The following is a 449,922-nucleotide window of genomic DNA, read 5'->3' on the forward strand; positions in this document are numbered from 1 at the left end:
CACGCCCGGGCGTGTACTTCACCAACACCCACGACGTGCGCACCCGCGACCGGTTCATCGGCGAGACGGTGGCGTTCCACGAAGCCGTGCCGGGCCACCACTTCGCGGAATCACTGGCGCAGGAGCTGACCGAGTTGCCGCAGCTGCGGCGGATCGCGCTGATCACCGCCTACAGCGAGGGCTGGGCGCTCTACACCGAACGGCTCGCCGACGAGATGGGCCTCTTCTCCGGCGAAGTGATGCGGCTCGGCATGGTGGCCGAGGATTCGCTGCGCGCGGCGCGCCTGGTCGTCGACACCGGCTTGCATGCGCTGCGCTGGACGCGCGAGCAGTGTGTCGAATTCCTGCGAGCGCACACGGTGCTCAGTGAGGTCGAGGTGCAGTCCGAAACGGACCGGTACATCGAATCCCCCGGCCAGGCGCTGGCGTACCTGACCGGACGGCTGGAAATCCTGCGCCTGCGCCGGTTCGCGTCGGAGAAGCTCGGGGATTCTTTCTCCCTCAAGGACTTCCACGGCGTGGTGCTCGACAGCGGACCGCTGCCCCTGAAGGTGCTGGACGACGTCGTCCGCGCCTGGGTCGATCAGTGCTGCATGCCGTAGGACTTCTGGCACGGGTAACCGTCGTTCGTGGCGGACCAGCTCGCCGGGTAGCCGTTCTGCGCCCAAGCCGCGTACGCCTGCGCGTAGGAGTAACCGCGCGCGTAGAGCCACTGGCACGGCGTCTGCCCGGCCGAGGGGGTGATGGTGACCCACGGCTGCGTGTTGATCCAGCTCGACTGGGCGTACCACTGACCGGAAGTGGCTCTGGGCGCAACAACAACGGTCTGTTGCGGCTGCGGCTGCACAACAACGGTTTGCGGCGGCTGCACGGTGACGGTCGGCACACTGGGAGCGGTGACGGTCGCCGTGACCGCGGGCGCCTGGGCCGGGCTGCCGGCAACGGTGCGCGGCAGACCGCAGGCGGCGAGGGCGAGAACGGCGGAAAGGGCGGCGGTCGCGCGGAGGAAACGCATGGGCTGGCTCATTTCGTTCGGGTCATGTGACTGCCGACGATGACGCCGCCGGAAATGGTGTAGGTGCCGGAAAACGTGCGCGTGCTGCCATCGGTCTGCACGGCGGACAGCACCACGTAGACCGTGTTGCCGCGGACGTCCGTGACGGTCAGCGTGTCCCACGCGGTCGTCGCGAAACCGTCGGTGTACTTGGCGTATCCGCCGCCGCCCGCGATGCGGCTGCCACCGAGCGACCACGCGGTGGTGAAGTCGCGGCGGTTGATCGCGTCGTAGTAAGCGAAAATCGTGCGCGCCGCCGCGGTGTCGGCCGGCGCGACGTCGACCGGAGCGGGCGGTTGCTGCACGTAGACCGTCTGCGGAGCGGGCACGGCGACCGTGGCCGTGGCCGTGCTGGTCGTCGGCGCCGGGGCGAGGGGCACGGCGACCGGCACACCCACCACCGGCGTTCCACACGCGGCAGCACCCACCACGACCAGGGCGGTGATCAGAATTCCGGCAGCTTTCATCAGAATCAACTTCTTCCGTGTTCGCCACCCAGGAATCGGCCGCCCGGCGAAATCCGCTACGGAAGTTCGAGAACGGGACCCAAGCGTTATCCCGTTGAATTCAGCCGTTCCGGCGCGTTATGTCGTAAGCCGTCATCGCCGCGGCCAGGTGGCGGGCGTCTGCGGGCTGGGTTGCGTCGTAGCCGGTGATCAGCTGCACGCGGCCGAGGCGGTAGGTGAGCGTGTTGCGGTGGATGTTCAACGCCGTCGCCGCTTCCCCGCGGTTGTAGTCCGACGTGACGAATGCGCGCAGGGCGTCGATCAGGTGCGGGTGGTCCTCGAGCGGCGCCAAAACCGCGGCGAGCGCTTCCCGCGCCGGGCTCGGCTGGGCCAGCTGGTATTCGATCGCCAGGTCGGCGAGCCGGTACAGTCGCGGCGGACGACCCAAACTCTCCGCCAGGGCAAGGATTTCCGTGGCTTCGGAGTGCGCGGCCGGAATGTCCGCAAGCGTCGCGGCGCGAGCCGTCGCGGCGGTGCAGGGCCGGCCGCAGATGCCGTCCACCCGCGCCGCGACCGGGTCGACGGACGACGAGGACGGCACCAGCAGCACCCCGCCGTCCCCCTTGAACGTCACCAGCACCCCAGCCTGACCGTCCAAATCGGACCGGACCGCGCGGAAGAGGTCCGTCGCCTCGCGAGAGCCCGAGGAGGTGGGCACCAGCGGCAGGTGGAACACGACGACGTGGTAGCTCGGCGCCAGTTCACGGTGCCGCACCGGACGGCCGGCGAGCAGGCTGGCCGCGAGGTTCTGGCGGTCCTCCCGCTGTTCCCAGTCGAGGTCGTCGCGCTCCCGCAGGTACGCCGAGGCGACGCGCGGCATCACCTCGCCGAGGAAGTCCAGCATCCGCGCGCCGAGCGTGGCCGGGTCGCCGGTGCGGGCCACCAGCTCCCACGCGACACCGGCGGCGAGCGGGTAGATCTTCAGCACGGCTTCCAGCGGCAGGCCGTCCCGCGCACGCTCGGCGCCCCACGCGATCGGCAGCGCCAGCTCGTCCTCGGTCGGCCGCCGGTCCTCGGCGACCGTGGTCAGGAACAGCTCGAAGACCGCCGTCGCGTTGGCGACCAGGTCGCCCGCCAGCACACTCGCCGGCAACAGCCGGTACTCCGGGATCTCCGCCGCACAGCGCGTGATCATCGCGGCGGCGATCTCACCCGATCGAGGGAACAGCTTGGCCACGGAATCCATGCCACATTGTCACCATGCACAAACGGCTCCGGCAAGTTTCTGCTTGTTTTGCCAGCAGACAGCCTTGATCGGGTGGCGCATGCTGTGCATGACAACCAGACGAAGGGACTTCGCAATGGCGCGGGGAACAAAACGATGGCTGGCCGCGATCGGCCTGGCGGGCGTGCTCGCGCTCGGCGCGGCCGCACCGGTCCAGGCGGCGACGACGGCCGGCGGCAACAACGACTTCGGCTGCCGCCCGAGTGCCGCCCACCCGAACCCGGTCGTGCTGCTCCACGGCACCTTCGCCACCTACTACGAAGACCTCAACTTCCTCCAGGCCGACCTCGCCGCCCGCGGTTACTGCACGTTCTCGCTGACCTACGGCGCCTACCCGCAGTTCCCGTTCGCCGGCGGCCTCAAGCCGGTCGCGGAGTCCTCGCTGGAGATCAAGAACTTCGTCGAGAAGGTCCGCGGGGCCACCGGCGCGGCCAAGGTCGACGTCGTCGGGCACTCCGAAGGCGGCCTCCAGTCGATCTACCTGGCCAAGATGCAGGGCATCCAGAGTGAGATCGGCCAGGTCGTCGCGATCGCCCCGCCGACCCACGGCGCCAACGCGTCCGGGCTCCTCACGCTGGCCTACAAGCTGCTCGGCAAGAGCACCTGGGACAACATCGTCAAGACGATCGGCCTGCCGATCTTCGCCGACGAGCTGGACGGCGGCGCCGCGATCGTCGCCCTCAACACCGGCCCGGTCGCCCAGCCCGGCATCGGCTACACGATCATCACCTCGCGTTACGACGAGCTGGTGACCCCGACCGAGACGTCGTTCATCCGCGAGCCCGGCGTGCGGAACCAGTACGTCCAGGACTTCTGCCCGTTCGACCCGGTCGGGCACATCGGCGAGGCCTACGACCTCAACGTCTGGCACCTGGTCCGCAACGCCCTCGACCCGGCGCACGCCACGCCGATCAAGGTCTGCGCCGTGGGCTCGCCCGGATGACCTGGCCCCGCTACGACGGCCCCGAGGACCTCGCCGTCATCGAAGCCGTCCCGCTCGAAGACCGCGGCCTGCCGGAGAGCACCTACGAGCTCCTCCGGCAGGCCGGGACGCGGTTCGCCGACCGCCCGGCCCTCACGCTGCTGCCCTCGGGCGAGGCGTGGGAACAGCCGGTGACCTGGACGTTCGGCGAGCTGCTCGCCCGCGTCCACCGGATCGCGAACGTGCTCACCGACCTGGGTGTCACCCGGCGGGACGCGGTTGCGCTCCTCGCGCCCAACAGCGGTGACGTCTTCGCGGCGACGCTGGCGGCCCAGGCCGTCGGCATCGCCGCGCCGGTCAACCCCGGCCTCGCGCCGCACCAGGTGCGGGAGCTGTTGGAGACGTCCGGCGCTCGCCTCGTGATCGCGGCCGACGCCGGTCTCGACGTCGGCCGTCCGGTGCTTTCGCTCCGGCGGCTGGCCGCGCTGGCCGGCCAGGCCGACCCGGTCCGGCTGCACGCCGAGCCGCCCCGCGGGTCGGACTTCGCGGGCTACTTCCACACCGGCGGCTCCACCGGCACCCCGAAGATCGCCGTGCACACCCAGGCCGGCGAGGTCGGCATGGCCTGGACGCTCGCCGCGTCCACCGGCGCCGCCGACCTCGTGCTGCTCGCCGCGCTGCCGCTGTTCCACGTCAACGCGCTGATCGTCACCGGGCTGGCGCCGCTGTTCAAGGGCCAGCACGTGGTCTGGGCGGGCCCGCTCGGTTACCGCGACCCGACGCTGTACCCGGTGTTCTGGCGAATCGTCGAGCGCTACCGGATCGGCGCGATGTCCGCCGTGCCGACGGTCTACGCCGTACTCGCGCAGGTGCCGGTCGACGCGGACATCAGCAGTCTCACGTTCCCGATCGTCGGCGCGGCCCCGCTGCCCGCGGCGGTGCGGCGGCAGTGGCGTGAGCACACCGGTGTCGACCTGGTCGAGGGGTACGGCCTGACCGAGGGCACGTGCGCGTCCGCCCGCGGCTTCCCCGGCGTCTCGCGGCCCGGCACGGTCGGGCAGCGGATGCCGTACCAGCAGCTCAAGGCCGTCCGGATCACCGGTGACGGCTGGACCGACCTGCCGGCCGGCGAGACCGGGGTGCTGGTGATCCGCGGCCCGAACGTCTTCCCCGGCTACCTCCGCGACGGAAGACCGGACCCGGCGGGCAAGGTAGTCGACGGCTGGCTCGACACGGGTGACCTGGGCAGCGTCGACGCCGAGGGCTTCGTCCGGCTGGCCGGTCGGGCGAAGGACCTGATCATCCGGGGCGGGCACAACATCGACCCCGCGACGATCGAAGAGGCCCTGTTGGCGCACCCGGCGGTGTCCGGTGCGGCCGCGGTGGGGCGGCCGGACCGGCACTCGGGCGAGGTCCCGGTGGTCTACGTGACGCTGCACGCCCCGACGCCCGCCGAGGAGTTGCTGGAGTGGGCGGCTTCCCGGGTTTCTGAGCGCGCGGCGGTGCCGAAGGAGGTGCACGTCGTGCCGGAGATCCCGCTGACGGCGGTCGGCAAGCAGTACAAACCCGCACTGCGCCAGGACACCCTGCGGCGGGTGGCCGAAGACGAACTGGCGGCCCTCGGCCTCGACGACGTCAAGGTGACGGTGGAACTGGACCGCGACGAACCGGTGGTGGTCATCGCGGCCGCCCCCTCCGACGCGCTCGACTCCGCCCTCGACGCCTACGCCTTCCGCTGGCACTACGCCGATCGGGCGCGGTAGGCGGCTCATGAACGACTCGTTCACCGCGTCCGGCGCGATGAACGAGTCGTTCATGACGTCAGCCGAGGCCGATCGCGAACACGTGCAGGTTCGAATCACTCGGCAGGGTCACCGAGGCGATCTGCTTCCCGGCCGGGGCGTCGAACGGCGCCGTCGCGTAGACCGACGCGCCGCCGCCCGGGCCGCCCGGCTGGTTGCGGTGGTCGGCGCGCGCGACAAGCGTGTTGCCGAACACCGGGTCCGTGCCGCCGCCCGGGAACACCCAGTCGCCGAAGGACAAGTCGGCCTGGCCGGTGGTGCCGTCGGTGAAGGTGACGGTTGCGGAAGCCCGGTGGTCGCCGTTCGAGGCCGTGCCGATGAACGACAGCCGGGTCCCGGACAGCCGGATCGTCTGCCCGGCCGGGACGACGTTGTCCGGGCGTCCGGCCGGCGCCGCGGGCCAGGTGAACGTCGTGCCGACCGCCTGAGCAGGCTTCCCGCCGACCAGGCCCGCCGCGGCCAGCGCCTCGCGGGAGAGGCTGTTCCCGGCGCCGTCGATGTCCGCGGAACCCACGTCGCCGTCGTCCGAGATGCCGACGTTCGAGTACGCCGCCGCAAGCCCGCCCTTCGGCGCGACCAGCACGATCACCGAACCGGGCACGGACGTCGAGCCACCGCGGACGGTCACCGGCACCTGGTAGTAACCCTCCGGCGTCCCGGCAGCTACCGCGACCGTCAGCTTCGCGGTGCCACTGCCGGTCCGGTCGTCGAGCCGGAGCTGCCGCGGCCCGGTGACCGTGAGACCGGCGGGAGCCTTCGTCGTGACATCCAGGGTGCGGTCGTGCCCGCCGAGCCGCTGACCGCTCACCGTGACCTCGCCGGTGCCGCCCGGTTCGACGACAACCTGGTTGGTCGCCGACACCAGGAACGGCTTCTCACTGTCCCGATAGGACGGCGGAGTGGCGCCGGCCGCCCACCGCTTGTCCGGAGTGGACTGCAGCGAGAAGTCCAGCCGGCCGCCGTCGCGGGCGGTGTTCGCAGGCAGGTAAGTGCGGTCCCAGTCGCGGCCGTTCAAGGACAGATCGTGGACATACGGTGTGCCTGAAGACGCCTTCGGTGCCCGGATGTCGATCGTCCGTCCATTCGGGAGCGAGAGCACGGCACGCTCGAACAGCGGGCTGTGCACCACCAGGTCCGGTGTGCCCGGCGTGGCCGGGTAGATGCCGAGCGCGGCCCAGACGTACCACGACGACTGCGCGCCGAGGTCGTCGTTGCCCGGCTCGCCGTCGGGCGTCGCGCTGAACAGCGTCGTCGCGATCTCGCGGACCACCTGCTGCGTCTTCCACGGCTGCCCGACGTGGTTGTACAGCCACGGCACACCGAAGTCGGGCTCGTTGCCGGCCCACATGTTCGGCTCGTTCGGGCCGACGTTCAGCTTCTGGAAGAAGGTGTCCAACCGCGGTGAAACCGCGGCCGGACCGCCCATCGCCGTCACCAAACCGGCCGGGTCCTGCGGTACCAGCCAGGTGTACTGCGCGGCGTTGCCCTCGTCGAAGCCGTCCTGGCCGAACTTGCCGGGCGGCGGCACGAAGGCCGGGCCGTCCGGGAAGCGGCCGTCTTGCCCGCGCGGCTGCAGATAGCCCGTCAAGGGGTTGAAGATGTTCTGCCAGTTCTGGCCGCGCTTGGTGAACTCGCGCGCGACGTCGCGGTCACCGATGCCCTGCGCGAACTGCGCGATGGCGAAGTCGTCGATCGCCCATTCCAGGGTGATCGACGCGCCGACGCGGGCGTGGTCACCGCGTGAGGCGTCGTTGTTCGGCAGGTACCCACGCGCGACGTAGTCCGCGATGCCACGTCGTTCCTGATACGCACCAGGCGTGTCGTCCACCGACGTCGCACCCTTGACCAGGTACTTCAGGGCCGTCTTGACGTCGAAGTCCCGCGCGCCGAACGCGTACAGGTTCGAGATCAGCGCGACCGAGCTGTCACCGGTCATCTGGCCGGTGTAGTCGTTCGCCATCGGCCAGCGCGGCCACCAGCCGCCCTGCACGGCGTCGTTCGTCAGCGACTGCGCCATGTCGCTGGCTTCCTTCGGGAACAGCATGGCGTGCAGCGGCGCGAGCGAGCGGTAGGTGTCCCAGTCGGAGAAGTTCGCGTACTGGTGACGTCCCTTCGGCAGGGTGCGGATCTGGTCGTCGAAGCCGATGTAGCGCCCGTCGGCGTCGTCGAACGTGTTGGGGTGCATCAGCGAGTGGTACAGCGCGGTGTAAAATGTCTTGAGCTGAGCGGTACCACGCCCCGCGACCCGGATCTTGCCGAGCGCCGACGTCCACTTGTCCCTGGTGGACTTCCGGACGGCGCCGAAGTCGAAGCCCGGCACCTCCGCCGCCATGTTGGCCTTCGCGCCGTCGACGCCCACATAGGACATCGACACCTTCGCGTGCACAACGGTCTGGGAGCCGAAGGTCAGGTACGCGCCCGCACGAGGCGAGTCGACGCTGTCGGTGTCCGGCTTCACCGAGGAGCCGTCCCAGGTGCCGTGCGCGGTGAACGGCTGGTCGAAGGTGAGGTCGTAGTAGACCGTGTACTTGTTCGGCTTGCCGCAGAAGTTGCCGGTGGTCGCCGAGCCGCTGACCTCGCGGTCGCCGGTGATCTTCAGGTCGGCCTTCGAGTTCCCGGCCAGGCTGGCGCCGCCCTTGACCAGCACCTGCGCGTTGGCGCCGGCCGGGAAGGTGAACGCGGCGAGCCCGGTGCGGGTCGTGGCGGTCAGCTCGGCCCGGACCTTCGAATCGGCGAGCGTCACGGCGTAGTAGCCCGGCTCGGCCTTCTCGTCGTCGTGGGTGAAGTGCTCGGTGCGGTCCCACGGCGCCGCGCCGACGTCGCCGGTGATCGGCAGGATCGGCACGTCGCCGAACGCGTTGCAGCCGACCGAAGCGTGGTCGAGGCTGAAACCTCGGATCTGATCACTGTGGTACTGGTAGCCGGCGTACGCGCCCTGGGTGTCCGGCGAGAACTGCATCATGCCGAACGGCGTCGCGGGCCCGGGAAATTGTTGATCTCGCCGACCGAACTGCCACCCCGGCCGGTGCCGATCAGCGGGTCGACGTAGGCCGACGGGTCCCCGACCAGCGGTGACATCGTTGTCGGAGCCGCCGAAGCGACCGCGGGCGCCCCGAGCACCGCCGTCGCGACCATCGCCGCCATGAACCTGAACCGCACCGGTACCTCCCGCGGCCGCACTGCCTGGACATCCGACCTTTGCCTGCCGCCGGGCCCGAGGTCAACACTTTGACAAAGACCTGGCTCGTGCTCCGAGGTGTGAAGATCCGGTCAGGATCGGGTGGTTGCCGGGTCAGGACGCCTAACCTCGACGCCGTGTGCGCACGTGTACTGGTCGCCGAGGACGACGAGAAGCAGGCCGAGGTCCTCCGGCTCTACCTCGAGAGCGAAGGCCACACCGTCGTGCTGGCCCCGGACGGCCGGGCGGCGCTCGACGAGGCCCGCCGAAACCGCCCCGACCTGCTGGTTCTCGACGTCATGATGCCCAAGGTGGACGGCCTCGACGTCTGCCGGATCCTGCGCGGCGAGTCCGACGTGGCGGTGCTGATGCTCACCGCCCGCGCCACCGAGGAGGACCTCCTGCTCGGCCTCGACCTCGGCGCCGACGACTACCTGACCAAGCCGTACAGCCCGCGCGAGCTGATGGCCCGGGTCCGCACGCTGCTGCGGCGGACGGCCACCCGGCGCGAGCCACCGGACACGGCGTTGCGGCTCGGCGGGTTGCGGCTCGACCCGGTGCGGCACGAGGTGTCGATCGACGACCGCCCGGTGGAGACGACCCCGGGTGAGTTCCAGCTGCTCGAGACCCTGATCAAGCAGCCGGGCCGGGTGTTCACCCGGCGGCAGCTGCTGGAGCTGACCCGCGGGGACGACCGGTTCGTCAGCACCCGGATCATCGACGTCCACGTGCTCAACCTGCGCAAGAAGCTCGAGCCGGACCCGCAGCACCCCGCCTACCTGCGGACCGTGTTCGGCGTCGGCTACAAGCTGACCGACGAGCATGGGTCGTAGCCGCTTCCCGCGGCGGCGCAGCCTCGTCGTCCGTCTCACCGCCGTCTCCCTGCTCATCGCGCTCGGCTCGATCGCCGCGACCGCGTGGCTCGCCGTGCAGACCACCACGCGCGCGATCCAGCAGGAGCAGGGCCAGGCGCTCTCCGGCGACGCGACGATCTACACCGAGCTGCTCGGTTACGCGGCGGCCCACCACACCTGGGACCAGGCCGGGCCGAAGCTGCGGACGCTGTCGGAGCAGACCGGCCGCCGGATCGTGCTGACCACCCTCGACCGCCGCGTCCTGGGTGACTCCGGCGGCGCGCCGGTGACGCTGCCGGTGAAGGCGGCCGCGTCGGTCGACCCGCTGCACGTCGACCCGGTGCTGCTGCCCGAGGCCGGGACCAGCGGCATCGACCCGCGCGCGGCGGGCCCGTTCCGGCTGCCGGCGACCGAACGCGAGGACGTCGCCGGGCTGGCCAAGAAGGTCGCCGCGTGCCTCACCTCGCTCGGCATCCCGGCCCAGGTGCGCGACTCGCCGACCGGGCGGCCCCAGCTCGCCGGCGCCGACCCGCTCGCCGCCCGCTACTTCGCGGCCAAGTGCGGGCTCTACGAGCTGGCCGTGCCGACGCCGACCGAGCAGGCCGCCCTCACCGGCCTCAACGACGCCGTGAACCGGTGCCTGGGGAGCCTCGGCGCGGAGCGGGTGCAGCTGAACCTCGACCTGGAAGCGCTCGGCGTCGCCGACCAGGGGCCGAGCCAGGGCTGTGTGGACTCGGCCCGCCGTGAACAGCTCGCGCCGTACGTCGCGCCGCCCGCGTTGCTGTTCACCCTCGGGCCGGGCGGCTCGCAGCTGCCGACGTTCACGCTGTCGCAGGAGAACCTGGCCCGGATCCTCGCGGTGACCGGCGGGGTGCTGGTGCTGGCCGCCGCGATCACCGTCCTGGTCGCGCGGCGGCTCGCCCGTCCGCTGCGGGCCCTGACCGTGGCGGCCGAACAGGACCGCCCGGCGCCGGTGAAGTCCCGCGACGAGGTCGGTTACCTCGCCACCGCGTTCAACGACCTCACCGCGCGGCGCGAACGCATCGAGGAGCAGCGCAAGGCGATGGTCAGCGACATCGCGCACGAGCTGCGCAACCCGCTCAACGTCATCCGCGGCCGGCTGGAGGCCGCCGAAGACGGGCACCTGCCGTTCGACCGCTCCCTGAGCGCGTCCCTGCTGGAAGAAACCGTGCTGCTGCAGCACATCGTCGACGACCTGCAGGACCTCGCCGCGGCCGACGCCGGGCAGCTGCGCCTGCACCCCGAGCCGCTCGACGCCGCCGAGCTGGCCGGCCACGTCGCCGCCGCGCTCGCCGACCGGGCCGCGGCGGCCGGGGTCACGCTCACCGTCGACACGACCGGCGACACCGGCCTGACCGCCGATCCGGTCCGGCTGCGCCAGGTGGTCGGGAACCTGGTGACCAACGCGATCCGGCACACGCCCACCCGCGGCCGGGTGACGATCCACGTGTCGTCCACCGTGGACGCGGTGACGCTCGCCGTCGCGGACACCGGCACCGGGATCGCCGCCGGGGACCTGCCGCACGTGTTCGACCGGTTCTGGCGGGCCGAGAAGTCCCGCAGCCGCCAGACCGGCGGCAGCGGGCTCGGCCTCGCCATCGTGCGGCACCTGGTGCAGGCGCACGGTGGCACGGTGACCGCCGAGTCCGAAGTGGACTCGGGGTCGACGTTCACCGTCCGGCTACCGAAGCCGGATCTCCGTGGTGAGGGTGCCGGGGTGCGGGACCCGCAGGACGTGCAGCCGCCGGGCGCCGTCGCGGAGGAAGGTGACGGCGGTGGCGGTCACCGTGGCGCCGAGCGCGGTGCCCCAGCCGATCGTGATCGTCGTGCCGCGGCGGCGGATCGTCAGTCCTGACGCCGTCGCCGTGGCATCGGCGCCGTGGGTGACCGGGGTGCCGTCGGCGAACCGCACGTCGTCGCCCGGGTGCAGGACCAGCGGGATCTGCTCGGTGAGCGGAGTGGTGCCCCGGACCGCCCGGGTGACGGTGTCGCGGGTGATGGTCAGCGCGGTCCGGATCCGGGTGTCGAGGCCATACCGGACGACGACCGGCGCCGAGCCGGGCACCTTCCGGCTGCCGTCCCACGCGCGGTCGCCGAGGAAGAACGCGGAATCCAGGAGGCCGCGGGCGTCCGGGCTGCCGTTCGGGAGCAGGCTGGCCCAGCACTGGGTGTCGTCCTGCTGCGAGTGGACGACCATCCCGGCCCGCGGGTGCCACAGCAGGCCTTGCGCACCCCGGACGTAGCTCGACGGCCGGGTGCCCCAGAACCCGGCGAGGTACAGCTCCGGACGTCGGACGTAGCAGTAGATCTGGTTCAGTTCGTCGTCCCGGCGCTGCACGGCGAAGTCGTTCGAGCGCAGGTAGGGCAGCTGCCGGATCGACGCCTGCTTCTCCCCCTGCGACGGAAAGGCCTCGCCGTAGGAGACGTGGGCGAGGATACGCGGTGAGGTGTCCTGTTTGGCCGGTCCGATCGCCGGACCCGGCACCTTCGCCCATTGCCGGCGCGTCTCGGCGCGGTCCTCGCGGGTGGTGAAGAACGCGGCCAGGTCCGGGATCTCCGGCACGAACAGCGAGGCGAGGTTGGTCCGGTCGGGATCCGGGATCACGTTGTCGTAGTAGGACACGTGCGTGCGGCTCGACGTCGCGACGTAGGTCAGCGAGCCGGAGCCGTCCGGTTCGCGGACGACGTTGTAACCGAACCAGCCGGCGAACTTCCGGGCCATCCCGGCCACCGTGCGGTTGCGGGTCAGCGCGTAGATCTCGGCGAGCTCCGGGAGCATCACCTCGAAGTTGTAGTTGACGTCCATCCCGGTCGGCTCGTAGAAGAACCCGGCCGGGCTCTGGCCGTTCGCCGCGAGGAACTCGATGCGGTCGTGCAGCTTCTTCGCGAGTCCGGTGTCGGGGGTCAGCCTCAGCGCGAGCTGCGCGGACGACAGCCCGGACGTGTTCTGGTTGGCGTACTCGATCGGGTGCGCCCAGATCGGGTTGGCCGGGTCGAGGAACCAGGTCATGCCCTGGTGCAGTGCCGCTTCCAGCTGGGCGCGCCGGGCCGGAAGCGCGTTGACCTGCCGCAGATTGGCCAGCGTCTTCGCCAGGTACCCCAGGCCGAACCCGGTGGCGGCCTTGGACTTCTCGGTGATCGAGTACTCCGGGAACGACCCGTCGGCGTGCTGCAGATTCAAATAGTGCACCAGCACGGCTTCGAGCCGGTTCCGCAGCGCGGGGTCGAGGTAGTACGGGTTCCACGGCCGCCGGTTCGCGTAGAACCAGCTCAACGTGTAGACGTGCTCCTGGACGCGGGCGTTGTACGGCTCGCTCGGCGTCCGCCACCAGCCGCCGCCCATGAACCCCGGACTTGCCGGGTTGTCGGTGCTGACATCGTTGACAAGGCCCGGCAAAATCGCGAGGTAGGGCGCGAAGCGCTGCTCCAGCGGCGTGAAGAGCCTCCGCACCGGGGCGCCGGGCGGGAGCGGGGCGAGCGGCGGGTACGGCCCGGCCGGCGGCGGCACCGCGGCCCACGCCGTCCGCGCGCCCCCGAGTCCGAGCACCGCGGCGGACGCGGCTCCACCGAGGAAGGTTCTGCGATCGATCACGACTGCCTCCTAGCCTTTGAGGCCGCTCTGGGCGAGCCCTTCGACGAACTGGCGCTGCGCGATGATGAAGACGATGAGCACCGGCACGACCGTGGTGGTCGCGGCGGCGAGCTGGACGTTCCAGAGGTGGCCGCCGTAGACGTCGACGTACTGCGTCAGCGCCACCGGCAGGGTGAACATGCTCTTGTCGGTCAGGTAGACCAGCGGTTCCAGGAAGAAGTTCCACGTGTTCAGGAAGGTGAAGATGGCGACCGCGGCCAGCGCCGGCTTGGCGATCGGCATTGCGACGCGCCGGTAGAGCCCGAAGCGGGACAGGCCGTCGAGCCGCCCGGCTTCCTCGAGCTCACCCGGGATCGTGATGAAGAACTGCCGCATCACGAACGTCGCGAGCACACTCGGCGCGCCGAAGATCGGGACGACGATCAGCGGCCAGTGCGTGTTCGTCAGCCCGAGGTCGTCGACCACCCGGAACAGCGGGATGATCGTGACCTCGCTCGGCACCATCAGCCCGATGAGGATCAGCCCGAACACCTTCTCGCCGCGGAACCGGATGCGGGCGAACGCGTAACCGGCCAGCGAAGAGAAGAACATCGTGCCGAGGGTGACCAGCACCGCGATGTACAAGCTGTTGAAGTACTGCTGCGCCAACGGAAAGTCTGTGAACGCCGCCTTGTAGTTCTCCCACTGCGGCTGGTTCGGGAACAGCTTCGGCGGGTACGCGAGCACCTCGTTGGCCGGCAGCAGCGACGCCGTGATCATCCACCAGGTGGGGAACACGAACGGCACGGCCAGCACGACCATCACCACGTAACAGGCGATCTTCGCCCTACGACTCATGGAACACCCACCGCCTCCGCATCCGCCACTGCAGCAGCGTGAGCACGAGGATCACCAGGAACAGCACCACGGCCAGCGCGGCGCCGTAACCGAGGTCGTGGTTGGCGAAGGCCTGCTGGTAGAAGTAGAAGACCAGCACGTTGGTGCTGTCCGCCGGCCCGCCGAGGGTCAGCACCTGGATCTGCGCGAACACCTGCAGCGCGCCGGCGACCGTGATGATCGCGGTGAGCAGGGTGGTCGGGCTGATCATCGGCAGGATCACCGACCGGAACCGCCGCCACGGGCCGGCACCGTCCAGCTGGGACGCTTCCATGATGGACGTCGGAATCCCTTGCAGCGCGGCGAGGAACAGCACCATGTTGAGCCCGACGTTCTTCAGCACCTGCACGACGATCACCGACAGCATCGCGGTGCCGTTGCCGCGCAGCCAGTTCGGGCCGTCCACGCCGATCGCCTGCAGCAGCGAGTTGATCCCGCCATTGTCCTGCAGGAGGAAGTTCCACACGATCGTCCACGCGACGAGCGTGACCACCACCGGCGAGAAGAAGACCGTCCGGAACACGGTCGTCCCGCGCAGTTTCAGGTTGAGCAGCAACGCGAGCGACAGCGCCAGAGCCAGGTTCAGCACAACCAGGCCGACGCAGAAGATCGCCGTCGCGCGGGCGACCTTCGGCGCGGTCGGGTCGTCGAACAGCTTGGCGTAGTTGTCCGCACCGGCGAACGTCGATGTCCCGGCCAGCAGGTTGACGTCCTGGAAGCTGTACCAGACCACCGCGGCCAGCGGCGCCACCACGAAGGCGAGGAAGCCGAGAGCCTGCGGGGCGATGAAGATCCACCCCGCGAGCTCTTCGCGCTTCTTCGAAGTGAGAGTCATTGGCTCAACGCCGGGTCGATCGCCTGGCACACCCCGGCCAGCGCGGCGGGCACGTTCGCGTCCGGCTTCCACATCGGGTCCAAAGCGGACTGGACGAGGGACGCGATCCGCGCGCTGCCGGTGTGCGAGGGCAGCACGGCGCCGGTCTTGATCCCGTTCACCACGACGTTCTGCAGCTGGTCCTGGCTGAACAACGGGTTCGCCTTGGCCAGGGTGGCCGCGTTGAGCAGGCTGTCGCGGGCCGGCGGGAAGTACTGACCGAGCTTCGCCGAGTTGGCCGGGTTGGTGAAGAAGGCGAGGAAGTCCGCGGCGGCCTTGGCGTGCTTGCCCTTCACCGGGACGCCGATCCCGGCCTGGCCGATGACCTGCGCGTTCGCCTTCGGCCCGGCGGGCAGCGGGACGATGCCCCACTCGAACGGCTTGGCCTTCAGCAGCCCGGCGCGGCTGATCTGCGCGATGGTCAGGCCCGACTCACCGGCGAAGAAGTCCGCCGTTGTGCCCGGGCCGGGCAGCGCCTTGTCGGTGAAGATCGCCTGGTGCAGGAAGGTCATCGCGGACGTCATCTCCGGCGTCGCGAACCCGCAGGTCTTGCCGTCCGGGCCCCAGGCGTCGGCGCCGAAGCCGCGCCACACCGAGGCGAGCAGCACCCACTGCTTGTACTCGAACTCGCGGACGACCAGGCCGGCCTTGCCGGTGTCCCGCGCGGCGACCTGGGTGGCGATCTGCTTCGCCGCGTCCCAGTTCCACCGTCCACTTGCGAGCAGCTGGTCCGGCGTCTCGGTGATCCCGGCCTGGGTGAGCAGGTTCTTGTTGTAGAACATGCCGAACGGCGACGTCGAGAACGGGTAGGCGAAGAGACCGGCGTCCTTCGTCCACAGCTTGGTGGCGGACGGGACCAGTTCACCGGCGTTGTACCCGGCGGTCGCGTCCAAAGTGGGCTTCAGGTTCGTGAGCGCGCCGGACTGGACGAAGTCCGGCGCGTCGCGCTCGAGGATCCACGCGAGGTCGGGCGGGTTGCCGCCGGACATCTGCGTGGTCAGGGCGGCCGAGTACGCGCTCGTGTCGCCCGGGACGACGTCGAACTTCACCGACGCGACCTCGGGGTGAGCCTTGCGGTACTCGGCGGCGATGGAGTCGAAGAGGGCGAGCTGGTTCTTGTCCGTCGTCCAGACCGTCATGCGCAGTGCGATGTTCGTGTCGTCGCCGGCGCCGCCCGAGCAGGCGGTCGAAGCCAGTGCGACGGCGGACAACGCCGCGGCGATGCGCAGCCGGGCTCTCTGGTAGGCCACAATGCCTCCTGGTTATTCGAATTAGCAGCGACGGTAAACGTCGCGTTCAGTAGCTGTCAACAGCCAGTGCGCCTGGTTATCGAGTGTGCACTGTGGAGGGTTTCGCCGCGGTGGCACCCTCGTGGAACGTGCACGGCAGCACCAGCTGCCGGGGCTTCGGATCCGCGAGCAGCTCGACCAGGACGCGCACCGCGTGCGCGCCCATCTCGTGGCGCGGGATGCGGAACATCGACCAGTCCGTGGGCGTGCTCGGCACCGCGTGCGCGGCCGGCTGCTGCGACGGGTCGGCGTCACCCAGCACCACGAGCGAAAGGTCCTCGGGCACGGCGAGCCCGAGGTCGTGCGCGCACACCAGGATGCCGTCGGCCATCGCGGAGCTCTCGACGAGCAGCGCGGTGACGCCTTCGTCGAGCGCCTGCCGCAGCGCGAGCGCCGGGTCGTCGGCGAGGAACACCAGCGGCGGACGGCGGTGCTTGCGCGCCGCCGCTTCGTAACCGGCGCGCCGGTCGAGTGTCGGCTCGTTCTCCTCGGTGACGCTCAGCAGGCCGATCTTGCGGTGCCCGAGCCCCCACAGCCACTCGTGGACCTCACGGGTGGCCGCGACGTAGTCGGCGCCGACGTAGCTGATCGGCCCGGTCGGCGACTCGCGGCGGCCGACGAACACGAACGGGAACTGCTCCTCGACGAGCTGCGCGAGCTCCTGCGGGTCGTTGTGCCGGCCCAGCAGGATCGAGCCGTCAGCGATGCGGAGCCGGTTCGTGCCCTGGTCGTAGATGCGGCGGCGCCCGTCGCGGCGGCCACCGCTGGTGAACAGGAGCAGGTCGAAGCCCTGCGCCTCGGCTTCCTCCTCGATACCGAGCAGGAACGGCCGGTAGAAGTCGGCCACCCCGGACGGGAACACCGACTCGTAGGTGAAGACGCCGAGGATCTGGTTGGACTTGCCGCGCAGCCGGCGGCCCATGATGTCCACCGTGTACCCGGTTTCGCGGAGCACCTGCTGCACGCGCTCGCGGGTTTCCGGGGTGATGCGGAGGCTGTCGGAGCCGTTCAGCACCATCGAGACGACGGCCTGCGAGACGCCGGCCAGGCGTGCCACCTGCGCCTGCGTGACCCGGCCCGAACCCGCCGTCATCCAAGACTCCCTCCGCGACTCCGTCAGACCTTACCGGCGACACGATCAGTACCCCCGCACTTCCGGCCACCGGCGCTCCACCCCGGCGGCGTCCAGGACGCGCGCGAAGTCTTCGAAGAGGCGCACGTCGGTCTTGACCTCCCGCGGCTCGACACCCTCGCGGACGGCGAACGCGGCGAGCAGCCCGGCGACCTCACCGATGTTCCACTCCACCGGGTGCAGCCGGAAGCAGCCGTTCGTGATGTGCGTGGTGCCGATGTTCTTGCCGGCGGGCAGCAGGTTGCCGACCCGGACCGGCAGCAGTGCGCCGAGCGGGATCTCGTACGGCACGCTCGCGACGTCGATGTAGTTGTCCCCACCGGTCGACGGGTGCAGGTCGATCCGGTAACTCCCGACCCCGACGGCGTCTTCGCGCCGGACCCGCCCGTCAACACCGAGGATCTCGGCCGACACGTCGTGCTCGGTCACCGTCGTGACGGCCTTGATGCGCCGCGCTTCGCGGATGTACGCGGACTTCGCGAGCCCGTCCTCGGTGCCGGTGACGTCGTGCCGGAGCCGCAGACCGGGGAAGCCGGTGCCGCCGTCGGCGCGGGGCGCTTCGGTCTGCAGCCAGTACAGGACGGACAGGCTCAGCTGCTTCGCTTCGTGGTGCGCGGTCTTCACGTCCGCTTCGGTCGTGTGGCCGGGGATGGTGTGCGACGGCTTGAGCCAGTAGTCGTTGAGCGGCCAGTTGACCAGCGTGAGGTCGGAGGCGAAGGCGCCGTCGGTGTGCAGGCCGCGGGCGAGGATGCGGCGGAAGGCCCACAGCTCCTTGTCCCCGGCGTCGGCACTCTGGTCGGCGCTGACGGCCAAGGGGTCGCCGGGCGGGTTCGGCACGAAGGTGCGCTTGACCGGGTCCAGCGTCCGCGGGTCGGGTGCGACGAAGCCGAGCAGCGGGCCGGGCCAGAAGTCCGGCTGGTAGTCGCGCCAGAAGCCGTACATCTCCGGCCGGTCGATGACGTGGTTCTCACCTTCGTGGTGGGAAACCGCGAAGCAGTAGGTGAAGCCTTGCAGGTTGGCCGGGTCGGCCTGGTCCGGGGCGTGGGGTTCACCGTGTTCGCTCTTCGCCTCGGCGCCGGTGACGTGCTCGGTGCCGGTGAGCGGCAGGAGGTCGCCGTTCTCGGTGGCGTCGAGGACGTACCGGGCCCGGACGGTCACCTGGTCTTCGCCTTCGAGGACCACGGCGTCAACACGGTCGCCGGTCGTGTGCGCGGAGACCGGGCGGTGCTCGAGGAGGACGCGGATCCGCCCGGCGCTGACGTGCGGCGCGAGTATGGCCTCGATGACGGCCTTGGCCACCCGCGGTTCGTGGCAGAGCTTGCTGACCCTCCCGGCACCCGGGTTGAGCTCGGCGTGCTTCGCGGCTTCGGCCCGGAGCGGGTAGTGCCGGCGGTAGTACCCGCGGATGCCCTCGCGCAGCTCGCGGTAGGTGCGGGTGGACCCGAACCGTTCGATCCAGGGGTTCTCGTCGGGCGGCACCGCCTGGGCGGTGAGCTGGCCGCCGAGCCAGTCGGTCTCCTCGGTGAGCACCACACGCCGGCCGTGCGCGGCCGCGGCGAGCGCGGCGGCGACCCCGCCGAGTCCCCCGCCGACCACCAGAATCTCCGTGTCCAGTTCCCTCATGAAGCCTTCCCCGGCGCTGATAATTCGAATTACTACGCGGGTATGGTGCGCGAGAGGAGCACCGGACGTCAAGAGGCGAGTTGTGCCCGCAGGGGCATCACGCGTGACCGAGCGGGCATCACGCGTGTCTGGAGGGGCATCAGCGCGATGCCCCTCCAGACACGTGTGATGCCCCTCCAGACACAGGTGATGCCCGGCTGATCACGCGTGATGCCCCTCCGGTACGGGCTACAGCGGCAGGCCGGCGTAGTTGTCCGCCAGCTCCCGCGCCGCCGGCTCCGACGTCACCGTCCGGCGGAGCTGGGAGAGCTGGAGCTGGGCGTCGAAGTCGTCACCGTGCCGGTGCAGCATCGACGTCATCCACCACGAGAAGTGCGTGCAGCGCCAGACCCGCCGCAACGCCGTCTCCGAGTACGCGTCGACAAGCGAGTCGTCGCCGCGGAACGACGCGGTCAAGGCGGTTGCCAGCAGCGCGACGTCCGCGACCGCCAGGTTCAGCCCCTTCGCCCCGGTCGGCGGCACGATGTGCGCGGCATCCCCGGCCAGGTAAAGGTTTCCGTGCCGCATCGGCGTCGAGACGAAGCTGCGCATCGGGAGCACGCTCTTCTCCGTGATCGGCCCCGTCTCCAGCGTCCAGCCCGCCACGCCCAGCCGCGCCGACAGCGCCGTCCAGATCCGGTCGTCGCTCCACTGCGCGATGTCCTCGTCCGGCGTCACCTGCAGGTAGAACCGGCTCACCCGCGGCGACCGCATGCTGTGCATGGCAAACCCGTCCGGGTGCCAGGCGTAGATCAGCTCGTCCGTCGACGGCGCGACGTCGGCCAGCACGCCGAGCCACGCGAACGGGTACGTGCGCTCCCACACCTGCGGGGACGGAACGGACGTCCGGCTGGGCCCGTGGAAGCCGTCGCAGCCGACGACGACATCGGCGTCGATCCGCTGCGCCCGGCCGTCCGCGTCCACAAAGGACACGGATGGCTGCTCCGTGACGTCGTGCAGGGTCACGTCCGAAACGGAGTAGAACGCCGGACGGCCGGCCTTCTCCCGCGCGGCCATCAGGTCCTTGGTCACCTCGGTCTGGCCGTAGACCGTCACCGACCGGCCGATGAGGTCGACGAAGTCCAGGTGGTGCCGGTTCTCCGGCCACTGCAGGTGGATCCCGCGGTGCTCCATGCCCTCCGCGTCGAGCCGGTCGCCGAGGCCGGTGTTCCGCAGCAGCTCGACCGTGCCCGCCTCGAGGATGCCCGCGCGGATGCGCGCCTGGACGTACTCCGCGGTCTGCCGTTCGAGCAGCACCGAGTCGATGCCCTCGAGGCCGAGCAGGTGGGACAGCAGCAGCCCGGCCGGGCCGGCGCCGACGATGGCGACCTGGGTGCGCACGCGGAACGTCCTTTCACTGGCTGGACTCCGAGGATGACCCCGGCAACACGCGCTGCACCAGGGCATTCTCATTCACTGAGAGAGATTCCCCATCGCCCGCGAGATGCCGCGCGCCGCGGCGCGCAGGGCCGGGATCTGCATCCGCGCGGTGCGGTTGTTGGGCACGATCACCGAAAGCGCCGCGACGACGTCGCCGTCCGGCCCCCGCAGCGGCACCGCGATGCCGGTCGTCTCCTCGTCGATGAACCCCGCGCAGTACGCGTAGCCGTCGCGCCGGACGTCGGCGAGGAACCGCCGCAGCCGCGCGGGCTCGGTCAACGTGGTCCGCCGGAACGCCGGGAGGGGCGCGGCCAGCACCTGTTCCTGCAGGTCGGCGGGCGCGTGCGCGAGCAGCACCAGCCCGGACGACGACGCGTGCAGCGGCAACCGCCCGGCCACACGCGTCACGTTCACGATCGCGCCGGGCGCCGAAAGCCGTTCGACGAACAGCACCTCGCGGTCCTCCAGCACCGCGAGCTGGGTGTGGTGCCCGACCACGGCGTGCAGGTCCTCCATGAACGGCAGCGCCGCTTCGCGCAGCCCGAGTGTCGGCGACGCGCGCGACGCCAGCTCCCACAACCGGACACCCACGCGGATCCGCCGGTCGGGGTCGCGCCGCAGCCAGCCGTGCCCGACCAGCTCGTCGATCAGCCGGGACGCGGTCGCGACGTGCAGGTCCGCGCGGCGCGCGATGTCGGTGACGCGCAGCGCGGGAGTGTCCGGCCCGAAGGACTCGAAGATGCGGACGACGCGCGAGAGCAGCGACTCGCCCCGCACCGGTTTTGCCATGTCAGGCAGTGTGCCCCACCTCGCGGCAGGGCACACCGCCCTGCGTCACGGCAGCGAGTTCAGGAACGGCTCGTGGCTGTTCTGGAACTCCCAGTTGTAGTACTTGTCCCAGTTGATCGACCAGGTCATCAGCCCGCGCAGCGCCGGCGACGTGCCGCCGCGCAGCGTGTACGAGCTACAGCCGCTGCCCTTGACCAGGCAGTTCACCGCCGTCTGGACGTCGGACGGCGACGTGTAGCCGTTGCCCGCGCTGACCGCCGCCGGCAGCCCGACCGCGATCTGGTCGGGTCGCAGCCCGGGGAAGAACTGGCCGGTGTTCGCCACGCTGAAGCCGGCCTTGAGCATGTCGGTCATCGCGATGTGGAACTCCGCGCCGCCCATGTTGTGGTACTGGTTGTCCAGCCCCATGACCGGGCCGGAGTTGTAGTCCTGGACGTGCAGCACGGTCAGCGAGTCGCGCAGCGCGTGGATCACCGGCAGGTACGCGCCGGTCCGCGCGTCACCGGCGCCCGAACCGCCGTAGAACTGGTAGCCGACCTGCACGAAGAACGTCTCCGGCGCCATCGTCAGCACGAATCCCGAGCCGTACTTGGCCTTGAGCGTCTTCACCGCGGAGATCAGGTTGACGATCACCGGCGTGGTCGGGTTGCGGAAGTCGGTGTCCCCGGCGTTGAGCGAGAGCGAGTGGCCCTCGAAGTCGATGTCGAGCCCGTTGAGGCCGTACTTGTCGATGATCGCCGAGACGGAGCTGACGAACTTGTCGCGTGCGGCGGTGGTGGTCAGCTGGACCTGGCCGTTCTGGCCGCCGATGGAGATCAGCACCTTCTTGCCCTGCGCCTGCTTCGCCTTGATCGCAGCGATGAAGTCCGCGTCGCTCTCGACGTTGGGGCACTCGGCGACCGGGCAGCGGTTGAAGCGGATGTCGCCGGAGGTGACGGACGTCGGCTCACCGAAGGCCAGGTCGATGATGTCCCAGGCCGCCGGGACGTCGGCCATCCGGACGTAACCGGAGCCGTTCGCGAAGCTCGCGTGCAGGTAGCCGATCAGGGAGTGCTTCGGCAGGCCGGTGTCGACGCAGCCGGTGGTGGTGGCGCTGGTCGTCGAAGTTTTGGGTGATTCACCGGCGCTGTTGTACGCGGCCACCGCGTAGCTGTGGGTTTCGCAGGCCTTCAGGCCGGAGATCGTGGCGCTGGTCCCGGTGACGGTCGCGACGACCGTGCTGCCTTCGTAGACCCGGTACCCGGTGACCGTCCCGGCGGCGGCGCCCCAGCTGAGGGCGATCGAATTCGACGAGACGGTGCCGACCTGCGGCGTGGCCGGAGCCCCGGGAGTGCCGGGGGTGCTGCCGCCGGGGCCGTCGAGGACGACGTCGTCGGCGTAGTAGGTGCCCGCGCCGTACCAGCCGTGCAGGTAGAGCTGGGCGGAGGTCTGGCTGCCGGTGGTGAAGGTGAGGGAGAGCTGGTTGTAGGCGCCCGAGTTGCCGGACCAGGTCGAGGCGCCGCCGGTGATGCCGAGGTAGACGGGGTTGCCGCGAACCCACGCGGAGACGGTGTAGGTGGTGTTCGGCTGCACGGACACGGTCTGCGCACACTGCGCGTAGTCGGCGCCGACGGGCGTGGCGGCCAGTGCGTAACCACCACCGTGCACGGGCGTGCTCACGGTGGTTGCGTTGGCACAGGTCCAGCCGGACAGCGAGCCGGCTTCGAAACCGGGGTTCGTGAGGAGGTTGGCGGCTTCGGCGGGCCCGGCCACCAGACCGGAAAGCGCCAGTGCGAAGGCGGCGAGGGCTACGGACAGTCTGGAACGCCTCATCGGGTCCTCCAGTCGGGGAGAGACCTATATTGTCTAGACCAATATGTAAAATGTCCAGACCAACTGACGGCGCTGGGCGCTCGGGGCGGCCGTCGGCGCGGATGCCGTGAACGAGTCAGCGAGAACGCTCGGCCAGGCGAACAGCCGCGCCCGATCATGCCAATGCCGCCACGACCAGAACTCCGCCGCCGGGCAGTGCCCGGCCACACGGAACCAGCCACCCCTCCACCCTCAGCAACCCGCCGACAGCCCGGCGCCGCGCTGGGCAACCCAAGCGCGGCCGCCCAGCCAAGCGGAACCACCCGCCCCGCCACCCTCAGCAACCCGGCGGCAGCACGCCGACCCGAGCGCGGCCGCCCGCCTGACCCGCCTCAGCAGCCCACCAGCAGCTTCGCCACCAGCCGCGTCCGCCCCGCGCGCGCCCGGTCGACCACCTGCACACTCTCCCAGCCCGGCGGCACCTGCTCGGCCAGCAGCTCCTCCCGCCACTTCCCCGCCCGCCGGACGTGCCGCGCGAACGACCGCGGCCGCACCAGCCGGCCTCTGCTCCGCTGGCCGGCCAGGGCCTGCTCCGCGGTCACGTCCAGGAACAGCAACCGCACCGAGCGGCCCGTCACCCGGCCGACCAGGGCCAGCAGCGCCCGGGTCGAAGCCCGCGTCGAGGGCTCGTGGACCACGATCGGGCCGTCGGCCGCCAGGGCGCGGGAGACGATGCGCAGCCGGTGCCACGTGTGGACCACCGGGCGGTAACACCGGTACGGCACCGCCGGGATCGCCGCCGCCAGGCGGGCGCGGACCTGGTCGGAGTCGAGCACCGGCAGGCCGGTCGCCGCATGGCGGAGCATGGTCGTCTTGCCCGCGCCGGGCAGGCCCGCGACCACGAGCATGTCGCGTGGCCCGAGTTCGATGACAGTGGGCTCGCTCATTCCCGCTCAACGCCCCGCCGAAGGTAATGGTTCCTTTACCCTGCGATCACAGAACGTGACTGCGTCCAGCGGACGTGGAGTGTGCACCACCCGGCCGGAACGCCGGTTCTCACCCGCCGTGCCGCCGGTCACCCACTCGCTTGAAAACCCATGCGCGACAAGGCATTCGACGGCGGAACCGCTTCGGGTGAAGATCGCCCGCACCCCTTCCCGGCGCCCGGAAAATCCCTATCTTCTGGAAGGGACGCTCGGCTAGAACAGGGGAAACTCATGACCCAGTCGCTGGAACTCCCGGTCCAGGAATTCTGTCTCGATTGGACGCTCACGGGCGACGAAGGGGGCCGGGTCGGGATCACGCTCTCCGGGCAGGTGTCCCTGCTCGACAACAACCGCTTCTACAAGGTCGACGGCGTCATCTACGTCACCGAGGGTGACGCCGACGTCCGCGCCGTCGGCAACCCGCGGCTCTCGGTGCGCCGCAACGGTGTCGAAAAGAGCGGGCGCCAGTGGGGCTGGGAGATGTGCTCGGCCCGCAAGAGCCTCGGCGCGCTCACCACGATGGAGGGCTACTTCGTCCGCACCGGCTACTGGGCGCCCGCCGACCGCGCGATCCAGCTGAGCCTCTGCGCCGAACACGGGTGGAGCCGGCGCAAGAGCTACAGCCCGCACGTCACCGTCCGGATGGTCGACTGACCAAAGTGGACGCCCGGCGGCGCGCCGCGGCGACGACGAGCCCGGCCGCGACCGCGCCGGCCACCGCGCACCCGGCGCCGAACCCCGGCGACGGCTCGTGCACCCGCAGCACCGACACGCACAGCCACACCGCGGCGCCGAACAGGATGCCGAGCACCGGCGCGCCGACCACCGCGCCCCGCCAGCGGTGGCCGTTGCGGATGGTCCGCAGCCCCGATTCGAGGTAGGCGAGGGCGAACAGCGCCAGGATCAGGCTGCCCGCCCCCATCGCGCTCGCCAGCGGGTGCTGGCTGGTGAGCAGCGTGAACGTCTGCGTGGCCGCCTCGGTCCGCACGGTCGCGGTCACCGCGCCGCCGACGATCCAGCGCGCGATTCCCGGCAACGTGAGCTGCGCGGTGAAGCCGTTGCCTTCGGGTTTTGCCTGCGCCTCGGCCGAGCCGAGCGGGATCCCGGCCGCCGCCAGGTCGACCGTGACCAGGCCCGGGTTGCCGGGTCCGGTCAGCACCAGCGGTTTGCTGAGATCAACCTCGACCGGCGCCGTCACCGGCGCCCCGCCCAGGTTCAGCGTGGGTGACGCCTCGTGCGGCAGCCGCTCGGGGGTGAGCAGGGCGAGCACCACCAGCACGATCGCGGCCGCCGCCGCGGCCAGCCGCAACCACAGCACGGCGGCCGCGCCTCCCCCGGACGCGGCCGGGTCGGGGTGCGGCCCCGATCCGGCCGGCGGGGACGTGGGCCCGCCGGTCGTGGCGGTCAGCGTCGGATCGGGGCCGGGCCGCCGCACCGGGCGGGTCCGGGCTTCGACGGGTGGCGACGGCGCCGTGGCCGAGTTGAGCCCGGCGATCACGCGGGGCGTCAGGTGCAGCACCGGCACGCCGGAACGTTCGAGCCACCCGGGGCCGTAGACGGCGGTGGCGGCCGCGGCCAGGTCGGCCGCGAAGGACTCGGCTTCGCGATACCGCGAATCGAGCTCACGCGCGAGGCTGCGCATGATCACCCCGGCGATCGGCATCGGCACCCCCGCGATCGGCCGCGGATCGGTGAACATGTGCTGGCGCATCATGCTGATCGCGCCGCGGGTGTTGTCGAACGGCAGCTGCCGCGACAGCAGCTCGTACAGCACGGTGCCGGCCGCGTAGACGTCGGCCGCCGGGCTCAGCGCGTTGCCCATCGCCTGCTCCGGCGCGATGTAGGCCGGGGTGCCGAGGATCTCGCCGCCGTGCGTGACGAGCGTGGCGCCCTCGCTGATGACACGCGCGATGCCGAAGTCGGCCACCTTCATCACACCCTGCGTGCTGAACAGCAGGTTCCGCGGCTTGACGTCGAGGTGCAGCACGCCGGCCCGGTGCGCCGCGTGCAGCCCGGCGAGCGTCGCCAGCCCGATCGCGCACGCCTGCTCACCGCTGACCCCGCCGCCGTGGAACCGGCTGTGCACGGTGCCGCCGTCGAGCCGTTCCATCACCAGCAGGTGCTCGCGGCCGGTGCGGACGTAGTCGTACACCGGCACGATGTGCGGGTGGTCCAGGCTGGCCAGCACGCGGGCCTCGCGGTCGAACAGCTCGCTGGTCGTGGTGTGGTTGAGCACGTCCCAGGGCAGCTGCTTGATCGCGACGCTGCGCCCCAGCGTCCGGTGCGTCCCGGCGAACACGACGCCCATGCCGCCTTCGCCGATCTCGGCCCCGATGTCGTACTGCGGCAGGGCGGCGACCAGCTCGGCCGGTGCGCTCATCGGGTGAATTCCTGCGTCGACGGGACCGGCAGCCGGACGGTGGCGCCGTCGCCGGCGGTCGGGGCGGCCGGCGGCGCCGGGTGCGGGGTCAGGTAGCCGAGCAGGAACGCGATCGCGGCGGCGCCGAGCACCACCGGGATCTCGATCGCCGGCTCCGGCGGGACGAGCCGCAGCACCGACAGGCTGATCACCGCGACCAGGCCGGTGCCGAACCCGGCGGGCAGGAACCGCAGGCCACGGCGCCAGCGGTTGGGCGCCAGGCGGTGCCGGGCCAGCGCCAGCAGCGAGGCCAGCCAGGCGAGGATCGTGAGCACGAGCATCGCCAGGCCGAAGACGCCGTAGACCGACCAGATGGACCCGCGGACGTCGGCGACCGTCGTCGCTTCGCCGAGTGTGGCGCGCTGGGCGTCCAGCAGCTCGACCGACGACGGCAGCAGCCCGGTCGCCTGCCCGGCCAGGTCACCGAGGTCGAGGACGAACGTCCGGGTGACGGTGCCGCGGGCCGGCACCTCGAACGGCGCCGTCGTGTCGTAGGCGAAGAAGGTGAGGGCGAGCGCGACGCCGGAGAGCCGCACGCTGCGGACCTTCACCGGCGCGGTGCCGGTGTTGGTGGCCATGACCTGCAGCTCGACCTGCTGGGTGGGGTCGATCGGGACCGTGGCGTCCGCGATCGGCCGCCGGTCGATCGACGCCTGCACACCGAGCGAGCCCGCCGGTGCCGAGCCGGACTGCGCCGACGCCGGTGGTGCGCCGAGCAGCACCACGCACAAACCCAACGCAACCCCCGCCGCGATGACACGTCCCATTGGGCATCCCCTACTTGCGTTATCCGACTGGTCCGGAATGCTACAGCGAGCACACACCGGGGAGGGACGTCCCAATGCGAATCGTGGTTCGGCTGTTTTTCGGCGCCGTGGCCGGAACGTTGCTTCTCCTGGCGTTCATGAGCACGGGTAATGCACAGGTTCCCCCGTCGGTTGGTTTGAAACCGTCGAGTGGTCCGGCGGGCAGTTCTTTCACGATTTCCTGGAATGGATTCCCGACCTGCCGCATCATCAATTTCTTCTGGGCGGGCTCCCCGCTCGGCTCGAAGGTGGCTCCGGCGGTCAGCGGCCAGTTCCCGACCGCCGTCCCCGCGGGCACCAAGCCGGGCTCGTACCCGGTCACCGCGACCTGCACGAGCCAGAAGCAGACCGCCAGCGGCACCTTCGTCGTCACCGGGACCACGACCACCACGCCCCGGCCGCCGGTGACCACCACCCCGGTCACGCCGCCGCCGGTCACCACCCGGCCCACGACGCCCGGCACCACCACGACCCCGCCGCCGACGACCACCACCACACCGCCGACCACCACGACCACCCCGCCGACGTCCACCACCCCGGCCACGCCGGGCACGCCCACGACCACCGGCACCGAGCCGAAGCCGGGTGAGCTGGTGCTCGACCGGCCGAGCATCCAGGCCGGCGACACACTGTCGGCCTCCGGCAAGGGCTGCGAGCCGAGCCGGATGGTGACGCTGACGTCCGACGGTGGCGAGGTCGGCTCCGCCTACACCGACAGCACCGGCGCGTTCACCGCGCCGGTCCAGTTCACCCGGATCGAAGCCGGCCGGCACACCGTCGTCGCCGAGTGCGGGGTGCGGCTGACCGGCGCGGTCGACCAGGTGGTGACCAGGTCGTCCGGCGGGCAGACCGGCACGCTGGTCATCCTCGTGTTCTTCGTGCTGGCCGCCGTCGCGGTGATCCGCTTCCCGTAACCGGGCCGGTTGACATGCAGCCGTTCGGCTGCCTATCGTGCATAGGCAGCCAGATGGCTGCATGTCCACTGGGAAGGCGCGATGGACGAGGTCTTCAAGGCGCTGGCCGATCCCAGCCGCCGTCAGCTGCTCGACGTGCTGAACGAGCGCAACGGCCAGACCCTGCGCGAGCTGTGCGCGGGGCTGGACATGGCCCGCCAGTCGGTGAGCAAGCACCTGGCCGTGCTCGAGGCGGCCGGGCTGGTCACGACGACCTGGCGGGGCCGGGAAAAGCTGCACCACCTCGACGCCGCGCCGATCAACGCCATCGCCGAGCGCTGGATGACCCGCTACGACCGCAGGCGGGCCGGCGCGCTGGCCGATCTGAAACGAGCACTGGAGTCCGCACCGATGAACGAATTCGTCTACACCACCTACATCAACACCACCCCGCAAAAACTCTGGCAAGCGCTTACCGACCCGGCTTTCACCCGCCAGTACTGGGGTGTCTCGTTCACCACCGACTGGAAGAAAGGCTCGCCGATGGTGTGGGCCGAAGGCGGCGCGGAAACGACCGACCCCGAACAGGTCGTCCTCGAATCGGACCCGTTCACCCGGCTCGCCTACACCTGGCACACCTTCACGCCGGAATGGGCGAAAAGCGTCGGCGTCGACGAGGAAACGCTGGCGAAGCTGCAGCGGGAAAACCGCTCGAAAGTCACGTTCACCCTGGAACCGAGCGGAGAAATGGTCAAGCTGACGGTGCTGCACGACGGCTTCGACACCGGCAGCACGGTCCGCGAGATGTGCAGCCAGGGCTGGCCCGCCTTGCTGTCCAGCCTGAAGACGCTGCTGGAGACCGGCGTCCCCCTTCCGTGAGCGTGACCAACCGGACCAACCATCCGAACCAGACAGAACTGACACAGAAAAACGTCTGAATTCTCCCCCTTTTGTGGGCGACCGGCTGAAGTCCGGGTGAATTCCCTCCTTTCGACGCCCTCCGGTGCGGTTTTCCGGGCGTTAGGCTCGCATAATCCGTGATCGGTGATGGTCCGATCGAGTGACGGGAGAGTCTGCGTGCCGGGGTCAGTGCGTGCCCGCTGGATCGTGGCGGCCGTGGTCGTGGCCGCCGCGGCGGGAGCCGTCGTGGCGTTCTGGCCGGACAGCGCCGACGCGCCGGATCCGGAGATCGCGGTCTCGCGCTCGGCGTGCGGCACCGGCTGGTCGGACCCGAAGCCCGGCCCGCAGACGTTCCGCCTGCACAACACCGGATCGGTGACGGCCGAGGTCGACCTGATCGACCCGGCGACCGGGGTGATCTACGGCGAGGTCGAGGGCCTCGGCGCGGCGACCACCCGGCCGCTGCAGGTCAACCTCGGCAACGGCAGTTACGCGTTCCGCTGCCTGCCCGACGACGCGGGCGCGATCGTCGGGCCGGCCGTGCGGATCAGCGGTGGCACCGAGCGGACCGGGCCGGGTGTCGCGCCGGTGACGCACAACGACCTGCTCGGCCCGCTCAAGGCCTACCAGCAGCACGTCATGACCGGGCTCGGCGAGCTCGTCGCGAACACGGGCGCACTGAAGAACGCCGTCCACGGCGGTGACCGCGCGGCGAGCGAGGCCGCCTGGCTGACCGCGCACCTGGCCTACGAGCGGCTCGGCGCCGCGTACGACGCGTTCGGCGACTCCGACGGCGCACTCAACGGCACCGACGACGGCCTGCCCGGCGGCCCGTCCGACGCGGGCTTCACCGGGTTCCACCGCCTGGAGCAGGGGCTCTGGCACAACGAGGACACCGGCGCGCTCGCCGGCGTCGCCGACCAGCTGGATTCCGATGCCCGCGCGCTGCAGGCGTCCTTCGGCACCAGCCAGGTCGACGGGAACGACCTCGGGCTGCGCGCGCACGAGATCATGGAGAACACGCTGCAGTTCGAACTCACCGGCCGCACCGACTACGGCAGCGGCACCAACCTGGCCACCGCCCGCGCCAACCTGGACGGCACACGCGCGGTGCTCGACGTCCTCCGCCCGCTGCTCACGCCGCGTTATCCCGACCTGTCCAAAGTGGACACCTGGCTGACGCGCACGCAGTCCACCCTGGACGCCGCGCACCGGCCCGACGGCAGCTGGACACCGCTGGCGCAACTACCGCAGCAGCAACGGCAAAAGCTCAACGCCGACGTGAGCGAGCTGACCGAGCTGCTGGCCCCGATCGCCGCGATCGCCGAGCCGAGGAGGGTTTCGTGACGGACCAGCCTCGCTGTCCCGTGCCACACCCGCCCGCGGGCCTGCCGCGCCGCTCCTTCCTGCGCCGGGCCGCGATGGGCGCCGGCCTGACCGTGGCCGCCGGGGCCGGGCTCGGGGCGTCCTCGGCGATCACCGGCAGCACGTCGCCGGTTCCCTTCCACGGCCGGAACCAGGCCGCCATCCTGCGGGTGCCGCCGACCCAGACGATCGTCGCGTCGTTCGACGTCGTCGCCGGCTCCAAGGCCGAGCTGACCGACCTCTTCCGCGCGATCACCGACCGGGCCCGGTTCCTCACCGCCGGTGGGGCGCCCGCCGCGCTGGGCATCAGCGCGCCGCCCGCCGACTCGGGTGTGCTGGGGCCGGTCGTGCCGGGCGGCGACCTGGGCGTGCTCCTCGGTGTCGGCTCGTCCCTGTTCGACGACCGGTACGGCCTGGCGAAGCTCAAGCCCGCCAAGCTGAAGCCGATGACGACGTTCCCGAACGACGCGCTCGACCCCGCGCAGTGCCACGGCGACCTCAGCCTGGTCCTGTCGGCGAACGCCACCGACACGGTGCTGCACGCCTTGCGCGACATCGCCCGCGCGACCCGCGGCGGCATGCAGCTGCGCTGGAAGCTGGCCGGGTTCAGCTCGCCGCCGCGGCCGGCCGGCACCCCGCGGAACCTGATGGGCTTCAAGGACGGCACAGCCAACCCCGATGAGTCCGAACTGGACCGTCTGGTGTGGACGAACGGCGGCGGTGAGCCCGCGTGGACCGCGGGCGGCAGCTACCAGGTCGTCCGGCTGATCCGGATGCTGGTCGAGTTCTGGGACCGGGTTTCGCTGTCCGAGCAGGAGAACATGTTCGGCCGCCGCCGCGACACCGGCGCCCCGCTCGACGGCACCGAGGAGACCGACGTCCCCCGCTACGCCGACGACCCCGTCGGCACGGTGATCCCGCTGACCAGCCACATCCGGAAAGCCAACCCACGCACACCGGACACCGACGCCAGCCGGATCCTGCGCCGGGCGGTGAACTACGACCGCGGTGTCGACAGCAACGGCAACCTCGACATGGGCCTGATCTTCGTCTGCTACCAGCAGGACCTGGAGCGCCAGTTCGAAGCGGTCCAGACCCGGCTGGCCGACGAACCCCTGACCGACTACATCTCCCCGTTCGGCGGCGGCTACTTCTTCGCGCTGCCGGGCGTCACCGGGCCGGACGACCACTTCGGCCGCTCTTTGCTCGCCTGACCGGCGAACCCACCACGAAAGGAATCCACTGTGGACACGAGAATCCGCCGCCGGCGACGCGGCCTGCTCGGCGCCGGGGCCCTCGCCTCGGTCGCCGCGCTGGCCGTCGTCACCGGTTCCGCGGCGAGCACCGCGGAAGCCCAGCCGCTGAACCTGTTCCCCGCGCACTGGATCCCGACCTCGACGCCGATCAAGCACGTCGTGGTCATCTTCGGCGAGAACATCTCGTTCGACCACTACTTCGGCACCTACCCGGACGCGGCGAACACGGACGGCACCCCGTTCCAGGCCGCGCACAACACCCCGAAGGTCAACGGCCTGGACCACAAGCTGCTGACGGACAACCCGAACGCGTACGACCCGAAGCGGCTCACGCACGAGCAGGCGCTGACCTGCGACCAGAACCACAACTACGGCGCCGAGCAGGCCGCCTTCAACGGCGGCAAGATGGACAAGTTCGTCGAGAAGACCGAGACGGACAAGTGCACCGGCCAGCCGGTGCTGTTCGGCGAGCCCGGCCTGGTGATGGACTACTACGACGGCAACACCGTCACCGGCATGTGGAACTACGCGCAGCACTACGCGCTGAACGACAACTCGTTCAACACGGTGTTCGGCCCGTCCAGCCCGGGCGCGATCGACCTGATCTCGGGCAACACCCACGGCGTCCAGGCGGTCGACCCGGTGACGCACGAGCCGGTCAGCGACGCCTACACCGTGCAGTCGCCGGACGCGAACGGCATCGGCACGATGATCAACGACCCGGACCCGGCCTGGGACGACTGCTCGGACAAGAACCACACGAGCAAGGACAACCTGGCCACGATGCACGGCCGCAACATCGGTGACCTGCTGAACCAGCGGCACGTGACCTGGGGCTGGTTCCAGGGCGGCTTCCGGCCCACCGGCGAAGCGAACGGCTACGCGGTCTGCGGCCAGACGCACACGAACGTGGGCGGCAACGCGGCGGTGGACTACAGCCCGCACCACGAGCCGTTCCAGTACTACCGGTCGACGGCGAACCCGAAGCACGTCGCGCCGTCGTCGGTGCAGGCGATCGGCCAGACCGACCGCGCCAACCACCAGTACGACACCTCGGACTTCGACGACGCGCTGCGCGCCGGCTCGATGCCCGCGGTGAGCTTCCTGAAGGCCCCGGAGTACCAGGACGGCCACGCGGGCTACTCCGACCCGCTGGACGAGCAGCAGTTCGTGGTCGGCGAGATCAACAAGATCCAGCAGTCGCCGGAGTGGCGGTCGACGGCGATCGTGCTGGCCTACGACGACTCCGACGGCTGGTACGACCACGTTTCGTCGAAGGTCGTCAACGGTTCGCACGACGCCGCGCAGGACCAGGCGGTGTGCACCGGGAAGCCGACCACCCAAGGCGGCTACGCGGACCGTTGTGGTTACGGCCCGCGCCTGCCGCTGCTGGTGATTTCGCCGTACAGCAAGGTGAACCACGTCGACCACACGCTGACGGACCAGACCTCGGTGCTGAAGTTCATCGAGGACAACTGGTTCGCCGGCCGGATCGGCGACTCGTCGTTCGACGCCCGGGCGAACTCGCTGTCGGGCATGTTCGACTTCTGGTGGCCGCGGGCCGCGAAGCTGCCGCTCGACCCGAAGACCGGCGCGGTGACGCACCACTGAGCCCGGCCGGGCGGGTCCGGCACGGGCCGGACCCGCCCGGAGTCAGCCGTGCCGGGTGGGCCGGTAGACGAGCTCCTGGATACGGCCGTCGAACGTGTGGCTCTCGAGCAGCTCGAGGTCGAAGTCGGCGGCGCCGCCGAAGACCGGGCCCGCTCCGGTGTTCCCGGTGATCACCGGGAACACCGTCACCTGCACGCGGTCGACGAGGCCGGCGGCCAGCAGCGCCCAGTTCAGCGTCAGGCTGCCGTGCGAGCGCAGCGGCACTCCGGACTCCTTCTTGAGCCGGGCGACGATGTCGACGGGGTCGCCGCTCACGACGGTCGCGTCCGGCCAGTGGAGCGGCTCGCGCAGCGTGCTCGACACCACCGTGGCCGGCAGGTTCCGCATCCGGGCGACCCACGGGTCCCGGGCCTCGGCGTCTTCGACGTCCGGCCCCAGCATCTCGATGTTTTCCCGGAACGTGGTGGCGCCGAAGACCATCCGCTGCTCGTCGCGGTAGGTCGCGAGGCGGTGCTCGAGGAACTCCGGGCCCTGCTTGCCCCAGTAGCCACCCCAGTCGCCGGTGTGGGAGCCGAAGCCGTCGAGGCTGCAGAAGACGTCGAAGGTGTAGGCCGCGGTCATGGTGTCCTCCTCGGATCGGGGTCTCTCACCTCGACCACGAACGGGCTCGCCGCCGTCCGACACCCACCGCAAAAAAGTTTCCGGCTCAGGGCCGGACGGGGTCCAGGTCCCAGGCCAGGGTCACGACCGTCCCCTCGGCACCCGAGAAGATGTCGGCCCGGTCCGCACTCGCCCGGACCAGCATCAACCCGCGCCCGCGCAGCGAAACCGGCCGCGGGTCCGGCACCGGTGTGCGCCACTGGCCGTGGTCGGTGATCACCACCTCGATCCGGTCGTCGAGCACCGACGCGTCCAGGTCGACCAACCCCGGCCCGGCCCCGTCGTACGCGTGGTCCGCCACGTTCGCGAGCGCCTCGTAGCTCGCCAGGACGATGTCCCCGGCCCGCGCCGGGTCGACACCGGCCGCCAGCACCCAGGCCATCAGCTCGTGCCGCAGCCGCCGCAGCTGCTCGGGAGTGGCCTGCACACCACGGCCACGGAACGGGCCCACGGGCTCGGGCATCGGGCCTCGCCTTTCTCCGGGGGCCGTCACCGGGCGAGCGCTTCGTCGACCGTCGGGTGGATGCCGATCCACGTGTCGAGCCCGGTGGTCTTCAGCGGCCCCGACGTCACCGGCGAGTCGCTCACCACCCGCAGCGCGCGGTCGGCCAACTTGCGGTGCGCCGCGGCGAGCACCTGCAGGCCCGCCGAGCAGAAGAACGTCACCGCGTGCAGGTCGACCACCAGTATCTCCGGCTCGTCGGCCAGCACCACGCCGACGACGTCTTCGAACTCCGGGGCGCTGAGCAGGTCGATCTCCCCCGCCACGCACAGCACCGCGGCCCGGCCCCGCCAGTCGAGCGTGACCGTCAGCTCGGTGGCGGGAAGATCCCGTGATGAAGAGGTCACGGCCCCTTATCGTGCCCCAATCACCGCCGCCGCGCCAACGCCGGCCGCTACCGGTGCGGGAGCTTGACGACGGTGACCCAGAAGTCGTCGATCTTCCGGATCACCTCGACGAACTTCTCGAAGTCGACCGGCTTGGCGACGTAAGCGTTGGCGTGCAGGTCGTAGCTGCGCAGGATGTCCTCCTCCGCCTCCGACGTGGTCAGCACGACCACCGGGATCGTGCGCAGCTCCGGGTTCTGCTTGATCTCGCCGAGCAGCTCGCGGCCGTCCTTGCGGGGCAGGTTGAGGTCGAGCAGGATCAGCCCCGGCCGCGGCGCCGCCTTGAAACGCCCTTCGCGGTTGAGGAACTCGAGCGCCTCGACGCCGTCGCTCGCGACGTGCAGGGCGTTGCGGATCTTGTGGTGCTCGAACGCTTCCTGCGTCATCAGCACGTCGCCGGGGTCGTCCTCGACCAGCAGGATGTCGATCGGGTCAGCTGCCTGCGTCATGCGTCCCCACAGTGTTCTCGGTCGCCGGGAGGGTGAAGCGGAACGTCGTGCGCTCGGCCTCGGTGTCGAGCCAGATCCGGCCGCCGTGGTGCTCGACGATCCGGCGGCACATCGCCAGGCCGATGCCGGTGCCCGGGTACGCGTTGCGCGTGTGCAGCCGCTGGAACAGCGCGAAGACCCGTTCGGCGTATTCCGCCTCGATGCCGATCCCGTTGTCCGACACCGAAAACATCCAGTCGTCGCCGTCGCGCTCGGCGGCGACCTGCACCTCGGGCGGCGTCTCGCCCTTGAACTTCAGCGAGTTGCCGATCAGGTTCTGGAACACGGCCGTCATCAGCGCCGGCTCGACCCGCACCTCGGGCAGCTCGCCGTGGTCGACCTTGCCGGCGCTCAGCGAGAGCGCCACGTCCAGGTTCGCGACCGCGTCGTCGACCAGCCGGCCCGCCTCGACCACGACGTGGTCACCCGGCTTGCGCCCGACCCGCGAGAACGCCAGGAGATCGTTGATCAGGACCTGCATCCGCTTCGCGCCGTCGACGGCGTACTCGATGTACTGCTCGCCGCGCTCGTCGAGCAGACCCTGGTAGCGCTTCTGCAGCAGCTGGCAGAAGCTCGCCACCTTCCGCAGCGGCTCCTGCAGGTCGTGCGACGCGACGTAGGCGAACTGCTCCAGGTCGGCGTTCGACCGCTCCAGCTCGCGCGTCCGGCGGTCCAGCATCGCGTGCGCCCGCTCGAGCTCGGCGACCTCGTCGAGGATGCGCTGCCGCATGGCCTCGACGTCGGCGCCGAGCTGGGCGATCTCCTGCGGCCCGCTCCCGTGCACCGGGCGGTGGACGTCCTGGTCGGCGACCTGGCGGACCTCGCCGGCCAGCTGCAGGATCGGCCGGGTGATGACCCGGCGCAGGCCGAGGAACAGCACCAGGAACAGCAGCACGACCAGCACGGCGACGGCCACGAGCATCGCGGTCAGGAAGCTCCCCGCGGCGTCCAGGTCGGCACGCCCGGCGTCGCGGATCGCGCCGAGGTGGGCGAGCTGGGTGTCGAGCGCCGAGCGCACCGAGTCGAACAGGGTCCGGGCGCGCTGGACCTGCGCCTGGGTCACCGGGGCCGCGCCGGGCGCGATCGTGGGCGCCGCCGCGGCCTGCCACGTGGTGGCCGCCCGCTGGACGGCCTCGAGGTCGTCGCCGATCTGGGTGCCCGGCACGGCGCCGAGCTCCCGCAGCTGCGCGACGGCGGTGGCCTGGGCGCGGACGCCGTCGGTGTACGGGGTGAGGAAGGCCGGCTGCCGGCCGAGCTGGTAACCGCGGACACCGGTTTCCTGGTTCAGCAGCGCGGTGGACAGCTGGATCGCGGCGAGCCGCTGCGGCCCGATGACGTCCAGGAGGCGGTTGCGGGCGTCGGTGAGGTTGCTGAGCGCGATCCCGCCGCCCGCCAGCGCGGCGAGCAGCAGCGCCACCTGGGCGACGGTGAACAGGGTCAGCCAGCGGCGGATGGGCCAGCCGCGTGCGTCGGCGCTCATCGGCCGCCTTCCGGGTCGTGGCAGAGCAGCGCGAGGGCGACGTCGTCGTCGAGCGGGCCGGAGTTGAGCCGTTCGGCGCGGGCGATCAGCTCGTCGAGCAGGGCCGTGCCCTCGAGCCCGGTCTCGTGCTTGATCTCCAGCACGATGGCCGCCATCCGCTCGTGGCCCAGCCGCTCGGACCCGGCGCCGACCCGGCCCTCGAACACGCCGTCGGTGTACAGCAGCAGGGACCACCCCAGGTCCAGCGGCACGTCCAGGGCCTCCCACTTCGTCCCTTCGACCACGCCGAGCGGGACGCCGAGGCGTTCGCCGGAGAGCAGGTGCCCGTCCCCCGGGGTGAGCAGCAGCGGCGGCAGGTGCCCGGCGAGTGACAGGCGCAGGGATCTGCGGTCCGGCGCGATGACGACCATGCACACGGTCGCGAACAGCGGCTCGATCCGCTCGTGCACCAGGACCCGCTCGACCATGCTCAGCACGTCGGCCATCGGCAGGCCGGCCATCACCAGCGAGCGCCACGCGATCCGCAGCGCGACACCCAGCGCGGCCTCGTCCGGGCCGTGGCCGCAGACGTCGCCGATCATCATGTGGACGGTGCCGTCGGCGAGCTCGACCGCGTCGTAGAAGTCGCCGCCGAGCAGGGAGCCGTTGCGGCCCGGCCGGTAGCGGGACGCCAGGTCGAGGTGCGGGTCGCGCAGCAGCGGGACGGGCAGCAGGCCGCGCTCGAGCCGCGCGTTCTCGCGGGCGAGCAGCTGCTGCTGCAGGAACTGCTGCTCGACCTGCTCGGCGCGCTTGCGTTCGCGGGCGAAGCGCAGGGCCTTGACCAGCAGCGGGCCGTCCACCTGGTCCTTGACGAGGTAGTCCTGCGCGCCGGCGGCGACCGCGGCGACGCCGGTCGCCTGGTCGTGCTGCCCGGTCAGGACGACCACCGCGACCCCGGGGGCGTGCTGGCCGAGCCGGGTCAGCCCGCCGAGGCCGACGGCGTCGGGCAGCTGCAGGTCGAGCACGACGCAGTCGGCGGTGAGCGGGCCGGCCAGCGCGGCGCCCAGCGTTTCGACACGTTCGAGCGAGAAGGGCACGGACGTGTCCGCCAGCATCTCCTCCACCAGCAGCGCGTCGCCGTCGTCGTCCTCGATCAGCAGCACGCGCAGGCGGGTACCGGGGTCCCACGTTGAGTCGTGCGCGGCGGTCACCGGCGTCTCCCCGTTCGGCTGCCTTGGCCAGCACATTCCTGACGATCACCCTAGCGGCACCGGCGGCGGCCGCCTACGCCCGTGGAACCGGTCCCACGAGGTAGCGATTTATAGCACCCGGCCGGACACCGGGTGGGTAACGGTTCGGCTCGTGACCGTGCCGCGACCGGCCGCACCGGTCCTACGCTCCGGCCATGTCCCGGACCCCGGCGCCGCGCGCCGCCCTCGCCTGGTGGGGCGCGACGGCCTGCTGGTTCCTCGGTTCGGTGCTCAGCCGCCTGCTGGGGCAGCCGACCGAGCTGGAGGCCGCCGTCCCGGTCCCGGTCGCGCTGCTCGCGTACGTGCTGGTCACGGCGCTGTGGGCAACACTGGTTTACGCCGTCCACCGCGGGGTGACGGCGGCACACGTGACGCTGGCGGTCGTCGGCGCGCTCGGCGTCGTGGACCTCGTGCTGCAGCTGGCCGGGGACGTCGTCGAGAGCGACTTCCTGCACGGCGCGTTCTTCCTGGCCGCGCTGGTCCTCTCGGTCGTGGGTTACGTCCTGCTGCTCAAGCGCCGCTGAGCCGTCCACTGTGGATGGTGTGAGAGCCCGGCAGGCCCTGGTAGAAGACGCGGTGCGCCTCGGCGGCCGCCGGCCAGGTGTAGCGCCGGGCCAGCGCCCGGCCCGGCTCCGGGTCCGTACCCGCCATCGCGGCGCGCAGCTCGTGTGCGAAGCCGGGCGCGTCAGCGGCGAAGCGGGCAACTCCGCCGAAGACCTCACGCAGCACCGGCAGGTCGCGAGTCACCACCGGGACCCCGGCCGCGAGGGCCTCCATCGCGGCCAGCCCGAAACCCTCCTTGGTCGACGGGAAGGCGAACACCGCCGCGGCCGCCATCAGCGACGGCAGCTCGTCGTGCGCGACCGGGCCCAGCACCTCCGGTTCGACACCCAGCTCGGCGGCGCGTTTCTCCCAGCGGGTGCGGTAGTCGCGGTAGTCGAAGAGGGTCTCGCCGCCCGCGATGACCAGGCGGACGTCCGGCTCGGCCAGCAGCGCGTACGCCTCCAGCAGGTCCAGCGAGCCCTTGCGCGGCTCGATCCCGCCCACCGCCAGCACATAACGTCCTCGGCCGGTATCCGGGCGAGCGCTCGCGAAGCGGTCGTAGTCGACGCCGTTGGGGATGACCGTCGCCTCGATGCCCCAGCCGTCCCGGACCTCCGCCGCGACCGAGGCGGACACGCAGAGGTGCGCGTACGGCCGGACGATCGCACGTTCGTGGCAGGCGGCCAGCTCCGGCGTGGTGAAGGTGTCCAGGTGGTGGATGGTCCGGACACAGCGGTCGACGGCGTTCGCGCTGATGCAGTCCTGCGCGTGCACGACGTCGTACGCGTCCGGGGTGAACGCCGCACGCAACACGGCGATCGACCGCAGGATCCGCTCGCCGACACTCTCGCCGGGGACGTCCGGGAAGGGGACGATCGCCAGCCGCACCCGTGGGTCGACCGGCCGGAAGAACCCCGCGTCGCCGCCGCGGCCGAGCGTCCAGACCGTGACGTCCTCGCCGAGCGCCGCGAGGGCTTCGGCCAGCGCGAGCGTGTGCACCACCCCGCCGCGGGGCTTGGTCGAGTAGCTCAGCAGGGCGATGCGCATCAGGCCTCCCGGTACACCGACGGTTTCCGTTCCCCCAGGTGGTGCAGCACCCGGCGGGCGTTCGCGAGTTCCTGCTCGACGTCCAGCTCGGCGACCGCGATGCCCGCCTTGGACCAGGTCCGCGCGAGGATCTCGCCGCCCGGCCCGACAACCTTGGCCTGGCCGAGGAACCGCATGCCGCCCATCGCGCCGGTCTGGTTGGACGACACGAGCACCACCTGGTTCTCCGCGGCCCGCGCCTGGTCGTAGAGGTCGAACAGGCGCGACTGGCGGTCCTGGGCCATCCGCGGCGCGCGGTTGGTGATGCTGGTCGGCCACGCGCTCAGGCAGGCGACGATGTCCGCGCCGTCGACCGCCAAGGATCGGGCCGACTCGGGGAACGTCTTGTCGTAGTCGATCAGCATGCCCAGCCGTCCGACCGGCGTGTCGAACGCGGCGAAGGCGTCACCCGGTTCGTAGGCGATGCTCTCCCCCGGCGGCTGGTGGACCTTGCGGTGCCGGCCGAGCACACCGTCACCGGTGACGCAGACCGCGGAGTTGTAGCGGCGCGGCCCGTCGGCTTCGCAGTAGCCGACGCAGACGACCATCTCCGCGGCCAGCGACCGGACGGTCTTCAGCTCCGGGCCGTCGGGGTCGAGGGCCGGCGGGAGCGCTTCCGGGTCCGGATGGCGCAGGTCGGCGAGGTAACCGCCGAGCGCCGCGTCCGGCAGCACCAGCAACGCCGCGCCCGACGAGCGTGCGTGGTCGATCAGCGTCGCGATGCGCTGCAGGTCGAAGTCGAGGTCGCGGCCGAAGTGCGCGGCGACGGCGGCGAGCCGGATCTGCCCCATTCACGGGACACTAACCGGGTAGGCGTCCGGTCGTCTGTCCGCCAGGTGCCCCATCGACCGCCGCGCCGTGGCCAGCGCCGCCTGGACGTCGAACTCGGCGATCGCCATGCCTTCCGCGACCCCGGTGTCGGCGACGATCTCACCGCCGGGGTCGACGATCTTCGCGCCGGCGACGAACCGCAGGTCGCCGAAGGTGCCCGACTGGTTGGCCGAGAGCCAGACGATCTGGTTCTCCAGCGCGCGGGCCCGGTCGAAGAGGTCGAACCGGCGTTTCCAGCGGTCCTCGGCGAGGTCGGCGGCCGGGTTGGTCCGGCTGCCGGGCCAGGCTGACATGCAGACGACGACCTCGGCGCCGTCGAGCGCGAGGGCCCGCGCGGATTCGGGGAAAGCCTTGTCGTAACAGATCATCATGCCGAGGCGCCCGACCGGCGTGTCGAACGCGGCGAACCCGCGGCCGGCGCCGTAACTGGCGTTTTCGGCCAGCGGCTGGTGGACCTTGCGGTGGTTGCCGAGGACACCGTCACCGGTGACGCAGACCGCGGAGTTGTACCGGCGGCCGCCGGCGATTTCGCAGTACCCCGCCGTGACGACGAGGTCTCCCGCCAGCGCGGCCAGCCGCTTCAGCTCGGGCCCGTCGAGCGCCAGCGCGGGCGGGCCTTCGGCGTCACCGTCGAGGTTGGCGAGGTAGCCGCCGAGGCAGGCTTCCGGCAGCGCCAGCAGCCGCACGCCCTCGGCCTTCGCCTCGCCGATCAGCTTCTCGATGCGCGCGAAGTCGCCTTCGAGGTCGCGGTCGAACGGCGCGGCAACCGCGGCCATCCTGAGTGTGGTCATGAGTTCCCCAATCCGGTGACGCCGCCGTCGATGGCGGGCGTCGTTTCGCCGTCGGGCCAGCGCAGCGTGACGCCGGTGCCCGCGACCAGTTCGCCGCAGTCCGCGGTGACCGCCGGCCCCGCGGGCGCGGGCCTGCCGGCCGTGAGCATCGCGAAGCCGGGGAAGCAGGTCAGCCAGTCCCCTGTGGACGCTCCGCGCGGCCGCGGCACCTTCTCGACATCCAGTACCGCGCCGCAGCCGGACGCCTCGGCGAGCATGCCGAGGGTGCCCGCGATCCCGGCCATCGAGACGTCCTTGGCCGCGTTCGGCCGGGCTTTCGCGACCGAGCCGAGCAGTTCACGCAGCTCGGGTGTGCGGCGGAAGCTCGTCGAGTCCCACTGCCGTCCGGTGTAACCCGGCCGCCAGTCGCCGCTGACGTCGGCCGTGAGCCAGACGCGCTCACCGGGCTTGCCGCCGCCACCGGGCACCGGGTCTTCGGTGCGCCCCAAGGCCGTCACCGACAGGGATGCCGGGACGCCGAACTGGGTGTGCCCGCCGAGCACCGGCACGCCGTACGCCTCACTCGCCTTCCGCAGTCCACTGAGGACACGGGCCGCGAACGACGCATCACGCGCACCCAGCGCGTCGAGCAACCCGGTGGGAGTGGCGCCCATCGCGGCGAGGTCGTTGAGGTTGACCAGCACCGAGCACCAGCCCGCCCATTCCGGGTCGCGCTCGACCATCGACGGGATGATCGCGTCGCAGGCCGCAACGACGTCGGTGCCGGGCAGCGGAACGCCGTCGTCGCCGACAAAGCCTGGTACCCCGGTCATTCCGCGCAGCAGCGGGCCGAGCGCGGCCTTGGTCGAGCGGGCCAGCGCCGCGATCCGGCCGATCGGCCGGCGCATCAGCACGTGGTCGTGCCCGGCGACGGTCACCGGTCGCACGCGTTGCCAGCCGAGCCGGGTGAACAGCCGCTCGGTGCGCGTCTGAACGGTCGCCTCGAACCGCAGCGCGCCCTCGGCTTCGGCTCGCGCGCAGGCCGCGCGGACCAGGGCCGAGCCGATCCCGGGCGGTGACCCGGGCGCGACGACCAACCGTCCGCCCTTCCACCACCCGAGGTCCGGACCGTCGGTGGCCGGGCCGAGCCGGACACCGCCTCGTACTTCGCCTGACGCGTCCCGGGCGACCAGGACGAGGGTGCGGGGATCGGTGTCGTGGTCGTCGAGGTCGTGTCCGGCGAAGAGTCCTTGCCTTGCCACGAAGGCTTCGTGCCGCAACGCGCGGTACGCCGTCAGTCCACTGTGGTCGGCTTCGCCGATGCTGAAGGCCGGGCGCGCCGCGACACTGCGGACGTCACCCAGCAACACGAGGATGTCGTGGTCCATCAGCCACCCGCCGCGCTGAGCAGACCGCAGGCGCCACACGCGGCACAACCCGCACCCTGGTCGGCGCCGGTCATCCCGGCGGCCCGCAGCAGAGCGGCGATCCGGGCGGTGACGTCGGCGACCAAGGCGGGCGAAGGCGCAGTTGCGCCGTCCCGCCGGGCCAGCGTGCCGACCATCGGCCGCATCGGCACGGCGAACGGGTAGACGCCCATGTCGATCAGCCGCCCGGCCCCCTCCACCAGGGAGTCCGGGTCCTCGCCGAGCCCGATCAGCAGGTACGTCGAGACGCGGTTGCGGCCGAACACCCGGACCGCTTCCGCCCACGCGGCTTCGTACTCCGCCATCGGCACGGTGGATTTGCCCGGCATCCAGCGTCGCCGGATGTCGTCGTCCAGGGACTCGACGTGGATGCCGATCGACGTCGCCCCGGCGTCCCGCAGGTCCTGGAGGACACCGAGCTCGCCCGGCGGCTCGATCTGCACCTGGATCGGCAGGCCCGGCACGGCGTCGAGCACCGCCCGGACGCAGCGCACGAGGTGCCGGGCGCCGCGGTCGGGCCCGGAGGTCGTGCCGGTGGTCATCACCATCTGCCGGACGCCGTCGAGCCGGACCGCCGCTTCGGCGACCTCCGCGAGCTGCTGCGGGGTCTTTGCAGCCACCGTGGACCCCGCCCGCAGCGACTCCTCGATGGTGCAGAACCGGCAGCGCTGGTCCTCGGTGTACCGGATGCACGTCTGCACGACCGTTGTCGCGAGGACGTCTTTGCCGTGCAGCAGCGCGATCTTCCGGTACGGCACACCGTCCGTCGTGGACAGTTCGTAGAACCGCGGCCGGTCGACCGGGGCGACGCTCAGGCCCAGGTCGATCGTCTCGCGGAAGATGCGCCCGTCCCGGACCACGTACGGGCTCGAGGGGTTCAGCGGCAGCGTGGCGTTGGCACCGTCGACCACCAGGTGGCCGTCGTCGCTCGGCCCGGCGCCCTTGCTGCGTTGTACGGGTGCGTCCACCCGCACCCCGCGGACGGCGATGTCGGCGCGGATGTCCAGATCTTCTTCGATGCCAACGCGCACGGACCGCTCCCTAGAACATGTAGGTGGAGTTGATGATCGCGCCCTTGCGCGCGTAGTGGATCAGCGCGTCCTGCACGTCGAGGGGGTGCGTCGGGATGACGCCCTCGATGAGGTCCTCCTCGCGCGCGCCGTGCAGTGACAGGCCGAAGCGGCAGCAGTAGGCCTTGCCGCCCTCGCTGATGAACGTCTTGAGCTGGTCGTTGATGTTCAGCTCACCGGGGAACGCGGCGTTGCCGGTGGTCGGGAAGCCGCGGGTGGCCAGGCAGTTCAGCGAACCCGGGCCGTAGAAGTAGATCGCGGCTTCGAAGCCCTTCCGCAGCGCGCGGGTCGCCTGCAGGATCGCGACGAAGCTCACCGACGACTCGTGCGCGATGCCGTGCACCAGGGTGAAGTAGCTCTGGCCGGGTTCGGCCTGGTAGTCCGGGAAGACCTTGGTCCCGCCGTACAGGTTGGAGCCCTGCGGCAGCGACGGGTGCGGGATCTCGTCGAGGCTGGTCTTCTCGGTCTCGGTCAGCTCTGCCATCGGTCTATTTCCCTTTCTTCGGTCCGTACAGCACGTCGAACGTGCCGCGGAAAACCAGGTCGGCGAGCTCGCCGTCGCCGGCCGCGGCGGCCAGCTTGGCGAGTTCGCCCTCGTGATCGCCCCACGGTTCGTCGGAGGCGAACAGCACGCGGTCGTGGCCGAGGCCCCGGCGTGAGATCTCCTCGACGAGCCAGCGAGGCGTGAAGCCGATCGCCCAGGACAGGTCCGTGTAGACCTGCTTCCCGGCGGCGATCCAGTCGAAGAAGCGGCCGCCGACCAGCTTGATGTGCCCGCTCATCCCGCCGCCGAAGTGGACGAGGTGCAGCTTGACGTCGTCGGCGTAGGCGTCGACGAGCTTGCCGACCTCGTCGATGTCCGACGCCGCGCCGGGCGAGGTGTGGACGTGCACCACGAGGTCGTGTTCTCGCGCGGTGGCGAAGATCTTGTCGAGCTGCGGCTTGCATGTGGGGTCGGAGGCCTTGCCGCCCAGCAGGAAGCTGAGCTTCAACGCCCGGACGCCGTTCTCGCCCGCGAGCTTCAAGGCTTCATCGGTGCGGTCGGCGTCTTCGGCTCGCGGCGACACCCACAACGCGGCGCTGATCCGGTCGTCCTTGCCCGCCGCCTCGACGCAGAGTGCGTTGAAGGAGAACGCGATCGCCGGATCGGGAATGCCGTAGTTCGGGATCACCAAAGCGCGTTCGGTGCCCTCGCGGTCCAAATCGGACAGCAGTTCGCCGATCGTCGCGCGGCTGCCGATGGCGGGCGCGACCGGCGGCCCGCCGTAGAACGGGTACGCCGGGAGCACACCCAGGTGCCGGTGGGCGTCGTTGGTCCAGCGCATCAGGCCACCGTCCGGGGTGCGACCCAGTCGTCGTCGGCCGGGTACGTGCTCACCGGCGTGCCGGAGAGCCACCGGACGTCACCGCGGCCGCCGCCGGTGATCCGCCGCGCAAGGTATTCCGCGTCGGCGGCGACACCGCAGAACCGCCCGGACCCCCAGGTGTGCTGCCAGGGCAGGCCGAGGAAGTACAGGCCGGGGCAGCTCGTGACGCCACGGTGGTGCGTCGGGTAGCCCTTGCCGTCGAAGACCGGGACGTCGATCCAGCGGTGGTCCCGCCCGAAGCCGGTGCTCCAGACGACTGCCGAAAGCGCTTCCACGTCGAGTTCGCGCGGACCGTCGGCGGGCTCCCAGACGGGCTTGTACCGCTCCTCCCGCGGCGCCGGGATCCCCTGCTCGGTGATGAACCCGTCGATCGAGTCCTTGATGCCTTCGGAAACGGCGTCCGCCGCGTCGAGGTTGCGGCGCAGGTCGTCCGCGAACGACAACTGTCCACTTCGGACTCCGGTGAGCCTGCCGTAGAGCTGCATGCCCTCCGCGGCGAACGCGCGCAGGTCGATGTCGTGCCCGCCGTCGCGTCCCGTGACGTAGTGGTTGGCCCGGAACCGCACGGCGTCCGCGTCGGCGAACTCGTCGATTCCCCGGGCGTAGTAACCCATTTCGTCGAGCCACGCGACGACGTCCCGGCCGCGGTACCGCCGGGCCACCCGCGGCGCCGACCCGACGGCGAGGTGCACCCGACGTCCGGCGAGGTGCAGGTCCTCGGCGATCTGGCAACCGGACTGCCCGGTGCCGACCACCAGGACCTCGCCGTCCGGCAGCTGCGCGGGGTTGCGGTACTCGGCCGAGTGCAGCTGGACGACGCCCTCCGGCAGCCGCTCGGCCAGCCGCGGCTTCAACGGCACCTGGTACGGGCCGGTGGCCAGCACCACGTGGTCGGCGGTCAGCTCGCCGGCCGACGTCGTCAGCCGGAACCCGCCGCCGGGCAGCTGCCGCAGCCGCGTCGCTTCGACACCCTCGCACAGCGGGACGTCGAAGTCCTTCACGTACGACTCGAGGTAGGCGACGATCTCGTCCCGGACCATGAAGCCGTCCGGATCGTCACCCGGATAGGGGAAACCGGGGAGCCGGCACTGCCAATTCGGCGTGACCAGGCAGAAACTGTCCCAGCGGCGGGTCCGCCATTCGTGCCCCGCGCGCTCGCGTTCGAGCACCAGGTGCCCGACCCCGGCGGTGGTCAGGCAGTGGGACATCGACAGTCCCGCCTGGCCGCCGCCGACCACGATCACCGGCCGGTGCAGGCCGTCGAGCTCGAAGTTCATGCCGATCAGTGCACCGGCGAACGATTTCCGGACGGTTTCATCCGGAACATCGGCGTGTTACGAGGGCGCGTGAGGGTAACGCTTCTCCTGGCGTGCGCTTAACACTCAGCGCGCGGTCAGCACCAGGCTGAACGTGTTGCCGTCCCCCTGGAAGAGCGAGCTCAGGTACGTGGTGAACGCACCGCACCCGGTCAGCGGCGGGATCGTGTACGCACCGCTGACCGGGCCGCCCGTGGCGAGCGCGAAGCCGCCGCCCGTCCGCAGGTCGACCGGGATCGGCGTGCTCGCGCGGCAGCCCGCGTCGGCAAGCGGCACCCCGAAAAGCGTCACTTGCGGCAGTGTCAGCGAGAGGTTCGTGTGCACGGCAAAACCGTCACCGTCGAGCTCACCGGTCTGCGGGCCGTCCGGGGTGAACTGCAGGTCGGCACTGCCGGGCACAAACCCGAACACCTTGAACTCCGCCCGCGTCCGGTCGAACGCCGGGCCGAACTCCGGGCCGGCCGCGAACGACCCCGTGAGCGGTGCGGTCGCGCCCAGTGCCTTCACCGCCGTCGACCCCGTCACGCCGTAGCGGTGCTCGGTCTGCGAGCTGCCGAGGTCGAAGCTCAGCAGCACCGGGTCCTGACCCGGGTCGAGCGTGCAGTCCGAGGTGAACGAGCCCAGCCCGGTGAACGAGCCGTCGGCCTTCTTCGGCGTGAGGCGGGTGCTGAAGTCACCGATGGTCAGCGTCGTCCGGCCCGCGTTCGGCAGCTGCACCGGCGGGACCGAGCCGGTCGCCCGCGTGGTGAACGCCCCCGACGGCGGCACCGCCGTCTTCGCCACGGTCAGCGGCAGGTTCAGCGGGAGGGTCAACGAGCCGTTGGCCAGCGTCACCCCTGCGGACGCCGTCCCTTCGATGCTCGCCGCGCCGACCAGGGCCAGGCCGCGCGTGGACTTGTCGGGCACGGTCACCGAGACCGTCAGGTCCGACGTGGTGAACGTGCCGCCCGGCGCCGACGGCACCTCGAACGCCGCCTTGACCTCGACGGCCAGCTTCTGCTTGCCGATCAACGGGAACGGGCAGGTGAAGCTCAGCTCCTTGTCGATCGGCGTCGACGCCGCCGCCGTCGACGGGACGGCGAACGGCAGCCCGAGGCAGGCGAGGCCCGCCGCGAGCAGCAACCGGGTTTTCGGCACGGGCTCTCCCTTCCGGGGCATGGCGCCGGCCCCCGCCGCAGCGCGACGGGGGCCGGCAGTTCGGGCTACTTCTTGGCGAGCACGAGGTCCAGCGAGTTGCCGTCACTCTTGGCGAACGCGCTGATGTAGTCGTTGAACGCGCCGCAGTTCTGCAGCGCCGACAACGCGTAGGTGCCCGACAGCTTGCCGCCCTTGAGCAGATCGAAGTCGGGACCGGTGGTCATCTCGCTGGTCGACGGGGTGACCGTGCCGCACTTCGGGTCGGTGCTGATCGGGATGCCGAACAGGTTGACCGTGGTGAGGAACGTGTCGAACTTGATGTGCGCCTTGAAGCCGGTGCCCACCAGCTCACCGGTCTGCGGGCCGTTCTGCACGACCTTGACGTCCGAGCTGCCCGGCAGGAAGCCGAGGAGCTTGAACTCGGTGTGCGTCGGGTCCAGCTTCAGGTCGCCGACGAAGGTCTTCGCCGACAGGTTGACGTCGGCGTCGAACGAGCCCTTGATCGGCGCGGTGCTGCCGAGCGCCTTCAGCGACGTCGACCCGGTGATGCCGAACGAGTACTTGATCCCGCCACCCGGGGGCGTGGTCGTGGGCGGGGCCGTCGTCGTCGGCGGGGTGGTGGTCGGGGGTGTGGTCGTCGGCGGGGTGGTGGTCGGCGGGGTCGTCCCGCCACCGCCGTTGATGGTGATCGTGGCCAGGGTGTTGTTCTGGCCGGCGTCCTGCGTGCAGGGCGCGTCGATCGTGCCGTCCGGGGTGATGCCGGTGACCGAGCCGTCGGCCTTGCGCGGGGTGACCTTGAGGTTCAGGTCGCCGACGGTGATCTTCGCCTGGCCGGGCTGGGTGAACGTCAGCGACGGCGTCTTGCCGGCCGCGTTGATGTTCAGCTCACCCGAAGCCGGGATGTTCGTCTTGTCCAGCGTGATCGGGACGTTGACCGGCAGGTTGAGGCTCGGCGCGGCGACGGTCGCCGCGGCGGTCGCGGTGCCCTCGATCGTGGTGGCGCCGATCAGGCTGAGGCCGGCGACGGTGTCCGCGTTGATGGTGGACACGGCCTTGATGTCGAACGCACCGGTGGCCTGCCCGGTGTTCACCGTGGTCGGCAGGTCGGTGTTGATCACCACCTTCAACGACTGCGAACCCACCAGCGGCAGCGTGCAGTGGTAGTTCAGCGTCAGCGAAATCGGGTCGGCGGCGCTGGCCTGCGCCCCGACGACGAGTGCGGTGGCGATCAGCCCCACCGCGCCCACGGCCGCGGCGGCCGCGACCGTCTTCTTCTTGCCTCTTGGGTGACTCACGATGGTCCTTCCGTGTATCAACAGTGATACGAAACGGCGCGTACTTTCCAGGAATCGACACCGGCCGGAAATCGCTACCGAGCAGTAAGCTAACGAGCGCCGACGGCACCGATCAAGGGCTTTTCGCAAAAAGGGCGCACCGACGCGGCAAATTGTCACACCGGCACGCCACCGGGCCCGGGTTCCTAGCAGGGCGGGGAAGGTTTCCCCAGCACAGCGGCATCACCGAACCGCTGACGCACGTGACAAACACCTGCCGGGGAATGTTGACGCAGGTGCCAACCGGCTATTCTCTCCTTGCTCGGCGGCAACCGTGCTGCGTAGCCTCGAAACCCATGAAAAGAATGCACAGCGCGGTGCTCGTGATGTCGGCGGCCGCGCTTCTGTCGTGCGCCGCGTGCGGCTCGGACGCCCCCGCCGACCCCGGCCGGCACGCCGATCCCGCGGCGCTCGCGTGGGTCGACAAGGTGTGCACCGGCGTCGCCGCGGGCTCGGCGAAGCTCTCCCAGCCGCCCGCCGTCGACGACGCCGACCCGGTGAAGACCCGGGACGCGATGGTCGACTTCCTGGGCCGCCTGGGATCCGCCCTCGAGGACATGGCGGGCGGCCTGCGCGACGCCGGCGTCCCACCCGTCCCGGATGGACAGTCCGCTGTGGACAAGGCGACCGGCAACCTCACCGAGACCAGGACCAAGATCGCCGAAACGAAGACCAAGATGGAGCAGGCGAAGGTGACCGACCAGGGCAGCCTGCGCCAGGTGATCTCCGAAGCCGACACGACGATGGGCCAGCTCGCCGACCCGGAAGGCCCGATCAAGGACCTCAAGGCGAACCCCGAGCTGAACCTGGCCTTCAGCGAGTCCGCGACCTGCAAGCGCGTCTACGGGACGGGCTCGTGACGGCCCGCCGGCTGCTCGCCGCCGTGGTGGCGCTGGTCCTCGCCGCCGCGCTCGCCCCGGCGGCCTCGGCGGCACCACCGCCGGGCGGAACCGGCCCCTTCGACGACTCCTTCTACACACCGCCTTCGCCGCTGCCCGCGGGCAAGCCGGGCGACGTCATCCGCTGGCGGACGTCGAACGCCGGCCCGCGCAAGGCGTCGGTCGACGCGTGGCAGGTGATGTACCTGTCGACGAACGCGCTCGGGCAGCCGGACGCGGTGACCGGCACCGTGCTCGTGCCGAAGACCGCCGACCGCGCGACGGCGCCGATCGTCTCGTTCGACCCCGGCACGCACGGCCCGGCGTTCGGCTGCACGCCGTCGGCGATGATCAACATCGGCGCGTTCTACGAGCAGCCCGGCCTCGACGACCTGCTCGACGCGGGTTACGCGGTCACCGTCCCGGACTACGAGGGTTACCAGAGCAGCCCGAAGACGACCTACGTCGTGGGCCGGTCGGAAGGCCCGGCGGTGCTCGACGGGGTCCGCGCGGCCCAGCGGCTCACCGCGGCCGGGCTCTCGGCGTCGTCGAAGGTGGTCTTCCGCGGTTACTCACAAGGTGGCGGCGCCGCGGCGTGGGCCGGCGAGCTGCAGCCGACGTACGCGCCGGAGCTGAACCTCGTCGGGATCACGGCCGGCGGGGTGCCGGCCGACCTGGTGCAGGTGACGCTGCAGCTCGACGGCAAGTCCGGGTTCGGGGTGTTCGCCTACGCCCTGCTCGGCCTCGACCAGGCCTACCCGGAGCTGAAGCTCGACTCGTTCCTCAGTGACAACGGGCGCGCGAAGCTGGCCGAGATGAAGCAGAGCGCGTGCACCTTCGAGCTGCTCACGACGTACGCGAACCAGAGGATCTCGGACTACACGACCAGCCCGGGGTACATCCAGCCCGCGTGGGTGGCGCGGCTGAACGAGAACAAGCTCGGCGGCAGCCCGCCGAAGGTGCCGGTGTTCCAGTACCACGCCACCGGTGACCAGCTGGTGCAGTTCGCGCAGGCCGACAGTCTGCACAAGGCGTACTGCGCGGCCGGGGTCCAGGAGACGTGGCGGACCTACCCGACCGACCACATCACGCTGGTCTACACCGGCAACGCCGACGTGCTGGCCTTCGTCAAGGACCGGATCGCCGGCAAACCGGCGACGTCGAACTGCTGATCAGCGGTTCGGCCGGCCGTGCGGGTGCTGCTGCTGCCACGAGCTCATCACCGAGCTCACGTACTCCTGCCACTGGTCCCGGGCCGGCGGCGCCGACGTCGTCGTGGGGCGCGCGGGCTTGCGCCCCGCGGCGGCCGGCGCGCCGGTGGGACGCACCGGGGAGTCGCGCACCTCGGCGGTGAGCGGGGGCGGCGCGGCCGAAGCACTCATCGTCTCGACCGCTTCGCTCGAGGGCGGCAGGGCCGGGGCACTCGCCCCCGGCGGCGGCACGGCGGTGCCCCCGACCTGGTGCGGCTGGAACAGCACCACGGCGGCCAGCCCGAGCGCGACGGCCGCACCCGCGGCGAGGACGTACGGCTTCGTGCTGCGGGACTCGGCCGGCGGCGCGTCGAGGGGACGCTCCTCTTCCGGTTCCGGGGCCGCCAGCTCGGCGTCGAGGATGGCGAGGGGATCGGGCCTGGGTTCGGGCCTGGGCGCGGGTTCTCCGGTGAGCATCGCGTCGAGGTCACCGCGGATCATCAGCGGTTTCGTCTGCGAAAGGTTCACCAGTTCGGCGACCGAGGGGAGCTCACCCTCACCGCCCGTGCGTGCCATCGAAAACCTCCACCCTGTCGGCGTCACCTGGAGTTTCCATGCCTGAGCCGCGAGAGCTGCTCCGCTTCGCCGTCGTCGGCCTGGCCGCGTACGGGGTCACCCTACTGGGCGACTACAGCCTGAAGCTCACCGTGTTCCGAGAGAAGCCGGTGACGGCCCTCTTTGTGGCGACGGTGACCTCGACGGCGTTCGCGTACCTGCTGTCGCGACGCTGGTCGTTCGCCGGTCGCGGCGGCCACCACCGGCTCCGCGAGGCGGCGGCGTTCTTCGCGGTGAACGCGGGCGCGGTGGCCGTGAACCTGGTGCCGCCGCTGGTGTCGCGGTACGTGCTGCACCTGTCGGAGCCCTACGTCGGTTACCTGGCGCAGGAGATCGCGGACTTCGTCGCGGGGATGGTGCTGGGCACTCTGCTGGGCACGGCGTTCCGCTGGTTCGGCTACCGGCGCTGGGTGTTCCCGCTAGCGCCACCAGTTCGCGTCGCCGAGGTTGACAAAGCCGAGCTTCTCGTAGAGAGGCCGCCCGGCCCGGGAGGCGGTCAGCGTGACGGGCAGGTCCTCGAAGTGCCGTAGGACGGCGTGCGTCAGGGCCCGCCCGACACCTTGGGAGCGGTGCTCGGGCAGCGTCGTGACCCAGTAAGCGCCGCCGACACCGCCATGCGCCATGGTGAGGCAGGCACCGGCGTCACCCTTGGTGAAGAAGGCCGGACCGGCTTGAGCAAGCAGTGCCGGCGGGAAGACGGTTCCCGGTTCGAGCGGCTGGTACTCCTCGAGCGGGAAGCCGTGCACGATGACGTCTTCCGCTCTCGCCAGCTCGGCGGGTGTTTCAACGCGGCTGACCTGTCCGGGATCGGGCGCCGGCGCCGGTTCGCGGACCATGACCGGCAACTGCCCGGCGGTCATGCCGTCGCTGAGGTCGAGCACGCGGAACGGGTCTTCGACCACGACGGTCCGGCCTTGGTTCTTCTTGGCCCGGGCGAGGTTGATCAGCTCGGCTTTCTCGGCGTCGCCGGGCGTCGCGGTCCGCAGCATGATCCGGAACCGGCGGCCGTCGATGACGGTGAAGGCGGAGTGGTCGACAACGGCATCACCGCGAGCGCGGGCCAGGGTGGACCACATCGCGACGGCGTTGTCGGAAGCCTGCCGCAGGCGCTCGGTGAGCAATCCGGTCATGTCGGGCAGCTTAAGGCGGGATTGGCCCTTCTCCCAGGGCCAATCCGAGCGGGGTGGACCAGGCCACTCGCGCCGGACTTGTGCGCAGCCCGGCCCGCTCCGCCAGCCGCCGCTGCCGCCGCCGCTGCCGCTCAGTCGCGCGGCCCACAACAAGACCTCATGCACCCCGCCACCACCAACGACCAGGCAACTCGGCGCACCAGAGCAGACCCGTCGCGAACCGGCCACCGACTTTGCCGGAATCCAGCAAGGGAAGCCAGCGTCAGTCGCGGCCCGGCAGGGCCCGCTCCGCCAGCAACGCCAGCTCCAGCCGCAGCCGCTCAGCCGGATCGTCCAAGCGGGAACCGAACAGCTCAGCCAGCTTCTTCAGCCGCGCCCGGATCGTCTGCGGGTGCAGATCCAGCAGCCGGCCCAGCTCCGGTGCGCTCCCCCGGGTCTGGACCAGCGCCAGCAGCGTCTCGGCCAGCTGCTCCCGGCGCCGGCCGGACAGCTCCGCCAGCGGGACCAGCGTCGTCTCGGCGAGCTGGGCGACCAGGAACTCGTCCGCGAGCAGCAGCAGCGTCGTCACGTGGTCGCGGCACCAGACCACCGGGCCCGGCACGTCCAGCAGGCCCCGGGCGGCCAGGTCGACCGCCCGGCGGGCGATGCGGAACGACTCGGGGGCCTGGACCAGCGGGACCAGCGGGCCGACCGCCGCCGTCCAGCCGGCCGGGAGACCGGACAGCGCCGCCAGGTCCGTGTCGGGGGCCGGTGTCAGCGCCGACGGTGGGTCGCCGCTCGGGTCGGCCGGGACGTGCTCGGGCAGCAGGCCCGGGGGGAACTCCGGGGCGCCCGGCAGGGCCCGGAACGCCACCGCGGCGACACGCTCGGGCACCGGCAGGCCGGACGCGGCGACCAGACCGTCCACTTCGGCCGGTGTGCGGCCGCCGAGCAGCGCGCGTAACAGGCGGCGGTGGCGTTCGCCGGTGCCGGACATCGCGGCTTCGGCCGCGCTGTACCCCTCGGCGACCGCCGCCATCGAGGTCTCGACGTCGGCGAACATGCCCTCGGCCGCGCCGTACAGGACGTCGCCGGACAGGCCCGCTTCCCGGGCGACGTCGGCGATCCAGCGCCACGTCACCCGGCTCGACACACGCACGGCCGCCTGCACCGCTTCGCGGCTGAGACCATTGTGGAACGCCTCACGCCCGTGGCCGCGGAACTCGGCCAGGCGGTCGGATTGCCACATCGCGGGGGTGCCGACGCGGTCGATGTCCCGCTCGATCCCGCGCCGTGCCTGCTCGATCGCGGTGACGCGCGCGGGCCCCTGGCCGAAACTCCGGGAATATTCCGGAATCTCGGCGGCGATGCCGTCGACGCAGGCCCGGGCGATCTCGGGGATCCGCGGGCGCACCGCGTCCCCCAGCTCGTGCGGCAGCCGGGACCAGACGGAGCCGTCCGAAGCAGCGGAACCGCGCATCGGAATTCGGGCCTCCACTCGGGAATTGACATCGCAAAAATGGCCCCCACCATCTGACACGGAGCGTAGAACCCACACCCGTCCGTGTCAAAAGGACGTGTTCACGTAACCCTTTCAGGGAAGGAGTCGTTGATTTTTCAGTGACACATCCGTCGGATACGCTCTGCTCCCGCCGACGACTCGAAGGGGGATTCGTGGTCGAGTACCGCAGCTTCCGCCTGCTGGCCTCGCTGCCGCGCGCGCTGGGCGCGGGCCTGCGCCCGCACGTCGGGCACGCCGCGGCCTCGATGATCCAGGAGGTCCAGCGCACGGTCCCGGCCTACGGCCAGCCGCTCAAGGGCGTCTTCGGAAAAGTCCTGGTCAAGAGCGTCGAGTACGCGGTGCAGCACTGCGTCGACTCGATGGGCGAGCCCGGCCTGTCACACGAGCACTGGATCGAGTTCTTCCGCGGCCGCGGCCGGATCGAGTTCACCGAGGGCCGCAACCTCGACGCGCTGCAGGACAGCGCCACCATCGGGGCCCGGGTCGCCTGGCGGGCGATGCACCCCGGCGTGGTCGCCGCGGGGGTCGACCCGGCGGTGATCTCGGTCGCCGCGGAGGCCATCTTCGCCTACGTCGACGAGCTGTGCGCCACCGCGATCGACGGTTACCAGCAGGCGCAGGCCGAGGCCGAGGGCGCCGTACCGGTCCGGCGCCGCCGCCTCCTCGAGCTGATCGTCCAGGGCCCGGAAGGCGCCGCGAGCAGCATCGCCGGGCTGGCCGGCGGCGCGGGCTGGCCGCTGCCGGAGACCGCCGCGATGGTCGCCCTCGAACGCGGGCCCGACGCCGCCGACTTCCCCGCCGACCTGCTCGGCGACGGCGTCCTCGCCGACCTCGAAAGCGCCGAGCCGCACCTGCTGACCCGCGACCCCGACGCCGACCTCGCGCCGCTGGAGGCGAAGCTCGACGGCTGGCGGGCCGCGGTGTCGCCGACCGTGCCGCTGGCCGACGCCCCGGCCGCGCTGCGCACCGCCCGGCGGGCGTTGCTGCTGTCCGGGCCCGACGTCCCCGGCCCGATCATCTGGTGCCGCGACCACCTGGCCACGCTCTGGCTGCTCGCCGAGGACTTCCTGGCCGCCGAGCTGGCCCGCCAGAGCCTCGACCCGTTCGCCTCCCTCAGCGAGAAGCAGCGCGAACGGCTCAGCGAGACGCTCCTGGCCTGGCTGGAGACGCGCGGCGGGGCTCCGGAGATCGCCCAGCGCCTCGGCGTCCACCCGCAGACCGTGCGCAACCGCCTGCGGCAGCTCGAGGAGCTGTTCGGCGACCGGCTCAAGGACGCCGACGACCGCCTCGGCATGCAGCTCGCGCTGCGGGCTCAGCGGCTCATGCGCGCGCACAAGCCGTCGGACGGCTGACCGGCACCGCGGCGACGCGGTCGTCACCGCGGGTCAGCCGGCTCATCGGCACGGGCAGCACGCGCCGCCACGGCCGGCTCCCCGGCCGCCGCCGCGGCAGGGCCGGCCCGTGGTGACCGAAATGGAAACTCGCGCGGCAGGACATCAGCGCGTCCGGTGCGACATTGCAGCCATGTTCGAGGAATACCCGGATACCCGCGGAATGTCGATACGCATAACCGGTGACATCGGGAAACCCCGCACCTGCGACCGCCTTTCGGCGCACGTTCTTGTCATGCCCGAACCGGATTCCGGTGCGGTGGTGTTCACCACACCCGGCGCAAGTAGTCGGATGCCCTATTTTCGGGTTCGCGAGAAAGGTGGCCGATGACCTTCGAGACGTACACCCTCACCCTCCACGGCCGGCAAATCCGGCTGCACGAGCACCTGCCTGCTTCAGGTGCGCATGACGAAGCGATCGTGCTGCTGCACGGGATCGCGGGCAGCGCGGAAACCTGGCTGCCGGTGCTGGACCGGTGCGCCGCGCTCGGCCGACGTGTGCTGGCGCTCGATCTGCCCGGCCACGGCGAATCCGAAGCACCGCGCGCGGACTACGGCCTCGGCGCGATGGCTAGCATCGTGCGGGACGTGCTGGCGGTGTCCGGCGTGCGGCACGCGACCGTCGTCGGGCACTCGCTCGGCGGCGGCATCGCGATGCAGTTCGCCTACCAGTTCCCGGAAATGTGCGACCGGCTGGTGCTGGTCGGCAGCGCCGGGCTCGGCCCGGAGGTCAGCCCGGTGCTGCGGGCCGCGGCATTGCCGGGCGCGCCGACCGTCCTGGCCCTGGCTGTGAACCGCGTGACCCTCGCGCTCGCGCGGGCGGTGGGGCGGCTCGGGCGGCGGCTCGGCCGGTCGGTCAAGCCGGAAACACGGGAGCTGGCCCGGCATTTCGGCTCGCTGGCCGACCCGGCACGACGGCGGGCGTTCCTGTTCATCGCGCGCAGCCTGATCGACCTGCGCGGCCAGCGCGCGAGCGCCGTGGAGAAGCTCTACCTGGCCGAAGCGGTGCCGATGCTGCTGGTCTGGGGCGCACGCGACCCGCTCATCCCGGTCCGGCACGGGCGCCGGACGGCCGAACTGCTGCCGAACAGCCGATTGACCGTGCGGGAAAACGCGAAACACTTTCCACATGTGTCCGACCCGGACGGGTTCTGCCTGCTGCTGAACGAGTTCGTCACGGGCACCGAGCCCGCGCGGCTGACACTCGACGACGTCGCCGCCCGGCTCACGGCCGCCACGGGCCGGAAAACGCCCGCCTGAAAAGTTGTCATCCGCGCACCATGCGCCCGCGACGGAAGTGTCACCTCCTGCCGCGCCGCTCCACCCGTTCGGGTGTAGTCCGGACGGGTTACCGCAAAGTCAGCGGAGAACCCGTTGACAGTGCCGTTCGCGCGAAATTATGTTGCCTGAGCCACAAAATCCGGACCGGCTTCGACGACGAAGAGGCCGGTTTTGTTGCCAGCAAGGATAAAACATGACCGACGTGGACACCGGGTTCGCCGGCCCCGCCCTGCGGGTGAACCGGCCCAACTCCGGCGAGCGCTCTTCCGGACCGGCCTACCGGCAGCAGTCCGTGTCGGCCGACCGGGTCCGGCCCGCCTACCCACCCACCCAGCGGACCCCGGCCGACGCCCGGCCCGTGCGCGCTTCCGGCGCCATCGGGCTGTGGGCGTCGCTGCCCCGTGAGCTGGCGATCCGCTTCAAGCCGCGGGTCGACCCGCTCGCCCGGGCCATCCTGCAGGAGGTCCAGCGGGCGGTGCCCGAGTACCGCCAACCGCTGGAAGGCGCCTTCGGGCACATCATCACGCAGGGTGTCCGGCAGGCGATCATCCAGTGCCTCGACAGTGTCGGCACCCCCGGTGCCGTGCCGCTCGAGACGTGGACGACCGTGTTCCGCAACCTCGGCAAGATCGAGTTCAACGAAGGCCGCAGCCTCGACTGCCTGCAGACCGCGTACCGGGTCGGCGGGCGGGTCGCGTGGCGGCACATCTCGGAGTTCGGGCAGGCCAACGGCCTCGCCGCGGACACACTGTGCACCAGCGCCGAGGCCATCTTCGCCTACGTCGACGAGATCTCCGCGCTGTCGATCGAGGGGTACACGGCGGCGCAGACCCGCGCCGCCGGGACCCGGGCCCGGCGCCGGAGACGGCTGCTTGAACTGGTGCTCGCCGACCCGCCGTCGGCCCCGCAGACCATCACCGCGCAGGCCGCCACCGCCCAGTGGACGCTGCCGGCCGAGGTCACCGTGGTCGCCCTCGAACCCCGCGCCGACCAGCACAGCCTCGCCGCGCCGGACCTGCACTCCGACGTCCTCGTCGACCTCGAGGGCACCGAGCCGTGCCTGGTCACCGGCGACCCGGAGCGGCACCTGAAGAACCTCACCGAGCGGCTGGGCGGCTGGCGCGCGGTGATCGGCCCGACCGTGCGGCTCACCGAGGCGCCGCGGTCGCTGCTGTGGGCGCGCCGGACACTGAAGCTCGTCCAGCGCGGTGTGCTGCCGGACGCGCCGGTGACCCGCTGCACCGACCACCTGTCCACGCTGTGGCTGCTCGCCGACGAGTTCCTCGTCCGCGAACTGTGCTCACGCAGCCTGGAGCCGTTCAACGACCTCACCCCGAAGCAGCGGGCCCGGCTCGGCGAGACGCTGCTGATCTGGCTGCAATCCCGCGGCAGCGCGCCCGAGATCGCGAAGAAGCTCAAGGTGCACCCGCAGACCGTGCGGTACCGCATGCACCAGCTGATCGACCTGTTCGGCGACCGGCTCAACAACGCCGACGACCGGCTCGACATGGAGATCGCGCTGCGCGCGGAGGCTCTCCTCGGTTCCTGATCCGACTCATCCCAAGGGTGTGGTGAGGCCAGTGTCGGGACCGCCCGGCGAGACGTCCTTCGGGCCGATGCTGAGTGGCGACGGCCGGCCGGGACAGCTGTGGACCATGCTCCCCCGGGAGCTGGCCGCGGTGTTCCGGCCGCGCCTGCTGGACGTCGCCGACGAGGTGCTGCGCGAGATCCAGCGGACCATCCCGGACTACGCGCGGCCGCTCGACGGCGCGTTCGGCAAGGCGCTGCGCGCCGGCGTGCAGGCGGCGATCCTGCAGTTCATCGACCGGATCGCGGCGTCCGGCACGGTGTCGGACGAGCGGCGGCGGGTGTTCGTCGGGCTCGGTGTGCACGAGCTCGCGCAGGGCCGCAACCTCGACGTCCTGCAGGCGGCCTACCGCGTCGGCGCGCGAGTCACCTGGCGGCGGATGGCCGAGGTGGGGACCCGGGCCGGCGTGCCATCGGCGACGTTGTGCCTGCTCGCGGAGGCCATCTTCGCCTACATCGACGAGCTCTCGGCGTTGTCGATCGAAGGGCACGCGGCAGCGCAGGCACGGGCGGCGGGCGCGCTGGAACGGCGTCGCCGGCGGCTGCTGGACCTGCTGCTGGCGGACCCGCCGTCCCCGTCGCGGACGGTGCAAGAAGCCGCGACGGCCGCGGACTGGCCGTTGCCGCACCGGCTGGTCGCGGTGGCCCTCGACGGGCCCGCCGACGTCGGCGGGCTGGACGTGCTGGAAGACCTCGAAGACGGCACCCCGCGGCTGCTGCTTCCCGCGCCCGAGGATCGCGAGGCGCTGACGGCTGCGCTGGCGGGCCACCGGGCCGCGGTCGGCCCGCCGGTGCCGCCGCGGCAGGCGGGCCGCTCACTGGCGACGGCGCAGGAGGCGTTGCGCCTGGTGGCCGCGGACGTCCTCCCGGACGAGCCGCTGACCTGGTGCGAAGACCACCTCGCGACGCTGTGGCTGCGCAAGGAGCCGTTCCTCGCCACCGAGGTGTCCCGGCGCCGGCTGGGCCCGCTGACCGCGTTGACCCCGAAGCAGTACAACCGCCTCGCCGGGACACTGCTGGCCTGGCTGGAGACGTGCGGCAACGTCCGCGAGGTCGCGGACCGGCTCGCGATCCACCCGCAGACGGTCCGCGCCCGGGCCCAGGAACTGGAAGCCCTGTTCGCGGACCACCTGCGGGACCCCGACGACCGCTTCGAGATGATCCTCGCCCTGCGCGCCACCTTGACCTGACGGCCCGGGTCACGCGGGGGTGATGCCGGGGCTCGTGCGCCCGGCCAGCCCGGCCAGCTCGGCCGCGAGGTGCCGGGCCAGCACCTCGACGTGCGGTGGGCCGCTCATCGACCGGTGGTCCCCCGGCACGACCTCGACGTGCAGATCGGCGCAGCACGCGGCCCACCCGAGTGTGCCGTCGTCGCGGTGCGGGTCCCGCGCCCGGAACAGCACAACACGGCCCGCGTACGACGCGGCCGGCTCCGGCCGGGTCGTGTCGAAGAGCACCACGACGTCGACGTGCTCGCCGAGCGCGGTCAGCCGTCGCGCGGTCTCGAAGGCCGGCAGCCCGCCGGCGAGCCGGTACGGCCCGGCCGGCTGCACCTCCCGCAGCAGTTCGACCCAGCGAGCCGGATCCTCCACATCGGACGGATCGAGCGCTTCGAAGCCGTAACAAGGGAAATCGCCGCCGAGGTGCGCCGAGAGCGGCACGTACGGCGGAAAGAGCACCAGCGGGGTGCCCTCGCCTTCGCGCAGGACCCGCAGCGGCCGGTCGAGCGCCGCCCGCACCAGGTCGGCCATCGCCGCGATGGTCGGTGTGGCGAAGAGCCCGTCCGCGGTGTGCACCTCCGCGACCCGCGCCGCCAGCCGGGTCGCCTGCTCCGGGGTGCCCGGAAAGGGCTGGTGGACGCCGAATTCGACGTCGCCGAGCACCTCCCGCCAGAGTCCGTGCAGCCACCGTTCGGCGTGGTCGCGCGGCGCGACCACCGTGGTGACCGGCGCCGGGGTGCCCGTCACGTGCTCGGTGAGGTCGGCCAGGCTCGCACCGCGCAGCAGCAACGGCACCGGCAACGCGACGCCGAACTCGCGCTCGGCCGCGGCCCGGGCGCGCATCGCCGTCAGGGAGTCGAGGCCGAGCTCGATCAGTGGCACGTCCGGGGCCACCTGGCCCGGCGGGCAGCCGAGCAGCGCGGCGAAGATGCCCGCGAGCCGCTCGTGCGTGCTCGCGACGGCGGGCGCGGTCACCCCGCCGAGCACAGCGGAGAAGAACGGCCGCCGGGTCAGCTCCGGGAACCGCGTGGCAACGCGGCCCGCGTCGAGCCGCGTGATCCCGACCGACGGCAGCTCCGAGGCGAGCACGGCGGCCAGCGCGTCGAGGCCTTCCGCGACCGGCATCGGGTCCTGCACGGGGTCCGCCGTCCACGCGCCCCAGCTCACCGCCGTCGCGGGCAGGCCCCGCGAGCGGCGCCACTGCGCAAACGCGTCCAGCCAGGCGTTCGCCGTCGCCTCGGCCGTTCGCCCCGGCGAGCCGAACAGCGCGGACGACGACGAATACAGCAGCCACCAGTCCGGCGGCGTGTCGGCCGTCGCCTCGTGCAGCCGCCGCGCGCCGAGCACCTTGGGCCGCCACACCGCCTCGACGTCGTCGGCGCGCACGGCGGCCGCGTGCACGATCCCCCGCAGTGGCAAGCCGTCCGCGGTGGCCGCGGCCACCAGCCGGTCGGCAACACCGGGGCCGGCGATGTCCCCGGCGACGACCACTACGTCCACTCCGGACAGTTCGAGCGTGCCGCCCCGCCGTCCGGAAAGGACGATCCGGGTCGCGCCGTGGCTCGCCAGCCAGCGCGCGGTGGCCAGCCCGAGCGCGCCGAACCCGCCGGTGATCACGTACGCCCCCGGCCCGGCCGCGACACCGTCGACGAGCGGGACGCGGGTCAGCCGCGCCGCGTACCGGACGTCGTGGCGCCAGCGCACTTCGTCGTCCGGTGCGTCCGAACGCAGCTCGCGGACGAGTGCGTCCACATCGGACCGCGCGTCGACGTCGACGAGGCTCGCCCGCAGCCCCGGCCGGTCGAACGCGAGCACCCGCACGAGTCCGCGCAGGGCCACCAGCCCCGGCTCGCCGCTCGACTGCGTCACCAGGTGGAACCGGACGCCGGGGCCGAGGCGGGTGACCACCGAGAGCACCGAAAGCAGCAGGTCCTGGATGTCTTCGGCGTCGTGGTAGGCGTGCGGCGCCCCGGTGAGGAAAACGACGCTCCGCACCGGCCGGTCGGCCAGGAACCCGGGCAGCTCGTCAAGATCGTCCTGCGGCAGCGAAAGCGCCTCGTCCCCGGCTTCGGCCAAGGCCACGGCCAGCGCGACGGCCCGGGCGAGGGCGACCGGGTGCTCGTCGGTGAGCAGCAGCCACGAGCCCGGCTCGCGCGGGGGAACCGGCGGCAGCGGCGCTTCGGGCCAGGCCGTCCCGAACGCGCGCGCGGCGAGCGGGACACCGCCGAGGGCCTCGAACCGGACGTCACCGAAGTCGGCCACCACCTCGCCGTCCGCGGTGACCAGCCGGACCGCGTCGGGCCCGCCGGCCTCGCACCGCACCCCTCGGCGCGGGTCACCGAGCAGCCGGACCCGGCCGAACGCCGTCGGCAGCCGGATCTCGTCGGGCAGCGTCGAGACGAGGGCGCGCAGGCAGCTGCCGGCCAGGAGCGGGTGGAACGCGTAGCCCGGCGGAACCGGCGGCACGGACGCCGGCTCGCCCGCCGGAGCGCTGGAGGGCGGCGCGGGCTCGGCGTCGGCCGACACCCAGGCCGTCGCGTGCCGCACCCAGCCGGGCCCGGCCTTGGCCCGCACGACGGCGGCGCCGTCGGCCCGGATCTCCGTGCTCAGCAGCGTTTCGCCGGTCACCGCCAGCATCCGGTGGACTTCGAGGCCGTCGACGCGGACGCGGCCGGTGCCGAGCAGTTCGCGGGCCCCGGCGAGGAACAGCTCCAGGAAGCCGGTCGCCGGGAACACCGGGACGTCGTGCACCCGGTGCTCGCCGAGCCACGCGGGTGCGTCCGGCGCGATCGTGGCCTGCCACAGGTGCCGGTCCTCCTCCGGCACTTCGACACGCGTGCCGAGCAGCGAGTGACCGGCGGTCCGGCGCGGCGGCCGGAACGTCCGGTGCTCCCAGGGCGGTGGGGGCAGGTCGAGCACGGGCGCCTCCGGGTAGCGCCGGTCGAGCACCGCCGGGTGGCCGGCGGTGTGGAGCTCGGCGAGCGAGTGTGCGTAAGCGTTTTCTTCGCCGTCACGACGGCTGAGGGTGGCCAGCGTCCGCACGTCGGCGCCGGCCGCGCGGGCCGTCTGCTCGACGGCGGCGAGCGCGATCGGGTGCGGCGAGACCTCGACGAACCAGCGGTGCCCGTCGGCGACCGCGGCGGCGACCGCCTGGGTGAACCGGACCGGACGGCGCAGGTTGGCGACCCAGTGGTCCTCGTCGAACGCCGGTGCCGCGCGCGGGTCGTCGAGCACGCTGGAGTAGCACGTCGCCGCGGGTGGTTGCGGCCGCAGCCGGCCCAGCCCGGCCCGGAACCGCGCGAGGATCGGCTCGACGGCCGCGGAATGCCCGGCACCGCCGACGGGCAGCCGCCGGGCCAGCCGGCCGAGACTTTCGACGTAGGTCACCAGCGCGGTGATGTGGCCGGGGCTGCCGCTGACCGTGCACTGCGTCGGCGACGCGTACACCGCGATCGTGACGCTGGGGAACCGCGGCCGCAGTTCGGCCAGCTCGGCCGCGGACAGTTCGACCACGGCCATCGCGCCGTCGGCCAGCTCCGGCAGCAGCTTCGCCCGGATGACGACGATGTCGAGGCCCGTTCCGGCGTCCAGCGCGCCCGCGACGACGGCCGCGGCGATCTCCCCCATCGAGTGGCCGAGCACGGCGGCGGGCTCAACACCGTGCGCCCGCCACCACGCCGCCAGTGCGACCTGCGTGCCGAACACCAGCGGCTGCCCGGCGGCCGGGTCACCGAGGTCGGCCTGCCGCCGCCGCAGCGCGCCCCGCAGCGAGAACCCGGCCTTGGCCAGGAACAACGGTTCCAGCTCGGCCACCGCGGCCCGGAACTCCGGCTCGGCGCTCAGCAGCCGCCGGCCCATCGCCGGCCACTGCGAGCCGTACCCCGAAAAGACGAAGACCGGGCGCGGCAGCTCGCGCCCGGTCGTGCCCCGCACGACGTCCGCCGTGGCCCCGCCGTCCGCCACGGCCCGCAGGCCCGCGGTGAGGCCGGCGCGGGACGAGGTGACCACGGCGGCACGCAGCGGCAGCTGGTCCCGGCGCCGGGCCAGCATCGCGGCCAGGTCACCCGGGGCGGTGCCACGGCCCGGCCCGGCGAGCCAGTCCGCCAGCTCGCCCGCCCGGCGGCGCAACGCCGGTTCCGAGCGGGCCGACACGGTGAACACCTGCGGCCGGCCGTTCCACCGTGAGCCCGGCGAGGCGGGCTCGATCGGCTTCGGCCACTCCTCGAGCACCACGTGGGCATGGGTGCCGCCGGAGCCGGCCGCCGAGACGCCGGCGCGCGCGGTGCCGGAGTACCGGGGCCAGTCCGCCGGCCGGTCCACCACGGACAGCCGGGTGAAGCCGACACGCGGGCTCGGCCCGGCGAAGTGCGGCGACGGCGGGATCCGGTGGTGCCACAGCGCCAGCACCACCTTGGCCAGCCCCAGGATCCCCGCCGCGGCTTCGAGGTCCCCGAACCCGGTCTTGGCCGAGCCGAGCAGCAACGGCCGGCGCGGGTCGCGGTTCCGGCCGAGGACCACGTCGAGGGCCTGTGCCTCGACCGGGTCGCCCGGCGGTGTCCCGACGCCGTGCGCTTCCACGTAGTCCACAGTGGACGGATTGGAGCTCGCGACCGCGTGCGCGTCGGCGAGCACCTGCTCCTGCGCGGCCGGACCGGCGCCCCGGCCCGCCGAGCCGACCGCGCTGCCGCGGATCACGGCCAGCACCCGATCACCGTCCCGGCGGACGTCGGCGAGCCGCTTCAGCACCACGACCCCGCAGCCCTCGCCGGGCACCCCGGCGTCGGCGGCCGGCGGCGCGAGCAGCAGGTGCACCCCGGCGGCGAGCGCCAGGTCGGCCTCCCCCGCGGCCAGCGCGCGGACCGCCTGGTGGACGGCAACCAGCGCCGCCGACCCCGCCGTGTCCACAACCACGCTCGGCCCGCGCAGGTCGAACCGGCCCGACACCCCGTTCGCGATCATCGACGCCGCCGCGCCGGCACCACGCCCTTCCGCAAGGGCGTATTCCACGGCCGAGACACCGGCGAACACCCCGGTGCGGCTGCCGCGCAGCGTGCCGGGCGCGATCCCGGCGTGTTCGAGCGCGGCCCACGTGGTCTCGAGGACGATGCGCTGCCGCGGGTCCATCACCGCGGCTTCGGCCGCGCCGATCCCGAAGAAGGCGGCGTCGAACCCGGCGACGTCGGCGAGGAAGGCACCGCTCTTGCCGGGCCCGAACCACGGACGGCGCTCGGCCGGCACCGCGCCGACCGTGTCGGCGCCGGCCAGCAGCGCGCGCCAGAGCTCGCCGGGTGAGGAGATGCCGCCGGGCAGCCGGCAGCCGATGCCGATCACCGCGACCGGCTCACCGGCCCGGGGCCGCGGCCCGGAGTCCACTTCGGACTCCCCGGCGAGCGCCGCGGCCACCGCCGCGATCGACGGGTGCCGCCGGAGCAGGCCGGGGTCCGGTTCACGCCCGAGCCGCGCGCCGACCTCGGCGGCCACGGTCACCGCGTCCCGCGAAGACAGCCCCAGCTCGGCGATCGGGACCCCCGCGTCGACCAGCTCCACCGGCAGGCCGGCGAGGGCGGCGATCCGTTCGGTGAGCCACCGGCGCAGCTCTTCGGGGTCGTTCATGGATTCCTCGCGCATTTCTCGCGGCGGCTCGGTGATTCACCGTATTTCCCACCGAGAATCCCTGTCAACGAATGGCGAATGCGCGGAAATACTTTGTCATTCCGTGCACTGCGGGTCCGGTGGCGGCTGTTGTCAGGGTGACAATCACGCGGCGGACATCCCGGTGACGCGCCACTTCCCGCCGACGCGCTCGGCCGTGACGCTCAGCTGGGCGGCGCCGGTGCTGCGCTGCCCGTCGCCCCTGGTCCCGGTCTGGTCGAGGAACACCAGCAGCGCCGCGCGGTCGCCGTCGAGCAGTTTCACCCCGGCCGCGACGGCCGTCGACGTCACCACGAGCTGCTGGTCGACGGCCAGCTTGCGGACCTGCCCGAAGAGCTGGTCGTACTGCGCGAGGGCGGGCCCGGTGAGGAGCTCCTTCGCCGCCTGCTCACTCTTGGCCGGATCGTCGTAGCGATAGGAGAAGACCGTGCCGAGCGCGGCGCTGATCTGCTTCCCGGCTTCCGCGGTGCCGGAGGCGTCGGAAAGCGCGGTGTTGTGCACAACCACGGCGTTCGTGCTGCGCGTTTCGAGCGTGAACCACACGGCGAGCCCGGCCATCACCATGGCGATCGCCGCGAAGACCACCCGCGACCGGCGCCGCGGTTTCACCGCCGGGGTTTCCGGCTCTTCCACCGGGGTTTCCGCCTCGTGGTGGCGCCCGGCCACCTTCACCAAGCGCTTCTTCGTCGGAGTGGTCATGGTGTCTCCCCCGTCGGCACCTGGCCGAGCCCGGTGACGTGCCAGCCGTCCGGCCCGCGGGTCAGGTCGGCCTGAAAGCGGTTGCGCTTGGTCACCGCGGCTCCCCCGTCCGGTGTCACCACCAGCTCGACCGCCGCGATCAGTTTCGCCGTGCCCGCGCCGGTGTCCACTTCGGTCACCGCCGCGTCGGTCACCTTCCCGGCGGTGACGGTCTTCGCCTGCGCGATGCGGTCGAGACTGCCCTGGCGGTCGGCCGCGAGCTCGTCGTGCAGTGCCCCGCCCGACAGCTCGAGCCACCGCTGGTAGCCCGGCGCGGCCTGCTGGTAGTCCAAAGTGGTCAGTCCGGCGACCGCGGTCCGGCCCGCCTGCAGGGCGTCCTCCCGGACGACCGCCCGCGCGACCCCGTCGTCGTGCGACGCCTGCCACCAGGTGTACCCCGACCACCCGGCCGCCGCGGTCGCGAGGACCGCCACCGCCGGGGCCAGCCAAGCGAAGATCCTCACGGCCGTCCTCCCGGTGCGTTCTGCGAACCCCGCACGTTGGTCGGGTCGCCCCGCGGCAGCGCGCAGCGCGCGGCCGTGTTCAGCGGGCGGGCCGAGGTGTCGAGGCCGTTGTGGTAGGGCGTCGTGTACCCGGTGGTGCACGGCGGTGGGTCGAAGAAGGTCAAGGACAGCCCGAAGTGCGCGCCGTCCGCCCGCACCACCGCGCTGCCCGCGGCGACCGCCTGCGGCGCGGTGATAAGCAGCTGACGCAGCCCGCTCTGCCGCGCTTCGAGCACGTCCGCGGTGGTCAGCAGGTTGGCCAGCAGCACACCCAGCTGCGGCCCGGAGTCGCGGATCAGCGCGCCGACCTCGTTCGCCGCCGCGGGCACCGCCGGGATGAGCGTGCGCAGATCGCCGTCGGACTGCTTGAGTGTCGCCGCGAGCAGCTTCGCGTTGGCGCCGAAGCTCCGGATCGCGTCCGCCTGCTGCACCTGGGTGTCGAGCACCACGTGCGCGTCGGTGACGAACCGGGTCAGCGGCGCGACGTGCGCGCTCGCCGCCTGCACGAACTCGATGCCGCGGCCGATCAGCTGGTCGAGCGCCGGGCCGGCGTCGGACGTCGCGTTGTACAGCTCGTCGACCACCGTGCGCAGCGCGGGCTTGGGCACCGAGTTGGCAAACGAGTCCACCGTCGACAAAACGACGTCGACCGGCAGCGGGATCTTCGTGTCGGCCTGGATGATGACCGAGCCGTCCTGCAGTTTCGGCCCGCCGTCGGTGCGCGGCCGCAGGTCGACGTACTGCTCGCCGATCGCCGACCGGTCGGCGACGACGGCTTCGGTGTCGGCCGGGACCGGCGCGGTGCCGGAGTCGATCTCGAGGTCCGCTTCCATCCCGGCCGGGGTGAGCCGCAGCTCGCCGACCCGGCCGATCGGCACCCCGCGGTAGGTGACCTCGGCGTTGGTGAAGATGCCACCGCCGGTCGGGAACTGCGCCTTCACGGTGTAGCCGCGGTCGAAGAACACCTTGTCGAGGCCGGCGTAGGTGGCCCCGACGTAGGCGACGCCGAGCACGGCGATCACCACGAAGAGCGTCACCTGGACACGCACGAACCGGGTCAGCATCAGTGGCCCACCTTGAGGAACCCGTTGAGGTAGTCACCGCGGATGGTGTCGAGCGCGGCGTCCGGGAACGGGAAGGTGAAGATCATCTCCATCGCCTTCGGCAGTTTGTCACCGGAGTCGGCCAGCCGCCGCAGCAGCGGTTCGAGCGACTTGAGGTCGGCGACGAGGTCGTCCTTGCTGCGGTTCACCGTGTCGACGGCGACGGAGGTCAGCCCGTCCAGCGACTTGAGCATCCCGACCAGCGCTTCCCGCTGCTGGTTGAGGACGCCGATGCCGGGGGTCAGGCCGTTCAGCGTGGTGGTGATCTGGTCGGTGTGCGCGCTCAGCGTCCCCGCGAGCTTGTTGACACTCTCGATGGCCCGCGTGATCTCGTTACGGTGCTCGTCGAGCCCCTGGACAAACGTGTCCAAATTGGACAGCAGGCTGCGTGCCGCCGTCTCCTTGCCGCCGAGGGCGTCGTTGAGCTCATGGCTGATGTTCTGGACCTGCGCGACCCCGCCGCCGTTGAGCAGCAGGGACAACGCGCCGAAGACCTCCTCGATTTCGGGCGTCAACGTGGACCGGTCCAGCGGGATGGCCGCGCCGTCGAGGAGCCGGCCGGACGGCGTCGCGTCGTCCGGCGGGGCCAGCTCGACGAACTTCTCCCCGAGGATGCTGGCCTGCCGCAGCCGCGCGACGGCGTTGCCCGGCAGGTCGACGTCGCCGTTGAGCAGCAGGTCGACCCGCGCGCTGTGCCCGTCCGGCGCCAGCTCCACCTTGACGACCTGGCCGACCGGCACGTCGTTGACCTTGACCCCGGACTGCGGCACCAGGTCGAGCACGTTGGTGAAGCTCGCGGTGACGTGGATCGGGTGGTCGCCGAGCGCGGCGCCGCCGGGCAGCGGGATGTCGTAGACGCTCACCCCGCGGCCACAGCCGGTGGTGACCAGTGCAAGCGTCACCACCGCGGCCAGCTTGACCAGGGACTTCATTTGGTCTCCGGGAACTCGAGGAGGTTGCCGCGGCCGTCGATGGTCCCGGTCGCCTGGTTGTAGGCGCCCAGCAGGTTCGTCAGGGCGTTCGGGGCCGCGTCGAGCGCTTCGGCGAGGGAGTCCTTCTGGTTCACGAGCACCTTCGTGACGTCGGCCAGCTTGTCCACATCGGACTGCACCTTGCCGCGGTTGTCCTTGATGAACCCCTGCACGACACTCAGCGCCTGGGTCAGCTCGGTCAGCGCGCCGGAGAACTGGTCACGCTGGTCGGCGAGCACCTTGCTGATCGACGCGATCTGCGAGATGGCCTGCTTCACCTGGCCGTCGTTGGCGGCGAGCATCGCGGTGAACTTGCTGATGTTGTCGACCGAGTTGAACAGGTCGTCCTTGGAGTCGCTCGCGGTGCGGGCGAATTCGCCGAGGTTCTTGATCGCCTCGCCGATGGTCTGCCCGTTGCCGTTGAGGTACTCCGCCGACTTGGTCAGCACCTCGCTGACCGCGCCGTCCTTGTTGGCGCCCTGCGGCCCGAGCGCCGACATCAGCTGGTTGAGGCTGTGCAGCAGGTCGTCGACCTCGACCGGGGTCGCGGTGCGCTCGCGCGGGATCGACGCGCCGTCGGCCAGCTCCGGTCCGCCCTGGTAGACGGGCGTGATCTGGACGTACCGGTCGGCGACCAGGCTCGGCGTGATGACCACGGCACCGGCGCCGGCCGGCAGCCGGACGTCCGGCTTCAGCGTCATCGTCACCTTGACGTCGGTGCCGTTCGGTTCCACTTTGGACACCGAACCGATGGCGACGCCGAGTACGCGCACGTCGGAGTTCGGATAGATGCCGACAGCCGCGGTGAAGTACGCGGTGAGCGTGCGCTCGCCGGGCCGGGTGGCCAGCGGCCACACCGTCGTGACCAGCAGCGCGAGCACGACTCCGACGGCGAGCGCCCGCAGCCGGGTGCGGCGTTTCGCCTGCGCGCCGAGGTCGATCAGCTGGTGCGCCATCAGCGTCCCCCGTTCTTGGGCGGCAGGCAGCTGCCGGGTGTGGTGCCGGTGGGGATCAGCCCGCAGATGTAGGTGTCGATCCACCGGCCGTTGCCGACGGCGTTGCCGAGCAGCCGGTAGAACGGGCCGGCCAGGCGCAGGCTGTCCTCGAGCTTCCCCTGGTTGCGCTGCAGCACGGTGGCGACGCGGTCGAGCTGGTCGAGCGCCGGGCCGAGTGTCTGCTGGTTCTCCGCGACCAGCCCGCGCAGCTGGATCGACAGGTCCTTGATGCCGGTGAACAGCTTCGCGATCGCGTCCTTGCGGGCGTTCAGCTCGGTGAGCAGCGTGTTGCCGTCGCGGATCAGCGCCTGGATCTGGCCGGACCGCTCACCGAGGGTCTTCGACACCTGGTTGGTGTTCTGGAACAGCTTGACCAGCTCTTCGTCGCGCGAAGCAAGCGTTTGCGACAGGGCGGCGATCCCGTCGAACGCGGTCCGGACGTCGCTGGGCGCCGACGCGCCGAGGGTGTCGGACAGCGTGCGGAACGCTTGCGCGAGCTGGTCGGTGTTGATCGCGCCGACCGTGCTCGCGAGGTCGTTGAACACGTCGGTGACGTCGTAGGGCGAGCTCGTGCGCTCGGCCGGGATCGGCTGGTCCGGGTTCAGTTCACCGTTGCCGACCGGGTCGAGCACCAGGTTCTTCTGGCCCAGCAGCGTCTTGATCTTGATCGCCGCCGTCGTCCGGTTGCCCACCCAGGTGTCCTTGACGCGGAACAGCACCTCGACGTGGTCCCCGGCCAGCCGCACGTCGGTGACCTCGCCGACCTTCACCCCGGCGACACGGACCTCGTCGTTCGGCTTCAGCCCGGCGGCCTCGTGGAACTCCGCCCGGTACGTGGTGCCGCCGCCGACGAGCGGCAGGTCGTCGGAGAAGAACGTCGCACTGCCGATCAGCGCCATGACCAGCGCGGTCACCGCGCCGACGGCGATCGGGTTGCGCGCCCGGAACGGTTTGACGCGCGGCGGTTTCATCGGCACCTCGCAGCCGTGACGGGGACGCCCGGTGGCGGGCCGCCCGGCGCCGGCCGGGCGTCGGTTTCCACCGAGCACAGGTAGAAGTTCGCCCACGAGCCGTAGGAGAACAGCGTGCCGATGCGGTCGAGCTTCTTCGGGAGGTTGGTGATGAACTGCTCGAACACCGGGGTGTTGTCGGCCAGGTTCTTCGACAGGTCGCCGAGCGCGGTGATGCTGTCCTTGAGCGGCTGACGCCCTTGCTGGAGCAGCCCGGCGGTGGCGGTGGTCAGCTCGCCGAGGCCGCCGATCGCCGACCCGATCGGCTTGGCGTCCGCGGCCAGGCCGGTGACGAGCTGCGCCGTGGTGTCGACGAGCGCGTCGAACTGGTCACCCTGGGCGTTCACGGTGTCGAGCACGGTGTTGAGGTTGCCGATCACCTGGCCGATGACCTGGTCCTTGCCGGCCAGCGTGGACGTCAGTGACGCCGTGTGCCGCAGCAGGCTCTCGATCGTGCTGCCCTCACCTTGCAGCACCTGGATGATCTCGAACGACAGCTGGTTGACGTCGTTCGGCGACAGCGCCTGGAAGAGCGGCTTGAAGCCGTTGAACAGCGCGGTGAGGTCGAGGGCGGGTTTGGTCCGTTCGAGGGGGATCTGCGCGCCTTCGGCGAGGGTCGGCGACGTGTCGGTGGCGCCCGGGTCGACCGAGAGGTACCGCTGGCCGACGAGGTTGCGGTAGCGGATGGTGACCGCCGCCGACGCGGTGAGCCGGTGTGTGCGGTCGACCGAGAACGAGACGTCGGCCAGGCGGTGCTCGACCACGTGCACCTCGTCGACCTGGCCGATCCGGACGCCGGCCATCCGGACCTCGTCGCCGGAGTTGACCGAGGTGGCGTCGGTGAACCGCGCCGTGTACCCGATGGTGGCGCCGACCCCGGAGTTGGCGATCGTGATCGCGAGCACCCCGGTGGCGACCGCGGTGATCAGGAAGAAGATCAGGCCCTTGATCGCGGGCCCGGTGACGCTCCTCATCGGACGGTCACCTCCGTCCCCCGCAGCGCGGGTCCGATCAGCACACTGCTCCAGTCCGGCACGTCCCCCAGCGCCGGCTTGAGCAGTTCCGCGACGAGCTGCCGCTCACCCGGGGAGTTGGCCGGGCCGAGGTCGCCGTCGGTCGCGAACGCGGCACCCGGCGCCGCCGCGCCACCGCCGTAACACTTCGGCCCGCCGGTGGCGTCGAACCGCGGGTTGTCGCGGCCGGGCACGTACTTCTCGCGCGGGTCCTGCACGGTGAGCGTCACGTGCAGGCCCGGTTCGTTCGTGCCCTTGCCGAGGGCCTTCTCCATCAGCGGTTTGAGCCGGTTGACCGCGTCGAACAGGCACGGGAACTCCGGCGAATACCGCGACAGCAGTTCCAGCGACGGGCGGCTCGCGGCCGAGACGCCGATGATGTTGTCCTTGTTCTTCCGTAGGAACTCGTTCAGGTGCCCCGTTGCGCTGGTGACGCTCGTGTAGAGGTTGTCGAGGTCGGCGCGGGTGTCCACAATGGTCTTCGCGGTGGTCGAGAGGTCGGTCAGCGCCTGCAGGATGTCCGGCGCGGCGCCGGTGTAGACGTCGGCCGCGTTCGCGAGCCCGGTGATGTCCGCCTTGAACTGCGGCATGAGCGGGTTCACCTGGCCGAGCAGGTCCTGCAGCTGGACGATGCTGTCCCCCAGCGGTTTCCCCCGGTTGTCGAGCGCCTGCGAGATGGCGCCGAGCGAGCTGTTCAGCTTCTGCGGCTGGACCGCGCGCAGCAGCGGGAGCAGGTCACCGAGCACCCGCTCCAGCTCGATCGCGCTGGACGAGTGGTCCTGCGCGATGACGTCGCCGGCGCGCAGGGAGCCGCGTGGCAGGTCGGGCAGCACGAGGTTGACGTACCGCTCGCCGAACACCGTCTTGGGCAGCAGCCGCGCGGAGACGTTGCGGGGCAGCTGCCCCAGCTTCGCCGGGTCGAGCGCGAGGTCGATCTCGGCGCCCGTCCCCGTGCTGCGCACCGCCCGGACCTCGCCGAACGGCACTCCCTTGACCTTCACCTCGGCGGTCGGGGCGAGCTGGTTGCCGACCCGGTCCGCCTGCAGCGTCACCAGCTCGGAGCGGTCGAAGTCCTTGTCGTAGATGGCCACCGCGAGGTACCCGAGCAGGACCAGCACCCCGAGGAACGCGACCCCGGCGAGCTGCGTGCGGAACCGGCTCATCCGGACACCTTGACCGTGGTCGTCGCGCCCCAGATGGCCAGCGACAGGAACAGGTCGAGCACGCTGATCAGCACGATCGACGTCCGCACCGCCCGGCCGACCGCCACCCCGACACCGGCCGGGCCACCGCTCGCGCGATAGCCGTAGAAGCAGTGCGTCAGGATCACGCCGACACTGAAGACCAGGACCTTGCCGAACGACCACAGCACGTCGCCGGGAGGCAGGAACAGCGTGAAGTAGTGGTCGTAGGTGCCGCCGGACTGTCCGAAGAAGACAACGGTGGTGAGCCGCGAGCCGAGGTAGGAGATCAGCAACCCGATGACGTACAGCGGGATGATCGCGATGAACCCGGCGACGATCCGCGTCGTGACGAGGTACGGCATGCTCCGCACGGCCATCACCTCGAGCGCGTCGATCTCCTCGGAGATCCGCATCGCGCCGAGCTGCGCGGTGAACCCACTGCCCACAGTGGACGAAAGCGCGAGCCCGGCGACCAGCGGCGCGATCTCGCGGGTGTTGAAGTACGCGGTCAGGAAGCCGGTCATCGCCGAGATGTTGATCTGGTTCAGCGCGCTGAACCCCTGCAGGCCCACGGTGACGCCGGTGAACACGCACAGCCCGACCATCACGCCGATCGTGCCGCCGATCACCGCGAGCGCGCCGCTGCCGAACGTCACCTCGGCCAGCAGCCGCACCACCTCGCGGAAGTAGCGGGTGACCGCGAGCGGGACGGCGGCGAGCGCGCGGACGTAGAAGAGCAGCTGGTCGCCGAGGTCGAACAGCCGGTCGCCGGGTTTGCCGAGGATGGCCACTCAGGTCCCCTTCGCCGGAACGAGTTGCAGGTACAGGGCGGTGAGCACGGTGTTGACGAAGAAGAGCAACAGGAACGTGATGACGACGGACTGGTTGACCACGTCGCCGACGCCCTTCGGCCCGCCTTTCGGGTTCAAGCCGCGGTAAGAGGCGACAACTCCGGCGAGGTAACCGAAGATCACCGCCTTCACCGAGCTGACCACGAGGTCCGGTAGCTGCGCGAGGGCGTTGAAGCTGGCCAAGTACGCGCCGGGTGTGCCGCCCTGGATGATCACGTTGAAGAAGTAACCCCCGAGCACGCCGACCACGCTGACCAGGCCGTTGAGCAGCACGGACGCGCAGACCGCGGCCTGCACCCGCGGCACGACCAGGCGCTGGATCGGCGAGACCCCGAGCACCTCCATCGCGTCGATCTCCTCGCGGATGCTGCGCGCACCGAGGTCGGCGCAGATCGCGCTGCCGCCCGCGCCGGCGATGATCAGCGTGGTCACGATCGGGCTCGCCTGCTGCACGACGGCCAGTACGCTCGCCGCGCCGTTGAACTGCTGGGCGCCGATCTGGCTGGTGAGCGAGCCGAGCTGCAGCGAGATCACCGCGCCGAACGGGATGGAGACGAGGATCGCCGGCGCGATGGAAACGCTGGCGATGAACCAGAACTGCAGGACGAACTCGCGGACCTGGTACGGGCGGCGGAACATCGCGAGGATGATGTCGAGGCCCATCGCGCACATGCGGCCGAACTCGCGCAGGCCGTTCGCGGCCCGCTGCTGCACCTGGATCGTCATGCCGCCCCGCAGCCGTTCGGGCCGGTGCTGCCCACGCAGCGGAGCACGAGGTGCGTCACCAAGGTGTTGCCGGGCCCGGAAACCAGGCCGGTGAGCAGCCGGCTGAGGTCCTCGTGACCGCGGCAGCCCGCGAACGGCGGGGTGGTGAACGTCGTCTGCGTCTTCGCCGGCTGCGCGGGAAAAGCCAGTGGCAGCAGGGACTTGAGGTTCACCTCGGCGGGCTGGGCGGTGCGGCAGTCCGGGCCGACGTCGAGCGTCTTGCCTTCCACCTCGAGGTTCGAAAGCTTGACGAAGACCTTCGCGGTGACGTCGGCGTCGGCGCAGAGGTTGGTCTGCGTCTGCTTGCAGTTGGTGTCCTTGCCGGTCAGCACCTGGGTGCTGCCGGTGACGTCGCCGGCCGGGACCAGCTCGACCGTGCCGGTGGCCGGCATGAACCGGAACGTCACGAAGTAGCTGGAGGTCACCGGGATGGTGAGCTTGCCGGTGAGCGGCACGCGGCCGCTGAGGCCGAGCAGGGCGCCGTCGAACCGGCCCTGCGGGAAGGTGATGTCGGAGCCGAGCTTCGCGACGTGGCTGGTGGTCGGCTGCTGCTCGTCACCGACGTAGAACCCCACCGGGAAGTTGACCGCGGCAGCCTGGGCTCCGGGTGCGCTCTCGCTCGGCGCGGCTTCCGCGGCGCCGAGCGAGAACGCGGCCAGGACCAGCACGAGCAGGAGCGGCACCGCGCGTGTCAGCACTGACATCCGAAGTTCCTCATGTTCCGTAGTTACTCATGATTCCTTTTTTCACACAAGGAATCCGCGTTTCTTGTCATGCCGCTCAGTGGCAGGCGGGGCGGTTTTTCCCCGCCGCGTCACAACTTCACTTCTTGGTCAGGTTCACTTCCAGCTTGTTGCCGGGGCCGGAGGTGATGCCGGTGATCAGCCCGGTGAGGAAACCGCAGCCGGTGAACCGCGGGATGCCGTAGGTCGCGGTCAGCTTGCCGCCCTTGAGCGGGTCGAACCCGGGCGCCGAGGCGAGCGGCACGTCGGCCGGCTTGACCGTGTGGCACGAGTTCGACGACAGGATCGGGAAGCCGAACACGCGGACCTTGGTGAGCTGGACGTCCACCTGCGCGTTCGCCTTGACCGCACCGCCGGTGAGCGTGCCGTTGATCGCGCCGACCTGGTCGAGCTTCACCGTCGCGGACGCCGGGATGAAACCGAGCACCCGGAAGTACACGTCCGACTTCGGCAGCGCGAGCTGGGCGCCGAACTTGCCCGACGCGGCGTCGAGCTTCGCGTCGAGGCTGCCGGGGCCGAGCGGCAGCGTGGCGTGCAGCTGCTTGAGGACCGAGTGGCCGTTCACCGTGTACTTGACCTGGACGCCGCCCGGCGGCGTCGTGGTCGGGGTGGTCGGCTGAGTGGTCGGGGTGGTGGGCTCCGTCGTCGGCGTGGTCGGCTCAGTGGTCGGCGTGGTCGGTTCCGTCGTCGGGGTGGTCGGCTCCGTGGTGGGAGTCGTGGGTTCCGTCGTCGGCGTTGTGGGTTCGGTGGTCGGAGTGGTGGGCTCCGTCGTCGGCGTGGTCGGCTCAGTGGTCGGAGTTGTGGGTTCGGTGGTCGGAGTGGTCGGCTCCGTCGTGGGAGTTGTCGGCTCCGTGGTCGGAGTTGTGGGCTCGGTCGTGGGAGTCGTCGGCTCGGTGGTCGGAGTGGTCGGCTCCGTCGTCGGCGTGGTCGGCTCCGTCGTCGGAGTCGTGGGCTCGGTCGTCGGGGTGGTCGGGGTGGTGGGCGTCGTCGGGGTCGTCGGCGTGGTGGTGCCGCCCGCCGGCTTGACCTCGAACGTGCCCAGCTGCTGGTTCTGCCCAGGGACGGCGATGCAGTCCGAGGTGAACGTGCCGAGGTCGGTCGGCTGGCCGTCCGCGGTGCGCGGGGTCATCGTGGTGCTGAAGTTCCCGACCGTCACCGACGCGGTGCCCGGGCTGGGGAACGTCACCGCCGGCGCCTTGCCACTGCTCTTGACGTGGAACGCGCCCGCGGCCGGCACCGGCGTCGACGCGATGGCCAGCGGCAGGTTCAGGTTCAGCGTTTTGTCGACCGGGTACTTGAGCACGGCCGCGGCCTTCGCGCTGCCGTCCAGCGAGGTGGCGCCGACCAGCGCCAGGCCCTCGGTCGCGGTCTCCGGCACGGTGACGTCGACGTCGAAGGTGATCGGGGTCGACGCGGCGCCCGCGACGGCGTTGTCCGGCAGGTTGGTGTCGATCTTCACCGTCAGCACCTGATCACCGATCAGGGGGAACGGGCAGTTGTAGTTCAGCGTCAGGCTCACCGGCGCGGCCTGCGTCGGCCCGGCCCCGACCAGCGCGACGGTGGCCGCGACTCCCGCGACGGTCACCGCGGCCAGACCGTAGGCGGGCTTTCTCGACTTCCACGAAAACTTCACGGCTCGTCACCTCGGGGAATGGGGGAATTTGAACGAAAACTACCTCCGCGATTCCCAGCGGACAAGCGGCGCCCGATTCTTTGTCACGCGCATTGGATCGCCCTCACCACGAACGTTGACCCAGGTCAGGACTTATCACGCGCAGACGGAACGACCACCGGAAAATTGTCATGCGCACGTCGGGCGGAGCGGATCTCCTTGCTCGAATGCAGCCTATCCCGTTACCTTTTCCCGGGTAAGGAAAGGAGCGGCCATGAACCAGCCGGTCATCGCCGTGACGGACCTCGCGAAGAAGTACGGCGAAGTCACCGCGCTCGCCGGGATCAGCCTGACCGTCGCCCGCGGCGCGGTGCTGGCGGTCCTCGGCCACAACGGCGCCGGGAAGACCACGCTGATCGACATCCTCAGCACCCGCGTCCGGCCGAGCGCCGGCACGGCCCGCGTCTGCGGGTACGACGTGGTGTACCGCGGCCGCGCGGTCCGGCGGCGGATCGGGGTCACCGGGCAGTTCGCCGCGGTCGACGACGCCCTGTCCGGCCGCGGGAACCTCGTGCTGATCGCCCGGCTGCTGGGCGCGAAGCCGCGGCAGGCGCAGGCGCGGGCCGCCGAGCTGATCGCGTCGTTCGGCCTCGAAGACGCGGCCGACCGCCCGGCCGGCACCTACTCCGGCGGCATGCGGCGGCGGCTGGACCTCGCCGCGGGCCTGGTCGGCGCGCCGCAGGTGCTGTTCCTCGACGAGCCGACCACCGGCCTCGACCCGGTGAGCCGCTCGGGGCTGTGGACGATCGTCGAAGGGCTCGCGGCACGTGGCACCACCGTGGTGCTGACCACCCAGTACCTCGAAGAGGCGGACCGGCTGGCCGACCACGTCGTGGTCCTCGGCTTCGGGCACATCACCGTGTCCGGGACACCGGCGCAGCTCAAGGCGCGGCTCGGCAACCGGACCGCGACGCTGACCTTCGGCACCGAACTGGCGTTGCGGCGCGCGGTGGACGCGCTGGCGCGCCTCGGCATGTCGGCGGGCCGCAACGGGCTGGTGCTCGCCGTCCCGCTGACCGGCCCGGGTGACATCCCGGTGCTGGTGCGCGCGCTCGACGCGGCGGGCGCGCCGCTGCGCGATCTCACGGTCACCGAGCCGACGCTCGACGACGTTTACCTGTCCCTGCACCAGACGGCGGTGGGCTGGTGACGCAGGCACGGCACCGCGCGGCCGTCACCGCGCTCGCCGACCCCACGGCGTGGCCGGAAGCGGGCTTCTGGACGCAGGTCCGCGTCCTGGCGGCCCGTTCCCTGCGCACGGCGTTCGGCGACCGGCGGCTGGTCTTCTTCGGACTGTTGCAGCCGGTTGTGCTGCTTCTGTTGTTCAGCCAGGTGTTCAGCGGGGTCGGCGCGCTGCCCGGTGTCGCGGCGTACCAGGGTTACGTCAACTTCCTGGTGCCGGCCACGCTGGTCAACATCGCGATGACCACGGCGATGAGCTCGGGCGCGGGCCTGCTGGCGGAGATCTACGGCGGCTTCACCGGACGGCTGCGGTGCCTGCCGATCTCGCTGTTCTCGGTGCTGTTCGCCCGGACGCTCGCCGACTCCGCGCGGCTCGCCGTCCAGCTGGTGGTGACGGCGCTCGCGAGTGTCCTGTTCCTCGGCTTCCGCCCGGCGGGCGGAGTGTTCGGCTTGGGGCTGGCCCTGGTGCTGACGCTGGTGGTGGGCTGGTGCCTGAGCTGGGTGTTCGTCGCGATCACGACGTGGCTGCGCAAGGCGGAGACACTCCAGGCGGCGTCGTTCGTGGTGATGTTCCCGCTGATGTTCTCCTCCAGCGCGTACATGCCCCTGGACACGATGCCGGCGTGGGTCCGCGTGGTTTCGGCGGTGAACCCGCTGACGTACGCGATCGACGCAACCCGCGCGCTGGCCCTGGCCCGCCCGATCGGCTGGTCGGTCCCGGCGGCGCTGGTGATCGCGGCGGTGGCCGCGGTGGCCGGTTCGACCTTGGCGGCCCGCACCTTCCGCGCCCGCACCTAGACCAGAGATTCCAGGTGGGTCGCCGCTTCCTCCGCGCCACCGGCAGCCTGGAACGACTCACGGATTCGCGCCGCGCCCGCCGCATAGTCCGAAGTGGACAACACCGACGTCACCGCCTTGCGGATGTCTCCCGACTTCGCGCGGTCGAACCGGATCCGGACGCCCGCCCCGGCCGCTGTCACCTGCTGGGCCAGCATCGACTGGTCGTCCCGGATCGGGGCGACCACCAGCGGCAGCCCCGCCGACAGCGCTTCGCACACCGTGTTGTGCCCGCCGTGGCACACCACCGCCGACGCGTGCGCGAACACCGCCACCTGCGGGATCCGCCGCGCCAGCCCGACACTTTCACTGATCAGGTGACCGGACGGGTCCACCACCAGCCCCTGGACCTCCGGCATCCCGGCCAGGGCGTCGACGCTCTCCGCGAGGAACCGGGAACCCGCCGCAGCGTTCGACGTCCCCAGCGTCACCACGACCAGCGGGCGTCCGTCCGAACCGGACCACTCGCCGGAAGCAGCGGGCACCACGGGACCGACGTATGAGACCGGCGCAGCCAAGCGAGACGAGCCGGCCAGCGCGCGCGTGGTGAACGCAAGCACCAGGTGCGGCGAGAACCGCAGATCACCGAGCAGCACACCGTGCCGGGCCCGCAGCCCCGCCTGCAGATCGTCCACCCAGGACGCGATCTTCGGCAGCGAGCCCAGCGGGTCGGCCAGCTCGGTGGACGTCGACGCCGACGTCGCCCACGGCAGCCCGCACCGAGCCGCCACCAGTCCTCCCGCCATCGCCTGCTGGTCCGCGACCACCACGTCGGGGGCGAACGACGAGACCGCCGAAGCGACACCCGGCGCCATCGCGTCCGCGAGCGGCACCAGGTACGACTCCCACAGGTACTTCAACGCGGCGAACCCGCGCAGCTCCGGCGGACGCAGCGCCAGCGAAAACGGAGCGGAGTCCCCGGCCGGGAAAACCGGGCCGTCGACCAAAGTGGACACTTCCGGTGCGGGTCCGCACCAGGCCACGGAGTGACCTCGCGCGGACAACACCGACGCCACCCCGCGCAACGGCGCGATGTGCCCGGCCAGCGGCGGGACGACCAGCAGGACCCTCACGCCGCGTGCCGCTCGATCCAGCGCAGCACCAGCTCGCGCACCTCCCGGTGCTGCTCCACCAGCACCGAATGCCCCTGCCCTTCGAAGACGTGCAGCTCACCGCGGGGCAGCATCGACGTCAGCGCTTCGAGGTCGTCGGCCTGGTAACCGTGACTGCCCAAGATGGACAGCACCGGGCAGCCGATCGCCGCCACCTGCTCCCACGTCAGCAACGGCCCGAGCGGCACCTCCTCGGCCATCTTCGTCGACGTGATCCGCTCGGCCGCCATCCGCGCGAGCCGCCGGTGGTGGGCGCTGAAGTTGGCCTCGATCCAGTCGAAGCTCTCCTCCACCTGCAGGAATCGCACGGTGTGCGCGAGGATCTCGCTCATCTTCCCGGCCCACACCTCGGTCGCGGGCTCGGATTCGATGCACACGATGCTGCGGACGCGCGAAGGGTTCGCCACGGCGTAGCTGTAGGCCAGCGTGCCGCCGAAGCTGTTGCCCACCAGGTGCACCGGACGGTCGACGCCGAGCTGCTTCAGCAGGTCGTCGAGGTCGGCGACGAAGTCACCCAGGGTGTACCCCTGCACCGGGCGCTCGGTCTTGCCGTGCCCGCGCAGGTCGTAGCTGATCACGTCGATGCCGGCGGCGGCCACCGGCGGCGCCAGCGTCAGGTAGAAGCTCGCCAGGCTGTCGGTGCCCATGCCGTGCAGGAACACCACGGTCTCGGTGCCGCCGGCGGGCACGAGCTGCACGTTGGTGCGCAGCCCGTTCACGGTCATCGTGGGCACGTGCGCTCCCCCACGAACCGGGCGATGTCACCGACGGTCAGGCCGATGACGTCGTCGAGGTCCTTCTCCGCCAGGTACTCGGCGAGGTTGACGTCCGCGCCGAAGTGCTCGGCGAGGATGCTCGCGAAGGTCACCAGGTCGATGCTCTCCAGCTGCAGGTCCTCGTGGAACGTCGTGCCGGGCGTGATCTCCAGGCCGAGCACCTCGACGTCGCCGACGAGCTCGGTGAGCAGCTCGGCGACGACGTCGAAGACGGCGGACGCGTGGTCGATGGTCATGACGTGCTCCTGTGTTCGGCGATGGCGGTGGCGGTGTCCCCGGTCAGCTCGACGGTGACGACCAGGTCCGGCAGCGTGCGGCCGTGGCGGCCGGACACCGTGCCGTCGTCGTGGACGCGGATCTCCGCCGGGTACACCGGTTCGGCGAGCCGGGCCCGGACGGCGTCCTTCAGCGCGATGCGCTCCAGCAGCCAGCCGCGCTGGCGGCGTGGCGGGCAGGCGGCGAACTCCGCGCGTTCCCCGGCGCTGAGGTAAACGCCGGCGTAGATGTCGCGCGCGGCGACGGTCGGCCAGCGGTCGGTGACCCGGACCCGGCCGTTGTGGTCGGCTTCCCCCAGCAGGTGCCGGTCGGGGAACGCGTACACGCGGTGGGCCGCGCGGTCGCAGGGGAACCGGACGTCGCGCCAGCCCTCGATGCTCGCCAGCACCCGGCCGTCCCGCACCAGCTCGGCGTCCATCTCGAGCACGTCGGGCCGCGGCAGCCGGACCCGCACCAGACACTCGAGCCGCGTCCCGGGCGCGGGTTCCGGCCCGTGCCAGGTGAGCCGGCCGATCGAGCGCGGGAAGGCGAGCAGGTTGTCGGACCGGGTCGCCATCAGCCAGCAGCCGAGCAGCTGACCGACGTTGTCGAGCAGCCCGCCGGGCGCTTCCGGGACGACGAGTTCGCCGCGGATGTGCTGCTCGCCGAGGCCGGTCAGCCGGGCCAGCCCCTGGTAGGCGGGGCCGTGGAACATCTCGCGCTGCGCGTAGATCTCGGCCGCGCTCAACGGGGGCGCGGTCTCCGGCCCGGGCACCGCGGTCCGCGACGGCGGTGGGGTGAAGGACCCCAGCTCGACGTTCATCAGCGCGTACGGTCCGATCTCGACGGTGACGTGGTCGCCGTCGCGGCTCATCAGCAGCGGCACCCGCTGGGCCGGTGACGCGATCAGCCACCGCGAGAACACCGCGTCCCGCACCGCGACCGCCGCGGTGCCCGGCCAGGTGCGTTCGACGGCCCGGCAGGCGAGGTCCACCAGGGTTGTCGCGGGCACCACCGGCCGGAAGTCGGACTCGTCGGGCCAGCCGTCACGCTGCCGGAAGAACCGGTGGTCACGCAGGTACGGCATGGCCGCCAGCGAGACGTCCACAGTGGACTCGATGGGGCGTCGCGCGGCCGCCGCGACCACGTCCGCCGCGGTCCGGCGGGTCTCGGTGAGCAGCGCGGTGAACTCGGCGACGATCGCGTCCGGCACTCCCGCGGGCAGCACCTCCCCGTCCAGGAGTCCACGGGCCGATTCCCCCAGTGCCAGCAGGGGGCTCCCGGTGTTGAGCCGGACCCGCCGGGGCTCCAGAGCGCCAAAATCCGGGTCACCGCCTTCGGTCCACAGCGCCGTCGCGACGCGCCGCAGCTGCGCCAGCCCGGACCGCGTGCCGGACGCCGCGGCGACCACCAGGTGCCGCCGATCGCCGAGGGTGTCGGTGACGAACGACCCGAGCTGACCGGCGCCGACCTGCACGAACGCCCGGAAGCCGGCCTTGTGCAGCGCTTCGGTCAGCTCCCGGAACCGCACCGGGCGGAGCAAGTGGTTCAGGTACAGCTCGCGGACGGCGTCCGGGTCCGCCGGGTACGGCCGGGCGGTGGTCGCCGACCACACCGGCACCGTCGGCTCCGTCAAGTCCAGCTCGGCGACGAGCCGGGCGAACGGCGCGAGGTACGGCCGCATCAGCGGGGTGTGGAACCCGGACCGGAACGGCAGTGTCCGGGCCACGATCCCGAGCCCGCGGCAGGTCGCGCCGAACTCCGCGACGGCGTCCGGCGGGCCGCACACGATGGTCTGCCGGGTCGCGTTTTCGTGGGAGATCACGAGGTCGTCCGGGAGCAGCTCCGCCACCCGCGCGGCCGGACCGCCCAGTATCAGGTAGTCCGCCTCGGGCAGGGTGAACCCGCCGGGCCAGTACCGTTCCCAGCGGTCCGGGTCCGCCCGGTACATCCCGGCGGCCTGCATCGCGGTCCACTCGCCGACGCTGTGCCCGGCGAGCGCGTCCGGCCGGATCGCCAGCCGCCGCAGCGCCTGGTCGAGCAGCAGCCCGGTCGCCGACACGCTGGTCGCGCGGTCCGGCACGCTCGCCGTCGACCACTGTGGACGGTCGAGCCCGAAGTGCCGCGCGACGTCGTCGAGCCGCGGTTCGGCGTCGGCCTCCAGTCCCGGGTGGACGAACACCGTCTTCCCGCCCGGCAGCAACGGGTCGACCGAGCACCAGACGTCCCCGCCGCCGTGCCACGACCGGCCCTCGGCCGCCACCTTGGTGAGCACCCTGCGGGCGGTGGCCAGCTTGCGGTCGTCCGGGCCGACGATCCCGATCCGGCAGCGGCCGTCGCCCGGGTCACCGGGCCGGTCGAGCCGGGCCAGGAGTTCCTCCGGCGAGTCCGCGGCCAGCCGCAGCACACGTTCCGGTTCGTCGACGCGTGCCCGCCGTTTCGGCGCCGGGTCCGCCGCTTCGAGCACAACGTGCGCGTTGACCCCGCCGAACCCGAACGCGTTGACCGCGGCCACCCGCGGCAGCGCACCCCAATCCTCGGCCTCGGCCAGCACGCGGAACCGCGTCTTGTCCAGCAGCGGGTTCGGGTCGGCGCAGTGCAACGTCGGCGGCAGCACGCCGTGGTGCAGTGCGAGGGCCACCTTCACCAGCCCGGCAACCCCGGCCGTCGGCAGGGTGTGCCCGATCATCGACTTGACCGAGCCGATCACCGACCGCGTCCCGTCCGCCTGGCCGAACACGTCGGCGACGGTCGTCAGCTCGGCGGCGTCTCCCGCGGGTGTGGCGGTGCCGTGCGCCTCCAGCAGGCCGATCCGTTCGGGGTCGAGCCCGTTCCAGGCCCGCCGCAGCGCGAGGGTCTGGCCGGCGACGGACGGGCTGAGCAGGCTCGCGCCCCGCCCGTCGCTCGACGTCCCGCTGCCGCGGAGCACGGCGTACACGCGGTCGCCGTCCCGCCGCGCGTCAGCCAGCCGCTTGAGCACGACGATCGCGGTGCCCTCGCCGATGAGCATCCCGTCGGCGTCGCGCGACAGCGGGCTGATCCGCTGGCTCGGCGACAGCGCGCCGAGCTGGGTGAACAGCGACCAGAGGGTGTCGTCCTGGGTCTGGTGCACACCCCCGGCCAGGACGACGTCGCAGCGGTGCCGCGTCAGCTCCCCGATCGCCTGGTCGACCGCGACCAGCGAAGACGCACACGCGGCGTCCACCGTGTACGCCGGACCGCCGAGGTCGAGCCGGTTCGCGACGCGGGCCGCGGCGAGGTTCGGCACCAGCCCGGCGGCGGTCTCGGGGCGGAACTCGCCGAGCGGTTCGAGCAACGCCGTCCGCAGCCGGTCGAGGACGTCCGGCCCGGCCGACGGCATCAGCTCGCCGACGGTCCGGGTGATCTGCCGAACGGTCCGCACACGCTGGTCGAAGCCCTGCAGCCCCGGTGAGAGGTAACCGCCGCGGCCGAGCACCACGCCGATCCGCTCGGGGTCACCGAGCCGGCCCAGGCCACCGGCGTCGTCGACCGCGGAGGCGGCGACGGCCAGCGCCGTCAGCTGGTCGGGCTCGGTGCCTTCGAGGGACGTCGGCGGGACGCCGTGCGCAACCGGGTCGAACTCGATCGTGTCCGGGGCGAAGCCGCCACGACGGCCGTGTGTGCGGTCCGGCGCGGACCCGTCGTGGCCGTGGAACGCCGGGTCCCGGCGGTGCGGCGGAATGTCGGTGACCGCGTCGGCGCCTTCGACGAGGTTGCGCCAAAACTGGTCCACTGTGGACGCGCCGGGCAGGAACACGCCCATGCCGACCACCGCGACCGGCTCCTGGCTCACCACAGCGACGCCGTGTACAGGACCGCGCGGTCCGTGCCGTAGGCGAGTTCGCGCAACAGCGCCGCGGTGCCCTCGTCCGCGTCGAGCAGGCCGACGTCACGGCGTTCGTATTCGCGGGCGAGCTCCGGCGACACCATGCCGCCGTGGTCGTCCGCGGGCGCCCACGGTCCCCAGTGGACGGTCACGGCGCGGCCGGGCCAGCTCGCGCCTAGGGCCTCCAGCGCGTCGTTCGCCGCGGCGTAGTCGGTCTGGCCGCGGTTGCCGAGCACCGCGGCGATGCTGCCGAAGAACGTGACGAACCGGGGCTCGACACCGAGCTCCGTCAGCGAGGAGAGCAGCGCGCGGGCACCGTCCACCTTGGTCTCGAAGACCGTCCGGAACGACCGCTCGTCCTTGTCCGCCATGAGCTTGTCGTCGATCACCCCGGCGGCGAAGACCACCCCGTCGATCCGGCCGTGGCGGGCGTGCAGGTCCTTGACCAGCTGGTGCACGGCTTCCGCGTCCCGCACGTCAACCGCCCGGTACGCCGGTTCGCCGCCGGCGGCGCGGATCTGGTCGAGGGTCCGGCCGATCTCGCGCTGCGCCAGCACGGTCCGCACCCGGCGTTCGATGTCGGCCACCGAGCCACCGCGGCCGGCGAGCACCGCCCGCATCGCGGTGGGGTCGGCGGGTAGGTCGTCCGGTTCACCGGGCCACGGTGTGCGTCCGGCGAGTTCGACGCGGCAGCCCGAGGCGGCGAGGGCGATCGCCGTGCGCGCGGTGATCCCGCGGGCCCCGCCGAACAGCAGCACCACCGAGTCCCGGTCCAATCCCAGTGCGGTCAGCTCACCGCCGCCCGGCCCGGCGCCGGAGTAGGCGATCGACCCCAGGTCCCCAGGCCGCGGCTCGATCGTGAAGCGGCCGCCGTCGTCGTGGCCGACCACGGACGGCCCGTCGCTGAGGGCCTCGTCGACCAGCACTTTCGCGATGTCCTGGGTGGCCTCGACAAGCCGGGTGACGCCCTCGCGCTCCAGCGCGGCCGCGCGGATCAGGCCGCGCAACCCGGCCGTTCCGGGCTTCGCCGCCACGAGCACGGTGCCGTTCAACGCCTTGAGCTGCGTGAACACCTCCGGGACGCTGCGGTCGGCCAAGACAACCGTGACGTCGGCGTCCTCGGTGACGATCTCCGCGCCGGCACCGGCAAAAGCCGCGCGCACGGATTCGTCATCACCCAGCACTTTTACGGACTTCCCGCGCAGTCTTGGGGGATCCGGAGCGAGCGGCACCGGCACACGCTCGAGCCGGTACCGGGTCGGGGCACTCGCCTGGGGTGTGGGCGCCAGCCAGCTCTCCAGGTGCGCAGTCAGCGCGTTCGCCGTGCGGTCGCGGCTGAGCTGGTCGGTGCGGTCGTCGGCGGGCAGGCCCAGGCGGCCCAGCAGCGTCCCGGCGATCTCGGTCCGCTTGATCGAATCGATCGACAGGTCGGCCTCGAGGTCGAGGTCACCGGCGATCATGTCGGCCGGGTAACCGGTGCGCTCGCTGATCACACCGATCACCGTGCCCAGGACGTCGGCCGGTATAACCTCGGCCACCGGTTCCGGCTCGGGGACGGGTTCTTCGATGACTACCGGCGCCGGTGCCGCGACGGCCACCGGGGCGGGAGCCGAGCCGAGGTAGCCGAGCATGACCTCGCGTTGCGCCGCGACGAGCTCGCGGGTGGTGCGCAGGAAGTCGACGATCGCCTGGTCACGGCCAGGAGCGGACTGGGTCATGGTGGTGCTCCGGATCTGTCGGGCCGGGGGCAGGGCGGGCGCCTCGGCGCCGGGCGCGCGGACGGACCGCCCGTCGACGGCCCAGGCGGTGCGGGACGGTTCGGGGCGCGGCGGCCGGGTCAGCCGCTCGGTGCGGACGTCGACGCCGGCCGCGGCGAGCCGGGACAGCGCGGTCAGGAACGCCTTGAGATCGGGACCGCAGGCGACGACGGTGTGCGGGCGGTCGCCGAGGATCTCCCCGGCCAGCCGGGACAGCACCCGGCCGGGGCCGACCTCGACAAACGTGCGCGCGCCCGCCGCGTACATCGCTTCGATCTGGTCGAGGAACCGGACCGGCGCACCGATCTGTGCCGCGAGTTCACCACGGACGTCGGTTTCATACGGCTGCGCGGTCCGGTTCGACCACACCGGCAGCCTCGGCTCCACAATGGACGCTTCGGCCAGGTCGGCGGCGAAGACGTCACCCGCGGCGGCGACCAGCGGGCTGTGGAACGCGCAGGCGACGGGAATCCGCTTGGCCGCGACGCCCGTCTCCCGCAGCCGCCGGATCGCCCGCTCGACCGCCGCCACCGAGCCGGAAAGGACAACCTGTTCGGGCGCGTTGTGGTTGGCCACCACCACGTCCGGGCCGATCAGCGTCGAAGTGAGAACGTCCCGCGGCGCTTTCACCGCGGCCATCGTGCCCGGCTCGGCGACGTCGGCGATGGCCTTCGCCCGCGCTTGGCCGAGCCGCAGCAGCGTTTCGGTGTCGAACGCGCCCGCGACCGACAGCGCGACGAGTTCGCCGTAACTGTGCCCGGCCAGGAAGTCCGGCCGGACGCCGACCTGGCCCAGGAGCCGCGCCACCGCCGTCTCGACCAGCCCCAACGCGGGCTGCGCGACGCGAGTGTCGGTCAGTGCCTGTTCCTGCTCCTGGACGGCGTCCGCGTCGAAGGCCCGGGGTGGGAACGCTTTCCCGGCGACGTCGGGGGCCGGTCGCAGCAGGTCGGCCAGTTCGGGGAAGTGCACGAACAACTCGGCGAGCATGCCGGTGCGCTGGCTGCCCTGGCCGGGGAAGAGGAAGGCGACCTTGCCCGGATCCGCGTTGCTCTTCCGAATCCCGCGAAGGATCGCTTCGTTGTCGGCGGACCAGTCGCGCAGGCCGTGCCGCCGGTCCGGGGCGACCGGGCCGGCGCCGAGCACGGCGTGGAAGTTGGTGCCACCGAAGCCGAACGCGCTGACGCCGGCCAGCCGTGCCGGGTCCGCCCAGGGCCGCGCGGCCGTGGTGAACGTGAACGGGCTGGTGGCGGCGTCCCACGCCGCGTTCGGCTTGCTCAGGTGCAGCGTCGGCGGGACAACCTCGTGCCACAGCGCGAGGGCCGCCTTGATCAATCCGGCCAGCCCGGCCGCGCACTTCGTGTGCCCGATCTGGCTCTTGACCGAACCGAGCACGCAGCTGCCGGGTTCAGCGCCGGCGTCGGTGAAGAAGCCGGTCAACGTACGCAGTTCGGTCGCGTCGCCGACCACCGTGCCGGTGCCGTGTGCTTCGACCAGCCCGACGTCCACAGGGGACACCCGCGCGTCGCGATAGGCCCGGTCGAGCGCGCGGTGCTGCCCTTCCGGGCGAGGCGCGGTCAGGCCGAGGGCCTTGCCGTCGCTGGCCGCGCCGACACCCTTGACCACGGCGTAGATCCGGTCGCCGTCACGTTCGGCGTCGTCCAGCCGTTTGAGCACCAGGCAGGCGACCCCCTCGCCGAGTGCGATGCCGTCGGCGGCCGCGTCGAACGGGCGGCAGCGCCCGGTCGGCGAGAGTGCGCCGGCCGAGGTGAACATGAGGTAGTCGTGGATGCCGTTGTGCAGGTCGACCGCGCCGCAGAGGACCAGTGAGCTGGTCCCGGCCCGCAGTTCCTTGGCGGCGAGGTCGAGCGCGGCCAGCGAGGAGCCGCACGCGGCGTCCACCGTGTAGTTCGCGCCGCCGAGGTCGAGCCGGTTGGCGATCCGGCCGGAGATGACGTTGGCCAGCGTGCCGGGGAAGGTGTCCTCGGTGGGTTCGGGTAGCTGGGCGAGCAGTTCGGGCGGGACTTCGTCGAGGTAACCGTCCAAGAGGGACCGCAGGGTGCCCGCGTTGGCCAGGTCACCGCCCGCTTCCGCGCCGAACACCACGCTGGTGTGCTCGCGGTCGAAGTCCCGCTCGGCGTACCCGGCGTCGGCCAGGGCCCGGCGCGCGGTCTCCAGCGACACCAGCTGGGCCGGGTCGATGCTGCTCATCGCCGACGGTGGGATGCCGTGGTCCAGCGGATCGACGTCCAGCGCGGGCAGGAACCCGCCCCACTTCGACGTCGATTGTCCGAAGTAGACATCCGGGTCCCAGCGGTCGCGCGGCACCTCGGTGACCGCGTCTTCGCCGCGCAGGACGTTCGACCAGAACGCCTCGAGGTCGGGCGCGCCCGGGAAGGTGCAGGCCATGCCGATGACGGCGATGTCCCTCGTGGCGGTTTCCGGTGTGGGTTCGTCTTGCCGCGCAAACGTTTTCCCGGCGGTGACGTCGGCGTGCAGCTCGGCGATCGTCGTCCGGCGGTCCCGCAGCACGGCGACCTCACCGGCCATGTACATCCCCTCGGCGAGCTGGGTCGCCTCGTCGAGCGGCTCGCCGTCACGCCGGACGCCCTTGCTGGCGACACGCAGCCGTCCAGTGTTCAGCTCTTCGAGCCGCTGCCACGCCTCCTGCGCGGGGACGTCCCGCAGACTCGCCTTGACCTGCTCGAACTCCGTTGTGTACGGGCTGGGCAGGCAGCGGGTGCGGTGCCCCGGCGCGGTTTCGAGGGTGACGGTGGTGCCGGCGGCGAGGGCGCGGTCCTGGAACAGGCCGGTGATCGCGCCGTGCGTCACAGCTTCTTCGGTGAAGAGGTACGCGGTCCCCATCAGGAAACCGGCGCCGTCGAGCGGCGCGGCCATCGCGGTGACCATCGCCGCCGAGCGGGCGTCGTGGATCCCGCCCGCGAAGAGCACCTCGACGTCCTTGGCCGCACCGAGCACGGCCAGCTGTTCCTCCCACAGCTCGAAACTCGACCGCGGGCCGACGTGCCCACCACACTCCGCGCCCTCGAAGACGAACCGGCGGACCCCGGCGTCGAGGTACTGATCGAGCAGGATCGGCGACGGCACGTGCAGGAACGTCGCGATGCCCTCGGCCTCCAAAACCTTGGCCTGCCCCGGTTTCCCGCCCGCGATCAGCACACAGCGCGGCCGTGCGGCCCGGATCGCGGCGAGCTGCTCGGTGCGCAGGTCGTCGGGCACAAAACCGAGGATGCCCGCGCCCCACGGCCGGTCGCCGAGGTGCTCGGCGGTGCGGGTGAGCAGCTCGGTGGTGCGCGCGCCGTTCGCCGTCGCAACGGCGACAAACGGAAAGCCGCCCGCCTCGGCGACCGCGGCCGCAAAGCCCGGCTGGTCACTCACCCGCGTCATCGGGCCCTGGACAACCGGCAGCGCGGTGCCCAGCGTCCGGCACAACCGGGTGCCCAAGCCGGCCGCGGGCAGCTCCGCGCCGATGATCCGGCGCACGTCCGTGTCCACTGCGGACGGCAGGACCACGCCCGCCGCACCGCCGGCGAGCGCACCCACCGCCGTGCGCGGCCCGGCGACGGTTCCCCACACCGGGACGTCGAAGGTGTTCAGGAGTTGTTGCAGCAGAACGAAGTCACTCAGGTCACCGCCGCGCGCGACGAGCCCCACCGCGCCGCCGGTCACCGCCTCGGCGGCCGTGGTGACGTCCGCAACCTCGGCGAGTGCACCCGTCCACGGCGCGGTGGTGCGGACAGCGAAGGCCGCACCTTCGGGCAACGGGCCGTCGGTGCGCACGCCGTAGGGCACCCGGACCCGGGCCGCGACCAGCCGCAGGTCGGCCGGATCGGCGCCGTCGAGCACACCGAGGCCGCCGCCGCGGGCGACCGCGGCGACCACGTCGGGGTCGCCGAAGCCCAGGCACCGCAGCCGTCGGGCGTGGGACGGCGGGACGAGCTCGGCCATCGGCGGACCTCCTGTGCGCGGGGTGGGGTGATCTTCACCGGGACCGGTCCTAGAAATAACGCACCGGCCGCGGAAAACGCAATACGTGTCCGGTCAATTGTCGCGCAGCGTACCATCCACACCACGCTCGTGCTAAAGTCCGAAACCGTGGAACAAGGCGCAAACAAGGCCCTGACCAGGGCTTTTATCACTCAGCTTCTAATCGCCGGAAACAATTCACTCACCCGCGTAACAATAGCCCGATAAATACTGGAGCCCGCGTGGAACTGACCGGACGGGTCGTCGTGCTGACCGGCGCGGCGCACGGAATCGGAGCCGCCATGGCCCGCCGCTTCGCCACCGAAGGGGCGGCCGGCGTGGTCGTGTCCGACGTCGACACCGCGGGCGCCGAGCGGGTGGCGGACGAGATCACGGCCGCGGGTGGCCGCGCCCTCGCACTGGCCGCCGACGCGACGTCCAAAAAGGACCTGAAGGCGCTGGTCGCGGCGGCGCGCGAGGAGTTCGGCCCGGTGGATCTGTTCTGCGCCAACGCGGGCGCGGCCTTCGGCACGGGCGTGCACGCGGCCGACGAGCAGTGGGCGAAGTCGTGGGAGCTCAACGTGATGCAGCACGTCCACGCCGCGCAGGTCGTGCTGCCCACGATGCTCGCGCGCGGCGAGGGGTACCTGCTGCTCACGGCGTCGGCCGCCGGGCTGCTCGGCACCCCGGGCGACGCGCCGTACTCCGTCACCAAGCACGCCGCCGTCGGCCTCGCCGAGTGGCTGGCGATCACCTACCGGCCGCGCGGGGTGCGGGTCAGCGCGTTGTGCCCGCTCGGCGTCCGGACGGCGCTGCTCGAACCCGGCATCGCCGCCGGTCACCCGGCCGCGCTGGCCATCGCCGCGGCGGCGCCGCTGTTGGAGCCCGAGGACGTCGCCGAGGCGGTCGTGCACGGGCTCGGCAAGGAGGAGTTCCTGATCCTGCCGCACGAATCGGTGCGGGAGTCGTTCGCGCGCAAGGCGGGCGCGATCGACACGTGGATCGACGAAATGGCTGTCCAGGGAGGCTGAACGTGGAGTACCGCAGGCTCGGCGCGAGCGGGCTCGCCGTGAGCGAGATCGCCTACGGCAACTGGCTGACGCACGGCGGGAGCGGTTGTGTCGCCGCCGCGCTGGACGCCGGCGTCACGACGTTCCACACCGCGGCGGCGTGGGACGGCGGCGCGGCGGAATCGGCGTACGGCGCGGCTTTTGCGGGGATGCGCCGCGACGACCTCGTGCTGTGCACCGGGGTGTTCTGGCCGGAGGGCCCGGGGCCGAACGACGCCGGACTGAGCCGCAAGCACGTGATCGCGTCGCTGGAAGGATCGCTGCGGCGGCTGCGCACCGACCACGTCGACGTCTACCAGCTGCTGCGCTTCGACTACCGGACGCCGGTCGCGGAGACGTTCCTCGCGCTCTCGGACCTGGTGCGGCAGGGGAAGATCCGGTACGTCGGCACGTCGGAGTGGACAGCCGAGCAGCTGCTGCAGGCCCGCGACGCGGCGGAGCGGTACGACGTCCCGTTCGTCGCCAACCAGCCGCACTACTCGATGCTGTGGCGGGTGGCGGAGGCGCAGGTGATGCCGGTGGGCGAGCGGATCGGCATCGGGCAGTTTGCGTCGGTGCCGCTGGCCCAGGGTGTGCTGACCGGCAAGTACCGGGACGGGCGCATCCCGGCGGGCTCACGCGCGGCCGGGCCGGCACATGCGCGGCCGTTGCTGATGCCGGAGCTGCTGGAACGGGTGGAGCTGCTGCGCGGGGTCGCCGACGACGCCGGCCTGACGATGGCGCAGCTCGCGCTGACGTGGGTGTTGCAGCACGAGACCGTCGCCTCGGCGGTGGTGGGCGCGAGCACGCCGGAGCAGGTCACGGAGAACGCCAAGGCCGCCGGCGTCCGGCTGGACCTCGACGTGCTGACCCGCGTCGACCACCTGCTCGGCAGTTTTGTGCAGACCGATCCGCGGCTGGTGTGGTCACCACCCGCGCAACTGTCCTAGCCGGCGCCGAGGCACACGAACGGGCGCCGGAACGGGTCGACGGCGATCGCGTCGGCCAGCGCCAGCGACGGGCTGTCCCGGACGGCCAGCGCGCGGTAGTAGTCGTCCATTGCGGCGGCCGAGGCCAGGTCGCCGACGCGGGACAGCGGCGCGATCACCGTCCGCGAGCCGCTGGCCAGCAGCGCGCTGGCGAACCCGAGGGCTTCGTCCCCCGGCCGGATCCGGTTCAGCGCCAGCTCGCACGCGGCGAACACCACCTGCCGCGGCGGCTGCCGCAGCCCGGCCATCTCGTGGCCGAACAGGGCCCCGTCGGCCAGCTCGAGCCGGGAGAACAAGGCGTTCTCCGGCTCGTGCGCGCCGTGCGCGGCGAAGTGCGCGAGCTTCGCGCCGTCCATGGCGCGCAGCACGGACTTCACGGTCGCCTGGGCGCCGGTCATCGTCGTCGCGGTGCGGTAGTGCGTGGTCAGCTTCTCGAGCTCACCCCGCGCGCCGGCCAGCCCCGGCCCGCGGACCAGCACGATCTTGCGCGCCCGGGTCAGCTTCGTCCGCTCGGCGGCGAGCCACGCGGTCGCCGACGGCGCAACGACGGTCGGCCGCCCCCGCAGCCCCGGCAGCACGCCCCACGGCACGGCGTACAGCGGCCCGGTGGGCACGATGACCAGCTCGCGGTCGCCGAACAGCCCGGCCAGCGGCTGGATCAGCTGCGCGTCGAGCTTGTCGGCCTGCTTGCGCGCCGAAGCCATGACCACCTCGGCGAGCCGTTCGGGCAGGTTGTCCGGCGCAAGCGCGTCGAGGTCGACGTTGAGCACCCGCGCCGACTCGGCCGCGGCCTCGGCGGACCCGAGCCGCACGAGCCGGCACTCACCCCCGGCAACCACCACGGCGACGAGCTCGTCCCCGGAGGCGGCAAAGCTGACCATCGCGCGCTCACCGAGCTGCGCGATCACTTCGCCGAGCCCCGCCACCGGCCGCGGCCGGCCCCACCGCCCGGTGTGCCAGCCGAGCCGCTGGGCCTCCCGGAGCCGTTCGTTGTACTTCGCCCGCAGACCGGCGATCGGGTGCCCGTCGTGCTGGGCCTCCTGGATGGCCTGCCCGAGACCCCGCACCTCGGCCACCCGCGCGGCGAGCTCGGGATCGGTCCCGGCGGACAGCGGTTCGTAGCGGTAGGTCTGCGCCCGCGTCCGTTCGAGCCAGACGAAGAGCCGCCGGGCGTCATGACGTTCCAGCACGAGCTTGACGGCGAGATCGGCGAGTTCCTGTCCGTGCAGAGCGGTCCCGGACACGAGGTCGAGCCCACCCATCCGATCCCGGACGGCGTCCAGTTCGGTGAGCCCGGACCGGATCTCGGTGAGCGCCTTCGCCCGGCTGCCTTGGGCAACGGCCAGCTCGGCCCGGCAGAGCCGCCGCAGCATCCGGTAGTCGATGGGGGTGAGCTGACCGGGGCGCGGCACCTCTTTGAGGGTTTCGACGGCCCGCTTGAGGTTGCCACGCCGGATGTCGAGCCGGACGGCCAGCATCCGCGCGGTGGCGGCCTGGTCGGTGAGCTGGGGGGTCGGCATCTTCGCCGCGGCTCGCAGCGCCCTGGTCGGCAGGCTCGCCGGGACGTTTCCCGTTTCCAGCGCGTCCCGCGCGTCGGCCTTCAACCCCATCAGGGTCGCGTTGGCCGTGCACGTCAGGCACCCGACCTTCAGCATCCGGCGCCGCGCCGAGTAAGCCATCTCGCGGGCGAGTTCGACATCGTCGCCCATCAGGGCCGCCGAGGCGCGGTACAGCTCGGCCAAGGCCAGTTCCCGGCTGATGCTCTGCTCCTCGACCATGACCGGCAGGATCTCGTCGAGGTGGGCGCCGGCTTCGTCCGCGAGGCCGGCCGCGAGCAGTGCTTCGGCCTGCGCGAGCCGCAGGGTCGGCGGGATCTCGAGGTCGAGCGCCCGGTAGCTGCGCTCGCACTCGTCATAGAGCCGGAGCGCCTCCGGAATGTCTCCCATCCGGAGCGCGAGCGTGCCGAGCGTCCGCCGGGTGCTCGCGGCGTTGCCGCGCAGTTCGTACTTCTCGGCGAGCTCGAGCGACCGGGTGAGGTCGGTCTGTGCTTCCCGCACGTTGCCCAGCCGGATCTGCACCCAGCCGCGGGAGGCCAGGGTCATCGTGAAGGCGCCCATCCGCGACTGGGGGTCGGCGCCGTTGGCCAGCCGGTATTCCTGGTGCTCGATGGCCCGGTCGAACGACACGAGGCTTTCGTCGTTGCGCCCCACGCCCATCAGCCGCATGGCGTAGTTGTGGTTCAGCGAACCGTTGAGCTCGGCCTGCAGGACGGGGTCCTCCACCGCGTTGATCAGCAGCCGGACGTCGTCCAGACCGGCCAGCCCGGCGGCGAGATCGTTGGAGATCTCCGACGACACCGCGGTCAGCGTGCTGGCCAGGCGGATTCTGGTCACCAGCCAGTCGGTGCGGAAGTCATCGGGCACCGGGTGCACCGAATCCAGCAGGCTCATCCCCCGGCGCAGCAGACGGAGACTCTGGTGGTACCGCGCGACGCACGATGCGTCGGCGGCGTCCTTCTGCAGTGAACGAACCCTCTCGATCACCTCGGAGGGGTTCAGATCAATCACGGGCACCCACCTATGACAGCACAGGCTTCGGCAAAAAGAAGCCCGCCTACCGGTAGATCGGCAGGCGGGCTTGCCTCCACGAGACGGAACTCAGGGCTTGACGACCTGGTAGCAACCGTTCGCGCACTCCGTGTGGACCGGGTGGTCCACGTGAGCCTTGCCGTCCGCGTCGGTCCACTGGACCAACGTCGGGTTCGGCTCTTCGGTCGGCTCCGGAGCTTCTTCGGGCTTGGTGTCCGTAGGCGTCGACATGGTCGATCTCCTCTCCCCTGGGGATCTGCATGGGGACGCTCGCCGTGACGGTGAGTCCCCCGTCGCGAGGCCCTCTCCCCGCGAACGGCCCAATAGTTCCACAACGGAGCAATGATCGGGAGGGTTTTCGCTACTGAAAGTCAGACCGACCCGCGTGAACAGGCCAAATGTCGAGGCCGGAACGTCCTAACGAGTGAAGTCTGTAACGGGATCCACTACGGACGTGCATCGCCACCAAGCGGCGGAGCGGGCGCCGGGACCGTCAGCCTTCACGTGTTCCTCCGCGTACGTACCGTAACCGCTCTCGGATGGATCGGGTATTTCGGACGCAGGACATCCCCGGCCGCGCGGTTCGGACCACCCGGCCGGAGACGTCCTTTGTGGACTGTCAGGCGCGCCGGGCCGTCACCGCCTCGTGGACCGCGGTGACGAGGCTGACGTTCTCCGGGGCCGCGCCGCCGGGGAAGGCGAAGCGCCGGCGGTTGTAGCCGTACGCGAGGCCGCTGCGCGGGTCGGCGAACGCTTGGGAGCCCGCCGCGCCGCTGTGGCCGAACGCACCCTGGCCCAGCACCGGGTAGTCGTCCGACACCGCAGCGAAGCCGAGCCCGAACGCGTTGTGGTTGCGCGTGGCGAGATCGTCGCCGATCGAATGGATCTGCGCGAACTCCGCCGCGGTCTCGGGACGCAGGAGCCCGCCGAGCACCGCCGCGTACATCCCGGCCAACCCGCGCGCCGACGCGACGCCGCCGACCGAAGCCGGGCTCAGCTGCCGGATCACCTTGATGTTCGGGAGATCCCAGAGCTCGGGCGCCTTCGGGTGGTTGCGGTTGAAGGCGATCCCGCCGATGCTGTCCGCCCCGCTCGCGTTCGCGGTCAGTTCGGCCAGCTGCTCCGGCGTCGGCAGCATCGGCTGCGTGGTCAGGAACCGCGGCTCCAGCTCCTCCGGCAGCCCGAGGTAGAAGTCCAAGCCGAACGGCTTCCGGACACGCTCCTCGAAGTGCTCCTGGATGCTACGGCCGGTGACGCGCCGGACGACCTCGCCGGTCAGCGCGCCGATCACCAGCGCGTGGTAGCCGAACGCGGTGCCGGGCCGCCAGTACGGCCGCTGCGGGGCGAGCCGCTCGGCGATCACCCGGTCATCGGCGAGCTCTTCGGCGGTGAAGCCGCCGTCGGCGCCCACGACACCGGCGCGGTGCGCGAGCAGCTCCCGCAGCGTGATCCGGTCCTTGCCCGCGGCACCGAACTCCGGCCAGTAGTGGCTGACGCGCTCGTCGAGGTCGAGCACACCGTCCTGGACGAGCAGCGCGACCACCAGGTGCGCGGCACCCTTGGTCGACGAGAACACGCCGGTCAGCGAATCGGCCGTGATTTCGGGGCCGGTCCACAGATCGACAACGCGCTCGCCGCCAACGTGCGCGACGAGCTGGGCGGCATAGTCACCACCTTCCCCGGCGGCGACGGCGGCGAACTCCGCGCGGACGGACTCGAACCCGTCGGCGACGGTCCCCTGGATGTGCTCGGACGACATGGCGGCTCCCTCAGTGATCTTTGCGCCTGCGCAAGGGTGCAACCGATGCCGAGCCGGGGTATTCCGGTAACACGCGGGCAGCCGGCGGTGATGATCCCGGCATGGGGGCACCCGAGTTCGACGCCGAAGCAGGAGAAACCACCACCACCCGGCCCGGCCGCGGCCTGGCGATCGCATCACTCGCGATCGGCGCGTCCGGCCTCACGCTGGCCGTCGCGACCTGGGCGGCGTGGCTGATCGTCCGGCCGCCGGTCCTCTCCGCGTGGGTGTATTCGTGGGTCGCGCAGGCATTTGTGCTCGTGCTGGGCGCGCTCTGGTTCGCTCTCCTCCCGATCAGCGTGCTGGCGTTGGTCTTCGGCGTCTACGCGGGTGCGCGCACCCGCCCTGGCCCCGGCCGGATCGGCGCCACCCTGGGTGTGATCACGGTGCTGCTCGCGCTCTCGGGCGCCGCGGTGTTCGCGACGTCGTCGTGGCGGCACGTCGGCCCGCCGATCGCGTACTTCGACACCCAGGGCGGCGCACCTCGGTAGCGGGCGCGGGCCTGACAGGGTCGGTTCGCCGGGACGCTTGGCCGGGATCGCGACCTTGCCGGACCCTGCCAGCAGAACGCGCGTGCCGACAGGGTCGGTTCGCCGGCGCGGTCGGCCGGGTTCGATGTCGATTCCAGCTCGGGGCGGTCGAGTTGGCACCCACCGCCTGCCCCGGTGGAGCCGGCTCGCCGGGACGCTTGGCCGGGATCGCGACCTTGCCGGACCCTGCCAGCAGAACGCGCGGTCCCGGCAGGGTCGGTTCGCCGGCGCGCTCGGCGGGTTCGGTGTCGCGAACGAGTCAGCGGAGACCTCTGGCGTCCCGAATGAGTCGTGGCGACGTTCGAGCCGTGGCTGGGGCGGGCGACTAGGGACCGTTCAGGAGCAGCGGCGGAGGTCGGGCCGGTGAACCGCGGCTTTGCCGGACCCGGCCGGTAGAGGGCGCGAGCCGGTGGGTAACCAGTGGATCATGAAGCTGACCTCCACCGTGCTCGGTGCGCCGGAACCGCGTGCGCTCGCCGAGTTCTATGCGAAGCTGCTTGGCTGGCCGATCAAGACCGATGAGCCTGAGTGGGTGACCTTGCGCCCTGACGACGGTGGGGCGGGGTTGTCTTTCCAGCTGGAGACCGGGCACGTTCCGCCAGTCTGGCCGCCGGTCGACGGGGTGCAGCAGATGCAGCTGCACCTGGACATCGAGGTTGACGACCTCGACGCGGCGACGACGGCCGCGGTCGAGGCCGGGGCCGTGGTTGCGGACTTCCAGCCGCAGGAGGACGTCCGCGTCTGCTTCGATCCGGCCGGGCATCCGTTTTGCCTCTGGACGCGTGAATGAGGTGACGCCCCGCGTTCGATCGGTCACAGGATCCGCTATGTTCGGCTGAGGTCCTGTTTCCGGCGAACGGAGTTGAGCCCTGTGGGGGTGCACCGGATCTGGCACCACGGACTGGTCCCCACCGAGGGGAAGCGCCCCCTGGACGCGTTGCGCAGCAGGCTGATCGCGCGCCAGCGGCAGCACGACGACTACAGCGTCACCGATCTCGGCTCCTCCGACGACGGCGGATCGCGCCGGAGCGACCTGAAGTTCGGGTGGGCGGACGGCGAAGGCCGCTACTCCGTTCAGGTATTGCTTTCGCTGTGCTACCACGCCGGAGAGGACCGGGTGGCGTGGTTGCTGGCCGCGGCGTGCACCCGGCCGTGGCTCACCTGTCACGAAGCGCCGGCGCGCCGGATCGGGCTCGAGGAGCTGGGTGCCAGCGGCAGTGACGAGATCCCGATCGAGACGCCGGTGCTCGCGATGCGCGGCTGGTCCCGCGAGGAATGCGACCGGGTCGCCGATCTGCTCGGCGAGGCGCTGGTGGCGCCGTGGCGGACGTCGGCGGTGCTGGTGCTCACCGAGCCGCCGACGGTGCCTGTCGAGGGCTGGCCCGGGCTGGTCAACGTGTTCGACGTCGACGACCGCTTCCGCCGCACGCTGAACCGGCATCTGCCGCTCGGGTGTGCGTTGCCGCTGGGCGCCCGGCTTTACGTGCCGCCGTGCGACCAGCTCCCCGACTTCGTCGAGACTGCCAGCCCGGTGTCCGGTGAAGCCCTCGACGGTGCGATCACGCGGCTCATCCAGACGCGGAGCCGGACGCCGCTGCCCGAGGAGTGGGCCAAGGTGCCGAGCGTGCGGGCCTGGTACGAGGCGGATCCGTTCGCTTCGCCGGTGCGGGAGCCTGACGCCGAGCTGACGGAGAAGCTGGACCGCGCCGAGCGTGAGCTGGCCGAGGCGCGTGGGGTGATCACGATCCTGCGCAAGCAGTCGAAGGCCGACACCGAGGAGCGGGATCGGCATGCCGACGAGGTGAAGGTGCTTCGACGGCGCCTCGAAGAGCTGTGCGCGGCCGACGTCGCATACCTGCGCAAGCAGCTCGCGCAGCTGCAGGAGGAGCTGGACGACTACGCGCGGGCGTTCGAGGAGACGGAGGCCGAGCGCGACGAGCTGAGGCGGGTCAACGGGCTGCTGGCGGGCCGGCTGGCCCGCCACGACGCGGACGACGACGTCGCCGCCGCCGAGCGCCCGCCGGACGAGTTCCCCAGCTTCGCCGAGCTGATCGGCGCCGCGACGACCACGCTCAAGCACCTCGCGATCACGGCCGAGCCGGCCCCGGCCGCGATCCTCGACCACCACCCGAAAGCCGCCGCCTGGCGCCGCAAGGCGTGGGACGCGCTCCGCACCCTCGACGCCTACGCCGGCGCGCGGACCTCGCTGCTCGGCTCGGGCCGCGACCCGGGGCCCGAGCTGTCGGACGTGCTCGCGTTCGCCCGGACCGGCCAGCCGGGTTCGCTGATCAGCGCCAACATCATCGCCCTGGCCGAGTCGGACACGGTGACCACGAACGAACGGCTGCGCCAGGCGCGCACCTTCCGCGTCGATCCCCGGACCAACCCGGCGGGCCGTGACTACTTCGGCGCGCACATCGCCTTGGAGCGCTTCAAGTCCCCGGCGCCCCGCCTGCACTTCCTCGACGACACGGACGGCACCGGCACGGTGTACGTCGGCTACCTCGGCGCCCACCTGCCGACGTCGAAGACCAACTGAGCGAGAATCGCGCGCATGACGGAGATCGCGCAGAAGCACCTGGCCTACTGCTGGATCGCCCGCGGCGACCGGGTGCTGTTCCTGCGCCGCAGCCCCGGCGTTTTCCTCGCCGGACGGTGGGAGCTGCCCGGCGGCACGGTCGAGCCCGGTGAACCTTTCGAGGCCACGGCGGTGCGGGAGGTCGCGGAGGAGACCGGGTTGAAAGTCCGCGTCACGGCGGAACTCTCGCGTGATTCGTGGCCGGACGTCGCCGGGCGGGCGATGCGGATCCACGCTTTTGTCTACACGGCCGAAGAAGACGGCACGGGCGACGTCGTGCTCAATCCGGACGAGCACGACGAGTTCGCCTGGGTGACGCCGGGCGAGGCTCGAGACCTCGAACTGGCGGCACATTTCCGGCGGCTGCTCGAGCAGTGAGGTTTTCCCTTGCGGCAGCGCCACTTCACGTTCTCCGTGGCGCTGCCGGAATCTTCGCGTGTCGGTCATGTCTTCGACGGTACCCGAACGCACGTTCGAACAGAATCGCTGAATCAGGTGAACTCCGAGAACGCTCGGGAGCCGAGAATTCCCTTATGCCGCAACGAAAATCGGACTGAGCAGCCCCCGAATTCCACGCTACTAAGAGGCACCGACAAAATCAGCGAGGGCTCAAATACCGCAGCAGCACACTGGATCCGTCCGTGAGCACCGAAGCCAGCTCCAGCTTCGCCGGATCCACCACCCCGCCCACCGCCGCCCGGCCCGCCGTTCCCGCCACGAGGAACGGCGCCACCGTGAGGCGGAACTCGTCGACGACCCCGGCCTCGATCAACGAGCCGAACAGCCGCGGTCCGCCCTCGCAGTCGATCCGGCCCAGCCCCTCGGCCACCAGGGTCGCGACCACCAGTTCGGCCGACACGGCTTCCTCGCCCACGACGAACACCCGCGCACCGTTCGCCGTCCAGGCGTCGCGCAGCGAGGAAGGAGCCAGCGAAGAAGTGAAGACCAATGTCGACACTGCCGCCTTCGTGATCACCGGAGCGTCCGGAGGCAGCGAACGCCCGGTCGTCACCACCGCGACCGGCGCGATCGGGGCCAGCCCGAACCGGCGCCGGCGGTCCGCCGTCCGCTCGTCGGGGCGCATACCCTCGAACCCCTCGGCCATCGCCGTGCCCGCCCCCACCAGCACCACGTCGGCCAGGTCGTTGCCGAGCCGGTAGACGATCCGGTCGGCGGGGGTCGACAGGCTTCCCGAACGGCCCTCGACCGCGATCGCGCCGTCCGTGCTCGACACGAAGTTCACCGCCAGCCACCGGGGGTCGGCCGGATACCGGTACAGCTTCTCGAGCTCGTGGTCGTCGAGCCCGCGCTCGTCCGGCCAGATCTGCCGGATCAGCCCCATCGGAGCGCCTTCACCCGCGGGCGGCTCCGGAAGGCGAGGTCGGGGGTGTACATGCGGCTCTCCCACGCTGGACGTCCGTGCGCCGCGATCATAAGCGAGATCGGCACAGAACCAGCGGACCAGCGGGTGAGCGTTCTTCGCCGGCAGGTGGCGGGGCATCGTCGCCGGGCCACCCGGCCCGTGGCGGACTCCTCAGGAGGCGATGGCCTCGTTGATCGCCAGCAGCTCCTGCGCGGTGCGCGTGGCGGTGAACTCGATGACGTCGTAGCGGGCGAGCCGCTGGACCACGAACGGGTCGCTGGCGAGGATCGCGTCGAGCCTGCCGCGCTGCACCGAGCGCGTCAGGATCACGTGGTCGGCCGCGCCGTTCCCCTTTCCGGAAACCAGGAAGACCCCTTTCGTGAATTGTTTGCGCACCCAGTCCGAATGGTCCGGGAGCGCGTAGTCGACTTCTGTTTCGGGCGCCGTGTAGGTCAGCAGTGCGATGTACATGATTCGATGGTAGGACTCCGCGGCCTGCGGCGCATCCGCCCGCAGGGTGGCGAGGGACACCGTTTCCCCCATATTCCGGTCAAGAATCAATCAATTTCTTTACCAGCGCTTTTTCAACATTCTTCCCGATCGCCGTACGCCGGTGGTCGTACGTCGTGGTGTCGACGCCGGGCCGACGCGGTGACCCGGGCGCGCGGGCGACACTTCCGGCCATGAACGCACTGACCCGGATCTGGCAGGACGGCAGGCGAGCCGAGCGGGTCGCCTACGCCGTCGGCGCGGCGCTGTTCCTGAGCGGCGTCCTGCACACGATCGTGCTCGTCACGACCGGCGGCTCGTGGCTGGGCCCGCTGTCGATGCGCAAGGCCGTCACGTTCGGCCTGTCGTTCGGGCTGACACTGGCCTCGGTCGCCTGGGCGACGTCGTTCCTCACCGTCCGCCCCTCCTGGCGCTCCGCCCTGCTCGGCGCGTTCACCGCCGCGAGCGTCGCCGAGGTCGTGCTGGTCAGCCTGCAGTCCTGGCGCGGGGTGCCGTCGCACTTCAACTTCGAGACGCCGTTCGACAACGCCGTTTCGATGACGCTCGCCGCGGGTGGCGGGGTGCTCATCCTGACCGTCATCGGCTTCACCGCCGCCGCGCTCGTCGAGCCCGGCCCCGAGGCGCCGAGCCTGCGCCTGGCCGTCCGGGCCGGGCTGGTCGTGCTGCTCGTCGCGCTGGCCACCGGCGCGGTAATGATCGCCCGCGGGGTCGTCGCGGCGCGCGGCGGCGACCCGCAGCTGGCCTACACGACCGCGGGCGCGCTCAAGCCGCTGCACGCCGTCGCGATGCACGCGATCCTCGTCCTGCCCGCGCTGGCCTGGCTGCTGCGGTTCACCCGCTGGCCCGAGGCGCACCGGATGCGCGTCGTGGTGATCGCCGTCGTGGCCGACGCCGTGCTCACCGCGGTCATCGGCGTCGAGTCCTTCACCGGCGTCTCGCCGCTGGCCGCGCCGCTGCCGGTGCTGGCCCTGTCCGCGCTGGCCGCCGCCGTCCTGGCGGGCACCGGAGCCTACGCGCTGACCGGTGGTGAACCGACTGCCCGATTCGCACGTATCTCCGATGGGAAGGCAAGGGGCCGGTAAAACGGCGGACGGAGACCACGCGTGCGGCACGGCATGACCACCAATGGCCTTTTCCAGCAGAGCCAGGCACACAGCCCGTCGTTCTTCTCCGTGGCGCGGGCGATGGGCCAGCACGCGGACGACCTCGCGGACTTCTGCATCCCCTGCAACCCGTACTTCCCCACCGACGCCATGTTCGGCGAGCTGGAGCGGAACCTCCGGACCATCCTCAAGTTCTACCCGAGTGACGCCGGCACGATCACCGCGCAGCTGGCGCACGTGCTGCGGCTCAACCCGTCGACGATCTCGCTGGCCAACGGCTCCACCGAGCTGATCACCTGGATCGACCGGCTGCTGGTCGACTCCAGCGTGGCGGTGCCGATCCCGACCTTCGGCCGGTGGACCGACCAGCCGCTCGAGACCGGCAAGCGCGTCGACATGTTCCTGCTGAAGGAAGCGAACAACTTCGAGCTGCGCGTCGACGAGTACATCGAGTTCATCAAGCGCCGCGGCTCCCGGGTCGCGGTGCTGTGCAACCCGAACAACCCCGACGGCGGGTACCTGCCGCGCCGCGAGGTGATCCGGTTCATGGACGCCCTCGAGGACCTCGACCTGGTGGTCATCGACGAGTCGTTCATCGACTTCGTCGAGGCCGAGATGAACCCGTCGGTGGCCGCCGAAGCCGTCGTGCGGCCGAACGTCATCGTGCTGAAGAGCCTCGGCAAGAACTTCGGGCTGCACGGGATCCGGTTCGGCTACCAGGTGTCGAACCCGGCGCTGACCCGCAAGCTGTCGGCCGCGCTGCCGAAGTGGAACCTGAACTCGCTGGCCGAGACCGTGATCTTCATGCTCGCCGGGCACCGCGCGGAGTACGAGGACAGCCTCAAGAAGCTCGCCCTCGACCGGTTCATGATGAACTCGCAGCTCGCGCAGTTCCCGGAGCTGACGGTGTTCCCGTCGCAGGCGAACTTCCTGCTCGTCAAGCTGCCCGGCGCGGTCGACGGCGCCGAGCTGTGCGACTACCTGCTCGCCGAGCACCACCTGCTGGTGCGCCAGTGCGGCAACAAGATCGGCATGACCAGCCAGTTCATGCGCTTCGGGGTGCGGCCGGACACCGAGGTCGACCGGCTGGTCGAGGGCCTGCGCGGGGTCGAGCGGCTGGGCGGCGGCCGGCACACGACGCCGACGATCGAGCTGGTCTCGCACTCCCGCGAGCCGGAACGGTCGATCAGCTGAGCACCTGGGCCATGGCCGACTTCGCCGCGAACACCCGGCCGTTCGCCGAACTCGACCGCTCCGGCCGCACCCGACGCCTGCGCCGCCTCGCCGAAGCGGCGTTGACCGAATACGACGTCCCCGTGGCCCGGCTGACACCGCTGGGGCACGGGCTCAACACGACGTTCCGCGTCGACGGCGCGGACGGCGGCCGCTACGTCCTGCGGGTGCAGCGACCGGACGGGCCGGCCGTCGCGCAGGTGCGGTCCGAACTGGCCTGGCTCGCCGCGCTGCGCCGCGAAACCGATCTCGTCGTCCCGCAGCCGGTGCCGACGCGCGACCGGGACCTGGTCACCGTGGTCGCCGACCCGGCGGTGCCCGAGCCGCGCACCTGTGTGCTCTGCCGCTGGGTCGAGGGCCGGTTCCTCGACGAGCGGCTCGGGCCGCCGCAGCTGTACGCGCTGGGCGAGTTCACCGCGCGGCTGCAGCTGCACGGCGCGCGGATGAACGGCCTCGACCGCGGCCGGGTGGACGACCTCACCGACTTCGGCCGCTCTCAGGTCAACGGCTTCTCCGACGTCGTGCTCGACCGGGCCGTCGAGCAGGCCGGCGGGGACGAGCAGGTGCGCGCCGCGGTGGACCGGGCCCGCGCGGTGCGGGCCGAGCTGGGCTTCGGCGCCGACGTCTTCGGCCTCGTCCACGGTGGTCTGCACCAGGAGAACTACCTCTTCCACCGGGGCGGGGTGCGGGCGATCGGCTTCGACGGCTGCGGGTTCGGCCACTACGCCTACGACCTCGCCGTGACCCTCGGCGAGCTGACGCACCTGCCGCAGCGGGAGGCACTGCGGGAAGCGCTGCTGGACGGCTACCGGTCGGTCCGGCCGGCCGCGGCGACCACCGACCCCGCGGTTCTGGCCGCCTTCGTCGCGCTTCGCCGGGTCCAGCTGCGCCTGCGGTGACGCTACAGACCGGCGTTACAATTGCTACATGGCCGGACGATCGAGCAATGCCACCAGCACCCGCGACCGCCTGCTGCTGGCCGCCGGTCAGCTCCTGCACGAAGCCGACGGCGGGCCAGTGTCGACGCGTGCGATCTGCGAGCGCGCCGGCGTCCAGGCCCCCACGCTGTACCACCACTTCGGCAGCAAGCAGGGGCTGCTCGACGCCGTCGTGAACTACGGCTTCACCCAGTACGTCCAGGCTCCTTCGACCGGCGGCGACCCGGTCGACCGGATCCGTGCGGGCTGGGACCGGCACGTCGAGTACGGCCTGGAGAACCCCGCGTTCTACGTGCTGCTCTACGGCCAGATCGAGCCGGGCGTGCCGTGCAACCTGACGTCGAGCGCCGAAGCGATGCTGCTGGAGCTGTTCACGCCGCTGGCGCGCGACGGGCGGCTGCGCGTCGAAGCAGCCGAAGCCGCGCGGCAGTTCGCCGCGGCCAACAGCGGCGTCACGCTGAGCCTGATCGCCCAGCCCGAGGAGAGCCGCGACCTGGCGATGTCCACGCAGGTCAGGGAGGCCGTCCTGGCCGGGCTGCTCGCCGAGCCCCCGGCCGGCGGCTCGTCCGTCGGCACCCTGGCTGTCGCTTTGTCGACCGCGCTCTCGGACGACGTCGACGCGCTGACGTCGACCGAGCGCCAGATGCTGCGGGAGTGGCTGCACCGCCTGGCCGCCTGACACGGCACGCTACATTTGCTACATTGATCGCTATAACCAATGTAGTGGAGGGTGAGCATGCAACTCGGCACGTTCGGCGTCTTCCTGGCCCCGCACCGCGACGACGTGACGCGCAAGGCGCACGCGATCGCGGCCGACCGGCTCGGGTACGGCACGGTCTGGTTCGGCACCGGCTCGGCCTCGATCGGCGATCTCGCCTTCGTCGAAGACGTGCTGGCCTCGACCGAGCGGATCACCGTGGCGACCGCGATCGTCAACATGTGGTCCGACGACCCGGAGCCCCTCGCCGAGTCCTACCACCGGCTGGCGGGCCGGTACGGGAAGCGCTTGCTGCTGGGCATCGGCGTCGGGCACCCGGAGTCGGTGACGGAGTACCGCAGCCCGTACGACAAGATCGTCGACTACCTCGACCGGCTCGACGCGGCCGGTGTCCCGGTCGAAGCCCGCGTCCTCGCCGCGCTCGGCGACCGCGTCCTGAAGCTGGCCGCCGAGCGCACCGCCGGCGCGCACCCGTACCTCGTGCCCGCCGGCCACACGCGGCACGCACGCTCGATCCTTGGAGCGGGCAAGCTGCTCGCGCCGGAGCAGAAGGTGGTCGTCGACGACGACCCGGTGGCCGCGCGTGCCATCGGCCGCCCGTTCGTCCAGACGCCGTACCTCGGCCTGAGCAACTACGTGAAGAACCTGCTGCGCCACGGGTACACGCAGGACGACGTCGCCGGCGGCGGCAGTGACCGGCTGATCGACGACCTCGTCCTGCACGGCACGCCGGAGACGATCGCGAAGGGGCTGCGGTCCCATGTGGACGCCGGTGCCGACCACGTCGCGGTGCAGGTGCTCGGCCCCGCACCCGACGCGGAGGCCGAGCACCACCGGCTGCTCGCCGACGTGCTGCTCTGATCAGCCGGGCGCCGGGGCCAGCGCGTTCAACGCCTTGACGATCGTGTTCTCCTCGTAGGCGAAGTGGGTGTCCAATGCGGACGCCAGCCGGTCGAACTCCGTGCGCAGCCGGGCCGGATCGGATTCCTCGTCGACGAGCCGCCGGATCTCCTCCTGCAGCCGCGCGACGACGACGTGTTCCTCGCCGAGCTTCGTCAACGCGGGAGCGAGCGCCGGGAACTGCTTGGCCAGCATGGGAAAGATCGCGGTGTCCTCCCCGGTGTGGTGCCGGGTGAGGGCCGCGCAGAAGCCGAGGCACCGCTCTTCGAAGCGCAGCGGGTCGCCGGAACCCAGCCGGCCACGCAGTTCCCGCAGCTCGGCGCGCAGCCAGTCGTGCACCTCGACGATCCAGTCACCCATCCGGCGCACGCGGTCGAGCCGGTGCAGCACGAGCACCGGCAACACGCGGGTGGTGCGGGCCTGGTACTCGGCGAACCCCGGCTCCCGCTCGACGACTTCGGCGAAGAGCCGGTCACGGTCGGGCGCGATGGCGGCCATCGCCTCGTACTCCTCCGTGCCCGTTTCGACGGTCACCAACGGGTTGTGGCGGATGTTGTGGTACCAGGCGGGGTGCTTCGGCGAGCCCATCGCCGACGCGACGACGACCAGTTGGCCGTCGATGTGCAGGGCTCCCAGGGAAACCCGGTGTTTCCGGCCGGTGCGGGCACCGGTCGTGGTGAGCACGATCAAGCTCATGCGGTCCTTTCCGATCAGAGTGATCGGAGGCAGGAGACGACACGAAGGGCGCGCTGGAGGCACACGTATCCCTTGGCGGGGAAGACATGCAACACGAGAGACACCGATGTGTCGATCTCAGGGGGCTGAGTAGCCACTACCTCCGTGCGTAGGCCCATCCGGGGCGCACGATCACGCTAGCACGGCTCAGCGGGCGGCGTCAGCGGCTTTCTGCGCCTCGTTCGCGGCTTCGTCGGCCTGCTCGTAAGTTTCCTTCGCCGTCTCGAACTCCGCCGTCGCGCGCTCGGCGCGTTCCTCGGCTTCGGCGAGGCGGGTGCGCAGATCCTCGACGCGGGCCGTGGCCTGCTCGGCCGCGCGCTGGGTGCGGACCAGGTCACGCTCGACCACCGCGCGCTCCTTGGCGAGCTCGGCGGCCTCCTTGCGCAGCCGTTCGCGTTCGGCGCGGGCGCGTTCACGCTCGGCGCGTTCCTCCTCCTCGCGGCGACGGTCCTTTTCGGCCTTTTCGGAGCGCTTCGGCTTCGCCGGCTCGGCCTTGTCCACCAGTTTCGCCGGGCGCTTGCCGGCCGACGGCGGAGCCTTCGTTTCGAGCGTGAACCACTGGTCGGCGTCCTGGTGCGCGACCGAGGTCAGGCGGCCGGCCAGGGCGACCGCCGCGGTGTTCGGATCCGCCGCGACGGCTTCCAGCGTCGCCTCGACCTCACGCTCGACGGTGCCGCTCATCTCGGCCAGGCCGTGCAGGATCTGCCGCACCAGCTCACCGCGGCGCCTGGCCAGCGCCCGCAGGTCGTCGCCGGCCAGGCGCGTGTGGGCGTCCCGCAGCTCGTCACCGAGCTCCGCCAGCTCACCCAGCTGGTCCGGATCTTCCCTGGCCAGGCGGTTGACGATCGCCGCGGCCGCGGTCGGCTTCCGCAGCTCCTTGATCTTCGCCGCGAGCTCGGCGTCACCCTCCGCCTTGGCGGCCTTCGCCGCCGCGTTGCGCGCGCTGACGAACTCCGCGAGGTCACCCCCGTAGAGCTCGCCGGCCACCGTGTCGAAGTCCATCGTGCTCCAGCGAACCACATCGGACTGGTGCGAGCACCTGCGACGCGTCATCATCGGGACGGGGACGACGAAGGGATGAGGCGTGTTCTTCGATCTGGGTGTCCGGGACTTCCTCGACCGCGCGGAAACGGTGTACCCGGACCGCGTCGCGGTGGTCGACGAGCCGAACCAGCCCGCGCCGAGCTGGGGCACGCTCACCTACCGTGAGGTGGCGCGGCGTGCGCGGGCGCAGGCGGCCCACCTCGACGCGCTGGGTGTGCCGGTCGGCGGCCGCGTCGCGATGGTGTCGCACAACGCCGCGCGGCTGCTCGTGTCGTTCTTCGGCGTGTCCGGCTGGGGGCGGATCCTGGTGCCGGTGAACTTCCGGCTCGCCCCCGCCGAGGTCAAGTACATCGTCGAGCACTCCGGCGCCGAGGTGCTGATCGTCGACCCCGAGCTGGAGCACCTGCTGGAGACGGTGACGGCGAAGCACGTCTTCGTCCTCGGCCGCGACGACGAGGCGATCTGGGGCGGCGACGGCGACCCGCGCCCGTGGGCGGGCGACGAGTCGGCCACGGCGACCATCAACTACACGTCGGGCACCACGGCGCGGCCGAAGGGTGTGCAGCTCACCCAGCGCAACATCTGGCTCAACGCGGCGATGTTCGGCCTGCACACGACGTTGAGCGACAACGACGTCCTGCTCCACACGCTCCCGATGTTCCACTGCAACGGCTGGGGCATGCCGTACGCGGTGACCGGCCTCGGCGGGCGGCACATCGTGCTGCGGAAGGTCGACGGCACCGAGATCCTCCGGCGCATCGAGGAGCACGGCGTCACGATCCTGTGTGCCGCGCCGGCGGTGGTCACGGCGGCGCTGGACGGCGCCGAGACCTGGGAGGGCGAGATCCCGGGCCGCGACCGCGTCCGGCTCGTCGTGGCCGGCGCGCCGCCGCCGACCCGCACGATCGAGCGGGTGCGGGCCGAGCTGGGCTGGGAGTTCATCCAGATCTACGGGCTCACCGAGACGTCGCCGCTGCTGACGGTGAACCGGATGCGCAGCGAGTGGGCAGACCTCGACCCGCACGAGCAGGCCAAGCTGCTGGGCCGCGCCGGGGCGCCTGCGCTGGGCGTCCGGATCAGCGTCGACACCGACGGCGAGGTGCTCGCGCAGTCGAACCACAACCTCGACGGTTATTGGGAGAACCCGGACGAGACCGCGCGGGTCCAGGAGGGCAACTGGTTCCACACGGGTGACGGCGGCACCTTCGAAGACGGCTACCTGACGATCGCCGACCGCAAGAAGGACGTGATCATCTCGGGCGGCGAGAACGTGTCGTCGATCGAGGTGGAGGACGCGCTGAACTCGCACCCGGCGGTGCGGGAGGTCGCGGTGATCGGCATCCCGGACGAGAAGTGGGGCGAGCTGGTGACGGCGCTGGTCGTCACTTCGTCGGAGGTGACTTCCGAGGAGCTGATCAAGCACTGTCGCGACTACTTGGCGGGGTACAAGTGCCCGAAGCGGGTCGAGTTCCTGGACGAGCTGCCGCGGACGGCGACCGGGAAGATCCAGAAGTTCAGGCTGCGGGAGCCGTTTTGGAAGGACCAGGGTCGTCAGGTGAACTGAGGTTCTTCTTCGACGCGGGTTCGGGCGCGCTGCTCTGGCCCGGTCCCGTGGACCTCGAAGAACTGCCGATCAGCGCTGAGCTGCGCGCGGAGCTGGACCGCCTCGCGGTCGAGTACGACGAGTCGCTCAACTGGGACTACCCGCCGGACCCGGGCCCGTGGCGGGAGGCGCGGTGCCTTCGGTTCAACACCGACGTCCGGGCCGCGCTGGCCCGGCTGCGAGCCGAGCTGGGGCCGGAGCGGGAGATCGAGGACGGGTTCGACGAGCTGCACGAGGATCCGGACCTGGACCGCTACCTGGCCGACCCGAAGGGCTTCAAACGCTGGCAGAAGCTCCGGCACGGACACGCGTGTCGTCCGGTTGAGTGCCGCTACCGGACCAACCGGAAGAACGTCCGCACCTCGTCCACGAACAGCTCAGGCTGCTCATAAGCCGCAAAGTGCCCGCCCCGCTCCAGCTCGTTCCAGTGCCGGATGTCCGGATACCGCCGCGCCGCCCACCGCCGGGACGGCCGGGGCATCTCCGCCGGGAAGATCGAACACCCCACCGGCACGTCCACCGTGTCGTCCGTCGCCTCCGCGAACCACTTCTGCACCTTCCGGATGCTCTCCCAGTACAGCCGCGCCGAGGACGCCGCCGTGCCGGTGAGCCAGTACAGCGTCACGTCGTCCAGGAGCTCGTCTCGGGTGAACGGGAAGCCGTCCGACCAGGCGTGGAACTTCTCGACCAGCCAGCCGCACAGCCCGGCCGGGGAATCCAGCAGGCCGTAACCCACCGTCTGCGGGCGGGTCGACTGCAGCACCGAGTAGCCGTCCTCCCAGCGCTGGGCGTGCTCCAGCGCCGCGAGCGACGCACGCTCGGACGCGGTCAGGTCGTCGAACGTCGCCGGGTCGGGGGCCGCGATCGGCGGGTTCAGGTGGATGCCTGCCAGGTGGGCCGCGTCCTGCTGGGCGAGTGACGTCGTGATCGACGTTCCCCAGTCGCCGCCCTGGGCGCCGTAGCGTGCGTAGCCGAGGCGGGCCATCAGCGAAGCCCACGCCGCCGCGATGCGCTCGATTCCCCAGCCCGCCGAAGCCGGCTTGTCGCTGAAGCCGTACCCCGGCAGCGACGGAATCACCAGGTGGAACTCTTCCGAGAGCGGCTCGATCACCTTCCCGAACTCGAGGAACGAGCCCGGCCAGCCGTGCGTGAGCAGCAGCGGCAGCGCGTCCCGGGAAGACGAGCGCACGTGCAGGAAGTGGATACCCAGGCCGTCGATTTCCGTGCGGTACTGGGGAAACCGGTTGAACCGCGCCTCGGTGGCACGCCAGTCGTACCCGGCAGCCCAGTACTCGCACAGCGGCCGCAGGTAGGCCAGCGGTGTGCCCTGGCTCCAGTCGGCCACCGGCTCGGCCTCGGGCCAGCGGGTCCCGCGCAGGCGCGCGCGCAGATCGTCGAGGTCGGCGTCCGGGACCTCGATCCGGAACGGCGTGATCACGCCGGGACGTAGGTCAGCTGGACAACGCCGTTGCCGAACGTCGCCGACTTCTTCAGCACCAGCGCAAAACCCGGCCCTTCCTCGGGGAACAGCCGCTTCCCGCGGCCGACGACGATCGGGTACACCAGCAGGTTCAGCTCGTCGACCAGGCCTTCGGCCAGCAGCCAGCGCACCACCGTGGTGCTGCCGCTGGTCATGATGTCGCCGCCCGCCTCGGCCTTCAGCGCCCGGATCGCTTCGACCGGATCGCCGGTCAGCAATGTCGAGTTGTTCCAGCTCACGGCGGACAACGTCGACGACAGCACGTACTTGCGCACGTTGTTCATGAACGCGGCGCCCTCGTCGTCCTGGCCGGGCCACGCCTCGGCGAACCCTTCGTAGGTGACGCGCCCGAGCAGCATCGCGTCGGCCGCGGCCATCCCGCCGCCGACCGCCCGGCCGATCTCGTCGGTCCAGTACGGCAGCGACCACTTGTCCGGCGCCTCGGCCACGCCGTCCAGCGAGAGGAACAGGTTCGCGACGATCTTCCGCATGGGCCCCACTATCGCCCAAAAGCCGGCGAAACGCTAAGACCGTCCACTCGCGACGGACTCGCGCACGCGCGCGCTGTCCGATTCGGCCTGCGCACGCTCTTCCTCGGTCGCGGGCTCCAGTCGCGCCGGGACGTCCTTGTGGTGCGGCGTGCCCGCGATCGGGTCGCGGTCGAGCGCGTCCGTCAGCAGGTTGATCCGCGGGCCGCTGACCACCCGCCTGCCGTGCGCGTCCGGGTGGGCCATGCCGTAACCGTGCGGCAGCGCGAGCTGGCCCGGCCGCAGCCCGGGATCGGCCTCGGCGCGGACGACCACCCGGCCGGCGGACGTCACGACGGCCACCCAGTCACCCGGCGACGCGCCGATCGACTCGAGCTCTTCAGGACGCGCGCGCAGGGCGCCGTCCGGATCGGTGCGGCGCCAGCGCGGGTCGCGCAGGATCTGGTTCGCGTTGTGCGCCCGGCGCTGGCCGTTGAGCAGCGAAAACGGGTACGCCGGGTCGGGACGTTCGGCCGCCGGGTCAAGGGAGACGAGCCAGTCGAGCAGCTCCGGCACCGCCAGCCGGACACGCGGGCGGCGCATCAGGCTCCACACCTCGTCCTGCTCGTGGGCCGAGAAGGGTGTCGGACCGGCCAGCACGCGCGAGAACAGCTCCTCGCCCAGCTCCGGTCCCGTCAGCGAGCTGCCCAGCGCGCGCTGCACCGGCACCGTCATCGACTTCGCCGCGCGATGGCAGCCCGCCCACAGCGGCGCGATCGACGCGGCGCCGTCCGGCAGCGACGCGCCGAGCGTGCGGTAGAGCAGCACCGGCAGGATCGCCGCCCGCTCCGGCATCGCCTGGACCAGCGCCCCGATCCCAGCCTGCAGCTCCGCGCGCGGTCCCTCAGCCAGTGAAGCGAGGACGTCGGACGCCGGTAGCACGCCGAGCGCGTCAAAGAGCCGGGTGTAGATCTCGGCTTCGACGAGCGTGCCCGGCAGCGGGTCGAGCAGCGGCCGCCGGAGCTGGAAGTAGTTCGTCGGCCACTCGAAGGTGAAGAGCGTGAACTCCCACTTCTCGTGCTGCGACGCCGCGGGCAACACGTAGTCCGCCAACGCGGCCGTCTCGGTGTAGGCGATGTCGACGACCACCGAGAGTTCGGCCGCCTGCAGCGCGCGTTCGACGTCCCGCGTGCCGGCATAGGTGTTGGCGGGGTTCGACGACTCGACCCAGACCGCGCGGACCCGGTTCGGGTGGTCGGCGAGGATCTCCTCGGCGAGGGTGTTGGCCGGCAGCAGGCCGCCGATGTACTCGAACCCGGTGACCTCCGAGCGCTGCCCGGTCGTCGACCCCCACAGCGGCAGCAGCCACGAGTGCAGGTTGTTCGTGCCGCGCCGGCCGAAATGCCCGGTGAGCAGGTACAGCAGCTTCTCGAGGTAGCTGTTGAGCGTCGAGTGGCGCCCCTGCTGGATGCCCAGCTCGACCCGCACCACCATGGCCTTCGCCGAAAGCATCAGGTCGACCGCCCGCTCGACGTCCACACGGGACACTTCGGCGTGCGCGATCCACTCGTCCACCGGGACCTTCGTCAGCACGGCCGCGACTTCGTCGAACCCTTCGGTGCGGGCGGCGAGGAACTCCTCGTCGGCGCCGCCGCGTTCGAGCAGCAGCGCGAGGATCGCGCCCAGCAGGTAGGCGTCGGTGCCCGGCCGGAGCGGGAGGTGCAGGTCGGCGATCTCCGCGGTCTCGGTGCGCCGCGGGTCGATCACGAGCAGCTTGCGCGAGGGGTCGTTCTTGATCGTGTTGAGCGCGTGCCGGGCGTTGCTGAACCCGTGGGCCTGCCAAGGGTTGCAGCCGAGCACCACCAGCAGGTCGCAGTGCTCGACGTCTTCGGCGGTGTGCACGGTGGTCGAGCCGAACAGCTGCCCGTTGACCCAGAAGTCGCCGGTCTTTTCCTGCGAAAGCGCGTTGAAGTGCCGCGTCGAGTTCATCCACTTCAGCAGCGACGCGCCGTACGCGCCGCCGGAGTGGTTGCCCTGGCCACCGCCGCCGACGTAGGCGAACGAGCCGGGCCGCCCGGCCTCGGTGTCGGCGTCCCGGATCGTGTGCAGCTTCGCGGCGATCTCGGTGAGCGCGGTTTCCCAGTCGATCGGCTCGTGGGTGCCGTCGGGGCGACGGCGCAACGGCGTGGTCAGCCGGTCGTCGTGGTCGCCGTACCAGGTCAGGCGCTGCGCCTTCTGGCACAGGTACCCGGCCGACCGCGGGTGCGCCTTGTCCCCGCGGACGCGGGTGATCTTGCGGCCGTCGAGCTGCACCTCCAGCCCGCAGTTGAGGTAGCAGAGGCTGCACGCGGTGCGGTGCCAGTCGGCCATGACGGTCCCCTTCAGGACTTCAGGATGTCGAGCGCGCGGCCCAAGGTCGTGAGCCGTGCTTCGAGCGTTTCGCCGGCCGGGTACAGCCGGACCGTGGTGATGCCGGTGTCGCGCCAGACGCGCAGCCGTGCGCGGACCATCTCCTCGGTGCCGATCAGCGTGGTGCCGAGCACCATCTCGTCGGTGACGAGCGCGGTGGCGCCGTCGCGGTCGCCGGCCTGCCAGCGCTCGCGGACCTCGGCGGCGACGTCCGCCCAGCCCTGCCGGCTGTAGGCGTTGTTGTAGAAGTTCGTGGTGGCCGAGCCCATCCCGCCGAGGCTGAAGGCGAGCTCCTTCTTGCGGCTGCCGACCATCGTGCGCAGCTCGTCCTCGTCGGAAGCGAAGGCGACTTCGGCGCCCTGGCAGACGTCGATGTCCGCACGCGTGCGGCCCGATTTGGCGAGCCCGGCGTCGAGGGGCCCGAAGTACGCGTCGGCGCCTTCGGGGACGAAGCTCGTTCCGAGCCAGCCGTCGGCGACCTCGCCGGTGAGCTCCAGGAGCTTGGGCGAAAGCGTCGCGAGGTAGATCGGGATGTCCGGGTTCGGCTCGGTCGACAGCCGCATCGGACGGGCTTCGCCGGGCAGCGGGACCTCGAAAGCCTTGCCGGAGAACGAGATCTTCTCCCCGGCGAAGGCCTGCCGGATGATCTCGACGGTCTCGCGCATACGGGTCAACGGCTTCGCGAACGGGACGCCGTGCAAGCCCTCGATCACCTGCGGGCCGGACGGGCCGAGGCCGAGTGCGAACCGGCCGCCGGACAGGTCGGCCAGCGTCAACGCGGCCTGCGCGATCGCGACCGGCGTGCGGGTGCCGAGCTGGATGATGCCCGAACCCAGCCGGATCCGATCGGTGCGGGCGGCGAGGTAGCCGAGCGCGGACGGCGCGTCCGAACCCCAGGCTTCGGCGACCCAGCAGACGTCGAGGCCGAGTTTTTCCGCCTCCAGCACGAAGTCCAGCGTGGTGTGGGAGTCCTTGGAGAACTCGACGGTCGTCGCCGTCTTCACCGGCTTTCCACCCGCTCCTTGATCGCGGCGAGGTTGCCGGTCATCGCGGTTTCGAACTCGCGCAGCCGCACGAAGACGATCTTCTGTTCCTTCTCCGGCATCCGGTCGATCGCGAACGACAGCCCGGAGCGGCCCGGGCCCATCTGCATCCACTGCGACAGCCGCGTGCCGCCGTTGTCCGGCTCGAGGGTGAACCGCCAGACCGAGCTCGGCTCGGCCGGATCCTGCACCGCCCACGCGAACACGCGCGGCTCTTCGCGCTCGACGACGTACGACGTCGTCTCCCACTCGCCGAACGCGTCGTGCTTGCTCTTGCCCACGAAGGTGCGACCGACCTCGCGCCACTCGACGGACTGCAGTTCGGCACTCAGCGAAGGCATCAGCCCGATGTCCGAGACGACCGGCCAGACAACCTCCGGTGCGGCGTCGATCCAGGTCGAGACCTCGGCCGTCGGTTTGTCCGCGTACCGCGCGCCGGTCCACTGCATCGTGGTCGCACCCCTCTCGATGAGCCTCTGACCACGATAGTTGCGTAGATAGACCTACGCTGTCAACGTCACTCCTGCCGCGCGAACCGCTCCTCGACGTCCGGGCGCCGCGCCAGCCGCGGCGGGAAGCCGGGGCCGCGGCGCATCCGGGTGTCGTCCGGCGTCATCGGCTCACGGCACTCCGCACAGACGATTTCGGCGTGCGTGTCGTGCCCGCAGGCGGTGTGGTGCACGGTGATCGGCGGGCCGGCTTCGCTCGAGAGCCACTTGTCGCCCCAGCGGGTCATCGCGAGCAGCACCGGGTAGAAGTCGCGACCCTTTTCGGTGAGCACGTAGTCGTAGCGCACCGGCTCGGTCTGGTAGGCGACCTTCTCCAGCAGCCCCTCGTCGACCAGCCGCTTGAGCCGGTCCGCGAGGGTGTTGCGCGCGATGCCGAGCGCCTGCTGGAACTCGTCGAAGCGACGCACGCCGTAGAAGGCGTCACGCAGCACCAGAGGCGTCCACCAGTCCCCCAGCAGGTCCATGGTGCGCGCGATCGAGCACGGCCACTGCGCGAACGATGTCCGTTTCATGAGCCCGAGAGTACGCCGTCTCGCAGAGAGACTCAGCAGGTCAGCCGCATGACCACCCGCCGGGCGGTCGGGCGGCTCACCTCCTCGAACCCCGCGGCGGCGAAGGTCCCGGTGGTGCCGACGAACAGTTCGCCGGGCCACGCGACCTGCTGCCCCGGCTCGACGAGCATCGGGTAACCCTCGATCGCCCGGGCACCACGCTCGCGGGCGAAGTCCACGGCCGCCTTCGCCAAGACGGCACTCACCCCGCGCCGCCGGAAGCCCGTGCGGACGACAAAACACGTCACCGACCAGACGCCGTCGTCTTCCCGGTCTTCGTCACGGCCGGCCCAGACCAGGCGGCTGCGCAGGAGCCGCCGGTAGGCGGTGCGCGGTTCGACCGCGCACCAGCCGGCGGGCTCACCGTCGAGGAAGGCGACCAACCCGGTCGCGTGCTCGGCCGTCTGCTCGCGGAACCGCTCGGCCCGTTCGTCCGCGGTGCCCGACCGCCACTGCGCGGGCGTCTCCTTGAAGTACTGGCAGCGGCAGCGGGCCGGGTCGCCGCGGTCGCCGAAGATCGCCTGCAGATCCGCCCAGGACGCCTGGTCGACGGGTACGACAGTCAGCATCCTCCGACGCTAGACCAGGTGACCCGTCGTGACGTCGACGTGGTCGGGGACCTCGTCGTGCTCGTCACCGACCGAGAGTGTGCCCGCCGGTTCGACCAGCAGCACGCTCGCGCCGCTCTTCGACGACGGCTTGTGGAACGTGCCCTTCGGCACCACGAACACCTGGCCGCGGGACAGCGTCACCACCCGCTCGTCCGGGTCGCGGAGGCCGATCTCGATCTCACCGTCGAGGACCAGGAAGAACTCGTCGGTGTCCTCGTGGACGTGCCAGACGTGCTCACCGTCGAAGCGGGCGAGCCGGATGTCGTAGTTGTTGACACGGGTGACGATCCGCGGGCTCCAGGCGGCGTCGAAGCTCGCCAGGACTTCGTTCAGGTCGATCGGGTTCATGCCTGCCATCGTCGACCTGGTGTTCCGGCGGCACGAGTGCTAGGAATCGCACATGCCGCAAGAATTCTCGCACCGGGTCGTCGCGATCGTCACGGCGGAGTCGAACCCCTTCGAGATGGGCGTCGCCACCGAGCTGTTCGGGCTGCGGCGGCCCGAGCTGGACCGGACCTGGTACGACTTCACGCTCTGCTCCGCGACCCCGGACGTGCGGATGAACCTCGGCATGTTCACGCTCACCGGCGTCGCCGGGATCGAGGCGGCCGACACGGCGGACACGCTGATCGCGCCGGCCCGGCCGGACACCGGCGTGCCGACGGACCCCGCGGTCATCGCCGCGATCCGCCGGGCCGCCGACCGGGGCGCCCGGCTGGTCAGCTTCTGTACCGGCGCCTTCGCGCTCGCCGAAGCCGGCGTGCTCGACGGGCGCCGGGCGACCACCCACTGGCAGTGGGCCGCCGAGTTCGCTTCGCGGTTCCCCGAGGTGCGCTGGGAGCCGGACGTGCTGTTCGTCGACGACGGCGACGTCCTCACCGCGGCCGGCAGCGCGGCCTCGCTCGACCTCGGCCTGCACCTCATTCAGCGCGACCACGGCGCCGAAGTCGTCAACGCGGTCAGCCGCCGGCTGGTGTTCACCGGCCACCGCGACGGCGGTCAGCAGCAGTTCATCGCCCGGCCGGTGCCCGCGGTGCCGGACACCTCGCTCGCCCCGGTGCTCGCCTGGGCGCTCAGCCGCCTGGACCGGCCCCTGACGGTGAACGACCTCGCGACCCGCGCCGCGACCAGCCCGGCGACCCTGCACCGGAAGTTCCGCGCGGAGCTCGGCACCACACCGCTGGCGTGGCTGACCACCGAACGCGTGACGCTGGCCTGCCGCCTCATCGAACGCGGCGAGCTGCGCCTCGACCGCGTGGCCGAGGCGAGCGGTTTCGGCACGGCGGCGAACCTGCGGCTGCAGTTGCGGCGGCACACCGGGCTCAGCCCGAGCGCCTATCGCCGCCGCTTCGGCCCGGCCGCCTAGGAGGCCCGCACCCGCTCACGCGCGTCGGCGATCCAGCCGAGCATCGCCTCCAGCATCCGGGCCCGCAGTTCCAGCCCCATCGCCTGCGGGTCGGTCGGCCGCTCGGTCTTCGCGAGCTCCCGCAGGTACGCCCGCAGCGGCTCCAGCTCCGCGGTCAGCGCCCGTTCCTCGCGCTCCAGCACCGCGAGCGCGTCGCCACTCTCCAAAGTGGACACCAGGAGCGCGCGCAGCATGGACTCGTCGCGCACGGTCCGGTCGGGCTCGACCTCCACCAGCCAGCGGCGCAGCTCGGCGCGGCCGGCCGGGGTGACGACGTAGGTCCGGCGGCCCCGGGGACCGCCCGCGACCTCTTCGGCGAACCCGGCCTCGGTGAGCTTCGCCAGTTCGCCGTACATCTGGTTGCGCCGGGCGTACCAGACGCCCCGCATCACCTCGTCGAACTTCTTCGCCAGGTCGTAGCCGCTCTGCGGGCCGGGCAGGAGCGTGGCGAGGACCGCGTGGCGCAGTGACATGCTCGTCATTTTTGACAGGTCAAACTGTACCGGTCAAACTCGACTCATGACACCGCTCCTGAACAGGACAGAGCGCCAAAAACTGCTGATCCTGCTGGCCACCCTCAGCGGTGTGCTGCTCAGCGCCCTCGACGGCACAGCCACCAGCACGGCCATGCCGAAGATCGCCGAGCAGCTGCACGGCACCGGGAGCCTGACCTGGGTCACCACCGCGTACCTGCTGGCTTCGACCGTGACGATCCCGGTCTACGGGCGGCTGGCCGACCTGCACGGCCGGCGGCTCCCGCTGCTCACCGGCCTGACCCTGTTCCTGGCCGGCTCGGCGTTGTGCGCGCTGGCCGGGGACATGCCGCAACTCATCGTGTTCCGCGTCGTCCAGGGCCTCGGCGCCGGCGCGCTGATGACCGTCGGCATGACGCTCGTGCGTGATCTCTACCCGCCGGAGCGCTCGACCGGCCTGATGCGGATGCAGACGCTGATGGCCGGGCTGATGGTGGTCAGCTTCCTCGGCGGCCCGCTCGAGGGCGGCCTGCTCACCGACCACCTCGGCTGGCGCTGGATCTTCCTGGTCAACCTGCCGATCGGCGCGGCCGCCGTCGCCGTGCTCGCCACGCTCGTCCCGCACCACCGCCCCGAAGACCGGGACACCGGCCGGTTCGACACCGCCGGCGTGCTGCTGCTGACGGCCGCGATCTCCCTGGTCCTGGTGGCGCTCGGCACCGACCATATGCTGACGCTGCTCCCGCTCGGACTGGCGCTGCTCGCGGCGTTCGTCTTCGTGGAACGCCGGGCGAGCGTGCCAATCGTGCCGCTGCGCCTGTACGCCGGCCGGACCTACCGCGCCGTGACGGTCGCCGGCTTCCTGTTCACCGCCGCGAGCATGCCCGCCGGGCTCTTCTTCGGCCTCTACTTCCAGCAGGTGCGCGGGTACGGCGCAACGGCGTCCGGGCTCATGATCGTCCCGCTGATGGCCGGCATGCTCGCCGGCAACCGCGGCACCGCGCTGATCGTGCTCCGGACCGGCCGGGTCAAGGGCCTGCTGGCCGGCGGGGCCGTCCTGATGGCGTGCGCGTCGGCTTCCCTGGCGGCGATCGACGTCCTGCCGGTGTGGGTCACGGTGGGGTGCGCCGGGCTGATCGGGCTCGGGACGGCCCCGGCGATGGGCGGGATCGCCATCGCCGCGCAGATGTCCGTCGAGCGGCGGGACATCGGGGCGGCGACCGCCGGACTGAACCTGCTCAAGCAACTCGGCGGCAGCGCGGGCCTGGCCGTCGGGCAGGGACTGCTCGTCGCGCAGGCCGAGCTGGCGCGGGCGATCGGCACCACGATCGCCGTGGTCGGCGCCGTCGGCGGCCTGCTTGCGCTCGGCGCGGTCCTCACCATGGCGGACCTCGACGTCATGCCCGCGCCCGTCACAGCTCGGTGAGCGCCTTGGCCAGCGCTTCCTGCTGCAGCCCGGCCGGATAACCCGCCGGGTCGGCCGCGGCCAGCACATTGAGCCCTTCGACCAGGGCCACCAGGCTCTTCGTCGTCAGCTCGAGCCGTTCGTCCGTCCACTCCGGACGGCACGCCGCGACCAGCCGCCGGATGCGGGCGACAAACGAGTGGTTCGCCGCGCGGTGGCGTTCGGCCAGGGCGTCGTCGGCCAGTGCCGCCGCGAGGAACCCCACCCAGACGCGGGACTCGTCGTGGTGGCCGTGCGGGAGGTCGATGGCCTGCCCGAGCACCGCGGCCAACGCGCCCTCCGCGTCGGCGCTCGCAGCCTCGGCGGCGTCGGCGCGGACGGCCGTGCGTTCGTAGAGCAGATCACGCGCGTGCAGCAGCAGCGCCTTCTTGGTCGGGAACGTGTGCATCACCAGGCCGGTCGTGCAGCCGGCGCGCTCGGCGACCGCGCGCAGCGTCAGCCCCGGCAGGCCGTGGTCGGCGAGCACCTGCCACACCGCGTTCGACAGCAGCTCCCGCTGCGCCCCCACGTCACGCTGTCTCGGCACCCTGAATCCTCTCTTCACGAGAAGCGTAACAGGTGCTACGGTAACGCTTGTTACGGAACAGGGGGTACCACCTGATGCTCGACTGCACCTTTGCCATCACCCCGGTGACCTGGGACGATCCCGACGCCGTCCGCCTGCGCGAAGCCCAGCGGGCCGAACTGGACGCGCGCTACGGCACCGACAACCACGAGCCCGGTGCGGTCCCGACCGCCGACACCGTCGCGGTGTTCCTCGTCGCGCGGGACCCCGGCGGCACCGCCGTGGGCTGCGGTGGGCTCCGGCTGCTCGGGCCGGGTTCCGGCGAGGTCAAGCGCATGTACGTCGACCCGGCGGCCCGCGGCACCGGCGTCGCGACCGCGCTGCTGCGCGCGCTCGAGGACCACGCGCGGGAACTCGGGATCACCCGGCTGCTGCTGGAAACCGGGACCGGCCAGCCGGACGCGATCCGCTTCTACCAGCGTGAAGGTTATGAGCCGATCGAGGCCTACGGGCCTTACGTCGGCGAACCGATCTCGCGCTGCTTCGCCCGGGACCTGTGATCGGTTTTCCGATGGCTGTCCCAGGCTGAGCTATTGGTGAGCAGGGGTGCACCGGGCCTACCGTCGAAAGGCACGGCGATCTGGGGTTCTTTTCGCCGTTCCCCTTCACCCGACGGAGTTCCCTTGCGTATCAAGCAAATCGGCGTTGTGCTGGCCGCAGCCGCCGTCTTCGTGTCGCCGGCCACCACCGCGGAGGCGGCGTCGAGGATCGTTCCGCTCGACCTCGCCGCCGGGCAGCAGCCGGAAAACATCACCCTGGAGCCCGACGGCTCCGCCGACCTCACCTTCGCCTACACCGGCGAAATCGGCCGGGTCACCCCGGCCGGGAAGGTGAGCGTCATCGCCCGGATCCCGGTGCCCGCCGACGGCGACGTCCCGGTGGTCCACCGGAAACTGTTCCTCGGCGGCATCGTCCGGGCACCCGGCGGTGACCTGTACGTCGCCGTTTCGACCGGCACCCCGGCCACCGGGCTCTATCGGATCAGGGCGGGGTCACCGCCGGTCCAGGTGGCCGCACTGCCGCCGGCCGGCTTCCAGAACGGCGTCACCCGCGACCCGGCGACCGGCGATCTCTACGTGGCCGATTCGTTCACCTCCACGGTCTGGCGGGTCTCGCCGCGAGGACGCGTCACCGCCTTCGCCACCGGCGAGCTGCTCGCCCCGGTGAGCGGCTTCGGCGCCAACGGGATCAAGGTCCACGACGGCGCGATCTGGGTGTCCAACCTGGACCGTGGCACGCTGGTCCGGTTCCCGCTGGCCGGCGGGCCCGGCCGGGTCGTCGCGACAGGTCTCGGGCCGGTCGACGACTTCGCCTTCCACGGCGACACCGTCGTCGCGGCGATCAACCAGGAGAACCGCGTGGTCACCGTCGGCCGGGCCGGCGTCCGCACCATCTTGTCCACTTCGGACGGACTGGCCAACCCGACCGCGGTCGCCGTCCGTGACACCACGCTGTATGTCACGGACGGCGCCTATTTCGGCGGATCGCCGAACCTCCTTCAGGCGACACTCGCGGCGAACACGTGCAGTGCCGAGTTCGACGGCAGCGTCACCGCCACGACCTCCTTGCCCGCGGTCAGCGGGACGGAGTTCGCGAACACCCGGTACGGCGTCGCCGGATAGGCCGGGCCGCTCCGGGTGTTCTTGCCCAGGACGGTCGCGACGGTGGTCGCGCCGTACTGGGCGGGGTCGGCGCAGCACCAGTTCGGCAGGCCGAGGTCGGCCTGGCTGGTGCTGCCGTCGGCGTACCGGACCACGATGGCGCCCTTGGCCGTCCCGGTCCCGGTGCCGGCCAGCACGAGTTTCGAACCGGTTCCTCGGACCGCCACGGTCTGCCCCGCCGCGACGACGTTGTCCGGCTTGCCGTCGCCGGCGGCGGGCCAGGTCAGCCGGGCCCCGGCCGCGGTGAACGTCGTGCCCGGTTTCAGGCCTTGCTCGGCGAGTCCCTCGGCACGGAAACTGCTGCCGCCACCGTCGAGGTCTCCGGCCGCGACGTGCGCCGCGTCGGTGACGCCGGCGTTCCCGTACGCCGCGGCCAAGGAGGCGTACGGGACGGTGACCGTCGCCGAGTCGACAGCCTGGTGCGTGCCCAGCCGCGCTTGGTACGTCGTGGTGGCGGTGACCTGGTAGTCCGCGGGCTTCAGCCCGGCGTCCGGAGTCAGCGTCGCCGGCACCTGCACCGTCCGACCGGGCCACACCAGCTTCGGCGCGGCCGGGACGTCCACGTGGAAGCCGTTGGCCTGCACCGAAAGCGTCACGTCCCGCACCGGCAGCGGCGTGCCGTTGGTGAAGCTCACTGTCGCCTTGGTGGCCTGGCCCGGCGCGGCCAGCGACGGCATCGTCAGCGTCGTCGAGCCGTTGTTGTCCTCCGGGAAGACGCCGCCGACCGCGCTGGTCCCGAACAGCCGGACGTCCTGCCGGTCACCCGCGCCGACCTGGCCGGTCTTCACGCGCACCACGCCGTGGGCGGCCGGGTCGTACCACCAGCCCGACGTCGCCCGGTCCAGCTCGGCCTTGCTGCCGTACTGCCGCAGGATCCCGGCACCCGCCTGGACGACAGCCGGTTTTGCGCCCGTGTGGACGGACAGCCGGTAGTTCCGGGCCGCGGGCTTGCCGGGGTAGGTGCCCGCGCTCGCCCCGATCCCGACGGTCACCGTGCCCGGCCCGGACTTCGGCGCGTCGACGGTGAACGTCTGCTGCGCCTGCTCACCACGCTGGTAACCGCGGGTCACACCGTCGTCCTCGGTGAGCGTGAAGCTGCCCTTGCCCTGCGGGTAGACGTCGAGGTCCAGCTCCCCCTCGTCCCGGGTCTGCCACGACGTCGTGCCCTCCGCCCACATCGGCACGACGGCGCCGGCCCGGACGAACAGCGGCAGGGTGTCGAGCGGCGCGTCGTAACCGTCCACCGTCGTCGGGCCGGTGTAGGTCCGGCCGCTCCAGTAGTCCACCCAGGTGCCCTTGGGCAGGTAGATCCCGTTGCGCACGTCGGCCTTCTCGTAGACCGGCGCGACCAGGAAGTCCGTTCCGGACAGGAACTCGTACTTCGCCTTGTCGGTCCACACGTTCGGATCGTCGGGATACTCCAGCGCGAGCGGCCGGACCTGGCCGACGCCGGTCTGGTGCGCCTGCGCCGAGTAGCTGTAGGTGTAGGGCAGCAGCCGCTCCTTGAGCAGCAGGTACTTGCGGTTGATCGAGGTGTACGGCTCACCCTGGCGCCACGGCTGCTTGTCCGACGACGCCCAGCCGTCCATCGTCATCGCCGTCGGCAGGAAGGACTTCCACTGCAGGTCGCGGACGTAGGTCTGCGGGCTGCCGCCGAAGATGCCGTCGATGTCGCCGGTGTTGTAGGCGATGCCGGACGTCGTCGCGCCCGCGTACGTCGGGATCTGCCACTTGATGTAGTCGTAGGAGCCGGACTGGTCGCCGCTCCACAGCACACCGCAGCGCTGCGCGCCGGCCCAGCTGACGGGCTGCCAGACGAAGCCGCGGGCGTCACTGTTGTCTTCGATGCCCTGGTAGGCGGTGTCGCAGGCGTCGAGCGCGAACTGGTAACCCGGGCCGACCCAGGCGACGTCCAGCTTGCGGACCCGCACGCCGGCCTTGACCTCGTCGGACTGGTTCGGGACACCGTCCTCGGTCCAGAGCCCGAGCTGCATGCTGTTCTTGCGGAGACCCTCACCGGTCTGCTGCAGGTTCTCGTACCCGCAGCCGTACCCGTCGTTGACCAGCATCCAGCCGTTCGGCATGCCGTTCTCGGTGTAACCGTCGGCCACCTTCACCGCGTCCAGCGTGTGCCGCTCACCGCGATTTGCATTGTGCAAATAGCAATCGGAGTCGCCGGTTTCCAGCCCGTAGATCGGCGGCAGGAACGGTTTCCCGACCAGATCGGTGTAACCGGAGACGACGTCCTTGAGACTGCCGCCGACCACGTAGGTCGCGTCGAAGCGGCGTTCGTCGTGGGTGGTCTCGACCGGGTCGGTGAACGTGTAGCTGCCCGGCGCGAAGGTGTTGCGCAGGACGCCGTAACCCGCGGTGGAGGCGTAGAACGGCTGGGAGTTGGGCGCGCCGCCGTCGTTCCAGTTGTCGTCGGCGAAGATCTTGATCGTCCGGTCGCGGTGGCTGAAGCGGCCGTTCTGCTCACCGCCGCCGACGAACTGCTCGGTCCCGGCCCTGGTCAGGTGCTGTGTGGTCGTGGTTCCGGTCCACGACAGCGGAGCGGACTCCGCCCACAGCTGGTTGTGGTCCGCGCCGTCGTAGAGGGCGAACTTCAGGGGGTGCTTGTACGCCCGCAGCGTCGCCTTGGGTGTGGAAATAGCCCAGTAGGCGCCTTTGTCGACACGCTTCGGTGTCGCCGGGGCCGTGGTCTTCGGCCGGACGATCTTGTCGCCGGCCGGGTCGGTGAAGGTCCCGTCGGGGGCGAGCCAGACCCGGACGGCGCCTTCGGCGGGGAAGCTCACGCGTACGGCCGCGGCTCCCGACTTCAGTGTCACGACCGGGCCGTCGGCGGAGATCCCGGTCAGGTCGCCGAGCTGTCCGGACGGCGCCGCGGCCGGGCCGGCCTGGGCCACCGCGGGCGAGAGCCCGAGGACGGCGACAGCGACCAGACACCCGAGTGACTGCGCAACTCTGCTCATTCAAGGCACCTTTCGCGCATCAACACGCATTCTGGCCTCTGTATAGCGCACGTTTTGCACACTGTCACCCGCCGTACCGGTTCAGAAGGCCCGGCTCACGACTTCCGTCGGGGTCACGCTGTGCGTCCGGTCGATCACGCCACACCGTCCACTGTGCACAGCCGGAGAAGTTTCGATAGCGTTCCCCAGGTTTCCGTTCCGGACATTTCCCGGCCGTTTCCGCCCCCGGTCCAGGTGCGCGACCCGCCCCACGCGGCACGTGCATCCGCACGCGAGACCTGCACACGTCATCCGCACCGTCACCATCGGCAAACGGTTGCTGGGGAACAAAAGCCGCTGTATGTTGGCGGCGCCCCCAGGTGTTCCCCCATCGGTCACCGGGGTTCGCGCTGCTCGGCGGAAGCGGGGAGGCGACTGCCTGAGATAGCGCTTTCCGGTGGTTGGGTCGCCACCGGAGTTCAGGAGGGAAGCAGTGCCTTGGTGTACCGGGGAAAAGCCGTGGCCGACCGGGTGAACGAGCCGTACCTGGTCGGCCAGGAAGCCATCGCGGGCGAGCTGCAGCGCGGCAAGTGGTGCGTCTACCTGCACGAATGGCTCGGCGACGAGCATGATCTCGCGACCTGGCAGACCCAGGTGGCCGCCCACGCGGCGCGCTCCGGGGTCGAGGTGTGCTTCATGGAGATCCCGCGCAAGGACATGACGCTGGTGGCCAACGTGCGCGCGCTGCCCAGCTTCGAGCAGGTGACCGAGTCCGTGGCAGCGCTGGAGCACTACCGGGGCTTGGCGGCGGGACACCGGCGGCGCGGAGTGCTGGGACGGCGGCGCAAGCCGGCTGAGTGACACTTTTGCCGTGCCTGCACCAGGGTTTCGGTTGCCGCAGGTCAGCGGGAAGAGAACGCTTACGGCGCTGCGGCTCGTTGCTGCGCGGCCAGGAAGTGCGCCGTTTCCGCCGTCGCCTGGTAAAGCGCGCGGTAGTGGCCGTAGAACTCCTTGTACCGCGCCGCGTTGGCCGGATCCGGGGTCACCGTCGCGGCGATCGGGTTCCCGCGAGAGGCATCCATCCCGACCGCCTCCGCCGCCAGCAGCGCGTCACCCAGGCAGGCGCCGATCGTCTCGGCCGGGATCTGCTGCGGCAGGCCGGTGACGTCGGAGACGATGCGCGTCCACAACCCGCCCTTGGTGCCACCGCCGACCGCGACGAGCCGCCGGGCCGCGCCGCCCGCGGAAGTCATCGCCTCCAGGTTGTGCCGGACGCCGTACGCGATGCCTTCCAGCGCCGCGCGGTAGATCTCGGCTCGCCCGTGCGACGTGGTCAGCCCCGCGAGCACACCCCGCGCGTCCGGATCGAACAGCGGTGTCCGCTCCCCCGCGAAGTACGGCAGCAGCAGGAGCCCACGGCTCCCCGCCGGCACCGAAGCCGCCTCCGCGACCAGATCCGCGTACGAACCGCCGACCAGCTTCCGCAGCCAATCGGTGACCGCGCCGGACGTCGCCATGCCCGCGGCGAGCGTGAAGCTGCCCGGGACTACCCCGCGGGTACCCCACAGGCCGGGGTGCGGACGCGGTTCGGTGAGCACCTGGACCAAGAACATCGTGGTGCCGTACATGACCATCACGTCACCCGGTTCGCGGACGCCGACGCTGGCGGCCTCGGCCCAGGCGTCGACCGTCCCGGCGGTGACCGGCAACCCCGCCGGCAACCCGGTCAGTGCGGCCGCGGCCGTGGTGACCTCGCCCGCGACCTCCGTCGGCCACCGCAGCTCCGGCAACGGCAGCCCGGGCGCGACCCGCTCGGCCCAGTCCTTCGCCCACTCCCCGGCGGCGAGGTCGTAGAGCGGTGTGCACTGGCTGGCCGAGTGGTGGTCCAGGACGTACCGGCCGGTCAGCCGGTGCACCAGGAACGAGCTGGCCATCAGCAGCTTCTTCGTGCGTGCGTAGACGTCCGGCTCGTGGTGGGCCAGCCAGCGCACCTTCGGCCCGACGGCCTGGCTGGTCAGCGGGGAGCCGCCCCGAGCGAGGATCTCGTCCGCGCCGAACTCCTCGTTCAGCGAAGCGATCTCCGCGCCCGCGCGGGTGTCGACGCCGTAGAGGATGGCCGGCCGCAGCGGCTCCCCCGCGGCGGAAGCCGGGAGCAGGCACGGCCCGATGCCGCTGATCCCGAGCCCGGCGAGGGGCCGCCCGCCGGCGGCACGCAGCAGGTCCGCGACGATTCCGGCGAAGTCGGCCCACCACACCGTTTCCGCGTCGTGCTCGAACCAGCCGGGGCGCGGCGTCGAGACGGAGTGTTCACGGACGGACCGGGCGAGCACGGCGCCGCCGGGGTCCACCAGCACACCCTTCGAACTGGCCGTGCCGATGTCCACGCCGAGCAGCAGTCCCGTCATCCGCCCTCCACGGACCAACCTGCGGGAAATCGATTACCACCACGCTATGGTGTGCCGGAAGCACTGTCAACGACCGAGCGAACGAGGACACGGTGGCGACGATCTCCGACGTGGCGGCGCTGGCCGGGGTCTCGACCGCGACCGTGTCCAGAGCGCTCAACGGCAAGTCCACTGTGGACCCGGCGCTGGCCGAACGGGTGGCCAGGGCCGTGGAAGAGCTCGGGTACACACCCAACGGGCTCGCGCGCAGCCTGCGCCGCCGGGAGACCGCGGTGCTGGCGCTGATCATCTCCGACGTCGAGAACCCGTTCTTCACGGCGATCGCGCGCGGGGTCGAGGACACGGCGCAGGCCGCCGGGTTCTCGGTGATGCTGTGCAACTCCGACGAGAACACCGCCAAGGAGCGCCGGTACGTCGAGGTCGCCGCACAGGAGCGGCTCGCCGGCGTGATCATGTCGCCGACCACCGGTGACAGCGACGTCCGGCCGCTGACCACGCACGGAACTCCCATCGTGACCGTCGACCGGCGGCTCGGCTCCGAGGACTGCGACGCCGTCCTGGTGAACTCCCGCGCCGCCGCCCGGGAAGCCGTGGGGCACCTGGTCGCGCAGGGCTACGAACGGATCGGCTGCATCGCCGGCCCGCAGGGCATCACCACCGCGGACGACCGTCTCGACGGTTACCGCGACGGACTCCGCGACGCAGGCCGGAAATACTCGGCAAAACTGGTGCGCCGCTGCGAATTCCGCGAATCCGGCGGCCGCGAGACCGCGGTACAGCTGCTGACGAAACCCGATCCGCCCGACGCGCTCCTGGTGTCCAGCAGCACGATGTCGGTCGGCGTGCTGCAGACGATGGCCGAGCTGGGTCTGCGCGCGGGCCGTGACGTCGGGATCGTGTCCTTCGACGACGCCCCGTGGGCGACGCTGATTTCGCCGGCGCTGACGGTGGTCGCCCAGCCGGCCCACGCGATGGGCCAGCTCGCGGCACGCCTGCTGCTGGACCGGATCGCGGACGGCGGCACCCGCCCGGCGTCCACGACGACGATGGCGGCTCAGCTCGTCATCCGCGGCAGCTCCACGCATTGATCCGCTCGAAGTGACGCTTGACACACCTCCGCACCACCCCTAGCGTCTGGGTAATCGATTACTCCCATCTTCCGCCGACGCGAGGGGTGTCATGGAAGAGCCGGGTACTCCGCTGGTCGTGCTGACCGGCGTCAGCAAGGCGTACGGCGGCACGCTCGCCTGCGACCACGTCGACTTCACCGTGCGACGCGGCGAAGTCCACGCGCTGCTCGGGGAAAACGGCGCCGGCAAGTCGACGCTGATGCGGATCCTCTCCGGCGACGTCACCGGGCACCGCGGCACCGTCAAGATCAACGGCGAGCCCGTCGTGTTCGGCAGCCCCGTCGACGCGCAGCGCCGCGGGATCGCGATGATCCCGCAGGAGCTCGACCTCGTGCCCGGGCTTTCGGTGGCCGCCAACATCTTCCTCGGCCGCGAGCTCCGCACGAAGGCCGGCACGATCGCGCGGCAGAGGATGCACCACGAGACGCGGGAGCTGCTCGCCCGCACCGGGATCACGCTCGACCCGAAGCGCGCCGTCGGCGAGCTGCGCACCGGCGAGCAGCAGCTGGTCGCCATCACCAAGGCGCTCGCGCTCGACGCCCGGGTGCTGATCATGGACGAGCCGACGTCCGCGCTCACCGGCGCCGAGGTCGAGCGGATGTTCAAGGTGATCACCGAACTCCGCGACGCGGGTGCCGGGATCGTCTACATCTCCCACCGGCTCGAGGAGATCGGGCGGATCGCCGACCGGGCCACCGTGCTGCGCAACGGCCGGGTCGCCGCCGGGTTCGGCGCCCGCGACCTGACCGTCGAGCAGGTCACCGAGGCGATGATCGGGCGTCCCGTGCAGCAGATGTTCCGCGCCAAGCACGGCGAAACCGGTGGTGAGCTGCTCCGCCTGGACGACTTCGCGCTGCGCCCGCGGCGGCACCGGCCCGGCCGCCGTGAACCCGCGGGGATCTCGCTCACCGTCCGCGCCGGCGAGATCGTCGGCCTCGGCGGGCTGCTCGGCTCGGGCCGCACCGAGCTGCTGGAAACGCTGTTCGGCGCGGGGACTTCCGGGCAGTGGCACGGGCGCGTCTTCCTGCGTGACAAGGAAGTCCGGCCGCGGAGTCCCCGGCACGCCGTCAAGCTCGGGCTCGCGCTGGTGCCCGAAGACCGGCGGATCGGCGGCCTGGCGCTGGACCACTCCGTCCGCGCGAACACCGCACTGTCCGTTGTGGACAGACTGGCGACGGCCGGGGTGCTGACCCGGCGGCGCGAGAACACCGCCGTCGCGAAGGTGCTCAACGAGCTCGGGGTGAAAGGTGCGCTCGGCAGCCCGGTCGGCACGCTCTCCGGCGGCAACCAGCAGAAGGTCGTGCTCGGCCGGGCCCTGCTCACCGAGCCGGCCCTGCTGCTGCTCGACGAGCCGACCCGCGGGGTCGACGTCGGCGCGAAGGCCGAGATCTACCAGCTGCTGGCCGCCGCGGCCGCCCGTGGCATCGGCGTCCTGCTCGCCTCGTCCGAACCCGCCGAGCTGGTCGGGCTGTGCGACCGCGTTGTCGTGCTGCAGGACGGCCGCAGCAGCCGTGAGCTCGACACGCACGACGCCGGTGAAGCCGAGCTGCTCGCCGCCGCGATGGGCGACACCACCACGAAGGGGACGCGATGACCACCGCCGAGTTCATCCCGGCCCGCCGCGCCGCCGTCGTGGAGACGCTGTTCCGCTTCCAGAGCCTGTTCGGCCTCGCGCTGGTGCTCGTTGCGGCCGCCGTATTTTCGCCCACGCACGACGGCGAACTGCTCTTCCTGGACAGCGAGAACCTGTTCAACGTCGTCCGCGCCATTTCGGAGATCGGCATCATCGCCATCGGCATGACGTTCGTGATCCTGATCGGCGGAATCGACCTCTCGGTCGGCGCCGTGCTCGGGCTCGCCGCCGTCGGCTCGGCCGTGCTGCTCGTCGAAACCGGCCTCGGTGTACTGCCCGCCGTGCTCCTCGTGCTCGTCGCGGGCCTGGTCTTCGGCCTGCTGCAGGGTGTCGCGTCGGCCGTGTTCGGCATCCAGGCGTTCATCGTCACCCTCGCCGGCCTGCAGGTCGCCCGCGGGCTCGCCCGGATCTGGTCCGGCGGCCAGGGTGTCCAGATCTCCTACGGTGACGGCCCCGGCGAAGCGCCCGTCGCGTTCTCCCTGCTCGGCGAGCGCACGTTCACCGGGCTGGTGCCGATCCCGGCGGTGATCTTCGCCGTGGTCGCCGTCGCGGCCATCGTCTTCCTGCGCACCAGCGCGTTCGCCCGGCACGTCTACGCGATCGGCGGCAACGAGAAGGCCGCGCGCCTCTCCGGTGTCGCCGTCACCCGGGTCAAGGTGCTGGTCTACGGGCTGAGCGGGCTGCTCGCCGCGCTCGCCGGGATCATCCACGCCGGCCAGCTGAACCAGGGCAGCCCCAACGACGGCAGCGGTTACGAGCTCGACGCCATCGCCGCGGTGGTGATCGGCGGCACCGCGCTCTCGGGCGGCCGCGGCTCGGTGTCCGGGACCGTCGCCGGCGCGCTGCTGCTGGGCGTGCTCAACAACATCCTGGCACTCACCAGCGTCGACCCCAACGTGCAGCTCCTGATCAAGGGCCTGGTCATCGTGGTCGCCGCGGGCCTGCAGCGGCTGCGGCCCACACCGTGAACCGCCGAAGAGGGGAAGAAAGAGATGTCCGGTAAGCACTTCGTGATACCCGCGGTCGCCCTCGTGCTGGCCGCGGCCGCCTGCGGCACGACGCACGAGAACTCCGGTCAGGGCACGTCGACGCCGGCGGCCGCCTGCAAGGGGCCGGGCGGGAAGTTCACCATCGGGGTCAGCCAGGCCAACGTCGACGAGCCCTACCGCAAGCAGATGGACGACGACATCGCCAAGGCCGCCAAGGAGTTCCCGGAGTTCACGGTGAACTTCGCGGACGCCCAGCAGGACAACGCAAAACAGGTCGCCGACGTCGAGAACTTCCTGACCCGGCGGATCGACCTGCTGATCATCAGCCCCAACGAGGCCACCCCGCTGACCGCGGTGGTCAAGAAGGCCTACGACAAGGGCATCCCCGTGTTGGTGCTGGACCGCAAGGTCGACGGCGACGCGTACACGCAGTGGATCGGCGCCGACAACGTCGACATCGGCAGGCAGGCCGGGCAGTACCTCGCCGAAAAGGTCCTGCCGCAGGGCGGGAAGATCGCCGAGATCCGCGGGCTCGCCGGGTCGACACCCGCCAAGGAGCGCCAGGACGGCTTCGCGAAGGGCATCGAAGGCCGCGGGATCGACATCGTGACCACAGTGGACGCCGACTGGCTGCGTGAGAAGGGCCAGCAGCAGGCGGACGCGATCTTCAAGGCACACCCGGACATCCAGGCCGTCTACGCCCAGAACGACCCGATGGCCGAAGGCGCCTACCTCGCCGCGAAGGCCGCGGGACTGGACCGGAAGATCAAGTTCATCGGCATCGACGGCCTGCCCATCCCGTCCGGCGGGATCAAGGCGGTCGAGGCCGGGCGCCTCGCGGCGACGTTCGTCTACCCGACCGGCGGACGTGAGGCGGTGGCGTCCGCGAAGAGCATCCTCGTCGACTGCGCCAAGCCGGAGAAGACGCAGATGCTGCAGACGCAGCTCGTCACCCGGGCGAACGCCGCCGAGGTGTACACGAAGGCCAACCGCTGACCCAGGGGAAGGATCCGGGATGGCACGCATCGGCGTCATCAACCTGTCCGACGGCCGTGACTACGTCCACAATGGAATCGCGGAGTTCATCCGCGGCACCGAGGACAGGTTGGTCGCCGCCCTCGCCGAGGCGGGCCACGAGGTCGTCCGGGCTTCGGCGCCGGTGTCTGCCAACACCGTGGCCACTTCGGTCGCGCGCGAAATCGACGCGGCCGGGGTGGACCTGACCGTGCTGCACTACTGCGTCTGGGCGTTCCCGCACTTCACGATGCTCGCCGCGGGCGCGCTGAGCGGGCCGCTCGTGCTGGTGGCCAACCTGGACCCGGTGCAGCCCGGGATGGTCGGGATGCTGGCCGCGGGCGGCGCGCTCGACCAGATCGGCCGGGCGCACACGCGGCTCTGGGGTGACCCGTCGGACGCGGACCTGATCACCGCGATCGGCGTCCGCGCCCGGGCGGCGGGCGCGGTCGCGAAACTGCGGGGCAGCACGTTCGGCCGGATCGGCGGCCGGCCGATGGGGATGAACACCGCCGTCGCCAACACCGACCAGTGGCAGCGGGAGTTCGGTGTCGACGTCGAAGAGATCGACCAGTGGGAGATCGTCCGGCGCGCCGAAGCCGCCGACCCGGCGGAGAAGCGTATGGCCCGGGAGTGGCTGGAGCAGCACACGACCGTCCGCTACGACGGCGTCAAGCTGACGCCTGAGCTGCTCGAGCGCCAGATCGGCGCGTACCTCGCGATGCGCTCGCTGATCGACGAGTGGAGCCTGGACTTCACCGGCATCAAGGGCCAGCCCGAGCTGACGCAGCACTTCGCGACGATGGACGTCGCCGAGGCGTTCCTCAATGATCCGTACGACTGGAACGGGCCCAAGGAGACCCACGTCTGCGCGACCGAGGCCGACATGGACGGCGCGCTCACCATGCAGCTGATGAAGCACCTGTCCGGCACGCCGGTGCTGTTCGCCGACGTCCGCCACCACCACGCCGACCGGGACATCTGGGACCTCTGCAACTCCGGCCAGCACGCGACGTGGTTCGCCGCCCGCAGCGACGATCCCGCGGAGAACCTCGCGCGCGTCACGCTGCACCCGGCGGTGTTCTTCTTCCCGGCCGGCGGCGCTTCGGTGCACCACGTCGCGGCGCTCGGGCAGATGACGCTGGCCCGGCTCACGCGTCTGGACGGTCACTACCGGCTCCAGCTGATGCTGGGCGAGTTCGAGAACTACGACGAGGAAACGACCGCGGCGCTCGAGGCCCGGTCGACCCCGGAGTGGCCGCACGCGTTCGCCCGGCTCGACGCACCGGCCGAGACGTTCCTCTCGCGGTTCGGCGCCAACCACATCCACGCGGTGCCGGGTGACCGGCGGGCGGAGCTGCGGGCGGTGTGCGAACTGCTGGGGACGGCTCTCGACGAGTTCACCCGAGACTGAGCAAAACTGTCGGTGCCCCCGGCTAGCGTGGAAACCGGGGGCTGCTCAGCGCGAGTTGACTTCAACCTTGATTGAGCTTTTACCGTCGGAGCCATGAGTGATCTCCGCACCCTCGCGCCGATCCCGCGCACCGTCTGGATCGCCTCCGGCGTCATGGCCCTCGGCGGCTTCCTCGGCAACATGGACGGCTCGATCGTCGCGGTCGGGCTGGAGTCGATGCGGCTGAGCCTCGGCGTCACACTGGTCGAAATCCAGTGGGTCGCGACGGCTTACCTGCTCGGTCTCTCGGTCGCGCTGCCCCTCACACCCTGGCTCGTGCGCCGGCTCGGCGCCGGCCGGCTGTGGCTCGCCGCGCTGGCCGCGTTCCTGCTCACGTCGGTGGCGTGCGCGCTCGCGCCGGACGCCGGCACGCTGATCGGCGTCCGCGCCGTGCAGGGCATGACCGCCGGGATCATGGTCACCGCCGGGCAGACGGTGATCGGGCTGGCCGTCGGGCCGGAACGGCTCGGCCGCACCATGGGCACGCTGGGCCTCGTCGTCGGGCTGGCGCCGGTCATCGGGCCGAGTGTCGGCGGCCTCCTGCTCGCGCACTTCTCGTGGCCGGTGCTGTTCTGGCTGAACCTGCCGATCGGGTTGGCCGCCTTCGGGTTGGCGCTGCGCTACGTGCCCCGCGGCGAGCGGCAGCAACCACCGCCGGTCGACTGGTTCGGCCTGGTCATGGTGTCGCTCGGCCTGCCACTGCTGGTCTACGGGCTCACCGAACTCGGCACCCCCGGCTCGCTGAACATCGTCCTGACGGCCATCGGCGCCGTCGCGCTCGCGCTCTTCACGTGGTGGTCGTTGCGCGTCACGCACCCGGTGCTGCAGCTGCGGCTGGCCGCGCGGCCGGTGATGGGCGCTTCGCTGGCGACGGTGCTGCTCGCCGGTGCCGGGATGTTCGGCGCGGTCCTGTTGCTGCCGCTGTGGTTCCAGGTCCGGCTCGGCGCCGGCCCGGCCGAAGCCGGGGTCCTGCTCGCGCCGATGGGCCTGGCCACGACGGTGTTCGTGCTGCTCGCCGGCCGGCTCACCGACCGCTACGGCGGCGGCACGGTCGCGCTCACCGGATCGGTGGTGGTGCTGGCGAGCACCGTGCCGCTACCGTGGCTCGGCCCGGACACGCCGATGGTGCTGATCCAGGCGCTGCTCGTGGTCCGCGGCGCGGGACTCGGGCTGTCGATCCTGCCCGCGTCGACGGCGGCGTACGCGTCGGTCGACGCCGACGAACTCGGTCACGCGACCGCGCTGGTGAACATCGTGCTGCGCGTGGGCGGCGCGGTCGGCGGCGCGTTGTGCGTGATCGTGCTGTCGCGCGGCCTCACGGTGGACGCGGCAACCGGCTTCGGCTGGGCGTTCGGGGTGCTGGGCGCCCTGTGCGTGCTCGGCACGGTGGCCGCCGGCTGGCTCCGCCGTGCCGAACGATCGTCCACAGTGGACGTCACGGCGGGATCCACCTGGGAACCTGGCGCGAACCCCTGATTGGTGATTTCCTGGAGCCGATCAACCACTGTCGGTAAGGGGAAGGGCTGGCGATGGCGGGGGTACACAAGCGGCTGCTGACGGCCGCGGCGGCGACGGCCGTACTGGGGAGCTTGCTGGCGGCGGCACCGGCTTCGGCGGCGGAATCCGTCGACTGGCAGCCGTGCGCGGACGCGCCCGGCGTCGACTGCGGCACGGTGACCGTGCCGGTCGACTGGGCGCACCCGGACCGCGGCACCACGTCCATCGCGCTCGCCCGGCGCAAGGCGACCGACCCGGCCGCGCGCATCGGCTCGGTCCTGATGGACCCGGGCGGGCCCGGCGGGCCGGGCGCGGGCCAGGTCAAGGACGGCTGGACGCTTTCGGCCGAGATCACCAAGCGGTTCGACACCGTCGGCTTCGACCCGCGCGGCGTCGGGGACAGCACCCAGATCAAGTGCGGGCTCGACGAGCTGATCGCCGACCATCCCGAGGTGCCGCGCAACCAGGCCGAGTTCGAGCAGCTCGCGCGGTACAACCGGAACCTCGGCGAGAGCTGCAACCGGCTCAGCGGGCCGCTGGGGCAGTTGGCCGACACCGAGAGCGTCGCGCGCGACATGGACGCGATCCGCGTGGCGCTCGGTGAGAAGAAGCTGACGTACTACGGCGTTTCCTACGGGACGCTGATGGGCCAGCAGTACGCCGAGCTGTTCCCGGACAAGGTCCGCGCGCTCGTGCTGGACAGCAACATGGACCATTCGCAGCGCACCGCGTGGGAGTTCCTGAACAGCGAAACGCAGTCGGTGCAGGCGGAGTTCGGCGAGTTCGCCGCCTGGTGCGGCCGGACGCCGAGCTGCGCGTTGCACGGCCAGGACGTCTCCAAGGTGACGCGTGCGTTGCAGGACAAGGCCGCGCGCGGGGAGCTGAAGGACCCGCAGAGCGGTGAGCCGATCACGCCACTCTCGCTCGCTTCGATGTTCCAGGGCGCGTTCTACGGTCCGTCCTGGGATGCGCTCGCGTCCCGGCTCAAGTCGCTGGTGGACGGCACCAAGCCGGCCGCGTCGGCCCAGCTGCGGAACGAAATCCCGGTCAACACCGTGTTCCAGAGCGTGTTCTGCGACGACTGGCGGCTGCCGGTGCACAACTTCGCCGAGCTCGAGGCCTACCGCCGGACGGCCGCGGCCCTCGCGCCGGACGTCAAGGTCAACTCGCTCGGCTGGCAGGCGGTGACCGGCTGCATCGGCTGGCCGAACAAGGCCAGCAACCCGCAGCACCCGCTGCAGGTGCACGGCGCGCCGCCGCTGCTGATGGTGAGCAGCCGCCACGACCCGGCAACGCCGTACGCGTGGTCGCAGGCCGCCGCCCGCCAGAGCGGCAGCACGCTGCTCACCTACGACGGCTGGGGCCACGGCGCGTACTTCAAGAACAGCCCGTGCGTGACCAAGGCGACCGACGACTACCTGATCAGCGGCAAGCTCCCGGCCAAGGGCACGCACTGCGCGGCGGTCGAGCCGGGCACGGCCCAGGCCCGCATCGCCGGGCCGAAACCGCCGTCGACGATCGGTTTCTGAGGCTTCCCCCGCGGGGCCGGGACCGGGCACAATCGGTTCCGGCCCGCGAAGGGAGCCCGACATGCTTCGTCGATTCTTCGCCATCGCGGCAGTCGTGGTTTCCACGAGTGCCCTGCTCACGGCTCCCGCGAAAGCTTCTTCCCCAGGCCGCTATCTGGCGCTCGGTGACTCGGTCGCGTTCGGCTACCGCCCCAACGCGGGCCCGGCGTACCTGAACGCGGCCAATTTCAGCGGTTACGCCGAGAAATACGCGTCACTGCGCGGGCTTCGGCTCGCGAACGCGTCCTGCCCCGGCGAGACCACGGGGAGTCTGCTCGACACCCGTGCACCGAGCAACGGCTGCGAGAACGGCTACCGGACGACGTTCCCGCTGCACGTCGCCTACCCCGGCGCCCAGATCGACTACGCCGCGCGGTACCTGCGAACCCACCGCGACACCCGGCTGGTCACGCTGACCATCGGCGCGAACGACATGTTCCTCTGCCAGAACACGACGCCGGACCACTGCACCGGACCCGACTTCCGGATCGCCTTGAACCAGGTGAGCCGCAACCTCGCGGTGATCCTGGCGGCGGTGCGCGCCCAGTACCGCGGCGACCTGGTGCTCGTGTCGTACTACTCGCTCGACTACCGCGATCCGGTGCAGGTCGAGCAGGTGAAGGCGATCAACGCGGCGCTGGCCCAGGTGACCCGCCGCTACCACGGCACGATCGCCGACGGCTTCACGGCCTTCCGCCTCGCCTCCCTGCGCACCGGCGGCGATCCGTGCGCGGCGGGGTTGCTGATCAAGCTGCCCGACGGCACCTGCGACGTCCACCCGACCGCGGCCGGGCATCGCGTCCTGGCCGCAGCCCTCGCGTTCCGCTGACTCAGACGGCCTGGACCTCGACGCCGGCCGCTTCGAAGGCCCGCACCGTCTCCGGGTCGGCGTCGGTGTCCGTGACCAGCGCGTGCACCTGCGTCGTCTCGCAGATCCGGGCGAACGCGCGCCGGCCCAGCTTCGAGCCGTCCGCGACCGCGACCACACGCTCGGCGCGTTCCACCATCAGCCGGTTGATGCTGGCTTCGCCTTCGTGGTGGGCGAACGCGCCGGCCTCCGGGTCGAACGCGTCCACGCCGAGGAACAGCAGGTCGATGGTCAGCTCGCTGAGCACCCGGGTGGCCAGCGGGCCGCTCAGCTCGAACGACTGCGGCCGCGCGACCCCGCCGGTGACGACGATCTTGACGTTCGGCCGCACCGCGAGCTCGTGCGCGATGTTCAGCGCGTTCGTCACGACGGTGATCCCCGGCGCGTCGCTGCGGCCGCCGAGGTCCGACCGCAGGGTCAGCGCCCGCGCGACCCCGGCGGTGGTGGTGCCGCCGTTCAGGCCGACCACCATCCCCTTCGCGGCGAACGCGGCCGCGGCGGCGCTGATCCGCTGCTTCTCCGGCACGTGCCGGGCCGTCTTGTAGCGCAGCGGCAGGTCGTAGGCGAGGTCGTTGGCGACCGCGCCACCGCGGGTGCGCGTGAGCAGCTGCTGCTCGGCCAGGTGGTCCAGGTCGCGCCGGATCGTGGCGGCGGAGACGCTCAGCTCCGCGGCCACGTCCTCGACGTCGATCTTTTCCCGCTGCCCCAGCATGTCCAGCAGGGTGCTCAACCGTTCGTGCCGGGCCATCGGCGGTACTCCCTAGCTTGCTCTCGGCGGTCCAGCGCGCATGAGGTTGCACTGTTGGCCACCGTTTCGAGCAGTATGCTGCATCGCCGTTGTCCGCCGCACGCGGCACGCCGGGTGCGTCCGGCCCATCAACGCATTAGAAACTAATTAAGTTTCTGATAGGCTTGTCCGGTGCCTCCCGAGCTGAACGTCGCCGAGCTGACCGCCGTGTTCGAGGACTTCACCCGGATGGCCATTCGCCTGCCGGAGGCACAACGACTGAGCTTCACCACGCTGTCCGTGCTCCACACGCTGGCCCACGGCGGTCCGTGCCGGCTCACCGCGCTGACGGCCAGCGAACAGGTCACGCAGTCGGCGATCACCCAGATCGTGATCAAGCTGGAGCGCGACGGGCTGGTGGAGCGCCGGCCGGACCCTTCGGACGGCCGCGGGGTCCTCGTCCACATCACCGAAGCGGGCACGGCGGTCGTGGACGGACGGCGGGCCGAGCGCAAGGCGCGTCTCGCGGAACTCACCGGCCGGCTCACCCCGGCCGAACGCGCGGCCATCGCGGCGGCCATGCCTGCCCTGGCCCGCCTGGTCGAACTCGACAGGAGATGACGATGAGCCACGAAGCTGCCTTTTCCGACACCCGGCCGTTTCCGCTGACGCCGACGCCGATCCACGTGTCCGACGAGGTGCTGGACGACCTGCGTCAGCGCCTCGAGCTGACCCGCTGGCCGGACGACGCAGGCAACGAGGACTGGCACTACGGCGTGAACCGCGCCTACCTGCAGGAGCTCGTCGAGTATTGGCGCACCGAATTCGACTGGCGCAAGGCCGAAGCCGCGATCAACGCCTACGAGCACTACCGGGTCGACGTCGAGGGTGTGCCGGTCCACTTCATGCGCAAACCGGGCGTCGGCCCCGACCCGACACCGCTGCTCCTCACCCACGGCTGGCCCTGGACGTTCTGGCACTGGTCGAAGGTCGTCGACCCACTGGCCGACCCCGGCGCACACGGAGGTGACCCGGCGGAGGCGTTCGACGTAATCGTCCCGTCGTTCCCCGGCTTCGGGTTCTCCGGCCCGCTGCCGGACAACCCGGACATGAACTTCTGGAAGGTCGCCGACCTCTGGCACACGCTGATGACCGGCGTCCTCGGCCACGACAAGTACGCCGCGGCGGGCTGCGACGTCGGCGCCCTGGTCACCGCCCAGCTCGGCCACAAGTACGCCGACGAACTCCACGCCATCCACATCGGATCCGGCCTGCAGCTCGACTTCTTCAACGGCGACCGCGCCTGGGACTTCAGCGGAGGCCGGCCGATCCCCGAGGGTCTGCCCCCCGACGTCCACGCGCGACTGGTCGCACTGGAGAAGCGATTCGCCGTCCACCTCGCCGCGCACATGCTCGACCCGAGCACCCTCGCCTACGGGCTGACCGACTCACCGCCCGGAATGCTCGCCTGGATCCTCGAACGCTGGGTGAACTGGAGCGACAACGGCGGCGACATCGAGACGGTGTTCAGCAAGGACGACCTGCTCACCCACGCAACGATCTTCTGGGCGACCAACTCGATCGGCACGTCGATCCGCACCTACGCCAACAACAACCGCTACCCGTGGACACCGTCCCACGATCGGTGGCCGGTCATCGAGGCGCCCACGGGGATCACGTTCGTCGGCTTCGAGAATCCTCCTGGGGTCAGCACCGACCAGCGGGTCCGGAGTTTCTTGGAAAGTGATCGTGCGGGTTGGTACAACCACGTCAACCTCAACGCGCACGACCGGGGAGGGCATTTCATTCCTTGGGAGATCCCTGACCAGTGGGTGGATGACCTGCGGCGCACTTTCCGCGGGCGGCGGTAGTTGGTTCGCTCGCTTTGCTGCTGCCACCCGATCGTGTGATGAACATGTGTTCGGGTTGGCGGTATTGTTGTTGCTGTGGAAGACAACGCGGTTTGGCAGGCTGATGCGGTGGCACTCGCCGACCGTGTTGGTGTGCTGCTTACGTCCATGCGGTCTGCTGAAGCTGAGCTTGGTGCCCTTCTTGTGGAAATTGAGGGGCGGGGTGTCATGGAATTGTTCGGCTACCGCTCTGTCGCTCGGCTGCTCGAACATCTCGCCGACATTCCCAAGTCTGCTGCTGAGACGGTCATGAAGCGGGCCCGGGCTTTGCGTCCGGGCCGTGCCCTCGACGGCAGCCCGGTTGCCGCGCTCGCGCCCGCGACCGGGGTCGCTGCCCAGAACGGGCGGTTGAGCAACCCGATGATCGACACCATCGTCGGGGTGCTCACCCAGGTTCCGCCTGGAGAGCGGGAGGAGGCTGAGCAGCACCTGCTCGACTTCGCCGCCGATGCCGGCCACAAGCAGGTCGCCGCCCTCGGCGGCCGGATTCTGGCCCACCTCGACCCCGACGGATCCGAACCCGACACCGCCGAGCCCGCCACACCCAGCCGCGAACTCTCGCTGCGTCGCAAAAGAACCGGCACCTGGGAACTGCATGGCCGGTTCGACGACGAGACCGGCACCCGCGCCAGCGCCCTGCTCGACGCCCTCGCCGAACGCCGCACCACCGACGAAGGCCCCGACCTCCGCTCCCCGCAGGAACGTTACGGCGATGCCTTCTCCGACGTGCTCGACCTGGCCCTCAACGCACCCGAGGTACCTACCCAGGCCGGTGAACGCGCCCACGTGATGGTCGCGGTGTCGCTGCGTGACCTGCAGTCCGGCCTCGGCTCCGCGATCCTCGGCGACACCGGCCTGATGAGCGCGGCCGAAGCCCGCCTCCACGCCTGCGACGCCACACTCATCCCCGCGGTCCTCGGGACGAAGAGCGAACCGCTGGACCTGGGCCGTCGCTGCCGCTTGATCACCTCGAGCATGCGCCGAGCCTTGTTTCTACGAGACCGTGGTTGCGCCTTCCCCGGCTGTCATCGCCCGCCCCGGCACTGTCAAGGTCACCACGTGCGCCACTGGGCCGACGGCGGCCCCACCGAACTCGGGAACCTGGTGTTGATGTGCGGCCACCATCACCGGTTGCTGCACCGGTCAGGCTGGGAAGTCCGCATCGCCGCCGATGGGCTTCCCGAGTTCCTGCCGCCGGTGTTCCTGGACAAACGCCGAAAACCTCGGCGCAACAACCTCCATAAACCGTTGCCGTTCGCGGCCTGATCAACCAATCAACCAAAGATGGGAAAGGCCCGCAGCCAACCGGCTACGGGCCCACACCCATGCCCCCAGCCAGGCAGTCACCGTCCCGACGTGACTCAGGCCCAGACCCGGTCGCCTCAGGCGGAACCGCCCGACTGCCCACCGACGCCGAACCTCGATCACTGCAGGCCCGCTCGGCCCCACCAACAGCCCGCCCGCTACAAGGATTCCTGCACAACACAATCCCGGTCGATCCGCACCCAAGACCGCACCAACCACCCGCCACGCCGGGCGCCTACCACACCGAGCCCTGCACAAGGCCGGTCGATTCGCAAGCAAGGCCGCCCCGATCGCCCACCCAGGTCAACTCCGGATCACCCCAGACTCGGTCCCACCGCGGCCGGTGCAAGCCCGATCGACCGCCGAGCCGAGTCCGCCACACCGCGCCCGCCACACCGCGCCCGATTCAGCTGCCGCGAACCCCGTTCAACCGCTCGTCGGCAGTGTTCCGCCAGGCCCCACAAAGCCAGGAGTTCTCGCCGGCCGCGATGACCAGCGCCAAGCCGCAGATCCCGGCCGCCCACCTCACGGCAACCGATCACCAGAAACCGCATCGAACAAATGCTCCGCATCCGGCTGCGGAGCCAGCTTGATCCGCTCCCCCCGCTGCCAAGGCGACATCCCCGGCGTCCGCACCGTCAGAACCTGCGAATCCGTCCGGCAGTACAGATACTGGTCACTCCCCAGCTCCTCCACCACCTCGACCACCGCGTCGAAGCCCTCACCACCAATAACCCATCCCTCCGGCCGCACCCCGACCACCACACCCGGGCCCGTCAACGCCGACCGCTGGGCCGGCGTCAGCGGGACCGCCCACGGACCCTCCACCGTCGTCTCCAGGAGGTTCATCGCCGGGGATCCGATGAACCCCGCGACGAACACGTTCACCGGGCGGGCGAACAACCCGATCGGGGTGTCGCACTGCTGCAGCACCCCGTCACGAAGGACCGCCACCCGGTCGCCCATCGTCATCGCCTCGACCTGATCGTGCGTGACGTACAACGTTGTGATGCCGAGGCGGCGCTGCAGTGAGGCGATCTGCGTCCGCGTCTGCACGCGCAGCTTTGCGTCCAAATTGGACAGCGGTTCGTCCATCAGGAACACACTGGGCTCGCGCACGATCGCCCGGCCCATCGCGACACGCTGGCGCTGGCCGCCCGAAAGGCGGGCGGGTTTGCGATCCAGGTACTCCGTCAGGTCGAGCAGCGCCGCGGCCTCGGACACGCGGCGGCGGCGCTCCGCCACCGGCATCCGGGCCAGTTTCAGGTGGAAGCCGATGTTCTCGCCGACCGTCATGTGCGGGTACAGCGCGTAGTTCTGGAACACCATCGCGATGTCGCGGTCCTTCGGCGGCAACGAAGTGACGTCGCGCGCGCCGATGTGGATCGAGCCGTCGTCCACACCCTCCAAGCCGGCCAGCATGCGGAGCGTGGTCGACTTGCCGCAACCGGACGGGCCGACCAGCACCAAGAACTCGCCGTCGGACAACGAAAGGTCGAGACCGTCGACGGCGGGACGCTCGACCCCGGCGTAGAACCGGGTGGTGTCCTCGAAAGTCACAGTGGCCATCAGGTCCTACTTTCCGGCGCCGAGGGTCAAGCCGGTGATGATCCGGCGGGCGAGCACGAGGTACAGCACGAGCATCGGGAGCACGACGATCGCCACCCCGGCGATCAGGCCGCCGTACTCCGACTGGTAGCTCGCCGCCCCGTAGAACGTGAACAGCGCGCGGGACAGCGTGAAGTGCGCCTGGTCCTTGAGGAACACGATCGCCAGCAGCGTCTCGTTCCACAGGCCGATCGCGTTCAGCGTCAACGCCGTGATCAGGCCGCCGCGCGCGAGCGGCAGCATCACCGAGAAGAACGTCCGGACCGGCGATGCGCCGTCCAAAGCCGCGGCTTCCTCCAGTTCGTCCGGTAAAGACCGGAAGAACCCCGTCAGGAGGAACACCGTGAACGGGATCGACAAGGCCACGTACAGCAGGAACAGCCCGTACTCGTTGTCCAGGTGGACCCGGCTCATCACCACGAACAGCGGGATGATCACCGTCTGGAACGGCACGCCCATGCCGATCGCGACCACGTTCGTCATCGGCCCGGACCCGCGCACGCCGAGCCTGGTCAGCGCATACGCGCAGGGCGCCGACACCGCCACCGTCGCGACGGTGGCCAGCCCGACCAGCACCACCGTCGTCAGCACCGCGTCGCCGAACCCGGCGTTGTTCCACGCGTAGCTGAAGTTGCGGAACGGCTTGCCGAGGTGGAACCACTGGTACGGCAGCGCGAACGGCTTCGTGAAGATCTCCACCGGTGTTTTGAACGCGGCCGTGACCAGCCAGTACAGCACCAGCACGTTGCCGGCCGTGAACGTCCAGACGATCGTGGACCCCAGCAGCCGCAACGGGCTCAGGCGGCGCGAACCCGGCGCCGGGCGTGGTTTGCGCGGCGCCTTGCGCACCACTTCAGAACTGGATCGCGTCACGACGCATCAACCGCCTCAGCAGCACCACGAGCACGGACACCAGCACGATCATCGCCACCGCGCAGGCGCAGGCGGCCCCGAAGTCCGGGGTGCCGTTCGAGCCGAAGGTCCGGTCGAACACGTAGACCCCGAGTGTCCACGCCTGGTTCGGCGGCGCGTACGTGCCCGGCCCGGCCAGCACGAACACCAGCTCGAAGATCTTCAGCGCGTTGATCGTCCACAGCACCCCCGCGACGCCGACGACGTCCCACGTCATCGGCAGCGTGATGTTGCGGAACTTCTGCCACGGCGACGCGCCGCCGAGCTCCGCGTCCTCGTAGAGGTACGGCGGGATCCGGTCGACCGCGGCCATCAGGATCGTGATGTAGAACCCCGAGCTGGCCCAGATCAGTGACGCCGTCACCACACCGGTCACATTGGACGGTGCCAAGAACTTGGCCGCGTCCGCGCCTACGTGCTCCAGCACGTAGTTCGCCAGGCCCTGCTTGCCGGGCTGGTACTTGAACACGAACCCGAGGAACATCCCCAGCGCCACCGGCGCGACGATGTTCGGGAAGAACAGGATCGCCCGGACGACCTTGCCGCCGCGCATGTCCCGCAGCACCATGGTGAACAGGAACGCCAGTGCGAACGTGCCGATGCCGCCGAGGAAGACGTACACGAGCGTGTTGCCGAACGCGTACTGGAACGAGTCGCTCGCCCACATCTGCGTGTAGTTGGTGACGCCGTTGGGCTTCGGCGTGTCCCCCGCGCCCGCCCAGCTGGTGAAGCTCAGCACCACCGTCGTGAGCGTCGGCAGCACCAGAAAGGCCAGGTACAGCGCCAACGCCGGCGCGGCGAACGGCCAGAACAGCCGCTTCTTGCGGCGCAGGTGCGCGCCGCCGGTGGCCCGGGCCTCCGGGACCCGCGTCACCGGCGGCGTGGTGAGCGTCGCCATCAGCTCTGGTTCTTCCAGAACTCGGCGCCCTTCGTGGCGAGCTGGTCCACGAACTGCTGCGGGCTCAGCTGCCCCTTGAGCAGCGCGGTGTCCGCCGGGTCGAAGACGTCGGTCTGCCACTTGCCGCCGGCGATGCCGTCGATCCCGTCGTACTGCAGGACGTGCTCCTTCTTCGGGTCGTCCATCGCGGCCTTGACCTGCTTGAGGTCGTCCGGCACGGCGAGGTCGGCGCGCGGCACCAGGTTGTCGGCCACCGCCGGGATGCCCGAGAGGATGTCTTTGTTGAGGAAGTAGGCGATGAACGCCTTCGCGGCCTCGGCGTGCTTGGCCTTCTTGGTGACGGCGAAGCCGATCGACATCTGCTCGACGGTGTCGTGGGTGGCGCCGGCGGGCATCGGGAACTGGAACGAGCCGTAGTTGATCTTCGTCCCGGCGCCCTGCTTGTCCAGGTACTCCCGCGTCTCGCTCGGCGCCCAGGTGCCGACGTAGAGGTAGCGCGAGTCGCCGTCGGCCCAGCGCTGCTGCACCTGCGGGAACTTCGCCGCGTCCCAGCCGTCGATGAAGTACTTCGGCAGCTTCGCGGTCTCGGTGGCGGCCTTGAGGAAACCGGGGTCGGACTTCCAGAGCTGCCCGGTCCTGTCGGACGCCGCCTTGTTCAACCCGCCCGAACCGACGTAGCGCTCGGCGAGCTGGGTGAAGAAGTACATGTTGTAGAACGGGATGTCGCCGTCCTGGCTGATCGCGGCCTTGCCGTCGGCCTTCGCCTTCTCGAACAGCGCGACGAGGTCGTCCATCGTCTTCGGCTGCGGCACATCGCCGGAGTCCTTGTTGAACCACCAGGCACTGGACTGCACGGTGTAGGGGACCATGAAGTTGTGGCCGTCGCGGTCCTTGTTCTGCGGGAAGTCGTACGAGCTCGGCGAAAGCACGTCCTTCACCGTCTTGTCACCCTCGCCGACCTTCATCGTGAAGACGTCGTCGACGCTCTGCGTGCCGCCCGGCGTCGCGATGGCCGCGCCGACCTTGCTGACGTCCTGGTCGAACAGGTCCGGCACGGCGTCGGTGTTGAGCGCGGGCACCAGGTTCTGCGTGTAGGCCTTGCGCCCCAGCCACTGCACGTTCACCTTGACGCCGGTCTTCTCCTGGAAGCACTTGAACGCCTTCTGCAGGACCTTGCCCTGCGGCTCGTCGGCCGTCCACATCGCCCAGTAGGTGAATTCCTTGTCCGAGGCGGGTTTCACCGCCGCTTCCGGACAAGGTGCGTTGAGGTACTGGTCGACCCCCGGCAGCGCGTTCTCGCCGGTACCGCTGCCCGTGTCGGCGCCCCCGCCGCAGCCGGCCAGCAGGAGAGAGGCCCCCATCGCACACGCCATGACCTTGCTTCGCCGCATCCGCCACCACCCGAGATCGAATTTCACGCAAGTTCTGCGCGTTAGTGCGCAGTTTTATTGGCTTTCACGCATCTGTCAACATCAGTACGCCCAGCAACCGCCGCACTTCAACCGCGACGGCGTCCCGTCCGGCCCCCAGGTACTTGCGCGGGTCGACGCGGTCGGGATGGGCACGCCAGTCCCCCGCGGCGGCCGCGGTGAACACCTTGTTGAGCTGGGTGGCGATGTTGACCTTCGTCATGCCCGCCCGCACCGCTTCGGCGAGCCCTTCGTCCGGCACCCCGGACGAGCCGTGCAGCACCAGCGGCACCGGGACCCGCTCACGCAGCCGCGTGATGAGGCCGAAGTCCAAAGTGGCGTCCCGGGTCAGCATCGCGTGTGAGCTGCCGACCGCCACGGCGAGCGCGTCGACACCGGTGGCCGCGACGAACTCCGCGGCCTCGGCCGGATCCGTGCGCGCGCCCGGCGCGTGCACCCCGTCCTTGCCGCCGACCTCACCGAGCTCGGCCTCCACCCAGACGCCGTGGTCGTGGCAGAACGCGGTGACCTCGCGGGTCTCGCGCACGTTGTCCGCGTAGTCCAGTTTGGACGCGTCGAACATGACCGAGCCGAACCCGAGCCCGACGGCTTCGCGCACGAGCTCACGGGACTCGGCGTGATCGAGGTGCACGGCGACCCGCGCCTCGGCCGCTCGTGCCGCCGCCAGCGCCGCGCCGCCGATCGGCGCGAGCGCGCCGTGGTACCGCACGGCGTTCTGGCTGAGCTGCACGATCACCGGCGCGTCCGCCAGCGCCGCCCCCTCGACGATAGCGGTGATGTGTTCCAGCTGGATCGCGTTGAACGCGCCACAGCCGCGCCGAGCCGCGGCGGCGGCCGCGACGATTTCCCCGGTGGCCACCAGAGGCATCACAACTCCTGTTCCGGCCGGGCGCGCACGGCGACCAGCTCCAGTTCCCGGTGGTAGTGCGCGAGGTCGACGTCGCCGGCGAGCGGCCCGAGCACGGCCGCGCCGGACAGCGCGACCGCCCGGCGGAGGATCTCCGGCCACGGCTCACGACGGCTGAGCCCGAGCGCGAGCGCCGCGACCACGGCGTCACCCGCGCCGGTGCTGTTGCCGGTGAGCACGGTGGACGGCGTCGCGTGCCAGGTGCCCGAAGCCGTGACCGCGACCAGCCCGTCCGCGCCGAGCGAGACGACTACGGCCCCCGCTCCTCGCCGGCGTAGTTCACGGGCCGCGGCGACCGGGTCGGTCAGGCCGGTGACCTCGCGCAGTTCGTCGGCGTTGGGTTTGACGACGGCCGGGCGGCCGGCCAGCCCGGCCAGGAGCGCGGCGCCGGAGGTGTCCAAGATGGACGGCCCGCCGCCGAGCAGTCGGGCGTACCCGTCGGCCGGCGCGCCCGGGGGCAGGCTGCCGGAGCAGACGAGCACGTCGGGGGCGCGGCGGTGGACCCGCTCCACCAGCACCGCCCACTCGGCCGCGCTGAGCTCCGGCCCCGGCTCGTTGAGCAGCGTGACCGAACCATCCACTGTGGACAGGACGGTGGTGGTGCGGCGCGTCTCCCCGGCGATCGGCACCAGCTCCGCGGCCAGCCCGGCGGCGCCGAGCTCCGCCGCGACCTCGGCGCCGGTCACCCCGCCCGCGGTGGCGATCAGCCGGACGTCGGCACCCAGGGAGTGCAGCACCCGGGCGACGTTGACCCCCTTGCCGCCCGCCCGGCGCCGGACGTCCCGCGCCCGGTGCACGGCGTCCGGCACCAGGCTGTCCACCGTGTACGTGACGTCGAGCGCCGCGTTCGGCGTCACGGTGACGATCACGTGAGCACGACGGATCGGGTGAGGCTGCGCGGGTTGTCCGGGTCGAGGCCCTTGCGCCGGGCGATCGCCCCGGCGACGAGCTGGGCGCGGACGAGGTCGGCGAGCGGGTCGAGACCGCTCTCGACGAACGTGCCGCCCGCGCGGCGGACGTCGTCGGCGAGCCCGTCCGGCGCGGCACCGAACATCCAGGTGACCCGGCCCGGCTCGCTGATGCTGATCGGGCCGTGCCGGTAGTCCCACGCCGGGTAGGACTCCGTCCACAGCAGACACGCTTCGCGGAACTTGAGCGCGGCCTCGTTCGCGATCCCGACCGACCAGCCGGTGCCGAGGAAGCTGAACTGCCCGGCGCCGACCAGCGACTCCGGCAGCGGCTCGGCCAGCACCCGCTCGGCTTGCGCGACGGCTTCGGTCAGGTCCTCACCGAGGTGCGCCCGCAGCATCGCGAGTGCCGTGGTGGCGAACCGGGTCTGGACCACCGAGCGTTCGTCCACCACGGACAGGTCGGCGACGGCGTCGGCGGCGCCCGCGATCTCGGCCGGGACCCCGGTGATCGCCGTGGTCCGGGTGCGGCCGCGCAGCTTCGCGAGCAGGCTGTGGACCTCGGTCGTCGTGCCCGAGCGGCTGAGCGCGAGGACGTGGTCGTAGGCGCGGCCGGCCGGGAACTCGGACGCGGCGAAGGCGTCGGTCTCGCCCAGCCCGGCGGTTTCGCGCAGCACCGCGTACGCCTGGCCGACGAACCACGACGTGCCGCAGCCGACGATCGCCACCCGGGCGCCCGGCGCGGGCAGCAGCCCGGCGTTCGCCTCGGCGAGCGCGCCCGCCTCGCGCCAGCAGCCGGGCTGGCTGGCGATCTCCGCCGCCATGAAGGTCCCGCTCATGAACTCCCCGTCCGTGCCGGTTGTGCGCAACAGCTGTCACGGTAGGTGCAGTTTTGTGCATCGTCAATCGGCATATCGAGCAACTTCACACACTCGGCGCGCAGTCACACGCAGAACGCGGACACAAAAAAGGCCACCCTCGACGAGGGTGGCCTGCAGGAAGAGCTGCCCGGGACTACCGGGGCTTGCGCCGCCAAAGCCCGGTGACGACGGCCAGCGCGCGAGCGCCGGGCGACGGGGTGGGGACCTCGACCGGCTCGGGGCCGACCCGGCGGCGCATGCGGTAGGCGAGTTCGAGCACCTCGAGGTCCTCGGGGCGCCGTCTGCCGTGGACGTCCGGCCGGAGCATCAGCTCCCCCACCGTGACGGGCTTGCCACTGGCACGGTGCGCCGTGCGCGCCATCGGGAACCTCCGCTGATTCACTGCCGACCGGACCTGTGGCTGCCGATTCTATGAATCGGATTCGGGTTCGTCACCTTACTGACCAGTTGTGTCTCGCGTGTCCGGCAAACCGGCCAACCGGCGGACTAGCCTCGCGGCATGATCAAAATCGGGGGCCTCACCGCGGAAGACCGGCCGGCCTGGGAAAACCTGTTCGCCGGCTACAACACGTTCTACGGCAGGACACTCGCGCCGGAGCTGATGGACCGCGCGTGGCGCGAGTTCCTCGCCGGCGAGCGGATGCACGCGCTCGGCGCGCGGCTCGACGGTGAGCTCGTCGGCATCGTCCACTTCTTCCCGCACGTCAGCACGACGTCCGCCGACGTCTGTTACCTGCAAGACCTCTTCACCGACACCCGAGCCCGCGGGCGCGGTGTCGGCCGGGCCCTGATCGAAGCCGTCGCGGACTGGGCGCGGGAGCAGGGTTGTGTGCGCGTCTACTGGCACACGCAGACGTCGAACACCACCGCGCGGCGGCTTTACGACCAGGTCGCGCTCGACAAGGGATTCATGCAGTACCAGATCCCGCTCGGCTCGTAGTTTCACCGGCGATGGCGGCCACCGCCGGTGAAACCGTGGTGGCCGCCGTCGTACGGCCCGGCGTGGCGGCGGCCGAAGGACGGCGCCTGCGGCTCCTGCCCGCCGGGTCGGCCACGGGACCAGACGGGAACCTGCGGGATTTCGTGCCGCACCGGCGCCACCTGCTTCGACGGCGGTTTTGCCGGCGCCTTTTCCGTGCCGATGATCTTGACCGCTTTTGCGAGCTTCCCGCGATGGCCGGGTGAGCTTCCGGAATTCGCCTGCGGATGCACGGCCGCCGGGGAAATCCCGGCCGGTGCCGCAGGCGGCGCCACGGATTCCGGAGCCGGCCGCGCGGGCGGCAGGACGACGTCCGCGGGCAGCGGCACCAGCGCAACCGGCGGGGGTTCCAGGCCGGCCGGCGGCCAGGCCGCGCCCGCGCTCCGCTGGACCGGCATCGACACCGCCGACGCGATCCCGCCGGTCAGCGCCAGCGCACCGGCGACCACCGAGAAGACCCGCACCCGGGCCAGCGAACGCAGCGCCTGCGGTTTCTGCCGGTGTCGCGTCCGGGGGAGGACGACCGTGTCCTCCAGCGCGGAGCGGTCGGGTGCCGCGGCGGACCGGACCAGCAGCTCGGCGACGGTGACCTGCTCGCGCTGCGCCCTACGTGCCATCAAACCCTCCACCTGGGCCGACCGGACCACGGCGGTGCGTCCGGTCGGCCGATCATAGGAATGGTTCAGGTTCGTGTAAAGGCTCGTTCACCCAGAGTTCCGGCCGCCGCGGCGGGCGCGGTTCAGCGGCCGGCGGATTCAAGGATGATTCGTTGCCGAGATCGGCGAAGGCGGTCACCGTCACCGGTGGCCTGCCGGGCGAACTTTCCCCGGCAACCCGTTAAGTCCTGGTGAATGTGACAGATTCCCTACGAAGGTTTTGTGCCATCAGGACGAACTTCTCGTGGAGGCACCGATTTTGCTGTGCCATTCGCCAAAGTTTGGTTCCATCGGATAGCTTGCTCCTACCGGCCAGTACCGGCGGTGGGGCCGATCGGGTGAGGCGATCAGCGAAGATCGAGGGAAGCGGGGACGAGCATGCCGAAGCACCGGCCACGTCGCAAGAGTTCGCGGACGGTTCGCCGGGCCGCGGCCGCGCTCGCCGGTGGGGCGCTCGTCGTCCTGCCCACGCTGACCACGGGCCTGCCGACGCCGGTCGTGATCGCCGGCACCGGCAACAGCCTGCCCGACCAGGCGGCTCCGCTGCAGCAGCCGAACATCGTGATGCCACCGATCGCCGTCGACGGCAGCCTGCCGGCGCCGCCGGTGCCGATGCCGCTGGTCGTGCCGGGCGGGCACGCCGGGTCCGCGGGCATCTCCGGGCCGCTCGGCATCCCGGCGAGCATGCTCAAGGCGTATCAGAACGCCGCCGCGATCCTCGCCAAGGAACAGCCGAACTGCCACCTGGACTGGGCGCTGATCGCGAGCATCGGCCGGATCGAGTCGAACCACGCGCGCGGCGGGTACGTCAACGCGGCGGGTGACACCCTCGAGCCGATCCTCGGCCCGGTGCTCAACGGCGCCGGCGCGTTCGCCGCGATCGCGGACACCGACGGCGGCAAGTACGACGGTGACACGGTGTGGGACCGCGCGGTCGGGCCGACGCAGTTCATCCCGTCGACGTGGCGCGGCTACGCCTCCGACGGCAACGGCGACGGTGTGTCCAACCCGAACAACATCTACGACGAGGCGCTGGCCACCGGGCGGTACCTGTGCTCGGGCGGGCTCGACCTTTCGACGGACGCGGGGCAGCGCATCGCCGTGCGCCGCTACAACAACTCGCAGTCCTATGTGGACACCGTGATGGCGTGGGCGTCGGCCTACCGCAGCGGCGTGGCCCAGCTGCCCGACAGCGATGTGCCGATCGGCGCGCCGGACGCTCCGGACGCCGCCGCGGCGGGCGCCCCGGTCGGCGTCCCCGCTCCGCCCGCACCGCCGGTGATCGCCCAGCCGCCGGGCTCGCTGCCCGGCACGTCGACTTCGCCGACCACCCCGCCGACGTCGACCACGCCGCCGTCCAGCACCACGCCGACCACCCCGACCACGGACCCGACGACCCCGCCGCCGACCACTCCGTCGACGACGCCGCCGCCGGAGACCACGAGCAGCACCACCCCGCCGCCGACCACGACTTCGGCCGACTCCGCGGCGACGCCCACCGAATCCACCACGACCAGCCCGGCGGGGTGAGCCCGGTGGAGCCGTTCCTGGTGCACATCCGCTGCGACACCGACGGCTACACCCACGCCGTCACCGAAGAAGAGTTCGCGGCGGGCCGGCACGACGGGCGGTTCCGCGCGGTGTGCGGGCACGTGGTGCTGGCCGCGCCGATGATCGAGGCACCCGGCCGGTTCGACCCGGTGTGCCGGGACGTCCTGCGTGAAGAAGCCGCCCCTTCGGTGCCCCGGCAGGAACAACGCCGGTTGCGGCGGTGGAGCCGGCGCTAGCCGACCATCGCCTGGATGCCGTCGAGCATGCGGTTCAGGCCGTACTCGTACGCCGCGTCGCCCTGGGCCTCCGCGCTCTGGTCGAACCCGCCGCCGAGCCAGATCCGGTTCATCGCCGGGTGCGCGTCGACCACGAAGTAGTTCTCCCAGAACGAAGACCGCTGGTGCCACCAGGACTCGGTCGACTGCCCGGTGCTGCGCTCGAGCCGCGTGTTCTCCGCGCCGAGCGCGGCGTTCGCGTCGACGTACGTGCCGATCCCGTTGGCCGCCGCCACCGCCTGCCGCGGCGGCAGGCCCAGTTCGTCCATGATGGACAGCAGGTACTCCTGCCCGGCCAGCTGACCGGGCCCCAGCGGCGGCCGGACGCGCGAAACCTCGCACAGCCACGGGTGTTTCCGGTACGCCGCGCGGGTGCGTTCGGCGTACAGCGCCACCTGCTCGCGCCAGTCCCGCGGCCGCGGCTCGCCCGGCCCGGGCAGCCGCCGCTCGACGAGCACGTCGTCGACCATCAGGTCCACCAGCTCGGCCTTGCCGGGCACGTAGGTGTAGAGCGTCATCGTGCCGGCGCCGAGCTCCTTGGCGACGCGGTGCATCGACGCGGCGGCCAGTCCGTCGGCGTCCGCGACCGTGATCGCCGCGGCGACGATCCGCTCGACCGTCAGCGTCGGGCGGCGGCCCCTGGTCGGTTCGGCGGCGGCGCCGCGGGCGCGCCAGAGCAGCGCGAGCGTCCGGTCGACGTCGTCGGCGCCAGTGCGTTCGGCGGTCATGCGTTCCCCTCGCTCCTCCGGCGGGATCTTACCCGGGAGGGCCGTCCCACCTGGCATTCTGGAGGCATGACCCGACGCAAACCGCCCAAGGTCTCCTTCCGCTGGTGGGTCGACCGGCAGATCGGCGAGGCCCACGACCGCGGCGAGTTCGACGACCTCCCCGGCGCCGGGAAGCCGCTGCCGAAACCCACCGGCAACGACGCGGCGACCGACTGGGTGCTCCGGCAGGTCCGGGCCGGCGGCCACGACACGACGGCGTTGCTGCCGCCGGCCCTCGCGCTCCGGCGCGAAGTCCAGGACCTGCCGGAGAAGCTCGCCGGCGAGCGCACCGAACGGGGTGTCCGGGAGCTCGTCGACGACCTCAACGAGCGGATCCGCCAGGCCTACCTCAACCACCTGTCCGGACCGCCGCTCACGGTGGCCCCGGTGGACGTCGAGGAAGCCGTCGAGGACTGGCGCCGCTCACGAGCCGCGTCGTAAGAGCGCCCGCTCGGCCGCGCTCCACGCCGTGGTGGTGAGCAGGTAGATCCCGGCGGCCTGCGGCACCACCAGCGTCGCCAGCACGGTGCCGTAGGGCAGCAGCCGCACCAGCTTCCCGCCGGGGACGGGCGCCGTCGCGTCGCGGTGGCGGTCCTGCCAGCGGACCGAGAACCACGCGACGACGGCGAGCCCGGCGGCGATCACGAACACGAGCGGGCTGCCCGCGAGCCCGTGCGCGCCCAGGGGTGTCCCGAACAGCGTCGCGCCGAGCAGCGAGTTGGGTTCACCGCCGATCGTGGCCGTGGTGAAGAGCCGGTACATGATCGTGAAGAACGGCAGCTGCAGCAGCATCGGCAGGCAGCCGACGAACAGCGAGGTCCCGGACTCCTGCTGCAGCTTCGTCATTTCCGCGGCCAGCCGCTCCCGGTCCTTTCCGTGCTTCCCCTGCAGCGCCCGGATTTCCGGCAGCAGCGTGGCCCGGGCGCGCTCGCCGCGGGCCGCCGACCGGGCGAGCGGGTGCAGCAGCAGCCGCACGCACAAGGTGAACAGGACGATGGCCAACGCCGTCGACAGCGGGCCGGTGAACGCGTGAATCAGGTGGTACGCGCCCGAAACGGGCACGTCGAGAAAGCCGAACATGAGCAGCACTCCGCAAGAGTGAGAAGGGAAGAGGTCAGCGGAATGGCTGCGTCGAAGGGACTACGCAGCCGTGCTGCGGAGTCCGGGTGCCCGTGGCCTGCTGCGGCCGGCTCTGCCGGGATCGCGGAGCCGGATCGACTCGGCGCGCCGGGCCCGGCGGCGCAGGGCGGTGGCGCGGCTGCGCACCGGCGCCGACCAGAGGGCGAGCTCGCTGCGGTGTGTGCTGCCGACCAGCAGCACGACCAGCAGGCTCGCGGCGGCGAGGGAGGCGAAGGCGACCAGCGCGGTGGGGCTGGTCAGCACGGGGAACGCCAGCTCCAGCAAGGTGTTCACGGCCGTCCCCCTTCCGTCCGCTCCCAGGGTAGCCGAAGTGCTAACAGCCCGATGGGCTGTAACCTGGTTCGATGAGAGGCCAACTCGTCGTCGTGCCGATCCTGGCGCTGCTCCTGCTGTTCACCGTCCCCTGGTGGACGCTCGTGCTCGCACCGGACTGGGGTGCCGCGGGCACGATCGCCGGCACCGTGGTGTTCGCGGCGGGCCTGCTGACCATGCCGGTCGCGATGGTCTTCGGCCACGGACGGCGTCAGCGCGACGCCGCCGCCCGCATCGGCGACACGCTGCTCGCCGTGATCTGGGTGCTGTTCAGCTGGTCGATCCTGAGCCTGGTGCTGCGGGTCGCGCTGCTCGGCGTCGACGACCCGGCGCGGTCGCGGATCGTCGCCGGCGCGACCTTCGTGGTGGCGGCCGGGCTGCTCCTGCACGGCAACCGCGTCGCCATGCGGGTGCCGCCGGTGAAGGCGACCGACGTGGTCATCCCGCGGCTCGGGCCGGGGCTCGACGGCCTGCGGGTCGCCGTGCTGACCGACACCCACTTCGGGCCGATCGACCGGACGAGGTGGTCGGAGAAGGTCGTCGCGGCGGTGAACGCGCTGGACGCGGACGTCGTCTGCCACGCCGGCGACCTCGCCGACGGCGCGGTGGCGAAGCGCCGCAAGCAGGTCGACCCGCTCGGCGGCGTCCAGGCCGGGCTCGGGCGGTTCTACATCACCGGCAACCACGAGTACTTCGGCGAGGCGCAGGCGTGGCTCGACCACATGGCCGGCCTCGGCTGGGACACGCTGCACAACCGCTCGACGCTGCTCGAACGCGGCGGCGACCGGATCCTGTTCGCCGGCATCGACGACCCGACCGGCACGAACTCCGGCCTCCCCGGCCACGGCCCCGACCTGCCCCGCGCGCTGGACGGCGCCCCGTCCGACGTGCCGGTGGTGCTGCTCGCGCACCAGCCCAAGCAGGTCGCCCAGGCCCGCGAGGCGGGTGTCGACCTGCAGATCTCCGGGCACACGCACGGCGGGCAGATCTGGCCGTTCCACCTGCTGGTGCGGCTCGACCAGCCGACGCTGTCCGGCCTGACCCGGCACGGCCCGACCCAGCTGTACAACAGCCGCGGGACCGGGTTCTGGGGGCCGCCGTTCCGGGTCTTCGCGCCCAGCGAAATCACGCTGCTCACCCTGCGCCGGGGCTGACCCCAAACGCCCCGATGTGGCGTTGGGTGCGTTGGACGCACCGAACGCCACACTGGGGCGCTCGTCCGCCACCGACAAGTTTTTTTGTCTTGACAGTTTCGATCGTCGGGTGGCACGCTGTCCGCCATGACCACCACCACACTCTCCGCCCCGGCCACTTCGTCCACTCGCACCCTGCTGACCTGCGGGATCCTCGCCGGGCCGCTCTTCGTCGGCGCCGGGCTGATCCAGGGCCTGACCCGGGCCGGCTTCGACCTGACCCGGCACCCGGCGAGCGTCCTGTCGAACGGGTCGCTCGGCTTCGTCCAGATCACGAACTTCGTCGTCACCGGCCTGCTGACCCTCGCGGCCGCGGCCGGGATCCGGCGCGCGCTGCCCGGCCGGTGGGGGCCGAGACTGCTGGCCGTCTACGGCGTCAGCCTGATCTGTGCCGGCGCCTTCCGCGCCGACCCGCAGGACGGCTTCCCGCTCGGCACGCCGGCCGGGCCGCCGTCGTCGGTGAGCTGGCACGGCACGCTGCACTTCGTCTGCGGCGGCATCGGCTTCGCGGCCCTCGTCGCGGCGTGTTTCGCGATCGGTTCGCACCTCACCCCGGCGCGTGCGTGGTACTCGCGGATCAGCGGGCTGGCGTTCCTCGTAGGCTTCGCGGGCGTAGCGTCCGGATCGACGAACCCGGCCGTCACCCTCGGCTTCTGGGCGGCCGTGGTGATCGCCTGGACGTGGCTCGCGACGACTTCGGCCCACCTGATCCGGCGCACCGCCGCCTGAAAGGAGTTTCCCCATGAGCACCACGGTTTCCGCCGACGGCACCCGGATCGCCTACACCCGCGCCGGGTCCGGCCCCGCACTCGTCCTGGTCGACGGCGCGATGTGCTACCGCGGCTCGTCCCCCAACGACGCGCTCGCGAAGGAGCTGGCAACGCACTTCACCGTGTACACCTACGACCGCCGCGGCCGCGGCGAGAGCACCGAAGCCGGGCCGTACTCGGTCGAGCGTGAGGTCGAGGACATCGCCGCGGTTGTCAAGGAGGCGGGCGGCGAGACGTTCCTGTTCGGCATCTCCTCCGGCGCCGCCCTGGCGTTGGAAGCGGCTCGCAGCCTGCCGGTGACCAAGCTGGCCCTGTACGAACCGCCGTTCGTGGTCGACGACACCCGCCCCCGCGTCCCGGCCGACTACCCGGCCCGGCTCGACGCGGCGTTGCGCGAGGGCAAGCGCGGCAAGGTGGTCAAGCTGTTCATGACCGAAGGCGTCGGCCTGGGCAAGGTCACGGTGGCGATGATGCGGATCATGCCGTTCTGGGGAAAGCTCAAGAAGGTGGCCCACACGATCCCGTACGACACGGCGGTGATGGGCGGCCACCAGTCGGGCCACCCGCTGCCGGCAGCCTGGCCCGAGGCGAAGATCCCCACTCTGGCCATCGACGGCGACCGCAGCCCGGCCTGGATGCGCAACGGCGTGGCGTCACTGGCGAAGGTGCTGCCGTCGGCGGAGTACCGGACGTTGCCGGGCCAGACGCACATCGTGAAGGCGGCGGCACTGGCCCCGGTGCTGACGAAGTTCTTCCTGAGCTAGGCGGCGATCGTCCGGACCCAGACGGGAAAGGGCGGCAGCGGCGGCTCGGGCTCTTCCGTGGACGCGGATTCGAGCGCGCTCCACGGCACGAAACCGGGACTCGGGTCGGCGAGGAAGTCCTCGACGATCGGCGCCAGATCACCAGTTGGCACGTACTCGGCCGCGAAGAGCAACTCGCCGGGGCCGAGCGACGACAGCGATGCCTTGAGGGCGCCGACCTGCTCGTCGTGCCAGACGTAGAAGGTCGCGGGCCCGCCGGGGCGCAGGCGGGCATCGAGGGACCGCGCCACGGCTTCGAACGCGGCGACGACCTGCTCGGTCGTCACTTCGGCCCGCCGTTCCGGCTCCGCACCCAGGTGCCAGGTGTTCTGCCGCGACTGGGCCCTGGGGTCCGCCGGGGCCAGCAGGTACCTCTCGGTGGCCAGCTCCGCGATGAAATCCAGCAGCACCGAGCCAGTATGTCCGGCAGGATCAACCTCGTGCGCATCCGGATCGTCGACGCCGACATCACCACCCTCGAGGTCGACGTTGTGGTCAACGCCGCCAACTCTTCGCTGCTCGGCGGCGGCGGGGTCGACGGGGCCATCCACCGCAAGGGTGGTCCCGAGATCCTCGCCGAGTGCCGGAAGCTGCGGGCCGGGCACTACGGGCGCGGTCTGAAGACCGGGCAGGCCGTCGCCACCACCGCCGGGAAGCTGCCGGCCCGGTGGGTGGTGCACACCGTCGGCCCGGTGTGGTCGGCCACCGAAGACCGCTCCGAGCTGCTTGCCGACTGCCACCGCAACTCGCTGGCGCTGGCACGGGACCTGGGCGCGAAGACCGTCGCCTTCCCCGCCATCTCCACCGGGATCTACCGCTGGCCCCTGGCGTCGGCCGCCGGGATCGCGCTGACCACCGTCCACCAGGCCGAGGCCGGGCCGATCGAGGAAGTCGTCTTCGCCCTGCGCGGTGACGCCGCCGTCGATGCCTTTCGGGCTCGTCACAACTCCCTTGCCTGAGCGATCACCGACCGGGCAGGGTGCAGGCGTGCCCACCCGCGCTCTGGTCTTCGACTTCGACGGCACGCTTGCCGACACCGAGTCCGCCGTTCTGCAGTCCTGGCAGGAGGTCTTCCGCCAGCATGGTGCCGAACTGCCGCTGGCGGCCTGGCACGCCGTCATCGGGACCCAGCACACCACGCCCGCGATGTTCGGCCTGCTCGCCGAGCTGGTGCCGGGCGTCGACACCGAAGCGCTCCGGCCGAAGACGAAAGCCCGGGTCTTCGAACTGCTCGAAACCCTCGGGCCCCGTGAAGGCGTCCTGAGCTACCTCGACGCCGCGAAGGAGCTCGGCCTGAAGCTGGCCGTCGCCTCCAGCTCGTCCGGGGGCTGGGTGAACCCGCACCTCGGACGGCTCGGCCTCGCCGGCTACTTCGACGCCGTGCTCACCGGGGACCTCCACAAGGCCAAGCCCGACCCGGACCTCTACCTCGCCGCGATCGCGGCGCTGGACGCCGACCCGCACGAGGCCATCGCCTTCGAGGACACGCCCCACGGTGTCACCGCCGCCAAGGCCGCCGGGCTGACCTGCGTCGCGGTGCCGAACGTGATCACCGAGAGCCTCGACTTCTCCCAGGCCGACGTTGTGCTGCCGGCGTTCACCGCCAAGCCGCTCGAGGCGCTGCTCAGCCGCTGACCAGCGCCAGCAGCCGGTCCAGGAACGGCAGCTGGCCCTTCACCAGCTTCTCGCGCGCGACGTCGAGCGTGAACCACGCGACCCGGTCCAGCTCGGGGAACTCCTGCTGCTTGCCCGAGCGCGGCGGCCACTCCATCAAGAACGTCCCTGGCACCACTGCGGCCGGGTCGAGGTCGGCCTCGACCGCCCACGCCGTGACGACCTTGCCGCCCGACTGCTTCACCTCACCGAGCGGGACGTACTCACCGGCGGGCGCGGGCAGGCCCAGCTCCTCCTCGAACTCGCGCCGCGCCGCGTGCTCCGGCTCCTCGTCCGGGTCGAGCTCCCCCTTGGGCAGCGACCACGCCGCCGCGTCCTTCTTCGCCCAGAACGGCCCGCCCATGTGCCCGAGCAGCACTTCGACGTCGTCGCCCCGCCCGCGGTGGAGCAGGAGCCCGGCACTGCGTTTGCCCGCCATCACCACAGTCTCCCGAAACTCGCCAAAAAAGATTCGGCGGGGTTGTCGATCCGGGGAGAAGCCACTCGACGCGTAGGCAGAAGGCAAGGAAGAACCCAGGGAAGGAACCCCGAAATGACCACCACGATCGCCCCCAAGACCCAGACCGCCGCCACCCGCACCGAGGCCAAGAGCCCGGTCACCGGCATCGTCGTCGGCGCCTCGCGGATCGTGATCTCGTTCCTGTTCGGCTTCCACGGCCTGCAGGGATTCGGCTTCTTCGGTGGCGTCGACGGCCAGGGCGGCGGCGTCCCGTTCGGCTCGTACCCCGGCTGGTGGGGCAGCGTGCTCGAGCTCGCCGGCGCCGTGCTGCTGCTGGTCGGGCTGGCCAGCCGGCCCGCCGCGCTGCTGCTGTCCGGCGTGATGGCCTACGCCTACTTCACCGTGCACGCCCCGATGGGCCTGCTGCCGCTGCAGAACATGGGCGAGCCGTCCGCCGTCTACGCGTGGGTCTTCCTGCTGTTCGCCGCGATCGGCCCGGGCCGCTTCGCCGTCGACACGCTCATCAAGCGTCGCCGGCGCTGAACCGAACGCAGCGAGCGCGGTCCGATCAGTAACCGCCCTGGGCGGCTGCCAGGTCGGACCGCGCCATCACGTGTTCCATCAGGCTGGTCAGCACCTGCTTCGTCGAATCGCGCTCGCGGGCGTCGCACAGCAGCAGCGGGACGTCCATGCCGACGTCGAGCGCCTGCCGGACCTCCTCGGTGCCGTAGCGGTACGCGCCGTCGAAGCAGTTCACGCCGACGACGAACGGCAGGTTCCGGCGCTCGAAGAAGTCGACCGCCGCGAAGCAGCTGTCCAACCGGCGGGTGTCGGCCAGCACGACGGCGCCGAGCGCGCCCTCGGCCAGCTCGTCCCACATGAACCAGAACCGGTCCTGCCCGGGCGTGCCGAACAGGTAGAGGATCAGGTCGGGGTTGATCGTGATGCGGCCGAAGTCGAGCGCGACCGTCGTGGTGGTCTTCTGCTCGATGCCCGAAAGGTCGTCGACGCCCTCGGAGGCGGTCGTGATGACTTCCTCGGTGCGCAGCGGCGGCACCTCGCTCACCGAACCGACCATCGTGGTCTTGCCGACCCCGAAGCCGCCGGCGATCAGCACCTTGACCGCGGTCGCGGTCAGGTTCCGCCGGGGATCAGAGTTTCCGGATGCCATCAAGAACCGCCTGGAGTACGTGTCGGTTGGGAGTTTCGTTGACCGGCGCCGCGGTACGGAACAGCACCAGGTTCTGCTCGATGAGGTCGCTGAGCATCACCTTGACCACCGGCAACGGCAGATCGACCCGGGCCGCGACCTCGGCGACCGAGACCGGCCGCTGGCACAGGGCGATGATGCGCGCGTACTCCGGTTCGAGCATGCCCGCTTCGTGCGCGGTGCGCAGCGCGACCACCAGCGTGATGAGGTCGAGCCCGAGGGTGTCCGACCGGGTGCGGCCGCCCGTGACCGCGTACGACCGGACCAGCGGGCCGGCCTCGTCGTCGAACCAGGCTTCGTGCCGTCCGCTCATGGCGACGTGGGCTGGACGCCGGCGCCGGTGCGCGGGGCCGAGGTGAGCACCTGGCCGACGCGCTTCACCATCAGGTTCATCTCGTACGCGACGAGGCCCATGTCCGCGTCTTCGCGGGCCAGGAGCGCCAGGCAGGCGCCCCGCCCCGCGGCGGTCACGAACAGGAACGCGTGGTCCATCTCGACCATCGTCTGCCGGACGTTGCCGCCGCCGAAGTGCCGCCCGGTGCCGCGCGCCAGGCTCTGGAACGCCGACGCGACCGCCGAAAGGTGCTCCGCGTCCTCCTCGGAGAGGTTCCCGGACCTTCCGATGAGCAGGCCGTCCGAGGACAGGACCACCGCGCGATCCGCCCCGGCGACCCGCTTGACGAGGTCGTCCAGCAGCCAGTCGAGCTCACTGACGCCTGAGTTGGCCATTACTCGCGCTCTCCGTACCTGTCGTCGTTCTCGGCGGGTTCCTCGTCACGGGCCCGGCGGGTGCCCTGCTGGAAGGCGGACAGCCGGCTGCGGGCGGACTCCGGCGAGTCCAGCCTGACCTCTTCCCGCTCCTGTGCGGGCCTATCTTCCCGCAACTGCGGAACGAGGCTCTGCTGACGTCGCCGTTGCGGCAACGGCGGACGTCCGGGGGCCTCCGGGCGGCGGGGCTGCTGCGGCCGGCCTTCGGGCACCGAGGCCCGCGGCCCGGGCTCCTGCGGCGGCCACACCGGCTGCTGCGCGGCCGGGCGCGCCGGGCGCGCGGTCCGGGCGGGCGGCGACGCGGGCCGGGCCGGGGTCACCGCCGGCTGCACCTGGGTCGGCTGGGCCTGCGTCGGCTGGCTCACCGGCTCGGAGACGACCCCCACCGGGACCGGCGTCGGCGCGGACGGCGGCTGCTGCGCCGGGGCCGGCGGCGGTGTCACGGGTGCGGGCGGCACGGCCATCGGCGGCTCAGTGCGGTGCCGCGCCGGGCGGCGCTGCGGCCGCTTGAGCGGCATGACCTCGTCGTTGCCCTGGTCCGGCTCGACCGGGTTCGGCACGAGCTCCGGCTTCGGCGGGGTGATCGGCTGCTCCGGCTCGAGCTCGGTGAGCGGGGCGAGCAGGTCGGTGCGCACCAGCACGATGGCCCGGGTGCCGCCGTAGGCCGACTCCCGCAGGTGCACCTGGATGCCGTGGCGGGCGGCCAGCCGCGCGACCACGAACAGGCCCAGGCGCGGCTCGTCCGACAGCGCCATGATGCCGAAGTCCGGCGGGTCGGCCAGCATCACGTTGATCTCTTCGGTCTGGTCCGGCTCGAGCCCGAGGCCCTGGTCCTCGACCTCGATCACCACACCCTTGCCGACCACGTTGCCGCGGATCTCGACCCGCGACTGCGGCGGCGAGAACGACGTCGCGTTGTCGATCAGCTCGGCCAGCAGGTGCACGAGGTCGCCGACGACCGGGCCGCGGACGGCGATCTGCGGCAGCGCCGCCGTCTTGACCCGGGCGAAGTCCTCCGTCTCGGCGGACGCGCCGCGGACCAGCTCGGCCAGCCCGACCGGGTTGCGCCACTGCCGGCCCGGCTGCCCGCCGCCGAGGATGATCAGGTTCTCCGCGTTCCGGCGGGCGCGGGTGGAGAGGTGGTCGAGCTGGAAGAGCGTGTCCAGCTGCTCCGGGTCCTCCTGCTTGCGCTCGGCCTGGTCGAGCACCTTGAGCTGGCGGTGCACGATGACCTGGCTGCGGTGGGCGATGTTGAGGAACACCGTCTTGGTGCCCTCCCTGACCTTCGCCTCGTCGATGGCGGCCGCGATGGCGGTCTGCTGCGCCTTGTTGAACGCGTCGGCGACCTGGCCGATCTCGTCGGTGCCGTGGTCGAGGAAGTGCCCGCCCTCTTCGAGGTCGACGGGCTCACCCGCCCGGACCCGGGCGACCAGTTCGGGCAGCCGGACCTCGGCCGCGTCGAGGGTGTCCTCACGCAGCCGGTGCAGCCGGCCGATGAGCCGGTTCGACAGCCGGACGGCGACGAACACCACGAAGACCGCGAACAGGACCGCGACCACACCGGCGATCAGCGACTCGGTGAACGTCGAGTCGGCGTCGTTGATCGCGGCCTGGCTGGCGTTCGAGCTCTGCAGGACGAAGATGCCCGACAGGGCGTCGCCGACCAGGCGGGCGCTGGTGCGCCACTGGTCCTGCGCCACCGGCAGCTTGGTCAGGTCACCCCGCAGGAACGCCGTTTCGACCTGGGTCACCGTCTGCCACGGCTGGCTCGCCAGCAGCTGGTCGTACTTCGCCTTGACTTCGGGGATCATCTTCGGCGCCGACGAGTCGAGCTGCGCGTGGTACGCACCGACCTGACCCACGTAGGTGCGGAAGTCCTCGTTGCTCAGCCCACCCGCGGCGAGCCCGGCCGCGGCGAGCGCGTCACTGCGCTGCATCGCTTCGGCCGCGCTGAACATCGGGATGGCGGTCAGCCGGTCGAACGCGTTCTGCGCGCCGCGCGCGTTCTGCGCCAGTCCGGCCAGGCCGTCGGTGAACTGGTCGATGATCTTGTTGTAGAAGGTGAAGGCCTGGCCGATCTGGATCTGGCCGCTGTCGACCGCCTGCCGGGTCTGCGGGAGCTGCTGGAAGAGTCCGAAGAACGTGGCGATGTTCTTCTGCACGCTCGGCGGGGTGTCGTCGTAACCCGCGAAGTTGTCCCTCAGGTACTCGATCGTCTTCGCGGCGTTCTGGTCCGTCTTCGGGCGGACGGCCGCGAGCACGGCCCGCTGGTTGCTCTGGCCGGCGAGCAGGCTCAGGGTCGCCTGGCGCTCCTGCTGCAGCGCGCCGAAGAACGGGATCGACGGAGCTTCCGAGCCCCGGATCCGGTTGACGTAGTCACGGCCCGTGACCGCGTCGTAGATGAGGTAGCCGGCGAGGGCCACGCCTACGAGGAGCAAGGCCACACTGGGGATCAGCGCGATCGTGAGCACGCGCTTCCGAATCGAGGATCCCCGGTTGCGTCGAAGAGAAATCTGCTTCACCTGGGTCCGTTTTCCTTCCGGCAGTACATGGTTTCGGGTCGCCCGAGGCGGTCAACACCCGGATTCCGACCAGCCGGATCAACATCACCGTGGTCTGCTTCGCCCGCGACGACGTTAGGCAGCCCTCCAGGGCGCGTCAAGTCCGTGGCGATAACGTGATCTTGGAACGGTGACCCTTCCACACTTGCTGCCTGCGCTTGGAAAGTCCACCACCGAAAGTCGTGACGTTCGTCCCAGCGCTACTTCCGTTCCGCCCCTTGGGTGCAGGCTGTTCGGTGGTGCGATCGACCCAAGCGCCGGGGCGGCGGCCGCTACGTACGAACGCGGCAAATCGTTCGGTGAGAAAGGTCACGAGTCCGCGGCCACGATGGCCCATGACCGGTTCGTTCGGGCCGGCTGCCTTCCGGAAAGCGGAAATGCACGGCATTCGACAGCTTCGCCGCGGATTCCCCGGACGGCGAGCCGGAATTCCCCCTATTCCGCGAATCCCGTGGTCGGACGGCTCCCGATCGCTCCGGTACCGGTTCCGCGGCGGTCAGCCCGGGAACTCGTCGGCGAGGGTGTTCCAGAACTGGAGCTCGTAGCTCTGGAACAGCCGGGCGTAGCGGTGGGCCTCACGCTCGTCGAGCCGGTGCGCGGTGAGGCCGGCCTGGATCGCGGCGAGCGCTTGTTCTTCGATTTCCGGGACGTCCGCCGCGAAGAAGTCGAAGAACGCGCACTCGTCGTCCGTGAAGCCGTAGTGCCTGCGCATGGCCTCGGCGACGTCACCGCAGTACCGGCCGAAGGCGGCGAAGTTCGCGTAGATCCCGGCCGCGGTCGCCGACGACTCACCGTTCAGCGCGAGCCAGGCGACGTACGCCGGGTAGGCCTGGCAGCCCGCGCGCGGCCGTTCCTTCCCGTGGTCCGGACCAACCGCGGCGACCAACGCGTCGAGCATCCCGTTCGCCTGCTGCTCCCCCGGCGCGAGGCCGCCGAAGAAGGTGCGCGCGTTCGGTTCGTCCGCGCGGGCGGCGAGCGCGTGGAAGCTCCGCCAGTCGCTGAACGTGATCAGCTTCTCCTCCGCGGCGAGTGCGGCGAACACCGCCCGCGGCGCGCGGCCGGCGGTGATCAACGGGACCAGCCGGTTGTCGTCGTCGCGCGGCGCGAGCTTCTTCTGGATCTCGTCGAGCAGTGCACGAGCCGAGCGCGTCATCGGTTCCCCCCGGAGTCAGCCGTCCCTTCCATTGAAGCGCGGTTCGCGCGCGGCCGCCCGTGTGCACTGTGGACGGTCGTGGGGACTTGACCGCACCGGGCCGCGTGAAGGGGACGTCTGACGTGGCCGCGATTCTCTATCCACCCGGCCCGGGAGCCCCTACAGTGTGGCCATCCTTACCTTTCGAGGAGGCCAGCGTTGACCACCCCGTCCGTCGCCGAGCAGACCGAAGGCCAGACGATCCCGCGGCTCCTGCACCGCAACGCGGTCGAGCACGCCGACCTGCCGGCGATCACCTCGCTCGACCTCGAAGGGCAGCCGACGCTGACCTGGCTCGAGTTCCGCACCGCGATCGCCGAGGTGTCGCGCGGGCTGGCCGGGCTCGGGCTCACCGCGGGTGACCGCATGCTGATCATGGCGCCCGGCTGCCCGGACCACATCGTCGCCGACCTCGCCGCGACGCACCTGTCCGCGATCCCGTGCACCGCCTACGCCACCCTCAGCCCGGAGCAGATCGCCTACGTCGCGCGGCACAGCGCGGCGCCGGTCGTGGTGCTCGGCGGGGAGAACGAGCTGGCGCGCTGGCGGCCGGTGCTCGACGACCTCCCGGCGCTGCGCCACATCGTCGTGATGGACGAGGCCGCGATCCCCGGCGGTGACGACCGGTTCGTCTCCCTCGCCGCGCTCCGCGCCCAGGGCCGGGAAGCGCTTGCCGCCGACCCCCAGGCGTTCGAACGGTCGTGGCAGGAGATCAAGCCCGACGACCCGCTGTCGATGATCTACACCTCCGGCACGACCGGCGACCCGAAGGGTGTCGTGCTGTCACACCGCAACGCGATCCACCAGGCGTACGCGGTCACCGAGCTGCACCACCCGCCGATGCACGCGACCAACATCGCGTACCTGCCGCTCGCGCACATCGCCGAGCGGGAGCTGTCGATCTACCTGCCGATCGTGTGGGCGGGCCACGTGCACACCCTCGCCGACCCGACCGCGGTCGCGGGCGCGCTCGGCAAGGTGCACCCGCAGAGCTTCTTCGGCGTCCCGCGCGTGTGGGAGAAGATGGTCGCCGGCCTGAAGAACATGCTCGGCAGCGTGCCCGAAGACCGGCGCAACGCGCTGCTGCAGGCGAACGAGCTGCTGCAGCAGGGTTACAAGCTGCGCAGTGCCGGCCAGCCGGTGCCGGCCGAGCTGGCCGACAAGATCGCGAAGACCGACGAAGCCGCGCTGGCGCCGGTGCGCGCGCTGCTCGGGCTCGACAAGCTGCTCGTCGCCTCCAGCGGCGCGGCCGCCCTGCCGGTGGAGATCATCTACTTCCTGGCCGGCCTCGGGGTCGAGATCTGCGAGGTCTGGGGCCTGTCGGAGACGACCGGCGCGGCGACGTCGAACTCCGGCGAGGCGTTCCGCGCGGGCACCGTCGGCAAGCCGCTCGCCGACGTCGAGGTGAAGGTCGCCGAAGACGGCGAGCTGCTCGTGCGCGGCCCGATCGTCTTCCTCGGCTACCTGCAGGCGGACGGCACGATCGCCGACGCGACCGACGCCGACGGCTGGTACGCCACCGGTGACATCGGCACGATCGACGAAGACGGCTTCGTGACGATCACCGACCGCAAGAAGGAACTGATCATCACTTCGAGCGGCAAGAACATCGCGCCGACCCGGATCGAGGGGCTGCTCAAGGAGCACCCGCTGATCGGCCAAGCGGTCGCGATCGGCGACGACCGGCCGTACGTGACCGCGCTGATCGTGCTCGACGACGAGATCGCACCCGGCTGGGCCGCGGCGAACGGTGTCGAGGCCACTCCGGCGGAGCTGGCCGACCACCCCGCGGTGCGGGCCGAGCTGGAACGCGCGGTCGAGTCGGCCAACAGCAGGCTGGCCCGGATCGAGCAGATCAAGCGTTACCACGTGCTGCCGAAGGCGTGGACGCCCGAATCCGGCGAGCTGACCCCGACGCTCAAGCTCAAGCGCCGGGTCATCAACAACCGCTACTCGACCGACATCGAAGCCCTCTACGCGGCGGTACGCGCCCCGGAGCCGGCCGCCGGTTCGTAGTCAGGCAGTACGGGGCGAGGTCGACTCCGTCCACTTGCGCAGCCGCGGCGGGACGCGCTTTTCCAGGCCGTAGTTCTCCAGGTGGGCGGAGAAGACCTCGTCGAACGCCTTCTGCACGGTCTCGGTGTCCCACACCGGGCGCTCGAGGATCGGCTGCTTGAGGAACGGCTGGCCCATGACGTGCAGCTGCGGGCCGTTGCACCGGATCATCTGGCCGGTGATGCCGTGCGAGCCGTCGCCGAGCAGGAACAGCACGACCGGGGCGATCCGCGACGGGGTGCGGTCCGGCGGGCAGGCACGCAGTGAGCGTTCGGACTTCCAGACCATCCGCGTGTGCGCGAGCGGGCAGACGGCGTTGACGCGGATGCCGGCGTCTTCGAGGTCGAGGGCCCAGGAGTAGGTCAGGGATGCGACCGCACCCTTGCTCGCCGCGTACACGCCGAGCTTGCGCTGCCCGAGCGAAGCGCCCGAAGAGATGTTGACGATCGAGCCGCCGCTGCCCGCGTCGACCATCGCCTTGATCGCCGCCAGCCCGGTGTTGACCACGCCCATGACGTTGACCTGGACGAGCTCGGCGGCCTGCTCGGCGTCGTCCTCCCAGGGCAGCGCCTCGTAGTTCAGCCCGGCGTTGTTGACCAGGCCGTCGATCCCGCCGAACTCCTTGACGCAGAGGTCGACGATCTCCTGCGCCTCGCCGGCGTCGGCCACGCTGTGCCCGCTCGCCACGGCGAGGCCACCCTGGGCGCGGATGTTTTCGGCGGTCCGCTCGGCGAGCTCGACGTCGACGTCGTTGACGACGACCGACCCGCCCGCGCGCGCGACGTGCACCGCGAAGGCTTCACCCAGCCCCCGCCCGGCACCGGTCACCACGACCGACTTGCCCTGCATCAACCCGTCCATCGTCACTCCCCGCTCTGCGGCGCCAGCGGCGCTTCCGTCCACCCCGGCCGGCTCTGTGTCCAGTCTTGGCCCATTCGGGCCAACGGGGCATCGTCGCGACGACGAGCGGCCGCCGCCCTGCGCCGAGCGAGTCCGGTTCGATCAGTCCGGAGGTACCCGCGCGCCGGTCACGGCGAACCACCGCGGCGTGCGGGTGGCGTAACCCGATCGGCTCCGAAGGGAGCAGCGGTGGGCGTTCCGGGGACATCGGCGCGTAGTCGGCGGCATACTGATAGTGCTTCCGGGAGGTCGACCGTGACTCCCCCGGACGGGGTCGTCACTGGCGAGGCACAATGCGGACGGTCCAGGTTCACTCGATCGGGGGACGGTGGTTACGAGGTGGCGACGCGCGCGAAGCCCCGGCTCCGGGCCGTCCTGGCCAACCGCGAGTTCCGCGCGCTCTGGTTCGCCGAAACGCAGTCGATGCTCGGCGACCAGCTCACCATCGTCGCGCTGGCCATCCTGATCTTCGACCGGACCGGGTCACCGCTGCTTTCGGCCGTCGTCTACTCCCTGACGTTCCTGCCCGCGCTGGCCGGCGGGCTCGGGCTTTCCCAGCTCGCGGACCGGTTCCCGCGGCGCGCGGTGCTGGTGACCGGCTCGTTCGCCCAGGCCGCGCTGATCGGGCTGATGGCCCTGCCCGGGATGCCGATGGCCTGGCTGTTCGTCCTCTTCGTCTTCGCCCGGCTGGCGAACGCGCCGTGCAACGCGGCGCAGAACGCGCTGGGCCGCGAGATCTTCGCCGACGACGACGTCTACCTGCAGAGCCAGGACCTGCGCGGGATCACGAACAACACCGCGATGCTGGCCGGCCTCGCCGTCGGCGGCCTGCTGGTGACCACCCTCGGCACGTCCTGGGCGCTGGCGATCGACGCGCTGACGTTCCTGGTCGCGGCCGTCGCCGTGTGGTTGCTGGTCGTGCGGCGGCCAGCCGCCGGGGACGGCGGCGCCCCGTGGTTCGGCGCCGTCCGGCAGGTTTTCGGCGATGAACGGCTCCGGGTGCTGCTCTACCTGTCCTGGCTGGTCGGCCTCGCGGTGATCCCGGAGGGCCTCGCCGCGCCGCTCGCCGCACAGCTGGGCGCGGGCGACCAGGCGGTCGGCTGGCTGCTGGCCGCCGACCCGCTGGGCTTCGTGCTCGGCACGTTCCTGCTCTCGAGGTACGTCTCGACGGAGCACCGCCGCAAGCTGCTGGGCGTGCTGGCCGCCTTGCCGCTGGCCGCGCTGGCGGCGTTCGCGCTGCGCCCGAACCTCGCGTTCGCGCTGATCCTGCTCGCGCTGGCCGGCGCGACGGGCGCGTACGTCATCACGGTGTCGGCCACCTTCATCACCTGGGTGCCCAACGACATCCGGGGCAGCGCCGGCGGGCTGTACCGGACGGGGCTGCGGGTCGCCCAGGGTGTGGGCGTCGGCATCGGCGGGCTGGTCGCGCAGTGGCTCGGTTCGGCCGACACGACCATCGCGCTCGCCGGGGTGCTGGGACTGCTGCTGGCCGTCCCGGTGGCGCTGGCCTGGCGCCGGGCCGGCGGACCGCAGCCGGAGCCGCGGTTGTCATGAACGGATACTCGCTCCGGGTTTCAGCCGTCACGGTTGGACATCGGTCGCCACCTCTCCGTACAGGCAAGATCATGAATTTCATTCAGCTGGGGACGGCGAGCAATTCGCGGCCGACTCAGGCGTCACGGTTACGCACTGGTCCACCTCCATCTTGGGAAGCATGAACAACCGTTTGAGCCGAGTTACCGGCAGTTCGGCCGACAACCCGGTGGTTGGCGTTGCTGAAGGATGATACCCAACCACGGAATGCGTCAACACTCTGGCAGGTACCGATGAGATTACTCAAGTCCGCGGCTAGGCTGGAAAGGAGGTGACCAATTGCATCCCGGACCAGACGACGACCCGTCCGCCGCCGGCGGGCCCGCCGCCCGGCGGGCGCGGGGACCGGCCGCGAGCCCGCCGGTGAACGAGCGCGCCGAACCGGCAGGCGGTCCACCCCGGACCGCCGGGCGCGACCATCCGTATCTGCCCGGCAACTGGGCGCTCTGGCGCCGCCCGCCGGTGCTGATCGGATTCATGCTCGGGCTCGAGGTCGTCGCGGTCGCCGTGCTCGCACTCGCGTTCTCCCGTTCCGCGATCCCGGGCGGGCACGACTGGATCAATTTCGGAATTCTGGCCCTCGGTGCCACCGTGCACATTCAGCTCACGCAGCGCCAGGAAGAGCGCCGGCGAAACCGCACCAAAAAGGTGCTGATCGACCTCACCGCCGTCTGGACGTTTTCCGCCGCATTGATCCTGCCGGTTCCGCTGACCCTGCTCGTCGTTTTCCTCATTCGCCTGCAACACTGGTTCATCGCGCGAAGGCCGGCCCACAACTTCATTTTCTCGTCGATCACCCACGGCCTGGCCGGCGCGGTCGCCCACCTCACCTACACCGCGCTCGGGCCGCACCTGCTGGGCCAGCCCGGCTGGGGCACGTTCTGGCACGAGGCGGGCACCATCGTGCTCACCGGCGTCGTCTACGAAGCCATCCAGATCCTCTACGTCGGCGGCGCACTGGCGCTCGGGCTTTCGTCCGAGCCGACCTTGCGTAACGTACTGGGGAGCCCGGCCGACAACCTTCTCGAAGCGGTCACCATCGGCCTCGGCGCGGTGACCGCGATCCTCCTCGCCGTCGTCCCGCCGATGGTCGTCGTGATGGCCGTGGCGACGGTGGTCTTCAATCGCCTCGCGGAACTCGACCAGCTCCAGAACGACGTCCGGACGGACCCGAAAACCGGCATTCTCAACATGCGCGGCTGGTCGGAGTCGGCCGAGCGGGCACTCGAACGGACCGCTCGATCGGGTGATCAACTGGCGCTCCTGATGGTCGATCTCGACCACTTCAAGTGGATTAACGACACCTATGGACATCCGGCGGGTGACGACGTGCTCCGCACCGTTGCGCAAACGCTCGACGAAGTGACGAGACCGAGCGACTTGGTCGGCCGTTTCGGTGGTGAGGAATTCCTCATTCTGCTCCCGGACATCGACGAAGACGCCACCTGGGACGCCGCCGAGCGCATACGTGTTGCGATTGCCAAGTTGCATATCGTGACAACGGACAAACGCGGCGACCCGGCCACGATCGCCGACCGCACGACTTCCATCGGCGTCGCCCGCCACCCCCGCCACGGCGACAACCTCGAGCGCCTCCTCCAATCCGCCGACGCCGCGGTTTACCTGGCCAAGGAAAACGGCCGCGACCAGGTCTGCTTCGCCCCGGACGGCCCCGGCCTCACGCCCCCAGCCGCACCGTGAGCTCGAGCTTGACGAGCACGTCGGCGAACGTCCCCGGCGACGCGGGGTCCAGCCGCAGCCGCTCACCGCGGTAACCGGCGGACTCCAGCCGCAGAACCCGCGCGCCCGGAGCCGGGCGGGGATGGCACCAGTGACGGACGGTGCCGGTGCCGGCGGGGTCCTTGGCGAGGATGAGGTACTCGTGCCCGAGATCGTCGGTGACCCGGCCGAGGCCGTTCCACCAGAGGGCCCGCAGGGTGAGGGCGCCGCCGTCGTGGACGAGTTCGACCGGGGTGCCGGCTTCGACGTCGACGCGGAAGCCGGTGTCGCCGACGTGCAGTGAGCGGACGTCGAGGAAGGCGCTGGTGCCGGGAGCGGGCTCGCTTGGTCCAGCTTTGCCGCCCGGCGCAGCCGAGCCACCCGGTCCGGCCTCGCTGCCAGGCCCAGCCTGGCCGCTCGACGCAGCCCCGCCGCTCGCCGCAGCCGAGCCACCCGGTCCGGCCTCGCCGCCGAGCCCAGCCTGGCCGCTCGACGCAGCCCCGCCGCTCGCCGCAGCCGAGCCACCCGGTCCGGCCTCGCCGCCGAGCCCAGCCTGGCCGCTCGGCGCAGCCCCGCCGCTCGCCGCAGCCGAGCCACCCGGTCCGGCCTCGCCGCCGGGCCCAGCCTGGCCGCTCGGCGCAGCCCCGCCGCTCGCCGCAGCCGAGCCACCCGGCCCAGCGTCACTGCTGGGCCCAGCACTGCTGCTCGACACAGCCTCGCCACTCGGCACAGCCCCACCTCCCGGTCCGCAGTCGCCGAAGTCCGGCCGGGGCAGCACCGCCGCCACCGCCAGCTCCGCGGCCAGCAGCCCGTCCTCTCCCGACGGCACCGCCGCAACCCCACGCAGCTCCCCGGCCAAGAGCCGGCGCCCGGTGACCTCCGCCCAGCCCGACGCCGCCGCCCGCAATCCCGCCTCCGCCCGCAACCGGTCGAGCAGCGGCCCCGCCCGGCGGCCCGCCCGCCGGGTTCCGCTGAACCGAGCCGCCCGGACCAGGCGGGCCGATTCCGGGCACTCGACGCCGAACAACCCCGTCATCGCCCGGTCGAGGGCGCGCAGCTCGTGGGCCAGCACCACCCGCCCCACCAGCCGGGAATGACTCCGGGCCAGCGAAGCCGGCGAGGCCGCACGCAAAACCCGGGCCAGCTCGCGCAGCTCCGGAGACCGCGCCTCACGCAACAAAGCATCAGGAGCCAGGTGGCGCAGCGCGCGCACCGTGTTCTCCACGGGGACGGCGGCCCGTCCGCCGCCGGGATCGGTCGAGCCCACTGGACGCCCTCCTGGTCGCCGTGCCCCCTGGTGCCATTGTCCGGCGGGGCGCGGCTCGGCGGAACGTAAGAACGGGCAGCCGACCGGGCAGCTTAGGGGAAAGCCGCGGTGAAACCCTGGGGTTGTCCCCATGTCGGCTCCGCGACCGGGCTGGCACCCTTGAACCCATGCCAGCCCCGACCGAGCCGCCTCGTGTCCGCCGACCCTGGTCGACGTCCGGCTGGCTGCTGCTGGTCCTGCTGGTGGTGTTCGCGTTCGGGCTGATCGCCTCGCGCCCGGCGTCCCCGCCGGACCAGGGCCCGCCGACCGGTGACGTCCTCGCCGCGCAGAACGCGATCGAGGCGCTGGTCCACCCCGGTCCGCACCCCGACGCGCTCGCGCGGCTGCCGAAGGACTTCACCGCGCTCAGCGGCGTCACCCCGGGTGTGCTGCCGGCCCGCGACGGCACGATCCGCGCCGTGCACGTCGACGGCGGCTGCTCGACGCCGTGGGGTGACGACAACACGAAGTGGGACTACGCCGTGCCGTGCAAGTCCCACGACCTCGGGTACGACCTGCTGCGGTACGCCGACCGCAAGGGCCACCCGCTCGGGCCTGAGGTCCGCGAGGCGCTGGACAACCGGCTCTCCACCGACATGCACCACGCCTGCGACCTCAACCCGATGGACTCCGCGGGCACCTGCCGGATCGTCGCTTCGCTCTATTCGGCCGGGCTGGTGGTCAACTCGTGGCACCAGCGCTGGGGCCCGCCGGTCGGCGACCCGATCGGCCCGATGGTCGCCGGTGTGCTGGTGATCGGCTGCCTGCTGGTGTTCCGACTGCGCGGCTGGCTGCACACCCGCCGCCAGGCCACGGTCCCCGCACCCGCCGCCACCCCGGCGTCGGTCACCAACTGGGCGCTGCTCGGCGCCGGCGGGGTTGTCCTCCTGCTGCTCGGCGAATCGGTGACGGCGCTCGCGCACTGGGCAGGCGCAGCCGAGACGGCCCTCTGGCCGCTGACCTGGCTCGCCCAGCTCACGCCGTTGATCTACTTCGCCGGCGGTCACGCCAACGCGGCCGGCTGGCGCACCGAGCAGGCCGCCGGCGGCGGCTACCGCCACTACCTGGCCGAACGCGCCAGCCCGCTGCTGCGGCCGGCGTTGATCTTCGCCGTCGTCGCGCTGCTGACGCCGCTCGCGCTCGAGCTCCTCGGCATCCCGGCCGGGACGACGGCCACGGTCATGCGGATCGCCCTGCACCCGCTCTGGCTGCTCGGGGTCTACCTGCTGACGATCGTCTGCGCGCCGCCGCTGCTGGCCCTGCACCGCCGGGCGCCGGTGAGCGCGGGCGCCGGGCTGCTCGCGCTGGTCGTCGCCGGCGAAGTCACCGCGAACTGGTCCGGCTCGCCGTTGCCGCGCTACGCCGCGACATTCGCTCTCGCGCTCCTCGCCCAGCAACTCGCCTTCGCGCACGCCGACGGCGTACGCCCGTCTCGACGTCTTCTCGCCGCGGCCGCCGCAACCGGTGTTGCGGGGCTCGCCGTGGCGAGTGTCCTGCGGGCCGGGCCACCCGTCCTGCTCGGCAGCCCGGGCGCCCCGGCCGCGTTCTCGGCCCCGCCGTGGGGCGTGCTGCTGCTCGGCCTGGTCCAGCTGGGCCTGCTCGGGCTGCTGGCCGGCCCGCTGACGCGGCTGGCGCGACGGCCCGGCGTCGCCACCGCCTGCCGGTTCGTGCTGCGCGCGCCGATGAGCCTCTACCTGGCCTTCCTCGCCGCGATGCTGCTGCTGGTCGCCGTCGTCTACCTCCCCGGCCGGATCGCCGACGGGCTGAGCTGGCTGGTCCGGCCGCGCACGCTGGTCGCCGTGGGGCTGCTCGCGGTGCCCGCGACGCTCGTCTTCTGGTGGTTCGAGCGGCACAGCCACGACGGACCGCGGCAGCGCGCGGCCGAGCTCCCCGGCCGCCGGGCGGCGGTGCTGACCCGCGCCGCGGCCGGGTTGGGCATCGGCTACGCGACGCTCGGCGTCTTCGGCTTCGCACTGACCCGCTTCGGCGGGGTGGCTGCCGACGCCGACCTGCTGGGCCTGCGGCTCGACCCGATCCAGAGCCTGGTGCACCTACTGCTCGGGGTGTTCCTGCTGCACACGATCCGGCTCGGGGCCGGCGCGGCCACCGGCACCTGGCTCGCCACCGCGCTCGCCTGCGCACCCTCGCTGCTGTTCGCCGCCGACGGCAGCACGCCCGGCTTCCTCGGCGTCACGCTGCACGCCGTGACGGCCGCGTTCGCCCTGCTCGCCGCGGCCGGCACCCTGCTGCCGGCCCGCCGACCGGCGAATGCGACGCCCTGACCAGGCGAAACCGGCGAACATGCGGGAAACTGGGTGGTGCGCGACACATTCGGAGGGGGATGTGTAACGCTACGGCAACCAGGGGAAGGCACCATGCGTCCCAACCTGGAGACCACGGAACTACGCAGTGAGGAGTGACCCGCGTGGATCACCCGCCTCGGAACGGGCAAGGCGGCCGCCGCCCCGCCCGGCCCTGGCAGGAGGAGCCAGGCCGGGACGACGCCCGGCGCGGCACCCCGCCGCCGCGCCGCCCCGCACCTCGCCGCGAACCGGTGGACGCGCGCCGCGCGGCGCCGCCCCGCCGTCCCGAACCGCGCCCGGCCCCGCGGGCCCGCCGCAACTCCTTCCGCGGCGCGAAGATCTCGCTGGCCGTCGTCTCGCTGCTGGTGATGGGCCTGACCGGCTACGCCTGGGCCGCGATGCAGGGCCTGGTCAACGGGCTGAACTACGCCAACGTGATCAGCGACGGCGGCGGTGGCGAAAAGCCCGCCGACGGCGCCCGTGACATCCTGCTGGTCGGCCTGGACAGCCGCACCGACGCCCAGGGCAACCCCCTGTCGCGCGAGGTGCTCGACCAGCTGCGGGCCGGCGAGGCCGACGGCGAGCTCAACACCGACTCGCTGATCTTCGTGCACATCCCGAACGACGGCAGCAAGGCCGTCGCGATCTCGCTGCCGCGCGACACCTACGTCGACATCCCCGGCGGTTACGGCAAGCACAAGATCAACTCGGCGTACGCCCGCGCGATGCTGTCGGCCCGCAAGGACCTGCAGGCCCAGGGGGTCAGCGACCCCAAGCAGCTCGACGTCCAGGCCAACCAGGCCGGGGCGAAGGAGCTCATCCAGACCGTCGAGAAGCTCACCGGGTCGACCATCGACAACTACGCCGCGGTGAACCTGCTCGGCTTCAGCGAAATCACCAAGGCCATCGGCGGGGTCGACGTCTGCCTGAACAACACCGTGAAGGACCAGTACTCCGGCGCGAACTTCACCAAGGGCCAGCACACGATCTCCGGCGTCGAGGCGCTCGAGTTCGTCCGGCAGCGCCACGGCCTGCCCAACGGCGACCTCGACCGGGTCGTTCGGCAGCAGGTGTTCATGGCCGGCATGGCCCGCAAGGTGCTCTCGGCGGGCACGCTGACCAACCCGGGCAAGCTCAACGACCTGATCGACGCGATCAAGAAGTCGGTCGTGCTCAACCAGAACTGGGACATCTTCGGGTTCGCCCAGCAGATGAAGGGCCTGACCGGCGGCCAGCTCGAGTTCCGCACCATCCCGGTGAAGAACATCGACTACAAGACCCCCGAAGACGGCTCCGCCATCCAGGTCGACCCGGCCGAGGTGAAGGAGTTCGTGCAGGGGCTCGCCGGGCCGCAGCCGGGCCAGACGGCGCCGCCGGCCCAGCAGGCCGACCCCGCGAACAAGGCGACCACGGTCGACGTCCGCAACGCGTCCGGCAAGACCGGCTTGGCCGCGAGTGTCGCCAAGACCCTCGAGAGCAAGGGCTTCACCTCCGGCGACACGGCGAACGCGACCGCGCGCAAGACCACCGTGATCTGGGTGCCGAAGGGCGGCAAGGACGCCGGTCAGACCGTCGCGGACGCGCTCGGCGGCTCGCCGACGATCCAGGAGGACAAGAGCGTCCAGTCCGGACACGTGATGGTGTTCCTCGGCGCCGACTACGAGGGTTCGAGCTCGAACGCCAGCTCCGGCAGCGGGGCCGGAGCCGCCGCGGCGCCGACGTCGCAGGCCGCTCCGCCGGCCGCCGAAGCGGACAAACCGATCACGGCCGAAGGCGTTCCCTGCGTCAACTGAGTCACGACGTCTGCAATTTGCACGGTACGGCCATCCGCCGTTAACCCGTTCGGCCTAACTCGCACAATCGGTATCAAAGACATGCCCGAATCCGCGTAATGCGCGGGGACCTGCGCACTTACATACACGTGAGGGTGCACGCGCACCGGACTGTCACGTCCGTGCGGGTGCCGTGGAGGAGCACGGCAGGGGACATTGATGTGCTGATCGACGCCGAGGACTATCAGCGGATACTCGGGGACGAGCTCCGCAAGCTCAGGCGCAGCCGAGGGTGGACGCGCAAGGAGCTGAACCAGCACCTGCAGAGCGAGATCTCGCTGCAGACGCTGGCCACCTACGAACTGGGCACCAGACAGTGTTCCGTGGTGCGGCTGGTCGAGCTGTGCGTCGCGATGGACGAGCTTCCCCAGGACCTGCTGGCGAAGGTGCACCGCCGCGTGTTCGTCGACGAGCCCGGCCGGGTCCGCGTCGACCTGCGCAAGGTGGTCGCCGACGCCCCGTCGGACCTGCTCTCGCTGCGCCGCTGGGCCGAAGATCGCCTGCGTCAGGCCGGCGACCAGGGCGCCGGCGAAGTCGCGCTCGACCTGCCGGCGCTGGAGCGCATGGCCGAGCTGTGCGAGCTGCCGACCGTCGACCTGATCGCCCGCCTCCGCCGCTACGCCTCCCGCTGATCCCGGTCCCGATGTGAAGGGCACCCTCCTGGCTCTCAAGTCCATGAGGGTGCCCTTCACGACCGGCCCGGGTCAGCCGACCAGGAAGTCCTCGCGCCGCACCTTCCGCGTGTCCAGCCAGTACCGCCAGGTGAAGCCCGGCCAGATCGTCCGGTTGACGCCCTTCGCGTCCAGGTACCAGCTCTTGCAGCCCCCGCGCGTCCAGATGCCCTTCGCCAGCTTGCGCTGGATGTCGGTGTTGAACCGTTCCTGCACCTCCGGCTTCGGTTCGATGGCCTTGCCTCGGGCCAGCCGCAGCGCCTCGGCGACGTAGGAGATTTGGGCCTCGATCATGAAGACGACGGAGTTGTGCCCGAGGCCGGTGTTCGGCCCGAGCAGGAAGAACAGGTTCGGGAAGCCCGCGACGGTGATGCCCAGGTGCGTCCGCATCCCCTCGGTCGCCCACTCCTTGCCGAGGTTGCGCCCGTCACGGCCGACGATCTCCAGGTCGTCGAAGGCGTCGGTGACGTGGAAGCCGGTGCCGTAGATGATCGTGTCGACCTCGTGCTCGACGCCCGCGGTGTCGACGACGCTGTGCTCGCGGACCTCCTTGACACCGTCGGTCACCACGTCGACGTTGTCCCGGGCCAGCGCCGGGTAGTAGTCGTTGGAGATGAGCACCCGCTTGCAGCCCATGGTGTAGTCCGGGGTGACCTTGCGCCGCAGCGCCGGGTCGGTGATCGCGCGGTCGATGTTGCGCTTGGCGAGCTGCTGGCCGACCTTCATCACCCACGACTGGCCGTTGAAGCCGATCGCACGGGCTTCGAGCATCCAGTAGAGCAGGTTGCGGTAGGCGCGCTGGGCCGGCGGGAACGCCTTGAACAGCGCGCGGGTGCGCCCGGACATCTCGTGGTCGGCCTTCGGCATGATCCACGGCGGGGTGCGCTGGAAGAGCGTCAGCTCCTCGACGTCGGGTGCGATCTTCGGCACGAACTGGACGGCGCTGGCGCCGGTGCCGATCACGGCGACCTTCTTGCCGGCGAGGTCGACGTCGTGGCGCCACTGCGCGGAGTGGAACGCCGGCCCGGCGAAGTTCTCGATCCCGGGCAGTTCCGGGATCTGCGGCAGGTGCAGCGCGCCGACCCCGGCGACCAGCGCGTGCGCGACGAACTCGTCACCGCCCTTCGTGGTGACGTGCCAGCGGTTCTCGTCGCCGTCCCAGCGGGCGCCGGTCATCTCCCGGCCGAACCGCACGAACCGGCGCAGGTCGTGCTTGTCGGCGACCTCGCGCATGTAGCGCCAGATCTCCGGCTGCGGCGAATAGGCCCGCGACCAGCCCGGGTTCTGCTCGAAGGAGAACGAGTACATGTGCGACGGGATGTCGCAGGCGCACCCGGGGTAGCTGTTGTCGCGCCAGGTGCCGCCGACGTCGTGCGCCTTCTCGAGGATGACGAAGTCGTCGCGCCCCTCCTTGCGCAGCTGGATCGCCATGCCCAGACCGGAGAACCCGGTCCCGACGATGACGACCCCGGTCTCCGTGCGGTTGCCCATGCCAGTCCTCTCGATTGCCTGTTACCCGTCGTCCATCTTACTTTGAGTAGGTTACTACCGGTAGAGTGTTGCTCGTGACCACCGCGAAGCGCAAGCGCATGCCCCGGGCCGAGCGGATGCGGCAGATGATCGAGGTCGCCGAACAGGTCTTTTCGGCACGCGGCTACGCGGCGGCGTCGATGGACGAGATCGCCGAGCTCGTGGGCGTCTCGAAGCCGATGCTCTACGAGTACTTCAACTCGAAGGAAGGCCTGCTGCTGGCCTGCATCCGGGAGTCGCGCGCGGTGCTGCGCGAAGTCACCGAGCAGGCGACCGTCGGCGCGGCCACCGCCGAGGACGCGCTGCGGCGCGGCCTGCTGGCGTTCTTCGTCTTCATCCAGGAGCGGCGCGAGGCGTGGTCGCTGCTGCGACACGAAATGGCGCTGATCGGCACGCCGGCTGCCGACGAGGTCGAGGAGACCCGCCGTCAGCAGACCGACCTGATCGCCGCACTGATGAGCGGCTACTTCGACAGCGGGGACGACCTGAGGGCCGAAGCGGCCGCGGAATTCGTGGTCGGAGCGTGCGAACGGCTCGCAATCTGGTGCGAGCGACACGATGAGGTGAACCCCGAAACGGCCACCGAATACGCCATGGACGTGCTGTGGAGCGGCCTGCGGAGCCGTGCACGGTAACCTGCGCGTGCATTAGGCCATTCGGTCGTTACTCAGCGCTGTCGTGTCGTGTGACACAGAGTTGCTCTACGGTACTGATGACACGGTAGAAAGTGTGCTGGACCTTCACGGCCGAGAGGGGGCGCGGACAGCGTGTTCCGAAAAGCAGCGTCATGGAATCGCGGCGACCGCGTCACGGTTGTGATGGCATGGAGAGGGGCGTGAGGCAGATGGTGGAAGCGATCACGGCGACGTACGTCCAGGAGGACGCCGACTGGGCGATCACGGTCAGCGGCCACGGCAAGGAGCTGACCGCCCGGGCGCCCGGCATCATCGCCGCGCGGGACCGGGCCGACCAGCTGGTCGAGGAGCTCGGTGGTGAGGGCCGGGCGACGGTGGTGCACCTGCTCAACGGCAGTGCGCTGGACTTCACCAGCGCGTACATGACGGCCCGGCTGACGCTCCCGAAGCTGCCGCCGCTCGAGGTCCCGCCGCCCGGCAGTGTGCCGAAGCAGCAGACCGAAGAGCCGGCTCCGGCTCCGGCGGACAAGAAGCCGGCGCTGCCGCCGAGCAAGCAGCTCCCGAAGGCGGTCGAGGACCGCAAGGCCGAGCCCGCACCGGCGCCGGCCACGGAGACCAAGGCGCCGGTCGAGCAGGCTCGCGCCTGAGCGCTACTTGAGGAGCTTGCGCACCAGCAGGACGAGCACGAGCACACCCGCGCCGATCAGCGGGTACTTGACCTTGGGGTTGTCCAGCTTGGCGCGCACGCCGTCCTTCGCCGACTCCGCGAGCTTCTTCGGGTCGGCCTTGACGGTCAGCTGGTCGAGCGTCGCCGCCAAGGCGGTCCTAGCCTGCTCGATCTCACGCTCGATCGTCTCGGGATCGCGGGCCACGTGTCCTCCTCGCCGCAAGGTGCTTCCAGCGACAACTTAGTCGACGCCCCGGCCGTCGCCGCAGGGGCCACGCCGCACGCTAGGCTGCCAACTGCTGGGGGCCCGTAGCCCAATTGGCAGAGGCACATGGTTTAGGTCCATGCCAGTGAGAGTTCGAGTCTCTCCGGGCCCACCCCTAGTCCACCGTGATGTGCGGCGCCAGCGCCCGCAGGAAGCCGGGGGCGTCGAACATCTCCCCCGCCGTCGCGACGCCCTTCAGCCGCGAGCGGCCGGTCAGGATCCGCTCCACCGCTTCGACCGCGAGCGGCGCGCTGACCGCGTAGATGTCCTTGCCCCGCGCCACCGCGCGGCGCTCCTCGCCACCCGAACGCACCACGACGTCGACCACGAACGTCTCGGCCGAGTCGCGTTCGTTCGCCGCCGAAAGGTCCTTCGCCGCGTCGACCGTCATGTACGTCGTCACGTCCGGGACGTCGAGGTGACGCGGGATCGTGACGACGTCGGCCATCGTGAACTCGCCGAGCACCGGCCGGGTGCCCAGCGGTTCGGGGAACGCCCAGTCCAGCGTCGGCAGCGGGTCGTCGCGGTGCTCCAGCCGGCCGCCCGCGTACCGGATGCGCCTGCCGTCGCGGCGCTGCCGCGAGACCCGGCCCGCGGAGAGGGTGCCAGGCGTGGGGTGCCAGCCGCTCAGCCCGTAGGCGACGTGGACCTCGTCGGCCGACGTCCAGTCGCCCATCGCCGCCGTGGCCAGGAGGTCGCCCAGGCCGCCGAAGAACGCCATCGCGGGCACCACCGGGACGGGCACGTCCAGCGCGAACGTGTCGAGGTTGGCTTCGACCTCGGCCGCGACGTCGACGTACGGGACGCCGGCGCGCACGGCCGCCTCGATCACCGGGACGGCCGTCGCGGCGAACGGGCCCGCGGTGTTGATCACCGCCGAGACGCCGTCGAAGGCGCGGTCGAGCGCGGCCGGGTCGTCCACCGAGGCCGGTCTTCCCGTGGGCAGTTTGGCCGCGTCACGGCCGGAAAGGACCGGCTCGAACCCGCGGGCGCGCAGCTCGTCCACCACGAAGCGCCCGGTGTGTCCGTAAGCGCCGTAAACCAGTACTGAAGTCATGACGCCATCCTCGTGACGCCCACGACGCGCTACCAGTGTCCGGAACGCCGTGATGCGTACACTTTCGGACATGCACGCAGTTGCGCTCGCCGCCACCGACGGGATGCTGTCCTTCGAGCTGACCATCGCCACCGAGGTGTTCGGCGAGGACCGCCGCTACGACTTCGCCGTCTGCGGCTCGGGGCCGGTGCAGGTCGGGCGGTTCCGCCTCGAGCCGGACCACGGGCTCGACCGGCTGGCGCGCGCCGGGACCGTGCTCGTGCCCGGGTGGGCCGACGTCGACGCCGATCCGCCCGCCGACCTGGTCGACGCGGTCCGCGCGGCCCACGAGGCCGGGGCGCGGGTCGCGTCGCTGTGCACCGGCGCGTTCGTGCTGGCCGCCGCCGGCCTGCTGGACGGGCGGCGCGCGACCACGCACTGGGCGCACACCGACGCCCTGGCCGCGCGCTATCCCGCGGTCACCGTGGACCCGGACGTCCTCTACGTCGACAACGGCAGTGTGCTCACCTCGGCGGGCAAGGCCGCCGCGATGGACCTGTGCCTGCACCTGGTCCGCGCCGACCACGGCTCGGCGGCCGCCAACACCGTCGCCCGCCGGCTGGTCGTGCCGCCGCACCGGGCGGGTGGCCAGGCCCAGTACGTCACCGCTCCGGTGCCCGCGCGCGAAGACCATCCCCTGACCGAGCTGCTCCCCTGGGCGACGGCCCGGCTCGACCGGCCGCTCACCGTGGAGGACCTCGCGCGCCGGGCGAACCTCAGCTCCCGCCACCTGGGCCGCCACTTCCGGACGGTCACCGGCACCACGCCGTTGCAGTGGCTGCTCACCCAGCGGATCCGGCGGGCCCAGGAACTGCTGGAGAAGACGGGTGACAGCGTCGACACCATCGCGGAGGCGGTCGGCATGGGCACCGCGACAACGTTGCGGCGGCACTTCAACCGCACGGTCGGCGTGCCCCCGGACACCTACCGCCGCACCTTCCGCGGTTAGGGTTCGCCATGCAGTCCTACGGGTTCGTGGGTGCCGGCGAGATCGCGGCCGCCATCGTCGAAGGCCTCAGCACCGGCGTCACCGATCCCCCTCCGATCGTCCTTTCCCCACGCAACCACGACGTCGCGCACAACCTGGCCGCGCGGTTCCCGAACGTGCGGGTGTGCGGCAGCAACCAGGAAGTGCTCGACGCCGCGGAGGCGGTCGTCGTGGCCGTGCGGCCGCAGGTCGCCCAGGAAGTGCTGGCGCAGCTGGCGTTCCGGCCGGAGCACGTCGTGGTGAGCGCGGTCGCCGGAGTTGGTCTGGCGCAGCTGAGCGAGTGGGTTTCCCCGGCCGGGCGGATCGTCCGGTCCATCCCGCTGCCGACGGCGGCCCGCGCCGCGAGCCGCACCGCGATGTACCCCGACGACGCCGTCGCGCGGGCGCTGTTCGAGAGTGTCGGCGACGTCGTCGTCCCCGGTGACGAGCCGACCTTGAACACCTTCAGCGCGGCGACGTCCACCTTCGCCGCGCACCTCGACCAGCTCGCGACGATCGCGAGCTGGATGGCCGAGCACGGCGTCGATCCCCAGGACGCGGACGGCTACGTCGCCCACGTCTACGGCGAACTCGGCCGCACCCTCGCCCGCCACGAAGGCACGCTCGGCGAGCTGGCCGGCAAGCACATGACGCCGGGCGGCATCAACGAGCAGTTCCTGGCCGGCCTGCGGCGCGACGGGGTGCCCGACCTCGTGCGGCGCGGTCTCGACGACGTCCTCGCCCGCGTGAAGGGTCAGTAGCGGACGTCGCTCTGCAGCAGCGGCGGGTACACAGTGGACGGTTCGCCGTCGACCGTCGCGCCCGCGAACTGCAGCATCGCGCGCTGGGCGCCGTGCATCGGGGCCGGGTAGTCCAGCGCCGGCGCCGAAACCTCGTCCAGCGTCGCGAGGTGCGCGGGTGTCAGCGTGACGTCCAGCCCGGCGAGGTTGCCGGTCAGGTGCTCCAGCCGCCGCGCGCCGACGATCGGGACGACGGTGCCCGGCCGCGCCCGCAGCCAGGCCAGCGACACCGCCGCGGACGTCGTCCCCAGCTCGGCCGCGACCGAGGCGACCGCGTCGAGCACGGCGTACTCGTCCTCGGTCGGGCCGCCCACAAAAGCCGAGCGGGCCGAATCGGCGACGTCGGCGCCGCGGCGGTACTTGCCGGACAGGAAGCCGTTCTTCAGCGGGCTCCACGGGGTCAGCGCGATGCCCTGGTCGAGCGCGAACGGGGCGAGCTCACCTTCGACCGTGCGCGCCAGCAGCGAGTACTCGACCTGCAACGCGACCAGCGGCGTCCAGCCCCGCAGCAGCGCCGTCGTCTGGGCCTGCGCGGTGACCCACGCGGGGGTGTTGGAGAAGCCGACGTAGCGGATCTTGCCCGCGCGCACGAGGTCGTCGAGGGTCCGCATGGTCTCTTCGATCGGGGTGCTGCGGTCCCAGTTGTGCAGCCAGTAGAGGTCGAGGTGGTCCGTCCGCAGGCGGCGAAGCGTCTGCTCGAGCTGCGCGATGATCGACGCGCGGCCCGCACCGCCGCCGTTCGGGTCGCCGGGGAACATGTTGCCGAAGAACTTGGACGCCAGCACCACACGATCGCGGCGGCCCGGCTGGGCGGCGAAAAAGTCGCCGAGGATCTTCTCCGAGTGGCCGTTGGTGTAGAAGTTGGCCGTGTCGACGAAGTTCCCGCCGAAGTCGAGGTAGGTCGCGAGGATCTTCTCGGACTCCTCGACACTGCAGCCGGCACCGCCCGGGTCCTCGCCGAAGGTCATCGCGCCGAGGGCGAACGGGCTGACCCGCAGACCGGATCGGCCGAGGGTGACGTAGTGGTCGAGTGGCATGAAACTCTCCTTGGGGATCGGATTCGCTAACTCCAGGAAACCGCGTTACCCCAGTACAGCGGTAGATCGATCGTCGCCGGCTCTTGCACGATCCGCGCAACCTTGGTTGCCACCGCCACCCGCGGATGCTTTCCTGGTGCGGTGCTCGACGAAATCCGCGCCCTGATCACCACCCACGCTCGCGGCGACCTGCGCACCCGGGTGCCGGGCCTGCTGCTGTCCCGGGTCGAGACGAGCGAGCCGCACCACTCGCTGGCCGAGCCGCTGCTGGTCGTGCTGGCCCAGGGCGGCAAGCGCCTGCTGCTGGGTGACCAGGTGCACGAGTACCGGGCCGGCCAGTACCTGCTGGTCAGCACCGACCTGCCGGTGACCGGCCGCTTCCTCGGCGCGACACCGTCGACGCCGTCGCTCGGCCTGGGCCTGGCCCTGCGGCCCGCGGCCATCGCCCCGCTGCTGCTGGAGGCGCCACCCGGCCGGTGGTCGCGCACCCCACCGGCGTCCCCGATCGCGACCGGGGACGCCGGTCCCGAGCTGCTCGACGCGGCGGTCCGGCTGCTGCGGCTGCTGGACCACCCGGCGGACGCGCCCGTGCTGGCCCCGCTGATCGAACGCGAGATCCTCTGGCGGCTGTTGACCGGCCCGCACGGCGGCCTGGTCCGCCAGATCGGCCTGGCCGACAGCGGGCTGGCCCACGTCGGCCGGGCGATCCGCTGGATCCGCGACAACTACGCCGAGCCGATGCGGATCGACGAGCTCGCGCGGCTGACCGGGATGAGCCCGTCCGCGCTCCACCGGCACTTCCGCGCGGTGACGGCGATGAGCCCGCTGCAGTTCCAGAAGCGCATCCGCCTGCAGGAGGCCCGTTCGCTGCTGCTGGCGGACGCGGGGGACGTCGCCGGGGTCGGGCACCTTGTCGGCTACGACAGCCCGTCGCAGTTCAACCGCGAGTACCGCCGGCTCTTCGGCGCGCCGCCCGGCGCGGACGCGGCCCGGCTGCGCGCGGCCACCGCCCCGGCCGCGCAGCTGCCCTGAGGGCCGATCCGTTCAAGAACTCCGTCCCGGCCGGTGCGACGCTGGGCGCATGCCGGTGAACCTTCCCGCGGCGGCGTCGTTCATGGCGACGCACGCCCGCCTCCTCGACCGCCGCCGCTTCGAGCTGCTCAGCGGCGGAACGACCACGGACGCGGTGCTGGCCGCCGTCGACGGCTACCGCAATCCGGACGGCGGTTACGGCTGGGGTCTCGAACCGGACCTGCGCGCGCCGGAGAGCCAGCCCGGCGGCGCCCTGCACGCCTTCGAGGTGTTCGAAGAGATCGGCCCGGACACCACGCCCCACGCGGTACAGCTGTGCGACTGGCTGGCTTCGGCGTCCCTCCCGGACGGCGGCCTGCCCTTCGCCCTGCCGGTGGCGGATCCCGCCGGCTGCGCGCCCTTCTGGGCCCAAGCCGATCCCGAAGTGGCGACCCTGCAGAGCACCGCGTTCGCCGCCGGTGTCGCGCTGCGCGTCGCCCGCCACGACCGGGCGGTGCGCGAACACCCGTGGCTGGCTGCGGCGACGCGGTACTGCTTCGGCGCCATCCGCGAGCTCACCGAGGCGCCGCACGCGATCGCATTGTCGTTCGCGGTCCGGTTCGTGGACGCGGCCCACGACCTCCACGCGGAGGCGGCCGGCCTGCTGGACCACCTGGCCACGTTCCTCCCGCCCGACGGCCTGGTCGCGGTGGCCGGCGGCTCGGACGGCGAAACCCTGCGCGCCCTGGACTTCGCGCCGCTGCCGGACCGCCCGGCCCGGGCGTTGTTCAAGGACGACGTCATCAACGCGGAACTGCAGCGGCTGGCCGGGGAGCAGCAGGACGACGGCGGCTGGCGCGTCGACTTCGCGAGCTTCTCGCCGGCCGCGTCGCTCGAATGGCGGGGCTACGCGACGGTCAGCGCGGTCTCGATCCTGAAGCACAACGGACGCCTCTGAGCCGCCGCAAAAGCTTCTACATCGATCACGCCGAGGTTCACTCGACCGTGGGACTTCAGCTAGCCGCCGGTGAGCGAACCGGCCGGCGCCGCCCACGACGTCACCGATCCGGGACCACGAACGGCACGGCCGCCGCAGGACCGGACCACTCGAAGTGCCACCCCGGCCCGCCGGCCCCCGGCCGGCCGGGGCGCACCCGTGTCCAGCTCGCGCGGGCACCCGGCTCAGCGAGCCGGAGATCGGGACGAATCTCCTGATCATCACGCGCCTTCCGGTCGGCGGCGGCGAACCCGTAGGGTGACGGAGAAGCCCGCACCCGGAGGTGAGCCATGTCGTCACGGAACCCGTTGCGGTGGCTCGCCCGCTGGGCCGACTGGTTCGAAGGACGCGGCGTCTACGTGCCCGGCGAAGAGAGCCGCGCGGTGGATCCGGTGCGCGATTTCGGCTGGCTGATGGCCGCGTGGGCGGTCGGGGTGGCGATCTTCATCGTGTTGTTCGCGCTCGCGGTTTAAGTGGCATGTCGGCGGTGATTGTCACCACCCGTGCCGTTCCGGTCACGGATCGGCCACGGGGCGGCACCAGGTGCGCGACAACCGGCCGTCGCGCCTCGTAACCACGCGCGATCACGGCCAGAGTGGAGCGGGTTCGCCCGGCACGTCCCCGATGCCGAACGGCACCCCCCGAATCGCCGACTGGAGTACCCGCGATGGCGCTCGCGCGCACGTGCAAGATCATGTTCACCACAGGACTGCTTTCCCTGGCGGTGGCGTGCGGGGTCCCGGCGGCGCAGGAAGGCACCGCGGCGCTCGGCGCGGGCGGCGGCGCCAGTGCGGCGCAGGCCGGCCACGACCTCAAGTTCGGCGCCGACCACCGGTTCGCCAGCGGCCTCACCCTCTCGGTCGGCGCGCCCAAGTCGTTCAAGCCCGGCCCGTCGGCGTACCCGCAGAGCCCGCGCGGCGCGGCCTTCGACGTCCAGCTGACCAACAACGGCGCGACGACGTACAAGCTCTCCGGCCTCACCGTCAGCGCCACCACCGCGGGCTCCGCGGTCAAGCAGGTCGTGGACACCACCCAGGGCTTCACCGGCATCACCGACGCCGGCAAGGACGTGCCGCCGGGTCGCTCGGTGCTCGTCACGCTGGCCTTCGCGGTGCCGCAGGAGCCGACACAGCTGCGGCTGCAGATCCGGCCGAGCGCGAACGAGGCCGTGGCGGTCACCTACTGCGGTCCCGCCTGATCCGCCGCGGTTAGGCTCGGAGGCATGACCGAGCGCCTTTCCCCCGGTGACGACGCCCCGGACCTCACCCTGCCCGACAGCGAGGGCAAGGAGGTGTCGCTGCGCGACTTCCGCGGCCAGTCCGTCGTCGTGTACTTCTACCCGGCGGCAAGCACCCCGGGCTGCACGAAGCAGGCCTGCGACTTCCGCGACAACCTGGCCGAGCTGAACGACGCCGGCTACCAGGTCATCGGCGTTTCGCCGGACAAGCAGGCGAAGCTCGCGAAGTTCGTCGAGCACGAGAAGCTGACGTTCCCGATGCTGGGCGACCCGGAGAAGACGGTCATCGAGGCCTGGGGCGCGTACGGCGAGAAGAAGAACTACGGCAAGACCTACCTGGGCGTCATCCGCTCGACCTTCGTCGTCGACCCGGAAGGCAAGATCGCCCACGCCTTCTACAACGTGCGCGCAACCGGGCACGTGGCCAAGCTGATCCGCGACCTCGGTGTGGCCTCCTGATCATCGCCTGACCACTCGCTCACCGGTTCCCCACACCCTTTCGCGACGCTGCCTGGGCTACGAAAGGGAGGAAGTCTTGTTCCAGGCGAAGAAAACCCTCGTGCTCGCCGCCGCCGCACTGGCGGCGGCGACACTCGGGGCGACACCCGCGCAGGCGGCCGACACCGTCGTCGCCCACGATCTCGCGGTGTCGTCCGCCGAGCGCCAGGCCGTCCTCGACTACTGGACGCCGGAGCGCATCGCCGCGATGCCGACCGGTCCGTCGGCACCGGGCGCACCGCCGGCCGACGGCCCGGACGGCGCCGGGTTCCCGGCCGGCACCGCGGTCGACCGCACGATCGGCCGGCTGTTCTTCGTCGACCGCGGTGAGGACGAAAGCTGCACCGCGACACTCGTCGCGGCGGCCAACCGCAGCACGATCGCCACCGCCGGGCACTGCGTGCACGGCATGGACCTGATCGGCAACGATCCACAGTGGACGGACAAGGTGCTGTTCGTCCCCGGGTTCCGCGACCACACCCGGCCGTACGGCTCGTTCGTCGCGCGCACCGCGTTCGCCGACACCACCTGGGTCGCCGACGACCAGCAGAACGACCACGACCAGGCGTTCCTCGTGCTCAACCCCGACGAGCACGGCCGGCGCGCCGCCGACGTCACGAAGGCCGCGCAGCCGCTCGGCATCGGCCTGCCCGGCACCCTGCCGGCGCAGGAGTTCGGTTACCCGCGGGCCGCGAAACAACCCGGTCACCAGGGCCGCCCGGAGTTCACCGGACAGCGCGTCGCGCACTGCTGGGGCACACCGAAGGAGAACCCCGGCAACGACGAGGTCGAAATGCCACGCGGCCAGTGGGGGGTGCCGTGCGACATGGGCGGCGGCTCCAGCGGTGGCCCGAGGCTGACGTCGTTCTCGCCGAAGACCGGCTACGGCGTGGTGGTCGGCGTCAACACCCAGGGCTGGTACCTGCACGCCGACGGCTCGCTCTGCCTCGACCAGACGCCGGACTGCACGCGGTACCTCTTCGGCCCGCAGTTCACGACGGCGGTCACCCAGCCGCTCTATCAGCGGGCAGCCGCAGCGTGAACGTCGCGCCCTGACCGGGCACGGAGGCCGCGGTCGCCGTCCCGCCGTGGGCTTCCGCGAGCTTCCGGACGATGGCCAGCCCGAGCCCGCTGCCGCCGGTGCCGCGGGTGCGGGCCTTGTCGGCGCGCCAGAACCGGTCGAACACGTGCGGCAGGTCCTCGGCGCTGATCCCGGCGCCGGTGTCGGCGACTTCGATGACGACGTCGTCGCCCTCCCGGCGGCCGCGCAGCAGCACCGAACCGCCCTCGGGGGTGTGCCGGACGGCGTTGGACACCAGGTTGCCGACGGCCTGGCGCAGCCGCACCGGGTCGGCGGTCACCTCGAGGGCGGCGGGCGTTTCGACCGAGAGCGAGACGCCCGCCGGCCGGTGCGCCGCGGCGACCTGGGCCAGCAGGTGCGCCGCGTCGACCGGCTCCGGGTGCAGCCGCAGCGCGCCGGCGTCGGCGAGCGCCAGGTCCTGCAGGTCGTCGACGATGTGCTGCAGGTGGACGGCCTCTTCGAGCAGCGAGTCGATGAGCTCGTCGTCGAGTGTGCTGACGCCGTCCTGCGTTGCCTCCAGCCAGCCGCGGATGTTGCTCAGCGGGGTGCGCAGCTCGTGCGCGATGTCGCTGACCATCGCCTTGCGCGTCTCCTCCAGGCGCTCCCGGCTGGCGGACATGGCGTTGAACGCGGTGCCGAGCCGGGCGATCTCGTCGCGGCCGCGCACCTTCACCTGCGCGCCGGCCTCGCCCGCCTCCAGCCGTTGCGCCGCGCCGGTAAGGGCTCGCAGCGGCCGGATCAGCCGGAGCCCGCCGAACACCGTGACCAGCAGCGTCAGCAGCAGGATGCCGCCCGCGACCTGGAAGAGCCGGACCTTGTTCTCCGGCGACAGCGTGAACCCCGCGGGTGGCTCACCGCCCGGCGCGGTGAGGTAGAGCGACGCGGCCGGCGAGACGTACGGCGTCAGCTGCTCCCGGCGCGCCGCGGTCAGGCACGCCTGCACGGCCTGCTCGGACTCGGCGCTCTGCACGCCCTTGCGCGCCCAGGTGAAGTCGAGCAGCACCTGGACCTGGGCGAGCGGCTTCGCCTCGGGCCCGCGGTTGAGGCAGGCGTTGACCAGGGTGGACAGCTGGTCCAGCGCCACTTGCTCGGTCTTCGTCGGCAGGCTGAGCACACTGCCGTTGCAGGAGGACAGCACAAACGGGTCGGCGCCCTCGATCCGCGGGTGCCCGCCCGGCGAGGTCTCGACCGTGCCGACCCCCGAGCGGCCCTGCACACACCGCAGCACCCGCTGGGCGAGCACGTCGAGCCGCGACCGGTCCTCGGTGGAGAGCGCGTACGGGCCGACGGCGTCCGGGTCGATCCGGTCGGCGGTGGTGGCCTGGCCGAGCCCCGAGTCGACCGACAGCGGGTCGACGACGATCGACGGCCGCAGCGGCAGCGGCCGGCCGTCGGTGGCCGAGTCGGCGACCGGGGTGCCGTCGGTCAACGTGAGCGCGATGCGGCGGCCGGTGGTCGCGGCGGTGCCGCGCAGCTGGTCGGCGACGTCACGCCAGTTCGGGTGGGTCGCGGCGTACTTCAGCAGCCCGCGGTAGATGTTCCCGTCGTCGGCCAGCGCCTGGCCCTGCTCCTGCTGGATGGCGCCGGACGTCGTGCGCGCGGCGAGCCACGCGGTCGCGGCGATCGAGGCCACCGCGACCAGCGCGGACAGCACGAACAACCGCAGGAGGAGGCTACGGCGCATCGGCGCCCGCGGTCAGCTTGTAGCCGACGCCGTAAACGGTGAGCAGCCGCGCCGGGCGCCGCGGCTGCGCCTCGATCTTCTTGCGCAGGTTCATCACGTGCACGTCGATCGCGCGCTGGGTGATGTAGCGGTCGAAGCCGTGCAGGTGCTCCAGCAGCTGGCCGCGGCTGAACACCCGGTCGGGCTGGGCCGCCATCAGCTCCAGCAGGCCGAACTCGCCCGGTGTGCAGTCGATCGCGCGGCCGTCGACGGTCACCTCGTGCCGCACCGGGTCGACGGTCAGCGTGCCGACCCGCGTGACACCGTCTTGGCTCGGACGTGCCGGGGCCGCGCGCCGCAGCAGCGTCCGGATCCGGGCCATCAGCTCGCGCGGGCTGAACGGCTTGGTGACGTAGTCGTCGGCGCCGAGGTCGAGACCGGCGAGCAGATCGTCCTCTGTGGACCGCGCGGTGAGCATGAGTACCGGCAGGCCGGACTCGGCCCGCACGGCGCGGCAGATCCGGAGGCCGTCCATCCCGGGCAGCATCACGTCGAGCACGAGCAGGTCCGGCGGGTGCCGGCGGACCAGGTCCAGCGCGGCCGCGCCGTCCGCCACCACGACCACGGTGTGCCGCTCCCGCTCGAGGTAACGCCGGACGAGTTCGGCCTGTTTGGCGTCGTCCTCGGCCAGCACGATGTGGGCGCACATGATCCCGAGTTTAAGCGCGGCTACCGGAAGACCACGGTTTCCTGACCGGTCCCTGACATTCCGCTGCGAGCGTGACGCCATGAGAACGACCCGATCGGGTGGCCGGCCGGGGTGGGCCGTCGCCGCCTTCGCGGTGGTCGTCGCGCTGGGTGTCACGGCGTTCGTCGTCATCGACCACGGCCGCGGGACGGCCGCCCCCGCCGCGCCGCCGCCCGCCGTCACGACCGTCGCCGTGCGGAAGACCGACCTGGCGAACACGCAGTCGTTCACCGGCACCCTCGGGTTCGGCACGCCGGCACCGGTGAAGGGCACGGGATCCGGGACCGTGACGAAGCTGCCTTCGGTCGGCGACGTCGCCCAGCGCGGCAAGGCACTGTACTCAGTGGACGGCCGGGCAGTCCCGGTGTTCTTCGGCGACACCCCGCTGTTCCGGAAGCTCGACAACCCGGACCTCACCGGGCCGGACGTCGCCGTGGTCGCCGCGAACCTGACCGCCCTCGGCTACAAAGTGGGTCACCCGAAGGCGTTCACCTTCGCCGACGTCCTCAAGAAGTGGCAGAAGAAGGCCGGACTCGACGAAACGGGCACCCTCGACGTCGGCCAGGTCGTGGTGCTGCCCGGGCCGGTGCGGGTCAACTCGGTGACCGCGCAACCCGGCGACCCGGTCGCGGAACCGCTGCTGACGGTCAGCGCCACGACGAAGGTGGTGCTCGCGCCGGTGTCCGCTTCGGACGTCGCGGCGATCAAGACCGGGGCGCCGGTGTCGGTGGTCCGGCCGGAGGGGACGGCGGTCCCGGCCGAGGTGACGTCGGTGAGCGCGGACGTGACGGGCACGCCGGAAGGCGGGCCGCAGGGGCCGCCCAAGGTGAACGTCACGGTCACGCCGGACGACCCGAAGTCCGTCGCGGACCTCGATTCGGCGGCGGTGGAGGTGCGGATCGCGACCGAGACGCACACCGGGGTGCTCGCGGTGCCGGTCGGCGCGCTGCTGGCGTTGCGCGAAGGCGGGTACGCCGTGCAGCTGCCGGACGGGACGTTGAAGCCGGTCAAGACCGGGATGTTCGCGCGCGACCTGGTCGAGGTCAGCGGCGCGGGGATCACCGAAGGCCTTCGTGTGGTGACGACGTCGTGACGCCGGTCCTGGCCCTGCGCGGGGTGAGCAAGCGTTATCCCGGTGACGTCGTCGCGCTCGACGACGTCACCTTGACGGTGTCCGAGGGTGAGCTGCTGGCGATCACCGGCCCGTCCGGGTCCGGGAAGTCGACGTTGCTGCACATCGCCGGCACGCTCGACCGGCCCACGTCGGGAACGGTGTCCTTGCGCGGCGACGACGTCACGACGTTGTCCGACCGGCAGGTGTCCGCGCTGCGCGGCCGCCGGCTCGGGTTCGTGTTCCAGCAGTTCCACCTCACCGACGGACTGTCCGCAGTGGACAACGTCGCCACCGGGCTGCTGTACGCGGGGGTGCCGCGCCGGCAGCGCCGGCCGATGGCCCTCGACGCGCTGGGCCGGGTCGGGCTCGCGCACCGCGTCGCCCACCGGCCGCACGAGCTGTCCGGTGGGGAACGCCAGCGCGTCGCGATCGCGCGGGCCGTGGTCAACCACCCGGCGCTGGTGCTGGCCGACGAGCCGACCGGCGCGCTGGACACGGCGAACGGCGAGGCCGTGCTGGACCTGCTGACCGGGCTGCACGCCGAAGGCACCACGATCGCCGTCATCACGCACGACCGGGACATCGCGGCCCGGCTGCCCCGGCGTGTCGAGTTCCGCGACGGCCGGATCGTGCGGGACTCCGCGTGACGCCCGCCGACGTGCTCGGCGTGGGTCTGCTCGGGATCCGGACCCGGCCGCTGCGGGCGGTGCTGTCCGCGCTCGGGATCGCCCTGGGCATCGCGACGATGATCGTGGTCACCGGCATCCCGGCGTCGAGCCAGGCGGCGCTGCTGGACCGGTTGACCGCGCTCGGCACGAACATGCTGCGCGCCGAACCGCAGCCGAACCAGACCCCGCCGGTGGTGCTGCCGGAGTCGGCGGTGGGCAGCGTGCGGCGGATCGGGCCGGTGACCACGGCGGCGGCCGTCGCGAACACGCACGCCGTCGTCCGGCGGTCCGATCGCGTTGATCCGCAAGACGGGTCGGGGCTTTCGGTGCTCGCCGCGTCACCCGGCCTGCTGCCGGCGTTGAACGGCAGTGTCCAATCAGGACGGTTTGTCGACGCCTCGGACCTGCCGGTGGTGACCCTCGGGTACGTCGCCGCGTCCCGGCTCGGCATCCCGCGCGTGGTGCCCGGGCAGCCGCCGCCGGTGGTGCTGATCGGGACGACCTGGTACACGGTCACCGGCGTGCTCGCGCCGATGCCGCTGGCCCCGGACGTCGAGCGCGCCGTGCTGGTCGGGTGGGACTCGGCGAAGCGGTTCCTCGGTTTTGACGGGCACCCGACGGTCGTCTACGTGAAAGCACGCGAGGACGCGATCAACGACGTCCGCGCGGTGCTGCCGGCGACGCTGAACCCCTCGTTGCCAGGGTTGGTGCAGGTGTCGCGGCCGTCGGACGCGTTGGCGGCGAAACAGGCGACGCAGACGACGTTCTCGGCGCTGTTCCTGGGCTTGGCCGGAGTGGCGCTGCTGGTCGGCGGGGTCGGCGTGGCGAACACGATGTTCGTCTCGGTGCTGGAACGCCGTCGCGAAATCGGCCTGCGCCGCGCTTTGGGGGCGACCCGCGGACAGATCCGCGACCAGTTCCTCACCGAAGCGGTGGCGCTGTCGGGCCTCGGCGGCTTCGCCGGGACGGTGCTGGGAGTCTTGGTGACGCTGGGATACGTGACGTACCAGGGGTGGCCGCCGGTGATCCCCGGTGCGGCCGTGGCGGGCGGAGTGCTCGGGGCGCTCGTCGTCGGGATGCTGGCGGGGCTGCACCCGTCACTGCGCGCGGCGCGGATGCCGCCGACCCAGGCGCTGGCATGAGTCGCTCACGGCGTGCTGACGAGTTCCTGAAAAGCGCCGGTCATGCTCGTGCCATGGCACTTCGTTGGCTGTTCCTCCCCGCGCTGGCCCTGGGCCTGGCCGCGTGTTCGTCCCCGCCGCCGGCGGCGCCGCAGGTGGCATCGCTGTCCACGCCTTCTTCGGCAGCCTCGGCATCGGCCCCGCCGTCGACGGACGCGGACGGCGGCCGCCCCCGCCACCGCGTCGACGAGACGGCGGAGGAGTCCAACCGCCTGATCGAGCCGTGGCGCACGTGCATGAAGGACCACGGCGCGGACGTCGACACGCAGCCGAACAGCATCGCGGGCGCGGAGAAGTGGAGCGCCGACCACAAGGACGCGGGTGACTCGTGCCGGTCGAAGCTGCCGCTGCTGCCGTGGGGCATGGACCGCGACAACCCGGCGTACCAGGACAACATGCACAAGTGGGTGCAGTGCATGAACGACCAGGGCATGCACGTGGTGGAGACCCCGGACAACGACGAGTCCCCGTGGACGTATTCGAGCGACTCCCAGCCCCCGAACGCGGACAAGATCGAGCACGACTGCGAAGTGGCGATCCTCGGCCCGAGTGACAAGCAGCACTCTTGACCTCCACAATGCTGGAGGTCTCAGCATGGCGTCATGACCGACTTGACGAAGGGCGTCACCGAACTGGTGCTGGAAGCCCGTGACCTCGAGGCGTCCGAACGCTTCTACACCGAAGTGCTCGGCCTGCCGGTGGTGCTGCGCTGGGAAGGCCCGGCGTGGAAGGGCCGCGAAGCCATCTGGGTCCAGTCCGGCGACCGGACGAGGATCGGGCTCTGGAAGCCGTTCACCGGCATCGCGGGCGCGCGCCCGGGAGCGCACGTCCACTTCGCGATGACGGTGGCCGAAGAGGACTACGACGCGGCGGTGGCCCGGGCTCGCGCGCGGGGAGTCCAGGTCGACGAGGTGTATTTCGGCGACGACCCGGCCGCGCCCGGCCAGCGTTCCGCGTACGTGACGGATCCTGATGGGCACGTGGTGGAGCTGTGGACCCGAGACGTCGCAACGCAGGTTGATGCGGGCGCGCCGCACGCCGTCACCCCGGATGTTGCCGGGGTTTAGGTTCCACCCGCTTGCAGGCTTGTCCTTGCTCCGTTCGCCCGGCAACATCCGGCGGTCTGAGGGTGGGAGGACGCATTGACGAGCCTGGAAGGCCCGGCACTGAAGCTCGGCGGGCAGATCGCTTCATACGCGGCGAAGTCCTGGTTGTCACGCCGCAAGGCAGCATCCGAGCGCTCGGACGACCTGGCCGGCCTCGCTGCCGGGGAGCTGAAGGGCCCGCTCGAGCGGCGCAAGCTGGAAAACCTCGTCCAGAACATCGGCACGCAGGTGGCCGAGCAGTTGGAACAGGTCTTGGCAGATCGGTTCGCAACGCTGCCCCAGAACGAGATCGACGCGGCCTTCCTGGCCGTCGAGGACGCGCTGACCAGGGCTGACCTGTCGGACGAGGCCTTCCTGGCTACGGACGCGGACCCGGAGCAGCTGGCCAGGAAGATCCGAGGCGAGCTCCCGGACTTGGCCGCTGACCGGCTCTTCGCCCCCAAGGTGGCGGCGCTGTACGAGCTGGCGTTGGACCAGGCGTGCCGCCACCTCGTGCAGGTGGTCCGGCATCTGCCGTCGTTCCAGCCTCGGGCGCTGGCCGAGGTACTGGGGCGGCTGAGCAGGCAGAGCGACCAACTGGAGGAGCTGCTGGCGCGGGTGCCGAAGACAAGCCTCGCGGCACCTGAGGGCGTCGACCGTGATGCCGAGTTCGAAGCGACCTACCTACGCTTGCTCGCAAACAATTTGGACCGGCTTGAGCTGCTCGGCCTGACGATGGATGACCAGCCTGCCCTACCGCTGACGGTCGCCTACCTGAGTCTGAGCGTCTCCCTCGAAGGCGAACAGCGGCGGCCCGATCGCCGAATGGACGAGCTGTGGTTCGAGAAGCGGCAGAGCCAGGCGAGCAGCGCGAACATGCGCGTCGAGACCGCACTCGGCGGCGCAACCCGCATTCTCGTGCGCGGCGAGGCCGGCTCCGGCAAGACGACACTGCTGGACTGGCTCGCGGTGACAGCAGCCCGTTGCGGCTTCACCGGGAAACTCGCCGACTGGAACGGCCGCGTGCCGTTCCCGATCCGGTTGCGCAGCTTCGCCGCCGAGCCCTTGCCACGTCCAGAGGAGTTCATCCGGCACATCGCACCAGTGCTGGCCTCGCCGGAGGGCTGGGCCCGCCGGGTCCTCGAAGCAGGTCGGGCAATGGTCCTGGTCGACGGGGTCGACGAAGTCGGCGCCAACCATCGCCGCGAGGTCAAGGCCTGGCTGCGCGAGCTGTCACTGGCCTTCGAGGGCACCCTCTTTGTGGTCACGTCCCGCACCGCCGCGGCCGACCAACGCTGGCTGGCTCAGGAAGGATTCGACTGCGTCCTGCTGGACTCGATGAGCGCCGACGACATCGAGGCGCTGGTCAGCCGCTGGCACAAGGCGGCGGCTGCCGGCGGGACGGTTCGGCCGGACACTGACCTCCCCGCGGTGCAACGACGCCTGCTCAACCAGCTCGACGGCCGGCCGCACTTGCGAACGCTGGCCGCGAGCCCGCTGCTGTGCGCCATGCTGTGTGCGCTGAACCTGGCTCACCGGTCCGAGCTGCCACGCGACCGGATGGACCTGTACCGCAAGGCGTTGTCGATGCTGCTCCACATGCGTGACGCGGAGCGCAGGATCGGCGTGATCCTGACGGAGGCACAAAAACAGCTCCTCCTCGGCGACCTGGCATGGCGCCTCTCCCTGGCCTCGAAGGTGGAGCTGCCGAAGGACCGCGCACGCGAGCACATCGCCCGACGGCTGCCCTCGCTGCCGCACGTCGACCACACACCGGACGAGGTGCTCAAACACCTGCTCGAACGCAGCGGCGTCCTGCGCGAGCCCGTGCGCGGCCACGTGGACTTCGTGCACCGGACGTTCCAGGAGTGCCTGGCCGCGAACGAGGCGACCGAGCAGGACCACCTGGAAACGCTGATCGACCGAGCCCACCTTGACACGTGGTGGGAGACGATCGTGATGGCGTGCGGCCACGCGAAGCACCATCAGGCCGGGAAGCTACTTCGGGGCATCCTGGACCGCGCCGACGAGGAACCGCGATACGCTCGCCACTTGCGGCTGCTGGCTGCGGCGTGCCTGGAGACGGTCAGCAATGCCGCCCCGGAGGTCATCGACCGCGTCGAGGCGGTGATCAAGGATCGCCTCGTTCCCCCGCGGAGTCTCCGTGAGACCAGGTCATTGGCCTCGATCGGACAGCGCGTGCTGAGGTATCTGCCGGAAAGCCTGGACGGCTTGTCGGACTCCGTCGCGGCAGCCTCGGTAAGGGCCGCGGCGCTTACTGCGGGAAACGACGCCTTGGCACTGCTGCGAAACTATGCTCAGGACCCCCGGGAATCCGTCCAGTTCCAGCTGTCCCGAGCCTGGCAGTACTTCGACCCCGATCAGTTCGCCACAGAAGTGCTCGCGGACTCCCCTCTGGAGAGCGGGTCCGTGACAGTCTTGTCCGCCCGCATACTTCCCCATCTTCGCAAACTCAAGAATTTGAATCGAGTTTATGCAACACTTACTCGCGCAGAAGAACAAACGAGTCTCAGTCTCCTCGATTTCGTCCCCCATATCCGATTCCTCGCCCTGTATTTTTCCGAAGAATCAACCATCGACGTAACTCCCCTTACCGGACAGGGGGAAATCGAGCGTGCATCACTGTACTTTGCCCATCGCTACAAAAACCTCGGCAGCTTGAGCAGAGTTCCCTCCCTAAAATCATTGACCATGTTCCGAACTTCGCCATGGAAGAGTATCGAATCCCTCGGGAAGCTCGCTCAACTCGAAGAGCTGAACATCGATCAGCTGCACCAGATCAACGGTATCGACGCGCTTGCCGCACTCAGCAAGCTCCGAAGCGTGAAGCTTTGGGACTGCACCGACCGGACGTTCAGCGGCAATGTCCAACTCGACGCATCGACTTCGGTACTCGTGTCGAGCGGATACCAGGAGTCGCCGAGGCCGATATCCGGGGCGGCCGTAGCACACACGTTCCCAAACGTTCGGAAGCTAGAACTAAACGACGTCCTTCTGGACAGCCTGGAGCCGCTGAACAACCTGCGAATTAATCAGCTAACGATAACGGATTTTGCCTCTCTCAACGTTCAAGAGCTTGCTTCGATGACAAATTTGCGCACACTGCACCTGAACAGCATCGAAGATCCCGTGGACCTGAGCCCACTGGCCGACCTCACGATCAAAGTCTTCACTCAAGATGTGAAGTACTTCGGCTTGGAGAACCTCGGCCCTGACGTCACCCTGATCCCGTCTGTCTAGCCCTCCGCCAGCTCCCGCAACGCCGGCAGCAGCGCCCGCAAAGCCCGCCCCCGGTGGGAAACCGCGTCCTTCTCCGCCGGCTCCATCTCCGCCGACGTCCGCGACTCGCCGTCCGGCTGGAAGATCGGGTCGTACCCGAAGCCGTTCGTCCCGCGCCGCGAGCGCACCATGGTTCCGCGCCACTCGCCGCGGACCACCGTCTCCTCGCCGGACGCCAGCACCAAAGCCGCCGCGCAGACGAACTGCGCCCCGCGGCGCTCGTCCGGAACATCCCCGAGCTGGCCCAGAACCAGGTTCAGGTTCGCCTCATCGTCACCGTGACGACCGGACCAGCGAGCCGACAACACACCCGGCATGCCGTTCAGCGCGTCGATCGCGATACCCGAGTCGTCGGCGATGGCCGGCAAACCACAAGCGGCCACCGCGTCACGCGCCTTCGCGACCGCGTTGCCCTCGAAGTCCGGTGCGGTCTCGGGCGCCTCCGGAAACGAAGGGACGTCCGCGAGCCCGAGCACCTCGATGCCGGAAATCCCCTCGGCAAGAAGAATCCGCCGCAGCTCCCCGAGCTTCTTCTCGTTGCGCGTGGCCAGAAGCAGCTTCGTCACTTCGAGCCCTTCTTCTTGTCCGGACGCGGCTCCGGCAGCTCGCCGGGGTACGGCAGCGCCAGCGCCTCGTTCTGCAGGCGCGTCAGCTCCTCGCAGCCCGCCTGCGCCAGGTCCAGCATCTTGTCCAAAGTGGACCGCGCGAAGGTCGCGCCCTCGCCGGTGCCCTGGACCTCGATGAGCGTGCCCGCGTCCGTCGCCACCACGTTCATGTCGACCTCGGCACGCGAGTCCTCTTCGTACGGCAGGTCGAGGCGCACCCGGCCGTCGACCACGCCGACGCTCACCGCGGCCACCGACGACGACAGCGGCTGCGGGTCGTTGAGCCGGTTCGCCGCGCCCAGCCACGTGATCGCGTCCGCCAGCGCGACGTACCCACCCGTCACCGCGGCCGTGCGGGTGCCGCCGTCGGCCTGGATGACGTCGCAGTCGATGACGATCGTGTTCTCGCCCAGCGCGGCCAGGTCGATGCAGGCGCGCAGCGAACGGCCGATCAGCCGGGAGATCTCGTGCGTGCGGCCGCCGATCCGGCCCTTCACCGACTCGCGGTCACCACGCGTGTTGGTCGCGGACGGCAGCATCGCGTACTCGGCGGTCACCCAGCCGAGACCGGAGCCGGCCCGCCAGCGCGGCACCCCTTCGGTGACGCTCGCCGCGCACAGCACCCGCGTGTTGCCGAATTCGATCAGCACCGACCCCGCCGGCCACTGCTGGAACCCCCGGGTGATCTTGATGTCACGGAGCTGGTCGTCGTTCCTGCCATCTTTTCGAGCCACGTGAGCACTCTAGGACGGCCTGCTCACACCTCGTAGACGGCACCCTGCTTGACGACCTCGGCCGCGGGGAACTCGGCCGCGGCCTCGGCCAGCACCGCACCCGGGTCCGTCCACGGCGCGATGTGCGTGAGCAGCAGCCGCCCGACGTCGGCGTCGCGCGCCAGCTCGCCGGCCTGCTTGCCGGACAGGTGCACGCCGGCCGGGCGCTCCGCCGAGTCCGTCCAGGACGCCTCGGCGAGCAGCAGGTCGACACCGTCGGCGAGCTCGTTCAGCGCCCGGCACGGCCCGGTGTCGCCGGTGAACGCGAGGATCCGGCCGCCGTAGGAGATGCGCACGCCGAACGCCGGCGTCGGGTGGTCGACCTCGACCGCGAGCACCTCGAACGGCCCGATCCGGAACGGCTCGGGCCGCAGCGGGTGGAAGGCGTAGACGTCGGACAGGTCGGTGACGGCCCGCTCGGTCTCGTTGGGCGCGTACGCGTTCGCGAGCCGGACCGGCGCGTCCGGCGGCGCGTACAGCGGCAGCAGGCGCGGGCGCGCCGGGTACGGCGGCGCCGGGTGGTAGCGCCGCAGGACGGTGAGCGCGCTGACGTCGGCGCAGTGGTCGGGGTGCAGGTGCGTGAGCACCAGCGCGTCCAGGTCGAACGGGTCGGCCACGGCCTGGAGCTGCGCCAGCGTGCCGTTGCCGAGTTCGAGGCCGAGCAGGAAACCCTCGGCCTCGACCAGGTAACCCGACGCGGCGGCGTTCGGCCCGGGGATGCTGCCGGAGCACCCGAGGATGGTCAGTCGCACGTCGCCACCCTAAGCCGCCCGCTGTGCCGGTTACGCGGTGGTGGGAGCGAGAACACCCGGGGCGAAGCCCATGAACCGCTGGGCGAGCCTGGTGAACGGCTCGGCCGAGCCGGTGGCGAGGAACTCGTGCCGCGGCGGGGTGTCCTTGGTCGTCAGCAGGTCCCGCTCGGTGAGCACCCGCACGAGGTCCTTCGCGGTTTCCTCGGCGCTCGAGACGAGGGTGACCTCCTGGCCCATCACGATCTGCAGCACACCCTGCAGGAGCGGGTAGTGCGTGCAGCCGAGCACGAGCGTGTCGACCTCGGCGTCGAGCAGCGGCTGGAGGTAACCCTGCGCGAGCCCGAGCACCTGGCGGCCGGAGGTGATGCCGCGCTCGACGAAGTCGACGAACCGCGGGCAGGCGACGCTGGTGAGCGTGATGCCCGGCGCCGCGGCGAACGCGTCCTCGTAGGCGCGCGACCGCACGGTGCCCTCGGTGCCGATCACGCCGACCCGGCCGGTGTGCGTGGCGACGACGGCGCGGCGCGCGGCGGGCAGGACGACCTCGATCACCGGGACGTCGTAGCGCTCGCGCGCGTCGCGCAGGCAGGCCGCGGACGCGGTGTTGCAGGCGATGACCAGCGCCTTCACGCCGCTTTCGACCAGCTCGTCGAAGGCCGCGAGCGCGTAGCGGCGGGCGGTGGCGATGGGGAGCGGCCCGTACGGGTTGTGCGCCGTGTCGCCGACGTACCGGAGCTGCTCGGCGGGCAGCTGCTCGAGGATCGCCCGCGCGACCGTCAGGCCGCCGACGCCGGAATCGAACACGCCGATCGGGGCGTCAGCCGACGGTGAGGTCACCCCCCGAGGTTACCCGGGGCCGCGGGAGCGGTTTTCTTCGACTTGCCGGTGCGGCTGGTCAGCCAGGCCGCGAGGACCCCGGCCAGCGCGCCGAACAGGTGCCCCTGCCAGGAGACGCCGGGGTTGCCCGGCAGCAGCCCGGCGAGCATGCCGCTCCACACGCCGAGCAGGACGACGGCGACCAGGATCTGGCCCGCCGCGCGGTTGAAGATGCCCCGGACCAGCAGGTAGGCGAGCCAGCCGAAGGCCAGGCCCGACGCGCCGACGGTGACCGCGTCGGACGGCCCGACCAGCCACACACCGAGCCCGGACACCACCCAGATGATGGCCGTGACCAGCGCGAACCGGCCGATCCCGGCGGCCATCGCGAGGAAGGAGAAGACCAGCACGGGCACCGTGTTCGCGAACAGGTGCGACCAGCCGGCGTGCAGGACCGGCGCGAACAGCACGCCGTCCAGGCCGGACAGCGCCCGCGACTGGATGCCGCCCTGGTCCAGGTCGCCGGGCAGGATCACGTCCACCAGCTCGACCAGGTACAGCAGCAGGGTGAACGACAGCGCGACGAGCGCGGCCGCCTTCGGTCGGGACGGCAGCACGCGCTTGGCGGCGTCGGTTTCCGGGGCCGGGTTCACGGGCAAGGTGCTCACGCCTTCGAGGCTACGTCGGTGATCGACGGCCTCGCCTCGGGTGAAATCCCTGATCCGGGGTTTTTGTCGGTGCCCGTCGCTAGCGTGGCGGCCATGGACGTCACGGGTTATCTGGCGCGGCTCGGCCTGGAAGCGGAGCCGCCGAGCGAGGCCGCGCTGCGGCGGCTGCACACGGCGCACGTCGAGCGGGTGCCGTACGAGGCGCTGGAGATCCAGCTCGAGCGGCCGACGCCGCTCGAGCCGTCGGCGTCGCTGGCGCGGATCCTGCGGGGCCGCGGCGGGTACTGCTACCACCTCAACGGCGCTTTCTCGGCGTTGCTGCACGAGCTCGGTTACCAGGTCACGCGTCATTTGGGCGGGGTGCAGGGCAGCGCGGCCGACACGCCGAACATGGGCCGGAACCACCTGGCGCTGACCGTCACGGGCCTGCCGGAGGACCCGACGGCGTCGTGGCTGGTGGACGCCGGGCTGGGTGACGGTATCCACGAGCCGTTACCCCTACGGGAAGGCACGTACACCCAGGGCCCGCACACCTACCGGCTGCGGCCGTCCGAAGTGGCGCCGGGCGGCTGGCGGTTCGACCACGACCCGGCGGGCAGCTTCGTCGGCTTCGACTTCGACCCCGGCACCGCGGAGATGGCCGACTTCGCCGAGAAGCACGCGTGGCTGTCGACGGCGCCGGAGTCCGGGTTCGTCCGGGTCTGCGTCATCCAGCGGCGGGACGCGCAGGGTGTCGACACCCTGCGCGCGCTGACCCTCAACCGCCACGGCGCGAAGGAGCTGGTCGACTCCCCTGACGCCTGGTGGACGGCCGCGGCGGACGTCTTCGGCATCACCCCGGACCTGTTCACGGCCGACGAGCGCGACCGGCTGTGGCGGAAGGTCGTGACCCAGCACGAAGCCCACGCGAGCGGCGGGCCGGTGGTCGCCGTGTGACTCAAGCGGGCAGCGGGGCCTTTCCGAGCGCGTAGTCGACGGCGGCCTCGGCGTGCAGGCGGGTCGTCGGGAACGTCGGCACCGCGGAGTCTTCGGGGCCGACCAGCAGCTCGATCTCGGTGCACCCGTAGATCACGCCCTCGGCGCCGGCCTCGACGAGCCGCGCGATCACGCCGCGGTAGGCCTCGCGCGACTCCGGGTTGACAACGCCGAGCACCAGCTCGTCGTAGATGACCCGGTGCACGAGGTCGCGGTCATCGGCGTCGGGCACGAGCACGTCGAGGCCGTGCGCGGCGAGCCGGTCCCGGTAGAACGGCTGGCTCATGGTGAACCCGGTCCCGAGCAGGCCGACCCGGCGGATCCCGGCGGCCCCGACCGCGGCCGCCGTCGCGTCGGCGAGGTGCAGCAGCGGGATGCCCAGGCCGTCGGTCAACCGGTCGGCGACCTTGTGCATGGTGTTGGTGCAAAGCACGACGAAGTCGGCGCCGGCCGCTTCGAGCGCGCGAGCGGCCCGGTTCAGCTCCGCACCGGCGTCGTCCCAGCGGCCGTCGGCCTGCATCGCTTCGATCGTGGCGAAGTCGACCGAGTACAGCACCGTGTGGGCCGAGTGGAAGCCCCCGAGCGCGGCTTTCACCCGTTCGTTCATCAGCCGGTAGTACTCGCTGGACGATTCCCAGCTCATCCCGCCCAGCAGCCCGATGACCTTCATGCTGTCAGCATGCCCGAACTGCGTACGGCCTTCGCGGGAGTCTCGAACGTCCTGGTCACCGACGGCACCTCGAGCGTGCTGGTCGACGGTTTCTTCTCGCGGCCGTCCCTGGTGAAGATGGCGACGCGCGTGGCACCGGACCGCGGCCGGATCGACGAGGCCCTGAGCCGTCTCGGCGTCACGAAGCTCGATGCCGTCCTGGTTGCGCACTCCCACGTCGACCACGTCCTCGACGCGCCGGTCGTCGCCGAGCTGACCGGCGCCACGTTGGCCGGCTCACCGTCGACCCGGAAGGTCCAGGAGGGCTACGGCCTGGCCACCGAGCCGTTCGAGGAGCTGGTGCCGGGCAAGCCCGTGGAGTTCGGCGCGTTCACCGTGACGCCGGTCGACGCCCGCCACAGCGACGGCGACCGGGTGCCGGGCGAGATCACCGAGCCCGTCCGGGTGCCGGCCAAGGCGAAGGCCTTCAAGACCGGCCGGTGCTACTCGTTCCACCTCGCGCACCCGGCGGGCAGCGTGCTGGTCCACGCGTCGGCGAACTTCCTGCCCGGCGCGCTGGCCGGGTACTCGGCCGACGTCGTCTACCTGGGCGCCGGAGCCGCCGGGAAGCAGTCCGAGGAATGGCGCGAGGAGTACTGGCGCGAGACGGTCGGCGCGCTCGGCCCGAAAAAGGTGAGGCCGATCCACTGGGACGCCTTCTGGCGCCCGCTGTCCAAGCCGCTGAAGCTGCTCCCGAAGGTGTTCGACGACCTGGACACGACGATGGGCACGTTCAAGCGGCTGGCCGCCGAAGACGACATCGACCTCGCCCTGCCCGAGCTCTGGAAGACCGAGTAGGTCAGGCCCAGAGCTGCCCGTCGAGCCGCTCGGCCGCCTCGTCCAGCGAACCCGCGTAGGCCCCCGTCGACAGGTACTTCCACCCGGCGTCCGCGACGACGAACGCCACGTCGGCAGGCTTACCGGCAGCAGCAGCCTTCTCGGCGACGGCCAGCGCCGCGTGCAGCACCGCGCCCGTCGAGATGCCCGCGAAGATGCCTTCGTGCTCCAGCAGCTCCCGCGTCCGGCGCAGCGCGTCGTACGCGCCGACCGAGTACCGGCCGTTGAGCACGCTGGGGTCGTACAGCTCCGGCACGAACCCCTCGTCGAGGTTGCGCAGGCCGTACACCAGCTCGCCGTAGCGCGGCTCGGCCGCGATGATCTGGACGTCCGGCTTCGCCTCGTGCAGGTACCGCCCGCAGCCGACGAGCGTGCCGGTCGTGCCGAGGCCGCCGACGAAGTGCGTCAGCGTCGGCAGGTCCTTGAGCAGCTCCGGCCCGGTGCCGCGGTAGTGCGCGTCGGCGTTGGCCGGGTTGCCGTACTGGTAGAGCATCACCCATTCCGGGTTCGCCTCCGCCAGCTCCTTCGCCCGCCGGACGGCCTCGTTCGAGCCGCCCGCGGCCGGCGAGAACACGATCCGCGCGCCGTAGGCCTGCAGCAGCTGCTTGCGCTCGGTCGAAGTGTTCTCCGGCATGACGCAGACCAGCCCGTACCCCTTGAGCTTGGCGGCCATGGCCAGCGAGATGCCGGTGTTGCCCGACGTCGGCTCCAGGATCGTGGAGCCGCGCCGCAGCTTGCCTTCACGCTCGGCGGCTTCGATCATGGCCAGCGCGGGGCGGTCCTTGATCGAGCCGGTCGGGTTGCGGTCCTCCAGCTTCGCCCACAGGCGCACGTCGTGCGTCGGCGAGAGCCGGGGCAGCCCGACCAGCGGGGTGCCGCCGAGCGCGTCGAGCAGGGACTCGAAGCGAGCCATCGATCAGCCACCGGCCACGGCGGGGAGGATGGTCAGCGTGTCGCCGTCCTTGACCTCGGCCTCGAGCCCGCCGGCGAAGCGCACGTCCTCGTCGTTGACGTAGACGTTGATGAAGCGGTGCAGCTTCTCTTCCTTCACCAGGCGGCCCTTGATGCCGGCGTGGCGGGACTCGACGTCGTCGATGACCTCGAGGACGGTCGCGCCCTTCGCCTCGACGGACTTCTCGCCGCCGGTGTGGGTGCGCAGGATCGTCGGGATGGAGACGGTCACGGCCATGGGTTCTTACCTCCGGTGGGTTCTTACACGCAGACGCCGGTGGCGCGCGGTTTGTTCCAAGGGCTCAGCCGACGATCTCGACCGGTTCCTCGGTGATCTCGGCGTCCACGATCCGGTACGACCGGAACTCGTGCACTTCGGGGTCCCGGGTGGAGACGAGCACGTAGTGCGCGTCGGGCTCGGCCGCGATGTTCGCATCGGTCCGCGACGGGTAGGCCTCGGTCGCGGTGTGCGAGTGGTAGATCACCACCGGCACCTCGTCGTTCGCGGCCATCTCGCGATAGAGCTTCAGCAGGTCACCGGAGTCGAACTCGTAGAACGTGGGTGACCGCGCGGCGTTCAGCATGGGGATGAACCGTTCGGGCGAATCGGAGCCCTCCGGCCCGGCGATGACCCCGCACGCTTCGTCGGGGTGGTCACGGCGGGCGTGGGCGACGATCTCGTCGACGAGTTCACGGCGAATCCGGAGCACACCGCCATCTTAGGTGGTGGACACAGCTCATCCATATCGTGAGATGCTGTGCTCAGGAGCACACTGGAAGCATGCCGATGCCGTCGATCGCCCGTGAGCGCTGCCGGAAGTTCCTCCGGGACGGCGAGACGATCCAGTACCTCATCCCGGGAATCTCACTCTACGTCAACGGCGTCCGCACCCGCGCGGCCTTCTTCGTGGTGGTCACCGACCGCAGCATCACCGTGCTCTACGGCGGCCGCTTCCGGCGCTACACGCCGAAAGCCGTCTACGACCGGCTGCCCCGGCGCACCGAGATCGGCCCGGTGGAGGTCCACCCGTCGCTGGGCCCGGTGCTCACGGTCGCCGAACTGCACCTGGAGATCGACGAGGAGTACGTGAGCGCCGTCCGGGCGGCCAACCTCGAGGGGGCCCACGACCTGCCGCCCGACCCGCTGCCGGACCTCTGACTCAGCCGAACGCCTCCGGCCAGACGTCCCGGTAGGCCGGCACCCCGCCGGCGGTGGTCGCCGCCAGCAGGCCGTGCACCATCGCCCGCGCGAACACCCGCGCCGCCGCCGAGCACAGCGCGTCCAGCGCCACCGGCCGCGCGGCCGCGCCGAACGGGCCGCTCGCCTCCGGCAGCTCACGCGCGCCGGTGGCCAGCGCGAACACCGTGTCACCGTCGAACATCGTGTGGGCCGGGCGGACCGCGCGGGCCAGCCCGTCCTGCGCCGCGACCGCGATCCGCCGTGCTTCGGCCTTCGACAGCGCCGCGTCGACCGCGACCACGCCGATCGTCGTGTTCAGGTCGGTGCGGCGGGAGGGCAGGTCGGCGGGCCGCGAAGGCCAGGTCACGCCGAAGTCGCCGTGATCGGCCGCGTACGCGCGCCCGGTCGAGAGGTCCACGGCCTCACCGGCCGCGTTCACCGCCGCCAAAGCTCCCACGGTGAACTCGCCGACCACCTCGCTCGCGGAGCCGATGCCGCCCTTCAGGGACCCGACCGCGGCACCCGCACCGGCGCCGACCGTGCCCTGCGCGAACGAGTCCGAAGCCGCCGAGCAGGCCGCATAACCGAAGGACGCGTCAGGCCGGTTGCCCCACTCGCTGCGCGGGAGGTCGAACAGCACCGCCGCGGGCACGATCGGCACCACCTCGTGCGGCTGCGCCCCGACCGGGAACCCCAGGTTCCGCTCGGCCAGCCACCGCATGACGCCGTCGGCCGCGGCCAGGCCGTAAGCGCTTCCGCCGGACAGGCAGATCGCGTTGACCCGCTGCACCAGGTTCTCCGGCTCGAGCAGGTTCGTCTCGCGGGTGCCGGGCGCGCCGCCGCGCTGGTCGACGGCGCCGACCGCGCCTTCGGGCACCAGGACCACCGTCGTCCCGGTCGCCCAGCCGTCGCCGACCCGCTCGTGGTGCCCGACCAGGACACCCGGCACGTCGGTGATCATCCCGTGAGCGCCTGGATCAGCGTCTCCTGCACCCAGGTCAGCCAGTGGTACACGCCCAGGTGCGGCGCTCGCGGGTCGTCCTCGGGCAGCTCGTCGGGCATGTCGTCGGTGACGTCGAGCGCGGTGCCGAGGGCCAGCCGGACGTCGTTGAGCGCGCCCAGCCAGGCGTCGGCCTGCTCCTCGGTCAGCCGGACGTGGCCGCCGTCGCGGGGCAGCGTGTCGAGCACGATCTTGGCCACGCCGACCTTGATGTCGAGCAGCTCCGGCTCGTGCAGCGAACGCATCGCCGACGCCGAGTCGAGGTCCTCGCGGGTCGGGTTGTCCGGGTCGAGCCGGTGGAAGTCCGGGAGCAGCCGCGACAGCACCGGGTCGTCCGGGGACTCGGTGGGCCCGGTCCGGATGCCGGTCAGCTCGGCGAGCTCGTCCTGCGGCGCCTCCTCGGCGCGCGCGGTGAGCATGTCCTCGAGCTGGCTGACCAGGCCGCGGAGCACGGCGGCTTCCTGCTGCTCGAACCCCGCGTGGATCACCGCGCCCTTGCGCCGCCAGCCGTTCACGAGGTCTGTTCCATGGTGGCCCAGAGGCCCGCCGCGTGGAGCTTCGCCACGTCCGTCTCCACCTTCTCCTTGGTGCCGGACGAGACGATCGCCTTGCCCTTGTGGTGCACGTCGAGCATGAGCTTGGTGGCGTGGTCGCGGCCGTACCCGAACAGCTTCTGGAAGACGTACGTCACGTACGACATCAGGTTGACCGGGTCGTTCCACACCACGGTCCGCCAGGGTGTGTCCGACTCGGCGACCTCGGCACCGGCCGGCTCGACCTGCGTCTGCTCGGCTGCGACAGGCATGGACATGCACCCCATGGTGTCACGGGGCCGACAGGGTACGCCGCGCCAGGTCCGGCCATGTGGGTGAATAGGCTGACCGCATGGGTTCACCGGAGCCGGCCACGGCCAGCACTGCGCTGCTCACCGACCACTACGAGCTGACCATGCTGGGCAGCGCGCTGGCCGACGGGACAGCGGAGCGTCCTTGTGTGTTCGAGGTGTTCGCCCGGCGATTGCCGGACGGGCGCCGCTACGGCGTCGTCGCCGGCACCGCCCGCGTGCTCGACGCGATCGCGGACTTCCGCTTCACCGACGCCGAACTGGCGCAGCTGGAAGCCACCGCGGTCGTCGACGACGCAACGCTGGCCTGGCTCGCCGACTACGAGTTCTCGGGTGACGTCGTCGGTTACCCCGAGGGCGAGCTGTACTTCCCGGGCTCGCCGATCCTCACCGTCAGCGGCTCGTTCGCCGAGTGCGTGCTGCTCGAGACGCTGGTGCTGTCGATCCTCAACCACGACAGCGCCATCGCGTCGGCGGCGGCCCGGATGTCCGGCGCCGCGCACGGCCGGCCGATCATCGAGATGGGCGGGCGCCGCACGCACGAGTACGCCGCGGTCGCCGCGGCGCGCGCCGCCTACCTGGCCGGCTTCGCGACGACGTCCAACCTCGAAGCCGGGCGCCGTTACGGCATCCCGACCCGCGGCACCGTCGCGCACGCCTTCATGCTCCTGCACGACAGCGAGGAGGAGGCGTTCCGCGCGCAGGTCCAGAAGATGGGCGCGGACACGACGCTGCTGGTCGACACCTACGACATCACCGCCGGGATCGAGACCGCGGTCCGCGTCGCCGGGCCGGAGCTGGGCGCGATCCGGATCGACTCCGGCGACGTCGGCCCGCTCGCCCGCCGCGCCCGCGAGCAGCTGGACTCCCTCGGCGCGAAGGACACCCGGATCGTCGTCTCCGGCGACCTCGACGAGCACGCCATCGCGGCGCTGCGCGCGGAGCCGGTGGACGCGTACGGCGTCGGCACCTCGGTGGTCACCGGGTCCGGCGCGCCGACCGCCGGGATGGTCTACAAGCTGGTCGAGGTGGACGGCAAGCCGGTCGCCAAGCGGAGCGCGCACAAGGAGTCCCGCGGCGGCCGCAAGTCCGCGCTGCGGCGCCACCGCGGCACCGGGACGGCGGTCGAGGAGGTCGTCTGGACGACCTCGGGCACCACGCCCGCGCCGGAGACGAACGACCGGCCGCTGCAGATCCCCCTGATCCGCGCTGGCCGCGCGGAGGCCGACCTGCCTACGCTCGACGATGCCAGGCAGCGGCTGCGCCGCGGCCTGGTCAGCCTGCCGTGGGAGGGCCTCAAGCTCTCGCACGGCGAGCCCGCCATCCCGACGCAGTTTTTCTGATCGACACTGGCTCTGAACGGAGTTCGCCCATGGGGACCGCGCTGATCGTGGTGGACGTGCAGAACGACTTCTGCGAAGGGGGTTCGCTCGGCCTGCCGGGCGGGGCCGCCGCGGCCGCCGCCATCTCCAAGCAGGCCGTCGAAGGCGGGTACAGCCACGTCGTGGCCACCCGCGACAACCACGTCGACCCGGGTGACCACTTCAGCGAGACGCCCGACTTCAAGGACAGCTGGCCGGTGCACTGCGTTGCCGGCACACCGGGCGCGTCGTTCCACCCCGCGCTCGACGTCGTCCCGATCGTCGAGGTGTTCTCGAAGGGCGAGTACAGCGCCGCGTACTCCGGCTTCGAGGGCGCGGCCCGCGACGGGAAGTCGCTGGAAGCGTGGCTGCGCGAGCACGACGTGACCGACGTCGACGTCGTCGGCATCGCGGCGGACTTCTGCGTCCGTGCGACGGCGCTCGACGCGGCGAAGGCCGGCTTCGGCGTGCGGGTGCTGCTGGACCTGACCGTCGGTGGGTCGCAGCCGACCGTGGACGCGACGGTGCAGGACTTCGACGAGGCGGGTGTCAACCACACCGGCACCGCTTTCGTCGGACCGGCCGCGTGAAGGACCTGCGAGCCGCGCTGGCCGAACACCGGCTCGTCGCGATCCTGCGCGCCTCGGACGCGTCACGCTTCGCCGACGCCGCGATGGTGCTGCACGCGGCGGGCGTCCGGCTGCTCGAAGCCACGCTGACCACGCCGGGCGCGCCCGCGGCGATCACCGCGCTGCGCCTGGCGCTCGGCGACGACGCGCTGATCGGCGCCGGCAGCGTCCGCGAACCGTCCGATGTGGACATCGCGGTCGACGCCGGCGCCGCGTACCTGATCACGCCGACGGTCAACCCGGCGGTCCTCGAGCGCGCGGCGGCGCTGGACACCCCGGTGGTCTGCGGCGCGCTGACGCCGACGGAGATCGACCAGGCCTGGCGCCTCGGCGCGGCCGCGGTGAAGGTGTTCCCGGTCGCCGCGGTGGGCGGGATCGCGTACCTGCGCGCGGTGCGGGCGCCGCTGCCGGACGTCCCGCTGGTGCCGACCGGCGGCGTCCACCTGGCCGACGTCGAGGGTTACCTGCGCTCGGGCGCGATCGCGGTCGCGGCGGCGACCCCGTTGCTGGGCGACGCGCTGACCTCCGGCGGCAGCCTGCCGGACCTGGCCGCGCGGGCGGGCGAGTTCGTCGCCGCCGCGAGCCGCTTCACCACCGTCTAGCCACCCCGGCCCGAGCGCCCCAATGTGGCGTTGGGGCGCTACTTCTTCCCGAAGGGGTCGCAGGCGGCCGTGCCCAGGTAGATGTCCCCGCTTGCCGGGCCGCCCTGCGGGAACAGCTTGATGTGCACCGCGTGCGTCACCAGGCTGCCGTCCGGCGGCTGGGGCGTCACGGTCTCGTTGAGGATCACCGTCGCCAGCGCGGTGCCGGCCGGACCGCCGGGGATGACGATCCGGTGGTTCGGCGGGATCTGCGCCGGCACGGTGATCCCGGTGACCGCGCCGATCGAAACCTCGCCGCCGCTGCCGGTCGCGTTCGTGGCGCACTTCGCCGAGTAGGTGCGCACGGTGAGCACCGGCCCGCCGTAGCGCTTGAGCACGGTGGCTTCGAACCGGTGCCCGGACGCCTGCGCGACCACCACGTCACCCGAGCGCCCGCAACCGCTCTCCCCGAGTCCGAACGCAGCGACGTCGCCCGTCACGCCGCCCTGTGTCCGCGCGCTCAACGGGCCGTCCGCGGTGCATTTGGCCAGCTCACCGGTCACGACGTGCTCGTTGTCGATCATCACGTCCAGCGAGCCCGAAGACGCCCAGCCGGCGGACGTCCCCGGGGCCGCGGCGGCCAGGAGCGGCACGCTCAGCGCCGTCACCGCCAGCAACCGGAATGTCCTCTTCCTGGCGTTTCGCATGCACCGGCCTCCTCGGTTTCGTGACAGTTCGTAGTTACCCTTTCCGGCATCGGCGGGCTCGGCGGGCCACCTGATCGGGGCCACCCGGCCGGGTGGCGGTGAGGAACGCAACTTTCGAGCATTTTCCCCGGGTAACGAGCGTTAACCTCGATCGTCGCCGTGTCCCACCCAGGGAGGTTTTGTGTCTTCGCTGTCCTTCGCCGGCAAGCGGCCCGTGCTGGCCGACCTCGTGCCCGGCACGCTCGTCCGCGACATCGCGCTGGTCGCCGGTGGCGCCGTGCTCACCGGCGCCGCCGCGCAGCTGACGATCCCGGTGCCCGGCAGCCCGGTGCCGATGACCGGCCAGACGTTCGCCGCGCTGCTCGTGGGCGCGTCGCTCGGCATGTCGCGCGGCGCCGCGTCGATGCTGGTGTACCTGCTCGTCGGCGCGGTCGGCGTGCCGTGGTTCCAGCACGGCACCGCGGGCCTGTCCGGCGCGAGCGCCGGGTACATCGTCGGGTTCGTCTTCGCCGGCGCGCTGGTCGGCGCGCTCGCCGGGCGCGGCGGCGACCGGACGCCGGTGCGCACCGCGGGCACGATGGTGCTCGGCAACGTCGTGATCTACGCGTTCGGCGTGCCGTGGCTGATGGCGTCGACCGGGTTCGACCTGTCGACCGCGTTCGCCAAGGGCGTCACACCGTTCCTGATCGGGGACGCGCTGAAGATCGTCGTGGCCGCCGGCCTGCTGCCGCTCACGTGGAAGCTGGTTTCGCGCCGCACCGAGGACTGACGGTTCCGCTGAAGGGGACCTCACGCTCGTGAGGTCCCCTTCGGCGTTCCCGGGACAGGGCACGAGTGGCCCGTTCGCGACGGATCACCGATCCTGTCGGCGGTGGCGGCTAATGTGTCGCTGTGCCCGCCCGAACTGACTTCCCCGGCGTCCTCGAACTCCTCACCCACGCGGTGGAGTCCGTAGGCGGTGCCGAACGCCCAGGGCAGGTCGAGATGGCCGATGCCGTCGGCCGGGCCATCCGCACCGGCGAGCACCTGGCCGTGCAGGCCGGCACCGGCACCGGCAAGTCCTTGGCCTACCTCGTGCCCGCGATCCGCCACGCCGTCGAAAAGGAGGCCACGGTCGTGGTCTCGACGGCCACGATCGCGCTGCAGCGCCAGCTCGTCGACCGTGACCTGCCCCGGCTCGCGAAGGCGCTGAAGAAGCCGCTCGGCCGTGAGCCGACCTTCGCGATCCTCAAGGGCCGCCGCAACTACATGTGCCTGCACCGGCTGGATTCCGGCGCGCCGGACGAGCCGGAGGACGCCCAGCTCTTCGACCCGTTCGCGGTGTCACGCCTCGGCAAGGAGGTCACGCGGCTGCGGGAGTGGGCGTCGGACACCGAAACCGGCGACCGCGACGAGCTCGTTCCCGGCGTCACGGACCAGGCGTGGCGCCAGGTGTCCGTGACGGCGAAGGAGTGTCTCGGCGCGTCACGCTGCCCGATCGGCACGGACTGCTTCGCCGAGAAGGCCCGCGCCGAGGCCGGCCGGGCCGACGTCATCATCACCAACCACGCGCTGCTGGCGATCGACGCGCTGCAGGGCTACCAGGTGCTGCCGGACCACGACGTGGTGATCATCGACGAGGCGCACGACCTCGTCGACCGGGTCACCTCGGTCGCCACCGGTGAGCTGACCAGCGCGATGTGCGCGTCGGCCGCCCGCCGCTGCGGCAAGCTGATCGACGCCGACGTGGCGGACGGCCTGCTGGAGGCCGGTGACGGGCTGGCCCTGATCGTCGACGACCTGCCCGCGGGCCGGCTGGACGAGCTGCCCCGGCCGTTGCGGGGCGCCATCCCGGCGATCCGCGACGCCGCGCACCGCTGCATCACGTCGCTGGGCTCCGACCGCAAGGAGGACGTCGAAGGGGCCACCGCGCGCAAGCTGGCGCGGACGCTGCTCGACGAGGTGCACGACACCGCGGTCCGCCTGCTGGAGGCGTTCGACGACGACCAGGCGCACCAGCGTGACGTCGTCTGGCTCTCCGGCGACAAGTACGCGGCCAACCCGCGGCCGCCGGCGCTGAAGGTGGCGCCGCTCGGTGTCGCCGGGCTGCTGCGGGAGCGCGTGTTCAACCAGCACACGACGATCCTGACGTCGGCGACGCTGACCCTGGGCGGCACGTTCGACACCATGGCGCGCCAGTGGGGGCTCCCGCCGGCCGCGGCCCGGGTCGAAAAGGCGCCGGGGGCCGCGACGGACAAGGAAGTGCCGTCCGACACCGACTCCGGCCCGAAGTGGACCGGCCTGGACGTCGGCTCGCCGTTCGACCACCGGCGCAACGGCATCCTGTACCTGGCCAAGCACCTGCCGCCGCCGGGCCGCGACGGTCTCGTCAAGTCCACAATGGACGAGCTGGCCGAGCTGATCGAGGCCGCGGGCGGGCGCACGCTCGGGCTGTTCTCTTCGATGCGGGCGGCCAAGCAGGCGGCCGAGGAGATGCGCGAGCGGCTCGACTTCCCGATCCTCTGCCAGGGTGAAGACGCGACGTCGCTGCTGGTCCAGAAGTTCTCCGAGGACGTCCGCACCTGCCTGTTCGGCACGCTGAGCCTGTGGCAGGGCGTCGACGTCCCCGGGCCGTCGCTGCAGCTCGTGGTGGTCGACCGGATCCCGTTCCCGCGCCCGGACGACCCGGTGTCTTCGGCGCGGCAGCGCGCGGTGGAAGCCCGCGGCGGCAACGGGTTCCTCACCGTGGCGGCCACGCACGCGGCGCTGCTGCTGGCGCAGGGCACCGGCCGGCTGCACCGCTCGGTCACCGACCGCGGTGTGGTGGCGGTGCTGGATTCCCGCCTCGCGAACGCCCGCTACGGCGGATTCCTCCGTGCGTCGCTGCCGCCGTTCTGGCCGACGATGGACCCGAAGGTCGCACGCGACGCGTTGCGCAGGCTGGACGCAGCCGCGCCCGCGTGACGCGGTCCACAACACCGCCCGGTACGGTGAAGCAACCCAAGCAACAATAGGGAGCACCGGTTGACCCAGGATTCGTCCAGCGCACAGTCCCGGACCGTCAGTGTCGACGACACCGGCGTGCGGCGGCGGCTCGCGGACGGCAGCGAAGAAGCTGTCACGTGGGCCGGCCTGTCGTCGGTGATGGTCCGGGTGATCCCCGACGGCCCGTGGAACGAAGACGTGTTCTTCATGCTGGTGGGGACCGACGGCAAGGGCACCGCGGTGCCCAGCGGCGACCCGGCGGCCGACGCGCTCATCGAGCGCCTGCAGTCGTTGCCGGGCTTCGACAACGAGAAGTTCATCGAAGCCATGACGACGGACGCCGACCAGGCCTACGTGGTCTGGGAATCCAGCGAGAACTGAGGGGCCGGCCCCGGTCGTCAGACCGGGAACTCCTCCGTCACCGGGATCCCCTTCTTGAGCGTCCGGCTCACCGTGCACAGCCGCTCGATCGCGCGATCCACCGCACCGGCCAGCGCTTCCCGCTGATCCGCCGCCAGTGTCGACACGTCGACATCAAACGCGACGTGCACCGCGTCCAGCTCCGAGGCACCCTCACGCCGGTCGGCGTTGACGGTCACGCGGAACTTCGCGTCTTCGCCCACTCGCCGCGTGATCAGCTCCTCGGCGGTCACCGCGCTGCAGCCGGCGGCCGCGATCTGCAGCAGTTCGGCAGGCGAGAACGCCCCTTCCGCGCCTGTCCGGCCCAGCCGTACCTCGGCGCCCCGCTCGTTGCGGCCGACGAAGGAGTGCCGGCCGTCGCGCTGTACTTCGAGTCCCATGCCCGCTCCAACCGGGTCAGGAAGCCGCTTGTTCCGGCTCCCACTGGGCAAGAACGGTGAGGGTGCCCGGATCGACCTCGGTGAACCCGGCGTCCCGCACGGCGACAACACGGTCACGCCGCCACGCGCCCTCGGGGTCGTCACCCGGGTGCAGCTCCTTCCACCGCGCCTCGCTCGCCGTGCGCACAGCCGTCCGGTAGCCCCGCTCGGCCCAGGCGGCCCGCTCGGCGTCGCCCAGCAGCGCGGCGAGGATCATCGTGGCGTGCCCGACCTGCGCCGCGGCCTTGCCGACGGTCATCGGCGCGTGCGGGTTGAGCAGGAGCAGCGGCACCCCGGCCGGGACCGGGCCCGGCTCGTCGGGCGGCAGCTCGCTGCCCGAGATCTGCAGCCGCGCGACGTCTTTCGGCGTCTCGGTGACCAGGCCCGGCAGCAGAGCCCGCGCCTCGGCGCCGTCCACCTCGACAGTGATGCCCGGCAGGTCCTGGACGGCCGCCCAGTGCGCGCCCCGCGCCCGCCTCGCGACCTTGCGGATCCGGTTGTCGAGCCACGCGTGCATCGGCTCGGCCCACTCACCACCGGGCTCGGCGCGCTCGTCGAGGCACACCGCGAGCGCGGCCGCCGCGGCAGCTTCCAGCAGTGCGGTGCGGCCCGGCGGCTCGGCGCGTTCGATGCGCAGGATCACCGGCATCGCCCGGACTTCCTCCGGGAGCTCGTCGGAGGTGTCCGAAGTGTCTTCGGCCGGGAGCCCGAGCCAGTAGGCGTACCGGGCGCCCAGCGGGTCGAGAACGCTGCTCATGGCCGCATCAGCTCGAGCCCGTCGGCGGCGTCGGCCGCCTCGACCTCACCGCGGGTGAGGCCGAGCACGAACAGCACGGCGTCCAGGTACGGGTGCGAAAGCGCGGTGTCGGCCACCTCGCGCAGCGCGGGCTTGGCGTTGAACGCAACACCCATGCCGGCCGCCGAAAGCATGTCGATGTCGTTGGCGCCGTCCCCGACCGCGACGCACTGCTCGAGCGGGATGTCGTACTCGCCGGCGAAGCGGCGAAGCACTTTCGCCTTGCCCGCGCGGTCGACGACTTCGCCGACCACCTTGCCGGTCAGCTTGCCGTCTACGATCTCGAGCTCGTTCGCGGCGGCGAAGTCGAGGCCGAGCTCTTCGACCAGACCGCCGATGACCTGCGTGAACCCGCCGGACACCACACCGGTCTTGAAGCCCATCCGCTTGAGCGTGCGGATCGTCGTGCGGGCCCCCGGCGTCAGCTCGATCGACGCGGCGACCTCGTCGATCGCCGTCGCCGGCAGGCCGGCCAGCAGCGCGACCCGCCGTTCGAGCGACTCCGTGAAGTTCAGCTCGCCGCGCATGGCGGCCTCGGTGATCTCGCGGATCTCCGGCTCGACCCCGGCGTGCGCGCCCAGCATCTCGATGACCTCACCCTGGATCAGGGTCGAGTCGACGTCGAAGACGACCAGCCGCTTCGCGCGCCGGGTGATGCCGGCCCGCTCGACGGCGATGTCGACCCCCGCCTCGACGGCGGCGTCGGCGAGCACGGTCCGCAGCGCGGCATCGGCTTCGGGGGTGTCACGATCGACCGAGACGTACAGCTCGAGGCCGGTCACCGGGTAGTCGGCGACACTGCGGATCGCATCGATGTTCACGCCGAGCGACGCCAGCCGGCGCGCGACCTCGGAGAAGCCCCGCGCGGTGACCGGGCGGCCCAGGATGACCAGCACGTGGGTGGAGTCGCGGCGGCCGAGCGCGAACGGGTCGTCCCCGATCGCCGAGCCGATCTTGACCTCGACCGTCATGCCGACGGACGCCATCGCCTGCTCGACGTACTCCTGCAGGCCCTCCGGGTCGCGGTAGACCCCGGCGAGCACACCGAGCACCAGCTGCCCGCGGATGACGACCTGCTCGACGTCGAGCACGTCGACGTCGTGCCGGGTCAGCACGGCGAACAGCACGGACGAGACACCCGGCTTGTCGGGGCCGGTCGTCGTGATCAGGACGGGGGTCTGGGTCACTGGGAATCCCTCGTTCGGCAACGCTGCACGATCAGTCTGCCGGTCCGGCCCCGGACACAAGTAGAGCGCGTGCCCGGCTTCACAAAAGCCGGGCACGCGCTCACTCGATCAGGGTCCTACTTGTCGCCTTGCTCGCTCGCGTTGTCCGCGGAGTGGTCCCCCGGGATCACCGCTTCGGTGAGCACCTGCGACGGCGCGCCGTGGCTGTTGCCCTTCTGCTTCCCGAAGAAGCCGATCTCACCCTCGCTGTGGAGGCGTTCGATCATGTGCGGGTAGTGCAGCTCGAACGCAGGGCGCTCGGAACGGATCCGGGGCAGCTCGGTGAAGTTGTGCCGCGGCGGCGGGCAGGACGTCGCCCATTCGAGCGAGTTGCCGTAGCCCCACGGGTCGTCCACCGTGACGATCTCGCCGTACCGGTAGCTCTTGAAGACGTTCCAGATGAACGGCAGCGTCGAGGCGCCGAGGATGTACGCGCCGATCGTGGAGATCGTGTTCAGCGTGGTGAAGCCGTCACTGGTCAGGTAGTCCGCGTACCGCCGCGGCATGCCCTCGGCGCCCAGCCAGTGCTGGACGAGGAACGTGCCGTGGAAGCCGATGAACGTGGTCCAGAAGTGCCACTTGCCGAGCTTCTCGTCCATCATCCGGCCGGTGATCTTCGGGAACCAGAAGTAGATGCCGGCGAAGGTGGCGAACACGATCGTGCCGTAGAGCACGTAGTGGAAGTGCGCGACGACGAAGTAGCTGTCCGACACGTGGAAGTCGATCGCCGGCGCGGCCAGCAGGATGCCGGTCAGGCCGCCGAAGAGGAACGTGACGATGAAGCCCATCGAGAAGATCATCGGCGTCTCGAAGGACAGCTGGCCCTTCCACATCGTGCCGATCCAGTTGAAGAACTTGATGCCGGTCGGGACGGCGATCAGGAACGTCATGAAGGAGAAGAAGGGCAGCAGCACGGCGCCGGTGGCGTACATGTGGTGCGCCCACACCGCGACCGAGAGGGCCGCGATCGCCAGCGTCGCCCAGACCAGGCTCTTGTAGCCGAACAGCGGCTTCCGGCTGAACACCGGGAAGATCTCCGACACGATCCCGAAGAACGGTAGCGCGACGATGTAGACCTCTGGATGGCCGAAGAACCAGAACAGGTGCTGCCAGAGGATCACCCCGCCGTTTTCGGGGTCGAACACGTGCGCGCCGAGGTGCCGGTCCGCCAGCAGGCCCATCAGGGCCGCGGTCAGGATCGGGAAGGCGAGCAGGATCAGGATCGACGTCACCAGGATGTTCCAGGTGAAGATCGGCATCCGGTACATCGTCATGCCCGGCGCGCGCAGGCAGACCACGGTGGTGACCATGTTGACCGCGCCGAGGATGGTGCCGAGACCCGAGACCACCAGGCCGGAGATCCACAGGTCCGCGCCGACGCCCGGCGAGTGGATCGCGTCCGACAGCGGGGTGTAGGCGAACCAGCCGAAGTCGGCGGCGCCACCCGGGGTCAGGAAGCCCGACAGCACGATCAGGCCGCCGAAGAGGTACAGCCAGTACGAGAACGCGTTCAGCCGCGGGAATGCGACGTCCGGCGAACCGATCTGCAGCGGGAGCACGAAGTTCGCGAAGCCGAAGAGGATCGGGGTCGCGTACAGCAGCAGCATGATCGTGCCGTGCATGGTGAACAGCTGGTTGTACTGCTCCTGGGACAGGAACTGCTGCCCCGGCCGCGCCAGCTCGGTGCGGATCAGCATGGCCATCGCGCCGCCCGCCATGAAGAAGGCGAACGACGTGACCAGGTACATGATCCCGATCTGCTTGTGGTCCGTCGTGCGGAACAACCGCAGCAGGTACGAACCCTTAACCGACTCGCGCGCGGGGTACGGGCGCGTGGCGATCGGCTTGGGGGCTACGGCCGTCACTCCTGCCTCCAACACTGAAACCTTGTGGTGGTCATCGTCCCGCCACCGGGGGTCGGGAAGACCCGGTCCGGCGGCTTAGGGGGATCGTAGCCCTCGTCACCGACAGTCGCGCGCACCGGCTGGCAAGATCGGTCCGTGGCCGACGAATACACGCTTGCGGCAGTGCGGGCGGCGGTGACCGTGAGCGCCCGGCTGGGCCTGCCCGGGCACCCTCCCGAGGTGCTCCACGAACGCTCGAACGTGCTGGTGGGGCTGGGTCCGCTGGTTGCGCGGGTGCCGGCGACGACCCGGCTGCTCCGGCCGGACGCGACCCCCTGGCTGGCCCGCGACGTCGCCGTCTCGCGGTTCCTCACCGAACGTGGTGTGCTCGTCGTCTCACCCACCACGGATCCCCCGGCCGGACCCCATTTCGCGGACGGGCTGCCGGTCACGCTCTGGCACCGCACCCGGCACGATCCGGACCACCGGTACGCACCGGACGTCGTCGCGCGCTCGCTCGCCGAGCTGCACTCGGCGCTGCGCGAGTTTCCGGGCGAGCTCCCCCGGCGCGGCCCGCTCGACGACCTGGAACGCCTGCTCTCCCTCAACGGCGGCGCGATGGACGGCGCGGCGCCCCGGCTGGCGGCCGAAGCCGCGCGGATCGAGGCCGGGCTGCCGGCCGCCGCCGTCCAGCCGCTGCACGGCGACGCGCACCCCGGCAACCTGATCGCGACGGAAGCCGGCCCCTGCTGGCTGGACTTCGAGGACACCTGGCGGGGGCCGTTGGCCTGGGATCTCGGCATCCTCGCCCGGCAGGGCGGCCCGGAGTACCTGGCCGCCTACCCGGGCTCGTTCGACGAAGCGGCTGTCGAAGCCTTTACGGAGCTGCGACAGCTCTTCGCCGTTGCATGGCGCTTCGCCATCGCCCAACGGTTCCCGCACCGGCTCCCCGAAGCCCGTGCCGCGCTCGCCGACTACTTCTCGTGAGTCGCCGGGTACCAGGAGAGAATCGCTTCGACCACCTCCGCCGGGACTTCGAGCGGGGTCAGGTGCCCGGCGTCCGGCAGCACGACGAGCGTCGAGCCGGGCAGCGCCTCGGCCATCGCGCTCGCCGCCTCGACGGGGGTGATGGGATCCTCTTCACCGACGACGACCAGCGCCGGAACTCCCGATTCCCGCAGCAGCTCGAAGGAGTCCGGCCGGGTCCGCAGCGCCAGCGCCGTCCACGAGATCCCGGCGGCCGGCTGCGATTCGATGATCTCCCGGACGGTCTCGACGACGTCCGGGCGTTCCTTCCGGGTCGACTCGGCCAGCAGGTTCGGCAGGTTGGCCTCGGCCAGCCAGCCCCCGATCCCCTCGGCTTCGACGCGCTCGGCGACGTCCAGCCGGCTCTGCGCGGCCTCGGGTGTGTCGGGCGCGGCCTTGGTGTCGATGAGGACGAGCCCGCCGACCCGCTCCGGCGCCAGCCGCAACACGGCCATCCCGAGGTAGCCGCCCATCGAGCAGCCGCCGAGCACCACGCGGTCCAGCTCCAGGCGGTCGAGCAGGGCGACGACGTCGCGCGCGGCGTCCTCGAGGCCGGGTTCACGATCGGACTCCGGCAGCGGCGAGCGGCCCAGCCCGCGCTGGTCCGGGGTGATCACCCGAAGGTGTGAAGCGAGGGGTTCGCGCACCGCGTCCCACATGCGGGCGTCCAGGGGAAAGGCGTGGAGGAGGACCAGCGGCAGTTCGGTCATGCGGGCCATTTTGTCGGACCCCCGCGCTAGCTTCGCCGATGTGTTCACCGACATCAAAACCGACCGGCTGCTGCTGCGTCCGCCCGCCGAGGCGGACCGGCGGGCGATGGTCGACATCCACACCGACCCGCGCACCAACCGGTTCAACCCTGCCCCGCCCGACGTCCCGGCCGCGTCGGCGATGTTCTCGGACTGGCTGGCGCACTGGGCCGAGCACGGCTTCGGCTACCCCGTGGTGACCGAACTCGGGAATCCCGAGGTGATCGGCATGTGCGGGGTGCGGCGGCGGGAGTTCCACGGCGAGAAGGTGCTGAACCTCGGCTACCGGTTCCGGCCGTCGGCGTGGGGCAAGGGTTACGCGGTGGAGGCCGGGCTGGCGGTGCTCGAGTGGTGCGCCCGTGAGCTGCCGTCGGTGCCGGTGCTCGCGAGCGTGAGCGTCGACAACAAGCCGTCGGTGCGGGTGGCGGAGCGGCTCGGCTTCACCGAGTACACGGAGGAGATGTACGACGGCGCGATGTCGCGCCACTACCGGCGCTGAGCCGGGCGGTGTTTGACAACTCCAGAAGGAATCGCGTCAGCGGCGGCGGTTCGGCCGCCGGCGGGCGCGGGCGTCCCAGCAGGGCCGGTGCCAATGCCGCCGGTCGGCGACCGAGCCGGTCTCGTCGGCGGGCCAGACGACGAGGTGCGGGGTCCCCGGCCGGATCTCGTGGTCGCAGCCGGGACAGCGGTAGAACTTGGTCGCCTGGGCGCCGGGCACGGTCCGGACCAGCCAGTCACCGTCCGATCCGGACTCGGCACGCGCCCACCCGGTGGCGGCGCCGAGGTCACGCTCGGGCGGCGGCCCGCCCTCCGGGCGGCGGCCGGGACGGTTGCGTCGGGGCACGCCCCGAACGGTATCCGAGCCCCACCACCCACCCCTCCCACCCCGCGCGCGCCAGCCACCCTTCCCCGCACGCAAGCCGACCGCCCAGGCACGCGAGCCGACCCTCCAGGTACGCAAGCCGACCGCCCAGGTACGCGAGTCGTCCCCCTGGGTACGCGAGTCGTCCATCCCGGTACGCGTGTCGTCCGTCCAGGCACGCGAGTCGACCTCGCAATCACGGGTGATGCCTCTCCAATCACGGGTGATGCCTGTCCAATCACACGTGATGCCCCTCTGATCGCGGGTGATGCCCGTCGGCGCTCAGGCCGCCCGCTCCGCCACCCGGTGACCTGCGCCCAGCCGGCGCAGGATGCCGTCGTGGCCGAGTCCGTCCCAGCCGAGCCGGGCCAGCGTCCGCCCGGTCCGGTGGAAGTCCTCACCGCCGAGCACGGACATGATCGTGATCGCGGCGTCGACCATCGGCGTGGCGACGCCGGCGCACCGCGCGAGCGCCTGCAGCGGCACGAGCGTGGACCGGATGTCCTCGGTGAGGAAGCGGTGGTCGAGGCTGGTCGGCGCGGCGATCGTCCGGTACGGCTCCACCGTCCGCAACGCGTCGAGCAGCGTGGTGGCCGGGCAGCCGTAGTAGCGGTCGAGGACCTCGGTCATGGGCAGCAGCCGGGCGCCATACGCCTGCGCGACGGCGGCGAACTCGGCCTCGGTGCGTTCCAGCAGCACGATCGTCCGCGGGGAAACGCCTTCGACGTAGAAGAGCAGCTCTTCGGCGCGATCGATGGTGCCGAGGTTGGCGAGCGCGATCGGCACGTGCGCGACCGCGCCGAAGTCGTGCAAGCCGCGTTCGACGGGGTTGCGCGCGACTTCCAGCATCGGGAACCACTCGCGCAGCAGTTCGGCGTGCCGGCCGACGGCGGCCGCGGTGCCGCCGGAGATCAGGTTCCAGCCCTTGGCGCCGAGCACGGTCACGCCGCCGGTCCCGGCCGGCCGCGCGGCGAACAGCGCATCGGTCTCGACGACGTCGACGTCCGGCGCCCCGGCGGCGGCGAGCGCGTGGGCGAACTCGACGCTCCCGCAGAGCTTGCTGGAGAACAACACCACGACCTGCCCGGCGCCGAGGTGCGGCGCCAGCCGGGCGGCGACCTCCGGATAGGCGGTGGTCACGGTCGCGACCAGCACCACGGCCCGTCCAGCCAGCCCGGCCGGGTCCGCGGTCACCTCCCGCAGCGGGAACCGGCCGTCGAGCACCCCACGCGCGACGATCTCCCGGTGGCGCGCGATCCCCGCCACGGCCCGGAGATCCCGCGTGTACAGGTGCACGGGCAGCCCCCGCGACGCGAGGTAAGCCGCCACGGCCCGTCCTTCGCCACCTGCCCCGACGACGCCGATCCCGTCCAGCACGCTCATCCCGCCCACTCCCCGTCGATCCGGTACGCAGTGGACAGGTCGGCACACCGGTGGGGAAAGTTCCCGCCGGCGCACATTCCCGGAAAACGGGACCCGTCACCCCTGGGCGAGGGCCAGCGGAACCAGCTGTTCGGCGGTGGTGAGCGAACCGTGCTGCCCGACCAGCGACGTCTCGACGGCTTCGGCCAGCCCCCGCACCATCCCGAACCGGTCCCGGGCCGCCGCGACGACGTCGCCGATCCGCGGCAGCACCCGGTCGCTGACGGTGTGCCCGAACCACCCTTCGGCGACGGCTTCCTCCCGCGAACGCACCCAGGCCCGCTCGCCCAGCACCGCCCGCCAGGCCGCGAGGACGTCCGCAGCCGCGCCCGGCTCGGTGTAGACGTGGCGGGCCCGCACCTCACCGCCGAACGTCCGGACCCCGGAAAGCAGCTCCGGCACGTCTTCGAGGTCGAGCTTGTCCTCGACGGTCACCATCCCGTGGTCGGCCACCACCGCGAGCAGGGCGCCGGCGGGCAGACCGTCCACAAGGGATTCGACGAGCCGGTCGATCTGCCGCAGCTGCATCCGCCACGCGGTCGACCCGGGGCCGTAGACGTGGCCGAGCAGGTCGAGTTCGTTGTGGTAGGAGTAGCAGAACGCGCGCCCGTCGAGCACCGACAACGTCCGCGCGGCGAGGTCGCCCAGCGCGTGCACGCCGGCGTAGCGCGCGCCGCCCTGGGTGGCCATGGTCAGGGCCGTGTCGCGGTACTGGGCGGACGACACCACGGCGGCGTCGATGCCCGCCGCGGCCGCCCGTTCGAACGTCGTCTGCAGCGGCTGCACCTCGCGCGGCGGGAGCGCGCCACGCAGGTCACCGCCGTCGTCGTGGCTGCACCAGCGCAACGCGTTGAGCACCCCCGTGCCCGGCATTTCGAAGGTGTAGCCGACCATCCCGTGCTCGCCCGACGCGAGCCCGGTGCCGATCGCGGCCACCCCGGCCGCCGTCGTCGACGGGAAGCCCACGCGCAGCGACTCCCGGGCGAGCTCGGTCAGCACCGGGGCGTCCGCGGCGTGCTCGGCGAGCAGCTCCCAGCCGAGCCCGTCGACGAGCAGCACCCCGGCACTGCGCGCCTCCGGCAGCGCCAGTGTGTTCACACAACCGGGCACCCCCAGCGCGGCGAGCAGGGACGGGACGACCTGGCCGAGGTGCGGGACGTCGGCGAGCGAAGGGGGCTGCACGCGCCCAGCTTCCCATCCGCGGGCCCCTCCGGCGATAATCGCGGCATGCCGACCTACGCCTACCGCTGCCGCGAGTGCACCGAGACCTTCGAGCTCCTGCGCCCGATGAGCGAATCGAGCGCGCCGGCGGCCTGCCCGGAGGGCCACGCCGACACCGTCAAGCTGCTCACCACGGTCGCCCTCACCGGGGCCGCGAGCGGTTCCGCGGCCCCGGCCGGTGGCGGTGGTGGCTGCTGTGGCGGCGGCTGCTGCGGCTAGAGAGCCTTCAGCGCCTGCTCGAGGTCGTGCCAGAGGTCCTCGACGTCCTCCAGTCCGGCTGACAACCTGATCAGCTGGTCGGACACGCCGGCGTTGTGCCGGTCACCGGCGTCGACGATCCGGTGGCTGATCGAACCGGGGTGCTGGATCAGCGTGTCGACGCTGCCCAGGCTGACCGCCGGTGTGATCAGCCGGACCGCGCCGATCAGGGCGTGCGGGTCACCGTCGACCTCGAACGCCACCAGCGGTCCGCCCAACCGCGGGTAGTGGACCGCCGTCACCGCCGGGTGCGCGGCGAGCCGGTCAGCAAGCGTCGCTGCGGTGGCCGAGGCCGCGTTCACGCGTAGCGGCAACGTGGAAAGCCCGCGCAGCAACAGGTATCCGGCGAGCGGGTGCAGCACACCGCCGGTGGCGAACCGGATCTGCCGCAGCCGGGCGGCTTCCTCGGCGTCACACGCGACAACCCCGCCCATCACGTCGCCGTGGCCGCCGAGGAACTTCGTCGCGCTGTGCAGCACGATCCGCGCGCCGTGGCGGCCGGGGCGCTGGAGCACCGGGGTCGCAAAAGTGTTGTCCACCACCAAGGGCACGTCTCCGCAGGCGGCAGCGAGTGCGGCGATGTCGACCTCGGCGAGTGTCGGGTTCGCCGGGGTTTCGACGAACACCAGCCCGGTGTCGGGCCGGAGCGCGGCGGCGACGGCGTCCGGCGCGGCCCAGGTGACCTCGGTGCCGAGCAAGCCGGACTCGAGCAGGTGGTCACTGCAGCCGTACAGCGGGCGCACGGCGACGACGTGCCGTTTCCCCTGCGCCACCGCGGAAAGCAGGCAGGCCGAGACGGCGGCCATGCCGCTGGCGAACGCGACGCCGTGCTCGAAGCCTTCGAGCTCGGCGAGCGCCCGCTCGAACCGCTCGACGGTCGGGTTGCCCACCCGGCCGTAGATCGGCGGGCCGTCGACCGCTCCCCCGGCGGCGAACTCGTCGATCCGGGCGGCCTCGGCGGCGCTGTCGCGGGACGGGTAGGTCGTGGACAGGTCGAGGGGAACGGCGTGCACGCCCAGGTCCGCGAGATCGTCACGGCCGGCGTGGACGGCTCGGGTGCGCAGCGCAGAAGTCATACGAGCATGCTCGATCTTTCACCGGATCAAAGGCAACAGTCTCGGATATCATTCGCCGATGGCCGATTCCGTCGAACTGAGTCCGGTGGACCTCGAGATTCTGCGGCTGCTGCAGAACGATGCCCGGATCACCAACAAGGACCTGGCGGCCGCGGTCGGCATCGCGCCGTCGACGTGCCTGGACCGGGTGGCCCGGCTGCGGGACACCGGCGTGATCACCGGGCAGCACGCGTCCGTCGACGCGGCGAAGCTGGGCCGGCCGCTGGAGGCGTTCCTGTTCGTCCAGGTGCGCCCGCACCGGCGGCCGCTCGTGGATCCGTTCATCGAGCACCTGCTGTCCCTGCCGGAGGTGCGCGCGGTCTACCACCTGACCGGGCCGGACGACTTCCTCGCGCACGTCGCGACCAGCTCCGCCGGCGAGCTGCAGCGGCTGGTCCTCGACGAGCTGACCTCGCGCGACGAAGTCGCCCGCGTGCACACGAACCTGGTCTTCCAGCACTGGAGCGGCGGCCCGCTGTTACCGCCGGGCGCCTGACTTCAGAGCGTCTTAAGCCACTGGCGGGTCTGGCGCGGCGACGTCAGCCGGACGATCTCCGGCCCGGGTGACTCGGCGGCCCAGGCCCGGATGCGCGCCCGCTTGTTCGCGAACGACGTGAAGTGCCAGCGGATGATCGAGTCGGCGGAGAACGCCTGGCGGAACGACTCGACGTTGCCGTTGCAGATCCGGACCCGGGTCACCGACCGCACCAGCGTCCGCCGCACCAGGCGGCCCAGCGAAAGCCAGCGCGGGTAGTCGAGCCCGACGACCAGCTCGGTGCGGGCCAGCACGAGGTCGCGCCACTTGCCGTAGGCGGCGTCGAGGACCCAGCGGTCGCCCGCGCAGAGCTCGGCGATCCGGCGGCGCTGCTCCTCGTCGGGCACCGGGACCCAGCCGGGCTGCCAGCTGAGGTCGTCCGCCGAGTGGTACGGGAGGCCGGTGCGCTCGGCGATCAGCGCGGCGAGCGTCGACTTGCCCGATCCGGTGACGCCGTAGACGACGATCCGCTCAGGACCCGAAGTCACGAGCGGGCTCCTGCGGTCCGCGGTAAGGCAGGGTCTGGCTGTAGACGATGCTCGTGGTCGTGCTGCCGAACTGGGCCAGCTCGTCCATCGTGTGCTCGAGGTGGGCCATCGAGGCCGCGGCGACCTTGAGCGTGTAGCAGTCGTCTCCCGTCGTGCGCACGCATTCGAGGATCTCGAAACGCTCGGCGAGCAGCTTGTGCAGCGGCTCGTGGCGGCTGCCCGGGTACTTGAGCCGCACGACGGCGAGCACGGCGTAGCCGACCTTGCCGAGATCGATGTCCGCTCGGTACCCGGTGATCACCCCGGTGGTCTCGAGCCGCCGGAGCCGTTCGGTCGTCGCGGACGCGCTGAGGTTCACGCGGCGGCCCAGCTCGGTCAGCGGCAGCCGGGCGTCGCGCTGGAGCTCGACCAGGATGGCCCAGTCCGTCGGATCGAGACTCTCGGTCATCCGCTGAATATACCGCGAGATCCACGGCCGAAGCCGCCGAACGCCGTGATCACTCCCTTCCGATCACGGCTTCAACGTCGATAGCCTTTGGCGGTGAAGATCGGCGTGAACGTCCCCAACTTCGGCCCCGGCACGGACCCGGGCGCGCTGCGCGCGTGGGCGCAGACGGTGGAGGGCCTCGGCTACGACCTGCTGATGGTGTCCGACCACGTCGCGATCACCCCCGACGTCGCCGGGCAGTACCCGGCGCCGTTCTACGAGCCGTTCACGACGCTGTCGTGGCTGGCCGGGGTGACCGAGCGCGTGCGGCTGGGCACCACGGTGCTGGTCGTGCCCTACCGGCATCCCTTGCTGGTGGCCCGGATGGCGGCGAACCTCGACGCGCTCAGCGGCGGGCGGTTGGTGCTCGGCGCCGGTATCGGCTGGGCGAAGCAGGAGTTCGACGCGCTGGGCGTGCCGTTCGAGCAGCGTGGCAAGCTCACCACCGAGTACCTCCGGACGATCCGCGCGGCCTGGGCCGACCAGGACGACTACCGCGCCGGCCCGATCCCGCTCTGGCTCGGCGGCCACAGTGACGCCGGGCTGCGCCGGGCGCTGGAGCTCGGCGACGCGTGGCACCCGCTGCGGATGACCATGACCGGCTTCCGGGACACGTTGGGGCGCCTGGAAAAGCTGGCCGGCGACCGGCCGGTGCCCACGTTCGCGCCGCGGATCCTGCTGCGCATCACCGGCACCCCGCTGACCGGGCCGGATCGGCGCGCCGGTGAAGGCACCCTCGACCAGGTCCTCGACGACCTGGCGCAGTTGCGGGGCATGGGCGCGGAAACCGTCGTGCTCGACCCGTTCGACTCGGACCCCGCCGAAACCCTCCACCCGGAGGCGGCGTGGCGTGATCTCGCGGCAGTGGCCGCGTCCTGGAAGGAGAACCGGTGAACGACACCGAACTGACCCTGTTGCGGCGAGCGATCGAGCTCGCCCGCGAGGCGCGCGAAGAACACGGCAACCCGCCGTTCGGCTCGCTGCTGGCCGACGCCGACGGCCAGGTCCTGGCCGAGGACCGCAACACGTCGTTGACGGACAACGACATCACGGCCCACCCGGAGCTGAAGCTCGCCCGCTGGGCGGCCCAGAACCTGGACCCGGAAACCGCGGCGGCGACCACGATGTTCACCAGCACACAACCGTGCGGGATGTGCACCGGCGCGATCGAGCGGTCCGGGCTCGGCCGCGTCGTCTACGCGCTGTCGACCGAGCAGTTCCTCACATTGCGCCCGCCGGTCACCTGGGGCGAGCACAAGCTCGACGGCCCGGCCCTGTTCGACGAGGCCCGCGTGCCGGTTGAGGGCTATTACAAGTGACGAGCTACGACGTCCACCCGGTGGCGCGGGTGGCGTCGCCCTTGACGGACCGTTCGACGGCCCCGAAGCAGGGTGACGAAGGAGCACCCCCGGCCCGCGTGGTGTTCACCCCCGAGTTCCACCGCGCGGCGGCCGACCTCCGCCCCGGTGACCGCCTGGTCCTCCTCACCTGGCTGCACGAAGCCGACCGTGCGGTCCAGGCGGTCCATCCGCGCGGCAACCCGGACCGCCCGAGCACCGGCGTGTTCTCGACGCGCTCACCAGACCGCCCGAACCCGATCGGCCTCCACGTGGTCACGGTGGCAGCGGTCGAGAACGGAACGCTCACGGTGACGGGCCTGGAGGCGATCGACGGCACCCCGGTGCTCGACGTGAAACCGGTCCTCGGCGAGGTGGCCGAGCGCTGATCAGTAGTCCTTGAAGCCCTTCCCGGTCTTCCGGCCCAGCCGGCCCGCGGTCACGAGGTGCTCCAGCAGCGGCGCCGGCGCGAAGCCTTCCTCGCGGAACTCGTTGTAGAGCGTCCGCTGGATGGCCAGCGAAACGTCCAGGCCGACGACGTCCAGGAGCTCGAACGGGCCCATCGGCAGGCCGCAGCCGACCTTCATGGCCGTGTCGATGTCGTTCGCGCCCGCGTAATGCGCTTCCAGCATCTTCACCGCGTCGTTGAGGTACGGGAACAGCAGCGCGTTGACGATGAAGCCGGCTCGGTCGCCGCAGTGGACGGCGTGTTTGCCGACCGCGCCGCAGACCGCGCTGGCCGTCGCCACCACGTCCGGGGCCGTTGCGATCGTCGACACCACCTCGACCAGCTTCATCACCGGGGCCGGGTTGAAGAAGTGCAGCCCGACCACGTCGGAGGGCCGGGACGTCGCCGCCGCGCACTCGATGACCGGCAGCGAAGACGTCGTCGTGGCGAGGACGGCGCCGGGGCGGACCACCTCGTCCAGTGCCGCGAACACCGCCTGCTTCACCGAAAGCTCCTCGGCCACCGCCTCGACGACCAGGTCGACGTCGGCCAGTGCTTCGAAGTCGGTGACCGGGGTGATCCTCCCCAACGCGGCAGCAGCGTCCTCTTCGGACAGTTTGCCCTTGACCACGGCCTTGTCGAGCGACTTCTTCACCTTCGCCACGGACGCCTGGGCCTTCTCCAGGCTCCGGGCCCGCAGCACGACGTCGAGACCACGCTTCGCGAACACCTCCGCGATGCCGGTGGCCATCGTCCCGGTGCCGACCACACCCACCCGCGCGACCGGGCGCGGCGGCACACCCTCCACAGTGGACGCAGCCGCGGAGGCGACCACGTTCGGCGAATCCGGTGCGTCGTAGGTGTAGAACCCGCGGCCGGTCTTGCGGCCGAGCAGGCCCGCCGTGATCATCTGCTTGAGCAGCGGCGCCGGCGCGTGCAGACGGTTGCGGGACTGGTGGTACATCGTGTCGAGGATCTCGTTCGCGGTGTCCAGCCCGATCAGGTCGAGCAGCGCCAGCGGGCCCATCGGGTAACCGCAGCCGAAGCGCATCGCGGCGTCGAGGTCCTCGCGGGTGGCATAGCGCTGCTCGTACATCCGCACCGCGTGGTTGAGGTAACCGAACAGCAGCGCGTTCGCGATGAACCCGGCGCGGTCGCCGATCACCACCGGCGTCTTGCCGAGCCGCTCGGCGAACGCGACGACCTCGGTGACCACCTCCGGCTCGGTCACCACCGTCTTCACGATCTCGACGAGCTTCAGCACCGGCGCCGGGTTGAAGAAGTGCATGCCGACGACCTTGCCGGGGCGCGCGGTGTGCACGCCGATCTCGGTGATGGACAACGACGACGTGTTGGACACGAACACGACGTCCGGCCGGGTGATCTTGTCCAGCTCGGTGAACACCTCGGCCTTCAGCTCGAGGCTTTCCGGGATCGCCTCGATCACGAGGTCCACTTCGGACAGATCCGACAGCGAAGTGCTGTACCGGATCCGGGCCAGCAGCGCCTCACGGCCGGCTTCGTCGAGCTTGCCGCCCGAGAGCGCCCGATCGGTGGAGTGCCGCAGGTGGCCGCGCCCCCGCTCGACGCTCGCCTGGTCGAGCTCGACCGTGACGACGTCGAGCCCGCTGCGCGCGAGCACTTCGGCGATACCGGCCCCCATCGTGCCGAGGCCGACCACTCCGACTGTCGAGATGTCCCGCGCCATCGAGGCCTCCAGTGATGTTACTCGCCGGTAATTGCCCCGATACTGCCACGCCGAACCTTCGGAAGCCCAGACGGAATCGAGTCAGAACCGGGCAAGTCACCCGGTCGGCACCCCGGCTTCACTCGCCGAAATTGCCGTCCACCAGCTCTTTCGCCTTGTTCAGCGCGGCGGCAGCCTGCGGGCCGCGAGCTTGCACGCGGATCCGGTCACCTTGGCGGGCGCCCAGCGACATCAGCGCCAGCACGCTCTTGGCGTCGGCCTCCTGCTCGCCGAGCCGCACGGTGACTTCGGCGTCGAACTCGCTCAGCGCGCGCACCAGCACCGCGGCCGGCCGCGCGTGCAGGCCGACTTCGTTGTGCAGCTCCAGCTCGATCTCGTCCCCGCCGGCCGTCGCCTCCGAAGGAGCCAGGTCCTCGGGCATCCCGGCCGCCGCGGCGGCCGCCGCCACCGCCTTGCGGTCCTGCCCCGCCTGCGCCGCGACCGCCGCCGCGATCGCGCCTTCGACCAGCGGGCCGTCCGCGACAACGGCGGCCGAGGGGTCGGCCAGCGACTCGATCGCGAGCTCGGCGGTCATCTGCGCGCTGCCGAGGTCGTAGAGCAGCACCACGCCGTCGCCGGAGTCGGCACGCTGGGTGGCGGCGACCACCTCGTCGTAGTCCGTGCCGATCGAGCCGTCGGACAGGCCGCCGGCCGCCGCGATCCTGACGTCCGGCGCCATCTGGGCGGCCAGCTCGGCCAGGCCTTCCGCGAGCTTCGCGCTGTGCGACACGAGCACGATTCCGACGCTCACCGGGCGGCTCCCGCGAACGCGCGCAGCAGCAGGGCCGACGAACGCGCACCCGGGTCCATGTGTCCCACCGCGCGCTCACCCAGGTAGGACGCCCGGCCCTTGCGCGGCACCAGGTCCACTGTGGACTCCGCACCGCGGTCGGCCGCGTCGGCCGCCGCGGTCAGCACCGCGGCGACGTCACCGCCGTCCTCGGCCGCCTTCTCCGCGGCCGAGACCGCGGGGATCAGGGCGTCGACCATGGTCGCGTCGCCGCCGACGGCCTTCCCGCGGGCCTGGACACCTTCGAGCCCGGCGCGCAGCGCGTCCAGCAGGGCCGGGACGTCGAGGTCCGCGGCCGTGCCCAGCTTGGCCGAGGCACGCAGGAAAGCCGTGCCGTACAACGGTCCCGCGGCCCCGCCGACCTTGGAGATCAACGTGGTCGCGACGAGCTTCAGCACCCCGCCCGGCGTGTCCGGCGGGTTCGCGTCGAGCGCCGCGACCACGGCGGTGAACCCGCGGTTCAGGTTCTCGCCGTGGTCACCGTCGCCGATCGCGCGGTCGAGCTCGCTCAGCTCGACCCGGTGCTCGCCGACGACCGCCGCGGCGGCCCGCACGGCAGCCGCGACACCTTCGGACTTGCAGGCCATCAGACCCCCCACCGCAGCGCCGCGGTGTTGACCGGCGCGTCCCAGAGCTCGGTCAGCTCGTCGTCCAGTTTGAGCAACGTCAGACTCATCCCCTGCATCTCGAGGCTGGTGATGTACGGCCCGACCAGCCGGCGTTCGACCACGATCCCACGCTCGGCCAGCAGCCGCTCGGCGATGCCGTGCGCCAGGTAGAGCTCGACGAGCGGGGTGCCGCCCATCGAGTTCGTGAACAGCAGCACGCGGTCGCCGGACTCGAACGGCAGGTCCTCCACCACGGCCTGGACCAGCCGCGCCACCAGCGCGTCGGCCGGTTCGAGCGGGATCCGCTCGCGGCCGGGCTCGCCGTGGATGCCGATGCCGAACTCGATCTCACCCTCGCCGAGGTCGAAGCTCGGGGTGCCGGCGTGCGGCACGGTCGGCGCGGTCAGCGCCACACCGATCGAGCGCACCTGGCCGATCACCTTCTGCGCCAGCGCGGTCACCGCGTCGAGCGAGTCGCCGCGCTCGGCGGCGGCGCCGGTGATCTTCTCCAGCAGCACCGTGCCGCCGACCCCGCGGCGGCCCGCGGTGTAGGTCGAGTCCTTGACCGCGACGTCGTCGTCGATCACGACGCTGCGCACCTCGAGGCCCTCGGCGGCGGCCAGCTCGGCGGCCGTCTCGAAGTTCAGCACGTCACCGGTGTAGTTCTTGACGATGAGCAGGGCGCCCGCCTCGCCGGTGGTCGCGGTGACGGCGGCTTGCACGGCGTCCGGCGTCGGCGAGGTGAACACCGCGCCCGGCACGGCGGCGGCGAGCATGCCGGGGCCGACAAATCCGCCGTGCAGCGGCTCGTGCCCGGACCCGCCGCCGGAGATGACGGCGACCTTGCCCGCGACCGGCGCGTCGGCCCGGACCACGACGTCCGGGTCCTCCTGGACGCGGAGGATGTCGGCGTGCGCGGCGGCGAGGCCCCGCAGCGACTCCACGACCACGTTCGCCGGATCGTTGATGATCTTCTTCACGGCAACCTCCGGCACATCGGCGGGTGGGGTGTCCCCTTCCTACATCTCCGCGAGGCCGACCGCCAGGTCAGGGTTTGGGGAGCTTGGTGACCACGTTCTTCGCGACGGTCACGGCCTTGCCGCACGGGTCGTCGGCGTCCGGTTTGCCGTCGAGGCTCCGGTAGTCCACTTGGGCCAGTTCGACGTCGTCGCCCTGCCACGGCCGGTGCTGCCACTCCACCTGGCACTGCGCCGAGCTCGTCGTGCCCGGCTTCTGGTACCCCGTGACCCCGTTGCCGAGGTCCACCTTGGAGTAACCGTCCCCGACGATCGGGGGCAGGCCCGGCAGGAACTCGACGGTCACCGTGGGGTCGCCGCCGTTGCTCTGCCACTCGCACGAGTGCAGCCCGGACGGCGCGGACTTCGCCGACGGGACGGCGGAGGCGACCACCGTCGTGTCGGCCATCGTGCACGGGTCGGCGCTCAGCAGGGTGCCCGGCGGTGTCGAGTACTTCTCCGGCGAGTTGTGCAGCTTCTGCACGACGGCGTCCATCACCGCCTGGCCGGGACGGCAGGGGTCACTGGCGTAGGCGACCGTCAGCACCAGGGCGTTGTCCGGGTTCAGCGCCGTCATCGCGGCGACCGTGCAGTCGCTCTCGTCGGTCTTGTTCACCCGCAGCGGCAGCCCGCCGACCTGCCCGGCCGTCTTGTCCGCCCGCGGCAGCAGGGTGCTGCCGATCTCGAAGTCGAACCGGATCTCCTTGCCGCCGGGGTCCTTCACCTTGTTGGTGCACCGGTCGAAGGCGATCGACGACGGCGACGGGTCCTCCTCGACCGTGCCGAGGCCGAGCGCGCCGAGCGCGTCCTTGGTCAGGAACTGGCACGGCTTGATCGTGCGCAGCACGTTCGCCGCCACCGCAGCGTCGGTGATCGGGCCGTCGGCGACCTGGCCGGTGCCGGCCGCGGCCGGCACCGTCGTCCGCGCGAAGTTGGACCGGCCGAGGTCCGGCCCGCACGCGGTCAGCGGCAGTGCGAGGGCGGTGACCAGCAGGAACAGCTTCGGGAGACGGCGGCGCCGAACATCAGGGAACACGCGATGCACGGTAGCGGCAACCTCGCGCCGCTGTCCGGACAACCCGGCTATTCACCCGTGGTGGGCGCCGCGTCTTCGGTCTCGGGCTCGGCGGGCACGACCAGCGGCCGGACCTTGGCCCAGATGATGAACAGCGCCGAAACCACCAGCATGCCGAGGCCGGCCCACAGGTTGATGTTGACGTCCGCTGCCTTCTTCAGCTCCGCGTCGGAGGTGAAGAAGGCGCCCATCACCGTGAGGATGACGCCGTAGACGCCGATCAGCAGGGCGATGATCAGCCGGATGTCGAAAGCGCCCGCCTTCTTGGGCTGTGAAGTGGACTCAGTAGCCATGACCGTCAGACCTCCTAGAAGATGACGTTGAGGGCGATGGTCAGGATGAGCACGATGCCCGCGAGCAGGCCCGGCCTGCGGTACCAGCCCGCGTTCTCGCCGGTGTCGTCGTGCTGCCGCGTCGACTTCGGCGTCAGCGAGTAGACCAGCCCGACCAGCTCTTCGTCCGGCTTCGGCTTGGTCGCCAGCGAGACGACGACGCTCACCACGATGTCGACGACGAAGGCCGTGCCCGCGGCGACGAAGCTGATGCCCTGGCCGGTGAGGCCGAGCACCCCGGCCTGGGACAGGCCCCACACCGTGACCGCGGATGCGGTGCCGAGCACCAGGCCGCTCCAGCCGGCGTGCGGGGTCATCCGCTTCCAGAACATGCCCAGGATGAACGTCGCGAACAGCGGCGCGTTGAAGAACGAGAACAGGTCCTGCAGGTAGTTCAGGATGTTGCCGGAGTTCGACGCGATGAACGCGGTGCCGATGGCGAGGACCGTGCCCGCCGACGTCACGATGCGGCCGAGGCGCAGGTAGTAGCCGTCCGGCTTGTCCTTCTTGATGTAGGTCTGCCAGATGTCGTACGTGAAGACGGTGTTGAACGAGCTGAGGTTCGCGGCCATGCCGGCCATGAACGACGCCAGCAGGCCGGCGATCGCGATGCCGAGCATGCCGTTCGGGAGCAGGTCGCGCATCAGCAGCAGGAGCGCGTTGTTGAAGGTGACGCCGCTTTCCGCGGTGCCGCCGTCCAGCAGGACCTGCTTGTCCTTGACGTACTCGGACACGGTGACCGCGGCGATCATGCCGGGGATGATCACGATGAACGGGACCAGCATCTTCGGGAACGCGCCGATGATCGGCGTGCGCCGCGCGGCGGACATGCTCTTCGACGCCATCGCGCGCTGGACCTCGACGAAGTTCGTCGTCCAGTACCCGAAGGAGAGCACGAAGCCCAGACCGAACACGATGCCGAGGATCGAGAGGATGTTGTTGCCGAAGCCGGTCAGGTTGTCACCGGGCCACGAGTGCAGCTGCGCGGTGCCGCCCGGGCTGTTGGTCACCTTGTCGACCAGGCCCTGCCAGCCGCCGACCTTGACCAGGCCGATGATCGTCAGCGGCACCAGCGCGATGACGATCACGAAGAACTGCAGCACTTCGTTGTAGATCGCGGCGGAGAGGCCGCCGAGCGCGGTGTAGGAGAGGACGATCACGGCGGCGATGATGATCGACACCCAGAGCGGCCAGCCCAGCAGCAGGTTCACGACGCTGGCCAGCAGGAACAGGTTCGCGCCCGCGATCAGGATCTGAGCGGCGGCGAAGCTGACGCCGTTGACGAGGTGCGCCGGCTTGCCGAAGCGGCGGCGCATGAACTCGGGAACACTGCGGACCTTGGAGCCGTAGTAAAACGGCATCATCACGATGCCGAGGAACAGCATCGCCGGGATCGCGCCGATCCAGAAGTAGTGCACGGTCGGCAGGCCGTACTGGGCGCCGTTGGCCGACATGCCCATGACCTCGACCGCGCCGAGGTTCGCCGAGATGAACGCCAGGCCGGTGACCCAGGCGGGCAGCGAGCGGCCCGACAGGAAGAAGTCGAGACTGCTGGACACTTGACGCCGTGCCAGGTACCCGATGCCGAGTACGAGCACGAAGTAGAACGCCAACTCGATGTAGTCGATCGCGCTCGCGTCGAGTCGCAGGTTCGCATCGGCTAGGACGAGCACCCGACCCACCTCTTTTCAAACTGGACAACAACCCACAGGAATCACCACTGTCCTGTCGGATCCGGACAGTACTGCATGGATTCAGGGTCGGCACGTTGACCGGTCCAAAGTGGCCTGAGGGCGCGTCCCCCCGGCTGTCACCAGGAGAAACGCGCCCTCAGGTCAAGCGCCGCGGGAGCGGGTGTTGATCACCGATCGGTCGGGACGGCGATCTCGCCCTCTTCTTCGATCAGCCGGGCGAGCACCTCGTCGGGCAGGTAGGTCCGGTGCGGGTAGCCGGGGCCCCACGAGTTGAGCAGCGGCACCGCGCCGAGCTCGTCGGCGCGCGGGTTGGCGAGCACGGCGTGCACGTCGTCGACCGACTGCGCCCAGCGGAAGGCCTTGATGCCCTGCTTGCCTTCGGGCGCGTACTTCTCACGGGTCTGCCAGTCGTCTTCGGCGTAGGACTCGTCCCACAGGACGTGGCCGGCCTCGGCGAGCACCTCGGCGGCCGCGCGGACGGACGTGCCGTTGTCGTCGCCGGGGTTGGTCTCGGGCCACTCGTCGCGCTTCTTGGCCGAGTCCCAGAGCCAGCGGGCGGCGTACTCGCTGCCGTTGAAGATCGACATGCAGCGCGACCAGCCGAACCCGACGCAGGCGCCTTCGCGGCCCTGGTCGTAGAACGCGTACCAGGCGTCGGTGTCCGGAGTGCCGCCCGGCTCGAGGCACACGCAGTGCCCGCCGCGGATCCGGCCGAGCTTCGCGACGCCGGCCTTCGCGATGAAGAACTCACCGGAGGCCTCGTCCTGTTCCGGGGTGTCGAACGCGGCGTACCAGTTGACCCCGATCACGACCGGCGCCCGGGTGGGCCGGTCGTCGTCGGACAGCGCGGTCAGCGGATACCTTTCCACGTGCCGCCAGTCGTCCGGAATGAACCGCCCCAGGCGCGGGTCGGCCGGATCGGAACCGAGTGGGCGATAACGCATGACTTCCTCCTCCGTGCAGGCGAAAACGCGCGCACACCGGCCGGACGGGCATGCGCACACCGAGCTCGAAGGCGGACGAAAACGTAGGCACGACAAAGAAAGACGGCCGAGCGCACCACCCTCCGGCCACGCCGGACGCACCGGCGGAACCCCTCGAAATCGAGTGTCGCACGAGTCAAGCTATTGAGATCCCCAACTCACCCGAATAGCGCACAAAGACGGGAAGGGAAAAGATCTGATCACTTCACGGTCGCCTATCGGGTTAACGATTTCCTGGCGGAGTAATCAGCGGGGAATCAGATACCGCAATTCGGCATCGGTTCGGTATCGGCACTCCCGGCTGCCCGAAGGGGCCGTCCCGGCTTCAGTCACCCACGCGCCGGAAGCGAGGCACCGGACCACCGTCCGTCTCGACGGTCTCGCCGAACATCCCCGCCGGGCGCACCCACAGGCCCCGCGAACCGTACAGCGCGCGGTACACCACGAGCTCCTCTTCGGTCTCGCTGTGCCGGGCCACGCCGAGCACCTCGTATTCGCCGCCCTTGTAGTGGACGTAGCGACCGGGCTGCACGTCAGAACAGCCGGAACTCGTCGGACTCGATGCCGCGGAGCTCGTCGTAGTCCAGGGTCAAGCACCGGATCCCGCGGTCCTCCGCCAGGGTCCGCGCCTGCGGCTTGATGATCTGCGCCGCGAACACTCCCTGCACGGGCGCCAGCAGCGGGTCGCGGTTCAGCAGCTCCAGGTACCGGGTGAGCTGCTCGACACCGTCGATTTCGCCGCGGCGCTTGATCTCCACCGCCACCGAGCCGCCGTCGGCGTCGCGGGCCATGATGTCGACCGGGCCGATCGCCGTCGGGAACTCGCGGCGGACCAGGGTGTAGCCGTCGCCGAGGGTCTTGATGTGCTCGGCCAGCAGTTCCTGCAGGTGCGCTTCGACGCCGTCCTTCTGCAGGCCCGGTTCCGCGCCGAGGGCCTGGGAGTAGTCGTGGAAGATCTCGTCGATCGAGATCACCAGCTTCTCGCCCTGCTTGTTTTCGACGATCCAGATCTTGCCGTCCTCGATCAGCCAGCAGGGCGGGCTCATCCAGTTCAACGGCTTGTACGCCCGGTCGTCGGAGTGGACGGACACCGACCCGTCGGACTTCACGAGCAACAGACGGGTGGCCATCGGCAGGTGGGCGGTGAGCCGGCCGGCGTAGTCGACCTGGCACCGCGCGATCACGAGACGCACCCGAGGAGGGTAGGACAGAGTCGGTGATACTGAGCGCGTGGACCCCATTCAGCGTGTCGCGTCCCGTGAGGTGTACCGGAACAACTGGATGAGCGTGCGGGAAGACGAGATCCGCCGCTCGGACGGCTCGACCGGTGTTTACGGCGTCGTCGACAAACCGGCCTTCGCGCTTGTCATCGCCCAGGACGGTGACCGGTTCCGGCTGGTCGAGCAGTTCCGCTACCCCGTCGGCGCGCGCCGGTGGGAGTTCCCGCAGGGCACCGCGCCGGACCAGGACGAATTTTCGCCCGGCGAGCTCGCGGCCCGCGAACTGCGTGAGGAAACCGGGCTGCGGGCCGGCTCGATGGTCACGCTCGGGCGGCTCGACCTCGCGGCCGGCATGAGCAGCCAGCGCGGCTGGGTGTTCCACGCCACGGACATCACCGAGGGCGAGCCGGAGCGCGAGCACGAAGAGCAGGACATGCGCAGCGCGTGGTTCTCGCGCGCGGACATCGAGAAGATGATCCTCGGCGGCGAGATCGCCGACGCCCAGTCGATCGCCGCGTGGGCGCAGCTCATGCTGGCCGAGCGGCACCGGCCTTGAGCATCCCGCGGATCACCAGGTGGTGGAACGGCTTGATCAGCGCGAAGTAGGCCGGGCCGACGCGGTTGTGGAAGTGCACGATCGTGCCGAGCCGGAACCGGGCGCCGGGCAGGGCTTCGACGGTCAGGTACCCGCTCAGGTGACTGTCGTCCACACCCGCGACCAGGTACCGCTCGGGGTCGCCGGCGCGGACGGTGAAGAACGCGACCCGGTCGCCCGCCTCGAACCCGACGTCTTCGGGCCGGAGCCGGCCACTGCGCGGAACCGCCGCGGTGTCCAGCCGCAGTGCCTTCGCGAGCACGTATCGGACGCCGAACAAGGCCTTCACCCAGACCGGTGACCAGCCGAACAGACCCGCCACGAACTCGCGCAGGCTGTTCTCGCTGCTGATCTCCTTGAATTCGACGTAGTCGGCGCCGTCGGCAAAAGGCTCGGTCATCTTGCTCTCCCCAGAACGAGTTCCAACGCACTCTTCAGCCGGCGGCCGGACAGCGGCGGAACGACCTGCCCTGCGCCGACGACGATCAGGTACAGCGCCTGGCCGAGTTCGGCGTCACCGCAGACCTCGGTCAGGTAGTCCGCCCGGGTGCGGTCGATGCGGGCCTGCACTTCGCGAGCCTCGGCGTCCTGCAGGGCCCAGGCCCGGACGGCGATCTCGAGCTCCGGCCCGGGCCCCGGCGCCAGCACGAGCTCCATCAGCGTGCGCAGCCGGTCACCCCGCGCCTGCTCGGCCTGCTCCATGAACCGCGTGGTGCGTTCGGTCTCGAAGTGCTCCAGCAGGGCGGTGCGGTAGCCGCCCATGCCCTTGAAGTGGTGGTAGAAGGAGCCTTTCGACAGCCCGAGCCGCTCGGTCAGCCGCTCGATGGTCACCGACGGCGCGCCCTGCTCCGCCAGCAGTGCCAGTCCCGCGTCCAGCCAGTCCCGCTTGCTCGCCATGGCCATACCATACAGTATGGTATGGTCCGTGGCCACGACAAAGGCCGCCCGGGCCGGGGCGGCTCAGTCGGGCCAGGAAGGCTTGCGCTTCTCCAGGAACGCGGCCATGCCCTCGCGGGCGCCGGGCAGCTGCGACGCCGAAGCCATGACCTCCAGCGCGATCGCGTACGCGTCGGCCTCGGGGCGGTCGAGCTGGGCGTACAGCGTCAGCTTGCCCATGGTCTTGCTGGCCCGGCTGCCGCGCGTCGCCCGCGCCAGCAGCTCCGCGACGGCGTCGTCGAGCGTGTCGTCCGGGACCACGCGGTTGACCAGGCCCCAGTCGAGCGCGGTCGCCGCGTCGACGACGTCACCGGTCAGTGCCAGCTCCATCAGCCGCTTGCGGCCGATCGAGCGCGCCACCGGCACCGCCGGAGTGTGGCAGAACCAGCCGCCCTTGCCGCCCGGCAGGGCGAAGCCCGCGGACTCGGCGGCGATCGCGAGATCGCAGGACGCCACCAGCTGGCAGCCCGCGGCCGTGGCCAGGCCGTGCACCCGCGCGACGACGACCTGCGGGATCGACTGCATCGTGTGCATCAGGTCCGTGCACAGCGTCAGCAGCTCGCGGACACCCATCAGGTCGCGCGCGGCGACGTCGCCGAAGTCGTGCCCGGCGGAGAACACCGGTCCGGCGCCGGCCAGCACAACACCGGTCGCGTCGGACGTCCCCGCCTCGTGGAACGCGGCCAGCAGCTCGGTGAGGTGATCCGCGGACAGCGAGTTGCGCCGCGCCGCGCGGTTCATGGTGATCGTGACGGTGTCGCCGTCGCGCTTGACCAGGATGTGCTCGTACTCGGTCATGCTTCGACGGTAACCCTTCGGAATGTGCGCCGATAGCTGTCCGGCCCGACGCCGACCTCCGCCCGCATCCGCCGCCGCAGGTTGGCCGCCGTGCCCAGCCCGGAGCGCTGCGCGACCCGTTCGACCGGCAGCTCGGTCGTCTCCAGCAGCCGCTGCGCGTACCGGACGCGTTGCACGCGCAACCAGCGCCCTGGCGTCACGCCGGCGGCCGCGGCGAACTCCCGGTGGAACGTCCGCTCGCTCATCCGCGCGTGCCCGACCAGGTCCTCGACGCCGATCCCGGAACCCAGCCGCGCCAGCGCCCAGTCCATTGTGGACGCCAGGCCGGGCTGCGAGTTGTTCCCGGGCAACGGGTTGTCGACGTACTGCCGCTGCCCGCCTTCCCGGGCCGGGGGCATCACCAGCCGGCGGGCCAGCGAGGCGGCGACGTCGGCACCGTGGTCGCGGCGGACCAGGTGCAGGCAGAGGTCGAGGCCGCCGACCACGCCCGCCGACGTCAGGATGCCGTCGGCCTCGGTGTAGAGCACGTCGCGCTGGAGGTCGGCCCCCGGCGCGGCACGGGTGAGGGTGTCGAAGTCGCGCCAGTGCGTCGTCGCCGGACGGCCGTCGAGCAGGCCGGCGGCGGCCAGCGTGAACGCGCCGGAGCACAACGCGGCGACGGTCGTGCCCGCGCGGTGCGTCCGCCGCAGTGCGGCGACGGCGGCCGGTGGCACCGAGGCGAGCGGGTCGTCGCGGCCCGGCGCGAGCACGAGGTCGCAGCCGTCGAGCCCGGCCAGCCCGTGTGTCGCCGCGACGTCGCCGAACGGCGACACCGCCGTCCGCACCCGGCCCGGGCTGCACAACCGCAGGGTGAACGGGCCGATCCCGCTGTCGGTGCGGTCCTGCCCCCAGACCTCCCCGATCACCGCGAGGTCGAACATCCGGGTCCCCGGCAGCAGCAGAACACCGATCGTGCGCATGGCAGAAAAGTACCGCATCGCGCGTCTCCTGCCACTCCCCGGAACGACGGAGACCGGCGAAACTCGACGTCATGACCGAAACGGCACTCATCCTGATCGACGTCCAGCGCGGGTTCGACGAGGCGGACTTCTGGGGTCCGCGCAACAACCCCGGCGCCGAAGCGAACATGAAGGCGCTGCTCGACGCGTGGCAGGCCCGGCGGCTGCCAGTCGTACTTGTGCACCACGACTCCGTGAAGCCGGACTCGCCGCTGCGGCGAGGCCAGCCGGGCAACGACTTCAAGCCCGAACTCGACGGCGCCCGGCCGGACCTGGTCTTCGGCAAGCAGGTCAACTCGGCGTTCATCGGCGACGTCGACCTCGACGCGTGGCTGCGCAAGCGCGGCATCACGAGCTTCGTGCTCGCCGGGATCCAGACGAACTTCTGCTGCGAGACCACCGCGCGGATGGGCGGGAACCTCGGTTACGACGTGACTTTTGCGCTTGATGCGACGTTCACGTTCGACATGCCGGGCGTGGACGGCGACGTCGTCACCGCCGACGAGCTGTACCGCGTGACGGCGGCGAACCTGCAGAACCAGTTCGCCACCGTTAAGTCCACAAAGGACATCCTGGCGGGCCTCAGCTGAGGCCGTGGCGCTCCCGGATGAGCGAGACGATGCCGTCCATGATGTCGGTCAGCTCGTAGTCCTTGGGGGTGAACACGCGGGCGATGCCGCGTTCGGTGAGCAGCGCGGCGTCGTCCGGCGGGATGATGCCGCCGACGATCACCGGCACCTCACCGGCGCCCGCGGCGCGCAGGCCGTCGACGACGTGCGGGACGACCTCCAGGTGCGAGCCGGAGAGCACCGACAGCCCGACGACGTGCACACCCTCCTGCACCGCGGCCGCGACGATCTGCTCGGGCGTCAGCCGGATGCCCTGGTAGACGACCTCGAAGCCGACGTCGCGCGCACGGACGGCGACCTGCTCGGCGCCGTTGGAGTGCCCGTCGAGGCCCGGCTTGCCGACCAGGATCCGCAGCCGCTCACCGAGTTCCGCTTCGGTTTCCCGGACCCGGGAGCGGACCCGCTCGATCGCCGGGTCACCTCCGCCGCCGGCCGCGGCCGCGGAAACCCCGGTGGGCGCCCGGTATTCGCCGAACACCTCGCGCAGCGCGCCGGACCACTCGCCGGTGGTTACACCGGCACGGGCACAGTCCACAGTGGCCTCGAACAGGTTTTCCGTGGTCTGCGCGCGTTCCTTCAACGCAGCCAGCGACCGCTCGACGGCGTCGTTGTCGCGCTGGGTGCGCCATTCCTCGATCGCGGTGACGGCGGACTTTTCGACCGCGGGGTCGATCGTCTCGATCGCCTTCGCGCCCTCGGCCTGCAGCGGTGACGGCTCGGTCGTCTCGAACTTGTTGACCCCGACCAGGATCCGCTCGCCGTTCTCCATCCCGCGGCGGTACTCGGCCAGCGACCCGACCAGCTGCGACTTCATGTAGCCGCTCTCGACCGCGGCCACCGCGCCGCCGACGTCCTGCACGCGGGCGATCTCCTCACGCGCGCCGGCCATGATCTCGTCGACCTTGGCCTGGATGACGTGCGAGCCGTCGAAGATGTCCTCGTACTCCAGCAGGTCGGTTTCGAACGCGAGCACCTGCTGCATGCGCAGCGCCCACTGCTGGTCCCACGGCCGGGGCAGGCCGAGCGCCTCGTTCCAGGCGGGCAGCTGGATCGCGCGGGCGCGGGCGCCGCGGGAGAGCGACACCGCGAGCATCTCCAGCACGATCCGCTGGACGTTGTTCTCCGGCTGGGCTTCGGTGAGCCCGAGCGAGTTGACCTGAACGCCGTACCGCAGCCGGCGTGCCTTGGGATCCGTTACGCCGTAACGGTCTCGCGTGATTTCGTCCCAGAGCGCGGTGAACGCGCGCATCTTGGACATCTCCTCGACGAACCGGACCCCGGCGTTGACGAAGAACGAGATCCGCGCGACGACCTTGGCCATGTCGGCCTGCTCGACCTGCCCCGAGTCGCGGACGGCGTCGAGCACGGCGATCGCGGTGCACAGCGCGTACGCGACCTCCTGCGTCGGCGTCGCACCGGCTTCCTGCAGGTGGTAGCTGCAGATGTTGATCGGGTTCCACTTCGGCACGTGGTGCACGGTCCACGCGATCATGTCGGTGATCAGCCGCAGGCTCGGCCCCGGCGGGAAGATGTAGGTCCCGCGGGACAGGTACTCCTTGATGATGTCGTTCTGCGTGGTGCCGGTGAGCTTCGCGAGGACTTCGTCGACGTCCCGGCCTTCGGTCTCGGCCTGCTCGCGCGCCACGGAGACGTACAGCGCGAGCAGCCACATGGCCGGCGCGTTGATCGTCATCGACGTGTTCGCCTCGGCGAGCGGGATGCCGTCGAAGAGCCGCCGCATGTCGCCGATGTGCGACACCGGCACGCCGACCTTGCCGACCTCACCGCGGGAGAGCTGGTGGTCGGGGTCGTAGCCGGTCTGCGTCGGCAGGTCGAAGGCCACCGAAAGGCCGGTCTGCCCCTTGGCGAGGTTGCGCCGGTACAGCTCGTTCGACGCGGCCGCGGACGAGTGCCCGGCATAGGTCCGCATCACCCACGGTCGGTCTCGTTCGCGGTCCGTTGGGTACGGCACTGGACACCTCCGGCGGTGGACGTTTCGTCGAGTGTACCGGCCGGTAACTTAAGTGAGCAGTGCAATCGGACACGTCCGGGTGAGTTCAGCGCATCAGCGCACCCTTCCGGCGGCGGCCCTCACACCGGCGGGGAAGAGAAGGCCCCGGCGCTCATCAGGCCGCCGGCGGCCGGGTTTGCGCCTGCGCGATCAGGTCGCGGACCCGTTCGGCGTCCGGCACGGCGACGAACTTCATCGGGGCCGACCGGGTGTTCGCGGCACTGACCATCGCGTCCAGGAAACCGCCGCTGCCGCCGAAGGAGACGGCGCCGACACCGTCCGCCCCGGCCTGCGCGACCGGCGGCGGCAAGGCGCCCAGGTAAGCCGAAGTGCGGGTCGCGCCCGAGACCCGGTCGGCGACCACCACCCGCCAGTTGGTGACGGCGTACACCGCACGGCGCAGCGCCCGTTGCCGCAGGGCGACCGGCACCCACGCGATCAGGAGCCCGCCCACGGCCCAGACCACCGGGAAGAAGCCGAGCCGTCCGTGGGCGAAGAACACGAGCCCGAGGGTCACCCAGACGACGCCGAAGGCCAAGCGGTACCAGTCCGTCCCGTCGAGCGCGAAGCGCTGCGGGCGTCCCGACCAGAGCAGCTGCTCACCCGGCAACAGGACGTTCGTCGGCAGGTCCACGGTGGTCTCCCCCTGTCTTTGCCGAGCTCACGCACGGGAACCGCCGGTGGTTGCCCCGATCCGGCTCAAAAGAGCGAATCATCCGGTTCGTCGGCGCGCTGCCGACGGCGAGCCGCGCCGATCGCCCGGGCGAGCAGCGCACGCACCGCTTCCGGCTCGCCGATGCCCGCCAGCACGACGGGGAGCGGCCCGGACTTGAGCTGGTGGGCGCCGTACCTCGCCGCCGCCACGAGGTGCGGCTCGACCGGGCCGAAGGTGATGGTCCCGGCGCCGCCGCGCTCGGGCAGCACCACCGGCGCCGCGAGCGCGGTGAGCCGCGCGGTTGTGGTGCGGCGCCACACCACCCCGGCGTCGACGACCACCCGGCGGTCGGTGACGACGTAGGTCAGCCGCCGCAGCTGCAGGGCCCGCACCGGAACGTGGACGAGCAGCAGGCCGCAGCTCACCGCCATGGCGCCGATGGCCGGGCGCTTGTCCACGGAGATCAGAAAACCCACGAACCCGACACAGAAGGCCACGACCAGCATGGCCGCGAAGTAGTCGTACCGGTGGAACAGCGGCCGGTGCACCGGCTTGCCCGTCCACAGCACCCGTTCCTGCATGCCCGGAGCACGCTCGGGCGGGCGCCGCGGTTGCCCTCAGGCGGCCGAAGTGCCCGGTTCCGGCGGGGCTTGCCGTGCCTTGGCCTCACCGATGGCCTTGGTGAGCAGGTCGCGGACGCGCTTGGGCTCGCCGATGCCCATCAGCGTCACCGTTCCCGGCCCGAAGGTGAGGGTGCCGGTGCGGGACGGGCCCGGCTTGAGGACCGGCTCGGAAAGGCCGGCCAGCTCGCTGGCGCGTTCCTTCTGCCGGAACAGGCCCGAGCGCGCGATGACCCGGCTGTCGGTCACGGCGTAGGTCGTGCGCCCGAGCGCGAGGTACCGGACGAGCGAGCGGCCGACCGCGCCGTAGAGGCCGATCACGAGCACGACCAGCGCCGCGGTCATCGTGGGGCCGCTCGGCTCGTTCGCGAGCAGGAACCAGAGCGCGGCGGCCGCGAGAACGAGTCCGGCAGGGGCGATCACCCCGTCCGCGGCGACGTACAACGGGCGCTGGACCGGCTCTCCCGCCCACAGCACGCGCTCACCGGGTAGAAGATCGATTTCCCCTGCTGACATGGCCGAACACTACTCTGCCGAGGTGCCCTCCGCCGAGTGCCGAGCGCGCTGTACGTGCTCGAACACCCTCTGTGGGTGGTCGACGGTCGTGAGCTTGAGATCGCGTTCGGCGTAACGGTCGAGGTGGATGATCCGGCGCCGGCGCCGATCTTCGGCGTCGGCGAAGGTGATCGTGCCGGTGCCGTCGTCGTGCAGCTCCAGCGTGGGCGCCGGCAGTTCGCGCCACGGGTAGACCCGCTCGTCGAACTTGCCGTCCTCGTCGGTGTGGACGACGATCCGCCGGTCGGTCACGAAGTACTCGACCAGTTCGGCGTCGGCCTCCTGCCGCCGGGTGACGAAGATGCCCCAGCCGCCGAGGGCGATCGAGACGAGGGCTCCCACGACCTCCCCCTCGATCACGAACCACCCGGTGACGCCGAGCCAGAGCAGGAACAGCGCGACGAGCAGCTTCTTGTTCTTGACCTCGGCCGGCACCGGCCGCGGCGAACACTGCCACAGCAGGCTTTCGCCGTCGTCCAGCCTCAGTTCCCCCCGGTACACGAGCCCAAGCTACGCGGCGAGCGGTGTGACGGAAATCCGCGAGACCGGACCGATACCCGTCGGTTAGCGTGGGCAGCCGTGACGTGGAGTTCGTACGGGAGTTACCTGGTCATCGTCGTCCTGATCGTGCTCGCCCCGGGGCCGGACACGATGGTGATGCTGAAGAACGCGCTGTCCGGCGGATTCCGCGGCGGGCTGCTCGCGTCGCTGGGCATCTTCACCGGCAACGCGGTCCAGGGCAGTGCCGCCGCGCTCGGGCTCGGTGTCCTCATCGCGAAGTCGCAGCCGGTGTTCCTCGCGCTCAAGTGGGTCGGCGCGGCCTACCTCGTCTTCCTCGGCTTCCAGGCGCTGCGCGGCGCGTTCCGCGGCAACTACGACGTTGTCGAGCAGGCCCAGCGGCGTCGCGGCGGTGGCTTCCGGCGGTTCCGCGAAGGGTTCCTCTCCAACATCACCAACCCGAAGGTCCTGGTGCTGTACCTGTCGGTGCTGCCGCAGTTCCTCACGCCGGCCTCGAGCTTCGGGGACTCGCTGCTGCTGGCCTACACGGTCGCGGCGCTCGGCATGCTGTGGCTGCTGGTGCTCCTGGTGTTCGTGCACCGCGTCCGGACGTGGCTGGGACGCCGCCGGGTCCGCCGTGCGCTGGACGGCGTCACCGGCACCGCGCTGCTCGGCTTCGGCGCCGCACTGGCCCTGGAGTCCTGATGACGTGGAGCACCTACGCGGGTTTCGCCGGGATGATGGCGTTCCTGGCGATGATGCCCGGCCCGGACACGATGATCGTGCTGAAGAACGCCCTGACCGGCGGCGCCCGCGGCGGCGGCTGGGCCTGCGCGGGCATCAGCGTCGCGAACTTCCTGCAGGGCACGGCGGCCGCGCTCGGGCTGGGCGCACTGATCACGCGCTACCAGCCGGTGTTCGAGACGGTGAAGTGGCTCGGCGCGGCGTACCTGGTCTTCCTGGGCATCCAGGCCCTGCGCGGCGCCTGGCGCGGCGACTACGAGGCACTCGACGACGTGCGTCGCGCTCGCGCTTCCCGGAGCCGCCGGTTCCGCGAGGGGTTCCTGTCCAACATCACCAATCCGAAGGTGATCGTGTTGTACCTGTCGGTGCTGCCGCAGTTCCTCACGCCGGCTTCGACGTTCGGAGACTCGTTGCTGCTGGCGTACACGGTCGCGGCGCTGGGTGTGGTGTGGCAGGTGGTGCTGCTGCTGTTCGTGCACCGGGTCCGCGGCTGGCTGCAGCGCCGGCGTGTCCGCCGGATCATGGACGGCGCCACGGGAACGGCGCTCGTGGGCTTCGGCGCGGCGCTGGCCCTCGAAGCCTGACCCACGATCCGGAATTCGCGGCACGCCTTCACGCCGCCGTCCTAACCTGGCGTCATGACCTGGGGAACTTACGGCACCTACGTGCTCTTCGTTTTGCTCGTACTGATCGTGCCGGGGCCGGACACCGCTCTGGTGCTCAAGAACTCGCTCGCCGGCGGGCGGCGGGGCGGGGTGCTGACCGCGCTGGGCATCGGGTCCGGGAACCTCGCCCAAGGTGTCGCCGCGGCGCTCGGCCTCAGTGCCGTCATCGTCCGGTCCGAGCCGGTTTTCCTGACGCTGCGCTGGGCCGGCGCCGCGTACCTCGGCTACCTCGGCGTCAAGGCCCTGATCGCCGCGTGGCGCGGGGACTACAGCGCGCTCACGCGGACCAAGCCGGGTGGTGGGCGGCGGTGGCGTGAAGGTTTTCTCTGCAACCTCACCAATCCGAAAGTCCTCGTCTTCTACCTGTCGATGCTGCCGCAGTTCCTGACGCCGGAGTCCACGATCGCCGAGTCGCTGCTGCTCGCCACGACCGTCGGGGTGCTCGCGACGCTGTGGCAGCTCGTCATCGTCGCCGGGGTGCACCGGATCCGGGCCTGGCTGCAGCGGCGCCGGGTCCGCCGCACCCTCGACGGCGTCACCGGCACCGCGCTGCTCGGCTTCGGCGCCGTGCTGGCGGTCGACGCCTAGAGCGTCCGGTCCAGCCAGTCGTAGATCCGGCCGGCCGCGAGCCGCTGGGCGCCGACGTGGCAGTGGGCGTCGGCGCCCTCCTCCGCCGTGAACGTCATCAGCGTCTTCGGCGCCTTCAGGTGCGCGTACAGCCGGCGCGGCTCGGTTTCCCTGTCGCCTTCGGAGTCGCCGAAGAACAGGTCGTCCGCCGCTTCGCAGACCAGCGCCGGGCACGTGATCTTCTCCGCGATGCCGCCTTCGAGCGTGTACTCGAGGTACTTCGCGACGAACTCGCGGTCGGTCGCCGCGCCCAGTACGTAACGGCCGTGGTCGCACGCCCAGCGCAGCGTCGAGTTGGCTTGGCGTCCGGCGGCGAGCAGTGCGTCGAACTCCTCGTCCTGCTCCGCCCGGGCGCGGCGGACGATCTCCTCGCGCGACCACGGCAGCATCGACGTCACCGCCGAACCCGCGTCGTACACCCCGTCGACCGCGACGACCGCCGCCAGCCGCGGCTCGAACGCCGCCGCGCGCGGGGCGAGCACGCCGCCCAGGCTGATGCCGAGCAACGCGATCCGCGCCGGGTCCACGCCGTCGAGGCCGAGCACGAAGTCCACCACCGGCGTGACGACGTGCTCCCAGTCCGGCCGGAACACGAGCTTCTCGTGCCGGATCGCGCTCGGCTGGCCGGGGCCGTCGAACGTCAGCACGTGGTAACCGCGCTCGGCGCCGGCGGCCCCGCCCATGTAGTGGCACTCCTCGGCACTGCCGTCGAAACCGCTGTGCACGAGCAGCACCGGCTTCGGGCCCGCACCCGGCGCGCGGTAGAAGTAACCGCGCAGAACCGTTCCCTCGTAAGGGATTTCGACCGGCTCGGCGACGTCCGCGCGCCGGAAGCACTCGACACTGCGGTCGTACGCCGCCGCGATCCGCGGGTCCGCCGGGTCGCCGTGCAGGAAGAACTCCGCCGAGAAGTAGTAGGTCGACGCGCGCAGCAGCAGATCCCGCGCGGTCACCGGGCCCGCGTCGGCGGCTTCGGCGTACAACCGGTCGGCCAGGCCGCGGTAGGCGTCGTGCCAGCTGTCGTAGTCGCCGGCGGTGACACTCGACGCGGCCGCGAGGACCTCGCCGAAGTCCGAGCCGCCGTAGGCCGCGTGGCCGAACAGGCGCAGGGTCTCGAACCAGAACTGCGGGTCCTCTTCGAACATGAGCTGCTTCATCGGATTTCCTCCTCCACGAAGGTGCGGAACGCACGGGCGGGCCGGCCGGTGACCTGTTCGACGGCCGGGGTGACACGGTCTTCGGTGCCGTGCCGGATGTCTTCGTCGAGCGCGGCCAGCACCCGGGCGAACTCGGCGGGCAGGCCGAACGCCGTCAGGCGCGCGGTGAACTCGGCGGTGCTCACGGCGCGGTGGCGCACCGGACGTCCGGTGTGCGCGGCGACGATCCCGGCGGCCTCGGCGTAGCTCACCGCCGAAGGGCCGGTCAGGACGTGTTCGGTGTTGTGCGGTTCGGGATCGGTCAGCGCGCGGACGGCGACCGCCGCGATGTCCCCGGCATCGACGAACGCGACCCGGGCGTCGCCGGTCGCGGTGACGATCTCGCCGTCCCGCACGCCTTGGGCGACGAGGTGCTCACCGGTGAAGTTCTGCATGAACCAGGACGGCCGGAGCACGGCCCACTCCGGCGCCGCGCGCACCAGCCGTTGCAGGTCGCCGAGCCCGGGCGTCTCCGCCGTGACGGCCGACGAGCTGAGCAGCACGACCCGGCGGACGCCCGCCGCCAGCGCGTCGTCCAGGAACGGCGACACCAGCTTTGCCGGCGAAGCCTCACCGATCGGCGGCAGGAGGTACACCGCGGACACGTCGCGCACCGCGTCGGCGTGGGTGGTGCGGTCGGCCCAGTCGAACCGGACCTGGCCGGGCTCGCCGGGCTTGCGGGTGGCGGCCCGCGCTGGGACACCGCGAGCGCGCAGCCCTGCGACGACCCGGCTCCCGGTGGTGCCGGTGCCGCCGAGCACCAGGACGTCAGCCACGGCCGCCGCCGGTGAAGGCCGCGGTCAGCTCGTCGACGCCGCCCAGGACCTCGGCCGCGGCGAGCGGGCTCCAGTAGTCGCGGTAGCGCCGGATCTCATCACCGTCGAAGGTGATGACCGCGACGTACGACAGCTCGTACGGCTTCTGCGCGGCGACGGCGACACCCGCGACCGTCATCTCCACGACCAGCACGGCCGGGTCGGCGGTCTCGTGCACGGTCTTGGCCGTGACCTCCCGGATGTCCAGGAGGTTCGGGTAGTCGCGGAGGTACTCGCGGATCGCGTCGCGGCCCTCGACACGCGGCGGATAGCCCGGCGCGGCGAACGGGAACTCGAGGACGCCGTCCTCGGCCCAGAGCCCGGCGAACCCGGCCATGTCGTGCTTCAGCAGCAGGTCGAGCGCGTGGTCGACCAGTTCTCGTGGCTGCATCGGAGCCTCCCTGAGCGTTTGGACGGAACGGTACCGTCCCGACGTCACTGTAGACGGGACGGTACCGTCCCGTCCACCCGCTACACTGCGCCCATGGCACGCACCCCGACCGGCGCCGCGGTCCTCCAGCCCGAGGTCACCCAGGCCATCAGCGAGGCCGTCATGTGGGAGCTCGCCGAGCAGGGCTACGGGCGGCTCTCGATGGAAGCGGTGGCCAAACGCGCCGGCGTCGGCAAGAGCGCGCTGTACCGGCGGTGGGCGTCGAAGGACCACATGATCGCCTCCGTGGTGACGGAGTTCAGCGTGACCCGCGCAGCGGATGCCGACACGGGCTCGCTGCGCGGAGACCTGCGCGAGACGATGCAGGCCCTGATCGACTGGCTCACGCACCCGCTGTTCTCGCGGATCCTGCCGGACCTGGTCGCGGAGGACGCCCGCAACCCCGAGCACGGCCGCGGCCTGCGCGAGGCCATCGGCGGCCCCCGCCGCGAGGTCGGCGAGGCGATGCTGCGCCGCGCGATCACCCGCGGCGAGCTACCGGCGGACCTGGACATGGAACTGGCGCTCGACGCCCTGGCGGCGCCGATCTACTGGCGCCTGGTGGTCCGCCTGGCCCCGGCCGAGGCGGACTACCTGGACCGCCTGGTGACCTACGCCCTGCGCGCGCTCGGAGCCCGCGAGGTGTGAATCAGGTGCGGGCCGGTTCGCCGCTGACGCGCTTGATGTCGGCGCCCAGGCGGTTCAGGTTCTCGACGAAGTGCGGGTAACCGCGGTCGATGTGGAAGACGTCCCAGACCTCGGTGACGCTGTCCGCGCACAGCCCCGCCAGGACCAGCCCGGCGCCCGCGCGGATGTCGGACGCCCAGACCGGCGCGCTCGACAGCGTCTCGATGCCGCGGACCACCGCGTGGTGGCCGTCCGTGCGGGCGTCGCCGGAGAGGCGGACCATCTCCTCGATGAACCGGAACCGCGCCTCATAGACGTTCTCCGTGATCATCGACGTGCCCTCGGACACCGCCGACAGCGCCACCGCGAACGGCTGCAGGTCGGTCGCGAAGCCGGGGTACGGCAGCGTCACCCAGTCGACCGCCCTCGGCCGCTCCGGCTGGACCACGCGGAAGCCCTTGTCGTCGAACGTCGTGACGTCCGCGCCGGCCAGTTCCAGCTTGTTCAGCACCAGGTCGAGGTGGTGCGGGTTGACCCCGCGCACGGTGATGTCGCCGCGGGTCATCGAGGCGGCGAACGCCCAGGTCGCGCCGACGATCCGGTCGCCGATGACGCTGTGCTCGGTCGGGTGCAGCTGCTCCACGCCGTGCACGGTCAGCGTCGAGGTGCCGGCGCCGTCGATCTTCGCGCCCATCTCGGTGAGCATCGTGCAGATGTCGACGATCTCGGGCTCGCGCGCGCAGTTGTCGATGACAGTGGTGCCTTCGGCGAGCACCGCCGCCATCAGGATGTTCTCGGTCGCGCCGACACTCGGGAAGTCCAGCCAGATCTGCGCGCCGACCAGCGTCTCCGCCTTCGCGACGACGCAGCCGTGCTCGATGGTGCTGGTCGCGCCCAGCTTGCGCAGGCCGTTCTGGTGCATGTCCAGCGGCCGCGAGCCGATCGCGTCCCCGCCCGGCAGCGCGACGACGGCCTGCTTCAGCCGGCCGACCAGCGGCCCCAGCACGCAGACGGACGCGCGCAGCTTGCCCATCGCCGCCGAGTCCGCGCGGTGCGACAGCTCGGCCGGCGTGGTGATGGTGGCGGTGTCGCCCTCGATGACGACCTCGCAGCCGACGCTCCGCAGCACGTCGCCCATCAGCGGGACGTCGAGGATCTGCGGGCAGTTCGTGATGGTCGTGGTGCCCTCCGCGAGGAGGGCGGCGGCCATCAGCTTCAGCACGCTGTTCTTCGCGCCGACCACGTCGACCTCGCCGACCAGCCGGGCTCCGCCATGCACGTCGAAGTGCTCGCTCATGGCCGCCAATCATGCCCTCTCGCCCGGATTCGGCCCGGGCGGGGGCCGCTATGGTGGGTTCATGGTCGTTCGCATCAACCGCGTCTACACGAAGGTCGGCGACAACGGCACAACCGCGCTCGGCGACGGGTCGCGCGTGCCGAAGACGTCGCCGCGCCTGGCCGCGTACGCCGACACCGACGAGACGAACTCGGTGCTCGGGCTCGCGATCGCGGTCGGCGCGCTGCCGGCCGAAGTCACGGACGTGCTGCGCACGGTGCAGAACGATCTTTTCGATGTCGGCGCGGACCTGTGCCTGCCGATCTCCGACGACCCGCCGTATCCGCCGCTGCGGATCACCGAGAAGTACGTCGAACGGCTCGAGGGCTGGTGCGACGAGTTCAACGACCGCCTGCCGAAGCTGACGTCGTTCATCCTCCCCGGCGGCACCCCGGGTGCGGCGTTCCTGCACCAGGCGCGCACGGTGTCCCGGCGAGCGGAGCGAAGCGCCTGGGCGCTGCACGAAGCCGAGCCGGAGACGACGAACCCGATCGCGGTGAAGTACCTGAACCGGCTGTCGGACCTGCTGTTCATCCTCGCGCGGCTGGCGAACCCCGAGGGTGACGTGCTGTGGCAGCCGGGCGGGCAGCCCTCCTAGATCCCCCAGCTGTCCCGCAGTGTGCGCAGCGCCTGGTGGAAGCCGGGGAACGTCTTCTTCACGCACTCCGGGTCGTCCAGCGTGACGCCGTCGACCAGCAGGCCCGTGATGCTGAACGCCATCGCGATCCGGTGGTCACGACGGCACTTGATCAAGGCGCCGGCGGGCACGCCCGGCTGGATTTCGATCCAGTCGCGGCCCGTCTCGACCTGGATGCCCAGCGCGCGCAGGTTCTCCTCGCACGCGTCCAGGCGGTCGCACTCCTTGATGCGCGTGTTGTAGACGTCCTCGATGCGCACCGGCCCGGACGCGAACGGCGCGATCGCCGCCAGCGTCGGGACGGTGTCCGAGATGTCGCGCATGTTCACCGTGACGCCACGCAGGCCGTCCGACGGCCCGGCGACCGTCACCGAGTCCTCGTCGAGCTGCACGTGCGCACCCATCCGCTCCAGCACGTCGACGAACCGGACGTCGCCCTGCAGCGCCGTCGAACCCAGCCCCGGGACGGTCACCGTGCGGCCGGTGACCGCCGCCGCGGCCAGGAAGTAGCTGGCTGTCGACGCGTCGGGCTCCACCGGGTACTCGCACGCCTGGTACGGCTGCGGCGGGACGACGAACGTCTTGCCCTCGCGCCGGACGTCGACGCCGAAGCGGCGCATCATCTCCAGCGTGATCTCGACGTAGGGCACCGACACCAGGTCCGTCACCGTGATCCGCAGCCCCTCCGCGGTCAGCGGCCCGAGCAGCAGCAACGCCGTCAGGAACTGGGACGACAGACCCGCGTCCAGGGTCAGCTCGCCGCCCTTGACGCCGTTCGCGCGGACCGTCAGCGGGTGGTGGCCCGGCTCGCCCTCGAAGGTCAGGTCGACACCGAGCTCCTGCAGCGCGTCGGTCAGCGGCCCGAGCGGGCGCCGGCGCATCTGGTCGGAGGCGTCGAAGTGGAACGTCCCGGTGCCGGCCGCGGCCAGCGCGGGCAGGAACCGGGCCGTGGTGGCGCCGTCGCGGCAGAAGACGGCCGCCTCGGTGACGCCGGGACCCGAGGGGCGGCCCTCGATGGTCCACGCGCCCGGCTGCCGGTCGACGCCGTAACCCAGCTTGACGAGCCCCTCGGCGAAACCCTCGGTGTCGTCCGAATGCAGCGGACGGCCGAGGGTCGTGGTGCCGTGCGCGGCGGCGGCCAGGAACAGGCCGCGGGCGGTGACGGACTTGGAGCCGGGGATCTCGACGAGAGTCACGAACCCCAGTTTAGTGGGGTGAGATCTCGGCCATCGGGCCCCAGTCGGAGGCGTCCTGGACGTTGATGATCTGGGGGTTGTCGCTGATGTAGGCGCCCAGGTTCGCGGTGGCCCACTTGAAGTGGTCGGAGCCGACGTGCGCGACGGCGGCGTCCTGCCCCTCGAAGCCTTCGACCAGCACGTAGGTGTTCTTGTCCTCGAGGCTGCGGGACCACTCGAAGAACCGGTTGCCCGCCTCGCCGCGGGTGTTCTTGGTGTAGTCCGCGACGATGTCCGGCCAGGCTTCCGCGTGCTCCGGTTTGACCGGGAACTTGACCACGATGAAGATCATGCGCTCAACCGTAGGCCAAAACCGGAGTCGTGGCTGTCCCAGTTTGAGACAGTCAGGAAGCGCGCGGGAGCCGCCGCCCGGGCGGCGCGGATTCGAGCCAGGAGAGGAACCCGGTCAACGCGCCCGGCCCCATGGCGATCTCGATCGCCTCCTGGGTCTCGGACTCGCAGCGCAGCACGATGGCGCCTTCGGGAACGGCGTAGGCCTCACTGCCGGACGGGTCACGGCGGTCGGCGATCTGCATGCTGGCCCGCTGGAAGACGCGGTCGGGGCCGGTGCGCAGGCTCCAGACCCGATACCAGACGAACTCGTCACCCTCGTAGCGGCCCAGCCCCAGGTGCCAGCTGGACCGCGCGGCGTCCGGACGCCACCGCAGCGCGACGCTCACGCCCCCACCGCGGCGCATCCGGATCCACCGCTGGCCGTACCAGGCGACGAGCACGGCGAGCACGATCAGGAGCCCGGCTACCACCACGGTGATCTTCACGGCCCGGCTCCTGCCCGTCGCTCGCTCAGGCCGACTTACCTGCCGCGCGGAGCTGGGCCGAGGCCCTCGCCCGCTCGGTCTCGTCGTCGGCGCTCAGTGCCGCCTTGGCCGCGTCGACGTCGATTTCGTCGGAAAGTTCGGCGCTTTCGGCGAGGATGCTCACTCCGGTGCCGGTCACGGAGAGGAAACCACCGTGCACGGCCGCGCAGACCGTCTCACCGTCCGTGGTCGAAACCTTGACCACGCCACCCTCGACCAGCTGCCCGAGCACCGGTTCGTGGCCGGCCATGATGCCGATCTCACCCTCGGTGGTCTGGGCCACCACAAAAGTGGCGGTACCCGACCAGAGACGGCGCTCGACGGCCACCAGCTCCACGGACATCTCAGCCACGTAGCACTCCTTCGCTCGGGGTGTTACCACCGAGTGTAATAGGTCTGACTCGAGCTATGAGAACGGCGGGGGCCGGAGTCCACAATGGACACAGCCCCCGCCGAGCTCACGAGATCACTTCTTGGTGATTTCCTTGTACTTCTTCTCGAGGTCCTCGAGGCCACCGATACCCAGGAACGCCTGCTCCGGGTAGTGGTCGAAGTCACCCTTCGAGATGCGGTCGAACGACTCGATGGTCTCCGCCAGCGGCACCGTCGAGCCCGGGATCTGCGTGAACGCCTCGGCGACCAGCATGTTCTGCGACAGGAACCGCTCGATGCGGCGCGCGCGCTGAACGGTGAGCTTGTCCTCTTCCGAGAGCTCGTCCATGCCGAGGATCGCGATGATGTCCTGCAGCTCCTTGTACTTCTGCAGGATCCGGATGACCTCGGACGCGACGCGGTAGTGGTCCTCACCGACGATGGCCGGGTCGAGGATCGTCGACGTCGACGCCAGCGGGTCCACCGCCGGGAAGATGCCCTTCTGGAAGACACCACGCGAAAGCTCGGTGGTGGCGTCCAGGTGGGCGAACGTCGCGGCCGGCGCCGGGTCGGTGTAGTCGTCCGCGGGGACGTAGATCGCCTGCATCGAGGTGATCGAGCGACCCCGGGTCGAGGTGATCCGCTCCTGCAGCTGGCCCATCTCGTCGGCCAGCGTCGGCTGGTAACCCACGGCCGACGGCATGCGGCCCAGCAGGGTCGACACCTCGGAACCGGCCTGGGTGAACCGGAAGATGTTGTCGATGAACAGCAGCACGTCCTGGTTCTGCACATCGCGGAAGTACTCCGCCATGGTCAGCGCGGACAGGGCGACGCGCATACGCGTGCCCGGCGGCTCGTCCATCTGGCCGAACACGAGGGCGGTGTCGTTGATGACGCCGTCTTCGCTCATCTCCAGGAAGAGGTCGTTGCCCTCACGGGTGCGCTCGCCGACCCCGGCGAACACCGACGTACCACCGAAGTTCCGGGCGACACGGGTGATCATCTCCTTGATGAGCACCGTCTTGCCGACGCCGGCACCGCCGAACAGACCGATCTTGCCACCCTGGACGTACGGGGTGAGCAGGTCGACGACCTTGAGGCCGGTCTCCAGCATCTCCGTCTTGCCCTCGAGCTGGTCGAAGGACGGCGGGTTGCGGTGGATGCCCCAGCGCTCGAGGTCGTCGCCGTAGCCGGGCTCGTCGAGGCACTCGCCGAGCGCGTTGTAGACGTGGCCCTTGACCTTGTCGCCCACCGGCACGGTGATCGGCTTGCCGGTGTCGGTGACCTCGGCGCCCCGGACCAGGCCGTCCTGCGGCTGGAGCGAAATGGTGCGGACGAGGTTGTCGCCCAGGTGGCTGGCGACCTCGAGGGTCACCGTCTTGCGGAGCTGCTCGAACTCGATCTCCACCTTGAGCGCGTTGAACTGCTCAGGCACGGAACCGCGCGGGAACTCGACGTCGACGACCGGACCGGTCACCGACACGATGCGCCCCTTGGCGCGCGGGGCTTCAGTACTGGTCATCAATCATCACTTCCTGCTGCGGTGAGCGCGTTCGCGCCACCGACGATTTCGGAGATCTCCTGGGTGATCTGCGCCTGGCGGGCCTGGTTCATCTCCCGCGTCAGGTTGCCGACCAGCTCGTTCGCGTTGTCCGACGCGGCCTTCATCGCCGTCCGGCGGGCGGCCAGCTCGGACGCCGCGGACTCGAGCATCGCGGCGTAGAGCCGCGTGTTGATGTACTTCGGCAGAAGCGCGTCCAGCAGCTTGTCGGCGCTCGGCTCGAACTCGTAGCTGGGGAGCAGCCCGGCGGGCTTCTCCTCTTCTCCTTCGGAGTACTCGACCTCGAGCGGCGCGACGCGCTTGGCGGTCGGGCGCTGCGTCAGCATCGACACGAACTCGGTGTAGACGATGTGGATCTCGTCGACACCCTCGACACCGTCGGCGTTGCCGTGGTCGTCGTCGACGCCTCGCATGAACGACTCCACCAGGGCGTCCCCGGCCGCGACCGCGTCGGCGTAACCCGGCTGGTCGGAGAAGCCCGTCCAGCCGTCCACGACGACGCGGTTGCGGAACCGGTAGTAGTTCAGCCCCTTGTTGCCGGTGACGTAGACCTGCGGCTCCTTGCCCTCGTCGCGGAGGAGTTTGAGCAGCTCTTCGGTCGCGCGCAGCACGTTGGAGTTGTACCCGCCGCACTGGCCCTTGTCACTGGTCACGACCAGGACGGCGGCCCGCTTCGGGTTCGGGCGCTCGACCAGCATGGGGTGGTCGAGGTTGGCCGCCGCACCGGCCAGCGCCGAGAGCACCTTGGTGATCTCGTCGGCGTACGGCCGGGAAGCGGCGACCTTCGCCCGCGCCTTGGTGATGCGCGCGGTGGCGATGAGCTCCATCGCCTTGGTGATCTTGCCGATCGACTTGGTCGCCTTGATGCGCGACCGGAGTTCCCGGAGTTGTGCGGCCATGAGCTATCAGCTCACTTCTTCGGGGCGGGCTTGTTGACCTTGACGGTCTCGTGCCCGACCTTGTCGGAGTCCATGGCGTCCGCGTTCTCCTCGAGCGGCTTGCCCTCGGAGGTGGTGAACTCCTTCTTGAAGTCGTTCACGGCTTCGACCACGCTTTCGCGGGTCTCCTCGGGGAACTTGCCCGATTCGCGGATGCCCGAGAGCAGGTCGGCGTGCTTGCGCCGGGCCGAGTCGAGGAACTCGTGGTTGAAGCGGCGCACGTCCTCGGTCGGGACCGAGTCGTAGTGGCCGTTCGTGCCCAGGTACACCGTGAGCACCTGCTCCTCGACCGGGATCGGCGAGTACTGCGGCTGCTTGAGCACCTCGTACAGCCGGGCACCACGCTCGAGCTGCGCCTTCGAGGCGTCGTCGAGGTCCGAGGCGAAGGCGGCGAACGCCTCCAGCTCGCGGTACTGCGACAGGTCGATCCGGAGCGAGCCCGCGACGTCCTTCATCGCCTTGACCTGCGCGGCGCCACCCACGCGGGACACCGAGATGCCCACGTCGATGGCCGGGCGCTGGCCGGCGTTGAACAGGTCCGACTGGAAGAAGCACTGGCCGTCGGTGATCGAGATGACGTTCGTCGGGATGTAGGCCGACACGTCGTTGGCCTTCGTCTCGATGATCGGCAGCCCGGTCAGCGAGCCGGCACCCAGCTCGTCCGAGAGCTTCGCGCACCGCTCGAGGAGACGGGAGTGCAAGTAGAAGACGTCGCCGGGGAAGGCCTCGCGGCCCGGCGGGCGACGCAGCAGCAGCGAGATCGCGCGGTACGCGTCGGCCTGCTTGGTCAGGTCGTCGAACACGATGAGGACGTGCTTGCCCTCGAACATCCAGTGCTGGCCGATGGCCGAGCCGGTGTACGGCGCGATCCACTTGAAGCCGGCCGAGTCCGAAGCCGGGGCGGCGACGATGGTGGTGTACTCCATCGCGCCGGCGTCCTCGAGGGACTTCTTCACGGCCGCGATCGTGGAGCCCTTCTGGCCGATCGCGACGTAGATGCAGCGGACCTGCTTCTTCTCGTCGCCGGAGTCCCAGTTGGCCTTCTGGTTGATGATCGTGTCGACGGCGACCGCGGTCTTGCCCGTCTTGCGGTCACCGATGATCAGCTGGCGCTGGCCACGGCCGATCGGCGTCATCGCGTCGATGGCGGTGATGCCGGTCTGCAGCGGCTCCGACACCGGCTGGCGCTCGACCACCGAAGCGGCCTTGACCTCCAGCGGGCGGCGGTCGGTGGTCTCGATGTCGCCGAGGCCGTCGATGGGGGCGCCCAGCGGGTTGACGACGCGGCCGAGGTAGCCGTCGCCGACCGGCACGGACAGGACCTGGCCGGTGCGCTTGACCTGCTGGCCCTCTTCGATGCTTTCGAAGTCGCCGAGGATCGCGGCACCGATGGAGCGCGCGTCCAGGTTCAGCGCGACGCCCAGGACGCCGCCGGGGAACTCGAGCAGCTCGTTGGCCATGGCCGAGGGCAGGCCCTCGACGTGGGCGATGCCGTCACCGGCGTCCACCACGGTGCCAACTTCTTCCCGGCTCACGTCCGGGGCGTAACTCGAGACGTAGTTCTCGATCGCGCTACGGATCTCATCCGAGGAGATCGTCAGCTCGGCCATGTCTTTCCCGCTCTCGCTTCGTTCTTGCCAGTATGCAAAGTCTTGTGTGACCTGGGGCTATGCCCGGGCCAGCCGCCTGCGCAGAGCCGCCAGCTGACCCGCCGCGCTCCCGTCGATGACCTCGTCGCCGACGCGGACGACGAGCCCGCCGCCGAGCCGGGGGTCGATCTCGACGTGCAGCGCGATCTGCCGCCCGTAGATGTCGTTGAGCTTCGCGCCCAGCTGGGCGGTCTGCTCGTCGGACAGGGCGTTCGCGCTGGTCACGTACGCGACCGAGCGTTCACGGCGTTCCGCGGCCAGCTTGACCAGCTTGTCGAGCCCGACGCCGACGCCGCGGCCCTTGGCCCGGCGCACGACCTGCTCGACGAGGGTCTCGGTGACGACGTCCACCTTGTCGGCGAACAGCCCGCGCACCAGGGTGCGCTTGGCGTCGGCGGGACCGGCCAGGTCGGAGAGCGCCGTCTCCAGCTCCGGGGCGCCGGCCACGATCCGCGCGACCTGGAACAGCTGGGACTCGACGGTGTCGACGTTCCCGGTCTTCTCGGCCGCGGTCAGCAGCGCCGAGCGGCCGAGCGACTCGAGCCCGTCGGTCAGCTCGCGGGGGCTGGACCAGCGGCTGCCCGCCACGGCGTCGAGCACCTTCAGGGCCGGTTCGGAGAGCTTGCCGTCGAACAGCCGGCGCACCAGCCCGGTGCGCGCCTCCGGCGTCGTCGAGGCGTCGCTCACCGCCCGGCGCAGGCCGATCTCACGGTCCAGCAGGTCGACGACCGAGAGCAGCTCGTCGCCGACCGTGGCCGCGTCGGCTCCCGCGTCGGCCAGAACCTCGCCGAGGCGTTCCTCGGCGAGGCCGAGCGCTTCACGGCTCGCAGCATGCAGCGTCATTCCGGTCTACTTCCCCGCCCCACCAGCAGCACCGGCGGTGTCCAGCTCCGCGAGGAACCGGTCGACGGTGCCACGACGGCGCGCCTCGTCTTCGAGCGACTCACCGACGATGCGGCTGGCCAGCTCCACGGCGTTGCGGCCCATGTCGGCCCGCAGCTCGGCGATGATCTGCGCCTTCTGGGCCTGCAGCGCGGCCTGGCCCTGGGCGATGATCCGCTGGGACTCGGACTCGGCTTCGGCCCGCAGCTCCGCCTTGATCTGCTCGGCTTCGAGCCGGGCGTCGTCGCGGATCTTCGCGGCCTCGGACCGGGCGTCCTGGAGCTGCGCCCGGTACTTGGCCAGCGCCTCTTCGGCCTCGGCCTGAGCCTTCTCGGCCTTCTCGATGCCTCCCTCGATCTTCTGCGCACGCTCTTCGTACGCCTTCTCGAAACGAGGGACGACGTACTTCTTGAGAATGAACAGCAGGATCAGGAAGGCGACGATGCCGAGGATCAGCTCCGAGATGTCGGGGATGATCGGGTTGTGCGTTTCGCCCTCTGCGGCGAGGACCAGAGCACTGTTCAGCACGGCGTCTCCTTAAGCGATGAGCTAACGGAACTCAGCCGTTGGAGGCGATGAAGTAGATGACGATGCCGATCAGGGCGAGCACCTCGGTAAGCACGAAGGTGGCGTAACCGATGCCCTGGAGCTTGCTCTGCGCCTCCGGCTGACGCGCGGTGCCGTTGATGACGGCAGCGAAGATCAGACCCACACCGATGCCCGGGCCGATCGCGCCCAGGCCGTACCCGATGGCGGCGAGGCCGGGGTTGATGTTGACGGCCTGCTCCGCGGCCTGGGCCAGAACGATGTTGCTCACGTGCATTTCCCTTCACTTCGGTCCACGCGCTCGCGCGGATCGGGGGCTTGTGTTCTCAGTGCTCCGACGCCAGCGCGGCGCCGATGTACCCGGCAGACAGCAGGGCGAAGATGTAGGCCTGCAGCACCTGGATGAAGGCCTCGAGGAAGGTCAGGCCGATGGCGAAGATCCACGCCACCAGCGAAACCGGCTTCAGCGCCCAGCCCGACGTCTCGGTCAGCAGGAAGGTGCCGCCGAGGGTGAACACCGCCAGGATCAGGTGACCGGCGAACATGGCGGCGAAAACACGGATGGCGAGCGTCAGCGGGTTGAGGAAGAACTTCTCCGCGAACTCGATCAGCGCGAACAGCGGGAGGACCATCGGCGGCACACCGGGCGGCGCGAGTTCCTTCTTGAGGTAGCCACCCAGGCCGTGCTTCTTGATCCCGACGAAGTGGTACACCGGGTAGACCACCAGGACCGACAACGCGACCGGGAAACCGAACCGCGCCATGGTCGGGAACTGCAGCAGCGGGATGACCCCGTAGAGGTTGTTCACCAGGATGAAGGTGAACAGCGCGAAGATGACCGGGACGAACCGCTTGAAGTCCTTGCTGCCGATCTGTTCGCGCGCGATGTTGTTGCGGCTGAAGTCGTAGATCGACTCGGCGACGAACTGTCCCTTGCCCGGCACGACCTGCAGCTTGCGGGTCGCGAGCAGGAAGTACGTCGCGATGATCACGACCGAAAGCACGACCAGCAGCATCGGCTTGGTGACGCCGCCGAACAAAGCCGGCAACTCGAAGCTTTCGGCGCCGGGGGGGTTGAATGTCGCACCCTCGGCCAGTACCAGCGCGCCCACTGGGCTCCTTCCGGTTCTCCCGGCCGGCGTTCACTCCGCCGGGGGAATCGTCACGATCTGGACTTAACGTACCCGATACGCATCGGGACGTCGGAGGCGGCTACCCCACCGTCTGCCGAACACGACTTCACGTTCTGCACACGGGGTTTCTCGCGTGAACACTGCCCTGCGGTCTACTTCGGACCAGCGGCGGAAGAGGCGGAACTACACGGTCGCCACACTGCTGATCGCGGTTCGTCTTAGGGAGCGTGCAGCCGAGGCCGCCACCCTTGACGCGGACCATACCAGCAGGTCAATCAGTGCCGTACAGGCGTACTCCATACCAACCGATCAGCCCAGGACTTAGGTCCCGGGTGGTCCCGGGACCCAGGTCCGGAGCCGGGCGGGACCGGATCCGGAACGCCGCAGGCGAGCACTTCGGCGGGGTCCTGGCGGAGCGCGCGAAAGCGCACGGGCGTGGTCCCGGTCACACTCGGGTGGCCGCAGGCCGATTCACCGTGAGTAACGGAACTCCCCGGCAAAACGGACAGCCGTCAGGAGGTGACGATCACCGGGATGTTGGTCTTGCGGAAGGCGGCGAACTCGGCCCCGGCGGCGAGCAGGATGGCCACGATCATGGTGATCCCGAGCGACAGCGGGTGCAGGGCCGTGACGCCCTTCAGCAGCGTCAGCGCGCCGAACAGGACGAGGACCTTCACGACGTACCCGCTGAGCGCGATCACCATGACGAACATCGGGTCCTGGCCGGCGCTGAAGCGCATCAGGCCCAGGGTCGACAGCGACGCCAGCATCGCCAGCACCCCGCCGACGAGCGAGCCGAGGAAGCCGTGCAGGCCGTTGAGGATGCTGAACAGCACGATGCAGACCAGCACCGCGGGCGGGGTCACCAGCAGCGAAGCCTTCGTCATCGCGCGCGCGGCGTCAACCACGGGCTTGACGTGCGGGTTCTCCTGCGCTTCGGTCTCGCTCACGGCCTGCTCCCTGCTCGGTTCGACACCCGAGTGTAGAGACCCCGGCGGACTACGTTCCGGCCTGGTTGCGCGAGCGCAGCCGCGGGATGACCGAAACGACCACCGCGAACACCAGCCCGGCCCCGATGATCCACAGCGCCGCGACGTCGTCGAAGAGCGTCACCGACACCGCGCCGAAGGCGAGGATCCCGGCCCACAAGTAGATCAGCAGCACGGCGCGGCGCTGGGAATGCCCGATCTCCAGCAGCCGGTGGTGCAGGTGCATCTTGTCGGCGGCGAACGGGCTTTCGCCGCGGCGCGTGCGCCGGATGACCGCCATGATCAGGTCCAGCAGCGGCACGAACAGCACCGCCGCCACGACCACCAGCGGCGAGAGCAGCGCGATCGCGTCCTTGCCGCTGAACTGCGGGTACGGCACGCGCCCGGACGCCGACGTCGTCGCGCCGGCGAGCATCAGGCCGATCATCATCGAGCCGGAGTCGCCCATGAATATCTTCGCGGGCTGGAAGTTGTACGGGAGGAACCCCAGGCACGCCCCGGCGAGCGTCGCCGCGATCAGCGCGGGCGGGTACGTGCCGACGTCACCGCCGGAGCTGTCGAGCAGCCCGAGGGAGAACGCGCACGTCGCGGCGGCCGCGATGAAGCCGAGGCCGCCGGCCAGCCCGTCCAGGCCGTCGACGAAGTTCATCGCGTTGACCATCACCACGACCATCAGCACGGTGAGCAGCGCGCCCTGGTTCTTGTCGAGCACCAGCACCGAGCCGAACGAGTCGCCCTGCCCGCCCCACGGCACCCAGAACGACACCCACTGCACACCGAAGATGACCAGGATCCCGGCGCACATGACCTGACCGGCCAGCTTCGTCCAGGCGTCCAGCTCGAACCGGTCGTCGAGCGCGCCGATCAGGGAGATGACACCCGCGGCGAGCAGCACGCCCACCGAGTCGAACGAGGCGTCGAAGCCGTGTGACAGCGCGGGCAGCTGGTGAGCGAGGCCCATCGCGCCGGCAACGCCGAGGAAGATGCCGACACCACCCATCCGCGGGATCGGCGCGACGTGCACGTCGCGGGCGCGCGGGTTGGCGATCGCGCCGACGCGGATCGCGAGCCGGCGCACGAGGCCGGTCAGCAGGTAGGTCACGGCCGTCGCGGTCAGCGCGACGAGGATGTATTCCCGGATCGGGAGAAGACCGGATGTGGGCGGCACGGGTGCGTCACGCTCGCGGGGTCGGGGTCACCCGCGACACGCTATCGTGCCGCGGCCGGCGCCTTGATCCGGCTTCACGCCAACGTTTCCGAGGGCACACCGAGCACCTCCGCGACGGCGTCCTTGCTCACGGCGCCTTCGCGCAGCACGACCGGTTCGGCGCCGGTGAGGTCCACAATGGTCGACGCGACCGGCTCGCCGCTGGAACCGCCGTCGAGGTACACCGCGACCGAGTCGCCGAGCTGTTCCTGCGCCTCCTGCGCGGTGCTCGCGGGCGGGCGGCCGGAGACGTTCGCGCTCGACACGGCCATCGGGCCGACGTCGCGCAGCAGCTCCAGGGCCACCGGGTGCAGCGGCATCCGGAGCATCACGGTGCCTCGCGCGTCGCCGAGGTTCCACTGCAGGCTCGGCGCGTGCGGGAGCACGATGGACAGGTCGCCCGGCCAGAACGCCTCGATGAGCGCCCGCGCCTGCGGGGGCACGCCCAGCACCAGACCGTCCACAGTGGACCAGGAGCCGACGAGCACGCCGACCGGCATGTCCGGCCCGCGGTTCTTCGCACGCAGCAGCGCCTGGACGGCGCCCGCGTCGAAGGCGTCGGCGCCGATGCCGTAGACCGTGTCGGTCGGCAGGACGACCAGCCTGCTCGACCGCACCGCACCCGCCGCCGCGGCCAGCCCGTCGGCCCGGGAGTCACGCTTGCTGCAGTCGTAGACCACGCTCATGAGGGCCAAGAGTAGTCCCGCCGCCGGAGCGGGCGTCCGCCGCGTCACACCGGCGCGCTGACAACCGGCCAGACTTTCGTCGTGGGGCAAGCGGGTAAACCTCTCCCCGCGGCAGAACTGGGACAGCGCAGCTCAATACGGTCGATCACCGGGACCCACCACCCCCGTGGGTGCCCAGTGAAGGAGCCGCAGATGCGTTCCAGAACCCCGAAAGCGCTCGCCCTGCTCGCCGCGGTCACGGTCCTGACCGGGCTCGGCACGGGCACTGCCGCCGCCGAGCCGCTCACCCGCGGCTGGCCGGCCCCGATCGACGCCGCGCACTGGGAGAACCAGGACCACATGACCTGGTCCGACTACAAGAAGGTGCCCGGCACGAACTGGACCGACCCCGCCCTGAAGCCGACGCAGCGCACCTTCAAGGGCGCTGTGGTCCTCGCCGACTACCCGGACCAGGACTTCGTCGTCACGCAGCCGGCGAACTCCACCGTCTTCGGCAACCCCGGCCCCGCCGCCGCGAACATCCCGCGGGCCGGCGTCGCGCAGTACTACCAGGACTTCCTCAACAAGCCCGAGGCCCTCAACAACGGCCACACCATCAACGAGTACTGGATGGAGGACTCCGGCGGCCGGTTCGGCGTGCAGCTGACCGCGTTCGGCCCGTACCGGATGCCCGGGCAGTCCTACGAGTACGGCATGGAGTTCCAGCCGGGCGCGTGCCCGCCCGGCGCGAACTGCAGCCGCGACATCCGCAAGGACGCCGGGGACGCCTGGCGCGCCGACGTCGGCGACACCGCGAAGCAGTTCGACTTCGTCTTCTACCTCTCCGCCGGCCAGGACGAGAGCTCGACCTGGCAGGAGTTCGGCGAGATGAAGTTCGGGACCAAGGAGAGCGTCCCGGACGCCTTCGGCCCGCCGAACCACGACCTGCCCAACTACGCGGCGACGCGGTACGTGCCGTGGACGTCGTGGAAGTCGGCCGCCAGCATCTGGCCGAACGCGCAGGACGGCAGCTCGGTGCAGGCCGAGAGCTCCGGCCAGTCGACCTACGCCCACGAGTTCAGCCACATCCTGGGCATCGGCGACAACTACAACAACCCGTTCGGGATCCCGCCGTGGCGGGACTACTCCGGCGCCTGGGAGATGCTGTCGCGCGGGACGTTCAACGGTCCCGGCGGCCCGCACACGCGCTGGCAGATCCCGGCGACGCAGGGCAGCTCGATGGGCGCCCAGCACATGCTCCGGAACAAGATGAAGCTCGGCATCGTCGACCCCGCCGACGTCCTCCAGCTGGACCGGAACGCGCTGGCCTCCTCGGGTCCGGTGTCGGCCCGCATCACCGCGCGCGAGGCGGAGGCGCAGTCGGGGGCGTTCACCGGGCTGAACATCAAGCTCACCGGCGGTGACAAGAGCCCGAAGTGCGACAAGGCGACCGACCCGTTCTGCGACGGCGGCGGGTACGACAACTACACCGTCGAGGTCGTCGACCGGATGGGCGCGGACTCCTTCTCGCCGGATTCGGGCGTCCTGATCGCGAAGACGAAGAACAAGGACGCGGCGCCGTTCGAGTGGGTGATCGACGCGAACCCGGCGGACATCGGCATCACCGACTACACGAAGGCGGACGGCACGCCGGTGAAGATCACCATCGGCGACTACCGCCAGCTCAACGACGCGCTGTTCAAGGCGGGCACCGAGGCGGCGAGCCCGTACGAGTACACCGACCAGGCGAACCGGCTGAAGTTCCTGATCACCGACCTGGCGCGGGACCGCAGCGGCGTCCTGTCGTACACGGTGACGGTGGCCTCGCTGGACGGCTCGGGCAGCCAGGCGCGGGGAGCGGCGGTGACCCCGGCTCTTCCGGCGTTCGCCCACGGCGGACTCGCGACCTGCGACTTCGGGTTGCTCAACACGGGCTCGGCTCGCGGGGCGAAGGCGCCGTACGACACGGACACGTACCGGCTGAGTGTGTCGACGGACGCGCGAGGCTGGCAGGTCCGGCTGCCGAACGAGCTGGCGACGGCGAAGTTCGGCGGGCACGTGAAGGTGCCGGCGTACGCGAAGCGCGGGGCGGGCGGTGACCTCGCGGCCCGGGTGAAGCTGACGGCGACGTCGGTGAGCGACCCGACGAAGACCGCGACGGCAAGCTGCACGGCGTTCGGCTTCTAGCGGCTGAACCGGAGGAGGCTGCCCGCCCGCGGCCTCCTCCGGTTCGCATGCTCGGGCCGGAGTGCGGCTCACGCTCGCTCGATTCAGCTCGACGACGAGCGCCCCAAGGCGGCCTTGGTTGCGTCTCACGCACCGAAGGCCGCCTTGGGTGCGCCTGACGCACCGAAGGCCACATTGGGTGCGTTCGGGCGGCGGCCAGGTCCGAGCGCCAGGCGACCTGCGCTGTGGACAAGTCCGGCCTCGCGCACCAAGCGCACCGAGAACTGTCGGTGCCCACCGGTAGCGTGGAAAACGGGGGCTGCTCAGCCCAGCCGGCGCGCCGTGACGAAGCGCGCCCGGCCCGTCAGATCGTTGTGGCCCTCGACCCCCGTCAGCACCCGCCGCGCCCGCACCAACGCCGGAACGGCCGAACCGTGCGTGTCGTCGTGCTCGATCGCCAAGCCGCCGCCCGGCCGCAGCAGCCGGGCGCCCGCCGCGATCGCGTGGCGGATCACCGCCAGACCGCTCTCCTCGGCGAAGACCGCGCGTGGCGGGTCGTGCTCCGCCACTTCCGGCGGCACCGGCGTGCCCTCCGGGACGTACGGCGGGTTGCACAGCACGAGGTCGACCAGGCCGTCGAGCTCGGCGAACATCGTCGGGTCGCCGATGTCCCCCGAATACAGCCGGATCGGGGTGTTGCCGGCGTCCGCGTGGACGTCGGCGTTGTGGCGTGCCCAGGCCAGGGCCTGCGGGTCGACGTCCACCGCGTAGACGACCGCGTCCGGCCGGGCGTGCGCGACCCCCAGCGCGAGCGCGCCGGAGCCGGTGCACAGGTCGACCACGACCGGGAACTCCCGGCCCTGCAGGAACTTGACGCCCCACTCGAGCAGCAGCTCGGTCTCCGGCCGCGGCACGAACACGCCGGCGCCGACCGCGACGGTGATGTCCCCCAGTGCGGCCCAGCCGGTCAGGTACTGCAGCGGGATCCGCTTCGCGCGCTGCTGGACGAGCTGGCCGATGGCCTCGATCACCGGCGGGTCGACCAGCGGCACCATCGGCAGCCGCCCGCGCTCGACCCCGAGCACGTGCGCGGCGATCACCTCGGCGTCGAACCGCGGCGAGGCGACACCGGCCCGCTCGAGAATCCGGGTGGCCTCGATGATGGCCAGGCGCAGCGGCTGCCGATTCACTCGTCGTCCTTCACCTCGTCAAGCCTGGCACACCAGGCGGAACTCCCCCGTCAGGACACGCGCCGGTCCTACGCCGTCCAGCGTATCGAGGCGCCCTCAGCCCTCGGCGGACAAGTACCCGGCCAACGCACTCCGCCGTCGCTGCAACGCGCCGATCCGGTCGTCCATCGCGGTCAGCTCGCGGTGCAGCAGGCCGGCCAGCTCCGGGCACAAGTCCAGGTGCGCCTCCTCACCGCTCGCGCACTGCAGCGCCGACGAGATGACCTCGGTGGTCAGCCCCGCGGCCAGCAGCCGCCGGATCTGCCGGACGCGGACGACGGCGTCCTCGTCGTAGCACCGGTACCCGTTGCCGTCGCGCGACGCCGCCAGCAGGCCCTGTTCCCCGTAGTAGCGCAGCAGCCGCGTGCTGACGCCGGTGCGTTCCGCGAGCTCGCCGATCCGCATGTGCCCCGTTACCCCCGCAAGGTTGACCTTCACACCGATGTGAATGCCTAACGTCGGCGGCATGACCGAACATTTCCGCCACGTCGTCCGCGGCGCCGGGCCCGGCCTGCTGCTCGCCCACGGAGGCGGCGGCAGCGTCGCAGGCAACTTCGGCCCGATCCTCGACGCCCTCGCGCGCACGCACACCGTCGTCGGCCCCGACTACCCCGGCTCCGGTGCGACGCCGCGCAGCAAAACCCCGCTCGACCTGGACGAAGTCGCCGACGAACTGGTCTCGATCGCGGTCGGCGCGGGCTTGGAGCGGTTCGTGGTCCTCGGGTACTCGCTCGGGACGGCGGTCGCGGTCCGCGCCACGACCCGGCACCCGGACCGCGTCACCGGACTGGTCCTGACCAGCGGGTTCGCCCGGCTCGACAACCGGATCCGGCTCGCCGTCGACGTCTGGGCCGCGCTCCTGCACGACGACCCGCGGCTGCTCGCGAAGTTCCTCACACTGGTCGCCACCGGCGGCACGCACCTGGAGTCCCTGACGCCGGAGCAGCTGGAACGGGCCGTCGACGGGCTCGCCGCGTTCATCCCTGACGGCAGCCCCGAGCAGGTCGGCCTGGTCGCGCAGGTCGACACCCGCGCCGAGCTGGCCGCGATCGCGGTGCCCACGCTCGTTGTCGCGACCACGCTCGACGGACTCGCGTCGCCCGCGTTGTCCCGCGAGCTCGCCGACGGCATTCCCGGCGCCGAGCTCGTCGAAATCGAAGCCGGCCACAACATCGGCGTCGAAGCCCGTGACGAATGGCTCGCCGCCATCAAGAAGTTCCTCGGAGGCCTCTGATGGACCTGGAAGTCGTGCTGCCGAACGAGCAGCCGGACCTGGACCCCGCGCGTCCCGCCGAACTCGCGCGGCGAGCCGAAGACCTCGGCTACCACGCCGCCTGGCTGCCCGACCACCTCATCCCGCCCGGCGCGTACGGCGAGGTCTTCGGCGGCGTCTACGAACCGCTGGTCACGCTCGCCCACATCGCCGCCCGCACGGACCGGATCCGGCTCGGGACGTCGGTGCTGGTCGTGCCGCTGCGGGAGCCGTACGCGCTGGCCAAGCAGGTCGCGACGCTGGACCGGCTGTCCGGCCGGCGGCTCGACCTCGGTGTCGGCGCGGGCTGGAACGAGCCGGAGTTCGCCGAGGTCGGCGCCGACTTCCGGACCCGCGGCCGGCGGACCGACGAGATCCTCGACCTGCTCGCCGAGCTGTTCCGCACCGGCCGCGGCCCCGGCGGTGGGTACTTCGAGCCGCGGCCGGCGGGTCCGGTGCCGATCATCGTCGGCGGCAATTCCGACGCCGGCCTGCGCCGCGCCGCCCGGATCGGCGCGGGCTGGATGAGCGCCGGGCTGTCCCCCGCCGAATTCGGCGAGCGCGCCGAAAAGCTCACCGGCATGACAAACGGCCGCGAAACACGGGTCACCGCCAGAATGGAATGGCACGGCGGCGATCTCGGCGCGGCGAAGACGCGATTCGAGGCGTATATCCTGGCCGGGGCGGACGCGGTGGCCGTCCACTTCGGCCCGGCCGAGGACTACGAACAGCGGATGACCACGTTCGCCGAGGCCGTCGCCGGACCCTAGGATGCCCGTGACGCCGACCCCCGGGAGCGCCAGTGCCGACCGAGCCGACCACGCGCCACCGGGTCGCGTTCATCTTCCCGATCTACAACGAGGAAGGGAACGTCGACCTGCTGCACCGCACGGTCGACGAGGTCACCGCGCCGCTGGCCGGGCGGTACGAGTTCAGCTTCGTCTACGTCGACGACGGCAGCCGGGACGCCTCCCTGGAGCGGCTCACCGAGCTGGGCGCGCGTGACCCACGGGTGACGGTCGTCGAGCTGTCCCGCAACTTCGGGCACCAGATGGCCGTCACCGCCGGGCTCGACCTGGTCGACGCGGACGCCGTGGTCATCATGGACAGCGACCTGCAGGACCCGCCGCGGGTGGCCCTCGAGCTGCTCGAGAAGTGGGAAGAGGGTTACGACGTCGTCTACGCGCAGCGCCGGTCGCGGCGGGACTCGCCGTTCAAGCGGTTCACCGCGAGCGCGTTCTACTGGTTCCTCCAGAAGATGGCCGCGGTCGAAATCCCGAAGAACACCGGCGACTTCCGGCTGGTCGACCGCAAGGTCGTCGACGAGCTGCGCAAGTACCGCGAGCGCGACCGGTTCTTGCGCGGCCTCGTCAGCTACGTCGGGTTCAAGCAGACGGCGGTGCTGTTCGACCGCGACCAGCGCCACGCCGGCGTCACCGGCTACCCGCTGACGAAGATGCTGCGCTTCGCCGCCGACGGCATCCTCGGGTTCTCGACCACGCCGCTGCGGATGATCACGCGGATGGGGTACCTGATCTCGCTGCTGAGCTTCCTCGGTGTGCTCTACGTCGTCGGCGTCAAGCTGTTCGCGCCGGAGACCGCGGTGCCCGGCTGGGCGTTCATCACCATCGCGATGTTCTTCCTCGGCGGCATCCAGATCATCATGCTGGGCGTGCTCGGCAGTTACATCGGCCGCACGTACTCGCAGGTGCAGAACCGGCCGCTGTACACGGTGGCGTCGGTGCGCACGGGCGTTCCCGAGTCCGCCGAAGAGCGCCGGAGCGCCGCCCGATGAGGCTCGTCACGGCCACGCAGGTGCGCTTCGGGATCGTCGGGATCGGCAACACGCTCGTCGACGCGCTGGGCTACGCGCTGCTGGCGACGCTGGGCGTGCCGACGTTCGTCGCGAACCTCATCTCGACGACGGTGGGCATGCTGCTGTCGTTCACGCTGAACCGGAACTTCACGTTCCGGGCGAAGGACGGCGACGTCCGCCGTCAGGCGCTGCTGTTCTTCGGCGTCACCGCGTTCGGGCTCTGGGTGGTCCAGTTCGGCGTGATCGCGCTGGTCAGCCACCTTTTCCCGGGCATCAACCTGCTGGTGCCGAAGGGCGCCGCGATCGTCGTCGGGCTGTTCTGGAACTACCTGCTCTACCACTACGTGGTGTTCCGGCAGCGGCCCGTTTCGCCCGTTCCCGGTGCAGCGCCCGCCGACTCTGCGTGATCTCGTACGCTGTTCCGAGTGCGATCCCGTGAACTCCGCTTCGGCCTGGGCGTCTTCGTTCTCTCCCTGGGCGTGCTGCTGCTCCGGTTCCTCGTGCCGCGGCCGGTCGGGATGGCGGACAACGGTGACGGCTGGCGCCTGCTGTGCGCCCTGGGCGGCCGGCACCCGGACCTCCCGTCCGAGTTCTACGTGCGCTTCACCTACAGCCCCGGGCTGCCCTGCACGAGCAACTACATCTCGAGCCAGGCGTGGATCGACTGGTTCGCGCGCAAGCTGGGGCACGCGCTCGGCTCGACAGCGGAGTTCAACCTGCTGGTGCTGGGCGGGATCACGTGCGTGCTGGTCGCGGCGGGGGTCGCGGCAACGGTCCTCGGCCTCGAGCTGAGCCGCCGCAACCGCGTCATCGCGGCGGTGCTGTTGCTGCTGGTGATGGCCGATTCGGCGTTCTTCGGCTACTTCGCGTCGGTGCTCAGCGAGGGCGCCGGGTTCCTGGGCATGCTGCTGACGACCGGCGGCCTGCTGCTGATGCACCGCACGGGCGCGTGGCGCTACTGGGGCGCGGCGCTGACCGTGGGCGGGGCGCTGATCGGCATCAACGCGAAGTCGCAGACGCTGCTGCTGATCCCGCTGTTCGTGCTGGCCCTGGCCCTGGTCCGGCCGCTGGGCAAGCGGGGCTGGGCGCGCTGGCTGCTGCCGCTGGGCGTCCTGGTGGCCGTGGGCGCGGGCACGGCGGTGGTCCAGTCCCACGGCGACCCGGCGAACGCGGAGTACCGCGAGGCGAACATGTTCCACGTCGTGTTCGACAGCATCGTCGACGGGAAGCACGACACGAACGCCGACCTGGCGGCGCTGGGCCTGCCGCAGAGCGCGACGAAGTTCATCGGCAAGGGCTGGTGGGAAGTCACCCCGTGGACGGACGCGGACTACAACACCTACCGCGACAAGATCAGCCGTCGCAACGTGGCCAAGTACTACGCGTCCCACCCGGAGCGCACGCTGCAGATCCTCCAGCAGGGCGCGGTCGACACCCTGACCGCGCGGCCGGCCCGCCTGGGCAGCTTCGCCGAGTCGGCCGGGTTCCCGAAGATGGCCCAGGAGTTCCGGGTGCCGGTGTTCTCGGGACTGTCCGCGCTGGCGGCGCCGCTGGGGCTGTTCGTGCTGGTGCCGTTCTGGCTGCTGATCGGCTGGGCCGGGATCCGCGCGTTCCGCCGGCACAAGCGCGAGTTCGGGATCGTGGTGTTCTTCCTGCTGCTGTTCGCGGTGGGGCAGTTCGGCCTGTCCGCGCTCGGCGAGGGTGTCGAAGGGGTTAAGCACCAGCTGCTGACGCTGTTCCCGACGTTCCTGGCATTCGTGTACGCGGTGATCAGCTTCTTCCCCCGGCCGGCGTCTCCTTCGCAAGAGGAAGAAGAGGAAGCGGAAGCCGAGCCGGCGACCGAGGTGTTCGACGCCTTCCGCGAGCCGGAGTCGCCCGGCGTCCGCTGACCGGTTTCCTGGCAGACTGCGGTGATGCGGATCAAGCACCAGGTCGTCACGTTCGACGCGGCCGATCTCGCGGCCGAGAGCCGCTTCTGGGCGGGCGTGCTCGGCGGCGAGGTCGATGAGGACGGCGACTGGCACATGGTGACGGTGGACGGCGCCCCGCGGATCGGCGTGCAGCTCGCCCCCGGTCACGCGCGGCCGGAGTGGCCGGACGGCCCGGTCGAGCAGCAGGTGCACCTCGACCTGTGGGTCGAGGACTTTCCCGAAGCGCACGAGCAGGTCACGGCCCTCGGCGCCACGGTGCTGAAGCCGGCATCCGGGGCCACGTCGGGGGACGACTTCCAGGTGTACGCCGACCCGGCCGGTCACCCGTTCTGCCTGTGCTGGCTGGTCGCCGGACAGCGCTGACCAGCCAGGCGTCAGCCGGCTGAGATGGCCAGGCGCTCTTCGCGGTCCGCCGTTGCCAAGGCGTCCAGGACGCCGTCGAGGTCGCCGTCCAGGACCTGGTCGAGGTTGTACGCCTTGTAGTTCACCCGGTGGTCCGAGATGCGGTTCTCCGGGAAGTTGTACGTCCGCACGCGCTCCGACCGGTCCACCGTCCGGACCTGCGACCGGCGGGCGTCGGACGCCTTGGCCGCGGCCTCTTCCTCGGCGACCGCCTGGAGGCGGGCCTGCAGCACCTGCAGCGCCCGGGCGCGGTTCTGGATCTGGGACTTCTCGTTCTGGCAGGAGACGACGATGCCGGTCGGCAAGTGGGTGATCCGCACCGCCGAGTCGGTCGTGTTCACGCTCTGGCCGCCCGGGCCCGACGAGCGGAAGACGTCGATGCGCAGGTCGTTCGGGTCGATCTCGACCTCGACCTCCTCCGGCTCCGGGTAGATCAGCACCCCGGACGCCGACGTGTGGATCCGGCCCTGCGACTCGGTCGCCGGCACACGCTGGACGCGGTGTACGCCACCCTCGAACTTCAGGCGGGACCAGACACCGTCGACAACCGCCGACTTGGTCTTGATCGAGAGCGTGACGTCCTTGAAGCCGCCCAGGTCGGAGTCCACCGAGTCGAGGACCTCGGCCTTCCAGCCGTGCCGCTCGGCGTAACGCAGGTACATCCGCAGCAGGTCGCCGGCGAACAGGGCCGACTCCTCACCACCCTCGCCGGACTTGATCTCCATCACGACGTCGGAGCCGTCGTACGGGTCGCGCGGCAGCAGCAGCTCGGTGAGCTTCGACTCCAGCTCGGGGATCCTCGCGCTCAGCTGCTCGGCCTCCGCGGCGAACTCCGCGTCCTCCGAGGCCATCTCCTTGGCGGCCGAGAGGTCGTCGCGGACGGTGTCGAGCTCGTGGACGGCCCGCACCACCGGCGTCAGCTCGGCGTAGCGGCGGCCGAGCTTGCGGGCGCGCGCCTGGTCGGCGTGCACCGCGGGGTCCGCGAGCTGCGTCTCCAGCTCCGCGTGCTCGGCGAGCAGCCCCTTGAGCGAGCTCGAATCCACCTCTGCCACCTCTCCGGCCGGTCGAAGACACAGTGTCCAAGACAAGAAACGGCGCCCACCCGAACGTGCGGGTGGGCGCCGTTGAAAAAGCTACTTGGCGTCGGCGTCCTTCTTCTGACGCTTGCCGTAGCGAGCCTCGAAGCGCGCGACCCGGCCACCGGTGTCCATGATCTTCTGCTTGCCCGTGTAGAACGGGTGGCAGTTCGAGCAGATCTCGACGTGGATGTCGCCACTGGCCTTGGTGCTGCGCGTGGTGAAGCTGTTGCCGCAGTCGCAGTTCACGTTCGTGACCACGTACTCGGGGTGAATGCCGCTCTTCATGGTGTCCTCTCTCGTTGGCTCCGGGTCCCCAGTCGTTCACGGGGTGAACCGGCGCCGGACTTCAGCGGGTAATTCTGCCAGACGGGCTGACGATCACTGGAACGCACCCCGCTGACCTGGTATTCCGAACGCGCCGGAGGCCTCCTCGCGCCGACCGCGGGGAGGCCTCCGGCATCCGCGCTCAGTCGTCTTCGCCGCCGCCGAGGGCGGTCTTCGAGACCTGCATGAGGAACTCGGTGTTCGTCTTCGTCTTGCGCAGCCGCGAGATCAGCAGGTCGATGGCCTGCTGCGAGTCGAGCGCGTGCAGCACGCGGCTCAGCTTCACGGTCACGGCCAGCTCGTCCGGGTTGAGCAGCAGCTCGTCCTTACGAGTACCGGACGGGTTGACGTCGACGGCCGGGAACACGCGGCGCTCGGCGATCTTGCGGTCGAGCTTGAGCTCCGCGTTGCCGGTGCCCTTGAACTCTTCGAAGATGACCGTGTCCATCGTCGACCCGGTCTCCACCATCGCCGTGGCGAAGATGGTCAGCGAGCCGCCGTTCTCGATGTTGCGCGCCGCACCCAGGAACCGCTTCGGCGGGTACAGCGCGGTCGAGTCGACACCACCGGACAGGATCCGGCCGGACGCCGGGGCCGCCAGGTTGTAGGCCCGGCCCAGGCGGGTGATCGAGTCGAGCAGCACGACGACGTCGTGGCCCATCTCGACCAGGCGCTTGGCCCGCTCGATCGACAGCTCCGCGACCGAGGTGTGGTCCGCCGGCGGCCGGTCGAAGGTCGAGGCGATGACCTCACCCTTCACCGAGCGCTGCATGTCGGTGACCTCTTCCGGACGCTCGTCGACCAGGACGACCATCAGGTGGCACTCGGGGTTGTTCGTGGAGATCGCGTTCGCGATGTCCTGCATGATCGTGGTCTTACCGGCCTTCGGCGGCGACACGATCAGGGCGCGCTGCCCCTTGCCGACCGGCATGATCAGGTCGATCACGCGGGTCGTGAGCTTGTGCGACTCGGTCTCGAGGCGCAGCCGCTCGTTCGGGTACAGCGGGGTCAGCTTGGTGAAGTCGGGCCGCCGCTTGGCCTCGTCCGGCTCCAGGCCGTTGATCGAGTCGACGCGCACCAGCGGGTTGAACTTCTGCCGCTGCTGCTCGCCGTCACGCGGCTGGCGCACGACGCCGGTGATGGCGTCACCACGGCGCAGGCCGTACTTGCGGACCAGCGAAAGCGAGACGTACACGTCGTTCGGGCCGGCGAGGTAGCCGGAGGTCCGCACGAACGCGTAGTTGTCGAGCACGTCCAGGATGCCCGCGACGGGCAGCAGGACGTCGTCCTCGCGGATCTCGGTGTCCGGCGAGCCGCCGGCCTCGCGCTGGCCGCCGCCACTGCCCCGGCGACGGCGGTCGCGGAAGCGACGGCCGCGACGGCCGCCTTCCTCGTCGTCGTCCGGCTGCTGGGCGCGGTTGTCGCGGCTGTCCTGCCCGCGGTTGCCGCCGTCCTGCTGGTTGCGCTGGCGGTTGCCGTCCTGGCGGTTGTCGTTGCGGCTGCCGCCGCCCTGACGCTGCTGGTCGCGGTTGTTGTTCCCGCCCTGCTGACGGTCGCCCTGCTGGCGCTCGCCCTGCTGACGGTCACCGCCGCCCTGGCGCTCACCACCCTGGCCCTGCTGGCGGTCGCCGCCGCCCTGGCCTTCGGGCGCGCCGGCGGCACGGTTCGACCCGCGGCGGCGACGGCTGCGGCCGCCCTCCTCGGGCTGGCCGTCCTGGCCGTCCTGCTTGTCCTGGCGGTCCTGCTGCGGGCGCTCGGCCGGCGGGGTGTCCACCGGCGCGCTCGCCGCCGGCGCCTCGGCCTTCGGCTCCGGCTTGGTCTCGGCCGGCGCCGCGGGCGCCTCCGCCTTGGGCTCGCGCTTCGGAGCCTTCACCGGCTCGCCGACGCCCTCCAGCGGCAGGGTCTCGTTGGCCGCACGCTTGCGAGACTTGCCCTGACGCTCACGGATCGCGGCGATCAGATCGCCCTTGCGCATGCCCGTCGTCTCACCGACGCCGAGCTCCCCAGCCAGCGAACGCAGTTCCGCCACGGTCTTACCGGTCAACCCGCCGACCGTCTTCTTGGGAGCGGGGGTGGTGCCGTTCGACTCCGCGGCGCTGCTACCCACGTCGCTCAAAAGATCGGTGTTGCTCACACATGTCCTTCCTGACCGATCCACGCCTCCAGGCGGATCAGCGGACTGCCGCTCGCTTCTGATCGCGAACCGGCGTAACTGCCCCCCGATACGGGAGATGAGCTCTTCGGCCGTGCGAAACACAGCTGGAGCGCCTCCACCACAGGGGTTTGCGTCCTCCATTCGGAGGACACGAAATTCGGCACCGCCGAAACCGGAAACCCGCCTGCGTCCCTCCGCGTTACCCCGCTTGCCAGGCGGTGCGGATCTGGCGGATCGACGAAGGATGCCATCCGGGAAAGCTCCCAGGACCGGCACCGGGTGCGGAAACGCACGGTGATCGAACGCCCCCGAGGGTAGACCGCGGCGGTGCCGGGTGCAACAACCACCCCCCGCGTGGCGGCCCCTACCGCGGGCACGTGACCCAGCCTTTACTGAGCCGCAACCTGCACACCTGTGAGATCCACGGGCAGCTCGAAGACGTCAAAAGCCGTAACGTCCACCTCCGGCGGCAATATTCCCGTCGTCGTCAGCGCGAGCACCGTCGGACCCGCACCCGAGACGGCGGCGGCCACTCCCCGTGCACGCAGCGTCGCCACCAGCTCGGTGCTCGCCGGGTACGCGGGCGCCCGGTAGTGCTGGTGCAGCCGGTCTTCGGTGGCCGCGAGCAGGAGCTCCGGCTTCGCCGTCAGCGCGTGCACGGCGAGCGCGGCGCGGCCGGCGCTGTGCGCGGCGTCGGCGTGCGGCACGGTCGCCGGCAGCAGGCCGCGGGTGGTCGCGGTGGCCGAGCGCACCGACGGCACGGCGACGACCGGCCGGATCGACGCGTGCGGCACGAGCCGCTCGGCGTGGAACACCCCGCCGTCGCACCAGGCCAGGACGAGCCCGCCGAACAGGCTCGCCGCGGCGTTGTCGGCGTGGCCTTCGAAGCCCGCAGCCAGCTGCAACGCCCCGAATGCGTCGAGCTCCCGGCCGGCCAGCGCGTACCCGGCGGCGACGCCGGACACCACGGCGGCCGCGGACGAGCCGAGCCCGCGCGCGTGCGGGATCGCGTTGAAGCACCGCAGGTGCAGGCCGGGCGGCTCGACACCGAGCTGCGCGCAGGTCCGCCGGATCGCGCGCACGACCAGGTGCGTCTCGTCGGTCGGGACGTCCGCGACGCCGCCCGCGCCGGCGTCGATCACCTCGACCTTGAGCCCGCTGTCGGTGACCTGCAGCTCGACGACGTCGTGCAGCTCCAGCGCCAGGCCGAAGGCGTCGAAGCCCGGCCCGAGGTTCGCCGTCGACGCCGGGACGGTGACCTTGAACGCGGTCACCGCAGGTCCAGCGCCGCCGCGACCGCCGAGGGGTCGACGGCCAGCGGCTCGACCTCGACGTTGCCCGCCAGGGCCGTCTGCGGGTCCTTCAGGCCGTGCCCGGTGACGGTGCAGACGACCTTGGACCCGCGGGGCAGCCGGCCGTCGGCGGCCGTGGCGAGCAGGCCCGCCACGCTGGTGGCCGACGCCGGCTCGACGAACACGCCCTCACGCCCGGCCAGCAGCCGGTACGCCTCGAGGATCTTCTCGTCCGTGACGGCCTCGAAGAGCCCGTCGGACGCGTCCTTCGCCTTGACGGCGGCGGTCCACGAGGCCGGGCTGCCGATCCGGATCGCGGTGGCGATCGTGTCCGGGTCGCGCACCGGTTCGCCGTGCACCAGCGGCGCCGCGCCGGCCGCCTGGAAGCCGAACATCCGCGGGGTGTTCTTCACCACATCGTCGGCGGCGTACTCCGAATAACCCGCCCAGTAGGCGGTGATGTTCCCGGCGTTGCCGACCGGCAGGCAGTGGATGTCCGGCGCCTCACCGAGCACGTCGCAGATTTCGAAGGCCGCGGTCTTCTGGCCGGCGATGCGCACCGGGTTGACCGAGTTGACCAGGGTGACCGGGTAGTCGGCCGCGGTCTTGCGGGCCAGCTCGAGGCAGTCGTCGAAGTTGCCGTCCACCTGCAGGATCCGCGCGCCGTGCAGGACGGCCTGGGCGAGCTTGCCCAGCGCGATCTTGCCCTGGGGCACCAGCACGGCGCAGGTGAGGCCGGCACGGGCGGCGTAGGCGGCGGCCGAGGCGGACGTGTTGCCGGTCGACGCGCAGATCACCGCCTTGAGCCCGCTGGCGAGCGCGTGCGTGATGGCCACGGTCATCCCGCGGTCCTTGAACGAGCCGGTCGGGTTGACACCCTCGACCTTGAGGTAGACCTCGCAGCCGGTCAGCTCGGACAGGTGCCGCGCGGGCAGCAGCGGCGTGTTGCCCTCCCCGAGCGTGACGACCTGCGCCCCGTCCGGGACCGGGACGCGGTCCCGGTACGCCTCGATGATTCCCGGCCAGGCCTGGCTGCTCACTGGTCTTCGCCTTCCACGCGCATCACGCTGACAACTTCGTGCACGACGTCGAGCTTCGCGATCTCGTCCACAGTGGACTGCAACGCCGCGTCGGGCGCCTGGTGCGTCACGACGACGAGGCTCGCGCGGTCGCCGACGTCGCTCTGCCGCACCGCCGCGATGCTGACGCCGTGCGCGGCGAACGCCTGCGCCACCTGCGCGAGCACACCGGCGCGGTCGGCGACGGAAAGGCTGACGTGGTACCGGGTCGGGGTCTGGCCCATCGGCCGCACCGGCAACGCCGCGTGCGCGGACTCGCGCGGCCCACGCCCGCCGGCGACCCGGTTGCGGGCCACCGCGACGAGGTCACCGAGCACCGCGCTCGCCGTCGGCGCGCCGCCCGCGCCCTGGCCGTAGAACATCAGCTCGCCGGCCGCGTCGGCCTCGACGTAGACGGCGTTGAACGCGCCGCCGACGCCGGCCAGCTGGTGGCTGCGCGGGATCATCACCGGGTGCACGCGGGCGGAGACCGACTCGACGCCGTCGTCGTCGGTCACGCGTTCGCAGATCGCCAGGAGCTTGACCGTGCGGCCGAGCATCCGGGCCGCGCCGAGGTCGGCGGCGGTGACGTCGGCTATGCCCTCGCGGTGCACGTCCGAAGCCGTCACGCGGGTGTGGAACGCGAGCGAGGCGAGGATCGCGGCCTTCGACGCGGCGTCGTACCCGTCGACGTCGGCGGTCGGGTCGGCCTCGGCGTACCCGAGCCGGCTGGCCTCGTCGAGCGTCTCGGCGTACCCGGCGCCGGTGGAGTCCATCGCCGAGAGGATGTAGTTGGTGGTGCCGTTGACGATGCCCATCACGCGGGTGATCCGGTCACCGGCCAGCGACTCCCGCAGCGGGCGCAGCAGCGGGATGGCCCCGGCCACCGCGGCCTCGAAGTACAGGTCGGCGCCCGCGGCGTCGGCCGCCTCGAACAGGTCGGCGGAGTGTTCGGCCAGCAGCGCCTTGTTCGCCGTGACGACGGACTTCCCGGCCTTCAGCGCGGCGAGCAGCCAGCCGCGCACCGGCTCGATGCCGCCGACCAGCTCGACCACCACGTCGACGTCGTCGCTGGTCACGAGCTTCTCGGCGTCCGCGGTCAGCAGCTCCGGCGGCAGCTCGGGGTGCTTGTCCGGCCGGCGGACCGCGATGCCGGCCAGCTCGACCGTCGTCCCCGCCCGCGCGGCCAGCTCCGCCGCCTGCTCGGTGAGCAGCCGGGCGACCTGGCCGCCGACGGTTCCGCAGCCGAGCAGGGCGACCCTGATGGACGGTCGTTCCTCTGGGGCAGACACTGTTGCTCAGACCTCCAGGCGCAGCATGTCGTCGGTCGTCTCCCGCCGCAGCAGCAGCCGGGCGCTGCCGTTGCGCACGGCGGCCACGGCCGGGCGCGGCTGCCGGTTGTACGTGCTCGCCATCGAATAGCAGTAGGCGCCGGTCGCCGCGACCGCCAGCAGGTCGCCGGGAGCCAGCGTGTCGGGCAGCCAGCAGTCTCGTACGACGATGTCGCCGGACTCACAGTGTTTTCCCACGACCCGGGACAGCACGGCCTGCGCGGGCTGCTCGTTGTCACCCGCGGACCGGGAAACGAGCCGGACATCGTACACCGCGTCGTAGAGCGCGGTCCGGATGTTGTCGCTCATCCCGCCGTCGACGCTGACATACCGGCGCGACACGTCGTCGCCGAGCGAGACGTCCTTGATGGTGCCGACCTCGTACAGCGTGACGGTGCCGGGACCGGCGATCGCCCGGCCCGGCTCGCCCGCGATGCGCGGCACCGGGAGGCCCGCGTACGCGCACTCCTTGCGGACGATCTCGCGGATCTGCGTGATCATCTGTGCCGGCGGCGGCGGGTTGTCCTTCTCGGTGTAGGCGATGCCGAACCCGCCGCCGAGGTCGACCAGGCTCAGCTGGTCGAGCAGCTCGGTGCCGTGCTCCTTGGCCAGGTCCGCGAGCAGCCCGACGACCCGGCGGGCGGCGACCTCGAAGCCGTCGGCGTCGAAGATCTGCGAGCCGATGTGGCTGTGCAGGCCGATGAGCTTGAGCGAATGCGCGTTGAGCACCCGGCGCACTGCCTCGGCGGCGTCGCCGGAAGCCAGCGAGAAGCCGAACTTCTGGTCCTCGTGCGCGGTCGCGATGAACTCGTGGGTGTGCGCCTCGACGCCGACGGTGACCCGGATCAGCACCGCCTGCTCGACGTCGTGGCGCGCGGCGATGTCGGCCAGCCGGGCGATCTCGTAGTACGAGTCGAGCACGATCGTGCCGACCCCGGCGACGATCGCGGCTTCGAGCTCCGCGGGCGACTTGTTGTTGCCGTGGAAGGTGATCCGCCCGGCCGGGAAGTTCGCGCGCTGCGCCACGGCGAGCTCGCCGCCGCTGCAGACGTCCAGGCTCAGCCCCTGCTCGGCCACCCAGCGCGCGACCTCGATGGAGAGGAACGCCTTGGACGCGTAGTGCACGAGCGACGGGTCGTCGAACGCCTCCGCGTAGTCGGCGCACCGGGACTTGAAGTCGGCCTCGTCGACCACGAACAGCGGCGTGCCGTGCTGCTCGGCCAGCTCGCGGACGTCGACGCCGGCGATCCGCACGACGCCGTCGGCGCCGCGGAAGGTGTTGCGCGGCCACACTTTCGCGGGCAGCTTGTCGAGCTCTTCGACCCCCGAGGGCTGCAGCCCGGAGGTGTCGGCGTGGGGGTAGACGTCGGCGTGCCGTGGGCCCGCGGGGTGCGCCATGGGTTACATCCGTTCCGGAGCAGAGACACCGAGCAGGGCGAGTCCGTTCGCCAGGACCTGGCGGGCCGCTTCGCACAGCGCGAGCCGCGCGAAGGTCAGCGGGGTGGCTTCTTCGTCACCCATCGGGAGGACCCGTCCCACGGTGTAGAACTTGTGGTAGGCGCCCGCGAGTTCTTCGAGGTAGCGCGCGATCCGGTGCGGCTCCCGCATGTCGGCGGCGCGGCGCACGGTTTCCGGGAACTCGCCGATGGTGCGGATCAGGTCGCCCTCGGCGGGCAGCGTGAGGAGTCCGAAATCGACGTCCGAGTCGGACTGCTTCGCGAGGCCGAGGTCGGCCGCGTTGCGCTGCAGGGACGCCAGCCGCGCGTGGGCGTACTGGACGTAGTAGACGGGGTTGTCGTTGGAGTGCTTGCGCAGCAGGTCCAGGTCGACGTCCAAAGTGGAGTCGACGGAGTACCGGATCAGCTCGTAGCGGGCCGGGTCGACACCGACCGCCTCGACCAGGTCCTCCATCGTGATCACGGTGCCCGCGCGCTTGGACATCCGCACCGGCTTGCCGTCGCTGACCAGGTTCACCATCTGGCCGATCAGCACCTCGACCGTCGCCGGGTCGTCGCCGAACGCCGCGGCGGCGGCCTTCAGCCGGGCGATGTACCCGTGGTGGTCCGCGCCGAGCATGTAGATGCACAGGTCGAAGCCGCGGTTGCGCTTGTCCTTGAAGTAGGCCAGGTCGCCGGCGATGTAGGCCGGGTTGCCGTCCTGCTTGATGACAACGCGGTCCTTGTCGTCGCCGTACTCGGACGACTTCAGCCACCACGCGCCGTCTTCGAAGTACAGGTTCCCGGAGTCCTTCAGCTGCTGGACGGCGGTGTCGACCGCGCCCGACTCGTGCAGCGAGTTCTCGTGGAAGTAGACGTCGAAGTCGGTGCCGAAGTCGTGCAGGCTCTGCTTGATCTCGCCGAACATCAGGTTGATGCCGATCCGGCGGAACGTCTCGTGCCGCTGCTCCTCCGGCAGCGACAGCGCGCTCGGCTCGGCCTTGATGACCTCGGCGGCGATGTCGTTGATGTAACCGCCCGCGTAACCGTCCTCCGGCGCGGGCTCGCCCTTCGCGGCGGCGATCAGCGACCGGACGAACCGGTCGATCTGCGCGCCGGCGTCGTTGAAGTAGTACTCGCGGGTGACCTCGGCGCCCTGCGCGCCGAGCACGCGGCCCAGCGCGTCGCCGACCGCGGCCCAGCGGGTGCCGCCGAGGTGGATCGGGCCGGTCGGGTTCGCCGAGACGAACTCGAGGTTGATCTTGGTGCCGGCCAGCGCGTCACCGCGGCCGAAGGCGGCGCCGGCGTCGAGCACCTGGCGCACGATGTCACCCTGTGCGGCCGCGGCGAGCCGGAAGTTGAGGAAGCCGGGGCCGGCGACCTCGGCGGAGGCGACACCGTCGGTGGCCGCGACCGCTTCGGCGAGCGCCTCGGCGAAGTCGCGCGGTTTCAGCCCGGCCTTCTTGGCCACCTGCAGCGCCAGGTTCGTCGCGTAGTCGCCGTGGTCGGGGTTGCGCGGGCGTTCGATGGTCACCTGCTCCGGCAGCACGGCGTCGTCGATGCCGCGTGCGGCGAGCACCTGCACGGCGGAGCTGCGGACCAGGTCGGCGAGAGCGGCGGGAGTCACTCGTCGAATTCTAGGTGTGCCCAGGTCGGACGCTTTCAGCGGTCTCGGCCACGTCACGGCGGGCATCCCCAGACGGGTTTTCGGGGGCTCCGGGTGGCGGAGCCCCCGGCCCGAGGCGAAGCCTCGGTTGTCACTGCGTGAGGCGTTAACGGTGATCAGACGCGTGGTCTCTACACTGGCCCGGGCGGGAATCCGTCCGCAGCCACCAGAGGGAGAACGCGGGAGCCATGGCGAACGGGACAACTCGGAAAAAGGGGTCTGCGGTGAAGGCCGCCCGCGGTTCCGTGGTGAGCAAGAAGGGCACGCCGTGGGGCACGATCATCGCCGTCGTGGCCATCGTCGCCCTGGCCGGCGCCGTGATCACCTACTACATGGTGGCGTCCGCGCCGAAGCGTGAGCAGTCCGACCGCGAAGCGGCCGCCGCGTCCTTCGCGCCCACCGCGTCCGACCCGGACCCCTCGAAGCGCATCGCCGGCGTCACCACCGCCACCTACACCGGCAGTGTGCACGTGCTCCCGACCGAGCGCGTCGCTTACGACAAGACCCCGCCGTTCGGCGGCCCGCACGACGGTTACTGGGCCACCTGCACCGGCACGGTGTACCCGAACGCCGTCCGCACCGAGAACATGGTGCACGGCCTCGAGCACGGCGCCGTCTGGATCGCCTACAACCCGCAGCAGATCACGGGGGACGCGCTGAACCTGCTCAAGGTCCGCGTCGAGGGCAAGCCGTACACGATGATGTCGCCGTACCCGGGCCTCGACAAGCCGATCTCGCTGCAGTCGTGGGGCCACCAGCTGAAGGTGGACAAGGCCGACGACGCGCGCATCGACGAGTTCATCGCGGCGCTGCGGAGCAACCCGAACGGCGTCTACCCCGAGGTCGGCGCCTCCTGTGACGCCCTCGGCCCGGGCCAGTTCGACCCGGACAACCCGCCGCCGTTCGACCCGTCGAAGCCGGGCCCGGACGCCAAGCCGATGGACTACAAGGGCACCCCGAACGCCCAGACCGACCAGCAGACCGGCGGCATGAGCCAGCAGCCGTCCGCCCCGGCGTCGGGCACGCCGACCAAGTGAGCTCCCCAGAACAGCCCACGTGGTCGCGCTGGGTGATCATCGGCGGGACGCTCCTCGCGGTCCTGCTGATCGGCGCGACCGCGGGGATGTTCCTGACCCGCACCATCGACGGCGACTCGGCCGCCGCCACACCGGCGGCCGGGTCCGTCGAGGTCGGCTTCGCCCAGGACATGTCGACGCACCACCTGCAGGCCGTCACGATGGCCGGCTGGGCGCGTGACCATTCGACCGACCCGGAGATCCGCCAGCTGGCGTTCGACATCGAGCGCACCCAGCTGGAGCAGGTCGGCCGCATGAAGGGCTGGCTCATGCTGTGGGACCAGCCGGAGCAGGCCATCGGCGCGCCGATGAAGTGGATGACGGAGCCGATGACCGGCCACGACGGCATGTCGATGGGCACGTCGTCGGTCAACCCGGGCGCGGGCGCCCTGATGCCGGGCATGGCGACCAACGAGGAGCTGACGAAGCTGCGGTCGCTGTCGGGCAAGCAGCTGGACGTGTACTTCCTGCAGCTGATGCTCCGCCACCACCAGGGCGGGACTTCGATGGCCCAGTACGCGGCGGGGCATTCGAACATGACGGCTTTGCAGGCTCTGGTGCGCAGCATCCTGACGTCGCAGGGTGCGGAGATGGACCAGATGAAGCTGATGCTCTCCAGCCGGGGCGCCCAGCCGCTCCCCTGACTACGGTCAGGCGAGGTGCAGCGCCACCGCTCACACCTTCGAGATCGGCCTCCAGAGCTGGTCGCATCCAAGAGCGAGAGAGCACCAACTTGGCCGCACGGGCGACACAGTGCGGCGGCCGCTGAAAGCAAGGCAAGGAATTCCGACCCTGTGACACCTGCCTCCGGAGGGCAGTCGTCAAGCGGAGACCCGGCGCGCTACCAGGAAAGCTCCTGGCAGCGCCGCGCACACTGCGGCGCCTCCACCTGCAGGGTCGCGTGCTCGATCGCGTACCGCGACGCCAGCAGGTTCTGCGCCTCCGTCAGCACGTCCGATTGCTGCGCGGGCGGAGCCAGGGTCAGGTGCGCCGAAGCCACCTCCATGCCCGAGGTCAGCGTCCAGACGTGCAGGTCGTGCACGTCCGCGACCCCCGGCAGCGCGGCCAGCTCGGCGTTGATCGCGCCGACGTCGACACCGCGCGGCGCGTGCTGGAAGAGGATGCGCAGGGCGCGGCGGGCGAGCGCCCAGGTGCGGGGCAGCACGAACAGCCCGATCGCGACACCGATGATCGGGTCGGCGTAGCGCCAGCCCGTCAGGAGGGTCAGCGCGCCGCTGATCAGCACGCCGACCGAGCCGATCAGGTCGGCCAGCACCTCGAGGTAGGCGCCACGGACGTTGAGGCTCTCCTTCGCACCCGACCGCAGCACGGCGAACGACACGACGTTGGCCAGGAGGCCGGCCGACGCGGCCAGCAGCACGGGCAGGCCGGGCACGGCGGGCGGGTCGCTGATCCGGCCGACGGCCTCGACGAGGACGTACCCCGCGACGCCGAACAGCAGGATCGCGTTGCCGAGCGCGGCCAGCACCTCCGCGCGGTAGAGCCCGAAGGTGCGGCTCACCGTGGGGCCGGTCCGCCGCGCCAGGATGATCGCGGTCAGCGCCATGCCGACCCCGAGGACGTCGGTGAACATGTGCGCCGCGTCCGAGATCAGGGCCAGCGAGCCGGTCGTGAAGCCGACGATGAACTCGAGCACCATGAAACCGGCGCCGATCCCCAGGGCGATGGTCAGGCTCCGCACGTACCGGCCCGACGCGCTCGCCGGCGCGCCCGTTTGGCCGTGTCCGTGGCCGTGTCCCATTTCGCCTCCGTTCCCGCGGTCCCGTCGAGGCCAAACATATAGTCGAATGCGCATATGTGCAACAGAGGTGAGGCTCAGTTCACTCACCGGGAAGGTACTCCGAGACGTGTTCGTGACCAATCCACCAGGAGGGGCTTCCCGCCTGGTGGATCGGTCACGCTCAGGCGTCGGCTCGGCTAGCGCACCAGCCGGAAGAAGCCGCGAACCTGCTCGACGAACAGCTGCGGCTGCTCGACCGCGGCGAAGTGCCCGCCGACGGGCAGTTCCTCGAACCAGCGCAGGTCGGTGTAGCGCCGCTCGGCCTGCCGCCGCGACGGCCGCACGATCTCCTTGGGGAACACCGAGACCCCGGCCGGCACGTCCACAGTGGACAGGTCGCGATCGTTGTTCTCCCAGTACATCCGCGCCGAAGAAGCCGCCGTGGCGGTGAACCAGTAGACGGAGATAGCGTCGAGGATCTTCTGCCGGTCGACGGCGTCCTCGGGGTGGCCCTTGTTGTCCGTCCACGCCCAGAACTTCTCGGCGATCCAGGCGGCCTGCCCGGCCGGCGAGTCGGTCAGGCCGTAGCCGAGCGTCTGCGGCCGGGTGCCCTGCTGGGCGGAGTAACCGGCCCCGCTCCGCCGGAACTCCTGGAGATCGGCGAGCGCCCGGCGCTCCTGCGGCGTTGGATCGTCCTGGTCCAGTCGCACGGGCGCGAAGTTGACGTGCACCCCGGCGACGCGTTTCGAGCGCGAGAGCGCGTTCGTCACCGCGGCGCCCCAGTCACCACCCTGCGCGCCATAGCGGTCGTAGCCGAGCGACACCATCAGCGCGTCCCACAACTCGGCGACCCGCGGGATCTTCAACGCGGGCTTGTCACTCCACCCGAACCCGGGCAGCGAAGGAACAACGACGTGGAAGGCATCGGCGGCATCCCCGCCGTGTTTCACGGGATCGGTGAGCGGCCCGATGACGTCGAGGAACTCCAGCACGGACCCCGGCCACCCGTGCGTGAGCACGAGCGGCAGCGCATCCGCATGCGGCGACCGGACGTGCACGAAGTGCACCCCGACCCCGTCGACGGTCGCCCGGAACTGCGGAAAGGCGTTGAGCCGCCCGGCGAACCCGAAGTCGTACTCCTCACCCCAGTCACGGCAGAGCTCACGCACGTAGGCCAGCGGAACCCCCTGCGACCAGTCGTCGACGGTCTCGGCCTCGGGCCACCGCGTCCGCCGCAACCGCTCCCGCAGATCGGTGATGTCAGCCTCGTCGAGAGGGACCTGGAAGGGTTCGGCCATCTCGCCTCCTTCGATGAGCCACCCACGCTAGCGACGACCCGGTGAATGGATCAACTTTGTGACGCTGACCAGCAGAATCTCCCGTCGGCCCACCTGCCCGCGAGGGCCACCGGGGATGCGCTAAGCTTTCGGAGTCGCCCAGCGATGGGCCCTCGTAGCTCAGGGGATAGAGCACTGCCCTCCGGAGGCAGGTGTCGCAGGTTCGAATCCTGCCGAGGGCACCCGAGATGCCCGAGTCCTGTTCGCGGAACGCGCGAACCGGGTCTCGGGTTTTGTGTTTTCTGGGGGCCGAGCCCCCAGGCCCCCGCCGGGGGCCAGCCCCCGGACCCCCAGCGTGGTCACCTTTGAGCCTTGTCCAGGCCGGCGGGCTCTTTGTCACCAACTGCTGATCACCGGTCGACGGTGAGTTGCTTTTGGTCAATTCTCGTGGCTTTTTGTCCAGGAAATTTCCAGTATTTGTCTTCTTTTCATTTCCCGACATCGAACCGTTGCCGATATATTACTTCTGCATGACCGAAGCCGGTAACGTTCCAAATGGCTGACGAGACTTCGAACGTAACAATGTCGCTATACCCACTGAAGGCGAGCCGACCATGTCCGTCACCTGTGCCCGGTGCGGGACGGCGCCCACGCAGTCAGGCGCAGAACTCTGTGACGGCTGCGGGCGGACGCCCGACTCCGGCATGGCCATGACCCTCGAATTCCCCGCCGTGGAATCCGATCCCGAACCGGTCCCGTTCGACGAACTGCCGCCGATGGCCGCTCCTGTTCTGGTGCCGGGCACTCCCCCGCCGCCCGAGCCGGAGGTCGCCGTCCCGGCCGGGGACGGGCGGCCGTGGAAGATGACCGCCGCGGTTGTGGGAGCCGTCGCGGCCGTTGTCGCCGTCATCGTGGTCGTCACCGTGGCCACGACCACCACCAAGCGTCAGCCGGCCGCCAGCTCCCCCAGCGACGTCGCCGTGCCGGTGACGTCGGTCGAGTACACCCCGACACCGGCTCCTGCCACCACGCCGGACCTCAAGCCGACCGACGAAAGCTCGGCGCAGCAGCTGCTCGAAACCCAGGTCACGAACGACCGTCCCCTCGCCGAAGCACTCACGGGCTCCTGGGTTCCCCAGCTGTCCTCCAAGAAGCTCGGCCTCGTCGCGGACGGGACCACCTACGACCACCGGGCGATCTGGGCGGACTTCACGAACCTGCGGGCGCGCTACCCGGACGCCCTGCTGCTCTGGTCCGGCGACTACAGCAGCTTCCGCCTGACGAACTTCTGGGTCACCGTCGTCCCCCGGTCCTCGAGCAGCGGCGCATCCGCGAACAGCTGGTGCGACGGCGAGGGAATCGACAAGGACGGCTGTTACGCGAAGCTCATCACCCACACCGGCGGATACGCGGACAGCACCGTTCTCCGGAAATAACGGCCATTCTCCTGACAAAGACGTGACAATACGGAAGGAATACCCGGTGACCCAGGTTTTCCTCAGCTACCGCACCTGTGACGAACCCTTCGCGGCGGCTTTCTTCGACCTCGAGCTGACCCGCGAGTTCGGTCCGGACGCGGTGTTCTTCGCCTCTCGGTCGATCGCCCTCGGCGACGACTGGGAGACGGCGATGTTCAACGCCGTGTCCGCCTCCGTCGCCGTGCTCGTGGTGATCGGGCCGCGGTGGCTCACCGCGGCCGACGCGGACGGGCGGCCGCGGCTGCAGAACCCACGCGACTTCGTGCGCCGTGAGATCGAACTGGGGCTTCAGCTGAAGAAGCAGGTCATCCCCGTGCATCTCGAACGCCGCCACGACCTCGACCTCGACGCACTGCCGGAGTCCCTGTGGGAACTCGCCGACAAGCAGAGCACGACCGTGGCGTTCCGCAACAGCAAGCCCGACCTCGAGCGGCTCGTCACGCGCCTGCGCCGCCAGATCCCGGCACTGGCCCCGGCCAAGGCTCCGGTGAGCGCGGCAGGCACCGGCAGCAACACGCACAACACCGTCCTCGGCACGGTCCACGGGAACGTCATCCAGAGCGGCACGCACATCGGCGGCATCTTCCTCGGCGGGCCGCCCGCCGGTTCCTGACCGATCCCGCACCCGAAGCCAGAGGAGACGCCACGTGCCCGACGACAAGCCCCCGGAAAAGCCACCCGTCCACCCGAAGCCACCGCCTGCCAGCCCACCTTCTCCGCAGCCGGGGCCGCCCGGCGCCAAAGCGGACGGCAAGGCCGATGGCAAAGCCGGCAGCGAGCCCGCCGGCAAGGCGGAAGACAAACTCGACGAGAAGGTGACCACCCCGGCTCCGGAAGCGGACGTCGAGCGGGACTCGGCCGTGCGGAACGTCCAGGAGGACGCGTCCGTGCTGGAGCAGACGGAGATGGGCAGGTACGTCTCCCGGGGGATCAACCAGTTCAACGCCGAAACGATCATCTTCACGAGCTCCTACGACGAGGAGTTCGTCGAAAGCGCGCCGCGCGCCGGCCAGCGCCGGGCGCCCCGGCTCCAGTACTCCGAGGCGGACCTCGACCAGGCGACCGAGTCCTTCGTCGAGCCGCCCGGCTTCCGCGGCGAGCTGGACCTGCTCGCGGACCGCAACCTGGTGGTGCTGGCCGGCCCGCTCCGCACCGGCAAGCGGACCCGCGCCTTGCAACTGCTCAAGACGACCCTGCGTGAGGCCGGCCTCGACGAGGCCGTCGAAGAGGTGTCGGCGTCCGCGCTCACCAATCCCCTGTGGCGGGTGCCGCGGAAGGACACCGGGTTCGTCGTGTTCGACGAACCCGGGCGCAAGGACGCCTTCTCCGCGGCCAAGATCGGCGAGGAGTGGCTGCGGAACACCGCGCAGCGCCTGCACGAGTCGGGCAGCTTCCTGGTCGTGGTCACCGGGCCGCCCAGCGGCTCACTCGCCACCGCTCCCAGCCGCGCCGAGTTCGTCCTGGACGAATGGGAGCCGCCCGATTCGGTGGAGATCCTGCACCGGCGGCTGCGGGACACGATGCCGTCCGAGGCCGACGAGCTGATCGAGCGGCTCGGCCGCACCGAGCTGCCCGAAGTGCTCGCCGAGCGGGACAGCCCGGCCTTCGCGGTGCGCGCGGCGAAGGAGATCGGCGAGAGCCACCGGGCCGGCCGCAGTCTCGAGGAGACCGCGGCGAAACTCGGCAACGCCGAGGGCCTGGTCCACGAGTGGCTCAGCCGCGAACCGGAGGTGAAGGACCTCTCGCTGGTGCTGGCCACCGCGGTGCTGGACGACACCGGGTACCTCAAGGTCGCGGACGCGGCGGTCTCCCTCTACCAGCGGCTGAGCGGCGGCAGCAGCGCCCCCACCACCCTGCGGTACGCGCCGCGGCTGCACGCCGACCACACCTGGCTCCAGCGGGTGCCGGCCGAAGACTCCCGCCGCGCCCCGACGCTGCGGTTCCGGCACCCGAGGGTGCGACCGGCCGTGCTCAAGGTTGTCTGGTGCGGCTACGACGGAGCCCGCGGCAAGATCCTGGAGTGGCTCAAGGAGCTTGCTCTGCACGCCGACGTCGAGATCCGGGCCGGCGTGGCCCAGGCCATCGGAATCCTGGCACAGCAGGACTTCCAGCACGGCGTGCACGAGTACCTGCAGCCGTGGGGACGGGAAAGCTCCCAGCTGCTGCGGCAAACGGCCGCGCTCGGCCTCAACGTCGCGGGCGCCCTCGGCGACGACCGCGCGGCCTGGTCGTTGCTCGAGCGCTGGGCGACGTTCGCCTACCGGGAGAACACGGAGAACGTCTGCATCACCGCGGCGCTCGCCGCCGGCGGCCCCCTCGGCATCGGTAACCCACGACGGGCCCTGGGGGTCCTCCGGGACTTCGTGGTCTGCCCGGACAAGTGGGACGTGCTGGGCTCGGTCGCCGCCAGCGCCCGCGCGCTGGTCGGCGCGGGATGCGGCCGCGAAGTGCTGGAGGCCCTGTGTGACTGGACGGGAGCGGATGCCGACAAGGACGCCCTCGTCAAGGCCTTGCTCGTGTTCGCCTGCGTCGTCGAGCCCGACAACGACGACGCCTGGCCGGTGGTGCTTCGCGCGGCCGACGAGAACCGCGAGCTCATCACCCGGCTGTGGTGCCGGGCCATGGCCGACGGCATCGTCCGGGAGACGGCGCTCGGTGAGCTGCGCAGCTGGGTGCGCCGGGTCGACGAGGATGCGAGCGCCGAACCGGTCGTGCTCGGCCTCGTCGCCGACATCGCGGACACCAGTCCGGGTGACCGGGACCGGGTCCGGCACGCGCTCAGCCAATGGGCCCAAGACCGCTACCGGCCTTCGATGGCCGCGGCGACGTTCTACGACCTGATGGACGAAGCAGAAGAAGAGGTGTCATGAACCGGACCTACAACCCCATCCTGGAACGCACCGAGGTAGGCCGGCGATGGTTCCGGTCGACATTGCCTGCCCCTGAACTGGGCACAGCGCACGTTCTCGTCCGCACCTCGGCGGAGCCGATCGTCGTGTGGCACGGTCGGCCCGGGCCGACCGGCCGGCTCGGCGACTACCGGCGCTACGTCATCGACGTCGCCAACCACGGCCTCGCGTTCACCGTCAGAGCCGCGAGCGCCGAAGCCGTGTTCCCCTTCTCGGTGCAGGTGGAACTGGCGTGCCGGGTGCTCAATCCCTTCACCATCGCGCGCGACAACATCCAGGACATGACCGCCGCGCTGATGCCCTCGCTGGCCAGGGAAATCCGGGACACGGCGGCGCGGTTCGACGTGCTGCGGCCGACCGAAGCGGCCCGGGCCATCGAGATGCGGCTGAGCTCGGCCCATCCGTCCCAGGACGTGGAACTCGGTGGATTCTCGGTCACGGTGGTGCCCGAAAACACCCAGGGCGTGGTCCACGCCAAGCAGGAGCTCGGTGTGCAAGAGCTGCGGCGCAAGGAACTGCGTGACGTCTCGCACGGCAGCCCCGAAGAGCGGTTCGCCCAGCTGCTGGCGACGAACAACGGCGATGTGCGCGAAGTGCTCGACTACCTGAGCGAGCAGCGCAGCGCCGAAGCGCAGACCATGCTCAATGCCTTGCAGATCGCGATGAACGGGAAGCTGGAGGACATGGACGTCGCCGAGGTCCACCGCACCGCGTTCGGCAACATCTTCGGCGGAAACCAGAACCGGGTCGGTCCGCGGGAGTCGATGCGCGAACGTGTCGAGCGGCGGAACGGCAAGGCGGCCATCGAAAGCGGCGCCGTCGTGTCCGGGGTCGCCGAGCCGGTCTCGGCCAAGGCAGCGGAACCGGCGGAGAAGCCGGCGCCCGCCAAAGCGTCGTCCGACAAGCCGTCGGGCGAGCCGGGAGGTGGCTCGAACGGCGGCGCGCCCGCGGCCGACTCCTGAACCTTGTTCCTGTTGAAATCCTGTGAACCGGACACAACAGGCACTCGACATCTCCTCCGCACGTTGTCCCGGTGACAGAGGACGGGAGGAGCCATGGGTGCTCTTGGGACACTGCTCGGGTTCGCGCTGACCCTGTACATGCTGGTGCTGATCGCGCGGATGGTGCTCGACTGGGTCGGGATGGTGGGCAGCAGCCCGCCGTGGGCGCAGCGGGCCCGGGGGCTCGCGTACTCGGCCACCGAGCCGGTGATCGGGCCGGTGCGGCGGGTGGTGCGGCCGGTGCGGATCGGGGGGATCTCGCTCGACCTTGCGTTCACGCTCGTGTTCATCGCCGTTGTGGTGCTGCGGTCGGTGGCGTTCGCGTTGTAGCGGGACCTAGATCGAGCCGCGGAAGCTTGACGACAGGCGGTCGATGCCGCGTTCCAGTTCGGCTCGGACGCCGCGGAGGTCTACGCCGTCCGGGTCGACCAGGGCCTGCATCGAGATGCCGCGCAGCTGGGCGAGCAGTGCCGACGCGTACGAGTCCGCGTCGCGGACGCCGGTGATGGTTCCGTCCGCGACGCCGCTGGCCACGGTCTGGGCGATGGCGAACCGGAAGCGGCGGTCGGCCTCGGTCAGGGCGCCGCGCAGGGCCGAGTTCTCCGCCGCCGCGTCGCCCCACAGGGCCAGGAACGCCTGGTTGAGCGTCGGCATCGTGCGGATCAGCTCGAAGATGATGTCCAGCAGCGCGCGCAGCATGTCCATCGGGGTGGCGGTGGCCGAGCCCGTCCGGGCCGCGACGGCCTCGCTGTAGGCGTTGGTGAACTCTTCGACGGCGTGCTCGACCAGCCGCTGCCCGAGCCCGTCCTTGTCGCCGAAGTGCTGGTAGATGACGGACCGCGCGTACCCCGACCGGGCGCAGACGCCGCCGAGCTTCAGCCGGCCGAACCCGTCCTCGGCGATGAGGTGCGCGGCGGCGTCCAGGATGCGCGCCTCGACGAGTCCCTCGTCGTCCTGGATCCGGCCTGCGGCGGAACGGTCCACGGCGTCATGCTAACCACTCGAACCGGGCACCACCGGCCGAACCGTCAGCGAACCGTGCGCGGACGGTCAGCGGCCTCGCGCACTCTCGGGTCATCACCACCGACCCGAGAGGAACCTCCGATGACCGCCAAGACCGTGCTCGTGTCCGGGGCCAGCATCGCCGGCCCGTCGGCGGCCTACTGGCTGCACCGCAGCGGCTACCGCGTGACCGTCGTCGAAACCGCTCCCGCGCTGCGGCCCGGCGGCCAGGCCGTCGACTTCCGCGGGGAACAGGTGAAGCTCCTCGAGGCGATGGGCATCCTCGGCGACGTCCGCCGCCACGAGACCGCGATGGGCGACCAGACCGTGCTCGGGCCGGACGCGCGGCCGTCGCTGACCGTGCCCGGCGCCGCCTGGAGCGGGGAGGTCGAGATCCTGCGCGGCGACCTCGCGCGCATCCTCTACGACCACACCAAGGACCACACCGAGTACGTCTTCGGCGACCGCGTCACCGGCCTGACCGAGACGGCGGACGGTGTCGACGTCACCTTCTCCCGCGGCGCGCCGCGGACGTTCGACCTGGTCGTCGGGGCCGACGGCGTGCACTCCGGGGTGCGGGCCGCCGCCTTCGGGCCCGAGACGGACTTCCGCCGTGACCTCGGCTTCGGCATCGCCGGCTTCACCGCGCCCAACCACCTCGGCCTGGACCACACCAGCATCATGTACAACGAGCCCGGCCGCGGCCTCACCGTCGGCAGTCACCGGCTGCCGGACCGGCTGCACGTCGGCCTGGTCTTCGCGGCCGACGGTGTCGAGTTCCGCCGCCGCTCCGCCGACGAACAGCGCGCGCTCGTCGCGCAGCTGTTCGCGGACACCGGCTGGGAGACGCCGAAGCTCCTCGAGGCGCTGCCCGCCGCAACCGATCTCTACCTCGACTCCATCAGCCAGATCCACCTCGACCGCTGGTCGAAGGGCCGCATCGTGCTGCTCGGTGACGCCGCGTGGTGCGCGGGACCGGGCGGGTCCGGCACCGGGCTCGCGATGATGGGCGCGCAGGTGCTGGCCGGCGAGCTCGCCGCGGCCGGCGGTGACCACGTGACGGCGTTCGCGAAGTACGAGGAGCGGCTGCGCAAGCCGGCCACGGTCGGGCAGAAGAACGGCAAGGGCTCGGGCAACTTCCTCGCGCCGCGCACGGCCGCGAAGATCCGCAGCCGCAACCGCGCCTACCGGATGCTGAGCACGCGGTTGTTCGGCAAGGTGTTCACCTGGATGACCGACCGCGCGGCCAACGCGGTGGAGTACCGCGAGTACCCGGCGCTCACCGCCGTGTGACGCGGCGATCTTCGTCTCTTCGGGGGACCCGGCTGGCGGCCCGGCGTGAGGTGCGTCACTCTTGACGCCATGTCAATACGCCGGGCCCCGGACGCCCCGGTCAGGACGGCGCTCGTCGGCCTGGCGGCGCTGGCCCTCGGTGTGGTCACGGCACTCAACGCGCGGTCCCTGCCGGTGATCGGCGACGGCACGACCTACTCCGCCGAGTTCAGTGAAGCAGCCGGGCTGTTCGAGGGCAACGACGTCCGCATCGCCGGGGTCCAGGTCGGGCGGGTGTCGGACGTCGAGCTGCGCGGTGACCACGTGCTGGTTTCCTTCAAGGCCAAGGGCGCCTGGCTCGGTGACACGACGGGCGCGGCGATCCGGCTGAAGACCGTGCTAGGCCAGAAGTACCTCGCCCTGGACCCGCAGGGCGAGGGGACGCTGGACCCGGGCCACCCGATCCCGCGCTCCCGCACCAGCGTTCCCTACGACGTGCTCGCGGCGTTCGGCGAGCTTTCGTCCACTGTGGACCGGATCGACACCACCCAGCTGGCGAAGAGCTTCGACACGCTGTCGGCGACACTGGTGAACACACCGCAGAGCGTCCGCGCCGCGCTCACCGGGCTGTCCCGGCTCTCGGACACGCTCGCCACGCGGGACCACCAGCTCGCCTCGCTCCTGGGCAACACCCGGGTGGTTTCGCGGACGCTCGTCGACCGCGACGCCGCCGTGCGACAGCTCCTCGACGACGGCAACCACCTGCTTTCCGAGGTGAGCAACCGCGAACAGGCGATCAGCGCGCTGCTGGACGGCTCGCGGCAGCTCGCGACCGAGCTTTCCGGGCTGATCGACGACAACAACACCCGGCTCGGCCCGCTGCTCACCCAGCTCGACCAGCTGACGTCGATGCTGCAGCGCAACCAGGACGCGCTCGCCGCCGGCATCAAGGGGTTCGCGCCACTGGTCCGGCTCGGGGTCAACCTCACCGGGAACGGCCGGTGGATCGACGGTTACCTGTGCGGGCTCGTCCTGCCCTCGTTCGGTCCGCTCAACGAAGAAGGCTGCCACGGCTGAGCCGCGCGTGGCATGCTGGCGCCGTGCGCTACCTGCTCCTGCTGTGCGGTGACGAGACCGCCGCCGAAGCCGCCGGTCCCGAGATGGCGCAACGCTGTCACGATTGGGGCGCCGAGCTCGAACGGCGCGGCGTCAAGCAGGTCGGCACCGGTCTGCAACCACCGGCCGAAGCGAAGACGCTGCGCGTGCGCGACGGCGACGTCTTGCTCACCGACGGGCCGTTCGCCGAGACCAAGGAGCAGGTCGGCGGGTTCGTCGTCCTCGACTGCCCCGATCGGGAGACGGCGGTCGCGGCCGCCTCGCGGCACCCGTGGGCCGAAACCGGCACGCTCGAGCTGCGCGAGATCCTCGACGGGCCGCCTACGGCTTCGTGATCTTCACCGTCACCTGGTTGTCGTTGTAGGTGTAGGCGACGTACTCGAACTCGACGCCGGTGCGCTCGACGTACTCCGTCCAGGCGCGGTACTCGTGCCGCTTCCAGCCGGGGAAGTTGAAGAACTCGTCGAAGTGCACGATGCTGCCGGCGCGCAGCCGCGGCCCGCACAGGTCGAGCACGGTCTTGGCGGAGCTGTAGAGGTCGCCGTCCACGTGCAGGAAGTCGACGTGCCCGTCGTGGCGCTCGAGAAAACCGGGGAGGCTGTCGGCGAAGAGGCCGACGACCAGTTCGGCGCCGGGAACGTCCGGCAGGTCGTCGCGGGCGAACGCGCCGGCGGGCATGCCGTTGAGCCACGCTTCGGGCAGCCCGCCGAAGGAGTCGAAGCCGTAGACCTCTTCGCCGCCGCGGGCGCGGACGATCGCCCGCAGCGTGTTCCCGGAGGCGACGCCGAACTCGAGCGCCATTCCGCCTTGCGGCGCCAGGGAAAGCGCGTACTCGAGTGTCTCGTTCGGACGTCCGAAGTGCCGGGCCCCGACCAGGTTCTCGCGGGCGAAGACGTTGCTCTCCAGCGCCGCGTCCTGGTCACCGGCGTAGACGATGGCGCGGCGGCTGCGAATCTCGAACTCCACCACCCGATCGAGGAGGCGGTCACCCTGGCGGATGATGTCCTCCCGCAGCTCCCCGGCCATCCGGTTCAGCTGTTCGGTGTACGGGTCGTCCACTTTCGCGGCGACCCGGTGCAGCAGCTTACCCAGCGTCCGCCTCAGAGTTTTTGTTACCGGTGAACGGGTTTCCATTTCGGGACGGTACCTGACGCGGCTGCGCCACGCGCGCACTCCCCTGCGCGGCGGCGCACAGGGTCGCCTCCCCACCACCGTCCACTGTGTACACCTCGCACCGGCAGGTGGCACGCGACCGGCCGGCCTGCACCACGGTGGCGCGGGCCTGCAGCGTGACACCGGTGGCCGGGCGGAGGTAGTCGATCGTGAACCCGGCGGTGAGCAGCGACGGCCCGAGCACGGTGCCCGCGGCGAAGGTGAGCGCGTTGTCGGCGGCGTAGGCCAGGACGCCGCCGTGCAGGTAGCCGTTCTGCTGCTTGAGCTCGTCGCGGATGTCCAGCTCCAGCGTGGCCCCGCCGGCGCCGAACTCGGTCAGCCGGGCGCCGAGCAGGCGGCTGAACGGCTGGCTCGCCAGGCCGCGGCGAGCGAAGTCCAGATCGATCACGGCATCCTCACTTCACTAGTGAAGCGAGAATGGCGCGACGGCGGCCCGGCTGTCAAGATCGGGGTGTGCCCGAACCCGACCAGCGCCTGTTCTTCCTGCTCCAGCAGGCCGCCCACCGGCTGCGCGTCGCCGCCGACCGCCGCTGCCTCGCCGCGGCCGGCATCACGACGGCCCAGCTCGGCGCGCTCTTCGCGATCCGCGAAGGCGGCCTGACCCAGCGAGAGCTCGCCGCGCGGCTCGGCCAGCGCGAGTCGGCGGTGACGACGATGGTCACCCGCTTGGCCGACGCGGGGCTGGTCGGCCGGAGCGCCCACCCCCGCGAACACCGCGCGGTGGTGCTGGAGCTGACCGCCACGGGCGAAGACGCGCTGGTCCGCGTCGCACCGGAGATCGAGGAGTTCAACGCGCAACTGCGCGAAGTGCTCGGCGACGAGGGCTTCCTCCGCACCTCCGAAGCCGTCGGCAAGCTCGCGGCTTGGCCGGACTGAAGCTCACACCACGATGAGCCGGAACCCCGCGTCCCACTCCTGGAGGTCCAGCAGCTCGCGGTGTTCCGCCTGCCAGCGGCCGGATTCGAGGTCCGCCCGCAGCCGGGCCATCCCCCGCGAGACGGCGGCCGGTGACGTTTGCGCGAGCGCCGAGCACGACCGGCGCACCGCCGGGTCCAAATAGGCCTCCGGACGCCGCCAGTGCGCCGGGAACACGCCGTCCGTGAAGTCCCACGGCACCGGCAGCGAAGAAACCGAAGACGCGCCGAGGAAGTCCGCGATCTCCGGCGCCGACGGACGTGAAGACTCCAGCGAAGCGACCTCCGGCACGTACTCGCGCACCAGCCAGAAGTCGTTGTGCAGCCGGGTGTCGTAGGCCAGGACGACCTGGCGCCGCGCGACCCGGCGCAGTTCGGAGAGGCCGCGGCGCCAGTCCGGCCAGTGGTGCACGGTCAGGACCGCCAACGCGGCGTCGAACGTGCCCGCGGCGAACGGCAGCGCCTCGGCGACCGCGCGGACGACCGGCGCGGCGCCGGGACGGCGCTGCCGGATCATCTCCGCGGACGGCTCGACCGCGACAACACGGCGGCCGGGCGGTTCGTAGGAACCGGTTCCGGACCCGACGTCGACCACCGAACGCGCGTCACCCAGCGCGTCGAGCACCGGCGCCAGCCACCGCGGGTCGGTCCGGCGCCCCAGCGCGTAGCCGACGCCGATCTCGTCGTAGCGCGTCATCAGCGTTCCGGGCCGTCCCCGCCGTTCTGTTCCGCGAGAAACCGCTCGAACTGCGAGCCGAGTTCCTCGGCGGTCGGCATGTGCTCGACGGACTCCGCGAGCAGGCTGCCCCGCTCGGAGGCCTCGATGAACGTGTCGTACTGCCGCTCCAGCGCGCGGACGACGTCGGCGACCTCGTCCGACTCCGCGACTTGCCGGTTGATCTCCGCGTCGGCGAGCTCCGCGGCCGCACGCAGCTCACCTTCGGCCAGGCTCAGCCCGGTCGAGCGGCTCAGCGCGTCGAGCACGATCAGCGACGACGCCGGGTACGTCGACTGCGCGAGGTAGTGCGGCACGTGCGCGGCGAAGCCGACGGCGTCGTGCCCCCACTCGCCGAGCCGGTACTCCAGCAGCGCGGCAGCGCTGCCCGGCACCTGCAGCCGGTTCGGCAGCGGCTGGTGCTCGCCGACCAGGTCCTTGCGGGTGGCGTGCACGGTGACGCCGAGCGGGCGGGTGTGCGGCGCGCCCATCGGGATGCCGTGGAACCCGGCGGTCAGCCGGACGCCCCACCGCTCGACGAGGTTGCGGACCGCGGCGCAGAAGCGCTCCCAGTCGTGGTCCGGCTCCGGGCCGGACAGCAACAGGAAGGGCGTGCCGTCGGCGTCGTGCAGCAGGTGCACGACCAGCTCCGGCGCGTCGTAGTCCTCCCAGTGGTCCACCGCGTAGGTCATCGTCGGCCGCCGCGAGCGGTAGTCGATGAGCCGGTCGACGTCGAAGCGGGCGATCACGCGGTGCTCACCGCTCAGCAGGTGCTCCGCGAGCAGACGGCCCGCCGAACCGGCGTCCATGAACCCTTCGAAGTGGTGCATGAGCACCGCTCCGGTCAGGTCGGGGACGTCCGAGTCCACCTCGTACAGGTCGTCGGGATCGAATCCCACCGGATCCTCCTGCTCGCTGCTACAGCAATCCACCAAGCACAACACACACGTACGGGGATTCCATTCCGCCGACGGTGTCGCTGATCGTAACGGCACGCGATCGAAGCCGGACCGGATCGGCATCGTGACACTTGTCGTGGGCACGCAAGTCGCCGATCGGGCACGCTTGAGCGGTGAGCGAACACACGACGAACACGGCGTTGCGGCTGCGGCCGCCGGCGCACCGGGTCAGCCGGCGGGCCATCGGCTACTGGACGGCGACCGCCGCGATCTTGTGGATCGTCCTCATCGGGGTGCAGACCGTCATCGTCCTGACCAGCGACGACCCGCCCGCGTTCCTCGACGTCACGCTGATCGTCTCGGGCGTGCTCGCTCCGCTGCACCTGATCGTGATGCCGCAGTGGCGCTACCGCGTGCACCGCTGGGAGGTCACCGACGAGGCCGTCTACACGCAGGCGGGCTGGCTGAAGCAGGAGTGGCGGATCGCGCCGGTCTCGCGGATCCAGACCGTCGACATCGAGCGCGACCCCTTCGAGCAGCTGTTCGGACTGGCGAAGATCACCGTGACGACGGCGTCCGCGGCCGGCCCGCTGCGCATCGCGGGCCTGCGGCACGACCGTGCGCTGGAGCTGGCCGACGAGCTCACGAAGACGACCCAAGCCGTCCGAGGGGACGCGACGTGAGCCCCGCCGACGCACCGGTCGCCGAAGCGGTCGTGACACCGCCGGCCGAAGGCACGCAGGACGCGCCGTGGCACCACCTCGACCGGCGCATGCTGCTCATCCGGCCGGTGCTGGACCTGGTGAAGTCGCTGCCGGTGCTGCTGGGCGCGCTGCTGTTCGGGCACGGCGAGCCGTGGCAGTGGATCGGCCTCGCCTTCACCGCGATCGCCGTGTGCACCGGCATCTCGCACGTGCTGACCTCGCGCTACCGGATCACCGGGTCGCAGGTCGAATGGCACACCGGGCTGCTGCTGCGCAAACAACGGGCCATCCCGCGCGACCGGATCCGCACGGTCGACGTCACCTCCGAGCCGAAGCACCGGCTGTTCTCCCTGGCCGCGGCGCGGATCGGCACCGGGCGGCACTCGCACGGCAAGGGACCGGGCAAGGACGAGCTCGTCCTCGACGCCGTCACCGTCGCGGAAGCGCAGCGGCTGCGGACGCTGCTGCTGCACCGCAAGACCGAGACCGCGGACCCGGAAGCCGTCGCGCCGCCGGAGCAGCTGGTCGCCGCCGTTGACAAGAAGTGGCTGCGGTACGCGCCGTTCACGCTGTCCGGGCTGGCGGTGGTCGGCGCCGCCGTGGGCACGGTGTACCACTTCGCGCACGAACTGCACTTCGACCCGATCCAGTTCTCCCTGGTCCGAGCGGTCGTCGGACATTTCGCCGACACCCCGACGTGGCTGAGCCTCGTGCTCGCCGCGGCCGGGCTGCTGGTGCTCGTGTCGGTGCTGTCGGTCGGCGGGTACGTGCTGTCGTTCTGGAACTTCCGGCTCACCCGCGAACCGGCCGGCACCCTGCACATCCGGCGCGGGCTGATCACGACGCGCTCGGTGTCGATCGAAGAGGACCGTCTGCGGGGGGTCGAAATCCGCGAGCCGCTGCCGCTGCGGCTGGCCGGCGGCGCCCGCTGCGTCGCCATCGCCGGCGGCCTGCGCGAGGGCAAGGGCGCGGACAAGGGCGGCGGGCTGCTGCTGCCGCCCGCGCCGGTCGCGCGCGCGCACGAGGTCGTCGCGGAGGTGCTCGGCGAGGATCCGTCGGCGACGCCGCTGGTGCGCCACCCGCGCCGGGCGCTGTACCGGCGGATCTCCCGCGCCGTCACCGGTGTGCTGCTGCTCGCCGCCGCGCTCTACGGCCTGGCGTGGCTCGGCGCCCTGCCGGACTGGCCGTGGCAGGCCGCACTCGTGCTGCTGCCGTTCGCCGTGCTGGTCGGCTGGGACCGCTACCGCGGCCTCGGGCACGCCTTCACCGGCCGCTACCTGGTGACGCGCTCGGGCTCGCTGGACCGCGCCACGGTGGCCGTCCGCTGCGACGGGCTGACCGGGGTCGTCGTCGAGCGCTCGTACTTCCAGCGCCGGGCCGGGCTGGTCACGGTGATCGCGCCGGTCGCCGCGGGCAAGGGGCACTACCGGGTGCTCGACGTCGCGGAGACCGACGGGCTGGAGCTCGCCGACCGGGCGGTCCCGGGCCTGCTGACGCCGTTCCTGGAACGTGGCTGACCCGCTCAGCGGGGACCTCGGTTGACGCTCCACCCGCGCGGCTCGTAGCGTGAAGTCCGCCGTCCGACACCTCGACCGCAGTTCGCGTTCACGAGAGGACGGCAGGATGTTCCGCAAGCTCCTTGGCGTGCTGGCCGCGGGGATCGTCGGGGGTTCGGCTCTGGCGCCGGCCGCGACGGCCGCGGAAAACCCCTACGGCGACCCGAACCTGGTGACGATGTTCGACGGCACCGATCTGAGTGCCTGGACATCGTCGAAAGCCGGCCTGTGGTCGGCGAAGAACGGCGTCATCCACGGTAATGGCACCGCGCGCGGCTGGTTGTACTACAACAAAACGCAGGTCGGCACGTTTCGGTGGATATTCAATGTCCGGCAGGTCAAGGGCAATCACAAACCGACCGTGCTGATCTGGGGCACCACCGATCCGATCCGCGACGCGCTGAGCGCGATCCAGTTCCAGCCGCCGAACGGCGGCCACTGGGACTACCGGCCCGGCCACAACGACGGCGGCGGCAAACTGTTCACCCAGCTGCCGCACCCGACGATCGACATCAAGAAGTGGGCCCAGTGCGAGCTGATCGGAGACCTGGCCACCGGCGTGGCCCGGATGGCGTGCTGCCCGCTCACCGGGACGACTGTGACCTGCAAAGGTGTCGAGGTGCTGCGGTTCACGGACAAGACCGCGGGGCGCGTCGGGCCGCTCGCGCTGCAGGTGCACAACTCCGGGATCCAGGACGAGTACCGCGGTCTCTACGTCGAATCACCGGTGGTGACGAAACCGGGCGAGTTCCTCACGCTCTGACCCGCGTTTTTCCCGGAAAGGCGGGTCGTCGGCGGAATGCTGGCCTTCGTTTCACACAACGTGCTAATTTATTCACCCCGTGTGACAGCGAAGGTCTTTTGCTCACCGAGAGGTCATGATGACGCCTGCCGTCAGTGCCGTCGACGGTCCCGCCACCACTTCCCCGCGCCGCACCCCCGGCGCCAGCAGCTCCCGCAAGGTCCTGCAGCTGCTGCTCGCGTTTTCGGAGAGACGGTGGGAGGCCAGCGTCGCCGAGCTGGCGGCGACGATCGGCACCCCGGTCGCGACGACCTACCGCTACGTGGCCCTCCTCAAGGAGCTGCAGCTGCTCGAAGAGGGCCGGGCCGGGCGCTATCACCTGACCAGCCAGGTGATGCCGCTGGCACGGGCCGCGCAGCTGGCGAACGACCTCGTCCTGCTGGCGAAGCCGGCCATGGAGGAAGCGGCCCGGGAGCTCGGCGAGACGATCATGCTCTTCCAGCAGTTCGGCGACGCCGCCGTCTGCGCGGACCGCGTCGAGTGCGATCGCGCCATGCGGTTCACCTTCGAGCCGGGGCATTCGATGCCGCTCGGTCTCGGCGCGTCCGGCAAGATGCTGCTCGCGCTGCTGCCCGAGATGGAGCGCGACCGGCGGCTGCCCTCGATCGTCGAACAACGCGGTACCGCCATTCGTGACGAACTGAAGCACGCGCTCGAGAACCACTATTCGGTCAGCTCCGGGGAAATCGACGAAGGCGTCTGGGCCTGTTCGGTGCCGGTGCAGACGTTCGGCCGGCGGCCGACCGTGCTGAGCCTGGCCGGCCCGGCCGCGCGGATCACCGAGGCGGCCCGGCAGACCGCCATCACCGCCCTGCAGGAGTACGCGACCCGCATCCAGCGCTCGATTTCGTCTTATTCGCTGTGAAAACCCCGGGAGGGCGCGTAGGAAGGGCCGGGTGATCCGGCTCGCGCGCCCCGACGACCTGCCCGCCTTGATCAACGTCGAAATCGAGGCCGGCAGTCTTTTCCGCGACGTCGGCATGGCCGCGATCGCCGACGACGACCCGGGCTCGGTGGCCGAGCTGGCGGTGTACCAGGAGGGCGGCCGCGCCTGGGTGAGCGTCGACGACGGCGACCGGCCGGTGGCCTACCTCGTCGCCGAGGTCGTCGACGGGCACGCGCACGTCGAGCAGGTCTCGGTCCGGCCGAGCCACGCGCGGCGCGGTCTGGGCAGCGCGCTGATCGAGACGCTCGCCGCGTGGGCCCGGGAGCGTGGTCTGGCGGCGCTGACGCTCACGACTTTCTCGGCCGTTCCGTGGAACGCGCCGTACTACGAGCGGCTGCGGTTCCGCGTCCTCGAGGAGGCGGAAATTGGCGCCGGGCTGCGTGAGATCCGTCGTGCCGAGGCCGCCCGCGGCCTCGACGCCTGGCCGCGCGTCGCGATGATCCGACCACTCTGACCTGCAGTTTTGCCTTTTCCTCCCCTGCGTGGGGGATCCACTGGCGCACCCGGTCGAACATGTGTTCTACTGTGCGAGCCGGTCCCGGAGGGGGAAGCTCCGCGGGCCGGCCCACAGACTTCGGGAGGTTGTTGTGGCGGTCAAGATCACCCACCTGACGAACGGCCAGCAGGTGCGTTTCGCCAACGCCGACGGCGCCCGCCGGTACGCCGAAATCATGGGCGGCGGCGTGGACAAGTGGCGCTTCACGGTGGTGCCCGAGGACCCGATGTTGCGCAGGATGTCGGAGTCCGTCGTCAACGTGCCGGTGTGGCGCATGACGTCCCGGTAGCGTCCGGTGAACGACTCTTTCCTGCTGTCGGAGGACAGGAAAGAGTCGTTCACCGCGTCAGCCCAGGCGGCCCAAGGCCTTCGGGAGGGCCGCCGCCAGCAGGTCCAGCTCCGGCTCGGCGGCAACGAGCGGCGGTGACACGGCGATCCCGCGGCCGAGGTTGCGGACGAGCACCCCTTCGTCGCGGCAGGCGCGCTGCAGCTTCACCGGCGCACCCGGGTCCGCGTCCATGACCTCGGCCGTCAGCTCGACCGCCGCGAGGAAGCCCAGCCCGGCGCGGATCTCCTTGACCAGCGGGTGGTCGCTGACGGCGGACACCGCGTCGGCCAGCGGCTTCTCCAGCTCACGGCCGCGCGGGATCAGGCCGTCGCGTTCGTAGAGGTCGAGCGTCGCCAAGCCCGCCGCGCAGGCCACCGGGTGACCCGCGTACGTCGCGCCGTGGCGGAAGATCGGTGCTCCCGGAGCGCCGGTGAAGAACGGTTCGGCCACCCGCGGGGCCACGATCAGCGCGCCCAGCGGGATGGTGCCGCCGGTGATGCCCTTCGCCGTGGTGATCATGTCCGGCTGGACGGCCCAGCGGTCGATGCCGAACCAGGTGCCGAGCCGGCCCCAGGCCGCGATCACGCAGTCGGCGACGAACAGCACGTCATGACGCCGGCAGATCTCCGCGACGGCCTCGATGTACCCGTCCGGCGGCAGCAGCACACCCCCCGCACCGATCACCGGCTCGCAGAAGAAGGCCGCGACGTTGGCCGCGCCCACCCGCTGGATTTCGGCTTCGAGCGCTTCGGCGCTGTCGAACGGAACGTGCGAGAACTCCGGCGGCTGCGGGCCGACGTCCTTCGCGTTGGCGGGGATGCCGCCGACCGCGGTACCGAAGCCGTGTGTGCCGTGGTACCCCTGCGCCCGGCCGATGACGTGCACCTTCTCGGGCCGCCCGGTCTGCGCGAAGTACGCGCGCGCGAGCTTCACGGCGGTGTCGATGACGTCCCCGCCCCCCGAGCCGAAGAACACCTTCGACCCCGGCGTCGGCGCCAGCTCGGCCACGCGGTCCGCCAGCTCGATGGCCGGCTCGTTGGCGTTGTAACCGAACAGGTTGTACGAGTCGAGCGTCTGCAGCTGCTTGGTGACGGCTTCGGTGATTTCCGGGCGCCCGTGGCCGAAGTTCGCGTACCAGAGCGACGCGGTGGCATCGAAGTACCGGCGGCCCGCGTCGTCCCAGACGTACGAGCCCTCGCCGCGGGTGATGACCATCCGATCCCCGTCGACCGACCCCATGTCGGCGAACGGGTGCCAGAGGGCGTGCTTCGGCTGTGCTGACATCGGTCCTCCTCAGTCCCTCCCCCATCCCTACCAGGGCGAAGCGAAGAGCGCGAACACTCCATCGTGCACAGTTCGCGGCCTGGAGTTGGCCGGAACGGTGACACAACCTGTAACAGCGACGCCACTCCGCCGACCTGGCGGGCGTGCGCATCCCATTCGGCCGCCGAAGCGACGACGCCTACCTCGGCCCGCCGGATTCCGCTGCTGCTGATCATCCCGTTCAGCAGCAGCATCCTCGCGTCCCGCTGGGTCGGGTGCTCGCAGCTCATAGAACTGAACGCGATCCTCAGGTTCCCGGCGGGATCGGCTACGAAAAATGGCTTCGCAGAACTCCCGACGAGCCACTCGGCCTCCGGCGCATGATCAGGTACGCACAAGCCAGTCCCATGGGAATCATCTTCCGCGCACTCGCCGTGCTGGCTCTGGGCTGTGTCGCCGCCTGGACGTTGGGCCTCGTCCTGACCTTGCTCAGCCTGCGCCTCCTCTGGCTGGCCGCAAACCGGCGGACAGTCACCGACTACCTCCACCGGAAACCCGGTGCGGACTGAGTCTCAGTCCAGGAACTCCGCGATCTCCTCCGCCGAATACCCCAGCTCCGCGAGCACTTCCGAAGTGTGCTGCCCCAAGGTCGGCGGCGCGGACGTCGGCCGCGCCGGAGTCTCCGACGCCTTCACCGGGAACCCCGTGCCCAAGTACGTCCCCACCGTCGGATGCGGCAACCGCACCACCTGGTCGCGCGCCGCTGTCCACGGGTCCGCGTAGACGTCGTCGATCTCGTTGATCGGGGCCGCCGGGATGCCCGCCGCGTCGAAGTCCTTCGTCCACTCCGCCGCAGTGCGGGTCAGGAGCACCGGCTCCAGCAGTGCGTTGAGCGCATCGCGGTTGGCCGCCCGCATGGCGTTGGAAGAAAACGAAGGATCCGAAGCGATGTCCAGACCCAGCACGCCGCAGAACGCGTGCCACAGCTTTTCGCTGCCCACCGCGATGATCAGCCAGCCGTCCGAGACGTGGTACGCCTGGTACGGGACGATGCTCGGGTGGGCCGAGCCCATCCGGCGCGGCCGCGGCGCGTCGTAGAAGGACGCGCCCGCCGCGTACACGTGCCAGGCCAGTTGACTGTCCAAAAGGGACACGTCGAGGTACTGGCCGCGGCCGGTGGTGTGCCGGGCCTGCAACGCCATCAGCACCGCGATGATCGCCCATGTCCCCGCGTTCAGGTCCGCCACCGGCAGTCCGACCTTCGCCGGCGCGCCGTCGGGCTCGCCGGTCAGCGACATGACGCCGCCGAGGGCCTGCGCCACCAGGTCGTACCCCGCGCGGTCGCGGTACGGCCCGGTCTGCCCGAACCCCGTGATCGAAACGTGGATCAGCCGCGGGTTCAGCTCCGAGAGGACGGAGTACCCGATCCCCCACTTCTCCAGCGTCCCCGGCCGGAAGTTCTCGACGAGCACGTCGGCGTCCGCGACCAGCCGCCGGAGCGCCTCACGCCCGCGGTCGCTCTTGAGGTCGAGCACGATCCCGCGCTTGTTCCGGTTCGCCGCCAGGTAGTAGACGGCCTCGTCGCCGACGAACGGCGGGCCCCAGCCGCGGGTGTCGTCGCCGTGGCCCGGCGGCTCGACTTTCACCACGTCCGCGCCCATCTCGCCGAGGTACTGGGTGCAGTACGGCCCGGCGAGGATGCGCGAGAGGTCGACGACCTTGATCCCGTCCAGCGGGCGGAATCCGTCAGGGGCAGGGGGCATCAACGGCTCCTCGTCGGGCTCGGCGTCCGGCCCCTTTCTACCTCCCGCTGACCGGGAAATGGATTACCTACTAACGGACGTAGACGACAGTCACTCCCGTCCTGTTCATTGTTGAGTGAGTCTGTGCAGAGTTGCGCACTCCTGGAGGGACCCATGCGTCGTCTTGTTGGATTGGCCGCCGTGCTCGCCGCCTGCACTTCCGTGGTCACGGTCGCCCACGCCGAGGCCGCCGAACCTCAGTTATTCGCCGCGCAGCGGGTCGGCGACCGCCCGCCGATGGGCTGGAACAGCTGGAACAAGTTCGGCTGCGACATCAACGAAGACCTGATCCGCGGGGCCGCCGACGCGCTGGTGGCGTCCGACATGAAGGACGCGGGCTACCAGTACGTCAACATCGACGACTGCTGGGCCGAACAGAACCGCACGGCCGACGGCAAGCTCGAACCGAACCACGAGAAGTTCCCGCACGGCATCAAGGCGCTCGCCGACTACGTCCACGGGCTCGGTCTCAAGCTCGGCATCTACACCAGCGCGGGCACGCTGACCTGCCAGAAGACCATGCCCGGCGCCCTCGACCACGAAGAGGCGGACGCGCAGTCGTTCGCCGACTGGGAGGTCGACTACCTCAAGTACGACAACTGCAACAACCAGGGCCGCCCCGCGATCGAGCGCTACACGAAGATGGGCGACGCGATCAAGAAGACCGGCCGCCCGATGATCTACGCCCTCTGCGAATGGGGCGAGAACGACCCGTGGACCTGGGGCCGCGACGCCGGCGCGCAGCTGTGGCGCACGACCGGCGACATCAGCGACAACTGGGGCAGCATGACCGGCATCCTCGACCAGCAGGCCGGCCTCGAGAAGTACTCGGGCCCCGGCGGCTGGAACGACCCGGACATGCTCGAGGTCGGCAACGGCGGCATGACCGACGCCGAGTACCGCTCGCACTTCTCCCTCTGGGCGTTGCTGAACGCGCCGCTGCTGGCCGGCAACGACCTGCCCGCGATGTCGCCGGCGAACAAGAAGATCCTGGAGAACAAGGACGTCATCGCGCTGGACCAGGACTGGGCCGGCACGCAGGGCCACAAGATCCGCGACGACGGTGACACCGAGGTCTGGGCCAAGCCGATGTCCGACGGCTCGGCCGCGGTGGTGCTGTTCAACCGCGGCTCGGCGTCCGCGGAACTGCAGACCACGGCGAAGGAGCTCGGGCTCAAGGGGCACAGCTACCGCGTCCGCGACCTCTGGAGCGGCACGGAGTCCGAAACCGCGGGCACCCTCCGCGCCGCCGTCCCGTCCCACGGCTCGGCCGTGTTCCGCGTCTGGCCGTCGACGCACCCGGCGGCCGCGCCGATGACCACGCTGGCGCTCCCGGCGCCGGACTACGTGCCCGCCGACCGGCCGCTGACCACGACCCTGCGGATCACCAACGACGGCAGCACGCCGATCGCCCAGGTCCGCACCAGCGTCTCGGCACCGGCGGGCTGGCAGCTCGACGGCCCCGGCTCGTTCACGGCACCGGTCGTGCTGCCGGGGAAGTCCTGGCAGCACCAGGTCACCTTCAAGCCCGCCAACCCCACCGGCGAGCGCGTCACGCTCACCGCGAAGACGAGCTACCTGACCGCGTGGGGCAAGCGCGACCTGACGTCGGAAGGAACGTCACCGCTGGTCACCCGGCCGGCGGCGGGCACGACGGCGTTGTCGAAGGCCGTCTGGATGTCGTCCGACAACGGCTGGGGCCCGGTCGAACGCGGGACCAGCAACGGCGAGAGCAAGCTGGGCGACGGCCACCGGATCACCATCGCCGGGACCGGCTACGACGACGGGATCGGTGCGCACGCGCCGTCGAGCGTCCGGATCTACCTCGGCGCGTCCTGCACCTCGGTCAGCGCGCTGGTCGGCATGGACGACGAGAACTCGGGTGGCAGCGCGGGCTTCCGCATCCTCGGTGACGGCAAGGAGCTGGCCGCCACCGGCGTCATGCACCCCGGCGACAAGGCGCAGCCACTCGCCGCGCAGCTGTCCGGCGTCCAGGTGCTGGAGCTGGCGGTGAACGACGGCGGGGACGGCAACACCAACGACCACGCCGACTGGGCGAACGCCACGATCACCTGCTGACCGTCAGGCTTCGTCCAGCAGGACGACGGCCTGCGGGGTCTGCTGGTAGAGCACGAACCGTCCGTCGCGGACTTTGCTGACGAGACCCGCGCGGTGCAGGGCGCCGAGGTGGTAGGAGACGGTGCCCGGGGCGTAGCCGATCCGGGTGGCGAGCTCGGCGGTCGACCGCGCGGTCTCGAGGTCCGCCAGCAGCGCCGCGCGGGCGGCCCCGACCACCTGCGCGATCTTGCCCGGCCGGTGGTCGCGGCCGGTCCCGATCCGGTGGGCGGGGTAGTAGAGGACGAGCTGGTCGGGCACGTCGACCTGGACGGCGAAGCCCGGCCAGCTCAGCACGCCGGGGGCGAGCACCAGCTCCCGGCCGGCGACGTCGATTTCGCCGTCCCAGGCCGCGGCGAAGGTGATCGCGTCGCCCGCCCAGCCGATGTCGGGGTGGAGCGTGCCGAGCACGCCGCCGACGCCGTGGCGGGCGATGGTCTGCGCGCGGTGGGTGATGTCCTGCTCGATGATCGAGTGCAGCTCGGTCCAGCCCTCGGCCAGGGCGTCCCGCCAGAACCGGGCGAGCCCGGCGGCCAGGCGCCGCGGCATCCGTCCCGACTCCGCGACGCGGCGGGCCTCGGCCGGCAGCGGCCGGCTCCAGTGGGCCTCGGTGTAGGTGAAGACCTGGTCCTCGAGGTCGTCCTGCGCGGTTGCCTCGATCTGCGCGATCTGCTCGTCGAGCAGGTCGCGGGGCCGGGTGGCCGTGCCGGGCTGCGGGGTGAGCAGGTCGGGCGTGTAGACGTCGCCGACGCGCGGCAGCAGGCCCAGGAGCAGGGCGACGTCCGGGTGCGCGAGGGCCGCGCGGGCGAGCGGGCCGGGATCACCGAACACCGGGTGGCGCCCTGCCGCGGCGGTGAGCTTCAGCCAAGCCAGGGACTCCGAGGCCGGCGACGGCGAAAACCGCGTCCGGGCCACCGTCTCGGCGTCGACCCGCAGCGTGAACACCGACTGACGGTAACAGCCGCCGTGACGGATTTGAACCGGCTCGAATCCTTTCCGGTCCGGCGGTCGCGGAGGGTTCAGTGAAACCATGCTCCCCCGTGCGAGGATCGCCGCCGCCGTGGCCGCCCTGCTCCTCACCGGGGCGCCGGCCGCCGAGGCGCGTCCTCTCCCGGACGGCTACGTCGTGACCCACGTGGTCGGCACCATGACGCGGTACCACTGGTCCGCCGGCGCCGACGGGACGTACCGGGCCACCGCCGCCCGCGAGCCGCACTCGTTCACGGTGGTGTTCGCGACGGCTCAGGCCTCGCTGAGCGCGAGCAGCCGGGCTTCGGCGTCACGCAGGTAGCGGTCCAGCGCCGCCTCCGCCGCGTCGAACCGCCCCCGCCGCAGGTCGCGCAGGATCTTCTCGTGGCAGGTGAGGAACGGCTCGTAGAACTCCCGCGTGTTCTCGTTGAGGACGAAGAACAACCGGGTTTCGGCGAGCACCTGGCGCATCGTCGCGGAGATGCGTTCGCTGCCCGCGAGGTCGACGAGGGCCTGGTGGAAGTGGATGCTGGCGGTGCCGACAGCCGGCCAGTTCTCGGCGGCCGCCGCCTCCTGGCCGTCGCGCAGCGCCCGCTCGACCGGCGCCAGGTCCACAGTGGACCGTTCGGCCGCGCGGCGCAGGGCCCCGCATTCGGTGGCGCGGCGCACGACGTAGAGGTCTTCGACGTCCTCGACGGTCAGCTCACGCACGAACACCCCGCGGTTCAGCTCGTGCACGGCCAGCCGCTCGTGGGCCAGCAGCTGGAACGACTCGCGCAGGGTGTTGCGCGAAACGCCGAGCGCCGAGCTGATCACCGGCTCGGACAGCCGCTCACCGGGGGCGAAAACGCCGTCGGTGATGTACTGGCGCAGGATCGCGGCGACCCGCTCGGCGGTGCCACTGCGTTCGAGCTGGTGCCGCTCGCTCTCCAGCCCCGAGGCATCGACGGTCACGGCGCTACCTGACGCCGAGCTCGAAATCGAGGCTGTAGCGGTGGCCCGGCATCGCGCCCGCGGCCTTCGCGCCGTCGATCGGCAGCACCACCCCGTTGATGAACCGCGATTCGTCACTCGCCAGGAACACCACGGCTTTCGCGACCTCCCACGCCTCGCCGACGCGCGCCGCGGGAGTGCTCGCAACGAGCTGGTGCTGCTTGGTTTCGAACTCTTCGGGCGAGTTGAGCGTGCTGCGCAGCATGTCGGTGTCGATCGCGCCGGGGTTCACCGTGTTGGCGCGGATGCCCTGGTGGGCGTGCGCGACGGCGATCGACTTCGTCAGCCCGACCAGCGCGTGCTTGGTGGCGTTGTACACCGGGTCACCGGGGCGGCCCATCACCCCGCCGTTCGACGAGGTCGTGATGATGCTGCCGGCCTTGCGCTCGATCATGTGCGGCAGCACGGCGCGGGTGCCGAGGAACGCGGCGCGCACGTTCAGCGCGAAGATGTTGTCGAACTCGGCCAGTGTCGTCTCGGCGAGCGGCTTGCCCAGGTGGATGCCGACGTTGTTGAACAGCACGTCGATCCGGCCCGTCTCGGCGAGCACGCCGTCGACGAACGCCGCGACGGCGTCTTCGTCGGTGGCGTCCACTCGTGCGTGCCGGTAGCCGTCGAGTTGTTCCGCGGGCTCGCGGATGTCGGAAGCGAACACCGTCGCACCCTCGGCGAGGAACTCCTTCACCGTGGCGAGGCCGATGCCCCGCGCGCCGCCGAAGACGACCGCCACCTTGCCGGCCAACCGACCCATGATCACTTCCCCGCTCTCAGTCGTGCTGTCTGCTCTTCGTCCACCGAGTAGTCCTCGGGCAGCCGGACCAGAGTGTCCGGTTTTCCGAGGTACCGCACTTCGACGCCGTAAATCTCGCGAGCCGCCGTGACCGAGACGTACCCCTCGACGACGTCGGCGAGCACCGCCGTCACCGGTCGTTCGAACGGCGGCCCGTAACCACCACCACCGGGCAGCGTCACGTCCACAACAGACTCGGCAGGCAGGGTTACCCGGCTCTTCGCGGGCAGGTCTTCCCCGTCGTGCAAGCCGAACCGGCCGACCGCGCCGGGCAATCCGCCGTCCACTCCGGACGCCGCGGCCCGCACCCGGTCGACGTTCCCGTTGACACTCCAGGAGAACTCGCCGCGCGCAGCCATCGTCGTCACCTGGCCGAGGCCACCGCGCCACCGTCCGGCGCCGCCGGAGTCCACCCGCAACTCGCGTGAGTGCTGGACGAGCGGCGCCATCGTCTCGATGACCTCGGTCGGCGTCGAGCGCAAGCCGCTCGGGAACCCGGTGGTGGTCAAGCCGTCCTTGTCCACCCGCGCGCCCATCCCGCCGGTCTGGAAGACGTTGAGCATGAACCCGGGTCCGCGCCAGATGGTCATCCACAACGCGTCGGCGCTCGGCGCGATCGCCGTGGCGGGCAGCGCGCCGATCAGCAGCGACGGCAGGAAGTGCCCGATGAGGTGCCGGGACGCGACCGGAGCCGGCGGCAGGCAGTTCAGCACCGACCCTTCGGGCGCGGTGACGTGCACCGGCCGGAACGACCCGGCGTTGTGCGGCACCTCCGGGGAGATCGCCGCCTTGACCGCGAAAGACGCATACGCGCGTGTGTAGTTCAGGACGACGTTGATCCCGCGACGGCTCTGCGGTGACGAACCTGCGAAGTCGAGGTGGATCTCGTCACCGTCCACAGTGGCCGCAACGCACAGGACGATCTCTTCGTCGTCGAAGCCGTCGGTGACGATCTTGTTGGTGTACGTCCCGTCCGGCAGCGCCCGCAGCGCGTCACGCAGCGCCTTTTCGGAGCGGCTCATGATCTCGGCGGCGACGTCGTCGAGTGAGTCGAGGCCGAATTCGTCCAGCAGCCGCAGCAGGCTCGCCGAGCCGACCTCGTTGCCGGTGACCTGCGCGTACAGGTCGCCGATGGTCTCCTCCGGCGTTCGCACGTTCGCCCGGATCAGTCGTTCGATGTCGGTGTTGACCTCACCCGCATGCAGGAACTTCAGGATCGGCAGCCGCAGGCCCTCTTCGAAGACTTCGTGGGCCTCGGCCGACACCAGCCGGCCGCCGATGTCCGGTGCGTGGCAGCACGACGCGAACCACGCGACCAGGCGGCCGTTCCGGAACACCGGAGTTGCGACGGTGATGTCGTTGATCTGCCCGGCCGTCTGCCACGGGTCGTTGGTGAGCAGCACGTCGCCGGGCTCGAGGGTTTCCGGCGGGTAAGCCGCGACGAAGTGGTGCATGCCGGTCGCCATCGCGTTGATGTGGCCCGGCGTGCCGCCTACGGACTGGCCGATCATCTCGCCGCGCGAGTCGAACACCGCGCAGGCCAGATCGAGCGATTCACGCACCACGGCGGAAAAGGCCGTGTTGACCAGCGCGTTCTGCTGCTCGGCGAGGATCGAGTGCAGCCGGTTGCCGAAGAGCCCGACCAGGATCGGGTCGACGCTCACACCGTCACCTCCAGCCCGGCGTCCGCCCGGACGACGCAGTGCGCGCCGGGCGGGACGACCACAGTGGACTCGCGTTCCTCCACGATGGCCGGGCCGTCGACCCGGTCGCCGGGCTTCAGCCGATAGCGGTCGAACACCGCCGTGTCGACAAATCCCCCGGCCGAGGGGAAGTAGGCCTTCCGGGTGCCCTTGTGCACGTCACCAGGCGATTCCGACGCAGCCAGTCGCAGCGTGACGTCGGGCGCGGGCCCGCTCGAGACGACCCGCCAGTTCAGCACCTCGACGCCGACCGCGGGCCCGGTGCGCCGGTAGAGCGCACGATAGGTGGCGGTGAACTCGTTGATCAGGGTATCGGGCCAGCTGCCACCGTGGACCGGGACGCGGATCTCGTAACCCTGCCCCGAATACCGCATCTCGGCGATCCGCCGGTGCGTGACTTCGTCCACACCGGACTTCGCCAGCAGCGCCGTCCCCTCGGCCTCCATCTCGGCGAACAGCGTGTCAACCTGTTCCCACGCCAGGTCTTGCACGGCCGCGCGGGCGGAGCGGACGAAGTCGAACGCGAGCGGCGCGGTGAGGAACCCGGCCGCGCTCAGCACTCCGGCGGCCGGCGGCGCCACAACCGACGGCGCCCCGAGCGCGCGGGCGACACCGACACCGTGCACCGGGCCCGCGCCGCCGAAGGTGTACATCGGCAGCTTCGCCGGGTCCTGGCCACGCTCGACGGCGTGCACCCGCGCGGCGTTCGCCATGTCCTCGTTGACACTCGTGTGGATGCCCCACGCGGCTTCTTCGACACTGACGCCGAGTGGCTCGGCGATCCGCTCACGGATGGCGTTTCGCGCGGCTTCTCGATCCAGGCGCATGTCGCCACCGAGGAAGTAACCCGGGTCGAGGTAGCCGAGCACCAGGTCGGCGTCCGTCACCGTGGGCTCGGCGCCGCCGCGGCCGTAGCAGACCGGTCCGGGTTCGGACCCGGCCGAATCGGGGCCGACGGTGAGCAGGCCGAGCGCGTCGATCCGGGCGATCGAGCCACCGCCGACGCCGATCTCGATCATGTCGGTGACCGGCACCTGCACCGGCAGCCCGGACCCGGGCAGCAGCCGGTACTTGCGGTCCACTTCGAACTGGTGCGTCACCAGCGGCGCGCCACCGGCGATCAGGCACAGCTTCGCCGTGGTGCCGCCCATGTCGAAGGCCAGCAGGTCCGCCGGTCCGAGGGACGCAGCGGCCAGCGCGCCACCGGCCGGGCCGGACTCCAGGATCCGGATCGGGTGCCGGGCGGCGGTGTCGACAGTGGCCAGTCCGCCGTTGGACAGCATGATGTGCGGTGCCCCGGTGATCCCGAGCCGCCGCAGCCGGTGTTCGAGGTCACGCAGGTAGCGCTCGGTGAGGTTCTGGACGTAGACGTTCGCGACCGTCGTCGACGCGCGTTCGAACTCGCGGATCTCCGGCACGACGTCCGACGACAGTGCCACTCGGAGGTTCGGCGCGACCTCGGCCAGGACCTCGGCCGCGCGCCGCTCGTGAGCGGGATTCGTGAACGAGTGCAGGAAGCAGATCGCGACCGCTTCGATCCCCCGAGCGGCCAGCTCCCGCCCGAGCCGCGCGACGTGCTCCTCGTCAAGTCCGATGTGGACGGATCCGTCGGCGAGGATCCGCTCCGGGACGTCGAACCGCAGGTGTCGCGGCACCAGCGGTTCGGGTAGTTCGAGGTGCAGGTCGTAGAGCTCGTACCGGTGCTCGCGGCGCATCTCGAGGACGTCGCGGAAACCGGCGGTGGCGAGCAGCGCCGTCCGTGATCCCTTGCGTTCGATCAGCGCGTTGGTCACCAGGGTCGTCCCGTGCACCACCTGTTCGACGTCGCCGGCGGCGATACCGGACTCCGCGAGCAGCGCGGCCAGGCCCGCCTCGACCGCGCGGGCCGGCTCGTCGTGTGTGGTCAGGACCTTGCCGACGGCGGTGATCCCGGTGCCGTCCACCGCGCAGAGGTCGGTGAACGTGCCACCGATGTCGACGCCGATCCTCATTTGCGGTACCACCGCGGCGAAGTGTTCAGCGGCGGCTTCAGCTTGGCCTTCACGACCAGCACGTTCGGCTCGTCCGACTCGACGAACTCCCCGAGCAGCCGCCGGAACGCCCGCCCGAAGCCGGAGACGCGATCCGCGTGCACCCCGAACGAGCGGGCCAGACCGACGAAGTCCGGGCTGTCCCAGTCGACCCCGCGACGCGGCAGGCCTTCGCGCTCCTGGTCGTACCGCAGCATGCCGTAACCGCCGTCGTCGACCAGGACCACCGTGACCGGCAGCTGTTCCTGCGCGAGTGTCGCCAGATCACCGCAGGCGTAGAGGAATCCGCCGTCGCCGGTGATGCAGATGGCCCGGCCGACCCCGGCCGCGGCGGCGCCGAGCGACGCCGGGAAGCCGTACCCGAGGGTGCCCCAGCCCATCGGGTAGGCGAGCTTGCGCGGCGCCCGCACCCGGTGGAAGCCGCCGACCCAGTACCCGGCGACGCACATGTCGGACACGAGCACCGCGTCCGACGGCAGCACTTCGTCCAAAGTGGACAGCAGGTCGTAGGCCTGCGGCTCCTCTTCACGGATCCGCTGGCGCACGCGGCGGCCGATCCCGGCCAGCCGCAACGTGATGTCGTCCAGCCCTGACCGCTGCTTCGGCAGCAGCCGCTCGACGATCGCGCGCGCGTCCCCGACCAGGGTCAGGTCCGGCGGGTAGTTCTTGGCGGCGTCGTCGGCGTCGACGTTGACCGCGATCAGCTGGGGCGGCTTGGGCATCAGCCAGTTCTGCGTCATCAGGCCGTCGAAGTCGGTGCCGATGGCGAGCACGACGTCGGCCTCGTCCCACAGCTCGCCGACCTCCGGCGTGTGCACCGGGTTCGGGGCCAGGCACGGGTGGTCGAGCGGGAGCAGGCCGCGCGCGCCGAACGTGGTGATCACCGGCGCGGCGATCTTCTCGGCGAGCGCGCCGATCGCGTCTCCGGCCCCCGACCGCAGCGCGCCGCCGCCGGCCCAGATCAGCGGGTGCTGCGCGTCGGAGAGCATCGCTTCGGCCCGGGCGAGGTCGGGGACGTCACTCTCGGGCTTGCGGTGCGGCGCGGGCGGCCGCCGGTGCGGCACCGTCTCGCGCAGGTAGTCGGTGGGCACCCCGAGGTAGACCGGGCCGCTCTGCGGCTGCAGCGCGAGCCGCGCCGCGCGGTGCACGGTGGTGCCGATCTGGTCGGCGGCCCGCACGGTGAAGCCGCCTTTGGTCACCGGCGCGAACATCGCCTGCTGGTCGGACGTCTCGTGCAGCACGCCGCGGACAACGCCGGGACGCCGCAGTGTCGACGGGATGTCGGTGGCGATGACCAGCACCGGAGCCGCGGACGCCATGGCCTCGCCGACCGCGCCGAGAGTGTTCGCCGCACCGGGCCCGGTGGTGACCATGGCGACGCCGAGCTTGCCGGTGGCACGGGCGTAACCGTCGGCCGCGTACCCCGCGGTCTGCTCGTGCCGGACCCCGACGAGCTTGATGTCGGTCTCGGCGAGCGCCTCCCACAACGGCAGGTTGTGCACCCCCGGGAGCCCGAAGACGATCTCGGTCCCGAGCGATTTCAGCGCGTCCACCAGCTCCCGAGCACCACTCACAGCCACGGCGCGGATACTGCCAGATCGTTGAACGATCTGGCAATCAACCCCTAGACGATGTTGTGCTCGGCCGGTGCGGTATCGGCGCCTTCGAACCGCCGGACGTCCAGCGCGGCGATGTCCACGGCCGGCGGTCGCCCCAGGTAGAGGTCCCGGATCAGCTCCCCGGCGGCCGGGCCCATCTGGAAGCCATGCCCGGAGAAACCGGTCGCGTAGAAGAACCGCGACAGCAGGACGCTTTCCCCGATGATCTGGTTGCGGTCCGGCGTCATTTCGTACAACCCGGCCCACGCCGTCCGGATGCCGGCGTCGAGCACGGCCGGGATCCGGCGACCGGCGACCTCGGCCAGCCGCGGCAGCCACTCGCCCGCCTCGTAGTGGGTGTCGAAGCCTGGGAAGCCGTCGTCTTCACAAACGGACATCGCCAGACCTGCACCCTCGCGGTGGCAGTAGAACGCCGACGGCATCTCGATCGTGAGCGGCACGGACTCCGGCAGGTCCGGCACCGGCCCGGTGAACACCACCTGACGGCGGTACGGGCGCACCGGGAGAGCAAGCCCGGCCAGCTCGCCGACCCGGCCCGACCACGCGCCCGCCGCACACACCACCGCACCGGTCCGGACGAACCCGGCGGCCGTGTTAACGCCGGTTAACGTGTCGCCGTCACGCTCGATCCCGGTGACCTCGACGCCGGTCCGCAGCTTCGCGCCGCACGCGCGTGCCGACTTCGCGTAGCCCTGCACAACGGCGTCGGGCGTCGCCTTCGCGTCGTCCGGCGACCAGAGCGCGGCGATGATCCCGTCCGTCTCGAGCAGCGGGAGGACACCCCGCACTTCGGCCGGGTCCAGGAGGTGGCTGCGGACGCCGTACTCGTGCTGCAGCTCCGCGCAATGTCCGATTGCGGACACGTCCGCCGGGTCGGTGAGCAGGTAGAGGTAGCCGTCGCGCCTGAAGTCGATCTCGACCCCGAAGTCGCGCGAGAAAGCGCTGTACGCGGCGAGCCCGCGCAGGCCGAGCTCGACGTTCACGCGGCTGGTGAACGACGACCGGATGCCGCCCGCGGCCTTCGCCGTCGAGCCTTCGCCGAGCCCGTCGCGCTCCAGCAGCAGGACGTCGACACCGGCCTCGGCCAACCGGAACGCGCAGCTCACACCGATCACACCGCCGCCGATCACGACACACTCGGCCATCGGTGGCAAGGACGTTTCCCGAGCGCCGCGGACGGTCATACTCGCCAATGTAGAACGTGATCCACCCACGGCCGCCGAGCGCGTAGAGTCGGCGTGCCGAGTGCGGAAGGTGATGTCCCATGGCGATGATGCCCGTGACCGACTCGATGTTCCTCCTGGTCGAAACGCGCGAGCATCCGATGCACGTGGGCGGTCTCCAGCTGTTCAAGAAACCCGACGGCGCCGGCCCGGACTACCTGCGCGACGTCCGCCGTTCGCTGCTCGAATCGGACAACATGCGCTCGGTGTTCCGCCGTCGCCCGGCCCGGCCCGTGAACACGATGGGACACGTGGCCTGGCGCGCCGAAACCGATCTCGAGCTCGACTACCACTTCCGGCACTCGGCGCTGCCGCAGCCGGGGCGCATCCGCGAGCTGCTGGAGCTGACGTCCCGCTGGCACAGCACCCTGCTCGACCGGCACCGGCCGCTGTGGGAGACCCACCTCGTCGAGGGGCTCGCCGACGGCCGGTTCGCCGTTTACACGAAGGTCCACCACGCGCTGATGGACGGCGTCTCGGCGCTGCGGCAGCTGCAGGGCACGCTGTCGGACGACCCCGCGGACCTGGACTGCCCGCCGTGGTGGGGCAGCCGGCGCAAGCCCGGCGAAGGCCGCGTCAAGAGCTCGCGGTCGTTGCTGGAGACCGCCGGCAAGACCGTCAACCAGCTCGCCGGGCTGGCGCCCGCCGCGATGAAGGTCGCGCGGGAGGCGTTCGGCGAGCACACGGTGACCCTGCCGGGCCAGGCGCCGAGGACGATGTTCAACGTGCCGATCGGCGGCGCGCGGCGGTTCGCGGCGCAGTCGTGGTCGCTCGAGCGCGTCCGGAAGGTGGCCACCGCGGGCGGGGTGTCGCGCAACGACGTGGTGCTCGCGATGTGCTCGGGCGCGCTGCGGGACTACCTCATCGAGCAGCGCGCGCTGCCGGACGCGCCGCTCGTCGCGATGGTGCCGGTGTCGCTGCGACGCCAGAACGACCCCGGCGAGGCGGCCGGCAACAACATCGGCGCGCTGCTCTGCAACCTGGCCACCGACCTGCCGGACGCGGGCAAGCGGCTCGTCACGATCCACCAGTCCATGCGCAACGGCAAGCGGCTGTTCTCGGAGCTGACGCCGTTGCAGACGCTGTTGTTATCGGCCGTTAACGTCGCGCAGCTCGGCATCTCGCCGATCCCGGGCGTCGTCAACAACACGCGGCCGCCGTTCAACCTGGTGATCTCGAACGTGCCCGGCCCGCGCAAGCAGATGTACTGGAACGGCGCGCAGCTCGACGGCATCTACCCGGCGTCGGTGCTGCTCGACGGCCAGGCCGTCAACATCACGCTGACCAGCAACGGCGACAACCTCGACTTCGGCGTCACCGGCTGCCGCCGCAGCGTGCCGCACCTGCAGCGGATCCTGACGCACCTCGACACGGCGCTGGTGGAGCTGGAAGCCGCGGTCAAGTAGCACCGCTGAGCGACACCGCACTCGGCCATCGGAAGGAAAGTTTCCGAACTGCTCGGCACAGGACTGGTCACCCGCCCGCAACGCTTCTACCGTGACGATGATCAGTCCCCGGGAGAGGAGCAGGAAATGACCGAATCCACCGAGGTGTGGACGACACCCGACTTCGTCGAGTACGAAACTCCCATGGAGGTGACCGCCTACGCGGCCCGCATGGCGGACTGACGGATGACCGGCGAGCCACTGTCGGAAAGCGCATTCATCACCGCGCTGCGGGGCCTTTCCGGCCGGTACTGGGGCACGCACCCGTTCCACCGCCGGCTGCACGCGGGTGAGCTCGACGAGCGTGGACTCCGGATCTGGGCCGCGAACCGCTGGTACTACCAGTGCGTGCTGCCGCAGAAGGACGCCGCGATCATCAGCAACTGCCCGCTGCCGGAGATCCGGCGGCAGTGGCTCGACCGGATCGTCTACCACGACGGCGCAAGTGCCGGCTCGGGTGGCATCGAACGCTGGCTGCGGCTCTGCACCGCGGTCGGGCTGGACCGGGAAGAGGTTCTCGACGAGCGGCACGTCGCGCCCGGTGTCCGGTTCGCCGTTGATGCCTATGTGACGTTTGCGCGGACAAAACCGTGGTGGGAGGCCGTCGCGTCCGGCCTCACCGAGATGTTCGCCGGGCACCTGATGCAGCAGCGCGTCGCCGACATGCTGGCGAACTACTCCTGGATCGCCCGCGACGACCTCGCCTACTTCACCAACCGGATCGACAAGGTTTCCGGCGAAGGCAAGGACACCCTCGACATCGTGGTCCGCCACTGCGTCACGCGCGAACAGCAGGATCGCGCGATCGCCGCGTTGTCGTTCAAGTGCGACGTCCTGTGGTCGATGCTCGACGCGGTCGAACGGGCGGCGGGATGATCACCGCGGAGTCCGTCCCGCAGCTGCGCCGGGGTGTGCGGTTGTCCTTCGACCACGTCCGGGAAACGCACGTCCTGCTGTTCCCCGAAGGAGTCCTGGTGTCGAACACGACCGCGGCCGCGGTGCTCGAACTCTGCGACGGCGTGCGCCCGGTTTCGGCGATCACGGCCGTGCTGGAGAAGCGCTTCTCCGGTGTCCGGGCGGACGACGTCCTCGACGTGCTGTCGAGGCTGGGCGAACGGCGGGTGGTCGCATGGACGTGACCCCGCCGCTCGGCATGCTCGCCGAGCTGACCCACCGGTGCCCGCTGCACTGTCCTTATTGCTCCAACCCGCTCGAACTCGTGTCACGCGACGCCGAGCTGTCCACGGCGGACTGGATCTCGGTGCTCTCGCAGGCGCGCGAGCTGGGTGTCCTGCAGGTGCACATGTCCGGCGGTGAACCACTGGCGCGCCCGGACCTGCCGGAACTCGTGGCCCACGCGAACGGTCTCGGCTGTTACGTCAACCTCGTCACCTCCGGGCTCGGCCTGACCGCGGCCCGGCTCGACGACCTCGTCGAACGGGGACTCGCGCACGTCCAGCTGTCGGCACAGGGTGCGACGCGGGAGCGCGCGAACCTGCTGGCCGGCGCAAAGGCGCACGACCGGAAGCTCGCCGCGGCGGCGCTGGTCAAGGCGGCCGGGTTGCCGCTGTCGCTGAACGTCGTGCTGCACCGGCAGAACCACGACCAGCTGGCCGGGATCATCGAGCTGGCCGAGCGGATGGGCGCGGACCGCCTCGAGCTGGCGAACACCCAGTACTACGGCTGGGCACTGCGCAACCGTGACGCGCTGATGCCGACTCCGGCGCAGCTCGCGGCGGCCGAGCCGATCGTGCGCGCGGCCGTCGCGCGCCTGCGCGGCAGCATGGAGATCGTCTACGTCGTCGCCGACTACCACGAGCCGTACCCGAAACCGTGCATGTACGGGTGGGGCGCGCGGCAGCTGACCGTGGCGCCGGACGGCACCGTGCTGCCGTGCCCGGCGGCGTCGGCGATTTCGACCCTTTCGCTGGCCAATGTCCGCGACGCGCCGCTCGCCGAGATCTGGCACCGCTCCGAGTCGTTCAACGCCTACCGCGGCGAGGACTGGATGGCCGAGCCGTGCCGAACGTGCGACCGCCGCGGTCTCGACTTCGGCGGCTGCCGCTGTCAGGCGTTCCTGCTCACCGGCGACGCCGCGGCGACCGACCCGGTGTGCTCGCGGTCGCCGCAGCGCGACGTCGTCGACCTGATCCTCGCCCGGCCTCCGGCTTCCGACCTGGTGATGCGCCGATGAAGGTCATCCTGCTCGGCACCGCCGCGGGCGGCGGATGTCCACAGTGGAACTGCGCCTGCCCCCTGTGCAAGGCCGGGCTCCCGCCGCGCACCCAGGACTGCGTCGCGGTGAGCGCGGACGGCGCCGGCTGGTACCTGCTCAACTGTTCACCCGACATCCGCGCCCAGATCCTCTCCACGCCGGCGTTGCGCGCCGGGCCCGGCCCACGTGAGATCCCGGTGCGCGGAGTGCTGCTCACCGACGCCGAACTCGACCACTCGCTGGGCCTGCTGATGCTGCGCGAGTCGGGCGGGCTCCCGGTGTGGGCGCCGGACGCGGTGCTGCAAGCGATCTCTCCCTTCCGCCAGATCATCGACGGTTACGGCGGCTGGGACTGGCGGTCGCCTGGCGACCTTCCCGGGTTGCGCGTGACCTTCCTGCCGGTGAGCGACAAGCGGCCGAAATACGCGTCCGTCCAGGATGGTCCGTGGGTGGTCGCCTACCGGATCGAGGATCTCTCAACCGGCGGAGTGCTGGTGTACGCGCCGTGCTTGAAGAGCTGGCCGCCCGGCTTCGATTCCTTCGTGGAGGGTGCTTCGCTGGTACTGCTGGACGGAACCTTCTACGCGCCGGACGAGATGGCCGGAGTCGGCGGACCGGACCAGCTCGCGATGGGACACTTGCCGATCACCGCGAGCCTGGCCCACATCGCCGAGCGGCCGGGGCCGCGCTGGGCGTTCACGCACCTCAACAACACGAACCCGGTGCTGGACCCGGCGTCGGCCGAGCACGCCGCCGTGCTCGCCGGGGGCGCTTCGCTGCCTCCGGACGGCACGGAGTTTTCGCTCTAGGCGATGCCCTCGGGAGCAGCCACCCGGAACGATACCCCCAAATAACTCTTTGATGGTTGTGGCAGACTCGGCTCATGCCCCACGACCACCTGCGCGTGCTCGCCCACCCGCTCCGCATGCGCATCCTGTCCTTGCTGACGGGCACGGCGATGAGCGCAGCCGAGGCGGCGCGTGAACTGGGCGACACGCAGGCCAACATCAGTTACCACCTCCGCCGCCTGCACGAGGCGAGCCTGGTGGACGTCGCCGAAGAGGTCCAGATCCGCGGCGGCCGCGCGAAGCGCTACCGCCACCACCCGGACTCGGGCCGCCGCCTCACGAGCCGCGACCCCGGCGAGGAGCAGCTGCTGACAAAGGCGATCGCCGGAGAGCTGCTCCGGCGCGCAGAGCTGCGGGCTCCGGCGCGCCCGGCGTCGTTGACGGACGCGGAGCTGTGGGTGGACCCGGAGCTGTGGGCCCGGGTGCTGAAGCAGGCTTCGGCGCTGAGCCAGGAGCTGCACGACGCGGCACAGCCGCCGCGGACCCCGGGGACGGTGCGGGTCAGCGCGAGCTTGGCGCTCTTCGAGCTGACGGCCGAACCTGGCGAGCCGCGGTGAGCCCGCCCCTGGGGGAGGCGGCGAGCCGGGCCGAGTGCGCGAACCTTCGGTCCCTGCCGGGCCGACCACGCGACCACCCTCCCGCGCCGCGCCTCCACCGGACCGGCCACGCGCGGCCGCCCGGGGACTCCGCGCACCCGCCGCGCCCGACCACCGCGCGAACCTCGTCACCCAGCCAGGCCGACCAAGCGCCCACTCATCGGATCCGCCCGAATTCCGCGCCTCCGCCACCCCCGGGGCGCCACCACCGTCGCGCCACCCCGGCTGCCACCCACGCCGTCACACCGGAGCCCCTCCCATGACCTCGATGCTCGCGCCGCTGCGCGAAAACCGCTTCCGCGCCCTCGTCACCGGCCGGACGTTCGCCGACTTCGCCAACGCCGTCGCGCCGTTTGCGCTGGCCTTTGCCGTCGTCGACTTGACGGGGTCCGCCGTCGACCTCGGGATCGTCGTCGGCGCGCGGTCGATCGCCAATGTGCTGCTGGTGCTGTTCGGCGGGATGCTGGCCGACCGGCTGCCGCGGTCGGTGATCCTGCAAGGCACCGAGACCGCCGCCGCGCTCACGCAAGCCGCCATCGCCGCGAGTGTCCTCTGCGGATTCGCCTCGATCCCGCTGCTGGTCGGGCTCAGCCTGGTCAACGGCGCTGTCTCGGCCATCTCGCTGCCCGCGGCCGCCTCGCTCACGCCGTTGACCGTGCCCGCCCCGCTGCTCGCCCAGGCGAACGCGCTGGTCCGGCTGCTGTCCAACGGCGGCCGCATCGCCGGCGCCGGGCTCGCCGGGATCCTCGTCGCCTTCGCCGGCTCCGGCTGGGCGCTCGCCGGGAACGCCGCGCTGTTCCTCGCGGCCGCGCTGTCGTACCGCCGGATCCGGCTGCCGCGCGGCGAACGGATCCCGGGCAGCCGCCCCCTCGCCGAACTCGCCGAAGGCTGGCACGAGTTCCGTGCCCGGTCGTGGGTGTGGCTCGTGGTGCTGCAGTTCATGGTGGTCAACGCGGTGAACGCGGGCGCGCTGCTGGTGATCGGCCCGCTCGTCGCAGACAACACGTTCGGCCGCACCGGCTGGGGTCTCGCACTGGCCGCGCAGACCGCCGGCGCGCTGCTCGGCGGCGTCGTCGCCGCGCGCTGGCAACCGCGACGGATGCTCCTGATCGGCGTCGCATTGGTCATGGTCGACGCGCTGCCGATGCTCGCTCTCGGCGAGACGCCGTTCCTGCTGCCGCTGCTGTTCGCGATGTTCCTGTCCGGGGTCGCGATCGAGCAGTTCTCCGTCGCGTGGGACGTGTCGCTGCAGGAGAACGTCCCACCCGAGAAGCTCGCCCGCGTCTACTCCTACGACATGCTCGGCTCGTTCGTCGCGATGCCGCTCGGCCAGATCAGCGCCGGCCCCCTGGCCGAGCACGCCGGCCGCGAGGCAACGCTGCTCGGCGGCGCGGCCCTGGTCGTCGGCGCGACGGCGCTCGTGCTGGTCAACCCGCAGGTGCGCGGCCTGGTCCGCCGTCCGCCGGTCAGCTCGGACGAACCAGCAGGAGGTTCAGCAGGCTCGCACTGAAGACGACTTCGTCCTCGACGTCGACGAACTCGACACGCGTGCGCACCAGCCCCCGGTCCGGCTTCGACCGCGAGAGCCGGGCTTCGGTCACGGTGGCGCGCAGTCGCAGCTCGTCGACGCCCGGGCTGCCGAGGCTGGAGACAGCGGACAGATAGTTGTCGGCGTAGAGCCGCATCATCAGGCTCGCGGTGTGCCAGCCACTGGCGATCAGCCCACCGAACGGCCCGGCCGCCGCCGCGGCCGTGTCGACGTGGAAGCTCTGCGGGTCGTAGCGCCGGGCGAACTCGAGGATCTCGGTCTCGGTGACCTCGACGCTGCCGCAGTCGTAGGTCGCGCCCGGGACGTAGTCCTCGAAGTAGCGGTCGCTCGTCATGGCCGCAGCGTGCCACAGAAACCCTTCGACCCGGAGCGAACGGTAACGCTCGCGACGTGCCCGGAGAGCCCGACATCGCCGCGGTCGCCCAGGCTATCGGCGAGCCGGCGCGGGCGGCGATGCTGCTGCAGCTGATGGACGGCGAAGCTCACTCCGCTCGAGCGTTGGCGACGGTCGCCGGAGTCGCCCCGTCCACGGCAAGCTCCCACCTACGCCGCCTGCGAGACGCGGGCCTGGTGATCGCCACCGACGCGGGCCGCCGGCGCCTGCACCGGCTCGCCGGCCCGGAAGTGGCGCAGCTGGTGGAGGCATTGGCGGCGCTCGCCCCACCGCGCCTGCCCGACCGGCTCCAGCCTTCACCACCGGCGGGCCCATTGCTGCAGGCGCGAGCGTGTTACGGACACCTGGCCGGCCAGCTCGGCATCGACCTGGCAGCGGTGCTGCGCAAGGACGGCGTGGTCGACGAGCTGGCCCCGGGCGAGACCGGCGTGGTGCGCACCTTCGACCACCCACTGCTGACGACGCTCGGTGTTACCGAGCTGCCGGGTTCGGGGCCTGCGGTCCGAGCGTGCCTCGACTGGTCCCACGGCACGGCCCACCTCGCGGGCGCGCTGGGGACGGCACTGCTCACGGCCCTGCTCGACGCGGGCTGGGTACGCCGCCGCCCGGGCGGCCGGGCATTGCGGGTGACGGAAACGGGCCGAGTACGGCTCGGCGAGCTCGGGATCGGCTGACGGTTCGCAGCCGCGGGAAGGGCACTTTCCCGACGAGCGCAGCGGGACAGCTTCGACTCGGCCGGTACTTGCAACCTCCGCAACTACATACTGCCGACGCCCCACCGAGCCCGGCGACCTTCGGGTCGGTTGAGGGCTCGCAGCGCCGCAGGTACATACCGCCGATTCCCTGCAGCTGGTCGGCTCAGGCTCGGGCAAACTCGGATCAGCCGACACCTGACGACAGCCGCAGATCCCCCATGATCCAGCAGGCCAGACCGCCTCCGTCCGCCGTTGTCCCCACCCACAGCTGAATGTGGACAACTCCGGCGCCGAACCTTCGAAAAACCAGGACTGCCTGCACCAGCCGATAGACTGGCCAAGGGGGCACCCCCGGGATAGGGCGGGCCCTGGCCGGGGACGATCTGCCGCAGGGCGTACCTGCTCCGCTAGCGGCCTGCGCGAGGTTCCGGGGTCAGGTCACGGTGCCCGTCTAGGCGCCACCAGCTCTCCAGCGTCTCGCGCAACGCCTTCAGGAGCTCGCCGCCCGTTTCCAGCGGGACCAGCGCGGCTTTGCCGTCGTCCACCCGGACCGCCGCTGCCAGGCGGTCGCCCTGCTCGATCAGGCCGACCACCACCCGGGTTGGCTGTCCGGCCGCGTCTACCGTGGAAATGGCTCGTTCGTACCGCCAGCCTGGAGCGTTCACCCGGCCGACAGTGGCACAGCTTTCCCCGCTCCGGCCCGGGTTTCACCCTCAAGTGTGGTCAGGCGGGCGCCCAGGGCCGCACTTCCTCCAGCAGCTTCGCGACGGCCAGCACCAGGTCGTCCGAGTGGCGCGGCCCGACGATCTGCAGGCCCACCGGCAGCCCCGCCGACGTGTGGCCGGCCGGGACGCTGATCGCCGGCTGCTGGGTCATGTTGAACGGGTACGTGAACGGCGTCCACTCCGGCCACTCGCTCAGCCCGCTGCCCGGCGGCACGTTGTGCCCGGCCTCGAACGCGGCGATCGGGACGGTCGGGGTGATCAGCACGTCGTAGCGCGTGTGGAACTCGCCCATCAGGATGCCCAGCGCGGCGCGCTCAGCAGTCGCGTCGAGGTAGTCGCTCGCCGACCACGTCTTGCCCAGCTCCCAGACCTTGCGCAGGCCCGGGTCGGTCCGCTCCTCGGAGCCCGCCGGGAACGAGTCGAGCAGCTTCGCGGCCCCCGACGACCACAGGATGTCGAACGCCGGCTTCGGATCGGCGAAGCCGGGATCGGTCTGCTCGATGTGCAGCCCCGCGTCGCTCAGCGCGCGCACCGCGGCCGCGACGATCTCGGCGATCTCCGGGTCGACGTCGACGTAGCCGAGCGTCGGCGAGTACGCGGCGATCAGGCCGCGCACGTCCCGGCGGACGGCCTCGCGGAACGACCCCACTGGCGGCGCCAGCGCGGCCGGGTCGCGGTGGTCGGGGATCGACAGGACGTCCAGCAGCAGCGCGGTGTCGTCCACCGATCGCGCCATCGGGCCGGCGTGCGAGAGCGGGCCGAAGGGGCTCGCCGGGTACAGCGGGATCCGGCCGTGGGTCGGCTTGAGTCCGACGATGCCGCAGAACGACGCCGGGATCCGCACCGAGCCGCCGCCGTCGGTGCCGACCGACAGCTCGCCCATCCCGGCCGCGACGGCCGCGGCGCTGCCGCCGCTCGACCCGCCCGCCGTCTTCGACGGGTCGGCCGGGTTGCGCGTGATGCCCTGCAGCGGGCTGTCGGTGACGCCCTTCCACGCGATCTCGGGTGTGGTCGTCTTGCCCAGCAGCACCAGACCGGCCTCGCGCATCCGCGCGGCGACCGGGCTGTCGACGTCCCACGGCTGGTCCGGGTCGATGCTCTTCGAGCCCCGGACGGTCGGCCAACCCTGGGTGAGGAACATGTCCTTGATCGAGGACGGCACACCGTCGAGCCAGCCGATCGGGTTGCCGTCCCGCCAGCGGATCTCGGACGCCTTGGCCTGCTCCAGCGCCCGGTCGGCGTCGACGAGGCAGTAGGCATTGCAGTCGCCGTCACGGGCTTCGATGGCCTGCAGCGCGTTCTGCGTCGCCTCGATCGGTGAAAGCTCACCGGTCGCGTAGGCGGCGACGAGCTCGCTGGCGGTCAGCATCCTGTCGTTCATCCGGCTCCCTGGTTCCCCGACGGCACGTAGCCGAGCGACTTGTCGACGACATTGCGCAGCGGCTCCCCAGCGCGCCACCGGCGGAAGTTTTCGGCGAAGACTTCGACCAGCGTGTTCCGCCAGCCGATGAAGTCGCCGGACATGTGCGGCGAGACCAGCACGTCCGGCATGCCCCACAGCGGGCTCTCTGCCGGCAGCGGCTCGGTGTCGAACACGTCGAGCGCGGCGCCGGCGATGGTCTTCTGAGCCAGCGCCTCGACCAGGTCAGAGGTGACCACCAGCTCGCCGCGGCCCACGTTCACGAAGCGCGCCGACGGCTTCATCGCGGCGAACGCGCGGGCATCGAACATGCCCTTGGTGTGTTCGGTCAGCGGCGCGACCGCAACGACGTAGTCGGCGTGCGGAAGAAACTCGCCGAGCTGCGATGACTCGTGCACCACCCCGAAGTCAGGGTCACCCGTGCGGGCCCGGCGCCCGGCGCCGCTCACCCGCATCCCGGCCGCACGCAGCAGCCGCGCGATGGCCCGGCCGATCGGCCCGGTACCGACGACCACCACCTCGCGCCCGGCGATCCGCTCACTCTCGCGGTGCTGCCAGCGACCCTCGCGCTGCAGGTCGTGCGAGCGCGCGAAGTCCTTCGCGAACGCGAGCACGACGCCCAGCACGTACTCCGCGATGGCGTCGTCGAAGACACCCCGCGAATTGGTCAGGACGACGTCGCTCTCCACCAGCCCGGGGAACAGCACCGGGTCGACGCCCGCACTCGCGATGTGCAGCCAGCGCAGCCGATCGGCCGCGTGCCAGGCGCCCGGCACAGCCGTGGAGAGGAAGTCGTAGACGAAGAGCGCGTCCGCTCCGGACAGCGCTTCGGCCAGGCCCGCGGCGTCCGTGTAACGCACGACCGCCCCGGATTCGACAGCACGCATGTCCGGTGGGCGGGACTCGCCGCAGAGCACTGCCAGGACGGGAGTTTCCCGGACTTCCGAGGCGATCACGTTGACACGGTAAAAGTCACTCGTATGATTGTCAACAATCCGAGGAACGACCCCCGGAGCACCGGACGTGTCACAACACAGACGTATTCCGGAGGCTGAGCCTTGGATCTTGACTTCTTGGCGTTCGAAGGCCCGCTGGCCCAGCGCGGTATCGGGGTGATCGCCCCCTTCGACCTCGCCCTCGAGCGCGAGCTCTGGCGCTGGGTGCCGATGGAGGTGTCCCTCCACCTCGCCCGCACGCCCTACGAGCCCGTGCCGGTCAGCATGGAGATGGCGCGCCTCGTCAGCGACAGCCACCACCTGGCCAGCGCCACCCGCGACGTGCTGCACGTAGAGCCCGAGGTCGTCGCGTACCTCTGCACGTCGGGCAGCTTCGTCAACGGCGTCGACTACGAGCGGTCCCTGACCAAGGCGATCTGCGACGCCGGCGCACCGGACGCCGTCACCACCTCGGGCGCGCTGGCCGAGGTGCTGCACCAGCTAGACCTGCACCGCGTCTCCGTGCTGACGCCATACGACGCCGACCTGACCGGCGCATTGCACGACTTCCTCGGCGAACTGAATGTCGAGACCGTTGCCAGTGACCACCTCGGACTCGGCGGCGGGATCTGGAAGGTCAGCTACCGGACCATCGCCGAGCGCATCCTGGCAGCGGACCACGGTGACGCCGAAGCTATCTTTGTCAGCTGCACCAACCTGCCCACCTACGACCTGATCGAGCCCCTGGAAGCCGCGCTCGGCAAACCGGTGCTCACGGCCAACCAGCTGACCATGTGGGCGTGCCTGCGCCGGATGAACCTGCCCATCGTCGGACCCGGGAAGTGGCTTCGTGACGTGTCGTGAAGGTTTTCCTTGACCACTCCCTCTAGGATTGTCGACAATTTGCGTCCCTCCGGAGGTTTCGTGACCACCATCGGTTTCATCTACCCCGACCATGCGGCCGAAGACGACTACCCGCTGGCCGAGCAGCTGCTCGGCGGCGCGGCTGCCGACGAGGGCGACATCCGGCTCCCGGTCGAGCACATCTACGGCACCGACAAGCACGCGGTCGCCGAACTGCTCGACCTCGGCAGCGAAGGCCGGCTCGCCGACGGTGCCGCCCTGCTCGGGAAGCACGAGCCGGACGCGGTCGTCTGGGCGTGCACCAGCGGCAGCTTCGTTTATGGCTGGGAGGGCGCCCGCGACCAGGCCGACCGCCTCGCCGCCGTCGCCGGGGTCCCGGCCTCCAGCACCTCCTTCGCGTTCGTGCACGCCGCGCGCGCCCTGGGCATCAAGCGGGTCGCCGTCGCCGCCAGCTACCCGGACGACATCGCGCAGCTGTTCGTGGACTTCCTCAAGGCCGGCGGTGTCGAGGTCGTCTCGATGGCCAGCGCCGACATCATCACGGCCGCCGAGGTCGGCGCGATGACGCCGGAGGCCGTCGTCGCGCTTGCCGTCGGCCACGACCACCCGGACGCCGACGCCGTCCTGGTGCCGGACACCGCGATGCGGACGCTCCAGGAGATCAACGCCGTCGAAGCCGCGCTGAAGAAGCCGGTGCTGACCGCGAACCAGGTCACCGTCTGGGAGGGCCTGCGCCTGACCGGGCAGCATCGCCTCGTCCGCTCGCTCGGCGCGCTCTTCCGACATCTCCCGGACGGGGAAGCCTGACATGGCCCTGCCACCGGGCATGCTGCCCGAAATCGAACCGGTCAGCCGCGAGTCGACAGCTGCGGTCATCGCGCGCCAGCTACGCGACGCGATCATGACCGGCGCGCTGCCGCCCGGGACCCAGCTCGGCGAGACCGAGCTGGCGTCCCGGTTCCAGGTGTCACGGGGGCCGCTCCGGGAAGCCATGCAGCATCTGGTTTCCGAAGGGCTCCTGCGCAGCGAACGGCACCGCGGGCTGTTCGTGATCGATCTCGAGCCCGGCGACGTCTACGACATCTATGCAGCTCGCTCGGCGATCGAACGCGCCGCGATGATCCGCGCCCTGCGCGGCGGGGAACGCGACCGGATCGCGGACATCCTCGAACACACCGTCACCGAGATGGCGACCGCCGCGAGCGAAGACGACCCGAGCGCGCTCTCCACCGCGGACCTGAAGTTCCACGAGGCTCTCATCAACGCTTCCGGCAGCAAGCGGCTCGTGCGGATGGCCCGGACCTTGCTCATCGAGACGCGGATGTGCCTGACCGCGCTGCAGAGCACGTACCAGCGGGTCGAGGAACGCGTGGACGAGCACACCAAGCTCATCCAGGCCCTGCGCGACGGCGACGAGGAGACGGCGCTGGCCCTGCTCGACTCGCACATGGAGGACGCGGTGCAGCGGCTTGCGCCAGGGACGAGCCTCATCGAGGGGCACGCCCCGCCGGTGCCGGGAAATGGGTGAGCGAAGCGCCGGCAGCCGGGATCTGAAAGCCGCCACGCGTGATCGGAGAATCGGCACGCGTGATCGGCGGGTCGACACGTGCACCCGGACGGCCGGCTCGCGGACCCGGAGGGGCGTAACGCGTGCGTGGACGGCTCGCGAGGGTTCCGGGAAGCAGTTCACCGGCAGAGCGCACCTGCAGTCAGAGGGCATGGCGGACTCCCAGGACCGGCTGGCCACCGCGGCCGGCGCGGAAGTCGGGTGACCACGGGAAGCGGCCGCGCGAGTCCGCGTGCACCAGTTGCAGCGCACGGATTTCCGGGCCGTACAGCGCCGCCGCGAACACCAGGTGCGCCGACGGCTCCGCGAGCGGGACGACCTCGATCAGCGGGCCGCCCCGCAACGGGATGCGTTCCCCCGGCGAGGGTGGCGACGCGTGCAGCGCGTGCGAAGCCACGCCGTTGAGCAGTTCCGCGGCCTTCACCAGTGGCAGGCCGGTCATGACCAGCTCGGGCAGGCCGTACCCGCTGAGGCCTATCGTGTAGGCCCACGGCGGGTACAGCTCGCTGCCCTCGATCCCTTGCACGAGCCAGCCCTGGTCGGCCACGCCATCGCGAAGCCGTTCCAGGTACCCGGGTCTGTCCGGGTCGTCGCACTGCCGGCACATCGGTTCTCCTCCCCCTCGGTGGACTTGCGACCACCGTGCCGGAGGGCACCGACAAAAACTCAGCCCAGCGCTTCGGTCACTGCCGTGCCGAGCCGTTCTGTGGTATCCGTGCCGCCGAGGTCCGGGGTGCGCACGCGGCCCTCGTCGAGCACCCGGTCCACGGCGGTGCGGATCGCTTGCGCGGCAACGGTTTCGCCCAGGTGTTCGACCAGCATCGCGGCCGCCAGGATCTGCGCCACGGGGTTGGCGATCCCCTGCCCGGCGATGTCCGGAGCGCTCCCGTGAACCGCTTCGAACATCGACGGATATTCACCCGATGGGTTGATGTTGCCGGACGGCGCCATGCCGAGCCCGCCGGTGATCGCGGCCGCGAGGTCGCTGAGGATGTCGCCGAAGAGGTTCGACCCCACGATGACGTCGAGCCGGTCCGGCGCCTGGACCATCCGCGCCGCCAAGGCATCCACGTGCATCTGTTCACTGTGGACATCGGGATAATCCGTCGCGACCTCGGCGAAGATCTCGTCCCAGAACGGCATCGAGTGGATGAGCCCGTTGGACTTCGTCGCCGAGCAGACGCGCGAAGACCGCGTCCGCGCCAGTTCGAAGGCGTAGCGGATGATCCGTTCGACGCCGACGCGCGTGAAGACCGACTCCTGCAGCACGAACTCGTCCGGCCGGCCGGCGTTGTGCCGCCCGCCGATCGCCGAGTACTCGCCTTCGGAGTTCTCACGGACGATGACCAGCTCCAGCTCCTCGGCCTTCCGCCCAGCCAGCACGGACGTCGTGCCCGGCAGCAGCCGCACCGGGCGCAGGTTGACGTACTGCTGGAACGCGCGCCGCAGCGGGATCAGCAGGCCCCACAGCGAAACGTGGTCCGGGACGCCGGGGAAGCCGACCGCGCCGAGCAGGATCCCGTCGAGCGCCGAGAGCTGCGAAACGCCGTCGTCGGGCATCATCGACCCGGCCTGCGCGTACCGCTCACAGCTCCAGTCGAACTCCGTCCACTCCAACGAGAAGCCGAAAAGAGCGGAGGCCCGGTCGAGGACCTTGCGGGCCTCGACCGTGACGTCCACGCCGATCCCGTCGCCGGGGATGCTCGCGATGCGGTAGGAGCTCACAGGGCCACCGCGATGTACTTGGTCTCGAGGAACTCCTCGATGCCGACCGTGCCGCCTTCACGGCCGAGCCCGGACTGCTTGATGCCGCCGAACGGCGCCGCCGGGTTCGACACGATGCCCTGGTTGAGCCCGATCATGCCGGCTTCGAGCGCCTCGGAAACGCGCAGCGCCCGCTTGAGGTCGCTGGTGTAGACGTAGGAGACCAGGCCGAACTCGGTGTCGTTCGCCTTCGTCACCGCCTCTTCCTCGGTGTCGAACGCGGTGATCGGGGCGACCGGCCCGAAGATCTCCTCGTGCGTCAGCCGCGCTTCCTGCGGGACGTCGGTGAGCACGGTGGCCTGGTAGAAGTGGCCCGGCCCGTCGACGCCGGAGCCGCCGGTGAGCACTCGCGCTCCACGGTCCGTCGCGTCCTTGACCAGCTCCGTCACCTTGTCGACGGCCTTCTCGTCGATCAGCGGGCCGACCACGACGTCCTTCTCGGTGCCGCGGCCCATCGGCAGGGCCTGCATGCGCTCGGTCAGCCGCCGCGAGAACTCCTCGACGACGCTGCGCTGCACGTAGAAGCGGTTGGCCGCGGTGCAGGCCTCGCCGATGTTGCGCATCTTCGCCTGCATCGCGCCGTCGATGGCCGCGTCCATGTCGGCGTCCTCGAAGACCAGGAACGGCGCGTTGCCGCCCAGCTCCATCGACGTCCGCAGCACCTTGTCGGCGCACTGCTCCAGGAGCTTCCGGCCGACTCCGGTGGAGCCGGTGAAGGAGAGCTTGCGGGCGCGGCCGTCGCGGATCAGCGGCTCCATCACGCCGCCGGAGTCGCTGGTGGTGACGACGTTGAGCACACCCTCGGGCAGCCCCGCCTCGGCGAGGATGCCGGCCAGCGCGAGCATCGAGAGCGGCGTCTGCGCGGCCGGCTTGATCACCGACGTGCAGCCCGCGGCGATGGCCGGGCCGATCTTGCGGGTGCCCATCGCCATGGGGAAGTTCCACGGTGTGATCAGCAGCGTCGGGCCGACCGGCTGCTTCGTGATGAGGAATCGGCCCGAGCCGTTGGGGGCGGTCGCGAAGCCGCCGTCGATCCGGACGGCCTCCTCGGCGAACCAGCGGAAGAACTCCGCGGCGTAGGCGATCTCACCCTTCGACTCGGCGAGCGGCTTGCCCATCTCCAGGGTCATGAGCAGGCCGAGCTCGTCCTGGCGGGCCATCAGCAGGTCGTACGCCCGGCGCAGGATCTCCCCGCGCTCCCTCGGCGCCATCTTCGCGAAGTCCGATTGCGCGGCGACCGCAGCGTCCAGTGCCGCGACGCCGTCCGCCGGCGAGGCGTCGGCGACCTGGCACAGCTCCTTGCCGGTGGCCGGGTCGACCACCGGGAACGTCTTCCCGGACGCGGCGGCGACCCACTTGCCGCCGATGAACAGTTCCTTGCCGACCGCGTCGACGACGCCGGACTCGGTGCTCGCGCTCATCCCGACTGCTCCTCACGTGTTGTCCCGAGGGCCATGCTATGGATATTGTCAACAATCGACAACCCGCTCAACCGACCAAGGAGCACGCTGCCATGGCCCAGCTATCTCCGCTGCTCAAGCAGGCAACGCCCGTCGTGGTCGACCACGGTGAAGGGGTTTACCTCTACGACGTCGACGGCAAACGCCACCTCGACTTCACCGCCGGCATCGGCGTCACGAGCACCGGGCACTGCCACCCGCACGTCGTGCGCGCGGCGCAGGAGCAGATCGGCAAGCTCGTCCACGGGCAGTACACGACGGTGATGCACCAGCCTCTGCTCGAGCTGACCAAGCGCCTCGGCGACGTCTTGCCCAGCGGGCTCGACTCGCTCTTCTACGCGAACTCGGGCAGTGAAGCCGTCGAAGCGGCGTTGCGGCTCGCACGGCAGGCGACGAAGCGCCCGAACGTCATCGTCATGCAGGGCGGCTTCCACGGCCGGACCGTCGCCGCGGCGAGCATGACGACGTCCGGGACGCGGTTCAGCGCCGGCATCGGCCCGCTCATGTCCGGCGTGCACGTCGCGCCGTTCCCCTATGCCTACCACTACGGCTGGGACGAGCAGACCGCGACGAAGTTCGCGCTGCGGGAGCTGGACTACCTGTTCCAGACGGTCAGTGCCCCGAACGAGACCGCCGCGATCTTCGTCGAGCCCGTGCTCGGTGAGGGCGGCTACGTCCCGGCGAACACAGAGTTCATGGCGGGCCTGCGCGAGCGCGCGGACCGGCACGGCATCCTGCTCGTCCTCGACGAAATCCAGACCGGCTTCGGCCGCACCGGCAAGTTCTGGGGGCACGACCACTTCGACGTCTCGCCCGACATCGTCCTCATTGCGAAGGGCCTGGCCAGCGGCTTCCCGCTGTCGGGCATCGCCGCCTCGCAGGAGTTGATGGCGAAGGCGCTCCCGGGTTCGCAGGGTGGCACTTACGGCGGCAACGCCGTCTCGTGCGCGGCGGCGATCGCGACGCTCGAGGTCATCCAGCAGGAAAACCTGGTGGAGAACGCCGCCGAACGCGGCCGCCAGTTGCTCGACGGCGCGCGGCTGATCGCGGACAAGACGCCGGCGATCGGCGAGGTGCGCGGGCTCGGTCTGCTGGTCGGCTCGGAGTTCACCACCGCCGACGGCGAGCCCGACGCCGCCACCGCGGCAGCCGCGCAGCAGACGGCGTCGAAGAGCGGCCTGCTGCTGCTCACCTGCGGGCCGTACATGAACGTCGTCCGCATGGTGCCGCCGCTGATCGTCAACGCCGAGCAGGTCGACGACGCACTGCGCATCTGGGGCGAGGTCGTCGCGTCCGTCACGGGGAGCTGAGCATGGCCCGGTACATCACGATCACCCTGGACAAGCGCGGGGTGTCCTGCCGGGCGCGGCTGCTCGACGACGAGGCGCCGCGTACCTGCAAGGCGGTGTGGGACGCGTTGCCGCAGAGCGGTTCCGCCTACCACGCGAAGTACGCGCGCAACGAGGTCTACACGCTCGTGCCGCCGTTCGTGGAGCCGAAGCCCGGGCGGGAGAACCCGACGATCACGCCGATCCCCGGCGACGTCGTCTACTTCGGGTTCGAGGCGTGGGAGATCGGCAACCCGGCGTACGGCTACGACGACGACAGCGAAGCGCACAGCGACCAGGGCGCGACCGACCTCGCGATCTTCTACGGCCGAAACAACCTGCTGATCAACGGCGATGCGGGCTGGGTGCCCGGCAACGTGTTCGCCACGATCGAGGAAGGCCTGGCCGAGATGGCGGCGGCCGCGCAGGACCTCTGGCTACGGGGTGTCGAGGGCGAGACGCTCTCGTTCGCGCGAGCCTGAATCCCTTACCCGGCAAGGGGACGCCGGGTGCGGAGTCCGCACCCGGCGTCCCCTTTTTCGCGTTGTGCGCCACCCGAAAGGGTGATCGCCGGAAATTCACCTTTCGTGGCCGGTGATCACCAGATCGAGCTACGCGAGTGCCCAGGATGCCGGATCAAGGTCGAAATTACCGACAGTGATATTCCGCCTGACGACTACCCAGAGTGGTTGACCGCCAAAGCGGGCACCCGGCGCGAAACACGAAGGGATTACGTGTTTAGCATGGGAAGATTCCGCGCCACCACAGTCGCCCGAGAATGGCTCTTTGACACCTCGACAGCACGGTGAAAACCTGATTCCGCTCCCCGCGGGGAGCACTCCAGGGAATCCATGAGTTATTCGACAAGGAGCCTTTCCATGCAGATGTTCGCCCAGCACGCCCACTACTGCCACGACATCATCACCGGCGCGCTGGCGCACCTGGCGCACGTTCTGGGCTGGCTCGTCTGATCCAGGCAGGAACCGGACGCCCGGCCGCGGGAAACCGCGGCCGGGCCGTTTTTACGCCAGCGCGTTCAGCTGCTCGAAATCGTCATCGGAAAGCACTGTTTCGGCAGCGCCGCAGTTTTCTTCGAGGTGCACGAGGGAAGACGTTCCGGGAATCGGGACCACGACCGGCGAACGGCGCAACAGCCAGGCGAGGGACACCTGAGCGGGTGTCGCGCCGAGGCCGGCCGCGACCTTTCCAAGCACCCCGCCCGCCGTCGCGTGGTCACCCCGCGCGATCGGCAGCCACGGGACGAACGCGATCCCCTCACGCTCGCAGTAGCCGAGAACGTCGTCCGACGCGCGGTCCGTCAGGTTGTAGCGGTTCTGCACGCTCGCGATCGGCGCGATGGCGCGTGCTTCGGCCAGCTGCGCCACGCTGACCTCGGACAACCCGATCCGGGCGACCTTGCCTTCGTCGCGCAGCCGGGCGAGCGCGCCGACCTGGTCGGCGAGCGGCACCTGCGGGTCGAGGCGGTGTAGCTGCAGCAGGTCGAGGCGCTCGACGCGCAGGCGCCGCAACGAGAGTTCCGCCTGCTGACGCAGGTATTCGGGCCGGCCGAGCGGCACCCACTCGCCCCGGCTCGGGCGCGCGTGGCCGCACTTCGTCGCGATGAGCAGCCCGTCGTACGGGTGCAGCGCGTCGGCGAGCAGTTCCTCGTTCAGCCCCAGGTCATAGGCGTCAGCGGTGTCGAAGAACGTCACGCCGAGCTCGGCCGCGCGGCGGGCGACGGCGGCGGCACCGTCGGGCACGTAGTCCCACTCGGTGAGCCGCATGGCGCCGAAACCCAGCCGCCGCACGGAAAAGCCGTCTTCGAAGGTGTGCGTCGATGTCATACCCGGAAGCTTCGCCGCGTCGCACGTCACCCACCAGAGATTTAGCCTGAGCTAAATCTCGTTCCGTAACCGGGTCATCACCGGTTTCATCCGGATTTCATCAACCCTCCCTAACGTCGCCGACGCAGTGATCAACTGACGGAGGGGACTGCGAAGTGAAAAGTTTGAAACGGCTCTTGCCGATCGGCGCGGCGGTGGCGGCGCTCGTCACCGGATTCGTCACCACACCGGCCGCGCATGCCGAAGGCGCGCACTACTACATCCTGCTCGGCGGAACCTGCAACGGGAACGCGGACCAGTATCAGGAACCGTGGCTGAGCGGCGGGATCCGCAAGGTCGTGAACTACCCGGCCGGCGCGTCCGGGCTGCCCGGGCCGTGCGGCGCGACCCCCATGGACCAGAGCGTCGCGATAGGCCGCGAAGAGGCGAAGCGCGTCGTCCAGGATTCGTTCAACGAGGACCCGGGCGGCGAGTTCACCGTCGTCGGGTACTCGCAGGGCGCGATCGTGGCCAACTTCGTGCTGAACGACATCGCGGACGGCGTCGTGAACGTCGACCGGAGCCACTTCAACGCGAAGCTGTACGCCGACCCGATGCAGCCGGTCGGCCCGCCCGGGCTCGGCATCAGCGCGGTGATCCCGGCGGGCGCGGGCGCGCCGTCGCCGTTCGGCGGCTATGTCTCCTTCGGCCCGGGCCGCACGGACTTCGGTGGCATTCCGTACATCCGCTACTGCATCCAGACCGACGGCGTCTGCCACTTCAACACACCCGAGGCGCCGGGCGGCTACTTCGCCCAGCACTGGTGCTACGTCGAACGCCCGATCATGGCCGACACCCTCGCCGACGGGGTCTACACGAACTCTTCGATCGAGCTGCCCCGGCAGGACTGCCGTCCGCCGTGGCCGATCGGCTGAGCTTCCTTCTCCGGGCGGGCGCCTGTCAGGCGCCCGCCCGGGCTCGTCCGCGCTAACGTGAAAAACCTTCATAGCGGCGTACCGGCGGTACGTACTACGCTGCGGTAACCACAGCAACGGCGCGGAGGAGAGACTGTCGATGGGCGACGTGGCGGCACGGCTGGCCGAGATCGTCGGGGACAAGAACCTGCTGACCGGCGACGCGATCTCCGAGGACTACTCGCACGACGAAGCACTGACGGCGGAGCCGCAGAAGCCCGCGTACGTCGCGAAGCCGGCAACCGCCGAAGAAGTTGCGGAGCTGCTTAAAGCCGCTTCGGAACACAACGTGCCGGTGACCGCGCGAGGGTCCGGGAGCGGGTTGTCCGGTGCCGCGCGGCCGCGCGAGGACGGGCTGGTGATCTCCTTCGAGCGCATGAACGCGGTGCTCGAAGTCGACACCGGGAACCACGTCGCCGTCGTGCAGCCCGGCGTCACGCTCGCCGAACTGGACAACAAGACCGCCGAAGCCGGACTCAGCTACACCGTCTATCCCGGCGAGCTGAGCGCGAGCGTCGGCGGGAACGTGGGCACCAACGCGGGCGGGATGCGCGCGGTGAAGTACGGCGTCACCCGCAACAACGTGCTCGGCCTGCAGGCGGTGCTGCCGACCGGCGAGATCATCCGGACCGGCGGCAAGACGTCGAAGATCTCCACCGGCTACGACCTCACGCAGCTGATCATCGGCTCCGAGGGCACCCTCGCGCTGGCCACCGAGGTCACCGTCAAGCTGCACCCGCGGCTCACGCACGGCGCCACCGTGCTCGCCCCGTTCGGCGACTTCGCCCAGGTCATGGCCGCCGTGCCGGCGATCCTCTCCAGCGGGCTCGCGCCGCACATCCTCGAGTACATCGACAACATGACGATGGCCGCCATCGTCTACAACGAGAAGCTCGAGCTCGGCGTCCCGGACAAGATCCGCGAGACGTGCGAGGCGTACCTGGTGGTGGCGCTGGAGAACCGCGAGAGCGGACGCCTGGAGGAGGACGTCGAGACAGTCGGCGAGCTGCTCGGCGAACTCGGCGCGGTCGACGTCTACGTCCTCGACGGCGGCGCCGCGCGCAAGCTCATCGAAGCCCGCGAGAAGGCCTTCTGGACCGCAAAGGCCGTCGGCGCCGACGACGTGATCGACGTCGTCGTGCCGCGGACCGCCATGCCGCAGTTCATCTCGAAGTCGCGGGAGCTCGCGATGGCCGCGGGCGGTGGCGCGCTCGGTTGCGGGCACGCCGGTGACGGCAACGTCCACCTCGGGATCTTCTGCAAGGACGCCGACAAGCGGAAACAGCTGCTCACCGATATCTTCGCGTACGCCATGGAGCTCGGCGGCGCGATCTCCGGCGAGCATGGCCTCGGCCGCACCAAGGCGGGCTACCACCAGGAACTCGAAGACCCGGCGAAGATCGAGCTGATGCGCCGGATCAAGCAGAGCTTCGACCCCGCCGGGATCCTCAACCCCGGCGTTCTCTTCCCCGAAGGAACCGCATGAGCGAGATGAACGGCGCCCAGTCCCTGATCCGCACGCTGGTCGACGCCGGCGTCGACGTGTGCTTCGCCAACCCCGGCACGTCAGAGATGCACTTCGTCGCCGCGCTCGACACCGTCCCGGAGATGCGAGGCGTGCTCGCGCTGTTCGAAGGCGTTGTCACCGGTGCCGCCGACGGGTACGCGCGCATCGCGGACAAGCCCGCCGCGACACTGCTGCACCTCGGCCCCGGCCTGGGCAACGGCCTGGCGAACCTGCACAACGCGCGGCGCGCGCACACGCCGATCGTCAACGTCGTCGGCGACCACGCGACCTACCACAAGCAGTACGACGCGCCGTTGGAGTCGGACATCGACGCCATCGCGGGCTCGCTCGAAGGCTGGGTGCGCCGCTCGGAGCACACCAAGGACGTCGGGGCGGACGCCGCCGCCGCGGTCGCCGCCGCGCAGGACGCGCCTGGCCGCGTCGCCACGCTGATCCTGCCCGCCGACGCCTCCTGGGGCGAGGGCGGCGAGACGTGCGCGCCGATCCCGCCGCGCGTGCCGCAGGCCGCGGACGCGACAACCGTCAAGGACGTCGCCGCGGTGTTCGGCACCGGGGAGCCGGTGGCGCTGCTCATCGGCGGCAGCGCATGCCGCGAAGAAGGCCTGCGCGCGGCCAGCCGGATCGCCGCCGCGACCGGCGCCAAGGCGTTCGTCGAGACGTTCCCGTCTCGACTGGAGCGCGGCGAGGGGCTGCCGACGATCGAGCGGCTCGGGTACCTCGCCGAGCAGGTCGCGTACCAGCTCGACGGCATCAAGCACGTCGTCGTCGCGGGCACGAAGGCGCCCGTGTCGTTCTTCGCCTACCCGGGCAAGCCGAGCGACCTGGTGCCCGAAGGCGCGCAGGTGCACGTGCTCGCGTCGGTCGGCCAGGACGTCACGCGCGCGCTGAACGAGGTCGCGGACCTCGTCGCCGCGGACACCGAGCCGGTGCTGCAGCAGGCGTCCCGGCCCGCGCTGCCCAGCGGGCCGCTGACCCCGCAGAACTGGGTCGACGTCATCGGCGCGCTGCTGCCGGAGAACGCGATCATCGCCGACGAAGCGAACACGTCCGGCCTGCTGCTCCCGACGGCGACGGCCGGCGCGCCGCGGCACGACGTGCTGACACTCACCGGCGGCGCGATCGGCTACGGCATGCCGGTGGCCACCGGCGCGGCAGTGGCGGGACGGGACCGTCCCGTCCTGAACCTGCAATCGGACGGCAGCGCGCTCTACACGATCTCGGCGCTGTGGACGCAGGCGCGGGAGAACCTGAACGTCACGACGGTGCTGCTCAACAACCGCGCGTACGCGATCCTGCGGATGGAACTGCAGCGCGTCGGCGCGGCTTCGGGCGGGCCGAAGGCCAACGACCTGCTCGACCTGTCGCGGCCGGACATGGACTTCGTGAAGATCGCGGAGGGCATGGGCGTGCCCGCGACGCGGGCGACCACCGCCGAGGAGCTCGCCGAGCAGTTGCAGCGCGCCTTCGCCGAGCCGGGTCCGCACCTCATCGACGCCGTGGTGCCGCCGCTGCTCTGAAGCGGACTATTCTCCCCGTCACACCTACGGCGAGGAGCGGCGATGACCGACGAACACGCGAAACGCGGAATCGACTTCGACAAGCCGAACGCCGCGCGCGTGTACGACTACCTGATCGGCGGCAAGCTCAACTACGCCATCGACCGGATGTTCGCCGAGCAACTCCTCGCAGTGCGGCCCGAGGCCCGGGACCTGGCCCTGCTGAACCGGCGCTGGCTGCGCCGGGCCGTCCGCTTCGGCGCCGAGCAGGGGATCCGGCAGTTCCTCGACATCGGCTCGGGCATGCCGACCGTGGGGCACGTGCACGAGGTCGTCCAGGCGATCGACCCCGAGTCGCGGGTCGTCTACGTGGACAACGAGCCGGTTGCCGTCGCGCACAGCGAGATCGTGCTGAAGGGCAACGACAACGCGGAGATGGTGCAAGCCGACGCCGAGTTCCCGGCCGACGTCCTCGAGCACGAGACCACGGAGCGGCTGCTGGACTTCAGCCGGCCGGTCATGGTGGTCATGGCCGCGTTCGTGCACTTCATCCCGGACGAGCGCAACCCCGCCGGGCTGATCGCGGCCTACCGCGACGCGCTCGTCCCGGGCAGCTACCTGGCGCTGTCGTCGGGCACGTTCGAGGGCCAGGGTGAGGAGGTCCGCCGGGCGGCCGAGCTCTACCAGAAGAGCGGCACCAACGTCTTCGCGCGGTCGCGTGACGAGCTGCGCGCACTGTTGGACGGCTTCGAGATCCTGCCGCCGGGGATCGTGTTCACACCCGAGTGGCGGCCGGACGACCCGTCCGAGGTCGGCGAAAACCCGGAGCTGGCCAGCCAGCTGGCCCTGGTGGCGCGCAAGAACTAGCAACGAGGCGGCTGCGGTGCGTGTCCGGCTATTCTCGCTTCACACCTGAGCCCTGGAGCGGCGGATGACCGAAGACGAACTCGCGAGGCGCGGCATCGACCTCGACAAGCCCAACGCCGCGCGCGTGTACGACTACATCCTCGGGGGCGAGCTGAACTACGCCGTCGACCGGATGTTCGCCGAGCAGGTGCTGAGCGCCCAGCCGAACGCGCGCGAGCGTGCGCAGCTCAACCGGCAGTGGCTGCGCCGCGCGATCCGGTTCGGGATGGACAACGGCATCCGGCAGTTCCTCGACATCGGCTCGGGCATGCCGACCGTCGGGCACGTGCACGAGGTGGCGCAGGCCATCGACCCGAGGTCGCGGGTCGTGTACGTCGACAACGAGCCGGTCGCGGTCGCGCACAGCGAGATCGTGCTGGAGGACAACGAGAACGCGGCGATGGTGTTCGCCGACGCCGAGTTCCCGGACGACGTCCTCGAGCACGAAACCACCGAGATGATGCTGGACCTGGACCAGCCGGTGATGGTCGTGATGGCCTTGTTCGTGCACTTCATCCCGGACGAGCGCGACCCGGCCCGCCTGCTCGCCAGCTACCGCGACGCGCTCGCGCCCGGCAGCTACCTGGCGCTGTCGTCCGCCACGCACGAGCACCAGAGTGACGGCACCGCGCGCGCCGTGGCGATGTACCAGAAGAGCTCGAACCCGGTCGTCCCCCGCTCGGCCGACGAACTGCGGAAGCTGGTCGACGGCTTCGAGATCGTCGACCCGGGGATCGTGTTCATCCCCGAGTGGCGGCCGGACGCGGCTTCGGATGTGCCCGACGACCCGGCGGAGTGCGGCGGCCTGGCGCTGGTGGCGCGCAAGGACTGACTGCGTGCTTTACGCGGTCACGCACCCCGAAGCCACGCACCACGTGGAGGGCCGGGTCGGCGGCTGGTTCGACTCGGCCCTCACCTCACGCGGTCGTGCCGACGCGACGGCGATCGCGAAGCGGCTGCGCGAGCTGATCCCCCGGACGTCGCGGATCGAGCTCTACAGCTCCGACCTGCTACGCACGGCCGAGACGGCCGAGCCGATTGCGAACGTGTTCGCCGTCGAGCCCGTGTTCCTCCCCGGCCTGCGCGAGAAGTCCTACGGTGTTGCCGGCGGACGGCCGCAGTCCTGGCTCGACGCGCGTTTCGTCCCGCCGCCGGCGATCGGCGAACGGCTCGACCACGACGAGGGCATCGAGGGAGCCGAAACCAAGCGGCAGTGGGTCGAGCGGGTGTACGGCGCCATGGCGCAGGTCGCGGAGAGCGGCAGCGAGCACCAGGTGATCGTCACCCACGGCGGCTCGCTGAGCTGGGTGATCGCGGCGTGGCTCGGCCTGCCGGTCTCCGCCTGCGCGCACGTGTCGTTCCGGTCCCGTCCCGGCGGCATCACGGTGCTCGAAGAGGACGGCTACTTCCACAATCGGACACTGCACACGCTTGGCGACACGAGCCACCTGACGGCCCAGTCCTAACCGACGCCCACCAGCACCGGCGCCACCCGCGTCTTCGGCACCAGGGCCGCCAGCAGCACGCCGGCCAGCGCCGCGAACGCCGCCACCGCGAACGTCGCGCGGAAGCCGAACAGGGACGGCACCGCCAGGCCGCCGACACTGATCGTCAGCTGGGCGAGCATCGCGGCCATCACCGCACTGGAGATCGCGGTGCCGACCGAGCGCATCAGGGAGTTCAGGCCGTTGGCCGACGCCGTTTCGGTGACCGGCACCGAACCCATGATCAGCGCGGGCATCGCCGCGTACGCGATCCCCACGCCGGCGCCGATGATCACCGACGCCGTGATGAGCTCCAGCGCGTTGTCCATCAGCACGATCGCGAACGCGTACCCGACGGCGATCACCAGGGCGCCGCTCATGAGCGTCGGGCGTGGGCCGAACCGGGTGATGAGCCGCGCCGAAACCGGGGACAGCAGCATCATCACCAGGCCGTTCGGGGCCAGGGTGAGGCCGGATTCGACCATCGTCTGGCCCAGCCCGTAGCCGGTCGACGCGGGCGCCTGCAACAGCTGCGGGAACGACAACGCCATGGCGTACAGCGCGAAGCCGACCATGATCGACGCCAGGTTCGTGAACAGCACCGGACGGCGGGCGGACACCCGGAGGTCGACCAGCGGGTCGCGGCGGCGCAGCTGGTAGGCGCCCCAGCCGAGCAGGATGACGATGGCCAGCACGGCCAGCCCCAACGTCGGCGCGCTGGTCCAGCCCCACGTCGCGCCCTTCACCACGGGCAGCAGCAGGCACAGCAGCCCGGCGGCCAGCCCGAACGCGCCGAAGTAGTCGAACGGCGCGGGCGTGCGCACCGGCGACTCGGGCACCACGGTGAAGATCAGCAGCGCGCAGGCCAGCCCGAGTCCGGCGGCGGTCCAGAAGAGCACGTGCCAGTCGGCGTTCTCGGCGACGATCGCCGCGACCGGCAGCCCGATCGCGCCGCCGACGCCGAGCGTCGCGCTCATCAGCGAGATCGCGCCGCCGATCCGTTCCGGCGGGAGCTCGTCGCGCATGATGCTGATGCCGAGCGGGATCACGCCCATCGCGCAGCCCTGCAGCCCGCGGCCGAGGATCTGGAACGCGAGCGCGCTGGTCGTCGCGGACACGACCGAACCGGCGATGAGCAGCGCGAGGCTGACGAGGATCATCCGCCGTTTGCCGTAGAGGTCGCCGAGCCGCCCGCTGACCGGGGTGATGACCGACGCCGCCAGCAGCGTCACGGTGACCACCCAGGACGCGTCGGCGGCGGAGGCGTTCAGCAGCCGCGGGAACACCGGGATCAGCGGCACCACCAGCGTCTGCATGAACGACGCGACCAGCCCGCACGAAGCGAGCACGACGATGATCGCGCGACCGGACCGTCCGGGACGGGACACCAGCACACCCCCGGTGTGTAGTTAGTACACATCATGCAACTTCATGCACTGTACCTACGGGATGGCTGGTTTCCGCTCGAATAGTGCTCTTGTCACAACCAGGTGCGCACGCCTCCGTGACCGGAGCAGGTGCCCGAGCGGTGCTGGCTGTAGCTGTAACTGCCGTCCTTGCAGAGGGCCGTCGCGCCGGCCGGGTTGTCGCTGGGCCGGTGGACGCAGTTGCCGTCGGAGTTGCGGTAGTAGTCGGCTCCGCACTCGGCCGGCTTCGGGGCGGCCTGCACCGTGGTCTTCGGGGCCTTCGGCTTGGGCACGGTCGTCTTCGGCGGCGGCACGACGGCCTGCGGTGTGGTCGCGACCGGCGCTGCGGAAGTGGTGGCAGGCGCTTCGGTCGTGACCGGAACGGAATACGTCGGCGTCGAATACGTCGAAGTCGGCGTCTCGATCACGCCCACGTTCCCGACGTTCTTCGGCGGCACCGTACCGACGCCACAGCCCGCCACCAGCAGGCCTGCGACCAGGACCCACCCCAGTTTCTTGCTCACGAGCACTCCTTAGCAACGCGAATCAATGCCGCCTAGTCGGTGCGCGGAAACCCTTTGTTACAAACGAAAATCCTGTTCGCGAGCGGCGATCACGCTGTGGGCAAATTCCGGTCGACGCCGGGAAGAAACTCCGCGCGGCCGCTTAGACTCGCCGCATGTCCTGGTTGCGGCAGTTCGCGGCGGAGCTCGCGGTGACCGTCGCTGTGCTCGCCGGCACGCTCTTCGCCGTGCTCAGCGACCACGACGACGTTCCGCACCACGCCGCACTCGGCTGGGTGCTGACGATCGCCTGCTGCGCCGCCCTCTTCTTCCGGCGCCGCCACCCGCTGGCCGTCGCCGGGTTCGCGCTCGCCTGCTGCGCCCTCTACTACCCGCTGACCGATCCGGACGGCCTCGTGCTGCTCGCCTTCGCGTACGCGCTGTATGCGGCCGCCGCAGCCGGGCGGATCCGCGGCGCCGCGCTGCTCGTCGTCGCCGCGATGGCCGGCGTCGCGGCCGGCGAGATCAGCTCGCGGACCGGGCGGCACGTCGACAACTTCGCGTTCTTCCTGATGACCGGCTGGTTCGTGGCCCTGGTCGCCGGCGGCGCCGTCGCGCACTACCGGGCCGAGGCCGAGCGCACGAAAGAAGCCGAAGCCCGGGCGCGGGCCACCGAGGAACGTCTGCGCATCGCCCGCGAGCTGCACGACGTCCTGGGCCACCACCTCGCGCTGATCAACGTCCAGGCCGGCGCCGCGCTGCACCGGCGTGACCCCGGTCAGGCCGAAGAAGCGCTCGGCACGATCAAGGACGCGAGCAAGACCGCGCTCCAGGAGCTGCGCGCGACGCTCGGCATGCTGCGCCAGGCCGACCAGCCGTCACTCTCGCGGGTCGCGGAGCTGGCCGAGTCGGTCGGCGCGTCCGGGCTGACCGTGCGCACCGAGATCGACGGTGTCGCCCGGGAGCTGCCGCCGGACGTCGAGCACGCCGCGTTCCGGGTCGTCCAGGAAGCGCTGACGAACGTCGCGAAGCACGCCGCTGCGAAGACCGTCGTCGTCCGGCTCGGTTATGGCGCCGACGAGCTGTCCGTGCAGGTCGACGACGACGGCCACGGCGGTGACACCGCCCCGGGCAACGGGATCCGCGGCATGACCGAACGCGCTCGCACCCTCGGCGGCGAGGTGACCGCGGCGCCGCTCGAAAGCGGCGGTTACCGGGTCCACGCCCGGCTGCCGGTGCGATGATGAGCCGATGATCCGGGTGCTGCTCGTCGACGACCAGCGGCTCGTCCGCGCCGGCTTCCGGTCCATTTTGGACGGCGAAGCCGACATCGACGTCGTGGCCGAAGCCGCTGACGGCCGCGAAGCGCTGCAGGCCGCACACGACCACCGCCCGGACGTCGTGCTGATGGACATCCGGATGCCGGTGCTCGACGGCCTCGCCGCCACCCGCCACCTGCTCGAGGACCCGGCGATGGAAGGCACCAAGGTCGTCATCCTCACGACGTTCGACCTCGACGAAGACGTCTACGGAGCATTGCGCGCGGGCGCGAGCGGGTTCCTGGTCAAGGACACCGAACCCGAAGAGCTGATCCACGCCGTGCGCGTGGTGTCCCGCGGCGACGCGCTGCTGGCGCCGTCGATCACCCGGCGGCTGATCTCCGAGTTCGCCGCGCGGGTCACGCGCCCGGGACCGCCGCCGGCGCTGGACCGGCTCACCGACCGCGAGCGCGAGGTGCTGTCCCTGGTCGCGGCGGGACTGTCCAACGACGAGATCGCGCGTGAGCTCACGCTCAGCCCGGCGACGGCGAAGACGCACGTCAGCCGCATCATGACCAAGACCGGCATGCGCGACCGCGCCCAGCTCGTCGTCCTCGCCTACGAGTCCGGCGCGGTGACGCCGCGCTGGCTGACGCCCTGAGCTGTACTCCCGCAGGAGTACGGGAAAGGCCTTAGGGGACACCGCCGGGAGCACCGGAAGTGTCCTCCCGTGCTCGACGCGGAGTAGGGGCGCTCTCGCGAATCCTTGTCCACCATGGACGCCATCACTCGCACCACCGGGGGACGGCTGGCGCGCCTGGCCGGCTGGGCGCAGCGTCACCGGTGGCTCGCCGTCGCACTCTGGGCGCTGGTCCTCATCGGCGTCACGTTCACCTCCCGCCTGGCCGGCAGCGCGTACCACGACGACAACTCGCTGCCCGGCACCGAATCCCAGCAGGTCGTCGACCTGCTGCAGAACACCGCGCAATCGGGCGCGAGCGCGCAGATCGTCTTCAAGTCCGACAGCGGGCTCGCCGCGCAGAGTGCCACGGTCGAAAACATTCTGGGAAATGTCCGATTGCAGCCGCACGTGCGGTCGGTGACCGGGCCGTTCGACAGCCCGGCGACGCTGTCGGAAGACGGCCGGATCGGCTACGCCACCGTGGCCTTCGACGCCGCGTCGACCGACCTCCCGTACGACGACATCGTCAAGTTCGTCGACACCGCGAAACAACCCGGTCCTCTCCAGGTCGCCCTCGCCGGTGATCCGGTGAAGCGGGTCTCCGAAGGCGGCGGACCCGCTGAGGGTGTCGGGCTGCTCGCGGCGCTGGTCATCCTCGTGTTCCTGTTCCGCTCGCTGCTCGCGGCCGGCCTGCCGGTCATCACCGCGGTGTTCGCGGTCGGCAGCACGCTGGGTGTGATCACGGTCGTCTCGCACTACGTCGACATCGCGAGCTACACCGCGCCGCTGATGATGCTGGTCGGGTTCGGCGTCGGCGTCGACTACGCGCTGCTCATCTTCTCCCGCTACCGCAGCGAGATCCTCGCCGGCCACGACCGGGACTCGGCCGCCCGGCGCGCGCTCGACACCGCCGGCCGCTCGGTGCTGTTCGCCGGGACGACGGTCATCATCGCGCTGCTCGGCCTGCTCGCGCTCGGGCTCGGCGGGCTGCGTGGAGTGGCCGTGGCCGTCGCGCTCACCGTGCTGATGACGATGCTCGCGTCGGTGACGCTGCTGCCCGCGCTGCTGTCACTGTTCGGGAACCGGCTCGAACGCGGGATCCACCGCCACGCCGCGAAACGTGACCACGGCAGGATGTGGCGACGGCTCGCGGACGGCGTCCAGCGGCGTCCGCTGGCCCCGCTCGCGGTCGGCCTGGCCGTCCTCATCGGGCTGTCCGTTCCGGCCGCCGGGATGCGGCTCGGCTTCGCCGACTCGGGCACCGATCCGGCCGGATCGACCACGCGCCAGGCGTACGACCTCCTGGCCGAAGGCTTTGGGCCGGGCTTCAGCGGACCACTCGCGATCGTCACCGAAGACGGCGACACCGCCGCGCTGCAGCAGCGGCTCGCGTCGACGCCGGGGATCGCCCGCGCGCTGCCGCCGATGGGCATGACGGTGCTCGTCTTCCCGACGACGTCACCCCAGGACGAGGCGACGGCCGAGCTGGTGACGCGGCTGCGGACCGACGTCCTGCCGACGCTGCCCGGCCACTACCTCGTCGGCGGCTCGGTGGCGGCCGCAACGGACTTCGCGAGCGCTGTCGCCGATCGGCTGCCGCTGTTCGTACTGGTTGTCGTCGGGCTGTCGGCACTGCTGCTGATGGTCGTGTTCCGGTCGATCCTCATCCCGCTGAAGGCGGCGTTGCTGAACCTGCTGAGCATCGGCGCCTCGCTCGGCGTCATGACGCTCGTGTTCGGCGACGGCTGGTTCGGCGCGCAGGCCGGCCCGATCGAGGCGTTCGTGCCGGTGATGATCTTCGCGATCGTGTTCGGGCTGTCGATGGACTACGAGGTGTTCCTCGTGTCGCGGATGCACGAGGAGTGGCGGCGCACCGGCGACGCGCGGCTGGCCGTGCGCGAAGGACTCGCCTCGACCGGCGGTGTGATCACCGCGGCCGGCGCGATCATGGTGCTGGTGTTCGGCGCGTTCCTGCTCGATCCGTCACGGATGCTCGCACAGTTCGGCCTCGGCCTGGCGGTCGCGGTGCTGCTGGACGCGCTGGTGATCCGCTGCCTGGTCGTCCCGGCGATCATGCGGCTGCTCGGGGAACGTGCGTGGTGGCTGCCGCGGTGGCTGGACCACCGCCTGCCGCACGTCGCCCTGGAGCCGTGACTCAGCGGGACAGCCGCTGCGCCACCGTGGCGGCCAGGCGCCGGGCCGGTTCGCACAACCGGTCCGGCGGCTCGTCCCGCTTCTCTACGTCGACGAGCACGAGTTCGTCCGTCTGCTCGTGCTTCTTGTCGACGTAGGTACGGTAGATGATCGAGACGGTGCAACTGGTGTCGCTGCGCTGTGCGGCCTGCACGCGCGCCGCGAAACCGGGCAGCGGGACCGCAGCGCCGTCCACCTGGTCGGCGGCCGTCCGGTCGAAGATCACCTTCGCGACCCCGGGCCGGTCCGTGTACTCCCACGCGCAGCCCCAGTGCGCGAAGGACGGGTTCAGCTCGATCGGGCCGGGGCCGACCGCCGCCGTCACGGCCGCCGAGTCCAGCAGGGCGCAAGCGTCCTCGCTCGCCAGCGACCCGGCGTCCAGCGTGCGGCGGTCGACCTGGCCCTTCCGCAACGTCACCAGCGCGCTCGAGGTGACGGCCTCGGCCATCCCGCACAGGTCGACCTTCTCGTCACCCTGCTCGTCGGCCTGGACGACCACCTGCTCGTCGTCCGGCAGGACCAGGAGCCGGGTGCAGCTGTCCGGCCCGGCGGGTGGGCGCTGGATGCCGATCGCGCCCTCCCGGTGCACCGGGACGCTGGAGTCTTCCTCGCCCTGCGCGAAGTCGACCCGGACGTCGACGAACTGCTCACGGTCCTTCGTCAGGTAGACCATGGCGTCGCAGCGGTCGAAGTTGCCGTAGTGGTCCGACGTCTCCACCAGGCCGTAAGCGCTCAGCGCGTCGGCGTAGGTCAGTGCGCAGGGGTCCGCGGTCCGAGGGTCGCCCAGCAGCGACTGCGCGGGCGCGGCGCCGGGGGCGCTGACGAGCTTCAGCACGACCGGCACCGCCGCCGCGAGCACCACCATCACCGCCACCGCGCACAACAAGGGCGTCCGCCGCCTCACCACCCAGCTCCGCTTCGCCGGTGCAGCGGGCACCGGCAGCGTGATCCAGGCCCGCTCCGACGTCTCCTTCACCTCGACCTGGATCGGCCGGTAGTCGTCCGCGTGGTCGCCGTGGCGGACCACTTCGTCGTAGATCCACTCCGAGGAGACCAGCGCCAGCATCCGGTCGGACTCGGCCAGGGCCGACTTCAGCTCGGCGGCGTCGAGCAGACGGCGCGCCTTGATGATCGCCGGTGCGGTCGCCTTGCCGTCGTGGAAGAGGACTTCGCCGGCGTGGACCGCCGCCCGGAGCCGCATCCGCGCCTGCCTGCGATGCCGGGCGTTGTACGCGCGGAGCCGGTCGGCCAGGACCTGGGGCACCCGTTCCACGAAGACCGCCTTGGCGACCTTCGCCGGGACGAGGACGAGCAACTCGTCGCCGCCGTCCTCGACGTGCAGCCCGCGCCACCGGACGCCGGCCTCGCGGAACGCGGTCTTCACTGCGTGGAGCAAGCCCCGCCGCATGGCCACACGATCCGGCGTCGTCCGGTCCGCGGCGCCGAACCCTTCGACGTCGACCACGAAGATCGTCCGATGGACCGGCGCTGCCACGCGGCGACGGTACTCGCCGCCCGGTCACCACGATCGGGTGATCAGCTCCCCCAGGTCGTCGGCGTCTCGGACAGCCGGAAGTCCAGGGTGCCGCCGGTGCGCAGGAAGGACGCGTCGAGCTTCCAGTCGCGCTGCGGCCGTCCCCCGCGGCGGACGTCCTGGACGTACTTCCCGCTGCCGGACGTCGTGATCCGGATCGGCGCGGCGCCCGCCGGCCGGATCACCGCGCTCGGGAAGAGCGGGCTCGAGAGCAGCAGCTCCGCCGAGCCCGGCGTCCGCGGGTAGAGGCCGAGCGCGGCGAAGACGTACCAGGCGGACATCGTGCCGAGGTCGTCGTTGCCGGGCAGGCCGGACGGCCCGGTGCCGTACACCGAGTTCACCAGCTGCCGCACGGTCTCCTGCGTCTTCCACGGCTGCCCGAGCTCGTTGTACAGCCAGGGCGCGTGGATGTCGGGCTCGTTGGTCGGGTCGTACTTGAGCGGGCCGCCGCCCTTGAGCTGCCAGTTCCCGTTCGCGTCGTGGAAGAAGCCGTCGAGCCGGGTGACGGCGGTGGTCTTGCCGCCCATCGCGTCGGCGAGGCCGGAGACGTCCTGCGGGACCATCCAGGTGTAGGCCGCCGCACTGCCTTGCGCGAAGCCGCGGTCGCTCGCCGGGTCGAACGGCGTCACCCAGCTGCCGTCGACGTTGCGGGCCTGCGTATAGCCGGTCTCTTTATTGAATACATTTAGCCAGTAAGCCCCCCGGGCGCGCAGCTCTGCAGCCTCGCGAGTGCGGCCGAGCTGCTCTGCGAAATGTCCGATTGCCGAGTCGGCGACCGCGTCTTCCAGTGTCTCGGCGGCGCCGCCCCAGCAGTGGCAGACGTCGTTGGGCGCGTAGTGCGACGTCAGGTACTGCGCGAGGTTCGGGCGCTGGCCGACGCACTGGCCCGGGCAGCCGCCGTCCTGCAGACCTTCGGGCCGCGGGACCGTCGCCTGCTTGTACAGCGAATCGAACGCGCCGCGGTAGTCGAAGTTGCGGACGCCCATCGCGTAGAAGGTCGCGATCGTCGCCGCCGACGGGTCGCCGGTCATCACGTGCGTCGCGCCGTTGACGTGCACCCAGCGGTCCCAGACGCCGTCGTTCTGCTTCGCGTAGTTGTAGAGCGACTGCGCGAAGTTCCCGGCGACGCGCGGTTCGAGCAGGGCGAGCAGCTGGATCTGCGCGCGGTACTGGTCCCAGCCGGAGAAGTTGGAGTACTGCGCGTCCTGCCCTCGTTCGACGCGGTGGACTTTTTGATCCATCCCCAGGTACCGGCCGTCGACGTCGCTGACCATGTTCGGCTGCTGCAGGCCGTGGTAGAGCGCGGTGGTGAACGCGATGCGCTGGCCGGCCGTGCCGCCGCTGACATCCACCCGGCTCAGCTCGGCATTCCAGGCTTTCTTGGTCTTCTCCGCGACGCTGTCCACGGTTGACCTGTTCGGCTGCTCGGCACGCAGGTTGCGTTCGGCGCCTTCGAGGGAGACGTACGAGACGGCGATCCGCATGGTGACGCGGCTACCGGGCGCGAAGGTGACGTATCCGCCGGAGCCGCGTCCGGCCCGGTCCGCGCCGGTTGCGTACCCCTCGCCGCCGGTCTGGTCGGCGCCGCCCGGCTGCAGCGTCTTGTCCTTCCACGTCCCGGTGCCGGTGACGGGCTGGTCGAACTGCGCGGTGAAGTACAGACGGTAGTAGGACTTGCGGTTGTTGACCCCGCCGTTCGCGCGGCGGCCGCAGAACGCGCCGGTGAGCACGGACCCGGTGACCTTGCGGTTCGCCGCGTCGATGTGGGTCTCGGCGTCTTCGCTGCCGTTGAGGGAGTTCGACGTCCGGAAGAGCAGGCTGGCAGGCTTGCCGGCCGGGTATTGCATGGTGCCGATCGCGGTGCGTTCGGTGGCGGCGACGTCGGTGGTGACGCCGTTCTGCAGGCCGAGACGGTACCGTCCCGTCGTTGCCGCTTCGTCGGCGTGGCTGAAGTTGCTCGCGTAGACCGCGTCGGTGGTGTCGGCGGTCGGCGAGGAGGTGACGTCGCCGGCGAACGGCAGGATCGGCACGTCGCCGGCGGCGCCGGGGTTGCAGCCCGCGCCGTTGACGTGGGTGAGGCTGAAGCCGCGGAGCCGGGTGGTGTCGTACTGGTAGCCGTTGGCGGCGCCGGTGCTGGTCTGGTCCCCGCGCGTGCTGGTGGGGCTCCAGGCGAGCATCCCGAACGGCGCGGTGGCTCCGGGGTAGGTGTTGCCGTCCCCGGCGGAGCCGATCAGCGGGTCGACGAAGTCGGCAGGGCTCAGGTCAGCGGCTGCTGACATCGTTGTCAACGTCGAGGCGAGCAGAGCGGCGGCCAGTGCCACCGTGACGGGACGGCGCATGGGCGGAGATTAACCCGCGTCCGGTGGCTTTCGGGCGAACGGCAGCGGACAAACAGGCGGACACGACGAAGGCCGCCACCGAAGTGACGGCCCTCGACGTTCAGTCCTTATTCGTAGATCTCGCCCTTGGCGGCCTTGTCCACCAGCGACTGCGGCGGCTCGAAGTGGTCGCCGTAGCGGGCGGCCAGCTCACGCGACCGGTCGACGAAGCCCTGCAGACCACCCTCGTACTGGTTGATGTACTGGATGACACCGCCGGTCCACGCCGGGAAGCCGATGCCGAAGATCGAGCCGATGTTGGCGTCGGCCACCGACGTCAGCACACCCTCGTCGAAGCACTTCACCGTCTCGAGGGCCTCGGCGAACAGCATCCGCTCCTTGAGGTCCTCGAACGGGACCTCGGCCGAGCCGGACTTGAACGCGTCACGCAGCCCCGGCCACAGCCCGGTGCGCTTCCCGTCCTCGCCGTACTCGTAGAAGCCCGCGCCCGTCGAGCGGCCCTTGCGGTCGAACTCCTCCACCATGCGGTCGATGACGCCCTCGGACGCGTGCGCGTTCCAGGTGCCACCGGCCGCCTCGATCGCCTCGCGGGTCTCCTTGCGGATCTTGCGCGGCAGGGTCAGCGTCAGCTCGTCCATCAGCTGCAGCGGCGGCGCCGGGTAGCCGGCCTGCGAACCCGCCTGCTCGATCGACGCCGGCTCGACACCCTCGCCCAGCGCGGCGACGGCCTCGTTGATGAACGTGCCGATGACGCGCGAGGTGAAGAAGCCTCGGCTGTCGTTGACGACGATCGGGGTCTTCTTGATCTGCAGCGTGTAGTCGAAGACCTTCGCCAGCGTCGCCGGCGACGTCTTCTCTCCGCAGATGATCTCGACCAGTGGCATCTTGTCCACCGGCGAGAAGAAGTGGATCCCGATGAAGTCCTCGGTCCGCTGCACGCCCTCGGCGAGCGTGGTGATCGGCAGCGTCGAGGTGTTGGAACCCAGGACCGCGTCGGCGTTGACGACGCTCTCGATCTCGCCGAACACCTTGTGCTTCAGCTCGACGCTCTCGAACACGGCCTCGATGACGAAGTCGACACCTGCGAAGTCGGCCGGGTCACCGGTCGGCTTGATCTTCGCCAGCAGCGCGTCCGACTTCTCCTGCGTGGTCTTGCCGCGCGAGAGGGCCTTCTGCTCGAGCTTGGCCGCGTAGCCCTTGCCCTTCTCGGCCGCCTCCTGCGAGACGTCCTTGAGGACGACGTCGATGCCCGCCTTCGCGGACACGTACGCGATCGCGGCGCCCATCATCCCGGCGCCGAGCACGCCGACCTTCTTGGCCGTGTACTTCTCGAAGCCGTCCGGCCGCGAGCCGCCGGAGTTGATGGTCTGCAGGTCGAAGAAGAACGCCTTCGTCATGTTCTTCGAGACCTGGCCGGTGGCGAGGCTGATGAAGTAGCGCGTCTCGATCAGGATCGCGGTGTCGAAGTCGACCTGCGCACCCTCGATCGCGGCAGCCAGGATCGCCCGCGGCGCCGGCATGTTCGCGCCCTTGATCTGCTTGCGCAGGTTCGCCGGGAACGCGGGGAGGTTCGCCGCGAAGCTCGGGTTCGACGGCGTGCCGCCGGGGATCTTGTATCCCTTGACGTCCCAGGGCTGGACGCCGCCTTCGGGGTTGGCCTTGATCCACGCCTTCGCGGCGGGGACGAGCTCCTCGACGGTGTCGACGACCTCGTGCACCAGGCCCAGCTCCAGCGCCTTGCGCGGACGGTGGCGCTGGCCCTGCAGCAGGACGTTCAGCAGCGCGCTCTGGATACCCAGCAATCGGACAGTGCGCACAACACCGCCGCCGCCGGGCAGCAGGCCGAGCGTCACCTCGGGCAGGCCGATCTGGCTGCCCTTGGCGTCGGCGGCGATGCGGTGGTGCGTCGCCAGCGCGATCTCGAGGCCTCCGCCGAGCGCGGCGCCGTTGATCGCCGCGACGACCGGCTTGCCGAGCTGCTCGATCCGCCGCATCTGGCCCTTCATCAGGCCGGACGACTCGGTGAACTCGACCGCGTTCTCGGGCTTGGCCTGGATGAGGTCGTTCAGGTCGCCACCGGCGAAGAAGGTCTTCTTGGCGGACGTGATGACGACGCCGGTGATGGAGTCCTTCTCGGCCTCCAGGCGGTCCACGGTCACGCCGAGCGACTCGCGGAAGTCGGCGTTCATCGTGTTCGCCGACTGCTTCGGGTCGTCGAGGGTCAGGGTGACGATGCCGTCTTCGTCCTGCTCCCAGCGGATGGTCTTGCTCTCGGCCATTTCCGTCCTCACACCCGCTCGATGATGGTGGCGACGCCCATGCCGCCGCCGATGCACAGGGTCACCAGGGCGCGGCGCGCCTGGCGGCGTTCGAGCTCGTCGACCACGGTGCCGACCAGCATCGCGCCGGTGGCGCCGAGCGGGTGGCCCATGGCGATCGCGCCGCCGTTGACGTTGACCTTCTCCTCGTCGAGGTGCAGGTCCTTGATCCACTTGAGCACGACGGACGCGAACGCCTCGTTGAGCTCCCACAGGTCGATGTCCTCGGGCTTGAGGCCCGCGGTCTTCAGGACCTTCTCGGTGGCCGGGGTCGGGCCGGTGAGCATGATCGTCGGCTCGGAGCCGATCGACGCGGTCGCCACGATCCGGGCGCGCGGCGTGAGCCCGAAGGTCTTGCCGATCTGCTCGGAACCGACGAGCACCAGGGCGGCGCCGTCGACGATGCCCGAGGAGTTGCCGCCGGTGTGGACGTGGTTGATCTTCTCGACCGAGTGGTACTTCTGCAGCGCCACGGCGTCGAAGCCGCCCAGCTCGCCGATGCCGGCGAAGGCGGGCTTGAGCTTGCCGAGGCCCTCGACGGTGGAGCCGGGACGGCGGTGCTCGTCGTGGTCGAGGACCGTGACGCCGTTGATGTCCTTGACCGGGACGACGGACTTGGCGAAGTAGCCGCCGGACCAGGCCGCCTCGGCCTTCTCCTGCGAGCGCACGGCCCACGCGTCGACGTCCTCGCGGGAGAAGCCCTCGATGGTCGCGATCAGGTCGGCGCCGGTGCCCTGCGGGACGATGTAGTTGTCGTACGCGGTGGCCGGGTCCATGAACAGCGCGCCGCCGTCGGAGCCCATCGGCACGCGCGACATCGACTCGACACCACCGGCGATGATCAGGTTGTCCCAGCCGGAGCGGACCTTCTGCGCGGCAGTGTTGGTGGCCTCCAGGCCGGAGGCGCAGAAGCGGTTGAGCTGCACGCCCGCGACGGTCTCGGGGAGACCGGCGTTCAGCGCGGCGGTGCGCGCGATGACCGCACCCTGCTCGCCGACCGGCGAGACGACGCCGAGTACAACGTCGTCGATCACGGCGGGGTCGAGGTTCGGGTGGCGGACCTTGAGTTCGTTGATCAGGCCGACCACCAGGTCGACCGGCTTGGTGCCGTGCAGGGCACCGCCCTTGTTCTTGCCGCGAGGCGTGCGGATCGCCTCGTAGATGTAGGCCTCGCTACTCACAGAACAACTCCTCGCGAGCGGGTGGGACGTCTTCGTACCGTGGCCGATGATACCGGCCAGTAGGGCTAATGGCCATTAACATATCGCTGGATAACCCCATGGTGTCAATGGGTTGCAGGTGTGCCGTTAGCCGCTATCGTTCACTCACGATGACCGACTCCGTACGTGCTGCGCGACCCCGCGACCGCAAAGCCCAGCTGGCTGCGGTGGCGGCGGAGCTGTTCCGCGCGCGCGGTTTCCCCGGAGTCGGCATCAAGGACATAGCGGACGCGGCAGGCGTCACCGGGCCGGCGCTGTACCGCCACTTCGCGGACAAGCAGGCGATCCTGGCGTACGTCGTCCTGAGCGGCTTCGAGGACCTGGAGGCGGCGACGGCGGAGGCGCTGTCCGACTCCGTTTCGCCCGCTGACCAGCTGGAAGACCTGCTGGGCCGGCTCGCCACCCAGGCCGTCGAACGCCGGGAAATCGCCGCGCTGTGGCGCTGGGAAGGCCGTCACCTCCCCAAGGAGGACCAGCGGGAGATCGCCCGCCGTTCAACGCTGGCGTTGACGGCGTGGTCGAAGGCGCTCCAGGTCCGGCGCCCGGATCTGCCCGGCGAAGACGCGGAGCTGCTCTGCTGGGCGGCGCTGTCGGTGTTCGGCAGTGTGTCGGTGCACCACACGTCGGTGGCCCGCCGCCGCTTCGCTCAGTTACTGGTCGAACTGGCCCTCGGTGTGCTCAACGCCACACTCCCCACGCCGTCTTCACCGCCGTCTTCTCCGGCGCTCAGCCTGGGCACCCCATCCCGCCGCGAGCAGGTGCTGGCGGAGGCAACGGCGCTGTTCGCCCACCGGGGCTTCCACGACGTGAGCATGGAAGACATCGGCGCGGCGGCAGGCATAGCCGGCCCCAGCGTCTACCGCCACTTCCCGAGCAAAGCGGCCCTGATGGTGGCCATCGGCCACCGCGCAGCGGACCGGCTCGCCTTGGCAGCCGAGCGAGCACTACAGGCCCCGGACGAGCGCACAGCACTGCACCAACTGGCGGCGTCGTACGTGCACACGATTCTGCACACGCCGGAACTGCTGGTGTCGTTCTCGGCGGACCGCGTCACGATGCCGGACCGCGACAAGGCGGATCTGTTGCGCGTGCAGCGGGATTATGTGGCGCAGTGGGTCGTGCTGCTGTCGTCGGTGCGTCCTTCACTACCGCCGCGCGAAGCGAAAATCACGGTGCACGCGGCGCTGACCATTGCGAACGACCTGGCCCGCACCCGCCGGGTTGCCGGGCGGCCGCACTTCGCGGCGGAACTGACGACCTTGCTGCACACGGTGCTGGGCATCGCCTGAACGGCCCAGTGCGTCCGTCCCTGTCGCAACCGCACGAAATGCGGGACAATGAAATCGGGCCGACGGGGTCCGTTCTCCCTTCGAGAGGGGAAATCGTGACGCAGGTACCGCGCTCCGGCGGCGAAGCGGGAATCGAATCCGAACTGCTCGACCTCAGCGAGGTATCACTGGCCCGGTTGCGCACGCTCGACGGCAGCCAACTGCGGCATGCACTGCGCCACACGATGGAACGGGTGGCCTACGTCCAGGTCACCGCGAGCTCTAGTGGCGGAGCCAAACGGGTCGACTGACGACGGAGTGCGCCGTGCTCGGAAAAAACCCCGGAGCTGACCGGAAACCTGTGATACTGCCGCCACATCGCCTGCCATGGGACGATTTCGACTCCCTCGCGCGAGGCGAGGGCGGGCCTGAACCGGTGCGTCGGCTTCGTGCGGCCGAGCGCAGCAGAAGATTGCTCCTCCTGCGCGGCCTCGTTGATCTGGCGAACAAGTCCCACGACCGGTTCGGCCCGTTGTCCGCCCCGGAATCGGCCTGGGAACTGCTGGAGTGGGTGCAGCGCACCGCTCCCGAATCCGTCGAACGGATTCTCGCTCATCCGTACACGGGCACTTGGGCGGGCTACACGACACGTTTGTTCCACCAGCAGATAACCGGCGTGTGCCCGATGTGGGTGCACACCGGGCACGTGCACTGCCTGGCGGCCGCGGCCGCGGTGCACGGCGGGCTCGACTTCGACATCGACCTACCCGTCTGGCAGGGGCGCGTCCCACTCCCGACGCTCGGCATCGCGCACCTGACCACGGACGAGCCGTTCTCGGTCGCCGAGATCCACAGCCGGGCCGGCGAGACCGTGGTCGAAAACTGGTACTCCCGGGTGCTCGTGCCCGCGGATCCGGCGACCGACGCGCCGGGCTGGTCGGGCATCCGTCGTGCGGATGTGTCGACCGCGGGTCGCCGGCTGTCGGTCCGGCTCGACGACCTCGATCCGTATCGCGGGCTCTACGAACCCATCCCCCCTCGCCGACTCTCCCAGACCGAGGTCGGCTCGTGGCGCACAGTGCTCGGCGACGCGTGGGGGCTGCTCGTGCGGCACCTGCCCGAGGTCGCCGATGCGCTCCCGGACGGCCTGGACTCCCTGGTGCCGGAACCCGCCGTGCCGTTCCGCCAGCCGAGCGCGTCGACCGGGGAGGCCTTCGGCAGCGCCGTCATCGCGTATTCGCCGGACCCGGCATCCCTGGCCGCCGCACTGGTGCACGAGTTCCACCACATTCGGCTCGGCGGGATGCAACACCTGGCCCGGTTCACGGAAAACGACCATAGGGAACGGCTTTACGCGCCGTGGCGGGATGATCCCCGTCCGATCAGCGGTGTGCTCCACGGAATCTACGCGTTCTTCGGCGTGACCGGTTTTTGGCGGCGGCTCGCGGCGCACGAACCGGAAAACGACCTGGCGGCCTTCGAATTCGCCCTGTGGCGCGGGCAAACGTGGCGCACCTTGCAGATCGTGCGGCCGGACGAAGCGCTCACCGACCCGGGGCGGCGCTTCCTGGACATGGTCGCGGAGCGGTTGAAACCGTGGCAGCAAGAACCGGTAGCGCCGCCGGCCGCGACCATGGCGGCGACCACCGCCGCCGACCACTACGCGGGCTGGCGGGTCCGGCACCTGCGTCCGCATCCGGCGGCCGTCGCCGAACTGACCAGGTGCTGGCGCGCGGAACGGTCACGGCCCCAGGTGATGCGGCTCCTGGAGCCGTCGGGCCCGACCCCGGTCCCGGACGGCACCTGGCACGACGCACGCGCCGACCTGACCCGGCTCAGTCTCGGGCCCGGCGGGAAGCGCCTCTTGGCCGAGAACTGGCGCTCGGTACGCGGCGCGACGGCCGCCGACTACGACCTGACGGACGGACGTCCCGAATCCGCTGCCGCGGGTTACCGCGAGCAACTGGTGTCCGCACCGGACAGTCCCGCCGCGCTGGTCGGCCTCGGCCTGGCCCTTTCGGCCCGCGGCACGAGCCCGGCGGCCCGGGCACTGCTGCACCGCCCGGAACTGGTCCGTGCGGTGCACCGCGAACTTCGCGGTCCAGGCGACGCCCCGACACCGGAAGCGGTCGCCGCCTGGATCGGCCGGTTCACCCACTGACCCGGCGCGCGTCCGAGCAGTTCATGGAAACCTGCAGCACAAAGGTGCCGGCAGCCGAAGCCCCGACGATCCGGGGCTTCGGCGACGTCACCTACAGCGGCATCGGGTCGATGTCACAGTCCGCGCGGACCTTGTTGGACGCGTTGATCGTTCCCGGGTGAGAATCGCCCAGTACGAGACGGTAGCGCTCCATCACGTCTCGGTAGAGCTCGTCCGCTTCACGATCTTCGCCGAGCGCGCCGAGGTCGAGGGAACGGTTCAGCTGCGCGGCCAGTGTTGTCGGGTGGTCCTTGCCCAGGATTCGCCGTGACCGGGCCAGCATCTCCTCGTCGATCGCTGCGGCCTCTTCGATCCGCCCCAAGGCGGAAAGGTCACTCGCCACGTCGATCGCGCAGACGATCGAGTGCGGGTGGTCCGGACCGAGCAGCGTGCGCATCTGCTCGAGCGAACGCTGGTCGAGCACCTGCGCGCTGGCCGGGTCCCCGCTCAGGCGCATCGTGACGCCGAGGTCCAGCGCGGCGGACAACGTGTGCGGGTGCTGCTCGCCCAGGCTTTCCCGGTAGAGGTCGAAAACCTCCTCGCCGAGCGTCCGCGCTTCCGTGAACTGCTTCGCGTGCCGGAGGTCGATCGAGTGCCCGAGCGCACACGCCAGTGCATTCGGGTGCTTGTCACCGTAGCGGACCTTGAACAGGTCGAGGGCGGCTCGCGAAAGCTCCAGCGCCGCGGGGTGGTCGCCGTCCTTGCGGGCCGCGACAGCCTGGTGGTACCGCCGGCGCAGGGTGCCGACACTCTCTTCGCCGTAGAGCTTCACCGCTCGTTCGGCGATCCGCTCCTGCTCGATCCGGGCCCAGGGGTACTCGCCGAGCTCACGACGGGCGATCACGAGCAGCACCTGCGTCGAGATCGTGGCGTCGTTGTCGTAGCCGAGGATCTGCGAACGACGCTCGTAGGTTTCCTCTGCCAGCCGGCGGGCTTCTTCGTACTCACCGGTCAGCAGCAGGGCGACGACGAAGTCGTGCGCCGCGTTGAGCGTCATCGGGTCGTCGTCACCGAAGAGACCACGCGTCTTGACGAAGGTCCGGTCACCGAGCGCCCGCGCCTCGGCGAATTCACCCTTCGCCTTCAGCACGACGGCGACCGACAGCTCCGCGTTGATCGTCTGCTCGGCGTTCGCCCCCATGGTCTCCTGATAGAGGTCCAGGGTGCGTTGGGTGACCTCGGCCGCCTCGGTGTACCGGCCGACCACCCAGTAGTAGAACCCGAGCCGCTCGGAAGCCTGCAGCACCTGCGGGTTCGCTTCGGGGCGGTTCGCCGGGTCACCGTGCTCGGCGTCGGCGTCTTGGGTCGTCCACGCCCGCACGGCGCGTTCCGCCAGCACGAGCGCGCCGTCGTGGTCACCCCAGTGGTAGAGGAACCGCATCAGGTTGATCACCAGCAGGCGCACCCAGCGGTCGTTGCATTCGACCAGCTCGGCGGAATAGACGTGGGGCAGCAGGATCTGGTAACGCGGCCAGTGCTTCGGGGAGGCCGGGTCGCGCGGATCGAGGTTGGCGATCAGCATGTGCGCGCCGTGCCGCATGTGGAAACGGTCTTGGCGGCTCAGCCGGTTCCGCAGGACCACCTGGACGAGCCGGTGCAGTACGAGCGTGTCATTGCTGTGGTCGATCTTCGCCAGGCCGAACCGGTTGATGTCGCGGATCGCGCGGCCGAGCTCCATCGGGTCACGCAGAGCTTCGTCCAGCTCCGTGGAAATTTCGACCCCGCGGACACCGGTGAACAGGCTGCGGGAAATCGGTTCCGGCGCGAAGAACGCGCACACCTGCAGGAGCTGGTGTGCAGCGGGGTTGCGCCGGCTCAGCTCGTCGAAGGAAACGTTCCAGGCCGCGGCGACGGACGCTTCGTAGTCGGTCGGCGCCGATGTCGCCAGCACCTCGGTCACCTTTTCGTCGAAAAGGCGCAGGTATTCGCGCACCGGCATCCCGGTCTCCGCCCGCCACGCGGCGGCTTGCGCGATCGCCAGGGGGAGGTCGCCCAGCTTGTCGGCGAGTTGGTCGGCTTCGGCATCGGAGATCTCCGGCCCCCGACGACGCAGGAGGTCGATGCTCTCCGGCCGGTCGAACACGGCGACCTCGAGCGGGCGGGCGATGTCGACCCAATCCGGGTTGCGCGACGTGACCAGGATTTCCCCGGGTCCGTTGACGGGGAAGAACCGGCGAACCATTTCCGGATCCTCCGCCGAGTCGAACACCAGCAACCACCGGCGGTACGGGCGCCCCCGCCGAAGTGCTTCGCTCACCGCCGGGACCGCGGTGATCGCCTCTTCGCTCCCGGGCAGCCTGAGGTGCTGCGCGAGCTCGGTCAGGGACGACCGGATCTGCGTCTCCTCCGTCGCCTGGATCCACCACACCAGGTCGTAGTCCTGCAGATGCCGGTAGATGAATTCGACGGCCATCTGGGTCTTGCCGATACCGCCCATGCCGTGCAGAGCGGCGGGCAGCACCGCGGTGGTCCCCGCACCCAGGCGGGCCCCGAGCAGGCCGAGCAATTCGTCCCGGCCGGTGAAGTTCGGGTTCTTGGCCGGTACTCGTCCCCACACCGGTGGGGTGTCGTCGGCCGCCTGCCGTTCCTGCCGCTGCAGTGAAGCCACGCCCGACGCGGCACGCGCCCGGGGCTCGACACCGCCATCGCCGGACGCCGGACGCGTCACCGAGGCACCGGGACTGGTGGAAACAGGGGCGGCATGGTCGCTCGGGAGACCGGCAATCCGGTCGGGCGCCTGGGACATGGTGTCACTCACCGGTTCGAGTCTAGAGTCTAAAGTGGATACCCGAGTAGGGCCTTGCTGTTCTGCGCCTGCCTCTGCTTCGATAGCGTCAAGGCGTCCTGCGCGCGAAAGGTATGGGCCGGACAACGCAGCCATCAAGGCACGCTCGTGGGCTACTTCCCGCGCGGTTCCCGGCGTGGGTTCAGGGTCGGGAGTACTGTCCGGCTCCTCGAGTGCGTCCCGCAAACGGGTGAGAAATCCACCCGCGGAATCGCCGAGTCGCTGCGCCGCCAATACCGCCTGCACGGTTTCCGATCGGCGAGCGCCGCTCAGCAGCAGTTCCCGCACCTGGTGGGGGTAGTCCCAGTTCGCGGTATCCCACGCGACCCCGGTCGTGCGTTCCAGCAAACCGCTGGTGAACACCTCGGCCAGGTGAGCGGGTTCCGAGCCGGGCATCAATTCGGCCTGGAGTGCCCGGGCGACGCCGACCGTCACCGGAACCGCGGCGAGCAGGGTTGCCAGCCGATAAGCCGACGGCGACGCCTGACCCCGAAAGTTCTTTACTTGATCGCGGGCCGAAAATTCGTCGAAGCGGGGGGCCGGCTCGTACACGCGCGGCGGCTGCGATCGGTCCCGGGCCAGCAGCACCTTGGCCGGTCGTGTTTCTTCGCCGCCGCTGGTGACCAGCCCGGCCCACCAGCGCAGCCACCGCGGCTTGAGCTCCAGCACCGGTACCGGCACCGCACCCGCGACCAGCCCAGCGGTTCGCTCCGGATCGACCCAGCTGTCCGGCAGTTCGAGCCCGTATTGCCGGTTGGCGCGCAAGGGGCCGGAGGTCGTGAGCACGGCGCGATGCACGTCGAGCCCGCCGCGCGGCCAGAGGCGTTGCGGCAGCAGATTCAGGATTGCCACTGGCATCGCCCGGGCCCATTCGGCCAGGAGCGGCGACACGAGATCACGGCGCCAGGCGTCGTCCATCCCGTCCGTCAGTACCAGGACCAGCCTGCGGCCGGACGGGTCGAGCACTTCGGCCGGCCCCCGCACAGGCGTCTCCAGAGTGCCGCCGTGCAACTCCGGCTCGATGACCGTGCCGTCCTGAACCTGTCCGGCCTTGGCCGTGTCGAGGAGCCGGAGCTGGATCGATCGGAACGCACCGAGCCGTTCCACCAGTCCGACGAAAGCCGTGACCGTCGGCTTCCACAGCGCCAAGGACGGCGCTGCGTCGATCACCAGAGTCAGGTCCAGCCACTTGGTCCGCCGCCGGCGGGTGATCGGCCACCAGCGTCCGCTTTCCGCGGCATTCTCCGCCGTGCGTTCCTCGTCGAGCTCGATGTCACCCGGCTTCCGGGACCGTACTTTCCGTTTGAACGGGCGGAGCGCCCGGACGATGTCGGCGCTGTCGGGCAGTACGGAGCCGGCGGCACCGGACACCGGCTCGTCGTGCTGCCCGCCGGGCACCGGCGAAACCGGCTCCCACATGCTCGCGGGCACTCCACGCTCCTCATTCGACCGCACTTCGCCGTCGATCTGTTCGATCACCACACCGGGCAACGGCCGATGACCGGACGGGCTCTCGGTTCCGGCGCCGGACTCGTGGGGCCACGACGCCGGGGGGCCATCGTCCGGCTGCTCCCGTCTTTCGGGAACGGGTTCGGTTTCGGACTGGTCGGGTTCGGAGGACACCGGCGCTTCCCTGTGCTCGAGGTGCGGGGTTCGCCCCTGCATCGCAGCGGCGAGCCATAGGGCGTCGGCCACTTCGTGCCACGTCAGGTCATGGGCGTCCGGCACTCCGGCCATTCAGGCCCCCGGCGAGTTCAGGTGCTGCCAGAGCGCGTCCACCAGCCGCGGCCACGATTCACCATCCTCCTGATAAGCGCCCGAGGTCGCGAGGTACAGCGCGTCCAGCAGTTTGTCGGCCGGCGGAGCCCCCTTGGCCCTGCTCCGCTCCACGAACTCCTCGATCAACCGGGACCGGTGCTCGTTGTCCGGGTCGAGGGCGTGCGCGGTCACCATGGCCGCGAGCTGATCGGCGCTCGGCGTCTTCGTCCGGTACTGGAGACACCGGCGCAGGAAAGCCGGCGGGAATTCGCGCTCGCCGTTGCTCGTGATCACGATGATCGGGAACGCGGCACAGCGCACCCGGCCGCCGTCGATCCGGGCCCGCTGGTCCTGGTCCGCGGTGAAGACTTCCACCTCCGGAGCACGTCGCGCGGCCCGGGTCAGTTCAGGGATGGCGAACTCCCCGTCTTCGAACAGGCTGAGCAGATCGTGCGGGAGGTCGGAATCGGACTTGTCCAGCTCGTCGATGAGCAGCACGCGTGGCAGCCGCCGGGGCAGGAACGCGGTGCCCAGCATGCCGAGCCGGAGGAAGTCCCCGATCGGGAGCTCCTCCTCCGTCCCGCCCGGCGCGGCGCCGGCCGGACCCGTGGCCGCCGCCTGCGCCCGGCCGATCGCGTCGTAGTCGTAAAGCCCGGATCGCAGGTCCGTGTTGGAGGTGATCGGCCACCGCAGCACCCGGCCGAGCCGCAGCTCCCGGCTGATCCGGTAGGCGAGGCTCGACTTCCCGCTGCCCGGACGGCCGGTGACGAGCAACGGCCGGCGGAGGTAGATCGCCGCGTTGACCATTTCGATCTCGTGCGGATCGACGTGCAGCGCGGACCGGTGCTTGCGGCCGAGTCGCCGATCGGTTTCGCCGTCGTCCTCGGGAACGACCTCGACCTCGGGGAGCGGACCGCCGTCGAAGGTGCGCCACGGTGGCGCCGACGGCAACAGGTCCGCCAGTCCGATGTCGTCCAGCGGGTGTCCCGTGCCGCGATAGATGCACCAGGCTGGCGTGGTCTCGGAATTCTGCGTCGACGTCATCGGCGGCTCACGTCCGCGCAGGGCCATTCGGCGCATCGCCGACCAGCCGACCCGGATCGTCCCACAACACCACCAGATCACGAAGAATGTCAGTACTGAACGGCACTTCCCGATCGGAGAAAAGCGCTTGCCGGGACCACTGGGTGCGGGACGGCAAATCCCCCAGCCCATTGGCACCGGCAAGCCACGATACCACCTCGCGCAAGGCGTCCACACCGGCAGTCGGGTGCCACACAAGAATCGGCAACCCGGCTCGCAATGCCGCGAAAAGCTGATCTTGACCGGGTACCGGGTTGACCGGCGGAGACTCCGTCAGCACCATCATGACCCACTGTTCGTCGCTCAGGATGGCGTCCAGGCGATGCGGCTCTTCGGTGTCCTTGTCATGACAGAAATACACCCGATCGACGGAAGGATCCGTCTTCAGCACCTGCCACCGCAATCGCCATCGGCGATGCCATTGACGTGTCTCGAGCCGTTCCAGTGAACGAATCACGATGGGGTACGAGATGAACAACGGGCTGGGATCACCCGAACGGCGGTCAGTCGACCAGGAATGCACCGGAAGATTCAGCAACGTCCGCGGGAGGACGAACTCGAGCGCCACATCCGTGGCCAGTCCCGCCCAGTACTCCTCGGCCTCGCCGATGAGCGCGCTGACCTGGTCCTCGAGCTCGTCCGCCCAGGCCAGGCGCGCATTGCCGCGCGGCGGGGGCCACTCCCCCGGTTCGTCCTGCCGCCAGGGCGAAAGCTGGTAGCGACCGGCTTCGATGCCATCCGGCTCGATCACGATGACCAGGTGGAGCCGGCCGGGTGGTGCGTGCGCACCACTCCCTTCACGGAGCTGGCGGAGCGCGTCGAGCAGCCGTAACCGGCGCGCCTGGCGCTCCGCCCACTCGGTGAGCGTGTCTCCCAGCCGGCCGCCGCAGCCGGCACCGACGAGCTCGACGAAGACGAGAGCAGGCGGAAGTTCCGCGGGCGCCGAGTTCATATCGGTCAGATCGGCAAAAGCGGTCCAGGCATCCTCATAACGCGGTAGCGGCAACGCGCTGTCACGACCGGCCCGTCGTACGGCCACCGCCAGTCCCGGTGGCGCCAATCCGGTGAGCAACGGCCGGATCCGATCCTGCTCCGCCTCCGGGATGACGTCGTGCAACCACGCCGTCGACACCAGACGGCGGATTTCGGCGCATTCCGGAGTGCCGGGGCGCAACAACTCGAACACGTCGGCGAGAGCGCTGAGCCCGTCCTCCGCCTGAACGCAGGCATTGACCAGTTCGAGCAGTTCGTCCCGCGGGGAAAGCTGGTCGGAAAAGGTGAAACGGCACCCCAATACGGTCTCGATTTCGTGAACCAGGAGCATCCGGCGGGCCTTGTCGTAGCCGAACCCCGCGTCGGCCAGCACGTCCACCAGCGCCTTTCGGACCGCTAGATTGGCGCGCCCTCGCCGTGCCGACACCTGCCGAACCACCTCCCGCCCCCGCGGAGCCGCCCCGAAGATCGTGAGTTTACCTATTCGGCGGACCCGCGAAAGGGCAAATCGTGGACAAGACTCACCGCTCCTCCCCGGACAGGCGCTCGATGATCACGGCCAGGGCAGTCACCTGCGGCGATTCCGGTTCGAGCGCGCGGATGGCGGTCAGCAGATCCGCCAGTCCGCCGTCGAACCGCTGGCAGGTCCGCGCCAGCGCGATCACGTGGAACCGGTCTTCGGGGTGGTGGGGAACGAGGTCGGCGATTTCCCGCCTGGGAAGCATCTCCAGCACCAACCGGCGGCTTTCGCCGTTCCGCACGCACGGCACGGCGAGCAGAGCGGAGACCAGCGCCGGGAAGTCCGCCTTCTCCGGCACGGATACCGGCTCGACCACGAGCGGGCCGGTCGTCCTGCCGCCCAGCAACCGGAGCCACGCGGTGGTGGTGGTTTCCTTGACCACCACCGGAATCCGCCGATAGTCACCGGGAGCCGCGGCCGGGTCCTCCGCCACGACGTCGTGGTAGAAGGTGTCCGAAGCCACCAGGGCGAGTTCCGCACCCGTGGCCTTCTGGGCGGCCTTGGCTTCAGGCGCGTCGAGGAGCCGGAACGTGAAGCTGACGGCTTTACTGACCGAGCCGTGGCCACCTTGTTGCACCTCGCCGGCGTTCAGCGCGAGCCGGAAGTGCATGCGCGACGTCTCGGAGTGCACCACGTTGTAGCGGCGCAGTTCGGCGTGCATGCGCTCGGGCAGCTGCGCGACCAGGTCCACCTTGGCGATCTCCGGCGGCAACAGGATCATCGCGCCGTCGCCGGTGTTCTCCACGAAGCAGACGTCCCACGGGATGCCGGTCTCCGCGAACGTGCCCTTCAGGACCGCCCAGAGTCCCTCGTGCACTTCCCGCAGGTCGGCCAGGGTGCGGCCCGGGTCGTTGTAGCCGGCGATGTCGACCGCCAAGATCGTCCGGTGCAGCGCAGCTGGATGCGAAAGCACAACACCTCCCCACGTCCCTCGCTCATTGTCCCAGACCCATGCACGCTCGGCCATGTTCGCGCAGGGCGTTATGGCGAAACGCGCTGCTTCTGGCCTTGTTTCGTCCATAATTCGGCGTGCCCACGAGACGACTGCACCTGGTGAGCGCGGATGAGGACCACCGCGTCTCGACCATCGAGCTCTTCTTCGACCTGGTCTTCGTCTACGCCATCACGCAGACCACGCAGCTGATGGCCGACCACCTGAGCCTGCTGGGTGTCGGGCAGGGCATAGCCATGCTTGCCGTCCTGTGGTGGTGCTGGTGCTCCTATGCCTGGCTCGGGACCACCATCCACGTTGACCACGGCATTGCTCGGCTGGCGATGTTCGGGGCGATGGCCGTGATGTTCCTCGTCTCCTTGACCATCCCTGAAGCCTTTGTCGACTTCCCCGGCGGGCTGTACGCACCGGCGCTGTTCGTCGTCTGTTACGCGCTCGTGCGGCTGTTGCACCTGGTCGCCTACCTGGGCGCGGCAAAACACGATCCGGCCCTGCGGCGGGTGCTGCTGCGGATGTTCGTCGGGCTGCTGCCGAGCGTGGTGCTGCTCGGGGTGGCCGCGCTCCTGAGCGGGCCGTGGCAGCTGGGGCTGTGGGTCGTCGCGCTGCTGGCCGACTACCTCAACGTCTACTTCGCCGGGCCTGACGGCTGGCGGCTGAACTCGCCGGCGCACTTCGCCGAGCGGTTCGGGTTGATCGTGATCATCGCGCTCGGGGAGTCGATCGTGGCGATCGGCATCGGGATCGGGGCGCTGCCGATGTCGTGGCTGGTCGTGGGGGCCGCCGTGTGCGGGCTGGGGCTGGCCGCGGGGATGTGGTGGACCTACTTCGACGTTGTCGCGCGGGTGTCCGAACACCGGCTGTCGCGGGCCACCGGGACCGAGCGCACCAAGCTCGCCACCGACTCCTACACCTTCCTGCACCTGCCGCTGATCGCCGGGATCGTGCTCGTTGCCCTCGGGCTGAAGAAGTCCTTCCTCTACATCGCCGACACCGAGCACCACAGCCCCGGCGAAGCGCTCCACGGTGTGCCGATCTGGACGCTCACCGGCGGGCTCGCGCTGTACCTGATCGCGCTGAGCGCGCTGCGCAAGCGCAACCTCGGCAGTTGGAACCACCAGCGGCTGGTCGTCGGCGTACTGCTCGTCGCGGCGACGCCGCTGCTGGAGCACGTGCCCGCCGCCGTGCTGCTGGTGGTCGTCGCCGGGGTGGTGCTCGGGTTGATCACCTTCGAACGGCTTCAGTTCGCGGAATGGCGGCGGCAGGTGCACACCGATCACTCGTAAGAGACCCCACACTGGCGCCGAGCCCGATACCGCGTTAACCTACTCGCGAGTAGGTAACGGATGGAGGGCCACATGGCTGCGCCAAGGAAACGGGACGCGATGGGCTGGGGCCTTTCCGCGCTGACCCGGCTGGCCGGGAGCAAGGTCGTCGATCGGGCCGGGCTGCGCAAGCCCATCGAAGGCCTGGTCACCGCGGGGACGCGCACCGGCTTCCGCGCCGCGGGCGCGGCGACCCGGTCGTTCAAGTCGGTGCAGAAGCTGGGCAAGCCCGCCCGGCTCGCGCCGGCCGGCGACACCGGGCTGTTCGACCTCACGCCGAGCGAGGACCAGCAGCTCATCGTCGAGACGGTGACGGAGTTCGCCGCCGAGCAGCTGCGCCCGGCCGCCGCGGACGCCGATGCCAAGCTCGAAGCCCCGGAAGGCCTGCTCAGCCGGGCCGCCGAGCTGGGCATCAGCCTGGTCGGCATCCCCGAGGAGCTCGGCGGGGTCGGCACCGAACGCTCGGTCGTCACCAACGCGCTCGTCGCGGAAGCGCTTGCGCACGGGGACCTCGGCCTGGCCGTGGCCGTGCTCGCGCCGTCCGCGGTGAGCACCGCGCTGGTCAGCTGGGGTGACGAGCAGCAGCAGGCCGACTACCTGCCCGCGTTCGTCGGCGAGAACGTGCCCGCCGCGGCGCTCGCGCTGCAGGAGCAGAAGGCGCTGTACGACCCCTTCAAGCCCGCGACGAAGGCGCGTCGCACGCCGAAGGGCTACCAGCTCGACGGCGTGAAGTCGCTGGTCCCGCGCGCGGCGCAGGCCGAGCTGTTCATCGTGTCGGCCGACCTCGAAGGCCGCGGCCCGGCACTGTTCCTCGTCGAATCGTCGAACGCCGGCGTCACCATCGAAGCCGAACCGGCGATGGGCCTGCGGGGCGCCGCGACCGGCAAGCTGCACCTCGAGAAGGTGTCACTGCCCGCGGGCGCGCTGCTCGGCGGCGGCAAGCTGGACGTCTTCACCGACCTCGTCCGGCTCTCGCGGCTGGGCTGGGCGGCGCTGGCCGCCGGCACCGCGAAAGCCGTTCTCGACTACGTCGTCCCCTACGTCAACGACCGGACGGCGTTCGGCGAGCCGATCAGCCACCGGCAGGCGGTCGCCTTCTCCGTCGCCGACATCGCGATCGAGCTGGAGGGCCTGCGGCTGGTCACGCTGCGCGCCGCGGCGCGGGCCGAGCAGGGCAAGCCCTACGCCCGCGAGGTCGCCCTGGCCCGGAAGCTGGCCGTGGACAAGGGCATGCAGATCGGCAGCGCGGGCGTGCAGCTGCTCGGCGGGCACGGCTTCGTCAAGGAGCACCCGGTCGAGCGCTGGTACCGCGACCTGCGCGCCATCGGCGTCATGGAAGGCGCCGTCCTCCTCTAAGGCTTTCGCGAAAGGCGTTAACGATGATTAACCTGGAAGCTCCCAAGAAGGCCGGCGCGCTGATCAACCAGGCGTACCAGGCCGCGGCCGAGGTGTTCCGGCCGATCTCGCGCAAGTACGACCGCGCGGAGCACACGTACCCGAGCGAGCTGGACATGTTCGCGGCGCTGCTGGACGGCCTCAACTCCTCCGGCGAAGGCGGCGCGGGCGCGGCGGGCGTCCGCCGGTCCAAGGACGAGAAGGAAAAGGGCAACCGCAACGGCGCCAACCTGAACGTCGTCCTCGGCACGATCGAGATGTGCTGGGGTGACGTCGGCCTGCTGCTGTCGATGCCGCGCCAGGGTCTCGGCAACGCGGCGATCGGCTCGGTCGCGACGGACGAGCAGCTGGAACGCTTCTCCGGCATGTGGGCGGCGATGGCGATCACCGAGCCGTCGTGCGGTTCGGACTCCGCGGCGATCACGGCGACCGCGCGCCTCGACGGTGACCACTACGTCCTGAACGGCGAGAAGATCTTCGTGACGTCCGGCGAGCGCGCCGACGCGGTGGTCGTGTGGGCGACGCTGGACAAGTCCAAGGGCCGCGCGGCGATCAAGTCGTTCGTGGTGGAAAAGGGCACACCGGGCTTCGAGGTGGTGCGGGTCGAGCACAAGCTCGGCATCCGCGCTTCGGACACGGCGGTGCTGCGCTTCGAGAACTGTCGCGTCCCGGCAGAGAACCTGCTGGGCACGCCGGAGATCGACACCGCGAAGGGGTTCGCGGGCGTGATGCAGACGTTCGACAACACCCGTCCGCTGGTGGCGGCGATGGCGATCGGTGTGGCCCGGGCGGCACTGGAGGAGACTCGCCGGATTCTCACCGAGGCGGGTGTGGAGATCGACTACGACCGCCCGGCGAACTCCCAGCACGCGGCGGCGGCCGAGTTCCTTCGCCTGGAGGCGGATTACGAATCGGCGTACCTGCTGACGCTGGAATCGGCGTGGATGGCGGACAACCGCAAGCCGAACTCGCTGCAGGCGTCGATGGCGAAGGCCAAGGCGGGGCGTTCGGTGGTGGAGATCGCACTGAAGTGCGTCGAGCTGACCGGGGCTTACGGCGAGGAGTCGCTTCTTGAGAAGTGGGCTCGGGACGCGAAGATCCTCGACATTTTCGAAGGCACGCAGCAGATTCAGCAGCTCATCGTGGCTCGCCGCGTGCTCGGGAAGTCGTCCGCGGAGTTGAAGTAGTTGTGACACAACGGAAAGCCGCCCGGTCGCTGAGCCCTGAGAAGGGGAAGCGGCCGGGCGGCTTTTGCATCGGCAGGGACCGGTTTCACGATCAGGCCGTGGCGGCGATCCGGTCGTCGAGGAACTCGTCCAGGTAGTGCCACGTCGTGCCGCGCGCCTTGCGGCCGGTCAGGACGCCGAGGTGGCCACCCGGAGCCGTCTTGAACCGGACCTCCGGTGCCTTGTCCAGCAGCTCCACCACGCGCTCGACCGACGGCCGCGGTGCGATCGTGTCGTTTTCGCCCGCCACCACCAGCGTCGGGACGCGCACCGACGACAGTGAGATGATGCGGCCGTTGAGGTCCACCTTGCCCTCGGCGAGGTCGTTCGTGCGGAACAACCGGTGGTACAGCTGGCCGAACGTGCGCCCGGGGTAGGCGTACATGTTGCTCATGAAGTGGTCGACGGCCTCGATCTGCGCGAGGTAGTCCCGGTCGTCCAGGTGCGACAGGATCGCGATCGGCTTCGTGATTTCCTTGCTGATGCCCGTTGCACGGAACACCCGACTGACCAAATAGGACGGTGCCCCGCCGAACGCGCGGTAGATCGGCGTCAGGAGGTGGCCGTTCGTCAGGTCCACCAGCGGGCGGAACGGCGCCACGATCGGGATCGCCGTGAAGTCCACCGGCGAGCCGATCGCGGTGATCGACCCGATCGGGAGGTCCGGCTGGTCGGCGTTCACCAGCAGCGAGAAGATGCCGCCCAGCGACCACGACACCAGGTGCACGTCCTGGCCGCCCGCGTCCGCGCTCACCTTGCGGATCGCCCGCGGCAGCACCTCGTCGATCCAGTGCTCGATGCCCAGGCGCCGATCGGAGAACGCGACCATGCCGTAGTCGACGAGGTAGGCGTTGCGGCCGCCCTCGACCAAGTGCTCGATGAGGCTGCAGCCGCGGCGCAGGTCGAAGCAGATCGCCGGTGCGGCCAGCGGCGGCACCAGCAGGATCGGCGGCCCGGACACCGGGCGGCTGCTGTGCGTCATCCGGTACACCGACCGGTTGGGCCCCTGGTCGATCAGCACCCGCGGCATCGGGCGCAGGTCGGCGACCCCGCCGTGCAGCACCTTGCCGACCACGTTCGACGCCGCGGCGGCCAGCCGTGCGGGCGGTGAAACCATTTCCTCGAGCCTCCTGCGACGTCCCCGGGCACTTCCGGTCAATCTTGCCCGGTCAGGCCGGTGGACTCAACACCGGCCAGGTCCAAATCGGACAGTCGCTAGGCCGTCCGAGTTACTCCGTGCCCGCCCCGGGTGCGCTCTCGGCGGCGCGCGCCTCGTAGTCCGCGCGAGCCGGGGAATGGGCCGCTGAAGCCAAAAGCTGGTCCGCTTTCAGCGCGCGGGCAAGCGCTTCGCCGGCCCGCCGCGGGAGCAGCCGGGTGAGCTTGCCCATAGTTCCCACGGATCGGGGCACGAAGACCTCGAAGCGAGGCTTGCGCAGCGTGGCCACGATGGCGTCGGCCACGTCTTCCGGGCGCGAGGACTTGAACAGCTTCGCTTCACCGAGGCCGCTCGCCAGCTCCGTGCGGACGATCGCGGGCATCACGCACGAAACGTGCACCCCGGACCCGTGCAGCTCCAGGTGCACCGCTTCGGACAGCCCGACCACGGCGTGCTTGGTCGCGCAGTACGTCGCGGCGCCGGGGAAACCGGCCTTGCCCGCGAAGGAAGCGACGTTGACGATGTGCCCGCTGCGCCGCGGCCGCATCCGCTTCATCGCCTCGCGGGTTCCGTGGATGACGGCGTGCAGGTTGATCTCGAGCTGACGCCGGGTCGTCGCGTCGCTTTCCTCCTCGAGGGCGGCGAGCGGCATGATCCCGGCGTTGTTGATCAGGACGTCGATCCGGCCGTGGCGGCGCTCGACCTCGTCGAGGAACTCGGTGAAGCCGCGGATGTCGGTGACGTCCAGCGGCAGCGCCTCGGCGTCCAGCTCCCCGGCCGTTTTTTCGGCCCTGACCTGGTCGAGGTCGCCGATCACCACCTGCGCGCCCAGCCGGGACAGCGCCGACGCGGTCGCCGCGCCGATCCCCTGCCCGCCGCCGGTGATGACGACGACCTTGCCCGCGAGCTCCTCGGCCATGGCGACTCCTTCGTCTGTTGGCACCGCGTCAACAGTGTCGCTCGCCGGCCGTCATCGCGCTACCCCACGCGTTGCTCCAGCACCTGCCCGACCCAGTCCTCGACGTGAAATTGCACGGTCGGCTTGAAGCCCTGGCTCTCGTAGTAGCGCTGGAGCTCGCCGTCGCCGCCGGCCCAGCAGTCGACGCGCACGAGGTCGATGCCGCGCCGCCGCGCCTCGTCGAGCGCGTACTCGATGAGCCGCCCGCCGACGCGCCGTCCAGTGAACCGCCGGGACGTGATCAGCAATCGGACGTACAGTTCACGCTCGTCAACCGGCGGCACGTGCGGGTCGTGCTCCTCGGAGACGATCAGCGCGCCCGCGGGTTCCCCGCCGACCATCGCGATCCGCAGGCCGGGGTCGGCGGCCATGCCCTTGACCCGCTCGACGCGCTTCGGGACCCCGCTCCACGGCTCGGTCCCCCACTGTCCCGAACTGCCGCGGGCGACCAACCATTCGACGGCCTCGTCGAAGAAGCGCAGCAGCGTGTCGACGTCCCCGGAATCACCCGATCGGATGACGGTGTTGTCCATGCCCTTGTTTACCGCACCAAGAGTACCCGCGTGCCGACTTCGGCGATCCACGTCGCGTTCAGCCGGTGGCTCCGTTCGTGTCATCGGAGCTTCAAAGACCGCTGATTGACTTCGTCCGTTCACGACCTCTCTCGCGACGAGGACAAATTGACACAGTCAGGTCCCCCCGATCCGCTGGCCGCGTTCACCGTCGAACTCGAGGAAATCCGGGCAAAAGCCGCGGAAGCGCAGGAAAAGCTCCGATCCGCCGTCGCCACCGTGCAGTCGCCGGACGGTGCGGTCTCGGTGACCATCGGCCCGAGCGGAGTGCTGCAGGACCTCCGGTTCGGCCCCCGCGCGTACGAACGCCCGCCGCAAGCCCTGTCCGGCCTGGTGATGCAGCTGATCGGCCGGGCACAGCAGAAGGTCTCGGCCGAGGTCGCCGACGTGTTCGGCGGCATGGTCGGCGAGAACTCGGCCGCCCGCGAGCTGCTGGACGAGTTCCTGCCGGCCCCCGACCCGGGTGACGGAACACCGCCGGCTGACGGCGACCCGTTCGCGCCGCCGCAGGGGGCCGAGGAGCGTCCGACGCGGCCGCCGGCGCCCCCGCACCGCCCGCCGCCGAGCCCGCAGCAACCGCCGCACGGTCCGCCGCAGCGTCGTCCCCGGCCCGCGCCGGAAGAGGACGACGGCGAGAGCAACCCCTGGTAGCAGGGAGGAGAACCAGTGGTTTCCGGAGCAGGTTTCTCGGTCGACCCGGCCGAGTTGCAGAAGTTCAGCCAGTTCCTGTCGGGCACGACGCAGCCGGCGGTGCAGGACGCCGCGAACCGGATGCAGGCCGCCAACGGGTTCGACAACGCCGCGTTCGGCATCCTGCTCGCGCAGGTGCTGGCCGTGCCGTCACGGATCACGATGGGGGTGATCACCGGCGAGATCACCAAGCTCGTCGGTGACATCGCCAAGTCCGCCGACGACGTGAAGAAGGCCGCCGACGTGTACTCGACCCACGACTCGAACACGGCCCAGGGTTTGAGCACCTTCGAAACGGAGCTGGGCAAGTGACCGTTCCCATCACCGCGTCGAACTCCACGACCGGCGCCGGCGTCTTCGACAGCTGGAAGCAGGTCGGCGACTCGATCGGCAAGGTCCAGACCGAACACGGCGGCGACCTCGCGGCCGTCAGCGTCGAGCTGGGCATCAACATCATCAGCGCCGCGCTCGACACGGTCGCGTTTGTCATGGACCCGCTGTCGAAGCTGATCGCGGCGGGCCTGGGCTGGCTGATCGAGCACGTCTCGTTCCTGAAGTGGCCGCTGGACCAGGTCGCGGGCAACCCCGCGGAGGTCACGAAGATCGCCAACGAGCTGCACAAGATCGGCGAGTCGCTGCGCAACACCGGCACCGAGCTGGACGACACCCTCAAGTCGACGATCACGCAGTGGGAGGGCAAGGGGTACGACAGCTTCCTGAAGTCGATCAACGACCGGAAGGGCTGGATCGACGCCAACGCCAAGGCGTCCGACGTCGCCGGTTACATGGTCGAGACCACCGGGGCCCTGATCGGCGCGGTCCGCTCGCTGATCCGCGACATCATCACGACGGTCCTCGGCGACATCATCTCCACGATGCTGATCGCGCTCGCGCTCGCCATCCCCACCTTCGGCGCGTCGATCGCCGTCGGGGTGAGCAAGGTCGTCGTGCAGGTCTCGGTGCAGGTCGCGGCGATGGCGGCGAAGCTCGCCAAGGTCGTCGCCTACGCCGGCCGCACGCTGGCCCGGCTCACCCAGCTGTCGAAGCTGGTCAAGCCGAAGCCGGGCGCCTCGGGTGCGGGGCACGAGCTGAGCAACCTGCCGCCCACCGGCGGCGGTGTGCCGAACTTCTCGCGCCCCCTGCCGAAACCGCCGGGCACGGCCGTCACCCACGACGGCCCTGGTGGTGGCGCCACGCCCAGCACCCGGCCCCCGGGTGACGGCACGACCCCGAACTTCTCACGGCCGCTGCCGCCGCCGGGCACCGCGGTGACTCACGACGGCCCTGGTGGTGGCGCCACGCCCAGCACCCGGCCGCCGGGTGACGGCACCACGCCGAACTTCTCACGGCCGCTGCCACCGCCCGCGGCTCCGCCCAAGCCGGCGCCGCCGAAGTCGCACCTGAGCGACCACGACATCTCGACGATCAAGAAGCACGAGGACTGGCTGAAGACCAAGTTCGGCGACAGCTACCAGAAGACGAAGTTCGTCGACGACTGGCTGAAGGCCAAGGCTCCGGACTACTACCCGATGCTGAAGGCGCTCTCCGACGCCAAGAGCTCGAAGAACTTCGTCGGCTGGGCGGGCAAGGACATCGTGCAGGTCGACCGCGGCCTCACCGACATCCAGATGCAGGCGGAAGCCGCCTGGGCCGAGGAAGACAAGAAACAGCAGGAGCAGCAACAGCCCCACTAGTCGTGAGGGGGACCTTCAGGGACATATGAGCCCTGAAGGTGCCCTTCACGGCTTTCAGGCGACCCCGAGGTGGCGCGAGATCAGCATCTTCTGGACCTCGCTCGTGCCCTCGCCGATCTCCAGGATCTTCGCGTCGCGGTAGAAGCGGCTCACCGGGTACTCGTTCATGAAGCCGTAGCCGCCGAAGATCTGCGTTGCGTCGCGGGCGTTGTCCATCGCCGCGTTCGAAGCCACCAGCTTCGCGATCGACGCTTCCTTCTTGAACGGCTCGCCGCGCAGCATCTTCGACGCCGCCTGGTAGTAGGCCAGGCGGGCGGTGTGCGTCCGGACCTCCATGTCGGCGATCTTGAACTGGATCGCCTGGTACTCGCCGATCCGCTTGCCGAACGCGACGCGGTCCTTCACGTAACCGAGGCACTCGTCGACGCACCCCTGGGCCAGACCCACTGACAGCGCGGCGATCGCGACGCGGCCTTCGTCCAAAATGGACAAGAACTGCGCGTAACCGCGACCTCGGGTGCCGACCAGGTTCTCGACCGGGACGTGGACGTCCGAAAAGGACAGCTCGTGGGTGTCCGAGCAGTTCCAGCCGACCTTGGAGTACTTCGGCGCCACCTCGAAGCCCGGGGTGGCGGACGGCACGAGGATCGCCGAGATCTCCTTGCGGCCGTTCTCCATCACGTCCGTCACGGCGGTGACCGTGACCAGGCGGGTGATGTCCGTGCCCGAGTTGGTGATGAACGCCTTGCTGCCGTTGATGACCCAGTCGTCACCGTCCTGACGCGCGCGGGTGCGGGTCGCGCCCGCGTCCGAGCCGCCGCCCGGTTCGGTCAGGCCGAAGCCGCCCAGCGCCGTGCCCGCGCACAGGTCAGGCAGCCACTTCTCCTTCTGCTCCTGCGTCCCGAAACGGAAGATCGGCATCGCGCCGAGCGAAACCCCGGCCTCCAGGGTGATCGCCACCGACGAGTCGACGCGGGCAAGCTCCTCGAGGGCCAGGCAAAGCGCGAAGTAGTCGCCGCCCATGCCGCCGAACTCCTCGGGGAACGGCAGGCCGAACAGGCCCATCTCGCCCATTTTCGCGACGATCTCGTACGGGAACTCTTCCTTCTCGTACAGTTCGCCGATCACCGGCGCTACTTCGGCGTGCGCGAAGTCCTCGACCGTCTTGCGGAGGGACTCGTACTCCTCGTCCAGGCGGAAGTCGATCACGGCTGCTCCTCTTGGGGGCTTACTACGGCTAGGGTTTCGTCCAGCGCGACCTGTTGGCCGGCCCGGACGGGAAGTTCGCTGACCACACCGTCGATCGGCGCGGTGACCGTGTGCTCCATCTTCATCGCTTCGACCACGAGCAACGGCGTCCCGGCGCGGACCACGTCACCCGCGGCGACCTTCACCACGAGCACCGTGCCCGGCATCGGGCTGGTGACCGGCCCGGCTCCCGCGGCCTCCCCGCGGGACGAAAGCACGAACTCCTGCTCCCCGAAGGGAAAGCTCAGTCCGTCGCGGGCCAGCCAGACCGTCCGATCGGGACCGCAGGCCTGGCGGTAGCGGTGGAACCCGCCGGCGTGCCGGATCTCCAGCACGGAACCTTCGCGCCGGGCCGAAACCTGGACCGGTGACGCGTCATCAACGAAGACCGTCGCGGCGGACGGCGTGCCCTGCACCCGGACGACGGCCTTGGCCTGCCCCGACTTCAGCCGGAACGTCACCCCGCCGGACCCGCCCATCCGCCAGCCGTCCGGCACGTCCCACGGGTCCACCACGGACCCGGACGGCTGCAGCTCCAGCAGCCGGTCCAGCGCGGCCGCGACGAAGAACTCCGCGGGCACGTCCGAAGAGACCAAAGTGGACAGCCGACGGTCGACCAGCTCGGTGTCGAGACGGCCGGCTCGGACGTCGTCATCGGCCAGCAGGCCGCGCAGGAACGCGGTGTTGGTGCCGACGCCCAGCAGTGCCGTGTCCGCCAGCGCCAGGTCCAGCCGGTGCAACGCGGCCGCGCGGTCCGGGCCCCAGGCGATGACCTTGGCCAGCATCGGGTCGTAGTTCGAGCCGATCACCGCGCCCGGTGTCATCCACGAGTCGACCCGCACACCGTCACCGGACGGCTCGTGCACCGCCAGCACCGTGCCGCCGGTCGGGATGAAACCACGCGCCGGGTCTTCGGCGTACACCCGCGCCTCGACGGCGTGCCCGTTCAGGACGACGTCCGATTGCGCGACGGAAAGGTGCTCACCCGCCGCGACGCGGACCTGCCACTCGACCAGGTCGAGGCCGGTGACCAGCTCGGTGACCGGGTGCTCGACCTGCAGCCGGGTGTTCATCTCCATGAAGAAGAACTCGTCCGGGTCGTGCGCCGACAGGATGAACTCGACGGTGCCCGCGCCGACGTAACCGACCGAGCGCGCGGCTTCGACCGCCGCCGAACCCATCTTCGCGCGGGTGGTCTCGTCGAGCAGCACCGACGGCGCTTCCTCGATGATCTTCTGGTGCCGCCGCTGCAGGCTGCACTCGCGCTCACCGAGGTGGATGACGTGGCCGTGGGTGTCGGCCAGCACCTGGATCTCGATGTGCCGCGGTGTGGTCACGAACCGTTCCATCAGCAGCGTGTCGTCGCCGAAGGACCCCTTGGCCTCACGCCGCGCCGACTCGATCGCGGCGTCCAGTTCGGACTCTTCGTGGACCAGCCGCATGCCCTTGCCCCCACCACCGGCGGACGGCTTGAGCAGCAGCGGATAACCGACCTTCGCCGCGGCGGCGGCGAACCCGCCGGCCGGGATGTCCACATCGGACGCACCGGGCACCACCGGGACGCCGGCCTTCGACACGGTCGCCTTGGCGCGGATCTTGTCCCCCATGGCGTCGATCGCGGCGACCGGCGGGCCGATGAACACCAGCCCGGCGGCCTCGCAGGCCCGCGCGAACTCGGCGTTCTCCGCCAGGAAGCCGTAACCCGGGTGCACCGCCTGCGCGCCCGAGGACACCGCGGCGTCCACGATGGCCGGAATAGAGAGGTAGCTCTTCGAAGCCTCGGCGGGTCCGATCCGGACGGCGGTGTGCGCCTCCCGGACGTGCCGCGCATCGGCGTCGGCGTCGCTGTAGACGGCGACCGCGCGGATGCCGAGGTCACGCAGCGTGCGAATGACCCGCACCGCGATCTCGCCGCGGTTCGCGACCAACACTGAGTCGAACATCATCACATCCGGAAGACGCCGTAGTTGACATCGGACAAGGTCGCATTGGCCGCGGTCGAGAGCGCGAGGCCGAGCACCGTGCGGGTGTCGGCCGGGTCGATCACACCGTCGTCCCACAGCCGCGCGGTGGAGTAGTACGGGCTGCCCTGCGCCTCGTACTGCTCGCGGATCGGGTCCTTGAACGCCTCTTCGTCCTCGGTGGACCACTCACCGCCGCGCCCCTCGATCGAGTCGCGGCGGACCGTCGAGAGCACCGACGCCGCCTGCTCGCCGCCCATCACCGAGATCCGCGCGTTCGGCCACATCCAGAGGAACCGCGGCGAGTACGCCCGGCCGCACATCGAGTAGTTGCCGGCGCCGAACGAGCCGCCGATGACGACCGTTAACTTCGGCACCCGCGCGCAGGCCACGGCGGTGACCATCTTCGCGCCGTGCTTGGCGATGCCGCCCGCCTCGTACGCCTTGCCGACCATGAAGCCGGTGATGTTCTGCAGGAACAGCAGCGGGATCGAGCGCTTGTCGCACAGCTCGATGAAGTGCGCGCCCTTCATCGCGGACTCGGCGAAGAGCACGCCGTTGTTCGCGACGATGCCCACCGGGTGGCCGTGGATCCGGGCGAACCCGGTGACCAGCGTCGAGCCGTACTCCTTCTTGAATTCGCCGAACCGGCTGCCGTCGACGATCCGCGCGATCACTTCGCGCACGTCGTACGGCGTGCGCGGGTCGGTCGGGACAACGCCGTACAGCTCGGCGGGGTCGACGGCCGGCACCTCCGTCGGCAGGACGTCCCACGGGCGCGGCGTGCGCGGCCCGAGTGTCGAGACGATCTGGCGGACGATCCGCAGCGCGTGCGCGTCGTCGTCGGCCAGGTGGTCGGTGACGCCGGACTGGCGCGAGTGGACGTCACCACCGCCGAGCTCTTCGGCCGTGACGACCTCGCCGGTCGCGGCCTTCACCAGCGGCGGGCCGCCGAGGAAGATCGTGCCCTGGTTCCGGACGATCACGGCTTCGTCGCTCATCGCCGGGACGTACGCGCCGCCGGCGGTGCACGAGCCGAGCACCGCGGCGATCTGCGGGATGCCGCGCGCGGACATCGTCGCCTGGTTGTAGAAGATCCGGCCGAAGTGCTCACGATCCGGGAAGACCTCGTCCTGCCGGGGCAGGAACGCGCCGCCGGAGTCCACCAGGTAGACGCACGGCAGGTTGTTGTGGAGCGCGACCTCCTGGGCGCGCAGGTGCTTCTTCACCGTCATCGGGTAGTACGTGCCGCCCTTGACGGTGGCGTCGTTGGCGACGACCACGCACTCGCGGCCGGAGACGCGCCCGACCCCGGTGATGATCCCGGCGGACGGCGCTTCGTCGTCGTACAGTCCGTTCGCCGCCAGCGGGGACAGCTCGAGGAACGGCGAACCCGGGTCCAGCAGCGTGTCGACGCGGTCGCGCGGGAGCAGCTTGCCGCGTTCGACGTGCCGGGTGCGCGACTTCTCGGGCCCGCCGAGGCGGGCGGCGGCCAAACGTTTGCGGAGGTCCTCGACCAGCTCCGCGTGCGACGTCGCGTTGCGGGTGTAGGCCTCGCTGTCCGGGGCAGCCGTAGTCCCCAGTGCCGGCGTGTCCATGGGCTCCCTCGAAGTTAGCGGTCGTTAACCTCCGCTCTGATGTTAGCGACCGCTAACGTGGGTGTCCAGTCGCCGGATTGCGAAAAAGGGCACCCTCGGGACGTGATGTCCCCGAGGGTGCCCTTCACGGCACGAGGGTCAGCCGATCGCTGCCCGCAGCGGGGCGTAGTAGCCGCCCGACTGCCCCGCCGGCGTCGGGTGGTAGGACTCGACCACCGGCCAGGTCAGGCTGTGCAGGTAGTCGTCCGCGGACGAGCAGATGTTGTGCCCGGTGAACGACGGCCGGACGTCGACGAAGGTCGCCCCGGCCGCCGACGCGCGCTGCTGGATCACCGACGCCAGGGTGTCGGCGCCGGAGTTGATCGCCGAGCGCTTGGTGTCGCTGAGCCCGACCCAGCAGGAGCCGGGCACGGTGTAGAAGCGCGGGTAGGAAAGGACGACGAGACGCGCGCCCGGCGCCTTGGCCTTGATCGCGTTGTACGTGTTGTTCAGCAGCCCCGGCAGGGTGTTGGTCACGTACGTCTTCGCCGTGTTGACCCGGTTGACGCAGTCCGAGTCGCTGCCCAGGGTGCAGGTGGTGATGACGTCGGTGAACCCGGCGTCGTTGCCGCCGACCGTCACGGTGACCAGCGTGGTGCCGGCCGGGATCGAGTTGGCCTGGTTGATCACGTCGCCCGTCTTCGCCCCCGAGCAGGCGAGGAACGACAGCGACGTGCCGCTGTGGGCGTTGGTCCACAGCTGCGCGTAGGCGTTGGAGCTGCGATAACAGCTCCCGGAACTGCCATAGCTGCCGGCTCCGGTCCCGGAGGAATAGGAGTCGCCGAGCGCGGCGTAGACGGTGCCCGCGGCATTGGCGATGCCGGTGACGCCGAGGGTGGACAGGATGACGGCCCCCAGGGCCGTGCTCAACCGCAGTAGTGGACGCAGGAACTTACGGGTGGGAACAGCCATGGTCACTCCTCTGTGACAGAGCCGACCGAAATAGCACAGCAGGTGAACCCCTCACGAGGAAGCACGATTACCTGCAAGTAGCTCTCTTGGCTCACGACTTAAGTGAGTGTTGGCGGCAGTTCTCCCCACAGCGGGCGCCGCCGGGCCCGAACAGGACCCGGCGGCTCCGGGACCGGTCAGCCGTCGTTGCGGCGCTCGTGCAGCTCCCCCGCCAGTTCGCGCCCCATCAGGCCGCCGAACAGCCCGGCCGCGACCCCCGCGACCAGACCGGCGGGCCCGGCGATCAGCATCCCCGGCGCCAGCCCGGCCACGACCGCGGCCGTGACGCCGCCGAGCGTGCTCGCCGCGGCCTGGCTCATCGGCGGCCGCTCCGGGTGCCGGTAGTAGTACTCCTCCACCGGCCCGGTCTCGCTCCGCTCCTCGTCGTCCTCCGGGACCGCAGGCTGCCCGAGCCAGACGTGTTCGGGCACGACGATGTAGCGCGGCAGCCGCGGTTGCCAGTACAAACCGGTTCGCACCCGGGCGGTGCGGAGCGACAACCGGGGCCGCTCGGCGACGCTGACACCCATCCGTCAGCCCACCCGGACCGAGCCGCTGCCGCACACCGTGGCCGTCGAGGAGCTCGAAGTGCCCGTGCCGTTCGACGACGTCCGGACCGTCTTGCACGGGCCGGCGTCGCGCACCGGCCGCTTCGGCGGGACGACCTGCTTGCGGATCGGCGCGGCCTTCTCGCGGCCGGCAGCCTTCTCGTGGCCCGCGGCCTTCTTGCGCCCGGCCTGGTCCCGGGACGGCTTGGCGTCGTGCTTCCGGTGAATGTCCGATTGCAGGCTCTTGCGCAACTGCGCCAGGTCGGTCTTGATCTTCGTCAGTTCCTGCTCGGCCGCCGTGACGCGCTGCTCGGCGTGCGCCAGGACCTTTCCCACGGAGCCGGGCACGGCGGCCTTGACGACCGGCGCGGCCGCCGCCTGGACCACAAACCGCTTGCGCTCGGGCTTCGCGTGGGCCGCGGCGGCCTGCACGACCCGGCGCGGTGTGGCCGAGTGCCGGTGCGCCGCGGCGGGTGCCACGCCGACCTTCTTCGCGGGCGTCACCTTCTTCACCGGCGTAGCGACCTTCACCGGCGTAGCAACCTTCGGCGGCGTAGCAATCTTCTGCGGCGTAGCGACCTTCGGCGCTGTCGCGGGCTTCCCGGTCGACGGCTTCACCGCCGGCGCGGGGGCGGTCTTGGCGGCCGGCGCGGCGGCGGGCTGCGCGGCCGGTGCGGCGGCCGGAACCGGCGCCGGACCGCTGTCGGTGGCAAACGCGTTGGCCGTGGTGGCCCCGATCGCCGCGGTGGCCAGTCCCGCGACGCCGTACACCGCGGCCCGGCCCACCCTGTTGGCTTTGCTCATCTTCTGCTCCCGGAAATCGAGCCGTTGCTTCCGGTTGATCGTGCGCCGCGGCCGTCCATGGCCGGTACAGCGTTGGTACATCAGGGAAAGACGAGCAGGAACCCGGCGCCGCGGCGGGCGTGCAGGACCGGCGGCGGCCCCAGTTTCCGGCGCAGCCGGGCGATCACCACGTCGACCACATTGGACGACGGCTCGACCAGTTCGTCCCACGCGACGGCCACGAGCTCGCGCCGCGACACCACCGCGCCGTCGGCGGCCAGCAGCCGGTGCAGCACGGCGAACTCCTTGGCCGTCAAGGAAAGCAGGTGATCACCACGGCGTGCCTCATGACGGCCGGGGTCCAGTTCGATGTCGCCGTGCCGCAGCGGACGCGCGGTTTCCGCGCCGGATCGGCGGCAGAGGTTCCGCACCCGCGCGATCAGTTCCACCACGGCGAACGGCTTTCCGAGGTAGTCGTCGCCTTCGGTCAGTCCGGCGAGCCGGTCGGCGACGCTGTCGTGCCCGGTGAGGAACAGCACCGGGACGGTCCAGCCGCCGGCCCGGCGCTCGCGCACGAACGGCAGGGAGTCGCCGTCGGGGAGCTTCCGGTCGACCACGGCGCAGTCGTAGGAGTTGACGAAGAGCAGCTCGCCGCCGGACGCGAGATCGGCCGCCGCGTCCACCGCGAACCCCGCGTCGCGCAGGGCCGACTCGACGGCGACGCGGATGTCCTCGTCGTCCTCGATGACCAGTATCCGCACAGGGACAGACAGTAGCCGCGCCCCCGGCTGCTCGGTCACGCGACGTGCACGCCGCGACCGCCCGGCGGACCGGCCGCCAGCCGGCGCAGCACCGGGTGGACGGTGTACCGGCCGGCGACGCGCACGGTGATCAGGTTGTGGTCGACGAGCCGTTCCAGCAGCCGCCGCGCCTCGGGTGCGCCGATCCGCAACCGGCGCGAGACGCGCAGCGGATCGACCTGCCCCTTCGAGCAGAGCGCGAACACCTTCCGTTCCGCGACCGGCAGGCGCCGCACGCTCGAGGCGAGCGCCGCCGCGCACCCGCTGCCCTGCCCGATCTCGCCGTCGAGCCACGCGACGACGTCCGGCAGCTGCCAATGGGGTCTCGCGGCTAGCCGGTCGGCGGCGGCCCGCACCAGTCCGGGCAGGCCGGCGCACAGGTCGAGCAGGGCGCGCAGAGCCACGGGATCGGTGCCGGGACGGTCGTCCGCGACGCCGGCGCGCAGCAGGTCCTCGGCCGCCGCGTCGGGCAATGGCGCCAGCCGCAGGCGCCGGGCGCCGGGGACGTGCCAGTCACCGGTCCGGGTCGTGATCAGGGTCAGCGCGGTGTCGCCGGCGGGCAGCAGCGGGGCGATCTGCGCTTCGTCCGCGGCGTCGTCGAGCACCAGCAGGATCCGGCGCCCGGCGATCCGGGACCGCCAGAGCGCGGCACGCTCGCCCGGGTCGGCGGGCACGGCCGGGGTGTCGACGCCGGTCGCCCGCAGCAGCCGGTCCAGCACCTCCGCCGGGGACGCGGCGCCGTGCCGCAGGTCGACGTGGAACTGCCCGTCCGGGAACTCCCCGGCGAGCCGGTGGGCCAGGTGCACCACCAGGGCGGACTTCCCGACCCGGGGCATGCCTTCGACCAGGGCGACCCGCACCGGCGCGGACACCACCTCGCCCAGGTCCGCCAGCCCCGCCTCGCGGCCGGCGAACCCGGGCACGTCCCGGGGCAGCTCGCGTCGCGGGCCGAAGGGGAGCGACGGCGCCGGGCCGGTCAGCGCCCGCTCGTGCGCCGCGACCAGCGCCGGTCCCGGGTCGACCCCGAGCTCCGCGACGAGCACGCGGCGAGCGTCGCTGTACGCCGCCAGCGCCTCACCACGCCGTCCGGCCGCCGCGAGCGCTTCGACCAGCAGGGCCCAGGTCCCCTCCCGCAGCGGGTCTTCCGCCGTCAGCGCGCGAAGGGCCGAGACGGCGTCGGAGTAGCGGCCGCCGGCCAGCCGCGCCCGGGCCAGGGTCTCCCGCAGCGACCAGCCGAGCTCGGCCAGCCGCGCGGCCGCCGCGGCCTTTCCCGGCACCCCTTCGAACGGCCGCCCGCGCCACAGCCCGAGCCCCCGGGCGGCCAGCACGGCGGCCTCCCCGTGGTTTCCCGCGGCCAGCGCGTCTTCCGCGCGGGTGGCCAGGTCCGCGGCGAGCCCGGCGTCCAGCTCCGAATCCTCGACGCGGATCCGGTACGCGCCCGGCCGGTGCTCGATGCGGCTCCCCGCCGCGGGAGCCGGAAGCACCCGGCGCAGCCGCCAGATGTAGGTCTTCAGGTTGGCCTCCGCGGACGGTGGCGGACGGCGCCCGGCCCAGGTCGTGTCGATCAGCTCGTCCACCGACACCCAGTCCCCCGCGTGCAGCAGCAGGCTCGCCAGCACGAGCACGGGCTTGCCGGGGCCCAGCTCGATCGCCCGGCCGTCCGCGTCGCGGGCCGCCACCGGGCCCAGCACCTGGAAGAGCACCTTCTTCTCCTCGCCCCCGGCCGCCCCTCGCGACCACCGGCGCCCACCTTGCTCCGCCCTCCATGACGTTTCGATGACATGATCGGCCGGGACGCGAAGGGGGTGGGGGACCCGATGACCCGGGTGCTGGTGGTGGAGGACGACGACGACCTGCGCACGGCGGTCGTGACCGACCTGGGCGCGGCCGGCTTCGAGGTCGACGAGGCCCCGGACATCACCACCGCGGCCGCGGCCCTCGCCGGACCCGCCTACGCGTGCGTGGTGTTCGACCGCATGCTGCCGGACGGGGATTCGATCGGGTACGTGCGGCAGCGGCGTGAAGCCGGCTGGACGGTCCCCGTGCTCTTCCTGACCGGCCGCGCCGACGTCGCCGACCGGGTGGCGGGGTTCGAACACGGCGCCGACGACTACCTCGGCAAGCCGTTCGCCGTCGCCGAGCTGTGCGCCCGCGTCTCGGTGCTGTGCCGCCGGCCGGCCCCGCGCCCCGCCGTGCTGCGCGTCGGCGACCTCACGCTCGACACCGTCCGGCACGAAGCCAGCCGCGGCGGGACACCGCTCGCGCTGGGCGCCCGCGAGTTCTCGGTCCTGGAGTTCCTGATGTCGCACCCCGGCGCCGCGGTCAGCCGCACGGACCTGATCGAGCACTGCTGGGACAGCAGCACCGATCCGATGTCCAACGTCGTCGACGTCGTGGTCCGCCGGATCCGGCGCAAGCTCGGCGAGCCCGATCTGGTGCACGCCGTCCGTGGCCGCGGCTACCGGCTCGGACTGCCCGCATGAGCGCGTCTTCGGCGAGCCGGCTGGGCCGGGTGCGGTGGCTGCTGGTCTGGGTGTTCGCGGGGTTCAACGCCGTCGGCCTGATCCTCTTCTGCTGGCTGCTGGTCCGCGACGACGGGCGCCAGCGGGACCTCGCCCTCGACGCGCAGCTGCAGCGGGTCACCTCCACCGTGACGCGGCTGGTCCACTACGACAGCGCGACCGTGACCGTCGACGCGGCGCGCGACCCGCTGACCGGCGAGTGCCCCCAGTTCGCGGTCCTGCCCGCCGCGGACGGCGGCTTCGCGCCCTTCCGGTCCACCCGGACCTGCGTGACCGTCGGAGAACCGGCGCTGACGGCGCTGGCGCGGCAGGCCGCCGCGTCCGGCACCCTGCTGACCGCGACGATCGACGGTGACGACGGGCCGGTTCGCCTGTGCGCCCAGCCGTTCCGCGAGCCGGGCGGCCGCTTCGCCGGCGCGGTGGTCGCCGCCGTCGACGCCGGTCCGTCGGACGCCGCCCACGACCAGCGCACGCTGCTGCTCGCCGGCGGCTGCGTGGTCCTCGTCGGCGTGGCCGGCGCGGCCGGGTACGTGGTGGCCGGCCGGGCCCTGCGGCCGGCCGGGAACGCCTTGCGCCAGCAAGAGATCCTGATCGCCGAGACCGCGCACGATCTCCGTACCCCCGTCGCCGCGCTGCGGGCGCTGGCCGAGACCGCGCTGCGCAATCCCGCCCGCAGCACCGACTTGCTGCCGCGCACGGTGCGGCTGGCCGGGCGGATGGGCGAGATCATCGACGGCCTGCTCGTCCGCGCGCGGCTTTCCGCGGGCGCGGACCAGCTCGCCGTCCGGCGCATCCGGCTCGACGAACTGGTCTCGGCCGTGGTGCGGGAGACCCCGGCCGGCGACGCCCAGGTCACGCTCACGGCCGCGCCCACCGAGGTCGACGCCGATCCGGTGCTCGTGCAGCGGGCGGTGGCCAACCTGCTCGACAACGCCCTGCGCTACGGCCACGAACCCGGGACGCTGGCGATCGTGCACATCACCGTCGCCGGCGGCCGCGTCACGGTCGCCGACCACGGCCCCGGTGTTGACGCCGCACGCGCGCAGGCCGCGTTCGACCAGTTCACCGGCGAAGGCTCCTCGAGCGGGCTGGGCCTGTCGATCGTCCGCTGGGTCGCCCAGGCCCACGGGGGTGAGCTCCGCGTCTACAACGCGCAGGAGGGCGGCGCGATCTTCGAGCTCGTGCTGCCGGCCGGCGGGCCGGAAGCCTGATCCCGATGTACTCCGGATGGACCACCGGAGTACCGCCATCGACTAATCTGCCCGGGTGGGTGAGGGAGACACTGCGCGGGGAGCCGGCCGACGTCTGCGGTCGCGGCTGCCCGCCGCGCTGGTCGCGGTCGGCGGCGCCGTCGTCGTCACGCTCGCGCTGACCGGGGCGGGCAGCCCGGGCGCCGGGCTGTCGTTCTCACCGGCGGGGCACTGGGTCGCGAACGCGGCCGCGGGTGAAGTCGTGCACGTCAACGGCGCGGGCCGGACGGTCGACGCAACGGCCGCCGTGCCGGACCTGTCGCCGGGTTCTCCGGTGGCCCAAGGGGATTCCAGCGCCTACGTCGTGGGGCCGTCGCGGATCACGGAGTTCGGCAAGTCCGATCTCGCGGTGACCGGCGGGATCCCGGCGCCCGTCACCGGCGAGCGCCCGGTCGTGTTCGAAGTGGACGGTGGCCCCTACCTCGTCTACCGGGACGCCGGCACTGTCGTCCGCCTCGGCCCGACGATGACGGTCGTGCCAGCCGGCGGCCCGCTGGGCGAACCGGTCGCCGCCCGCGACGGCCGGGTGTGGGTGCACCGGACGGGCGACGGCGCGATCTGCGACCTGGGCAAGGGCGCCGACCGGCTCGCCTGCCCGGCGGCCACGCCGGCCGGTCACTCCGGTGGGCTCACCCTGCTGGGGGAAAAACCGATCTACGTCGACACCACCGCGCGCACCTTCAGCCTGGTCGGTCTGGTCGGCCTGGAGCAGCCGGTCGACCTGGGGATCGACGTCTCACCCTCGGCCCGGGTCGCCGGCTCGGACACCGCGGGCCGCATCGCCGTCTTCGATCCCGTGACCAGCCGCCTGCACCTCGTCGACACCGCGGGCCTGACCCGCGACCGCCCGGCCGCGCCGCCGGTGACCGTCGCCGTCCCGCCGGGCGACTACGCGACGCCGGCCACGACCGGCGACTCGGTCGCTCTGCTCGACCGGCACAGCCGCACGCTTCGCACCTACGGCGCGGACGGCAGCGGCCGCAGCGTCCGGGCGATCCCGCCGGAGCCGGGTGAGGCGCGCATCAGCCGCGGTCAGGACGACCGGCTCTACGTCGACGGCGACAGCGGGAAGCACGTCGTCGTGGTCGACCCCGACGGCTCGGTCGGTGACGTCGCGGTCGGCGACGACCCAGGTGCGGACCGGCCGGTCGCGCCGGTGCCGCCGCCGGTCACCCCGCCGCCGTCGCAGGACCCGAAGCCATCGGCAGGCCGGCCGGACCCGGCTAGTCCTCCGAAGACCGCGGTCCCGCCGCCGACCCCCACCCGGCGCCCGGCGCCGCCCCCGGTCACCGCCCAGCCGGCGACCCCGCCCGGCGTGCCACCCGGTCTCCGGGCGACGGTCTCCGGTTCCGGGGCCCGCGTCCAGTGGTCGGCCGCCGCGGCCAACGGCGCCGCGGTGACCGCCTACCACGTGTCGTGGTCGCTCGCGAACGGCTCGGGAGCCGGTTCGCTCGACGCCGCCGGCACCGCGCGCACGGCCACGATCCCCACGCTGACCGCCGGGGCCACCTACACCGTGCGAGTGGTGGCGGAGAACGGCGCGGGGCGCGGAGCAGCGGCGTCGACCACGGTCACCCGCGCGGCGCCGAAGCCGGCGATCGCGCTGTCCCAGGGCGCCCGTCCGACCGAGGACGAGAACCGCAACTGCGGCGAGGACCGGGACATCCCGGACTGCGGGTGGATGCACATCAGGATGACCGGCTTCGCACCGAACACGACCTACCTGCTGATGCCGCACTCCAGCGACCCCGGGTACTCCAACAAAGGTGTCCGGCGCAAGACCGACGCGAGCGGTGCCCTCACCGCCGACGCCTTCTACTACTACGGCGTCGGCCGCCAGGTGTGGGTCACGGTCGACGACGTCAAGTCCACCACGATCACCTGGAAAGCAGCTTCGTGACCACCTCCGCAGCCGAGGTCCACCGCGCGCTCGCCGAGAACATCGGCCGGGTCGTGCGCGGGAAACCCGAAATCATCCGCCTCACCGTCGCCGCCCTCTTCGCCGAAGGCCACCTCCTCCTGGAGGACGTCCCCGGCGTCGGCAAGACGACCCTCGCGCACTGCCTGGCGCGGAGCATCGGCGGCTCGTGGCACCGCATCCAGTTCACCCCCGACCTGCTCCCCGGCGACATCACCGGGGTGACCGTGTACCGGCAGCGGGACGAGGACTTCGTCTTCCACCCGGGCGGGGTGTTCGCGAACATCGTCGTGGCGGACGAAATCAACCGCGGCACACCGAAGACCCAGTCGGCGCTGCTCGAGGTGATGGCCGAGCAGCGGGTCACCGTCGACGCGGTGAGCCACGAGGTGCCCCGGCCGTTCCTGGTCGTGGCCACGCAGAACCCGATCGAGATGGCGGGCACCTACCGGCTGCCCGAAGCCCAGCTCGACCGGTTCCTGATGCGGCTGACCGTCGGCTACCCGGACCTCGCCACCGAGGTCCTGGTGATCATGAGCAGCACCGCGGGCGTGAGCCCGGCCGATCTCCCGGCGGTCGTGGACGTGGCGGCGGTGGCCGCGGCGATCGCCGAAGTCCGCACGGTGCACGTGGACCGCGGGATCTGCGAATACGCCGCCCGGCTCGCCGCGGCCACGCGCGAGCACGGCGCCGTCCGGTTCGGGGCCAGCCCGCGCGGCAGCATCGCGCTCGTGCGGGCGGCGCAGGGTTACGCCGCCACCGACGGCCGCGCGTACGTCACCCCCGACGACATCAAGGACGTCGCGGTGCCGGTGCTCGCCCACCGCCTCGTCCTCACCGCCGAGGCCGAGCTCGGCGGCCGGGCGGACGCCGACGTCGTCCGCGAAGTGCTGGACTCGGTCCCGGCGCCCGGACCGCTGACCACAGCGCGGTGAACGCACGACCGACCCCGCGCGGGTGGGCCGTCCTGCTCCTGTCCGTCCTCGCCTTCTCCGCCGGGGAATGGTTCGGTTTCGACCTGCTGCGCGCGCTCGGGGCCGCGGGCCTCGGCACCCTGCTGGCCGCCGCGGTCCTCACGGTCCGGCGGGTGCGGGTCGAAGTGACCAGGTCGGTCCACCCGGACCGCGTGACACGCGGCGAACCGGCGCTCGCCCGGCTGACCGCGACCGCCCGCGGCCGCCGGCAACCGGGCTTCTTCGCCACCGACCGCGCCGGCCGCTTCACCCGCACCGTCCGGATCCCGCCGTCGCTGCCCGGGGTGAGCCGGACCCTGCGGTACGAGCTGCCGACGTCGGTCCGCGGCCGGCAGGAGGTCGGCCCGTTGCGGCTGCACCGCGCCGACCCGCTGGGGCTGGCCGTCAACGCGCTGCCCGCCGGGGACACGGCGACGCTGTGGGTGCACCCGCGCCGCTACCCGGCCAAGGCGCCCGCGGCGGGGTATCCCCGTCACCACCACGAAGGCGTTGTGTCCGACCAGGCGCTGCGCGGGTCGACCGACCTGCTCGAGGTCCGCCCCTACCAACCCGGCGACGAGGTCCGGCACCTCCACTGGAAGGCCACCGCGCGGACCGGCCGGCTGATGGTGCGCGACTACGCCGACCCCGAACAGCCCCGGTTCACGCTGCTGCTCGACACGAGGCACGGGGTGTTCCCGCCGGCGGTGTTCGAAGAAGCCGTGGATCTCACGGCTTCGCTGCTGGTCGCGGCCGGCCGGGCCGGCCGGCACAACCGGCTGGTCACCACGGGCGGTGTCGACCGGACCTTCGCCGGGGGCAGCGAGGCCCAGCGGGTCCTGCTGGACGAGCTGAGCGAAGTCCGGCAGTCCGCGGCGGACGCGAGCCCGGTGCCGGCGTCGCTGCTGCGGGGAGACGCTCGGGGCGGCTGCCTCGCCGTCGTGACCGCGGCCGCGGAGCCCGGTGCGCTGGCCGGGCTCCGGCCGGGGTTCGCCGCGATGTTCGTGCTCGAGCTCGATCCGGCCGGCCGGAGTGCGGCGCGATCGGTCCCGGGGCTGCTCGTGCTGCGTGCCGGAACCGCCGCCGAAGCGGTCGCGCGCTGGAACGAGGCCGCGTGATGCCGGGGTTGGCTGCGGCTGCCGGAATCGCGGTCACCGCCGCAGACCTCGGCGCCCTGTTCGGCCTCCGGACGACGTTCGCCGCATTGCTCGCCCGCGAGGCGAGCGGTGCTGCGGCCCGACCCGTTCCGGGACGGCACGCCCAGTCGGTCGCGCGCCGGAACGAGGCCACGTGATCCCCCGGCTCGCCGTCCTCGCCGCGGCCGCGGTTGCGGGCCTGCTGTTCCAGCCCGTGTTCGGACTGCCGGAACTCCTTGCGCCGGTCCTGGTGCCCATCGCCGTCTTGGCGGTGGTGGCCGAGGTGTGCCACCGGCGCCCGGGGCTGCGCACCTGGCAGGCGGTGCTGCTCGCCGTCGCGGGTCTGCTGGCCGTGAGCGAGACCGTGCTCTTCCCGACCACGCTCGCCGGACTGCCCACTGTGGACACCTTGCGCGCGCTCTTCACCGGCGCGACCGGGTCGTGGCGGGCGGCACTGCGGTCGACCTGGCCGGCACGTGCCGAACCGGAACTGCTGTTGTTCGTGCCCCTGCTCGTCGTGCTCGCCGGCACGGCCGGGCTGGAGCTGCTGACCCGGCTGCGCCGTCCGCTGCTCGCGCTCGCGCCGAGTGCCGTCGTTGTTGTGGTCAGCCAGCTGTTCTCGGCCGCGACAGGCTGGACGGCACTGCTCGCGGCGCTCGCCTACGGCGCCTGCGTGGTGGCCGCCCTGCTTCCGGCCGGGCGGCTCGCCGGGCGCACGCTGGCCACCGCCGTGCCGCTCGGCGTGACGGCGCTGGTGGCCGCGGCGCTCGCCGGACTCCTGCCGTCGCAGGCGGCTCCCTCGTTGCAGGACCGGCAGCCGGCCGCGGTCGACGTCCGGACCGCCAGCCCGCTCGACGGGATCGCCGCGCGGCTGGCCAAGCCGGCCGAGCCGGTCTTCGACGTCCGGGGCCCGGCGAACGCGGACCGGTGGCCGCTGGCCGTCCTCGACGACTTCGACGGCGTCGAGTGGCGGTCCGGCGACGACTACCGCGGCCTCGGCCGGGAGCTGGCGCCGCCCCGGGCGCTCACGGTGCCGGTGCACCGGGAGACCGCCACGATCTCGGTGCGCCCCGGCCAGGGCCCGTGGCTGCCCAGCCAGTCCGCGCCGGCCGCGGTCTCCGGGACCGCGCCACTGGTCGAAGAGCGCCAAGGCTCCCTCCTCGCCGAAGCACCCGGACGAGCCGTCGACTACACGCTGAGCTGGTGGGCCCCGGACGCCGGCGCGACCGGCTCCCGCGTGGACCCGGCCGCCGACGGCGGCCTCGGCGGGATCGGCACGATCCCGCCCGGCATCAGCGAACTGGCCGCCGGCGCGATGCGCGGCCTGCGCCCGACGCTGGAGAGCGCGCTCGTGCTCGAACGGTTCTTCCGCGAGAACTACCGCCGCGCGGTCGGCCCGGAGCTGCCCACCGGCCACGGCTGGCCGCAGCTGCGCGAGTTCCTGCTGGAGAGCAAGCGCGGCACGAGCGAGCAGTTCGCCACCGCCTACGTCGTCCTCGCCCGCAGCGTCGGCATCCCGGCCCGCGTGGTCGTGGGTTACCGGCTCCCGGCGGGCCGCAACGCCGACGGCGGCTACACGGTCCGCAACGGTGACGTCTTCGCCTGGCCGGAGGTCGCGGTGAAGGGCGCCGGCTGGGTGCCGCTCGACCCCGGGGGCGGTGCGGCCGCGACCGGCGCGGGCCCGGCCTCGGGTGCCTCCGCCCTCGCCGCGAAGGCGCGGGCGTCCCTCCCGCCGTCCGAGCAGCTGCGGGATCCTCCGGTCGCGCCCCCGGAACCGGGTGGCGCCGGGCAGCCCGCAGCCGGCTCGTCGTCGTTCCGGTTCCCGGTCGGGACGGTGCTGATCGTGCTGGGTGCGGTGGCCGCGGTCGTGCTCGCCGGGGTGCCCGGCGCCAAGGCCGTGCGGTCACGCCGGCGGCGGCGCCGGCCCGGCGCCGCGAGCGTGCTCGGCGCGTACGAAGAAGTTCGCGACCGGCTGCGCGACCACCGGATCCAGGTCACCGACGGGATGACCGTGCGGGACTACGCCAGGCTAGTGCCGGATCCGGCCCCGCTCCGCACCTTGGCATCCCTTGTGGACAGTGCACTGTGGACAGGTCGGCCGGTCGGCGAGGAGCCCGCGGCGGCGTGGCGCGCGGTCGCCGACGTCCGCGCCGGACTGGGCGGGAGCGTGGCCTCGCGGGTCCGGGCGGCGCTGGATCCCCGCACCCTGCTCAGCCGGCGCTGATCACCGGTTGCAGGTCGCGCCGCGGATCGGCCGCGACGCGCTTTGGAACGTGTGGACACCGTCGGTCGCCTGGACGAGGAAGCAGTACTTGAGCCCCGGGGTCACCGGCTCCCGCAGGGTCCGCTCCTGGCCGGTGAAGCGGGTCACCGACGGCGCGCCCTCGGCCGCCACGACCACGGCGAACTGGAGCTGCGCGCCGTCCGCGTGCCAGGTCAGCTCGACGGTGGCCCCCTGGTCCGCCGGAGCGTCCAGGACGAGCGCGGCGGGCGGCGCGGCCGTGGGGACCGGGGCGGGCGGCGGCCCGGCCGGCGGCACGAGCGGCGCCGGCTCGTCACGCAGGAGGATCACGGCGACCGCGACGACCACGGCGATCATCACCGGCACGGCGATCAGCAGCCCGATGCGTCCGGAGGACTTCGGCCGCGCCGGGGCGCCGGCGACGGCGACGAGCGCGCGCTCGGACGGCGGCGCGGCCGCCGGAACCGGGGCCGTCCCGGCGGTGGCCAGGCGATCCGCGACGTAGGCGGCGTCGATCGGCCGGCCCGCCGGGTCGGCCGACAGCAGCGCCCCGACCAGGTCGAGCAGCTCCGGCGGGACGTCGGGGCGGGCGGGCCGCGGGACCGGCTCGTTGAGGATCCGCAGCACGTACCCGGCGGGGTCGCCGGACGGCTGCTCCCCGTGCGGCGGGTGGCCGGTCAGGGCGAAGTGGAGCATCGCACCGAGGCCGTACAGGTCGGTCCGCTCGTCGACGACCGCCTCGCGCAGGGTTTCCGGCGCGCGGTACCCCGGCGGCCCGGCGTCGCCGGCGAACGCCTCGCGCAGCACCGTCCCGGCGTCGGCGAGCAGTGGCTCACCCTCCGCTCCGAACAGGACATTGCCCGGGGACACCCCGCCGTGCACGACCCCGGCGCCGTGCAGCGCGGCCAGCGCGACCGCCACGGCCTCGCCGAGGGCCAGCACGTCACCGCCGTCGAGCGGCCCGGCACTGCCGACGAGCTCGGTCAGCGACTGCGTGCAGAGCGCCATCCGGAGCACCGCCCGCCCGTCGGGTAAAGCGTCGACGGCATCGGGCACCAGCAGCGGCGCCCGGCCGGCCAGCGGGCGCAACCGGGCCAGCTCCCGGTCGAGCTCACCGCGCACCCGCCGCGGCAACGGCCCCGGGAAGACCTTGAGCGCAAACGCGCTCTGCCCGTCTTCGGCGACCCCGGCGAGCACGGTGGCCACGGGCCCGTCCCCGAGGGGAACGAGGTCATCCAGCGGGTGGTCGATCGTCATCGGGGCGCGGTCCTGTCTGGTGGCGGGTCCTCGGCCACCAGTTTCGCACCCCGCACCGCGGCCGTGGTCGGTCGTCACCCGCAGCACCGGGCCGCCGGGCAACATCAGTTGTCACTCGGTCTCGAACATCGAGCCGAGATAAGGCTCCCCGGACTCCGGAACGATCACCGGTGCGTTTCCGGCAAGCGCCGACAGAATATCGCCCTCCTCGAGGAATGCTCGGCTGTCGTAGTAGAACGCCCAGCCCTCGGGAACTTTTTCGCAGTCGTTGATGACGATCTCGACGGCATGCCGGACTCGGATCCCACCGTCGAGAAATCGCTGAGCCGCATCGAAGGCATCTTGCAGTACCACGTCAGTTCGTCCTCACGAAGTAGAAGGTTTTCCACGGATCGAATGCGGCGGGGCCGTTCCGGCCCACGCCTTGGAAGTCGACGAAGTTTACCCTGCCTCCCTGCACGATCGCGTTCCACACGTGCGCCTTCCTGCCATTGCCGCCGTAGACGATCGCCCGGGCGCCTTCACCGGCGGTGAGGAGCCGCCTTTCGATCGACGCACGTCCGCTGACCGCGTACCAGGTCGAGCCCGCGTACTGCTGGATCAGCCTCAGGCCGTCCGGGATCGGTTCGTCCGGGTCGAGCTTGATCGCGGACGCGGGGTGGCCGGCCAAGGTCGAGTCACCCGCGATCGCGCAGGAGACGCAGTTTTTCTTACCACGGACGTCATTGACGGCACCGGGCAACTGGAGATCTTCGGCCCCGTTCGCCGACGTCTTCGCCGGCCGGTTGACCGACGGGGCAGCCAACGCGTCCAGCCCCGTCATCACGCACGCGTAGGTGTGGCCGTCCGCGCAGCCGGGTGCGTCGCGGTAGGCGTCGGTCAGCCCGCGTCCCTTGGCCAGGTCGAAGGCGAGCAGCCCGGCGCCGGTCGCGGCGGGACCGCAGCCGTCTCCCTCGACGCAGTCCTTGACCCGCCCGAACTCGTCGATCGTGTTGTCGACGTTGTGCTGGTAGAGCGCGTACCGGATCGGCGGCACCTTGTTGGCGACGTCGAAGGCGCGCTGGGCCTTGGGCAGCACGCTCGCCGCGACCGGGCGCACCAGCGCGGCACCGGTCTGGACCAGGGGCACCCGCGCGGCCGCGTCCTTCACCTTGGCCGCGCCGGCCCGGGCGACGTCGGGCACGTAGGTGGCGATCGGACTGGCCTTGGCGGCGGCGAACGCCGTGCTCGCCCCGTCGACGGCCCGCCCGGGAATCGCGGTGATCGCCGGGGGCAGGACCCGGTCGGCGAGCCGGCCCGTCGCGGCGGCGCCCTTGCCGACGAGGCCGGCGGCCCGCCCGACCGGCACGACCGACAATGCGGCGAGCCCGCCCTCCTTGACGGAGTCGCCGCAGTCGCCGGTGTCCTGGCACTTCTTGCCGGCGCCGTAGAGGTCGCCCTGGCCGAGGCCGATGGTCCGGTCGAGCGTCAGGGCGATGGTGCCGCCGACGGCCCGGCCGACGTCGTCCGGCCCTTCGATCCGCCCGTTGACGACGTTGTCCCACTGCGCCGCGAGGTCGTCGGCGCTGTCGTCGATGTGCGTGCGGGGGTGCAGGACGAGCACGGTGCTGCCGTCCGCGGTCACGCCCCGCTCGACGAAGTTGCCGGCCCCGAGGTACTTCATCATTTCGGGCGAGAGCGGCGCTTCGGGCGTGATCGGGTCCTTCACCACGACGACCTTCGAGCCGTCCTTGGTGAAGCCGACCGGGATGCCGCCGGGCGCCCCCGGGAACCGCTGCCAGTCGACACCTTCGATGGTCTCGGCGGCGTCACCGCCGTAGTTGGGCGAGGTGACGTTCCGGTTGTACTTGAACGACGCGGGCGGCAGCGGGGTCTGGGGCAGGCCGACGTCGCGGACGTACTCCAGCTTCTGCGCGGCGAGCTCGGCCTCGTCGGCGAGCTGCGCGGTGGTCTCCCAGGCCCGCACGGAGCCGGTCGCGCCCTTGTTGCGGGTGGCGGCGAGGTCGTAGGCGGTGGCCCGCGCGGCGCCGGCGTCCTTGGCCACCTGCTGGGCGGTTTCCCAGGCTTTCACCGAACGCGTGGTGCCGTTGGGCGTGGTGTCCTTCGGCCGGTCCCGCTCGACCTGGGCGAGGAAGCGGTCGTTCTCCCGGTCGGCGTCCTTGCGCCGAGCATCCGCCTCGCGGTCCTGAACGATCTGGTTCCGGAACTTCCGGTTCTCCCGTTCGTCGTCGGACTTCCGCTCGGCTTCCTTCTCCTTCTCCTGTTGCCGGGCGTCACGGTCGATGTCGTTCCGGAACTTGCGGTTCTCGCGGTCGGCGTCCTCGTTGTCTTCCTTTTCCTTCTCCTTTTCCTTCTGCTGGTGCTTCTCATCACGGTCGACGTCGTTGCGGAACTTCCGGTTCTCGCGGTCTTCGTCGGACTTGCGTTCGTCCGACTCCTTCTTCTGCTGCTTCTGGTCACGCGAAATGTCGTTCTCGAACTTCCGCGTCTCGCGGTCGTCGTCCGACTTCTTCTCCTGCTGCTGCTTCTGGTCACGCGAAATGTCGTTCTCGAACTTCCGCGTCTCGCGATCGGCCGATTCCTTCGGCGTCTCGGCCTTCACCGGCGCCTTCGGGGCCGGCTTGGGCGCGGCGGGCGCCGGGCTTCCGTCGACCGCGTCCACCGGAATCGGTCGCGCTTCGGCGGTGCCCGCGCCCCACACCGCGAAGAGCGCGGCCAACGCCGCCGCGCCGACCGCGACCTGGCCGGCCACCTCCGCGCAGTCCTTGATCTTCGATTCGGTCATGCCCACCCCTCCGTTCGGCTGCCGGACAGCTTGGAACGGCCGGGTCCACCGGCGATCCACCAGCGTTACATCGGCGAACGCCGAGGGCCGGCAAGCGGACGCTCATCCTGCGTGCGCGCGGCCACGCCTCGACGTGTGACCAGCGTCATAGACCGCGACCAGGGGAAATCCGACGTTAGCGCTCGCTAACCTGCGGCTCTACTATGTTCAGATGCCGGCCAACCCCACGCCACTCGTGAACGGTGAGAAGGCGAGCAGACGCGAGCAGATCCTCTCCGCGGCCGCCGAGCTGTTCGCCCACCACGGCTTCCACGGTGTCGGGATCGACGACATCGGCGCCGCGGTCGGCATCTCCGGCCCGGCGCTCTACCGGCACTTCCGGAGCAAGGACGCGATCCTCGGCGAGATGCTGAACTCGATCAGCCACTACCTGCTCGACGGCGGCACGGCGTGGGCGAACCGGCCCGGCTCCTCGGACGACACGCTGACCGGGCTCGTGGCGTTCCACGTCGGCTTCGCGCTCGCGCACCCCGCGCTGATCACCGTCCAGGAGCGCAACCTCGCGAACCTCGCCGACGCCGACCGCAAGCAGGTGCGCGCGCTGCAGCGCCAGTACGTCGAGGTGTGGGTCCGCGCGATCCGCGAAGCGGTGCCGGAACTGGGAGAACGGCAGGCGCGGTCGGCGGCACACGCCGTGTTCGGATTGATCAACTCGACACCGTACAACCGCCATCTCGGTGACGCAGAACTCGCCGAACTGCTTTGCCGGCTCGCGCTGGGTGCCCTCCGCGCGGCCGGGTGACCGACCCGGATCAAGGTATCCCCACGAGTGCCGTCGCTGGTGTTTGATGGGGCACGTGGATCCGGACTGGAACGAGCGGCTCGTCGAGAAGGCCCAGCGCGCGCTGACCGCGCTGAGCGTCGGCGACGACGCCGAGGCCCTCGTCGAGGTCGCCCCGACGGCCGTCGAACCGCAGGCCCGGGCGGACGAGACCAAGGCGCTGATGCTGCTGCTGTTCGGCGAGTGCAGCGCGATGGTGTCCACCCTCGGCGACGGCGGCAGCGCGCCGGTCAAGGTCCAGGTCTTCGACGAAGACGGCGAAGAGGTCTCGATCGACCAGGCCGACCCGCCGGTGCGGACCGCGGTCCGGACGCTGCTCGCCGAGGTGCACGGCAACACCGAGGCGGCGCAGGAGCAGGTCGAAATCGCCCTCGCCAACGCAGCTCCGGACGAAGTGGACAGCCTGGTGCTGCAGGCGTTGCGCTGGACGATCCGGCTGTCGGTGGAGTGCATCGACCGCGACCTGCCGGTGGCGCCCTGGATCTCGGAAGCCGTCTCGGACTAGGCCGGGCGCAGGGACCGCACGATCGGGGCCAGGTAGAGCTCGGCGAGCCGGCGACGCTGGACGTCGTCGTCCACCGGGAGCACCGTGTCCGGGGTCAGCACCAGCGAAACGACGATGCGGATCAGCAGCTCGGCCATGCCGTCGATGTCCTCGGCGGGCAGGCCGAGCCGGCCGGCCGCGATCTCCGCGTGGAAGTGCGCCGCGATCCGGGCGCGCGCCGCCGCGAACAGGCCGCCGGCCTGGACGGTCAGGTGCGGCAGGATCAGCTCCGGCTCGGTGCGCAGCAGCCGGTTGAGCAGCCGGTGCCCGCGCAGGTACCCCAGGGAGAAGCTCAACCCCTCGATGAGCTTCTCCTCCGGTGTCCCCTGCGCCTCGACCACGGCGTCGACCTTCGTCAGGAACCGCTTCATCTCCCGCAGGATCAACGCGCTGAGCAGCTGGTCCTTCTTGGGGAAGTAGCGGTAGATCGTCACCCGCGACAGGCCGACCCGGCGCGCGACGTCGTCGACGGTGAACCGGCGCAGCCCGAAGTCCTCGGCCTGGGTGAGCGCCGCGCCCATGATCCGTTCCGCGGTCTCGTCGCCGGGCAGTTCGGCTTCGAGCGCGTGTTTCAGGAGGTCGCGCATGACCCCAACCCTAGGCGACTTTACAACTTGACGGAACTTGTTTCATGCGTTCTAGTGTTTCAGGACACAGGAGGCGCGGATGGGTGATCGTGAAGCCACGGCCGAACGGCTGCTCAAGTCGAGCGCCCGGCTCTCCTACGACCCGGACGTCGACGTCCACTGGGCCGCGCCGTTGAACGAAGACCAGTTCTTCATCCCCGAACGGCTGGTTTCGCTGTACGGCACGCCGTTGTGGGACACGCTCAGCCGCGAGCAGCGGATCGAGCTGTCGCGGCAGGAGCTGGTGAACACCGTCAGCGTCGGGATCTGGTTCGAGCTGATCCTGATGCAGATGCTGCTGCGCGCGTCCTACCGGCAGGACCCGACGACCCGGCACGTGCACTACGCGCTGACCGAGGTCGCCGACGAATGCCGGCACTCCACGATGTTCGCGACGCTGATCGAGCGGGTCGGCGGGCGGCCGTACCGCAACAACCGCTGGCTGCAGCTTTCGGCGCAGGCGCTCCCGGCGATCCTGCACGGGCCGGCGATGTGGGTGGCGACGCTCATCGGCGAGGAGATCTTCGACGCGCTGCAGCGCGAGCACCTCGACGACGAGTCGGTGCAGCCGGTGGTGCGCGCGGTGATGCGGATCCACGTGACCGAGGAGGCCCGGCACGTCCGCTACGCGCGGGACGACCTCGTCCGCGAGCTCGCGGACGCGCCTTGGTGGCGCAGGGAGTTCGCGCGGATCGTGGTCGCCGTCGGGGCGCTGCTGATGTCCCGCCTGCTGTCGCGGCCGCGGCAGTACCTGCGCGCGGGGATCGATCCCGGCGTCGCGGTCGAGGCGGCGCGGACCAGCGCGCACCGGCGGGAGACGCTGGCCTTCGGGGCTCGGAAGCTGGTGGGCTTCCTGCGCGACAACAACCTGATCGGCGGCCCGAGCGCGGTGCTGTGGCGCCGCGCCGGGATGCTCTAGGCAAAGGGGAAAGTCATGGTGTTCAAGGATCTGCTCGCCGCCGGCACCGGACGGCTCGCCGACCGGATCACCACCGTCGGCGACGAAGCCGGCGACCGCGCGGACGACGTCGCCTGGCGGGTGGCGAAGCTGTCCGACAAGGCCGCGGAACGGCTCGGGGACTACGCCGCCGGCGCGTCGCGGAAGGTCGCGAACCGCTTGGTGCGCCTCGGCGAACGTGTCGCCGGCCGCTAACCCAGCAGGGCCTTCACCAGCGCCGCGATCTGCTCCGTCTCGATGAGGAACGAGTCGTGGCCGTACGGCGACGACACCACCGCGGCTTCCGCCACCCCGTCGATCCCCGCCGCGATCTCCGCGGACTGGTACAGCGGGTAGAGCCGGTCGCTGTCGACCCCGCCGATCACCGCGCGAGCCGTCACGCGGCTCAGCGCCGCCGCCACGCCGCCGCGGTCGCGGCCGACGTCGTGGGTGTTCATCGACTCCGTGAGCACCAGGTAGCTGTTCGCGTCGAACCGGCGGGCCAGTTTGCCGGCGTGGTGGTCCAAATAGGACTCGACGGCGAACCGCCCGCCCCGCAACGGATCCTCGGATCCCTGGTGGGTCCGGCCGAACCGCCGGGCCAGCTCCGGCTCGCTGCGGTAGGTGACGTGCGCGATCCGCCGCGCGATCCCCAAGCCGAGCTGGGGCCCCGAAGCCGCCGAGTAGTAGTCACCACCGTGGAAGAACGGGTCGCTGCGGATCGCGTGCAGCTGCGGTGCCGCCCAGGCGATCTGTTCGGCCGACGCCTGCGCCGTCGACGCCAGGACCAGCACCGACGCCACCCGTGAGGGCAGCGTCACCGCCCACTCCAGCGCGCGCATCCCGCCCATGGATCCGCCGACCACCGCTGCCCACTGCGTGATGCCCAGGTGGTCGGCCAGGACCGCCTCCGAAGCCACCTGGTCCCGCACGGTCACCACGGGGAACCGGCTGCCCCACGGCTGCCCGTCGGGGTCCGGCGACGACGGCCCGGTCGACCCTTGGCACCCGCCGAGCACGTTCGGGACCACGACGAAGAACTCGGTGGTGTCCAACGCCTTTCCGGGCCCGATCAGCCCGTCCCACCACCCCGCGTTGGGGTGCCCGGGCACGAGGGGCCCGGCCGCGTGGCTGTCGCCGGTCAGCGCGTGCTCGACGAGGACCGCGTTGGACGCGTCGGAGTTCAGCGTCCCCCACGTCTCGTACGCGAGCGAAAAAGCAGGCAGCACACCACCGGCCTCGAGCGTGAGCCCGGGGCCGGTGACGAACTGCCGGCGGCCCGGCGGATCACCGATCCGCCAGGCGCCGGTGACGGGCTCAGCCGTCACAGTTCAGCCTTCGCCGCCCGGAATCCCGCCTCCAGGTCGGCCTTGAGGTCCTCGAGCCCTTCCAGCCCGACGGCGAGCCGGACCAGGCCCGGCGTCACGCCGCTGGTCAGCTGCTCCGCCGGGTTGAGCTGGCTGTGCGTGGTCGACGCCGGGTGCACGATCAGGCTGCGGACGTCGCCGATGTTCACCAGCTGGCTGTGCAGCTCGGTGCCGTCGACGAACTTCCGGCCCGCCTCGACCCCGCCTCGCAGGTCGAACGACAGGACCGCGCCCGCGCCGCGCGGCAGGTACTTCTGCGCCGCGGAGTAGAACGGGCTCGACGGCAGGCCGGCGTAGTAGACCTTCTCGACCTCGTCGCGCTGCTCCAGCCACTCGGCCAACGCCTGCGCGTTCGAGACGTGCCGCTCGAGGCGCAGCGACAACGTCTCGATGCCCTGCAGGATCAGGAAGCTGTTGAGCGGCGCGATCGCCGCGCCGGTGTCGCGCAGGATCTGGACACGTGCCTTCGCCGCGTACGCGCCGGGGCCGAGCGCCTCCCAGTACTTGAGGCCGTGGTAGCTCGGGTCCGGCTCGTTGAAGCCCGGGAACTTCGCCGGGTCCTTGCCGAAGTCGAACGTGCCGCCGTCGACCAGCACGCCGGCCACCGTGGTGCCGTGGCCGCCGAGGTACTTCGTCGCGGAGTGGACGACGATGTCGGCGCCGTGCTCGATCGGGCGCACCAGGTACGGCGTCGGCACGGTGTTGTCGACGACGAGCGGGACGCCGGCCTCGTGCGCGACGTCGGCGACCCCGCGGATGTCGAGCACGTTGCTGCCCGGGTTGGCCAGCGTCTCGGCGAAGAACAGCTTCGTGTTCGGCCGGACCGCGGCCCGCCACTGCTCCAGGTCGTCCTGGTCGTCGATGAACGTGACCTCGACACCGAGCTTCGGCAGTGTGTAGTGGAAGAGGTTGTAGGTGCCGCCGTAGAGCGACGGGCTCGAGACGAAGTGGTCACCCGCGCCCGCGAGGTTCAGGATCGCCGCCGTGGTGGCGGCCGAGCCGGACGCGAACGCCAGCGCCGCGACACCGCCTTCGAGCGCCGCGAGCCGCTGCTCCAGCACGTCCTGGGTCGGGTTCATGATCCGCGTGTAGATGTTGCCGGGCTCGGCGAGGCTGAACAGGTCGGCGCCGTGCTGGCTGTCGCGGAAGACGTACGACGTCGTCTGGTAGATCGGCGTGGCCCGCGCGCCCGTGGCCGGGTCCGGCGCGGCGCCCGCGTGGATCTGCTTGGTCTCGAAGGACCACGCCGAGGTGTCGTCCGCGCTCATCGGTTCTCCTTGCGGCTCAAGGGGTTCATCTGGCGACTGCTGGCCCGAAGCTACTTCGGCCGAACGGAGTACCCAACCGTTCCCACGTCCTGAGAGCCTACCCTGCTTGCCGACCACATATCTTTGTGTCTAAGATACTTTTCAAGGGAGATTCACGGACATGGAGGTAGTCGTGGCGGAGCGGGTACAGGTGCTGGTCGTGGGGGCCGGACTGGGTGGGCTGTCGGCGTCGTTGTTCCTGGCGCAGCAGGGAGTGGACGTGCTGGCCGTCGAGCGGCACGCCGGAACGTCGGTCCACTCGCGGGCCGCCGGGCAGAACTGGCGCACGATGGAGCTGTTCCACTGGGCAGGAATCGACCGGGACGTGCTGGCGGCGAGCCCACGGGCGTCGCAGGGGCTGCGGATCACCGTCGCGACCAGCCTGGCCGGGCGCGTGCTGCACCGGCTCGTGGAGGACGGCAGCGAGTTCGACGTCTCGGCCGCGACGACGATGCCCGCCGGCATGGCCGGCCAGGACGTCGTCGAGCCGATCTTGCTGGCGCACGCCGAGAAGGCCGGCGCGCGGGTCCGGTTCCGGACCGAACTGGTCGAGCTGGCCCAGGACGACGACGGCGTCACCGCGACGCTGCGGCACCGGGACTCCGGCGAGGAGACAGTCGTGCGCGCGGACTACGTCGTCGCGGCCGACGGCGGCCGCAGCGGCATCCGGCAGCGGCTGGGCATCGGGACCACCGGCCTCGACGCGCTGAGCCACTGCCTCGGCGTCGTGTTCGACGCCGACCTCGGCGACCGCGTGCAGGCCGGCGTGACCGACCTGTTCTACCTGCAGCACGGGGACTTCACCGCCGGACTGGTCAACACCGACGTGCCGAACCGGTACGTCTTCGCGCCGGACTACTTCCCGGCTCGCGGGGAGACCCCGGCGGACTTCCCCCACGACCGGCTGGTCGCGATGATCCGGGCCGCCACCGACCTGCCGGACCTCGAACCGGAGATCGTCTGGGTCGGTTCCTGGGAGATCGCCGCACGCCTGGCCGACCGGTTCCGGTCCGGGCGGGTCTTCCTCATCGGCGACGCGGCGAAGGTGACCCCGCCGACCGGCGGGCAAGGCGGCAACACGGCGGTCGGCGACGGCGCGGACATCGCGTGGAAGCTCGCCGCGGTGCTGCGCGGCGAAGCGGGTCCGGCGCTGCTCGACACCTACGAAGCCGAGCGGAAGCCGATCGCCCGGATGATCATCGACACGTCGCTGCACAACATGAAGCAGCGGATGCACCCCGATCTCGACGTCTCGGGACTCACCAAGGCGGAGGACCCGCTCGCCGCGATCCTGGCGTTTCGCTACCGCTCGACGGCGGTGCTATCGGAGGAGCCGGACGACGGCGAGCGGGTCGAGGACGTGCTCGCGCCGACCGGCCGGCCCGGCTTCCGGGCGCCGGGCCTGGCGTCCACTGTGGATCTTCTCGGGCACTCGTGGGTACTGCTGTGCACCGGCGACGATTGGCGGCACGCCGCGGCCGACGTCGCGGCGGAAACCGGCATCCGCCTCGACTGCCACGTCATCACCGACGACGTCTTCGCTTCGCGGTACGGCCTTTCCGCCGGCGGCGCGTCGCTGGTGCGTCCGGACGGTGTGGTCGCCTGGCGTTCACCGGCGCCGTCCGACGACCCGGCGGGCGAGCTGTGGCGGGTCCTGAAGGCGGTCCTGTCGCGTTAGGCCTGCTGCAGCGCGAAGCGGTTCCCCTCGGAGTCGGTGAACATCGACCACCAGCCCCACGGCTGCTTCTCCGGCTTCGCGGGGAACTCCACACCCTTCGCCGAAAGCTCTTCGTACGTCTTCTCGACGTCGTCGGCGTGGAAGAAGAAGTTCGACGTCGGCAGCTGGTCGCTGCCACTCCGGGGGCGGTCCTCGGGGTTCTCGCTGAGCACGAGGATAGTCCCGTTCGGCGCGGTCACCTCGACCCAGCGCCGGCCCTCGTCGTCGTAGGGCACGTCGGTCGTGATCGCAAAACCGACCACCTCGGACCAGAACTCCTTGGCGCGCGCCTGGTCTTCGACACCGACCACAACCTTGCTGACTCCCTGGATGGGCATGACCCCGCCTCTCTATATCCACCGTGGATATAACCAGAGCGGAGTGTAGGCTGCCCCCATGGCCGACGGCAACCCGCTGACCCCCGCGGCGTTCCAGGTGCTCCTGGCCCTCGCCGCCGGGCCGGGCGGGCGCGCGCACGGTTACGGGATCATGGGCTTCGTCGCCGAAGTGACCGACGGCGCCGTCCAGCTCGGGCCCGGCACGCTCTACCGGACGCTGACCCGGCTGGCCGCCGACGGCCTGGCCGAGGAGCTCCCCGGCGAAGACTCCCGCCGCCGCTACTACCGGATCACGCCTGCGGGCCGCGAGGCCGCATCGCACGAAGCTTCGCTGCTGCGTCGCCTCGTGGCCGCGGCCGGCGACGCGGGCCTGCTGGCCGGCCGGGAGTCGGCGTGAGCCGACCGCTCGGCCTGGTGCCGCACCTGTTCGTCCGCGACGTCGACCGCGCGCTTTCCTTCTACACCAAGGCGTTCGGCGCGGTGGAGCTGTTCCGCACGGTGCTGCCGGACGGCACGGTGCTGTTCGTGGAGCTGGCCGTCGGCGACGCGCGGCTGCTGGTCAGCCAGGAGATCGCCGCCCTGGACGCGCTGGCGCCGTCGACGATCGGCGGCACCCCGATGCTGCTCACGCTCGAGACGGCAGACCCGGACGACCTGGCCCGCCGCGCGGTCTTCGCCGGGGCGACGGTCGAGGCGCCGGTGACAGAGATGTTCTTCGGCGAGCGCTACGGGCGAGTGGTCGACCCGGACGGGCACCGGTGGGCGCTGACGACCAAACGGGAGCAGTACACGCCGGAGGACATCGACGCGCGCAAGCCGCACGACGTCTAGCGGCGCCCGAGCACCCAGTGGAACGTCGCTTCGCCTTCCGGCTCGTGCATGGTCACGACTTCGTCGACGACCAAAGTGAAGCCCGCTGCCGCGAGTGAACGCCGGTTAACGTCCGGCGCGTAGCTGCTGAAGAACATCGGCGTGCCGAGCCAGTCGGCCTCGACGCCGTTCGCCTCGCTGCACCCCAGGGCGGCGAGGAACCAGCCGCCGGGCCGGAGCCAGCGTGCGATGCGCGTGAACAGGGCGCCCTGTTCTTCCCGCGGCACGTGCAGCACGGAGTAGAACGCCGTGACGGCGTCGAAGCTCGCGTCCGGAAAGGACACCCCGGTCATGTCGCCCTGCTCGAACCGCGCCCGGGGAACGTTCCGCCGCGCGAGGCCGAGCTGCGTTGCCGACAAGTCGACACCGAGGACGTCGTGCCGCTCGGCGAGCAGCGCCGTGCACGGCACACCCGCGCCGCAGCCGAGGTCGAGCACCGCGGCGCCGTCGCCGCGCCGGTCCGTCAGCTCGGCCAGGAAGCGCAGCCGCGGGTCGTCCTCGATCCGCGCGCTCCACTCGAGGTAGCGCTCGGCCGAGCGGTCGTAGCCGGATTCGACGATCCGCCGGGCATCGGTCACCCCCGCGACCTTAACGAGCTTTCCCGGCGAGGCTCCGCGAGAATGACCCCGTGGTGTCGGTGCGCAGTGTGGTCGACCGGGTGGGGCCGACGCTGCTCCACGCGCTGCTGCTGCCCGACGACTCGCCCGCGGTGGCCGACGTGGTCATCGCCGAGCCCGGCGGGGCCGTCACTCTCGCCGCCGGGGACCTCGTGCTCGGCGTCGCCACCACCGGGCCCGAAGACGCCGCCGAGCTGGTGAAACAAAGTGCCGGGCAGGGTGCCGCCGCCGTGCTGCTCAAGCCGCCGGTCGCCGGGAAGCCGGCCGTGAAGCGCGCCGCGAAGGCGAGCGGGATCGCACTCATCCAGGTGCACGCGGCGACGTCGTGGGCGCAGCTCGTGTGGCTGCTGCGGACCGTCCTCGACGCCCTCGCCGACGAGTCCGAAGACCTCGATCCGGGTTCGGGTGACCTGTTCCGGCTGGCCGACGCGGTTGCGAGCGTCGTCGACGCGCCGGTGACCATCGAGGACACCAACTCGCGCGTGCTCGCCTACTCCGCGCGCCAGGACCTCACCGACCCCGCGCGCGTCGCCACGATCATGGGCCGCCGCATCCCGGACGACGTGCTCGCGCGGTTCCGGTCGCGCGGGGTGTTCCGCGAGCTGTCGCGCGGCCGCCAGACGATCTTCGTGCCCGCCCAGCGCGACGGCACGCTGCCGCGGCTGATCGTGCCGATCCGGATGGGCGGTGAGCTGCTCGGGTCGATGTGGGCGGTGGTCGCCGGGCCGGTGTCCGACGAGCGCGCGGCCGCCTTCGCCGACGCCGCCCCGGTCGTCGCACTGCACCTGCTGCGCCGCCGCGCGCACACCGACGCGCAGCGCCGCGCGTCGGCCGAGCTGCTGCGCGGGGTGCTCGAAGGCCGCGCGAACCCGCGGAAGGCGATGGCCGAGCTGGACCTGTCCGACGAGCCGCACCGCGTGGTCGTCATCGAGGTCACCGGCGGCGACGGACGTGATGCCGAGGGCCTGCGGCTGGCGTTGCTCGAGCGGATCTCCCAGGGCATCGGCAGCCGGCCGGTGGCGACCGAGCTGGGCGGGCTGCTCTACGCGGTGGTCCCGGACCGTCCCGGCCCCGGCGGCTGGGCCGAACTGCGCGAGGCGCTCGTCGCGACGGGACCGTCTCGTCGCAGCGGTGCCCCGCGCGCCGCGGCAGGCGCCCCCGGCGAGATCGGCGACCTCTCGGCGTCACGCGCCCAGGCCGACGAAGCCCTCGGCCTGCTGCGCGCCGAAATCCTCGACTCGCGTGTCATCACCTTCGACGAAGCCTGGACGGTGCTGACGCTGCACCGCGGCGCAACGGCGGCGGCCGCGGCGAAGGTCGCGGAGCTCGGCCCGCTGAGCGCTCTGCGCGCGCACGACGAAACGAGCAAGGCCGGCTACGTCGAGACGCTGTACGAGTGGCTTCGCCACCCCGGCGACCCGCGCGCGGCGGCGCGGGAGCTGCGGATCCACCCCAACACACTGCGCTACCGGATGCGGAAGCTGCTCGAGCTGGTGCCGCTGGACCTAAACGACCCCGACGTCCGGCTGGCGCTGATCACGCAGCTGGTGGCGCTGCGCTGGAGCTGAGCCGATCCGGAGTCCCTCAAGTGCCCTTCACGACACCTGGTAGCTGAGGTCCTTGGCGACCAGCCGCGACGGCCGCAGGTGTACCCAGACGGTGCCGAGATCGTCGTCGTGCAGGTAGGCGCGGAACCGCGGGTCCCAGCGGCTTTCGTCCGGCCCGAGGTAGCGCACCAGCTTCCGCCGCCCGCGGGCGACGTCGAACGGGCGCAGCGCCGCGTCGCCGCTCGCCACGACCTGGCGGACCACCCCGGTGTCCAGCTCGCACACGTCCACGACGAGCGCGAGCCGCGGCCGCGCCCGGACGCGCCCGGGCAGGCGTGACCACGGGCCGCTGAGGATCCAGAACGCGCCGTCTTCCCAGAGGTACCAGGTGGGCCGCCCGGTCGGCCCGGCCGTCGCGACCCGGGCGGTGAGCGGGCGCGCGAGGAACTCGTCGACGTCGAACTCGCTCATGCGACCAGCAGCGTCTTTCCCACCGTGGCCCGGGATTCGATCGCCGCGTGCGCGTCGGACGCCTTCTCCAGCGGGTACCGCTGCCCGATCACCGGCACCAGCCGGCCGGCCGCCGCCTCCGCCAGCGCGGACTCCGTGAACGCCCGCATCTCCTCCGGGCCGCCGATCGACCGCACCAGCGACACCCCGCGCGCCGCAGCGTCCTCTTCGGACACTTCGGCCCACGCTCCGCCCGCAAGGCCGTACACCGCCATCCGGCCGCCACTGCGCAGCAGGCCGAACGCCGCCGTGCCGATCGGGCCGCCCACGCCGTCGAAGACGACGTCGAACTCGCCGATCCCCGACGTCCAGTCCGGCGTGCGGTAGTCGACCGCCGAGTCCGCCCCCAGCTCGCGGACCTGGGCCAGCTTCGCCGGCCCGCCCGCCGCGCCGACCACCGAAGCGCCCGCCGTCTTCGCCAGCTGCACCAGCAGGCTGCCGACGCCCCCTGCCGCCGCTTCGATCAGGACTCGATCACCCGGGCCCACCCTGGTGGCATGCACCAAGCCGGTCGCGGTGCGGCCGTCCGCGAGCACCGCCACCGCCGCGTCGAGCGCCAGCGCGTCCGGGACCGGGAACACCGCGGCCGCGTCGACCGCGACGCGCTGGGCGTACCCGCCGGAACCGCCGGTCGAGGTGACCACCCGCTGGCCGGCGAGCCCCGGGTCCGCGCCCGGGCCGACCGCGCTGATCACGCCGCCGACACCGTTGCCGGGGACGATCGGCAGCATCGGACGGAACGGTCCCGTCCCGGCCCGCACCTGGGTCTCGACAAACGTGATGTTCGCGAACGCCACCTCGACCAGCACCTGGCCGGGCCCCGCAACCGGGTCGGGCGCGTCCCCCGGGACCAGCACGTCGGGCCCGCCGAACTCCCGCAACCACACAGCTCTCATGCCTTCACGCTGCAACCTCCAGCGCGGTCGAGGTCAACGGTCTTGTCCGAGCAGCACTACGAATCCCCCGAAGAACTGTCCGGCCAGAACGATGACACCGCCGTCCGGGTGGTTCACCGTGAGTGGCACCACCGCACCAAATCCGGACGCAGACCGACCCAGGAGGCCGACCGTGCGTATCGCCGTTCCCCGTGAGATCAAGAAGCACGAGTACCGGGTCGCGCTGACCCCGGCCGGTGTGCACGAGCTGGTCGGCCGCGGGCACGACGTGTTCGTCGAGACCGGTGCCGGTGTGGGTTCCTCGATCACCGACGACGAGTACGTCGCCGCCGGCGCGAAGATCCTCGCCACCGCGGACGAGACCTGGGCCGAGGGTGAGCTGGTCCTCAAGGTCAAGGAACCGATCGCCGAGGAGTACCCGCGGCTGCGTGCCGACCAGGTGCTGTTCACCTACCTGCACATCGCCGCCGACCGGCCGCTGACCGACGCGCTGCTGGCCGCCGGCACCACCGCGATCGCCTACGAGACCGTGCAGACCGCTTCCGGCGCACTGCCGCTGCTCGCCCCGATGTCCGAGGTCGCGGGCCGGCTGGCCCCGCAGGTCGGCGCGTTCTCGCTGATGAAGCCGAGCGGCGGGCGCGGTGTCCTGCCCGGCGGCATCCCCGGTGTGCACCCGGCGCGCGTTGTCGTGATCGGCGGCGGTGTCGCGGGCATCAACGCGGCCCGCGTCGCGCTGGGCCTCGGCTCGGACGTCGAGATCCTCGACACCAACGTCGACCGCCTCCGCCAGATCGACAACGACTTCGGCGGCCGCATCCGCACGGTGACGTCGAACCGCCTGTCGGTCGAGGAGTCCGTGCTGCAGGCCGACCTGGTCATCGGCGCCGTGCTGGTCCCGGGTGCGAAGGCGCCGAAGCTGGTCTCGAACGAGCTCGTCTCGCGGATGAAGGCGGGCAGCGTGCTCGTCGACATCGCGATCGACCAGGGCGGCTGCTTCGCCGACTCGCGTCCGACCACGCACGACGACCCGACCTACACCGTGCACGAGTCCGTCTTCTACTGCGTCGCGAACATGCCGGGCGCGGTGCCCCGGACGTCGACCTACGGCCTCACGAACGTCACGCTGCCCTACGCAGTCCAGCTGGCCGAGCACGGCTGGAAGGCCGCCCTGCAGGCCGACGCCGCGCTGGCGAAGGGCCTCAACACGCACGCGGGCGCGCTGACGAACGCCCCGGTCGCGGTGGCTCACGACCTGCCGCACACGGCGCTGGCCACCGTCCTCGCCTGAGCGTCACCGCACCCGGACGGGCCCCTGTCGTACTTCGGCAGGGGCCCGTCTTGTCAGCAGGCGACGGCCGAAGTCGATCGCGGGCAGCTCGACCCATCGCCGCAACCCGCAAGCGAAGAGCAGCGCGACGGCGGACGTCGCGACGGCCTTCGCGATACCGCTCGGCAACAGAAGGCCGGTCACGCCCGCCGCGCCGGTCTGCGCCAGGTACAGCGCGTACGACCGATCGCCGATGAACTTCAGCGGACGGCTCGCCAGCAACCGCCGGACCGGACCCTGCGAAACCGCCGCGACCAGCAGCAAAGCCGACCCGACGGCGTAGATCGGGACGACGAACTGCCAGTACCCGCCGAGCGCCTGTCCCAGCGGCTTGACCGACAGCTGCAGCACGCAGAACCCCAGCGCGACCAGCACCGCCGCCGCCGGGCTGGTCAGCGGCCGGAACACGGCGAACCCGCGCGGGTGGTGCAGCATCAGCCCGAGCAGGCAGCCCACGACCAGTGAGCAGTAGTGCACCGACAGGCTCGCCCACTGCTGCGAAGGCGCCAGCGGCAGCGCCACGAGAACGACGAAGGACACCACGCCCGCGCCGATCAGCAGGCGCAGCGCGGTTTTTCCCGTCCTCGCGAACGACGTCAGCACGAGCAGCGCGGGCCAGACGAGGTAGAACTTCTCCTCCACGCCCAGCGACCACGACGTCGGGTACGGCGTGTTGTAGTCGACGACCTCGTTGAAGAAGGTCAGGTAGAACGGCATCGCGTCGGCGAGCCTGCTGCTGTGGTACGCCCCGGCGAGCGTCACCGCCAGCGCCGTCAAGCCGAGCAGCAGCAGGTACACCGGCATGATCCGGAAGACGCGGCGGACGTAGAAGTCGCGCAACGAGATCCGGCCCCGGTCCTCTTCCCGCAGCGCCAGCGTGGTGATGAGGAAGCCGGACAGCACGAAGAACAGCTGGACGGCGATCCAGCCCTGCAGCCGGTCGACGACCGGGCCGCCGTAGTGGAAGAACACGACGGCCAGCGCGGCGAGCGCACGCAGGCCGGTGAGGCCGGGGAACCACGACGACGACCGGTATTCGGCGTGGTCGAGGGGCCGCCAAGAGATGATCATGGCGGCAGCGTCGATCTTGGCCGCTGAACCCAGCCTGAAGCGGGCTTAAGACGTCTTCAGCTTCGGCAGCCGGACGACGAACCGGCTCCCGGCTTCGACCTCGGCCGTGCCGCCGTGGGCGCGGGCGATGTCGGCGACGATCGCCAGGCCCAGCCCGGAACCGCCCTCGTCGCGGGCACGGGCGTCGTCCAGGCGAACGAAGCGGTCGAAGACCCGCTCGCGGTCGGCTTCGGGGATGCCCGGGCCGTCGTCGGTGACCGTCAGCACCGCCTGTCCGTCCACAACGGACGCCGTGACGACCACACGGGAGGTCGCGTGCCGCTCCGCGTTGTCGACGAGGTTGCGGACCAGCCGTTCCAGCCGCGACCGGTGGCCGTGCACCACCGGCGCCCCGCTGACCTCGATCTCCGCCCGGCCGGCCGCGACTGCCTCGACCACTTCGGACAGTGCCACCGGCTCGAGCCGGTCCGGGCCGGCGTGGTCCAGCTTGCCGAGCAGCACGAGGTCGGCGACGAGGTCCTGCAGCCGGGTGACGTCGAGCAGCGCGTTCTCGCAGGCGTGGCGCCAGTCGAGCCGGTCGGGGTGGGCCAGCAGCACCTCCAGCTGCGTCCGCAGCGACGCGAGCGGCGTGCGCAGCTCGTGCGACGCGTCGGAGGTGAACCGGCTCTGGCGGGTGACGGCCTCGTCGAGCCGGGCGAGCATGGTGTTCATCGTCCCCGCGAGGCGCGCGATCTCGTCGCCGGTGCGCGGGGCGGGCACCCGGCGGCTCAGGTCGTGCGCGCCGATCTCGGCGACCTCGCCGCGGATGGCCTCGACCGGGCGCAGCGAGCGGCGGACGGCGAGCCACGCGATCACGCCGATCAGCAGTGCGACCGCGGGGACACCGAAGGTGAGAACGGTGCGGACCGAGTCGACGGCCGCCTGACCCTCGGGATCGATCTGGACGCCGGCGAAGACGTTGTACTTGCTGTCCCCGCTGACCTCGTGGATGACGTGCAAGGTCAGGGGGTCGTCGGCTCCGCCCAGCTCGGGGGCGCAGCCGACGGACGCGGGATCGGCCCGGTCGATCACGTACGGCGGCAGCGTCATGTCGGCGTCGTACCCGGCCAACGTGGCTCCGCGCAGTGCCGGGCAGGACGCCACCCGGTTCCCCGACCGGTCGGTGATCTCGTAGATCGAATCGCGTACGAGCAGCGGCAGGTCGGCGGGCCGGGCGCCGGTGTTCAGCAGCTGCACGATCGCTTCGGCGCGGGAAAAGGCGATCTGCGTGGCCGCGTTTTCGAGGCGGTCCTGCGCCTGGAGCACGAACCACACCGACATGGCCCCGAGCGCGACGCCCGAGGCGGCGAACGCTGTCACCGCGACGCGGAAGCGGGTGGAGCGCAGGAAGCTACGCACCCGCCGTCACCACGTGGTAGCCGGCGCCGCGGACGGTCCGGATGGTCTCGACGCCGAACGGCACGTCGATCTTGCGCCGCAGCGCGCTGACGTGCACCTCCACCAGGTTGGCGGTCGCGGAGGCGGCGAAGTCCCAGAGGTTGTCGAGCAGCTCGGCCTTGGTGACGACCTGCCCCGGCCGTTGCATGAGGTAGGCGAGGAGGGCGAACTCCTTGCCGGTGAGGGTGATGTCGGCGGCGCCGCGCCGGCAGGTCCGGTCAGCCGGGTCGAGCTCGAGATCCCCCAGTTTGAGGACCCCCGGCCGGGTGGCGCCGCCGCGGCGGATGAGGGCACGCAGGCGCGAGAGGAGGACGGCGTAGGAGAAGGGCTTGGGGAGGAAGTCGTCGGCGCCGGTGTCGAGGGCCTCGATCTCGTCGTCCTCGCCGTCCTTGGCGGTGAGCATGAGGATGGGGGTCGAGTCACCCTGGTCCCGCAGCCGCCGGCAGACGCGGTAGCCGTTCAGGCCGGGCAGCATGATGTCGAGGATGATCGCGGAGTAGGGGTGTTCGGTGGCGTGCCACAGCGCATCCCGCCCGTTGTGCGCGACGTCGACGGCATATCCCTCGGCGCTGAGCCCGGCCCGCAGGGCTTCGGCAAGCCGCCGCTCATCCTCGACGAGCAAGATCCGCATCGCGCCACGATGCCACAGCGACGTGCGGTGCGCGGGGAAGCCCGGAACGTAAGCGGCGACCCGCTCAACCAACCTGGGGGTCATTGGGAGCGGGCCGCCGAGTCCTAGCTTAGAGGGCTTCGGCCGACTTTGCGCCACCGGGTCGGCAAGTCGAGCGAATTCTTTACCGAGTTGATCTGACCCCAGGCTGGCGCACACCCCCGAATCCTCTGGTCAGCGCACTGAGGGCAGCGCGAAGGCCGGCGCCGGCCGATCGCAGAACGTGACGAAAGTCGCTCTTCGCCGGTTCGGGCGTTCCGTGCGCGCGAGCGGCGCGGGTAGGGCAGGATGACGCCGCATCAGCGGGAACGTTAGGGGACGGTATGCACGACGGCAGTGGCCGGATTGTGGTGCAGAACCTGAGCAAGCAGTTCGGCGCGGTGAACGCGGTGCAGAACCTCAGCTTCACGGTCGAACCGGGTTCGGTGACGGGCTTCCTGGGCCCGAACGGCGCCGGGAAGACGACTACGTTGCGAATGCTGCTCGGGTTGGTGACGCCGACGGCGGGGACGGCGACGATCAACGGGCGGCCGCACTCGCAGCTCGGGAACCCGGCGCGGGTGGTGGGCTCGGTGCTGGAGAACGAGGGCTTCCACCCGAGCCGGACCGCGCGCAACCACCTCCGGGTGTACGCGGCGGCGATCGGCGTGCCGGACCAGCGCGCGGACGAGGTGCTCGGCCTGGTGGGCCTGGGCAGCGCCGCGGACCGGAAGGCCGGCGGCTTCTCGCTCGGCATGCGGCAGCGGCTGGCGCTGGCGACGGCGCTGCTGGGTGACCCGCAGGTGCTGGTGCTGGACGAGCCGACGAACGGCCTCGACCCCGAGGGCATCCTGTGGCTGCGCAACTTCCTGCGGTCCTACGCGCGGGAGCAGCGGCGGACGGTGCTGGTGTCGAGCCACCTGCTCAACGAGGTCGAGCAGCTGATCGACCAGGTCGTGATCATCAGCCAGGGTGTCACGCGCTACTACGGCTCGCTCGACCAGCTGCGCAAGGGCCAGCAGTCGCGGGTGCTGGTGCAGCCGGCGGACGCGGCCGCGCTGGTGAAGGCGTTGCAGGAGAACGGCATCCAGCAGGTTTCGCCGACGCCGGACGGCCGGGTCGCCGTCGCCGGGTCGAGCGTCCAGCAGATCGGCGACCTGGCCGCGAAGGCCGGGATCGCGGTGTACGGGATGCAGGAGGAGCACGCCGACCTCGAGCGGATGTTCTTCCAGCTGACACAGGGCCAATACGCCGGCGGGCCGGGCTTCCCGCCGCAGCAGCCGCAGTACCAGGGCCCGCCGCCCGGGTACCAGGGGCCGCCGTCCGGTCCTCAGCAGCAGCAGCAGTACCAGCAGGACCCGCCCACCGGCGGGCAGTACCAGCAGGGCCCACCCTCGGGTCCGCAGCAGCAGCAGCAGTACTGGGGAGGTCCGCAGCAGTGATGGGCAACCTGATCAAGGCGGAGTTCCGCAAGACGCTGTCGCTGAACACGTGGTGGGTGCTGCTCATCCCGCTGGTGCTGGTGGCGTTCTGGCTGACGTTCGTCTGGGGCAAGATCACCAACGACTTCGCCGACTTCATCGGCTCGAGCGACGCCCGTGAGGTCGCGGGCGCGGTCGGCCTGGACGCGAGCAAGCTGCCGGTCGGGCTGCTGGCGTTCGCGCACGGCGTGAACATCGCGCAGCTCGTCCCGGCGCTGTTCGGCGTGTTCGCGCTGGCCGGCGAGTACCGCAGCAAGACGATCACGACGACGTTCCTCACCGCCCCGAACCGGATCTCGGCGCTGACCGCGAAGATGCTCACCTACGTCGCGTGGGGCGCGATCTACGGGCTGGTGAGCTTCGGCGTCTCGGCGGTCGCGGTGATGGTGTCCGTCGACTCGGGCCGCTGGCCCAGCACCGGCCAGTGGCTGGCCGCGCTCGGCGGGACGATCCTCGCGTCGGTGCTGGTGACGTTGTTCGGCATCGGGTTCGGCGCGGTGCTGCGCAGCGTGCCGCTGGCGGTGGTGCTCCTGCTGGTGTGGTTCCTGATCGTGGAGAACGTCCTGGTGATCGCCATGTGGGGCGTCACGGACGTGCTGGGCGGCATCCTGCCGAACGGCACGGCGAACGGGATCGTCGGCGGCATCGCGGCGGACGCGTTCGGGATCAACACGTTGAACCTGCCGGGCGGTGTCGACCACTGGTCGCAGCTGGGCCTGCAGCTCGGCGCGGGCGCACCGGGTGTGTTCTCGTGGTGGGCTTCGGCGCTGATCTTCTTCGCGTGGACGATGCTGTTCTTCGGCCTCGGCTGGGCGGGCAACCAGAAGCGCGACATCACATAGTTCTTGTGTTCCGCGAAGGCCGGGTTGAGGGACTTAGTTAAGTCTCTCAACCCGGCCTTCGCGGCTTTCGGGGAAATATTTTGTCGGTGGCGGCGCTTAGTGTGACAACGTGACCACCGCTCCTCCCCGCTCTCGTCAAGAGCTCCCACCCGCTGAAACCGTCGGCTGGGTCCGCCGGCTGTCCGCCGCGGCCTGGGAGCACCGCGCCACGGTCGTGCTGTCGCTGGTCGCCGCCGTCTTCAGCGTCGGTGTACAGGCCGCGAGCCCGCTGCTGGTGCGCACCGCGGTCGACGACGCGGTCGCGGGGCAGACCGGCGCGCTGCCCGGGATCGCCGTCTTCCTGGTGGCGTTGCAGCTGGTCGCGTTCGCCACGGCGTTCCTGCGCCGGTACTTCGGCGGCAAGCTCGCCCTCGACGTCCAGCACGACCTGCGGCAGCGTGTCTTCAACGCGGTCTCGCGCCTCGACGGCGGCAAGCAGGACGCGCTGCGCACCGGCCAGGTCGTCTCGCGGGCCATCTCCGACCTGCAGCTGGTGACCGGGATCCTGATGCAGGTCCCGCTTTCGTTCGGTTCGGTGATCTTCGCGCTGCTGTCGTTCGCGGCGATGTTGTGGATGTCGCCGGTGCTGACGCTGATCGCGCTGGTCGTCACGCCCGCGGTCGGCATCGTCATCGCCCGCAGCCGCAAGCGCCTGTTCCCGGCGACGTGGTCGGCGCAGCAGCGCGCGGCGGACGTCGCGCAGCAGGTCGAGGAGACCGTCACCGGCGTCCGCGTGGTGAAGGGCTTCGGCCAGGAGTCGCGGGAGGTCGGCCGGCTGGAGCGGACGGCGCGCAAGCTCTTCGGCGAGCGGCTCCGCGCAGCAAAGCTGGCCGCGGTGCCGACGGCGACCACCGCGGCCCTGCCCGCCGCCGGCCAGGTCGCGGTGCTCGGCATCGGCGGTGTCCTCGCGCTGAACGGCTCGATCACCCTCGGCACCTTCCTGGCCTTCGCGACCTACCTCGCGACGCTGATCGGCCCGGCCCGGATGCTGTCCGGCCTGGTCGTGCAGGCCCAGCTGACCCGCGCCGGCGCCGAGCGCGTGTACGAGCTCATCGACGCGCAGCCCGAGGTCGTCGACGCCCCCGACGCGCGTCCGCTGCCGAGCGGGCCGCTGGGTGTCGAGCTCGACGGAGTCCGCTTCGGCTACACCCGCAGCGAACCGGTGCTGGACGGCCTTTCGGTCACCGCGAACCCGGGCGAGACCCTCGCGCTGGTCGGCACCGCCGGCTCCGGAAAATCGACGATCTCGTTGCTGCTGCCCCGGTTCTACGACGTCCACGCCGGTGCGGTGCGGGTCGGCGGCCTCGACGTCCGGGACGTGCCGCTGCGGCAGCTCCGGCAGGCGATCGGCGTGGTGTTCGAGGAGGCGTTCCTGTTCTCCTCGTCGATCCGGGACAACATCGCCTACGGCCGCCCGGACGCGAGTGACGAGGAGATCGTCGCGGCGGCCAGGGCCGCGGAGGCGGACGAGTTCATCCGCGCGCTGCCGGAGGGCTACGACACCCTGGTCGGCGAACGCGGGCTGACGCTCTCGGGCGGGCAGCGGCAGCGGCTCGGGCTGGCCAGAGCCCTGATCACCGACCCGCGGATCCTGCTCCTCGACGACGCGACGTCGGCGATCGACACCGTCACCGAGGCGGCGATCCACGACACCCTGCGCTCGGTCACCGCGAGCCGGACGACCCTGCTGATCGCACACCGGCGCTCCACCCTCGCGCTGGCGGACCGGATCGCGGTGCTGGACGAAGGCCGCGTTGTCGACGTCGGCACCGAAGCCGAGCTGATGGCGCGCTGCCCGCTGTTCCGCGAGCTGATCGCGGGCCCGGGTGACGACGTCGAGGAGAAACACCGCTGCGAGGGCCTCGAGTGCGGCCCGGCCGGGGTCACGCCGTCACTCTGGCCGCGCGCCGAGCGCGACGAGGTCGAGGAGCTGGCCGAAGCGGCCAGCCGGCGCAGCGGCAACCCGAACAGCAGCGGGTTCGTCGGCGGGGGCGGCGGCGGGGGCCTCGACGTGCCGCCGACGCCGGAGCTGATCGAAGGGGTGCGCAAGCTCCCGCCCGTCACCGACGAACCCGGGATGTCCGATGTGGACGTCACCGCGCCCGACCCGGGGTTCCGGCTGGCCCGGCTGCTGCGGCCGGTCCGCCGGCCGCTGGCGGTGGTGATCGGGCTGGTGGCGGCGGACGCGCTGGCGTCGATCGCGCTGCCGGCGCTGTACCAGTTCGGCGTCGACCACGGCGTCCGGCCGGGCGTCGAATGGATGATCTGGCTGGCCGCCGGCATCGGCGCGGCGGTGATCGCGGCCGACTGGCTGGTGGTGTTCGCGCAGACGCGCCTGACGTCCCGGGTCGGCGAGACGGTGCTGTACGCGCTGCGCGTCCGCAGCTACGCGCACCTGCAGCGGCTCGGGCTCGACTACTACGAGCGGGAGCTGTCCGGGAAGATCATGACCCGGATGACGACGGACGTCGACGCGCTCTCGACGTTCCTGCAGACCGGGCTGGCCACCGCGGTGGTCAGCGCGCTGACGCTGGCCGGGATCACGGCGGCGCTGCTGGTCACCGACGCCGGGCTGGCGCTGTTCGCGCTGGCGATGGTGCCGGTGCTGGCGGTCGCGACGGTGATCTTCCGGCGGGCGGCGTCGAAGGCGTACAACGAGGCGCGCGAGCGGGTCAGCCTCGTCAACGCGGACATGCAGGAGAACATGAGCGGCCTGCGGGTCGCGCAGGCGTTCACCCGCGAAGACCGCTCGGCGGAAGCGTTCGCTTCGCGCAGTGACGACTACCGGCGTTCGCGGCTGCGGGCGCAGCGGTACGTGGCGACCTACTTCCCGCTGGTGGCGCTGCTGTCCGACCTGGCGACCACGACGGTGCTGGTGGTGGGCGCGAGCCGCGTGTCGGCGGGCACGCTGTCGGCCGGCGTGCTGCTCGGGTTCCTGCTGTACCTGCAGCAGTTCTTCTCGCCGATCCAGCAGCTGTCGTCGGTGTTCGACGGTTACCAGCAGGCGCGGGTCGGCCTGGACCGGATCGGCGACCTGCTGCGGACGCCGACGTCGGTGCCGGCGGCGGCGAACGCCGTGGCGGTGCCGGAGCGGCTGCGCGGCGAGGTTTCGTTCAAGGAGGTCGAGTTCTCCTACACCGGCGCGGAGAGCAAGGCGCTGGCGGAGTTCTCGCTGGACGTCGCGGCCGGCGAGACGATCGCGCTGGTCGGCGCGACCGGCGCCGGGAAGTCGACCGCGGTGAAGCTGGTCGCGCGCTTCTACGACGCCACCGGCGGCGAGGTCCGGATCGACGGCACGGACGTCCGCGAGTACGAGCTGGCCGGGCTGCGGCGCCGGATGGGCGTGGTGCCGCAGGAGGCGCACCTGTTCTCGGGCACGGTGGCCGACAACGTCCGCTACGGTCGCCCGTCGGCGACGGACGCCGAGGTCGAGGCCGCGGTCCGGGCCGTGGGCGCGTTCGACGGTGTCGCGGCCCTCTCGGCCGGGTTCCTGCAGCCGGTGGGTGAACGCGGGCGGTCGCTGTCGGCCGGGCAGCGCCAGCTGGTCGCGCTGGCGCGGGCCGAGCTGGTCGACCCGGACGTCCTGCTGCTCGACGAGGCGACGGCGGCCCTGGACCCGTCGACGGAAGCGGCGGTCCTGCGCGCGACCGAGCACCTGGCCCGCCGCCGCACGACGTTCGTGGTCGCCCACCGCCTCGCGACGGCGTCCCGCGCGGACCGGATCGTGGTCCTGGACCACGGCCGGATCGTGGAGACCGGAACCCACGAAGAGCTCCTGGCCGCGAACGGCTTCTACGCCCGCCTCTGGGCCCTCGGCTGACGACGTGCCCGGAGGGTCCAGGCGAAAGTCCGTGGCCGTGGTCACGGCCTGCTGGGAGCATGGCAGGCATGTTCGAAGAGAAGCGGGTCCCCGACCGGCAGGTTCGCGCGGCGCAGACCGGGACGACCGTCCGGGTCTACCAGGCCTGCTCACCCGCGGTCGCCGACGCCGCGCTCGAGAAGCAGACGTTCGCAGAGCTGAGCGGCACGACGTGGCTCGTGCCGTCCTTCCGCTGGGCGGCCTACGGCAGCGGGTACGGGAGCAAGCCCGGCCAGGAGCGCATCCTGGCCGTCGACCTCACCCGGGACGGTTTCGAGGAGGCGCTCGCCCGGTCGGCCGGCGGCGGTCCGGTGCTCGTCCGGTGGGACGCGGAGCGAGACCTCGACCACACCGCCCTGAACTTCGAGGCGATCCGGATCGGCCTGACCGGCGAAGTCGTCGACGACTACGTGAACGAGTGGATCACCGCCATCACCGACGTCACGCCGGTGCTGCGGGACATCTCCGGGCTGCTGGCCACCGACCAGCTGCACAAGGCCGTCAAGCTGGTCCCCCACGAACCGCCGTACCCGCTGTCGGCGAGCCTCGCGAAGGCCGTCGAAGCGACGGCTTAAGGCAGCGCCCGCCACTTCAGCGAACCCAGGCCGGCCGCCTCGACGTCGGGCCGCGCCGCCCACCGGACGGTGCCCGGGCGAACGTGCACCCCGGCCCCGACCAGCCAGTCCGGCTCCTCCGGCTCGACGTGCTCGAACGACTCGAAGTCGGCCGGTGTCGGCCAGACCGCTTCGCACGAGTCGCACATCAGCACGACCGCGCCGGACTCGGTGACCAGCGGCCGCACCAGGCCCTGGTCCCAGAACGAAGGACATTCGACCAGCCACATCCGTCCAGGAGAACCCGCGCCGGTGAACACCCGCGGGCGCCGGCGCGAACCCCGGCCGAAACCCCTGAGAACCCTGTACCGGGTACAGGGCTTAAGGTTCCCTTAGCACATCTTGATCGAGTCAGTGACCGATCCCCTAGTGCGCCACGCCTCACACAGGCCGGTTCCATCACAACGGCGTCGGCGAGGGGGTTAGCCTGGTAGGCGCATCAGCGGATTCATGATCGAGATCGAGACGGATAGAGGCGAGCCCAAGCCGTGTCCAGCAGCAGCCCTGCGTCACAGTTCGGCCCCAACGAGTGGCTGGTCGAAGAGATGTACGACCAGTTCCTCGCCGACCCTTCCTCAGTCGATGCCGCATGGCACGACTTCTTCGCGGACTTCAAGCCGACGCAGAACGCTCAGGCCAAGGCGGACACCGCCCGGCAGCAGCAAGCCGACGTCAAGCCCGCCTCGAACGGCCAGGCGGCCCAGCCGTCGCCGAGGGTGAAGCAGAACGCGGAGTCGGCGGCCAAGCAGTCGTCCCCGGCGCCGGCCGCCAAGGCGGCCCCCGCGAAGGCGGCGCCCGCGAAGCCGGCGGCGAAGGCCGAGCCCAAGGCCGACGCCAAGCCGCAGGCCAAGGAAGAGCCGGAGTCGAAGCAGCTGCGCGGCGCCGCGGCGGCCATCGCGAAGAACATGGACGCCTCGCTGAGCGTCCCGACCGCGACCAGCGTGCGCGCGGTCCCGGCGAAGCTGATGGCGGACAACCGCATCGTCATCAACAACCACCTGAAGCGCACCCGCGGCGGCAAGATCTCCTTCACGCACCTCATCGGCTACGCCATGGTGCGGGCGCTGAAGAACTACCCGAACATGAACCGGCACTACCAGCTGATCGACGGGAAGCCGTTCGCGATCACGCCGGAGCACGTCAACTTCGGGCTCGCGATCGACATGAAGGGCAAGGACAACTCCCGCACGCTCGTCGTGGCTTCGGTCAAGGGCTGCGAAGACATGTCCTTCCTGCAGTTCTGGCAGGCCTACGAGGACATCGTCAAGAAGGCCCGCAACAACAAGCTCACCGCGGACGACTTCGCCGGCACCACCATCTCGCTGACCAACCCGGGCGGCATCGGCACCAACCACTCGGTGCCCCGCCTGCAGGCCGGCCAGGGCGCGATCATCGGCGTCGGCGCCATGCAGTACCCGGCGGCGTTCGAGGGCACCAGCGAGAAAACGCTGGTCGACCTCGGCATCAGCAAGATCATGACGCTGACCTCGACGTATGACCACCGCATCATCCAGGGCGCGGAGTCCGGCGAGTTCCTCAAGCGCATCCACCAGCTGCTGCTCGGCGAAGACGGCTTCTACGACGACGTCTTCACCAGCCTGCGCCTGCCGTACGAGCCGATCCGCTGGGTCGCCGACATCCCCGAAGGCCCGGTCGACAAGACCGCCCGCGTGATCGAGCTCATCGACGCGTTCCGGATGCGCGGCCACCTGATGGCCGACACCGACCCGCTGAACTACCGCCAGCGCAGCCACGCCGACCTCGACGTGCTGAGCCACGGCCTCACCCTGTGGGACCTCGACCGCGAGTTCCCGGTCGGCGGCTTCGCCGGCCAGGAGCGGATGAAGCTGCGCGACATCCTGGGCGTGCTGCGCAACTCGTACTGCCGCACGGTCGGCATCGAGTACACGCACATCCTCGACCCCGAGGAGCGGCGCTGGATCCAGGACCGCGTCGAGATCCCGCACGAGAAGCCGGACCCCGCCGTCCAGAAGTACGTGCTCTCGAAGCTGAACGCCGCCGAGGCGTTCGAGACGTTCCTGCAGACCAAGTACGTCGGCCAGAAGCGCTTCTCGCTCGAGGGCGGCGAGTCGGCGATCCCGCTGCTCGACACGCTGCTGGACAAGGCCGCCGAGCACGAGCTCGACGAGGTCGTCATCGGCATGCCGCACCGCGGCCGGCTGAACGTGCTGGCCAACATCGTCGGCAAGCCGATCTCGCAGATCTTCCAGGAGTTCGAGGGCAACCTCGACCCGGGCCAGGCGCACGGCTCCGGTGACGTGAAGTACCACCTGGGCGCCGAGGGCAAGTACTTCCGGATGTTCGGCGACGGCGAGACGAAGGTCTCCCTGACGGCGAACCCGTCGCACCTGGAGACCGTGGACCCGGTGCTCGAGGGCATCGTCCGCGCGAAGCAGGACCTCCTGGACAAGGGCGGCGAGGGGTACACCGTGCTGCCGGTCCTGATGCACGGCGACGCGGCCTTCGCGGGCCAGGGTGTCGTCGCCGAGACGCTGAACCTGTCGCTTCTGCGCGGGTACCGCACCGGCGGCACCGTGCACGTGATCGTCAACAACCAGGTCGGCTTCACGACCGCGCCGGAGCACTCGCGTTCGTCGCAGTACGCCACCGACGTCGCGAAGATGATCGGCTCGCCGATCTTCCACGTGAACGGCGACGACCCGGAAGCCGCGCACTGGGTGGCCAAGCTGGCCGTCGAGTACCGGCAGGCGTTCCACAAGGACGTCGTCATCGACCTGATCTGCTACCGCCGCCGCGGCCACAACGAGGGTGACGACCCCTCGATGACGCAGCCGGCGATGTACGACATCATCGACACGAAGCGTTCGGTGCGGAAGACCTACACCGAGTCGCTGATCGGCCGTGGTGACATCTCCGTCGAAGAGGCCGAAGCCGCGCTGCGCGACTTCTCGAGCCAGCTGGAGCACGTCTTCAACGAGGTCCGGGAGCTGGAGAAGCACCCGGCGAAGGCGAGCCCCTCGGTCGAGGAGGAGCAGCAGGTGCCGGCCAAGGTGGCGACGGCGATCACCACCGAGGCGCTGGAGCACATCGGCGACGCGTTCGTGAACGTGCCCGAGGGCTTCACCCCGCACCCGCGCGTCAAGCCGGTCATGGAGCGCCGCCACAAGATGTCCCGCGAAGGCGACATCGACTGGGCGTTCGGCGAGCTGCTCGCGTTCGGGTCGCTGGCGATGGAGGGCCGGCTGGTCCGGCTGTCCGGCCAGGACTCGCGCCGCGGCACGTTCACCCAGCGGCACTCGGTGTTCATCGACCGCAAGACCGGCCAGGAGTACTCGCCGCTGCAGAACCTGGCCGACGGCCAGGGCCGCGTGATGATCTACGACTCGGCGCTGTCGGAGTACGCGGCCGTCGGCTTCGAGTACGGCTACTCGGTGGCGAACTCCGAGGCGCTGGTCATGTGGGAAGCGCAGTTCGGTGACTTCGTCAACGGCGCGCAGACCGTCATCGACGAGTACATCTCCTCGGGCGAGGCCAAGTGGGGCCAGCGCTCGGACGTCGTGCTGCTGCTGCCGCACGGCCACGAGGGCCAGGGCCCGGACCACACGTCGGGACGCATCGAGCGGTTCCTCTCGCTGTGCGCGGAGGGCTCGATGACGGTGGCGGTGCCGTCCACCCCGGCGAACTACTTCCACCTGCTGCGCCGGCACGCCCTCGACGGCATCCAGCGTCCGCTGGTCGTCTTCACGCCGAAGTCGATGCTGCGCAACAAGGCCGCGACGTCGCCGACCGGCGACTTCACCGGCCAGAGCCGGTTCATGTCGGTCATCGACGACGTCACGCCGGACCCGGCGAACATCCGCAAGGTGCTGCTGACCTCCGGGAAGCTGTACTGGGAGCTGGTCGCGGAGCGGACCAAGCGCGAGGCGCACGACGTCGCGATCGTGCGGGTCGAGCAGTACTACCCGCTGCCGAAGAAGAAGCTCGCGGCGGCGCTGGAGCGCTACACGAACGCGACCGAGGTTGCGTGGGTCCAGGAGGAGCCGGAGAACCAGGGCGCGTGGCCGTTCTTCGGCCTCAACCTGCCGCGGAAGTTCCCGGAGCTGCTCTCGGGCCTGCAGGTCGTGTCGCGCCGCCCGATGGCGGCGCCGTCGGCCGGCTCGTCGAAGGTGCACGAGGTCGAGCAGAAGGCGCTGATCTCGAAGGCGTTCGACTGATCGCTTGAAACACGGCGAAGGCCCCGCACCACGGTGGTGCGGGGCCTTCGCCGTCTTAACTGACTTAACTAAGTGACTGCGACGCCGATTCCGCCAGCTTGTGCGCGTTGCGGCGGCAGCGGTCCACGTTCCGGTCCTGTTCGTCGGCCGCCTGGACGATCACGATGACGTCGACGTTGCCCTGGTAGAACTGCACCCCGCACTGCAGGCTGCTGCTGCCGTGCGGATCGGTGTCCGCGGCCTTCGTCGCCTTCCCGATCCCCGCAGTGATCGGCTTGGCGCCGTCCTTCACCGCGTTGTTGTAACCCGCCGCGGCGTACCTCGTGCCCGCGCCCGAACCGGGCACGTTCGACTTCGACAGGTACATCGTCACCTGCCCGGACGAGGACCCGGACTTCATCCAGGAGCAGCTCAGCTGGGTCATCGTGAGCTCGTCGTCCGACGTGGTGGCCGGCTTCGGCGGGTCGTCACGCATCAGGGGCGGCAGGCCCTGCATCCGGCTGGCGACCTCCGGGCACCGCGGCAGCGACGTGTACTTGTCCGGCTCGCCCGCCGGGGACGCCGAGGTGGTCGGCGCGGCCGTGGACCGCTTGTCGTCCCCGGACGTCAGCAGGAAGAACGCGCCGACGCCCGCCCCGGCCAGCACCAGGACCCCGGCCACGACCAGCACGACGATCAGCGCCGTCTTCCCGCCGCCGGGTTTCGGCGGCGGGTAGCCGGGATATTGCTGATGGTGCTGATACTGCTGGTACGGGTACTGCGGTCCCTGCTGCACGAATCGGACACTAGGCCATCCGCGGTGCCGGGGCGGGCGGTTTGCGGCAATCCACTCAGACGGTCAACGACCAGGTGTCGATGCGCCCGGTGTCGGCCGACGCGACGTCCTGGACCCGCAGCGTCCAGGTGCCGTTCGCGGCTTCACCCGAAACGTTCGTGCTGTAGGTCGTGTTGATGTCGTTGCTCGAGTCGTTGTTGGAGCCCTTCAGGCGGTACGCCGAGCCGTCCGGCGCGACCAGGTCGATCACCAGGTCACCGACGTAGGTGTGGACGATGTGGACCTCCACGGCCGTGGTCGCCGAGGCGTTGCGGCTGCAGCCCGAGACGCTCACCGTGCTGGTCACCGCGGCGCCGCGGTCGGGGATGGCGACGTCGGTGCCGTTGGTGACCGTGCCGCAGGTCGGCGGCGGCGGGGTGGTGCCGGTGCCGGTGTAGAGCAGGACGTTCGGCGAGCCGGTCCCGGGATTGGTCACCTTGCCGGTGGTGCCGTTCGTGACGAGCGCGTCGCGGACCTGCTGCGGTGTCGCGTTCGGGTTGGCGGCCAGGTACAGCGCCGCCGCGCCGACGACGTGCGGGGTCGCCATCGACGTGCCGCTGATCGTGTTCGTCGCGCTCGTGCTGCCGATCCACGACGAGGTGATGCTGCTGCCCGGCGCGAAGATGTCGACGCAGGAGCCGATGTTGGAGTAGCTGGCGCGGGCGTCGGTGGACGTCGTCGCGCCGACCGTGATGCCCGCCGCGACCCGGCCCGGTGAGCCGTTGCAGGCGTTGGCGCCGTTGTCGTTGCCCGCGGCCAGGCCGTAGGTGATGCCCGCGGTGATCGAGCGCTGCACGGCGGCGTCCAGCGTGCTCGACGCGCCGCCGCCGAGGCTCATGTTCGCGACGGCCGGCTTGATCGCGTTCGCCGTCACCCAGTCGACGCCGGAGATGACACCCGCCGTGGTGCCGGAGCCGCTGCAGTTGAGCACCCGGACGCCGACCAGCTTGACCTCCTTGGCCAGGCCGTACTGCGAGCCGCCGATGGTGCCGGCGACGTGCGTGCCGTGGCCCTGGCAGTCGGTGGCGTTGCTGTCGTTGTCGACGAAGTCGTACCCCGACGTCGCCCGGCCGCCGAAGGTGCTGTGCGTGAGGTTGATGCCGGTGTCGATCACGTACGCGTGCACGTTCGCCGCCGTGGTGCTGTAGCTGTACTTCTGGTCGAGCGGCAGGTTCCGCTGGTCGACCCGGTCCAGGCCCCACGACGGCGGGTTCAGCTGGTCGGCGCTCGCCCGCACGACCTTGTTCTGCTCCACATAGGACACCGCGGCGTCGGCGGCGATGCGCTTCGCCTGCGTCTCGGACATCGTGCCGGTGAAGCCGCGCAGGGCGGCGGTGAACGTTCTCGCGACCGTGCCGCCGTGGCGGCTCGTGACGTTCTTCGCCGCGCTCTCCACCGCCGTGCCGTCCTTGAACACGACGATGTAGCTGTCCTTGATCGTGTCGGCGCTCCCGGCGCCGACGATCGTGCCTTCACTCGCGGTCGCGACGGCGTTGCCGCTCAGCACGGTCAACGCGGAGATGGCTGCCAGGACACCGAATCTGTTCACCAGGCGCACGTGTTCGTCCCTTCTGGGCAGGGTCGACCGGGCGGCTCGTGCCGCCGGATCGCCAGTGGGGTGAGACGTGAAGCGCGTTCATGTGGAACGTGAGCGGAACTGTAGGTCGCGACCTGGTCAGATCGGTAGATCGTCTGGTTTGACCGATTCGAGAACCACTCGAACGGTCCCCTACCAAAGTCTGCCTCGCGGCTGACTGCGAAAACGATTTCCTTCCGGGGCCGGTTCGCGGCAAGGTGACGGCATGCTGATCCGCCGCGAAACGCCCGCCGACCAGGCCGTGATCCACTCGGTGCACAGTGCGGCCTTCCGGCGCGAACCCGGCGTGACGCCGGTCGAAGCCCCGCTCGTGGACGAGCTGCGCGCCGACGGCGACCTGGTCGACGCGCTGTCGCTGGTGGCCGTGCGCGACGGTGAGATCGCCGGGCACGTGTGCTGCAGCCGCGCCCGCGTCGGCGACGACACGACGTCGGCCGTCGGGCTCGGCCCGCTCGGCGTGCTGCCCGCGCACCAGGCTGCCGGGGTCGGCTCGGCGCTGGTGCACGCGGTGCTCGGCGCCGCGGACGCGCTGGGGTACGGCCTGGTCGTCCTGCTCGGCTCGCCGGACTACTACGCGCGCTTCGGCTTCGTGACAGCGTCGACACTCTTGATCACGGCGCCGGACCCGGCCTGGGGCAAGCACTTCCAGGCACGGACGCTGACCGGGTACAAACCTACGCAGGCGGGCGCGTTCGAGTACGCGCCGGCGTTCTCCCGGATCTGAACAGGAGCCCCGCATGTACAACCCCCGGTCGTCGGTCGGTGTCCGGATCAACCGCGAGCAGCCGCCGGCCCGGCTGGTCGAGCTGGCGCGGCAGGCCGAGGACGCGGGTCTCGACGAGGTCTGGCTGGTCGAGGACTGCTTCTGGGCGGCCGGCATCGCCACGGTGGCGACGGCGCTCGCGGTGACGTCGACGATCAAGGTCGGCATCGGCGTGCTGCCGGCGGTCGCCCGCAACCCGGCGATCGCGGCGATGGAGCTCGCCGCGCTGGCCGAGCTGCATCCGGGCCGGCTGATCGGCGGGCTCGGGCACGGGGTGGCGTCGTGGATGCGGCAGATCGGGGCCTACCCGGCGTCACCACTGGCGGCACTGGAGGAGACGCTGGTGGCGGTCCGCCGCCTGCTGGCGGGCGACCGCGTCTCGGTGACCGGCCGGCACGTCGACCTGGACGAGGTCGAGCTGGTGTTCCCGCCCGCGTCCGCACCCCCGGTCCTGGCCGGCGTCCGCCGCCCGAAGTCCCTGGCGGTGGCGGGCTCTTCCGCCGACGGGACGATCCTGGCGGAACCGTCCCCACCGGAGTTCGTGCGGACGGCGTTGGCCGGCATCGCTGTCGGGCGTGCGTCGGAGGGTGCGCCGCCGCACCACGCGCTGGTGACGTACAACTGGCTGGCTCTGGGCGATCCCGCGCGGGCCCGTCTGACGGTGGCGGAGTCGTTGACGCCGGGGGCGCGGGTGCAGGTGGAGGGCCTGCCGTTCGCTTCCGAGCTGCTGGCGCTGGTGGACTCCGCGTCCACAGTGGACGAACTGGCGGCGGGGCTGCGGCCGGAGTGGGTCGAACGCTTGGCGATCTGTGGTGACCTGGATCAGTGTGTGGCTTCGGTCCGCGCCCTTCACGACGCGGGGAGCGGGTCGGTGGTGCTGCTGCCGCTGCCGGAGGAGCCGCCGGAGCGGGGCATCGAGGACGCGGGCCGGGTGGCGGCAGCCCTGCGCGGCTGAGGCCGGGTCGAGGGGGGCCGATGTGCGTTCAAGGGGGCGTGGTCGCACGGTAGCGGTGCAGGAAACCTGGCGACCGAAAGCCGGTGGTAGCGCCTGCGCTACCACCGAGTCGGCGGCCGGCCCCAGGGTGGGGAGCCCGCGGCCGGGCCAGGATCGCTTCCATGACCAGGAAACGGAAAACCACCGCCGCCCTTGCCGTCGCGGCGATCGCGACCGGCACGCTCTTCGCCCCGGTGACCGCCGAAGCGGCCCAGCCGGACCCCGTCCGCGCGCTGACGCAGGCGGCGCATCCGCTGCGCACCACCGAACCCGGCCGGGACACCGCCGACCTGCGTGCGCTGGGCGCGATGATCGGCGACGCCCCGGTGGCCGGCCTCGGCGAGGCGACGCACGGCTCCCACGAGTTCTTCGCCATGAAGGAACGACTCTTCCGCTACCTCGTCGAGCAGAAGGGCTTCACCACCTTCGCCCTCGAAGTGAGCTGGTCGGCAGGGCTCAAGATCGACGAGTTCCTCCAGACCGGCGTCGGTGACGCGCGCACGATCGCGAAGGAAACGCTCGCCGGCTCGCCGTGGGACCGCGAGGAGTTCGTCCACCTCATCACCTGGATGCGCGACTACAACTGCCACCACCCCGGCCGCCCCGTCCACTTCGTCGGCGACGACCTCGGCGCCCCGACGCTGGACGACGAGTTCTTCGGCCGGGTGACCGGCTACGTCGAGCGGACCCATCCAGAGTCGCTGACCCGGCTGAACGAGCTCTACACCGGCCTGCGGCCGATCGACGACGTCTTCGCCTACGTGGCCAAACCGCTCGCGGAGCGGCAACGGCTCGCGGCCCAGGCCCAGCAGGCTCTCGAGCTGGTGCAAAGCCTCGGCGACGACTGGGTGGCGCAGGACGCCCGGTCCATCGCCCAGACCGCGAAGTTCCTCACGATCGACCTCGCCGACCCGGCCTCGGTGGCGAACTCCCAGCGCTTCCGCGACGAGGTCATGGCGCAGAACGTCGTCTGGTGGCAACGCCACACCGGCGCCAAGGTCCTGCTGTCGGCCCACAACGGCCACGTCGGTTACCTCTCCGGTGATCCCGGGCGGTACCCCAAGACGCAGGGCTCGTTCCTGCGCGACACGCTGGGCGCGAACTACGTCGCCACGGGCTTCACCTTCGACCGCGGTTCGTTCCTGTCGCAGGACGAAGCCGGCACCTGGCAGAAGTTCACAGTCGGCGCCGCGGGCCCCGGGTCGAACGAGCACACCCTCGACCAGGTCCGGTACCAGGACTACTACCTCGACATGCGGACCGCCCCGGCCGCGGCGCGCGCGTGGCTGGACGTCCCCCGCCCGACCTACGACATCGGGACGGCGTTCCCCGTCGACCCGGCGGACATCGCGCTCGCGCGGTCCTACGACCTGCTCATCCACCTTCACGACGTCCGCGAGGCAGAGAAGACCGCCTAGGACTTGAGGTTGTTGCGGGCCAGGAAGTCTTCGGCGATGTCGAGCGGGTTGCGCTTCTCCTCGGTGAACTCGACGTTCAGCTGGGTGAGCTGGTCGGTGGTCAGCGCCGCCGACACCCGGTTCAGCGCCGCGGCTTCCTGCGCCGACAACGTGCCCTTCGCCACCAGCGGCACGATGTTCTGCGCCGGGAACATGTTCTTGTCGTCGGTGAGCGGCACGAACCCGTTCGCCGCGATCGTCGACGATGTGCTGAACAGGTCCGCCACCTGGACGTCACCGGACTTCAGCGCCGCCACCGTCACCGGCCCGCCGGTGTCGGTGGTCCGGATCTCCTTGAACTCGCAGCCGTAGAGCGTCTTGATCTTGTCCTTCCAGCGGCTGCTCCACTGGCCCGGCCCGCCGAACACCAGCTCGCCGCACCGCTTCCCCAGGTCGGAGAACGTCTTGACCCCCGAATCCGCCAGCTGCTTCCCGACGACGAGCAGGTCCTTGTCCTCGGCCGGCGCCTGGTCCAGCACCTCGAACCCGGCCGGGATCTTCTGCCGCAGCTGCGTGTAGACGTCCTGCGGCGTGGTCGCCTGCGTGTCCTTGTCGAAGTACCGCAACAGGTTCCCGCTGTAGTCCGGTACCACCGACAGCGACTTGTCCTGCAGCGCCTTGACCACGACCTCGCGGCTGCCGACCGGCGGCCGCACGGTCACGTTCGTCGCCCCCGCGTTCTTCAGCGCGCCGGCGTAGATCTGTGCCAGCAGCAGGCTTTCCCCGACGTCGGACGCGCCGATGATGATGTCGCCGTTCGAGCCGCCCTCACCACCGCCCGCCAGCGGGTTTCCGCAGCCGGCCACCAGGACCAAGGCGGCGAGGACAACAGCCAGGCGCTTCATGCCGCCACCTTCTTGCCGGTCGCCGCCGCGGTCGCGAGCCGGACACCCTTGGGGACCAGCGCGCGGTTCAGCAGTGCGAACAGGACGTCGAGGACGATCGCCAGCAATGTCGTGAGCAGCGCGCCCGCGATCACCTGCGCGTAGTCCAAAATGGCCAGTCCATCGAGCAGGAACCGACCCAGGCCACCGAGTCCGACGTACGCGGCCACCGCGGCGGTCGCCACCAGCTGCAGCACGGCGTTGCGGATGCCGCCGAGCACGAGCGGCAGCGAGATCGGCACCTCGACCTTCCAGAGCCGCTGCCAGCCGGTCATCCCGATGCCCTGGGCGGCGTCGACCACACCGTGGTCGGTCGCCTGCAGCCCGGCGTAGGTCCCGGCCAGGATCGGCGGCACGGCCAGCACGACGAGCCCGATGATCGTCGAGGTGACGCTTTCGGTGAAGAGCAGGAACAAGAACGTGACGAGGCCCAGCGTCGGCAGCGCGCGGATCGCGTTGCCGGCACTCACCAAAGCGACACCACCGCGTCCCGTGTGGCCGACGAACAGTCCCAACGGGACAGCGATGACCAGGGCGATCACCAGCGACAAAGCGGTGTAGCCCAGGTGTTCCAGCAGCCGCTGCGGGACGCCGTCCGGGCCGGACCAGTGCGCCGGGTCGCCGAACCAGTCGAAGAGGTCGGTGATCATGCGACGGCCACCCCCGTGTTCCCGGCGCGTTCCCAGGGGGTCAGCAGGTTCCGGATCCCCACCAGGATCAGGTCGACGACCAGGGCCAGCACCAGTGTCAGCACGATGCCGGCGACGATCGGCGAGAAGTACTCACGCTGGAAGCCGTCGGTGAACAGCACACCGAGGCCGCCGGTGCCGATCAGCGCGCCCACGCTGACCAGGCTGATGTTGCTCACCGACGCGACCCGCACGCCGGCCGCGAGCACCGGCACGGACAGCGGGAGCTCGACGGCGAAGAACTTGCGCACCGGCTTGTAGCCGACCGCGGTGGCCGCGGCGATCACCGACGGCGGCACCGCGTCCAGCGCGTCGAGCACCGGGCGGACCAGCAGCGCGGTGGTGTAGATCGTCAGCGCCACGACGACGTTGATGCTGTCCAGGATCTTCGACCCGATCAGGCCGGGGATGACTACGAACAGCGCGAGCGACGGAATCGTGTAGAGCAGGTTGGCCAGCACCATGAGCACCGACCGCGCGGGCTGCCAGCGGTGCCCGAACCAGCCGGCCGCGATCGCCAGCACGATGCCCAGCACCAGCGGCAGCAGCGCGAGGTAAACGTGGTCACCCAGGTCGCTCAGGATCCCGGCGCGGTTGTTCGCGCTGCCCAGGTACCGCCCGAGCTCGTCGAAGAAGCTCATGACGCCTGCGGGGTCGCCTCGATCACGTCGAGCACTTGCCGGGCGACCACCCCGCCGAGCACGCGGTGGTCCTCGTCGACGACCACGCCGAGGCTGGCCGGCGACGACAGCGCGGCGTCGAGCGCGCCGCGGATCGGGGTGCCGTGGATCCAGAGCGAGCCACCCGCGACGAGTCCGTCTTCGGCGAGCGGGCCGTCCACTGTGGAATTCGGCGGCAGCCACCCGCGCGGCTGCTTGTCGGCGTTGACCACGAGCCGCCAGGTGTCGCTCGCCGGCACCGTCGAGCCGATCTCGACCAGCTCGAGGTCCTTGATCTCGACGCCGTCGGCGGAGAGGAACGAGAGACCGCGGTAACCGCGGTCGCGGCCGACGAACGAAGCGACGAAGTCGTCCACCGGGTGGCGCAGCACGTCGGCGGGGGTGCCGTACTGGGCGAGCACACCGCCGACCCGCAGCACCGCGACCTTGTCACCGAGCCGGACGGCCTCGTCGATGTCGTGCGTGACGAACACGATGGTCTTGCCCAGCTGCGACTGCAGCCGCAGCAGCTCGTCCTGCAGGCCTTCGCGCACCACCGGGTCGACCGCGGAGAACGGCTCGTCCATCAGCAGCACCGGCGAGTCCGCGGCGAGCGCGCGGGCGACGCCGACGCGCTGCTGCTGGCCGCCCGAGAGCTGCGCCGGGTACCGCTTGCCGACCTCGACCGGCAGGCCGATGGTCTCGAGCAGCTCGGCCGCCCGCTTGCGCGCCTTCGCCTTGTCCCAGCCGGACAGCAGGGGCACGGTGGCGATGTTGTCCAGGACCGTCCTATGTGGAAAGAGGCCGGCGTGCTGGATGACGTAGCCGATGCCGCGGCGCAGCAGCGCCGGGTCGCCCTCGGCGACGTCCTTGCCGTCGAGCAGCACCTGGCCGGAGGTGGGCTCGATCATCCGGTTGATCATCCGCAGCGACGTCGTCTTGCCGCAGCCGGACGGGCCGACGAACACGGTGATCGTGCCGTCCTCGACCGTCAGGTTCAGCTTGTCGACGGCGACCGTCCCATCGGGATACTGCTTGGTCACGTCGCGGAATTCGATCGTCACTTGCCCACTCCCCGTGTCAGGTCCAAACGACCGTAGCCGAGTCGGCGGTGGTTGGCACGCTGTTCCGGCAGGTGGTGACTAGGCTCGGAGCCCGTGAACGCACTCGACGACGTCCTCGCCAAACACGGTGTCGGCGTCCGCCCGTTGTACCGCGTCATCGACCTGCTGCGGACGGGCGACCACGACCTCGGCGAGCTGGTCCGGCTGAGCACGGCGCCACGGCGCAGCGTGGAGGACGTCCTCGCGGCCCTGGGCGACGACCTCGACCGCAGCGGCGACCGGCTGCGGATCTCCCCCGGCGTCGCCGCGTCGTACCTGCAGTACAGCGCGCCCCGCTACGCCGACCCGCTCGACGAAGCCGTCGCAACGCACGAGCTGCTGCCGAAGGTCGCCGAGTGGGTGGCCGAGGTGCCGTCGCCGCTGGCCGCGCTCGACCATGTGCAAGCCACCCCGGAGACGGTGCTGCGCCGCGCGTTGTGGCTGGACGCGCGGTACGACCTCGCGTCGGCGCGGCTGCTGTTCCTCGGTGACCACGACCTGACGTCGCTGGCGGTGCGGGCGGTCTGCCCGTCGGCCGAGCTGACCGTCGTCGACCTCGACGAGCGGGTCCTCGCCTACCTGGACGAACGTGGCGGGCGCGAGATCCGGACCGTGCACACGGACCTCCGTGTCGGCCTGCCGCCGGCCCTCGGCAGCGGCTTCGACCTGGTGTTCAGCGATCCGCCGTACACGCCGGAGGGCATGGGCCTGTTCGCCGCGCGCGGGGTGCAGGCACTGCGGGAGCCGAGTGAGGGACGGCTGCTGTTCGCCTACGGCTACAGCCCGCGCCACCCGGCACTAGGCGCGCAGGTGCAGCGGTCGCTGGCCACGCTCGGGCTGACGTTCGAGGCGATCCTGCCCGGCTTCAACCGCTACTTCGGGGCACAGGCGATCGGCAGTGCGGCGGACCTCTACGTCTGCCAGCCGACGGCGAAGGCCAAGAAGATGCGCGGCGGCAAGGGAAAGTCCGCGATCTACACCCACGGGCCGCAGTCGGTGGAAGCCGCCGGGACCAAACCGGCGCTGCTGGAGAAGCTGAGGGAGATCGCCGTGGCCGGCGGGCTTTCACTGGAGTCGCGGCCGGTGGACTGGGCGATCTCCGGCCCCGAAGGGGACGCGATCGCGATGGACCTCACCGCCGACCCGGGCCCGTGGCTGCTGCGGACGCTGCTGGGCACGAACGCCCGGCGGCTCGCGCTGCTGCTGCCGAACGCGCACCCGGACCTCGCGGACGAACGGTCCCAGACCGCGCTTTCGGCGCTGGTCCAGGGCAAGTACGCGCTGCGCTACCTGCGGAGCACCCCGGACAACCGGCACGCGGTGGTGGTCGCGGACGCCGTCGAGCACCAGGACGAGGTGCTGACCCGCGCCCACGCCCGGCTGGCGAACGTCTCCCTCGACGTCCCCGAAGACCTGCGCGACCTGCGCCTGGTCGACGTCCCCCGCCACCGCCTCCCCGACCTGCTGGGCTGAAGCGCCCCAATGTGGCCTTCGGTGCGTCTGACGCACCCAAGGCGGCCTTCGGTGCGTCAGACGCAACCAAGGCCGCCTTGGGGCGCTCGGGTCAGGCCGTGACGCCGTCGGCTTCCGCCGCTTTCGCCACCGCGGCGGCCACCTCGGGGGCGACCCGCGGGTCGAGCGGGCTCGGGACGATGCGGTCCGGGCCCAGGTCGTCGGTCGCCACCGACACGATCGCTTCGGCGGCCGCCAGCTTCATGTTCTCCGTGATCGCCCGCGCGCCGGAGTCCAGCGCGCCGCGGAAGACGCCGGGGAACGCCAGCACGTTGTTGATCTGGTTCGGGAAGTCGCTGCGCCCGGTGGCCACGATCGACGCGTAGCGCGAGGCCACCGCCGGGTGCACCTCCGGGTCCGGGTTGGACAGCGCGAACACGATGCCGCCGCCCGCCATCCGGCCGAGCAGCGTCTCGTCGATCGTCGCGCCGGACAGGCCGAGGAACACGTCGGCGCCCTCGAGCGCCTCGGCCAGGCCACCGCGCAGGCCCGCCTTGTTGGTCGTCGCGGCCAGCCGCTGCTTGATCGGGTTCAGGCCGTCCCGGTCGGTGTGGATGATGCCGCGCGAGTCGAGCACGGTGACGTCGCCGATGCCGGCCTCCTGCAGGATCCGGGCGCAGGCGACCCCCGCCGCGCCGGCCCCGGAGACGACCACGCGCTGGTCGGCGATCGCCCGGTCGAGGACCAGGTTGGCGCCGCGCAGCGCGGCCAGCGTGACGATCGCCGTGCCGTGCTGGTCGTCGTGCATGACCGGGCAGTCGAGCGCCTCCTTGAGCTTGTCCTCCAGCTCGAAGCAGCGCGGCGCGGAGACGTCCTCGAGGTTGACCGCGCCGTAGGACGGCCGCAGCCGCACCAGCGTCTCGACGATCTCGTCGACGTCGGTGGTGTCCAGCACCAGCGGGATCGAGTCGAGCCCGCCGAAGGTCTTGAAGAGCACCGACTTGCCCTCCATGACCGGCAGCGACGCGCTCGCGCCGATGTCACCGAGGCCGAGCACCGCCGTCCCGTCGCTCACCACGACGACGAGCCGGTCGGCCCACGTGTACCGCTTGGCCTTGGCCGCGTCCTCGGCGATCGCACGGCTCACCTTCGCCACACCCGGGGTGTAGGCGATCGAAAGGTCACGCGGGCTGGAGATGGGGCGGGTCGCCGCCACCGAGAGCTTGCCGCCCTCGTGCCCGGTGAAGATCTCTTCGTCGGTGACCGGCGCGACGGCGCCGGTGGGGTCGCTCATGGGGTTTCCTGTCGTCGTTTCCGTGATTCCTCCAGTAGGAATGACGGAACTCGCGGTTCGGACGTGGGTCACTGGAAATACTCCTGGGCCTGCGAGCGGGGGACCACGTTTGCGGGGATGAAGGCACACCCCGTACGCGGGTTTGTCCTCCGGCACGGCAGCCCAGCGCGGTAGCGCCGGCCTGTCGGCGAGGCGTCACGTCGGCCATCGGTGCCGTGGGTCTGGCGATGGCCGCGGACGCGGCGGTCCAATCATTGTGACAGGTCCGCCCGCGCAAGGGACCCCTCGGTGCGGTTGATGTCACACCGTCGCTGATTTGCGGCAATTCCCAAGACGTCTGTCCGGTTTTTTTGGCACCCGATAAGCTGGGGGCATGCAATTCCGCCGGCTGAACATCCCGGACGCCTACGAGTTCACCCCCCGGGTCTTCCCCGACGACCGCGGCCTGTTCCTCGCCCCCTTCCAGGAGGAGGTCTTCCGCGAGGCCGTCGGCCACCCGCTGCGGCTCGGCCAGTCCAACCAGAGCGTGTCGCGGCGCGGCACCATCCGCGGTGTCCACTTCGCCGACACACCACCCGGCCAGGGCAAGTACATCTACTGCGCGCGCGGGTCGTTCCTCGACGTCATCGTCGACCTCCGGGTCGGCTCGCCGGCCTTCGGCACCTGGGACAGCGTCCTCATCGACTCCCGCGAGCACCGCGCCGTCTACCTCGCCGAGGGCCTCGGCCACGGCATCTTCACCCTCGAAGACGACACCGTGATGGCGTACCTCTGCAGCGAGCCGTACAACCCGACGGGCGAGCACGGGATCACCCCGCTCGACCCGGCCCTGGACCTGCCGTGGCCCACGGACATCGAGCCGGTCCTGTCGGCCAAGGACCGCACCGCGCCCACGCTGGCCGAAGCCCGTGACCAGGGCCTGCTGCCGATGTACGACGACTGCGTCGCCTACTACGACAAGCTGCGCTCGGCGAACTGATCATCGCCCGGCCTGAGAAAACCTGCCTCTTGCCGATTTAGTAAGCGCGCATATAGTCTGCTCGCATGGCACTTTACAAATACGAGCACAGCGAGACGTCCACCGCGCCCGCGGACACGATCTGGCCGCTCTGGGCCGACACCGCCCGCTGGCCGGAGTGGGACGCGGGAGTCCGCTCGGTTGTCCTCGACGGCCCCTTCGCCGCCGGCACGAGCGGCACCATGACGATGGATGACATGCCGCCGATCCCGTTCACCCTCACCGAAGTCACCGAGGGCCGGAGCTTCACCGACGAGACCCGGCTGCCGGACGCCCACCTGCGGTTCGAGCACGTCCTCGCCGACGTCGAAGGCGGCACTCGGATCACCTACCGCGTCACGATCGACGGGCCCGAGGGGTTCGGCCCGCAGGTCACTTCGGACACTCCCGACGCGATGCGCGTCTTGGCCCGGCTGGCTGAGGCATCCTCGCGGGTATGACCGCCCCGGAGTCCCGCCTGCCCGGCCCCGAGCGCAGCCCCGGCTTCCTGCTCTGGCGGGTGACGCTGGCCTGGCAGCGGGCGATGCGGGCCGCGCTGGCGCCGCACGACCTCACGCACGTCCAGTTCGTGCTGCTGACCACCACGTGGTGGGGGGCCCCCCCCGGGGGGGCCCCCCCCCGACCCAGCGGCAGCTGGCCGAGCAGGCCGGCACCGACACGATGATGACCAGCCAGGTCGTCCGCAAGCTCGCCGAGCGGGGGCTGCTGGAACGTACGGACGACCCGGCCGACGCCCGCGCGAAGCGGCTCCAGATCACCGCGCCGGGCCTGGAACTGGTCGCGAAGGCGCTGAAGGACGTCGAGGCCGCCGACACGTCGTTCTTCTCGGACGTCGACGACGGCTTCACCGAGTCGCTGGCACGCCTCAGCCCCTGAGGTCTTCGGCCAGCACCCGCTCGATGTTGCGCTCGGCCAGCGCCGTGATCGTCACGAACGGGTTGACGCCGGTGCTGCCGGGGATGAGCGAGCCGTCCGTGACGTACAGGTTGCGGTAGCCCTTGACGCGGCCGTAGTCGTCGGTCGCCTCGCCGAGCACCAGCCCGCCCAGCGGGTGGTAGGTGAACCGGTTTTCGAACGTGCGGGTGTCGCCGAACAGGTCGTAGCGGTAGATCGTCTTGTTCGCCCGGTTGACCTTGTCGAACAGCGCCTTCGCGGCGTCGATCGACGGCTGCCCCTGCGACGCCGTCCAGCGCAGTTTCGCCGAGTCGCTCGCGGCGTCGTAGGTGAAGTGCCCGCGTTCGGGGTTCTTGGTGATGGCCAGGTAGAGGCTGACCCACGTTTCGAGGCCGGCGGGCACCGGCGCGATCTCGGCGAACGCCGGGTGCACCGGGTCGGCCCAGTTGTCGATGCCGAGCGCGGGCATGCCGGACTGCAGGCCACCGGTGGTGTCCCAGACGTGGTTGGCCCGGCCGAGCATGACGTTGCCGTTGGTGCCCCAGCCCCGCCCGACGGCCTCACCCAGCTCCGGCAGCCGGCCGGTGTCGCGGGCGCGCACCAGCAGCTCGGTCGAGCCGACGCTGCCCGCGCCGAGGAACAGGTGCTTCGTGGTGACGTGCTTGGTCGCCAGCACCGTGCCGCGCTCGTCGATCTCGCGGACGACCAGCGTGTACGTCCCGTCGGGCTGGTGGATGATCTCGCGGACCTCGTGCAGCGTCTTGATGGTCACGTGGCCGGTGCCGAGCGCGACGGCGAGGTAGGACTTGTCGAGCGAGCGCTTCCCGTGGTTGTTGCCGTAGATGACCTCGGACGCGTCGGCCGAGCGCGGGACCGTGCCCGCCTCCTCCCGCCGCAGGTAGTCCATGTCGTACACGCTCGGCACGAACACCGTGCCGAACCCGGCCTTGCGCGCGGCCTTCCGGGAGACGCGGGCGTACTGGTAGGACTTGCACGTCTCGAACCACCGCGGGTCGACGACGTTGACCCCCAGCGCCGCGTTCGCCCGCGGGAAGTACTTGCCGTACATCTCGCCGGCGTCGACCCGCGGCAGGATCTCCTCGAAGTAGGAGCGCTTCGGCGTCACCGCCATCGCGCCGTTGACCAGGGAACCGCCGCCGACGCCGCGGCCGAGGTACACCGCCATGTCGCCGTAGTTCACGCGGTCGAGCACACCGGCGTAGCGCCCGATGTCCCGGTTGGCCAGGTCGAGCCAGAGGAACGACGCGAGCGGCGCCTCGGTGCGGTCCTTGAACCACATCGACCGCTCGTCCGGGGTGAGCATCGAGGGGAAGACCTTGCCGTCGGCGCCCGGGGTGGTCCACAGCCGGCCCATTTCGAGCATCAGCGTCGGCACCCCGGCCTCGCCGAGCCGCAACGCCGTGACGGCGGCGCCGTAGCCGGTGCCGACGACCACCGCCGGGGCGAAGTCCGGCAGCGGTGTGGCGCTCGCCGGCCGCGTCGAGACCGTGGTCAGCCCGAGGGCGGCAGCGGAGTTCAGAGCGGCGAGGCCGAGGAACCGGCGGCGGGAGAAGACAGACATGGGCCGATCATGACCCAGTTCAGTGAACGGTGTTAACTAATCAGAACGTGTTTCACCCGGTCGAGGGAATTTCGGGTGTTCCCCTGGGGGCGATCCCGGATGTCCGCACGACCGGGTGCGAGCAAGCTCACCGGCATGAAACTTCTCGCACTGGGGGCGGCCGCGGTCGCCGTGGCCGCACTGGGGGTCGCGCCCGGGACGGCGTCCGCCGACGAGCTGCCGACGTTCGACTTTTCGGACTGCCCGGCACCGCCGTCGAACGCCGACCCGGGCACGTGGCGCTGTGAAGCCTTTGTCTCCCAAGGGAAACTGACGATCGGCGGCCGCGAGATCCCGCTCGGCGAAATGCGGCTGACGTTCAGCGAAGGCCGGGTGAACGGCCAGTACGCCCAGGTGTTCGGCGCCCTCCGGCACGCACCCGCCCGCGTCCCCGGCCTGGCGGGCGCGACGCTTCAGCTGCGCTACGGCGGCTACTCCGACTTCCACAGCGACGACGTGCGCCGCGGCGAGCTCGACGTCTACGCCGTGGTGCGGCACCCGTTGCTGCGCAAGGACTGCAGCATCGGCACGGAGGCGAAGCCGCTGCACACGGTGGTGCACGACGACCCGGCCGTGCCGCCGCGGATCATCTCGGAGAACCCGCGGACGGCGTTCTCCGGCACCGTCGACCCGGACCTCGCCCTGCCCGCGACGACCGGCTGCGGCGCCCTCGGCCGGCTCGTCGACCGGCGGCTGGGCCTGCCGTCGCCGGCCGGCGAGAACGCGTTCCACCAAGCCTCCTACGTGCAGTACAAGCCGCTCTAACGCTTCTTCGGCGTCACCCAGATGGTGATCGTCCCGGTGACCACCGGCTTGCCCCGCGCGTCCGAAATGGTCACCGGGACCGGGAGCTCGAAACCCTCGTCGCCGAACCCGGGCAGCTCCGGCACCGACGCCACCGCACGCAGGCCCGTCTCGGCCTTCGCGACGTACTCGACGCTCATGCCCTTCGGCAGCCAGCGGTGCGTCGCGGGGACCGTCGCCTCGGCGAGCATGCCCATCGCGATCTCGGCGAGGTTGCAGGCCGCGATCGCGTGGAACGTGCCGATGTGGTTGTAAACACCCCACCACTTCGGCGCGGTCACCTCGCAGTGCCCCGGCCGCAGCTCGCGCACCGAGGGCAGCACCGTCCGGAAGTACGGCACGCGCAGGCACATCGCGGCGCTGAACAGCTGTTTCCCGCCCGGCTTTGCGGCCAGCTTGTGCCACAGCGCGAACGTCGGCGTCTCGGCCATCAGGTCTCCTTGAGCTAAGCTACTGCTCAGTAGCCAAGCAGACGCCCGGCCGGTGCGCAAACCGCCGGATATATTCGCCCGTGTGGCGAACCGTCTCTTCCTCCTCCGGCACGGCCAGACCGAATGGTCGGTGAACGGACGGCACACCGGCCGCACCGACATCCCGCTGACGCCGGCCGGTGAAGGCCAGGCGCTCGCCGCCGGCGGCACGCTCCGGAGCCTGCTCGGCGGCCCGTCGCTGGTGCTGTCGAGCCCACGCGCGCGAGCGCTGCGGACGGCCGCGCTGGCCGGGCTGCGCGTCGACGACGTCACCGAGGACCTGTCCGAATGGGACTACGGCGAGTACGAGGGCATCACCACCCCGCAGATCCGGGAGACCGTCCCGGGCTGGACGGTCTGGACCCACCCGATCCCCGGCGGCGAAAGCGCTTCGGAGGTCTCCGCCCGCGCGGACCGCGTGCTCGACCGTGCTCGTCGTGACATCGAAGCCGGTGACGTGATCCTGGTCGGGCACGGGCACTTCAGCCGGGTGCTGGTGGCCCGCTGGGTCGGCCTGCCCGCCACCGCCGGCGTCCACTTCGGACTGGACGCGGCCGGCATCGCGGTGCTCGGCGACGAGCGCGGCGAACCCCAGATCGAACACCTCAACCTGCCGCCCGCCCTGGAGGACTGACGTGCCCGACCACCGCATCCGCCGGATCCGCCCCGACGACGTCGAGGCCGCCGTCGGCCTGGCGTACGCACTGGCCGAGTATGAGCGTGCGCCCGACGACTGCCACCTGAC

433 protein-coding genes and 2 tRNA genes (2 of these 435 cut by a window edge) are annotated in these 449,922 nt (G+C 71.0%); 196 read left to right on the forward strand and 239 right to left on the reverse strand.

The features are described 5' to 3' along the window. Positions 1–602 carry the 3' portion of a DUF885 domain-containing protein gene (locus ACIA5G_RS20885; RefSeq protein WP_395925515.1) on the forward strand. Its footprint begins 1,027 nt before the window's first position, so 602 of the gene's 1,629 nt are visible here — the last part of the coding sequence; its start codon lies beyond the left edge, outside the window; the stop codon is at positions 600–602. Here ACIA5G_RS20885 and ACIA5G_RS20890 read toward each other — a convergent pair. From ACIA5G_RS20890 to ACIA5G_RS20900, 3 genes are all read right to left on the reverse strand, one after another. Further along, positions 584–1,015 (reverse strand): hypothetical protein, encoded by a 432-nt coding sequence (locus ACIA5G_RS20890; RefSeq protein WP_395925518.1) that lies wholly within the window; start codon positions 1,013–1,015, stop codon positions 584–586. The two genes, ACIA5G_RS20885 and ACIA5G_RS20890, sit on opposite strands and share 19 nt — an antisense overlap. Positions 1,016–1,023: 8 nt before the next feature. Continuing rightward, entirely contained in the window at positions 1,024–1,521 is a 498-nt protein-coding gene (locus ACIA5G_RS20895; protein ID WP_395925520.1) for a hypothetical protein, read from the reverse strand. Between the two features lie 100 nt (positions 1,522–1,621). After that, positions 1,622–2,746: a PucR family transcriptional regulator gene (locus ACIA5G_RS20900; RefSeq protein WP_395925522.1), complete on the reverse strand. Its 1,125-nt coding sequence runs from the start codon at positions 2,744–2,746 to the stop codon at positions 1,622–1,624. A gap of 115 nt (positions 2,747–2,861) precedes the next feature. On the opposite strand from ACIA5G_RS20900, the gene ACIA5G_RS20905 reads away from it, so the two are divergent. Both ACIA5G_RS20905 and ACIA5G_RS20910 read left to right on the forward strand, forming a co-directional pair. Beyond that, the gene (locus ACIA5G_RS20905; RefSeq protein WP_395925524.1) at positions 2,862–3,728 is read left to right on the forward strand and encodes an esterase/lipase family protein; all 867 of its coding nucleotides are present in this window, start codon (positions 2,862–2,864) and stop codon (positions 3,726–3,728) included. After that, positions 3,725–5,470 (forward strand): AMP-binding protein, encoded by a 1,746-nt coding sequence (locus tag ACIA5G_RS20910; RefSeq protein WP_395925526.1) that lies wholly within the window; start codon positions 3,725–3,727, stop codon positions 5,468–5,470. Before ACIA5G_RS20905 ends, ACIA5G_RS20910 begins: the two co-directional genes overlap by 4 nt. Before the next feature lie 58 nt (positions 5,471–5,528). On the opposite strand, the gene ACIA5G_RS20915 is transcribed toward ACIA5G_RS20910, so the two are convergent. Both ACIA5G_RS20915 and ACIA5G_RS20920 read right to left on the reverse strand, forming a co-directional pair. Then, positions 5,529–8,471 (reverse strand): GH92 family glycosyl hydrolase, encoded by a 2,943-nt coding sequence (locus ACIA5G_RS20915; RefSeq protein ID WP_395925528.1) that lies wholly within the window; start codon positions 8,469–8,471, stop codon positions 5,529–5,531. Then, positions 8,468–8,668, reverse strand: coding sequence for a hypothetical protein (locus ACIA5G_RS20920; protein ID WP_395925530.1), 201 nt, complete (start codon positions 8,666–8,668; stop codon positions 8,468–8,470). The genes ACIA5G_RS20915 and ACIA5G_RS20920 overlap by 4 nt, the downstream gene beginning before the upstream one ends. A 156-nt stretch (positions 8,669–8,824) precedes the next feature. On the opposite strand from ACIA5G_RS20920, the gene ACIA5G_RS20925 reads away from it, so the two are divergent. Further along, the gene (locus ACIA5G_RS20925) at positions 8,825–9,520 is read left to right on the forward strand and encodes a response regulator transcription factor (protein WP_395925532.1); all 696 of its coding nucleotides are present in this window, start codon (positions 8,825–8,827) and stop codon (positions 9,518–9,520) included. Continuing rightward, on the forward strand, positions 9,510–11,417 hold the full coding sequence (locus ACIA5G_RS20930; RefSeq protein ID WP_395925534.1) for a sensor histidine kinase: 1,908 nt from the start codon (positions 9,510–9,512) through the stop codon (positions 11,415–11,417). Before ACIA5G_RS20925 ends, ACIA5G_RS20930 begins: the two co-directional genes overlap by 11 nt. A gap of 1,746 nt (positions 11,418–13,163) precedes the next feature. Here ACIA5G_RS20930 and ACIA5G_RS20935 read toward each other — a convergent pair. The 9 genes from ACIA5G_RS20935 to ACIA5G_RS20975 all read right to left on the reverse strand — a co-directional run bounded on the left by ACIA5G_RS20935 (position 13,164) and on the right by ACIA5G_RS20975 (position 23,894). After that, on the reverse strand, positions 13,164–13,991 hold the full coding sequence (locus tag ACIA5G_RS20935; RefSeq protein ID WP_395925536.1) for a carbohydrate ABC transporter permease: 828 nt from the start codon (positions 13,989–13,991) through the stop codon (positions 13,164–13,166). Then, a complete protein-coding gene (locus ACIA5G_RS20940) occupies positions 13,981–14,865 on the reverse strand; it encodes a carbohydrate ABC transporter permease (protein ID WP_395925538.1) in 885 nt (294 codons plus the stop codon). The genes ACIA5G_RS20935 and ACIA5G_RS20940 overlap by 11 nt, the downstream gene beginning before the upstream one ends. After that, positions 14,862–16,154: an ABC transporter substrate-binding protein gene (locus ACIA5G_RS20945; RefSeq protein ID WP_395925539.1), complete on the reverse strand. Its 1,293-nt coding sequence runs from the start codon at positions 16,152–16,154 to the stop codon at positions 14,862–14,864. The genes ACIA5G_RS20940 and ACIA5G_RS20945 overlap by 4 nt, the downstream gene beginning before the upstream one ends. A 76-nt stretch (positions 16,155–16,230) precedes the next feature. Next, positions 16,231–17,286, reverse strand: coding sequence for a LacI family DNA-binding transcriptional regulator (locus ACIA5G_RS20950; protein WP_395925540.1), 1,056 nt, complete (start codon positions 17,284–17,286; stop codon positions 16,231–16,233). A 45-nt stretch (positions 17,287–17,331) separates the two neighbouring features. After that, the gene (locus tag ACIA5G_RS20955) at positions 17,332–18,948 is read right to left on the reverse strand and encodes an FAD-dependent oxidoreductase (RefSeq protein WP_395925542.1); all 1,617 of its coding nucleotides are present in this window, start codon (positions 18,946–18,948) and stop codon (positions 17,332–17,334) included. A 228-nt stretch (positions 18,949–19,176) separates the two neighbouring features. Beyond that, positions 19,177–20,328, reverse strand: coding sequence for a 4-hydroxybenzoate 3-monooxygenase (locus ACIA5G_RS20960; RefSeq protein WP_395925544.1), 1,152 nt, complete (start codon positions 20,326–20,328; stop codon positions 19,177–19,179). A gap of 72 nt (positions 20,329–20,400) precedes the next feature. Then, positions 20,401–21,156: an IclR family transcriptional regulator gene (locus tag ACIA5G_RS20965; protein ID WP_395925546.1), complete on the reverse strand. Its 756-nt coding sequence runs from the start codon at positions 21,154–21,156 to the stop codon at positions 20,401–20,403. A gap of 45 nt (positions 21,157–21,201) precedes the next feature. After that, positions 21,202–22,968: a chitinase gene (locus tag ACIA5G_RS20970; protein WP_395925548.1), complete on the reverse strand. Its 1,767-nt coding sequence runs from the start codon at positions 22,966–22,968 to the stop codon at positions 21,202–21,204. 371 nt (positions 22,969–23,339) lie between these two features. Then, on the reverse strand, positions 23,340–23,894 hold the full coding sequence (locus ACIA5G_RS20975) for an AAA family ATPase (protein WP_395925550.1): 555 nt from the start codon (positions 23,892–23,894) through the stop codon (positions 23,340–23,342). A 270-nt stretch (positions 23,895–24,164) separates the two neighbouring features. Here ACIA5G_RS20975 and ACIA5G_RS20980 point away from each other — a divergent pair, with 270 nt between their 5' ends. Further along, positions 24,165–24,587 (forward strand): hypothetical protein, encoded by a 423-nt coding sequence (locus ACIA5G_RS20980; protein WP_395925552.1) that lies wholly within the window; start codon positions 24,165–24,167, stop codon positions 24,585–24,587. Here the strand turns inward: ACIA5G_RS20980 and ACIA5G_RS20985 are convergent. Both ACIA5G_RS20985 and ACIA5G_RS20990 read right to left on the reverse strand, forming a co-directional pair. Beyond that, positions 24,565–26,313 (reverse strand): serine/threonine-protein kinase, encoded by a 1,749-nt coding sequence (locus tag ACIA5G_RS20985; protein ID WP_395925554.1) that lies wholly within the window; start codon positions 26,311–26,313, stop codon positions 24,565–24,567. The two genes, ACIA5G_RS20980 and ACIA5G_RS20985, sit on opposite strands and share 23 nt — an antisense overlap. After that, positions 26,310–27,119 carry a hypothetical protein gene (locus ACIA5G_RS20990; RefSeq protein WP_395925556.1) on the reverse strand — a complete coding sequence of 270 codons (810 nt, stop codon included), beginning with the start codon at positions 27,117–27,119 and terminating at the stop codon, positions 26,310–26,312. Before ACIA5G_RS20990 ends, ACIA5G_RS20985 begins: the two co-directional genes overlap by 4 nt. Positions 27,120–27,406: 287 nt before the next feature. Here ACIA5G_RS20990 and ACIA5G_RS20995 point away from each other — a divergent pair, with 287 nt between their 5' ends. The 5 genes from ACIA5G_RS20995 (at position 27,407) to ACIA5G_RS21015 (ending at position 33,183) form a co-directional block, all read left to right on the forward strand. Beyond that, positions 27,407–28,072, forward strand: coding sequence for a hypothetical protein (locus ACIA5G_RS20995; protein WP_395925558.1), 666 nt, complete (start codon positions 27,407–27,409; stop codon positions 28,070–28,072). Positions 28,073–28,153: 81 nt separating this feature from the next. After that, positions 28,154–28,930: an ArsR/SmtB family transcription factor gene (locus ACIA5G_RS21000; protein ID WP_395925560.1), complete on the forward strand. Its 777-nt coding sequence runs from the start codon at positions 28,154–28,156 to the stop codon at positions 28,928–28,930. A 210-nt stretch (positions 28,931–29,140) separates the two neighbouring features. Then, entirely contained in the window at positions 29,141–30,298 is a 1,158-nt protein-coding gene (locus ACIA5G_RS21005) for an EfeM/EfeO family lipoprotein (RefSeq protein ID WP_395926482.1), read from the forward strand. A gap of 74 nt (positions 30,299–30,372) precedes the next feature. Further along, positions 30,373–31,530: a Dyp-type peroxidase gene (locus ACIA5G_RS21010; RefSeq protein ID WP_395926484.1), complete on the forward strand. Its 1,158-nt coding sequence runs from the start codon at positions 30,373–30,375 to the stop codon at positions 31,528–31,530. A gap of 30 nt (positions 31,531–31,560) precedes the next feature. After that, positions 31,561–33,183 carry a phospholipase C gene (locus tag ACIA5G_RS21015; protein WP_395925563.1) on the forward strand — a complete coding sequence of 541 codons (1,623 nt, stop codon included), beginning with the start codon at positions 31,561–31,563 and terminating at the stop codon, positions 33,181–33,183. 42 nt (positions 33,184–33,225) lie between these two features. On the opposite strand, the gene ACIA5G_RS21020 is transcribed toward ACIA5G_RS21015, so the two are convergent. The 6 genes from ACIA5G_RS21020 to ACIA5G_RS21045 all read right to left on the reverse strand — a co-directional run bounded on the left by ACIA5G_RS21020 (position 33,226) and on the right by ACIA5G_RS21045 (position 37,889). Further along, positions 33,226–33,804, reverse strand: coding sequence for a dihydrofolate reductase family protein (locus ACIA5G_RS21020; RefSeq protein ID WP_395925565.1), 579 nt, complete (start codon positions 33,802–33,804; stop codon positions 33,226–33,228). An 85-nt stretch (positions 33,805–33,889) separates the two neighbouring features. Then, positions 33,890–34,306: an ATP-binding protein gene (locus ACIA5G_RS21025; RefSeq protein WP_395925567.1), complete on the reverse strand. Its 417-nt coding sequence runs from the start codon at positions 34,304–34,306 to the stop codon at positions 33,890–33,892. A 26-nt stretch (positions 34,307–34,332) separates the two neighbouring features. Next, a complete protein-coding gene (locus tag ACIA5G_RS21030) occupies positions 34,333–34,692 on the reverse strand; it encodes an STAS domain-containing protein (protein ID WP_395925569.1) in 360 nt (119 codons plus the stop codon). 47 nt (positions 34,693–34,739) lie between these two features. Beyond that, positions 34,740–35,180 (reverse strand): response regulator, encoded by a 441-nt coding sequence (locus tag ACIA5G_RS21035; protein WP_395925571.1) that lies wholly within the window; start codon positions 35,178–35,180, stop codon positions 34,740–34,742. Further along, positions 35,164–36,699, reverse strand: a complete 1,536-nt coding sequence (locus tag ACIA5G_RS21040; RefSeq protein WP_395925573.1) for an ATP-binding protein — start codon at positions 36,697–36,699, stop codon at positions 35,164–35,166. The genes ACIA5G_RS21035 and ACIA5G_RS21040 overlap by 17 nt, the downstream gene beginning before the upstream one ends. Continuing rightward, positions 36,696–37,889: a PP2C family protein-serine/threonine phosphatase gene (locus tag ACIA5G_RS21045; RefSeq protein ID WP_395925575.1), complete on the reverse strand. Its 1,194-nt coding sequence runs from the start codon at positions 37,887–37,889 to the stop codon at positions 36,696–36,698. The genes ACIA5G_RS21040 and ACIA5G_RS21045 overlap by 4 nt, the downstream gene beginning before the upstream one ends. A gap of 194 nt (positions 37,890–38,083) precedes the next feature. Between ACIA5G_RS21045 and ACIA5G_RS21050 the strand changes: the two genes are divergently transcribed. Continuing rightward, a complete protein-coding gene (locus ACIA5G_RS21050; protein ID WP_395925577.1) occupies positions 38,084–38,452 on the forward strand; it encodes a hypothetical protein in 369 nt (122 codons plus the stop codon). Here ACIA5G_RS21050 and ACIA5G_RS21055 read toward each other — a convergent pair. The 10 genes from ACIA5G_RS21055 to ACIA5G_RS21100 form a co-directional block, all read right to left on the reverse strand. Next, positions 38,439–39,518 carry an MSMEG_0565 family glycosyltransferase gene (locus ACIA5G_RS21055; protein WP_395925579.1) on the reverse strand — a complete coding sequence of 360 codons (1,080 nt, stop codon included), beginning with the start codon at positions 39,516–39,518 and terminating at the stop codon, positions 38,439–38,441. The genes ACIA5G_RS21050 and ACIA5G_RS21055 overlap by 14 nt on opposite strands. After that, a complete protein-coding gene (locus ACIA5G_RS21060; RefSeq protein WP_395925581.1) occupies positions 39,518–40,348 on the reverse strand; it encodes a carbon-nitrogen hydrolase family protein in 831 nt (276 codons plus the stop codon). Before ACIA5G_RS21060 ends, ACIA5G_RS21055 begins: the two co-directional genes overlap by 1 nt. Then, positions 40,349–41,179, reverse strand: coding sequence for a carbon-nitrogen hydrolase family protein (locus ACIA5G_RS21065; RefSeq protein ID WP_395925583.1), 831 nt, complete (start codon positions 41,177–41,179; stop codon positions 40,349–40,351). It abuts the gene before it with no gap. Then, positions 41,176–42,546 (reverse strand): MSMEG_0567/sll0787 family protein, encoded by a 1,371-nt coding sequence (locus ACIA5G_RS21070; protein WP_395925585.1) that lies wholly within the window; start codon positions 42,544–42,546, stop codon positions 41,176–41,178. Before ACIA5G_RS21070 ends, ACIA5G_RS21065 begins: the two co-directional genes overlap by 4 nt. Then, positions 42,546–43,616: an MSMEG_0568 family radical SAM protein gene (locus ACIA5G_RS21075; protein ID WP_395925587.1), complete on the reverse strand. Its 1,071-nt coding sequence runs from the start codon at positions 43,614–43,616 to the stop codon at positions 42,546–42,548. Before ACIA5G_RS21075 ends, ACIA5G_RS21070 begins: the two co-directional genes overlap by 1 nt. A 10-nt stretch (positions 43,617–43,626) precedes the next feature. Next, positions 43,627–44,139, reverse strand: a complete 513-nt coding sequence (locus ACIA5G_RS21080) for an MSMEG_0572/Sll0783 family nitrogen starvation response protein (RefSeq protein ID WP_003073383.1) — start codon at positions 44,137–44,139, stop codon at positions 43,627–43,629. Positions 44,140–44,143: 4 nt separating this feature from the next. Beyond that, entirely contained in the window at positions 44,144–44,980 is an 837-nt protein-coding gene (locus tag ACIA5G_RS21085) for an amidohydrolase family protein (protein ID WP_395925589.1), read from the reverse strand. After that, positions 44,980–46,299, reverse strand: a complete 1,320-nt coding sequence (locus ACIA5G_RS21090; RefSeq protein WP_395925591.1) for an MSMEG_0569 family flavin-dependent oxidoreductase — start codon at positions 46,297–46,299, stop codon at positions 44,980–44,982. Before ACIA5G_RS21090 ends, ACIA5G_RS21085 begins: the two co-directional genes overlap by 1 nt. Before the next feature lie 105 nt (positions 46,300–46,404). After that, on the reverse strand, positions 46,405–47,475 hold the full coding sequence (locus tag ACIA5G_RS21095) for a DUF6801 domain-containing protein (RefSeq protein ID WP_395925593.1): 1,071 nt from the start codon (positions 47,473–47,475) through the stop codon (positions 46,405–46,407). A gap of 65 nt (positions 47,476–47,540) precedes the next feature. Beyond that, positions 47,541–48,770 (reverse strand): DUF6801 domain-containing protein, encoded by a 1,230-nt coding sequence (locus ACIA5G_RS21100; RefSeq protein WP_395925596.1) that lies wholly within the window; start codon positions 48,768–48,770, stop codon positions 47,541–47,543. Positions 48,771–49,105: 335 nt separating this feature from the next. On the opposite strand from ACIA5G_RS21100, the gene ACIA5G_RS21105 reads away from it, so the two are divergent. Both ACIA5G_RS21105 and ACIA5G_RS21110 read left to right on the forward strand, forming a co-directional pair. Continuing rightward, positions 49,106–49,669, forward strand: coding sequence for a hypothetical protein (locus ACIA5G_RS21105; RefSeq protein WP_395925598.1), 564 nt, complete (start codon positions 49,106–49,108; stop codon positions 49,667–49,669). Next, positions 49,666–50,859: a lipase family protein gene (locus ACIA5G_RS21110; RefSeq protein WP_395925600.1), complete on the forward strand. Its 1,194-nt coding sequence runs from the start codon at positions 49,666–49,668 to the stop codon at positions 50,857–50,859. Before ACIA5G_RS21105 ends, ACIA5G_RS21110 begins: the two co-directional genes overlap by 4 nt. On the opposite strand, the gene ACIA5G_RS21115 is transcribed toward ACIA5G_RS21110, so the two are convergent. Then, positions 50,860–51,453 carry a hypothetical protein gene (locus tag ACIA5G_RS21115; RefSeq protein WP_395925602.1) on the reverse strand — a complete coding sequence of 198 codons (594 nt, stop codon included), beginning with the start codon at positions 51,451–51,453 and terminating at the stop codon, positions 50,860–50,862. A gap of 38 nt (positions 51,454–51,491) precedes the next feature. On the opposite strand from ACIA5G_RS21115, the gene ACIA5G_RS21120 reads away from it, so the two are divergent. Beyond that, on the forward strand, positions 51,492–52,022 hold the full coding sequence (locus ACIA5G_RS21120; RefSeq protein ID WP_395925604.1) for a GtrA family protein: 531 nt from the start codon (positions 51,492–51,494) through the stop codon (positions 52,020–52,022). On the opposite strand, the gene ACIA5G_RS21125 is transcribed toward ACIA5G_RS21120, so the two are convergent. Together ACIA5G_RS21125 and ACIA5G_RS21130 are read right to left on the reverse strand one after the other, a co-directional pair. After that, positions 51,912–52,622, reverse strand: a complete 711-nt coding sequence (locus tag ACIA5G_RS21125) for a GNAT family N-acetyltransferase (RefSeq protein WP_395925606.1) — start codon at positions 52,620–52,622, stop codon at positions 51,912–51,914. The genes ACIA5G_RS21120 and ACIA5G_RS21125 overlap by 111 nt on opposite strands. Positions 52,623–52,884: 262 nt before the next feature. After that, complete coding sequence (locus ACIA5G_RS21130) at positions 52,885–54,081, reverse strand: helix-turn-helix domain-containing protein (protein ID WP_395925608.1); 1,197 nt, start codon at positions 54,079–54,081, stop codon at positions 52,885–52,887. Between the two features lie 194 nt (positions 54,082–54,275). Between ACIA5G_RS21130 and ACIA5G_RS21135 the strand changes: the two genes are divergently transcribed. The 4 genes from ACIA5G_RS21135 (at position 54,276) to ACIA5G_RS21150 (ending at position 59,572) form a co-directional block, all read left to right on the forward strand. After that, positions 54,276–55,475, forward strand: a complete 1,200-nt coding sequence (locus tag ACIA5G_RS21135; protein WP_395925610.1) for a helix-turn-helix domain-containing protein — start codon at positions 54,276–54,278, stop codon at positions 55,473–55,475. Positions 55,476–55,841: 366 nt separating this feature from the next. Further along, a complete protein-coding gene (locus ACIA5G_RS21140) occupies positions 55,842–56,774 on the forward strand; it encodes an alpha/beta fold hydrolase (protein ID WP_395925612.1) in 933 nt (310 codons plus the stop codon). A 379-nt stretch (positions 56,775–57,153) separates the two neighbouring features. Further along, positions 57,154–58,344, forward strand: coding sequence for a helix-turn-helix domain-containing protein (locus ACIA5G_RS21145; RefSeq protein WP_395926486.1), 1,191 nt, complete (start codon positions 57,154–57,156; stop codon positions 58,342–58,344). Positions 58,345–58,375: 31 nt separating this feature from the next. After that, complete coding sequence (locus ACIA5G_RS21150; RefSeq protein WP_395925614.1) at positions 58,376–59,572, forward strand: PucR family transcriptional regulator; 1,197 nt, start codon at positions 58,376–58,378, stop codon at positions 59,570–59,572. A 9-nt stretch (positions 59,573–59,581) separates the two neighbouring features. On the opposite strand, the gene ACIA5G_RS21155 is transcribed toward ACIA5G_RS21150, so the two are convergent. From ACIA5G_RS21155 to ACIA5G_RS21215, 13 genes are all read right to left on the reverse strand, one after another. Further along, positions 59,582–65,215 (reverse strand): acyltransferase domain-containing protein, encoded by a 5,634-nt coding sequence (locus ACIA5G_RS21155; protein WP_395925616.1) that lies wholly within the window; start codon positions 65,213–65,215, stop codon positions 59,582–59,584. Positions 65,216–65,359: 144 nt separating this feature from the next. Further along, entirely contained in the window at positions 65,360–65,953 is a 594-nt protein-coding gene (locus ACIA5G_RS21160; RefSeq protein ID WP_395925618.1) for a hypothetical protein, read from the reverse strand. Further along, positions 65,950–66,456 (reverse strand): hypothetical protein, encoded by a 507-nt coding sequence (locus ACIA5G_RS21165; protein WP_395925620.1) that lies wholly within the window; start codon positions 66,454–66,456, stop codon positions 65,950–65,952. The genes ACIA5G_RS21160 and ACIA5G_RS21165 overlap by 4 nt, the downstream gene beginning before the upstream one ends. Next, a complete protein-coding gene (locus ACIA5G_RS21170) occupies positions 66,453–67,559 on the reverse strand; it encodes an MlaD family protein (RefSeq protein ID WP_395925622.1) in 1,107 nt (368 codons plus the stop codon). The genes ACIA5G_RS21165 and ACIA5G_RS21170 overlap by 4 nt, the downstream gene beginning before the upstream one ends. Continuing rightward, positions 67,559–68,530, reverse strand: a complete 972-nt coding sequence (locus ACIA5G_RS21175; protein WP_395925624.1) for an MCE family protein — start codon at positions 68,528–68,530, stop codon at positions 67,559–67,561. The genes ACIA5G_RS21170 and ACIA5G_RS21175 overlap by 1 nt, the downstream gene beginning before the upstream one ends. Then, entirely contained in the window at positions 68,527–69,525 is a 999-nt protein-coding gene (locus ACIA5G_RS21180) for an MCE family protein (RefSeq protein ID WP_395925626.1), read from the reverse strand. Before ACIA5G_RS21180 ends, ACIA5G_RS21175 begins: the two co-directional genes overlap by 4 nt. Further along, positions 69,525–70,535: an MCE family protein gene (locus tag ACIA5G_RS21185; RefSeq protein WP_395925628.1), complete on the reverse strand. Its 1,011-nt coding sequence runs from the start codon at positions 70,533–70,535 to the stop codon at positions 69,525–69,527. Before ACIA5G_RS21185 ends, ACIA5G_RS21180 begins: the two co-directional genes overlap by 1 nt. Next, entirely contained in the window at positions 70,532–71,548 is a 1,017-nt protein-coding gene (locus ACIA5G_RS21190) for an MCE family protein (RefSeq protein WP_395925630.1), read from the reverse strand. Before ACIA5G_RS21190 ends, ACIA5G_RS21185 begins: the two co-directional genes overlap by 4 nt. Beyond that, on the reverse strand, positions 71,545–72,750 hold the full coding sequence (locus ACIA5G_RS21195) for an MCE family protein (protein WP_395925632.1): 1,206 nt from the start codon (positions 72,748–72,750) through the stop codon (positions 71,545–71,547). Before ACIA5G_RS21195 ends, ACIA5G_RS21190 begins: the two co-directional genes overlap by 4 nt. Then, positions 72,747–73,562 (reverse strand): ABC transporter permease, encoded by an 816-nt coding sequence (locus ACIA5G_RS21200; protein ID WP_013229372.1) that lies wholly within the window; start codon positions 73,560–73,562, stop codon positions 72,747–72,749. Before ACIA5G_RS21200 ends, ACIA5G_RS21195 begins: the two co-directional genes overlap by 4 nt. Further along, complete coding sequence (locus ACIA5G_RS21205; RefSeq protein ID WP_395925634.1) at positions 73,563–74,348, reverse strand: MlaE family ABC transporter permease; 786 nt, start codon at positions 74,346–74,348, stop codon at positions 73,563–73,565. After that, the gene (locus ACIA5G_RS21210; RefSeq protein ID WP_395925636.1) at positions 74,345–75,091 is read right to left on the reverse strand and encodes a hypothetical protein; all 747 of its coding nucleotides are present in this window, start codon (positions 75,089–75,091) and stop codon (positions 74,345–74,347) included. Before ACIA5G_RS21210 ends, ACIA5G_RS21205 begins: the two co-directional genes overlap by 4 nt. Before the next feature lie 118 nt (positions 75,092–75,209). Beyond that, positions 75,210–76,763, reverse strand: a complete 1,554-nt coding sequence (locus ACIA5G_RS21215) for a DUF6801 domain-containing protein (RefSeq protein WP_395925638.1) — start codon at positions 76,761–76,763, stop codon at positions 75,210–75,212. A gap of 253 nt (positions 76,764–77,016) precedes the next feature. On the opposite strand from ACIA5G_RS21215, the gene ACIA5G_RS21220 reads away from it, so the two are divergent. Then, on the forward strand, positions 77,017–77,952 hold the full coding sequence (locus tag ACIA5G_RS21220) for an ATP-binding cassette domain-containing protein (RefSeq protein ID WP_395925640.1): 936 nt from the start codon (positions 77,017–77,019) through the stop codon (positions 77,950–77,952). Continuing rightward, the gene (locus ACIA5G_RS21225; RefSeq protein WP_395925642.1) at positions 77,949–78,782 is read left to right on the forward strand and encodes an ABC transporter permease; all 834 of its coding nucleotides are present in this window, start codon (positions 77,949–77,951) and stop codon (positions 78,780–78,782) included. The genes ACIA5G_RS21220 and ACIA5G_RS21225 overlap by 4 nt, the downstream gene beginning before the upstream one ends. Here ACIA5G_RS21225 and ACIA5G_RS21230 read toward each other — a convergent pair. The 5 genes from ACIA5G_RS21230 to ACIA5G_RS21250 are packed head-to-tail and all read right to left on the reverse strand — an operon-like array spanning position 78,779 to position 90,534. Further along, the gene (locus tag ACIA5G_RS21230; protein WP_395925645.1) at positions 78,779–79,894 is read right to left on the reverse strand and encodes a glycosyltransferase; all 1,116 of its coding nucleotides are present in this window, start codon (positions 79,892–79,894) and stop codon (positions 78,779–78,781) included. The genes ACIA5G_RS21225 and ACIA5G_RS21230 overlap by 4 nt on opposite strands. After that, positions 79,891–80,667: an alpha/beta fold hydrolase gene (locus ACIA5G_RS21235; RefSeq protein ID WP_395925647.1), complete on the reverse strand. Its 777-nt coding sequence runs from the start codon at positions 80,665–80,667 to the stop codon at positions 79,891–79,893. The genes ACIA5G_RS21230 and ACIA5G_RS21235 overlap by 4 nt, the downstream gene beginning before the upstream one ends. After that, positions 80,655–80,945: a phosphopantetheine-binding protein gene (locus ACIA5G_RS21240; RefSeq protein WP_395925649.1), complete on the reverse strand. Its 291-nt coding sequence runs from the start codon at positions 80,943–80,945 to the stop codon at positions 80,655–80,657. Before ACIA5G_RS21240 ends, ACIA5G_RS21235 begins: the two co-directional genes overlap by 13 nt. Continuing rightward, positions 80,942–84,781, reverse strand: coding sequence for a beta-ketoacyl synthase N-terminal-like domain-containing protein (locus ACIA5G_RS21245; protein WP_395925651.1), 3,840 nt, complete (start codon positions 84,779–84,781; stop codon positions 80,942–80,944). Before ACIA5G_RS21245 ends, ACIA5G_RS21240 begins: the two co-directional genes overlap by 4 nt. Then, positions 84,775–90,534 carry an SDR family NAD(P)-dependent oxidoreductase gene (locus ACIA5G_RS21250; protein WP_395925653.1) on the reverse strand — a complete coding sequence of 1,920 codons (5,760 nt, stop codon included), beginning with the start codon at positions 90,532–90,534 and terminating at the stop codon, positions 84,775–84,777. Before ACIA5G_RS21250 ends, ACIA5G_RS21245 begins: the two co-directional genes overlap by 7 nt. A gap of 260 nt (positions 90,535–90,794) precedes the next feature. On the opposite strand from ACIA5G_RS21250, the gene ACIA5G_RS21255 reads away from it, so the two are divergent. Together ACIA5G_RS21255 and ACIA5G_RS21260 are read left to right on the forward strand one after the other, a co-directional pair. Beyond that, positions 90,795–91,583, forward strand: a complete 789-nt coding sequence (locus tag ACIA5G_RS21255; protein WP_395925655.1) for an SDR family oxidoreductase — start codon at positions 90,795–90,797, stop codon at positions 91,581–91,583. Between the two features lie 2 nt (positions 91,584–91,585). Further along, entirely contained in the window at positions 91,586–92,551 is a 966-nt protein-coding gene (locus ACIA5G_RS21260) for an aldo/keto reductase (protein ID WP_395925657.1), read from the forward strand. On the opposite strand, the gene ACIA5G_RS21265 is transcribed toward ACIA5G_RS21260, so the two are convergent. From ACIA5G_RS21265 to ACIA5G_RS21275, 3 genes are all read right to left on the reverse strand, one after another. After that, positions 92,548–95,040, reverse strand: a complete 2,493-nt coding sequence (locus ACIA5G_RS21265) for a CHAT domain-containing protein (protein ID WP_395926488.1) — start codon at positions 95,038–95,040, stop codon at positions 92,548–92,550. The genes ACIA5G_RS21260 and ACIA5G_RS21265 overlap by 4 nt on opposite strands. A gap of 207 nt (positions 95,041–95,247) precedes the next feature. After that, positions 95,248–95,409 (reverse strand): hypothetical protein, encoded by a 162-nt coding sequence (locus ACIA5G_RS21270; RefSeq protein ID WP_395925659.1) that lies wholly within the window; start codon positions 95,407–95,409, stop codon positions 95,248–95,250. A 388-nt stretch (positions 95,410–95,797) separates the two neighbouring features. Next, positions 95,798–96,937 (reverse strand): serine hydrolase domain-containing protein, encoded by a 1,140-nt coding sequence (locus ACIA5G_RS21275; protein WP_395925662.1) that lies wholly within the window; start codon positions 96,935–96,937, stop codon positions 95,798–95,800. A 101-nt stretch (positions 96,938–97,038) separates the two neighbouring features. Between ACIA5G_RS21275 and ACIA5G_RS21280 the strand changes: the two genes are divergently transcribed. The 4 genes from ACIA5G_RS21280 (at position 97,039) to ACIA5G_RS21295 (ending at position 100,462) form a co-directional block, all read left to right on the forward strand. Beyond that, complete coding sequence (locus tag ACIA5G_RS21280) at positions 97,039–97,467, forward strand: hypothetical protein (RefSeq protein ID WP_395925664.1); 429 nt, start codon at positions 97,039–97,041, stop codon at positions 97,465–97,467. 466 nt (positions 97,468–97,933) lie between these two features. Further along, positions 97,934–98,296 (forward strand): VOC family protein, encoded by a 363-nt coding sequence (locus tag ACIA5G_RS21285; protein ID WP_395925666.1) that lies wholly within the window; start codon positions 97,934–97,936, stop codon positions 98,294–98,296. Between the two features lie 81 nt (positions 98,297–98,377). Then, a complete protein-coding gene (locus ACIA5G_RS21290) occupies positions 98,378–100,045 on the forward strand; it encodes a hypothetical protein (RefSeq protein ID WP_395925668.1) in 1,668 nt (555 codons plus the stop codon). Between the two features lie 15 nt (positions 100,046–100,060). Then, positions 100,061–100,462: an NUDIX domain-containing protein gene (locus ACIA5G_RS21295; RefSeq protein ID WP_395925670.1), complete on the forward strand. Its 402-nt coding sequence runs from the start codon at positions 100,061–100,063 to the stop codon at positions 100,460–100,462. A 220-nt stretch (positions 100,463–100,682) separates the two neighbouring features. Here the strand turns inward: ACIA5G_RS21295 and ACIA5G_RS21300 are convergent, their stop codons facing one another. Together ACIA5G_RS21300 and ACIA5G_RS21305 are read right to left on the reverse strand one after the other, a co-directional pair. Beyond that, entirely contained in the window at positions 100,683–101,420 is a 738-nt protein-coding gene (locus ACIA5G_RS21300; RefSeq protein WP_395926491.1) for a dihydrofolate reductase family protein, read from the reverse strand. 198 nt (positions 101,421–101,618) lie between these two features. Then, positions 101,619–101,918, reverse strand: a complete 300-nt coding sequence (locus tag ACIA5G_RS21305) for a YciI family protein (protein ID WP_395926493.1) — start codon at positions 101,916–101,918, stop codon at positions 101,619–101,621. Between the two features lie 212 nt (positions 101,919–102,130). On the opposite strand from ACIA5G_RS21305, the gene ACIA5G_RS21310 reads away from it, so the two are divergent. The 5 genes from ACIA5G_RS21310 to ACIA5G_RS21330 are packed head-to-tail and all read left to right on the forward strand — an operon-like array spanning position 102,131 to position 106,810. Further along, positions 102,131–103,039, forward strand: coding sequence for a hypothetical protein (locus ACIA5G_RS21310; RefSeq protein WP_395925672.1), 909 nt, complete (start codon positions 102,131–102,133; stop codon positions 103,037–103,039). A 21-nt stretch (positions 103,040–103,060) separates the two neighbouring features. Beyond that, the gene (locus tag ACIA5G_RS21315) at positions 103,061–104,254 is read left to right on the forward strand and encodes a pyridoxal phosphate-dependent aminotransferase (protein ID WP_395925674.1); all 1,194 of its coding nucleotides are present in this window, start codon (positions 103,061–103,063) and stop codon (positions 104,252–104,254) included. A gap of 11 nt (positions 104,255–104,265) precedes the next feature. Continuing rightward, positions 104,266–105,192: a phosphotransferase enzyme family protein gene (locus tag ACIA5G_RS21320; RefSeq protein ID WP_395925677.1), complete on the forward strand. Its 927-nt coding sequence runs from the start codon at positions 104,266–104,268 to the stop codon at positions 105,190–105,192. 28 nt (positions 105,193–105,220) lie between these two features. Beyond that, positions 105,221–105,910 (forward strand): TetR/AcrR family transcriptional regulator, encoded by a 690-nt coding sequence (locus ACIA5G_RS21325; RefSeq protein ID WP_395925679.1) that lies wholly within the window; start codon positions 105,221–105,223, stop codon positions 105,908–105,910. Positions 105,911–105,967: 57 nt separating this feature from the next. Continuing rightward, positions 105,968–106,810, forward strand: coding sequence for an LLM class F420-dependent oxidoreductase (locus tag ACIA5G_RS21330; protein WP_395925681.1), 843 nt, complete (start codon positions 105,968–105,970; stop codon positions 106,808–106,810). Here the strand turns inward: ACIA5G_RS21330 and ACIA5G_RS21335 are convergent, their stop codons facing one another. Together ACIA5G_RS21335 and ACIA5G_RS21340 are read right to left on the reverse strand one after the other, a co-directional pair. Next, a complete protein-coding gene (locus ACIA5G_RS21335) occupies positions 106,811–107,545 on the reverse strand; it encodes a nitroreductase/quinone reductase family protein (RefSeq protein ID WP_395925683.1) in 735 nt (244 codons plus the stop codon). A 186-nt stretch (positions 107,546–107,731) separates the two neighbouring features. Beyond that, entirely contained in the window at positions 107,732–108,586 is an 855-nt protein-coding gene (locus ACIA5G_RS21340) for a hypothetical protein (protein ID WP_395925685.1), read from the reverse strand. Positions 108,587–108,668: 82 nt separating this feature from the next. Between ACIA5G_RS21340 and ACIA5G_RS21345 the strand changes: the two genes are divergently transcribed. Beyond that, complete coding sequence (locus ACIA5G_RS21345; protein WP_395925687.1) at positions 108,669–110,192, forward strand: AMP-binding protein; 1,524 nt, start codon at positions 108,669–108,671, stop codon at positions 110,190–110,192. Between the two features lie 47 nt (positions 110,193–110,239). Then, the gene (locus ACIA5G_RS21350) at positions 110,240–110,623 is read left to right on the forward strand and encodes a hypothetical protein (protein WP_395925689.1); all 384 of its coding nucleotides are present in this window, start codon (positions 110,240–110,242) and stop codon (positions 110,621–110,623) included. Here the strand turns inward: ACIA5G_RS21350 and ACIA5G_RS21355 are convergent. The 8 genes from ACIA5G_RS21355 to ACIA5G_RS21390 all read right to left on the reverse strand — a co-directional run bounded on the left by ACIA5G_RS21355 (position 110,563) and on the right by ACIA5G_RS21390 (position 117,658). Beyond that, entirely contained in the window at positions 110,563–111,669 is a 1,107-nt protein-coding gene (locus ACIA5G_RS21355; RefSeq protein WP_395925691.1) for an epoxide hydrolase family protein, read from the reverse strand. The genes ACIA5G_RS21350 and ACIA5G_RS21355 overlap by 61 nt on opposite strands. Beyond that, on the reverse strand, positions 111,666–112,202 hold the full coding sequence (locus ACIA5G_RS21360) for a dihydrofolate reductase family protein (RefSeq protein ID WP_395925693.1): 537 nt from the start codon (positions 112,200–112,202) through the stop codon (positions 111,666–111,668). The genes ACIA5G_RS21355 and ACIA5G_RS21360 overlap by 4 nt, the downstream gene beginning before the upstream one ends. Before the next feature lie 33 nt (positions 112,203–112,235). Further along, the gene (locus ACIA5G_RS21365) at positions 112,236–114,548 is read right to left on the reverse strand and encodes a molybdopterin-dependent oxidoreductase (RefSeq protein WP_395925695.1); all 2,313 of its coding nucleotides are present in this window, start codon (positions 114,546–114,548) and stop codon (positions 112,236–112,238) included. A gap of 11 nt (positions 114,549–114,559) precedes the next feature. Next, positions 114,560–115,591, reverse strand: coding sequence for an LLM class flavin-dependent oxidoreductase (locus ACIA5G_RS21370; protein ID WP_395925697.1), 1,032 nt, complete (start codon positions 115,589–115,591; stop codon positions 114,560–114,562). Next, positions 115,588–116,079 carry an SRPBCC family protein gene (locus ACIA5G_RS21375; protein WP_395925699.1) on the reverse strand — a complete coding sequence of 164 codons (492 nt, stop codon included), beginning with the start codon at positions 116,077–116,079 and terminating at the stop codon, positions 115,588–115,590. The genes ACIA5G_RS21370 and ACIA5G_RS21375 overlap by 4 nt, the downstream gene beginning before the upstream one ends. A gap of 68 nt (positions 116,080–116,147) precedes the next feature. Next, positions 116,148–116,651: a winged helix-turn-helix transcriptional regulator gene (locus ACIA5G_RS21380; protein WP_395925701.1), complete on the reverse strand. Its 504-nt coding sequence runs from the start codon at positions 116,649–116,651 to the stop codon at positions 116,148–116,150. Between the two features lie 32 nt (positions 116,652–116,683). Beyond that, the gene (locus ACIA5G_RS21385; RefSeq protein WP_395925703.1) at positions 116,684–117,259 is read right to left on the reverse strand and encodes a GNAT family N-acetyltransferase; all 576 of its coding nucleotides are present in this window, start codon (positions 117,257–117,259) and stop codon (positions 116,684–116,686) included. 9 nt (positions 117,260–117,268) lie between these two features. After that, complete coding sequence (locus tag ACIA5G_RS21390; RefSeq protein WP_395925705.1) at positions 117,269–117,658, reverse strand: cupin domain-containing protein; 390 nt, start codon at positions 117,656–117,658, stop codon at positions 117,269–117,271. A gap of 43 nt (positions 117,659–117,701) precedes the next feature. Here ACIA5G_RS21390 and ACIA5G_RS21395 point away from each other — a divergent pair, with 43 nt between their 5' ends. Next, positions 117,702–118,667 carry a GlxA family transcriptional regulator gene (locus ACIA5G_RS21395; RefSeq protein ID WP_395925707.1) on the forward strand — a complete coding sequence of 322 codons (966 nt, stop codon included), beginning with the start codon at positions 117,702–117,704 and terminating at the stop codon, positions 118,665–118,667. Here the strand turns inward: ACIA5G_RS21395 and ACIA5G_RS21400 are convergent. Continuing rightward, the gene (locus tag ACIA5G_RS21400; RefSeq protein WP_395925709.1) at positions 118,664–119,179 is read right to left on the reverse strand and encodes a PadR family transcriptional regulator; all 516 of its coding nucleotides are present in this window, start codon (positions 119,177–119,179) and stop codon (positions 118,664–118,666) included. The genes ACIA5G_RS21395 and ACIA5G_RS21400 overlap by 4 nt on opposite strands. A gap of 46 nt (positions 119,180–119,225) precedes the next feature. Between ACIA5G_RS21400 and ACIA5G_RS21405 the strand changes: the two genes are divergently transcribed. After that, positions 119,226–120,605 (forward strand): MFS transporter, encoded by a 1,380-nt coding sequence (locus ACIA5G_RS21405; RefSeq protein ID WP_395925711.1) that lies wholly within the window; start codon positions 119,226–119,228, stop codon positions 120,603–120,605. Here ACIA5G_RS21405 and ACIA5G_RS21410 read toward each other — a convergent pair. Next, the gene (locus tag ACIA5G_RS21410) at positions 120,592–121,170 is read right to left on the reverse strand and encodes a TetR/AcrR family transcriptional regulator (RefSeq protein WP_395925713.1); all 579 of its coding nucleotides are present in this window, start codon (positions 121,168–121,170) and stop codon (positions 120,592–120,594) included. The two genes, ACIA5G_RS21405 and ACIA5G_RS21410, sit on opposite strands and share 14 nt — an antisense overlap. Positions 121,171–121,244: 74 nt before the next feature. On the opposite strand from ACIA5G_RS21410, the gene ACIA5G_RS21415 reads away from it, so the two are divergent. Continuing rightward, positions 121,245–121,709: a GNAT family N-acetyltransferase gene (locus ACIA5G_RS21415; protein WP_395925715.1), complete on the forward strand. Its 465-nt coding sequence runs from the start codon at positions 121,245–121,247 to the stop codon at positions 121,707–121,709. Between the two features lie 998 nt (positions 121,710–122,707). Here ACIA5G_RS21415 and ACIA5G_RS21420 read toward each other — a convergent pair. Then, positions 122,708–125,842: a TIM-barrel domain-containing protein gene (locus tag ACIA5G_RS21420; RefSeq protein WP_395925717.1), complete on the reverse strand. Its 3,135-nt coding sequence runs from the start codon at positions 125,840–125,842 to the stop codon at positions 122,708–122,710. 498 nt (positions 125,843–126,340) lie between these two features. On the opposite strand from ACIA5G_RS21420, the gene ACIA5G_RS21425 reads away from it, so the two are divergent. Continuing rightward, a complete protein-coding gene (locus ACIA5G_RS21425; protein WP_395925719.1) occupies positions 126,341–126,682 on the forward strand; it encodes a hypothetical protein in 342 nt (113 codons plus the stop codon). 59 nt (positions 126,683–126,741) lie between these two features. Here ACIA5G_RS21425 and ACIA5G_RS21430 read toward each other — a convergent pair whose 3' ends face one another. Continuing rightward, a complete protein-coding gene (locus tag ACIA5G_RS21430; RefSeq protein ID WP_395925721.1) occupies positions 126,742–128,226 on the reverse strand; it encodes an FGGY-family carbohydrate kinase in 1,485 nt (494 codons plus the stop codon). A 92-nt stretch (positions 128,227–128,318) separates the two neighbouring features. On the opposite strand from ACIA5G_RS21430, the gene ACIA5G_RS21435 reads away from it, so the two are divergent. The 8 genes from ACIA5G_RS21435 to ACIA5G_RS21470 all read left to right on the forward strand — a co-directional run bounded on the left by ACIA5G_RS21435 (position 128,319) and on the right by ACIA5G_RS21470 (position 138,339). After that, positions 128,319–129,314, forward strand: coding sequence for a LacI family DNA-binding transcriptional regulator (locus tag ACIA5G_RS21435; RefSeq protein ID WP_395925723.1), 996 nt, complete (start codon positions 128,319–128,321; stop codon positions 129,312–129,314). A 91-nt stretch (positions 129,315–129,405) separates the two neighbouring features. Continuing rightward, positions 129,406–130,950, forward strand: coding sequence for a sugar ABC transporter ATP-binding protein (locus tag ACIA5G_RS21440; RefSeq protein WP_395925725.1), 1,545 nt, complete (start codon positions 129,406–129,408; stop codon positions 130,948–130,950). Next, positions 130,947–131,957 (forward strand): ABC transporter permease, encoded by a 1,011-nt coding sequence (locus ACIA5G_RS21445; protein WP_395925727.1) that lies wholly within the window; start codon positions 130,947–130,949, stop codon positions 131,955–131,957. The genes ACIA5G_RS21440 and ACIA5G_RS21445 overlap by 4 nt, the downstream gene beginning before the upstream one ends. 24 nt (positions 131,958–131,981) lie before the next feature. Next, positions 131,982–132,974, forward strand: a complete 993-nt coding sequence (locus ACIA5G_RS21450) for a substrate-binding domain-containing protein (protein ID WP_395925729.1) — start codon at positions 131,982–131,984, stop codon at positions 132,972–132,974. A gap of 19 nt (positions 132,975–132,993) precedes the next feature. After that, positions 132,994–134,406 (forward strand): L-fucose/L-arabinose isomerase family protein, encoded by a 1,413-nt coding sequence (locus ACIA5G_RS21455; protein ID WP_395925731.1) that lies wholly within the window; start codon positions 132,994–132,996, stop codon positions 134,404–134,406. Between the two features lie 93 nt (positions 134,407–134,499). Beyond that, the gene (locus ACIA5G_RS21460) at positions 134,500–135,921 is read left to right on the forward strand and encodes a DHA2 family efflux MFS transporter permease subunit (protein ID WP_395925733.1); all 1,422 of its coding nucleotides are present in this window, start codon (positions 134,500–134,502) and stop codon (positions 135,919–135,921) included. A gap of 53 nt (positions 135,922–135,974) precedes the next feature. Continuing rightward, positions 135,975–137,471 (forward strand): alpha/beta hydrolase, encoded by a 1,497-nt coding sequence (locus ACIA5G_RS21465; protein ID WP_395925735.1) that lies wholly within the window; start codon positions 135,975–135,977, stop codon positions 137,469–137,471. Between the two features lie 61 nt (positions 137,472–137,532). Then, positions 137,533–138,339 carry an SGNH/GDSL hydrolase family protein gene (locus ACIA5G_RS21470; protein WP_395925737.1) on the forward strand — a complete coding sequence of 269 codons (807 nt, stop codon included), beginning with the start codon at positions 137,533–137,535 and terminating at the stop codon, positions 138,337–138,339. Position 138,340: 1 nt separating this feature from the next. Here the strand turns inward: ACIA5G_RS21470 and ACIA5G_RS21475 are convergent, their stop codons facing one another. After that, positions 138,341–139,126 (reverse strand): DeoR/GlpR family DNA-binding transcription regulator, encoded by a 786-nt coding sequence (locus ACIA5G_RS21475; RefSeq protein WP_395925739.1) that lies wholly within the window; start codon positions 139,124–139,126, stop codon positions 138,341–138,343. A gap of 171 nt (positions 139,127–139,297) precedes the next feature. On the opposite strand from ACIA5G_RS21475, the gene ACIA5G_RS21480 reads away from it, so the two are divergent. From ACIA5G_RS21480 to ACIA5G_RS21490, 3 genes are all read left to right on the forward strand, one after another. Then, positions 139,298–139,726 carry a MarR family winged helix-turn-helix transcriptional regulator gene (locus ACIA5G_RS21480; protein WP_395925741.1) on the forward strand — a complete coding sequence of 143 codons (429 nt, stop codon included), beginning with the start codon at positions 139,298–139,300 and terminating at the stop codon, positions 139,724–139,726. 2 nt (positions 139,727–139,728) lie between these two features. Continuing rightward, on the forward strand, positions 139,729–140,976 hold the full coding sequence (locus ACIA5G_RS21485) for an epoxide hydrolase family protein (protein WP_395925743.1): 1,248 nt from the start codon (positions 139,729–139,731) through the stop codon (positions 140,974–140,976). 75 nt (positions 140,977–141,051) lie between these two features. Then, positions 141,052–142,281: a DUF222 domain-containing protein gene (locus tag ACIA5G_RS21490; protein WP_395925745.1), complete on the forward strand. Its 1,230-nt coding sequence runs from the start codon at positions 141,052–141,054 to the stop codon at positions 142,279–142,281. A 564-nt stretch (positions 142,282–142,845) separates the two neighbouring features. Here the strand turns inward: ACIA5G_RS21490 and ACIA5G_RS21495 are convergent. The 8 genes from ACIA5G_RS21495 to ACIA5G_RS21530 form a co-directional block, all read right to left on the reverse strand. Continuing rightward, complete coding sequence (locus ACIA5G_RS21495; protein WP_395925747.1) at positions 142,846–143,889, reverse strand: ABC transporter ATP-binding protein; 1,044 nt, start codon at positions 143,887–143,889, stop codon at positions 142,846–142,848. A 6-nt stretch (positions 143,890–143,895) separates the two neighbouring features. Beyond that, positions 143,896–144,780 (reverse strand): carbohydrate ABC transporter permease, encoded by an 885-nt coding sequence (locus ACIA5G_RS21500; protein WP_395925749.1) that lies wholly within the window; start codon positions 144,778–144,780, stop codon positions 143,896–143,898. 1 nt (position 144,781) lies between these two features. After that, positions 144,782–145,738, reverse strand: a complete 957-nt coding sequence (locus ACIA5G_RS21505; protein ID WP_395925751.1) for a carbohydrate ABC transporter permease — start codon at positions 145,736–145,738, stop codon at positions 144,782–144,784. Then, positions 145,738–147,099: an ABC transporter substrate-binding protein gene (locus ACIA5G_RS21510; RefSeq protein ID WP_395925753.1), complete on the reverse strand. Its 1,362-nt coding sequence runs from the start codon at positions 147,097–147,099 to the stop codon at positions 145,738–145,740. Before ACIA5G_RS21510 ends, ACIA5G_RS21505 begins: the two co-directional genes overlap by 1 nt. 94 nt (positions 147,100–147,193) lie before the next feature. After that, positions 147,194–148,036: a ketose-bisphosphate aldolase gene (locus ACIA5G_RS21515; RefSeq protein WP_395925755.1), complete on the reverse strand. Its 843-nt coding sequence runs from the start codon at positions 148,034–148,036 to the stop codon at positions 147,194–147,196. Beyond that, a complete protein-coding gene (locus tag ACIA5G_RS21520; RefSeq protein WP_395925757.1) occupies positions 148,036–148,944 on the reverse strand; it encodes a 1-phosphofructokinase family hexose kinase in 909 nt (302 codons plus the stop codon). Before ACIA5G_RS21520 ends, ACIA5G_RS21515 begins: the two co-directional genes overlap by 1 nt. Continuing rightward, a complete protein-coding gene (locus ACIA5G_RS21525; RefSeq protein WP_395925759.1) occupies positions 148,941–149,822 on the reverse strand; it encodes an SIS domain-containing protein in 882 nt (293 codons plus the stop codon). Before ACIA5G_RS21525 ends, ACIA5G_RS21520 begins: the two co-directional genes overlap by 4 nt. Positions 149,823–149,997: 175 nt before the next feature. Further along, positions 149,998–150,225 carry a hypothetical protein gene (locus ACIA5G_RS21530; protein WP_395925761.1) on the reverse strand — a complete coding sequence of 76 codons (228 nt, stop codon included), beginning with the start codon at positions 150,223–150,225 and terminating at the stop codon, positions 149,998–150,000. 138 nt (positions 150,226–150,363) lie between these two features. On the opposite strand from ACIA5G_RS21530, the gene ACIA5G_RS21535 reads away from it, so the two are divergent. Then, positions 150,364–150,804: a GNAT family N-acetyltransferase gene (locus tag ACIA5G_RS21535; RefSeq protein ID WP_395925763.1), complete on the forward strand. Its 441-nt coding sequence runs from the start codon at positions 150,364–150,366 to the stop codon at positions 150,802–150,804. 2 nt (positions 150,805–150,806) lie between these two features. Here ACIA5G_RS21535 and ACIA5G_RS21540 read toward each other — a convergent pair whose 3' ends face one another. Beyond that, entirely contained in the window at positions 150,807–151,460 is a 654-nt protein-coding gene (locus tag ACIA5G_RS21540) for a hypothetical protein (RefSeq protein ID WP_395925766.1), read from the reverse strand. Between the two features lie 417 nt (positions 151,461–151,877). On the opposite strand from ACIA5G_RS21540, the gene ACIA5G_RS21545 reads away from it, so the two are divergent. Together ACIA5G_RS21545 and ACIA5G_RS21550 are read left to right on the forward strand one after the other, a co-directional pair. Beyond that, positions 151,878–153,029 (forward strand): lytic transglycosylase domain-containing protein, encoded by a 1,152-nt coding sequence (locus tag ACIA5G_RS21545; protein WP_395925768.1) that lies wholly within the window; start codon positions 151,878–151,880, stop codon positions 153,027–153,029. Positions 153,030–153,034: 5 nt separating this feature from the next. Continuing rightward, on the forward strand, positions 153,035–153,286 hold the full coding sequence (locus ACIA5G_RS21550; RefSeq protein ID WP_395925770.1) for a hypothetical protein: 252 nt from the start codon (positions 153,035–153,037) through the stop codon (positions 153,284–153,286). Here the strand turns inward: ACIA5G_RS21550 and ACIA5G_RS21555 are convergent. Further along, positions 153,283–154,053, reverse strand: coding sequence for a TetR/AcrR family transcriptional regulator (locus ACIA5G_RS21555; RefSeq protein ID WP_395925772.1), 771 nt, complete (start codon positions 154,051–154,053; stop codon positions 153,283–153,285). The two genes, ACIA5G_RS21550 and ACIA5G_RS21555, sit on opposite strands and share 4 nt — an antisense overlap. A gap of 66 nt (positions 154,054–154,119) precedes the next feature. Between ACIA5G_RS21555 and ACIA5G_RS21560 the strand changes: the two genes are divergently transcribed. Next, positions 154,120–154,533: a DUF1992 domain-containing protein gene (locus tag ACIA5G_RS21560; RefSeq protein WP_395925774.1), complete on the forward strand. Its 414-nt coding sequence runs from the start codon at positions 154,120–154,122 to the stop codon at positions 154,531–154,533. Here the strand turns inward: ACIA5G_RS21560 and ACIA5G_RS21565 are convergent. Both ACIA5G_RS21565 and ACIA5G_RS21570 read right to left on the reverse strand, forming a co-directional pair. Next, positions 154,516–155,172, reverse strand: coding sequence for a YidC/Oxa1 family membrane protein insertase (locus ACIA5G_RS21565; protein ID WP_395926495.1), 657 nt, complete (start codon positions 155,170–155,172; stop codon positions 154,516–154,518). The two genes, ACIA5G_RS21560 and ACIA5G_RS21565, sit on opposite strands and share 18 nt — an antisense overlap. Positions 155,173–155,232: 60 nt before the next feature. Continuing rightward, entirely contained in the window at positions 155,233–155,505 is a 273-nt protein-coding gene (locus ACIA5G_RS21570; protein WP_395925776.1) for a DUF6412 domain-containing protein, read from the reverse strand. Between the two features lie 71 nt (positions 155,506–155,576). Between ACIA5G_RS21570 and ACIA5G_RS21575 the strand changes: the two genes are divergently transcribed. From ACIA5G_RS21575 to ACIA5G_RS21585, 3 genes are all read left to right on the forward strand, one after another. Beyond that, complete coding sequence (locus ACIA5G_RS21575; protein ID WP_395925778.1) at positions 155,577–156,698, forward strand: metallophosphoesterase; 1,122 nt, start codon at positions 155,577–155,579, stop codon at positions 156,696–156,698. A 126-nt stretch (positions 156,699–156,824) separates the two neighbouring features. Then, on the forward strand, positions 156,825–157,466 hold the full coding sequence (locus ACIA5G_RS21580; protein WP_395925780.1) for a DUF998 domain-containing protein: 642 nt from the start codon (positions 156,825–156,827) through the stop codon (positions 157,464–157,466). Between the two features lie 13 nt (positions 157,467–157,479). Continuing rightward, positions 157,480–158,271: an alpha/beta fold hydrolase gene (locus ACIA5G_RS21585; RefSeq protein ID WP_395925782.1), complete on the forward strand. Its 792-nt coding sequence runs from the start codon at positions 157,480–157,482 to the stop codon at positions 158,269–158,271. On the opposite strand, the gene ACIA5G_RS21590 is transcribed toward ACIA5G_RS21585, so the two are convergent. Next, positions 158,268–158,720 (reverse strand): hypothetical protein, encoded by a 453-nt coding sequence (locus ACIA5G_RS21590; RefSeq protein ID WP_395925784.1) that lies wholly within the window; start codon positions 158,718–158,720, stop codon positions 158,268–158,270. The genes ACIA5G_RS21585 and ACIA5G_RS21590 overlap by 4 nt on opposite strands. Before the next feature lie 9 nt (positions 158,721–158,729). Here ACIA5G_RS21590 and ACIA5G_RS21595 point away from each other — a divergent pair, with 9 nt between their 5' ends. Then, positions 158,730–159,269: an O-acetyl-ADP-ribose deacetylase gene (locus tag ACIA5G_RS21595; RefSeq protein ID WP_395925786.1), complete on the forward strand. Its 540-nt coding sequence runs from the start codon at positions 158,730–158,732 to the stop codon at positions 159,267–159,269. 28 nt (positions 159,270–159,297) lie between these two features. Further along, the gene (locus ACIA5G_RS21600) at positions 159,298–159,945 is read left to right on the forward strand and encodes an HAD family hydrolase (protein ID WP_395925788.1); all 648 of its coding nucleotides are present in this window, start codon (positions 159,298–159,300) and stop codon (positions 159,943–159,945) included. On the opposite strand, the gene ACIA5G_RS21605 is transcribed toward ACIA5G_RS21600, so the two are convergent. Beyond that, positions 159,935–160,402 carry an NUDIX domain-containing protein gene (locus ACIA5G_RS21605; RefSeq protein ID WP_395925790.1) on the reverse strand — a complete coding sequence of 156 codons (468 nt, stop codon included), beginning with the start codon at positions 160,400–160,402 and terminating at the stop codon, positions 159,935–159,937. The genes ACIA5G_RS21600 and ACIA5G_RS21605 overlap by 11 nt on opposite strands. 114 nt (positions 160,403–160,516) lie before the next feature. On the opposite strand from ACIA5G_RS21605, the gene ACIA5G_RS21610 reads away from it, so the two are divergent. Further along, entirely contained in the window at positions 160,517–160,966 is a 450-nt protein-coding gene (locus ACIA5G_RS21610; protein ID WP_395925792.1) for a DoxX family protein, read from the forward strand. 25 nt (positions 160,967–160,991) lie between these two features. Here the strand turns inward: ACIA5G_RS21610 and ACIA5G_RS21615 are convergent, their stop codons facing one another. The 5 genes from ACIA5G_RS21615 to ACIA5G_RS21635 form a co-directional block, all read right to left on the reverse strand. Continuing rightward, positions 160,992–161,594 (reverse strand): ATP/GTP-binding protein, encoded by a 603-nt coding sequence (locus ACIA5G_RS21615; protein ID WP_364363582.1) that lies wholly within the window; start codon positions 161,592–161,594, stop codon positions 160,992–160,994. Next, positions 161,575–161,946, reverse strand: a complete 372-nt coding sequence (locus tag ACIA5G_RS21620) for a DUF742 domain-containing protein (RefSeq protein ID WP_395925794.1) — start codon at positions 161,944–161,946, stop codon at positions 161,575–161,577. The genes ACIA5G_RS21615 and ACIA5G_RS21620 overlap by 20 nt, the downstream gene beginning before the upstream one ends. After that, positions 161,943–162,362 carry a roadblock/LC7 domain-containing protein gene (locus ACIA5G_RS21625; RefSeq protein WP_395925796.1) on the reverse strand — a complete coding sequence of 140 codons (420 nt, stop codon included), beginning with the start codon at positions 162,360–162,362 and terminating at the stop codon, positions 161,943–161,945. The genes ACIA5G_RS21620 and ACIA5G_RS21625 overlap by 4 nt, the downstream gene beginning before the upstream one ends. Further along, entirely contained in the window at positions 162,362–164,872 is a 2,511-nt protein-coding gene (locus ACIA5G_RS21630; RefSeq protein WP_395925798.1) for a nitrate- and nitrite sensing domain-containing protein, read from the reverse strand. The genes ACIA5G_RS21625 and ACIA5G_RS21630 overlap by 1 nt, the downstream gene beginning before the upstream one ends. A 586-nt stretch (positions 164,873–165,458) precedes the next feature. Continuing rightward, positions 165,459–166,115, reverse strand: a complete 657-nt coding sequence (locus tag ACIA5G_RS21635) for a transcriptional regulator (protein WP_395925800.1) — start codon at positions 166,113–166,115, stop codon at positions 165,459–165,461. Positions 166,116–166,313: 198 nt separating this feature from the next. Here ACIA5G_RS21635 and ACIA5G_RS21640 point away from each other — a divergent pair, with 198 nt between their 5' ends. Next, positions 166,314–168,170 (forward strand): AMP-dependent synthetase/ligase, encoded by a 1,857-nt coding sequence (locus ACIA5G_RS21640; protein ID WP_395925802.1) that lies wholly within the window; start codon positions 166,314–166,316, stop codon positions 168,168–168,170. Here ACIA5G_RS21640 and ACIA5G_RS21645 read toward each other — a convergent pair whose 3' ends face one another. Next, positions 168,171–169,070 (reverse strand): SDR family NAD(P)-dependent oxidoreductase, encoded by a 900-nt coding sequence (locus ACIA5G_RS21645; protein ID WP_395925804.1) that lies wholly within the window; start codon positions 169,068–169,070, stop codon positions 168,171–168,173. Between the two features lie 378 nt (positions 169,071–169,448). Between ACIA5G_RS21645 and ACIA5G_RS21650 the strand changes: the two genes are divergently transcribed. Both ACIA5G_RS21650 and ACIA5G_RS21655 read left to right on the forward strand, forming a co-directional pair. Further along, positions 169,449–170,663 (forward strand): MFS transporter, encoded by a 1,215-nt coding sequence (locus tag ACIA5G_RS21650; RefSeq protein WP_395925806.1) that lies wholly within the window; start codon positions 169,449–169,451, stop codon positions 170,661–170,663. Between the two features lie 318 nt (positions 170,664–170,981). Then, positions 170,982–172,403 carry a GGDEF domain-containing protein gene (locus tag ACIA5G_RS21655; RefSeq protein WP_395925808.1) on the forward strand — a complete coding sequence of 474 codons (1,422 nt, stop codon included), beginning with the start codon at positions 170,982–170,984 and terminating at the stop codon, positions 172,401–172,403. Here ACIA5G_RS21655 and ACIA5G_RS21660 read toward each other — a convergent pair. Beyond that, a complete protein-coding gene (locus ACIA5G_RS21660) occupies positions 172,381–173,688 on the reverse strand; it encodes a hypothetical protein (RefSeq protein WP_395925810.1) in 1,308 nt (435 codons plus the stop codon). The genes ACIA5G_RS21655 and ACIA5G_RS21660 overlap by 23 nt on opposite strands. A gap of 167 nt (positions 173,689–173,855) precedes the next feature. On the opposite strand from ACIA5G_RS21660, the gene ACIA5G_RS21665 reads away from it, so the two are divergent. The 3 genes from ACIA5G_RS21665 (at position 173,856) to ACIA5G_RS21675 (ending at position 178,494) form a co-directional block, all read left to right on the forward strand. Beyond that, positions 173,856–176,009, forward strand: coding sequence for a phospholipase (locus ACIA5G_RS21665; protein ID WP_395925812.1), 2,154 nt, complete (start codon positions 173,856–173,858; stop codon positions 176,007–176,009). 143 nt (positions 176,010–176,152) lie between these two features. Next, positions 176,153–177,823 carry an LCP family protein gene (locus tag ACIA5G_RS21670; protein ID WP_395925814.1) on the forward strand — a complete coding sequence of 557 codons (1,671 nt, stop codon included), beginning with the start codon at positions 176,153–176,155 and terminating at the stop codon, positions 177,821–177,823. A gap of 200 nt (positions 177,824–178,023) precedes the next feature. Further along, positions 178,024–178,494, forward strand: coding sequence for a helix-turn-helix domain-containing protein (locus tag ACIA5G_RS21675; RefSeq protein WP_395925816.1), 471 nt, complete (start codon positions 178,024–178,026; stop codon positions 178,492–178,494). Between the two features lie 72 nt (positions 178,495–178,566). Here the strand turns inward: ACIA5G_RS21675 and ACIA5G_RS21680 are convergent, their stop codons facing one another. Further along, positions 178,567–180,024 carry a flavin-containing monooxygenase gene (locus ACIA5G_RS21680; protein ID WP_395925818.1) on the reverse strand — a complete coding sequence of 486 codons (1,458 nt, stop codon included), beginning with the start codon at positions 180,022–180,024 and terminating at the stop codon, positions 178,567–178,569. 116 nt (positions 180,025–180,140) lie between these two features. On the opposite strand from ACIA5G_RS21680, the gene ACIA5G_RS21685 reads away from it, so the two are divergent. Both ACIA5G_RS21685 and ACIA5G_RS21690 read left to right on the forward strand, forming a co-directional pair. Next, complete coding sequence (locus ACIA5G_RS21685) at positions 180,141–180,698, forward strand: TetR/AcrR family transcriptional regulator (RefSeq protein WP_395926497.1); 558 nt, start codon at positions 180,141–180,143, stop codon at positions 180,696–180,698. A 209-nt stretch (positions 180,699–180,907) separates the two neighbouring features. Beyond that, entirely contained in the window at positions 180,908–181,345 is a 438-nt protein-coding gene (locus ACIA5G_RS21690; protein ID WP_395926499.1) for a hypothetical protein, read from the forward strand. A gap of 3 nt (positions 181,346–181,348) precedes the next feature. Here ACIA5G_RS21690 and ACIA5G_RS21695 read toward each other — a convergent pair whose 3' ends face one another. Further along, entirely contained in the window at positions 181,349–181,570 is a 222-nt protein-coding gene (locus ACIA5G_RS21695; RefSeq protein ID WP_395925820.1) for a DUF3618 domain-containing protein, read from the reverse strand. A 98-nt stretch (positions 181,571–181,668) separates the two neighbouring features. On the opposite strand from ACIA5G_RS21695, the gene ACIA5G_RS21700 reads away from it, so the two are divergent. After that, positions 181,669–181,742, forward strand: a tRNA-Leu gene (locus ACIA5G_RS21700). A gap of 3 nt (positions 181,743–181,745) precedes the next feature. Here the strand turns inward: ACIA5G_RS21700 and ACIA5G_RS21705 are convergent. Further along, complete coding sequence (locus ACIA5G_RS21705; RefSeq protein WP_395925822.1) at positions 181,746–182,687, reverse strand: NAD(P)H-binding protein; 942 nt, start codon at positions 182,685–182,687, stop codon at positions 181,746–181,748. Positions 182,688–182,757: 70 nt separating this feature from the next. Here ACIA5G_RS21705 and ACIA5G_RS21710 point away from each other — a divergent pair, with 70 nt between their 5' ends. Together ACIA5G_RS21710 and ACIA5G_RS21715 are read left to right on the forward strand one after the other, a co-directional pair. Beyond that, the gene (locus ACIA5G_RS21710) at positions 182,758–183,675 is read left to right on the forward strand and encodes a helix-turn-helix domain-containing protein (protein WP_395925824.1); all 918 of its coding nucleotides are present in this window, start codon (positions 182,758–182,760) and stop codon (positions 183,673–183,675) included. Positions 183,676–183,683: 8 nt separating this feature from the next. Then, complete coding sequence (locus ACIA5G_RS21715) at positions 183,684–184,454, forward strand: NAD(P)-binding domain-containing protein (protein ID WP_395925826.1); 771 nt, start codon at positions 183,684–183,686, stop codon at positions 184,452–184,454. Here ACIA5G_RS21715 and ACIA5G_RS21720 read toward each other — a convergent pair. Beyond that, entirely contained in the window at positions 184,448–185,530 is a 1,083-nt protein-coding gene (locus tag ACIA5G_RS21720) for an aldo/keto reductase (RefSeq protein WP_395925828.1), read from the reverse strand. The genes ACIA5G_RS21715 and ACIA5G_RS21720 overlap by 7 nt on opposite strands. A 141-nt stretch (positions 185,531–185,671) precedes the next feature. Between ACIA5G_RS21720 and ACIA5G_RS21725 the strand changes: the two genes are divergently transcribed. From ACIA5G_RS21725 to ACIA5G_RS21750, 6 genes are all read left to right on the forward strand, one after another. Continuing rightward, positions 185,672–186,562: an AraC family transcriptional regulator N-terminal domain-containing protein gene (locus ACIA5G_RS21725; RefSeq protein ID WP_395925830.1), complete on the forward strand. Its 891-nt coding sequence runs from the start codon at positions 185,672–185,674 to the stop codon at positions 186,560–186,562. Positions 186,563–186,611: 49 nt separating this feature from the next. Continuing rightward, positions 186,612–187,499, forward strand: a complete 888-nt coding sequence (locus tag ACIA5G_RS21730; RefSeq protein ID WP_395925832.1) for a hypothetical protein — start codon at positions 186,612–186,614, stop codon at positions 187,497–187,499. 329 nt (positions 187,500–187,828) lie between these two features. Beyond that, positions 187,829–188,011: a hypothetical protein gene (locus ACIA5G_RS21735; RefSeq protein ID WP_395925834.1), complete on the forward strand. Its 183-nt coding sequence runs from the start codon at positions 187,829–187,831 to the stop codon at positions 188,009–188,011. A gap of 194 nt (positions 188,012–188,205) precedes the next feature. Next, positions 188,206–188,736 carry a hypothetical protein gene (locus ACIA5G_RS21740; RefSeq protein ID WP_395925836.1) on the forward strand — a complete coding sequence of 177 codons (531 nt, stop codon included), beginning with the start codon at positions 188,206–188,208 and terminating at the stop codon, positions 188,734–188,736. 24 nt (positions 188,737–188,760) lie between these two features. Further along, the gene (gene bcp / locus ACIA5G_RS21745; RefSeq protein WP_395925838.1) at positions 188,761–189,234 is read left to right on the forward strand and encodes a thioredoxin-dependent thiol peroxidase; all 474 of its coding nucleotides are present in this window, start codon (positions 188,761–188,763) and stop codon (positions 189,232–189,234) included. A gap of 76 nt (positions 189,235–189,310) precedes the next feature. Then, positions 189,311–190,315 carry a trypsin-like serine peptidase gene (locus tag ACIA5G_RS21750; protein ID WP_395925840.1) on the forward strand — a complete coding sequence of 335 codons (1,005 nt, stop codon included), beginning with the start codon at positions 189,311–189,313 and terminating at the stop codon, positions 190,313–190,315. Here the strand turns inward: ACIA5G_RS21750 and ACIA5G_RS21755 are convergent. Together ACIA5G_RS21755 and ACIA5G_RS21760 are read right to left on the reverse strand one after the other, a co-directional pair. Next, complete coding sequence (locus ACIA5G_RS21755) at positions 190,278–192,038, reverse strand: sensor histidine kinase (RefSeq protein ID WP_395925842.1); 1,761 nt, start codon at positions 192,036–192,038, stop codon at positions 190,278–190,280. The genes ACIA5G_RS21750 and ACIA5G_RS21755 overlap by 38 nt on opposite strands. Next, positions 192,028–192,726: a response regulator transcription factor gene (locus ACIA5G_RS21760; RefSeq protein WP_395925844.1), complete on the reverse strand. Its 699-nt coding sequence runs from the start codon at positions 192,724–192,726 to the stop codon at positions 192,028–192,030. The genes ACIA5G_RS21755 and ACIA5G_RS21760 overlap by 11 nt, the downstream gene beginning before the upstream one ends. A gap of 79 nt (positions 192,727–192,805) precedes the next feature. On the opposite strand from ACIA5G_RS21760, the gene ACIA5G_RS21765 reads away from it, so the two are divergent. The 6 genes from ACIA5G_RS21765 (at position 192,806) to ACIA5G_RS21790 (ending at position 200,074) form a co-directional block, all read left to right on the forward strand. Then, a complete protein-coding gene (locus ACIA5G_RS21765) occupies positions 192,806–193,858 on the forward strand; it encodes a peptidoglycan-binding protein (RefSeq protein ID WP_395925846.1) in 1,053 nt (350 codons plus the stop codon). Beyond that, entirely contained in the window at positions 193,855–194,526 is a 672-nt protein-coding gene (locus ACIA5G_RS21770; protein ID WP_395925848.1) for an ABC transporter ATP-binding protein, read from the forward strand. Before ACIA5G_RS21765 ends, ACIA5G_RS21770 begins: the two co-directional genes overlap by 4 nt. Then, positions 194,523–195,689, forward strand: a complete 1,167-nt coding sequence (locus ACIA5G_RS21775; RefSeq protein WP_395925850.1) for an ABC transporter permease — start codon at positions 194,523–194,525, stop codon at positions 195,687–195,689. Before ACIA5G_RS21770 ends, ACIA5G_RS21775 begins: the two co-directional genes overlap by 4 nt. 53 nt (positions 195,690–195,742) lie before the next feature. Beyond that, the gene (locus tag ACIA5G_RS21780; RefSeq protein ID WP_395925852.1) at positions 195,743–196,297 is read left to right on the forward strand and encodes a hypothetical protein; all 555 of its coding nucleotides are present in this window, start codon (positions 195,743–195,745) and stop codon (positions 196,295–196,297) included. A gap of 33 nt (positions 196,298–196,330) precedes the next feature. After that, positions 196,331–196,795 carry a VOC family protein gene (locus ACIA5G_RS21785; protein WP_395925854.1) on the forward strand — a complete coding sequence of 155 codons (465 nt, stop codon included), beginning with the start codon at positions 196,331–196,333 and terminating at the stop codon, positions 196,793–196,795. Positions 196,796–196,870: 75 nt separating this feature from the next. Further along, positions 196,871–200,074, forward strand: coding sequence for an NACHT domain-containing protein (locus tag ACIA5G_RS21790; protein ID WP_395925856.1), 3,204 nt, complete (start codon positions 196,871–196,873; stop codon positions 200,072–200,074). Here the strand turns inward: ACIA5G_RS21790 and rdgB are convergent. Genes rdgB through ACIA5G_RS21815 form a run of 5 tightly spaced genes read right to left on the reverse strand, consistent with a single transcriptional unit; the run spans position 200,071 to position 203,727 of the window. Beyond that, positions 200,071–200,679, reverse strand: coding sequence for an RdgB/HAM1 family non-canonical purine NTP pyrophosphatase (rdgB, locus tag ACIA5G_RS21795; protein ID WP_395925859.1), 609 nt, complete (start codon positions 200,677–200,679; stop codon positions 200,071–200,073). The two genes, ACIA5G_RS21790 and rdgB, sit on opposite strands and share 4 nt — an antisense overlap. Further along, positions 200,676–201,452 (reverse strand): ribonuclease PH, encoded by a 777-nt coding sequence (gene rph, locus ACIA5G_RS21800; RefSeq protein WP_155541338.1) that lies wholly within the window; start codon positions 201,450–201,452, stop codon positions 200,676–200,678. The genes rdgB and rph overlap by 4 nt, the downstream gene beginning before the upstream one ends. A 23-nt stretch (positions 201,453–201,475) precedes the next feature. Then, positions 201,476–202,243, reverse strand: coding sequence for an MBL fold metallo-hydrolase (locus ACIA5G_RS21805; RefSeq protein WP_395925862.1), 768 nt, complete (start codon positions 202,241–202,243; stop codon positions 201,476–201,478). A gap of 30 nt (positions 202,244–202,273) precedes the next feature. Beyond that, positions 202,274–203,080, reverse strand: coding sequence for a glutamate racemase (gene murI, locus ACIA5G_RS21810; protein ID WP_395925864.1), 807 nt, complete (start codon positions 203,078–203,080; stop codon positions 202,274–202,276). Then, on the reverse strand, positions 203,077–203,727 hold the full coding sequence (locus ACIA5G_RS21815; RefSeq protein WP_395925866.1) for a rhomboid family intramembrane serine protease: 651 nt from the start codon (positions 203,725–203,727) through the stop codon (positions 203,077–203,079). Before ACIA5G_RS21815 ends, murI begins: the two co-directional genes overlap by 4 nt. A gap of 84 nt (positions 203,728–203,811) precedes the next feature. Between ACIA5G_RS21815 and ACIA5G_RS21820 the strand changes: the two genes are divergently transcribed. Further along, positions 203,812–204,663: an arylamine N-acetyltransferase gene (locus ACIA5G_RS21820; RefSeq protein WP_395926501.1), complete on the forward strand. Its 852-nt coding sequence runs from the start codon at positions 203,812–203,814 to the stop codon at positions 204,661–204,663. Between the two features lies 1 nt (position 204,664). Here ACIA5G_RS21820 and ACIA5G_RS21825 read toward each other — a convergent pair whose 3' ends face one another. Further along, positions 204,665–205,372 carry an aspartate/glutamate racemase family protein gene (locus ACIA5G_RS21825; RefSeq protein WP_395925868.1) on the reverse strand — a complete coding sequence of 236 codons (708 nt, stop codon included), beginning with the start codon at positions 205,370–205,372 and terminating at the stop codon, positions 204,665–204,667. A gap of 9 nt (positions 205,373–205,381) precedes the next feature. Between ACIA5G_RS21825 and ACIA5G_RS21830 the strand changes: the two genes are divergently transcribed. Beyond that, complete coding sequence (locus ACIA5G_RS21830; RefSeq protein WP_395925870.1) at positions 205,382–206,209, forward strand: MBL fold metallo-hydrolase; 828 nt, start codon at positions 205,382–205,384, stop codon at positions 206,207–206,209. Between the two features lies 1 nt (position 206,210). On the opposite strand, the gene ACIA5G_RS21835 is transcribed toward ACIA5G_RS21830, so the two are convergent. The 3 genes from ACIA5G_RS21835 to ACIA5G_RS21845 all read right to left on the reverse strand — a co-directional run bounded on the left by ACIA5G_RS21835 (position 206,211) and on the right by ACIA5G_RS21845 (position 207,909). After that, entirely contained in the window at positions 206,211–207,161 is a 951-nt protein-coding gene (locus ACIA5G_RS21835) for a PLP-dependent cysteine synthase family protein (protein ID WP_395925872.1), read from the reverse strand. Positions 207,162–207,164: 3 nt separating this feature from the next. Beyond that, positions 207,165–207,437, reverse strand: coding sequence for a MoaD/ThiS family protein (locus ACIA5G_RS21840; protein ID WP_086679767.1), 273 nt, complete (start codon positions 207,435–207,437; stop codon positions 207,165–207,167). A 64-nt stretch (positions 207,438–207,501) separates the two neighbouring features. Further along, a complete protein-coding gene (locus tag ACIA5G_RS21845; RefSeq protein ID WP_093948156.1) occupies positions 207,502–207,909 on the reverse strand; it encodes a Mov34/MPN/PAD-1 family protein in 408 nt (135 codons plus the stop codon). A gap of 71 nt (positions 207,910–207,980) precedes the next feature. Here ACIA5G_RS21845 and ACIA5G_RS21850 point away from each other — a divergent pair, with 71 nt between their 5' ends. Continuing rightward, positions 207,981–208,358, forward strand: a complete 378-nt coding sequence (locus ACIA5G_RS21850) for a hypothetical protein (RefSeq protein ID WP_395925875.1) — start codon at positions 207,981–207,983, stop codon at positions 208,356–208,358. Between the two features lies 1 nt (position 208,359). Here ACIA5G_RS21850 and ACIA5G_RS21855 read toward each other — a convergent pair whose 3' ends face one another. From ACIA5G_RS21855 to clpS, 3 genes are read right to left on the reverse strand one after another with little or no spacing between them, the layout of a single operon-like run. After that, on the reverse strand, positions 208,360–209,340 hold the full coding sequence (locus ACIA5G_RS21855) for a P1 family peptidase (protein ID WP_395925877.1): 981 nt from the start codon (positions 209,338–209,340) through the stop codon (positions 208,360–208,362). Beyond that, positions 209,337–209,894 (reverse strand): DUF2017 domain-containing protein, encoded by a 558-nt coding sequence (locus tag ACIA5G_RS21860; protein ID WP_395925879.1) that lies wholly within the window; start codon positions 209,892–209,894, stop codon positions 209,337–209,339. The genes ACIA5G_RS21855 and ACIA5G_RS21860 overlap by 4 nt, the downstream gene beginning before the upstream one ends. After that, the gene (gene clpS, locus ACIA5G_RS21865) at positions 209,891–210,190 is read right to left on the reverse strand and encodes an ATP-dependent Clp protease adapter ClpS (protein ID WP_285476174.1); all 300 of its coding nucleotides are present in this window, start codon (positions 210,188–210,190) and stop codon (positions 209,891–209,893) included. The genes ACIA5G_RS21860 and clpS overlap by 4 nt, the downstream gene beginning before the upstream one ends. Before the next feature lie 74 nt (positions 210,191–210,264). Between clpS and ACIA5G_RS21870 the strand changes: the two genes are divergently transcribed. The 3 genes from ACIA5G_RS21870 to ACIA5G_RS21880 are packed head-to-tail and all read left to right on the forward strand — an operon-like array spanning position 210,265 to position 212,815. Beyond that, positions 210,265–211,566: a nicotinate phosphoribosyltransferase gene (locus ACIA5G_RS21870; protein ID WP_395925881.1), complete on the forward strand. Its 1,302-nt coding sequence runs from the start codon at positions 210,265–210,267 to the stop codon at positions 211,564–211,566. A gap of 29 nt (positions 211,567–211,595) precedes the next feature. Further along, positions 211,596–212,174, forward strand: coding sequence for an isochorismatase family protein (locus ACIA5G_RS21875; protein ID WP_395925883.1), 579 nt, complete (start codon positions 211,596–211,598; stop codon positions 212,172–212,174). After that, entirely contained in the window at positions 212,171–212,815 is a 645-nt protein-coding gene (locus ACIA5G_RS21880; protein ID WP_395925885.1) for a bifunctional 4-hydroxy-2-oxoglutarate aldolase/2-dehydro-3-deoxy-phosphogluconate aldolase, read from the forward strand. Before ACIA5G_RS21875 ends, ACIA5G_RS21880 begins: the two co-directional genes overlap by 4 nt. 38 nt (positions 212,816–212,853) lie before the next feature. Here the strand turns inward: ACIA5G_RS21880 and ACIA5G_RS21885 are convergent, their stop codons facing one another. Continuing rightward, a complete protein-coding gene (locus ACIA5G_RS21885; RefSeq protein ID WP_395926503.1) occupies positions 212,854–213,471 on the reverse strand; it encodes a choice-of-anchor P family protein in 618 nt (205 codons plus the stop codon). Between the two features lie 211 nt (positions 213,472–213,682). On the opposite strand from ACIA5G_RS21885, the gene ACIA5G_RS21890 reads away from it, so the two are divergent. The 3 genes from ACIA5G_RS21890 to ACIA5G_RS21900 all read left to right on the forward strand — a co-directional run bounded on the left by ACIA5G_RS21890 (position 213,683) and on the right by ACIA5G_RS21900 (position 216,846). Further along, the gene (locus tag ACIA5G_RS21890; RefSeq protein ID WP_395925887.1) at positions 213,683–214,270 is read left to right on the forward strand and encodes a biotin transporter BioY; all 588 of its coding nucleotides are present in this window, start codon (positions 213,683–213,685) and stop codon (positions 214,268–214,270) included. Between the two features lie 122 nt (positions 214,271–214,392). Further along, positions 214,393–216,444, forward strand: coding sequence for an ATP-dependent DNA helicase (locus ACIA5G_RS21895; RefSeq protein WP_395925889.1), 2,052 nt, complete (start codon positions 214,393–214,395; stop codon positions 216,442–216,444). Positions 216,445–216,504: 60 nt separating this feature from the next. Further along, complete coding sequence (locus ACIA5G_RS21900; protein WP_155541322.1) at positions 216,505–216,846, forward strand: hypothetical protein; 342 nt, start codon at positions 216,505–216,507, stop codon at positions 216,844–216,846. Between the two features lie 17 nt (positions 216,847–216,863). Here ACIA5G_RS21900 and ACIA5G_RS21905 read toward each other — a convergent pair whose 3' ends face one another. The 4 genes from ACIA5G_RS21905 to ctaD all read right to left on the reverse strand — a co-directional run bounded on the left by ACIA5G_RS21905 (position 216,864) and on the right by ctaD (position 221,191). Next, positions 216,864–217,265: an OsmC family protein gene (locus ACIA5G_RS21905; protein ID WP_395925891.1), complete on the reverse strand. Its 402-nt coding sequence runs from the start codon at positions 217,263–217,265 to the stop codon at positions 216,864–216,866. A gap of 16 nt (positions 217,266–217,281) precedes the next feature. Further along, the gene (locus tag ACIA5G_RS21910; RefSeq protein WP_395925893.1) at positions 217,282–218,061 is read right to left on the reverse strand and encodes a peptidyl-tRNA hydrolase; all 780 of its coding nucleotides are present in this window, start codon (positions 218,059–218,061) and stop codon (positions 217,282–217,284) included. Next, entirely contained in the window at positions 218,058–219,287 is a 1,230-nt protein-coding gene (serB, locus tag ACIA5G_RS21915) for a phosphoserine phosphatase SerB (RefSeq protein ID WP_395925895.1), read from the reverse strand. The genes ACIA5G_RS21910 and serB overlap by 4 nt, the downstream gene beginning before the upstream one ends. Before the next feature lie 116 nt (positions 219,288–219,403). Beyond that, on the reverse strand, positions 219,404–221,191 hold the full coding sequence (ctaD, locus tag ACIA5G_RS21920; RefSeq protein ID WP_395925897.1) for a cytochrome c oxidase subunit I: 1,788 nt from the start codon (positions 221,189–221,191) through the stop codon (positions 219,404–219,406). A gap of 135 nt (positions 221,192–221,326) precedes the next feature. On the opposite strand from ctaD, the gene ACIA5G_RS21925 reads away from it, so the two are divergent. After that, on the forward strand, positions 221,327–222,157 hold the full coding sequence (locus ACIA5G_RS21925; RefSeq protein ID WP_395925899.1) for a phosphotransferase: 831 nt from the start codon (positions 221,327–221,329) through the stop codon (positions 222,155–222,157). Here the strand turns inward: ACIA5G_RS21925 and ACIA5G_RS21930 are convergent. Further along, positions 222,145–222,906 (reverse strand): alpha/beta fold hydrolase, encoded by a 762-nt coding sequence (locus tag ACIA5G_RS21930; protein WP_395925901.1) that lies wholly within the window; start codon positions 222,904–222,906, stop codon positions 222,145–222,147. The genes ACIA5G_RS21925 and ACIA5G_RS21930 overlap by 13 nt on opposite strands. On the opposite strand from ACIA5G_RS21930, the gene ACIA5G_RS21935 reads away from it, so the two are divergent. After that, positions 222,905–223,444: a GNAT family N-acetyltransferase gene (locus ACIA5G_RS21935; protein ID WP_395925903.1), complete on the forward strand. Its 540-nt coding sequence runs from the start codon at positions 222,905–222,907 to the stop codon at positions 223,442–223,444. The two genes, ACIA5G_RS21930 and ACIA5G_RS21935, sit on opposite strands and share 2 nt — an antisense overlap. 36 nt (positions 223,445–223,480) lie before the next feature. Here the strand turns inward: ACIA5G_RS21935 and ACIA5G_RS21940 are convergent, their stop codons facing one another. The 3 genes from ACIA5G_RS21940 to ACIA5G_RS21950 form a co-directional block, all read right to left on the reverse strand. Continuing rightward, positions 223,481–223,789, reverse strand: a complete 309-nt coding sequence (locus tag ACIA5G_RS21940) for a hypothetical protein (RefSeq protein WP_395925905.1) — start codon at positions 223,787–223,789, stop codon at positions 223,481–223,483. Positions 223,790–224,089: 300 nt separating this feature from the next. Next, positions 224,090–225,190: an NAD/NADP octopine/nopaline dehydrogenase family protein gene (locus ACIA5G_RS21945; RefSeq protein WP_395925907.1), complete on the reverse strand. Its 1,101-nt coding sequence runs from the start codon at positions 225,188–225,190 to the stop codon at positions 224,090–224,092. Positions 225,191–225,286: 96 nt separating this feature from the next. Further along, on the reverse strand, positions 225,287–226,411 hold the full coding sequence (locus tag ACIA5G_RS21950; RefSeq protein ID WP_395925909.1) for an alkaline phosphatase family protein: 1,125 nt from the start codon (positions 226,409–226,411) through the stop codon (positions 225,287–225,289). A gap of 45 nt (positions 226,412–226,456) precedes the next feature. On the opposite strand from ACIA5G_RS21950, the gene ACIA5G_RS21955 reads away from it, so the two are divergent. Then, a complete protein-coding gene (locus ACIA5G_RS21955) occupies positions 226,457–226,669 on the forward strand; it encodes a zinc ribbon domain-containing protein (protein ID WP_395925911.1) in 213 nt (70 codons plus the stop codon). Here ACIA5G_RS21955 and ACIA5G_RS21960 read toward each other — a convergent pair. Continuing rightward, positions 226,666–227,784 (reverse strand): trans-sulfuration enzyme family protein, encoded by a 1,119-nt coding sequence (locus tag ACIA5G_RS21960; protein ID WP_395925913.1) that lies wholly within the window; start codon positions 227,782–227,784, stop codon positions 226,666–226,668. The two genes, ACIA5G_RS21955 and ACIA5G_RS21960, sit on opposite strands and share 4 nt — an antisense overlap. 58 nt (positions 227,785–227,842) lie before the next feature. Here ACIA5G_RS21960 and ACIA5G_RS21965 point away from each other — a divergent pair, with 58 nt between their 5' ends. Then, positions 227,843–228,319 (forward strand): Lrp/AsnC family transcriptional regulator, encoded by a 477-nt coding sequence (locus ACIA5G_RS21965; RefSeq protein ID WP_395925915.1) that lies wholly within the window; start codon positions 227,843–227,845, stop codon positions 228,317–228,319. 2 nt (positions 228,320–228,321) lie between these two features. Here the strand turns inward: ACIA5G_RS21965 and ACIA5G_RS21970 are convergent, their stop codons facing one another. Together ACIA5G_RS21970 and ACIA5G_RS21975 are read right to left on the reverse strand one after the other, a co-directional pair. Further along, on the reverse strand, positions 228,322–228,846 hold the full coding sequence (locus ACIA5G_RS21970; protein ID WP_395925917.1) for an adenylate kinase: 525 nt from the start codon (positions 228,844–228,846) through the stop codon (positions 228,322–228,324). After that, positions 228,830–229,294 carry an Lrp/AsnC family transcriptional regulator gene (locus ACIA5G_RS21975; RefSeq protein WP_395925919.1) on the reverse strand — a complete coding sequence of 155 codons (465 nt, stop codon included), beginning with the start codon at positions 229,292–229,294 and terminating at the stop codon, positions 228,830–228,832. Before ACIA5G_RS21975 ends, ACIA5G_RS21970 begins: the two co-directional genes overlap by 17 nt. A gap of 93 nt (positions 229,295–229,387) precedes the next feature. On the opposite strand from ACIA5G_RS21975, the gene ACIA5G_RS21980 reads away from it, so the two are divergent. Genes ACIA5G_RS21980 through tsaA form a run of 3 tightly spaced genes read left to right on the forward strand, consistent with a single transcriptional unit; the run spans position 229,388 to position 231,059 of the window. Further along, positions 229,388–230,227: an LLM class flavin-dependent oxidoreductase gene (locus ACIA5G_RS21980; protein ID WP_395925921.1), complete on the forward strand. Its 840-nt coding sequence runs from the start codon at positions 229,388–229,390 to the stop codon at positions 230,225–230,227. Continuing rightward, entirely contained in the window at positions 230,224–230,652 is a 429-nt protein-coding gene (locus ACIA5G_RS21985) for a nucleoside deaminase (RefSeq protein ID WP_395925923.1), read from the forward strand. The genes ACIA5G_RS21980 and ACIA5G_RS21985 overlap by 4 nt, the downstream gene beginning before the upstream one ends. Next, entirely contained in the window at positions 230,649–231,059 is a 411-nt protein-coding gene (gene tsaA / locus ACIA5G_RS21990; protein ID WP_395925925.1) for a tRNA (N6-threonylcarbamoyladenosine(37)-N6)-methyltransferase TrmO, read from the forward strand. The genes ACIA5G_RS21985 and tsaA overlap by 4 nt, the downstream gene beginning before the upstream one ends. Here the strand turns inward: tsaA and ACIA5G_RS21995 are convergent, their stop codons facing one another. From ACIA5G_RS21995 to nucS, 10 genes are all read right to left on the reverse strand, one after another. Beyond that, a complete protein-coding gene (locus ACIA5G_RS21995) occupies positions 231,060–232,826 on the reverse strand; it encodes a 3-hydroxyacyl-CoA dehydrogenase family protein (protein ID WP_395925927.1) in 1,767 nt (588 codons plus the stop codon). Positions 232,827–232,944: 118 nt separating this feature from the next. Continuing rightward, entirely contained in the window at positions 232,945–233,616 is a 672-nt protein-coding gene (gene dhaM, locus ACIA5G_RS22000) for a dihydroxyacetone kinase phosphoryl donor subunit DhaM (protein ID WP_395925929.1), read from the reverse strand. Then, positions 233,613–234,242: a dihydroxyacetone kinase subunit DhaL gene (gene dhaL / locus ACIA5G_RS22005; RefSeq protein ID WP_395925931.1), complete on the reverse strand. Its 630-nt coding sequence runs from the start codon at positions 234,240–234,242 to the stop codon at positions 233,613–233,615. The genes dhaM and dhaL overlap by 4 nt, the downstream gene beginning before the upstream one ends. Further along, positions 234,242–235,243, reverse strand: a complete 1,002-nt coding sequence (gene dhaK, locus ACIA5G_RS22010) for a dihydroxyacetone kinase subunit DhaK (RefSeq protein ID WP_395925933.1) — start codon at positions 235,241–235,243, stop codon at positions 234,242–234,244. Before dhaK ends, dhaL begins: the two co-directional genes overlap by 1 nt. A gap of 67 nt (positions 235,244–235,310) precedes the next feature. After that, positions 235,311–236,315 carry a DUF3558 domain-containing protein gene (locus tag ACIA5G_RS22015; protein ID WP_395925935.1) on the reverse strand — a complete coding sequence of 335 codons (1,005 nt, stop codon included), beginning with the start codon at positions 236,313–236,315 and terminating at the stop codon, positions 235,311–235,313. A gap of 47 nt (positions 236,316–236,362) precedes the next feature. Continuing rightward, positions 236,363–236,647, reverse strand: a complete 285-nt coding sequence (locus ACIA5G_RS22020; protein ID WP_395925937.1) for a hypothetical protein — start codon at positions 236,645–236,647, stop codon at positions 236,363–236,365. A gap of 14 nt (positions 236,648–236,661) precedes the next feature. Then, the gene (locus ACIA5G_RS22025; protein ID WP_395925940.1) at positions 236,662–238,359 is read right to left on the reverse strand and encodes a sodium:solute symporter family protein; all 1,698 of its coding nucleotides are present in this window, start codon (positions 238,357–238,359) and stop codon (positions 236,662–236,664) included. Between the two features lie 188 nt (positions 238,360–238,547). Beyond that, positions 238,548–239,324 carry a hypothetical protein gene (locus ACIA5G_RS22030; RefSeq protein WP_395925943.1) on the reverse strand — a complete coding sequence of 259 codons (777 nt, stop codon included), beginning with the start codon at positions 239,322–239,324 and terminating at the stop codon, positions 238,548–238,550. 364 nt (positions 239,325–239,688) lie between these two features. Continuing rightward, entirely contained in the window at positions 239,689–239,895 is a 207-nt protein-coding gene (locus ACIA5G_RS22035) for a DUF1653 domain-containing protein (protein WP_395925945.1), read from the reverse strand. Between the two features lies 1 nt (position 239,896). After that, complete coding sequence (gene nucS / locus ACIA5G_RS22040) at positions 239,897–240,556, reverse strand: endonuclease NucS (RefSeq protein ID WP_395925947.1); 660 nt, start codon at positions 240,554–240,556, stop codon at positions 239,897–239,899. A gap of 37 nt (positions 240,557–240,593) precedes the next feature. On the opposite strand from nucS, the gene ACIA5G_RS22045 reads away from it, so the two are divergent. Continuing rightward, a complete protein-coding gene (locus ACIA5G_RS22045; protein ID WP_395925949.1) occupies positions 240,594–241,139 on the forward strand; it encodes an NUDIX domain-containing protein in 546 nt (181 codons plus the stop codon). Here the strand turns inward: ACIA5G_RS22045 and ACIA5G_RS22050 are convergent. The 4 genes from ACIA5G_RS22050 to ACIA5G_RS22065 form a co-directional block, all read right to left on the reverse strand. Beyond that, positions 241,111–241,578, reverse strand: coding sequence for a DUF2867 domain-containing protein (locus ACIA5G_RS22050; protein ID WP_395925951.1), 468 nt, complete (start codon positions 241,576–241,578; stop codon positions 241,111–241,113). The genes ACIA5G_RS22045 and ACIA5G_RS22050 overlap by 29 nt on opposite strands. Beyond that, entirely contained in the window at positions 241,575–242,075 is a 501-nt protein-coding gene (locus tag ACIA5G_RS22055) for a TetR/AcrR family transcriptional regulator (RefSeq protein ID WP_395925953.1), read from the reverse strand. The genes ACIA5G_RS22050 and ACIA5G_RS22055 overlap by 4 nt, the downstream gene beginning before the upstream one ends. 63 nt (positions 242,076–242,138) lie before the next feature. Next, positions 242,139–242,912, reverse strand: coding sequence for an enoyl-CoA hydratase-related protein (locus tag ACIA5G_RS22060; protein ID WP_395925955.1), 774 nt, complete (start codon positions 242,910–242,912; stop codon positions 242,139–242,141). Next, positions 242,909–243,871 (reverse strand): GlxA family transcriptional regulator, encoded by a 963-nt coding sequence (locus ACIA5G_RS22065; RefSeq protein ID WP_395925957.1) that lies wholly within the window; start codon positions 243,869–243,871, stop codon positions 242,909–242,911. The genes ACIA5G_RS22060 and ACIA5G_RS22065 overlap by 4 nt, the downstream gene beginning before the upstream one ends. A gap of 71 nt (positions 243,872–243,942) precedes the next feature. Here ACIA5G_RS22065 and ACIA5G_RS22070 point away from each other — a divergent pair, with 71 nt between their 5' ends. Beyond that, positions 243,943–244,500: a cysteine hydrolase family protein gene (locus tag ACIA5G_RS22070; protein ID WP_395925959.1), complete on the forward strand. Its 558-nt coding sequence runs from the start codon at positions 243,943–243,945 to the stop codon at positions 244,498–244,500. Here ACIA5G_RS22070 and ACIA5G_RS22075 read toward each other — a convergent pair. The 5 genes from ACIA5G_RS22075 to ACIA5G_RS22095 form a co-directional block, all read right to left on the reverse strand. Beyond that, entirely contained in the window at positions 244,493–246,511 is a 2,019-nt protein-coding gene (locus tag ACIA5G_RS22075; RefSeq protein ID WP_395925961.1) for a protein meaA, read from the reverse strand. The two genes, ACIA5G_RS22070 and ACIA5G_RS22075, sit on opposite strands and share 8 nt — an antisense overlap. Positions 246,512–246,665: 154 nt before the next feature. Then, the gene (locus ACIA5G_RS22080; RefSeq protein ID WP_395925963.1) at positions 246,666–247,184 is read right to left on the reverse strand and encodes a hypothetical protein; all 519 of its coding nucleotides are present in this window, start codon (positions 247,182–247,184) and stop codon (positions 246,666–246,668) included. Positions 247,185–247,249: 65 nt separating this feature from the next. After that, complete coding sequence (locus tag ACIA5G_RS22085) at positions 247,250–247,786, reverse strand: hypothetical protein (RefSeq protein ID WP_395925965.1); 537 nt, start codon at positions 247,784–247,786, stop codon at positions 247,250–247,252. Between the two features lie 36 nt (positions 247,787–247,822). Then, entirely contained in the window at positions 247,823–248,341 is a 519-nt protein-coding gene (locus tag ACIA5G_RS22090; RefSeq protein WP_395925967.1) for a PH domain-containing protein, read from the reverse strand. 9 nt (positions 248,342–248,350) lie between these two features. Continuing rightward, a complete protein-coding gene (locus ACIA5G_RS22095; RefSeq protein ID WP_395925969.1) occupies positions 248,351–248,881 on the reverse strand; it encodes a hypothetical protein in 531 nt (176 codons plus the stop codon). Positions 248,882–248,959: 78 nt separating this feature from the next. On the opposite strand from ACIA5G_RS22095, the gene ACIA5G_RS22100 reads away from it, so the two are divergent. The 3 genes from ACIA5G_RS22100 to ACIA5G_RS22110 are packed head-to-tail and all read left to right on the forward strand — an operon-like array spanning position 248,960 to position 250,875. After that, the gene (locus tag ACIA5G_RS22100) at positions 248,960–249,583 is read left to right on the forward strand and encodes a LysE family translocator (RefSeq protein WP_395925971.1); all 624 of its coding nucleotides are present in this window, start codon (positions 248,960–248,962) and stop codon (positions 249,581–249,583) included. After that, positions 249,583–250,206, forward strand: coding sequence for a LysE family translocator (locus ACIA5G_RS22105; RefSeq protein ID WP_395925973.1), 624 nt, complete (start codon positions 249,583–249,585; stop codon positions 250,204–250,206). Before ACIA5G_RS22100 ends, ACIA5G_RS22105 begins: the two co-directional genes overlap by 1 nt. Before the next feature lie 54 nt (positions 250,207–250,260). Continuing rightward, positions 250,261–250,875 carry a LysE family translocator gene (locus tag ACIA5G_RS22110; RefSeq protein ID WP_395925975.1) on the forward strand — a complete coding sequence of 205 codons (615 nt, stop codon included), beginning with the start codon at positions 250,261–250,263 and terminating at the stop codon, positions 250,873–250,875. Here the strand turns inward: ACIA5G_RS22110 and ACIA5G_RS22115 are convergent. Genes ACIA5G_RS22115 through ACIA5G_RS22125 form a run of 3 tightly spaced genes read right to left on the reverse strand, consistent with a single transcriptional unit; the run spans position 250,872 to position 253,316 of the window. Beyond that, positions 250,872–252,071, reverse strand: coding sequence for an alpha/beta hydrolase family protein (locus ACIA5G_RS22115; RefSeq protein ID WP_395925977.1), 1,200 nt, complete (start codon positions 252,069–252,071; stop codon positions 250,872–250,874). The two genes, ACIA5G_RS22110 and ACIA5G_RS22115, sit on opposite strands and share 4 nt — an antisense overlap. After that, on the reverse strand, positions 252,068–252,886 hold the full coding sequence (locus ACIA5G_RS22120) for an NAD(P)H-binding protein (protein ID WP_395925979.1): 819 nt from the start codon (positions 252,884–252,886) through the stop codon (positions 252,068–252,070). The genes ACIA5G_RS22115 and ACIA5G_RS22120 overlap by 4 nt, the downstream gene beginning before the upstream one ends. Then, positions 252,879–253,316 carry a nuclear transport factor 2 family protein gene (locus ACIA5G_RS22125; RefSeq protein ID WP_395925981.1) on the reverse strand — a complete coding sequence of 146 codons (438 nt, stop codon included), beginning with the start codon at positions 253,314–253,316 and terminating at the stop codon, positions 252,879–252,881. The genes ACIA5G_RS22120 and ACIA5G_RS22125 overlap by 8 nt, the downstream gene beginning before the upstream one ends. Positions 253,317–253,409: 93 nt before the next feature. Here ACIA5G_RS22125 and ACIA5G_RS22130 point away from each other — a divergent pair, with 93 nt between their 5' ends. Then, on the forward strand, positions 253,410–254,003 hold the full coding sequence (locus ACIA5G_RS22130; RefSeq protein WP_395925983.1) for a TetR/AcrR family transcriptional regulator: 594 nt from the start codon (positions 253,410–253,412) through the stop codon (positions 254,001–254,003). A 1-nt stretch (position 254,004) separates the two neighbouring features. Here the strand turns inward: ACIA5G_RS22130 and murA are convergent, their stop codons facing one another. Then, positions 254,005–255,279 (reverse strand): UDP-N-acetylglucosamine 1-carboxyvinyltransferase, encoded by a 1,275-nt coding sequence (gene murA, locus ACIA5G_RS22135; protein ID WP_395925985.1) that lies wholly within the window; start codon positions 255,277–255,279, stop codon positions 254,005–254,007. 61 nt (positions 255,280–255,340) lie between these two features. Here murA and ACIA5G_RS22140 point away from each other — a divergent pair, with 61 nt between their 5' ends. Further along, positions 255,341–255,916 (forward strand): cob(I)yrinic acid a,c-diamide adenosyltransferase, encoded by a 576-nt coding sequence (locus ACIA5G_RS22140; protein ID WP_395925987.1) that lies wholly within the window; start codon positions 255,341–255,343, stop codon positions 255,914–255,916. Here ACIA5G_RS22140 and aroA read toward each other — a convergent pair. From aroA to ACIA5G_RS22210, 14 genes are all read right to left on the reverse strand, one after another. After that, positions 255,913–257,151, reverse strand: a complete 1,239-nt coding sequence (gene aroA, locus ACIA5G_RS22145; RefSeq protein ID WP_395925989.1) for a 3-phosphoshikimate 1-carboxyvinyltransferase — start codon at positions 257,149–257,151, stop codon at positions 255,913–255,915. The genes ACIA5G_RS22140 and aroA overlap by 4 nt on opposite strands. 10 nt (positions 257,152–257,161) lie before the next feature. Further along, complete coding sequence (locus ACIA5G_RS22150; RefSeq protein WP_395925991.1) at positions 257,162–257,482, reverse strand: putative quinol monooxygenase; 321 nt, start codon at positions 257,480–257,482, stop codon at positions 257,162–257,164. Positions 257,483–257,534: 52 nt separating this feature from the next. After that, positions 257,535–257,969, reverse strand: a complete 435-nt coding sequence (locus ACIA5G_RS22155; protein ID WP_395925993.1) for a DUF2550 domain-containing protein — start codon at positions 257,967–257,969, stop codon at positions 257,535–257,537. A 25-nt stretch (positions 257,970–257,994) separates the two neighbouring features. Next, entirely contained in the window at positions 257,995–258,360 is a 366-nt protein-coding gene (locus ACIA5G_RS22160) for a F0F1 ATP synthase subunit epsilon (protein ID WP_395925995.1), read from the reverse strand. A gap of 114 nt (positions 258,361–258,474) precedes the next feature. Next, entirely contained in the window at positions 258,475–259,902 is a 1,428-nt protein-coding gene (atpD, locus tag ACIA5G_RS22165) for a F0F1 ATP synthase subunit beta (protein WP_395925997.1), read from the reverse strand. After that, on the reverse strand, positions 259,902–260,840 hold the full coding sequence (locus tag ACIA5G_RS22170; RefSeq protein ID WP_395925999.1) for a F0F1 ATP synthase subunit gamma: 939 nt from the start codon (positions 260,838–260,840) through the stop codon (positions 259,902–259,904). The genes atpD and ACIA5G_RS22170 overlap by 1 nt, the downstream gene beginning before the upstream one ends. 11 nt (positions 260,841–260,851) lie before the next feature. Next, a complete protein-coding gene (atpA, locus tag ACIA5G_RS22175; RefSeq protein WP_395926002.1) occupies positions 260,852–262,489 on the reverse strand; it encodes a F0F1 ATP synthase subunit alpha in 1,638 nt (545 codons plus the stop codon). A gap of 57 nt (positions 262,490–262,546) precedes the next feature. Next, positions 262,547–263,371, reverse strand: coding sequence for a F0F1 ATP synthase subunit delta (locus tag ACIA5G_RS22180; protein ID WP_395926004.1), 825 nt, complete (start codon positions 263,369–263,371; stop codon positions 262,547–262,549). A 6-nt stretch (positions 263,372–263,377) separates the two neighbouring features. Further along, positions 263,378–263,938 carry a F0F1 ATP synthase subunit B gene (locus ACIA5G_RS22185; RefSeq protein ID WP_395926006.1) on the reverse strand — a complete coding sequence of 187 codons (561 nt, stop codon included), beginning with the start codon at positions 263,936–263,938 and terminating at the stop codon, positions 263,378–263,380. A 31-nt stretch (positions 263,939–263,969) separates the two neighbouring features. Next, positions 263,970–264,227, reverse strand: a complete 258-nt coding sequence (locus ACIA5G_RS22190) for an ATP F0F1 synthase subunit C (RefSeq protein ID WP_395926008.1) — start codon at positions 264,225–264,227, stop codon at positions 263,970–263,972. A gap of 55 nt (positions 264,228–264,282) precedes the next feature. After that, the gene (gene atpB / locus ACIA5G_RS22195; RefSeq protein ID WP_395926010.1) at positions 264,283–265,068 is read right to left on the reverse strand and encodes a F0F1 ATP synthase subunit A; all 786 of its coding nucleotides are present in this window, start codon (positions 265,066–265,068) and stop codon (positions 264,283–264,285) included. A gap of 533 nt (positions 265,069–265,601) precedes the next feature. Next, on the reverse strand, positions 265,602–266,039 hold the full coding sequence (locus ACIA5G_RS22200; protein WP_395926012.1) for a hypothetical protein: 438 nt from the start codon (positions 266,037–266,039) through the stop codon (positions 265,602–265,604). Positions 266,040–266,088: 49 nt separating this feature from the next. Further along, entirely contained in the window at positions 266,089–267,246 is a 1,158-nt protein-coding gene (locus tag ACIA5G_RS22205) for a glycosyltransferase family 4 protein (RefSeq protein ID WP_395926014.1), read from the reverse strand. A gap of 74 nt (positions 267,247–267,320) precedes the next feature. Then, a complete protein-coding gene (locus ACIA5G_RS22210) occupies positions 267,321–267,971 on the reverse strand; it encodes an L-threonylcarbamoyladenylate synthase (RefSeq protein WP_395926016.1) in 651 nt (216 codons plus the stop codon). Positions 267,972–268,163: 192 nt separating this feature from the next. Here ACIA5G_RS22210 and ACIA5G_RS22215 point away from each other — a divergent pair, with 192 nt between their 5' ends. Beyond that, entirely contained in the window at positions 268,164–270,137 is a 1,974-nt protein-coding gene (locus tag ACIA5G_RS22215) for a M6 family metalloprotease domain-containing protein (protein ID WP_395926018.1), read from the forward strand. A gap of 302 nt (positions 270,138–270,439) precedes the next feature. Here the strand turns inward: ACIA5G_RS22215 and prmC are convergent, their stop codons facing one another. Together prmC and ACIA5G_RS22225 are read right to left on the reverse strand one after the other, a co-directional pair. After that, the gene (gene prmC / locus ACIA5G_RS22220) at positions 270,440–271,306 is read right to left on the reverse strand and encodes a peptide chain release factor N(5)-glutamine methyltransferase (RefSeq protein ID WP_395926020.1); all 867 of its coding nucleotides are present in this window, start codon (positions 271,304–271,306) and stop codon (positions 270,440–270,442) included. A gap of 96 nt (positions 271,307–271,402) precedes the next feature. Continuing rightward, positions 271,403–271,750, reverse strand: coding sequence for a MerR family transcriptional regulator (locus ACIA5G_RS22225; protein WP_395926022.1), 348 nt, complete (start codon positions 271,748–271,750; stop codon positions 271,403–271,405). Between the two features lie 61 nt (positions 271,751–271,811). Between ACIA5G_RS22225 and ACIA5G_RS22230 the strand changes: the two genes are divergently transcribed. From ACIA5G_RS22230 to ACIA5G_RS22255, 6 genes are read left to right on the forward strand one after another with little or no spacing between them, the layout of a single operon-like run. Further along, positions 271,812–272,579: an alpha/beta fold hydrolase gene (locus ACIA5G_RS22230; protein WP_395926024.1), complete on the forward strand. Its 768-nt coding sequence runs from the start codon at positions 271,812–271,814 to the stop codon at positions 272,577–272,579. Beyond that, complete coding sequence (locus ACIA5G_RS22235) at positions 272,579–273,367, forward strand: TIGR03619 family F420-dependent LLM class oxidoreductase (RefSeq protein WP_395926026.1); 789 nt, start codon at positions 272,579–272,581, stop codon at positions 273,365–273,367. Before ACIA5G_RS22230 ends, ACIA5G_RS22235 begins: the two co-directional genes overlap by 1 nt. Positions 273,368–273,399: 32 nt before the next feature. After that, positions 273,400–274,392, forward strand: coding sequence for a glycosyltransferase family 2 protein (locus ACIA5G_RS22240; protein ID WP_395926028.1), 993 nt, complete (start codon positions 273,400–273,402; stop codon positions 274,390–274,392). After that, positions 274,389–274,820, forward strand: a complete 432-nt coding sequence (locus ACIA5G_RS22245) for a GtrA family protein (protein WP_395926030.1) — start codon at positions 274,389–274,391, stop codon at positions 274,818–274,820. The genes ACIA5G_RS22240 and ACIA5G_RS22245 overlap by 4 nt, the downstream gene beginning before the upstream one ends. 18 nt (positions 274,821–274,838) lie before the next feature. Next, on the forward strand, positions 274,839–276,302 hold the full coding sequence (locus ACIA5G_RS22250; RefSeq protein WP_395926032.1) for a hypothetical protein: 1,464 nt from the start codon (positions 274,839–274,841) through the stop codon (positions 276,300–276,302). 24 nt (positions 276,303–276,326) lie between these two features. Beyond that, the gene (locus ACIA5G_RS22255) at positions 276,327–276,707 is read left to right on the forward strand and encodes a VOC family protein (protein WP_395926034.1); all 381 of its coding nucleotides are present in this window, start codon (positions 276,327–276,329) and stop codon (positions 276,705–276,707) included. Between the two features lie 11 nt (positions 276,708–276,718). Here ACIA5G_RS22255 and prfA read toward each other — a convergent pair whose 3' ends face one another. The 8 genes from prfA to argS all read right to left on the reverse strand — a co-directional run bounded on the left by prfA (position 276,719) and on the right by argS (position 287,048). Next, complete coding sequence (gene prfA / locus ACIA5G_RS22260; RefSeq protein ID WP_395926036.1) at positions 276,719–277,789, reverse strand: peptide chain release factor 1; 1,071 nt, start codon at positions 277,787–277,789, stop codon at positions 276,719–276,721. Positions 277,790–277,879: 90 nt separating this feature from the next. After that, complete coding sequence (gene rpmE / locus ACIA5G_RS22265; protein WP_285985933.1) at positions 277,880–278,110, reverse strand: 50S ribosomal protein L31; 231 nt, start codon at positions 278,108–278,110, stop codon at positions 277,880–277,882. 181 nt (positions 278,111–278,291) lie between these two features. After that, positions 278,292–280,283: a transcription termination factor Rho gene (gene rho / locus ACIA5G_RS22270; RefSeq protein ID WP_395926039.1), complete on the reverse strand. Its 1,992-nt coding sequence runs from the start codon at positions 280,281–280,283 to the stop codon at positions 278,292–278,294. 410 nt (positions 280,284–280,693) lie between these two features. Continuing rightward, complete coding sequence (gene thrB, locus ACIA5G_RS22275) at positions 280,694–281,578, reverse strand: homoserine kinase (RefSeq protein ID WP_395926041.1); 885 nt, start codon at positions 281,576–281,578, stop codon at positions 280,694–280,696. Beyond that, positions 281,575–282,636: a threonine synthase gene (gene thrC, locus ACIA5G_RS22280; protein ID WP_395926043.1), complete on the reverse strand. Its 1,062-nt coding sequence runs from the start codon at positions 282,634–282,636 to the stop codon at positions 281,575–281,577. Before thrC ends, thrB begins: the two co-directional genes overlap by 4 nt. Continuing rightward, positions 282,633–283,946, reverse strand: a complete 1,314-nt coding sequence (locus ACIA5G_RS22285) for a homoserine dehydrogenase (protein ID WP_395926045.1) — start codon at positions 283,944–283,946, stop codon at positions 282,633–282,635. Before ACIA5G_RS22285 ends, thrC begins: the two co-directional genes overlap by 4 nt. 6 nt (positions 283,947–283,952) lie before the next feature. Further along, positions 283,953–285,383 carry a diaminopimelate decarboxylase gene (gene lysA / locus ACIA5G_RS22290; RefSeq protein WP_395926046.1) on the reverse strand — a complete coding sequence of 477 codons (1,431 nt, stop codon included), beginning with the start codon at positions 285,381–285,383 and terminating at the stop codon, positions 283,953–283,955. A 3-nt stretch (positions 285,384–285,386) separates the two neighbouring features. Next, positions 285,387–287,048 carry an arginine--tRNA ligase gene (gene argS / locus ACIA5G_RS22295; RefSeq protein ID WP_395926047.1) on the reverse strand — a complete coding sequence of 554 codons (1,662 nt, stop codon included), beginning with the start codon at positions 287,046–287,048 and terminating at the stop codon, positions 285,387–285,389. A gap of 263 nt (positions 287,049–287,311) precedes the next feature. Here argS and ACIA5G_RS22300 point away from each other — a divergent pair, with 263 nt between their 5' ends. Both ACIA5G_RS22300 and ACIA5G_RS22305 read left to right on the forward strand, forming a co-directional pair. Further along, positions 287,312–288,124: a DUF3105 domain-containing protein gene (locus tag ACIA5G_RS22300; protein WP_395926048.1), complete on the forward strand. Its 813-nt coding sequence runs from the start codon at positions 287,312–287,314 to the stop codon at positions 288,122–288,124. Next, positions 288,121–288,807, forward strand: a complete 687-nt coding sequence (locus tag ACIA5G_RS22305; RefSeq protein WP_395926049.1) for a DUF305 domain-containing protein — start codon at positions 288,121–288,123, stop codon at positions 288,805–288,807. Before ACIA5G_RS22300 ends, ACIA5G_RS22305 begins: the two co-directional genes overlap by 4 nt. A gap of 197 nt (positions 288,808–289,004) precedes the next feature. Here the strand turns inward: ACIA5G_RS22305 and ACIA5G_RS22310 are convergent, their stop codons facing one another. Both ACIA5G_RS22310 and ACIA5G_RS22315 read right to left on the reverse strand, forming a co-directional pair. Further along, positions 289,005–289,925 carry a cation diffusion facilitator family transporter gene (locus ACIA5G_RS22310; RefSeq protein ID WP_395926050.1) on the reverse strand — a complete coding sequence of 307 codons (921 nt, stop codon included), beginning with the start codon at positions 289,923–289,925 and terminating at the stop codon, positions 289,005–289,007. Between the two features lie 176 nt (positions 289,926–290,101). After that, positions 290,102–291,202, reverse strand: a complete 1,101-nt coding sequence (locus ACIA5G_RS22315; RefSeq protein ID WP_395926051.1) for an epoxide hydrolase family protein — start codon at positions 291,200–291,202, stop codon at positions 290,102–290,104. Positions 291,203–291,350: 148 nt separating this feature from the next. On the opposite strand from ACIA5G_RS22315, the gene ACIA5G_RS22320 reads away from it, so the two are divergent. From ACIA5G_RS22320 to ACIA5G_RS22345, 6 genes are all read left to right on the forward strand, one after another. Further along, positions 291,351–291,423, forward strand: a tRNA-Arg gene (locus ACIA5G_RS22320). A gap of 468 nt (positions 291,424–291,891) precedes the next feature. Continuing rightward, entirely contained in the window at positions 291,892–292,617 is a 726-nt protein-coding gene (locus tag ACIA5G_RS22325; protein WP_395926052.1) for a hypothetical protein, read from the forward strand. 46 nt (positions 292,618–292,663) lie between these two features. Beyond that, positions 292,664–293,272 (forward strand): TIR domain-containing protein, encoded by a 609-nt coding sequence (locus tag ACIA5G_RS22330; protein ID WP_395926053.1) that lies wholly within the window; start codon positions 292,664–292,666, stop codon positions 293,270–293,272. A gap of 34 nt (positions 293,273–293,306) precedes the next feature. Then, complete coding sequence (locus tag ACIA5G_RS22335) at positions 293,307–295,529, forward strand: hypothetical protein (protein ID WP_395926054.1); 2,223 nt, start codon at positions 293,307–293,309, stop codon at positions 295,527–295,529. Continuing rightward, a complete protein-coding gene (locus tag ACIA5G_RS22340; RefSeq protein ID WP_395926055.1) occupies positions 295,526–296,530 on the forward strand; it encodes a hypothetical protein in 1,005 nt (334 codons plus the stop codon). Before ACIA5G_RS22335 ends, ACIA5G_RS22340 begins: the two co-directional genes overlap by 4 nt. A gap of 93 nt (positions 296,531–296,623) precedes the next feature. Then, a complete protein-coding gene (locus tag ACIA5G_RS22345; protein ID WP_395926056.1) occupies positions 296,624–296,899 on the forward strand; it encodes a YggT family protein in 276 nt (91 codons plus the stop codon). 6 nt (positions 296,900–296,905) lie between these two features. Here the strand turns inward: ACIA5G_RS22345 and ACIA5G_RS22350 are convergent, their stop codons facing one another. Beyond that, positions 296,906–297,553 (reverse strand): TetR/AcrR family transcriptional regulator, encoded by a 648-nt coding sequence (locus tag ACIA5G_RS22350; RefSeq protein WP_395926057.1) that lies wholly within the window; start codon positions 297,551–297,553, stop codon positions 296,906–296,908. 120 nt (positions 297,554–297,673) lie between these two features. Here ACIA5G_RS22350 and ACIA5G_RS22355 point away from each other — a divergent pair, with 120 nt between their 5' ends. The 3 genes from ACIA5G_RS22355 to ACIA5G_RS22365 all read left to right on the forward strand — a co-directional run bounded on the left by ACIA5G_RS22355 (position 297,674) and on the right by ACIA5G_RS22365 (position 300,294). Beyond that, the gene (locus ACIA5G_RS22355; RefSeq protein ID WP_395926058.1) at positions 297,674–298,864 is read left to right on the forward strand and encodes an FAD-dependent monooxygenase; all 1,191 of its coding nucleotides are present in this window, start codon (positions 297,674–297,676) and stop codon (positions 298,862–298,864) included. 69 nt (positions 298,865–298,933) lie between these two features. Next, positions 298,934–299,920 (forward strand): MCE family protein, encoded by a 987-nt coding sequence (locus ACIA5G_RS22360; RefSeq protein WP_395926059.1) that lies wholly within the window; start codon positions 298,934–298,936, stop codon positions 299,918–299,920. A gap of 23 nt (positions 299,921–299,943) precedes the next feature. Then, on the forward strand, positions 299,944–300,294 hold the full coding sequence (locus tag ACIA5G_RS22365; RefSeq protein WP_395926061.1) for a YciI family protein: 351 nt from the start codon (positions 299,944–299,946) through the stop codon (positions 300,292–300,294). On the opposite strand, the gene ACIA5G_RS22370 is transcribed toward ACIA5G_RS22365, so the two are convergent. Further along, positions 300,281–301,093 (reverse strand): class I SAM-dependent methyltransferase, encoded by an 813-nt coding sequence (locus tag ACIA5G_RS22370; RefSeq protein ID WP_395926063.1) that lies wholly within the window; start codon positions 301,091–301,093, stop codon positions 300,281–300,283. The two genes, ACIA5G_RS22365 and ACIA5G_RS22370, sit on opposite strands and share 14 nt — an antisense overlap. Beyond that, on the reverse strand, positions 301,044–301,520 hold the full coding sequence (locus tag ACIA5G_RS22375; RefSeq protein WP_395926065.1) for a PaaI family thioesterase: 477 nt from the start codon (positions 301,518–301,520) through the stop codon (positions 301,044–301,046). Before ACIA5G_RS22375 ends, ACIA5G_RS22370 begins: the two co-directional genes overlap by 50 nt. 65 nt (positions 301,521–301,585) lie before the next feature. Between ACIA5G_RS22375 and ACIA5G_RS22380 the strand changes: the two genes are divergently transcribed. Beyond that, positions 301,586–302,008, forward strand: coding sequence for a MarR family winged helix-turn-helix transcriptional regulator (locus ACIA5G_RS22380; protein ID WP_395926067.1), 423 nt, complete (start codon positions 301,586–301,588; stop codon positions 302,006–302,008). Between the two features lie 3 nt (positions 302,009–302,011). On the opposite strand, the gene ACIA5G_RS22385 is transcribed toward ACIA5G_RS22380, so the two are convergent. Further along, complete coding sequence (locus ACIA5G_RS22385; protein ID WP_395926069.1) at positions 302,012–302,743, reverse strand: class I SAM-dependent methyltransferase; 732 nt, start codon at positions 302,741–302,743, stop codon at positions 302,012–302,014. Continuing rightward, complete coding sequence (locus ACIA5G_RS22390; protein WP_395926071.1) at positions 302,743–303,660, reverse strand: proteasome assembly chaperone family protein; 918 nt, start codon at positions 303,658–303,660, stop codon at positions 302,743–302,745. Before ACIA5G_RS22390 ends, ACIA5G_RS22385 begins: the two co-directional genes overlap by 1 nt. A 173-nt stretch (positions 303,661–303,833) precedes the next feature. Between ACIA5G_RS22390 and ACIA5G_RS22395 the strand changes: the two genes are divergently transcribed. The 6 genes from ACIA5G_RS22395 (at position 303,834) to ACIA5G_RS22420 (ending at position 308,453) form a co-directional block, all read left to right on the forward strand. Continuing rightward, positions 303,834–304,343, forward strand: a complete 510-nt coding sequence (locus ACIA5G_RS22395) for a PH domain-containing protein (RefSeq protein WP_395926073.1) — start codon at positions 303,834–303,836, stop codon at positions 304,341–304,343. An 89-nt stretch (positions 304,344–304,432) separates the two neighbouring features. Then, on the forward strand, positions 304,433–305,881 hold the full coding sequence (locus tag ACIA5G_RS22400; RefSeq protein WP_395926505.1) for a PH domain-containing protein: 1,449 nt from the start codon (positions 304,433–304,435) through the stop codon (positions 305,879–305,881). Positions 305,882–305,987: 106 nt separating this feature from the next. Continuing rightward, positions 305,988–306,683, forward strand: coding sequence for a family 16 glycoside hydrolase (locus ACIA5G_RS22405; RefSeq protein ID WP_395926075.1), 696 nt, complete (start codon positions 305,988–305,990; stop codon positions 306,681–306,683). A 118-nt stretch (positions 306,684–306,801) separates the two neighbouring features. After that, complete coding sequence (locus ACIA5G_RS22410) at positions 306,802–307,587, forward strand: IclR family transcriptional regulator (protein ID WP_395926507.1); 786 nt, start codon at positions 306,802–306,804, stop codon at positions 307,585–307,587. A 31-nt stretch (positions 307,588–307,618) separates the two neighbouring features. Then, a complete protein-coding gene (locus tag ACIA5G_RS22415; RefSeq protein ID WP_395926077.1) occupies positions 307,619–308,122 on the forward strand; it encodes a GNAT family N-acetyltransferase in 504 nt (167 codons plus the stop codon). 133 nt (positions 308,123–308,255) lie between these two features. After that, positions 308,256–308,453 (forward strand): hypothetical protein, encoded by a 198-nt coding sequence (locus ACIA5G_RS22420; protein ID WP_395926079.1) that lies wholly within the window; start codon positions 308,256–308,258, stop codon positions 308,451–308,453. Between the two features lie 57 nt (positions 308,454–308,510). Here ACIA5G_RS22420 and ACIA5G_RS22425 read toward each other — a convergent pair whose 3' ends face one another. Next, entirely contained in the window at positions 308,511–309,776 is a 1,266-nt protein-coding gene (locus ACIA5G_RS22425) for an aspartate aminotransferase family protein (RefSeq protein ID WP_395926080.1), read from the reverse strand. A gap of 386 nt (positions 309,777–310,162) precedes the next feature. Here ACIA5G_RS22425 and ACIA5G_RS22430 point away from each other — a divergent pair, with 386 nt between their 5' ends. After that, entirely contained in the window at positions 310,163–310,324 is a 162-nt protein-coding gene (locus tag ACIA5G_RS22430; protein ID WP_395926082.1) for a hypothetical protein, read from the forward strand. A gap of 3 nt (positions 310,325–310,327) precedes the next feature. Here ACIA5G_RS22430 and ACIA5G_RS22435 read toward each other — a convergent pair whose 3' ends face one another. Further along, complete coding sequence (locus tag ACIA5G_RS22435; protein ID WP_395926084.1) at positions 310,328–311,518, reverse strand: CaiB/BaiF CoA transferase family protein; 1,191 nt, start codon at positions 311,516–311,518, stop codon at positions 310,328–310,330. A gap of 153 nt (positions 311,519–311,671) precedes the next feature. Here ACIA5G_RS22435 and ACIA5G_RS22440 point away from each other — a divergent pair, with 153 nt between their 5' ends. Next, positions 311,672–313,636 carry an NPCBM/NEW2 domain-containing protein gene (locus ACIA5G_RS22440; protein WP_395926086.1) on the forward strand — a complete coding sequence of 655 codons (1,965 nt, stop codon included), beginning with the start codon at positions 311,672–311,674 and terminating at the stop codon, positions 313,634–313,636. Between the two features lie 3 nt (positions 313,637–313,639). Here ACIA5G_RS22440 and ACIA5G_RS22445 read toward each other — a convergent pair whose 3' ends face one another. Continuing rightward, entirely contained in the window at positions 313,640–314,617 is a 978-nt protein-coding gene (locus ACIA5G_RS22445) for a helix-turn-helix domain-containing protein (RefSeq protein ID WP_395926088.1), read from the reverse strand. Between the two features lie 85 nt (positions 314,618–314,702). On the opposite strand from ACIA5G_RS22445, the gene ACIA5G_RS22450 reads away from it, so the two are divergent. Next, positions 314,703–314,963 carry a hypothetical protein gene (locus tag ACIA5G_RS22450; RefSeq protein ID WP_395926090.1) on the forward strand — a complete coding sequence of 87 codons (261 nt, stop codon included), beginning with the start codon at positions 314,703–314,705 and terminating at the stop codon, positions 314,961–314,963. Here the strand turns inward: ACIA5G_RS22450 and ACIA5G_RS22455 are convergent. The 6 genes from ACIA5G_RS22455 to ACIA5G_RS22480 form a co-directional block, all read right to left on the reverse strand. After that, positions 314,915–315,595: a GntR family transcriptional regulator gene (locus tag ACIA5G_RS22455; protein WP_395926092.1), complete on the reverse strand. Its 681-nt coding sequence runs from the start codon at positions 315,593–315,595 to the stop codon at positions 314,915–314,917. The genes ACIA5G_RS22450 and ACIA5G_RS22455 overlap by 49 nt on opposite strands. A 4-nt stretch (positions 315,596–315,599) precedes the next feature. Then, on the reverse strand, positions 315,600–316,385 hold the full coding sequence (locus ACIA5G_RS22460; protein ID WP_395926094.1) for an SDR family NAD(P)-dependent oxidoreductase: 786 nt from the start codon (positions 316,383–316,385) through the stop codon (positions 315,600–315,602). 2 nt (positions 316,386–316,387) lie between these two features. Beyond that, the gene (locus tag ACIA5G_RS22465; protein ID WP_395926096.1) at positions 316,388–318,088 is read right to left on the reverse strand and encodes a hydantoinase B/oxoprolinase family protein; all 1,701 of its coding nucleotides are present in this window, start codon (positions 318,086–318,088) and stop codon (positions 316,388–316,390) included. Continuing rightward, positions 318,085–320,118 carry a hydantoinase/oxoprolinase family protein gene (locus ACIA5G_RS22470; protein ID WP_395926098.1) on the reverse strand — a complete coding sequence of 678 codons (2,034 nt, stop codon included), beginning with the start codon at positions 320,116–320,118 and terminating at the stop codon, positions 318,085–318,087. Before ACIA5G_RS22470 ends, ACIA5G_RS22465 begins: the two co-directional genes overlap by 4 nt. Then, complete coding sequence (locus tag ACIA5G_RS22475) at positions 320,115–321,710, reverse strand: thiamine pyrophosphate-binding protein (protein ID WP_395926510.1); 1,596 nt, start codon at positions 321,708–321,710, stop codon at positions 320,115–320,117. Before ACIA5G_RS22475 ends, ACIA5G_RS22470 begins: the two co-directional genes overlap by 4 nt. A 71-nt stretch (positions 321,711–321,781) precedes the next feature. Continuing rightward, positions 321,782–322,960, reverse strand: a complete 1,179-nt coding sequence (locus ACIA5G_RS22480; protein ID WP_395926101.1) for an NAD(P)/FAD-dependent oxidoreductase — start codon at positions 322,958–322,960, stop codon at positions 321,782–321,784. An 80-nt stretch (positions 322,961–323,040) separates the two neighbouring features. On the opposite strand from ACIA5G_RS22480, the gene ACIA5G_RS22485 reads away from it, so the two are divergent. The 8 genes from ACIA5G_RS22485 to ACIA5G_RS22520 all read left to right on the forward strand — a co-directional run bounded on the left by ACIA5G_RS22485 (position 323,041) and on the right by ACIA5G_RS22520 (position 329,613). Continuing rightward, positions 323,041–324,405: a wax ester/triacylglycerol synthase family O-acyltransferase gene (locus tag ACIA5G_RS22485; RefSeq protein WP_395926103.1), complete on the forward strand. Its 1,365-nt coding sequence runs from the start codon at positions 323,041–323,043 to the stop codon at positions 324,403–324,405. Between the two features lie 126 nt (positions 324,406–324,531). Then, on the forward strand, positions 324,532–324,627 hold the full coding sequence (gene pqqA / locus ACIA5G_RS22490; protein ID WP_395926105.1) for a pyrroloquinoline quinone precursor peptide PqqA: 96 nt from the start codon (positions 324,532–324,534) through the stop codon (positions 324,625–324,627). Positions 324,628–324,630: 3 nt separating this feature from the next. Next, complete coding sequence (pqqC, locus tag ACIA5G_RS22495; RefSeq protein ID WP_395926107.1) at positions 324,631–325,320, forward strand: pyrroloquinoline-quinone synthase PqqC; 690 nt, start codon at positions 324,631–324,633, stop codon at positions 325,318–325,320. After that, entirely contained in the window at positions 325,317–325,583 is a 267-nt protein-coding gene (pqqD, locus tag ACIA5G_RS22500; protein ID WP_395926109.1) for a pyrroloquinoline quinone biosynthesis peptide chaperone PqqD, read from the forward strand. The genes pqqC and pqqD overlap by 4 nt, the downstream gene beginning before the upstream one ends. Then, positions 325,574–326,638 (forward strand): pyrroloquinoline quinone biosynthesis protein PqqE, encoded by a 1,065-nt coding sequence (gene pqqE / locus ACIA5G_RS22505; protein WP_395926111.1) that lies wholly within the window; start codon positions 325,574–325,576, stop codon positions 326,636–326,638. The genes pqqD and pqqE overlap by 10 nt, the downstream gene beginning before the upstream one ends. After that, positions 326,635–327,468 (forward strand): pyrroloquinoline quinone biosynthesis protein PqqB, encoded by an 834-nt coding sequence (gene pqqB, locus ACIA5G_RS22510; protein ID WP_395926113.1) that lies wholly within the window; start codon positions 326,635–326,637, stop codon positions 327,466–327,468. Before pqqE ends, pqqB begins: the two co-directional genes overlap by 4 nt. A gap of 74 nt (positions 327,469–327,542) precedes the next feature. After that, positions 327,543–328,064, forward strand: a complete 522-nt coding sequence (locus ACIA5G_RS22515; RefSeq protein ID WP_395926115.1) for a helix-turn-helix domain-containing protein — start codon at positions 327,543–327,545, stop codon at positions 328,062–328,064. A 298-nt stretch (positions 328,065–328,362) separates the two neighbouring features. Next, entirely contained in the window at positions 328,363–329,613 is a 1,251-nt protein-coding gene (locus tag ACIA5G_RS22520) for an MFS transporter (RefSeq protein ID WP_395926117.1), read from the forward strand. Here ACIA5G_RS22520 and ACIA5G_RS22525 read toward each other — a convergent pair. Continuing rightward, a complete protein-coding gene (locus ACIA5G_RS22525) occupies positions 329,570–329,986 on the reverse strand; it encodes a MaoC/PaaZ C-terminal domain-containing protein (protein ID WP_395926119.1) in 417 nt (138 codons plus the stop codon). The two genes, ACIA5G_RS22520 and ACIA5G_RS22525, sit on opposite strands and share 44 nt — an antisense overlap. 56 nt (positions 329,987–330,042) lie before the next feature. Here ACIA5G_RS22525 and ACIA5G_RS22530 point away from each other — a divergent pair, with 56 nt between their 5' ends. After that, positions 330,043–330,720, forward strand: a complete 678-nt coding sequence (locus tag ACIA5G_RS22530) for an ArsR/SmtB family transcription factor (protein WP_395926121.1) — start codon at positions 330,043–330,045, stop codon at positions 330,718–330,720. 428 nt (positions 330,721–331,148) lie between these two features. Here the strand turns inward: ACIA5G_RS22530 and ACIA5G_RS22535 are convergent, their stop codons facing one another. Genes ACIA5G_RS22535 through ACIA5G_RS22545 form a run of 3 tightly spaced genes read right to left on the reverse strand, consistent with a single transcriptional unit; the run spans position 331,149 to position 333,842 of the window. Next, entirely contained in the window at positions 331,149–331,406 is a 258-nt protein-coding gene (locus ACIA5G_RS22535; protein WP_395926123.1) for a hypothetical protein, read from the reverse strand. Between the two features lie 58 nt (positions 331,407–331,464). Next, entirely contained in the window at positions 331,465–332,847 is a 1,383-nt protein-coding gene (locus ACIA5G_RS22540) for an amidase (protein ID WP_395926125.1), read from the reverse strand. Beyond that, the gene (locus tag ACIA5G_RS22545; protein ID WP_395926127.1) at positions 332,844–333,842 is read right to left on the reverse strand and encodes a D-2-hydroxyacid dehydrogenase; all 999 of its coding nucleotides are present in this window, start codon (positions 333,840–333,842) and stop codon (positions 332,844–332,846) included. The genes ACIA5G_RS22540 and ACIA5G_RS22545 overlap by 4 nt, the downstream gene beginning before the upstream one ends. Before the next feature lie 102 nt (positions 333,843–333,944). On the opposite strand from ACIA5G_RS22545, the gene ACIA5G_RS22550 reads away from it, so the two are divergent. The 3 genes from ACIA5G_RS22550 to ACIA5G_RS22560 are packed head-to-tail and all read left to right on the forward strand — an operon-like array spanning position 333,945 to position 336,213. Next, positions 333,945–334,685 (forward strand): Asp/Glu/hydantoin racemase, encoded by a 741-nt coding sequence (locus ACIA5G_RS22550; RefSeq protein ID WP_395926129.1) that lies wholly within the window; start codon positions 333,945–333,947, stop codon positions 334,683–334,685. 60 nt (positions 334,686–334,745) lie between these two features. Beyond that, on the forward strand, positions 334,746–335,492 hold the full coding sequence (locus ACIA5G_RS22555; protein ID WP_395926131.1) for a maleate cis-trans isomerase: 747 nt from the start codon (positions 334,746–334,748) through the stop codon (positions 335,490–335,492). 1 nt (position 335,493) lies between these two features. Continuing rightward, positions 335,494–336,213, forward strand: coding sequence for a GntR family transcriptional regulator (locus ACIA5G_RS22560; protein ID WP_395926133.1), 720 nt, complete (start codon positions 335,494–335,496; stop codon positions 336,211–336,213). Between the two features lie 181 nt (positions 336,214–336,394). Here ACIA5G_RS22560 and ACIA5G_RS22565 read toward each other — a convergent pair whose 3' ends face one another. Genes ACIA5G_RS22565 through ACIA5G_RS22575 form a run of 3 tightly spaced genes read right to left on the reverse strand, consistent with a single transcriptional unit; the run spans position 336,395 to position 339,437 of the window. Continuing rightward, on the reverse strand, positions 336,395–336,859 hold the full coding sequence (locus ACIA5G_RS22565) for a DUF4262 domain-containing protein (RefSeq protein WP_395926135.1): 465 nt from the start codon (positions 336,857–336,859) through the stop codon (positions 336,395–336,397). A 59-nt stretch (positions 336,860–336,918) separates the two neighbouring features. Next, on the reverse strand, positions 336,919–337,977 hold the full coding sequence (locus ACIA5G_RS22570; protein ID WP_395926137.1) for a tartrate dehydrogenase: 1,059 nt from the start codon (positions 337,975–337,977) through the stop codon (positions 336,919–336,921). After that, positions 337,974–339,437 carry an NAD-dependent succinate-semialdehyde dehydrogenase gene (locus ACIA5G_RS22575; protein ID WP_395926139.1) on the reverse strand — a complete coding sequence of 488 codons (1,464 nt, stop codon included), beginning with the start codon at positions 339,435–339,437 and terminating at the stop codon, positions 337,974–337,976. The genes ACIA5G_RS22570 and ACIA5G_RS22575 overlap by 4 nt, the downstream gene beginning before the upstream one ends. A 92-nt stretch (positions 339,438–339,529) precedes the next feature. On the opposite strand from ACIA5G_RS22575, the gene ACIA5G_RS22580 reads away from it, so the two are divergent. Both ACIA5G_RS22580 and ACIA5G_RS22585 read left to right on the forward strand, forming a co-directional pair. After that, on the forward strand, positions 339,530–340,786 hold the full coding sequence (locus tag ACIA5G_RS22580) for an aspartate aminotransferase family protein (RefSeq protein ID WP_395926141.1): 1,257 nt from the start codon (positions 339,530–339,532) through the stop codon (positions 340,784–340,786). A gap of 2 nt (positions 340,787–340,788) precedes the next feature. Beyond that, the gene (locus tag ACIA5G_RS22585; protein WP_395926143.1) at positions 340,789–341,286 is read left to right on the forward strand and encodes a DUF3830 family protein; all 498 of its coding nucleotides are present in this window, start codon (positions 340,789–340,791) and stop codon (positions 341,284–341,286) included. Between the two features lie 540 nt (positions 341,287–341,826). Here ACIA5G_RS22585 and ACIA5G_RS22590 read toward each other — a convergent pair. Beyond that, positions 341,827–342,648: an aldo/keto reductase gene (locus ACIA5G_RS22590; protein ID WP_395926145.1), complete on the reverse strand. Its 822-nt coding sequence runs from the start codon at positions 342,646–342,648 to the stop codon at positions 341,827–341,829. 155 nt (positions 342,649–342,803) lie between these two features. On the opposite strand from ACIA5G_RS22590, the gene ACIA5G_RS22595 reads away from it, so the two are divergent. From ACIA5G_RS22595 to ACIA5G_RS22620, 6 genes are all read left to right on the forward strand, one after another. Beyond that, complete coding sequence (locus ACIA5G_RS22595) at positions 342,804–343,562, forward strand: PE-PPE domain-containing protein (RefSeq protein WP_395926147.1); 759 nt, start codon at positions 342,804–342,806, stop codon at positions 343,560–343,562. A gap of 139 nt (positions 343,563–343,701) precedes the next feature. After that, positions 343,702–345,087: an FAD-binding oxidoreductase gene (locus ACIA5G_RS22600; RefSeq protein WP_395926149.1), complete on the forward strand. Its 1,386-nt coding sequence runs from the start codon at positions 343,702–343,704 to the stop codon at positions 345,085–345,087. 5 nt (positions 345,088–345,092) lie between these two features. Beyond that, positions 345,093–346,646: an acetolactate synthase large subunit gene (locus tag ACIA5G_RS22605; protein ID WP_395926512.1), complete on the forward strand. Its 1,554-nt coding sequence runs from the start codon at positions 345,093–345,095 to the stop codon at positions 346,644–346,646. A 42-nt stretch (positions 346,647–346,688) separates the two neighbouring features. Continuing rightward, positions 346,689–347,492 (forward strand): SAM-dependent methyltransferase, encoded by an 804-nt coding sequence (locus ACIA5G_RS22610; protein ID WP_395926151.1) that lies wholly within the window; start codon positions 346,689–346,691, stop codon positions 347,490–347,492. A 64-nt stretch (positions 347,493–347,556) separates the two neighbouring features. Further along, on the forward strand, positions 347,557–348,363 hold the full coding sequence (locus ACIA5G_RS22615; RefSeq protein ID WP_395926153.1) for an SAM-dependent methyltransferase: 807 nt from the start codon (positions 347,557–347,559) through the stop codon (positions 348,361–348,363). Between the two features lie 4 nt (positions 348,364–348,367). Beyond that, positions 348,368–348,997 carry a histidine phosphatase family protein gene (locus ACIA5G_RS22620; RefSeq protein WP_395926155.1) on the forward strand — a complete coding sequence of 210 codons (630 nt, stop codon included), beginning with the start codon at positions 348,368–348,370 and terminating at the stop codon, positions 348,995–348,997. On the opposite strand, the gene ACIA5G_RS22625 is transcribed toward ACIA5G_RS22620, so the two are convergent. Both ACIA5G_RS22625 and ACIA5G_RS22630 read right to left on the reverse strand, forming a co-directional pair. Continuing rightward, a complete protein-coding gene (locus tag ACIA5G_RS22625) occupies positions 348,994–350,409 on the reverse strand; it encodes an MFS transporter (RefSeq protein ID WP_395926157.1) in 1,416 nt (471 codons plus the stop codon). The two genes, ACIA5G_RS22620 and ACIA5G_RS22625, sit on opposite strands and share 4 nt — an antisense overlap. Before the next feature lie 86 nt (positions 350,410–350,495). Continuing rightward, positions 350,496–350,945 carry a DUF3761 domain-containing protein gene (locus ACIA5G_RS22630; protein WP_395926159.1) on the reverse strand — a complete coding sequence of 150 codons (450 nt, stop codon included), beginning with the start codon at positions 350,943–350,945 and terminating at the stop codon, positions 350,496–350,498. A 155-nt stretch (positions 350,946–351,100) separates the two neighbouring features. Here ACIA5G_RS22630 and ACIA5G_RS22635 point away from each other — a divergent pair, with 155 nt between their 5' ends. The 3 genes from ACIA5G_RS22635 to ACIA5G_RS22645 all read left to right on the forward strand — a co-directional run bounded on the left by ACIA5G_RS22635 (position 351,101) and on the right by ACIA5G_RS22645 (position 355,019). After that, complete coding sequence (locus ACIA5G_RS22635; protein ID WP_395926161.1) at positions 351,101–352,168, forward strand: sensor histidine kinase; 1,068 nt, start codon at positions 351,101–351,103, stop codon at positions 352,166–352,168. Positions 352,169–352,175: 7 nt separating this feature from the next. Next, the gene (locus tag ACIA5G_RS22640; RefSeq protein WP_395926163.1) at positions 352,176–352,844 is read left to right on the forward strand and encodes a response regulator; all 669 of its coding nucleotides are present in this window, start codon (positions 352,176–352,178) and stop codon (positions 352,842–352,844) included. A gap of 114 nt (positions 352,845–352,958) precedes the next feature. Continuing rightward, the gene (locus ACIA5G_RS22645; RefSeq protein WP_395926166.1) at positions 352,959–355,019 is read left to right on the forward strand and encodes an MMPL family transporter; all 2,061 of its coding nucleotides are present in this window, start codon (positions 352,959–352,961) and stop codon (positions 355,017–355,019) included. 1 nt (position 355,020) lies between these two features. On the opposite strand, the gene ACIA5G_RS22650 is transcribed toward ACIA5G_RS22645, so the two are convergent. The 4 genes from ACIA5G_RS22650 to ACIA5G_RS22665 all read right to left on the reverse strand — a co-directional run bounded on the left by ACIA5G_RS22650 (position 355,021) and on the right by ACIA5G_RS22665 (position 362,430). Beyond that, a complete protein-coding gene (locus tag ACIA5G_RS22650) occupies positions 355,021–356,553 on the reverse strand; it encodes a hypothetical protein (protein WP_395926168.1) in 1,533 nt (510 codons plus the stop codon). 41 nt (positions 356,554–356,594) lie between these two features. Then, positions 356,595–358,931, reverse strand: a complete 2,337-nt coding sequence (locus tag ACIA5G_RS22655; RefSeq protein ID WP_395926170.1) for a GH92 family glycosyl hydrolase — start codon at positions 358,929–358,931, stop codon at positions 356,595–356,597. A 107-nt stretch (positions 358,932–359,038) separates the two neighbouring features. Then, positions 359,039–361,210: a 3-hydroxyacyl-CoA dehydrogenase NAD-binding domain-containing protein gene (locus tag ACIA5G_RS22660; protein WP_395926172.1), complete on the reverse strand. Its 2,172-nt coding sequence runs from the start codon at positions 361,208–361,210 to the stop codon at positions 359,039–359,041. A gap of 8 nt (positions 361,211–361,218) precedes the next feature. Next, on the reverse strand, positions 361,219–362,430 hold the full coding sequence (locus ACIA5G_RS22665; RefSeq protein ID WP_395926174.1) for an acetyl-CoA C-acetyltransferase: 1,212 nt from the start codon (positions 362,428–362,430) through the stop codon (positions 361,219–361,221). Positions 362,431–362,579: 149 nt separating this feature from the next. On the opposite strand from ACIA5G_RS22665, the gene ACIA5G_RS22670 reads away from it, so the two are divergent. The 3 genes from ACIA5G_RS22670 to ACIA5G_RS22680 all read left to right on the forward strand — a co-directional run bounded on the left by ACIA5G_RS22670 (position 362,580) and on the right by ACIA5G_RS22680 (position 365,898). Continuing rightward, positions 362,580–363,758 carry a TetR/AcrR family transcriptional regulator gene (locus tag ACIA5G_RS22670; protein WP_395926176.1) on the forward strand — a complete coding sequence of 393 codons (1,179 nt, stop codon included), beginning with the start codon at positions 362,580–362,582 and terminating at the stop codon, positions 363,756–363,758. 95 nt (positions 363,759–363,853) lie between these two features. After that, the gene (locus ACIA5G_RS22675) at positions 363,854–364,048 is read left to right on the forward strand and encodes a hypothetical protein (RefSeq protein ID WP_395926178.1); all 195 of its coding nucleotides are present in this window, start codon (positions 363,854–363,856) and stop codon (positions 364,046–364,048) included. Positions 364,049–364,173: 125 nt separating this feature from the next. Continuing rightward, on the forward strand, positions 364,174–365,898 hold the full coding sequence (locus ACIA5G_RS22680) for an aKG-HExxH-type peptide beta-hydroxylase (RefSeq protein WP_395926180.1): 1,725 nt from the start codon (positions 364,174–364,176) through the stop codon (positions 365,896–365,898). Positions 365,899–365,989: 91 nt separating this feature from the next. On the opposite strand, the gene fxsT is transcribed toward ACIA5G_RS22680, so the two are convergent. The 4 genes from fxsT to ACIA5G_RS22700 form a co-directional block, all read right to left on the reverse strand. After that, the gene (gene fxsT, locus ACIA5G_RS22685) at positions 365,990–370,459 is read right to left on the reverse strand and encodes an FxSxx-COOH system tetratricopeptide repeat protein (protein ID WP_395926182.1); all 4,470 of its coding nucleotides are present in this window, start codon (positions 370,457–370,459) and stop codon (positions 365,990–365,992) included. Beyond that, a complete protein-coding gene (locus tag ACIA5G_RS22690) occupies positions 370,460–371,524 on the reverse strand; it encodes an AAA family ATPase (protein WP_395926184.1) in 1,065 nt (354 codons plus the stop codon). Positions 371,525–371,531: 7 nt separating this feature from the next. Next, on the reverse strand, positions 371,532–372,935 hold the full coding sequence (locus ACIA5G_RS22695; protein ID WP_395926186.1) for a hypothetical protein: 1,404 nt from the start codon (positions 372,933–372,935) through the stop codon (positions 371,532–371,534). A gap of 142 nt (positions 372,936–373,077) precedes the next feature. Then, the gene (locus tag ACIA5G_RS22700) at positions 373,078–373,989 is read right to left on the reverse strand and encodes a hypothetical protein (protein WP_395926188.1); all 912 of its coding nucleotides are present in this window, start codon (positions 373,987–373,989) and stop codon (positions 373,078–373,080) included. 116 nt (positions 373,990–374,105) lie between these two features. On the opposite strand from ACIA5G_RS22700, the gene ACIA5G_RS22705 reads away from it, so the two are divergent. From ACIA5G_RS22705 to ACIA5G_RS22715, 3 genes are all read left to right on the forward strand, one after another. Next, complete coding sequence (locus ACIA5G_RS22705) at positions 374,106–375,311, forward strand: low temperature requirement protein A (protein ID WP_395926190.1); 1,206 nt, start codon at positions 374,106–374,108, stop codon at positions 375,309–375,311. A gap of 99 nt (positions 375,312–375,410) precedes the next feature. Continuing rightward, positions 375,411–376,706: an acyl-CoA dehydrogenase family protein gene (locus tag ACIA5G_RS22710; protein WP_395926514.1), complete on the forward strand. Its 1,296-nt coding sequence runs from the start codon at positions 375,411–375,413 to the stop codon at positions 376,704–376,706. Positions 376,707–376,729: 23 nt separating this feature from the next. Continuing rightward, entirely contained in the window at positions 376,730–377,932 is a 1,203-nt protein-coding gene (locus ACIA5G_RS22715; protein WP_395926192.1) for an acyl-CoA dehydrogenase family protein, read from the forward strand. Between the two features lie 91 nt (positions 377,933–378,023). On the opposite strand, the gene ACIA5G_RS22720 is transcribed toward ACIA5G_RS22715, so the two are convergent. The 3 genes from ACIA5G_RS22720 to ACIA5G_RS22730 all read right to left on the reverse strand — a co-directional run bounded on the left by ACIA5G_RS22720 (position 378,024) and on the right by ACIA5G_RS22730 (position 380,618). Then, positions 378,024–379,088: an alpha/beta fold hydrolase gene (locus tag ACIA5G_RS22720; protein ID WP_395926194.1), complete on the reverse strand. Its 1,065-nt coding sequence runs from the start codon at positions 379,086–379,088 to the stop codon at positions 378,024–378,026. Between the two features lie 112 nt (positions 379,089–379,200). After that, positions 379,201–380,046, reverse strand: coding sequence for an SDR family oxidoreductase (locus ACIA5G_RS22725; protein WP_395926196.1), 846 nt, complete (start codon positions 380,044–380,046; stop codon positions 379,201–379,203). Positions 380,047–380,105: 59 nt separating this feature from the next. Further along, positions 380,106–380,618, reverse strand: a complete 513-nt coding sequence (locus ACIA5G_RS22730; protein WP_395926198.1) for a GNAT family N-acetyltransferase — start codon at positions 380,616–380,618, stop codon at positions 380,106–380,108. Between the two features lie 147 nt (positions 380,619–380,765). Between ACIA5G_RS22730 and ACIA5G_RS22735 the strand changes: the two genes are divergently transcribed. The 3 genes from ACIA5G_RS22735 to ACIA5G_RS22745 are packed head-to-tail and all read left to right on the forward strand — an operon-like array spanning position 380,766 to position 383,041. Continuing rightward, positions 380,766–381,308: a YbaB/EbfC family nucleoid-associated protein gene (locus ACIA5G_RS22735; RefSeq protein WP_395926200.1), complete on the forward strand. Its 543-nt coding sequence runs from the start codon at positions 380,766–380,768 to the stop codon at positions 381,306–381,308. Between the two features lie 15 nt (positions 381,309–381,323). Beyond that, positions 381,324–381,659, forward strand: a complete 336-nt coding sequence (locus tag ACIA5G_RS22740; RefSeq protein ID WP_395926202.1) for a hypothetical protein — start codon at positions 381,324–381,326, stop codon at positions 381,657–381,659. Next, positions 381,656–383,041, forward strand: coding sequence for a hypothetical protein (locus ACIA5G_RS22745; protein ID WP_395926204.1), 1,386 nt, complete (start codon positions 381,656–381,658; stop codon positions 383,039–383,041). The genes ACIA5G_RS22740 and ACIA5G_RS22745 overlap by 4 nt, the downstream gene beginning before the upstream one ends. 54 nt (positions 383,042–383,095) lie before the next feature. On the opposite strand, the gene ACIA5G_RS22750 is transcribed toward ACIA5G_RS22745, so the two are convergent. From ACIA5G_RS22750 to ACIA5G_RS22785, 8 genes are all read right to left on the reverse strand, one after another. Further along, a complete protein-coding gene (locus tag ACIA5G_RS22750) occupies positions 383,096–384,250 on the reverse strand; it encodes an acyl-CoA dehydrogenase family protein (protein WP_395926206.1) in 1,155 nt (384 codons plus the stop codon). Further along, positions 384,247–386,232, reverse strand: a complete 1,986-nt coding sequence (locus ACIA5G_RS22755) for an acetyl/propionyl/methylcrotonyl-CoA carboxylase subunit alpha (protein ID WP_395926208.1) — start codon at positions 386,230–386,232, stop codon at positions 384,247–384,249. The genes ACIA5G_RS22750 and ACIA5G_RS22755 overlap by 4 nt, the downstream gene beginning before the upstream one ends. A gap of 2 nt (positions 386,233–386,234) precedes the next feature. Then, the gene (locus tag ACIA5G_RS22760; RefSeq protein ID WP_395926212.1) at positions 386,235–387,848 is read right to left on the reverse strand and encodes a carboxyl transferase domain-containing protein; all 1,614 of its coding nucleotides are present in this window, start codon (positions 387,846–387,848) and stop codon (positions 386,235–386,237) included. A gap of 138 nt (positions 387,849–387,986) precedes the next feature. Then, on the reverse strand, positions 387,987–388,799 hold the full coding sequence (locus ACIA5G_RS22765) for an SGNH/GDSL hydrolase family protein (protein ID WP_395926214.1): 813 nt from the start codon (positions 388,797–388,799) through the stop codon (positions 387,987–387,989). 176 nt (positions 388,800–388,975) lie between these two features. Beyond that, positions 388,976–389,368 carry a hypothetical protein gene (locus tag ACIA5G_RS22770; RefSeq protein ID WP_395926216.1) on the reverse strand — a complete coding sequence of 131 codons (393 nt, stop codon included), beginning with the start codon at positions 389,366–389,368 and terminating at the stop codon, positions 388,976–388,978. A 3-nt stretch (positions 389,369–389,371) separates the two neighbouring features. Next, positions 389,372–390,190 (reverse strand): hypothetical protein, encoded by an 819-nt coding sequence (locus tag ACIA5G_RS22775; RefSeq protein ID WP_395926219.1) that lies wholly within the window; start codon positions 390,188–390,190, stop codon positions 389,372–389,374. 80 nt (positions 390,191–390,270) lie between these two features. Continuing rightward, positions 390,271–390,930 carry a response regulator transcription factor gene (locus tag ACIA5G_RS22780; protein ID WP_395926221.1) on the reverse strand — a complete coding sequence of 220 codons (660 nt, stop codon included), beginning with the start codon at positions 390,928–390,930 and terminating at the stop codon, positions 390,271–390,273. Between the two features lie 35 nt (positions 390,931–390,965). After that, positions 390,966–392,672 (reverse strand): BTAD domain-containing putative transcriptional regulator, encoded by a 1,707-nt coding sequence (locus ACIA5G_RS22785; protein WP_395926223.1) that lies wholly within the window; start codon positions 392,670–392,672, stop codon positions 390,966–390,968. Positions 392,673–392,750: 78 nt separating this feature from the next. Here ACIA5G_RS22785 and ACIA5G_RS22790 point away from each other — a divergent pair, with 78 nt between their 5' ends. Genes ACIA5G_RS22790 through ACIA5G_RS22820 form a run of 7 tightly spaced genes read left to right on the forward strand, consistent with a single transcriptional unit; the run spans position 392,751 to position 400,972 of the window. Further along, positions 392,751–393,452, forward strand: coding sequence for a winged helix-turn-helix domain-containing protein (locus ACIA5G_RS22790; protein ID WP_395926225.1), 702 nt, complete (start codon positions 392,751–392,753; stop codon positions 393,450–393,452). After that, positions 393,449–394,702, forward strand: coding sequence for a sensor histidine kinase (locus ACIA5G_RS22795; protein ID WP_395926227.1), 1,254 nt, complete (start codon positions 393,449–393,451; stop codon positions 394,700–394,702). Before ACIA5G_RS22790 ends, ACIA5G_RS22795 begins: the two co-directional genes overlap by 4 nt. A gap of 55 nt (positions 394,703–394,757) precedes the next feature. Further along, positions 394,758–396,641 carry a fibronectin type III domain-containing protein gene (locus ACIA5G_RS22800; RefSeq protein WP_395926229.1) on the forward strand — a complete coding sequence of 628 codons (1,884 nt, stop codon included), beginning with the start codon at positions 394,758–394,760 and terminating at the stop codon, positions 396,639–396,641. Continuing rightward, on the forward strand, positions 396,638–397,594 hold the full coding sequence (locus ACIA5G_RS22805; RefSeq protein ID WP_395926231.1) for an AAA family ATPase: 957 nt from the start codon (positions 396,638–396,640) through the stop codon (positions 397,592–397,594). Before ACIA5G_RS22800 ends, ACIA5G_RS22805 begins: the two co-directional genes overlap by 4 nt. Next, positions 397,591–398,730 (forward strand): DUF58 domain-containing protein, encoded by a 1,140-nt coding sequence (locus tag ACIA5G_RS22810; protein WP_395926233.1) that lies wholly within the window; start codon positions 397,591–397,593, stop codon positions 398,728–398,730. The genes ACIA5G_RS22805 and ACIA5G_RS22810 overlap by 4 nt, the downstream gene beginning before the upstream one ends. After that, positions 398,730–398,906, forward strand: a complete 177-nt coding sequence (locus ACIA5G_RS22815) for a hypothetical protein (protein WP_395926235.1) — start codon at positions 398,730–398,732, stop codon at positions 398,904–398,906. Before ACIA5G_RS22810 ends, ACIA5G_RS22815 begins: the two co-directional genes overlap by 1 nt. Next, positions 398,903–400,972: a transglutaminaseTgpA domain-containing protein gene (locus ACIA5G_RS22820; protein ID WP_395926237.1), complete on the forward strand. Its 2,070-nt coding sequence runs from the start codon at positions 398,903–398,905 to the stop codon at positions 400,970–400,972. Before ACIA5G_RS22815 ends, ACIA5G_RS22820 begins: the two co-directional genes overlap by 4 nt. Here the strand turns inward: ACIA5G_RS22820 and ACIA5G_RS22825 are convergent, their stop codons facing one another. From ACIA5G_RS22825 to ACIA5G_RS22835, 3 genes are all read right to left on the reverse strand, one after another. Beyond that, positions 400,973–402,247: a serine/threonine-protein kinase gene (locus ACIA5G_RS22825; protein ID WP_395926239.1), complete on the reverse strand. Its 1,275-nt coding sequence runs from the start codon at positions 402,245–402,247 to the stop codon at positions 400,973–400,975. A 111-nt stretch (positions 402,248–402,358) separates the two neighbouring features. Beyond that, complete coding sequence (locus ACIA5G_RS22830; RefSeq protein ID WP_395926241.1) at positions 402,359–402,601, reverse strand: YrhB domain-containing protein; 243 nt, start codon at positions 402,599–402,601, stop codon at positions 402,359–402,361. 1 nt (position 402,602) lies between these two features. Then, the gene (locus ACIA5G_RS22835) at positions 402,603–405,032 is read right to left on the reverse strand and encodes a toxin glutamine deamidase domain-containing protein (RefSeq protein ID WP_395926243.1); all 2,430 of its coding nucleotides are present in this window, start codon (positions 405,030–405,032) and stop codon (positions 402,603–402,605) included. 211 nt (positions 405,033–405,243) lie between these two features. Between ACIA5G_RS22835 and ACIA5G_RS22840 the strand changes: the two genes are divergently transcribed. Together ACIA5G_RS22840 and ACIA5G_RS22845 are read left to right on the forward strand one after the other, a co-directional pair. Next, positions 405,244–405,834 carry a TetR/AcrR family transcriptional regulator gene (locus ACIA5G_RS22840; protein ID WP_395926245.1) on the forward strand — a complete coding sequence of 197 codons (591 nt, stop codon included), beginning with the start codon at positions 405,244–405,246 and terminating at the stop codon, positions 405,832–405,834. Positions 405,835–405,880: 46 nt separating this feature from the next. Beyond that, the gene (locus tag ACIA5G_RS22845; protein ID WP_395926247.1) at positions 405,881–406,378 is read left to right on the forward strand and encodes a hypothetical protein; all 498 of its coding nucleotides are present in this window, start codon (positions 405,881–405,883) and stop codon (positions 406,376–406,378) included. Here the strand turns inward: ACIA5G_RS22845 and ACIA5G_RS22850 are convergent. Then, positions 406,375–407,004, reverse strand: coding sequence for a TetR/AcrR family transcriptional regulator (locus ACIA5G_RS22850; RefSeq protein ID WP_395926249.1), 630 nt, complete (start codon positions 407,002–407,004; stop codon positions 406,375–406,377). The two genes, ACIA5G_RS22845 and ACIA5G_RS22850, sit on opposite strands and share 4 nt — an antisense overlap. A 79-nt stretch (positions 407,005–407,083) precedes the next feature. On the opposite strand from ACIA5G_RS22850, the gene ACIA5G_RS22855 reads away from it, so the two are divergent. Both ACIA5G_RS22855 and ACIA5G_RS22860 read left to right on the forward strand, forming a co-directional pair. Then, the gene (locus ACIA5G_RS22855) at positions 407,084–407,962 is read left to right on the forward strand and encodes a diiron oxygenase (RefSeq protein WP_395926251.1); all 879 of its coding nucleotides are present in this window, start codon (positions 407,084–407,086) and stop codon (positions 407,960–407,962) included. 15 nt (positions 407,963–407,977) lie between these two features. Next, positions 407,978–408,196 carry a hypothetical protein gene (locus ACIA5G_RS22860; protein WP_395926253.1) on the forward strand — a complete coding sequence of 73 codons (219 nt, stop codon included), beginning with the start codon at positions 407,978–407,980 and terminating at the stop codon, positions 408,194–408,196. On the opposite strand, the gene ACIA5G_RS22865 is transcribed toward ACIA5G_RS22860, so the two are convergent. Both ACIA5G_RS22865 and ACIA5G_RS22870 read right to left on the reverse strand, forming a co-directional pair. Continuing rightward, positions 408,193–409,308 carry a homoserine O-acetyltransferase gene (locus ACIA5G_RS22865; RefSeq protein WP_395926255.1) on the reverse strand — a complete coding sequence of 372 codons (1,116 nt, stop codon included), beginning with the start codon at positions 409,306–409,308 and terminating at the stop codon, positions 408,193–408,195. The genes ACIA5G_RS22860 and ACIA5G_RS22865 overlap by 4 nt on opposite strands. After that, entirely contained in the window at positions 409,305–410,615 is a 1,311-nt protein-coding gene (locus ACIA5G_RS22870; RefSeq protein ID WP_395926257.1) for a bifunctional o-acetylhomoserine/o-acetylserine sulfhydrylase, read from the reverse strand. The genes ACIA5G_RS22865 and ACIA5G_RS22870 overlap by 4 nt, the downstream gene beginning before the upstream one ends. A gap of 160 nt (positions 410,616–410,775) precedes the next feature. On the opposite strand from ACIA5G_RS22870, the gene rdmE reads away from it, so the two are divergent. Beyond that, positions 410,776–412,332: an aklavinone 12-hydroxylase RdmE gene (rdmE, locus tag ACIA5G_RS22875; protein ID WP_395926259.1), complete on the forward strand. Its 1,557-nt coding sequence runs from the start codon at positions 410,776–410,778 to the stop codon at positions 412,330–412,332. Here the strand turns inward: rdmE and ACIA5G_RS22880 are convergent. Next, a complete protein-coding gene (locus ACIA5G_RS22880; protein WP_395926261.1) occupies positions 412,329–412,709 on the reverse strand; it encodes a VOC family protein in 381 nt (126 codons plus the stop codon). The genes rdmE and ACIA5G_RS22880 overlap by 4 nt on opposite strands. A 58-nt stretch (positions 412,710–412,767) precedes the next feature. Here ACIA5G_RS22880 and ACIA5G_RS22885 point away from each other — a divergent pair, with 58 nt between their 5' ends. Next, on the forward strand, positions 412,768–413,106 hold the full coding sequence (locus ACIA5G_RS22885) for a PadR family transcriptional regulator (RefSeq protein ID WP_395926263.1): 339 nt from the start codon (positions 412,768–412,770) through the stop codon (positions 413,104–413,106). Continuing rightward, on the forward strand, positions 413,103–413,540 hold the full coding sequence (locus tag ACIA5G_RS22890) for a VOC family protein (protein ID WP_395926266.1): 438 nt from the start codon (positions 413,103–413,105) through the stop codon (positions 413,538–413,540). Before ACIA5G_RS22885 ends, ACIA5G_RS22890 begins: the two co-directional genes overlap by 4 nt. Here ACIA5G_RS22890 and ACIA5G_RS22895 read toward each other — a convergent pair. Continuing rightward, positions 413,537–414,157, reverse strand: a complete 621-nt coding sequence (locus tag ACIA5G_RS22895; protein ID WP_395926268.1) for a class I SAM-dependent methyltransferase — start codon at positions 414,155–414,157, stop codon at positions 413,537–413,539. The two genes, ACIA5G_RS22890 and ACIA5G_RS22895, sit on opposite strands and share 4 nt — an antisense overlap. A gap of 50 nt (positions 414,158–414,207) precedes the next feature. Here ACIA5G_RS22895 and ACIA5G_RS22900 point away from each other — a divergent pair, with 50 nt between their 5' ends. Next, positions 414,208–415,764 carry a PucR family transcriptional regulator gene (locus tag ACIA5G_RS22900; RefSeq protein WP_395926270.1) on the forward strand — a complete coding sequence of 519 codons (1,557 nt, stop codon included), beginning with the start codon at positions 414,208–414,210 and terminating at the stop codon, positions 415,762–415,764. 27 nt (positions 415,765–415,791) lie between these two features. Here ACIA5G_RS22900 and ACIA5G_RS22905 read toward each other — a convergent pair whose 3' ends face one another. Together ACIA5G_RS22905 and ACIA5G_RS22910 are read right to left on the reverse strand one after the other, a co-directional pair. Then, complete coding sequence (locus ACIA5G_RS22905; protein ID WP_395926272.1) at positions 415,792–416,214, reverse strand: pyridoxamine 5'-phosphate oxidase family protein; 423 nt, start codon at positions 416,212–416,214, stop codon at positions 415,792–415,794. Beyond that, positions 416,211–417,149: a zinc-binding dehydrogenase gene (locus ACIA5G_RS22910; RefSeq protein WP_395926274.1), complete on the reverse strand. Its 939-nt coding sequence runs from the start codon at positions 417,147–417,149 to the stop codon at positions 416,211–416,213. The genes ACIA5G_RS22905 and ACIA5G_RS22910 overlap by 4 nt, the downstream gene beginning before the upstream one ends. A 172-nt stretch (positions 417,150–417,321) precedes the next feature. Between ACIA5G_RS22910 and ald the strand changes: the two genes are divergently transcribed. Next, positions 417,322–418,437, forward strand: coding sequence for an alanine dehydrogenase (ald, locus tag ACIA5G_RS22915; protein WP_395926276.1), 1,116 nt, complete (start codon positions 417,322–417,324; stop codon positions 418,435–418,437). 3 nt (positions 418,438–418,440) lie between these two features. Here the strand turns inward: ald and ACIA5G_RS22920 are convergent, their stop codons facing one another. Genes ACIA5G_RS22920 through ACIA5G_RS22930 form a run of 3 tightly spaced genes read right to left on the reverse strand, consistent with a single transcriptional unit; the run spans position 418,441 to position 421,615 of the window. Further along, positions 418,441–419,547: an acyltransferase family protein gene (locus ACIA5G_RS22920; RefSeq protein ID WP_395926278.1), complete on the reverse strand. Its 1,107-nt coding sequence runs from the start codon at positions 419,545–419,547 to the stop codon at positions 418,441–418,443. Positions 419,548–419,592: 45 nt separating this feature from the next. After that, positions 419,593–420,945, reverse strand: a complete 1,353-nt coding sequence (locus ACIA5G_RS22925) for a sensor histidine kinase (RefSeq protein ID WP_395926281.1) — start codon at positions 420,943–420,945, stop codon at positions 419,593–419,595. Next, positions 420,938–421,615 (reverse strand): response regulator transcription factor, encoded by a 678-nt coding sequence (locus ACIA5G_RS22930; protein WP_395926283.1) that lies wholly within the window; start codon positions 421,613–421,615, stop codon positions 420,938–420,940. Before ACIA5G_RS22930 ends, ACIA5G_RS22925 begins: the two co-directional genes overlap by 8 nt. A gap of 362 nt (positions 421,616–421,977) precedes the next feature. Between ACIA5G_RS22930 and ACIA5G_RS22935 the strand changes: the two genes are divergently transcribed. The 4 genes from ACIA5G_RS22935 to ACIA5G_RS22950 all read left to right on the forward strand — a co-directional run bounded on the left by ACIA5G_RS22935 (position 421,978) and on the right by ACIA5G_RS22950 (position 428,429). Then, positions 421,978–423,075 (forward strand): ABC transporter ATP-binding protein, encoded by a 1,098-nt coding sequence (locus ACIA5G_RS22935; RefSeq protein WP_395926285.1) that lies wholly within the window; start codon positions 421,978–421,980, stop codon positions 423,073–423,075. Beyond that, positions 423,075–423,956 carry an ABC transporter permease subunit gene (locus ACIA5G_RS22940; protein ID WP_395926287.1) on the forward strand — a complete coding sequence of 294 codons (882 nt, stop codon included), beginning with the start codon at positions 423,075–423,077 and terminating at the stop codon, positions 423,954–423,956. The genes ACIA5G_RS22935 and ACIA5G_RS22940 overlap by 1 nt, the downstream gene beginning before the upstream one ends. Positions 423,957–424,065: 109 nt before the next feature. Next, entirely contained in the window at positions 424,066–427,815 is a 3,750-nt protein-coding gene (locus tag ACIA5G_RS22945) for an ABC transporter ATP-binding protein (RefSeq protein ID WP_395926289.1), read from the forward strand. Between the two features lie 68 nt (positions 427,816–427,883). Then, positions 427,884–428,429, forward strand: coding sequence for a DUF4291 family protein (locus ACIA5G_RS22950; RefSeq protein ID WP_395926291.1), 546 nt, complete (start codon positions 427,884–427,886; stop codon positions 428,427–428,429). Here the strand turns inward: ACIA5G_RS22950 and ACIA5G_RS22955 are convergent. Continuing rightward, positions 428,426–428,698, reverse strand: a complete 273-nt coding sequence (locus ACIA5G_RS22955) for a hypothetical protein (RefSeq protein WP_395926293.1) — start codon at positions 428,696–428,698, stop codon at positions 428,426–428,428. The genes ACIA5G_RS22950 and ACIA5G_RS22955 overlap by 4 nt on opposite strands. A 258-nt stretch (positions 428,699–428,956) precedes the next feature. Between ACIA5G_RS22955 and ACIA5G_RS22960 the strand changes: the two genes are divergently transcribed. Beyond that, positions 428,957–432,664: a multifunctional oxoglutarate decarboxylase/oxoglutarate dehydrogenase thiamine pyrophosphate-binding subunit/dihydrolipoyllysine-residue succinyltransferase subunit gene (locus ACIA5G_RS22960; RefSeq protein WP_395926296.1), complete on the forward strand. Its 3,708-nt coding sequence runs from the start codon at positions 428,957–428,959 to the stop codon at positions 432,662–432,664. Positions 432,665–432,728: 64 nt separating this feature from the next. Here ACIA5G_RS22960 and ACIA5G_RS22965 read toward each other — a convergent pair whose 3' ends face one another. Together ACIA5G_RS22965 and ACIA5G_RS22970 are read right to left on the reverse strand one after the other, a co-directional pair. Further along, positions 432,729–433,439: a hypothetical protein gene (locus ACIA5G_RS22965; RefSeq protein ID WP_395926298.1), complete on the reverse strand. Its 711-nt coding sequence runs from the start codon at positions 433,437–433,439 to the stop codon at positions 432,729–432,731. A gap of 55 nt (positions 433,440–433,494) precedes the next feature. Further along, positions 433,495–435,027 (reverse strand): S8 family peptidase, encoded by a 1,533-nt coding sequence (locus tag ACIA5G_RS22970; protein WP_395926300.1) that lies wholly within the window; start codon positions 435,025–435,027, stop codon positions 433,495–433,497. 253 nt (positions 435,028–435,280) lie between these two features. Between ACIA5G_RS22970 and ACIA5G_RS22975 the strand changes: the two genes are divergently transcribed. The 3 genes from ACIA5G_RS22975 to ACIA5G_RS22985 all read left to right on the forward strand — a co-directional run bounded on the left by ACIA5G_RS22975 (position 435,281) and on the right by ACIA5G_RS22985 (position 438,250). Further along, complete coding sequence (locus tag ACIA5G_RS22975; RefSeq protein WP_395926302.1) at positions 435,281–435,799, forward strand: GNAT family N-acetyltransferase; 519 nt, start codon at positions 435,281–435,283, stop codon at positions 435,797–435,799. 13 nt (positions 435,800–435,812) lie between these two features. Beyond that, on the forward strand, positions 435,813–436,793 hold the full coding sequence (locus ACIA5G_RS22980; RefSeq protein ID WP_395926304.1) for an LLM class flavin-dependent oxidoreductase: 981 nt from the start codon (positions 435,813–435,815) through the stop codon (positions 436,791–436,793). A 161-nt stretch (positions 436,794–436,954) separates the two neighbouring features. Beyond that, positions 436,955–438,250 (forward strand): erythromycin esterase family protein, encoded by a 1,296-nt coding sequence (locus ACIA5G_RS22985; protein ID WP_395926306.1) that lies wholly within the window; start codon positions 436,955–436,957, stop codon positions 438,248–438,250. On the opposite strand, the gene ACIA5G_RS22990 is transcribed toward ACIA5G_RS22985, so the two are convergent. The 4 genes from ACIA5G_RS22990 to ACIA5G_RS23005 are packed head-to-tail and all read right to left on the reverse strand — an operon-like array spanning position 438,247 to position 441,585. Next, positions 438,247–439,134: an ABC transporter substrate-binding protein gene (locus ACIA5G_RS22990; protein ID WP_395926308.1), complete on the reverse strand. Its 888-nt coding sequence runs from the start codon at positions 439,132–439,134 to the stop codon at positions 438,247–438,249. The two genes, ACIA5G_RS22985 and ACIA5G_RS22990, sit on opposite strands and share 4 nt — an antisense overlap. Next, entirely contained in the window at positions 439,131–439,823 is a 693-nt protein-coding gene (locus ACIA5G_RS22995) for an ABC transporter permease (RefSeq protein ID WP_395926310.1), read from the reverse strand. The genes ACIA5G_RS22990 and ACIA5G_RS22995 overlap by 4 nt, the downstream gene beginning before the upstream one ends. After that, positions 439,820–440,503: an ABC transporter permease gene (locus ACIA5G_RS23000; protein WP_395926312.1), complete on the reverse strand. Its 684-nt coding sequence runs from the start codon at positions 440,501–440,503 to the stop codon at positions 439,820–439,822. Before ACIA5G_RS23000 ends, ACIA5G_RS22995 begins: the two co-directional genes overlap by 4 nt. Further along, the gene (locus tag ACIA5G_RS23005) at positions 440,500–441,585 is read right to left on the reverse strand and encodes an ABC transporter ATP-binding protein (RefSeq protein WP_395926314.1); all 1,086 of its coding nucleotides are present in this window, start codon (positions 441,583–441,585) and stop codon (positions 440,500–440,502) included. Before ACIA5G_RS23005 ends, ACIA5G_RS23000 begins: the two co-directional genes overlap by 4 nt. A gap of 93 nt (positions 441,586–441,678) precedes the next feature. Here ACIA5G_RS23005 and ACIA5G_RS23010 point away from each other — a divergent pair, with 93 nt between their 5' ends. Then, positions 441,679–443,097 (forward strand): bis-aminopropyl spermidine synthase family protein, encoded by a 1,419-nt coding sequence (locus tag ACIA5G_RS23010; RefSeq protein WP_395926316.1) that lies wholly within the window; start codon positions 441,679–441,681, stop codon positions 443,095–443,097. Positions 443,098–443,188: 91 nt separating this feature from the next. On the opposite strand, the gene ACIA5G_RS23015 is transcribed toward ACIA5G_RS23010, so the two are convergent. Beyond that, positions 443,189–444,370, reverse strand: a complete 1,182-nt coding sequence (locus ACIA5G_RS23015; protein WP_395926318.1) for an NADP-dependent malic enzyme — start codon at positions 444,368–444,370, stop codon at positions 443,189–443,191. A 373-nt stretch (positions 444,371–444,743) separates the two neighbouring features. Here ACIA5G_RS23015 and ACIA5G_RS23020 point away from each other — a divergent pair, with 373 nt between their 5' ends. The 3 genes from ACIA5G_RS23020 to ACIA5G_RS23030 all read left to right on the forward strand — a co-directional run bounded on the left by ACIA5G_RS23020 (position 444,744) and on the right by ACIA5G_RS23030 (position 446,264). Beyond that, positions 444,744–445,349 carry a dTDP-4-dehydrorhamnose 3,5-epimerase family protein gene (locus ACIA5G_RS23020; protein ID WP_395926320.1) on the forward strand — a complete coding sequence of 202 codons (606 nt, stop codon included), beginning with the start codon at positions 444,744–444,746 and terminating at the stop codon, positions 445,347–445,349. A 65-nt stretch (positions 445,350–445,414) separates the two neighbouring features. After that, complete coding sequence (locus ACIA5G_RS23025) at positions 445,415–445,828, forward strand: SRPBCC family protein (RefSeq protein WP_395926322.1); 414 nt, start codon at positions 445,415–445,417, stop codon at positions 445,826–445,828. 223 nt (positions 445,829–446,051) lie between these two features. Next, on the forward strand, positions 446,052–446,264 hold the full coding sequence (locus ACIA5G_RS23030) for a MarR family winged helix-turn-helix transcriptional regulator (RefSeq protein WP_395926324.1): 213 nt from the start codon (positions 446,052–446,054) through the stop codon (positions 446,262–446,264). Here ACIA5G_RS23030 and ACIA5G_RS23035 read toward each other — a convergent pair. After that, positions 446,254–447,864 carry a GMC oxidoreductase gene (locus ACIA5G_RS23035; protein ID WP_395926326.1) on the reverse strand — a complete coding sequence of 537 codons (1,611 nt, stop codon included), beginning with the start codon at positions 447,862–447,864 and terminating at the stop codon, positions 446,254–446,256. The two genes, ACIA5G_RS23030 and ACIA5G_RS23035, sit on opposite strands and share 11 nt — an antisense overlap. A gap of 135 nt (positions 447,865–447,999) precedes the next feature. On the opposite strand from ACIA5G_RS23035, the gene ACIA5G_RS23040 reads away from it, so the two are divergent. After that, entirely contained in the window at positions 448,000–448,668 is a 669-nt protein-coding gene (locus ACIA5G_RS23040; RefSeq protein WP_395926328.1) for a hypothetical protein, read from the forward strand. On the opposite strand, the gene ACIA5G_RS23045 is transcribed toward ACIA5G_RS23040, so the two are convergent. Further along, positions 448,665–449,138, reverse strand: a complete 474-nt coding sequence (locus ACIA5G_RS23045) for a hotdog fold domain-containing protein (protein WP_395926330.1) — start codon at positions 449,136–449,138, stop codon at positions 448,665–448,667. The genes ACIA5G_RS23040 and ACIA5G_RS23045 overlap by 4 nt on opposite strands. Positions 449,139–449,220: 82 nt before the next feature. Here ACIA5G_RS23045 and ACIA5G_RS23050 point away from each other — a divergent pair, with 82 nt between their 5' ends. Both ACIA5G_RS23050 and ACIA5G_RS23055 read left to right on the forward strand, forming a co-directional pair. Further along, on the forward strand, positions 449,221–449,811 hold the full coding sequence (locus tag ACIA5G_RS23050; protein ID WP_395926332.1) for an acid phosphatase: 591 nt from the start codon (positions 449,221–449,223) through the stop codon (positions 449,809–449,811). Between the two features lies 1 nt (position 449,812). Continuing rightward, positions 449,813–449,922, forward strand: the beginning of a protein-coding gene (locus tag ACIA5G_RS23055) for a GNAT family N-acetyltransferase (RefSeq protein ID WP_395926334.1). It continues 373 nt past the right edge of the window; the window shows 110 of its 483 coding nt (coding positions 1–110); the start codon lies at positions 449,813–449,815; the stop codon falls past the right edge of the window.

Origin of the sequence: Amycolatopsis sp. NPDC051758 (assembly GCF_044453095.1) — a bacterium.
Lineage (GTDB): Bacteria > Actinomycetota > Actinomycetes > Mycobacteriales > Pseudonocardiaceae > Amycolatopsis.

What these genes read in the sequence shown, in the direction of transcription:
- ACIA5G_RS21170 (WP_395925622.1), bottom strand. Translation starts at nt 67,559, where the DNA reads ATGCTGACCCGGTTCGTGCGTGTCCAGGTGACGCTCTTCGTGGTGATC.
- ACIA5G_RS21035 (WP_395925571.1), bottom strand. Translation starts at nt 35,180, where the DNA reads ATGACGCAGGCAGCTGACCCGATCGACATCCTGCTGGTCGAGGACGAC.
- ACIA5G_RS21395 (WP_395925707.1), top strand. Translation starts at nt 117,702, where the DNA reads ATGCCGCAAGAATTCTCGCACCGGGTCGTCGCGATCGTCACGGCGGAG.
- ACIA5G_RS22575 (WP_395926139.1), bottom strand. Translation starts at nt 339,437, where the DNA reads ATGAGCGCGAGCACCGAGTCCGGCGTCGTCGACGCGGTCGGCAAGGAA.
- ACIA5G_RS21025 (WP_395925567.1), bottom strand. Translation starts at nt 34,306, where the DNA reads ATGCCCGAGCCCGTGGGCCCGTTCCGTGGCCGTGGTGTGCAGGCCACT.
- ACIA5G_RS22690 (WP_395926184.1), bottom strand. Translation starts at nt 371,524, where the DNA reads ATGACGTCGACGCAGAATTCCGAGACCACGCCAGCCTGGTGCATCTAT.
- fxsT (WP_395926182.1), bottom strand. Translation starts at nt 370,459, where the DNA reads ATGGCCGGAGTGCCGGACGCCCATGACCTGACGTGGCACGAAGTGGCC.
- ACIA5G_RS21190 (WP_395925630.1), bottom strand. Translation starts at nt 71,548, where the DNA reads ATGAGGAGCGTCACCGGGCCCGCGATCAAGGGCCTGATCTTCTTCCTG.
- ACIA5G_RS22655 (WP_395926170.1), bottom strand. Translation starts at nt 358,931, where the DNA reads ATGCGCCGTCCCGTCACGGTGGCACTGGCCGCCGCTCTGCTCGCCTCG.
- ACIA5G_RS21575 (WP_395925778.1), top strand. Translation starts at nt 155,577, where the DNA reads ATGAGAGGCCAACTCGTCGTCGTGCCGATCCTGGCGCTGCTCCTGCTG.
- ACIA5G_RS21505 (WP_395925751.1), bottom strand. Translation starts at nt 145,738, where the DNA reads ATGGCGACGCTCACCACGCCGCCGGTGACGCGGGTCCCGGAGGCCCGG.
- ACIA5G_RS21680 (WP_395925818.1), bottom strand. Translation starts at nt 180,024, where the DNA reads ATGGGCAACCGCACGGAGACCGGGGTCGTCATCGTCGGGACCGGGTTC.
- ACIA5G_RS22215 (WP_395926018.1), top strand. Translation starts at nt 268,164, where the DNA reads ATGCGTTCCAGAACCCCGAAAGCGCTCGCCCTGCTCGCCGCGGTCACG.
- ACIA5G_RS22085 (WP_395925965.1), bottom strand. Translation starts at nt 247,786, where the DNA reads ATGCAGGAACGGGTGCTGTGGACGGGCAAGCCGGTGCACCGGCCGCTG.
- pqqE (WP_395926111.1), top strand. Translation starts at nt 325,574, where the DNA reads ATGGACGTGACCCCGCCGCTCGGCATGCTCGCCGAGCTGACCCACCGG.
- ACIA5G_RS21050 (WP_395925577.1), top strand. Translation starts at nt 38,084, where the DNA reads ATGTCCCGGACCCCGGCGCCGCGCGCCGCCCTCGCCTGGTGGGGCGCG.
- ACIA5G_RS20985 (WP_395925554.1), bottom strand. Translation starts at nt 26,313, where the DNA reads ATGAGCGCACCGGCCGAGCTGGTCGCCGCCCTGCCGCAGTACGACATC.
- ACIA5G_RS21155 (WP_395925616.1), bottom strand. Translation starts at nt 65,215, where the DNA reads ATGAACGACCCCGAAGAGCTGCGCCGGTGGCTCACCGAACGGATCGCC.
- ACIA5G_RS21175 (WP_395925624.1), bottom strand. Translation starts at nt 68,530, where the DNA reads ATGAAGTCCCTGGTCAAGCTGGCCGCGGTGGTGACGCTTGCACTGGTC.
- ACIA5G_RS21665 (WP_395925812.1), top strand. Translation starts at nt 173,856, where the DNA reads ATGCCAGCCCCGACCGAGCCGCCTCGTGTCCGCCGACCCTGGTCGACG.
- ACIA5G_RS20915 (WP_395925528.1), bottom strand. Translation starts at nt 8,471, where the DNA reads ATGATGCAGTTCTCGCCGGACACCCAGGGCGCGTACGCCGGCTACCAG.
- ACIA5G_RS21070 (WP_395925585.1), bottom strand. Translation starts at nt 42,546, where the DNA reads ATGGACCACGACATCCTCGTGTTGCTGGGTGACGTCCGCAGTGTCGCG.
- ACIA5G_RS21000 (WP_395925560.1), top strand. Translation starts at nt 28,154, where the DNA reads ATGGACGAGGTCTTCAAGGCGCTGGCCGATCCCAGCCGCCGTCAGCTG.
- ACIA5G_RS22990 (WP_395926308.1), bottom strand. Translation starts at nt 439,134, where the DNA reads ATGAAGCGCCTGGCTGTTGTCCTCGCCGCCTTGGTCCTGGTGGCCGGC.
- ACIA5G_RS21360 (WP_395925693.1), bottom strand. Translation starts at nt 112,202, where the DNA reads ATGCGGAAGATCGTCGCGAACCTGTTCCTCTCGCTGGACGGCGTGGCC.
- ACIA5G_RS22055 (WP_395925953.1), bottom strand. Translation starts at nt 242,075, where the DNA reads ATGGCGAGCAAGCGGGACTGGCTGGACGCGGGACTGGCACTGCTGGCG.
- ACIA5G_RS22255 (WP_395926034.1), top strand. Translation starts at nt 276,327, where the DNA reads ATGCGGATCAAGCACCAGGTCGTCACGTTCGACGCGGCCGATCTCGCG.
- ACIA5G_RS21465 (WP_395925735.1), top strand. Translation starts at nt 135,975, where the DNA reads ATGGCGGGGGTACACAAGCGGCTGCTGACGGCCGCGGCGGCGACGGCC.
- ACIA5G_RS22460 (WP_395926094.1), bottom strand. Translation starts at nt 316,385, where the DNA reads ATGGGTCGGTTGGCCGGCAAGGTGGCGGTCGTCTTCGGCGGCGCGCGG.
- ACIA5G_RS21910 (WP_395925893.1), bottom strand. Translation starts at nt 218,061, where the DNA reads ATGAGCAGCGTTCTCGACCCGCTGGGCGCCCGGTACGCCTACTGGCTC.
- ACIA5G_RS21715 (WP_395925826.1), top strand. Translation starts at nt 183,684, where the DNA reads ATGCAGTCCTACGGGTTCGTGGGTGCCGGCGAGATCGCGGCCGCCATC.
- ACIA5G_RS21335 (WP_395925683.1), bottom strand. Translation starts at nt 107,545, where the DNA reads ATGAGCTTGATCGTGCTCACCACGACCGGTGCCCGCACCGGCCGGAAA.
- ACIA5G_RS21960 (WP_395925913.1), bottom strand. Translation starts at nt 227,784, where the DNA reads ATGACTTCTGCGCTGCGCACCCGAGCCGTCCACGCCGGCCGTGACGAT.
- ACIA5G_RS21785 (WP_395925854.1), top strand. Translation starts at nt 196,331, where the DNA reads ATGACCGACTTGACGAAGGGCGTCACCGAACTGGTGCTGGAAGCCCGT.
- ACIA5G_RS22405 (WP_395926075.1), top strand. Translation starts at nt 305,988, where the DNA reads ATGTTCCGCAAGCTCCTTGGCGTGCTGGCCGCGGGGATCGTCGGGGGT.
- ACIA5G_RS21055 (WP_395925579.1), bottom strand. Translation starts at nt 39,518, where the DNA reads ATGCGCATCGCCCTGCTGAGCTACTCGACCAAGCCCCGCGGCGGGGTG.
- ACIA5G_RS21740 (WP_395925836.1), top strand. Translation starts at nt 188,206, where the DNA reads ATGGCGCTCGCGCGCACGTGCAAGATCATGTTCACCACAGGACTGCTT.
- ACIA5G_RS22660 (WP_395926172.1), bottom strand. Translation starts at nt 361,210, where the DNA reads ATGGCCGAGAGCAAGACCATCCGCTGGGAGCAGGACGAAGACGGCATC.
- ACIA5G_RS22760 (WP_395926212.1), bottom strand. Translation starts at nt 387,848, where the DNA reads ATGGACACGCCGGCACTGGGGACTACGGCTGCCCCGGACAGCGAGGCC.
- ACIA5G_RS21625 (WP_395925796.1), bottom strand. Translation starts at nt 162,362, where the DNA reads ATGGCCAACTCAGGCGTCAGTGAGCTCGACTGGCTGCTGGACGACCTC.
- ACIA5G_RS21610 (WP_395925792.1), top strand. Translation starts at nt 160,517, where the DNA reads ATGACCACCACGATCGCCCCCAAGACCCAGACCGCCGCCACCCGCACC.
- ACIA5G_RS22090 (WP_395925967.1), bottom strand. Translation starts at nt 248,341, where the DNA reads ATGTCAGCAGGGGAAATCGATCTTCTACCCGGTGAGCGCGTGCTGTGG.
- ACIA5G_RS21440 (WP_395925725.1), top strand. Translation starts at nt 129,406, where the DNA reads ATGGAAGAGCCGGGTACTCCGCTGGTCGTGCTGACCGGCGTCAGCAAG.
- ACIA5G_RS21125 (WP_395925606.1), bottom strand. Translation starts at nt 52,622, where the DNA reads ATGACCGGATTGCTCACCGAGCGCCTGCGGCAGGCTTCCGACAACGCC.
- ACIA5G_RS22615 (WP_395926153.1), top strand. Translation starts at nt 347,557, where the DNA reads ATGACCGAAGACGAACTCGCGAGGCGCGGCATCGACCTCGACAAGCCC.
- ACIA5G_RS22520 (WP_395926117.1), top strand. Translation starts at nt 328,363, where the DNA reads ATGACCTCGATGCTCGCGCCGCTGCGCGAAAACCGCTTCCGCGCCCTC.
- ACIA5G_RS21565 (WP_395926495.1), bottom strand. Translation starts at nt 155,172, where the DNA reads ATGTTCGGCTTTCTCGACGTGCCCGTTTCGGGCGCGTACCACCTGATT.
- ACIA5G_RS22995 (WP_395926310.1), bottom strand. Translation starts at nt 439,823, where the DNA reads ATGATCACCGACCTCTTCGACTGGTTCGGCGACCCGGCGCACTGGTCC.
- ACIA5G_RS22105 (WP_395925973.1), top strand. Translation starts at nt 249,583, where the DNA reads ATGACGTGGAGCACCTACGCGGGTTTCGCCGGGATGATGGCGTTCCTG.
- ACIA5G_RS21090 (WP_395925591.1), bottom strand. Translation starts at nt 46,299, where the DNA reads ATGAACTTCGAGCTCGACGGCCTGCACCGGCCGGTGATCGTGGTCGGC.
- ACIA5G_RS20905 (WP_395925524.1), top strand. Translation starts at nt 2,862, where the DNA reads ATGGCGCGGGGAACAAAACGATGGCTGGCCGCGATCGGCCTGGCGGGC.
- ACIA5G_RS22525 (WP_395926119.1), bottom strand. Translation starts at nt 329,986, where the DNA reads ATGACGAGCGACCGCTACTTCGAGGACTACGTCCCGGGCGCGACCTAC.
- ACIA5G_RS21455 (WP_395925731.1), top strand. Translation starts at nt 132,994, where the DNA reads ATGGCACGCATCGGCGTCATCAACCTGTCCGACGGCCGTGACTACGTC.
- ACIA5G_RS21375 (WP_395925699.1), bottom strand. Translation starts at nt 116,079, where the DNA reads ATGCAGTGGACCGGCGCGCGGTACGCGGACAAACCGACGGCCGAGGTC.
- ACIA5G_RS21965 (WP_395925915.1), top strand. Translation starts at nt 227,843, where the DNA reads ATGGCCGATTCCGTCGAACTGAGTCCGGTGGACCTCGAGATTCTGCGG.
- ACIA5G_RS22355 (WP_395926058.1), top strand. Translation starts at nt 297,674, where the DNA reads ATGACCGCCAAGACCGTGCTCGTGTCCGGGGCCAGCATCGCCGGCCCG.
- ACIA5G_RS21330 (WP_395925681.1), top strand. Translation starts at nt 105,968, where the DNA reads ATGCAACTCGGCACGTTCGGCGTCTTCCTGGCCCCGCACCGCGACGAC.
- ACIA5G_RS21595 (WP_395925786.1), top strand. Translation starts at nt 158,730, where the DNA reads ATGTCCGGCAGGATCAACCTCGTGCGCATCCGGATCGTCGACGCCGAC.
- ACIA5G_RS22235 (WP_395926026.1), top strand. Translation starts at nt 272,579, where the DNA reads ATGGACCTGGAAGTCGTGCTGCCGAACGAGCAGCCGGACCTGGACCCC.
- ACIA5G_RS21065 (WP_395925583.1), bottom strand. Translation starts at nt 41,179, where the DNA reads ATGACCACACTCAGGATGGCCGCGGTTGCCGCGCCGTTCGACCGCGAC.
- ACIA5G_RS22115 (WP_395925977.1), bottom strand. Translation starts at nt 252,071, where the DNA reads ATGAAGCAGCTCATGTTCGAAGAGGACCCGCAGTTCTGGTTCGAGACC.
- ACIA5G_RS22580 (WP_395926141.1), top strand. Translation starts at nt 339,530, where the DNA reads ATGGCCCAGCTATCTCCGCTGCTCAAGCAGGCAACGCCCGTCGTGGTC.
- bcp (WP_395925838.1), top strand. Translation starts at nt 188,761, where the DNA reads ATGACCGAGCGCCTTTCCCCCGGTGACGACGCCCCGGACCTCACCCTG.
- ACIA5G_RS20930 (WP_395925534.1), top strand. Translation starts at nt 9,510, where the DNA reads ATGGGTCGTAGCCGCTTCCCGCGGCGGCGCAGCCTCGTCGTCCGTCTC.
- ACIA5G_RS21280 (WP_395925664.1), top strand. Translation starts at nt 97,039, where the DNA reads ATGGGGGCACCCGAGTTCGACGCCGAAGCAGGAGAAACCACCACCACC.
- ACIA5G_RS21185 (WP_395925628.1), bottom strand. Translation starts at nt 70,535, where the DNA reads ATGAAACCGCCGCGCGTCAAACCGTTCCGGGCGCGCAACCCGATCGCC.
- lysA (WP_395926046.1), bottom strand. Translation starts at nt 285,383, where the DNA reads ATGGCGCACCCCGCGGGCCCACGGCACGCCGACGTCTACCCCCACGCC.
- ACIA5G_RS23030 (WP_395926324.1), top strand. Translation starts at nt 446,052, where the DNA reads ATGACCAGCCAGGTCGTCCGCAAGCTCGCCGAGCGGGGGCTGCTGGAA.
- ACIA5G_RS21555 (WP_395925772.1), bottom strand. Translation starts at nt 154,053, where the DNA reads ATGACCGCCGAACGCACTGGCGCCGACGACGTCGACCGGACGCTCGCG.
- dhaL (WP_395925931.1), bottom strand. Translation starts at nt 234,242, where the DNA reads ATGGCCTGCAAGTCCGAAGGTGTCGCGGCTGCCGTGCGGGCCGCCGCG.
- ACIA5G_RS21645 (WP_395925804.1), bottom strand. Translation starts at nt 169,070, where the DNA reads ATGGACGGGTTGATGCAGGGCAAGTCGGTCGTGGTGACCGGTGCCGGG.
- ACIA5G_RS23015 (WP_395926318.1), bottom strand. Translation starts at nt 444,370, where the DNA reads ATGAGCGACCCCACCGGCGCCGTCGCGCCGGTCACCGACGAAGAGATC.
- ACIA5G_RS21385 (WP_395925703.1), bottom strand. Translation starts at nt 117,259, where the DNA reads ATGCTGACTGTCGTACCCGTCGACCAGGCGTCCTGGGCGGATCTGCAG.
- ACIA5G_RS20955 (WP_395925542.1), bottom strand. Translation starts at nt 18,948, where the DNA reads ATGAGGGAACTGGACACGGAGATTCTGGTGGTCGGCGGGGGACTCGGC.
- ACIA5G_RS22905 (WP_395926272.1), bottom strand. Translation starts at nt 416,214, where the DNA reads ATGAGCGAGTTCGACGTCGACGAGTTCCTCGCGCGCCCGCTCACCGCC.
- ACIA5G_RS22640 (WP_395926163.1), top strand. Translation starts at nt 352,176, where the DNA reads ATGATCCGGGTGCTGCTCGTCGACGACCAGCGGCTCGTCCGCGCCGGC.
- ACIA5G_RS21710 (WP_395925824.1), top strand. Translation starts at nt 182,758, where the DNA reads ATGCACGCAGTTGCGCTCGCCGCCACCGACGGGATGCTGTCCTTCGAG.
- ACIA5G_RS22440 (WP_395926086.1), top strand. Translation starts at nt 311,672, where the DNA reads ATGCGTCGTCTTGTTGGATTGGCCGCCGTGCTCGCCGCCTGCACTTCC.
- ACIA5G_RS21580 (WP_395925780.1), top strand. Translation starts at nt 156,825, where the DNA reads ATGACCACCACCACACTCTCCGCCCCGGCCACTTCGTCCACTCGCACC.
- ACIA5G_RS21305 (WP_395926493.1), bottom strand. Translation starts at nt 101,918, where the DNA reads ATGTACATCGCACTGCTGACCTACACGGCGCCCGAAACAGAAGTCGAC.
- ACIA5G_RS21705 (WP_395925822.1), bottom strand. Translation starts at nt 182,687, where the DNA reads ATGACTTCAGTACTGGTTTACGGCGCTTACGGACACACCGGGCGCTTC.
- ACIA5G_RS21510 (WP_395925753.1), bottom strand. Translation starts at nt 147,099, where the DNA reads ATGGGGGCCTCTCTCCTGCTGGCCGGCTGCGGCGGGGGCGCCGACACG.
- ACIA5G_RS22050 (WP_395925951.1), bottom strand. Translation starts at nt 241,578, where the DNA reads ATGACCGAGCCTTTTGCCGACGGCGCCGACTACGTCGAATTCAAGGAG.
- ACIA5G_RS22180 (WP_395926004.1), bottom strand. Translation starts at nt 263,371, where the DNA reads ATGACGCTGCATGCTGCGAGCCGTGAAGCGCTCGGCCTCGCCGAGGAA.
- ACIA5G_RS22385 (WP_395926069.1), bottom strand. Translation starts at nt 302,743, where the DNA reads ATGACGCGCTACGACGAGATCGGCGTCGGCTACGCGCTGGGGCGCCGG.
- ACIA5G_RS21585 (WP_395925782.1), top strand. Translation starts at nt 157,480, where the DNA reads ATGAGCACCACGGTTTCCGCCGACGGCACCCGGATCGCCTACACCCGC.
- ACIA5G_RS22065 (WP_395925957.1), bottom strand. Translation starts at nt 243,871, where the DNA reads ATGCGCACGATCGGTGTTCTGCTGCTGCCGGGGACCCGGATGTTCGAC.
- ACIA5G_RS20975 (WP_395925550.1), bottom strand. Translation starts at nt 23,894, where the DNA reads ATGAGCGAGCCCACTGTCATCGAACTCGGGCCACGCGACATGCTCGTG.
- ACIA5G_RS22150 (WP_395925991.1), bottom strand. Translation starts at nt 257,482, where the DNA reads ATGATCTTCATCGTGGTCAAGTTCCCGGTCAAACCGGAGCACGCGGAA.
- ACIA5G_RS21270 (WP_395925659.1), bottom strand. Translation starts at nt 95,409, where the DNA reads ATGTCGACGCCTACGGACACCAAGCCCGAAGAAGCTCCGGAGCCGACC.
- ACIA5G_RS21840 (WP_086679767.1), bottom strand. Translation starts at nt 207,437, where the DNA reads ATGGCCGTGACCGTCTCCATCCCGACGATCCTGCGCACCCACACCGGC.
- ACIA5G_RS22410 (WP_395926507.1), top strand. Translation starts at nt 306,802, where the DNA reads ATGACGCCTGCCGTCAGTGCCGTCGACGGTCCCGCCACCACTTCCCCG.
- ACIA5G_RS21430 (WP_395925721.1), bottom strand. Translation starts at nt 128,226, where the DNA reads ATGACGGGACTGCTGCTCGGCGTGGACATCGGCACGGCCAGTTCGAAG.
- ACIA5G_RS21760 (WP_395925844.1), bottom strand. Translation starts at nt 192,726, where the DNA reads ATGTGCGCCCACATCGTGCTGGCCGAGGACGACGCCAAACAGGCCGAA.
- ACIA5G_RS21365 (WP_395925695.1), bottom strand. Translation starts at nt 114,548, where the DNA reads ATGGCCGACTGGCACCGCACCGCGTGCAGCCTCTGCTACCTCAACTGC.
- ACIA5G_RS22930 (WP_395926283.1), bottom strand. Translation starts at nt 421,615, where the DNA reads ATGCGGATCTTGCTCGTCGAGGATGAGCGGCGGCTTGCCGAAGCCCTG.
- ACIA5G_RS21295 (WP_395925670.1), top strand. Translation starts at nt 100,061, where the DNA reads ATGACGGAGATCGCGCAGAAGCACCTGGCCTACTGCTGGATCGCCCGC.
- pqqB (WP_395926113.1), top strand. Translation starts at nt 326,635, where the DNA reads ATGAAGGTCATCCTGCTCGGCACCGCCGCGGGCGGCGGATGTCCACAG.
- rdmE (WP_395926259.1), top strand. Translation starts at nt 410,776, where the DNA reads ATGGAGGTAGTCGTGGCGGAGCGGGTACAGGTGCTGGTCGTGGGGGCC.
- ACIA5G_RS22765 (WP_395926214.1), bottom strand. Translation starts at nt 388,799, where the DNA reads ATGGCTGTTCCCACCCGTAAGTTCCTGCGTCCACTACTGCGGTTGAGC.
- ACIA5G_RS22855 (WP_395926251.1), top strand. Translation starts at nt 407,084, where the DNA reads ATGGGTGATCGTGAAGCCACGGCCGAACGGCTGCTCAAGTCGAGCGCC.
- ACIA5G_RS22435 (WP_395926084.1), bottom strand. Translation starts at nt 311,518, where the DNA reads ATGCCCCCTGCCCCTGACGGATTCCGCCCGCTGGACGGGATCAAGGTC.
- ACIA5G_RS21210 (WP_395925636.1), bottom strand. Translation starts at nt 75,091, where the DNA reads ATGTCAGTGCTGACACGCGCGGTGCCGCTCCTGCTCGTGCTGGTCCTG.
- ACIA5G_RS22610 (WP_395926151.1), top strand. Translation starts at nt 346,689, where the DNA reads ATGACCGACGAACACGCGAAACGCGGAATCGACTTCGACAAGCCGAAC.
- ACIA5G_RS22670 (WP_395926176.1), top strand. Translation starts at nt 362,580, where the DNA reads ATGACCGACTCCGTACGTGCTGCGCGACCCCGCGACCGCAAAGCCCAG.
- ACIA5G_RS21530 (WP_395925761.1), bottom strand. Translation starts at nt 150,225, where the DNA reads ATGGCGCGCACGGCGCACCGTGCCAGTGGCAAGCCCGTCACGGTGGGG.
- ACIA5G_RS22430 (WP_395926082.1), top strand. Translation starts at nt 310,163, where the DNA reads ATGGGAATCATCTTCCGCGCACTCGCCGTGCTGGCTCTGGGCTGTGTC.
- murA (WP_395925985.1), bottom strand. Translation starts at nt 255,279, where the DNA reads ATGAGCGAGCACTTCGACGTGCATGGCGGAGCCCGGCTGGTCGGCGAG.
- ACIA5G_RS21875 (WP_395925883.1), top strand. Translation starts at nt 211,596, where the DNA reads ATGGGGACCGCGCTGATCGTGGTGGACGTGCAGAACGACTTCTGCGAA.
- ACIA5G_RS21380 (WP_395925701.1), bottom strand. Translation starts at nt 116,651, where the DNA reads ATGAAACGGACATCGTTCGCGCAGTGGCCGTGCTCGATCGCGCGCACC.
- ACIA5G_RS22795 (WP_395926227.1), top strand. Translation starts at nt 393,449, where the DNA reads ATGAGCGCGTCTTCGGCGAGCCGGCTGGGCCGGGTGCGGTGGCTGCTG.
- ACIA5G_RS22230 (WP_395926024.1), top strand. Translation starts at nt 271,812, where the DNA reads ATGACCGAACATTTCCGCCACGTCGTCCGCGGCGCCGGGCCCGGCCTG.
- rpmE (WP_285985933.1), bottom strand. Translation starts at nt 278,110, where the DNA reads ATGAAGAGCGGCATTCACCCCGAGTACGTGGTCACGAACGTGAACTGC.
- ACIA5G_RS21935 (WP_395925903.1), top strand. Translation starts at nt 222,905, where the DNA reads ATGCGGGCCATTTTGTCGGACCCCCGCGCTAGCTTCGCCGATGTGTTC.
- ACIA5G_RS21040 (WP_395925573.1), bottom strand. Translation starts at nt 36,699, where the DNA reads ATGAGCGCCGACGCACGCGGCTGGCCCATCCGCCGCTGGCTGACCCTG.
- ACIA5G_RS21945 (WP_395925907.1), bottom strand. Translation starts at nt 225,190, where the DNA reads ATGAGCGTGCTGGACGGGATCGGCGTCGTCGGGGCAGGTGGCGAAGGA.
- ACIA5G_RS21130 (WP_395925608.1), bottom strand. Translation starts at nt 54,081, where the DNA reads ATGCGCGGTTCCGCTGCTTCGGACGGCTCCGTCTGGTCCCGGCTGCCG.
- ACIA5G_RS21535 (WP_395925763.1), top strand. Translation starts at nt 150,364, where the DNA reads ATGATCAAAATCGGGGGCCTCACCGCGGAAGACCGGCCGGCCTGGGAA.
- ACIA5G_RS21735 (WP_395925834.1), top strand. Translation starts at nt 187,829, where the DNA reads ATGTCGTCACGGAACCCGTTGCGGTGGCTCGCCCGCTGGGCCGACTGG.
- ACIA5G_RS20890 (WP_395925518.1), bottom strand. Translation starts at nt 1,015, where the DNA reads ATGCGTTTCCTCCGCGCGACCGCCGCCCTTTCCGCCGTTCTCGCCCTC.
- ACIA5G_RS22310 (WP_395926050.1), bottom strand. Translation starts at nt 289,925, where the DNA reads ATGGGACACGGCCACGGACACGGCCAAACGGGCGCGCCGGCGAGCGCG.
- ACIA5G_RS21515 (WP_395925755.1), bottom strand. Translation starts at nt 148,036, where the DNA reads ATGCCTCTGGTGGCCACCGGGGAAATCGTCGCGGCCGCCGCCGCGGCT.
- ACIA5G_RS22020 (WP_395925937.1), bottom strand. Translation starts at nt 236,647, where the DNA reads ATGGCTACTGAGTCCACTTCACAGCCCAAGAAGGCGGGCGCTTTCGAC.
- ACIA5G_RS22170 (WP_395925999.1), bottom strand. Translation starts at nt 260,840, where the DNA reads ATGGCCGCACAACTCCGGGAACTCCGGTCGCGCATCAAGGCGACCAAG.
- ACIA5G_RS21685 (WP_395926497.1), top strand. Translation starts at nt 180,141, where the DNA reads ATGCGGCAGATGATCGAGGTCGCCGAACAGGTCTTTTCGGCACGCGGC.
- ACIA5G_RS22920 (WP_395926278.1), bottom strand. Translation starts at nt 419,547, where the DNA reads ATGATCATCTCTTGGCGGCCCCTCGACCACGCCGAATACCGGTCGTCG.
- ACIA5G_RS20940 (WP_395925538.1), bottom strand. Translation starts at nt 14,865, where the DNA reads ATGACTCTCACTTCGAAGAAGCGCGAAGAGCTCGCGGGGTGGATCTTC.
- ACIA5G_RS22360 (WP_395926059.1), top strand. Translation starts at nt 298,934, where the DNA reads ATGTCAATACGCCGGGCCCCGGACGCCCCGGTCAGGACGGCGCTCGTC.
- ACIA5G_RS22340 (WP_395926055.1), top strand. Translation starts at nt 295,526, where the DNA reads ATGAACCGGACCTACAACCCCATCCTGGAACGCACCGAGGTAGGCCGG.
- ACIA5G_RS22835 (WP_395926243.1), bottom strand. Translation starts at nt 405,032, where the DNA reads ATGACCGAATCGAAGATCAAGGACTGCGCGGAGGTGGCCGGCCAGGTC.
- ACIA5G_RS20965 (WP_395925546.1), bottom strand. Translation starts at nt 21,156, where the DNA reads ATGGCAAAACCGGTGCGGGGCGAGTCGCTGCTCTCGCGCGTCGTCCGC.
- ACIA5G_RS22425 (WP_395926080.1), bottom strand. Translation starts at nt 309,776, where the DNA reads ATGTCAGCACAGCCGAAGCACGCCCTCTGGCACCCGTTCGCCGACATG.
- ACIA5G_RS23040 (WP_395926328.1), top strand. Translation starts at nt 448,000, where the DNA reads ATGAAACTTCTCGCACTGGGGGCGGCCGCGGTCGCCGTGGCCGCACTG.
- pqqD (WP_395926109.1), top strand. Translation starts at nt 325,317, where the DNA reads ATGATCACCGCGGAGTCCGTCCCGCAGCTGCGCCGGGGTGTGCGGTTG.
- ACIA5G_RS22485 (WP_395926103.1), top strand. Translation starts at nt 323,041, where the DNA reads ATGGCGATGATGCCCGTGACCGACTCGATGTTCCTCCTGGTCGAAACG.
- ACIA5G_RS21405 (WP_395925711.1), top strand. Translation starts at nt 119,226, where the DNA reads ATGACACCGCTCCTGAACAGGACAGAGCGCCAAAAACTGCTGATCCTG.
- ACIA5G_RS21540 (WP_395925766.1), bottom strand. Translation starts at nt 151,460, where the DNA reads ATGGCACGTAGGGCGCAGCGCGAGCAGGTCACCGTCGCCGAGCTGCTG.
- ACIA5G_RS22210 (WP_395926016.1), bottom strand. Translation starts at nt 267,971, where the DNA reads ATGAGCGTGGTCTACGACTGCAGCAAGCGTGACTCCCGGGCCGACGGG.
- ACIA5G_RS21285 (WP_395925666.1), top strand. Translation starts at nt 97,934, where the DNA reads ATGAAGCTGACCTCCACCGTGCTCGGTGCGCCGGAACCGCGTGCGCTC.
- ACIA5G_RS22540 (WP_395926125.1), bottom strand. Translation starts at nt 332,847, where the DNA reads ATGAACGACAGGATGCTGACCGCCAGCGAGCTCGTCGCCGCCTACGCG.
- ACIA5G_RS22345 (WP_395926056.1), top strand. Translation starts at nt 296,624, where the DNA reads ATGGGTGCTCTTGGGACACTGCTCGGGTTCGCGCTGACCCTGTACATG.
- ACIA5G_RS22565 (WP_395926135.1), bottom strand. Translation starts at nt 336,859, where the DNA reads ATGTGCCGGCAGTGCGACGACCCGGACAGACCCGGGTACCTGGAACGG.
- ACIA5G_RS22940 (WP_395926287.1), top strand. Translation starts at nt 423,075, where the DNA reads ATGGGCAACCTGATCAAGGCGGAGTTCCGCAAGACGCTGTCGCTGAAC.
- ACIA5G_RS21835 (WP_395925872.1), bottom strand. Translation starts at nt 207,161, where the DNA reads ATGGCTCGCTTCGAGTCCCTGCTCGACGCGCTCGGCGGCACCCCGCTG.
- ACIA5G_RS22585 (WP_395926143.1), top strand. Translation starts at nt 340,789, where the DNA reads ATGGCCCGGTACATCACGATCACCCTGGACAAGCGCGGGGTGTCCTGC.
- ACIA5G_RS22850 (WP_395926249.1), bottom strand. Translation starts at nt 407,004, where the DNA reads ATGCGCGACCTCCTGAAACACGCGCTCGAAGCCGAACTGCCCGGCGAC.
- ACIA5G_RS21955 (WP_395925911.1), top strand. Translation starts at nt 226,457, where the DNA reads ATGCCGACCTACGCCTACCGCTGCCGCGAGTGCACCGAGACCTTCGAG.
- ACIA5G_RS22955 (WP_395926293.1), bottom strand. Translation starts at nt 428,698, where the DNA reads ATGTGGCTGGTCGAATGTCCTTCGTTCTGGGACCAGGGCCTGGTGCGG.
- ACIA5G_RS21525 (WP_395925759.1), bottom strand. Translation starts at nt 149,822, where the DNA reads ATGAGCGGGACCTTCATGGCGGCGGAGATCGCCAGCCAGCCCGGCTGC.
- ACIA5G_RS20950 (WP_395925540.1), bottom strand. Translation starts at nt 17,286, where the DNA reads ATGACGGCGGGTTCGGGCCGGGTCACGCAGGCGCAGGTGGCACGCCTG.
- ACIA5G_RS22935 (WP_395926285.1), top strand. Translation starts at nt 421,978, where the DNA reads ATGCACGACGGCAGTGGCCGGATTGTGGTGCAGAACCTGAGCAAGCAG.
- ACIA5G_RS22815 (WP_395926235.1), top strand. Translation starts at nt 398,730, where the DNA reads ATGCCGGGGTTGGCTGCGGCTGCCGGAATCGCGGTCACCGCCGCAGAC.
- ACIA5G_RS21140 (WP_395925612.1), top strand. Translation starts at nt 55,842, where the DNA reads ATGACCTTCGAGACGTACACCCTCACCCTCCACGGCCGGCAAATCCGG.
- ACIA5G_RS21850 (WP_395925875.1), top strand. Translation starts at nt 207,981, where the DNA reads ATGCCGATGCCGTCGATCGCCCGTGAGCGCTGCCGGAAGTTCCTCCGG.
- ACIA5G_RS22860 (WP_395926253.1), top strand. Translation starts at nt 407,978, where the DNA reads ATGGTGTTCAAGGATCTGCTCGCCGCCGGCACCGGACGGCTCGCCGAC.
- ACIA5G_RS22870 (WP_395926257.1), bottom strand. Translation starts at nt 410,615, where the DNA reads ATGAGCGCGGACGACACCTCGGCGTGGTCCTTCGAGACCAAGCAGATC.
- ACIA5G_RS22450 (WP_395926090.1), top strand. Translation starts at nt 314,703, where the DNA reads ATGCTCCCCCGTGCGAGGATCGCCGCCGCCGTGGCCGCCCTGCTCCTC.
- pqqC (WP_395926107.1), top strand. Translation starts at nt 324,631, where the DNA reads ATGACCGGCGAGCCACTGTCGGAAAGCGCATTCATCACCGCGCTGCGG.
- ACIA5G_RS21470 (WP_395925737.1), top strand. Translation starts at nt 137,533, where the DNA reads ATGCTTCGTCGATTCTTCGCCATCGCGGCAGTCGTGGTTTCCACGAGT.
- ACIA5G_RS21635 (WP_395925800.1), bottom strand. Translation starts at nt 166,115, where the DNA reads ATGACGCGCTCGGCTCGTGCACTGCTCGACGAGATCCAGAAGAAGCTC.
- ACIA5G_RS21545 (WP_395925768.1), top strand. Translation starts at nt 151,878, where the DNA reads ATGCCGAAGCACCGGCCACGTCGCAAGAGTTCGCGGACGGTTCGCCGG.
- ACIA5G_RS22840 (WP_395926245.1), top strand. Translation starts at nt 405,244, where the DNA reads ATGCCGGCCAACCCCACGCCACTCGTGAACGGTGAGAAGGCGAGCAGA.
- ACIA5G_RS20990 (WP_395925556.1), bottom strand. Translation starts at nt 27,119, where the DNA reads ATGGGACGTGTCATCGCGGCGGGGGTTGCGTTGGGTTTGTGCGTGGTG.
- ACIA5G_RS21310 (WP_395925672.1), top strand. Translation starts at nt 102,131, where the DNA reads ATGAACGCACTGACCCGGATCTGGCAGGACGGCAGGCGAGCCGAGCGG.
- ACIA5G_RS21930 (WP_395925901.1), bottom strand. Translation starts at nt 222,906, where the DNA reads ATGACCGAACTGCCGCTGGTCCTCCTCCACGCCTTTCCCCTGGACGCC.
- ACIA5G_RS21605 (WP_395925790.1), bottom strand. Translation starts at nt 160,402, where the DNA reads ATGGCGGGCAAACGCAGTGCCGGGCTCCTGCTCCACCGCGGGCGGGGC.
- ACIA5G_RS21105 (WP_395925598.1), top strand. Translation starts at nt 49,106, where the DNA reads ATGAAAAGAATGCACAGCGCGGTGCTCGTGATGTCGGCGGCCGCGCTT.
- ACIA5G_RS22060 (WP_395925955.1), bottom strand. Translation starts at nt 242,912, where the DNA reads ATGACCGAGTACGAGCACATCCTGGTCAAGCGCGACGGCGACACCGTC.
- ACIA5G_RS22370 (WP_395926063.1), bottom strand. Translation starts at nt 301,093, where the DNA reads ATGGAAACCCGTTCACCGGTAACAAAAACTCTGAGGCGGACGCTGGGT.
- ACIA5G_RS21265 (WP_395926488.1), bottom strand. Translation starts at nt 95,040, where the DNA reads ATGAGCCTGCTGGATTCGGTGCACCCGGTGCCCGATGACTTCCGCACC.
- ACIA5G_RS20980 (WP_395925552.1), top strand. Translation starts at nt 24,165, where the DNA reads ATGACCCAGTCGCTGGAACTCCCGGTCCAGGAATTCTGTCTCGATTGG.
- ACIA5G_RS22600 (WP_395926149.1), top strand. Translation starts at nt 343,702, where the DNA reads ATGGGCGACGTGGCGGCACGGCTGGCCGAGATCGTCGGGGACAAGAAC.
- ACIA5G_RS22790 (WP_395926225.1), top strand. Translation starts at nt 392,751, where the DNA reads ATGATCGGCCGGGACGCGAAGGGGGTGGGGGACCCGATGACCCGGGTG.
- ACIA5G_RS21560 (WP_395925774.1), top strand. Translation starts at nt 154,120, where the DNA reads ATGACCCGACGCAAACCGCCCAAGGTCTCCTTCCGCTGGTGGGTCGAC.
- ACIA5G_RS21755 (WP_395925842.1), bottom strand. Translation starts at nt 192,038, where the DNA reads ATGCGCCGTAGCCTCCTCCTGCGGTTGTTCGTGCTGTCCGCGCTGGTC.
- ACIA5G_RS22880 (WP_395926261.1), bottom strand. Translation starts at nt 412,709, where the DNA reads ATGCCCATCCAGGGAGTCAGCAAGGTTGTGGTCGGTGTCGAAGACCAG.
- ACIA5G_RS21620 (WP_395925794.1), bottom strand. Translation starts at nt 161,946, where the DNA reads ATGAGCGGACGGCACGAAGCCTGGTTCGACGACGAGGCCGGCCCGCTG.
- ACIA5G_RS22755 (WP_395926208.1), bottom strand. Translation starts at nt 386,232, where the DNA reads ATGTTCGACTCAGTGTTGGTCGCGAACCGCGGCGAGATCGCGGTGCGG.
- ACIA5G_RS21730 (WP_395925832.1), top strand. Translation starts at nt 186,612, where the DNA reads ATGCCGGTGAACCTTCCCGCGGCGGCGTCGTTCATGGCGACGCACGCC.
- ACIA5G_RS21080 (WP_003073383.1), bottom strand. Translation starts at nt 44,139, where the DNA reads ATGGCAGAGCTGACCGAGACCGAGAAGACCAGCCTCGACGAGATCCCG.
- ACIA5G_RS21275 (WP_395925662.1), bottom strand. Translation starts at nt 96,937, where the DNA reads ATGTCGTCCGAGCACATCCAGGGGACCGTCGCCGACGGGTTCGAGTCC.
- ACIA5G_RS22725 (WP_395926196.1), bottom strand. Translation starts at nt 380,046, where the DNA reads ATGGCCGAGGAGCTCGCGGGCAAGGTCGTCGTCATCACCGGCGGCGGG.
- atpD (WP_395925997.1), bottom strand. Translation starts at nt 259,902, where the DNA reads ATGACCAGTACTGAAGCCCCGCGCGCCAAGGGGCGCATCGTGTCGGTG.
- ACIA5G_RS21320 (WP_395925677.1), top strand. Translation starts at nt 104,266, where the DNA reads ATGGCCGACTTCGCCGCGAACACCCGGCCGTTCGCCGAACTCGACCGC.
- ACIA5G_RS21020 (WP_395925565.1), bottom strand. Translation starts at nt 33,804, where the DNA reads ATGACCGCGGCCTACACCTTCGACGTCTTCTGCAGCCTCGACGGCTTC.
- ACIA5G_RS22980 (WP_395926304.1), top strand. Translation starts at nt 435,813, where the DNA reads ATGTACAACCCCCGGTCGTCGGTCGGTGTCCGGATCAACCGCGAGCAG.
- ACIA5G_RS22225 (WP_395926022.1), bottom strand. Translation starts at nt 271,750, where the DNA reads ATGCGGATCGGCGAGCTCGCGGAACGCACCGGCGTCAGCACGCGGCTG.
- ACIA5G_RS22910 (WP_395926274.1), bottom strand. Translation starts at nt 417,149, where the DNA reads ATGAGAGCTGTGTGGTTGCGGGAGTTCGGCGGGCCCGACGTGCTGGTC.
- ACIA5G_RS22515 (WP_395926115.1), top strand. Translation starts at nt 327,543, where the DNA reads ATGCCCCACGACCACCTGCGCGTGCTCGCCCACCCGCTCCGCATGCGC.
- ACIA5G_RS22635 (WP_395926161.1), top strand. Translation starts at nt 351,101, where the DNA reads ATGTCCTGGTTGCGGCAGTTCGCGGCGGAGCTCGCGGTGACCGTCGCT.
- ACIA5G_RS22770 (WP_395926216.1), bottom strand. Translation starts at nt 389,368, where the DNA reads ATGGGTGTCAGCGTCGCCGAGCGGCCCCGGTTGTCGCTCCGCACCGCC.
- ACIA5G_RS21460 (WP_395925733.1), top strand. Translation starts at nt 134,500, where the DNA reads ATGAGTGATCTCCGCACCCTCGCGCCGATCCCGCGCACCGTCTGGATC.
- ACIA5G_RS22480 (WP_395926101.1), bottom strand. Translation starts at nt 322,960, where the DNA reads ATGACCGTCCGCGGCGCTCGGGAAACGTCCTTGCCACCGATGGCCGAG.
- ACIA5G_RS21870 (WP_395925881.1), top strand. Translation starts at nt 210,265, where the DNA reads ATGGGTTCACCGGAGCCGGCCACGGCCAGCACTGCGCTGCTCACCGAC.
- ACIA5G_RS22245 (WP_395926030.1), top strand. Translation starts at nt 274,389, where the DNA reads ATGAGGCTCGTCACGGCCACGCAGGTGCGCTTCGGGATCGTCGGGATC.
- ACIA5G_RS21115 (WP_395925602.1), bottom strand. Translation starts at nt 51,453, where the DNA reads ATGGCACGCACGGGCGGTGAGGGTGAGCTCCCCTCGGTCGCCGAACTG.
- pqqA (WP_395926105.1), top strand. Translation starts at nt 324,532, where the DNA reads ATGACCGAATCCACCGAGGTGTGGACGACACCCGACTTCGTCGAGTAC.
- ACIA5G_RS21195 (WP_395925632.1), bottom strand. Translation starts at nt 72,750, where the DNA reads ATGAGCCGGTTCCGCACGCAGCTCGCCGGGGTCGCGTTCCTCGGGGTG.
- ACIA5G_RS22315 (WP_395926051.1), bottom strand. Translation starts at nt 291,202, where the DNA reads ATGGCCGAACCCTTCCAGGTCCCTCTCGACGAGGCTGACATCACCGAT.
- ACIA5G_RS22730 (WP_395926198.1), bottom strand. Translation starts at nt 380,618, where the DNA reads ATGGACAACACCGTCATCCGATCGGGTGATTCCGGGGACGTCGACACG.
- ACIA5G_RS21975 (WP_395925919.1), bottom strand. Translation starts at nt 229,294, where the DNA reads ATGACCGAGAGTCTCGATCCGACGGACTGGGCCATCCTGGTCGAGCTC.
- ACIA5G_RS21390 (WP_395925705.1), bottom strand. Translation starts at nt 117,658, where the DNA reads ATGGCAGGCATGAACCCGATCGACCTGAACGAAGTCCTGGCGAGCTTC.
- ACIA5G_RS22605 (WP_395926512.1), top strand. Translation starts at nt 345,093, where the DNA reads ATGAACGGCGCCCAGTCCCTGATCCGCACGCTGGTCGACGCCGGCGTC.
- ACIA5G_RS22775 (WP_395926219.1), bottom strand. Translation starts at nt 390,190, where the DNA reads ATGAGCAAAGCCAACAGGGTGGGCCGGGCCGCGGTGTACGGCGTCGCG.
- ACIA5G_RS22070 (WP_395925959.1), top strand. Translation starts at nt 243,943, where the DNA reads ATGACCGAAACGGCACTCATCCTGATCGACGTCCAGCGCGGGTTCGAC.
- ACIA5G_RS21905 (WP_395925891.1), bottom strand. Translation starts at nt 217,265, where the DNA reads ATGGGACTCGAAGTACAGCGCGACGGCCGGCACTCCTTCGTCGGCCGC.
- ACIA5G_RS22715 (WP_395926192.1), top strand. Translation starts at nt 376,730, where the DNA reads ATGATTAACCTGGAAGCTCCCAAGAAGGCCGGCGCGCTGATCAACCAG.
- ACIA5G_RS21400 (WP_395925709.1), bottom strand. Translation starts at nt 119,179, where the DNA reads ATGTCACTGCGCCACGCGGTCCTCGCCACGCTCCTGCCCGGCCCGCAG.
- ACIA5G_RS22140 (WP_395925987.1), top strand. Translation starts at nt 255,341, where the DNA reads ATGGTCGTTCGCATCAACCGCGTCTACACGAAGGTCGGCGACAACGGC.
- ACIA5G_RS21475 (WP_395925739.1), bottom strand. Translation starts at nt 139,126, where the DNA reads ATGGCCCGGCACGAACGGTTGAGCACCCTGCTGGACATGCTGGGGCAG.
- ACIA5G_RS21160 (WP_395925618.1), bottom strand. Translation starts at nt 65,953, where the DNA reads ATGACCACTCCGACGAAGAAGCGCTTGGTGAAGGTGGCCGGGCGCCAC.
- ACIA5G_RS22950 (WP_395926291.1), top strand. Translation starts at nt 427,884, where the DNA reads ATGTTCGAAGAGAAGCGGGTCCCCGACCGGCAGGTTCGCGCGGCGCAG.
- ACIA5G_RS21780 (WP_395925852.1), top strand. Translation starts at nt 195,743, where the DNA reads ATGGCACTTCGTTGGCTGTTCCTCCCCGCGCTGGCCCTGGGCCTGGCC.
- ACIA5G_RS21010 (WP_395926484.1), top strand. Translation starts at nt 30,373, where the DNA reads ATGGGCGCCGGCCTGACCGTGGCCGCCGGGGCCGGGCTCGGGGCGTCC.
- ACIA5G_RS22985 (WP_395926306.1), top strand. Translation starts at nt 436,955, where the DNA reads ATGACCAGGAAACGGAAAACCACCGCCGCCCTTGCCGTCGCGGCGATC.
- ACIA5G_RS22470 (WP_395926098.1), bottom strand. Translation starts at nt 320,118, where the DNA reads ATGAGGATCGGCGTCGACATCGGTGGCACGTTCACCGACCTCTGCGCG.
- ACIA5G_RS22845 (WP_395926247.1), top strand. Translation starts at nt 405,881, where the DNA reads ATGGGGCACGTGGATCCGGACTGGAACGAGCGGCTCGTCGAGAAGGCC.
- ACIA5G_RS23035 (WP_395926326.1), bottom strand. Translation starts at nt 447,864, where the DNA reads ATGTCTGTCTTCTCCCGCCGCCGGTTCCTCGGCCTCGCCGCTCTGAAC.
- ACIA5G_RS21690 (WP_395926499.1), top strand. Translation starts at nt 180,908, where the DNA reads ATGGTGGAAGCGATCACGGCGACGTACGTCCAGGAGGACGCCGACTGG.
- ACIA5G_RS20900 (WP_395925522.1), bottom strand. Translation starts at nt 2,746, where the DNA reads ATGGATTCCGTGGCCAAGCTGTTCCCTCGATCGGGTGAGATCGCCGCC.
- ACIA5G_RS22590 (WP_395926145.1), bottom strand. Translation starts at nt 342,648, where the DNA reads ATGACATCGACGCACACCTTCGAAGACGGCTTTTCCGTGCGGCGGCTG.
- ACIA5G_RS23045 (WP_395926330.1), bottom strand. Translation starts at nt 449,138, where the DNA reads ATGGCCGAGACGCCGACGTTCGCGCTGTGGCACAAGCTGGCCGCAAAG.
- ACIA5G_RS20910 (WP_395925526.1), top strand. Translation starts at nt 3,725, where the DNA reads ATGACCTGGCCCCGCTACGACGGCCCCGAGGACCTCGCCGTCATCGAA.
- atpA (WP_395926002.1), bottom strand. Translation starts at nt 262,489, where the DNA reads ATGGCCGAGCTGACGATCTCCTCGGATGAGATCCGTAGCGCGATCGAG.
- ACIA5G_RS22400 (WP_395926505.1), top strand. Translation starts at nt 304,433, where the DNA reads ATGCTGCTCATCCGGCCGGTGCTGGACCTGGTGAAGTCGCTGCCGGTG.
- ACIA5G_RS22825 (WP_395926239.1), bottom strand. Translation starts at nt 402,247, where the DNA reads ATGACGATCGACCACCCGCTGGATGACCTCGTTCCCCTCGGGGACGGG.
- ACIA5G_RS20895 (WP_395925520.1), bottom strand. Translation starts at nt 1,521, where the DNA reads ATGAAAGCTGCCGGAATTCTGATCACCGCCCTGGTCGTGGTGGGTGCT.
- clpS (WP_285476174.1), bottom strand. Translation starts at nt 210,190, where the DNA reads ATGTCCATGCCTGTCGCAGCCGAGCAGACGCAGGTCGAGCCGGCCGGT.
- ACIA5G_RS22645 (WP_395926166.1), top strand. Translation starts at nt 352,959, where the DNA reads ATGGACGCCATCACTCGCACCACCGGGGGACGGCTGGCGCGCCTGGCC.
- ACIA5G_RS21340 (WP_395925685.1), bottom strand. Translation starts at nt 108,586, where the DNA reads ATGGACTTCGACACGGTGGCCGGCGAGCTCTACGGGGGTGACCTCGCG.
- ACIA5G_RS22720 (WP_395926194.1), bottom strand. Translation starts at nt 379,088, where the DNA reads ATGGTTTCACCGCCCGCACGGCTGGCCGCCGCGGCGTCGAACGTGGTC.
- ACIA5G_RS20935 (WP_395925536.1), bottom strand. Translation starts at nt 13,991, where the DNA reads ATGAGTCGTAGGGCGAAGATCGCCTGTTACGTGGTGATGGTCGTGCTG.
- ACIA5G_RS21825 (WP_395925868.1), bottom strand. Translation starts at nt 205,372, where the DNA reads ATGAAGGTCATCGGGCTGCTGGGCGGGATGAGCTGGGAATCGTCCAGC.
- ACIA5G_RS22125 (WP_395925981.1), bottom strand. Translation starts at nt 253,316, where the DNA reads ATGCAGCCACGAGAACTGGTCGACCACGCGCTCGACCTGCTGCTGAAG.
- ACIA5G_RS21420 (WP_395925717.1), bottom strand. Translation starts at nt 125,842, where the DNA reads ATGAGCAGAGTTGCGCAGTCACTCGGGTGTCTGGTCGCTGTCGCCGTC.
- ACIA5G_RS20970 (WP_395925548.1), bottom strand. Translation starts at nt 22,968, where the DNA reads ATGAGGCGTTCCAGACTGTCCGTAGCCCTCGCCGCCTTCGCACTGGCG.
- ACIA5G_RS21060 (WP_395925581.1), bottom strand. Translation starts at nt 40,348, where the DNA reads ATGGGGCAGATCCGGCTCGCCGCCGTCGCCGCGCACTTCGGCCGCGAC.
- ACIA5G_RS21250 (WP_395925653.1), bottom strand. Translation starts at nt 90,534, where the DNA reads ATGGCCGAGCTCGTCCCGCCGTCCCACGCCCGACGGCTGCGGTGCCTG.
- ACIA5G_RS23025 (WP_395926322.1), top strand. Translation starts at nt 445,415, where the DNA reads ATGGCACTTTACAAATACGAGCACAGCGAGACGTCCACCGCGCCCGCG.
- ACIA5G_RS21615 (WP_364363582.1), bottom strand. Translation starts at nt 161,594, where the DNA reads ATGGCATCCGGAAACTCTGATCCCCGGCGGAACCTGACCGCGACCGCG.
- ACIA5G_RS22710 (WP_395926514.1), top strand. Translation starts at nt 375,411, where the DNA reads ATGGGCTGGGGCCTTTCCGCGCTGACCCGGCTGGCCGGGAGCAAGGTC.
- ACIA5G_RS22325 (WP_395926052.1), top strand. Translation starts at nt 291,892, where the DNA reads ATGACCCTCGAATTCCCCGCCGTGGAATCCGATCCCGAACCGGTCCCG.
- ACIA5G_RS21485 (WP_395925743.1), top strand. Translation starts at nt 139,729, where the DNA reads ATGAGCCACGAAGCTGCCTTTTCCGACACCCGGCCGTTTCCGCTGACG.
- ACIA5G_RS21120 (WP_395925604.1), top strand. Translation starts at nt 51,492, where the DNA reads ATGCCTGAGCCGCGAGAGCTGCTCCGCTTCGCCGTCGTCGGCCTGGCC.
- ACIA5G_RS23000 (WP_395926312.1), bottom strand. Translation starts at nt 440,503, where the DNA reads ATGAGCTTCTTCGACGAGCTCGGGCGGTACCTGGGCAGCGCGAACAAC.
- ACIA5G_RS22560 (WP_395926133.1), top strand. Translation starts at nt 335,494, where the DNA reads ATGGCCCTGCCACCGGGCATGCTGCCCGAAATCGAACCGGTCAGCCGC.
- ACIA5G_RS22030 (WP_395925943.1), bottom strand. Translation starts at nt 239,324, where the DNA reads ATGCGTTATCGCCCACTCGGTTCCGATCCGGCCGACCCGCGCCTGGGG.
- ACIA5G_RS21720 (WP_395925828.1), bottom strand. Translation starts at nt 185,530, where the DNA reads ATGCCACTCGACCACTACGTCACCCTCGGCCGATCCGGTCTGCGGGTC.
- ACIA5G_RS22130 (WP_395925983.1), top strand. Translation starts at nt 253,410, where the DNA reads ATGGCACGCACCCCGACCGGCGCCGCGGTCCTCCAGCCCGAGGTCACC.
- ACIA5G_RS21495 (WP_395925747.1), bottom strand. Translation starts at nt 143,889, where the DNA reads ATGGCCACTGTGACTTTCGAGGACACCACCCGGTTCTACGCCGGGGTC.
- ACIA5G_RS21220 (WP_395925640.1), top strand. Translation starts at nt 77,017, where the DNA reads ATGAACCAGCCGGTCATCGCCGTGACGGACCTCGCGAAGAAGTACGGC.
- ACIA5G_RS21765 (WP_395925846.1), top strand. Translation starts at nt 192,806, where the DNA reads ATGAGAACGACCCGATCGGGTGGCCGGCCGGGGTGGGCCGTCGCCGCC.
- ACIA5G_RS21830 (WP_395925870.1), top strand. Translation starts at nt 205,382, where the DNA reads ATGCCCGAACTGCGTACGGCCTTCGCGGGAGTCTCGAACGTCCTGGTC.
- ACIA5G_RS21325 (WP_395925679.1), top strand. Translation starts at nt 105,221, where the DNA reads ATGGCCGGACGATCGAGCAATGCCACCAGCACCCGCGACCGCCTGCTG.
- ACIA5G_RS21180 (WP_395925626.1), bottom strand. Translation starts at nt 69,525, where the DNA reads ATGGCGCACCAGCTGATCGACCTCGGCGCGCAGGCGAAACGCCGCACC.
- ACIA5G_RS21085 (WP_395925589.1), bottom strand. Translation starts at nt 44,980, where the DNA reads ATGCGCTGGACCAACGACGCCCACCGGCACCTGGGTGTGCTCCCGGCG.
- ACIA5G_RS21450 (WP_395925729.1), top strand. Translation starts at nt 131,982, where the DNA reads ATGTCCGGTAAGCACTTCGTGATACCCGCGGTCGCCCTCGTGCTGGCC.
- ACIA5G_RS23020 (WP_395926320.1), top strand. Translation starts at nt 444,744, where the DNA reads ATGCAATTCCGCCGGCTGAACATCCCGGACGCCTACGAGTTCACCCCC.
- ACIA5G_RS21995 (WP_395925927.1), bottom strand. Translation starts at nt 232,826, where the DNA reads ATGGCGCGGGACATCTCGACAGTCGGAGTGGTCGGCCTCGGCACGATG.
- ACIA5G_RS21855 (WP_395925877.1), bottom strand. Translation starts at nt 209,340, where the DNA reads ATGATCACCGACGTGCCGGGTGTCCTGGTCGGGCACCACGAGCGGGTC.
- ACIA5G_RS21445 (WP_395925727.1), top strand. Translation starts at nt 130,947, where the DNA reads ATGACCACCGCCGAGTTCATCCCGGCCCGCCGCGCCGCCGTCGTGGAG.
- ACIA5G_RS22110 (WP_395925975.1), top strand. Translation starts at nt 250,261, where the DNA reads ATGACCTGGGGAACTTACGGCACCTACGTGCTCTTCGTTTTGCTCGTA.
- ACIA5G_RS21205 (WP_395925634.1), bottom strand. Translation starts at nt 74,348, where the DNA reads ATGACGATCCAGGTGCAGCAGCGGGCCGCGAACGGCCTGCGCGAGTTC.
- ACIA5G_RS21415 (WP_395925715.1), top strand. Translation starts at nt 121,245, where the DNA reads ATGCTCGACTGCACCTTTGCCATCACCCCGGTGACCTGGGACGATCCC.
- ACIA5G_RS21240 (WP_395925649.1), bottom strand. Translation starts at nt 80,945, where the DNA reads ATGACCATCGACCACGCGTCCGCCGTCTTCGACGTCGTCGCCGAGCTG.
- ACIA5G_RS22885 (WP_395926263.1), top strand. Translation starts at nt 412,768, where the DNA reads ATGGCCGACGGCAACCCGCTGACCCCCGCGGCGTTCCAGGTGCTCCTG.
- ACIA5G_RS22975 (WP_395926302.1), top strand. Translation starts at nt 435,281, where the DNA reads ATGCTGATCCGCCGCGAAACGCCCGCCGACCAGGCCGTGATCCACTCG.